This is a genomic window from Halobacterium jilantaiense (assembly GCF_900110535.1).
Classification (GTDB): domain Archaea; phylum Halobacteriota; class Halobacteria; order Halobacteriales; family Halobacteriaceae; genus Halobacterium; species Halobacterium jilantaiense.
The window spans coordinates 1265434-1705918 of record NZ_FOJA01000001.1 but is presented as its reverse complement, the minus strand read 5'-3'; the positions used below and the strand labels follow the sequence as shown (position 1 = coordinate 1705918).

458 protein-coding genes, 14 tRNA genes, 3 rRNA genes, 1 other RNA gene and 2 pseudogenes (1 of these 478 cut by a window edge) are annotated in these 440485 nt (G+C 68.4%); 233 read left to right on the top strand and 245 right to left on the bottom strand.

The window, feature by feature from the left end; genetic code table 11:
- Positions 1 to 215 precede the first annotated feature (215 nt).
- Positions 216 to 854, bottom strand: coding sequence for a phosphoserine phosphatase SerB (serB, locus tag BMW35_RS08800; protein ID WP_089668976.1), 639 nt, complete (start codon positions 852 to 854; stop codon positions 216 to 218).
- Positions 855 to 902: 48 nt separating this feature from the next.
- On the bottom strand, positions 903 to 1787 hold the full coding sequence (locus BMW35_RS08795; protein ID WP_245708157.1) for an alpha/beta fold hydrolase: 885 nt from the start codon (positions 1785 to 1787) through the stop codon (positions 903 to 905).
- Positions 1788 to 1871: 84 nt separating this feature from the next.
- Here BMW35_RS08795 and BMW35_RS08790 point away from each other — a divergent pair, with 84 nt between their 5' ends.
- The 3 genes from BMW35_RS08790 to BMW35_RS08780 all read left to right on the top strand — a co-directional run bounded on the left by BMW35_RS08790 (position 1872) and on the right by BMW35_RS08780 (position 4713).
- Entirely contained in the window at positions 1872 to 2510 is a 639-nt protein-coding gene (locus BMW35_RS08790) for a helix-turn-helix domain-containing protein (protein ID WP_089668974.1), read from the top strand.
- A 136-nt stretch (positions 2511 to 2646) separates the two neighbouring features.
- Positions 2647 to 4230 carry a phosphoglycerate dehydrogenase gene (serA, locus tag BMW35_RS08785; RefSeq protein WP_089668973.1) on the top strand — a complete coding sequence of 528 codons (1584 nt, stop codon included), beginning with the start codon at positions 2647 to 2649 and terminating at the stop codon, positions 4228 to 4230.
- A gap of 39 nt (positions 4231 to 4269) precedes the next feature.
- Positions 4270 to 4713, top strand: a complete 444-nt coding sequence (locus BMW35_RS08780) for an acyl-CoA thioesterase (protein WP_089668972.1) — start codon at positions 4270 to 4272, stop codon at positions 4711 to 4713.
- Positions 4714 to 4747: 34 nt separating this feature from the next.
- Here the strand turns inward: BMW35_RS08780 and BMW35_RS15835 are convergent, their stop codons facing one another.
- Positions 4748 to 5314, bottom strand: a complete 567-nt coding sequence (locus BMW35_RS15835) for a hypothetical protein (RefSeq protein ID WP_218138599.1) — start codon at positions 5312 to 5314, stop codon at positions 4748 to 4750.
- A gap of 100 nt (positions 5315 to 5414) precedes the next feature.
- On the opposite strand from BMW35_RS15835, the gene BMW35_RS08770 reads away from it, so the two are divergent.
- Positions 5415 to 6608 (top strand): MFS transporter, encoded by a 1194-nt coding sequence (locus BMW35_RS08770; protein ID WP_089670389.1) that lies wholly within the window; start codon positions 5415 to 5417, stop codon positions 6606 to 6608.
- Here BMW35_RS08770 and BMW35_RS08765 read toward each other — a convergent pair.
- The 15 genes from BMW35_RS08765 to BMW35_RS08695 all read right to left on the bottom strand — a co-directional run bounded on the left by BMW35_RS08765 (position 6605) and on the right by BMW35_RS08695 (position 21886).
- Complete coding sequence (locus tag BMW35_RS08765; RefSeq protein WP_089668971.1) at positions 6605 to 8260, bottom strand: sensor histidine kinase; 1656 nt, start codon at positions 8258 to 8260, stop codon at positions 6605 to 6607. The two genes, BMW35_RS08770 and BMW35_RS08765, sit on opposite strands and share 4 nt — an antisense overlap.
- Positions 8261 to 8380: 120 nt before the next feature.
- Positions 8381 to 10177 carry a histidine kinase N-terminal 7TM domain-containing protein gene (locus tag BMW35_RS08760; protein ID WP_089668970.1) on the bottom strand — a complete coding sequence of 599 codons (1797 nt, stop codon included), beginning with the start codon at positions 10175 to 10177 and terminating at the stop codon, positions 8381 to 8383.
- Between the two features lie 101 nt (positions 10178 to 10278).
- Positions 10279 to 11532, bottom strand: a complete 1254-nt coding sequence (gene thrC, locus BMW35_RS08755) for a threonine synthase (protein WP_089668969.1) — start codon at positions 11530 to 11532, stop codon at positions 10279 to 10281.
- A 76-nt stretch (positions 11533 to 11608) separates the two neighbouring features.
- Complete coding sequence (locus tag BMW35_RS08750; protein WP_089668968.1) at positions 11609 to 11875, bottom strand: DUF7571 family protein; 267 nt, start codon at positions 11873 to 11875, stop codon at positions 11609 to 11611.
- 70 nt (positions 11876 to 11945) lie between these two features.
- On the bottom strand, positions 11946 to 12464 hold the full coding sequence (locus BMW35_RS08745) for a hypothetical protein (RefSeq protein WP_089668967.1): 519 nt from the start codon (positions 12462 to 12464) through the stop codon (positions 11946 to 11948).
- Positions 12465 to 12472: 8 nt separating this feature from the next.
- Complete coding sequence (locus BMW35_RS08740; RefSeq protein ID WP_089668966.1) at positions 12473 to 12787, bottom strand: YbjQ family protein; 315 nt, start codon at positions 12785 to 12787, stop codon at positions 12473 to 12475.
- 60 nt (positions 12788 to 12847) lie between these two features.
- Positions 12848 to 13744, bottom strand: a complete 897-nt coding sequence (argF, locus tag BMW35_RS08735) for an ornithine carbamoyltransferase (protein WP_089668965.1) — start codon at positions 13742 to 13744, stop codon at positions 12848 to 12850.
- Positions 13732 to 14757 carry a [LysW]-lysine hydrolase gene (locus tag BMW35_RS08730; protein ID WP_089668964.1) on the bottom strand — a complete coding sequence of 342 codons (1026 nt, stop codon included), beginning with the start codon at positions 14755 to 14757 and terminating at the stop codon, positions 13732 to 13734. Before BMW35_RS08730 ends, argF begins: the two co-directional genes overlap by 13 nt.
- A complete protein-coding gene (locus BMW35_RS08725; RefSeq protein ID WP_089668963.1) occupies positions 14754 to 15866 on the bottom strand; it encodes an aspartate aminotransferase family protein in 1113 nt (370 codons plus the stop codon). Before BMW35_RS08725 ends, BMW35_RS08730 begins: the two co-directional genes overlap by 4 nt.
- Positions 15863 to 16684, bottom strand: coding sequence for an acetylglutamate/acetylaminoadipate kinase (locus tag BMW35_RS08720; protein ID WP_089670388.1), 822 nt, complete (start codon positions 16682 to 16684; stop codon positions 15863 to 15865). Before BMW35_RS08720 ends, BMW35_RS08725 begins: the two co-directional genes overlap by 4 nt.
- Before the next feature lie 127 nt (positions 16685 to 16811).
- Positions 16812 to 17885: an N-acetyl-gamma-glutamyl-phosphate reductase gene (argC, locus tag BMW35_RS08715; RefSeq protein ID WP_089668962.1), complete on the bottom strand. Its 1074-nt coding sequence runs from the start codon at positions 17883 to 17885 to the stop codon at positions 16812 to 16814.
- On the bottom strand, positions 17885 to 18760 hold the full coding sequence (gene lysX, locus BMW35_RS08710; protein ID WP_089668961.1) for a lysine biosynthesis protein LysX: 876 nt from the start codon (positions 18758 to 18760) through the stop codon (positions 17885 to 17887). Before lysX ends, argC begins: the two co-directional genes overlap by 1 nt.
- A gap of 1 nt (position 18761) precedes the next feature.
- Complete coding sequence (lysW, locus tag BMW35_RS08705; protein ID WP_089668960.1) at positions 18762 to 18926, bottom strand: lysine biosynthesis protein LysW; 165 nt, start codon at positions 18924 to 18926, stop codon at positions 18762 to 18764.
- A gap of 222 nt (positions 18927 to 19148) precedes the next feature.
- Positions 19149 to 20639 carry an argininosuccinate lyase gene (gene argH, locus BMW35_RS08700; RefSeq protein ID WP_089668959.1) on the bottom strand — a complete coding sequence of 497 codons (1491 nt, stop codon included), beginning with the start codon at positions 20637 to 20639 and terminating at the stop codon, positions 19149 to 19151.
- The gene (locus tag BMW35_RS08695) at positions 20636 to 21886 is read right to left on the bottom strand and encodes an argininosuccinate synthase (RefSeq protein WP_089668958.1); all 1251 of its coding nucleotides are present in this window, start codon (positions 21884 to 21886) and stop codon (positions 20636 to 20638) included. The genes argH and BMW35_RS08695 overlap by 4 nt, the downstream gene beginning before the upstream one ends.
- A gap of 305 nt (positions 21887 to 22191) precedes the next feature.
- On the opposite strand from BMW35_RS08695, the gene BMW35_RS08690 reads away from it, so the two are divergent.
- Together BMW35_RS08690 and BMW35_RS08685 are read left to right on the top strand one after the other, a co-directional pair.
- Positions 22192 to 22386 carry a DUF7554 family protein gene (locus BMW35_RS08690; protein WP_089668957.1) on the top strand — a complete coding sequence of 65 codons (195 nt, stop codon included), beginning with the start codon at positions 22192 to 22194 and terminating at the stop codon, positions 22384 to 22386.
- Between the two features lie 38 nt (positions 22387 to 22424).
- Entirely contained in the window at positions 22425 to 22952 is a 528-nt protein-coding gene (locus BMW35_RS08685) for a 2'-5' RNA ligase family protein (protein ID WP_089668956.1), read from the top strand.
- A 396-nt stretch (positions 22953 to 23348) separates the two neighbouring features.
- Here the strand turns inward: BMW35_RS08685 and BMW35_RS08680 are convergent, their stop codons facing one another.
- A complete protein-coding gene (locus tag BMW35_RS08680) occupies positions 23349 to 25562 on the bottom strand; it encodes an ATP-dependent DNA helicase (RefSeq protein WP_089670387.1) in 2214 nt (737 codons plus the stop codon).
- Between the two features lie 126 nt (positions 25563 to 25688).
- Here BMW35_RS08680 and BMW35_RS15605 point away from each other — a divergent pair, with 126 nt between their 5' ends.
- Positions 25689 to 25844 carry a hypothetical protein gene (locus BMW35_RS15605; protein WP_177170739.1) on the top strand — a complete coding sequence of 52 codons (156 nt, stop codon included), beginning with the start codon at positions 25689 to 25691 and terminating at the stop codon, positions 25842 to 25844.
- A gap of 39 nt (positions 25845 to 25883) precedes the next feature.
- Here BMW35_RS15605 and dpsA read toward each other — a convergent pair whose 3' ends face one another.
- Together dpsA and BMW35_RS08670 are read right to left on the bottom strand one after the other, a co-directional pair.
- Entirely contained in the window at positions 25884 to 26435 is a 552-nt protein-coding gene (dpsA, locus tag BMW35_RS08675) for a DNA starvation/stationary phase protection protein DpsA (protein ID WP_089668955.1), read from the bottom strand.
- Positions 26436 to 26539: 104 nt separating this feature from the next.
- The gene (locus BMW35_RS08670) at positions 26540 to 27487 is read right to left on the bottom strand and encodes a cation diffusion facilitator family transporter (protein ID WP_089668954.1); all 948 of its coding nucleotides are present in this window, start codon (positions 27485 to 27487) and stop codon (positions 26540 to 26542) included.
- Positions 27488 to 27598: 111 nt separating this feature from the next.
- Between BMW35_RS08670 and BMW35_RS08665 the strand changes: the two genes are divergently transcribed.
- Positions 27599 to 28111 (top strand): metallophosphoesterase, encoded by a 513-nt coding sequence (locus BMW35_RS08665; protein WP_089670386.1) that lies wholly within the window; start codon positions 27599 to 27601, stop codon positions 28109 to 28111.
- Positions 28112 to 28194: 83 nt separating this feature from the next.
- On the opposite strand, the gene BMW35_RS08660 is transcribed toward BMW35_RS08665, so the two are convergent.
- Positions 28195 to 28842 carry an ArsR/SmtB family transcription factor gene (locus BMW35_RS08660; protein WP_089668953.1) on the bottom strand — a complete coding sequence of 216 codons (648 nt, stop codon included), beginning with the start codon at positions 28840 to 28842 and terminating at the stop codon, positions 28195 to 28197.
- A 106-nt stretch (positions 28843 to 28948) separates the two neighbouring features.
- On the opposite strand from BMW35_RS08660, the gene BMW35_RS15985 reads away from it, so the two are divergent.
- On the top strand, positions 28949 to 29080 hold the full coding sequence (locus BMW35_RS15985; RefSeq protein WP_281242477.1) for a DUF7859 family protein: 132 nt from the start codon (positions 28949 to 28951) through the stop codon (positions 29078 to 29080).
- Here BMW35_RS15985 and BMW35_RS08655 read toward each other — a convergent pair.
- Entirely contained in the window at positions 29077 to 30093 is a 1017-nt protein-coding gene (locus BMW35_RS08655; RefSeq protein WP_089668952.1) for a threonine aldolase family protein, read from the bottom strand. The genes BMW35_RS15985 and BMW35_RS08655 overlap by 4 nt on opposite strands.
- Before the next feature lie 101 nt (positions 30094 to 30194).
- Between BMW35_RS08655 and BMW35_RS08650 the strand changes: the two genes are divergently transcribed.
- Positions 30195 to 31304 (top strand): aminopeptidase, encoded by a 1110-nt coding sequence (locus tag BMW35_RS08650; RefSeq protein WP_089668951.1) that lies wholly within the window; start codon positions 30195 to 30197, stop codon positions 31302 to 31304.
- 205 nt (positions 31305 to 31509) lie between these two features.
- On the opposite strand, the gene BMW35_RS08645 is transcribed toward BMW35_RS08650, so the two are convergent.
- Positions 31510 to 32613: a GNAT family N-acetyltransferase gene (locus tag BMW35_RS08645; protein ID WP_089668950.1), complete on the bottom strand. Its 1104-nt coding sequence runs from the start codon at positions 32611 to 32613 to the stop codon at positions 31510 to 31512.
- Positions 32614 to 32818: 205 nt separating this feature from the next.
- On the opposite strand from BMW35_RS08645, the gene BMW35_RS15600 reads away from it, so the two are divergent.
- Positions 32819 to 32968, top strand: coding sequence for a hypothetical protein (locus BMW35_RS15600; RefSeq protein ID WP_177170738.1), 150 nt, complete (start codon positions 32819 to 32821; stop codon positions 32966 to 32968).
- Positions 32969 to 33153: 185 nt separating this feature from the next.
- Here BMW35_RS15600 and BMW35_RS08640 read toward each other — a convergent pair.
- A tRNA-Arg gene (locus tag BMW35_RS08640) sits at positions 33154 to 33228 on the bottom strand.
- A gap of 86 nt (positions 33229 to 33314) precedes the next feature.
- Here BMW35_RS08640 and BMW35_RS08635 point away from each other — a divergent pair.
- Positions 33315 to 33905: an AAA family ATPase gene (locus BMW35_RS08635; RefSeq protein WP_089668949.1), complete on the top strand. Its 591-nt coding sequence runs from the start codon at positions 33315 to 33317 to the stop codon at positions 33903 to 33905.
- A complete protein-coding gene (locus BMW35_RS08630) occupies positions 33898 to 34314 on the top strand; it encodes an RNA-binding domain-containing protein (protein WP_089668948.1) in 417 nt (138 codons plus the stop codon). The genes BMW35_RS08635 and BMW35_RS08630 overlap by 8 nt, the downstream gene beginning before the upstream one ends.
- Here the strand turns inward: BMW35_RS08630 and BMW35_RS08625 are convergent.
- From BMW35_RS08625 to BMW35_RS08605, 5 genes are all read right to left on the bottom strand, one after another.
- Positions 34311 to 35264: a hypothetical protein gene (locus BMW35_RS08625; protein WP_089670385.1), complete on the bottom strand. Its 954-nt coding sequence runs from the start codon at positions 35262 to 35264 to the stop codon at positions 34311 to 34313. The genes BMW35_RS08630 and BMW35_RS08625 overlap by 4 nt on opposite strands.
- 80 nt (positions 35265 to 35344) lie before the next feature.
- Complete coding sequence (locus BMW35_RS08620; protein ID WP_089668947.1) at positions 35345 to 35902, bottom strand: magnesium transporter; 558 nt, start codon at positions 35900 to 35902, stop codon at positions 35345 to 35347.
- Complete coding sequence (locus tag BMW35_RS08615) at positions 35903 to 36475, bottom strand: magnesium transporter (protein WP_089668946.1); 573 nt, start codon at positions 36473 to 36475, stop codon at positions 35903 to 35905. It abuts the gene before it with no gap.
- Positions 36476 to 36522: 47 nt separating this feature from the next.
- Positions 36523 to 37407, bottom strand: coding sequence for a hypothetical protein (locus BMW35_RS08610; protein WP_089668945.1), 885 nt, complete (start codon positions 37405 to 37407; stop codon positions 36523 to 36525).
- Positions 37408 to 37446: 39 nt separating this feature from the next.
- Entirely contained in the window at positions 37447 to 38832 is a 1386-nt protein-coding gene (locus BMW35_RS08605; protein WP_089668944.1) for a signal recognition particle protein Srp54, read from the bottom strand.
- Between the two features lie 147 nt (positions 38833 to 38979).
- Here BMW35_RS08605 and BMW35_RS08600 point away from each other — a divergent pair, with 147 nt between their 5' ends.
- Entirely contained in the window at positions 38980 to 39411 is a 432-nt protein-coding gene (locus BMW35_RS08600) for a JAB/MPN domain protein-containing protein (protein ID WP_089668943.1), read from the top strand.
- Positions 39412 to 39487: 76 nt separating this feature from the next.
- Here the strand turns inward: BMW35_RS08600 and ftsY are convergent, their stop codons facing one another.
- From ftsY to thpR, 6 genes are all read right to left on the bottom strand, one after another.
- Positions 39488 to 40633 carry a signal recognition particle-docking protein FtsY gene (gene ftsY / locus BMW35_RS08595; RefSeq protein WP_089668942.1) on the bottom strand — a complete coding sequence of 382 codons (1146 nt, stop codon included), beginning with the start codon at positions 40631 to 40633 and terminating at the stop codon, positions 39488 to 39490.
- A 6-nt stretch (positions 40634 to 40639) separates the two neighbouring features.
- Positions 40640 to 41107: a prefoldin subunit alpha gene (gene pfdA / locus BMW35_RS08590; RefSeq protein ID WP_089668941.1), complete on the bottom strand. Its 468-nt coding sequence runs from the start codon at positions 41105 to 41107 to the stop codon at positions 40640 to 40642.
- 238 nt (positions 41108 to 41345) lie between these two features.
- Positions 41346 to 42008, bottom strand: coding sequence for a translation initiation factor IF-6 (locus BMW35_RS08585; protein WP_089668940.1), 663 nt, complete (start codon positions 42006 to 42008; stop codon positions 41346 to 41348).
- A gap of 3 nt (positions 42009 to 42011) precedes the next feature.
- Positions 42012 to 42290: a 50S ribosomal protein L31e gene (locus BMW35_RS08580; protein WP_089668939.1), complete on the bottom strand. Its 279-nt coding sequence runs from the start codon at positions 42288 to 42290 to the stop codon at positions 42012 to 42014.
- Entirely contained in the window at positions 42290 to 42442 is a 153-nt protein-coding gene (locus BMW35_RS08575; protein WP_089668938.1) for a 50S ribosomal protein L39e, read from the bottom strand. Before BMW35_RS08575 ends, BMW35_RS08580 begins: the two co-directional genes overlap by 1 nt.
- A 72-nt stretch (positions 42443 to 42514) precedes the next feature.
- Positions 42515 to 43069, bottom strand: coding sequence for an RNA 2',3'-cyclic phosphodiesterase (thpR, locus tag BMW35_RS08570; RefSeq protein ID WP_089668937.1), 555 nt, complete (start codon positions 43067 to 43069; stop codon positions 42515 to 42517).
- A 54-nt stretch (positions 43070 to 43123) separates the two neighbouring features.
- Here thpR and BMW35_RS08565 point away from each other — a divergent pair, with 54 nt between their 5' ends.
- The 6 genes from BMW35_RS08565 (at position 43124) to BMW35_RS08540 (ending at position 46772) form a co-directional block, all read left to right on the top strand.
- Positions 43124 to 43918, top strand: coding sequence for a tetratricopeptide repeat protein (locus tag BMW35_RS08565; RefSeq protein ID WP_089668936.1), 795 nt, complete (start codon positions 43124 to 43126; stop codon positions 43916 to 43918).
- Entirely contained in the window at positions 43918 to 44208 is a 291-nt protein-coding gene (locus BMW35_RS08560) for a DUF424 domain-containing protein (RefSeq protein WP_089668935.1), read from the top strand. Before BMW35_RS08565 ends, BMW35_RS08560 begins: the two co-directional genes overlap by 1 nt.
- A gap of 6 nt (positions 44209 to 44214) precedes the next feature.
- Complete coding sequence (locus BMW35_RS08555; protein ID WP_089668934.1) at positions 44215 to 44493, top strand: hypothetical protein; 279 nt, start codon at positions 44215 to 44217, stop codon at positions 44491 to 44493.
- A 100-nt stretch (positions 44494 to 44593) separates the two neighbouring features.
- Positions 44594 to 45841 carry an aminotransferase class V-fold PLP-dependent enzyme gene (locus tag BMW35_RS08550; RefSeq protein ID WP_089668933.1) on the top strand — a complete coding sequence of 416 codons (1248 nt, stop codon included), beginning with the start codon at positions 44594 to 44596 and terminating at the stop codon, positions 45839 to 45841.
- A 53-nt stretch (positions 45842 to 45894) separates the two neighbouring features.
- A complete protein-coding gene (locus BMW35_RS08545) occupies positions 45895 to 46320 on the top strand; it encodes an iron-sulfur cluster assembly scaffold protein (protein WP_089668932.1) in 426 nt (141 codons plus the stop codon).
- A 164-nt stretch (positions 46321 to 46484) separates the two neighbouring features.
- Complete coding sequence (locus BMW35_RS08540) at positions 46485 to 46772, top strand: hypothetical protein (protein ID WP_089668931.1); 288 nt, start codon at positions 46485 to 46487, stop codon at positions 46770 to 46772.
- Positions 46773 to 46983: 211 nt separating this feature from the next.
- On the opposite strand, the gene radA is transcribed toward BMW35_RS08540, so the two are convergent.
- Complete coding sequence (gene radA / locus BMW35_RS08535) at positions 46984 to 48015, bottom strand: DNA repair and recombination protein RadA (RefSeq protein WP_089668930.1); 1032 nt, start codon at positions 48013 to 48015, stop codon at positions 46984 to 46986.
- 197 nt (positions 48016 to 48212) lie between these two features.
- Between radA and BMW35_RS08530 the strand changes: the two genes are divergently transcribed.
- Positions 48213 to 49310, top strand: a complete 1098-nt coding sequence (locus BMW35_RS08530) for a 60S ribosomal export protein NMD3 (protein ID WP_089668929.1) — start codon at positions 48213 to 48215, stop codon at positions 49308 to 49310.
- The gene (locus tag BMW35_RS08525; protein ID WP_089668928.1) at positions 49303 to 50328 is read left to right on the top strand and encodes a class I SAM-dependent methyltransferase; all 1026 of its coding nucleotides are present in this window, start codon (positions 49303 to 49305) and stop codon (positions 50326 to 50328) included. Before BMW35_RS08530 ends, BMW35_RS08525 begins: the two co-directional genes overlap by 8 nt.
- Here the strand turns inward: BMW35_RS08525 and BMW35_RS08520 are convergent.
- The 3 genes from BMW35_RS08520 to BMW35_RS08510 all read right to left on the bottom strand — a co-directional run bounded on the left by BMW35_RS08520 (position 50325) and on the right by BMW35_RS08510 (position 52811).
- Positions 50325 to 50576: a hypothetical protein gene (locus tag BMW35_RS08520; RefSeq protein ID WP_089668927.1), complete on the bottom strand. Its 252-nt coding sequence runs from the start codon at positions 50574 to 50576 to the stop codon at positions 50325 to 50327. The genes BMW35_RS08525 and BMW35_RS08520 overlap by 4 nt on opposite strands.
- Positions 50577 to 50731: 155 nt before the next feature.
- Complete coding sequence (locus BMW35_RS08515) at positions 50732 to 52579, bottom strand: helicase C-terminal domain-containing protein (protein WP_089668926.1); 1848 nt, start codon at positions 52577 to 52579, stop codon at positions 50732 to 50734.
- Between the two features lie 31 nt (positions 52580 to 52610).
- Positions 52611 to 52811 carry a DUF7561 family protein gene (locus tag BMW35_RS08510; protein WP_089668925.1) on the bottom strand — a complete coding sequence of 67 codons (201 nt, stop codon included), beginning with the start codon at positions 52809 to 52811 and terminating at the stop codon, positions 52611 to 52613.
- A gap of 58 nt (positions 52812 to 52869) precedes the next feature.
- Between BMW35_RS08510 and BMW35_RS08505 the strand changes: the two genes are divergently transcribed.
- A complete protein-coding gene (locus BMW35_RS08505) occupies positions 52870 to 53733 on the top strand; it encodes a YkgJ family cysteine cluster protein (RefSeq protein ID WP_089668924.1) in 864 nt (287 codons plus the stop codon).
- A gap of 35 nt (positions 53734 to 53768) precedes the next feature.
- Here the strand turns inward: BMW35_RS08505 and BMW35_RS08500 are convergent, their stop codons facing one another.
- The 6 genes from BMW35_RS08500 to BMW35_RS08475 form a co-directional block, all read right to left on the bottom strand.
- On the bottom strand, positions 53769 to 54761 hold the full coding sequence (locus BMW35_RS08500) for a phosphate signaling complex PhoU family protein (protein WP_089668923.1): 993 nt from the start codon (positions 54759 to 54761) through the stop codon (positions 53769 to 53771).
- Complete coding sequence (gene phoU, locus BMW35_RS08495) at positions 54761 to 55438, bottom strand: phosphate signaling complex protein PhoU (protein WP_089668922.1); 678 nt, start codon at positions 55436 to 55438, stop codon at positions 54761 to 54763. Before phoU ends, BMW35_RS08500 begins: the two co-directional genes overlap by 1 nt.
- Positions 55439 to 55442: 4 nt before the next feature.
- On the bottom strand, positions 55443 to 56348 hold the full coding sequence (gene pstB, locus BMW35_RS08490) for a phosphate ABC transporter ATP-binding protein PstB (RefSeq protein ID WP_089668921.1): 906 nt from the start codon (positions 56346 to 56348) through the stop codon (positions 55443 to 55445).
- Complete coding sequence (gene pstA, locus BMW35_RS08485; protein ID WP_089668920.1) at positions 56341 to 57984, bottom strand: phosphate ABC transporter permease PstA; 1644 nt, start codon at positions 57982 to 57984, stop codon at positions 56341 to 56343. The genes pstB and pstA overlap by 8 nt, the downstream gene beginning before the upstream one ends.
- Positions 57981 to 59051: a phosphate ABC transporter permease subunit PstC gene (pstC, locus tag BMW35_RS08480; RefSeq protein ID WP_089668919.1), complete on the bottom strand. Its 1071-nt coding sequence runs from the start codon at positions 59049 to 59051 to the stop codon at positions 57981 to 57983. Before pstC ends, pstA begins: the two co-directional genes overlap by 4 nt.
- A gap of 84 nt (positions 59052 to 59135) precedes the next feature.
- A complete protein-coding gene (locus BMW35_RS08475; protein ID WP_089668918.1) occupies positions 59136 to 60287 on the bottom strand; it encodes a PstS family phosphate ABC transporter substrate-binding protein in 1152 nt (383 codons plus the stop codon).
- 175 nt (positions 60288 to 60462) lie between these two features.
- Between BMW35_RS08475 and BMW35_RS08470 the strand changes: the two genes are divergently transcribed.
- Together BMW35_RS08470 and BMW35_RS08465 are read left to right on the top strand one after the other, a co-directional pair.
- Positions 60463 to 61365, top strand: coding sequence for an NAD(P)H-binding protein (locus tag BMW35_RS08470; protein ID WP_089668917.1), 903 nt, complete (start codon positions 60463 to 60465; stop codon positions 61363 to 61365).
- Positions 61358 to 62101, top strand: coding sequence for a DUF7530 family protein (locus tag BMW35_RS08465; RefSeq protein ID WP_089668916.1), 744 nt, complete (start codon positions 61358 to 61360; stop codon positions 62099 to 62101). The genes BMW35_RS08470 and BMW35_RS08465 overlap by 8 nt, the downstream gene beginning before the upstream one ends.
- On the opposite strand, the gene BMW35_RS15595 is transcribed toward BMW35_RS08465, so the two are convergent.
- The gene (locus BMW35_RS15595) at positions 62098 to 62265 is read right to left on the bottom strand and encodes a DUF5786 family protein (RefSeq protein WP_245708192.1); all 168 of its coding nucleotides are present in this window, start codon (positions 62263 to 62265) and stop codon (positions 62098 to 62100) included. The two genes, BMW35_RS08465 and BMW35_RS15595, sit on opposite strands and share 4 nt — an antisense overlap.
- Before the next feature lie 79 nt (positions 62266 to 62344).
- Positions 62345 to 62626: a DUF5789 family protein gene (locus BMW35_RS08460; protein WP_245708156.1), complete on the bottom strand. Its 282-nt coding sequence runs from the start codon at positions 62624 to 62626 to the stop codon at positions 62345 to 62347.
- 130 nt (positions 62627 to 62756) lie between these two features.
- On the opposite strand from BMW35_RS08460, the gene BMW35_RS08455 reads away from it, so the two are divergent.
- Both BMW35_RS08455 and BMW35_RS15590 read left to right on the top strand, forming a co-directional pair.
- Entirely contained in the window at positions 62757 to 63560 is an 804-nt protein-coding gene (locus BMW35_RS08455; protein WP_089668915.1) for a PHP domain-containing protein, read from the top strand.
- A 76-nt stretch (positions 63561 to 63636) separates the two neighbouring features.
- Entirely contained in the window at positions 63637 to 63798 is a 162-nt protein-coding gene (locus tag BMW35_RS15590) for a DUF6757 family protein (protein ID WP_177170805.1), read from the top strand.
- Between the two features lie 95 nt (positions 63799 to 63893).
- On the opposite strand, the gene BMW35_RS08450 is transcribed toward BMW35_RS15590, so the two are convergent.
- Positions 63894 to 64214, bottom strand: coding sequence for a 4Fe-4S dicluster domain-containing protein (locus BMW35_RS08450; protein ID WP_089668914.1), 321 nt, complete (start codon positions 64212 to 64214; stop codon positions 63894 to 63896).
- A 486-nt stretch (positions 64215 to 64700) separates the two neighbouring features.
- Here BMW35_RS08450 and BMW35_RS08445 point away from each other — a divergent pair, with 486 nt between their 5' ends.
- Positions 64701 to 65174 (top strand): cupin domain-containing protein, encoded by a 474-nt coding sequence (locus BMW35_RS08445; protein ID WP_089668913.1) that lies wholly within the window; start codon positions 64701 to 64703, stop codon positions 65172 to 65174.
- Between the two features lie 2 nt (positions 65175 to 65176).
- Positions 65177 to 65551 (top strand): DCC1-like thiol-disulfide oxidoreductase family protein, encoded by a 375-nt coding sequence (locus BMW35_RS08440; protein WP_089668912.1) that lies wholly within the window; start codon positions 65177 to 65179, stop codon positions 65549 to 65551.
- Positions 65552 to 65609: 58 nt separating this feature from the next.
- Here the strand turns inward: BMW35_RS08440 and BMW35_RS08435 are convergent, their stop codons facing one another.
- From BMW35_RS08435 to BMW35_RS08415, 5 genes are all read right to left on the bottom strand, one after another.
- Complete coding sequence (locus tag BMW35_RS08435) at positions 65610 to 66476, bottom strand: hypothetical protein (RefSeq protein WP_089668911.1); 867 nt, start codon at positions 66474 to 66476, stop codon at positions 65610 to 65612.
- Positions 66477 to 66550: 74 nt separating this feature from the next.
- Positions 66551 to 67408: a DUF7979 domain-containing protein gene (locus tag BMW35_RS08430; RefSeq protein ID WP_089668910.1), complete on the bottom strand. Its 858-nt coding sequence runs from the start codon at positions 67406 to 67408 to the stop codon at positions 66551 to 66553.
- Positions 67409 to 67467: 59 nt separating this feature from the next.
- Positions 67468 to 68631, bottom strand: coding sequence for an acyl-CoA dehydrogenase family protein (locus BMW35_RS08425; protein ID WP_089668909.1), 1164 nt, complete (start codon positions 68629 to 68631; stop codon positions 67468 to 67470).
- Positions 68632 to 68699: 68 nt separating this feature from the next.
- Positions 68700 to 69392: a type 1 glutamine amidotransferase gene (locus tag BMW35_RS08420; RefSeq protein ID WP_089668908.1), complete on the bottom strand. Its 693-nt coding sequence runs from the start codon at positions 69390 to 69392 to the stop codon at positions 68700 to 68702.
- Between the two features lie 47 nt (positions 69393 to 69439).
- Entirely contained in the window at positions 69440 to 69724 is a 285-nt protein-coding gene (locus tag BMW35_RS08415; RefSeq protein WP_177170804.1) for a DdfA family disk-determining factor, read from the bottom strand.
- Positions 69725 to 70011: 287 nt separating this feature from the next.
- Between BMW35_RS08415 and BMW35_RS08410 the strand changes: the two genes are divergently transcribed.
- The 3 genes from BMW35_RS08410 to pheT all read left to right on the top strand — a co-directional run bounded on the left by BMW35_RS08410 (position 70012) and on the right by pheT (position 74659).
- Positions 70012 to 71193, top strand: a complete 1182-nt coding sequence (locus BMW35_RS08410) for an HD domain-containing protein (RefSeq protein ID WP_089668907.1) — start codon at positions 70012 to 70014, stop codon at positions 71191 to 71193.
- A gap of 233 nt (positions 71194 to 71426) precedes the next feature.
- Positions 71427 to 72935, top strand: coding sequence for a phenylalanine--tRNA ligase subunit alpha (gene pheS, locus BMW35_RS08405; protein WP_089668906.1), 1509 nt, complete (start codon positions 71427 to 71429; stop codon positions 72933 to 72935).
- The gene (pheT, locus tag BMW35_RS08400; RefSeq protein ID WP_089668905.1) at positions 72935 to 74659 is read left to right on the top strand and encodes a phenylalanine--tRNA ligase subunit beta; all 1725 of its coding nucleotides are present in this window, start codon (positions 72935 to 72937) and stop codon (positions 74657 to 74659) included. Before pheS ends, pheT begins: the two co-directional genes overlap by 1 nt.
- 71 nt (positions 74660 to 74730) lie before the next feature.
- Here the strand turns inward: pheT and BMW35_RS08395 are convergent, their stop codons facing one another.
- Together BMW35_RS08395 and BMW35_RS08390 are read right to left on the bottom strand one after the other, a co-directional pair.
- A complete protein-coding gene (locus BMW35_RS08395) occupies positions 74731 to 75780 on the bottom strand; it encodes a quinone-dependent dihydroorotate dehydrogenase (protein ID WP_089668904.1) in 1050 nt (349 codons plus the stop codon).
- Positions 75781 to 75978, bottom strand: a complete 198-nt coding sequence (locus BMW35_RS08390; RefSeq protein WP_089668903.1) for a hypothetical protein — start codon at positions 75976 to 75978, stop codon at positions 75781 to 75783.
- 214 nt (positions 75979 to 76192) lie between these two features.
- Here BMW35_RS08390 and BMW35_RS08385 point away from each other — a divergent pair, with 214 nt between their 5' ends.
- The 9 genes from BMW35_RS08385 (at position 76193) to BMW35_RS08345 (ending at position 84905) form a co-directional block, all read left to right on the top strand.
- Positions 76193 to 76504 (top strand): non-histone chromosomal MC1 family protein, encoded by a 312-nt coding sequence (locus tag BMW35_RS08385; protein ID WP_089668902.1) that lies wholly within the window; start codon positions 76193 to 76195, stop codon positions 76502 to 76504.
- A gap of 981 nt (positions 76505 to 77485) precedes the next feature.
- A 16S ribosomal RNA gene (locus BMW35_RS08380) occupies positions 77486 to 78958 on the top strand.
- Positions 78959 to 79063: 105 nt separating this feature from the next.
- A tRNA-Ala gene (locus BMW35_RS08375) sits at positions 79064 to 79135 on the top strand.
- 370 nt (positions 79136 to 79505) lie between these two features.
- Positions 79506 to 82421 (top strand): 23S ribosomal RNA (locus BMW35_RS08370).
- A 126-nt stretch (positions 82422 to 82547) separates the two neighbouring features.
- Positions 82548 to 82669, top strand: a 5S ribosomal RNA gene (gene rrf / locus BMW35_RS08365).
- Together the 16S, 23S and 5S rRNA genes with 2 tRNA genes alongside form the textbook arrangement of a ribosomal RNA operon.
- 123 nt (positions 82670 to 82792) lie before the next feature.
- Positions 82793 to 82868, top strand: a tRNA-Cys gene (locus BMW35_RS08360).
- A gap of 99 nt (positions 82869 to 82967) precedes the next feature.
- A complete protein-coding gene (locus BMW35_RS08355; protein ID WP_089668901.1) occupies positions 82968 to 83774 on the top strand; it encodes a lamin tail domain-containing protein in 807 nt (268 codons plus the stop codon).
- A gap of 87 nt (positions 83775 to 83861) precedes the next feature.
- On the top strand, positions 83862 to 84659 hold the full coding sequence (locus BMW35_RS08350; RefSeq protein WP_089668900.1) for a hypothetical protein: 798 nt from the start codon (positions 83862 to 83864) through the stop codon (positions 84657 to 84659).
- A 48-nt stretch (positions 84660 to 84707) separates the two neighbouring features.
- Complete coding sequence (locus tag BMW35_RS08345) at positions 84708 to 84905, top strand: DUF8123 family protein (protein WP_089668899.1); 198 nt, start codon at positions 84708 to 84710, stop codon at positions 84903 to 84905.
- 284 nt (positions 84906 to 85189) lie between these two features.
- On the opposite strand, the gene BMW35_RS08340 is transcribed toward BMW35_RS08345, so the two are convergent.
- Positions 85190 to 85263, bottom strand: a tRNA-Lys gene (locus BMW35_RS08340).
- Positions 85264 to 85355: 92 nt separating this feature from the next.
- Between BMW35_RS08340 and BMW35_RS08335 the strand changes: the two genes are divergently transcribed.
- Positions 85356 to 86594: a M20 family metallopeptidase gene (locus BMW35_RS08335; protein WP_177170803.1), complete on the top strand. Its 1239-nt coding sequence runs from the start codon at positions 85356 to 85358 to the stop codon at positions 86592 to 86594.
- On the opposite strand, the gene BMW35_RS08330 is transcribed toward BMW35_RS08335, so the two are convergent.
- Together BMW35_RS08330 and BMW35_RS15980 are read right to left on the bottom strand one after the other, a co-directional pair.
- Positions 86582 to 87232: a DUF7119 family protein gene (locus BMW35_RS08330; RefSeq protein ID WP_089668897.1), complete on the bottom strand. Its 651-nt coding sequence runs from the start codon at positions 87230 to 87232 to the stop codon at positions 86582 to 86584. The two genes, BMW35_RS08335 and BMW35_RS08330, sit on opposite strands and share 13 nt — an antisense overlap.
- 32 nt (positions 87233 to 87264) lie before the next feature.
- Complete coding sequence (locus BMW35_RS15980; protein ID WP_281242476.1) at positions 87265 to 87399, bottom strand: hypothetical protein; 135 nt, start codon at positions 87397 to 87399, stop codon at positions 87265 to 87267.
- 243 nt (positions 87400 to 87642) lie between these two features.
- On the opposite strand from BMW35_RS15980, the gene BMW35_RS08325 reads away from it, so the two are divergent.
- Genes BMW35_RS08325 through BMW35_RS08315 form a run of 3 tightly spaced genes read left to right on the top strand, consistent with a single transcriptional unit; the run spans position 87643 to position 90092 of the window.
- The gene (locus BMW35_RS08325; RefSeq protein WP_089668896.1) at positions 87643 to 87972 is read left to right on the top strand and encodes a DUF8134 family protein; all 330 of its coding nucleotides are present in this window, start codon (positions 87643 to 87645) and stop codon (positions 87970 to 87972) included.
- 43 nt (positions 87973 to 88015) lie between these two features.
- Positions 88016 to 89824 carry a nitrite/sulfite reductase gene (locus tag BMW35_RS08320; protein WP_089668895.1) on the top strand — a complete coding sequence of 603 codons (1809 nt, stop codon included), beginning with the start codon at positions 88016 to 88018 and terminating at the stop codon, positions 89822 to 89824.
- A 1-nt stretch (position 89825) separates the two neighbouring features.
- Positions 89826 to 90092, top strand: coding sequence for a DUF6360 family protein (locus BMW35_RS08315; protein ID WP_089668894.1), 267 nt, complete (start codon positions 89826 to 89828; stop codon positions 90090 to 90092).
- An 11-nt stretch (positions 90093 to 90103) separates the two neighbouring features.
- Here the strand turns inward: BMW35_RS08315 and BMW35_RS08310 are convergent, their stop codons facing one another.
- A complete protein-coding gene (locus BMW35_RS08310) occupies positions 90104 to 90517 on the bottom strand; it encodes a hypothetical protein (RefSeq protein ID WP_089668893.1) in 414 nt (137 codons plus the stop codon).
- Positions 90518 to 90620: 103 nt separating this feature from the next.
- Here BMW35_RS08310 and BMW35_RS08305 point away from each other — a divergent pair, with 103 nt between their 5' ends.
- On the top strand, positions 90621 to 91799 hold the full coding sequence (locus BMW35_RS08305; RefSeq protein WP_089668892.1) for a hypothetical protein: 1179 nt from the start codon (positions 90621 to 90623) through the stop codon (positions 91797 to 91799).
- A 28-nt stretch (positions 91800 to 91827) separates the two neighbouring features.
- Here BMW35_RS08305 and BMW35_RS08300 read toward each other — a convergent pair whose 3' ends face one another.
- The 3 genes from BMW35_RS08300 to BMW35_RS08290 all read right to left on the bottom strand — a co-directional run bounded on the left by BMW35_RS08300 (position 91828) and on the right by BMW35_RS08290 (position 93823).
- Entirely contained in the window at positions 91828 to 92118 is a 291-nt protein-coding gene (locus BMW35_RS08300) for a hypothetical protein (protein WP_089668891.1), read from the bottom strand.
- Positions 92119 to 92203: 85 nt separating this feature from the next.
- Positions 92204 to 93436, bottom strand: coding sequence for an MBL fold metallo-hydrolase (locus BMW35_RS08295; protein WP_089668890.1), 1233 nt, complete (start codon positions 93434 to 93436; stop codon positions 92204 to 92206).
- 111 nt (positions 93437 to 93547) lie between these two features.
- Complete coding sequence (locus tag BMW35_RS08290; protein ID WP_089670382.1) at positions 93548 to 93823, bottom strand: WNWW family protein; 276 nt, start codon at positions 93821 to 93823, stop codon at positions 93548 to 93550.
- Positions 93824 to 93903: 80 nt separating this feature from the next.
- Here BMW35_RS08290 and BMW35_RS08285 point away from each other — a divergent pair, with 80 nt between their 5' ends.
- The 4 genes from BMW35_RS08285 (at position 93904) to BMW35_RS08270 (ending at position 97747) form a co-directional block, all read left to right on the top strand.
- Entirely contained in the window at positions 93904 to 95373 is a 1470-nt protein-coding gene (locus BMW35_RS08285; RefSeq protein WP_089668889.1) for an aldehyde dehydrogenase family protein, read from the top strand.
- 567 nt (positions 95374 to 95940) lie between these two features.
- The gene (locus tag BMW35_RS08280; RefSeq protein WP_089668888.1) at positions 95941 to 96345 is read left to right on the top strand and encodes a 30S ribosomal protein S6e; all 405 of its coding nucleotides are present in this window, start codon (positions 95941 to 95943) and stop codon (positions 96343 to 96345) included.
- A gap of 37 nt (positions 96346 to 96382) precedes the next feature.
- Positions 96383 to 96826, top strand: a complete 444-nt coding sequence (locus BMW35_RS08275; protein WP_089668887.1) for a DUF5807 family protein — start codon at positions 96383 to 96385, stop codon at positions 96824 to 96826.
- Positions 96827 to 96835: 9 nt separating this feature from the next.
- On the top strand, positions 96836 to 97747 hold the full coding sequence (locus BMW35_RS08270; protein WP_089668886.1) for a carbohydrate kinase family protein: 912 nt from the start codon (positions 96836 to 96838) through the stop codon (positions 97745 to 97747).
- Here BMW35_RS08270 and BMW35_RS08265 read toward each other — a convergent pair.
- The 3 genes from BMW35_RS08265 to BMW35_RS08255 form a co-directional block, all read right to left on the bottom strand.
- Entirely contained in the window at positions 97744 to 98541 is a 798-nt protein-coding gene (locus tag BMW35_RS08265; RefSeq protein WP_089668885.1) for a BtpA family protein, read from the bottom strand. The two genes, BMW35_RS08270 and BMW35_RS08265, sit on opposite strands and share 4 nt — an antisense overlap.
- Positions 98542 to 98581: 40 nt before the next feature.
- On the bottom strand, positions 98582 to 99661 hold the full coding sequence (locus BMW35_RS08260) for a DHH family phosphoesterase (protein ID WP_089668884.1): 1080 nt from the start codon (positions 99659 to 99661) through the stop codon (positions 98582 to 98584).
- 83 nt (positions 99662 to 99744) lie between these two features.
- Positions 99745 to 100176: a universal stress protein gene (locus BMW35_RS08255; RefSeq protein WP_089668883.1), complete on the bottom strand. Its 432-nt coding sequence runs from the start codon at positions 100174 to 100176 to the stop codon at positions 99745 to 99747.
- Positions 100177 to 100251: 75 nt separating this feature from the next.
- Here BMW35_RS08255 and BMW35_RS08250 point away from each other — a divergent pair, with 75 nt between their 5' ends.
- Positions 100252 to 100695: a universal stress protein gene (locus tag BMW35_RS08250; RefSeq protein ID WP_089668882.1), complete on the top strand. Its 444-nt coding sequence runs from the start codon at positions 100252 to 100254 to the stop codon at positions 100693 to 100695.
- Here BMW35_RS08250 and BMW35_RS08245 read toward each other — a convergent pair.
- From BMW35_RS08245 to BMW35_RS08235, 3 genes are read right to left on the bottom strand one after another with little or no spacing between them, the layout of a single operon-like run.
- A complete protein-coding gene (locus BMW35_RS08245; protein WP_089668881.1) occupies positions 100684 to 100968 on the bottom strand; it encodes a hypothetical protein in 285 nt (94 codons plus the stop codon). The two genes, BMW35_RS08250 and BMW35_RS08245, sit on opposite strands and share 12 nt — an antisense overlap.
- A gap of 40 nt (positions 100969 to 101008) precedes the next feature.
- On the bottom strand, positions 101009 to 101554 hold the full coding sequence (locus BMW35_RS08240) for a GNAT family N-acetyltransferase (RefSeq protein ID WP_089668880.1): 546 nt from the start codon (positions 101552 to 101554) through the stop codon (positions 101009 to 101011).
- Complete coding sequence (locus BMW35_RS08235; RefSeq protein ID WP_089668879.1) at positions 101544 to 101924, bottom strand: universal stress protein; 381 nt, start codon at positions 101922 to 101924, stop codon at positions 101544 to 101546. The genes BMW35_RS08240 and BMW35_RS08235 overlap by 11 nt, the downstream gene beginning before the upstream one ends.
- A gap of 191 nt (positions 101925 to 102115) precedes the next feature.
- Between BMW35_RS08235 and BMW35_RS08230 the strand changes: the two genes are divergently transcribed.
- Entirely contained in the window at positions 102116 to 102745 is a 630-nt protein-coding gene (locus tag BMW35_RS08230; protein ID WP_089668878.1) for a DUF5806 family protein, read from the top strand.
- Here BMW35_RS08230 and BMW35_RS08225 read toward each other — a convergent pair.
- Positions 102742 to 103275 (bottom strand): DUF7529 family protein, encoded by a 534-nt coding sequence (locus BMW35_RS08225; protein WP_089668877.1) that lies wholly within the window; start codon positions 103273 to 103275, stop codon positions 102742 to 102744. The genes BMW35_RS08230 and BMW35_RS08225 overlap by 4 nt on opposite strands.
- Before the next feature lie 89 nt (positions 103276 to 103364).
- Here BMW35_RS08225 and BMW35_RS08220 point away from each other — a divergent pair, with 89 nt between their 5' ends.
- The 5 genes from BMW35_RS08220 to BMW35_RS08200 all read left to right on the top strand — a co-directional run bounded on the left by BMW35_RS08220 (position 103365) and on the right by BMW35_RS08200 (position 110624).
- A complete protein-coding gene (locus BMW35_RS08220; protein WP_089668876.1) occupies positions 103365 to 106223 on the top strand; it encodes a dipeptide ABC transporter ATP-binding protein in 2859 nt (952 codons plus the stop codon).
- 123 nt (positions 106224 to 106346) lie between these two features.
- Entirely contained in the window at positions 106347 to 108104 is a 1758-nt protein-coding gene (locus BMW35_RS08215) for an ABC transporter substrate-binding protein (protein WP_089668875.1), read from the top strand.
- A 63-nt stretch (positions 108105 to 108167) separates the two neighbouring features.
- Entirely contained in the window at positions 108168 to 109325 is a 1158-nt protein-coding gene (locus BMW35_RS08210) for an ABC transporter permease (RefSeq protein ID WP_089668874.1), read from the top strand.
- Complete coding sequence (locus BMW35_RS08205) at positions 109322 to 110263, top strand: ABC transporter permease (protein WP_089668873.1); 942 nt, start codon at positions 109322 to 109324, stop codon at positions 110261 to 110263. Before BMW35_RS08210 ends, BMW35_RS08205 begins: the two co-directional genes overlap by 4 nt.
- A gap of 1 nt (position 110264) precedes the next feature.
- Positions 110265 to 110624, top strand: a complete 360-nt coding sequence (locus tag BMW35_RS08200; RefSeq protein ID WP_089668872.1) for a DUF7268 family protein — start codon at positions 110265 to 110267, stop codon at positions 110622 to 110624.
- 3 nt (positions 110625 to 110627) lie between these two features.
- On the opposite strand, the gene BMW35_RS08195 is transcribed toward BMW35_RS08200, so the two are convergent.
- Both BMW35_RS08195 and BMW35_RS08190 read right to left on the bottom strand, forming a co-directional pair.
- The gene (locus tag BMW35_RS08195; protein WP_089668871.1) at positions 110628 to 111890 is read right to left on the bottom strand and encodes a dihydroorotase; all 1263 of its coding nucleotides are present in this window, start codon (positions 111888 to 111890) and stop codon (positions 110628 to 110630) included.
- 257 nt (positions 111891 to 112147) lie between these two features.
- On the bottom strand, positions 112148 to 112894 hold the full coding sequence (locus BMW35_RS08190) for a lipoyl protein ligase domain-containing protein (protein WP_245708155.1): 747 nt from the start codon (positions 112892 to 112894) through the stop codon (positions 112148 to 112150).
- 51 nt (positions 112895 to 112945) lie between these two features.
- Between BMW35_RS08190 and BMW35_RS08185 the strand changes: the two genes are divergently transcribed.
- On the top strand, positions 112946 to 113800 hold the full coding sequence (locus BMW35_RS08185) for a DUF8155 domain-containing protein (protein WP_089668870.1): 855 nt from the start codon (positions 112946 to 112948) through the stop codon (positions 113798 to 113800).
- 47 nt (positions 113801 to 113847) lie between these two features.
- Entirely contained in the window at positions 113848 to 114285 is a 438-nt protein-coding gene (locus BMW35_RS08180) for a phosphate-starvation-inducible PsiE family protein (protein ID WP_089668869.1), read from the top strand.
- Positions 114286 to 114291: 6 nt separating this feature from the next.
- Here BMW35_RS08180 and BMW35_RS08175 read toward each other — a convergent pair whose 3' ends face one another.
- Positions 114292 to 114864 carry a cysteine hydrolase family protein gene (locus tag BMW35_RS08175; protein WP_089668868.1) on the bottom strand — a complete coding sequence of 191 codons (573 nt, stop codon included), beginning with the start codon at positions 114862 to 114864 and terminating at the stop codon, positions 114292 to 114294.
- A 125-nt stretch (positions 114865 to 114989) separates the two neighbouring features.
- Here BMW35_RS08175 and BMW35_RS08170 point away from each other — a divergent pair, with 125 nt between their 5' ends.
- From BMW35_RS08170 to BMW35_RS08160, 3 genes are all read left to right on the top strand, one after another.
- A complete protein-coding gene (locus BMW35_RS08170; protein ID WP_089668867.1) occupies positions 114990 to 116492 on the top strand; it encodes an Hvo_1808 family surface protein in 1503 nt (500 codons plus the stop codon).
- A 52-nt stretch (positions 116493 to 116544) separates the two neighbouring features.
- Positions 116545 to 117972, top strand: a complete 1428-nt coding sequence (locus BMW35_RS08165; RefSeq protein ID WP_089668866.1) for an Hvo_1808 family surface protein — start codon at positions 116545 to 116547, stop codon at positions 117970 to 117972.
- A gap of 84 nt (positions 117973 to 118056) precedes the next feature.
- On the top strand, positions 118057 to 119202 hold the full coding sequence (locus BMW35_RS08160; protein WP_089670380.1) for a nicotinate phosphoribosyltransferase: 1146 nt from the start codon (positions 118057 to 118059) through the stop codon (positions 119200 to 119202).
- Between the two features lie 30 nt (positions 119203 to 119232).
- On the opposite strand, the gene BMW35_RS08155 is transcribed toward BMW35_RS08160, so the two are convergent.
- Positions 119233 to 119865 carry a TIGR00296 family protein gene (locus tag BMW35_RS08155; RefSeq protein ID WP_089668865.1) on the bottom strand — a complete coding sequence of 211 codons (633 nt, stop codon included), beginning with the start codon at positions 119863 to 119865 and terminating at the stop codon, positions 119233 to 119235.
- A 262-nt stretch (positions 119866 to 120127) separates the two neighbouring features.
- On the opposite strand from BMW35_RS08155, the gene rnpB reads away from it, so the two are divergent.
- Positions 120128 to 120517, top strand: an RNA gene (rnpB, locus tag BMW35_RS08150) — RNase P RNA component.
- Positions 120518 to 120650: 133 nt separating this feature from the next.
- Here rnpB and BMW35_RS08145 read toward each other — a convergent pair.
- The 3 genes from BMW35_RS08145 to BMW35_RS08135 form a co-directional block, all read right to left on the bottom strand.
- The gene (locus BMW35_RS08145; protein WP_089668864.1) at positions 120651 to 121754 is read right to left on the bottom strand and encodes an aminopeptidase; all 1104 of its coding nucleotides are present in this window, start codon (positions 121752 to 121754) and stop codon (positions 120651 to 120653) included.
- A 56-nt stretch (positions 121755 to 121810) separates the two neighbouring features.
- On the bottom strand, positions 121811 to 122110 hold the full coding sequence (locus BMW35_RS08140; RefSeq protein ID WP_089668863.1) for a hypothetical protein: 300 nt from the start codon (positions 122108 to 122110) through the stop codon (positions 121811 to 121813).
- 62 nt (positions 122111 to 122172) lie between these two features.
- Positions 122173 to 124818 carry a valine--tRNA ligase gene (locus tag BMW35_RS08135; protein WP_089668862.1) on the bottom strand — a complete coding sequence of 882 codons (2646 nt, stop codon included), beginning with the start codon at positions 124816 to 124818 and terminating at the stop codon, positions 122173 to 122175.
- 250 nt (positions 124819 to 125068) lie between these two features.
- Between BMW35_RS08135 and BMW35_RS08130 the strand changes: the two genes are divergently transcribed.
- From BMW35_RS08130 to BMW35_RS08120, 3 genes are all read left to right on the top strand, one after another.
- A complete protein-coding gene (locus BMW35_RS08130; RefSeq protein ID WP_089668861.1) occupies positions 125069 to 126229 on the top strand; it encodes an ABC transporter substrate-binding protein in 1161 nt (386 codons plus the stop codon).
- Positions 126230 to 126358: 129 nt separating this feature from the next.
- Positions 126359 to 127480, top strand: a complete 1122-nt coding sequence (locus BMW35_RS08125; RefSeq protein ID WP_089668860.1) for a FecCD family ABC transporter permease — start codon at positions 126359 to 126361, stop codon at positions 127478 to 127480.
- A gap of 2 nt (positions 127481 to 127482) precedes the next feature.
- On the top strand, positions 127483 to 128358 hold the full coding sequence (locus tag BMW35_RS08120; protein ID WP_089668859.1) for an ABC transporter ATP-binding protein: 876 nt from the start codon (positions 127483 to 127485) through the stop codon (positions 128356 to 128358).
- Here the strand turns inward: BMW35_RS08120 and BMW35_RS08115 are convergent.
- Positions 128355 to 128693 carry a hypothetical protein gene (locus BMW35_RS08115; RefSeq protein WP_143052176.1) on the bottom strand — a complete coding sequence of 113 codons (339 nt, stop codon included), beginning with the start codon at positions 128691 to 128693 and terminating at the stop codon, positions 128355 to 128357. The genes BMW35_RS08120 and BMW35_RS08115 overlap by 4 nt on opposite strands.
- Between BMW35_RS08115 and BMW35_RS08110 the strand changes: the two genes are divergently transcribed.
- Positions 128693 to 130543 (top strand): ABC transporter ATP-binding protein, encoded by a 1851-nt coding sequence (locus BMW35_RS08110; RefSeq protein ID WP_089668857.1) that lies wholly within the window; start codon positions 128693 to 128695, stop codon positions 130541 to 130543. The two genes, BMW35_RS08115 and BMW35_RS08110, sit on opposite strands and share 1 nt — an antisense overlap.
- Before the next feature lie 45 nt (positions 130544 to 130588).
- A complete protein-coding gene (locus BMW35_RS08105) occupies positions 130589 to 131497 on the top strand; it encodes an NADP-dependent phosphogluconate dehydrogenase (protein WP_089668856.1) in 909 nt (302 codons plus the stop codon).
- 69 nt (positions 131498 to 131566) lie between these two features.
- On the opposite strand, the gene BMW35_RS08100 is transcribed toward BMW35_RS08105, so the two are convergent.
- Complete coding sequence (locus BMW35_RS08100) at positions 131567 to 132160, bottom strand: DJ-1/PfpI family protein (protein ID WP_394327257.1); 594 nt, start codon at positions 132158 to 132160, stop codon at positions 131567 to 131569.
- Between the two features lie 168 nt (positions 132161 to 132328).
- Here BMW35_RS08100 and BMW35_RS15340 point away from each other — a divergent pair, with 168 nt between their 5' ends.
- From BMW35_RS15340 to BMW35_RS08080, 4 genes are all read left to right on the top strand, one after another.
- Positions 132329 to 133168 (top strand): hypothetical protein, encoded by an 840-nt coding sequence (locus tag BMW35_RS15340; RefSeq protein ID WP_143052175.1) that lies wholly within the window; start codon positions 132329 to 132331, stop codon positions 133166 to 133168.
- 182 nt (positions 133169 to 133350) lie between these two features.
- On the top strand, positions 133351 to 133929 hold the full coding sequence (locus BMW35_RS08090) for a 2Fe-2S iron-sulfur cluster-binding protein (RefSeq protein ID WP_089668854.1): 579 nt from the start codon (positions 133351 to 133353) through the stop codon (positions 133927 to 133929).
- A 174-nt stretch (positions 133930 to 134103) separates the two neighbouring features.
- Entirely contained in the window at positions 134104 to 135504 is a 1401-nt protein-coding gene (locus BMW35_RS08085; RefSeq protein ID WP_089668853.1) for an MATE family efflux transporter, read from the top strand.
- A gap of 46 nt (positions 135505 to 135550) precedes the next feature.
- Positions 135551 to 135623 (top strand) — tRNA-Arg (locus BMW35_RS08080).
- 288 nt (positions 135624 to 135911) lie between these two features.
- Here BMW35_RS08080 and heR read toward each other — a convergent pair.
- The gene (heR, locus tag BMW35_RS08075; protein WP_177170802.1) at positions 135912 to 136685 is read right to left on the bottom strand and encodes a heliorhodopsin HeR; all 774 of its coding nucleotides are present in this window, start codon (positions 136683 to 136685) and stop codon (positions 135912 to 135914) included.
- Between the two features lie 213 nt (positions 136686 to 136898).
- On the opposite strand from heR, the gene BMW35_RS08070 reads away from it, so the two are divergent.
- The 3 genes from BMW35_RS08070 to BMW35_RS08060 all read left to right on the top strand — a co-directional run bounded on the left by BMW35_RS08070 (position 136899) and on the right by BMW35_RS08060 (position 139682).
- Positions 136899 to 137282 (top strand): SHOCT domain-containing protein, encoded by a 384-nt coding sequence (locus BMW35_RS08070; RefSeq protein ID WP_089668851.1) that lies wholly within the window; start codon positions 136899 to 136901, stop codon positions 137280 to 137282.
- 9 nt (positions 137283 to 137291) lie between these two features.
- Positions 137292 to 138680 (top strand): permease, encoded by a 1389-nt coding sequence (locus tag BMW35_RS08065; RefSeq protein ID WP_089668850.1) that lies wholly within the window; start codon positions 137292 to 137294, stop codon positions 138678 to 138680.
- 279 nt (positions 138681 to 138959) lie between these two features.
- On the top strand, positions 138960 to 139682 hold the full coding sequence (locus BMW35_RS08060) for a universal stress protein (RefSeq protein WP_089668849.1): 723 nt from the start codon (positions 138960 to 138962) through the stop codon (positions 139680 to 139682).
- A gap of 46 nt (positions 139683 to 139728) precedes the next feature.
- Here the strand turns inward: BMW35_RS08060 and BMW35_RS08055 are convergent, their stop codons facing one another.
- Positions 139729 to 140472 (bottom strand): Lrp/AsnC family transcriptional regulator, encoded by a 744-nt coding sequence (locus BMW35_RS08055; protein WP_089668848.1) that lies wholly within the window; start codon positions 140470 to 140472, stop codon positions 139729 to 139731.
- A 278-nt stretch (positions 140473 to 140750) separates the two neighbouring features.
- Here BMW35_RS08055 and BMW35_RS08050 point away from each other — a divergent pair, with 278 nt between their 5' ends.
- The 7 genes from BMW35_RS08050 to BMW35_RS08025 all read left to right on the top strand — a co-directional run bounded on the left by BMW35_RS08050 (position 140751) and on the right by BMW35_RS08025 (position 149049).
- Positions 140751 to 141098, top strand: coding sequence for a hypothetical protein (locus BMW35_RS08050; protein ID WP_089668847.1), 348 nt, complete (start codon positions 140751 to 140753; stop codon positions 141096 to 141098).
- A 117-nt stretch (positions 141099 to 141215) separates the two neighbouring features.
- Positions 141216 to 141905 (top strand): potassium channel family protein, encoded by a 690-nt coding sequence (locus tag BMW35_RS08045; RefSeq protein WP_089668846.1) that lies wholly within the window; start codon positions 141216 to 141218, stop codon positions 141903 to 141905.
- Between the two features lie 118 nt (positions 141906 to 142023).
- Positions 142024 to 143577 (top strand): TrkH family potassium uptake protein, encoded by a 1554-nt coding sequence (locus BMW35_RS08040; RefSeq protein ID WP_089668845.1) that lies wholly within the window; start codon positions 142024 to 142026, stop codon positions 143575 to 143577.
- A 161-nt stretch (positions 143578 to 143738) separates the two neighbouring features.
- Positions 143739 to 146612 carry a bacterio-opsin activator domain-containing protein gene (locus tag BMW35_RS08035; protein WP_089668844.1) on the top strand — a complete coding sequence of 958 codons (2874 nt, stop codon included), beginning with the start codon at positions 143739 to 143741 and terminating at the stop codon, positions 146610 to 146612.
- 131 nt (positions 146613 to 146743) lie between these two features.
- Positions 146744 to 146887, top strand: a complete 144-nt coding sequence (locus tag BMW35_RS15335; protein ID WP_143052174.1) for a rubrerythrin-like domain-containing protein — start codon at positions 146744 to 146746, stop codon at positions 146885 to 146887.
- Position 146888: 1 nt separating this feature from the next.
- Positions 146889 to 148190 carry a glutamate dehydrogenase GdhB gene (gdhB, locus tag BMW35_RS08030; RefSeq protein WP_089668843.1) on the top strand — a complete coding sequence of 434 codons (1302 nt, stop codon included), beginning with the start codon at positions 146889 to 146891 and terminating at the stop codon, positions 148188 to 148190.
- A gap of 244 nt (positions 148191 to 148434) precedes the next feature.
- The gene (locus BMW35_RS08025; protein WP_089668842.1) at positions 148435 to 149049 is read left to right on the top strand and encodes a TetR/AcrR family transcriptional regulator; all 615 of its coding nucleotides are present in this window, start codon (positions 148435 to 148437) and stop codon (positions 149047 to 149049) included.
- Positions 149050 to 149392: 343 nt separating this feature from the next.
- On the opposite strand, the gene BMW35_RS08020 is transcribed toward BMW35_RS08025, so the two are convergent.
- Positions 149393 to 149698: a DUF7344 domain-containing protein gene (locus BMW35_RS08020; RefSeq protein WP_089668841.1), complete on the bottom strand. Its 306-nt coding sequence runs from the start codon at positions 149696 to 149698 to the stop codon at positions 149393 to 149395.
- 235 nt (positions 149699 to 149933) lie between these two features.
- Between BMW35_RS08020 and BMW35_RS08015 the strand changes: the two genes are divergently transcribed.
- Positions 149934 to 153389 carry a PAS domain S-box protein gene (locus BMW35_RS08015; RefSeq protein ID WP_089668840.1) on the top strand — a complete coding sequence of 1152 codons (3456 nt, stop codon included), beginning with the start codon at positions 149934 to 149936 and terminating at the stop codon, positions 153387 to 153389.
- A 16-nt stretch (positions 153390 to 153405) separates the two neighbouring features.
- Here the strand turns inward: BMW35_RS08015 and BMW35_RS15585 are convergent, their stop codons facing one another.
- The 3 genes from BMW35_RS15585 to BMW35_RS08005 form a co-directional block, all read right to left on the bottom strand.
- Positions 153406 to 153582, bottom strand: coding sequence for a hypothetical protein (locus tag BMW35_RS15585; RefSeq protein ID WP_177170801.1), 177 nt, complete (start codon positions 153580 to 153582; stop codon positions 153406 to 153408).
- Positions 153579 to 153920, bottom strand: coding sequence for a HalOD1 output domain-containing protein (locus tag BMW35_RS08010; RefSeq protein ID WP_089668839.1), 342 nt, complete (start codon positions 153918 to 153920; stop codon positions 153579 to 153581). The genes BMW35_RS15585 and BMW35_RS08010 overlap by 4 nt, the downstream gene beginning before the upstream one ends.
- A gap of 81 nt (positions 153921 to 154001) precedes the next feature.
- On the bottom strand, positions 154002 to 154646 hold the full coding sequence (locus BMW35_RS08005; RefSeq protein WP_089668838.1) for a helix-turn-helix domain-containing protein: 645 nt from the start codon (positions 154644 to 154646) through the stop codon (positions 154002 to 154004).
- Positions 154647 to 154803: 157 nt separating this feature from the next.
- Here BMW35_RS08005 and BMW35_RS08000 point away from each other — a divergent pair.
- Positions 154804 to 154875: transfer RNA gene (locus BMW35_RS08000), tRNA-Ala, on the top strand.
- A gap of 267 nt (positions 154876 to 155142) precedes the next feature.
- Positions 155143 to 155679: a hypothetical protein gene (locus BMW35_RS15330; RefSeq protein WP_143052173.1), complete on the top strand. Its 537-nt coding sequence runs from the start codon at positions 155143 to 155145 to the stop codon at positions 155677 to 155679.
- A 502-nt stretch (positions 155680 to 156181) separates the two neighbouring features.
- Here the strand turns inward: BMW35_RS15330 and BMW35_RS07995 are convergent.
- Positions 156182 to 156397 (bottom strand): hypothetical protein, encoded by a 216-nt coding sequence (locus BMW35_RS07995; protein WP_089668837.1) that lies wholly within the window; start codon positions 156395 to 156397, stop codon positions 156182 to 156184.
- 158 nt (positions 156398 to 156555) lie between these two features.
- On the opposite strand from BMW35_RS07995, the gene BMW35_RS07990 reads away from it, so the two are divergent.
- A complete protein-coding gene (locus tag BMW35_RS07990; protein ID WP_089668836.1) occupies positions 156556 to 158436 on the top strand; it encodes a Rieske 2Fe-2S domain-containing protein in 1881 nt (626 codons plus the stop codon).
- 276 nt (positions 158437 to 158712) lie between these two features.
- On the opposite strand, the gene BMW35_RS07985 is transcribed toward BMW35_RS07990, so the two are convergent.
- Positions 158713 to 159228: an archaellum stator protein ArlG gene (locus BMW35_RS07985; protein ID WP_245708154.1), complete on the bottom strand. Its 516-nt coding sequence runs from the start codon at positions 159226 to 159228 to the stop codon at positions 158713 to 158715.
- 96 nt (positions 159229 to 159324) lie between these two features.
- On the opposite strand from BMW35_RS07985, the gene BMW35_RS07980 reads away from it, so the two are divergent.
- Positions 159325 to 159888, top strand: a complete 564-nt coding sequence (locus BMW35_RS07980) for a DUF7504 family protein (RefSeq protein WP_089668834.1) — start codon at positions 159325 to 159327, stop codon at positions 159886 to 159888.
- Here the strand turns inward: BMW35_RS07980 and corA are convergent.
- The 3 genes from corA to BMW35_RS07970 are packed head-to-tail and all read right to left on the bottom strand — an operon-like array spanning position 159885 to position 161546.
- The gene (gene corA, locus BMW35_RS07975) at positions 159885 to 160865 is read right to left on the bottom strand and encodes a magnesium/cobalt transporter CorA (RefSeq protein WP_089668833.1); all 981 of its coding nucleotides are present in this window, start codon (positions 160863 to 160865) and stop codon (positions 159885 to 159887) included. The genes BMW35_RS07980 and corA overlap by 4 nt on opposite strands.
- Entirely contained in the window at positions 160862 to 161032 is a 171-nt protein-coding gene (locus BMW35_RS15580; protein WP_177170800.1) for a hypothetical protein, read from the bottom strand. The genes corA and BMW35_RS15580 overlap by 4 nt, the downstream gene beginning before the upstream one ends.
- Before the next feature lie 37 nt (positions 161033 to 161069).
- A complete protein-coding gene (locus tag BMW35_RS07970) occupies positions 161070 to 161546 on the bottom strand; it encodes a deoxyuridine 5'-triphosphate nucleotidohydrolase (protein WP_089668832.1) in 477 nt (158 codons plus the stop codon).
- 135 nt (positions 161547 to 161681) lie between these two features.
- Here BMW35_RS07970 and BMW35_RS07965 point away from each other — a divergent pair, with 135 nt between their 5' ends.
- From BMW35_RS07965 to BMW35_RS07945, 5 genes are all read left to right on the top strand, one after another.
- A complete protein-coding gene (locus BMW35_RS07965; protein WP_089668831.1) occupies positions 161682 to 163274 on the top strand; it encodes a S8 family serine peptidase in 1593 nt (530 codons plus the stop codon).
- Between the two features lie 184 nt (positions 163275 to 163458).
- Positions 163459 to 165447: an aconitate hydratase gene (locus BMW35_RS07960; protein WP_089668830.1), complete on the top strand. Its 1989-nt coding sequence runs from the start codon at positions 163459 to 163461 to the stop codon at positions 165445 to 165447.
- A 97-nt stretch (positions 165448 to 165544) separates the two neighbouring features.
- Positions 165545 to 166039 carry a ribosomal protein S18-alanine N-acetyltransferase gene (gene rimI / locus BMW35_RS07955; protein ID WP_089668829.1) on the top strand — a complete coding sequence of 165 codons (495 nt, stop codon included), beginning with the start codon at positions 165545 to 165547 and terminating at the stop codon, positions 166037 to 166039.
- Between the two features lie 22 nt (positions 166040 to 166061).
- Positions 166062 to 166472: a DUF5810 domain-containing protein gene (locus tag BMW35_RS07950; protein ID WP_089668828.1), complete on the top strand. Its 411-nt coding sequence runs from the start codon at positions 166062 to 166064 to the stop codon at positions 166470 to 166472.
- A 24-nt stretch (positions 166473 to 166496) separates the two neighbouring features.
- Positions 166497 to 166919: a DUF5809 family protein gene (locus BMW35_RS07945; protein ID WP_089670378.1), complete on the top strand. Its 423-nt coding sequence runs from the start codon at positions 166497 to 166499 to the stop codon at positions 166917 to 166919.
- Here BMW35_RS07945 and BMW35_RS07940 read toward each other — a convergent pair.
- The gene (locus BMW35_RS07940) at positions 166898 to 167332 is read right to left on the bottom strand and encodes a metal-dependent transcriptional regulator (RefSeq protein ID WP_089668827.1); all 435 of its coding nucleotides are present in this window, start codon (positions 167330 to 167332) and stop codon (positions 166898 to 166900) included. The genes BMW35_RS07945 and BMW35_RS07940 overlap by 22 nt on opposite strands.
- A gap of 85 nt (positions 167333 to 167417) precedes the next feature.
- Between BMW35_RS07940 and BMW35_RS07935 the strand changes: the two genes are divergently transcribed.
- From BMW35_RS07935 to BMW35_RS07925, 3 genes are all read left to right on the top strand, one after another.
- Entirely contained in the window at positions 167418 to 168068 is a 651-nt protein-coding gene (locus BMW35_RS07935) for an NUDIX hydrolase (protein WP_089668826.1), read from the top strand.
- 107 nt (positions 168069 to 168175) lie between these two features.
- Positions 168176 to 168370 (top strand): heavy-metal-associated domain-containing protein, encoded by a 195-nt coding sequence (locus BMW35_RS07930; protein WP_089668825.1) that lies wholly within the window; start codon positions 168176 to 168178, stop codon positions 168368 to 168370.
- Between the two features lie 79 nt (positions 168371 to 168449).
- On the top strand, positions 168450 to 168803 hold the full coding sequence (locus BMW35_RS07925) for a rhodanese-like domain-containing protein (RefSeq protein ID WP_089668824.1): 354 nt from the start codon (positions 168450 to 168452) through the stop codon (positions 168801 to 168803).
- Positions 168804 to 168831: 28 nt separating this feature from the next.
- Here the strand turns inward: BMW35_RS07925 and BMW35_RS07920 are convergent, their stop codons facing one another.
- From BMW35_RS07920 to BMW35_RS07895, 6 genes are all read right to left on the bottom strand, one after another.
- On the bottom strand, positions 168832 to 169686 hold the full coding sequence (locus BMW35_RS07920; RefSeq protein ID WP_089668823.1) for a hypothetical protein: 855 nt from the start codon (positions 169684 to 169686) through the stop codon (positions 168832 to 168834).
- Between the two features lie 134 nt (positions 169687 to 169820).
- Positions 169821 to 170114 carry a stress response translation initiation inhibitor YciH gene (gene yciH, locus BMW35_RS07915; RefSeq protein ID WP_089668822.1) on the bottom strand — a complete coding sequence of 98 codons (294 nt, stop codon included), beginning with the start codon at positions 170112 to 170114 and terminating at the stop codon, positions 169821 to 169823.
- A 34-nt stretch (positions 170115 to 170148) separates the two neighbouring features.
- Positions 170149 to 172353 (bottom strand): transglutaminaseTgpA domain-containing protein, encoded by a 2205-nt coding sequence (locus tag BMW35_RS07910; RefSeq protein ID WP_089668821.1) that lies wholly within the window; start codon positions 172351 to 172353, stop codon positions 170149 to 170151.
- Entirely contained in the window at positions 172350 to 173357 is a 1008-nt protein-coding gene (locus BMW35_RS07905) for a DUF58 domain-containing protein (protein ID WP_089668820.1), read from the bottom strand. Before BMW35_RS07905 ends, BMW35_RS07910 begins: the two co-directional genes overlap by 4 nt.
- 1 nt (position 173358) lies before the next feature.
- Entirely contained in the window at positions 173359 to 174357 is a 999-nt protein-coding gene (locus BMW35_RS07900; RefSeq protein WP_089668819.1) for an AAA family ATPase, read from the bottom strand.
- Positions 174358 to 174415: 58 nt separating this feature from the next.
- Positions 174416 to 174640, bottom strand: a complete 225-nt coding sequence (locus BMW35_RS07895; RefSeq protein WP_089668818.1) for a DUF7573 domain-containing protein — start codon at positions 174638 to 174640, stop codon at positions 174416 to 174418.
- Positions 174641 to 174688: 48 nt separating this feature from the next.
- On the opposite strand from BMW35_RS07895, the gene BMW35_RS07890 reads away from it, so the two are divergent.
- On the top strand, positions 174689 to 174922 hold the full coding sequence (locus tag BMW35_RS07890) for a DUF8024 family protein (RefSeq protein ID WP_245708153.1): 234 nt from the start codon (positions 174689 to 174691) through the stop codon (positions 174920 to 174922).
- On the opposite strand, the gene BMW35_RS07885 is transcribed toward BMW35_RS07890, so the two are convergent.
- Positions 174919 to 175956, bottom strand: a complete 1038-nt coding sequence (locus tag BMW35_RS07885) for a 5,10-methylenetetrahydromethanopterin reductase (RefSeq protein WP_089668816.1) — start codon at positions 175954 to 175956, stop codon at positions 174919 to 174921. The two genes, BMW35_RS07890 and BMW35_RS07885, sit on opposite strands and share 4 nt — an antisense overlap.
- Positions 175943 to 176707 (bottom strand): coenzyme F420-0:L-glutamate ligase, encoded by a 765-nt coding sequence (locus BMW35_RS07880; protein ID WP_089668815.1) that lies wholly within the window; start codon positions 176705 to 176707, stop codon positions 175943 to 175945. The genes BMW35_RS07885 and BMW35_RS07880 overlap by 14 nt, the downstream gene beginning before the upstream one ends.
- A 108-nt stretch (positions 176708 to 176815) precedes the next feature.
- Here BMW35_RS07880 and BMW35_RS07875 point away from each other — a divergent pair, with 108 nt between their 5' ends.
- A complete protein-coding gene (locus tag BMW35_RS07875) occupies positions 176816 to 178036 on the top strand; it encodes an eIF2B alpha/beta/delta subunit family protein (protein WP_089668814.1) in 1221 nt (406 codons plus the stop codon).
- 287 nt (positions 178037 to 178323) lie between these two features.
- Here BMW35_RS07875 and engB read toward each other — a convergent pair whose 3' ends face one another.
- Positions 178324 to 178944 (bottom strand): GTP-binding protein EngB, encoded by a 621-nt coding sequence (gene engB / locus BMW35_RS07870; protein WP_089668813.1) that lies wholly within the window; start codon positions 178942 to 178944, stop codon positions 178324 to 178326.
- Positions 178945 to 179052: 108 nt separating this feature from the next.
- Here engB and BMW35_RS07865 point away from each other — a divergent pair, with 108 nt between their 5' ends.
- From BMW35_RS07865 to BMW35_RS07855, 3 genes are all read left to right on the top strand, one after another.
- Positions 179053 to 179802, top strand: a complete 750-nt coding sequence (locus tag BMW35_RS07865) for an SIMPL domain-containing protein (RefSeq protein WP_089668812.1) — start codon at positions 179053 to 179055, stop codon at positions 179800 to 179802.
- 79 nt (positions 179803 to 179881) lie between these two features.
- On the top strand, positions 179882 to 181180 hold the full coding sequence (locus BMW35_RS07860) for a TIGR00341 family protein (RefSeq protein ID WP_089668811.1): 1299 nt from the start codon (positions 179882 to 179884) through the stop codon (positions 181178 to 181180).
- A gap of 73 nt (positions 181181 to 181253) precedes the next feature.
- Positions 181254 to 181574 carry a hypothetical protein gene (locus tag BMW35_RS07855; protein WP_089668810.1) on the top strand — a complete coding sequence of 107 codons (321 nt, stop codon included), beginning with the start codon at positions 181254 to 181256 and terminating at the stop codon, positions 181572 to 181574.
- A gap of 104 nt (positions 181575 to 181678) precedes the next feature.
- Here BMW35_RS07855 and BMW35_RS07850 read toward each other — a convergent pair whose 3' ends face one another.
- On the bottom strand, positions 181679 to 182662 hold the full coding sequence (locus BMW35_RS07850) for an NOG1 family protein (RefSeq protein WP_089668809.1): 984 nt from the start codon (positions 182660 to 182662) through the stop codon (positions 181679 to 181681).
- An 81-nt stretch (positions 182663 to 182743) separates the two neighbouring features.
- Here BMW35_RS07850 and BMW35_RS07845 point away from each other — a divergent pair, with 81 nt between their 5' ends.
- Positions 182744 to 183100 (top strand): DUF5518 domain-containing protein, encoded by a 357-nt coding sequence (locus BMW35_RS07845; RefSeq protein ID WP_089668808.1) that lies wholly within the window; start codon positions 182744 to 182746, stop codon positions 183098 to 183100.
- Here BMW35_RS07845 and BMW35_RS07840 read toward each other — a convergent pair.
- The 5 genes from BMW35_RS07840 to BMW35_RS07820 are packed head-to-tail and all read right to left on the bottom strand — an operon-like array spanning position 183097 to position 185469.
- A complete protein-coding gene (locus tag BMW35_RS07840; protein WP_089668807.1) occupies positions 183097 to 183849 on the bottom strand; it encodes an alpha/beta fold hydrolase in 753 nt (250 codons plus the stop codon). The genes BMW35_RS07845 and BMW35_RS07840 overlap by 4 nt on opposite strands.
- Positions 183850 to 183899: 50 nt before the next feature.
- Complete coding sequence (hisE, locus tag BMW35_RS07835; protein ID WP_089668806.1) at positions 183900 to 184187, bottom strand: phosphoribosyl-ATP diphosphatase; 288 nt, start codon at positions 184185 to 184187, stop codon at positions 183900 to 183902.
- Positions 184184 to 184630, bottom strand: a complete 447-nt coding sequence (locus tag BMW35_RS07830; protein WP_089668805.1) for a bifunctional nuclease family protein — start codon at positions 184628 to 184630, stop codon at positions 184184 to 184186. Before BMW35_RS07830 ends, hisE begins: the two co-directional genes overlap by 4 nt.
- A 40-nt stretch (positions 184631 to 184670) precedes the next feature.
- Complete coding sequence (gene pdxT, locus BMW35_RS07825; protein WP_089668804.1) at positions 184671 to 185270, bottom strand: pyridoxal 5'-phosphate synthase glutaminase subunit PdxT; 600 nt, start codon at positions 185268 to 185270, stop codon at positions 184671 to 184673.
- Positions 185271 to 185307: 37 nt separating this feature from the next.
- Complete coding sequence (locus BMW35_RS07820) at positions 185308 to 185469, bottom strand: preprotein translocase subunit Sec61beta (protein ID WP_089668803.1); 162 nt, start codon at positions 185467 to 185469, stop codon at positions 185308 to 185310.
- Positions 185470 to 185582: 113 nt separating this feature from the next.
- On the opposite strand from BMW35_RS07820, the gene trxA reads away from it, so the two are divergent.
- Positions 185583 to 185852, top strand: a complete 270-nt coding sequence (gene trxA / locus BMW35_RS07815; protein WP_089668802.1) for a thioredoxin — start codon at positions 185583 to 185585, stop codon at positions 185850 to 185852.
- A 103-nt stretch (positions 185853 to 185955) separates the two neighbouring features.
- A complete protein-coding gene (locus BMW35_RS07810; RefSeq protein ID WP_089668801.1) occupies positions 185956 to 187815 on the top strand; it encodes an SLC13 family permease in 1860 nt (619 codons plus the stop codon).
- Here BMW35_RS07810 and BMW35_RS07805 read toward each other — a convergent pair.
- Positions 187812 to 188156 carry a hypothetical protein gene (locus tag BMW35_RS07805; RefSeq protein ID WP_089668800.1) on the bottom strand — a complete coding sequence of 115 codons (345 nt, stop codon included), beginning with the start codon at positions 188154 to 188156 and terminating at the stop codon, positions 187812 to 187814. The genes BMW35_RS07810 and BMW35_RS07805 overlap by 4 nt on opposite strands.
- An 88-nt stretch (positions 188157 to 188244) precedes the next feature.
- Between BMW35_RS07805 and BMW35_RS07800 the strand changes: the two genes are divergently transcribed.
- Positions 188245 to 189177, top strand: coding sequence for a sulfide-dependent adenosine diphosphate thiazole synthase (locus BMW35_RS07800; RefSeq protein WP_089668799.1), 933 nt, complete (start codon positions 188245 to 188247; stop codon positions 189175 to 189177).
- On the top strand, positions 189177 to 190532 hold the full coding sequence (gene thiD / locus BMW35_RS07795; protein ID WP_089668798.1) for a bifunctional hydroxymethylpyrimidine kinase/phosphomethylpyrimidine kinase: 1356 nt from the start codon (positions 189177 to 189179) through the stop codon (positions 190530 to 190532). Before BMW35_RS07800 ends, thiD begins: the two co-directional genes overlap by 1 nt.
- On the opposite strand, the gene npdG is transcribed toward thiD, so the two are convergent.
- From npdG to BMW35_RS07780, 3 genes are all read right to left on the bottom strand, one after another.
- The gene (npdG, locus tag BMW35_RS07790) at positions 190503 to 191171 is read right to left on the bottom strand and encodes an NADPH-dependent F420 reductase (protein WP_089668797.1); all 669 of its coding nucleotides are present in this window, start codon (positions 191169 to 191171) and stop codon (positions 190503 to 190505) included. The genes thiD and npdG overlap by 30 nt on opposite strands.
- A 67-nt stretch (positions 191172 to 191238) precedes the next feature.
- The gene (locus BMW35_RS07785) at positions 191239 to 192138 is read right to left on the bottom strand and encodes a TIGR01548 family HAD-type hydrolase (RefSeq protein WP_089668796.1); all 900 of its coding nucleotides are present in this window, start codon (positions 192136 to 192138) and stop codon (positions 191239 to 191241) included.
- A 28-nt stretch (positions 192139 to 192166) separates the two neighbouring features.
- Positions 192167 to 192556 (bottom strand): UPF0146 family protein, encoded by a 390-nt coding sequence (locus tag BMW35_RS07780; protein ID WP_089668795.1) that lies wholly within the window; start codon positions 192554 to 192556, stop codon positions 192167 to 192169.
- Positions 192557 to 192595: 39 nt separating this feature from the next.
- Between BMW35_RS07780 and BMW35_RS07775 the strand changes: the two genes are divergently transcribed.
- Positions 192596 to 193117, top strand: coding sequence for an archaemetzincin family Zn-dependent metalloprotease (locus BMW35_RS07775; protein WP_089668794.1), 522 nt, complete (start codon positions 192596 to 192598; stop codon positions 193115 to 193117).
- Positions 193118 to 193648: 531 nt separating this feature from the next.
- Here BMW35_RS07775 and BMW35_RS07765 read toward each other — a convergent pair.
- From BMW35_RS07765 to BMW35_RS07745, 5 genes are all read right to left on the bottom strand, one after another.
- Complete coding sequence (locus BMW35_RS07765) at positions 193649 to 194797, bottom strand: MFS transporter (RefSeq protein ID WP_089670377.1); 1149 nt, start codon at positions 194795 to 194797, stop codon at positions 193649 to 193651.
- Positions 194798 to 195048: 251 nt separating this feature from the next.
- Positions 195049 to 196335, bottom strand: coding sequence for a GTPase HflX (hflX, locus tag BMW35_RS07760; RefSeq protein WP_089668792.1), 1287 nt, complete (start codon positions 196333 to 196335; stop codon positions 195049 to 195051).
- A gap of 167 nt (positions 196336 to 196502) precedes the next feature.
- A complete protein-coding gene (locus BMW35_RS07755) occupies positions 196503 to 197447 on the bottom strand; it encodes a hypothetical protein (protein WP_089668791.1) in 945 nt (314 codons plus the stop codon).
- Between the two features lie 199 nt (positions 197448 to 197646).
- Positions 197647 to 199479 carry a ribosome biogenesis/translation initiation ATPase RLI gene (locus tag BMW35_RS07750; RefSeq protein ID WP_089668790.1) on the bottom strand — a complete coding sequence of 611 codons (1833 nt, stop codon included), beginning with the start codon at positions 199477 to 199479 and terminating at the stop codon, positions 197647 to 197649.
- A gap of 2 nt (positions 199480 to 199481) precedes the next feature.
- Positions 199482 to 199781, bottom strand: a complete 300-nt coding sequence (locus BMW35_RS07745; protein WP_089668789.1) for an EMC6-like membrane protein — start codon at positions 199779 to 199781, stop codon at positions 199482 to 199484.
- Between the two features lie 190 nt (positions 199782 to 199971).
- Between BMW35_RS07745 and BMW35_RS07740 the strand changes: the two genes are divergently transcribed.
- Positions 199972 to 200361 (top strand): hypothetical protein, encoded by a 390-nt coding sequence (locus BMW35_RS07740; RefSeq protein WP_089668788.1) that lies wholly within the window; start codon positions 199972 to 199974, stop codon positions 200359 to 200361.
- Positions 200362 to 200526: 165 nt separating this feature from the next.
- The gene (locus BMW35_RS07735; protein WP_089668787.1) at positions 200527 to 200805 is read left to right on the top strand and encodes a helix-turn-helix transcriptional regulator; all 279 of its coding nucleotides are present in this window, start codon (positions 200527 to 200529) and stop codon (positions 200803 to 200805) included.
- 188 nt (positions 200806 to 200993) lie between these two features.
- Here the strand turns inward: BMW35_RS07735 and BMW35_RS07730 are convergent, their stop codons facing one another.
- The gene (locus BMW35_RS07730; protein WP_089668786.1) at positions 200994 to 202868 is read right to left on the bottom strand and encodes a PINc/VapC family ATPase; all 1875 of its coding nucleotides are present in this window, start codon (positions 202866 to 202868) and stop codon (positions 200994 to 200996) included.
- A gap of 108 nt (positions 202869 to 202976) precedes the next feature.
- Between BMW35_RS07730 and BMW35_RS07725 the strand changes: the two genes are divergently transcribed.
- Complete coding sequence (locus BMW35_RS07725; RefSeq protein WP_089668785.1) at positions 202977 to 203384, top strand: DUF7347 domain-containing protein; 408 nt, start codon at positions 202977 to 202979, stop codon at positions 203382 to 203384.
- A gap of 210 nt (positions 203385 to 203594) precedes the next feature.
- Here the strand turns inward: BMW35_RS07725 and BMW35_RS07720 are convergent, their stop codons facing one another.
- Positions 203595 to 204302 carry an archaeal proteasome endopeptidase complex subunit alpha gene (locus BMW35_RS07720; protein ID WP_089668784.1) on the bottom strand — a complete coding sequence of 236 codons (708 nt, stop codon included), beginning with the start codon at positions 204300 to 204302 and terminating at the stop codon, positions 203595 to 203597.
- A complete protein-coding gene (locus BMW35_RS07715) occupies positions 204303 to 205022 on the bottom strand; it encodes an Ntn hydrolase family protein (protein WP_245708151.1) in 720 nt (239 codons plus the stop codon).
- Between the two features lie 107 nt (positions 205023 to 205129).
- Between BMW35_RS07715 and BMW35_RS07710 the strand changes: the two genes are divergently transcribed.
- From BMW35_RS07710 to BMW35_RS07695, 4 genes are all read left to right on the top strand, one after another.
- Entirely contained in the window at positions 205130 to 206203 is a 1074-nt protein-coding gene (locus BMW35_RS07710; RefSeq protein WP_089668782.1) for a M20 family metallopeptidase, read from the top strand.
- Between the two features lie 50 nt (positions 206204 to 206253).
- Positions 206254 to 207759 (top strand): carboxypeptidase M32, encoded by a 1506-nt coding sequence (locus tag BMW35_RS07705; RefSeq protein WP_089668781.1) that lies wholly within the window; start codon positions 206254 to 206256, stop codon positions 207757 to 207759.
- Between the two features lie 62 nt (positions 207760 to 207821).
- Positions 207822 to 208019, top strand: a complete 198-nt coding sequence (locus BMW35_RS07700; RefSeq protein ID WP_089668780.1) for a DUF8144 family membrane protein — start codon at positions 207822 to 207824, stop codon at positions 208017 to 208019.
- Positions 208020 to 208093: 74 nt separating this feature from the next.
- Entirely contained in the window at positions 208094 to 208645 is a 552-nt protein-coding gene (locus BMW35_RS07695) for a GNAT family N-acetyltransferase (RefSeq protein WP_089668779.1), read from the top strand.
- Here the strand turns inward: BMW35_RS07695 and BMW35_RS07690 are convergent, their stop codons facing one another.
- Positions 208646 to 209107 carry a hypothetical protein gene (locus BMW35_RS07690; protein WP_089668778.1) on the bottom strand — a complete coding sequence of 154 codons (462 nt, stop codon included), beginning with the start codon at positions 209105 to 209107 and terminating at the stop codon, positions 208646 to 208648.
- A gap of 101 nt (positions 209108 to 209208) precedes the next feature.
- On the opposite strand from BMW35_RS07690, the gene BMW35_RS07685 reads away from it, so the two are divergent.
- Positions 209209 to 210252: a zinc-dependent alcohol dehydrogenase family protein gene (locus BMW35_RS07685; RefSeq protein WP_089668777.1), complete on the top strand. Its 1044-nt coding sequence runs from the start codon at positions 209209 to 209211 to the stop codon at positions 210250 to 210252.
- On the opposite strand, the gene BMW35_RS07680 is transcribed toward BMW35_RS07685, so the two are convergent.
- Positions 210253 to 210792 (bottom strand): ComEA family DNA-binding protein, encoded by a 540-nt coding sequence (locus BMW35_RS07680; RefSeq protein WP_089668776.1) that lies wholly within the window; start codon positions 210790 to 210792, stop codon positions 210253 to 210255. It abuts the gene before it with no gap.
- A gap of 118 nt (positions 210793 to 210910) precedes the next feature.
- Here BMW35_RS07680 and BMW35_RS07675 point away from each other — a divergent pair, with 118 nt between their 5' ends.
- The 5 genes from BMW35_RS07675 (at position 210911) to BMW35_RS07665 (ending at position 215949) form a co-directional block, all read left to right on the top strand.
- Positions 210911 to 212404 carry a carboxypeptidase M32 gene (locus BMW35_RS07675; RefSeq protein ID WP_089668775.1) on the top strand — a complete coding sequence of 498 codons (1494 nt, stop codon included), beginning with the start codon at positions 210911 to 210913 and terminating at the stop codon, positions 212402 to 212404.
- A 99-nt stretch (positions 212405 to 212503) separates the two neighbouring features.
- On the top strand, positions 212504 to 212677 hold the full coding sequence (locus BMW35_RS15575; protein ID WP_177170799.1) for an HVO_0416 family zinc finger protein: 174 nt from the start codon (positions 212504 to 212506) through the stop codon (positions 212675 to 212677).
- A gap of 137 nt (positions 212678 to 212814) precedes the next feature.
- A complete protein-coding gene (locus BMW35_RS15570) occupies positions 212815 to 212973 on the top strand; it encodes a DUF7563 family protein (protein ID WP_177170798.1) in 159 nt (52 codons plus the stop codon).
- 75 nt (positions 212974 to 213048) lie between these two features.
- The gene (locus BMW35_RS07670) at positions 213049 to 214878 is read left to right on the top strand and encodes a UvrD-helicase domain-containing protein (RefSeq protein ID WP_089668774.1); all 1830 of its coding nucleotides are present in this window, start codon (positions 213049 to 213051) and stop codon (positions 214876 to 214878) included.
- Positions 214879 to 215949 (top strand): M24 family metallopeptidase, encoded by a 1071-nt coding sequence (locus BMW35_RS07665; protein WP_089668773.1) that lies wholly within the window; start codon positions 214879 to 214881, stop codon positions 215947 to 215949.
- On the opposite strand, the gene BMW35_RS07660 is transcribed toward BMW35_RS07665, so the two are convergent.
- Positions 215943 to 216203, bottom strand: coding sequence for a DUF7533 family protein (locus BMW35_RS07660; RefSeq protein WP_089668772.1), 261 nt, complete (start codon positions 216201 to 216203; stop codon positions 215943 to 215945). The two genes, BMW35_RS07665 and BMW35_RS07660, sit on opposite strands and share 7 nt — an antisense overlap.
- An 85-nt stretch (positions 216204 to 216288) precedes the next feature.
- Here BMW35_RS07660 and BMW35_RS07655 point away from each other — a divergent pair, with 85 nt between their 5' ends.
- Positions 216289 to 216984: a riboflavin synthase gene (locus BMW35_RS07655; protein WP_089668771.1), complete on the top strand. Its 696-nt coding sequence runs from the start codon at positions 216289 to 216291 to the stop codon at positions 216982 to 216984.
- On the opposite strand, the gene BMW35_RS07650 is transcribed toward BMW35_RS07655, so the two are convergent.
- On the bottom strand, positions 216933 to 218060 hold the full coding sequence (locus tag BMW35_RS07650) for a PrsW family intramembrane metalloprotease (protein ID WP_089668770.1): 1128 nt from the start codon (positions 218058 to 218060) through the stop codon (positions 216933 to 216935). The genes BMW35_RS07655 and BMW35_RS07650 overlap by 52 nt on opposite strands.
- Positions 218061 to 218292: 232 nt before the next feature.
- Between BMW35_RS07650 and BMW35_RS07645 the strand changes: the two genes are divergently transcribed.
- Complete coding sequence (locus tag BMW35_RS07645; protein WP_089668769.1) at positions 218293 to 218685, top strand: DUF7532 family protein; 393 nt, start codon at positions 218293 to 218295, stop codon at positions 218683 to 218685.
- Positions 218682 to 220091: a ribonuclease FAU-1 family protein gene (locus tag BMW35_RS07640; protein WP_089668768.1), complete on the top strand. Its 1410-nt coding sequence runs from the start codon at positions 218682 to 218684 to the stop codon at positions 220089 to 220091. The genes BMW35_RS07645 and BMW35_RS07640 overlap by 4 nt, the downstream gene beginning before the upstream one ends.
- Positions 220092 to 220120: 29 nt before the next feature.
- On the opposite strand, the gene BMW35_RS07635 is transcribed toward BMW35_RS07640, so the two are convergent.
- From BMW35_RS07635 to BMW35_RS07615, 5 genes are all read right to left on the bottom strand, one after another.
- The gene (locus BMW35_RS07635; RefSeq protein ID WP_089668767.1) at positions 220121 to 220492 is read right to left on the bottom strand and encodes a NifU family protein; all 372 of its coding nucleotides are present in this window, start codon (positions 220490 to 220492) and stop codon (positions 220121 to 220123) included.
- 39 nt (positions 220493 to 220531) lie between these two features.
- Positions 220532 to 222016, bottom strand: a complete 1485-nt coding sequence (locus tag BMW35_RS07630; RefSeq protein WP_089668766.1) for an LVIVD repeat-containing protein — start codon at positions 222014 to 222016, stop codon at positions 220532 to 220534.
- Positions 222017 to 222058: 42 nt separating this feature from the next.
- Entirely contained in the window at positions 222059 to 223030 is a 972-nt protein-coding gene (locus tag BMW35_RS07625; RefSeq protein ID WP_089668765.1) for an ROK family protein, read from the bottom strand.
- A gap of 91 nt (positions 223031 to 223121) precedes the next feature.
- On the bottom strand, positions 223122 to 223724 hold the full coding sequence (locus tag BMW35_RS07620) for an AIM24 family protein (protein ID WP_245708150.1): 603 nt from the start codon (positions 223722 to 223724) through the stop codon (positions 223122 to 223124).
- Complete coding sequence (locus BMW35_RS07615; RefSeq protein WP_089670376.1) at positions 223724 to 224176, bottom strand: universal stress protein; 453 nt, start codon at positions 224174 to 224176, stop codon at positions 223724 to 223726. The genes BMW35_RS07620 and BMW35_RS07615 overlap by 1 nt, the downstream gene beginning before the upstream one ends.
- A gap of 60 nt (positions 224177 to 224236) precedes the next feature.
- On the opposite strand from BMW35_RS07615, the gene BMW35_RS07610 reads away from it, so the two are divergent.
- Positions 224237 to 224977: an SDR family NAD(P)-dependent oxidoreductase gene (locus tag BMW35_RS07610; RefSeq protein ID WP_089670375.1), complete on the top strand. Its 741-nt coding sequence runs from the start codon at positions 224237 to 224239 to the stop codon at positions 224975 to 224977.
- Positions 224978 to 225146: 169 nt separating this feature from the next.
- Here BMW35_RS07610 and BMW35_RS07605 read toward each other — a convergent pair whose 3' ends face one another.
- Entirely contained in the window at positions 225147 to 225341 is a 195-nt protein-coding gene (locus BMW35_RS07605) for a hypothetical protein (RefSeq protein WP_089668763.1), read from the bottom strand.
- Between the two features lie 91 nt (positions 225342 to 225432).
- Here BMW35_RS07605 and BMW35_RS07600 point away from each other — a divergent pair, with 91 nt between their 5' ends.
- From BMW35_RS07600 to BMW35_RS07570, 7 genes are all read left to right on the top strand, one after another.
- The gene (locus BMW35_RS07600; RefSeq protein WP_089668762.1) at positions 225433 to 225903 is read left to right on the top strand and encodes a YbaK/EbsC family protein; all 471 of its coding nucleotides are present in this window, start codon (positions 225433 to 225435) and stop codon (positions 225901 to 225903) included.
- A 42-nt stretch (positions 225904 to 225945) separates the two neighbouring features.
- Positions 225946 to 226902: an alpha/beta hydrolase gene (locus tag BMW35_RS07595; protein WP_089668761.1), complete on the top strand. Its 957-nt coding sequence runs from the start codon at positions 225946 to 225948 to the stop codon at positions 226900 to 226902.
- Positions 226903 to 226982: 80 nt separating this feature from the next.
- Positions 226983 to 229952 carry an excinuclease ABC subunit UvrA gene (gene uvrA / locus BMW35_RS07590; RefSeq protein WP_089668760.1) on the top strand — a complete coding sequence of 990 codons (2970 nt, stop codon included), beginning with the start codon at positions 226983 to 226985 and terminating at the stop codon, positions 229950 to 229952.
- An 80-nt stretch (positions 229953 to 230032) separates the two neighbouring features.
- Positions 230033 to 230728 (top strand): HNH endonuclease, encoded by a 696-nt coding sequence (locus BMW35_RS07585; protein ID WP_089668759.1) that lies wholly within the window; start codon positions 230033 to 230035, stop codon positions 230726 to 230728.
- A 117-nt stretch (positions 230729 to 230845) separates the two neighbouring features.
- The gene (locus tag BMW35_RS07580; protein WP_089668758.1) at positions 230846 to 231508 is read left to right on the top strand and encodes a lactate utilization protein; all 663 of its coding nucleotides are present in this window, start codon (positions 230846 to 230848) and stop codon (positions 231506 to 231508) included.
- A 38-nt stretch (positions 231509 to 231546) separates the two neighbouring features.
- Positions 231547 to 232626, top strand: coding sequence for a geranylgeranyl reductase family protein (locus BMW35_RS07575; protein ID WP_089668757.1), 1080 nt, complete (start codon positions 231547 to 231549; stop codon positions 232624 to 232626).
- Positions 232627 to 232707: 81 nt separating this feature from the next.
- Positions 232708 to 233319, top strand: a complete 612-nt coding sequence (locus BMW35_RS07570; RefSeq protein WP_089668756.1) for a hypothetical protein — start codon at positions 232708 to 232710, stop codon at positions 233317 to 233319.
- Positions 233320 to 233337: 18 nt separating this feature from the next.
- Here the strand turns inward: BMW35_RS07570 and BMW35_RS07565 are convergent, their stop codons facing one another.
- Complete coding sequence (locus BMW35_RS07565) at positions 233338 to 234366, bottom strand: glycine cleavage T C-terminal barrel domain-containing protein (protein WP_089668755.1); 1029 nt, start codon at positions 234364 to 234366, stop codon at positions 233338 to 233340.
- Between the two features lie 69 nt (positions 234367 to 234435).
- Complete coding sequence (locus BMW35_RS07560) at positions 234436 to 234732, bottom strand: DUF6432 family protein (RefSeq protein WP_089668754.1); 297 nt, start codon at positions 234730 to 234732, stop codon at positions 234436 to 234438.
- Positions 234733 to 234813: 81 nt separating this feature from the next.
- Here BMW35_RS07560 and BMW35_RS07555 point away from each other — a divergent pair, with 81 nt between their 5' ends.
- The gene (locus BMW35_RS07555) at positions 234814 to 235821 is read left to right on the top strand and encodes a DUF7093 family protein (protein WP_089668753.1); all 1008 of its coding nucleotides are present in this window, start codon (positions 234814 to 234816) and stop codon (positions 235819 to 235821) included.
- Positions 235822 to 235865: 44 nt separating this feature from the next.
- The gene (locus BMW35_RS07550; protein ID WP_089668752.1) at positions 235866 to 236261 is read left to right on the top strand and encodes a DUF5611 family protein; all 396 of its coding nucleotides are present in this window, start codon (positions 235866 to 235868) and stop codon (positions 236259 to 236261) included.
- Positions 236262 to 236351: 90 nt separating this feature from the next.
- On the opposite strand, the gene BMW35_RS07545 is transcribed toward BMW35_RS07550, so the two are convergent.
- From BMW35_RS07545 to BMW35_RS07535, 3 genes are all read right to left on the bottom strand, one after another.
- Entirely contained in the window at positions 236352 to 236708 is a 357-nt protein-coding gene (locus BMW35_RS07545; RefSeq protein ID WP_089668751.1) for a cell division protein SepF, read from the bottom strand.
- Positions 236709 to 236773: 65 nt separating this feature from the next.
- The gene (locus tag BMW35_RS07540; RefSeq protein ID WP_089668750.1) at positions 236774 to 237634 is read right to left on the bottom strand and encodes a hypothetical protein; all 861 of its coding nucleotides are present in this window, start codon (positions 237632 to 237634) and stop codon (positions 236774 to 236776) included.
- Between the two features lie 93 nt (positions 237635 to 237727).
- Complete coding sequence (locus BMW35_RS07535) at positions 237728 to 238585, bottom strand: hypothetical protein (protein ID WP_089668749.1); 858 nt, start codon at positions 238583 to 238585, stop codon at positions 237728 to 237730.
- Between the two features lie 99 nt (positions 238586 to 238684).
- Here BMW35_RS07535 and BMW35_RS07530 point away from each other — a divergent pair, with 99 nt between their 5' ends.
- Entirely contained in the window at positions 238685 to 239437 is a 753-nt protein-coding gene (locus BMW35_RS07530) for a DUF1028 domain-containing protein (RefSeq protein ID WP_089670374.1), read from the top strand.
- A 1-nt stretch (position 239438) separates the two neighbouring features.
- Here the strand turns inward: BMW35_RS07530 and BMW35_RS07525 are convergent, their stop codons facing one another.
- Positions 239439 to 239918: an RNA-binding protein gene (locus BMW35_RS07525; RefSeq protein WP_089668748.1), complete on the bottom strand. Its 480-nt coding sequence runs from the start codon at positions 239916 to 239918 to the stop codon at positions 239439 to 239441.
- Between the two features lie 97 nt (positions 239919 to 240015).
- Here BMW35_RS07525 and BMW35_RS07520 point away from each other — a divergent pair, with 97 nt between their 5' ends.
- Together BMW35_RS07520 and BMW35_RS07515 are read left to right on the top strand one after the other, a co-directional pair.
- A complete protein-coding gene (locus tag BMW35_RS07520; protein WP_089668747.1) occupies positions 240016 to 240291 on the top strand; it encodes a DUF7562 family protein in 276 nt (91 codons plus the stop codon).
- A 42-nt stretch (positions 240292 to 240333) separates the two neighbouring features.
- Entirely contained in the window at positions 240334 to 241626 is a 1293-nt protein-coding gene (locus BMW35_RS07515) for an RNB domain-containing ribonuclease (protein ID WP_089668746.1), read from the top strand.
- Between the two features lie 37 nt (positions 241627 to 241663).
- Here BMW35_RS07515 and BMW35_RS07510 read toward each other — a convergent pair whose 3' ends face one another.
- The 9 genes from BMW35_RS07510 to BMW35_RS07470 form a co-directional block, all read right to left on the bottom strand.
- The gene (locus tag BMW35_RS07510) at positions 241664 to 242713 is read right to left on the bottom strand and encodes a hypothetical protein (protein WP_089668745.1); all 1050 of its coding nucleotides are present in this window, start codon (positions 242711 to 242713) and stop codon (positions 241664 to 241666) included.
- A 399-nt stretch (positions 242714 to 243112) separates the two neighbouring features.
- Positions 243113 to 243184 (bottom strand) — tRNA-Ala (locus BMW35_RS07505).
- An 86-nt stretch (positions 243185 to 243270) separates the two neighbouring features.
- The gene (gene rpsJ, locus BMW35_RS07500; protein WP_089668744.1) at positions 243271 to 243579 is read right to left on the bottom strand and encodes a 30S ribosomal protein S10; all 309 of its coding nucleotides are present in this window, start codon (positions 243577 to 243579) and stop codon (positions 243271 to 243273) included.
- Between the two features lie 3 nt (positions 243580 to 243582).
- Positions 243583 to 244848 (bottom strand): translation elongation factor EF-1 subunit alpha, encoded by a 1266-nt coding sequence (gene tuf / locus BMW35_RS07495; protein WP_089668743.1) that lies wholly within the window; start codon positions 244846 to 244848, stop codon positions 243583 to 243585.
- Positions 244849 to 245019: 171 nt separating this feature from the next.
- A complete protein-coding gene (locus tag BMW35_RS07490; protein ID WP_089668742.1) occupies positions 245020 to 245961 on the bottom strand; it encodes a homoserine dehydrogenase in 942 nt (313 codons plus the stop codon).
- Entirely contained in the window at positions 245958 to 246479 is a 522-nt protein-coding gene (locus BMW35_RS07485) for an amino acid-binding protein (RefSeq protein WP_089668741.1), read from the bottom strand. Before BMW35_RS07485 ends, BMW35_RS07490 begins: the two co-directional genes overlap by 4 nt.
- Positions 246480 to 246730: 251 nt before the next feature.
- Positions 246731 to 248917 (bottom strand): elongation factor EF-2, encoded by a 2187-nt coding sequence (locus tag BMW35_RS07480; protein ID WP_089668740.1) that lies wholly within the window; start codon positions 248915 to 248917, stop codon positions 246731 to 246733.
- 142 nt (positions 248918 to 249059) lie between these two features.
- Complete coding sequence (locus BMW35_RS07475) at positions 249060 to 249758, bottom strand: G protein-coupled receptor family protein (RefSeq protein ID WP_089668739.1); 699 nt, start codon at positions 249756 to 249758, stop codon at positions 249060 to 249062.
- A complete protein-coding gene (locus BMW35_RS07470) occupies positions 249751 to 251379 on the bottom strand; it encodes a methyl-accepting chemotaxis protein (RefSeq protein WP_089668738.1) in 1629 nt (542 codons plus the stop codon). Before BMW35_RS07470 ends, BMW35_RS07475 begins: the two co-directional genes overlap by 8 nt.
- A 149-nt stretch (positions 251380 to 251528) precedes the next feature.
- Between BMW35_RS07470 and BMW35_RS07465 the strand changes: the two genes are divergently transcribed.
- The gene (locus BMW35_RS07465; protein ID WP_089668737.1) at positions 251529 to 252293 is read left to right on the top strand and encodes a DUF5781 family protein; all 765 of its coding nucleotides are present in this window, start codon (positions 251529 to 251531) and stop codon (positions 252291 to 252293) included.
- A 12-nt stretch (positions 252294 to 252305) separates the two neighbouring features.
- On the opposite strand, the gene BMW35_RS07460 is transcribed toward BMW35_RS07465, so the two are convergent.
- From BMW35_RS07460 to BMW35_RS07420, 9 genes are all read right to left on the bottom strand, one after another.
- Positions 252306 to 253724, bottom strand: coding sequence for a PQQ-dependent sugar dehydrogenase (locus BMW35_RS07460; RefSeq protein WP_089668736.1), 1419 nt, complete (start codon positions 253722 to 253724; stop codon positions 252306 to 252308).
- A gap of 145 nt (positions 253725 to 253869) precedes the next feature.
- Positions 253870 to 254484, bottom strand: coding sequence for a 30S ribosomal protein S7 (locus tag BMW35_RS07455; protein WP_089668735.1), 615 nt, complete (start codon positions 254482 to 254484; stop codon positions 253870 to 253872).
- Between the two features lie 3 nt (positions 254485 to 254487).
- Positions 254488 to 254916, bottom strand: a complete 429-nt coding sequence (locus BMW35_RS07450) for a 30S ribosomal protein S12 (protein WP_089668734.1) — start codon at positions 254914 to 254916, stop codon at positions 254488 to 254490.
- A gap of 311 nt (positions 254917 to 255227) precedes the next feature.
- Positions 255228 to 255653, bottom strand: coding sequence for a NusA-like transcription termination signal-binding factor (locus BMW35_RS07445; protein WP_089668733.1), 426 nt, complete (start codon positions 255651 to 255653; stop codon positions 255228 to 255230).
- On the bottom strand, positions 255653 to 256843 hold the full coding sequence (rpoA2, locus tag BMW35_RS07440; RefSeq protein ID WP_089668732.1) for a DNA-directed RNA polymerase subunit A'': 1191 nt from the start codon (positions 256841 to 256843) through the stop codon (positions 255653 to 255655). Before rpoA2 ends, BMW35_RS07445 begins: the two co-directional genes overlap by 1 nt.
- Positions 256836 to 259754, bottom strand: a complete 2919-nt coding sequence (locus BMW35_RS07435) for a DNA-directed RNA polymerase subunit A' (protein ID WP_089668731.1) — start codon at positions 259752 to 259754, stop codon at positions 256836 to 256838. The genes rpoA2 and BMW35_RS07435 overlap by 8 nt, the downstream gene beginning before the upstream one ends.
- On the bottom strand, positions 259754 to 261580 hold the full coding sequence (gene rpoB / locus BMW35_RS07430) for a DNA-directed RNA polymerase subunit B (RefSeq protein ID WP_089668730.1): 1827 nt from the start codon (positions 261578 to 261580) through the stop codon (positions 259754 to 259756). The genes BMW35_RS07435 and rpoB overlap by 1 nt, the downstream gene beginning before the upstream one ends.
- A 1-nt stretch (position 261581) precedes the next feature.
- Positions 261582 to 263153 carry a DNA-directed RNA polymerase subunit B'' gene (locus BMW35_RS07425; protein ID WP_089668729.1) on the bottom strand — a complete coding sequence of 524 codons (1572 nt, stop codon included), beginning with the start codon at positions 263151 to 263153 and terminating at the stop codon, positions 261582 to 261584.
- Positions 263154 to 263381: a DNA-directed RNA polymerase subunit H gene (locus BMW35_RS07420; protein WP_089668728.1), complete on the bottom strand. Its 228-nt coding sequence runs from the start codon at positions 263379 to 263381 to the stop codon at positions 263154 to 263156.
- A gap of 179 nt (positions 263382 to 263560) precedes the next feature.
- Here BMW35_RS07420 and BMW35_RS07415 point away from each other — a divergent pair.
- A tRNA-Asp gene (locus tag BMW35_RS07415) sits at positions 263561 to 263633 on the top strand.
- Positions 263634 to 263728: 95 nt separating this feature from the next.
- Positions 263729 to 264151, top strand: coding sequence for a group I intron-associated PD-(D/E)XK endonuclease (locus BMW35_RS07410; protein WP_089668727.1), 423 nt, complete (start codon positions 263729 to 263731; stop codon positions 264149 to 264151).
- Positions 264152 to 264182: 31 nt separating this feature from the next.
- Here BMW35_RS07410 and artA read toward each other — a convergent pair whose 3' ends face one another.
- Complete coding sequence (gene artA / locus BMW35_RS07405) at positions 264183 to 265100, bottom strand: archaeosortase A (RefSeq protein ID WP_089668726.1); 918 nt, start codon at positions 265098 to 265100, stop codon at positions 264183 to 264185.
- Between the two features lie 203 nt (positions 265101 to 265303).
- Here artA and BMW35_RS07400 point away from each other — a divergent pair, with 203 nt between their 5' ends.
- Complete coding sequence (locus tag BMW35_RS07400) at positions 265304 to 266119, top strand: molybdopterin synthase (RefSeq protein ID WP_089668725.1); 816 nt, start codon at positions 265304 to 265306, stop codon at positions 266117 to 266119.
- 44 nt (positions 266120 to 266163) lie between these two features.
- Here the strand turns inward: BMW35_RS07400 and ubaA are convergent, their stop codons facing one another.
- On the bottom strand, positions 266164 to 267012 hold the full coding sequence (ubaA, locus tag BMW35_RS07395) for an SAMP-activating enzyme E1 (RefSeq protein WP_089668724.1): 849 nt from the start codon (positions 267010 to 267012) through the stop codon (positions 266164 to 266166).
- A 110-nt stretch (positions 267013 to 267122) separates the two neighbouring features.
- Between ubaA and moaA the strand changes: the two genes are divergently transcribed.
- Entirely contained in the window at positions 267123 to 268223 is a 1101-nt protein-coding gene (gene moaA / locus BMW35_RS07390; protein ID WP_089668723.1) for a GTP 3',8-cyclase MoaA, read from the top strand.
- Positions 268224 to 268264: 41 nt separating this feature from the next.
- Here the strand turns inward: moaA and BMW35_RS07385 are convergent, their stop codons facing one another.
- Complete coding sequence (locus BMW35_RS07385) at positions 268265 to 269284, bottom strand: ATP-binding protein (RefSeq protein ID WP_089668722.1); 1020 nt, start codon at positions 269282 to 269284, stop codon at positions 268265 to 268267.
- A gap of 76 nt (positions 269285 to 269360) precedes the next feature.
- Here BMW35_RS07385 and BMW35_RS07380 point away from each other — a divergent pair, with 76 nt between their 5' ends.
- Positions 269361 to 269843 (top strand): carboxypeptidase-like regulatory domain-containing protein, encoded by a 483-nt coding sequence (locus tag BMW35_RS07380; protein WP_089668721.1) that lies wholly within the window; start codon positions 269361 to 269363, stop codon positions 269841 to 269843.
- 20 nt (positions 269844 to 269863) lie between these two features.
- Here BMW35_RS07380 and BMW35_RS07375 read toward each other — a convergent pair whose 3' ends face one another.
- The 5 genes from BMW35_RS07375 to BMW35_RS07355 form a co-directional block, all read right to left on the bottom strand.
- On the bottom strand, positions 269864 to 270601 hold the full coding sequence (locus tag BMW35_RS07375; RefSeq protein WP_089668720.1) for a protein-L-isoaspartate O-methyltransferase family protein: 738 nt from the start codon (positions 270599 to 270601) through the stop codon (positions 269864 to 269866).
- Positions 270602 to 270623: 22 nt separating this feature from the next.
- Entirely contained in the window at positions 270624 to 271535 is a 912-nt protein-coding gene (locus BMW35_RS07370; protein ID WP_089668719.1) for a hypothetical protein, read from the bottom strand.
- 57 nt (positions 271536 to 271592) lie between these two features.
- Positions 271593 to 272225, bottom strand: a complete 633-nt coding sequence (locus tag BMW35_RS07365; protein ID WP_089668718.1) for a protein-L-isoaspartate(D-aspartate) O-methyltransferase — start codon at positions 272223 to 272225, stop codon at positions 271593 to 271595.
- Position 272226: 1 nt separating this feature from the next.
- Positions 272227 to 272886: an HVO_0476 family zinc finger protein gene (locus BMW35_RS07360; protein WP_089668717.1), complete on the bottom strand. Its 660-nt coding sequence runs from the start codon at positions 272884 to 272886 to the stop codon at positions 272227 to 272229.
- Between the two features lie 307 nt (positions 272887 to 273193).
- Positions 273194 to 274138: an aminopeptidase gene (locus BMW35_RS07355; protein WP_089668716.1), complete on the bottom strand. Its 945-nt coding sequence runs from the start codon at positions 274136 to 274138 to the stop codon at positions 273194 to 273196.
- A gap of 298 nt (positions 274139 to 274436) precedes the next feature.
- Between BMW35_RS07355 and BMW35_RS07350 the strand changes: the two genes are divergently transcribed.
- Together BMW35_RS07350 and BMW35_RS07345 are read left to right on the top strand one after the other, a co-directional pair.
- On the top strand, positions 274437 to 275444 hold the full coding sequence (locus BMW35_RS07350) for a type II glyceraldehyde-3-phosphate dehydrogenase (RefSeq protein WP_089668715.1): 1008 nt from the start codon (positions 274437 to 274439) through the stop codon (positions 275442 to 275444).
- Positions 275445 to 275521: 77 nt separating this feature from the next.
- Complete coding sequence (locus BMW35_RS07345; protein ID WP_089668714.1) at positions 275522 to 275908, top strand: Hsp20/alpha crystallin family protein; 387 nt, start codon at positions 275522 to 275524, stop codon at positions 275906 to 275908.
- A gap of 7 nt (positions 275909 to 275915) precedes the next feature.
- On the opposite strand, the gene BMW35_RS07340 is transcribed toward BMW35_RS07345, so the two are convergent.
- Positions 275916 to 276800, bottom strand: coding sequence for an ATP-grasp domain-containing protein (locus BMW35_RS07340; RefSeq protein ID WP_089668713.1), 885 nt, complete (start codon positions 276798 to 276800; stop codon positions 275916 to 275918).
- Between the two features lie 88 nt (positions 276801 to 276888).
- Complete coding sequence (locus tag BMW35_RS07335; RefSeq protein ID WP_089668712.1) at positions 276889 to 277419, bottom strand: 50S ribosomal protein L16; 531 nt, start codon at positions 277417 to 277419, stop codon at positions 276889 to 276891.
- A 157-nt stretch (positions 277420 to 277576) separates the two neighbouring features.
- On the opposite strand from BMW35_RS07335, the gene BMW35_RS07330 reads away from it, so the two are divergent.
- The 4 genes from BMW35_RS07330 (at position 277577) to BMW35_RS07315 (ending at position 283133) form a co-directional block, all read left to right on the top strand.
- A complete protein-coding gene (locus tag BMW35_RS07330) occupies positions 277577 to 278815 on the top strand; it encodes a carboxylate--amine ligase (RefSeq protein ID WP_089668711.1) in 1239 nt (412 codons plus the stop codon).
- Between the two features lie 219 nt (positions 278816 to 279034).
- Positions 279035 to 280405, top strand: a complete 1371-nt coding sequence (locus tag BMW35_RS07325; protein WP_089668710.1) for an LLM class flavin-dependent oxidoreductase — start codon at positions 279035 to 279037, stop codon at positions 280403 to 280405.
- A 72-nt stretch (positions 280406 to 280477) separates the two neighbouring features.
- Positions 280478 to 282244 carry an ATP-binding protein gene (locus BMW35_RS07320; protein ID WP_089668709.1) on the top strand — a complete coding sequence of 589 codons (1767 nt, stop codon included), beginning with the start codon at positions 280478 to 280480 and terminating at the stop codon, positions 282242 to 282244.
- Positions 282245 to 282290: 46 nt separating this feature from the next.
- Positions 282291 to 283133, top strand: coding sequence for an aldo/keto reductase (locus BMW35_RS07315; protein ID WP_089668708.1), 843 nt, complete (start codon positions 282291 to 282293; stop codon positions 283131 to 283133).
- Positions 283134 to 283250: 117 nt separating this feature from the next.
- On the opposite strand, the gene BMW35_RS07310 is transcribed toward BMW35_RS07315, so the two are convergent.
- Complete coding sequence (locus BMW35_RS07310; RefSeq protein WP_049981782.1) at positions 283251 to 283445, bottom strand: cold-shock protein; 195 nt, start codon at positions 283443 to 283445, stop codon at positions 283251 to 283253.
- A 113-nt stretch (positions 283446 to 283558) separates the two neighbouring features.
- Positions 283559 to 284215, bottom strand: coding sequence for an HAD family hydrolase (locus BMW35_RS07305; protein ID WP_089668707.1), 657 nt, complete (start codon positions 284213 to 284215; stop codon positions 283559 to 283561).
- Between the two features lie 294 nt (positions 284216 to 284509).
- Here BMW35_RS07305 and BMW35_RS07300 point away from each other — a divergent pair, with 294 nt between their 5' ends.
- Both BMW35_RS07300 and BMW35_RS15560 read left to right on the top strand, forming a co-directional pair.
- On the top strand, positions 284510 to 290776 hold the full coding sequence (locus tag BMW35_RS07300; protein WP_143052172.1) for a PGF-pre-PGF domain-containing protein: 6267 nt from the start codon (positions 284510 to 284512) through the stop codon (positions 290774 to 290776).
- A gap of 270 nt (positions 290777 to 291046) precedes the next feature.
- The gene (locus tag BMW35_RS15560; RefSeq protein WP_177170797.1) at positions 291047 to 291421 is read left to right on the top strand and encodes a hypothetical protein; all 375 of its coding nucleotides are present in this window, start codon (positions 291047 to 291049) and stop codon (positions 291419 to 291421) included.
- 89 nt (positions 291422 to 291510) lie between these two features.
- Here the strand turns inward: BMW35_RS15560 and BMW35_RS07290 are convergent, their stop codons facing one another.
- Positions 291511 to 292968, bottom strand: coding sequence for a sulfatase family protein (locus BMW35_RS07290; RefSeq protein ID WP_089668705.1), 1458 nt, complete (start codon positions 292966 to 292968; stop codon positions 291511 to 291513).
- Between the two features lie 151 nt (positions 292969 to 293119).
- A complete protein-coding gene (locus BMW35_RS07285) occupies positions 293120 to 293398 on the bottom strand; it encodes a hypothetical protein (protein WP_394327256.1) in 279 nt (92 codons plus the stop codon).
- A 154-nt stretch (positions 293399 to 293552) separates the two neighbouring features.
- On the opposite strand from BMW35_RS07285, the gene BMW35_RS07280 reads away from it, so the two are divergent.
- The 3 genes from BMW35_RS07280 to BMW35_RS07270 all read left to right on the top strand — a co-directional run bounded on the left by BMW35_RS07280 (position 293553) and on the right by BMW35_RS07270 (position 298063).
- The gene (locus BMW35_RS07280; RefSeq protein ID WP_089668704.1) at positions 293553 to 294032 is read left to right on the top strand and encodes an Lrp/AsnC family transcriptional regulator; all 480 of its coding nucleotides are present in this window, start codon (positions 293553 to 293555) and stop codon (positions 294030 to 294032) included.
- A 160-nt stretch (positions 294033 to 294192) separates the two neighbouring features.
- The gene (locus BMW35_RS07275; protein WP_089668703.1) at positions 294193 to 295680 is read left to right on the top strand and encodes a proton-conducting transporter transmembrane domain-containing protein; all 1488 of its coding nucleotides are present in this window, start codon (positions 294193 to 294195) and stop codon (positions 295678 to 295680) included.
- Positions 295670 to 298063 carry a DUF2309 domain-containing protein gene (locus tag BMW35_RS07270; RefSeq protein ID WP_089668702.1) on the top strand — a complete coding sequence of 798 codons (2394 nt, stop codon included), beginning with the start codon at positions 295670 to 295672 and terminating at the stop codon, positions 298061 to 298063. The genes BMW35_RS07275 and BMW35_RS07270 overlap by 11 nt, the downstream gene beginning before the upstream one ends.
- 216 nt (positions 298064 to 298279) lie before the next feature.
- Here BMW35_RS07270 and BMW35_RS07265 read toward each other — a convergent pair whose 3' ends face one another.
- Entirely contained in the window at positions 298280 to 299245 is a 966-nt protein-coding gene (locus tag BMW35_RS07265) for a hypothetical protein (protein ID WP_089668701.1), read from the bottom strand.
- 468 nt (positions 299246 to 299713) lie between these two features.
- Positions 299714 to 299787, bottom strand: a tRNA-Phe gene (locus BMW35_RS07260).
- Between the two features lie 422 nt (positions 299788 to 300209).
- On the opposite strand from BMW35_RS07260, the gene BMW35_RS16015 reads away from it, so the two are divergent.
- From BMW35_RS16015 to BMW35_RS16040, 3 genes and pseudogenes are all read left to right on the top strand, one after another.
- On the top strand, positions 300210 to 300587 hold the full coding sequence (locus BMW35_RS16015) for a type IV pilin domain-containing protein (RefSeq protein ID WP_089668700.1): 378 nt from the start codon (positions 300210 to 300212) through the stop codon (positions 300585 to 300587).
- A gap of 198 nt (positions 300588 to 300785) precedes the next feature.
- Positions 300786 to 301863, top strand: a pseudogene (locus BMW35_RS16010) (NAD(P)/FAD-dependent oxidoreductase); the annotation flags it as partial.
- A 21-nt stretch (positions 301864 to 301884) separates the two neighbouring features.
- Positions 301885 to 302379: a Rieske 2Fe-2S domain-containing protein gene (locus tag BMW35_RS16040; protein ID WP_394327262.1), complete on the top strand. Its 495-nt coding sequence runs from the start codon at positions 301885 to 301887 to the stop codon at positions 302377 to 302379.
- Between the two features lie 117 nt (positions 302380 to 302496).
- Here the strand turns inward: BMW35_RS16040 and BMW35_RS07245 are convergent, their stop codons facing one another.
- The 9 genes from BMW35_RS07245 to BMW35_RS07215 all read right to left on the bottom strand — a co-directional run bounded on the left by BMW35_RS07245 (position 302497) and on the right by BMW35_RS07215 (position 310463).
- The gene (locus tag BMW35_RS07245) at positions 302497 to 302970 is read right to left on the bottom strand and encodes a YtxH domain-containing protein (protein ID WP_089668699.1); all 474 of its coding nucleotides are present in this window, start codon (positions 302968 to 302970) and stop codon (positions 302497 to 302499) included.
- Between the two features lie 66 nt (positions 302971 to 303036).
- A complete protein-coding gene (locus BMW35_RS07240) occupies positions 303037 to 304377 on the bottom strand; it encodes a glycosyltransferase family 2 protein (protein WP_089668698.1) in 1341 nt (446 codons plus the stop codon).
- A 115-nt stretch (positions 304378 to 304492) separates the two neighbouring features.
- Positions 304493 to 304645, bottom strand: coding sequence for a zinc-ribbon domain-containing protein (locus BMW35_RS15555; RefSeq protein ID WP_177170796.1), 153 nt, complete (start codon positions 304643 to 304645; stop codon positions 304493 to 304495).
- Positions 304642 to 304842, bottom strand: a complete 201-nt coding sequence (locus BMW35_RS16070) for a DUF7837 family putative zinc-binding protein (protein WP_089668697.1) — start codon at positions 304840 to 304842, stop codon at positions 304642 to 304644. The genes BMW35_RS15555 and BMW35_RS16070 overlap by 4 nt, the downstream gene beginning before the upstream one ends.
- Before the next feature lie 451 nt (positions 304843 to 305293).
- A complete protein-coding gene (locus tag BMW35_RS07230; RefSeq protein ID WP_089668696.1) occupies positions 305294 to 307819 on the bottom strand; it encodes a DUF7827 domain-containing protein in 2526 nt (841 codons plus the stop codon).
- Positions 307820 to 308505: 686 nt separating this feature from the next.
- Complete coding sequence (locus BMW35_RS07225) at positions 308506 to 309453, bottom strand: tyrosine-type recombinase/integrase (RefSeq protein ID WP_089668695.1); 948 nt, start codon at positions 309451 to 309453, stop codon at positions 308506 to 308508.
- A 77-nt stretch (positions 309454 to 309530) separates the two neighbouring features.
- The gene (locus BMW35_RS15550; RefSeq protein ID WP_177170795.1) at positions 309531 to 309671 is read right to left on the bottom strand and encodes a hypothetical protein; all 141 of its coding nucleotides are present in this window, start codon (positions 309669 to 309671) and stop codon (positions 309531 to 309533) included.
- Entirely contained in the window at positions 309668 to 309961 is a 294-nt protein-coding gene (locus BMW35_RS07220; protein WP_089668694.1) for a PadR family transcriptional regulator, read from the bottom strand. Before BMW35_RS07220 ends, BMW35_RS15550 begins: the two co-directional genes overlap by 4 nt.
- The gene (locus tag BMW35_RS07215; RefSeq protein ID WP_089668693.1) at positions 309954 to 310463 is read right to left on the bottom strand and encodes a hypothetical protein; all 510 of its coding nucleotides are present in this window, start codon (positions 310461 to 310463) and stop codon (positions 309954 to 309956) included. The genes BMW35_RS07220 and BMW35_RS07215 overlap by 8 nt, the downstream gene beginning before the upstream one ends.
- Positions 310464 to 310673: 210 nt before the next feature.
- Between BMW35_RS07215 and BMW35_RS07210 the strand changes: the two genes are divergently transcribed.
- The 8 genes from BMW35_RS07210 to BMW35_RS07185 all read left to right on the top strand — a co-directional run bounded on the left by BMW35_RS07210 (position 310674) and on the right by BMW35_RS07185 (position 316438).
- Positions 310674 to 310997, top strand: coding sequence for a helix-turn-helix domain-containing protein (locus BMW35_RS07210; protein ID WP_089668692.1), 324 nt, complete (start codon positions 310674 to 310676; stop codon positions 310995 to 310997).
- A gap of 38 nt (positions 310998 to 311035) precedes the next feature.
- Positions 311036 to 311326: a hypothetical protein gene (locus BMW35_RS07205; RefSeq protein ID WP_089668691.1), complete on the top strand. Its 291-nt coding sequence runs from the start codon at positions 311036 to 311038 to the stop codon at positions 311324 to 311326.
- 2 nt (positions 311327 to 311328) lie between these two features.
- Entirely contained in the window at positions 311329 to 312333 is a 1005-nt protein-coding gene (locus tag BMW35_RS07200; protein WP_089668690.1) for a hypothetical protein, read from the top strand.
- 107 nt (positions 312334 to 312440) lie between these two features.
- A complete protein-coding gene (locus BMW35_RS07195; protein ID WP_089668689.1) occupies positions 312441 to 312728 on the top strand; it encodes a hypothetical protein in 288 nt (95 codons plus the stop codon).
- A gap of 219 nt (positions 312729 to 312947) precedes the next feature.
- Positions 312948 to 313634 (top strand): hypothetical protein, encoded by a 687-nt coding sequence (locus tag BMW35_RS15325; protein WP_143052171.1) that lies wholly within the window; start codon positions 312948 to 312950, stop codon positions 313632 to 313634.
- Positions 313635 to 313661: 27 nt separating this feature from the next.
- A complete protein-coding gene (locus BMW35_RS07190; RefSeq protein ID WP_089668688.1) occupies positions 313662 to 314513 on the top strand; it encodes a serine/threonine-protein kinase in 852 nt (283 codons plus the stop codon).
- The gene (locus BMW35_RS15320) at positions 314514 to 315755 is read left to right on the top strand and encodes a hypothetical protein (protein WP_143052170.1); all 1242 of its coding nucleotides are present in this window, start codon (positions 314514 to 314516) and stop codon (positions 315753 to 315755) included.
- Positions 315752 to 316438 carry a metallophosphoesterase family protein gene (locus tag BMW35_RS07185; protein ID WP_089668687.1) on the top strand — a complete coding sequence of 229 codons (687 nt, stop codon included), beginning with the start codon at positions 315752 to 315754 and terminating at the stop codon, positions 316436 to 316438. Before BMW35_RS15320 ends, BMW35_RS07185 begins: the two co-directional genes overlap by 4 nt.
- 446 nt (positions 316439 to 316884) lie before the next feature.
- On the opposite strand, the gene BMW35_RS07175 is transcribed toward BMW35_RS07185, so the two are convergent.
- Positions 316885 to 317673, bottom strand: a complete 789-nt coding sequence (locus BMW35_RS07175; RefSeq protein ID WP_143052169.1) for a CAP domain-containing protein — start codon at positions 317671 to 317673, stop codon at positions 316885 to 316887.
- 242 nt (positions 317674 to 317915) lie between these two features.
- Complete coding sequence (locus tag BMW35_RS15315) at positions 317916 to 318488, bottom strand: hypothetical protein (protein WP_143052168.1); 573 nt, start codon at positions 318486 to 318488, stop codon at positions 317916 to 317918.
- Between the two features lie 153 nt (positions 318489 to 318641).
- On the opposite strand from BMW35_RS15315, the gene BMW35_RS07170 reads away from it, so the two are divergent.
- Positions 318642 to 319952 (top strand): hypothetical protein, encoded by a 1311-nt coding sequence (locus BMW35_RS07170; protein ID WP_089668685.1) that lies wholly within the window; start codon positions 318642 to 318644, stop codon positions 319950 to 319952.
- A 27-nt stretch (positions 319953 to 319979) separates the two neighbouring features.
- On the opposite strand, the gene BMW35_RS07165 is transcribed toward BMW35_RS07170, so the two are convergent.
- On the bottom strand, positions 319980 to 320228 hold the full coding sequence (locus BMW35_RS07165) for a DUF8053 family protein (protein ID WP_143052167.1): 249 nt from the start codon (positions 320226 to 320228) through the stop codon (positions 319980 to 319982).
- 84 nt (positions 320229 to 320312) lie between these two features.
- On the opposite strand from BMW35_RS07165, the gene BMW35_RS07160 reads away from it, so the two are divergent.
- The 21 genes from BMW35_RS07160 (at position 320313) to BMW35_RS07065 (ending at position 330093) form a co-directional block, all read left to right on the top strand.
- Positions 320313 to 321044 carry an ICP22 family protein gene (locus BMW35_RS07160; protein ID WP_177170794.1) on the top strand — a complete coding sequence of 244 codons (732 nt, stop codon included), beginning with the start codon at positions 320313 to 320315 and terminating at the stop codon, positions 321042 to 321044.
- Positions 321041 to 321571, top strand: coding sequence for a hypothetical protein (locus tag BMW35_RS07155; protein ID WP_089668682.1), 531 nt, complete (start codon positions 321041 to 321043; stop codon positions 321569 to 321571). The genes BMW35_RS07160 and BMW35_RS07155 overlap by 4 nt, the downstream gene beginning before the upstream one ends.
- A 25-nt stretch (positions 321572 to 321596) precedes the next feature.
- Positions 321597 to 322151, top strand: a complete 555-nt coding sequence (locus tag BMW35_RS07150; protein WP_089668681.1) for a hypothetical protein — start codon at positions 321597 to 321599, stop codon at positions 322149 to 322151.
- Positions 322148 to 322432, top strand: a complete 285-nt coding sequence (locus BMW35_RS07145) for a hypothetical protein (protein ID WP_089668680.1) — start codon at positions 322148 to 322150, stop codon at positions 322430 to 322432. The genes BMW35_RS07150 and BMW35_RS07145 overlap by 4 nt, the downstream gene beginning before the upstream one ends.
- Positions 322433 to 322435: 3 nt before the next feature.
- A complete protein-coding gene (locus BMW35_RS07140) occupies positions 322436 to 323230 on the top strand; it encodes an ATP-binding protein (protein ID WP_245708147.1) in 795 nt (264 codons plus the stop codon).
- Between the two features lie 2 nt (positions 323231 to 323232).
- Entirely contained in the window at positions 323233 to 323388 is a 156-nt protein-coding gene (locus tag BMW35_RS15545; protein ID WP_177170793.1) for a hypothetical protein, read from the top strand.
- A gap of 89 nt (positions 323389 to 323477) precedes the next feature.
- Entirely contained in the window at positions 323478 to 323774 is a 297-nt protein-coding gene (locus BMW35_RS07135) for a hypothetical protein (RefSeq protein ID WP_143052166.1), read from the top strand.
- The gene (locus BMW35_RS07130) at positions 323774 to 324304 is read left to right on the top strand and encodes a hypothetical protein (protein ID WP_089668678.1); all 531 of its coding nucleotides are present in this window, start codon (positions 323774 to 323776) and stop codon (positions 324302 to 324304) included. Before BMW35_RS07135 ends, BMW35_RS07130 begins: the two co-directional genes overlap by 1 nt.
- 2 nt (positions 324305 to 324306) lie before the next feature.
- Complete coding sequence (locus BMW35_RS07125) at positions 324307 to 325050, top strand: hypothetical protein (RefSeq protein WP_089668677.1); 744 nt, start codon at positions 324307 to 324309, stop codon at positions 325048 to 325050.
- 16 nt (positions 325051 to 325066) lie between these two features.
- Complete coding sequence (locus BMW35_RS07120) at positions 325067 to 325285, top strand: hypothetical protein (RefSeq protein ID WP_089668676.1); 219 nt, start codon at positions 325067 to 325069, stop codon at positions 325283 to 325285.
- The gene (locus BMW35_RS07115; RefSeq protein WP_089668675.1) at positions 325278 to 325490 is read left to right on the top strand and encodes a hypothetical protein; all 213 of its coding nucleotides are present in this window, start codon (positions 325278 to 325280) and stop codon (positions 325488 to 325490) included. Before BMW35_RS07120 ends, BMW35_RS07115 begins: the two co-directional genes overlap by 8 nt.
- Positions 325490 to 325855, top strand: a complete 366-nt coding sequence (locus BMW35_RS07110; RefSeq protein WP_089668674.1) for a hypothetical protein — start codon at positions 325490 to 325492, stop codon at positions 325853 to 325855. The genes BMW35_RS07115 and BMW35_RS07110 overlap by 1 nt, the downstream gene beginning before the upstream one ends.
- The gene (locus BMW35_RS07105) at positions 325855 to 326193 is read left to right on the top strand and encodes a hypothetical protein (protein ID WP_089668673.1); all 339 of its coding nucleotides are present in this window, start codon (positions 325855 to 325857) and stop codon (positions 326191 to 326193) included. Before BMW35_RS07110 ends, BMW35_RS07105 begins: the two co-directional genes overlap by 1 nt.
- Position 326194: 1 nt before the next feature.
- Positions 326195 to 326887 (top strand): hypothetical protein, encoded by a 693-nt coding sequence (locus BMW35_RS07100; RefSeq protein ID WP_089668672.1) that lies wholly within the window; start codon positions 326195 to 326197, stop codon positions 326885 to 326887.
- Between the two features lie 60 nt (positions 326888 to 326947).
- Entirely contained in the window at positions 326948 to 328216 is a 1269-nt protein-coding gene (locus BMW35_RS15540; protein ID WP_177170792.1) for an ICP22 family protein, read from the top strand.
- Complete coding sequence (locus BMW35_RS07090) at positions 328217 to 328396, top strand: hypothetical protein (RefSeq protein WP_089668671.1); 180 nt, start codon at positions 328217 to 328219, stop codon at positions 328394 to 328396.
- Complete coding sequence (locus BMW35_RS07085; RefSeq protein ID WP_089668670.1) at positions 328396 to 328641, top strand: hypothetical protein; 246 nt, start codon at positions 328396 to 328398, stop codon at positions 328639 to 328641. Before BMW35_RS07090 ends, BMW35_RS07085 begins: the two co-directional genes overlap by 1 nt.
- Positions 328634 to 328885 (top strand): hypothetical protein, encoded by a 252-nt coding sequence (locus tag BMW35_RS07080; RefSeq protein ID WP_089668669.1) that lies wholly within the window; start codon positions 328634 to 328636, stop codon positions 328883 to 328885. Before BMW35_RS07085 ends, BMW35_RS07080 begins: the two co-directional genes overlap by 8 nt.
- Positions 328882 to 329289 (top strand): hypothetical protein, encoded by a 408-nt coding sequence (locus BMW35_RS07075; RefSeq protein WP_089668668.1) that lies wholly within the window; start codon positions 328882 to 328884, stop codon positions 329287 to 329289. The genes BMW35_RS07080 and BMW35_RS07075 overlap by 4 nt, the downstream gene beginning before the upstream one ends.
- Positions 329290 to 329431: 142 nt before the next feature.
- Positions 329432 to 329665 carry an AbrB/MazE/SpoVT family DNA-binding domain-containing protein gene (locus BMW35_RS07070; RefSeq protein WP_089668667.1) on the top strand — a complete coding sequence of 78 codons (234 nt, stop codon included), beginning with the start codon at positions 329432 to 329434 and terminating at the stop codon, positions 329663 to 329665.
- A complete protein-coding gene (locus tag BMW35_RS07065) occupies positions 329665 to 330093 on the top strand; it encodes a type II toxin-antitoxin system VapC family toxin (protein WP_089668666.1) in 429 nt (142 codons plus the stop codon). Before BMW35_RS07070 ends, BMW35_RS07065 begins: the two co-directional genes overlap by 1 nt.
- A 73-nt stretch (positions 330094 to 330166) precedes the next feature.
- Here BMW35_RS07065 and BMW35_RS07060 read toward each other — a convergent pair whose 3' ends face one another.
- From BMW35_RS07060 to BMW35_RS07040, 6 genes are all read right to left on the bottom strand, one after another.
- The gene (locus tag BMW35_RS07060; RefSeq protein ID WP_089668665.1) at positions 330167 to 330751 is read right to left on the bottom strand and encodes a tyrosine-type recombinase/integrase; all 585 of its coding nucleotides are present in this window, start codon (positions 330749 to 330751) and stop codon (positions 330167 to 330169) included.
- A gap of 415 nt (positions 330752 to 331166) precedes the next feature.
- The gene (locus tag BMW35_RS15310) at positions 331167 to 331406 is read right to left on the bottom strand and encodes a hypothetical protein (RefSeq protein ID WP_143052165.1); all 240 of its coding nucleotides are present in this window, start codon (positions 331404 to 331406) and stop codon (positions 331167 to 331169) included.
- Positions 331396 to 331863, bottom strand: coding sequence for a hypothetical protein (locus BMW35_RS07055; protein WP_089668664.1), 468 nt, complete (start codon positions 331861 to 331863; stop codon positions 331396 to 331398). The genes BMW35_RS15310 and BMW35_RS07055 overlap by 11 nt, the downstream gene beginning before the upstream one ends.
- The gene (locus tag BMW35_RS07050) at positions 331860 to 332054 is read right to left on the bottom strand and encodes a hypothetical protein (RefSeq protein ID WP_143052164.1); all 195 of its coding nucleotides are present in this window, start codon (positions 332052 to 332054) and stop codon (positions 331860 to 331862) included. Before BMW35_RS07050 ends, BMW35_RS07055 begins: the two co-directional genes overlap by 4 nt.
- Before the next feature lie 211 nt (positions 332055 to 332265).
- Entirely contained in the window at positions 332266 to 332862 is a 597-nt protein-coding gene (locus BMW35_RS15830) for a helix-turn-helix domain-containing protein (protein ID WP_089668662.1), read from the bottom strand.
- A 249-nt stretch (positions 332863 to 333111) separates the two neighbouring features.
- Positions 333112 to 333185: transfer RNA gene (locus BMW35_RS07040), tRNA-Val, on the bottom strand.
- A gap of 300 nt (positions 333186 to 333485) precedes the next feature.
- Between BMW35_RS07040 and BMW35_RS15880 the strand changes: the two genes are divergently transcribed.
- The 3 genes from BMW35_RS15880 to BMW35_RS07025 all read left to right on the top strand — a co-directional run bounded on the left by BMW35_RS15880 (position 333486) and on the right by BMW35_RS07025 (position 336654).
- Positions 333486 to 333818: a DUF192 domain-containing protein gene (locus tag BMW35_RS15880; protein ID WP_245708146.1), complete on the top strand. Its 333-nt coding sequence runs from the start codon at positions 333486 to 333488 to the stop codon at positions 333816 to 333818.
- 82 nt (positions 333819 to 333900) lie between these two features.
- The gene (locus BMW35_RS07030) at positions 333901 to 335823 is read left to right on the top strand and encodes an ABC transporter ATP-binding protein (protein WP_089668660.1); all 1923 of its coding nucleotides are present in this window, start codon (positions 333901 to 333903) and stop codon (positions 335821 to 335823) included.
- Between the two features lie 72 nt (positions 335824 to 335895).
- Complete coding sequence (locus BMW35_RS07025) at positions 335896 to 336654, top strand: creatininase family protein (RefSeq protein ID WP_089668659.1); 759 nt, start codon at positions 335896 to 335898, stop codon at positions 336652 to 336654.
- 90 nt (positions 336655 to 336744) lie between these two features.
- Here BMW35_RS07025 and otsB read toward each other — a convergent pair whose 3' ends face one another.
- The 3 genes from otsB to BMW35_RS07010 all read right to left on the bottom strand — a co-directional run bounded on the left by otsB (position 336745) and on the right by BMW35_RS07010 (position 340205).
- A complete protein-coding gene (otsB, locus tag BMW35_RS15535; RefSeq protein ID WP_177170791.1) occupies positions 336745 to 339102 on the bottom strand; it encodes a trehalose-phosphatase in 2358 nt (785 codons plus the stop codon).
- A gap of 317 nt (positions 339103 to 339419) precedes the next feature.
- Positions 339420 to 339818: a DUF5790 family protein gene (locus BMW35_RS07015; RefSeq protein ID WP_089668658.1), complete on the bottom strand. Its 399-nt coding sequence runs from the start codon at positions 339816 to 339818 to the stop codon at positions 339420 to 339422.
- A 60-nt stretch (positions 339819 to 339878) separates the two neighbouring features.
- Positions 339879 to 340205, bottom strand: a complete 327-nt coding sequence (locus tag BMW35_RS07010; protein ID WP_089668657.1) for a dihydroneopterin aldolase family protein — start codon at positions 340203 to 340205, stop codon at positions 339879 to 339881.
- Between the two features lie 182 nt (positions 340206 to 340387).
- Here BMW35_RS07010 and azf point away from each other — a divergent pair, with 182 nt between their 5' ends.
- The 4 genes from azf (at position 340388) to BMW35_RS06990 (ending at position 343167) form a co-directional block, all read left to right on the top strand.
- Positions 340388 to 341146: an NAD-dependent glucose-6-phosphate dehydrogenase Azf gene (gene azf / locus BMW35_RS07005; RefSeq protein WP_089668656.1), complete on the top strand. Its 759-nt coding sequence runs from the start codon at positions 340388 to 340390 to the stop codon at positions 341144 to 341146.
- Positions 341147 to 341287: 141 nt separating this feature from the next.
- Complete coding sequence (locus BMW35_RS16035) at positions 341288 to 341899, top strand: AN1-type zinc finger protein (RefSeq protein WP_089668655.1); 612 nt, start codon at positions 341288 to 341290, stop codon at positions 341897 to 341899.
- A 212-nt stretch (positions 341900 to 342111) separates the two neighbouring features.
- Entirely contained in the window at positions 342112 to 342921 is an 810-nt protein-coding gene (locus BMW35_RS06995; RefSeq protein WP_089668654.1) for a M48 family metallopeptidase, read from the top strand.
- A complete protein-coding gene (locus BMW35_RS06990) occupies positions 342922 to 343167 on the top strand; it encodes a hypothetical protein (RefSeq protein WP_089668653.1) in 246 nt (81 codons plus the stop codon). It abuts the gene before it with no gap.
- Here the strand turns inward: BMW35_RS06990 and BMW35_RS06985 are convergent.
- Positions 343164 to 343781, bottom strand: coding sequence for a DUF309 domain-containing protein (locus BMW35_RS06985; RefSeq protein ID WP_089668652.1), 618 nt, complete (start codon positions 343779 to 343781; stop codon positions 343164 to 343166). The genes BMW35_RS06990 and BMW35_RS06985 overlap by 4 nt on opposite strands.
- A gap of 366 nt (positions 343782 to 344147) precedes the next feature.
- Positions 344148 to 344220 (bottom strand) — tRNA-Arg (locus BMW35_RS06980).
- 91 nt (positions 344221 to 344311) lie between these two features.
- On the opposite strand from BMW35_RS06980, the gene BMW35_RS06975 reads away from it, so the two are divergent.
- The 4 genes from BMW35_RS06975 (at position 344312) to BMW35_RS06960 (ending at position 347945) form a co-directional block, all read left to right on the top strand.
- Positions 344312 to 344761, top strand: coding sequence for an immunoglobulin domain-containing protein (locus BMW35_RS06975; RefSeq protein ID WP_143052163.1), 450 nt, complete (start codon positions 344312 to 344314; stop codon positions 344759 to 344761).
- A gap of 163 nt (positions 344762 to 344924) precedes the next feature.
- Positions 344925 to 346346 carry a single-stranded DNA binding protein gene (locus BMW35_RS06970; protein WP_089668650.1) on the top strand — a complete coding sequence of 474 codons (1422 nt, stop codon included), beginning with the start codon at positions 344925 to 344927 and terminating at the stop codon, positions 346344 to 346346.
- 154 nt (positions 346347 to 346500) lie between these two features.
- Positions 346501 to 346932 carry a histone family protein gene (locus BMW35_RS06965; protein ID WP_089668649.1) on the top strand — a complete coding sequence of 144 codons (432 nt, stop codon included), beginning with the start codon at positions 346501 to 346503 and terminating at the stop codon, positions 346930 to 346932.
- A complete protein-coding gene (locus BMW35_RS06960) occupies positions 346929 to 347945 on the top strand; it encodes a histone deacetylase family protein (protein WP_089668648.1) in 1017 nt (338 codons plus the stop codon). Before BMW35_RS06965 ends, BMW35_RS06960 begins: the two co-directional genes overlap by 4 nt.
- Here BMW35_RS06960 and cca read toward each other — a convergent pair.
- Positions 347924 to 349276, bottom strand: coding sequence for a CCA tRNA nucleotidyltransferase (gene cca / locus BMW35_RS06955; RefSeq protein ID WP_089668647.1), 1353 nt, complete (start codon positions 349274 to 349276; stop codon positions 347924 to 347926). The genes BMW35_RS06960 and cca overlap by 22 nt on opposite strands.
- A 100-nt stretch (positions 349277 to 349376) precedes the next feature.
- Between cca and BMW35_RS06950 the strand changes: the two genes are divergently transcribed.
- The 4 genes from BMW35_RS06950 to BMW35_RS06935 all read left to right on the top strand — a co-directional run bounded on the left by BMW35_RS06950 (position 349377) and on the right by BMW35_RS06935 (position 352084).
- A tRNA-Asn gene (locus BMW35_RS06950) sits at positions 349377 to 349449 on the top strand.
- A 342-nt stretch (positions 349450 to 349791) separates the two neighbouring features.
- Positions 349792 to 351153 carry a hemolysin family protein gene (locus BMW35_RS06945; protein ID WP_089668646.1) on the top strand — a complete coding sequence of 454 codons (1362 nt, stop codon included), beginning with the start codon at positions 349792 to 349794 and terminating at the stop codon, positions 351151 to 351153.
- 70 nt (positions 351154 to 351223) lie between these two features.
- Positions 351224 to 351334: transfer RNA gene (locus BMW35_RS06940), tRNA-Ile, on the top strand.
- Between the two features lie 513 nt (positions 351335 to 351847).
- Positions 351848 to 352084: a hypothetical protein gene (locus BMW35_RS06935; protein ID WP_089668645.1), complete on the top strand. Its 237-nt coding sequence runs from the start codon at positions 351848 to 351850 to the stop codon at positions 352082 to 352084.
- A gap of 26 nt (positions 352085 to 352110) precedes the next feature.
- On the opposite strand, the gene nikR is transcribed toward BMW35_RS06935, so the two are convergent.
- Positions 352111 to 352539 carry a nickel-responsive transcriptional regulator NikR gene (nikR, locus tag BMW35_RS06930; RefSeq protein ID WP_089668644.1) on the bottom strand — a complete coding sequence of 143 codons (429 nt, stop codon included), beginning with the start codon at positions 352537 to 352539 and terminating at the stop codon, positions 352111 to 352113.
- A gap of 265 nt (positions 352540 to 352804) precedes the next feature.
- Here nikR and BMW35_RS06925 point away from each other — a divergent pair, with 265 nt between their 5' ends.
- Positions 352805 to 355093, top strand: coding sequence for a heavy metal translocating P-type ATPase (locus tag BMW35_RS06925; RefSeq protein ID WP_089668643.1), 2289 nt, complete (start codon positions 352805 to 352807; stop codon positions 355091 to 355093).
- Positions 355094 to 355102: 9 nt separating this feature from the next.
- Here the strand turns inward: BMW35_RS06925 and BMW35_RS06920 are convergent, their stop codons facing one another.
- The 5 genes from BMW35_RS06920 to BMW35_RS06900 all read right to left on the bottom strand — a co-directional run bounded on the left by BMW35_RS06920 (position 355103) and on the right by BMW35_RS06900 (position 359290).
- Positions 355103 to 355774 carry a cytochrome c biogenesis protein CcdA gene (locus BMW35_RS06920; RefSeq protein WP_089668642.1) on the bottom strand — a complete coding sequence of 224 codons (672 nt, stop codon included), beginning with the start codon at positions 355772 to 355774 and terminating at the stop codon, positions 355103 to 355105.
- Complete coding sequence (locus tag BMW35_RS06915) at positions 355771 to 356307, bottom strand: TlpA family protein disulfide reductase (protein ID WP_089668641.1); 537 nt, start codon at positions 356305 to 356307, stop codon at positions 355771 to 355773. The genes BMW35_RS06920 and BMW35_RS06915 overlap by 4 nt, the downstream gene beginning before the upstream one ends.
- Positions 356304 to 357011, bottom strand: a complete 708-nt coding sequence (locus tag BMW35_RS06910) for an SCO family protein (RefSeq protein WP_089668640.1) — start codon at positions 357009 to 357011, stop codon at positions 356304 to 356306. Before BMW35_RS06910 ends, BMW35_RS06915 begins: the two co-directional genes overlap by 4 nt.
- A 225-nt stretch (positions 357012 to 357236) precedes the next feature.
- A complete protein-coding gene (locus tag BMW35_RS06905) occupies positions 357237 to 358154 on the bottom strand; it encodes an alpha/beta fold hydrolase (RefSeq protein WP_089668639.1) in 918 nt (305 codons plus the stop codon).
- A 32-nt stretch (positions 358155 to 358186) separates the two neighbouring features.
- Positions 358187 to 359290: an actin-like salactin gene (locus BMW35_RS06900; RefSeq protein ID WP_089668638.1), complete on the bottom strand. Its 1104-nt coding sequence runs from the start codon at positions 359288 to 359290 to the stop codon at positions 358187 to 358189.
- 102 nt (positions 359291 to 359392) lie between these two features.
- On the opposite strand from BMW35_RS06900, the gene BMW35_RS06895 reads away from it, so the two are divergent.
- Positions 359393 to 359785: a DUF7522 family protein gene (locus BMW35_RS06895; protein WP_089668637.1), complete on the top strand. Its 393-nt coding sequence runs from the start codon at positions 359393 to 359395 to the stop codon at positions 359783 to 359785.
- Here BMW35_RS06895 and BMW35_RS06890 read toward each other — a convergent pair.
- The 6 genes from BMW35_RS06890 to BMW35_RS06865 all read right to left on the bottom strand — a co-directional run bounded on the left by BMW35_RS06890 (position 359782) and on the right by BMW35_RS06865 (position 367315).
- The gene (locus BMW35_RS06890) at positions 359782 to 361167 is read right to left on the bottom strand and encodes a dihydrolipoyl dehydrogenase family protein (protein WP_089668636.1); all 1386 of its coding nucleotides are present in this window, start codon (positions 361165 to 361167) and stop codon (positions 359782 to 359784) included. The two genes, BMW35_RS06895 and BMW35_RS06890, sit on opposite strands and share 4 nt — an antisense overlap.
- A 111-nt stretch (positions 361168 to 361278) precedes the next feature.
- Positions 361279 to 362643 (bottom strand): ABC transporter ATP-binding protein, encoded by a 1365-nt coding sequence (locus tag BMW35_RS06885; protein ID WP_089668635.1) that lies wholly within the window; start codon positions 362641 to 362643, stop codon positions 361279 to 361281.
- The gene (locus BMW35_RS06880) at positions 362640 to 363689 is read right to left on the bottom strand and encodes an ABC transporter ATP-binding protein (RefSeq protein ID WP_089668634.1); all 1050 of its coding nucleotides are present in this window, start codon (positions 363687 to 363689) and stop codon (positions 362640 to 362642) included. The genes BMW35_RS06885 and BMW35_RS06880 overlap by 4 nt, the downstream gene beginning before the upstream one ends.
- 1 nt (position 363690) lies before the next feature.
- Positions 363691 to 364677, bottom strand: a complete 987-nt coding sequence (locus BMW35_RS06875; RefSeq protein WP_089668633.1) for an ABC transporter permease — start codon at positions 364675 to 364677, stop codon at positions 363691 to 363693.
- Positions 364674 to 365630 carry an ABC transporter permease gene (locus tag BMW35_RS06870; RefSeq protein ID WP_089668632.1) on the bottom strand — a complete coding sequence of 319 codons (957 nt, stop codon included), beginning with the start codon at positions 365628 to 365630 and terminating at the stop codon, positions 364674 to 364676. Before BMW35_RS06870 ends, BMW35_RS06875 begins: the two co-directional genes overlap by 4 nt.
- Complete coding sequence (locus tag BMW35_RS06865) at positions 365630 to 367315, bottom strand: ABC transporter substrate-binding protein (RefSeq protein ID WP_089668631.1); 1686 nt, start codon at positions 367313 to 367315, stop codon at positions 365630 to 365632. Before BMW35_RS06865 ends, BMW35_RS06870 begins: the two co-directional genes overlap by 1 nt.
- 121 nt (positions 367316 to 367436) lie before the next feature.
- On the opposite strand from BMW35_RS06865, the gene BMW35_RS06860 reads away from it, so the two are divergent.
- Together BMW35_RS06860 and BMW35_RS06855 are read left to right on the top strand one after the other, a co-directional pair.
- Positions 367437 to 368132: a helix-turn-helix domain-containing protein gene (locus tag BMW35_RS06860; RefSeq protein WP_089668630.1), complete on the top strand. Its 696-nt coding sequence runs from the start codon at positions 367437 to 367439 to the stop codon at positions 368130 to 368132.
- Positions 368133 to 368303: 171 nt separating this feature from the next.
- On the top strand, positions 368304 to 369602 hold the full coding sequence (locus BMW35_RS06855) for an MFS transporter (protein ID WP_089668629.1): 1299 nt from the start codon (positions 368304 to 368306) through the stop codon (positions 369600 to 369602).
- Positions 369603 to 369643: 41 nt separating this feature from the next.
- On the opposite strand, the gene BMW35_RS06850 is transcribed toward BMW35_RS06855, so the two are convergent.
- Positions 369644 to 370324 (bottom strand): DUF1028 domain-containing protein, encoded by a 681-nt coding sequence (locus tag BMW35_RS06850; protein WP_089668628.1) that lies wholly within the window; start codon positions 370322 to 370324, stop codon positions 369644 to 369646.
- 87 nt (positions 370325 to 370411) lie between these two features.
- Between BMW35_RS06850 and ggt the strand changes: the two genes are divergently transcribed.
- A complete protein-coding gene (gene ggt / locus BMW35_RS06845; protein WP_089668627.1) occupies positions 370412 to 372037 on the top strand; it encodes a gamma-glutamyltransferase in 1626 nt (541 codons plus the stop codon).
- 16 nt (positions 372038 to 372053) lie between these two features.
- Here the strand turns inward: ggt and kdgK1 are convergent, their stop codons facing one another.
- Together kdgK1 and mutL are read right to left on the bottom strand one after the other, a co-directional pair.
- The gene (gene kdgK1 / locus BMW35_RS06840; protein ID WP_089668626.1) at positions 372054 to 373010 is read right to left on the bottom strand and encodes a bifunctional 2-dehydro-3-deoxygluconokinase/2-dehydro-3-deoxygalactonokinase; all 957 of its coding nucleotides are present in this window, start codon (positions 373008 to 373010) and stop codon (positions 372054 to 372056) included.
- 24 nt (positions 373011 to 373034) lie between these two features.
- Positions 373035 to 375023 carry a DNA mismatch repair endonuclease MutL gene (gene mutL, locus BMW35_RS06835; RefSeq protein WP_089668625.1) on the bottom strand — a complete coding sequence of 663 codons (1989 nt, stop codon included), beginning with the start codon at positions 375021 to 375023 and terminating at the stop codon, positions 373035 to 373037.
- Between the two features lie 121 nt (positions 375024 to 375144).
- Between mutL and BMW35_RS06830 the strand changes: the two genes are divergently transcribed.
- Positions 375145 to 376755, top strand: coding sequence for a long-chain-fatty-acid--CoA ligase (locus BMW35_RS06830; RefSeq protein WP_089668624.1), 1611 nt, complete (start codon positions 375145 to 375147; stop codon positions 376753 to 376755).
- Positions 376756 to 376758: 3 nt separating this feature from the next.
- Here BMW35_RS06830 and BMW35_RS06825 read toward each other — a convergent pair whose 3' ends face one another.
- From BMW35_RS06825 to mutS (BMW35_RS06810), 4 genes and pseudogenes are all read right to left on the bottom strand, one after another.
- Positions 376759 to 377058: a DUF8036 family membrane protein gene (locus tag BMW35_RS06825; RefSeq protein WP_218138596.1), complete on the bottom strand. Its 300-nt coding sequence runs from the start codon at positions 377056 to 377058 to the stop codon at positions 376759 to 376761.
- Positions 377059 to 377131: 73 nt separating this feature from the next.
- Positions 377132 to 377404 (bottom strand): annotated as a pseudogene (locus BMW35_RS06820) (ArsR/SmtB family transcription factor); the annotation flags it as partial.
- 58 nt (positions 377405 to 377462) lie between these two features.
- Positions 377463 to 378932 (bottom strand): molybdopterin-dependent oxidoreductase, encoded by a 1470-nt coding sequence (locus BMW35_RS06815; protein ID WP_089668622.1) that lies wholly within the window; start codon positions 378930 to 378932, stop codon positions 377463 to 377465.
- Positions 378933 to 379126: 194 nt separating this feature from the next.
- A complete protein-coding gene (gene mutS / locus BMW35_RS06810; protein ID WP_089668621.1) occupies positions 379127 to 381802 on the bottom strand; it encodes a DNA mismatch repair protein MutS in 2676 nt (891 codons plus the stop codon).
- A 146-nt stretch (positions 381803 to 381948) separates the two neighbouring features.
- On the opposite strand from mutS (BMW35_RS06810), the gene BMW35_RS06805 reads away from it, so the two are divergent.
- Positions 381949 to 383151, top strand: a complete 1203-nt coding sequence (locus tag BMW35_RS06805) for a hypothetical protein (RefSeq protein ID WP_089668620.1) — start codon at positions 381949 to 381951, stop codon at positions 383149 to 383151.
- Positions 383152 to 383155: 4 nt separating this feature from the next.
- On the opposite strand, the gene BMW35_RS06800 is transcribed toward BMW35_RS06805, so the two are convergent.
- The 6 genes from BMW35_RS06800 to BMW35_RS06775 all read right to left on the bottom strand — a co-directional run bounded on the left by BMW35_RS06800 (position 383156) and on the right by BMW35_RS06775 (position 389153).
- A complete protein-coding gene (locus BMW35_RS06800) occupies positions 383156 to 384169 on the bottom strand; it encodes an AIR synthase family protein (protein ID WP_089668619.1) in 1014 nt (337 codons plus the stop codon).
- Positions 384170 to 384231: 62 nt separating this feature from the next.
- Complete coding sequence (locus BMW35_RS06795) at positions 384232 to 384942, bottom strand: ABC transporter ATP-binding protein (protein ID WP_089668618.1); 711 nt, start codon at positions 384940 to 384942, stop codon at positions 384232 to 384234.
- Positions 384935 to 385762: an ABC transporter ATP-binding protein gene (locus BMW35_RS06790; protein ID WP_089668617.1), complete on the bottom strand. Its 828-nt coding sequence runs from the start codon at positions 385760 to 385762 to the stop codon at positions 384935 to 384937. Before BMW35_RS06790 ends, BMW35_RS06795 begins: the two co-directional genes overlap by 8 nt.
- Positions 385755 to 386900: a branched-chain amino acid ABC transporter permease gene (locus BMW35_RS06785; RefSeq protein ID WP_218138595.1), complete on the bottom strand. Its 1146-nt coding sequence runs from the start codon at positions 386898 to 386900 to the stop codon at positions 385755 to 385757. Before BMW35_RS06785 ends, BMW35_RS06790 begins: the two co-directional genes overlap by 8 nt.
- A complete protein-coding gene (locus tag BMW35_RS06780) occupies positions 386901 to 387821 on the bottom strand; it encodes a branched-chain amino acid ABC transporter permease (RefSeq protein ID WP_218138622.1) in 921 nt (306 codons plus the stop codon).
- Positions 387822 to 387917: 96 nt separating this feature from the next.
- On the bottom strand, positions 387918 to 389153 hold the full coding sequence (locus BMW35_RS06775) for an ABC transporter substrate-binding protein (protein ID WP_089668615.1): 1236 nt from the start codon (positions 389151 to 389153) through the stop codon (positions 387918 to 387920).
- A 169-nt stretch (positions 389154 to 389322) separates the two neighbouring features.
- Between BMW35_RS06775 and psmA the strand changes: the two genes are divergently transcribed.
- Both psmA and BMW35_RS06765 read left to right on the top strand, forming a co-directional pair.
- The gene (gene psmA, locus BMW35_RS06770) at positions 389323 to 390078 is read left to right on the top strand and encodes an archaeal proteasome endopeptidase complex subunit alpha (RefSeq protein ID WP_089668614.1); all 756 of its coding nucleotides are present in this window, start codon (positions 389323 to 389325) and stop codon (positions 390076 to 390078) included.
- Between the two features lie 99 nt (positions 390079 to 390177).
- Positions 390178 to 390510 (top strand): thioredoxin family protein, encoded by a 333-nt coding sequence (locus tag BMW35_RS06765; RefSeq protein WP_089668613.1) that lies wholly within the window; start codon positions 390178 to 390180, stop codon positions 390508 to 390510.
- A 36-nt stretch (positions 390511 to 390546) separates the two neighbouring features.
- Here the strand turns inward: BMW35_RS06765 and BMW35_RS06760 are convergent, their stop codons facing one another.
- Both BMW35_RS06760 and BMW35_RS06755 read right to left on the bottom strand, forming a co-directional pair.
- Positions 390547 to 391236, bottom strand: a complete 690-nt coding sequence (locus BMW35_RS06760) for a DNA-directed RNA polymerase subunit epsilon (protein WP_089668612.1) — start codon at positions 391234 to 391236, stop codon at positions 390547 to 390549.
- Positions 391237 to 391614: 378 nt separating this feature from the next.
- Positions 391615 to 392235, bottom strand: a complete 621-nt coding sequence (locus tag BMW35_RS06755) for a DsbA family oxidoreductase (RefSeq protein ID WP_089668611.1) — start codon at positions 392233 to 392235, stop codon at positions 391615 to 391617.
- A gap of 541 nt (positions 392236 to 392776) precedes the next feature.
- Between BMW35_RS06755 and nucS the strand changes: the two genes are divergently transcribed.
- Positions 392777 to 393496 carry an endonuclease NucS gene (nucS, locus tag BMW35_RS06750; protein ID WP_089668610.1) on the top strand — a complete coding sequence of 240 codons (720 nt, stop codon included), beginning with the start codon at positions 392777 to 392779 and terminating at the stop codon, positions 393494 to 393496.
- 28 nt (positions 393497 to 393524) lie between these two features.
- On the opposite strand, the gene BMW35_RS06745 is transcribed toward nucS, so the two are convergent.
- The 3 genes from BMW35_RS06745 to BMW35_RS06735 form a co-directional block, all read right to left on the bottom strand.
- On the bottom strand, positions 393525 to 393971 hold the full coding sequence (locus BMW35_RS06745; protein WP_089668609.1) for an FxLYD domain-containing protein: 447 nt from the start codon (positions 393969 to 393971) through the stop codon (positions 393525 to 393527).
- A gap of 277 nt (positions 393972 to 394248) precedes the next feature.
- Positions 394249 to 396882 carry a DNA mismatch repair protein MutS gene (mutS, locus tag BMW35_RS06740; protein WP_089668608.1) on the bottom strand — a complete coding sequence of 878 codons (2634 nt, stop codon included), beginning with the start codon at positions 396880 to 396882 and terminating at the stop codon, positions 394249 to 394251.
- Between the two features lie 58 nt (positions 396883 to 396940).
- Positions 396941 to 397375 carry a hypothetical protein gene (locus tag BMW35_RS06735; RefSeq protein WP_089668607.1) on the bottom strand — a complete coding sequence of 145 codons (435 nt, stop codon included), beginning with the start codon at positions 397373 to 397375 and terminating at the stop codon, positions 396941 to 396943.
- Positions 397376 to 397473: 98 nt separating this feature from the next.
- Between BMW35_RS06735 and BMW35_RS06730 the strand changes: the two genes are divergently transcribed.
- The gene (locus BMW35_RS06730) at positions 397474 to 398454 is read left to right on the top strand and encodes a carbohydrate kinase family protein (protein ID WP_089668606.1); all 981 of its coding nucleotides are present in this window, start codon (positions 397474 to 397476) and stop codon (positions 398452 to 398454) included.
- 24 nt (positions 398455 to 398478) lie between these two features.
- The gene (locus BMW35_RS06725) at positions 398479 to 400212 is read left to right on the top strand and encodes a DNA mismatch repair protein (protein WP_089668605.1); all 1734 of its coding nucleotides are present in this window, start codon (positions 398479 to 398481) and stop codon (positions 400210 to 400212) included.
- A gap of 36 nt (positions 400213 to 400248) precedes the next feature.
- Here BMW35_RS06725 and BMW35_RS06720 read toward each other — a convergent pair whose 3' ends face one another.
- Positions 400249 to 400908 (bottom strand): DUF2306 domain-containing protein, encoded by a 660-nt coding sequence (locus BMW35_RS06720; RefSeq protein ID WP_089668604.1) that lies wholly within the window; start codon positions 400906 to 400908, stop codon positions 400249 to 400251.
- Positions 400909 to 401013: 105 nt separating this feature from the next.
- On the opposite strand from BMW35_RS06720, the gene BMW35_RS06715 reads away from it, so the two are divergent.
- The gene (locus BMW35_RS06715) at positions 401014 to 401529 is read left to right on the top strand and encodes a CNNM domain-containing protein (protein ID WP_089668603.1); all 516 of its coding nucleotides are present in this window, start codon (positions 401014 to 401016) and stop codon (positions 401527 to 401529) included.
- Here BMW35_RS06715 and BMW35_RS15530 read toward each other — a convergent pair whose 3' ends face one another.
- From BMW35_RS15530 to BMW35_RS06665, 11 genes are all read right to left on the bottom strand, one after another.
- Entirely contained in the window at positions 401530 to 401691 is a 162-nt protein-coding gene (locus BMW35_RS15530; protein WP_177170790.1) for a DUF8014 family protein, read from the bottom strand.
- Complete coding sequence (locus tag BMW35_RS06710) at positions 401691 to 402422, bottom strand: bifunctional helix-turn-helix transcriptional regulator/GNAT family N-acetyltransferase (protein WP_177170863.1); 732 nt, start codon at positions 402420 to 402422, stop codon at positions 401691 to 401693. The genes BMW35_RS15530 and BMW35_RS06710 overlap by 1 nt, the downstream gene beginning before the upstream one ends.
- A gap of 46 nt (positions 402423 to 402468) precedes the next feature.
- Entirely contained in the window at positions 402469 to 402876 is a 408-nt protein-coding gene (locus BMW35_RS06705) for a DUF8055 family protein (RefSeq protein ID WP_089668601.1), read from the bottom strand.
- Entirely contained in the window at positions 402873 to 404534 is a 1662-nt protein-coding gene (locus BMW35_RS06700; RefSeq protein ID WP_089668600.1) for an FAD-dependent monooxygenase, read from the bottom strand. The genes BMW35_RS06705 and BMW35_RS06700 overlap by 4 nt, the downstream gene beginning before the upstream one ends.
- Positions 404527 to 406182 carry an electron transfer flavoprotein subunit alpha/FixB family protein gene (locus tag BMW35_RS06695; RefSeq protein WP_089668599.1) on the bottom strand — a complete coding sequence of 552 codons (1656 nt, stop codon included), beginning with the start codon at positions 406180 to 406182 and terminating at the stop codon, positions 404527 to 404529. The genes BMW35_RS06700 and BMW35_RS06695 overlap by 8 nt, the downstream gene beginning before the upstream one ends.
- 2 nt (positions 406183 to 406184) lie before the next feature.
- Positions 406185 to 407039 carry an electron transfer flavoprotein subunit beta/FixA family protein gene (locus BMW35_RS06690; RefSeq protein ID WP_089668598.1) on the bottom strand — a complete coding sequence of 285 codons (855 nt, stop codon included), beginning with the start codon at positions 407037 to 407039 and terminating at the stop codon, positions 406185 to 406187.
- 2 nt (positions 407040 to 407041) lie between these two features.
- The gene (locus BMW35_RS06685) at positions 407042 to 407371 is read right to left on the bottom strand and encodes a 4Fe-4S dicluster domain-containing protein (protein WP_089668597.1); all 330 of its coding nucleotides are present in this window, start codon (positions 407369 to 407371) and stop codon (positions 407042 to 407044) included.
- Positions 407372 to 407560: 189 nt separating this feature from the next.
- Positions 407561 to 408151, bottom strand: a complete 591-nt coding sequence (locus BMW35_RS06680; RefSeq protein ID WP_089668596.1) for a 50S ribosomal protein L15e — start codon at positions 408149 to 408151, stop codon at positions 407561 to 407563.
- A gap of 141 nt (positions 408152 to 408292) precedes the next feature.
- A complete protein-coding gene (locus BMW35_RS06675) occupies positions 408293 to 409261 on the bottom strand; it encodes a restriction endonuclease (RefSeq protein WP_089668595.1) in 969 nt (322 codons plus the stop codon).
- 88 nt (positions 409262 to 409349) lie between these two features.
- Entirely contained in the window at positions 409350 to 411035 is a 1686-nt protein-coding gene (locus BMW35_RS06670) for a DUF7282 domain-containing protein (protein WP_089668594.1), read from the bottom strand.
- Positions 411036 to 411108: 73 nt separating this feature from the next.
- A complete protein-coding gene (locus tag BMW35_RS06665; protein WP_089668593.1) occupies positions 411109 to 411462 on the bottom strand; it encodes a 2Fe-2S iron-sulfur cluster-binding protein in 354 nt (117 codons plus the stop codon).
- A 122-nt stretch (positions 411463 to 411584) separates the two neighbouring features.
- Between BMW35_RS06665 and BMW35_RS06660 the strand changes: the two genes are divergently transcribed.
- From BMW35_RS06660 to BMW35_RS06650, 3 genes are read left to right on the top strand one after another with little or no spacing between them, the layout of a single operon-like run.
- The gene (locus BMW35_RS06660; protein ID WP_218138594.1) at positions 411585 to 412598 is read left to right on the top strand and encodes an extracellular solute-binding protein; all 1014 of its coding nucleotides are present in this window, start codon (positions 411585 to 411587) and stop codon (positions 412596 to 412598) included.
- Positions 412599 to 413414, top strand: a complete 816-nt coding sequence (locus BMW35_RS06655) for a molybdate ABC transporter permease subunit (RefSeq protein WP_089668591.1) — start codon at positions 412599 to 412601, stop codon at positions 413412 to 413414.
- A complete protein-coding gene (locus BMW35_RS06650) occupies positions 413411 to 414466 on the top strand; it encodes an ABC transporter ATP-binding protein (RefSeq protein ID WP_089668590.1) in 1056 nt (351 codons plus the stop codon). Before BMW35_RS06655 ends, BMW35_RS06650 begins: the two co-directional genes overlap by 4 nt.
- Positions 414467 to 414626: 160 nt before the next feature.
- Here BMW35_RS06650 and BMW35_RS06645 read toward each other — a convergent pair whose 3' ends face one another.
- The gene (locus tag BMW35_RS06645) at positions 414627 to 415529 is read right to left on the bottom strand and encodes a serine/threonine-protein kinase RIO2 (protein WP_089668589.1); all 903 of its coding nucleotides are present in this window, start codon (positions 415527 to 415529) and stop codon (positions 414627 to 414629) included.
- A gap of 220 nt (positions 415530 to 415749) precedes the next feature.
- Here BMW35_RS06645 and BMW35_RS06640 point away from each other — a divergent pair, with 220 nt between their 5' ends.
- Positions 415750 to 416727, top strand: coding sequence for a PAS domain-containing sensor histidine kinase (locus BMW35_RS06640; protein ID WP_245708145.1), 978 nt, complete (start codon positions 415750 to 415752; stop codon positions 416725 to 416727).
- Positions 416728 to 416797: 70 nt separating this feature from the next.
- Here the strand turns inward: BMW35_RS06640 and BMW35_RS06635 are convergent, their stop codons facing one another.
- Entirely contained in the window at positions 416798 to 417628 is an 831-nt protein-coding gene (locus BMW35_RS06635) for a bacteriorhodopsin (RefSeq protein ID WP_089668587.1), read from the bottom strand.
- A 142-nt stretch (positions 417629 to 417770) separates the two neighbouring features.
- On the opposite strand from BMW35_RS06635, the gene BMW35_RS06630 reads away from it, so the two are divergent.
- Positions 417771 to 418583, top strand: a complete 813-nt coding sequence (locus BMW35_RS06630) for a lipoate--protein ligase family protein (RefSeq protein ID WP_089668586.1) — start codon at positions 417771 to 417773, stop codon at positions 418581 to 418583.
- Here the strand turns inward: BMW35_RS06630 and BMW35_RS06625 are convergent.
- Positions 418580 to 419113: a redoxin domain-containing protein gene (locus BMW35_RS06625; protein ID WP_089668585.1), complete on the bottom strand. Its 534-nt coding sequence runs from the start codon at positions 419111 to 419113 to the stop codon at positions 418580 to 418582. The genes BMW35_RS06630 and BMW35_RS06625 overlap by 4 nt on opposite strands.
- Positions 419114 to 419193: 80 nt before the next feature.
- Here BMW35_RS06625 and BMW35_RS06620 point away from each other — a divergent pair, with 80 nt between their 5' ends.
- The 4 genes from BMW35_RS06620 (at position 419194) to BMW35_RS06605 (ending at position 423367) form a co-directional block, all read left to right on the top strand.
- The gene (locus BMW35_RS06620) at positions 419194 to 420027 is read left to right on the top strand and encodes a deoxyribonuclease IV (RefSeq protein ID WP_089668584.1); all 834 of its coding nucleotides are present in this window, start codon (positions 419194 to 419196) and stop codon (positions 420025 to 420027) included.
- Positions 420028 to 420232: 205 nt separating this feature from the next.
- Positions 420233 to 421036 carry a class I SAM-dependent methyltransferase gene (locus BMW35_RS06615; protein ID WP_089668583.1) on the top strand — a complete coding sequence of 268 codons (804 nt, stop codon included), beginning with the start codon at positions 420233 to 420235 and terminating at the stop codon, positions 421034 to 421036.
- A gap of 54 nt (positions 421037 to 421090) precedes the next feature.
- Positions 421091 to 422188, top strand: coding sequence for an aminopeptidase (locus BMW35_RS06610; RefSeq protein ID WP_089668582.1), 1098 nt, complete (start codon positions 421091 to 421093; stop codon positions 422186 to 422188).
- 81 nt (positions 422189 to 422269) lie between these two features.
- Positions 422270 to 423367, top strand: coding sequence for an aminopeptidase (locus BMW35_RS06605; RefSeq protein WP_089668581.1), 1098 nt, complete (start codon positions 422270 to 422272; stop codon positions 423365 to 423367).
- A 110-nt stretch (positions 423368 to 423477) separates the two neighbouring features.
- Here BMW35_RS06605 and BMW35_RS06600 read toward each other — a convergent pair whose 3' ends face one another.
- Positions 423478 to 424125, bottom strand: a complete 648-nt coding sequence (locus tag BMW35_RS06600) for a DUF7095 family protein (RefSeq protein WP_089668580.1) — start codon at positions 424123 to 424125, stop codon at positions 423478 to 423480.
- A 141-nt stretch (positions 424126 to 424266) separates the two neighbouring features.
- On the opposite strand from BMW35_RS06600, the gene BMW35_RS06595 reads away from it, so the two are divergent.
- Entirely contained in the window at positions 424267 to 425652 is a 1386-nt protein-coding gene (locus BMW35_RS06595; protein WP_089668579.1) for an MFS transporter, read from the top strand.
- 42 nt (positions 425653 to 425694) lie between these two features.
- Here the strand turns inward: BMW35_RS06595 and BMW35_RS06590 are convergent, their stop codons facing one another.
- The 3 genes from BMW35_RS06590 to BMW35_RS06580 are packed head-to-tail and all read right to left on the bottom strand — an operon-like array spanning position 425695 to position 428755.
- Entirely contained in the window at positions 425695 to 426774 is a 1080-nt protein-coding gene (locus BMW35_RS06590) for a metal ABC transporter permease (RefSeq protein ID WP_089668578.1), read from the bottom strand.
- Positions 426771 to 427685, bottom strand: a complete 915-nt coding sequence (locus BMW35_RS06585; RefSeq protein WP_089668577.1) for a metal ABC transporter ATP-binding protein — start codon at positions 427683 to 427685, stop codon at positions 426771 to 426773. The genes BMW35_RS06590 and BMW35_RS06585 overlap by 4 nt, the downstream gene beginning before the upstream one ends.
- Positions 427682 to 428755: a metal ABC transporter substrate-binding protein gene (locus tag BMW35_RS06580; protein WP_089668576.1), complete on the bottom strand. Its 1074-nt coding sequence runs from the start codon at positions 428753 to 428755 to the stop codon at positions 427682 to 427684. Before BMW35_RS06580 ends, BMW35_RS06585 begins: the two co-directional genes overlap by 4 nt.
- A gap of 217 nt (positions 428756 to 428972) precedes the next feature.
- Here BMW35_RS06580 and BMW35_RS06575 point away from each other — a divergent pair, with 217 nt between their 5' ends.
- From BMW35_RS06575 to ncsA, 6 genes are all read left to right on the top strand, one after another.
- Positions 428973 to 430349, top strand: coding sequence for an HD domain-containing protein (locus BMW35_RS06575; RefSeq protein WP_089668575.1), 1377 nt, complete (start codon positions 428973 to 428975; stop codon positions 430347 to 430349).
- 179 nt (positions 430350 to 430528) lie between these two features.
- Positions 430529 to 431680, top strand: a complete 1152-nt coding sequence (phnD, locus tag BMW35_RS06570) for a phosphate/phosphite/phosphonate ABC transporter substrate-binding protein (RefSeq protein ID WP_143052162.1) — start codon at positions 430529 to 430531, stop codon at positions 431678 to 431680.
- Positions 431677 to 432516 (top strand): phosphonate ABC transporter ATP-binding protein, encoded by an 840-nt coding sequence (gene phnC, locus BMW35_RS06565; protein WP_089668574.1) that lies wholly within the window; start codon positions 431677 to 431679, stop codon positions 432514 to 432516. The genes phnD and phnC overlap by 4 nt, the downstream gene beginning before the upstream one ends.
- Before the next feature lies 1 nt (position 432517).
- Positions 432518 to 433318 (top strand): phosphonate ABC transporter, permease protein PhnE, encoded by an 801-nt coding sequence (gene phnE, locus BMW35_RS06560; RefSeq protein ID WP_089668573.1) that lies wholly within the window; start codon positions 432518 to 432520, stop codon positions 433316 to 433318.
- Entirely contained in the window at positions 433318 to 434118 is an 801-nt protein-coding gene (gene phnE / locus BMW35_RS06555; protein WP_089668572.1) for a phosphonate ABC transporter, permease protein PhnE, read from the top strand. The genes phnE (BMW35_RS06560) and phnE (BMW35_RS06555) overlap by 1 nt, the downstream gene beginning before the upstream one ends.
- A gap of 125 nt (positions 434119 to 434243) precedes the next feature.
- Complete coding sequence (ncsA, locus tag BMW35_RS06550) at positions 434244 to 435212, top strand: tRNA 2-thiolation protein NcsA (protein ID WP_089668571.1); 969 nt, start codon at positions 434244 to 434246, stop codon at positions 435210 to 435212.
- Positions 435213 to 435290: 78 nt separating this feature from the next.
- Here the strand turns inward: ncsA and ftsZ are convergent, their stop codons facing one another.
- The 3 genes from ftsZ to BMW35_RS06535 all read right to left on the bottom strand — a co-directional run bounded on the left by ftsZ (position 435291) and on the right by BMW35_RS06535 (position 437353).
- Positions 435291 to 436481 (bottom strand): cell division protein FtsZ, encoded by a 1191-nt coding sequence (gene ftsZ, locus BMW35_RS06545; RefSeq protein WP_089668570.1) that lies wholly within the window; start codon positions 436479 to 436481, stop codon positions 435291 to 435293.
- A gap of 3 nt (positions 436482 to 436484) precedes the next feature.
- Entirely contained in the window at positions 436485 to 436652 is a 168-nt protein-coding gene (locus BMW35_RS06540; RefSeq protein ID WP_089668569.1) for a ribbon-helix-helix domain-containing protein, read from the bottom strand.
- Positions 436653 to 436828: 176 nt separating this feature from the next.
- Positions 436829 to 437353, bottom strand: coding sequence for a double zinc ribbon domain-containing protein (locus tag BMW35_RS06535; protein ID WP_089668568.1), 525 nt, complete (start codon positions 437351 to 437353; stop codon positions 436829 to 436831).
- A gap of 119 nt (positions 437354 to 437472) precedes the next feature.
- On the opposite strand from BMW35_RS06535, the gene BMW35_RS06530 reads away from it, so the two are divergent.
- Positions 437473 to 437546, top strand: a tRNA-Tyr gene (locus BMW35_RS06530).
- A 171-nt stretch (positions 437547 to 437717) separates the two neighbouring features.
- Here the strand turns inward: BMW35_RS06530 and BMW35_RS06525 are convergent.
- Positions 437718 to 438587: a UbiA family prenyltransferase gene (locus BMW35_RS06525; protein WP_177170789.1), complete on the bottom strand. Its 870-nt coding sequence runs from the start codon at positions 438585 to 438587 to the stop codon at positions 437718 to 437720.
- Between the two features lie 149 nt (positions 438588 to 438736).
- Here BMW35_RS06525 and BMW35_RS06520 point away from each other — a divergent pair, with 149 nt between their 5' ends.
- The 3 genes in view from BMW35_RS06520 to BMW35_RS06510 are tightly spaced (each overlapping or abutting the next) and all read left to right on the top strand, a layout consistent with a single transcriptional unit that may run on beyond the window.
- Complete coding sequence (locus BMW35_RS06520; protein WP_089668567.1) at positions 438737 to 439237, top strand: hypothetical protein; 501 nt, start codon at positions 438737 to 438739, stop codon at positions 439235 to 439237.
- Positions 439230 to 440003: a nucleotide-binding protein gene (locus BMW35_RS06515; protein ID WP_089668566.1), complete on the top strand. Its 774-nt coding sequence runs from the start codon at positions 439230 to 439232 to the stop codon at positions 440001 to 440003. The genes BMW35_RS06520 and BMW35_RS06515 overlap by 8 nt, the downstream gene beginning before the upstream one ends.
- Positions 440000 to 440485: the 5' portion of a DUF8054 family protein gene (locus tag BMW35_RS06510; protein WP_089668565.1), read on the top strand. Its footprint extends 36 nt past the window's final position; only the first 486 of its 522 coding nucleotides appear in the window; the start codon lies at positions 440000 to 440002; the stop codon falls past the right edge of the window. The genes BMW35_RS06515 and BMW35_RS06510 overlap by 4 nt, the downstream gene beginning before the upstream one ends.

Here is a 440485-nt window from a genome sequence, read left to right as displayed (position 1 = left end):
GGCGAATCGTCGTCAGAAACGTATCCTGAACACGGGGTAACGACCGATTAAAAAAGAGGGGGCTCGGCCTACGTAGGAACGCCCGGGTGGCGACCCCAGTCGCGTGCCCTATGCCGACCCGGGTGTGCCCGCAGTCCCCTTCCCCCGGGGGGACTGTCCTGTGCTCGACCGACTCGTGCCCCGGCCGGCGGCCCCCCGCCGCCGGCCACTCGTTCTCACGCCAGCAGCCCGCGCTCCGCGAACAGCTCCGCGAGCGCCGGCATCGACGCCACCGACACGTCGCAGTGGTCGCCGACGCCGGGCTTCGGGTCGAACCCGACCGCGTAGCCGGCGGCGTCCAGCATCGGCACGTCGTTCGCGCCGTCACCGACGGCTATCGCGTCGTTCACGTCCACCCTGAACGACTCGCAGGCCGCCGCGAGCGCGTCGTCTTTCGTCCCCTCCACGAGCGGCCCGCCGACTGCGCCCGAGAGTTCGCCGTCCGCGACGACGAGGTGGTTCGCGACCACGTCGTCGACGTCGACGCCGGCCGCGCCAAGCGCCGCCTCGACGCCCGGCCCGAACCCGCCCGTGAGCACGACGACGGTGACGCCGGCGTCCCGAAGTAACTCGATAACGTCTCCGGCCCCGTCCCGCAGCCGCACGCCGCCGTACACCTCGACGGCGTCCGCCTCGGGGAGGCCCGCGACGAGGCTCGCGCGCTCGCGGAGGCTCTCGGCGTACGAGAGTTCTCCGCGCATCGCGCGCTCCGTGATTTCGGCCACCTCGTCGCCGACGCCGGCGCGAGCCGCGATGCGGTCCAGCATCTCAGAGTCTGCCAGCGTCCCGTCGAAGTCGAACGCTACGAGCGCCATACCCGACGTTGACGGCCGGCGGACAAAAGGCTCGCCGACGCGGCAGCACTACGCGTGCCGGGCCAGCACCCGCGACCGCGTGGCGGCGACGGCACCGAGGTGGTCGGTGTCGACGAGGTCGAGGGTCGCGTGGGGGAGGGCGTCGGTGACCGACCGGGCCGCGTCCACGGGGACGTTGGCGTCCTCGCGGCCGTGAAACCAGTACACGTCGCCGGTCGCGTCGCCGAGCGCGACCGGCCACTCGCGGACCGCCTGGGCGGACTCGCGCACGAGGCCGCCGGCACCACCGGAGAGGGCTTCCAGGAAGTCGCGTCGCGTTCCGTCGAGCACGTCAGCGGGGAGGTGGTCGGTGCCGTCGGTCGTGTACTGCGCGGCGACGAAGTCGGGGTCGGCGCGACCGGCGGCCCACGCCTGCGCCCGCAGCAGGCCGCCGAGCAGCCGGGGGGTGTGGGCGGCGAGCGCGCCGAGCACGCGCTGTGGCGTCGGCTGGTCGCTCACGTGCGCCGGCGGTGCAGCGCCCGAGACGACGGTCACGTCATCGAACCGCTCGGGGTCGCTGCCCGCCGCTGCGAGCGCGTGAGCGGTCCCGCCGGAGAACGCCAGCAGGCCCGCGGCGTCGACACCGGAGTCGGCCAGCACGGCGTCGACCACGCGCGGCGCGTCGGCGGCGGCGTAGTCCGGCCACCGCGCGGACGCGCCGTACCCCGGCCGGTCGAACGCCAGGAGGCGGACGCCGCGTTCGCGCGCCGGGGCGTCGTAGAGCCGGCCGAACAGCCGCGACCCGGGGGTGCCGTGGAACGCCACCACCGGCTCGCCGTCGTGGTCGCCGAACGCCGCGTACGCGACCCGGTGTCCATCGACCCGGACGGTCCGATGGTCGTCGCTGTCGGGCTGTTCGGCCGTCGCGCGCCGCTGCTGTCCCGGTGCGCTCACACTGTCTGCTCGACGCCGCGCGCGAGAGAGCATTACGCCGGACTCATCCGGCGTTTTAAGTAGTGCTCGGCCGGAGATTCGTGCGTGCGCCGCGTCTCGCTTCGCACCGACTACCCGCCCGCCCGCCGCCACGCGCTCCACCAGGAGGTCGTCGAGCGCTCCGGCGTCGGGCGCGTCGACCTGCTCGTCTGGGGACCGGCCGGCAGCGCCACGCAGTTCCAGTGGTTCGACGCCGACGCCGACACGACGGCCGCCCTCCTCGACGCCGTCTCGGCGGTCGAGCAGCGACGCCTCGTCGCCGGCGACGGCGGCACCTACGCGTTCACCCGACAGTCCGAGTTCGCGTTCGACCCGGACCTCCTGGCCGTCGTCGCGAGTGCCGACGTGGCGTTCTTCCCGCCCGTCTCGTTCCACGGCGACGGCACCGCGACCGTCGACGCGGTCGGCGAGGACGACCGACTCGCGGCCCTCGTCGACGCGCTCGCCGCTCACGCCGACGTCACCGTCGAGTCGGTGCGGGACTTCCACCGCGGGGGCGCGCCGGCGGCGCTCACCGACCGCCAGCGCGCCGCTCTCGACGCCGCCGTCGCCGCTGGCTACTACGAGGTTCCGCGCGAGGGCTCGGTGGCGGACGTGGCGGACGCGCTCGACTGCTCGACGAGCACGGCCGGCGAACTCCTCCGGAAGGCCGAAGCCCGCGTCGTCACCGCGCTCGTCGACTGACCGTCCACGTTCGCGACGACTCACCCCGACCAAGTCAGCAGAATACTCACGAACGCGGATACTATCGCGGTCTCCGGACCGTGTCAATACGTGCATCTGCGGAAACGCTTATCGGCGAGCGCACTGACGCGTAGACATGCGAGTTCTCGTCACGGACCCCATCGCGGACGCCGGCCTCGCCCGACTCAGGGACGCCGGCCACGAGGTAACTACCGCCTACGACGTCGAGGGCGACGCGCTGCTCGACGCGGTCTCGGACGCGCACGCGCTCGTCGTGCGCTCTGGCACCGAAGTCACCGAGGCCGTCTTCGAGGCCGCCCCCGACCTCGTCATCGTCGGGCGCGCCGGCATCGGCGTCGACAACATCGACATCGACGCCGCCACCGACCACGGCGTCGTCGTCGCGAACGCCCCCGAGGGCAACGTCCGCGCGGCCGCCGAGCACACGGTCGCGCTCGCGTTCGCCACCGCGCGCTCGGTCCCGCAGGCCCACGCCCGTCTCACGGACGGCGAGTGGGCGAAAGGCGACTACCTCGGCACGGAACTCAACGGCAAGACCCTCGGCGTCGTCGGCCTCGGCCGGGTCGGTCAGGAGGTCGCGAAGCGCCTCGACGGCCTCGGCATGGACCTCGTGGCCTACGACCCCTACATCGGCGAGGAGCGCGCCGCCCAGCTCGGTGCCGAGCTCGTCGAGTTCGAGGAGTGCGTCGCGCGCGCCGACTTCCTCACCGTCCACGTCCCGCTCACGGACGAGACCGAGGGCCTCGTCGGCGAAGCAGAACTCGCCGAGATGGAGGACGGCTACGTCGTCAACGTCGCCCGGGGCGGTGTCGTCGACGAGGCCGCGCTCGCCGAAGCGGCCGACGACGGCGTCATCGCGGGGGCCGCCCTCGACGTGTTCGCCGAGGAGCCCCTGTCGGCCGACTCGCCGCTGCTTTCCGCCGACAACGTCGTCACCACGCCGCACCTCGGCGCGTCCACGCAGGCCGCCCAGCAGAACGTCGCGACCGACACAGCCGACCAGGTCGTCGCCGCGCTCGCCGGCGACCCGGTCGTGAACGCGCTGAACGCGCCCAGCGTCGAGCAGTCCGCGTTCGACCGCATCCGCCCGTACGTCGACCTCGCGGAGACCGCGGGCACCGTCGCCGCCGGCCTCTTCGACGGTCGCGTCGAGCGCGTCGGCGTCAGCTACCACGGCGACGTGGCGGGGGAGAACGTCGAACTCGTCACCGCGGCCGCCCAGCAGGGCGCGTTCGCCGGGCTGGAGTGGCAGGTTAACGCCGTCAACGCCCCGCGGGTCGCCGAGGACCGCGGCATCGAGGTGACGGAGACGAAGAACCGCCAGAGCGAGGACTTCCAGAGCCTCGTCTCCGTGACAGTCGGCAACGACGAGAACGACCTCACGGTCTCCGGCACCCTGTTCGCCGGCGAGGACCCGCGGCTCGTGGAAATCGACGGTTTCCGCGTCGAAGCCGTCCCGCACGGCCACATGCTCGTCGCCCGGAACCGCGACGAACCCGGCGTCATCGGCTTCATCGGCACCGTCCTCGGCGACGCCGGCGTCAACATCGCGGGGATGTTCAACGCCCGCGAGACCCGGGGCGGCGAGGCGGTCACCGTCTACAACCTCGACTCGGACGTGCCCGAGGACGCGAGAGAGCGCCTCGTGAGCGACGACCGCATCGTCGACGTCACCAGCATCGAACTGAACGGCGAGTAGGGCCCGGGTCGTTTTCCCGCCGGCCGCCGTGTGGCCGGCATGGCCTCCGTCAGCGACACGTTCATCGAGAACCGCGAGCGCGTCCAGCCCGACGACACGAACAACTACGCCTCCGCGCACGGGGGCAACGTCGTGAAGTGGATGGACGAGGTGGGCGCGATGGCGGCGATGCGGCACGCCGGCGCGACCTGCGTCACCGCCCGCATCAACAGCCTCGACTTCGAGCGCCCCGTCCCGCAGGGCGACATCTGCGTCATCCGGGCGTACGTCTACGAGACCGGCCGCACCAGCATCAAGGTCCGGCTGCGGGCGTTCCGCGAGGACCCGCGGACGGGTGAGACCGAGCAGACGACGGACTCGTACTTCGTGTTCGTCGCCGTGGACGACGACATGCACCCGACGCCGGTGCCGGACATCGCGGTCGAGACCGACCGCGACCGCGAACTCCAGTCGGAGGCGCTCGCCGGCGAGGACCAGCACTGACCGGCCGTCGGCGCTCCCCCCACGGGCCGCGCGCTCACTCGACGATTTCGAACGGCGCGGCGAGCGCGACCCCGCCGTCCCCGTCGTCGCTGCTGTTCGCTCCGGAGCCGAACCCCCAGTAGACGAACCGGTACGTGCCGGGCGTGTGTCCCAGGCAGCGCTCGAAGGGGCCGGGGAACTCGCCGCGCCTGAGCGTCACCTCCCACTGCAGGCGCTCTCCGGGAGCCAGCACGCGCTCCGTGCGCGGCCACTCGTAGTCCTCGGCGACGCCGATGGTGGTGTGCCACGCGCCGTCGTCGCCGAGCCGCTGTATCGCGTACCGCGGTTCGCCCAGCGTCGCGAGCGGCTCCGACGACTCGTTCGTCAATTCAGCTTCGAACGTCCCACCGACGGGCACGGTCGCCGGCAGCGACAGCGACGCGTACCGCAGCGCGTCCGCCACGGCGTACCCGTCGAGTCGCTGGTCGAACTCCACGAACCCCGGCGCACAGTAGTTGTCGTCGCCGCCGCCAGTCAGCGAGTCGACGCAACCAGCGAGTCCGGTCGCCGCGGCCGTGCCGCCGAGTGCGAGCAGTCGTCGTCGCGAGAGTGGAGGGCGCACACCGGCAGTGGACGCAGACGGCGGATAATTTTTGTGTCCGCGGCGGGCCGGCGTGCCGGTTTCCGCGCGCTCAAATGCCGCAGTGCCCTCCACCGAGACAGTGACACCAGCGACGGCGCAGTCCGGAACAGACGACGAAGAGCACCTCGTCCGCGGCTACGCCGGCCGCCTGCTGGTCGCGGTGTCGGTCGGCTGGCTCGCAATCCAGTCCGGTCGGCTCGTGCTGTCGCCGATGCTGCCGGCCATCAGCGCCGACCTCGGCATCAGCGACGCGCAGGCCGGGTTCGCGTTCACGACGCTGTGGGGGCTGTACGCCGTCCTCCAGTTCCCGAGCGGCCGGCTGTCGGACGCGCTCTCCCGGAAGACACTGCTCGTGGCGGGCCTCGGGCTGAGCGCCGTCGGCTTCACCGCCGTCGCCGCCGCGCCCTCCTACGCCTTCCTGCTCGCGGGTGCCGCTGTCCTCGGGACGGGCGCGGGCCTCTACCCGACCGTCGCCCGCGCGCTCGTCTCGGACCTCTACACCGCCAAGCAGGGGCGCGCGTTCGGCCTCCACACCGCCTCCGGCGACCTCGGCGGCGTCGCCTCGGCGGGGCTCGCGGCCGCCGTGCTCGCGTACGCCACCTGGCGCGCGGCGTTCGTCCCCGTCGTCGTCGTCGTAGTCGCCGTCCTCGTCGCGCTCCACGTCTGGAGCCGCGAGGACTACGTCGTCGAAGCCCGGTCGCTGGCCGTCCGGGACACGGTCGGCCGCCTCCTCGTCGGCTCGCGGTTCCGGTGGCTGCTGGTCGCGTACACGCTGTACGCGTTCACGTGGCAGGCCACCGCCGCGTTCCTCCCGACGTTCCTGGAGACCGGCAAGCAGTTCGCGCCGTTCGTCGGCCAGGTCGCGTTCGGCGTACTGTTCGGCGTCGGCGCTGTCGTCAAGCCGACGGCGGGCTGGCTCTCGGACAGCGTCTCCCGGCGCGCGCTCACCGTCGGCGCGCTGGTCCTCGGCGCGACCGCGCTCGTCGGCGTCGTTCTCGCGGACTCGCCCGCCGTCGCGGTCGCTGCGGTTGCGGTGTTCGCGGTCGGGCTGCTCGCGTTCCCGCCCGTGATGCAGTCGTACCTGATGGACGCGTTCCCGGACGGGTCGGCGGGCGGCGACCTCGGCGCGATGCGCACCGTCTACATCGGCGTCGGCGCGCTCGGCCCGACGTACGTCGGCACGACCGCGACGCTCGCGAACTACGACTTGGCGTTCTGGGGGCTCGTCGTCGCGCTGCTCGCGGCCGCCGGCATCGTCGCCCGTGTGACCTAGTCCGTCCCGCGGGCGGTTTCTGACTCGCCGCCCTCTCCGTGGGCGGTCCGTACGCCCGTCACTGACACCTGGAGGCCGCCGTCGGGGCTCTCCGAGAGTGACACCTGCCAGCCGTGCGCGTCGGCGATGTCCCGGATGATAGCCAGTCCGAACCCGGTACCGTCGTCGTTCGTCGTGTACCCTCGGTCAAAGACGGTTTCGCGCTCCGCCTCGGGGATGCCGGGACCGTCGTCGGCGACGATGAACCCGTCGTCGAGCGAATCGACAGTAACCGATGCGGTGCCGTCGCTGTGCTCGATGGCGTTCCGGAACAGGTTCTCCAGCAGGCTCTCTAGCTGTCGGGGGTCAGCGACCACAGGGGCCGCCGTGGTACAGTCGAGGCTCGCGTCCGTCGACTCGACGTTGCCCCACGCTCGCTCTGCGACCGACCGAACTGAAACGGTCTCCGTCTCGGGGGCCTCGGTGCCCGCACGCGCGAGCCGAAGGGTCCCGTCGATAATGTCGTCCATCCGGTCGTGTGCCGATTCGATTCGGTCGAAGTGAGCCTGCTCGCCGGTTTCCGCCGCGAGGTCGAGGTACCCGTCAGCCACGGACAGTGGATTCCGGAGGTCGTGGCTGATGGTGTCTGCGACCCGTTCGAGGCGCGCGTTCTCCTTGTCCAGCTCGGCGCGCTGTCGCTCTAACTCCGTGACGTCGTTGAGCAGAACGACGGTCCTTGCCGACTCGTCGCGTTCGCCGGTCGTCTCGACGGTGACCCACCGGCTAACACTGTCCTGTTCGACCAGCACTGGTTCGGTAGTCTCGGTTTCGACGCTATCCGCGACGGCTGCTGGTGCGACGCGCTCGAACGCCTCACCGACTGCGAGCGTCGTTCCGAGCAGTTCCTCCCCAGCGGGGTTGTAGTCGACGACTTGTCCGTCCGAACCGAGGACGACGACGCCGTCGTTGAGTTCCGAGAACACGCGGTCACGGTCGACTGGTTTGGTCTCCAGCAGGCCGTACCGGGCGACGCCGTACCCGAACGCGAGCGATGGAACGCCGAACAGCGCTTCGGGCTCGAACCGAGCGCCACCGAGGAACACGACCATCGCCACCCACGGGACGACGGCTCCGGTGAGCAGGACGACTGCCTGCCGGCGGTAGCGGTGGCCGACGCGCAGCGCCGACTCCACGAGAAACACGGTTCCGGCCCCGCTCACGGCGACTGCGTACGCAATCAGAATCCAGAAGCCGACGCCGAACTCGTGGTCGAGGACGACGAGACCGTTTGCCGTGTCGAGCCCCGCTGCCACGACGAAGTCGACCACACCGGTCGCGAGCGCGCCAAGCGTGAGCACCGGAACGACAGCCAGCGCGGCGACAGTCCGCGGAGTGACCCAGTTCTCACGGCCACTGTACGCCGCAGTGAACGTGAACCACGCACCGGGGAAGACAGCGATACCGACGTACTGCGCGCGGTCAGCGAGCAGCTTCGCGTCCAGTGTCGTCGCCAGAATCTGTGCGGCGTTCGTCGCCGCCCACAGGCCCGCGACAGTGCTGAAGACGATGACGCTTCTGGACCCGGGTGCGTCCCGGCGATGGGCGAACCACGCTACTGCCAGTGACGCGACCGCCGAGAGCCCGGAGAGAGCCACCTCGGCAGTCAATTGCATACGAACCCCAATTTCAATTTCCGACAATAAGGGCGTCGATGACGCACAACCCAGCGTCGCTTCGTCGCCTCACTCCCCGTTCGATATCCCACTCGTAGCGGTAGCGCCGTCGTGTGTCATTTAGTCCGTCCCGCGGGCGGTCTCCGACCCGGCGTGTCCGGCGGCTGTCGCGTGGTCGTCGCGCTCGTCGTCGGCGGCTGTCACGCCCGCCACGTCGACGCGGACACCGCCGCTGTCGCTCTCCCCCAGCGTCACCTGCCAGCCGTGCGTGTCGGCGATGTCCTCGACGATGGCGAGCCCGAGGCCGGTGCCGTCGTCGCTCGTGGTGACGCCCCGCTGGAACACAGCGCCGCGCTCGGACTCGGGGAGGCCGACGCCGTCGTCAGCGACGAAGAAGCCGTGGCTCGTCCGGTCGACCGTCACCGTCACTGCGCTGTCCTCGGCTCCGTGCTCCACGGCGTCATCGGACTGTTGCGCAGTCCGATTGCCTGTCGAACCGTGTTCGACAGCGTCCTGCCGAGCCTGCGAGTCAGGACTCGTAGAGCCGTGCTCGACGGCGTTCCGGAAGAGGTTCTCGAGGAGGCTCTCGAGCTGGTCGGGGTCGGCTCGCACTCGCGCGTCCTCGCAGATGTCGACGGACGCGTCGCCGGTGGGGACGTTCTGCCAGGCGCGCTCCGCGACGGCCGACAGCGATACCGCCGTCTCGTCGGGGTCTTCGCGGCCGCTGCGGGCCACGCGGAGCGTGCTCTCGATGATGTCGTCCATGCGGTCGAGGGCGTCGCGCACGCGGTCGAAGTCCTCCTCGCTCCCGGTCTCGGCGGCGAGTTCGATTGAGCCGCTGGCGACGTTCAGGGGGTTGCGGAGGTCGTGACTGATGGTGTCGGAGACGCGCTCCAGCCGCGCGTTCTCGCGGCGGAGGTCCGTCCGCCGGCGCTCCAGTTCGGTGACGTCCCGAACCACAACGACGTCCCCGGCGCGGTTCTCGGAGACGGGCGTCGCCTGCACAGTCAGCCAGCGCGTGCCGTCAGCGCCGTCGACGGCCGCCGGCTCGGCGGCGTCCGCGTCGAGGGCTTCTGCGACGGCGTCCGGGACGGCCGTCCGGAGGTCGTCGCCCGCAGAGAGGGACGCGCCGAGCAGGCGTTCGGCCGCGGGGTTGTGGTCGACGATGCGGCCGGCGTCGTCGGCGACGAGGACGCCGTCGTCGAGTTCGTCGAACAGCCGGTCGCGGGCGACCGGTTCGAGTTCCACGAGTCCGTACCGGGAGATGGCGTACGCGAACGCCAGCGACGCCACCCCGAACGACGCCTCGGGCTCGATGGGTGCGACGCCGGCCAGCGCCGTGACCGTGAACAGCCAGGGGACGGTCGCGCCCGCGAGCACGACGAACGCCTGCCTGCGGTAGCGCCGCCCGACGCGGACCGCGGCCTCGATGAGCAACACGGTGCCGACGGAGTTGACGGCGTTCGTGTACGCGGTGAGTATCCAGAACGCCGCGCCGTACTCGCGGTCGAGGACGACCCGGCCGCCGACCGTCTCCAGGCCGGCGTCGGCGAGGACGAGGCCGTGGTGGTCGTTGGTGGCGACGAGAACGAGGACGGCGACGGGGACGACCGAGAGCGCTGCAATCGTGCGTTTCGTGACCCAGTGTTCGCGTCCGGAGTAGGCGGCCGCGAACGAGACCCAGGCTACGGGGATGACGGCGATGCCGACGTACTTGAGCTGGTCGGCGAGCAGCTTCCCGTCGAGCGTCGTGGCGAAGCTCTGGAGGACGCTCGCGCCGGTCCAGACGCCGATTGCGGCGCTGAACGCGGCGACGGCTCGCGCGCCGGGCGCGGGGCGGCGGACCGCGTACCCCGCGACGCCGAGCGAGACGGCTGCCGAGATGGCGGTGAGCACGACGCCCGGCGTCACCTGCATGTTACTGATGTCTTACAGTAATCAGACAAAAGACTATCGGCCGTATCCGGGCCAGAGTACGCGGAAAATACCGGTTCTGGTCTGTGTGATTTGTTCGTTGACTACTCGGCGAGCGCGTCGAGGACCCCGTCGGCGTCCGCCGGCACGGGCGTGGTGTCGCCGCCTGCCTCGGCCGCCGCGTCCGGGTCTTTGAGGAGGTGGCCGGTCGTCAGGCAGACGACCCGTTCGCCGCTGTCGATTTCCCCGCGCTCGCGGAGTTCGAGCAGCCCCGCGACCGACGCGGCGGACGCCGGTTCGACGCCGACGCCGTCGCCCGCGAGCATGCGCTGGGCGTCGGTAATCTGGTCGTCGGAGACGGCGACGGCGGTGCCGCCGGTCCCGTAGATGCCGGGCAGCGCCTTCGGCGCGTTCACGGGGTTCCCGATGCGGATGGCGGTCGCCCGCGTCTCCACGTCGTCCCAGCGTTCGACGTGGTCGCGGTCCGCCTCGACGGCCTCGACCATCGGGGCCGCGCCCTCGGCCTGCACGCCGGTGAGCGTCGGCATCTCGGACTCGGCCATCGCGCCGGCGGCGACGAGTTCGCGGAACGCCTTGTAGAGGGCGGCCGTGTTCCCGGCGTTCCCGACCGGGAGCACGATGCGGTCGGGCCACTCGCCGGTGGCCGCACGCGACTGTTCGAGTATCTCGAACGCGATGGTCTTCTGGCCCTCCAGCCGGAACGGATTGAGGCTGTTCAGGAGGTAGGCTTCGCCGCGGTCGGCGAGTTCGGCGACCACGTCGAGGCAGGCGTCGAAGTTCCCGTCGACCTCGCAGATGCGCGCACCGTGTAGCGCGGCCTGCGCGACCTTCCCGGCCGCCACCTTCCCCGCCGGCAGCAGGACGAGCACCGGGGTGTCGGCCCGCGCGCCGTACGCCGCCAGCGCGGCGGACGTGTTCCCGGTGGACGCGCACGCCAGCCGCCCGACGCCGAGTTCGTCGGCGACACGGACGCCGACGGTCATCCCGCGGTCCTTGAAACTCCCCGTCGGATTCATGCCCTCGTGTTTCACGCGGACGTCGGCCACGTCCGCCGCCGCCGCGACGTCCGGCACCTCGTACAGCGGCGTGTCGCCCTCCTGAATCGTGACGCCCTCGTCGAACGGCAGCGCGTCGGCGTACCGCCAGACGCCGCTGCCGGAGAAGTCCTCGAACGTCGGGTACTCGGCGTAGCGCGCTTCGAGCAGGCCGTCGCAGCCCGGACACCGGTACACCACGTCGTCGAACGGCGCGATTGCCGCGCCGCACGCGACACACGCCAGCCACACGCCGTCGTCGGCGCACGCCGGCGCGTCGCCCCCGAGCGAGAGGTCGGTCATGGCCGGCACTCGGGCGCGGACACACAAATAGCGGGCGGGTGGCGAGACTCTTGCCACCTCGGCCGGGTCTCCGCCGTCAGTTCGACACCGGGCTGCGACACCAGCCGGGGTCGCGGCCGTCGGCCAGCAGTTCGGCCCGACACGCCGGACAGAAGTCGGGCGTCTCCGAGGCGCTTCGGGGAACGTACACCGCGCCGCCACACTCCACGCACGAGTCGTCGACGACCGTCGCACAGTCCGCACAGACGTTGAAATCGTCCACCGTCAGGTCGCGCAGTCCGTCGAGTTGTTTGTCGAGGAGGTACTCGTCGATGACCGACTGACAGTTGTGGCACGGTTGCATGGCGATGCTTCTTGTGGAATGTTCTCATGGTACAAGTACCTGTCCCCCGTGACAACTCGCTGTCTGTTGCTCACGACTCGCCGTCGGTGCCCAGTCGACGCGCGCGTCCCGGTCCCCTGTCACCGTCACGACGCCCGCTCTCGCCGTCGGAGAGCCACGCGAACACCGGCACGTAACAGAGCCACGCGCCGACGTAGCCGGCACCGACCGCGACACTCCGGGTGTCGAAGACGGCGAGCGCGCCGTCCGCGAGCGCGACCGGCACGACGAGGCCGGCGAGCACCCACACCGACCGGCGGTCGAACCAGTCGTAGACGACGCCGACCAGCGACCCGGCGACGTAACAGACCGCGTACCGCGCCGCCGCCGCCAGCGCGACGTTCCCCCAGAAGTACACGGAGAGCGCCGTGCCCGCGCCGACACCACCGACTCCGGCGGCCTCCAGCAGCGCCGCTGCGACCGGCGCGAGCGCGTCGTAGTAGGTCTCCCGACTGCCGGCCAGCGACGCGGCCGCGACCACCGCGGTCAGCGCGCCGACCACGCGGCCCGCTCGCACGCCCGTTCGCGCCGGGTCGGCGCGCTCGACCATCCCGCCGGTCAGTCCAGCCGGACGGCGGTCCCGTACGCGATGACCTCGGAGCCGCCGTTCGCGATGGACGAACTCTCCATGCGGACGTTCACGACGGCGTCCGCGCCCATCGCCTCGGCGTCCTCGGCCATCCGGTCGAGGGCCTCGTCGCGGGCGTCGGTCAGCAGCTCCGAGTACGCCTTCAGCTCGCCGCCCGTGATGTTGCGGATGCTCTGCGTGATGTCGCGGCCGACGTTCCGCGCCTTCACCGTGTTGCCGCGCGCGATGCCGAGGGCCTCCTGCGTCTCGCGACCGGGGACGGTCTCCGTGGTGACGAACTCCATACCGGAGTGCCCGCGGCCGACCGGCAAAAATCCTGTTCGCGGTTGCAGTCAGCGAGACCGTCAGGCCACGAGGTCCACGAGCAGCGCCTTCTGTGCGTGCAGGCGGTTCTCGGCCTGCCGCCACACGACTGAGTTCGGGCCGTCGACGACCCCCGCAGTCGCCTCCTCGCCGCGGTGGGCGGGCAGGCAGTGCATGAACGCCGCGTCGCCGAGCAGGTCGGCGTCGACCTGGAACCCCTCGAAGGCGGCGAGCCGCGCCTCGCGCTCGGCCTCGTCGCCCATGCTCACCCAGACGTCCGTGTAGACGGCGTCGGCTCCGGCGACGGCCGCCTCCGGGTCGTGGCCCACGCTGACCTCGCTGCCCGTCGCGTCGGCGGACGCCTCGGCGCGCGCGACGACCGACTCCTCGAAGCCGAACTCGGGAGGCGTCGCGGCGCGCACGTCGTAGCCGGCCATCGCCGCGCCGACGAGGAACGACGCCGCGACGTTGTTCGCGTCCCCGACCCACGCGACGGTGCCGGTGTCGCCCACCACCTCGCGGAGCGTGAGGAGATCGGCGAGCGTCTGTGCGGGGTGGGCGCGGTCCGAGAGCCCGTTCACGACCGGGACGCCGGCGTTCGCGGCGAGCGTCTCCAGGTCGTCGTGGCTGTCCACGCGCGCCATCACCGCGTCGGCGTACAGGCCGAGCGCGCACGCCGTGTCCGCCACGGGCTCGCCGCGGCCGAGCTGAATGTCGTCCTCGCCGAGGAAGACCGCGTGCCCGCCGAGCTGGGTCATTCCGACCTCGAAGCTCAGGCGGGTGCGCGTCGAGGGCTTCTCGAACAGCATCGCGAGCGTTCGACCGGCGAGCAGGCGGTGGGGGGTGCCGTCGGCCTGCGCGCGCTTCAGCGCGGCCGCGTCGTCGAGGACGGTCGCGAGCTCGTCGGTCGTCAGGTCGTCGATAGTCAGGAAGTGCATAACTGGCGTGCCGCAGTCGTCAGTACGTCGACGCCGCGGTCGAAGGCGTCGAGGTCGATGCGTTCGTCCGGCGCGTGGTCGAGCGCCGAGTCGCCGGGACCGTACACCGCCACGGGGCAGTCCCACGCGGCGGCGTAGCAGTTCGCGTCACACGTCCCGGTCTTCCGGAGGTGGGTCGGGTCGCCGCCCGCGCCGCGAATCCCCGCCCGGAGTGCGCCCGCGACGCGGCTCCGGGCGTCCGCAGCGAACGGCGGCATCGCCTCGGTCCAGGTCACCGTCCCCGAGTCAGTACAGTCGGCGACGACGGCCTGCACGTCGCTGGCGGTCGTCCCGGGCGGGAGACGGAACTCCACGTCGACGGTCGCCGCCACGCCGCGGCCGTCGGCTGTCGGCCCGCCGTCGAACGAGACGGGCTTCACCGTCACCGAGTCGAAGACCGCGCTGGCGTCCGCCTCCCCACCCTCATCGAACGCGCGCTGGACGCGTTCCGTCCACGCGACGGCGTGCTGGACGGCGTTCGGCTCCGGCCGAGAGCTGTGGACGCGCTCGGTCTCCACCTCGTAGGTCGCGCGCACCAGCCCGCGGTAGCCGACAGCGAGGGCGTCCCAGCCGGTCGGCTCGCCGTTCACGACGGCGTCGGGCGCGTCCCGCGTGTCGACGAGGTGGCGGGCTCCCGCCGACGTGGTCTCCTCCTCGACGACGCCCGCGAACGACGCGCCGGTCTCGACGGCCGCCGCCGCCATCGCCGCGAGCGGCCCGGTGGCGTCGACGCTCCCGCGACCCCACAGCTCGCCGTCCGACTCCCGGACCGCTATTTCGCCTGGAACGGTGTCCAGGTGGCTCGTGAGCAGCACCGCGTCGTCGCCCGGCGCACGGACGTTCCCGGCGGCGTCGATGGACGCCTCGCGGCCTGCGTCGGCGAAGTACTCGACGAGCACGTCGGCCGCGTCGCCCTCTCCACCCGAAACAGAGGGGGTGGAGACGAGGTCGCGGAGGAGGTCGCGGGGCGTCACAGCACCGCCTCCAGCGCCCCGACGACCTCGTCGGCGTGCGATTCGTCGACGGTCAGCGGCGGGAGCAGGCGGACGACCGTCCGGCCGGCGGGCAGCGCGAGAACCCCGTGGTCCATCGCGAGGTCGCGGAGCGCGCGGTTCGCCCCCCGCTTCACCTCGACGCCGAGCATGAGGCCCGCGCCGCGCACGTCGCGGACGGGTAGGGCCGCGAGTTCGTCCCGAAGGTAGCCGCCCACGTCGGCGGCGTTCGCCGCGAGGTCCTCGTCCTCGATGACGTCGAGGGTCGCGAGTGCCGCCGCGCACGGGACCGGGCCACCGGAGAACGTCGAGCCGTGGTTCCCGGCGTCCTCGGCCAGCCAGTCCGCGACGAGCGTGGCCGCGATGGGGAGGCCGCTCCCGAGGCCCTTCGCGACGGTGAGCGCGTCCGGTTCGACGCCCGCGCGCTCGCAGGCCCACAGCGAGCCCGTGCGCCCGAGGCCGGTCTGAATCTCGTCGAGCACGAGCGCCGCGCCCGTCTCGTCGCAGACCTCGCGGGCCGTTTGGAGGTACCCCTCGGGGGCGGGGTGGACGCCGCCTTCGCCCTGGATCGGTTCGAGGAGGACGGCCGCCGTCTCGTCGTCGACGGCCGCGCGGAGCGCCTCCGGGTCGCCGTAGTCCACGAACTCGACGTGCTCGGGCACCGCGAACCCCTCCCGGTACTCGGATTTCCACGTCGCCGCGAGCGCGCCGAGCGTGCGGCCGTGGAACGCGCGCTTGGCCGCCACGACTTTCTCGCAGCCGGTAGCGTGCCGGGCGAACTTCAGCGCCGCCTCGTTCGCCTCGGTCCCGGAGTTACAGAGCCAGACGTTCGAACAGTCGCCCGGGCCGAGCGCGGCGAGGCGGTCGTACAGCGCGGTGCGGGTCGCCGTCGGGTACGACCCCTGCACGTACAGCAGGTCGGCGGCCTGTGACTGGACGGCGTCGACCACGTCCGGGTGGCAGTGGCCGGCCGGCGCGCAGGCGTAGGAGGCACCGAAATCGAGGAACTCGGCACCCGATTCGCTGTGGAGGTGGACGCCGTCGCCGCCGGCAATCTGGATTGGTTTCTCGCCGAAGACGAACCCGCTCATGCGACCGCCTCCGGGTCGAAGCGAGTGCCCGTCTGCCCGCCGAGCGCGCGCACCACGGGGTCGCGCTGGTTCGCGTCCGTCACGACGACCTCCGCGGCACCGCCCTCCAGCGCCTCCGTCGCGGCCAGCACCTTCTTGCGCATGAACCCCTCTGCGGCGTCCTCGGCGGCCGCCAACGCGTCCGGGGAGGCCACCGACTCGATGACGCTGGCCTCGTCGTCGGGGTCCTCGTAGACGCCCGCCACGTCGGTCAGGACGACCAGCGAGGCGTCGAGCGCACCGGCGACTGCGGCCGCGGCGCGGTCCGCGTCCGCGTTCACCGGTGTGCCTTCGTCTGCGAGCATCGGCACCGAGACGACGGGCACGTAGCCGGCGTCGAACTGCGCGGCGAGCAGGTCGGTGTTCACGGCCTCGATGCGGCCGGAGTGGTCGCCGCGGCGAATCTTCGTCTTCTCGCCCTCCACGACCTTCACGGCGGACTTCCGGGGACCGGTCAGCAGGCCGCCGTCGACGCCGTTCAGCCCGACCGCGGGGACGCCCGCGTTCTGGAACGTCGCGACGAGGTCGGTGTTCACTTTCCCCATCGCCATCGCCAACACGTCCATCGCCTCGCTGTCGGTGAACCGGCCGGTCATCCCGGACGGCGACTCGACGTACTCCGGCTCCAGCCCGAAGTCCGACAGCGCGTCGTCGACGGCTGTCGAGCCGCCGTGGACGACCACGACGTCCTCGCCGTTCGCCATCAGGTGTGCTACGTCGGTCACCGCCGGCCCCGGGTCGACGGCGCGCGCACCGCCGATTTTGACTACTGTCGTCACGCGAACCACACTCCGTGGTGAGCGTGACGCCGGGAGTCGCAGCGCGCTACGCGCGACCGTCTCCCGGAAGTCGAACCGTCGTGAGGGAGTGTCGCGACCGAGCGACGTTCGAGTTCGCGGAGCGAACTCATGGGCTCCCCACCGGGTGCAGCCCGAACTGGTCGAGGCCCGCGGTCTCCTCGTAGCCGAGCGCGAGATTCGCGGCGTGAACGGCCTGCCCGGCCGACCCCTTCACGACGTTGTCGATGGCCGCGAACGTCACCACGCGGCCGTTCTCGGGGTCGACTTCGAAGCCGATCTCGGCGTCGTTCGTCCCCGCGACCACCTTCGGCTCGGGGTAGCGGTACGTCCCGCTGCCGCCGGCGACCGTCTCCACGAACGGCTCGTCGCCGTACGTCTCCCGGAACGCCGCCCAGAGGTCTCCCTTCGAGGGCGTCTCTGCTGGGAAAATGTGGCAGGTCGCGCTCGCGCCGCGCACCATGTCGACGGCGTGTGCCGTGAACGACACCGAGAGGCCGAGCGCCTGCTCGATTTCGGCCTCGTGGCGGTGGCCGGTCGGCGCGTACGGCCGCACGACGCCGGAGCGCTCGGGGTGCGAGGACGCCGGGCCGCCGCCCGCGCCGCCCTCCGAGGAGCCGACTTTGACGTCCACGACGACCTGCGCACCCTCCAGCAGCCCCGCTTCGTGCAGCGGGAGCAGGCCGAGAATCGTCGCGGTGGCGTTGCAGCCGCCGCTCGCTATCAGGTCCGCGCCCGCGAGGTCTCCGCGGGAGAGTTCGGGGAGCGCGTAGACGGCGTCGTCGAGGTGGTCGGGCGCGCTGTGGCCGTCGTACCACTCGTCGTACTGGCTCTCGGAATCGAGGCGGAAGTCCGCGCTCAGGTCGACGACGGTGTCCGTGAGGTCGCGCCACTCCTCAATGTACTCCATCGCGACGCCGTGGGGTGCCGCCGCGAACAGCACGTCCACCGCATCGAGGTCGCCGGGGTCGGCGAACCGCAGGTCCAGCGAGCGCAGATTCGGGTGGACGCTCCCGACTGTCCGGTTCGCGTGCTCGCGGCTCGTCGCCTGCGCCACCTCGAAGCCCGGGTGGCCAGCGAGCAGCCGCAGCAGTTCCCCGCCCGCGAATCCGCTCGCGCCGACGACCGACGCCGTCGCGGTCTCGCCGCCACTCGCACTCGCGTCCCGTTCGGTGGCCGCCATCAGGCGGTCACCTCCGGCGTCGTCTCGGCCGCCTGCTGCTCCAGCCAGTCCACGACGGCCGCCGGCACGTCGACGTCGACGGCCTCGTTCAGCGCCTTGAACTCGACCGTGTGGTTGACCTCGTGGACGGTGTAGCCGCCACCGCCGCCGCGCTCCATCAGGTCCACGCCCAGCAGCCCGCCGCCGACCGCGTCGCTCGCGTCGGCGACGATTTCGGCGAGGTCGCCGTCCACGTCGAGCGCGTTCACTTCACTGCCCTTCGCGGCGTTCGTGAGCCAGTGGTCGCCCGAGCGGGTCATCGCCGCGATGGGCTCGCCGTCGGCGGCGAGCACGCGCACGTCCCGGCCCGGCTTCTCGACGTACTCCTGGACGTAGAAGACGCTGTGCTCGTAGTGGCCGAGCGTGTCCTTGTGTTCGAGGATGGCCTCGGCGGCGCTCTCGGACTCCACCTTCGCCATGAGGCGGCCCCAGGAGCCCACGACGGGCTTCAGCACGCAGGGGTAGCCGAAGTCCTCGATGGCGTCGAGCGCGCTCTCGGGCGTGAACGCGACGGTCGTCTCCGGCGTGGGGACGCCCGAATCGGCGAGCGCGAGGCTCGTCTTGGCCTTGTTCGCGCAGACGGCGGCGGTGTCGGTGCTGTTCACGACCGGCACGCCGTACGTCTCACACACCTCGGTGAGGTGGACGGAGCGACTGGTCGCGAGACAGCGGTCGACGACCAACTCGCAGTCCGCGAGGGGTGCGTCGGTGCCGTCGAGACCGAAGCCGTGCTCGCGCACGTCTATCTTCTCGACGTCGTGGCCGCGCTCCCGGAGTTCGCCCAGCAGCAGCTTCTCGTCCTGGCGAATCCGGGAGTAGAGGATGCCGACGCGCAACTCACTCCCCCCAGTCCTCGGCGAGCTCCGGCGCTCGGTCAAGGCTCGGGGGAGCGGTCTCGATGACTTCCAGCTCGGTTCCACAGGTGTCGCAGTCGACGATTTCGCCGACTTCCAGGTCGTCGGGCAGGACCACGTCGGCCCCGCACTCGGTGCAGGCTGTCATACGACCACGGCTACCCCGCCGACCCACTTAAACTAATCGAACTTATTTAGTTGTTGACATTAACTAAACGGCACGCTACCGGCGTGAGAGCGCCGAAAAGAGCGAACGAACGCGACCGAAATTCGAGTACGTGATGTGTCTAGTTGCCCCGAGAGGGGCGGTCGTCGCGGTCGCACGGCTGCGGGAGCCACGGGTGTCGCTGGCCGGTGCGAGCAGCCGGTCTCAGACATAGGACGCCACCTCCGCGGCGAGGTCGCGCTGCGCATCCGCGAGCGCCGCGCGCTCGGACCCCACCGCCGCCCCGTCGGCGTCGATGCCCGCGAGCACGTCGCCGAGCGCCTCCCGAACCGCGGCCGGCGCGGGCCCGCCGGTCGAATCGCGCTCCGCCACGCTCGCCGCGGGGTCGAGGGCGGCCGCGACGAGTTCGGGGTCGACGAGGTCGGACAGCGACTCGCCCGTGACCTCCTGGGCCGCATCGTCGACCGCGCCTAGGTCGGCTCCCGCTTCTGCAGCCAGAGCCACTATCTCGTGCGCGGTGCGGAACGGCAGCCCCGCCGCGGCGAGCGCGTCCGCGACGCCCGTCGCAGTCGAGAACCCTTCGCCGGCTGCGGCTTCGAGGTCCTCGGCGGGCCAGTCGGCCGTCGCGACCGCTCCGGTCGCCACTTCGACCGCGCCCGTCACGCTGTCGGCGGCCGTCCAGGCGTGGCCGGTCGCGCGCTGCAGGTCGCGGTTGTAGGCCCGAGGCAGCCCCTTCAGGGTCGTCGCGAGCCCCTGGTACGCGCCGAGCGCGTCGCCCGCGGTCGCGCGCACCAGTTCCAGCGTGTCCGGGTTCTTCTTCTGGGGCATGATGGAGGAGGTTGACGCGTAGTCGTCGCTCACGTCGACGAACCCGCGGTTCGCGAAGAACACGACGTCCTCGGCCAGTCCGGAGCACGTCACGGCGACCGACGACAGCGCGGCGACGGCTTCCAGCAGGAAGTCGCGGCTCGCAGCCGCGTCCGTCGCGTTCGTCACGACACCGTCGAATCCGAGGAGGTCAGCGGTCCGTTCGCGGTCCACGTCGAAGGTGGTGCCGGCGAACGCCGCCGCGCCGAGGGGTGACTCGTTGACGCGGCCGTAGGCGTCCAGCAGGCGGCCGGTGTCGCGGGCGAGCGTCCCCTCGTAGGAGAGCGCCCAGTGCGCGACCGTCGTCGGCTGCGCGGGCTGAAGGTGCGTGAACCCGGGCATCACGGTCTCCGACTCGGCCGCGGCCACGTCGGCGAGCGCGCCGCGCAGCGCGAGCACGGCCTCGATTGCGTCCAGCAGGTCCTCGCGCAGCCGGTACCGGATGCAGGCCGCGACCTCGTCGTTGCGAGAGCGCGCCGTGTGCATCTTCCCGCCCGCCTCGCCGACCCGCTCCACGACGGCCGTCTCGATGGCCTCGTGGACGTCCTCGCCGTCGGGGAGTGCGTCGAAGCCCGCCGACTCCACGTCGGCGAGCGCGCCCAGAATGTCCTCGGCGTCGTCGTCCGAGACGACGCCCTGCTCGGCGAGCATCACGACGTGCGCGCGGTCCACGTCGAGGTCGGCGGCGAAGATGCGGTCGTCCGCGTCCATCGAGGAGAGGAACGAGCGCGCGGGACCGCGGCTGAAGCGGTCGCGGCGCACGACCGTGTCGCTGCCGTCCGAAGCGCCGCCAGCGCCGCCCGCGGTCTCGTCCTCTCCGTCGCTCATTCGTCGCTCGCCCCCTCCTCGGTCGCTCCCGCCCCCTCCTCGCCCGGGCCGCCGTCGGTCTTCAGTTCGGGCTTGCTGGCGTTCGCGAGGCGGGACTGGAAGCCGTGGTACTTCGCGACGCCCGTCGCGTCTGCCTGCTCGATGCCGTTCACGGTCTCCGTGTCGAAGGAGGCGGCGTCGGCCGAGTAGACGGCGTGCTCGCTCTCGCGGGCGACCGGACGGGCCTGCCCGCCCTCGAATTTGACGGTGACCGTGCCGGTGACCTTCGACTGCGTCTCGGCGAAGTAGCCGTTCAGCGCGTCCATCAGCGGGTGGTCGACGAGCCCCTCGTAGGCCTTCTGTGCCCACTGCTGGCTCACGTCCTCGGTGAAGTCGCGCTCGTCTTTCGTCAGGACCAGGCCCTCCAGGGCGTCGTGGGCCGCGAGGAGCGTCGTCGCTGCGGGGTGCTCGTAGTTCTCGCGGACCTTCAGCCCGAGCATACGGTCCTCCATCATGTCCGTGCGGCCGACCCCGTAGCTCCCGGCGAGGTCGTTCAGGTACTCGATGAGGGGGACGGGCTCCATCGCCTTCCCGTCGACGGCGACCGGTTCGCCGGCCTCGAACGTGATGTCGACGGTCTCGGTGTCACCGGTCGGCTCGTCCGTCCAGTCGTAGATGTCCTCGGGGGGCTGGTAGCCCGGGTCTTCGAGGTGGCCGCCCTCGACCGAGCGGCTCCAGAGGTTCGTGTCGATGCTCCACTCGCCCTCGTTGCCGGCCTCCACGGGCAGGCCCTTCTCGTCGGCGTAGTCGATCTCCCACTCGCGCGTGAGTCCGAGTTCGCGGACGGGCGCGAGCACGTCGAGGTCGCTGGCGCGCCAGACGGCCTCGAAGCGCAACTGGTCGTTGCCCTTCCCCGTGCAGCCGTGGGCGAGCGCCGTGCAGCCCTCGTCTTCGGCGACGTCGAGGATTGCTTCGGCGATGACCGGGCGGGCGAGTGCGGTCCCGAGCGGGTAGCCCTGGTAGGTCGCGCCGGCCTGCACGGCGTCGAAGCAGAGGTCGGCGAACTCGGCCTTCGCGTCGACGACGTGGTGTTCGACGCCGAGCGCGTCGGCGGTCTCGTGGGCCTCGGCGAACTCGGCGTCTGGCTGGCCGACGTCGACGGTGACGCCGATCACGTCGTCGTAGCCGTACTCCTCTTTCAGCAGCGGTACGCAGACTGTCGTGTCGAGCCCGCCCGAGAAGGCGAGCGCGACGGTTCCGGATGGCATGTGGGTGTAGTGTAGCGTGTCGTGTCGGTCGAAGGCGATGCGACGACGGGGGGTCGGGGGGAGTAACTAGTGTGGGGTCAGGGAGACCCCGGTCGTCGTCGCGACACGCTGGTGCCCGCCGCGGGGCGGACTGCGTCTGCGACCGCCGGCCGGGCGGTCGCGCGGCTCCCGGACAGCGAACGCGTGGTGGGAGCCGGCGGCGTCATCGTACCTGCGAGAAACCGGCCCACCGGCTTAAACGTTGCCTGGCAGAAAGTCGCACACCGGCCCGAAGGCACTTCCCCGCGGTGTCGAAAGGAGCGGGCATGTCACAGGCACGCGGCGAACTCGACGCCGACACGCTGCTGCGAGTCGTCCTCGTACTGGTCGTCGTCTGGCTCGCACTCGAAGTTCTGGAGGCGTTCGTCGGCGCACTCGCCGCCGTTCTCGGGCTCGCGCGACCGTTCATCGGGCTGCTCGTCGTCGCGCTCGTCGTGCTCTGGCTGCTCGACGAAATCTAAACGCCAGGGCTTTCCCGTTCGCCCCCCGACAGACGGGCGTGTACAGCGTGAACGCGCCGGTCCCGGCGGCCGTCAACGAGCTCGCGGCGGAGCTCCGGCCCGCGCTCACCGAGTTCGACCGCGTCCGCGAACGTCACGAGCAGACGTTGCTCGTCAAGCGCGTCCCCGCCGGCGACCGGAAGCAACTCCGGACGGCGTGGCAGACCGCACAGGACGCCCTCGCCGGCGCGCCCGCCGTCGAAGCCCGCGTCTCGGAGGTCGACACCTTCGAGAACCCGCCGAACGGCTCCAGTCCCGTCGTCTACCTCGCCGTCGAGAGCCCCGGTATCCACGGCCTCCACGAGCGTCTCTGCTCGGTGTTCGACCCCGTCCCCGTCATGGAAGGCGGCGACGACTACGACCCACACGTCACGCTCGCGCGAGACGCCAGCGGCTTCCAAGGCCAGCGCGCCGTCGACGCCATCGACGGCCGGCAGGTCGGCCCCGTCACGTGGACCATCGACGAACTCTACCTCTACGACGCCGAGTACGGCGAGCGCGTCGATACGTTGTCGTTGCCTGCGTGACTGGGACTTCGATGTACTGTTCGCGGTCTCGGTCGACGAGGCCTCGAAAGCCCCGACGCGGTCGGGCCTGTGACTCGCTGCGCTCCTCGGCCTCCGGCCTGCGGTGCTTGCGTCGTGGTTCAAGAGACGCCGTGGCGTCTCTTGTCATCACGAAAGACGGCGCAGCCGTCTTTCGAACGATCTCGGCTTACGACCGTGTCGCCCCTTTCAGTTCACCCGTCACCGGCTGACCAGCGGGCCTGGTGGGACTGAACGGGGCGGATGGCTACGGGAAGCCCGGCGACGGAAGCACGCGAGCGGAGCGAGCGCGCGCAGCGAGCCGCGCGACCGTAGCCATCCGGGGCTTTCGAGAATACGTCTACGACAGAGCCCGTCGCACAAGCTCAGTCGAACTAGTCAGGGACTAGGCGGGTCGCCGTCGTAGGCCTCCAGGTCGCCGTAGAAGTTCAGCAGGGAGAACCGGAGTTTCTCGGGGTCGACGTCCACCATCTCGGCGCGCTCCTCTGGCGGGAACGTCGAGTTGACGGAGTACTTCCGCATCCCGGTGCGGCTGGCGGCCGTGTACCGCCGGTCGACGAGCATGCGGACGCCGAAGTCCTCTGGGGAGCGAATGACGCGCCCCATCGCCTGCCGGGTCTTGCGCACGGTCGGAATCTCGACAGCGTACCGCCAGCCGGCGTCCTCGCTGCCGCGGCGTCGCCGGCCGCCGCCGTCGCCGTGCTTCGCGTCGCGGTCGGCGAACGCCGTCGCGTAGGCGTCCTGCACGGCCTCGGCGCGGGCGTCGAGGTGGGGGTAGGGGACGCCGACGACCGCGACGGTGCGGGCGTCGTCGCCGTCGAAGCTCACGCCCTCGGCGAGCGTGCCCCACAGCGACGTGAACAGCGCGCCGTTCCCGTCGGCGACGAACTCCTGGCGGAGGTCCTCGGCCGCCACACCCGGTTCGTCGAGGTAGCGAGTCCCGTCGACATCCCGCAGCATGTCGTGGTAGCGTTCCGCTTCGGCGTAGCTCGGGAAGAAGAACAGGCAGTTCCCGGGCGTGAACCGCATCGCGTCCCGGAGCGCGCCCGCGACTTCCTGCTGGGTCGCGGGGTCCTCGCGGTTCGAGGAGAACAGCGGCTCCGTGTCGACGGCGAACGTCCGCCGGCGGTCCTCGGGGAACTGGAGGCCGAACGCCAGTTCGACGGGGTCCTCCAGCCCCAGCACGTCGCCGACCACGTCGAACGGCCGGAGCGTCGCGCTCATCAGGACGCTGGCGTGGACGGCGTCGAAGAGGTCCGTGGTCACCTCCCGGGGGATGCAGGTGTACAGTTCCGCGCGGCCGTACACGTCGCCCGTTCGGTCGTCGCGCCGGACCGCCGCGGTCGGGTACTGGCCGAACTCGCCGCCGCGCTCGACGTACGCCTCTACGAACTCGGCGGCGGCGAGCACGTGGCAGTCCCGGCGCGTCGTCGCGTCGCCGTTCCGGTAGGCGTCCTCGTACTCCTCGTCGAGGTACTCGCCGAGGCCGAGCGCGTCGTCGACGTCCTCGCTGATGCCGGGGCCGGTGTAGGCCTGCAGGAACGAGAGCGTGAGGTCGTCGCGACGGTCGTCGTTCGCGACGGGGACGTCCGCCCAGTTCGACTCGACCGCGGACTTCGCGCGCGCCGGGCCTTTCCCGCCGGGGCCGAACGAGGCCTCGTAGGTCTCGACGAGCGCGTCCCGGAACGCCCCGAGCACGCGCTCGGCGGCCTCAGCGCGCGGGTCGCCCGTCTCGCCGAGTTTGTCGAGTGCGCCGTCCAGCGTGTGCTCGGTGAGCGTCTCGGCGGCGTGGTCGCGGGCGGCGTCCTCGACGTTGTGCGCCTCGTCGAAGACCACCACCACGTCCTCGGGGTCCCGACCCAGCCAGCGGAAGAACTGCGCGCGAATCCCGGGGTCCAGCAGGTGGTGGTAGTTGCAGACGGCGAGGTCGACGCCCTCGATGCCGTCCTTGAGGAGCTCGTAGCCGCAGAGCCCCGCCTCCTCGGCGTAGTCGTAGATGTCCTCGGGCGTCCGAACGCCGTCGTACAGCCACTGGTAGAAGTCGTCGTTGTCGCCCACGAGGTTCTCGTAGTAGCGCTCGCAGACGTTGCCGTCTTCGAGGTCGTCGAGCTCTTCCTCGACCGCTTCGAGTTCGTCCATCACCGCCTGCCGGGCGTCGGCGGCCTCGTCGTCGCCGGCCTGCGCCTCGTCGAGCAGCGCGGACTGCCGTTCCTCCAGTTGGCGCTTGTCGCGCTCGGCGTCCACGAGTTCGTGGGTGTTGTCCCGGAGCACCTGACACTCCTCGTAGTCGACGTCGATGTGGCACATCGACCCCTTGCCCTTGAACACGACCGCCCGGATGGGCTCGGCGTCGTGAATCTCGCGGGCCTCGCGGACGAACTGCCGCATCTGCTGGTGGACGTTCGTCGTGATGACGACCGTCTTGTCCTCGGCCTGGGCGTGGGCGAGGGCGGGCGCGAGCGCGGCGAGGGTCTTGCCGGTCCCGCAGGCACCCTCGAAGAGCACGTCCCGGCCGCCGTCGAGTGCGTCCCGAATCTCGTCCATCGCCGCCCGCTGGTTGTCGTACGGCGAGGGCTTCGGGAAGAACTCCATGTAGTCGGCGTCGCTGGCGGCCACAGTTGGCTGGATTTATGACCGGCACGCCGTATAAACCTCCGGCTCGGCCCGGAACACCCCCGGCTCCCGAGAGTTTAGGCCGACCAAAACACATATGCCGGCGTGACCACCTACGACTCGGTGATGGCACTCGCGCAGGACGACGACGAGACCGGCCTCACCGCGCTGCGGTCGTCCCCCGACCGAACCGTGTTCACCGAGGACGACAACCCGGACGGCTGGCTCTCCACGGACTACACCGTCGACGTCAAACGATAGCTCGCAAAAAACTGGGTTCTCTGTCGCTGTCCCGTCTCCCTACTGCTCCATCGCGCCCTGGAAGACGAGCGTGTCCGCCTCCAGGTAGTGCTCGACGTGGTGGGCGTCGTCTTCGAGGTCCACGAGGCCCTCGCGGAGCAGTTCGGCCGTGGCGTAGTCGCCGAGGTTCTCCGCGAGTTCGATGTGTTCGCGGGTCGTCTCGATGATGTCGCCGTACATCTCTTCGTCGTTGGCCAGGGAGCTGCGGATGTCGTAGACGTCCTCGTCCTCGGGCTCGACGGACGCCTCGGACTGGAGCGTCGCGGGGCTGGCGTGCGGGACGCCGCCGAGCGCCTGCACGCGCTCCGCGAGGGTGTCAGCGATCTCCTCGGCGGTCTCGGCGGCGTCACCGAGGAACAGGTGGAGGTCGCGGAACTCCGCGCCCTCGACGTTCCAGTGGTGCTTGCGGAGCTGGTGGTAGAGGACGTAGACGTCCGCGAGGTCCGCGTTCAGCGCGTCGACGACCTGTTCGGCTCGCTCGGCGTCGATGCGCAGCGACTCGGAGCCTTCGACGTCGCCCGCGCTCTTGAGTACGTGCTTCTGGGTGCTCATAGCGATTACACGTTGGGCCGCCCGACACTTAAAACTTACCGCACTAGCGAAATTCAGTTTCCATTTCGAAAAACAAAGTTAGCATAAGCGTGCTCGGTGGCGGCCTAGGCGGCTGCCTGCGGCTCCACGTACACCTTCGTCACCGCCTCGTTCGTCGCCTTCATCTCCGCCACGATGGCCGCGATGGCGTCCTCCACGTCGTCGGTGTCCATGTCGTCGCGGAACGTCACGTCAGCCGTCACCAGCAGCTCGTTCGGCCCGAAGTACACCGTCCGGAGCTCCACGAGCTCGGTGACGGCCGGCGACTCCTCGGCCACCGCCCGCAGCGCCTGCTCCTCGTCCGGTGCCACGCTCTCGCCCAGCAGCAGGCGCTTGTTCTCCCAGGCCAGCGCCACCGCGAACACCATCAGCAGGACACCGATGAGCAGCGCGGACGCCGCGTCGTAGACGGGGTTCCCCGTGGCCTGCGTGAGCACGATGCCACCCAGCGCGAACAGCAGCCCCAGCAGCGCGACAGTGTCCTCGGTGAGCGCCGTCAGCGTCGTCGTGTCGCTGGTCTTCTGGAACATCTCACGCAGCGACCCCCAGTCGTGGCGCGCCATCTGGCTCTTCGTCTCCCCCCACGCCTTGGTGAACGCGTACCCCTCGAATCCGACCGCGCCGACGAGCACGACGTAGTTCACCCAGACGCCGGGGAACTCGTACCCCAGCAACGACGCCTGGCTCGCGATGGCGGCCTCGCCGTGCTGAAGCGCGTGGTAGCCGTGGTTCGCGGACTCCCAGCCAGCGATGCCGAACAGCATCACGCTCACCAGGAACGAGTAGAAGAACTGCGCCTTCCCGTAGCCGAACGGGTGGTCACGGGTCGCCGCCCGCTCACCGTACCGCAGCCCGATCAGCAGGAACACCTGATTACCGGTGTCCGAGACGGAGTGGTAGGTCTCCGAGAGCATCGCGGGACTCCCCGTGATGAGGAACCCGAGGAACTTCAACACCGCAATCGCGCCGTTCGCCACCAGCGCGGCCAGCACGACTGTCTTACTGCCTGCCATTTCCTCGGAATTCACGGGGCTGTCGTAAAGAAGCCCCGACGAGCCCGCCCTGTGCCCGTCCCGCCGCCGTCCGGCGCAACCCTCACGAGCCTCCACCGAGAACTCCGCGCTATGATTGCCGTGCTCTCGGACACCCACAGCGAGAACGGACACGCGCTCGCCGGCCGCGCCGCGGACGCCGTCGCCGACGCCGACGAAGTGCTGCACGCCGGCGACTTCACGACCGAGACCGCCCTCGACGCGTTCCACGACGCGGCCGACCGCCTCCACGCGGTCCACGGGAACGCAGACAGCCCCGCCGTCCGCGACCGCCTGCCCGCCGCCCGCACCGTCGAGGTCGCCGGGGTCCGGGTCGCGCTCACGCACCGCCGAGACGGCGGCGAACTCGGGCTCTCGATGTTCGGACGGGAGCGCGGCGCGGACCTCGTGGTGTCGGGACACACGCACGCGCCGACGACGAAAGAGACGGAGGACGTCGTTCTACTGAATCCCGGCAGCCACGCGGACCCGCGCGGAAACCCGGAGGCGCACGCCGAACTCTACCCCAGCGACCGCGGCGTGCGCGGGGAACTCCGGGCCCGCGACGGGCGCGTCCTCAGTGAGTTCCGTGTGGAGGGCCGGTAGCGTCAGGAGGCAGGCCGCAGCGGCCTGTACCCATCGCTACGACAGACGGTACCAATAAGCCGACGTACACTCAAAATCGCGTTTTAGCTACCCGAGAACCACGCGACGGCGAGCACTGTCACCACGAGCAGCCCACCGAGGAAGAACAGCAGCCCGACTGGCAGCCCGCCAGCCCCCTGGCTCGCGGCCTGCGCCGCGACACCGGCCGTCTCGCCGCCCTCGGCGACCAGCGCCGACGTGTGGCCCGGCTGCCCCACGGTGCCGCCGCCGGAAGCCGCGCCGGGCACAGACAGCCCGTCGCCGAACACGCGCTGGACGACGAGGCTCGCGACGCCGAGCACGCCGATGCCGCCGAGCAGACTCGACAGCGCCGTCTGGACGCTCTCACCGTCCTCCTCGCTGCCCGCGAACAGCACCACCGGCGCGTCGCAGGGCGCGTACACGCTCATCTCGCGGCCCTTCGCGGAGTACCTCGTGTCGCACTCCTCGATGAGGTCGGCGTCCTCCAGATTCGAGAGGTGGTACTGGGCGTTCTGGAGGGAGGTGTCGACGCCGTCTGCGAGCTCGGACGGGGTCGCGGGCTCGTCGTGGAGGGCGGCGTAGAGGCTCCGGGCCGTCCCCGAGGACAGCGCGGACAGCAACTGGTCCGCGTCGTCGGAGTCGACGCCGACGACGCGGGGGTCGCCGTCGGGGGTTGCAGTCTCCGAGGTGGAGGGCAGGAGACCGGACATGACACACCGTTATCGCCAAACTACAATGAATTTTGTCGTTAAAATCACTGGCTGACACGGACGTCCTCCCGAAACCCCTATTGTGGCTCCCGTGGTCCACTCCCGCATGGTCGACATCGGGCCGGCGTTCTACGTCCTCGCAATCGCCTTCCTGCTGTTCGTGTTCTTCGTGTTCCTGTTCCTCCGTCGCACCCTCACCGGGTTCAAGGAGGGCGTCGAGAGCGGGAAACGCGACTAGAGCACGCGCTCGACGGCCGCCACGGCGTCGGCGACGTCGCCGCCGTCCACGTCGAGGTGCGTGCAGAACCGGACGGTGTAGTCCCCGAACTCCGAACCGAGGACGCCCTCGTCCTCACAGGCCGCGAGGAACGACTCGGCGGTCATCCCGGCGTCGCTCGTGTCCACGAGCACGATGTTCGAGTCCGGCTCTGCCGCGGCCAGGTCCGGGAGCGCGTTCAGGTCGGCGGCGAGCCGGCGGGCGTTCTCGTGGTCCTCGTCGAGCCGGTGGCGGTTCTCCAGCGCCAGTAGCCCGGGCGCTGCAATCATGCCGGCCTGCCGCATCCCGCCGCCGAACAGCTTCCGGACGCGGCGGGCGTCCTCGACGAACGCCTCGCTGCCGGCGAGTATCGAACCGACGGGTGCCCCGAGTCCCTTCGAGAGACAGAACATCACGGAGTCGACGGGAGCCAGCAGGTCGCTGGCATCCACGCCGAGACTCGTCGCGGCGTTGAACACGCGAGCGCCGTCGACGTGGACCGGGAGGCCGAGGTCGTGGGCGGCCTCCGCGGCGGCCGCGAACTCGTCGGCCGGCACCGCGACGCCGCCCTTCGAGTTGTGGGTGTTCTCCAGACACAGCAGGCCGGTCCCCGGTCGGTGGAGGTCCTCCTCGACGTACCCGTCGCGTACCTGCTCGGGGGTCGGGCAGCCGTTCGCGCCGCCGTCGAACGTGCGGACCTGGAGTTCCGCGTGCTGCGCGAACCCGCCGAGTTCCCACTTGTAGACGTGGCTCTCGCGCTCCACGAGCGCTTCCTGGCCGCGCTCGGTGTGGACGCGCGCCGCAATCTGGTTGCCCATCGTCCCGGAGGGCACGTACAGCGCGGCCTCCATCCCGACGGCGTCCGCCGCTGCTCGCTCCAGTTCGTTCACGCTCGGGTCCTCGCCGTAGACGTCGTCGCCGACGTCCGCGTCGGCGGCCGCCGCCCGCATCGCGTCGCTCGGCGTCGTCACCGTGTCACTGCGAAGGTCTATCACGGGCGAACGTCCACACTCCAGGCCCAAAAGTGCGACCGGACCGCCGGCAGACTGGTGGGCGTTCCGAAAGAGCCAACCGTCCGTTTCCACCACGCAACGCTATGGATCCCCGGATTCAGACGCACGCGGAAATCGTCGTCGACCAGTGCATCGACCTCCAGCCCGACGAGAACGTCGTGGTGAGCATGCCGCCGGTCGCCGAGGATCTGCGCGTCGCTCTCTACGAGGAGATCGGCAAGGTCGGGGCCAATCCCGTGATGCTCGCGCGCGGCGACCGCGGCATCGGCACCGACCGCGCGGCCCGCGCGTACCTCCGCGAGGTCGACGCGGACGACATCTCGGAGCCCGAACACCTCCTGCAGCTGTTCGAGCACGCCGACGCCGCCATCGTCGGCCGCCCCCACGAGAACGTCAGCGAGCAGAGCGACGTCTCCACGGAAATCGGCTCGGCGTACGCCGAGGCGTACCGGAACGTCCTCGACTCGCGGCTCTCCACGAAGTGGTGTCTCACGCACTACCCGTCGCCCGCCGACGCGCAGCTCGCCGGCATGTCCACGGACGCCTACGAGGAGTTCGTCTACGACGCCGTGAACAAGGACTGGGACGCCGTCGAGGAACACCAGGAGCAGATGGTCGAGATTCTCGACCCCGCCGAAGAGGTACGCATCGTCTCCGGCGACACCACCGACGTGACGATGAGCGTCGCGAACATGACGACGCTGAACGACGCCGGGTCGAACAACCTCCCCGCGGGCGAGGTGTTCACCGCGCCCGTCCCCGACAGCGTCGAGGGCGAGGTCACGTTCGACAAGCCGGTCTACCACCAGGCCCGCGAGATTCAGGGCGCGTCCCTCGAATTCGAGGACGGCGAGGTCGTCGACTTCTCCGCGACCCAGAACGAGGACGTCCTCGAAGGCATCCTGAACACCGACGAGGGCGCGCGCCGCCTCGGCGAACTCGGCATCGGGATGAACCGAGACATCGACCAGTTCACGTACAACATGCTGTTCGACGAGAAGATGGGCGACACCGTCCACATGGCCCTCGGCCGCGCGTACCCGGCGACGGTCGGCGAGGACGTCGAGCAGAACCAGTCCGCGAAGCACGTCGACATGATCGTCGACATGAGCGAGGACTCGTACATCGAGGTCGACGGCGAGATCGTCCAGCGGAACGGGACGTTCGTCTTCGAGGACGGCTTCGAGGAATAGCGAGAGTCGGAACGAGCGTAGCGAGTGAGACTCTCGGAGATGCGAGCGGGGAGCAACGCGACCCGCGAGCAGTAGCGCGGTTCGGAGCGACCGTCAGGGAGCGAGAACCGCGGACCGGAACGGCGACCGAAGGGAGCCGTGGAACAGTAGCGCGGTTCGGAGCGACCGACTCTTCTACGCCTCTCTGGTCGTTTTCCCCGTCTCTCTAGCTCGTGTCGTGTTCGGAGAAGGTGAGCCGCCAGCTGTCCTCGTCGGTGAGGTCGACGCCCTCGGGCGTCCAGTCGCCGGTGAGCGACCGGACGACGTGCGTGGTCTGGTTCGCCTGGAGAGACAGCGGCGGGCGGTCGTCGCGGAGGAAGCCGGCCGCGCGCATCGTCGACTCGGGGAGGATTGCGGGGGCGGCGAGGACGTCGGAGTCGGCGTAGTCGGCGACGACGCGGCCGAGCAGGGTTTCGAGGACGCGGTCGTCGAGCGCCGGCGGGAGCGGCGCGACGTCCGTCACCTTCGTGGTCGTGTCGCCGGGACCGACCGAGGTCCCGACGACGAGTCCCGCGACCGGGTCGCCGCGGACTTCGGCGACGTAGGCGGCGTACTCCCACTCGGGGTTGTCGAAGCGCCACGCGTAGAACTGCTCGTCGCGGGCGACGTGGATGCCGCCCGGGGCGGGCTCGCCCCCAATCTCCGCCATGAGCGACGGCGGAACGCCCCTGTGGCGCGTGACGGCCACGCTGCTGTCGCCGCGGAGGCGCGCGTTCGAGAAGCGGTTGTAGCCGTCGAGCAGCGGTCCCGCGACGCTGCTCGCGAGCGACGCGAGCGCGCTCCCGGAGCCGTCGAGTCCGACCGCGCTCGGGTGCTGGATGCGGTAGTAGGTCGCCGCCTCGGCGACCGTCCGCCAGCCGAGCTTGAGGTACCCGGGGCCGGACTGGCCGTTCGGGAAGTTGAAGAAGAAACTCGGCTCGCCGTCGGTGTAGCGCTCGATGGCGGCCTCCGTCATGCGCGTGAACAGCCCCTTGCGTCGGTGGTCCGGGTGGACCATCGTGTCCCCGGGCTGGAGCGCGAGGTGGCGTTTGCCGTCGACGACCACGTCCAGCGCGAAGAACGGCCGGGCACCGACGAGGTCGCCGTCCCGCTTCGCAACGAGGATGGGACGGTGGTCGACGTAGGGGTTGTCCGCGTACTTCCACGCGAACCACTCGCGGTCGTGGTCGGGGTCGAAGATGCGGCCGTGCAGGTCGAGGAACGCCTCGACGTCGGTGGCTTCGAACGGCTCGACGGTGTACTCGGATTTCTGGGTCGCCTCGCTGCTCATGTCTCCCGTCAGGGCCGGCGTCGAATTTGTTAGCGCGCCGGTAACAGCCGGTAGCGGGCTGACTGCCACAAAGTGTATCCCACAGACCTGCTCCCCGATCTTCCACGAACGGGGCAATACTCGACGGTAGCGGGGCTGAAACGTCGTGGCTTGTTAACGCATACCGTACCGGATTTTAAGTCGGCGGCGTGAGTAACGATGTCACGTGCCTAAGCTCGATTGTCCGGACTGTGGCCGCGGTATCGCGATGCACGAACTCGAGACCCGGACGGTCGCACAGACCACCGGCTTCGAGACGAGCTACTGCTGTCCCTTCTGCCGCTCGGACTTCGAAGAAGTACAGCAGCTGATGTAGTGCGACTCCGGCCCGAGCCGGGTCGATGGCTCGCTCCCAGAGGTGTTCCTGAGGTCGCTGCTGGAGCATACGCGCGGCGAAGCCGCCCGTTTCACTGCGCGAGCGAAGCGAGCGCAGGACGCTTTTAGCGTAGCTTTTTGCAAGTGGGAGTCGCCGCAGGCGACCCCCCGCAGTAAAACGGTACACGGGCACGAGGGGATTCGAACCCCCGACATTTCGGTTAGAAGCCGAACGCTCTGTCCGAACTGAGCTACGTGCCCGCAGACTGGGGTAGCGCGGGCGGGACCAAAAACCGCGGGGTATCGAACCGACACACACTCGTAGTCGCCGGCCGACGAATCCGGTAATGAGAGTCATCGGGACCGTGGGGATGCCGGGCTCCGGGAAGAGCGAGGCCGCGACGGTGGCCGAGGAGGCCGGTGTGCCCGTCCTCATCATGGGCGACGTGATTCGCCAGGAGTGCCGGGACCGGGGGCTGGACCCGGCCCAGCACCACGGCCGCATCGCGCAGGCGCTCCGGGAGGAGAACGGTCCGGGTGCCATCGCACAGCGGTCGCTGCCCATCATCGAGGACCACCTCGCGGACAGCGACACAGTGCTGGTGGACGGCATCCGGTCGGACGTCGAAGTGGAGACGTTCCGCGAGGCGTTCGGCGAGGACTTCACGCTCGTCCACGTGTTCGCGCCCCGGGAACTGCGGCGGGAGCGCATCGAGAGCCGGGACCGGCCGGGCGACACCGACGGGGAGTCCCTCGAAGCGCGCGAGGAGCGCGAGCGCGGCTTCGGGATGGACGACGCCATCGACCTGGCGGACGTCCGAATCGAGAACACGGGCACGCTCGCCGAGTTCCACGAGTCGTTCCGGGAGCTGCTGACGGGCGACGACTCCGAAGGCGAGGAGGAAGAGGCGGCGACGGGGGTGAACGGCGGTGACTGACGCGTACAGCGTGGACGTGCGGGTGACGGCACCCGTCAACCCGACCGAACTCGAGGACCGGGTGGCGGACGCCATCCAGACGCTGTTCCCGGGTGCCGAGGTCGAGACCCAGGGCAGCCGTGTCGTCGCGGAGACGCACACGGTCGAGGACTTCCGCGAGCGGCTCTTCGAGCAGCGCATCCTCGACACGGCCCGCAAGCAGTTCGCGGCGAACCAGACCGAGGACGGCTTCAGCTTCGACCTGAAGAAGCAGGCGGCGTTCAACGGCACCGTGAACTTCGCCGTCGGGAACCCCGACGAACTCGGCGACCTCCACGTCGAGGTGACGGTCCGGGAGCCCGCGGTCGACCAGTTCGTGGACTACCTCGCGCCGAAGACCGAGGACGGCGAGCCACTCGAAGAGCCCTAGACGAGCAGCACGGCGATTGCGGCCCCGATGAAGACGATTTTCGTGGCGACGTTGACGGCGATGACCTTCGAGCCGAAGCGCGCGCCCCAGATGCCGTACTGGAAGGGAATCGAGCGTTTGAACGTGGAGACGGCGAACGAGACGATGCCACCGACGAGCATCGTGGCGACGGCCTCCTCGGCGGTGAACGCGCCGGGGACCTGCGGCGCGATGAAGATGGCTCCGGTGGTCGTGTCGACGGCGAACGTGGCGATGGCGGGCACGGCCGCCCCGGGGAGCCCGAGCAGCGACGTGAGTGGTTCGGCCGCGGCCGTGAGCGCGGTCACGTCGTAGGTCTCCGTGAGGTAGACGACGAGCGCGTAGACGACCGCGAGCCGGGGGACGAGGGTCTTCAGCTTCCCGCCGGTCTTCGAGACCGCGCCTCGAATCGCCTCCCGGCGGGTCTCGTCGTCGTCGCCGGGGAGGTCGACGTCCGCGTCCCCGCTCGGGTTCACGTTCGCCTCGGTGAGCAACAGCGCGCCGGCGAGGATGCCGGCGAGCGTGATGGCGAGGCTCACCGCTGCCCGTGCGCCGACGTACATGAGCCCGACCCTGAGGCCGAGAATGGGAATCAGCACTGGCGCGTAGAACGTGAAGATGTGCTGCACGAACCCGAAGAAGGTGTTGACGGTCACCGCGACGAGCGTGGCGCGGTCGTCGAGCACGCCGGCGTCCCGGTACTCCTTGAGCATGCCGTAGCCCGCAGTCGGCGAGGCAGTCGTCGCGAGGATGGCGGTGCCGACGGCGTCCGGGAGGTTCGCGGGGCCCGTGAGCGGGCGGGCGAACCGGGCGACGTACCGCACCGCGCCGAACGCGACGGCGAGGTTTGCGAGCGTCAGGCCGACCGCGATGGCGACCGAGACGGCGGCCACGCGGGGCGCGACCTCGGCCAGCAGCGCCGGGAGTTGCACGCCGCCGGCTTGGCACCCGGCCGAGTTACTGGTGTCGGTTCCGGGCGCGCTCGCGTCGGTGTTGCCGCCGCCGACTGCGGTCACACGAGCAGTTCGACGGCACCGAACAGCACGAGCACCCCGAGCACGTCGCAGGCGTTCGTGACGACGGGGATGACGATGTCGTCGGGGTCGAGTTCGAATCGGTAGGCGGCGTAGGTGGCAGTGAGCGTGATTACGACGGCCAGCACGGCTAAGCACGCCCCCGAGAGCGCGGCGACCGCGACGACCGTCCCGGGTGCGAGCGCTGCGCCGCCCGTGACGACCGCGAGCAGCCACGCGCCCGCGCCGACGACGGGGAACAGCGTCACGGCGAGCGTGACCGTCGCGACGACGTTCCCGGAGAGTTCGTCGTCGCTGGGGTCGAACGAGAGCGTGCCGAGGTGGAACGCCGTCGACAGCCGCGAGGCGAGGATGCTGCCGAGGTTCCCGGCGGTCCCGATGGTCACCGGCACGAGCACCAGCAGCGAGGGGTACTGGAGCAGCGTCGCCTCGAAGCTCCCGAGGACGAGGCCGCTGCCGACCTCCACGACGGTGAGCGCGAGCAGGACGGGGAGCGTGGCCCGCGTGATGGCGGCGACGGTCCACTCGCGCCGCACTCAGACTCCCCCCACGACGACGCGCACCGCGAGCACGAGGAACGCCAGCCCGAACACGTCGCCCGTCGTCGTCACGAGCGGGCCGACGAGCGTGTCCGGGTTGTGGCCGCGCCGGTAGCCCGCGAACACCACGGCGACCACCGCGCCGGTCAGCGCGACGCCAGACAGCAGCCCCGCGACGAGCGCGATGGCGACCAGCGTCCCGAGGCCCGCGACCGGACGGGCGAGCACGGCGAGGACGACGTACGCGACGACGGCGGCGAACCCGCTCGCGAGCAGGCCGTTGCTCATCGCGGCCGCCACCGCCGCCCGCAGCCGCCGGTCGCCGGTGTCCACGCGGGGCTCGACGACCCCCTGGTGGAGGCCGGTGGCGAGCCGCGCGCCGAACGCGCCGTAGACGTTCCCGCGGGTCGCCAGCAGCGCCGGTACCAGCACGAGCAAGCCCTCGACGGCTCGGAGCTGGGCGCGCATCCCGCCGAGCACGGCCCCGGCGAACAGGCCGCCGACGACGCTCGCCGCCAGCGCCGGAGCCGCCTCCCGGTAGGCGTCGACGGCGACGGAGCGAACGCTCATGCTCGTCGGAACGCAGCCCCCGTGGAAAAAACCTCGCGCGGCCGGCGTCACGCGGTCTTGAGGAGGTAGACGAGCGCGCCCGCGCCGCCGACGCAGGCCGCGCCGGCGACCCAGGGTGCCCGGTTCGGGCGGCGGTCGCCGTGCCGGACGCTCCCGCCGTCGAGGTAGACGGCCAGCGGCGCGAGCGCCCACGCGTGGACCGTGACGGCGGCGGCGACAGGAGACGTGAGCTCGACGGCAGCGAGCGCGAGGCCGACAGCGAACGCCGCGACGACGCCGTAGAGCACGTCCCGCCAGACCGTCCGTTCCCCCTCACCGGCGATGGCGACGGTCTTCCGCGCGAGGTACGCGACGGCGACGGCGACGTTCAGAACCGGCACGAGGCCGCCGAGCGCCCACGGCGCGGGCCGCGGCGACCACCCCCCGATGTCGGTCCGGCGCGCGTCCGCGAACAGCGACACCGGAAGCAGGGCCGCCGCGGCGACGGCGAGCACCGCGCCGAGCGGCCACGACCCGGCGGCGACGGCGAGCGCGGCGAGGAAGCCGGCGAGCGCGCCCGCGACCACGGCGACTTCGGTCAGCGAGTGCGCGCGGCGATACCCCTCCGGCTCTGTCCGGTGATGGGTTTCCGTCGCCGCGACGGCCAGCCGGTGGACGCCGTCGCGTTCCTGCACGACGACGGTCTCCCCGGTGAGGGACCGCGGTCGGTCTACACCCCCACCGACGGCCTCGATAACGCGGGCGAGTCGGCTCGACGCGCGGCCGCTGTTCGGCCACGCCTCCAGTGCGCGCACCCGCTGCTCGCCCGTGTCGACCGTGAGCACGACCGCGTGGGTCGCGTCGAAGCGCACGTCGTCGGCCACCTCGCCGGCCGGCACGCGCTCCACGCCGCGGACCACGCCGGTCACCCGACCACCGGCCTTGTCACGCATTCACGCAATCTTGCCGGAGCGCGGTGGTAAGCGCTTCGCCTAGAACATGCCGCCGAACCCGCCGCCACCGCCACCGCCGCCGCCCTGCATCTGCTGCATCATGCGCTGCATGTCGCCGTCGCCCATCCCCTGGAACTGCTTCATCGTCTGCGCCATCATCTTGTGCTGGTCGAGCAGTTCGCGGACGGTCTCCTCGGGCTGCCCCGACCCTTTGGCGATTCGCTTGACCTGGGACGCGCCGATAGACCGGGGGTTCGCCATCTCCGCCTCGGTCATCGAGTCCATGACGACCTCGAAGTTCCGCATGCGCTCCTGGGTGACGTCCATCGCGTCGTCCGGGAGTTCGTCCATCAGGCCGCCGCCGCCCATCCCCGGAATCATGTCCATCACCTGGTCGAGGGGACCCATGTTGTCCATCGCCTGCATCTGCTTTTTCATGTCGTGGAGCGTGAACTCCCCCTTCATCAGGTCCTCGGGGTCCCAGTCCTCCTCGTCGTCGCCCGTCTCCTCCATCGCGCGCTCGACGCGCTCGGTGAGCTGCTTGAGGTCGCCCATTCCGAGCAGCCGGGAGATGAACGAATCGGGCTCGAAGCGCTCGATGTCCTGGACCGTCTCGCCGGTCCCGAGGAACGCGATGGTCGAGCCGGTCTCGTCCACGGCCGTCAGCGCCCCACCACCCTTCGCCGTCCCGTCGAGTTTCGTGATGGCGACGCCGTCGATGCCGACGGACTCGTCGAACTGCTGGGCCTGGTCTTTCGCGCCCTGCCCGATTGCGGCGTCCAGCACCAGCAGGCTCCGGTCGGGGTCGACCGTCGCCTCGATCTCCTCGATTTCGGCGATGAGGTCGTCCTCCAGCGCGTGCCGACCGGCAGTGTCCACGATGTGGACGTCCGCGTCAGCCGTGGCTTCGAGGCCCTCGCGGGCGATCTGGACCGGGTCGTCGCTGTCCGGGTCGCCGTAGAACTCCACCTCGGCGCGCTCGGCCATCTGCTCGGCCTGGTCGTACGCGCCCGGGCGGAAGGTGTCCGTCTGGATGACGGCGGGCCGCAGCCCCTTCTTCGAGAACCACCACGCCATCTTCGCCGCGGTCGTCGTCTTCCCGGACCCCTGGAGGCCCGCGAGCATGATTGTCTGCTCCTCGAGGGGGATGGTCGTCGAGTCGCCGACGAGTCCCACCAGCTCCTCGTAGACGATGCGGAGCACGTGGTCGCGGGCGCTCGTTCCACCCGGCGGCTCCTCCTCGAGTGCGCGCTCCTTGATGGAGTCCGAGAGGTCCATCACGAGGCTCACGTCGACGTCGGCCTGCAGCAAGGAGCGCTGAATCTCCTTGACGACCTCGTCGACGTCCTCCTCGGAGATGCGGGACTTCCCGCGGAGCGTGTCCAGTGTCCCCCGCAGGGAACTCCCGAGGTCGTCGAGTACCATTGTTGCCAGCAGCTACGCGACCGCCCCCTAAGAGCCTTGTTCCACGCGACGCGGCCGTGACTGCCCGACGCCACCGACGTGACGGCCGACTGGGCCGGACTCGCCGCCGGGGGAACCCTCAACCCGGACGGGTCCGTACGTGGATGCGTGGCACCCGTCTACGCGACGCGCGCGCTCGTCGACGTCCTCTGTGAACTCGCGGCCGACGCCGACCCCGGGTCGGTGTCAATCCGCCTCGCAGCGACGCCAGCAGGCGACCTCCGGCCGACCGACGGCGACGCCGTCGATCTCGACTCCGACGCGCGCGTGCTCTCGGACTTCTACTTCCCGGACGCCGGCGACGCCCTCACGCGCGTGTTCGGCGTCGACCTCGCCGCGCCCGCCGGCCAGACCGCCGGCCGGTTCGTCTCCCACCCCCGCGGCAACCCGGATGTGACAATCACCGACGACCTGCACGCGCTCGTGCTCGTCGCCGTGCCGCCCTGGGACGTGGACAGTGTACGCGCTCACGACCGCGGCGGCACCCGCCAGAACCTCGTGCTCGTCGACGCGGAACCGCCGGACGCCGACGCGCCGTAACGCCGACGACCACTGCCAGCGCGAACGAGCCTGTGGCCGGGACTGTCGAGGCGAGAACAGAGAGCGCGGAGCGGTGCTACTCGTCGTCGCCGACGAGGTCGTCGACCAGCTCCTCGGGGTCGAACGGCTGGAGGTCGTCGTACCCCTGGCCGGTCCCCAGGAAGAGAATGGGTTTCCCGGTGACGTGCGAGACCGAGATGGCAGCGCCGCCCTGACTGTCGGCGTCCGCCATCGTCAGGATAGCACCGTCGATTTCGGCCGCACCGTCGAACTCGCGGGCGCGGTTCACGGCGTCCTGACCCGCGACCGCCTCGTCCACGAAGATGGTGAGATCGGGCTCCACGACCCGGTTCAGCTTCGCCAGCTGGCTCATCAGGTCGTCGCTGGTGTGCAGCCGGCCCGCCGTGTCGCCGAGCACGACATCGACGTCGTTCGCCTCGGCGTACTCCACGGCGTCGTAGACGACCGCCGTCGGGTCGCCGCCCTGCTCGTGGCTGATGCACTTCAGCCCGAGGTTGTCGGCGTGCTCCTGAATCTGCTGGTTCGCGCCGGCGCGGTACGTGTCGCCGTTCGCCAGCACGGTCGAGAACCCGCGGTCCTCGAGGAACTTCGCGACCTTCGCGATCGACGTCGTCTTCCCGACGCCGTTGACGCCCGTGAACACGACAGTGACCGGCTTCTCGCTGGCCGCGACCGTCTCCAGGAAGTCGAACTGTCCGACGTCGATGACCGACAGGAGGGCGTCCCGGAGCGCGTCCTCGACGAGCGCACCCGTCGACTCCGTGAACTTCCGCTCCTCGCCGACCAGTTCGTCGCGAATCTGGTCGAGAATCTCCTCGGCGACGCTCATCTCCACGTCGCTCTCCAGGAGCGCGAACTCCAGTTCTCGCAGCGGCTCTTCGAGGTCCTCCTCGTCGATGACGACACGGCCGCGTGCCATCGACGCCGCGCGACTCACGAAGCCCGCCGAGGAGCTGTCGTCCTCGTCGGCTTCGTCCTCGGGTTCAGTCTCCGAGGCGTCGGCTTCGGCTGCCGGCGAGTCGGCGTCCTCGGAATCGCCTCCCTCGGGCGAATCATCGGACGGACCCTCGGCTGTCGAATCGTCGTCGACCGCATCGTCCTCGACTGCCTCGGGGTCGTCGAGCTCCTCGGCGTTCTCCTCGGCGACCTCCTCGGCGTCCTCCCGAAAACTCGAGAGTTTGTCCTTCAGCCCATCGAACATGGGACCTTACTCGTCGTCCTGCGGCGGCTGCCCCTGCTGGGCCTGCATCTGCTGTTGCATCATCTGCTGCTGTGCCTGCTGTGCCTGCTGCTCGAGCTGGTCGGCCTCCTCGCCGAGCTCCGAGATTTCGCCCTGCACGTCCTCGATGCGCTCGTCGATGGTCGCCTTCTTCTCGTCGAGCACGTCGACGGCGTCCTCGGCGTCCTGCTCTGCGGCGTAGCCGCCACCGAGGCTCACGACGACCTCGTCGATGTCCTCGACCTCGGCCCGAACGTACGCGTCGCCGCCCAGCGGGACCTGCACCGTCGAACCGGTCTCGAGCACGTCGAGGGCCTCCTTGGCCTCCTCGATTTCGGTCTGCTCCTCGCGGAGCTCCTCGACGTCCGCTTCGAGCTCCTCGATCTCCTCCTCGATTGCCTGAATTTCCTGGGACAACTGCTGCAGCTGCTGTTGACCGCCGCCTCCGAGACTCATGTCACTGAATCCGGCTGCGAGCGGGAAGTATCTTCCCTTCCAAGCCACCGAGAGACGCAGCGCGTCTCTCGAGGTCTCGGAAATCTCCGATTTCCGGCGACCCTCCTCCTTCGCTACGCTCAGTCGTCGCCCTTGGAGATTCCACCAGGACAGCGACCGGCCCCTTCACGGACTGACACGGTTGGGTAGCCGGTGTCGCCACTCGGGGTGCTTCAAGAGTGAGAGAGATAGAGAGTGCTTACTCGATGTAGCCGAGCGCGTCCTCGATGCGGCCGAGTTCGGGGCCGGTGGTGTCGTCGCCGACCACGTAGCCGGCGTCGTTGGCGACCAGCCCGGAGCCGACCAGGGGCGCGCCGTAGTTCACCGTGCCGACGTCGGCGTACGCGTCGAGCGCGTCCTCGATGCGGTCGAGCTCCTTGTCGGTCGCCTTCGGGTGGCAGAGCACGCCGTCGTTCGTCGCGACGGCCGCGGTGCCGACCGTGTTCACGCCCGCGAGCGTCCCGCGGGTCGCCGGGACGCCGAGGGCGTCCTCGACGGCGTCGACGGCGTCGTCCGAGAGCTCGCTGTGGACGTACGCGCCGTTGTCGTTCGCGACGACGACGTTCCCCGCGGCGTTCACGCGGCCGGGGAGCTCGCCGACGGAGACGCCGACATCCTCGATGCGGTCGCGCTCCCGGTCCCGGATGCGGCTGCTGACGAGCAGGCCGTTGCCGTTGCCGGCGGCCAGCGAACCCACCGTGGCCGACCCGCCGACGGTCGTCGGGACGGCCGGGACGCCGAGCTCGTCGGCGACCGACTCGGTGTGGTCGTCTTCGAGGTCGGGCCGCACGAGCAGGCAGTCGTCGGTGGCGCGGGCGAACACGCCGACGTACGAGGAACCGTGGAACGCAGCGCGGAGCAAGCTTTAGCCTTCGTACTCGGCTTCCACGACCGTCTCGCCGTCCTCGGCGAAGCGGGCGGCGTGGACGCGGACCTTCCGCGGCGAGCTGTTGTTGCCCTCGCTCCAGACGGCGTCGTTGATGGACGGGTCGATGCGGACCTCGTCCTCGTCGACGGCGAACTGCTTGGCGAGATGCTGGCGGACGATCTTCATCGCCTCGCCGGCTCGCTCGTGGCTCGGGACCTTCGTCACGTCGCGGAGCGGCACCGTCACGATGCGCTCCTCGAAGTCGCTGGCGCTCATTATTCGTCGGTGTCGTTACGCCGCCAGTTGCGGCGCTTCGGGTTGCGCTGGACGTCTCGGTTCGTCTTCATCATGACCCACGCGGGGACGCGGCTGTTCTGGCGCTCCAGCTTGGCCAGCCGCTTCTTCTGAGACTTCGACTTCTTACCCATAGTGGACGCGAGTACCAGCGCCGTCGTTAAAACGTTGTTCTTCTGTCGACGCTGTCGACCTGCGTCGCGCGCTCACAGCCGGACTGTCCGCACCGTCTCGTACTCGGGGCCGTCGTCAGTGCGCGTGCTCTCCGTGAGTCGGACCGAGTCGACGCGGGCGGTGCCGACTTCGGGATGCGAGTCGGAGACGACGTTCTGGACCAGCTGTTTGCCGCCGGCGTGCTCCATCCGAGCGAGCGTGACGTGCGGCGTGAAATCGTGGTCCTCCGGCTCGAACCCCTGGCTCACGAACTCGGCTTCGACGGCCTCGTGGAGCGCGGTTAGCCTCTCGCTCCCGTCGCCGACGCCGAGCCACACGACCGAGATGTAGTCGAGGCTCGGGAAGACGCCCAGCCCCTCGAAGCTCGCGTCGAAGGGCGCGACGCCGGCGTCCGCGACCGCGGTTTCGAGGGCGTCGCCGAGGTCGCCGGCACGGGATTCGGGGACGTCACCGAGGAATTTCAGCGTGACGTGGGCCTGCCCGGGGTCGGTGTACCGGAGCCCGTCGGCGTCTGCGAACCGGTCCTGGACGGCGGCGATGCCGTCGGCGAGGTCGTCGGGGAGGTCGACGCTGACGAACAGGCGCATACCGGTCGTTCCGACTGCGGAGGCCTTAACCCCGCGGCTCGCCAACCCTGGCGTATGACTGAGGACACCGAGGACGCCGACAGCGAGGCCCCCGCGGAGGACGGCCTCGACGAGGACCTCGACGTCACGGACCCCGACCACGAGTTCTCGTCGGGGCAGGGCTTCGACGACCCCTACGAGGGGTTCGACCTCGACCCGCCCGAACTCGACGTCGACCCCGACCAGGTCGACCCCGTCGACAGCCGCGTGGTCGCGGACACGCTCGACGAGCGTTCCGTGGACAACGAGGAGGTCGACGCCGACGAACTCGTCGACGTCGGCCTGAGCTACATGGGCATCAACCGCAACGAGCAGGCCGCCGACACCTTCGAGCGCGCCGCCCGGTACGCCGACGACGAGAACCTCGAACAGGAGGCGTGGGTGAACAAGGGCATCGCGCACGGCGAGATGGAGGAGTGGGACGCCGCCGTCGGCGCGCACCGCGAGGCGCTGTTCGTCGCCGAGGACGGCGACCACGAGGCCGCCGCGCACACGAATCTGGCGTACGCGCTCTGGGAGCTCGGCGAGGACGAGCAGGCCTACGAGCACGCCGAGGAGGCCGTCCGCGTGGATAAACGGCTCCCGCAGGCGTGGTACAACCTCGGCTTCATCGAGAACGAGCGCGAGCGCCCCGAGCAGGCCCTCGACGCCCTCGACAACGCCATCCGCCTGGGCTTCCAGCAGGCCGACGTCTACGAGGAGAAGACTCGCGCGCTCGAAGCCCTCGGCCGCGACGAGGAGGCCGCGGAGGTCGCCGAGCAGGCCGACGAACTGCGGACCGAGCAGGAGCGCGAACTCGTCGACGAGTGATGATACTCAGCGAGCGCGAGACCGAACGCGGGCTCCTCGTGGCCGTCTGTGACCCCGACGTGCTCGGGGAGACCTACGACAACGGCGACGTGGAGTTCACCGTCAACGAGGAGTTCTACGGCGGCGAGGAGGCGTCCCCGGAGGCGGTCCGGGAGTCGCTGGCGTCGGCGAAAGTCGCGAACCTCGTCGGCGAGGAGGTCGTCGACCTCGCCGTGGAAGCGGGGTTCGTCGACGAGGGGAACGTCCTCGACCTCGGCGAGACACTGCACGCGCAGTTCATGCGGCTGTAACACGCCATGAGTCCCACTGTCCACGAACTCCGGAACGCGATTCGAGCGGCGACTGGTCGCTTCGAGCGCGAGGTCGAAGCGTCGTTCACGAAAGAAGAGCTGCAGGCGGTCTGTGTGGCACTCGGGGTCGACGAGGCGGGGGGAGCGTCGACGTCGCGGATGCGCCGACTCGCCCGGGTCGAAGCCGGCATCGAGGAGTCGCTGGAGTCGGCAGACGGCTCCACCTTCCGGAAGGCCGACCTCCAGGCGGTCGCGGACGCGGTCGGTGCCGCCTCGGAGCCGTAGTCGACCGCCGGCCTGGGCAACTTCACCGACGCCGCCACTGCTCCCGGCAGTTCTGACCGCACCGAAGGACAATAGTGGCCACGCTCCCTAACTCGGGCCAATGGAAGCAAGCGAGCAGGCGTCACTCGATGTCGACGCGATTCGGGCGGACTTCCCGATTCTGGAGCGGGAGGTCGCGGACGGCCGGGACCTCGTCTACCTCGACAACGCCGCGACGTCGCAGACCCCCGATCAGGTCGTCGACGCCATCGCGGACTACTACCGGCGGTACAACTCGAACGTCCACCGCGGCCTCCACGAACTCAGCCAGGAGGCCTCTGTCGCGTACGAGAACGCCCACGACAAGCTCGCCGAGTTCGTCGGCGGCGAGGACCGCGAGGAGATGGTGTTCACGAAGAACACCACCGAAGCCGAGAACCTCGTGGCGTTCGCGTGGGGGCTGAACGAACTCGGTCCGGGCGACGAAGTGGTGCTCACGCAGATGGAGCACCACGCCAGCCTCGTCACGTGGCAGCAGGTCGCCGAGAAGACCGGTGCCGAAGTGAAGTACATCCCCATCACGGACGACGGCTACCTCGACATGGACGCCGCCGAGGAGATGATTACGGACGACACCGAGATGGTGAACGTCGTCCACGTCTCGAACACGCTGGGCACTGTCAACCCCGTCGGCGACCTCGCGGACATCGCTCACGACCACGACGCCTACATTTTCGTGGACGGCGCGCAGGCGGCACCGACCCGACCGGTCGACGTGCAGGACATCGACGCGGACTTCTACGCGTTCTCCGGCCACAAGATGCTCGGGCCGACCGGCATCGGCTGCCTCTACGGCAAACGCCACCTCCTGGCGGACTTGGAGCCGTTCCTCTACGGCGGCGAGATGATCGAGCGCGTCTCCTACGAGGACGCCACGTGGAACGACCCGCCGTGGAAGTTCGAGGCCGGGACGCCGGTCATCGCGCAGGGCATTGCGCTCGCCGAAGCCGTCGACTACCTTGAAGACGTCGGCATGGAGAACATTCAGGCCCACGAGGAGGCGCTCACGGAGTACGCCTACGACGAACTCACCGCCCACGACGACGTCGATGTCTACGGGCCGCCGGGCGACGACCGCGGCGCGGCCGTCTCGTTCAACGTCGACGGCGTCCACGCCCACGACCTCTCCTCCATCCTGAACGACTACGGCGTCGCCATCCGCGCCGGCGACCACTGCACGCAGCCGCTCCACGACACCCTCGGCGTGCCCGCCTCCGCCCGCGCCTCGTTCTACCTCTACAACACCCGCGAGGAGGTCGACGCGCTCGTCGACGCCGTCGACGAGGCCCGCCAGCTGTTCTCGACGTAGCTACTGACATTCGCGGAACGCTTTTACGACGTTCTGCCCTACGAACGGGCAACATGAGCATGGGCTCGGACATGTACCGGCAGCAGATTCTCGACCACTACCGGAACCCCCGGAACAGCGGCGAACTGCCGGAGCCGACGTTCAGCCACGAGGGCTATAACCCCTCGTGTGGCGACGAACTGGAGTTCGACGTCGAACTCCGGGACGACGAGGAGACCATCGAGCGCGTGGCGTTCCGCGGCGAGGGCTGCGCCATCAGCCAGGCGTCGGCGAGCATGCTCTCTCAGGAACTCCCCGGGATGACGCTCGACGAGGTCGAGGACCTCGACCGCGACGACGTCCTCGACATGCTCGGCGTCGAGGTGACGCCGATGCGCATCAAGTGCGCAGTCCTCGCCGAGAAGGTCGTCCAGGACGGCGCGGAAATCTACGAGGGCGAGAAGGACGTCGACCAGACGACGACCGAGGACGACGACTGACGCTCGCGGCCACTCCGTTTCGTCTGTAGCCGACAGACACTCTCTTCATCGAAGTGCCGCGATGAACCACCCGTTCAGTACAGATGCGAGTCCGGGGATGGAGATTCGCGAAGCGACGAGAGACCGCCACAACGAATTTGTCAACCGCGCGTCCACAGAGTACCATGGCAGTTGCACCCGTCGCACGGTACACGGGAAGCGCGCTCAATCTGGTCCTCGCCGCTGGCCTGCTCGGTATCGCCGCCTTGCACGCCACCGCGGGCGTTCCCACCGCGATCCTCCCCGCGGTTGGCGGTCTCGGACTGCTCGCGGCAGCAGTCGCACTCGCACCGGTCGGTCGGCGGCGGCTCGGCCGACGCGCGACTGCCCGTGACGACGCCCTGCTCTTCGTCGGGGTACTCGTCGTTGCGGCCGCCTCGCTCGCCGGGTTCTTCGCACTCGGAGTCGCCTAACTCGCGCTCCGTGGCGTGTTGGCCCGGTCTTCTGTGCGTCCCGCGACTGTTCCAGTCACAGACTCGTCTGCACACAGAACCGCGCTAGCACCTACATTTTCCCGGCCCGCTGCCGAGCCGAGCAGGGTCGACAGGCCCGCTAACTACACGAACGGCGCTGGCGGGCCGTGTGTGCAGAGCGCGGTGACGCCGCGTCGCAGAGCAGACGGTACTATTCGGGACGGAGGCCGCCGTCCTGAACGCGCATCACGGCTTCGCCGTCGGCGAGGTTCGGGGCGTCCACGAGCTTGACGATGCGCTTGTCGTTCTTGGACTTCCGGAGGTACATCCGGAACGTGGACTTGTGCCCGAGGATGTTGCCGCCGATGGGCTTCGTCGGGTCCCCGAAGAAGGAGTCGGGGTTGGACTGCACCTGGTTCGTGACGAGGACGGCGGCGTTGTAGAGGTTCCCGACCTTCTCGAGGTCGTGGAGGTGCTTGTTGAGCTTCTGCTGGCGGTCGGCGAGCTCGCCTCGGCCGACGTACTCGGCGCGGAAGTGCGCGGTCAGCGAGTCGACGGCGAGCAGTCGGACCGGCCAGTCGTCGTCCTCGTGTTCGCCGGCGATCTCCTTGGCCTTCTCGGCGAGCAGCATCTGGTGGTTGGAGTTGAACCCCTTCGCGACGTGAATCTTGTCGAGGAACGACTGCACCAGTTCGGTGAGCGCCTCCTCGTCGTCGATGGAGCCCTCGACGCCGTGGGCTTCCATCGAGGCTTCGAGCTTCTCCTCGGGGAGCCCGCGGACCATGTCGTCGATCCGCTCGGGGCGGAAGGTGTCCTCGGAGTCGATGAAGACGGCGCGGCCGTGGAGGCCGCCGTGCTCGCTGGGGAGCTGGACGTTCACCGCGAGCTGGTGCGTGACCTGGGACTTCCCGGCACCGAACTCGCCGTACACCTCGGTGATGGACTGGGTCTCGACGCCGCCGCCGAGCAGGTCGTCGATTTCCGGGATGTTCCACGTGAGCTTCCCGATCTTCTCGCGGCGTTCGAGGACGGTTGCGCCCGTCTCGAAGCCGCCGACGTCGGCGGCGTCCCGGGCGGCCTGAATGACGTCGACGGCCGTGCTCTCGCCGACGTCGGCGGTGTTCGACAGCTCCGCGCTGTTGGCGACGGCGAGACTCTGGAAGGAGTCGAAGCCGTTCTCGCGGAGTTTCTCTGCGGTCGCGGGACCCACACCGGGGAGTTCCTCGAGGTCTGCTTCGGGCATGTACCCACTGCTTGTGCCCGCCCACGCATAAAGCCTCGTATACACCAGACTGAAAGTGAAACTGGCGGGTCGCGTCGGGGGTGACGACCGGGTGGTCGTGGCGGCGACGACCGGGTGGTCGTGGCGGCGACGACCGGCCGGGGCCGGCCCCGGTGCGTGACGGGGTACTTAACAGCCTCCGCGCGCTATCCGGGAGCATGACCGACGCAGGCATCTTCTGCCCCCGGTGTGGCGACCCGGTGGAGTCCCCGGGTGACGGCGCGACGCGCCGCGAGCAGTCGCTCTGTGACGCCTGCTACTTCGAGGACTTCGACCTCGTGGACGCCCCCGACACCATCGAGGTGATGGTGTGCGCTCGCTGCGGGGCCGTCCACCGCGGGAACCGCTGGGTGGACATCGGCGCAGACGACTACGTCGACGTCGCCGTCGCGGAGACCACCGAGGCGCTCGGCGTCCACCTCGAAGCGGAGGACGTCGACTGGGAGGTCCGCCCGGAGAAACTGGACGACAACACCGTCCGGATGCACGCGACGTTCACGGGCGTCGTCCGGGACACCCACCAGACCGAGCAGGTCACCGTCACGGTGAAGGTGAGCCGGCAGACCTGCCAGCGCTGTGGCCGCATCGCCGGCGAGTCCTACGCCTCCACCGTCCAGGTGCGGGCCGTGGGCAGAGACCCGTCCAGCGAAGAGACCGAGCGCGCGACCGAACTCGCCCACCGCATCGTCGCCGACCTCGAAGACACCGGCGACCGCGAGGCGTTCGTCACCGAGGTCTCGCCGGCCGAGTCCGGTATCGACATCAAGCTCTCCACGACGAAAATCGGGCTCAAGCTCGCCCGCAAACTCGTCGAGGAGTTCGGGGGCGGCTTCGAGGACCACGAGACGCTCATCACGGAGGACGACGACGGCAACGAGGTCTACCGGGTGACGTACGCCGTTCGCCTCCCCGAGTTCCGGCCCGGAGACGTGGTGGACCTCGCGGACGACGACGATGGACCCGTCCTCGTGCGCTCGAACCACGGCAACCTCAAGGGCGTCCGCGTGACCACGGGCGAGTCCTACGAGGCGAGCTTCGAGGACGGCGACAGCCCGGACGCCCGGAAACTCGGCTCGGTCGACGACGCCGTCGAGTCGACCGTCGTGACCGTCGAGGACGACGCCTCCATCCAGATTCTCGACCCGGAGACCTACGAGGCCGAGACCGTGCCGCGTCCGGACTACGTCGACCCCGAGGCGTCGACGGTGCCGGCGCTGAAGTCCCGCGCGGGCCTCCACGTTCTCCCCGATGCGTAGGCTCGCCGTCGTCGTCCCGAAGCCCGACAGCCAGACGGCCATCGACGGCCTCGAAGCCGAGGGCGTCTACGACGACCGCCGGAAGGTCTGCGAACACGACGCGGACCACGTCGAACTCCCCGTGACCGAGGAGCCGGCCAGCGTCCCGTTCGAGCGCGCAATCGCCCAGGACGACCCCGACCCCAGAGCCCCGGACCTCGACGACCTGCTCCGCGAGCGCGGCTGGACGGACGCCGAGCGCGACCGCGCCCCCTCGTCGTGGGCGGTCCTCGGCTCCGTGATTCTCGCGGACTTCGGTGACTGCCCGCGGCCCGGCGAGGCCGGGGACGCCCTCCTGTCGCTCCACCGGGAGGCCGACACCGTGCTGGACCGCGGCGGCGTCGACGGCGAGCACCGCGAGCCCGTCGTCTCGGTCGTCGCGGGCGTTGGCGACACCGAGACGGTCCACGTCGAGCACGGCACCCGGTACGCGATGGACCTCGCCGAAGTCATGTTCTCGCCCGGGAACAAGGCCGAGCGCGCCCGGATGGGCGACGAAGTCACCCGAGGCGAGCGCGTGCTGGACATGTTCGCCGGCATCGGCTACTTCGCGCTCCCGATGGCGCGCGCCGGGGCCCAGGTCACGGCCGTCGAGAAGAACCCCACGGCGTTCCGCTTCCTCGCCGAGAACGCCCAGCTCAACGACGTGGCGGAGACCCTCGACACCATCCTCGGCGACTGCCGCGAGGTCGAGGCGTCGGCCGACCGCGTCGTCATGGGCTACTACGACGCGCTCGGCGGCCCGGTCGCGGGCGACGACCCCGGCTACCTCGCCGCCGCCCTCGACGCGCTCGATGCTGGCGGGATGCTGCACGTCCACGCCGCCGTCCCTGAGCCCGAACTCTGGGACCGGCCGCTCGGTCGATTACGAGCGGGCTGTGAGCGCGCCGACCGCGCCGTCGAGATTCTGGACCGCCGCCGCGTGAAGTCCCACAGCGAGGGCGTCTTCCACGTCGTCCTCGACGCCCGCGTGGACTAACCGTCTTCCCGTCGTCCGGCTTCGTCCCGGGGAACCACCCGGCCGTGGTAGGCGAGGTGCGCGCCCGCGGCGACGAACAGCAGGCCGACTCCCCGCACGCGCCACGCCGCCGTCCGCCCGGGGTCGAAGTCCACGTCGAGCACGACGCCGTACATCGTCTCGCCGAGGTCCAGCAGCCGGTCCGCGCCGAGGAGGTGGAGCAGTCCCGCCGCCACCAGTCCGACGCCGAGTAGTCGCGTTCGGAGCATACCCGACCTTCGGGCGCTCGGGCCGAAAGCCCACCGGTACGCCTAACCCGCGGTAGCCACACCTGAACGGCATGGAACGCAAGCAGGTCCTCGCCATCGTCCTCACTGTGCTGATGCTCGGGTCGTCGGTGGCGTACGCCGTCTCGTTCTTCTAGCTACTCGGTGTCCCAGACGTCCGCGACCGGCGACCCCTGACTGTCGCGCCGGTCGTCGCCGCTGCTGTAGTCCGTCGTCCTGCCGACTGGTGCGCCACCCGAGGAGTCACTGCTCGTCGAACTGCCGCCACTGGCCGACCCGCTGCGACTGCCGCTCCCGCTGCTGCCGTCCGATTTCCCGGCTGTTTCGACCTGCTGGACGCTCGTGGTCGTCTCGCCGAGCGCGGCCTGCGCGCTGGCGGGCGGGAGGTCGGGCGTGCTCATGCGGTCGACCTGTTCGGCGAACCACGGCGGCATGTCGGTGCGGGCGCGCTCGAAGAGGTCGAGGATGCTGGAGTCAGCTACGTACGTCGCGCCGTAGTCGTCCGGGGCGCGCACGACCCGGCCGCAGGCCTGGATGACAGTGCGGAGCGCGGTCCGGTAGTACCACGCCCACTGGCCGTCCGAGAGCCGGGCGGCGACACGGGAGTCGTTCGTGTTGAGGAACGGGGCCTTGCACAGCACCTGCCAGCGACCGAGGTCGTGGGCCAGATCGAGGGCTTCCTCCATCTTCACCGAGACGAACACCTCTGGGGCGTCGCTGGCCTTCCAGCGGTCGAGTTCGGCGTCCCGGCTGTCCGAGTCGTGGGTGCGCACGCGGTCGCCGACCCCGAAGTCGTCGAGGCGGCTCGCGAGCTTCTCCGCGATGTCGTAGCTGTGGGCGTGGATAATCCCCTTCTCGTCGGGGTGGTGGGCCATCACGCGCACGACGGTCTCGGCCATCTTCGGCAGCGTCTGCTCGCGGTGCTCGTAGGTCATCTTCCCCTGTGTCACGTCGTACAGCGGCCGGTTCTCGACCGGGAAGGTGTGTTCGACGTCGACGAGCGCGACGTTCGACGGGTCGAGGCCGACACTCCGGCAGAACGCCGCCTTGTTCAGAATCGTGGCCGAGAGCAGCGCGTGCTTGTTCGCGCGGTCCCAGACCGTGTGCGCGAGGTAGCGCTCCGGGTCCATCGGCTTGATAGTGACTGCCGATTCGTCCGCGTCGACCACCCACGTCGTCGCGGACTCGGGGTCCCGGTAGTCCTCCACGAACCAGTTCAACTCGGAGATGAGTTCCTGGAGGCGGTCGCGTCGGGCGACCTCCTCGGCGGTGAGTTCGTCCTGTCCGAGCAGGTCGTCTTTCGCGCCCTCGCAGACCCGCACGAGGTGCTCCGCGAAGTCCACCGCCTTGTCCGGGTCGCCGTCCACGTCCGGCACGCGCACGTCCTCCCAGACCGGGACCGTCCGCGTGTTCAGGTCGATGGTCGCGTACATCTCCGCCCACTCCGCGAGCCCGTGGGCCTCGTCGACGACGCAGACGTCGCGCTTCCGGAACACCTCCGAGCCGGCGGTCCGCATGAAGTACGCGAGCGTCATCGCCGCGTAGTCCCGGGAGGACGCGATGGCGCGGTCCGAGAAGTACGGGCAGCGGTGTTTGACCGCGCAGTCGTAGCCGCGCTCGCGAGCGCAAGGAGCGCGGTCCACGGGCGTCGTCTCCTCGCCGGGGAGGATGCAGGTGTAGTTGGACTTCCCCCGGATGAGCTTGAAGTCCTCCAGCAGGTCGTCCTCGGCCACGTCGTCGAGCTGGCTCACCTGCGGCGTCGTGTAGTACGCGCCGACGGCGTCACTCGGGTCGGCGTTGGCGGCCCGCCGGGCGCACCCCATGATGGAGCGCGCGAGCAGGCTCTTCCCGCTGCCCGTCGGTGCCCGCACCAGCACCACGTCGTTCCCCGCGGCGAACGCGTCCCGGATGTCCGCCAGCGCCTGCTGTTGGGTGCCCCGGAACTCGGGGGCGGGGAACTCCCCGACGATGCGCTCGGGATTCACTGTCGGAGGCAGGGAGGCCGTCCGGATAACGTCATCCCTTCAGCGCGTCCACGTCGCTCTCTTCGGGGTCGTCCGGCAGGTCCTCGATGCAGTCGAAACAGAGGAAGTGCTCGGTGTTGTCCTCGAACTCCAGAGTCATTCCGCCGGTGTGGATGGGCTCGCTCGACCAGATGTTCGCGATGCCGCCCGCGAGCCGGACCTCGTCCCTACAGGCGTCACAGCGTTCGCTCATACCCGGGCTTGGGGCGGGCCGGGCAAACGCTTTCGCCCGGGGCCGCGTAGCGCCGCGCATGGAGGTCGATTGCGAGAACTGCGCCGGCTGTTGCGTCGACTGGCGTGCGCTCGCCGACGTCCCCGACCACGAGCGCCGGGGGCCACAGGACCCCATCGACGACACGTACAACCTCGTGCCGCTGACGCGGGACGACGTGCGGGCCGTCCTCGACGCCGGGCTCGGCGATGCGCTGACGCCCCGGCTCTGGGAAGCTACGGAAGACAGCCCGAGCGTCGCGGTGAACGGCCGCGAGGTCGCCGCAATCCGCGGGCAGCCGGCGTTCTTCGTGGGCATCCGGAAGCCGCCGAAGCCCGTCGCGCCGTTCGACACCGAGGGCGCGTGGCTGCCGACGTGTGCGTTCCTCGACCCCGAGACGCTGCAGTGTCGCATCCACGACAGCCCCGTCTATCCCGAGGAGTGCGCCGAGTACCCCGGGCACAACCTCGAACTCGGCGTCGAGACCGAGTGCGAGCGCGTCGAGGCCCACGTGGGCGGCGAGCGGCTGCTCGACGACACGCCGCCCGAGGAGCAGTCCAGTCTGCTGTTCGGCCCGCAGGCTGTCGGCCAGAAGGTGTTCGCGTACCCCGACCCCGGCGATCTCCCATCCGGGGTCGTGGACCGACTGGCGGCCGGCGAACTCACGGACGCGGACCGCGCGCGGTTCGTCGCCGTCGCCGCCGCCAGCGCGCCCGGCACGACCGCCGTCGAACCGACGAAGCGCGAGCAGGCCTACGAGACGGTCCTCGACGCCGACTCCTGGGTCGGCCGGGCAATCGACGAGTGGACGGAGCGCGCCGACAGGAACGAAACGCCGGCCCCCGGACTCGGCGCGGCCGTCGAGGAGGCACGGGGCGCGCCGGAGACGCCCGGCTGGGACTGACGAAGAGGGCTCGACGTGGTCGCGGCGGCGTCACCCTACGACTGGAGCGAGACCCTGAGCGCCGCGGCCGCGACGCGCTCGCCGCAGGCGGCCGTCCGCAGCAGGTGGTCGAGCACCCGGACCAGGTGCGTGCTCGCGGCCGCCTCGCGTTCGACGAGCGCCTGCTCGACGCGCTCGCCCTCGGCGGCGACTGCTCCCGCCCGGTCGTGGACGGTCTGGGCGGCCTCGCGGTCGCCGCCGTCGACCAGCGCGTCGGTGGCGTCGTCGACGACATCGCGGGCGACCTCGCCGAGGTCGCTGAGTTCGGCCGCCACGTCCTCGGTGAGCCCGTCGCAGTCCCGGACGCGCCGCGAGACGCCGGCCGCGTGGCCCGCGACGCGGTCGAGCTGCCGGGCGGCGACGGCGTACTCGGCGAGCCGCCGGCGGGACAGTCCGAGCGCGTCCAGCACGCTCCGGTCGACGAGCGCGCGGTTCGCCTGGCGGGCCACCAGCCGCGCGAGCCGGTCGCTCTCCCGGGTGCGGTCGAGCACGCGGTCGACGTCCGGGACGGCCGCAGCCAGCGCGGCGGTCGCCTGCTCGTGTACCGACAGCGCGCTGAACCGGAGTTGGAGGACCGACTGGCGAATCGAGACGTCGCCGGCGTCCAGGAGGCCCTGAACGACCACGGCGCTGTCGTCCTCCTCGGTGACGCCGACGCCGCTCAGGGTGCGGGCGCGGTCGACGATGGCCCGCCGCTGCTCGTCGTCGAGCCCGCCGGCCGCGCGGAGTTCGATGCGCTTGAAGCCGGCGGTGTACGCGGCGTCGAGGGCGCGCTCGGCGGCCGCGGGCGTCCCGCCGTCGAGGTCGACGGTCGTCGCCGCGAGCGCGCTGTGGTCGCGTTCGGCCCACCGGACGACGAGCGAGCCGTCGCTGTGCGGGTAGAGGTAGGCGGTGTCGCCCGCGCCGACGCCGTGTTCGTTCGCCCAGTGGACGGGAATCGAGACGGTGTACGTGCCGCCGCCGACCTGCTGGACCTTCCGCGTCTCCATCAGTACACCAGCTCCGGGTCGCTCTCGATGTCGTACAGCGTGCGCGCGGCGACGTTCACGCCGTGGTCGGCAATCCGTTCGAGGTCCCGCACCGACAGCAGCAGCCGGGAGACGTCGTCCAAGACGGCTTCGACTGCCCACGGGCCGTCGTCGCCGCCTCCCCGCTCGACGAGGTCGCGGACGATTCGCTCGCCCGCCTGCTGGCAGAGCGCGTCCACCTCGTCGTCACGGGCAGCGAGTTCCCGGCAGGCGTCGGGGTCGCCGTCGGCGTACGCCTCGACGGCGTCCGCGAACAGGTCGCGGACGGCGACGCCGATGCCGCCGAGGTCGACGTCCGAGACGTGGTCGTCGCGGGTGTCCAGCGCGTACGTGGCGAGGTTCACGGCGAGGTCGCCGACGCGTTCGAGGTCGGTCAACACCTTGAACGACGACGCGACGAACCGGAGGTCGCCCGCGACCGGCTGCTGGAGCGCGAACAGGTCCACGCAGTCGGCTTCCAGCGCGAGGTAGCGGTCGTTCACCTCGTCGTCGCCGTCGACGACGGCTCGCGCCGCCGCCTCGTCGCCGTCGGTGAGCGCCGCGAGCGCGTCGTCGAGGCGGCTCAAGACGAGTTCGCCCATCGCGACGACGTCGGCGCGCAGGTCGTCGAGTGCCGCCTGGTACGTGTCTCGTGGCACGGAATCACCCGAACTTGCCGGTGATGTAGTCCTCGACGCGCTGGCTCTCCGGGCTCTCGAACACCCGGTCGGTGTCACCGTACTCGACGAGCCGACCGCCCGTGAGGAACACCGCTGTCTGGTCGCTGATTCGGGCGGCCTGCTGCATGTTGTGCGTGACGACGACGACCGTGTAGTCCTCGGCGAGGTCCTCGATGAGGTCCTCGATTTTCGCGGTCGCGATGGGGTCGAGGGCCGACGCCGGCTCGTCCATCAGGAGGACGTCTGGGTCGACGGCGAGCGCGCGAGCGATGCAGAGCCGCTGTTGCTGGCCGCCCGAGAGCCCGAGGGCGTTGTCGTCGAGGCGGTCCGAGACCTCGTCGTAGAGCGCCGCGTCGCGGAGACACCGCTCCACGAGCGCTGCCTCGGCGTCGGCGTCGTCGCGGCCGAACAGCCGACTGAGCAGGCCCCTGTCGATGTCGCCGTGCTTGCGCGGCCCGTAGGAGACGTTCTCCCGGATGGACTTCGGGAACGGGTTCGGTGCCTGGAACACCATCCCGACGCGCTTCCGTAGCTCCACGAGGTCGACGCCGTCCTGATAGATCTCCTCGCCGCCGACCTCGACGGAGCCGTCGATGCGCGCGGACTTGATGCGGTCGTTCATCCGGTTCAGACACCGGAGGAAGGTAGACTTCCCGCAGCCCGACGGCCCGATGAGCGCCGTCACGGACTCGTCGGGAATGTCCATCGAGACGTCTTTCAGCGCGTGGTCGTCGCCGTAGTGGACGTTCACGTCCTCGACGGACACCATCGTCTCCCCGTCGAAGTCGTAGTCGCCCCACTCCTCGCGGACCTCCTCGACGGTCTCGCCGGTGGTCGTCTCGGTCGCCTGTGCGCCCTGTCGCTGCGGTGTGGTGTCGGCGTTACTCATTGTACAGCTTCCTCCGGAAGTAGATTCGACCGGCGATACCGAACGCGTACAGCCCCAGCACGACGACCAGCAGGACGAGGGCGGTCCCCCACCCGAAGTCCTGCACGGAAAACGGCGCGCCCTGCCCGGGGAGCCGTCCGTTCGTAATCGACGTGTAGAGCTGGTAGGGGAGCGCGCTGCCGCGCTCCATCAGCGCCGAGTTGGAGACGAACGGCGGCGAACTCGTGAACTCGAACGACGACAGCACGCTCGGGTTCTTGTCGGAGAACGGTTGTCCGCCGTACACGAGCAGGAGCGGCGCGGTCTCGCCGGCGATGCGGCCGACGCCGAGGATGACACCGGTGATGACACCCGGCATCGCCGCCGGCAGCACGGCGCTCTTGATCGTCTGCCACTGGGTCACGCCGAGCGCTGCGCTCGCGTCCCGGTACTCGTCCGGGACGGCGACGATGGACTCGTAGCTCGTGATGACGACCAGCGGCAGGAGCATGAAGCCGAGGACGAGCTGGCCCGACAGCAGCGACTTCCCGCCGCTGAACCGGGGAACGAGGAACGCCAGACCGAACAGCCCGAACACGATGCTCGGTGTGCTCCAGAGGCCGTTGGTCGCGACCTCCACGACCTGCCGGAACCGCCGGCTCTCGGTGTACTCGGCGAGGTAGATGGCCGCCGCGAGTCCGAGCGGGATGGCGAACAGCATCGCGCCGGCGACCAGCCAGAGCGTCCCGAGAATGGCGGGCGCGAGCCCCGGGACCTCGATGTAGAGGTTCTGGGTGACGTTTGTCACGAACGGCAGTTTGAGGTCGACGAACGGCACCGTCCAGTCCGGCAACTGCACGCCGAACAGCGCCCCGGGCAGGTCGAGGTGGCCGCCGAGCCCGACCCGCGCCCGCGTCAGCGCCGTCTCCAGCCCGTTCTTCACGATGAAGCCGACGAGCAACGCGAGGACACCGAGCATCCCGAAGACGCTCAGCCGAATCAGGTAGAACGCGCCGCCCTCGCGGCCCTGCGTTCCGAAGCCGGCGCGCGCCTTCGCGGCGCTCCAGGAGCCGATCAGCGACCCCGTGATGGTCAGCACGGGCACCATCACGGGCCCGGAGAACGTCGCGGAGATGGTGTCCGGCGACCACGACCATCCGACATCGAGGACGCCCGTGACGAGCAGCGCGCCGACGAACGCGAGGTACAGCGCCGGCGGGAACGTCGACCCGATGTCCTCGCGCGGGACGACGGCGAGCGCGGCGACGGCGACGCCGGCGGCGAGCGCGGTCGCCAGCCAGCCGACGGCCCCCATCCCGAGCGTCTGGGACGCCACTAGTCCGCCGGTCGCGAACCCAGCGCCGCCGAACAGCCCGCCGACGACGAGGCCGGCGGACGACGACGGCGACGCGGACACGTAGCCGAGCCGGGCGGCGACACCGACCCCGGCGATACCGGCGGCCATCGCGAGCAGCAGCACGCCGAACAGCGTGAACACGTCCACGCCGAGGACGGGCGTGCTGTCGCCGACCCACTGGAACAGGACGGCCCAACTGGCGAGGAACAGCACCACGCCGACCGCCATCACGCCCGTCGACACGTATTCGCGGAGCGTCGTCTCAGTGGCGACGAGTTCGCTCCGGGCAACCGTGCTCATCGGTCACCACCGTACTTGTTCCGCATGCGGGCCTGAATCACCTGCGCGCTGACGCTCAGAACGAGCACCATCACGAACAGGACGACGCCGGCCGCGAACAGCCCCTCGATGTGGCGGCCCCCGGCGTTCCCGCCCTCGAAGGCGATGACGGTCGTTAGCGTCTCCCCGACGCCGCCGAACACGTCGTAGACGGGGTCCGCGAACCCCTTCGTGTGCGGAATCATCACCGTCGCCGCCATCGTCTCCCCCATCGCGCGCCCGACACCGAGTAGGACCGCGGCGGAGACGCCGGAGAACGCCGACGGCAGGGTGACGCTCTTCATCGTCTGCCAGTTCGTCGTCCCGACGGCCAGCGCCCCGCTCTTCATCGCCTCGGGCACCGTCGAAATGGCGTCCTCGGCGACCGACACGATGGTCGGCAGCGCCATGATGCCCACCATCGTCCCGACGGTGAAGTAGTTCCCAATCGTCGACGTCTGGAACTCCTCGTAGAAGAATTGGTTCACGACGACGAACCCGATGAAGCCGTACGTGATGGAGGGGATTCCCGCCATCAGCTCGATGCCGGGTTTCACGACCTCGCGAGTGGTGTCGGACGCGATTTCGCTGATGTAGAGTGCGCCAGCGACGCCGAGGGGTGCGGCGACCACCGTCGCGATTACCGTCGTCATCAGCGTGCCGACAATCATCGGCGCGAGCGACCACGACGAGTCCGGTCGGGGCGGCCAGAGCGGCTCCTCGACCCGGTACAGCGCCGCCAGTCCCATCTGGTCGAACGCCGGCCACGCGCGAACGACGAGGAACACGACGATGAGTCCGAGGACGCCGACCGTCGCGACGGTCATGACGAACGTCAGGCCGCGGGCGATTGTCGCCTGATACTTCACCCAGCCGACCACGGTCAACAGGAGAAACGACGCCACCGGGACGACGGTCCACCGGGACTGCAGGTAGAACAGGACGAACGCCGCCACCAGCGACAGCGCGGTCACCGCCAGCAAGACCAGCGCGGCGTCCTCGTTCCGGGACCGGACGTGTTCGAAGCGCTCGACGATTCTGGATGCCATGTGTGCGATAACTGTGTGGGTGTTCGGTGTACTCGAAAGCGGACGGCAGGGGGATGACAGGCTGACAGTCCGCGGGACTGTCCGTTACTCGTAGTTGCTCGCCGCGACCATCTCGCGCTGGGTTTCGAGCCGCTCGTCGGGCAGCGCGAAGTAGTCCTTCGACTCGACGAAGTGCTTCTGACCGAAGTCGGACAGCAGGAAGTTGATGAAGGCGGCCTCCTGACGACTCGTGTCCTCCCACGTGTAGCAGTGGAGGTCGCGCGCCAGCGGGTACTCCTTCGAGCCGAGGTTCTCCCCGTACTCGTAGAGTGTGCCGTCGATTTCGAGGCCGATGGGCGGCACCTGGCCGTCCGGCTCGACGAACGCCAGCGCGATGTACGCGATGGCGTTGTCGGCCTGCGAGACGGCCTGCTTGAGCTGCTGGTTCTTCGCGTAACGCTGGTCCGGCGAGATGCTCGCCTCCGCGTCGCCCATGACGTTCACGAGGAACGCCGTGTTCGTCCCGGAGCCGCGAGCGCGACCGAGCGCGAGAATCTCCTTGTCCGGGCCGCCGAGCTCGCTCCAGTTCGTGATTTCCTGCCGGTAGATCTTTCGCAGCTCCTCGATGGTGATCTGGTCGACGCCCGCGTCCTTGATCTCCTTCGAGACGACGATGGGCTGCCCGTCGACGCCGACCACGTGGTCGACGAACTTGTCCATCTCCTCGTCGGTGACGTCACTGCCTGCGAGCTCCGCCTCCGCCGTGGAGCTCGCGTCACCGATGTCGATGCGCTCCTCCATGACGCCCTCGATGCCGGTGCCGGAGTGCGAGAGCGCGATGCTGACGCGGAACGGCGGCACCGAACGCTCGCCGCTCTCCGCCCAGCCGTACTGGGTGGCGAAGTAGTCGGCGAGCCGCATGTCGGTGCCGAGTTCGTCGGCCCACTCCTGGGGGAAGTAGTCCCCGTCGCCGGGCTCCGGGTTGGAGTTCCAGTAGGAGGCACCCGTGTTCGCGATGGGGAACACGGTCGAGGAGCCGTCGCCGGTCAGGGTGTCGGTCGCGAGCTGCTGGGACTGGCTGTCGCCAGCGGTGCTCTCCTGGGCAGTGTTCTCCGTCTGGGCCGCGTCACCGCTGCTGTCACCGTCGCCCGAGTTACTGGAGCAGCCGGCGACTGCTGCAATGCCGGCGGCGCTGGTCGCCGCGACGAACTTCCGCCGTGATACCGCGTCGGACAGCCGGTCTGGGTCGGGTGCCATCACCTGAATGCCGGCGGTGCGGTACTAAACCCGTTTATAATAGGGGTACAGGGGGGTCTGAGGCGTGTGTACGGGAATGTGTGCTACATAGCTCTCGGGATGTCTCACGATAGTTACACGCGGGCGGGTGCCAGCGTGGCCGACACTTAACCCCTCGCCGTGCGTTGGCGTGGTCGTGCGCGTACTCGTCACTGGCGCGACCGGCTTCGTCGGCGGCCGGCTCGCTCCCGAACTCGTCGCTGCCGGCCACGACGTCAGAGCGCTCGTCCGCGACGCCTCCGGCTACGACCCGCCCGAAGGCGTCGAGGTCGCGGAGGGCGACCTGCTCGACGCCGAGTCGCTGACCGGCGTCTTCGACGGCGTCGACGCCGCCTACTACCTCGTCCACTCGATGCGGGCCGGCGAGGGGTTTGCCGAGCGCGACCGCCGGGCCGCCCGGAACTTCGCCGCGGCCGCGGACGCCGCGGGCGTCGACCGCGTGGTCTATCTCGGCGGGCTCGGCGAGGAGGGCAGCGACCTCTCCGAACACCTCGAATCCCGGCGGGAGGTCGAGGCCGTGCTCGCGAACGCCGCGTTCGACCTGACGACGCTGCGGGCCGCGGTCGTCGTCGGGGCCGGGAGCGCGAGCTTCGAGCTAGTCTTCCAGCTGGTCGACCGGCTGCCGCTGATGGTGACGCCGCAGTGGGTGCGGACGCCCTGCCAGCCGATCGCCGTCGCGGACGTCGTCGCGTACCTCGTCGGCGTCCTCGACGCCCCGGAGACCGCCGGCGACACGTACGAGGTCGGCGGGCCGGACGTGCTCTCCTATCAGGCGATGCTCGAACGCACCGCCCGGCTGGCGGGCCGCCGGCTGTACATTCTCCCGATTCCGGTGCTGTCCCCGTCGCTGTCGACGTACTGGGTGGACCTCGTGACCGACGTGCCGCGGAGCGTCGCCCACCCCCTCATCCACGGGCTGAAGAACCCCGTCGTCGTCACCGACGACCGCATCCGGGACCTCGTCGACGTGGACCTGACGCCGTTCGACGTGGCCGCCGAGCGCGCGCTCCGCGAGCGCGGGGTGGCCGTCGATGACTGACGGGCGCGGCGACGACACACCGGCGTCCGCGCCCCCCGAGCCGGCGACCGCTGGCGGCGTCTACGGCGAGACGTGGGTGTACGAGAGCATCGTCGGCGCGATTCCCGGTATCGACATCTCCGACCGGTTGGCGGTGGTCGTGCAGTTCCTGCTGTTCGAGGCGGGCGTGCTCGTGCTGGCCGCCGTCTACGACCTCCCCGGCGCGATACTGCCCGGGACGCTGGCGGTGCTGGTGGCGGCCGCCGGCAGCGCGTTCATGCTCGACATCGGGAAGCGAGCGCGCGGCCCGGGCGTCCCGCCGACGTACCGCCGGCTCCTGTTCGCGTCCAGCATCGAGGTGGTGCTGGGCGTGCTCTCGTTCGTCCTCCTGATGACGTACCTGTTCGTCTGGGACCCGCGGGACGGCGCGACCCTGTTCGCGAGCCTGCTCGGGGAGCAGCCGCCCGTGGTGCCGTCGGCGCTCGCGCTGCTCGTGCTCTGGGACGTCTGCTACCGCATCGGCACGGGCTGGTGGGCGGCGGTCGTGGGGCTGTGGCGGTCGCTCACCCGAGACCTCTCGCCGGAGGCGGCCGACCGGCTGGCGGGCGTCGACGTCCGAACGCTCGGGTTCGGGGTCCTCCAGGCCGTGTTACTGCCGTTCCTCTGGGGGCATCCCGTGCTGGTGGCGGCGGTGGCGGGCCACGTGGTCGCCGTGGTCGTCGTGACGACCGTGTCGCTGTACGTCCTCAGGAACTAGCTCTTCATCTGCTCGAACTGGTCGAGCAACTCCTCGGTGGAGTCGCCGGAGTCGAACTCGACGGAGCCCTCGTACGTGGACCGCGTGTCGTCGTCCGAGACTTCGACGCTGTGCTTTGCCTCACGGCGTTCATGTTCGTCTTCGTCGTAGGCACCCATAGACATGGTAACTACACACATACACTGTAGTCAACTATCCAATATCAAACTGTCGGAGGTGCCAACGAGTCACACGCCCGTGCGGTCAGAACGAGACAGGCTCCGCGCCGCCCGTGCCCATCGGGTCTGGGTCGCGGTCGCTGTACCCGACGCGACCGACCGCGTCGGCGGGCAGCGCGCCGTACACCGCGAACGTCGCCTCGGTCGCGGACGAGAACTGGTCGTCGCCGGTGCGGGCGATGACCGTCCGCAGGTCCTCGCCGCCGGCCTCCTCGAGTTCCACGTCTCCGCAGGCAGCGGCGAGCGCGGACGCGCTGGTCGGGTACTCCTGATCGCGCAGCAGGTCGGCGGTCTCTTTGAGCGTCATCGATTCGGGAGTCGTCGCCGCCACACAAGAGCATTCCCCATCAACAATTATGATGGTTAAAGGCACCTTAGTCACGTCTATACGCGAGCCCGACCGCGGCGCTTAGGTGGCGGCGCGACCCCGTCCCCGTATGGCCTACGCGGACCTCCACGTCCACACCACCAACTCAGACGGCACTCTCGAACTCGACGAGGTGCCCGCCGCGGCCCGAGACGCCGGCGTCTCCGCGGTCGCCGTCACCGACCACGACCGCCTCCACCCGGGGCTCGACCGGCCGGTCAGCGAACGCGACGGCGTCACCGTCGTCCACGGTATCGAACTCCGCGTCGACGCCGGCGACCAGCGCGTCGACTTACTGGGCTACGGCGTCCGCCGCACCGACGCGCTCGTCGCCGAGTGCGAACGCATCCAGCGCGACCGCGTGGAGCGCGGCCGCCGCATCATCGAGCACGTCGAAGCCGAACTCGGCGTCGACCTCGACCTCGAACCCCGGGAAGGGCTCGGACGGCCGCACATCGCACGCGCGACCGTCGACCACCCCGACACCGACTACGACGAGCTGAACGCCGTCTTCGCCGACCTCATCGGCAACGACGGCCCGTGTTTCGTCGCCCGCGACGTCCCCGACATCGAGGCCGGCATCGACCTGCTCACCGAGGCCTGCGGGCTCGTCGGCCTCGCCCACCCGCTGCGCTACGACGACCCCGAAGCGGCGCTCGCGCTCTGTGCCGACCTCGACGCAGTCGAAGTCTCCTACCCCTACGACCGACCCGTCGGTCAGACCCCGGGCGACGGCGGTCACGCGCTTGTCGCCGACGCCGTCGAGACTCACGACCTCCTCCCGACCGGCGGCACCGACGCCCACGAGCGCACGCTCGGGAGGGCCGGCCTCGACCGCGACGCCTACGACGCCGTCCGCCAGCGCCTCGACTGACGCTAGCATACCTCTTCCGTCCCCCAGTCGTGCCCCTGCCGTGAGGTTCACGAGGCTCCGGCCCCAATCATCGCGTATGCAGTGTCACTACTGCGACCGGGACGCCGACCTCACCGTCGAGAAAGACGGCCTGAAGGTCGCCGTCTGCGAGGAGCACTTCCAGGAGCGGCTCGACGACATCTCCGACAGCGAGACCCTCCAGCAGCTCCGAGACCAGCTCGAAATCGACCGGTCGTAACCCCCTCCGCCCGCTCATCCGACGCCGATTCGTCACGAACGCGCGACGCACAGCCCGAGACCACTTTCTTCGGCGAACAACCGCGACAGCGACGGCTACGCCCGGCCGGCGTCGACGTCGATGGCGTCGACGGGGCAGACGTCGACACAGAGCATGCAGTCGATGCACTGACTCTCGTTGGCGGGGTCGGCCTTGAGTTCGCTCTCGGGATGGTCGGGGGTGTCGACCCACTCGAAGACGTCGACGGGACAGTCCTCGACGCACGCGCCGTCCGCGATGCAGATGTCGAAGTCGACGGCGACGTGGGTGCCGTGAATCCCGAGTTTCTCCGGCTCCTCGACCGGTCCCCACACGTCGTGGCCCTTGTGTGTGTCCGCCTGCTCGCGGTTCTCTGTGAACTGCGGGTCGATTGCCATACCCGGACTCCGCGCGCTGGCAGTATGAAACCCTCGGGGAACGACTTCGGCCAGGCTTCGCCTGGACTTCGGTTGCTCGTGGGGCTGTTGTCCGGTTGCTCGTGGACTTCGACACTCCGAAAGCCCCGGCTGGCTGAATCGGGGGTACCGGAAGACTCGCTACGCTCGTCTTCCCAAGTCACGTTCGCGGCGCTCACGTGACCCTCTCTGCGCGCCTCGCTCCCGCTGGTCGCTTCGGTCCTTGCGTCGGCCGCCTTCGCTCAGCCAGCCGCCCCTCTCGATTTCCCACCCCGCTACCGGCTGCGGAAGCAGCGTCGTTTCTGCCGGCTGGCCAGCCGGTGACGGGCGGACTGAACGGGGCGAGCCTCCCGAGTCCACAGGCTCGGGGCTTTCCGAGCCTCGAAGTGACTGGCTCCATCCCCGGCGGCGACCTCCCAGCCAATGACTCCCGAGGGCTTATGCGCGCGCCGACCGGAATCCGGACGTATGCGGAAAGTGCGCCTGGACGACCTCGACTCCCGGATGGGGCCGGCGGCCCGCAGCCTCCCGCTGACCGACGCGCTCGGGCTGGCCGACGCCGCGATGAACTTCTACGAACTCGAACCCGGGGACAGCTTCGCGTACGGGTTCCACGCCCACGCCGAACAGGAGGAGGTGTTCTACGTCCTCGACGGCGCGGTGACGTTCCGGACCCTCGAAGACCAGGACGACGTCACCGTCGAGGCGGGAGAGCTCGTGCGGTTCGGTCCCGGGGAGTTCCAGCAGGGCGTCAACGAGGGCGACGAGCCCGTGCGCGCGCTCGCCGTCGGCGCGCCACAGGACCCCGGCGACACCGAGGTACTCCGGGCGTGCCCGGACTGCGGCGACGAGACCACGCAGGACCTCGAACTGGCCGACGACCGCTCGGAGATTCGGACCGTCTGCGAGGCCTGCGGGACCGTCACGGGGCACTTCGACTGACCATGTCCGAGGCGTACCCACCGCGGCTGGTGTTCGACGACGACTGCGGCTTCTGCACGTGGTGTGCGAACTTCGCCGCGCGCCACGGCGACGTGGACCTCGTCGGATTCACGGAGCTGTCCCCCGACCAGCTCGCGCGGCTGCCCGACGACTACGAGGACTGCGCGCACCTCCTCACCGACGACGCCGTCTACTCGTGTGGCGAGGCCATCGAGCGCACGCTCGAACGGGACTTCCCGGAACTCCGGCCGGTGTTCGCCGCGCTCCGGACGGTCCCCGGCTACGGCACGCTCCGCGAGCGCCTCTACCGGGCGGGCGCGGACCGCCGGGCGATGCTCGGCAACGTCGTGCGCGACGACCCGCCGGCTCGCGAGTAGTCGGCAACCGTCAGGTGCCGGGCGTCCAAGCCGGTGCCGCGGCGGTCACACACGTCTTCTAGTCACCGGCTCCCGCCACTTCGACGGAGAGCACGTCTGCAGCCGTCGCGACGTACCCGACGCCGTCGAGGTAGTCGACGAGGCCCTCGGCGTCGGCAACGCCCTCGATGCTCACTGTGCCGGCACCGAGGACTGCGGCGAACACGCCCGCCCACTCGGGGTCGGGGGCGCGGTCGGCGACCGTCACGACCCGTGCGTCCGACCCGGGGTCGGCCGGGTCCAGCGCGAGCATGTGGTGGGCGGGCACGTCGCCGACCGACACCCGAACCCGGTACGCGGCGTCCCCGGTCCGGAGGTACCGTCCGGGCCGGAACGGCTCCGCGCCCGGCGGCCGCTGCTCGTGGCGGCCGACCGTGTGCGTCCCGTCGTCCAGCAGCCGGTCGGCGAACGCCCGCTCGCCGTCGGCGAGGTCGCCGTACCGCAGCACGTCGTTTCCCCGCTCGGGCGCGTCAGCGTCGTCGACGGCCGCGAGTTCGTACTGGTAGACCGTCTCCGTGCCGGCCGGCGCGAACGACGCCGTCGGCTCGTAGGTGTCACCGGCGAACTCGACGTACGGGAACGCGCCGAGCGTCAGCGTCGCGTCCTGCCCCGGGCCGCTCCCGCCGCGGTCGAGGTCCACGCGGCCGTCGGCGGTCGCCGCGTCAGCGACGAGCCCGTGGAGGTCGCGCTCCGACACCGCCACCGTCGCGCCGTCCGGCACGTCCGCCGGCGCGACCGCTTCTCCGGTGAGCCGAAGCCCGTCGCCGCTGCTAGCGTTGTCGGTCGCATCGCGCTCGCCGTCGCCGCCGTTGCCGCCCGCGCAGCCGGCGAGTGCGGCGAGCGCGGCGGCCCCGCCCGCTCGGAGACACCTCCTGCGAGAGACCATGCCGGGGCGTTCCAGTCGCCGCTGTAAGTGTCTTCGCTGCGGTCCCAGATTCTCGTAACGGCCGCCGTCGCGCGCTACTGGACGGTCTCGGTGACCGAGACGTCGAGGACGCGCGTCGCGGTGGCGACGTAGTCGACGCGGCCGAGGTACTCGCCGAACGCCTCGTCGTTGGAGCTTTTCTCGACGCCGCCACCCCCGGTATCGAGGCCCGCCACGAGTACGTCGGTCCAGTCGGCCTCCGGCGGGTCGCCGGGCACCGTCACGACCTGGTCGCCCTCGCTGGGGTCGGCTGGGTCCAGCGTGAGCATGTAGTGCGGGCCGTGGTCGCCGATGGCAGCCTGAACGCGGTACGTCTCGCCGTCGGCTCGCAGGAACGCCGTGCGGTCGAACACTCTGACCGCCTCCGGCTTCTCTTCGTGGTGTCCAACGGTGTACGATCCGGTGCCGAGCAGCTCGTCCGCGACCCTTTGCTGCGCAGCAGTCAGGTCGCCGTACGCTGCCACGTCGCCGCCGTCGTCGACCTCGCTGTCGTTGACGGCGACAGCCTCGTACCGGTAACTCGCTTCCTCGGCGAACCCCGCGAACGACGCCGTCGGTTCGTACGTACTGCCGTCGAACCGCAGGTACTCGAACGCTCCGAGCGCGAGCGTCTCGTCCCGGTCGGCGCTCCCGTCGCTCCGCAGGTCGACGCGGCCGTCCCGTTCGGCGGCGTCCGCGACGAGTTCGTGGAGGTCGGGGCTGGCGACACCGACAGTCGCGCTGTCGGCGACCCTGGCGGGCGCAATCGCGTCGGCGTCCAGCCGATACTCGCCCGCACCCGACGACTCGGGCTGTGTAGCGTCGCGGCGCGGCGCGGACACCGACTGGCAGCCGGCAAGCGCAGCGAGCGCGGCGGCACCGCCGGTCCGGAGGAGGGCTCTGCGAGAGGGCATATCCGGGAGTTCCGGCGGCCCCGATAAGTGTCTTGTCGGGACGGAAGCGAAGATTCGGCCTACTGGTAGGCCTGCATGCCGGTGAGGTCCTCGCCGAGAATCAGCGTGTGGATGTCGTGGGTGCCCTCGTACGTGTAGACCGTCTCCATGTTCGTCATGTGGCGCATCGGCGAGTAGTCCGCGGTGATGCCGTTCCCGCCGAGCATCTCGCGGGCGATGCGGGACTGGTCGCGGGCCATTCGGACGTTGTTGCGCTTGGCCATCGAGACGTGCTGCGGCCGGAGGTCGCCGCGCTCCTTGAGCTCGGCGAGCCGGTGGGCGAGCAGCTGGCTCGTCGTAATCTGGGTCGCCATCTCGGCGAGTTTCTCCTGTTGCATCTGGAAGCCGCCGATGGGCTTCCCGAACTGCTCGCGGTCCGTCGCGTACGCGCGAGCCGTCTCGAAGCAGTCGCGGGCCGCGCCGACCGCGCCCCACGCGATACCGTAGCGGGCCTGCGTGAGACAGGACAGCGGCCCCTTCATGCCCTCGACGCCCGGGAGGCGGTTCTCCTTCGGGACGCGGACGTTCTGGAGGCTGATTTCGCCCGTAATCGAGGCGCGCAGCGAGAGCTTCTCGTGAATCTCGTTCGTGGTGACGCCGTCACGGTCGGTCTCCACGAGGAAGCCCCGGACGGGGTCGCCGTCCTCGCTCTTGTCTCTCGCCCAGACCACCGCGACGTCCGCGATGGGCGAGTTCGTGATCCACGTCTTCGAGCCGTTCAGGACGTACTCGTCGCCGTCCGGCTCGGCTGTCGTCTCCATCGCGGAGGGGTTCGAGCCGTGCTCCGGCTCGGTCAGTCCGAAGCAGCCGACGGCCTCGCCGCGGCCGAGGGCGGGCAGCCACTCCTCTTTCTGCTCCTCGCTGCCGTACGCGTGGATTGGGTACATGACGAGCGCGCCCTGCACGCTCGCCATCGAGCGCAGCCCCGAGTCGCAGGCCTCCAGTTCCTGCATCAGGAGCCCGTAGGCCGTCTCCGAGACGTTCGGCAGCCCGTACCCTTCGAGGTTCGGCGCGTAGAATCCGAGTTCGCCCATCTCGGGGATGAGTTCCGTCGGGAACGTCCCCTCGAGGTAGTGGTCGCCGATGTCGTCGCGGACGTGTTCGTCGACGAACTCCCGAGCGGTGTCCCGGATGAGTCGCTCCTCGCTGTCGAGGTCGGCCTCCAGGCCCACGTAATCGAGCATACTGGTACTCGGGCGCAAACAGTGAAAAAGCCTACTGGTCCACTAGCAGTTCTCGGCCCGGAACGCGGTCAGTCGCCGGCTGCCGGCGACGCGAGGCGGCTCGTGAAGTTCTCGAAGAGCCGTTTGGCCTCGCAGGCGGCGTCGTAGGCCTCGGGCGTGATGCCGGCCAGCACTGCCTCGCGGCGGTCCTCGTCGACGTCCTTCTCGCGGGCGATGCGCTCGGCGGTCTCGTTGTCGTACTCGGGGTGGAACTGGACGCCGACGCTGTCTCCCGCCCGGAACGCGTGGACGCCGTAGTCGTTCTCGGCGAGCAGCGTCGCCCCCGGCGGCAGGTCGGTGACGGTGTCGCCGTGGGTCGTGAACGTCGTGAACGTCTCCGGAACGCCCTCGAAGACGGGGTCGTCGGTGGTGCGGTCGACCTCGCGGTAGCCGAGCTCGAACGCGCCCATGTCCTCGACAGTGCCGCCGAGGGCCTCCGCGAGCACCTGATGGCCGAAACAGACGCCGAGAATCGGGACGTCCGCCTCGTGAGCTGCTGCGACGTAGTCGACGAGGGCGGGAATCCAGTCGTCGTCCCAGTACACCGACGACTTCGACCCGGTGACGACCACCCCGTCGAACGCGTCGGGGTGCCGGTTCGGGAGCTCCCCCGCTTTCGCGTGGAACTCGGCGAGGTCAGCGTCGAGTTCGCGGCGGAAGTTCCGCGTGGTCTCCTCGGGCTCGTGTGCGGCGGTAAGCAGCGCGATACGCGGGCGACTCATCGGTAGGCCGTAGTTACTGGACAGTCAAGCGGGTTTCGGCCGCCCGCTCAATCGCCGGTGACGAAGACGGTGCCGTCGCCCTGGACAGTCACCTCGGCGTCGGCGTACTCGAAGGTGATTTCGACGTCTCCGCCGCGGCCCAGGAGGTCGTCGAGCGCGTCCGGGTCGATGACTCGGCCGAGCGGGGGGAGCGAACCGGCGTCCCGGTCCGTGGCAGTCGCCACCGCCTCGACGACGCCGATGCTCGCGCGGTCGTACTCCGAGATTGTGAACCGGCAGCGAGTTCCATCTCGGCCACTGCAACTGTGGCTACGGTGGTTGTCGTCGGTCATGGTGGGTCAGTGACTAGGTCGTCGCAGGCCGTCTCGTCGTCGTGCGTACGTCTTGCGCACACCCCACGAAGAAAGTTTCGTGACGCCGACAGGCTCCGAGTTAGCGTGGGAGTTCGCTACACGGTTCGGCGACGAGTCCAGTGCGCAGCGTAGATCGGTTCAACGGGTCGAAGAACGTCAGAGATGGTGATTCTCTATCGCTCGAACTTCACGGTAAGACGGGCCTACCGAGGCTCGCGCGGTGGTGTCGAACCACCTTTGTCTGCGCCCGCCCAGAGGTCGGACGAATGCGCGCAATCAAGGACAGCGTCCACGACTACATCGAGGTCGACGGCGTCGCGGAGGCGCTGCTCGACACCCGTCCCGTCCAGCGGCTCCGCCACATCAAGCAGCTCTCCACCGTCCGGCTCGTCTACCCGTCGGCGAACCACACGCGATTCGAGCATTCGCTAGGCGTCTACCACCTCGCCGACCGCGCGCTCGACCACCTCGACGTCACCGGTGCGCGCGCCGACACCGTCCGCGCCGCGGCGCTCCTCCACGACATCGGCCACGGCCCATACGGCCACCAGACCGAGGGCATCATCCAGCGCCGCCTCGGCCGCCACCACGACGACGTCGACCGCCTCCTCTCGAACGGCGTGGTCGGCGACGTCCTCAGCGACCACGGCCTCGACCCCGAACGGGTCGCCGACCTGGTCGCCGGCGAGGGCAGACTCGGCCAGCTCGTCGCAGGAGAACTGGACGTCGACCGGATGGACTACCTCGTGCGGGACGCCCACCACACCGGCGTCCCCTACGGCACCATCGACCACGGCCGCCTGCTGCGCGCGCTCACCTTCCGGGACGACGACCTCGTGCTCGCCGAAGGCAACGTCGCAACCGCCGAGAGCGTGCTCGTCGGCCGGGCGCTCATGAACTCGGCCGTCTACCGCCACCACGTCTCCCGCATCGCGGGCGCGATGCTCGACCGTGCGGGCGCTCGCCTGCTCGACGCCACCGACCTCGACATCGAGACGTTCGCCCGCATGACCGACGCCGAACTGCTCGCTGCGCTCCGGGACTGCGAGGCGACCCGGGACGCCGCCCGGCGCGTCCGCGACCGTGACCTCTACAAGCGCGCCGTCTGGACCGAACGCGACGCCGTCCCAGACGACGTCGCGACCGCGGACTACGAGGCAGCCCGCGACTTCGAGGCCGACATCGCCGACACCGCCGGCGTCCCCGAGCACGCCGTCGTCGTCGACACGCCCGGCGAACCCTCGATGCCCGAGTCCTCGGTGCGCGTCGCGGTCAACGGCGACACCCGGCGGCTGGACGAACAGAGCCCGCTCGTCGAGGGCATGCTCGCCTCCCAGCGCGTTCAGTGGCGCTTCGGCGTCTACGCCCCCGAGGAACACGTCCCGGAGGTCGCGGCCGCGGCCGAACGCGAACTCGGCCTCGCTGACGTCGGCGACCCCGCGGAGTAACCCCGGCACCGACGGAACGTTTTTGCCGGGACGCGTCCACGCTTCGCACATGGCGTCCGAACCCAGTGCCGGACGTACGAGGCGCGAGCCAGCCGCGCGTCTCGGGTTCGGATTCTTCTTCGCCTGACGCGTGGCGGACGCCGCCCTGGCGCTGGCGCGCCGGGGCGGCCGAAACCACGCGGTCGGGCTGCGGTTCGGAACCGATAACTGACTGCCACACGCGCCTACGCACAATGAAACTGCCAGCACAGCAGGTCGCGGTGCTCGAAGCGGCGAGCGCCGACGACCCACGACGAATCGAGGCCCTCGCGGCGGAGACCGACTACCCGCCGGAGACGGTCGCCGGAGCCGCGTTCGAACTCGAGGACGCCGGCCTGGTCGCCGTCAGCGAGGCCAGCACCACAGACGTATCGCTCACCGACGAAGGCCGCGAGTACGCCGACGCCGCCCTCCCCGAGGTCCGGCTCTACCGGGCCGCTCTGGAGGCGGGTGCCGACGAGTCCCCGGTCCAGATGGGGCGAGCCATCGGTGCCTCCGGTCTGGAGGGGCCGCAGGTGGACATCGCGCTGTCGAACTACGCCCGGAAGGGCTACGGCAGCATCGACTCGGGCGAACTCTCCGCCGACCCCGACGCCGACCCCGACACCGACCCCGAGGCCGACGCGCTCGCAACGCTCGCCGACGGCGGCAGCGTCGACGACGCCGCCGTCGTCGACCAGCTTGCGAGCCGCGACCTCGTGGATGTTCGCGAGCGGACAGTCCGGTCGGTGACGCTCACCGAAGCCGGCGTCACGGAGCTCATGGCCGGCGTCGAGGCCGCCGAGGAGGTCGGCGAACTCACGCCCGAGCTGCTCGCCTCCGGCGAGTGGGAAGACGTCGAGTTCGCGGACTACAACGTCGAAGCCGACGCCGCCGACTACACGCCCGGGAAGACCCACGTCCTCCGACAGGCGGCCGAACGCGTGAAAGACGTCCTCGTCGGGATGGGCTTCCAGGAGATGGACGGCCCCCACGTCGACGCCGACTTCTACATCAACGACTGCCTGTTCATGCCACAGGACCACCCGGCCCGGAACCACTGGGACCGGTTCGCGCTCTCCAACCCCGAGCGAATCGACTCGCTGCCCGCCGACCTCGTGGAGCGCGTCGAGCGCGCGCACCGCGAGGGTGTCGGTGACGACGGCGACGGCTACCACTCGCCGTGGGACGAGGACTTCGCGCGGGCGCTCGCGCTCCGCGGGCACACGACGAGCCTCAGCGCCCGCTACCTCGCCGGCGTCGCCGACGAAGACGTGGAGCCGCCCGCCCGGTACTTCAGCGTCGAGAAGGCTTACCGGAACGACACCCTCGACTCTACCCACCTTCTGGAGTTCTTCCAGATCGAGGGTCTGGTGGTGGCCGACGACCTCTCGGTCCGGGACCTCATGGGGACCTTCCGGGAGTTCTACAGCCAGTTCGGCATCCACGACCTCCAGTTCAAGCCCACGTACAACCCCTACACGGAGCCGAGCTTCGAGCTGTTCGGCCGCCACCCCGAGACGGACGAACTCATCGAAATCGGTAACTCCGGCATCTTCCGACCCGAGATGCTCGAACCCCTCGACGTCGACGCCGACGTGATGGCGTGGGGGCTCGCCCTCGAACGACTGTTGATGCTGATGACCGGCTTCGAGGACATCCGGGACGTCCACGGGACGCTGTGTGACGTGGCGTTCCTGCGGGACGCGGAGGTGGTGTACTGATGCCCGTCGTCGACGTCGACCCCGACGAACTCCGCCGGCTCACCGGCCACCGGAACAAGGACGACGACGAACTCCGCCAGGACCTCTTCGGCCTCGGCATCGAGTACGAGGGCGAGACCGAGGACGGCGACTTCAAACTCGAGTTCGAGGCCGACCGCCTCGACCGCCTCTCCGTCGAGGGCATCGCGCGCAGCCTGCGCTACCACTACGGCGACGACCGCGGCGTCCACGTCCCCGACACGAACCGCCCCGAGTGGACCATCACCGTCGAAGACGTGCCCGAGGACCGCCCCTACGTCACCGGTGCCGTGATTCGGGGCGTCGACCTCGACGAGGACGCGCTGGACTCGCTCATCCAGCTCCAGGAGAAACTCCACGCCACGATGGGGCGCAAGCGAGCGAAAGGCGCTATCGGCATCCACGACCTCGCGATGCTCAAAGGCGAAGCCGTCGACCCCGACAGCGACGGCACCACCGCCCGCGCCATCACGTACACGGGCATCGAACCCGACGGCGACACGTTCGTCCCACTGGACGACGACGCCGAACGCACGCCCGCCGACGTGCTCACTGAACACCCGACCGGGGAGACGTACGCCGACCTGCTCGACGACTACGAGACCTACCCCGCTATCTACGACGACATCGGGCTGTTCAGCTTCCCGCCGGTCATCAACGGCCGCCGCACCGAGGTCACGACCGACTCGCGGGAGCTGTTCGTCGAACTCACGGGCACCGACCAGTGGACCCTCGACCGCATGTGCGCCATCATCTGCTACGCGCTGGACGCCCGCGGTGCCACCATCGAGGACGTCACCGTCGAGTACGCCGACGAGGGCCGTGAACTCCACCGTCCCGACTTCGCGGTCCGCACCAAGCACGTCACCCACGACCGCATCGAGACGCTGCTCGGCGTCGACTTCACCACCGACGACGTCGTCGACCTCGCCGAACGCTCGGGCCTCGACGCCACGCCGGTCGACGACGGCTACGACGTCGAGATTCCCCCGTACCGCGTCGACGTGCTACACCCCGTAGACATCGTCGACGACCTCGGGCGCGCGTACGGCTTCAACGACCTCGAACCGCGCTACCCCGAGGTCAACACCATCGGCGGCCGCACCGAATCCTCGCGGCTCGAACGCGCTGCCCGCCAGACGCTCGTCGGCCTCGGCTTCGAGGACCTCTTGAACTTCAACATGACCAGCGAGGCGGAGAACTTCGACCGCATGCGGCTCTCGCCCGAGTCGTCCGGCGACACCGCTGTCGGAGCCGCGGAGCCAGCGACCATCTCCGAACCCTACAGCGAGGACTTCACCATCCTCCGCACGTGGGCGCTGCCCTCGCTCGTGACGGTCTTGGAGAACAACACCCACCACAGCTACCCGCAGGACCTCGCCGAAGTCGGGTTCGCGGCCCACGCCGACGGGGACACCGACACCGGCGTCGCCGAACGCCGCACCGTCGCCGCGGTACTCGCGCGCCACGACGCTTCCTACGAGGACGCCAAAGCGCGCCTGCAGGCGCTCTGCGACGAGTTCCACGTCGACCTCTCGACCCCGCCGACGGACCACCCGTCGTTCATCGACGGCCGCGCAGCCACCGTCGAAATCGACGGCGAGCCAGTGGGCGTCGTCGGCGAACTCCACCCCGCGGTCATCGTCGACCACGACGTCGAAGTGCCGGTCGCCGGCTTCGAGTTCGAACTCGACGCGCTCCGGTAACACAGCCCCCCTCTCGTTTTCGCCTCCCGCTTCACGCCCGCTCCGGTCTGCTGCCGCGTAGCCCCGGAGCGCTACAGGTCTGCGCCGACCGCGTCCTCGACGCTGTCGAAGCCGTCGCGCTCCAGCAAGTCCAGCAGCCCTTCGTTGATGCGCTTCGCGATCGACGGCCCCCGGTAGACGAGTGCGGTGTACAGCTGAACCACGCTCGCGCCCGCGCGAATCTTCTCGTAGGCGTCCTCGGCCGTCGCGACGCCCCCCACGCCGACCACGGGGAGGTCGGTTCGCTCGGCGACGAACCGCACCTGCTCGGTCGCGCGGTCCCTGATCGGCGCTCCGGAGAGCCCACCGGTCTCGGCGGCGTTCGGGTGCTGGAGGCTGTCGGGCCGGTCGGTCGTCGTGTTCGTCGCCACGATGCCGTCCAGCCCCAGATCGGTCGCCAGCTCGACGGCGTCGGTGACTGCTTCCCGGTGGAGGTCCGGGGAGAGCTTCACGAGCAGCCGGTCCGCGCCCGCGTCCTGGAGCATCCCCAGGATTGCCGCCAGCGACTCGCGGCCCTGGAGCTCCCGGAGCCCGGGCGTGTTCGGGCTGGAGACGTTCACGACGACGTAGTCGGCGGCTGCACCGACGCGCTCGAACGTGTACCGGTAGTCGTCGGGCGCTTCTTCGAGGGGCGTGACCTTCGACTTCCCGATGTTCACGCCCACGGGCACGTCCGGCAGCGGCTCCTCGTCCAGACGCTCCCCCACGGCGTCGGCACCCTCGTTGTTGAAGCCCATCCGATTCACGAGCGCCTCGTCGTCCGGAAGCCGAAACAGCCGCGGGCGGTCGTTGCCCGGCTGGCGCTCCGCGGTCACTGCACCGAGTTCCACGTGCCCGAACCCGAGGCCAGCGAGCGCGCGCGGCACCTCGGCGTTCTTGTCGAAGCCTGCCGCCACACCCACCGGGTTCGGGAACGACTGACCGAACGACTCGACGGCCAGCCGGTCGTCGCGGACGGTGAAGTGGTCCGCGTACGCGCGGTGCGCGCCAGCGCGCTGGGCTACCCGGAGCGCTCCGGTTGTCAACTCGTGGGCCGTCTCCGGCGGCAGCCGGAACAGCGCGGGTTTCAGGAGTTCGTACATCTAGAAGTCGTGCTCCACGTTCTCCGTGTCGGCCCGTTGGATGATTATCTTGTCCTCCCGTACGCGCACGAACACGTCGTCGCCGATCTCTAGGCCGGCGACGGACAGCTCGTCCTCGTGGAGATTCACGTGGGCGTTGTGGTACTCGCCGTCCTCCCCCTTCGCGCCGCTCGGACTCAGTTTCTTCTTGCGAACCATCGCGGATGTCTAGGTGACGTTCGCCACAGCCGCTACTTAAGCGCTTCCGACGTGACACTGGACACACTGCCCTCCCGCGAGTACTGTTGCCGTCCTCACTCGACGCAATCCGGGCGCTCTCGGCCAAATCGGTCGCGCTCTTTATAAACAAACGAGCTAATTCGCCGATATATTTATCACAGGGCCTTGTGTTGGCCTGACATGGAGGAAAACCATGGTACGTGAGGACGGTAAGCGGAACTTCGCACTCCGCACTGACGACGGCGACGAGTCTAGTGTCTTCAGCGGTAACACCCCCCGACAGGCAGCACTCAAGGCAGCCCGCCGGCTGGACGAAGTCGGGAACTCCGAGGACGATGCCGATCGCCACGACATCGAACTCCGGGAGAAAGGGACCGACAAAGTACACATCTACGAAGCCTGGGCCTGGGAGGAAGACGCCCCCAGCGACAAGCCCGACTGGATGCCCGGAGACATCACGAAGGCCAACGTCTCCAAGCAGGGCATCGACCACCTGGAAGACTGACCACCCTCGCTTTCTTCGCGCCCGCAACTGCTTAGGCCGTCGCCCGGCTACTGCCGCTCGCGTGGGTACCACTCGGCCCGACCGGACGCACACGCGCGGGACGACCGGCCGACCTCCGCCCACGCGACACTACCACGGTAGCGCCGGCTGCGGATTTCTGGTATGCGGTCGCGTGTCGAAGCGCCTCTGGTTCGACGGGGTTTTACGTAACCCGGCACTCGGATGAGATGCGAACGACGTGAGGTGGCTCGGTGTACCCGACGCCACTGATTGACGCTCCCCTCGTCCCGTTCGACCCGGGCCTTCACGGGCTCGGTTCGATGCCCTTAAGTAATAACGGGGCGTTCGATGAGATGCGAACGACAATGAGGCTGCCTGGGTTCTCCAGGTGGCTAATGCATGTCCTCGACGCCTTCGTTGGTGTCTGCCTCGCTCGCTTCGAGCGCGGTTCGATGCCCTTAAGTGTAACAGGGCACTTCGGTGGGATGCGAACGACAATGGGGTTGTCCGGTTTCGGGCAGCCGACGCATGCCTCCGACGGCCGGTCCAGATTCGCTCTGGGCTCGGTTCGATGCCCTTAAGTAATAACGGGGCGTTCGATGATACGCGAACGACAATGAGGCTGCCTGGGTTCTCCAGGTGGCTAACGCGTGTCCTCGACGCCTTCGTTGGTGTCTGCCTCGCTCGCTTCGAGCGCGGTTCGATGCCCTTAAGTAATAACGGGGCGTCCGGGGAAATGCGAACGTCGTCTCGGGCCGGACTGGTTCCGATGGGTTTATAGCCCACCGGGAGCTACGTTCAGGTCCGAAGGAATGAGGATTCCACCCCTGCGGTCCGCCGTACAGATGGAATCTGATGTTAGCCTTGATGGTTTGGTGACATCCAACTGGCCGCGACGACCGTCGTGTGCCAAGGGACACATTACGTGTCCCCGCCAAACCAAGACTTGATAGTCTTGGTCGCTGGGTACCATCCCAGCAAATTCCGGTTGATCCTGCCGGAGGCCATTGCTATCGGAGTCCGATTTAGCCATGCTAGTTGTGCGGGTTTAGACCCGCAGCGGAAAGCTCAGTAACACGTGGCCAAGCTACCCTGTGGACGGGAATAATCTCGGGAAACTGAGGCTAATTCCCAATAACGCTTCACCCCTGGAATGGGTGAAGCCGGAAACGTTCCGACGCCACAGGATGCGGCTGCGGTCGATTAGGTAGACGGTGGGGTAACGGCCCACCGTGCCTATAATCGGTACGGGTTGTGAGAGCAAGAGCCCGGAGACGGAATCTGAGACAAGATTCCGGGCCCTACGGGGCGCAGCAGGCGCGAAACCTTTACACTGTACGCAAGTGCGATAAGGGGACTCCGAGTGTGAAGGCATAGAGCCTTCACTTTTGTACACCGTAAGGTGGTGTACGAATAAGGACTGGGCAAGACCGGTGCCAGCCGCCGCGGTAATACCGGCAGTCCGAGTGATGGCCGATATTATTGGGCCTAAAGCGTCCGTAGCTGGCTAGACAAGTCCGTTGGGAAATCTGCCCGCTTAACGGGCAGGCGTCCAGCGGAAACTGTCTAGCTTGGGACCGGAAGACCTGAGGGGTACGTCTGGGGTAGGAGTGAAATCCTGTAATCCTGGACGGACCGCCGGTGGCGAAAGCGCCTCAGGAGAACGGATCCGACAGTGAGGGACGAAAGCTAGGGTCTCGAACCGGATTAGATACCCGGGTAGTCCTAGCTGTAAACGATGTCCGCTAGGTGTGGCGCAGGCTACGAGCCTGCGCTGTGCCGTAGGGAAGCCGAGAAGCGGACCGCCTGGGAAGTACGTCTGCAAGGATGAAACTTAAAGGAATTGGCGGGGGAGCACTACAACCGGAGGAGCCTGCGGTTTAATTGGACTCAACGCCGGACATCTCACCAGCCCCGACAGTAGTAATGACGGTCAGGTTGATGACCTTACCCGATGCTACTGAGAGGAGGTGCATGGCCGCCGTCAGCTCGTACCGTGAGGCGTCCTGTTAAGTCAGGCAACGAGCGAGACCCGCACTCCTAATTGCCAGCAGTACCCTTTGGGTAGCTGGGTACATTAGGGGGACTGCCGCTGCTAAAGCGGAGGAAGGAACGGGCAACGGTAGGTCAGTATGCCCCGAATGGGCTGGGCAACACGCGGGCTACAATGGTCGAGACAATGGGAAGCCACTCCGAGAGGAGGCGCTAATCTCCTAAACTCGATCGTAGTTCGGATTGAGGGCTGAAACTCGCCCTCATGAAGCTGGATTCGGTAGTAATCGCGTGTCAGCAGCGCGCGGTGAATACGTCCCTGCTCCTTGCACACACCGCCCGTCAAATCACCCGAGTGGGGTTCGGATGAGGCCGGCATACGCCGGTCAAATCTGGGCTCCGCAAGGGGGATTAAGTCGTAACAAGGTAGCCGTAGGGGAATCTGCGGCTGGATCACCTCCTAACGTCCGAGACTGAGGCGACGCCTCAGCTCACCGAACGACGCCGTCGTGCCCAGTTGGGCACCTACAAACCATCAAGGCTAACACTTCCTCCCAATCGGGAGGTGGGCCCATAGCTCAGCGGTAGAGTGCCTCCTTTGCAAGGAGGATGCCCTGGGTTCGAATCCCAGTGGGTCCATCCCGTTCGGGAGTCACCGCAAACCGTGTCCCTTAAGTGGGAGACGAAGTTACGGTGATTCCCGAACACGACTGATGCACCGCCCTGCGAGAGCACGGGTGGGAAGGGTCGATGTACGCTCCCTGTCACCAAGGGACGTGCGATGACAACCGTGTGTAAGTGCAATCCAGGCGCTCACTGGACTCGACCACCGTGGTCGAGTACCGACTGTTGGTCACATCCGTGACTCAACAGCGCTCACCCATTGCGTGGTGAGCATCGTCGACTGTTCTACAGTCGACATTCATCGTCGTTGGCTGCATCGCAGCCAACATCTCGACCACTTCGTGTGGTTGAGTACCATATTCGCCGACTGCTTTGCAGTCGGCAACCAACGTGGCTACTGTGCCACCTGGTGGATAGCTCGGCTCGGATGCCGACGAAGGACGTGCCAAGCTGCGATAAGCCTGAGGGAGCCGCACGGAGGCGAAGAACTCAGGATCTCCTAATGGGAATCCCCACAGCAATTGCCTCGCGCAATGGGGAACGGCCGGAATTGAAACATCTTAGTACGGCCAGGAAGAGAAATCGAATGAGACGCCGTTAGTAATGGCGAATGAACGCGGCACAGTCCAAACCGAAGCCCTCACAGGCAATGTGGTGTTCGGACTGACTTTCAGCGCCCGACCGTTCGTGTGAAGTCTCCTGAAATGGAGTGCGACACAGGGTGACAGCCCCGTAATACGAACCAGTACGGCGTGCGTCAGCTCCAGAGTAGCGGGGGTTGGAAATCCCTCGTGAATGTGGCAGGCATCGACTGCCAAGACTAAGTACTCTCCGAGACCGATAGTGAACAAGTAGTGTGAACGAACGCTGAAAAGCACCCCACAAAGGGGGGTGAAATAGGGCTTGAAATCAGGTGGCGATGGAGCGACGGGGCATAAAAGGCCTCACTGGGAACGACTCGAGTGCAAACTCGTGGTAGGACCTGTGAGGAGCCGATGTTCCGTCGTACGTTTTGAAAAACGAGCCAGGGAGTGTGCCTGTTTGGCGAGTCTAACCGGAGTATCCGGGAAGGCGTAGGGAAACCGATACGGCCGCAGCATTGCGAGGGCCACCGTGTTCAAGCGCGGGGAGTCAAACGGGCACGACCCGAAACCCGGTGATCTACGCGTGGGCAAGGTGAAGCATGGCGAAAGCCATGTGGAGGCCTGTTAGGGTTGGTGTCTTTCAACACCCTCCCGTGACCTACGTGTAGGGGTGAAAGGCCCATCGAACCGGGCAACAGCTGGTTCCAACCGAAACATGTCGAAGCATGACCTCTGCTGAGGTAGTTCGTGGGGTAGAGCGACCGATTGGGGAGTTCAACTCCGAGAGGAGTTGTCTCCCCTGTCAAACTCCGAACCTACGAACGCCGTCGACGCAGGGAATCCGGTGCGCGGGGTAAGCCTGTGTACCGTGAGGGAGACAACCCAGAGTTAGGTTAAGGTCCCAAAGTGCGAGCTAAGTGCGATTGAAGGTGGTCCCGAGCCCTAGACAGCCGGGAGGTGAGCTTAGAAGCAGCTACCCTCTAAGAAAAGCGTAACAGCTTACCGGCCGAGGTTCGGGGCGCCCAAAATGATCGGGGCTCAAGTTCGCCACCGAGACCTGACGGCGCGGGTGACACCGCGATCCAGTAGGTTGGCATTCTGTTCGGGCGGAAGCTCGGGTGAGAACTCGAGTGGACCGAATGGGAAAGAAAATCCTGGCCATAGTAGCAGCGTTAGTCGGGTAAGAATCCCGATGGCCGAAAGAGCAAGGGTTCCTCGGCAATGCTTATCAGCCGAGGGTTAGCCGATCCTAAGGTCCGTCGTAATTCGAGCGGATCAAAAGGGAAACTGGTTAATATTCCAGTGCCACCGTACATTGAAAGCAGACGCCTCGGAGCAGCTCAAGCCGGGCATTCGCCCGGTCGAATCGTCGAAGCTCGTGGAAGCCGTAATGGCAGGAAGCGTGCGAATGTCGAGATAGGGAAACTTGAGTCAATCTGGGGCCCGTGAAAATGCGAGTACGGTGATCGTACCGAGATCCGACACAGGTGCTCTGGCAGAGGAAGCCAAGGCCTGTCGGGAATAACCGACGTTAGGGAATTCGGCAAGTTAGTCCCGTAAGTTCGCGATAAGGGATGCCTGCCTCGCAATGAGGCAGGTCGCAGTGACTCGGAGGCTCCGACTGTCTAATAACAACATAGGTGACCGCAAATCCGCAAGGACGCGTACGGTCACTGAATCCTGCCCAGTGCGGGTATCTGAACACCCAGTACAATGGGGCGAAGGACCCGTTAACGGCGGGGGTAACTATGACCCTCTTAAGGTAGCGTAGTACCTTGCCGCTTCAGTAGCGGCTTGCATGAATGGATCAACGAGAGCCTCACTGTCCCAACGTTGGGCCCGGTGAACTGTACGTTCCAGTGCGGAGTCTGGAGACCCCCAAGGGGAAGCGAAGACCCTATAGAGCTTTACTGCAGGCTGTCGCTGGGACACGGTCGCTGATGTGCAGAGTAGGTAGGAGACGTTACACAGGTACGTGCGCTAGCACGCCACCGAGTCACACATGAAACACTACCCGTCAGTGACTGTGACCCTCACTCCGGGAGGAGGACACCGGTAGCCGGGCAGTTTGACTGGGGCGGTACGCGCTTGAAAAGATATCGAGCGCGCCCTAAGCTTATCTCAGCCGAGTCGGAGACTCGGCGAAGAGTGCAAGAGCATAAGATAAGCTGACAGTGTCCTACACAACGAGGGACGCTGACGCGAAAGCGTGGTCTAGCGAACCAATTAGGCTGCTTGATGCGGCCAATTGCTGACAGAAAAGCTACCTTAGGGATAACAGAGTCGTCACTCGCAAGAGCACATATCGACCGAGTGGCTTGCTACCTCGATGTCGGTTCCCTCCATCCTGCCCGTGCAGAAGCGGGCAAGGGTGAGGTTGTTCGCCTATTAAAGGAGGTCGTGAGCTGGGTTTAGACCGTCGTGAGACAGGTCGGCTGCTATCTATTGGGGGTGTTTTGGTGTTTGACAGGAACGTCCGTATAGTACGAGAGGAACTACGGACGGGTGCCACTGGTGTATCGGTTGTCCGAGAGGGCAAGTGCCGAGCAGCTACGCACCACGGGGTAAGAGCTGAATGCATCTAAGCTCGAAACCCACCTGGAAAAGAGACACCACTGAGACCACTCGTAGAAGACGAGTTCGATAGACTCGGGGTGTACGCGTCGAGGCAACGAGACGTTCAGCCCGCGAGCACTAATTGGTCAATGCCACACACTCATGCACTCACCACATACGTGGTCGAGTCCAGGCGTTAACTGGATTGCACTTACATACGGATGTCGTCCGCCGATACTGGTGTCCCGGTTCCCCGGGAGCAACGGTTCGATTCCGTTGGTCGGTATTAAGGCGGCCATAGCGGCGGGGCAACTCCCGTACCCATCCCGAACACGGAAGATAAGCCCGCCTGCGTTCCGGTCAGTACTGGAGTGCGCGAGCCTCTGGGAAATTCGGTTCGCCGCCTGCCATTCATAATCTCGAAGCCTCGAACAGCGCCAGCGCTGTTCGGGGCTTTTTGTATTTGTTTCGCGGAGTGACAACGCCGGAGACCGCTGGGTTTATGCGCGAGAGCGAAGTACGACGGAGTAGCGCCAAGGTGGCAGAGTCCGGCCTAACGCGGCGGCCTGCAGAGCCGCTCATCGCCGGTTCAAATCCGGCCCTTGGCTTTTTGCGAGCGGTCGTAGATGTCGAGCGGTGTCACTACGTGGAATGTAGTTGGGTGACCATAGGCTAAGTCGGTGTTCGTCGTACTAGGCTGTGGGCCGATGACAGACGAACCGAACCTCGAAGCAGTGCGCGTGGTATCGTCCGCTGAGCAGTTGCGGCCGTTGGTCGATCGTCACGATGTCAGTCCGGTTGTCGACCGTGTCGACGATAGCGAGGTCGTCCGCGTGGAGTCAGAGGTTCGTGGTGATAGCGTAGTTTCCTGGGATCGGTTCTTCGAGCGACTCGACGAGGCCGGCCAGGTGGTCGTGTATCGGCCGCCTCTGCCGGAGTCGGGTGATCGACCTGTTTTCGACGTGGTTAGCCGGGATGCGGTGGGCGCTAGTGATGGCACTCGGGAGGCACCCAACAGTGATGCCGAAGTACTGGCGACGAGTGATACCGGTGATGCAGAACCGGTGGCGTCCGATGGAGAGACCGGTGCGGATTCCGACGGGGAGGCGGACAGCCGTGATTCGGGCGCGGCAGCTGTCGCGCCGGCACGCGACGACGAGCACGCGCCGACGGCGGCTGCGGAGGGGCTGGTGCTCGACGAACTCCACGGGGCGCAGACGGGGACTGGCCGCAGTTTGGACGACGAGTACTTGCTGTTCGAGAACGACGGTGAGCAGCGAGTCGATCTCGGGGGGTGGGTTGTGTACAACGAGGCGGGTCAGTCCTACACGTTCCCGGAGGGGACGACACTCGCGCCCGGTGGGCAGGTGACGCTGCACAGCGATTCCGGCAGCGACGAGGAGGGTCATCGGTACTGGGGCGCTGAGACACCGGTGTGGAGCGACCGGAGAGATACAGTCACTGTTGAGACGGCCGCTGGGGAGGCCGTCTTGGAGGTCTCTTACGAGGTTTGAGGTCGTCGGGCGCAGTGACTCAGCTGTTGTCGGCTGGTTCGGACGCGGAAAGTAACGATTATACGCCGTCCACTACACGCATCTGGTATGCAACGACGTGCTGCGGCGGTATCCGTCGCGCTCTTCCTCCTGCTCGCGGCGGGCTCGTACACGTTGATCGGAGCGGCACAGCAGCCGGCCGTGTCGCTCGAGGACCCGGATTACGTCGTCTCTGAGAACGAGGAGCGGACGATTGCCGGGACGTCGTACACCTTCTCGTCGGTCTCCGACGGGTCGGCGACGGCGACGTGGTTGAACGAGTCCGCGCGGTACACCGGGACGTGGGCAGTGAACGACACTGTGACAGTGGACGGACAGAACTTCACCGTGGCGGGCTTGAACGAGTCCCAGGGTGTCTTCGAGCTCCGCGAAGTTCAGGAGGTCGACCGGCCGACCGTCGAGCAGAACGGGACGACGTACGTCGTGATCGAGGATGGTGAGAACCGGACCCTGGTGCCTCGGGAGAGCTATCTCCCCGAGCAGACGGTCTACGAGTACCAGGTCGGTGACACCGTCGTCTACGACGGCAACGAGAACGAGACGGCAGTGGCGTCCGTCTCCGAGGAGGAGGTGACTGTGGAGTGGTTCGCGCCCGACACCATCGAAGTCGAGTTCGCCGAGGGTGAGAACACGAGTATCGCCGATACGCCGTACCTCGCGCACTTCGATACGGCCGATGGCCAGACCGCCCTCCAGCTGACCACGGATTACGAGGATTACCACAGTGACGTGGACGCCCAGGAGCACTTCCACGAGCGCACGAACGGGCTCTGGGGCGTCGTCATCATGGCGTTGCTGGCCGCGTCGCTCGTCGTGATGCTGGCGTTCCTGCCGTCCCGGTACTGACCCGGGGTTTCCGTCAGGCTTACCGTGGTCGGCGGTGACCAGTTTGGTATGAACGTCTTCGAGGACGACCTAGACGCGTTCGGGGTGCTCGTCGGCGCGTTCGTCGCGCTGGTGGGAGTCGGAACGCTCGTTGGGATGCCCTGGCAGTACAGCGGCGGGATGCTCCTGACTGTCTTCCAGATTCTCGGTGCGGTGTCGGCCGTCGCACTCGGCGTCGGTCTGGCGTGGCTCGTCCACTCGCAGTAGCTGTCGTGCTGCTCCTCGATTCAGCCGCGAGGGACGACGAACTGATTCGAACGACAGCGCCCGCTGCGTTCGCTTCGCGGAGCATACAACCGCACTCGTTTCGTCGCTCACTTCGTTCACGCTGCGTCCGTATGGCTTGAACCTACACTTCGCTCCTCACGTCTGCTCGTCGCAGAAGCGGGCCGAGGGGAATTTGAACCCTTCTGAGACTCGCTGCGCTCGTCTCACAGGGTGTCAAATCTCTCCGGCCGGTTCACTCGTCACTACGTGGCTCGTCGCAGAAGCGGGCCGAGAGGGATTTGAACCCTCGACCGTCTGGTTAAAAGCCAGACGCTCTGCCGGACTGAGCTATCGGCCCTCAGGTGAGACTGGGGGCGTCCCGCGGTTAAACGTTTACCATCCGCGGAGCCGCCCGGAACGCTTACCCTGATGTCGTCGCTGGACTCCGGCATGGACGACGTCCGGGAGTTCGCCGCGGCGCTGGTAGAGTTCGAGTCGACCAATGGGGAGGAGGCGGCGGTGTCGGCGTGGCTGTCCGATCGCCTCGACGAGTTCGGGTTCGAGGTCTACGAGTGGACGGTGGACGCCGACCGGCTCGCTGACCAGCCGTCGTTCCCGGACGACCCGGCAGACATCCGGGTGGCCGACCGGCCGAGCGTCGGCGGTGTCCTGGAGTTCGGCGACCCGGAGGCCGGGACGAATATCGTCCTCAACGGTCACTTGGACGTGGTGCCGGCGGACGAGGGCCAGTGGTCGTCCCCGCCGTTCGCGGCTCGGTGGGACGGCGACGAACTGACAGGGCGGGGCGCTGCCGACATGAAGTCCGGGCTGGCTGGCTGCGTGTTCGCGGCGCGCCGGCTGGCCGACTCGGACTTCGACCTCGATGGGCGTGTGGTGGTCGAGGGCGTCGTCGGCGAGGAGGCCGGTGGGGTGGGTGCGGCGGCGGCCGCACTTGACAATCCGTATCCGTTCGACCGGGACGCGGCCATCGTCGCCGAGCCGACTGAACTCGCACCGGTGGTCGCCTGTGAGGGGAGCCTGATGAAGCGGCTGGAACTCACTGGTCGGGGCGCGCACGCGGCGACGCCGTGGCGAGGAGAGAACGTCCTCGACCAGTTCGACGAGGTCCGGTCGGCGTTCGAGGACCTCGCTGCCGAGCGCGAGTCGCGCGTGACGCATCCACTGTACGAGGAGTTCCCGACCAAGTGGCCCGTGGTCTGTGGCACGGTCGAGGCCGGCGAGTGGGCGTCGACGGTGCCGGCGTCGCTGACGGCGGAGTGGCGCATCGGTGTCGCGCCCGGAGAGACCGTCGCCGAGGTCGAGCGGGCGTTCGACGCCGCGCTCGCGGACGTAGTCGCCGACAGCGAGTGGCTCCGCGAGCACGCGCCGACGTTCGAGCGGTTCTCCGTGCAGTTCGAGCCCTCCGAGGTCGACCCCGACGAGCCCGTCGTCAGGTCGGTCGTCGACGCGCTCCGCGAGCACGGCGTCGGCGACCCGGAGCCCCGTGGCGTGACGTACGGCACGGACGCGCGCCACTACGTCGACGCGGGGATTCCCACCGTGCTGTTCGGTCCGGGGAGCATCGAGCAGGCGCACTTCCCGGACGAGACCATCGACGCCACCGAGGTGGAGACGTTCGTGGACGTGGCTGCCGACGCCGTCGCGTCGTTCCTGCGTCAGTCGAGGTAGTTCTGGAGCGCGTTCTCGACGACGTCACTCGGGTCGCTGTCGGTCGCGGTGGCGTGCGCGCGCAGCCGGCGGTAGACGTCGAGGGGCAGCGAGACGGCGAGTCGGCCGGGGTCGGCACCCTGGTTGCGGAGCGCGTCGGCGGGGCTGGTGCCGTCGGCGACCGCGCTGGCGGCCGCGCGGATTTCGCGGACGGTGAGGTCGTCGTCGACGACTGCCCACGCGAGCAGGTAGCGGGCGTCGCCCTGAACGCGCGCCACGTGTTTCGCCGCCGATGGCGGGATGTCGCCGTGTGCGACGCGTTCGCGGATGGGCCGGGGGAGGTCGTGGACGCGCGCCCACTTCCGGACGAGTGCGACCGAGCAGTCGGCGCGGTCGGCGGCCGCGGTGTAGCCGTCTTCTGCGCGCACGAGCGCCGCGCAGGCCGCGGCCGCCCGCAGGACGTACCGGGGGGTGTCGGGGAGGTCGCCGGCTGCGAACGCGGCCACCGTCTCGACTGCGGTCGCGACGCTCTCGGGGTCGTCGGGGTCGAACGCGACCGCCGGCTGGTCGTCGTCGGCGACGGCGTCGTCGCCGCGGACGACCGGCTCGCCGACCGGTGATTCGCGGTCGGTCGGCACCCGGTCGGCGTCGTCAGTCATGGTCCAGAGTAACGTTGTGCAGTGTAAAACACCTACTCCTCGTCCGTTTCGGTCCGGTACTCGGAGAGGTGTTCCCAGATTTCCGTGCAGCCGGCCCCGGGGTCGACGGTCGCGAGGTGGTCGTCGTCCCGGTTCGGTTCGTCTTCGTCGTCTGGTTCGTCGGTCACTCGTCGCCCTCCGTCTCGTCGGTGTCGAACAGCTCTGGGGCGGCGTCCGCGGACGCGTGCTGGCGGCGGCCGTCCTGTGCCTCGGGCATGTTCGTCGGTAGCGGTGCGACCGCCATAACTCTCTGTTCGCGCGCAACGTCCGCCAGCGCTGCCGGGTAGGGGCGAGGTTTGACGCGGTCGCGGTGTGGTGTCGGGCGTTGCCAGCGTCGACGGGCGGACGTGACCGTGGTGCCGAGCGGGTGTATGGTGACGCGACTGCGACTGCTCGACGACGCGGCGTGGGTGAGCGTCGACGACACCCGCGAGGTCGGGACGGGGTCGGTGTGGCCGGTCGCGGAGCCGTTCTGTTCGTGCGACCTGGCGTGGCTCGTAGTGGAGGCGTACGTCGAGGTCGGCGTCGACGGGCGGCGCGTGGAGGCGCGAGCCCACGGTCACTGCGTGACCTGCGGGGAGTCCGGGACGACGGACTGGCTGGCCGTGGGTCGCGTGACCGATGCGGGGTTCGAGCCCGTGGGCGGGACTCGTGGGTCGCGGCGAGGTTCGCCGGCGTCGGGCTGCCGAGGGGAGTGTTGACGCCAAGCGCGGCTTGGTAAGGCAGACGGTCGAGGTGGTGTGTATGCCGACGGACGTCGAGCGCTGGAAGGACGAAGTCTACGGCGAGGAGATACGCGAGCACCTCTTCGAGTTCGCGGCGGCGGGCTGGGACGCCATCCCCGACGAGGAGCGAGACGCCTGGTTCGAGCGCTTCAAGTGGTGGGGATTGTACCACCAGCGGAAGGGCCAGGAGAGCTACTTCATGCTGCGCATCGGGACGCCGAACGGCGTCCTGGAGCCCGGCCAGTTGGAGACGGTCGCCGAGGTCGCCGACGAGTACGCCCGCGGCCCCGTCGACAACCCGGAGTTCGGCGCGGCGTACTGCGACTGGACGACCCGGCAGTCCATCCAGTTGCACTGGATCAAACTCGAGGACGTGCCGGACATCTTCGAGACGCTGGAGGCGAACGGCCTCTCCACCAAGCAGGCCTGCGGGGACTCGTGGCGGAACGTCGTGGGGTGTCCGGTCGCGGGGAAGGACACCCACGAGCACGTGGACGCGTGGCCGGTCGCCGAGGACCTCCACGAGACGTTCAAGGGCGACGACGAGTACGCGAACCTCCCGCGGAAGTGGAAGGTCTCCGTGACGGGCTGCGACCAGGGCTGCGGGCAGGGCGACATCAACGACCTCGCGTTCGAGCCCGCGGAGAAGAACGGCGAACTCGGGTTCAACGTCCGTCTCGGGGGCGGGCTCGCGCGCAAGGAGCCGCGGTTCGCCCGCGACGTGGACGTCTGGGTGCCCGAGGAGAAGGTCACGGACGTCGCCGCCGCCGCGACCGAACTGTTCGACGACCACGGCGACCGCGAGAACCGCTACAACGCTCGCATGAAGTTCCTCGTCGACGAGTGGGGCGCGGAGAAGGTCCGGTCGGTCCTCCAGAAAGAGTACGTCGACTGGGACCTCGAATCCGCGGGCGACGACCTGCGCGAGCAGTACACGTACAACGCGGGCGGCAACGAACACGGCGACCACGTCGGCGTCCACGAGCAGCCCGACGGCAACTACTACGTGGGTCTGAACGTCCTCGTGGGACGGATGGGGGTCGACGACGTGGCCGAACTCGCCGCGCTCGCAGACGAGTACGGTAGCGGCGAGGTGCGACTCACCCAGCGACAGAACGTCGTCGTGACCGACGTTCCCGAGGCGACGCTGGACGACTTCCTCGCCGAGGACCTCTTGGAAAACTACTCACCGGACCCCCACCCGTTCATGCGGGGTTCGATTGCGTGCACGGGGACCGAGTACTGCTCGCTGTCCATCGTGGAGACGAAGAACCGTCAGGTGCGGTACGCGCGCTGGCTGAAGGACAACGTCGACGTTCCCGAGGGCGTGACTGACTTCCACGTCCACCTCTCGGGCTGCACGGCGTCCTGCGCGCAACCCCAGATCGCGGACGTCAGCCTGCGCGGCATGAAGACTCGGAAGGACGGCGAGCCCGTGGAAGCGCTCGACGTCGGCCTCGGTGGCGGGCTCGGCGAACACCCCCGGTTCGCGGACTGGGTGGAGATGCGCGTCCCGGCCGACGAGGTGCCGGGCTACATCCGGAACCTCCTCGACGCGTACGTGGCCGAACGCGAGGAACGCGCCGCTCCGGAGGGCCGACAGAAACGAGACGGCGACGCCGTCGAGTACGAGACGTTCCGGGAGTTCGTCGCGCGCCACGACGAGGACGCCCTCCAGGGCCTCGCCGACCCCGAGGAGACCAGCTACGAGGACCCGTACATGCACAACACGAAGACGACGTGGTACCCGTACGCCGACGAGGACGACCTGGACGCGAGCCCAGCGCCGACCGACGGCAGCGGCGAACCGCTGTCGGTGGACGACTGAGATGGTCGACCGCGTCCTCGGCGTGAACGCGTACACGACGTTCACGCTCCTCGACGGTGAACTGGAGGGGCACGGCTGGCGGACGGACGCGCCGGCGGTGCTGAACGTGGCGACGGGCGGGGACGACGAGGTCGTTCTCGAACTCGAACTGGACAACACGGCGACCGACGACGTGTCACCGCACGCCGACCGCCTCGCGCTCTCGCCGGGCGAGGCCCGCGAACTCGCCGCGGAACTGGAGTCGTACGCCGGTCGCGTCGAGGACTGAGGCCGGCAGCGCTACTGTTCGAGGTCGTCGCCGCGTCCGTCGGCCTCGGTCGTGTTCGCGCGGTTCCGCCACTCGCGTTGCTGGCGTCGTTCGGTGACGTGTTCGGTGCCGCCGGCGAGGTCCGTCCGGACGCGGTCCTCGAAGCCGGTGATGTCGTCCAGCAGGCCGTGCCGGACGTCTTCGACGAGCTCGTAGCTCCACCGGTCGCCGACCGCGCCGGCCGGCAGGTGCGTGTCGCGGAGCGCGTCGGCGTGCTGGTCGTGGCCGCACGCCCGCAGCAGTCGCTCGGCCTCGTCGAGGTGGTCCATGCCGCGACCGAGACTGTGGTGGAAGCCGAGCAGTTGGCCGTACGCCCGGTAGACCTGCTCGACGCCGAGCTGGAGTTCGTGGAGCGCGTCTCGTTCGCGGGAAGTCAGTTCGTCCATGTTCTGACGTACGCTGTCCACGCGGTTATCCGTGCGGGATGGTACCACGCAACCGAACGCGTCCGGGGCGGCTTTTTTCGCGCTCTCGGCACTCCGAGCGACCATGTCGGCGTCCCGTGGCTCCCGGTGGTTCGTCTCCGTCGGCGTCGCGTACCTGGTCGCGTTCCAGGTCGCCACTGCCGCCGGTGCCGGCCGGACCACGCTCGCGGTACTGGGCGTCCACGGCTTCGTCGTCCACGTGCTCCTCGGGAAGGCGCAGGCGCTCGTCCCGACGTACTTCGACCGCAACCTCGCCGCGCCCTGGATTGCACGCGCTGCGCTCCCGCTCACGGCGGTCGGCGGCGCGGTCACTGCCGGGTGGCTCGCGACCGGCTCGTCCGTCCTCGCCCACGGTGCGTCCGTCTGGGCGCTCGGCGTCGCCGTCGTCGTCGGCCTCCTCTTGGCCTCGCTCCGGGGGAATCTCACCGGCCGGGAGACGGGGACGGGTGACCACAACGCCCACCGGCGTCGAGTCGACCGCGCGGCGAACGCCGCCGTCCCGGTCGCGCTCGCCTACCTCGCTGCGGGTGCGTACCAGACCGCCGCCGCGGCCGGCACCCTCGTCCCGCTGCCCGCGCTCGCCGGCGGGCTCCCGGTCGGTGTCCACCTCGTCGCCGCGGGCGGCGCGCTCCTCGCGCTGTTCGCCGTGGGGTTCAGGCTCTTCCCGCGGTTCCTCGTCGCCACGCCGCCGCGGCCGCTCGTAGCGGTCGTGCTGCTGGCGGGCGCGCTCGCTCCCGCACTGCTCGCCGCGGACTTCTACGGCGGCGCGCTCTTCCGCGCCGGCGCGGCGCTCGAAGCCGTCGCGGTCGTCGGGTTCGCGGTCGCGTACGCCGTCCTCCACGCGCGCAGCGACCGCTCCCGGGTCGGCTTGCGGGCCGTGCTCGCGGCCGTCGCGAGCGGTGTCGTCGGTGTCGGCCTCGGCGTCGCGTTCGCGACCGGGGCGCTCGCACCGACGGCCGGCCGCGTCCTCGCGCACCTCCGGCTGAACGTGCTGGGGCTGCTCGGGCTCGCCGTCGTCGGCGCGCTCTACCAGTTCTATCCGCCCTCTGTCGGCCGGCTCCCGGGCTGTGACGACCGGCTCGCGCTCGCGTCCGTCACCGCACTCGCGGTCGGCGTCTGGGTCGAGGCCGCCGGCCGGCTCGCGGGCAGCGCGCTCGTCGCGACCGGTGGCGCTGCTCTCGGTGTCGCCGGCGCGCTCGCTGTCGCGTACCTCGTCGGTGCAGCCTTCCTCTCGCGGACGTGACCCAGCGGCGACGGCGTCACTCCTCCCGTTACGGGGACGCGCCGCCAGCGTCGCCCTCCTCGCCGAGCGCGCTCATTCTGCGACGAACGAACAGGTACGCGCCGCCGAGGACGGCGACGACGAACAGGGTGCCGACCGCCGGGTACAGCGGGCTCGGGCCGTGTACCGCGACCATCGGGCCGTCCATCATCGAGCCACCCATCGTCGGGTCGGCGACGACCCGGCGCTGCTGGTAGGCCCGCCAGGTCAGCACGGCCCCGGCGAGCACCACGGTTTCGACGAGCACCGCGACGGCGGCGTCGGCTCGGCGTCGGTGCATCAGGGGTGAGCGTACGCTTCCCTGACTGTTCAGCGTGCCCATTGGCCTGGTCCTGTGGTCCGCTCGGGGCTGTGGGTGTCGGCGGTCAGACGGTGACCGTCTCCCCGAGGTCGGGTGCCCGCGCGTCGTAGCCGTCGGCGCGGAGTTCGGCCGCGAACGCCGGACACCGGTCGCCGTGGTTCACGAGCACTCGGCGCTCCCGGTAGTCGTCGAGGAAGTCGAGGATGCCGTCCCGGTCGGCGTGCGCGGAGAAGTCGTACTGCTCGACCTGCGCGGCGACCGGCAGCATCCGGCCGTCGATTTCGGCGCTCCCGGTCTCCAGGAGGTCTCTCCCCGGCGTGCCTTCGACCTGATAGCCCGTCATCGCGACCTTGTTCGTGGGGTTCGAGCGGACTTCGGGAACGTAGGTCATCGCGGGGCCGCCCGAGAGCATCCCGCTGGTAGTGACGACTGCGGCCTGCTGGTCGGCGATGCGCTTCCGCTGGCCGTCGCGGCCGGTGACGAATCTCGCGTGGGACTTCGCTCGCCGGAGCGCGTCGGCGTCCCGCACGAACGCGGGGTACCGCTGCAGCATCTCGGTGACTCGCTTGCCCATCCCGTCGACGTAACAGGGGATGTCGTACGCCTCGCAAATCCGCAGCAGTTCCTGCGTGCGGCCGATGGCGAACGCCGGGACGACGACGGTACCACCCTCCCAGAGCGTCGTCCGGACGCTCTCGACGAACCGCTGTTCGACCGTCCGTCGGTCCTCGTGGTCCACGTCGCTGTACGTGCTCTCGCAGACGACCACGTCGGCGTCCGGACGGGCAGTCGTTCCGGCGACCAGTCGCTGGTCGTCGGTGTGGAAGTCCCCCGTGTAGAGCAGTCGAGTGTCGCCATCCTCAACGAGGACGTGTGCGCTCCCGGGAATGTGGCCGGCGTCGAAGAACGTGACCTCGTAGCCGGCGGCCTCGAAGGACTCCCGGTAGCCGTGTGTCTCCGAGACCTCGGTGACGCGTTTCACGTCGGTCTCCGTGAACGGACACTGGAGTGTGCCGCCCCGGAGTTTCAGTGTGTCCCGGGCGAGCGTAAGCGCGAGCTCGCGCGTCGGTGGCGTCCAGTGAATCGGCGGGCGGTCGCGCCCCGACAGCAGCGCCGGGAGCGTGCCGACGTGGTCGAGGTGGCCGTGGCTCGCGACGACGGCGTCCGGGTCGACGTCCCCGAGGGGAAACTGGGGCAGCCGGTCGGCCTTCGTGCCGTAGTCCAGCAGCAGCGAGTCGTCGACCAGCACGGCGCTCCGGCCGACTTCTCGCGCGCCGCCGAGGAACCGCAGGTCCATCGACTCGGGGTAGCGCCGGTGGCTGTTTGGGTCCGTCGGTGCCAGCCCGGCCGCCGTCCGGGTCGTTCTCCCGGCCGCGGGGCCCGTCCTCGCGGTCCGGAGGCTGGCCGTCTAGTCCCGCGTCCACGCCGTCACGCGGAACTCGTAGTAGCCACCGTACGCCGCCTCCAGCGCGCCCATCCACCAGTTCCAGCGCTCCGCCGGCGTCCCATCCGGCGCGTCCCCGAGATTCTCCACGAGGACGGTCGGCGTCACGTCGACGCCCAGGTCCTCGGACAGCCGGCCGTCGTCGACGAGGTCGCCGGCTGACCGGGCGACAGCGCGCCGCTCCGCGACGGTACCGCCGAACGCCTGCCGGAGCGACAGCATCAGGAGCTCTCGGTCCACACTGACAGCGCGTATGCCGCCCGCCGGCTTCAACACTCGGGTGGATAACGTTACCACGGTGGACGCTCAACTACGACGTGATGTCAGACCTCGACCTCACAGACGCCGACTGGAACGTCGACTACGTGAACGGCGAGTACCGCTCGCCGGGCGACCGAGACACCATCGACGTCGAAGACCCGTCCACGCGGGACCACTTCATCAGCGTCCCCGCCGGCACCGAACGCGATGTCGAAGACGCCTACGAGGCGGCGGCCGACGCACAGGCCGACTGGGCGGCGACTAGCCCCCAGCAGCGAGCCAGCGTCGTCCGCTCGGTACGAGACCTCCTCAAGGAACACCGCGACGACATCCTCGAGTTGCTCGCGACGGAGTCCGGCAGCACGCAGACCAAGGGGTTCGCCGAGTTCCACACGTCCGTCGGTATCACTGGGGAGGCGGCGTCGTTCCCCACGCGGACGAGCGGTGATCACCGCCAGTCGACCGTCGAGGGCAAGGAGAACCTCGTCGTCCGCGAGCCGCAGGGCGTCGTCGGTGTCATCTCGCCGTGGAACTTCCCGCTGAACCTCTCCATCCGGGCGGTCGCGCCCGCCATTGCGCTCGGGAACAGCGTCGTCCTCAAGCCCGCGTCCTCGACCCCGGTGACGGGCGGCCTCCTGCTCGCGAAACTGTTCGAGGCCGCCGGCCTCCCGGACGGTGTCCTGAACGTCGTCACCGGCCACGGGTCGGACATCGGCGACGCGGTCGCCGGCAACCCCCACGCGGACGTCGTCTCCTTCACCGGGTCGACGCCCGTCGGCCGTCAGGTCGCCGCCACCGCCGGCCAGAACCTCGCGCTCCCGGCGATGGAGCTCGGTGGGAACAACGTCCACGTCGTCACCGACGACGCCGACATCGACCAGGCCGTCGACTCGGGCGTCTTCGGTTCGTTCCTCCACTCCGGGCAGGTCTGCATCTCCATCAACCGACACCTCGTCCACGAGGACGTCTACGACGAGTACGTCCGGAAGCTCACCGAGCGCGCCGAAGCCCTCCCCGCGGGCAGCGCCCACGAAGGCGACACCGTCGTCGGCCCCATCATCGACGAGTCCCAGCGCGACACGATACTCGACTACGTCGAAGAGACCGTCGACGCCGGTGCGACCCTCGAAACCGGCGGCGGCCACGACGGCCTCGTCGTCGAACCCACCGTCCTCTCGGACGCCACCAACGACATGGCCGCAGCCTGCAACGAACACTTCGGCCCGGTCGCGCCCGTCATCCCGTTCTCGGACGACGACGAAGCGGTCGCACTCGCGAACGACACCGAGTACGGGCTCTCCGGCAGCGTCCACGCCAGCGACCTCGGCCGCGCCCGCGACATCGCCGACCGCATCGACACCGGCATGATTCACATCAACGACCAGCCAATCAACGACGAACCCCACCTCCCCTTCGGCGGCTACAAGGACTCCGGCATCGGCCGCTACAACGGCGAAGCCATCATGGACGAACTCACGCAGGAGAAGTGGATTAGCATCCAGCGCGAGGCGCGAGACTACCCGTTCTAAGCGACCTTTTGCACTGTCGCCGAAAGAGCGCGAAGCGCTCTTTCGAGATGACGAGAGACGCCTCTGGCGTCTCTCGGACCACGGGCCGGCGAAGCCGGCCCTCGGCAAAAGCTCGGCCAAAAGCACTCCTCGTCGTTCGAAAGACGGCGGAGCCGTCTTTCGTGATGACAAAAGGCGCGAAGCGCCTTTCGAACCACTCCCGTCGCGCCCTTCGGGCGCGGTGGTCGCTCGTCGGCCGCTGCTCGCGGCTCCGCCGCTCGCAGCGTGAACCGCTCACTTCGGCCTCTATCGAGGCGCTCGGCTCGCGGACGCTAGCGGCTACCGGCTGTTTCACCGGCCCTCGAACTCGGTGGGTGCGTAGCTTCAAATGTGATAGCGGGACCAGCCCCGGCTGTGACCTGAGTTCAGCCGCGGGGTCGCCTCGACGGTTGTGCGGCGACCACCCTGCCGGCGCAGTCCGCGACCGCCGCCTGCTCGCCACACCCCCGCGCCCGGCCGGTAGCCTACTCAGCGTCGCTTCTGCGTGGCTTCGACGGGTTTTTGAATCACGCCGGACTCGTTGCAGGCATGGCTACGTTTCAGGTCGCCGTCGCCGACCCCGAGTCGGGACGCACCTACCAGTTCGAGGTCGACGGACAGGACGCGAACCGATTCATCGGCCGCGAAATCGGCGACGAGGTCGACGCGGACGCCGTCGGTCTCGACGGCTACACCGTCGAAATCACGGGCGGCAGCGACGACGCCGGCCGACCGATGCGCGGCGACGTGAACGGGAGCGACCTCAAGGAACTCCTCCTCGAGGGCGGCGCTGGCTTCAACCCCGAGCGCGACGGCGAGCGCAAGCGCGTCACCGTCCGCGGCAAGGAAGTCTCGGAGGCCACCGCACAGCTCAACGTCTCCGTCGCCGAGCGCGGCGACGAGTCCGTCGAGACCCTCCTCGGCGAAGGCGACGAAGACGGCGACGACGAGTAACGCCACGCTTTTTCGCGGTCACTGCCTATCTCGGTTCGTGAGCGACTACGACGCCTACCTCGCGGGCGACCGCACCGACCACGTCGCACTCTACCTCTCCGACTCGTTCGTCTCCGACGTCGACCAGCTCGCGGACCGCGCGGACGCCGAACAGACGAGCGACGGCGTCGTGCTCGTCGTGGACGGCGACGCCGGCCGCAGCGTCTTCCAGAAACTGACGGGCATGGAGGCGATGGAGTTCGGCTCCACCGCGATGCAGACGCCCGGGCACGTCGACGGCGACCTCGTCACTGGAGAGTGCCCGAACGCCGCCGACGGCCCCGGCGAGGACCACGACGTCGAGTTCGTGTTCTCGTTCGCCGAGGAGCAGAACGAGGAGGTCGGCGGGCTCTACGAGGAGGGTGACGTCGTCCACGCCTACGCCTACTGTTCGTGTGGCACCGCGTACTCGGACAAGTGGCTCGCCGGGGAGCGCGAGTAGGCGGAACTGATGGGCGATATTGTTGCCGTCGGGAGTGCGGTCCTCGACCGCGTGTACGCGCTATCGAACCTCCCGGAGCCCGACGGCGGCGCGTTCGCCCGCGAGTCGACCGAGCGCGCCGGCGGCGTCGCGGCGAACGTCGCGTGCGCGCTGGCCGCGCTCGACCACGACGCGAGCGTCGTCTCCCGAATCGGGGACGACGACGCCGGCGACACCGTTCTCGACTCGCTGGCTGACTGGGGCGTCGACGCCTCGGGCGTCCGGCGCGGCGAGGACGCCACGTCCTACACGCTCGTGCTCCGAGGACCGGACGGCGACCGCATGATTGTCGCCGGCGGCGACAGCGTCCCCGGCCTCGAACTGACCGACGCCGACCGCGACGCGCTCCGTGACGCCGACTGCGTGTTCACGAGCGCCTACGCGCCCGACGGCGTCGTTCGGGAACTCGTCGACATGCGCGAGGACGGCGACATCGCCGCACTGGCGTTCGACCTCGCGGGCCCGCTTCCGGAACTCGAGGGGCGCGGCGCGACCCGGGCGACCATCGACGCGGCCGCCGCGAATGCGGACCTCTTCGTCGCCAACGAGGTCGCGGCACGCTCCTACCTCGACACCGACCCCGAGACAGCGGTCCGCGAACTCGCCACCCGTGGCGCTGACCGGGTCGCCGTCACCGTCGGCGCAGACGGCGCGTACCTCGTGACCGACGCGGAGACGGTCCACGTCCCCGCGCGCGATGTCGAGACGGTCGACGCGACAGGCGCTGGCGACGCGTTCACCGCCGCACTCATCCACGCCTGGGTCGTCGGGGACGAGACCCCGGAGGCGGCCGGCCGAACCGCGACGGCCGCCGCTGCTCGAAACTGCACCGCAGGCGGGGCTCGCGGCGCGCTCCCCACCCGAGCGGACCTTCAGGACTAGCGCGCCGCGTCGACCAGTTCCCGGACGCGAGCTTCGTCGACGGGTGCCGTCGTCTCTCCGCCCTCCTTCAGTGCGGTGCCGACGATGGCACCGTCCGCGAGGTCGAGCGTCTCCTCGACTGTTTCCCGAGTCACGCCGCTTCCGACGAACACCGGCGCGTCGACGCCGAGGCTGTCGCGGGCGTCGACGACAGCCCGGAGGTGGTCGCGGTCGGTCTCGTGACCGGTGCCGGCCCCGCTCGCCACCACGCCGTCGGCGTGCCCGCGCTCAAGTAGCTCCGCGACCTCCTCGGTCAGCGGTCGCTCGGCGAGCGCGGCGGAGTGTTTCACGTCGACGTCCGCGAGCATCGAGACGTCGGCGTCGAGGCGGTCCCGAAGCCGAACGGTTTCGGCTGCCTGCCCCTCGACGACGCCCTGATCGGTGAGGCGAGCGCCAGCGTGGACGTTCACCCGCACGAAGTCGGCGTCAGCAGCGGCCGCGACGGAGACGGCGGCCTCGGCGTCGTTCCGGAGGACGTTCACGCCCAGCGGCAGGTCAGTTTCCCGGCGGAGGTCACGGACGAGCGCCGTCATCGACGCGACGACATGTTTCGGAACGTCGTCCGCGTAGAACGGGGCGTCGCCGAAATTCTCCACTATCAGCGCGTCCGCGCCGCCGGCTTCGAGGCGGCGGGCGTCCCGGAGCGCCGCGTCCCGGATGGCGGCCCGGTCGCCGTCGAAGCTCGGCGCACCCGGGAGCGCGGCGAGGTGGACCATCCCCACGACCGCGCGGTCGGCGTCGAAGTCGAGACTCATACCGGGGGGAGGTCGGCGGCCGTGAAAAGCGACGCGACCGCTACTCGTCGGCCGGTTCCTCGGGGAGGTTCCGGAACGCGTCGAGGATGACCTGCTTCGCGGTGGTGCCCTGGGACGTCCAGTGGTTCGCGTAGTCCAGCATGTCCTCGTAGATGTCGGGCTTGCAGCCCGCGGCCTTCGGGTGGCCGCCGCCGTTCACCTGGCGGGCGACCTCGTGGGCGCGGTCGAAGGACTCGGTTCCCCGGATGCTCGCGCTCCCCGAGGGCTTCACGACGACGGCGGCGTCCGCGCCCTGTTCGCGGAGCGCTTCGGCGACCTCGTTCTGCGAGCAGCGGCCGTACGTGACGCCGACCGTCCACTCGCCGACCTCCTTCAGCGCGGCGCGGTCGACCGCGCGGTCGATGAGGTCGTGTTTCTCGACGCGGCGCTCCTCGACGTACGCCATGACGTCCTCCGGGAGGTCTGCACCGTGCTCCTGGACGACGTCCATGTACTCCTCGGCGTCCGACCAGTACGAGTAGTCCGCGAGGTCGTCGCTGCGGTCGTCCTCTTTCAGCCAGAGGTCGTGGTCCCGCGTGACTTCGGCGAGCTCGCGGAACCGCTCGGGGACGGCTTCGTCGAGACTCCGGACGGTCACGTCCGCGGTGCATTCCTCCTCGGAGTCGCCGACGACGAGGTCGACGCCGGCGTCCCGGACGGCCGCCGCGGTCTCCTCGGTCCACTGGTGGTGGTCGAACCACCGGACTTCGCTGGCGTACTCGACGGCGGCCGCGAGTTCGTCCTCGACGTACGAGAACTGGTCGGGGCAGACGTCGCAGACGAACAGCCGGCAGTCCTCCTCGCCGAACTCGACGGCCCGCCGCAGGCCGTCCTCTATCTCGTGCGGGCCGGCGGGAATCAGCGCCGCCTCGCCGTACACCTCCCGGATGATGGCCGCACACGCGAGGCCGTCCGCGTCGGGGTCCGCGACCACGATGACGTCCGCGCCCTCCACGCGCTCGCGGACCTCCTGGTCTTTCTTCGCTTCGTGAACGTCGTCGGGGACGAAGAAGCCCGTCCCGGGGAGCAGGCTCTTCCGCTCCAGCGGGAGGTCCTCGTCGTCGATGACCCAGTCTTCCATACCCGTCGTCCGGGCGGCCGGGGGAAGAACCCCGCGGTTAGCCGGCGCTCACCGCCGCCACCCGGCAGCCGTCCCGCAGCCGCCTACTGTTCCTCCTGAAGCTGGCGGATGGTCAAGACGGGCACCGGGCACGTCCGGACGACGCGCTCCGCGACGCTCCCGATGAGGAACCGATTCTCGCCGTGGCGGCCCCGAGTCCCCGTCGCCACCGCGTCAGCGTCCACGTCGCGGGCGTACTGACTGATTTCGGCGGGCGGTCGCCCCTCGCGGACGGCCGTCGTCACGTCCACGTCGGCTCTGTCCGCCACCGCGCTCACTGCGGTTCGGCCGCGGTCCTCAAGCGCGTCGCGCATCTCGTCGCGGACCGCCTCCGGCGCGGACTCTACCTCGCTCTCCTCGAGGACGTAGAGGGCGTGGACGTCGGCCTCGAAGCGCCTCGCCACGTCGAGGGCCACGTCGACGGCCCGCCCGACGCTCTCGGAGCCGTCGGTCGCGATGACCACCGTGTCTATCATGTGCTGGCCTTCCCGGTCGGGAACCTTAAACCCACACGCGGAGCGTTTTAGTAGCCCGACGCTGCATCCCCACGTATGACGCTCACCGTCGACACCGTGCTCGTCCCGGTGGACGGCACGGACGCCTCGGCCACAGCCGCCGAGTACGCCGTCACGGTCGCCGACCGCTACGACGCGAACGCCCACGCGCTGTACGTGCTCGGCGAGACGGTGACTCGCGCCATCGAGACCGGCGACGTCGCCGAGGACGACGTCGTCGAGGAGACCAACACCTTCCTCGGCGAGGTCGAGGACCTCGCGCCCGAGGGCGTCACCGTCGACTCCTCGATCGCCTACGGGTTCTCCACGTCCCGCAAGCTCCAGCACCCCGGCAGCGTCATCCTCGACGCCGCCGAGGACGTCGACGCCGACTTCCTCGTCGTTCCTCGTGAGGGAATGCGCGGTGACGCCGGCGACGTACTGGAGAAAGCCGCCGAGTACGTCCTGCTGTACGCCAGCCAGCCCGTGCTATCCGTCTGACCCGTCGCGCGCTCCGCCGTCTTCTGGACGCGCATCGAGGCTGTCGGCCGCTTCGAGTCGCGTCCGAACGAGCCCGTCGACCTGCGAGAACAGCGAGTGGACCAGCAACCACACCGCGGCCAGCGACAGCACGCCGACGACCAGCGGCCCGAAGCCACCGGTGCCGGCCAGCGCCGCGCTCACGACGACGAGGACGACCCACGCGACGACGACGTGGAGGGCCAATCGGTTCGCGCGCGAGATGTGTTCGTTGGACCAATCGGAGTCGGCCATCGGTGGCGGGTCGCCCGCCGCGGGCTTGAATGCTGCCCACTCAGTTCAGCCGAATCGCCATCTCCATCTCGAAGCTCTCCGCGGACGCGGTCTCGAACCCCACCTTCTCGTAGAGCGCGACCGCCGGGCGATTCCAGCGCTCGACGCTCAACCACACCAGCTCCGCGCCGTTCGCCTGCGCGTGGCCCAGCAGCGCCTCGATGAGGCGCGTGCCGATGCCCGCTCCCTGGTAGGTCTGGTGGACGAAGATGGCGAGTTCGTACGTCTCGCCGTCGTCGGGCACGAGTGTCGCGTGGCCCGCCACCTCGTCGCCGTGCCACGCAACCACGTCGAAGCCGTCCTGCTCCAGCAGCGTGTCCAGCCAGTCCCGCACGCGGTCCTCGCCGACCGGCGGCACGCCCTGCGCGCGGTCCGACGGGTCGAAGTCGTCGTACATCGCCACTAGCGCGTCGACGGCCGCCGTCTCTTCGTCCACTGTCTCGAACCCTCGCACTTCGAGGTCCCGCCCCTCTCCGTCGGTGAACGACACCGGCGGCTCGGGGAACGCTCCAGCGACCTCGTCGGGGTAGACGCGCTCACCCGCCATCGTCACGCACCAGCTTCACCGACGTCCGCGCGTTCAACAGCACGAACTCCGCGATGTGTCCGAGCTTGATTTTCCCCATCGGGCTGCGGTGGCCGCCGCCGAGCACGATCTGGTCGAAGTCCCCGGCTTCCGCCAGCTCCACGAGCGAACTCCCCGCGTCGCCCGAGAGCTGTCGGACGTTCTCCGGCAGGCCCGCGTCCGCGAGCGCCGACCGCGCCGCCTCGACGAGCTCCTCCGTCTCGCGGTCGCTCTCCGGATTCTCCACCACCGCTACGGTCAACTCGTCGCCCGTGTCGCCGGCCCGCTGCACGCTCTCCTCGAGCGCGTCCAGCGAGTCGTCCGCTCCGCCGATACCCACCAGCACTTTCATGGACGGACTGTCGCCGCCGCCCGGCAAAAGCGTTCGGCTGCCCGATGCCAGTCGCAGCGCGTTCTCACTCTGTTCGAGCCCCGGCTCACGGCTCCTTCTGGTCGCCGTTCGCTTAATCGGAGACTCCTCTCGCTGGTCGGAGTCTCCCGCCCGACACCCTTTTGCGCCGACCCCAGCAAACGACGAGCAACATGCCAGACCAGCGGTCGTCCCCCGACGACTGGGACGCCGAACCCGCCGTCGAACCGGTCGCCGAACGCGACGACACCAGCGCCGAAACGGGGGCCGACGACGTGCCCGCGGACGTCCGGCAGTACGCGCGCTTCTCGAAGATGAACGGCGCGCAGTACGAGCGCGTCAACGAGTTCCTCCGCGAGCGCACGTACATCACGGCCCGAGAGTGGGCCATCGCCCGGCTCTGCGCGGACTTCCGCACGGAGACCGGCGTGGAGATGACGAAAATCGGGGAGAACCTCCCCGAACTCGTGCCGTTCATGACGGACACGTACAGCCCGCAGGCGGTCAATCAGGCGCGGGCGTCCTTCGAGCAGAAGGTGCGGACGGCGGGCGCGACGTTCCTCTACGGCGCGATGTGCGACTTCTTCACGGCCGACGAGCTCGACGACCTCATGTACGAGGTGACGGAGGTCGCGAAGTTCCTGCTGGAAGTGGAGGGCGTCGACCTCGCCGTCGAGGACGAACTCGAAGCCGAGGAACGCATCTCGTCGGTGATGCGCGACGTGCGGGCGGCCAGCGACGAACTCCGACACGACGGCACGGAGTGCCCGAACTGCGGGCACACCATCGAGGGCGACGACTAGGCGGTCGAGCCGTCGCCGTCTCGCTCGCCGTGGTCGGGCAGGAACAGCGACGGGTCCTCGTGGACGAACGTGAGGACGCGGCGCTCGTTCAGCGGACGGACGTGGATGCGGACCTCGCCGGCCTCGTATATCTCGTCCATGAACCCCTCGTGTTCGGGCGGACTGTAGTACGCGGGCAGCAGGACGGCGGTCTCCGTCTCCGGGGACTCCAGCGCGACGACGAAGAAGATGGTACTCCCGGTGTCAGCGCGGAACACTTCCGCGTTCTCGAAGCCGCCCGCGGCGTCGAACGCCTCGGCGACCGGGTCGAACTCGTTGTCGGGCGCGAGCAGGTCGATGCCGGTCCGTCCCGCGGTCTCCTCGTCGGCGAACAGCCCGATGTCGCCGGGGTGGACCTCGTGGGCGTCCCAGCCGCGCTCGCGGTACTCCTCAGCGGTCGCGGCCATGTCCTCCATCACTCGCTCCCAGTGGGAGAGACGGTCACCGGAGAGCGTATCGGGGTCACCGACAGTGTCGGGGTCGTTGGGCATGGGTGTGTGGGGATTACCCGCACGCAAAAGCGTTCCCTCTCGCGGACTGGCGGAAGGTATTTGTGGTCGCTTCTCACAGTTGTCGGCCAATGACCGATCTCCTCTCCGTCTCGAACCTTCGCACCCAATTCGACACCGGCCGGGGGGCCGTGAAGGCCGTCGACGGTGTCGACCTCGAAATCGAGGAGGGCGAGACCGTCGGACTGGTCGGGGAGTCCGGCTCCGGGAAGTCCGTGACGGCGCTGTCCGCGATGCAACTCGTCGACGACCCGGGCGACGTGGTCGGCGGCAGCGTCACCATCCAGGAGCCCACGCTGGCGGCCAAACTGGTCGCGAACCACGACGGCGCGGTCGCGTCCTACCCGTTCGACGCCATCGCGGCCTGTCGTGAGGTCGCGGGCGACCTCCGGGGGGACGCCGCCGTCGGGTCGACGCCGGCCGAACTCCGCGGCATCGCCGACGACCTCGACGGCACGGCGGACCCCGGCGACCTCGCGGGCGACCTCCGCGGGTTCGCGGACCGCCTCGACGCCACCACGGACGACGAAGCGAGCGACGACGGGGACGCCGACGACCCGGAGACCGTCGGCGCTGACCTCGACGACGCGGTCCTCGACGCGCTCGACGGCTTCGTCTTCTTCTCCGAGGCCACCCTCCAGCCCGCGGCCGGAGCGGACGTCGACCCGTCCGCAGACCCCATTTCGGTGCTGCGGAGCCGCGGGGACGGCCACGAACACGTCCATCTCGCGGACGCGCACGTCGACCTCACCGCCGCCCCGGAGAACGCGATGCGGGACGTTCGCGGCGGCGAGATGAGCATGATCTTCCAGGACCCGATGACGTCGCTGAACCCCGCGCTCACGGTCGGGGAGCAGGTCGCGGAGAGCCTGCGGCTCCACCGCTACGGGAAGAAGCGCTCGGACTCCTGGCTGAACGGCATCCGGGAGGCGCTCTCCAGGGGCGACACCGACGAGCGCGTCGTCGCGGACACCGTCGAGATTCTGGACGCCGTCGGCATCCCGGAGCCGGAGACGCGCCTCGACGAGTACCCCCACGAGTTCTCCGGCGGGATGCGACAGCGCGTGCTCATCGCCATCGCGCTCGCGTGCCGGCCCCAGCTGCTCGTCGCCGACGAGCCAACGACGGCGCTGGACGTCACCATCCAGGCCCAGATTCTCGACCTCGTCAACGACCTCCAGGACGAGTTCGGGATGTCCGTGCTGTTCATCACGCACGACCTCGGCGTCGTCGCCGAGACCTGCGACCGCGTGGCCGTGATGTACGCGGGCGAAATCGTCGAGGAGGGACCGGTCGACGAGATCTTCCACAATCCGAGCCACCCCTACACGTACGCGCTCCTGGAGTCCATCCCCAGCGAAGACACCGACCGCCTCCAGCCCATCGAGGGCAACGTCCCGGACCTCATCGACCTCCCGGACGGCTGCCACTTCGCCGACCGCTGTCCGTGGGCACACGACGAGTGTGTCGAGGGCGAGATTCCCTCGCTCCAGCACGGCCCCGAGGACGTGGACCACCGCTCGAAGTGCGTGATGGAGGACTTCGACACCTCGGAGTACGCCGCCGGCGCGACGGGCGTGGCCGCCGAGTCGGAGACGTTCACCGGCGACCCAATCGTGGAGGTCGACGGCCTCCAGAAGTACTTCTCGCGGGCCGACGGCTGGCTGGACAAGTGGCTCGCCAGCGAGCCCCAGACGGTGAAGGCCGTCGACGGCGTCGACCTCGAAATCTACGAGGGCGAGACCCTCGGGCTGGTCGGGGAGTCCGGCTGCGGGAAGTCCACGACGGGACGGTCCATCCTCAGGCTGCTGGAGCCGACCGACGGCAGAGTCGTGTTCGCCGGCGACGACATCTCGGCGCTCGACGACGACGCGCTGCGCTCGAAGCGCACGGACATGCAGATGATTTTCCAGGACCCGCTGTCGTCGCTCGACCCCCGTCAGAGCGTCGGGAAGACGATTCTGGAGCCACTCCAGATTCACGGCCTCCCCGAGGACACCGGCGAGAAGTCCACGCGGCAGGCGCGCCGCGACCGCGTCGTCGAACTGATGGAGGCCGTCGGCCTCGAACCCGGCCAGTACGACCGCTATCCCCACGAGCTCTCGGGCGGGCAGCGTCAGCGCGTCGGCATCGCCCGCGCGCTCGCCGTCGACCCCGACTTCATCGTCGCGGACGAGCCGGTGAGCGCGCTGGACGTCTCCGTGCAGGCCCAGATTCTGAACCTCATGGAGGACCTCCAGGACGAGTTCGACCTCACCTACCTCTTCATCGCGCACGACCTCTCCGTCGTCCGGCACATCTGTGACCGCGTCGCCGTGATGTACCTCGGGAAAGTCGTGGAGACAGCGCCCACCCAGCTGCTGTTCGACTCGCCGAAACACCCCTACACGGAGGCGTTGCTCTCCTCCATCCCCGAGCCCGACCCGCGGGCCGACACCTCCGACCGCATCATCCTCGAGGGCGACGTTCCGAGCCCCATCGACCCGCCGTCCGGCTGCCGGTTCCGCACCCGGTGTCCGAAAGTCATCCCGCCGGCCGACCTGGACGTCGAGCAGGACGTGTTCCGCGAGGTGATGGACCTCCGTGAGACAGTGGAGAACCGCGAGATTCCTCTGGACACCGTCTGGGAGGACGCCGCGGACGACACCGCCGCGGGCGGGTCGCCGACGGACGTGCCCGCGGACGGCGGCCGCGACGCCAGCCGCGAGGCGTTCGTCGATGCGCTCTGGGCCCGCGAGTTCGACACCGAGCCGACCGGCGAGGTGCGGTCGGTCGTCGAGCGCGCGTTCGACGCCCTCGCGACCGAGAACTGGGCCGACGCCGAGGAGACGCTGCGCGAGGCCTTCGAGAGCCCCTGTGAGACGACCGAACCGCTGCTGGGCGGGGGCGAGCAGCCGGCGGCCTGCCACCTCTACGACGACGCCGCTTGAGGCCGGGTACTACGCAAATACGGGTTTGTAGCGGGAGGCGGGAACTCGGTGCGACTACCCCGTCGTATGTGGAATGCTCACGGCCACCGGTATTTTTAACACGAGGACCAATTATTACCGGGTATGCCACGTGATACGGTAGACCGGCGCACATTCCTGAAGTCGGCCGGCGCTGCGACAGTCGTCGCAACGTCACTCGCCGGCTGTTCCAGCGGCGACGGTGACAGCGGTGAGGACACCACCGAAGCCAGCGAGAACACCGGCGACGGGACTGAAACCGACGAGACGACCGAACAGGACGACGGCGGGAGCGACCTCAGCGGGACGCTCGTGTACTCCCGCGGGGACCACCCGACGAACTACGACCCCCAGCAGACCACCAGCGGCGAAGTCGCGAAGGTCACCAACCAGGTCTTCGACACGCTCATCGACTTCGTTCCCGGCAGCGGCGGGCAGCTCACCGACGGGCTCGCCAACGAGTGGAACCTCGAGGAGACCACGGCGACGGTGACGCTCAAGGAAGGCATCACCTTCCACAACGGCGAAGAGGTCACCGGGGAGGACGTCCGCGCGACCGTCCGGCGGTTCATCGACGAGGACTACGAGTACTTCCTCGGCACCGACAACCGCTCGGGGTACTCCTCGGTGACGTTCGGGGACTGGGTCGAATCCATCGAGGTTCCCTCGGAGTACGAGGTCCAGTTCAACCTCAGCCAGCGGTACGCGCCGTTCGTCCGGAACCTCGCGATGTTCGCCGCCGCCATCATGTCGAAGACACAGATCGAGGGTGTCGGCGCGACGCCCGAGGATCAGGCTTCACTCGGTACCGACCCCAAGGGCACGGGCCCGTTCATGTTCGAGGAGCTCGACAACTCCAACCAGCGCATCCTCCTGTCCGGCTACCAGGACTTCTGGGGTGAGGGCCCGAACGTCGCGCAGGTCATCTTCAAGACCATCGGGTCGAACCAGACCCGTGCGCAGGACCTCATCAACGGCGACACGCACATCACGGACAACCTCGACGCGCAGTCCATCCAGCAGGTCGACGGCTCGGGCTCCGCGTCCGTCGTCCAGAAGAACGGCATCAACGTCGGCTACATGGCGTTCAACCACGCCCGGAAGGAGGCGTTCCGCGACCCCCGTGTGAAGCGCGCCATCACGCTCGCGGTCAACCGGTCGGCCATCGTCGACGACATCTATCAGGGCTTCGCCACGGAAGCCGACCAGCCGCTCCCGCCGGACGTCCTCGGGCACAACGACGACCTCGAACCGTACCCCCACGACCCCGAGGAGGCGCAGTCCCTGCTCGAGGAGGCGGGTGCGACCGACCTCAGCTTCGAGCTGGCGACGTTCTCGAACCCCCGGGGGTACAACCCGAGCCCGCTCCAGACGGCGAACCAAATCAAGTCCGACCTGCAAGAGATCGGCGTCTCGGTCGAGATCAACCAGTTCTCGACGTTCAGTTCCTACATCGAGTACACGTACGGCGGCCGCCACGACGCCTGCCTGCTCGGCTGGTACACCGACAACGCCGACCCGGACAACTTCCTCTACGTGCTGCTGCACCCCGGCGTGGACGCCTCGGAGCTGTCCGCCGACCAGCAGCACATCCCGTGGGATGACAAGGCGAACGCGTCGAACGTCGCCGCGTGGGTGAACAAGGACTACGTCGAACTCGTCGACGAGGGCCAGACCACGTACGACGAGGGGTCGCGCCGCGACCTCTACCTCGAAGCGTCCCAGATTGCCCACGACGACGCGCCGTGGATGTTCATCGACTACGCGGAGCTCATCCGCGGCGTCCACCAGTCGGTCAACGCCGACAGCTACACGGTGAGTTCGGTCGGTGGGCCGTACCTCGAACTCGTCGAGATGAACTGACAGCGCGACTGAGAAAACTACAAACCCCCGGGCTGTACAGGTCCGGGCAGACGCTCTACATTCATGGCTTCCAAGCGGTTCATTCTGAAACGGCTGTTGTTGCTCGTGCCGGTCCTGTTCGGAGTGGCGACGTTCGTGTTCGTCATCCTCCATCTGGCGTCGGGTGACCCGGCACGGGTCATCCTCGGGCAGCGCGCCCCCCAGTCGCAGGTCGTCCAGCTCCGGCAGGAACTCGGCTTGAACGACCCGGTGTACGTCCAGTACGGTCGGTTCCTCGTCGACGCCGTGCAGTTCGACTTCGGCCAGTCCTACCAGATTGCGCAGGGCGACAGCGTCCGCAGCGTGCTGGCCGACAAGATTCCGGTCACGCTCGAACTGGCGCTGTACGGCCAGGTCATCGGCATCCTCCTCGGCATCCCGCTGGGCGTCATCTCGGCGGTGAAACAGGACACGCTCACCGACCACGTCGGACGAATCGGTGCGCTCTCCGGTATCTCCATCCCCATCTACTGGTCGGGCCCGATGCTCATTCTCCTGTTCTCGACGACGCTCTCCATCTTCCCGGCGTCCGGCCGCATCGGGTCGACCATCTTCCTCGACAACAGTTGGCTCCCGTTCACGTTCCTGCCAGCCGACATGTCAATCCCCGCTCCCTGGTTCGCGGTGTACGACGTTGGATTGGCGGGCGTCAGCCTCCCCGTCCCGTTCTTCGATATCGTCACGGTCACAAGCGGGACGACGTGGCCGCTCACGAACATGGTCACCATCGACACCCTGCTACTCGGCCAGTTCGACGCCTGGGTGTCGGCGGTCATGCACCTGTTCCTGCCCGCGGTGACCATCGGCGTCTACTCGATGGCGCTCATCTCCCGGATGATGCGGTCGTCGATGCTCGAAGTCGTGCGCCAGGACTACATGCGGACGGCGCGCGCGAAGGGCCAGGGCTCGAAAATCACCGTCATGAAACACGGCTTCCGGAACGCCCTCATCCCCGTCGTCACGGTCATCGGTATCCAGTTCGGCGGCCTGCTCGGCGGTGCCGTCCTCACCGAGACGGTCTTCGGCATCGGCGGCATCGGGACGATGCTGGTCTCCGCCATCAACGCCAACGACTACCCGCTCGTCCAGGGCACCGTGCTGACGTTCGCCCTGCTGTTCACGCTCGTGAACCTCGTCGTCGACATCACGTACAGCTACCTCGACCCACGCATCCAACAATGAGTACGGACACCGCAACCGACGCGAACAGCCTGGACGACCGCACGGCCCTCGACCGGCTGCGGTCCTCGCAGTTCCTCTCGGACCTGCTGTCGAACCGCCTCGCGGTCATCGGGCTAACGATCATCGTCGGGATGATACTCGTCGCCGTCTACGCCCGGGTCGCGTACGACCTCAACGCGCTGACCCAGTCGCAGCTCGGCACCGTCCCCGACCGGCTGCGGCCGGGCTGGACGGGCGCTGGTCCCGTCGACCAGCACATCTTCGGCACGGACGCCTCGGGCCGCGACATCTACAAGCGCACGCTGTACGGTGCCTGGATCGCGATGAAGTACGGCACGGTGACGGTCGCGGCGTCGACGCTCATCGGTGTCGCGCTCGGCATCATCGCGGCGTACTACAGCGACCTGACCGACAACGTCATCATGCGCACGATGGACGTGCTGCTGTCGTTCCCGTCGCTGCTGCTGGCGCTCGCGCTCGTCGCCATCTTCGGCTCCGGCCTCTGGAAGGTCGTCATCGCGCTGACGCTCGTGTACACGCCGCGGTTCGCCCGCGTCGTCAGGGGAGCCGCGCTGAAAGTGCTGGAAGACGAGTACATCGAGGCCACGGAGGCGCTCGGCGCGAACGACCTCCGGGTGCTCGCGAAACACGTCTTCCCGAACACCCTCGCGCCCGTCACCGTCCAGTCCACGCTGAACTACGGGCTCGCCATCATCGACTTCGCGGCGCTGTCTTTCCTCGGGTTCGGCGCGGGTCCGGGGATGCCGTCGTGGGGGCTGATGCTCGACAACGGCGTCTCGAACGGCCTGCTCACCGGGAAGTGGTGGATGTCCGTCTTCCCGGGGCTGTTCCTCGCCATCCTCGTCCTCGGGTTCAACCTCCTCGGGGACGGCATGCGGGACGCCCTCGACCCGCGGATGCGGGAGACGGTCGACTGAGATGTCTCAGGCAGGCGTCGAGGTTGCGGGCCGCGACTGGGGGCTGTTCGCGCGCGCCGCCGGCTACGGCGCTGCGGCGGCGTTCGCCCTGTTCTACGTCCTCCACCTCGGCGTCGGCACCAGTCCGCGGCAGGCCAGCGAGGTGGCGTTCCCGCTGGCCGCGCTCCCGTTCGCCGTCGGGCTCGTCGGCTGGTCGGGCGTGCTGATGTCCGGGGACGCTATCGAGGGGTTCTCGACGGAACTCGGCGTCTCGGAGGGCTGGACCGCCGAGAGCGGCCGACAGGCGATGGCGCTCCTGATCGCGTTCGGCCTCGGCGGGATGGTCGGTGCCGCCGTCGCCGGCGCGCCGTACGGCGTCTAACGCTTACTGGCGGACGTTCTCGCCGTCGAACGCCGCGAACTCGTCGCCGTCCCAGACGACGGTCCCGCGCACCATCGTCCACTCGGGGAACACCCCCTGTTTCCCCTCGAACGGCGTCCACTCGACGTTCGAGTGCAGGTCGTCGCCCCGAATCTCACGCGCGTTCTCCGGGTCGACGAGCACGAGGTCGGCGTCCCGGCCCGCCTCGACGCGGCCCTTCCGGGGCAGGCCGAAGATGTCGGCCGGATTCGCTGCCGTCACGTCACGCACGCGCTCGTAGCTGAGGTCGCCCTCGCGCGCCGCGTCGAGCAGCAGCGGGAGCGCCGTCTCGACGCCCGGCACGCCCGAGGGCGCGTCCCAGATGCTCGCGTCTTTCTCGTCGCCGGTGTGGGGCGCGTGGTCAGTCGCTATCACGTCGACGCGGCCGTCGGCGAGCCGCTCGAACAGCGCCTCGCGGCGCGCCTCGCTGCGCAGCGGGGGGTTCATCCGGCCGAACGTCCCGAGGTCGTCGAGGTCCTCGCGCGAGAGGAAGAGGTGGTGGGGCGTCACCTCGCAGGTGGCGTCGCCCGCCCGCGCCGCGTCCACGCCCTCCGGCGTCGACGTGTGTGCGATGTGGACCGTGGCCCCGGCCTCGCTGCCCACGTCGACCGCGCGCTCGACGGCGGCCGCCTCGGCGTCGGCCGCCCGGTACGCGCTCCACGCATCCGCGTCGTCGCGGGACTTCGCGTCCTCCGAGAACAGGTCGGCGTCCTCCGCGTGGACGGTGACGACGACGCCCGCGTCCGCGGCCCGCCGGCACGCCGCTCGGAACAGGTCGGCGTCGATGCCCATGTCTCCGGTGGAGTCCGCGAGGAACACCTCACCGAGCGCGAACAGCGGTCGCTCGAACAGCGAGTCGGGGTCCCAGTCGGCGGTCACCCCGCCGCTGACGCCCCAGTCTACGAGGCTCCCCGCAGCGAACTCGGCCTTCTCGTCGAAGGCTTCGCCAGTCACCGTCGGCGGGTCCGTGTTCGGCTGGTCGACCACGGTCGTCACGCCACCCGCAGCGGCGCTCCGGGAGCCACTCGCCCACGTCTCTTTGTGCCCGAACCCGGGCTGCCGGAAGTGGACGTGCGCGTCTATCATCCCCGGCAACAGCAGCCTCTCGTCCGCCTCGACGAACGCCTCCCCGTCGAGGTCTTCGCCCACTGCGTCGATTCGCTCCCCGTCGAGTCGGACGTCGCGGACTCGCCCGTCGGCGAGCATCGCCTCCCGGATGACTCTCATACCTCGTCGCTCGCTGCGTACCCGCGTAAGTGCTGTGGACCGGACTGCAGGCGTTCGGTGTATTCGCCGCGGCCTCGCAGCAGCCTCCTCTCGAAAGCCCTCGGCGTTCTCGGCTCCCGCGACTCGCTGCGCTCCTCGGCGTCCGGCCTGCGGTGCTTGCTTCGTCGGGGTTCCCCGAGAACGCCTCGCCCTTTCAGTCCACCAGGGACCGGCTGGCTCATCGGCCGGTGCTAGGTGGAATCTTCCTCTTGCAGCAATCAGTCCTCCAGGATGTCCGCGGCTGCCACGAACTCCGTCTCCGCGTCCCCCACGAGCGCGTCCTCCAGTTCGTCGCGCACGCGGTCCGGGTCGCCGCCGGCAGCCGCCACGCTCCCCACCGAGTCCGGGTCGAAGGCCACGCCGAGCGCGGGGTAGACGTCCGCGAGTACGCCGGCAATCGCGTCCCGGTCGTCCACGACGAGCACGCCTGAGGTGAGCGCCGCGCCCTTCGTGACGCGCTGGGCGACGCCCGCGAGCTTCCCGCAGTCCGCCCGCACTGAGTGGTCGCCGGGACAGAACGAGTCCGGCGGCTCGCCGCCGCGAGCGTCGTCGACGCCGACGACCTGGAGCGCGTCGACCACGTCGGCGACCATCGCGTCGTAGCGCTCGCTCAGCCCCGTCCGGATGTCCGCGGTCGGCGTGACGCGCGCGAACGCCAGCGTCGAATCAGTGTACGCCACCGCGCGGCCGCCGACGCGGCGCTCGACGGTCGGGAAGCCGTGGTCGCTCGCGGCCGCGACTGCCGCCTCGTAGCCGTCCTCGTTGGCGTCACGGCGGCCGAACGCGACGACGCGACCCGGCGACCACACGTGGACCGCCGGCTCGCCGCGCTCCCGGACCCAGTCCAGCACGTCGCTAGTGACTGCGTGGTCGGCGTCCCGGTTCGCGGGTGTCCCGCTCACTCGCTCCGAGGACTCGCTCCGCTCAGCCCCGCGGTCGTCGGCTCGGCCGCGAACGACTCGCATACTTGCGCTTGGAACCGAACCGAGTAATTCCTCCCGGTTCGAAACACGGACATGGTCACGCTCGACGGCGACGTCGTCGCCCGGTACCCGCGGGTGTCCCGGTACAACTCCCCGTACCCCGCCCACGACGCCGGCTGCGCGGTCGACCTCTACTCCGACGACGGGTGGAACGCGGACGGCCACGCCACCGCCGCGCCGAGCCCCGTCGCCGGCGAGGTCGTCGAGACCCGAACCGTCAGCTGCCCGGACCGCCCGTACGCTGCCGACCACGACCACCTGATTGTCCTCGACACCGGCGACGCCCTCGCCCGCGTCCTCCACGTCGACCCCGGTGTCGAGGCGGGAGAGAGGGTCACAGTCGGCGACTCGCTCGGCGAGATGGTCCGGTCCGGCTTCTTCGCGCCGTGGGTCGACAACCACCTCCACCTCGGCTTCCGCGAGCACGGCCAGAACGCCGTGCGTGCGTCGGGGTCGCTCCCGCTCGACCTCGACGTGGCCGTCGAGCCCGCGACATGGGACGGCCGAGCGACCGTCGTCGAGACCGGGGAGACGTGGCTCCGACTCGACGAACCCACCCACCCCGCGCCCGGCGACGCGTACGCTGCGCTCGCGAGCGACGACGGGGCCGTCCTCGACGGCGGCCTCCCGCACTACGAGACCGGGTACGCGAGCGGGCGTGGCGAGACCGTCTCGCTGTTCGGAACGGTCGCGGGGGACCGCAGCGGCGACCGCACCGTCACCTGGCGGGACGTGACGGTGACCGTCGACGGCGCGCCGGCGAAGGGTCTGTCACTGTGGCTCGGGCGAGACGCCCTCGGGTGCAAGGTCGTCGCTCCCGGCCACGACGTCACCACGGGCGACGAGGTCACCGTCGACATCCGGAGCGCCGACCGTTCTGCCGACTGAGTGTCGGACGCCCCCACTTTCTCGGGCCTGGAGTCCGCTACGCCTGTATGGACGCCGCCGACCACGTCGAAATCACGGAACGGCTCATCGGTGCCGTCGAAATCGTCGCCGCGTACGTGCTCGTGTTCCTGTTCGCCGTCGGCGTCTTCGACCTCGGGCTCACCATCGGCGACCTCATTCTCTCCGGCGCTATCACCGACACGGCCGAGGTCGTGGGGCTCGTCGACACCGTCCTGTTGCTGTTCATCGTCGTCGAAATCTACCGCACGGTCGTCGCCTACACCCGCGAGGAGAGTGTGCTCCGCATCGTCATCGTCACGGCGGTCATCGCCGTCGCCCGCCGCATCATCGTCTACAAGCCCACGGACTACGCCTCCCCGGACGCGACGCTGTTCACGGCCGTCGGGCTCGCGGTTCTGATTGCTGCCCTCGTCGGGTCGCTGCACGTGCTACGGTCGGCCGAGGACGACGGCTACCTGTTCTGACTGCGGTCACGCGAACATCACGCCCGCTCGGTCGACGACCTCCCCGAACAGCCAGTCGGCGTGGTCGACGGTGTACGCCTTGTGCTCTTCCTCGATGTATCCGAGCGCGTCCTCGACGAGCACAGGCCGGTAGTCGCGGAGCCCGGCCGAGCCGGCGGTGTGGAGTACGCAGACGTTCGCGAGCGTGCCACAGACTAGGAGGTCGTCGACGCCGTGGCTGTCGAGGAACCCTTCGAGGTCTGTCTGGTAGAACGCGTCGTAGGTGTGTTTCTCGACGACGTGGTCCTCGTCGCGGACGTCGAGGTCGCCGTGCAGTTCGGCGTCCCACGAGCCCTCGACGACGTGCTCGCCCCAGCGCTCGAACTCGTCGTAGTAGTGGTTGTCGTCGAACTGCTCGGGCGGGTGGACGTCCCGCGTGTAGACGACGCTCGCGCCCGCGTCCCGGGCTCGCGAGACCAGGCTCGTAACGGGGCCGAGCGCGTCCTCGCTGGCCGGTGCGTAGAGGCTGCCGTCGGGGTGGCAGAAGCCGTTCTGCACGTCCACGACGACGACGGCAGTGCTGGCTGGGTCGAACTCCATGCGCGAGCGTTCGCGCCCCGGAACAAAAACGATTGGTCGGGTGCCGGTGGGCGACGCCGGCTAGCGGTTGCACCGGCTGCGAGGGTGCGCAGGACTTTATGAACTGGCGCACTCAGTGTGTGCCGATGGCACGGCGACTGCTCGCTGTCGCAGTGGTGTGTCTCGTGGTGTTGGCCGGCTGCCAGGGTGGCATGACCGGCGACACCGGGACCGAGACCGCGACGACGGCGCCGACGAACACGACGACCCCTGCCGAATCGACGGATAGCTTCGACTACGCCGACCCCGCCGAGGACCGCCTCGGCTGGGAGGGCGGCTACTGGTACAACGAGTCAATCGACGTCGACCGCTCCGACGGCCTGAACGACACCGAACTCGCAGCGGTCGTGAACCGTTCGATGGCGCGCGTCGAACGCGTTCGCAGCCTCGAATTCGAGGAGTCGGTGCCCGTCGAGGTCATCTCCCGGGAGGAGTTCTCGAACGAGACTGCGGATTCGTACGCGAACATCTCACGGAACGGTAGCCTCCACCAGAACGTGAAGTGGGAGGCGGCGTTCATGCTCTCGGAGAACGAGAGCGCCACCGACCGACTGCAGTCGAACCGCGCCGCGTCCGTCGGCGGCTACTACTCGCCGAGCGAGGACCGAATCGTCATCGTCTCCGAGAACACGGAATCCCCGAAGATGGACGAAGTCACGCTCTCCCAGGAGCTGTTCCACGGGCTTCAACAACACCAGTTCAACATCTCGGAGATGAACCAGTCGACGCAGGAGCTCCACAACGCCCGCGACGGCATCATCGAGGGTGACGGAAACTACGTCGACCACCTCTACGAGCAGCGCTGCAACACTGACTGGGACTGTCTGATGCCCCGGGAACAGGGTGGCGGTGAGAGCGGCACTGACCTCCACATCGGTCTCTACGCGGTCCAGTTCCAGCCGTACAGTGACGGTCCGCCGTTCGTCCAGCAGCTCCGCGAGGAGGGCGGGTGGGACGCCGTGAACGCGGCCTACGACGACCCGCCGGCGAGCACCGAGCAGACCATCCACCCGGAGAAGTACGGCGAGGACGAGCCGACCGACGTGACGGTCCGGGACACCTCGACCGACGAGTGGTCGGTGCCCGAGATGGGCAACGGCAGCATCGACTACGCGTCCTTCGGCGAGGCCGGGATGTACACGATGCTGTGGTACCCGAGCTACGCCGAGACGCAGCGGACTAGCACGCCCACGAGCGTGATCGTCCCCGTCAACCACCTGCTGGCACCCGCACAGAATCAGGAGAGCCTCGACCTCTACAACTACAGCTACCGCTACACTGAGGGCTGGGACGGCGACAAGCTCGTCCCCTACGCCACGGACACGTCCGGCGAGGACAACCAGACCGCGTACGTCTGGAAGTCCGTCTGGGACTCGCCCGACGAAGCCGCGGAGTTCGCGGAAGGCTACCGCAAGCTCCTTGAACACCACGACGCCGAGCGCGTCGACTCCCAGACCGACCGCTACCAGATTCCCGAGGGCGCGAACGGGTTCGCGGACGCGTTCCGCGTCACCGTGGACGGCGACCGCGTCACCATCGTGAACGCGCCGACCGTCGACGCCCTCGACGACGTCCACGACGCGAACTGACGCGGCCCGCCGCCTGAGCAAACCCTTTCCTCGCCGCCGCCGTACCCGACGTATGCGCGCGCTCACGCTCGTCGCCGTCGCTGCGCTCGTCGTCCTCGCGGGCTGCTCTGCGCTGCCCGCTACCGACAGCCGGCCGACGCCCGGCGAGCCCGCCACCGCCCCCGCCGACTTCGTTGACCCCGACGGCGACGTGCTCGGCTGGGAGGGCGGCTACTGGTACAACGAGGGCCTGCCCGTCACCGACGACGACGGCCTGAACGAGACCGAACGCCGGATGGTCGTGAACCGTTCGATGGCGCGCGTCGAGCGCCTGCGCGGCATCGAGTTCGAGACGCCGGTCGACGTCGACGTCGTCTCCCGGGACGCGTACCGCGAGGAGTACGCGGGGAACGGCAACGCGAGCGACGCGCTGCGGACGTTCGACGACGCGAAGTTCGAGGCGCTGTTCCTCGTCGGCGAGGACCGCGGCGCTATCGACGTCCAGCGGTCGAACCGCGGGTCGAACGTGCTCGGGTTCTACTCGCCGAGCGAGGACCGCATCGTCGTCGTCTCCCCGACGGAGACGCCACAGGTCCGGGAGACCACGCTCGGTCACGAGCTCGTCCACGCGCTCCAGTTCCGGCAGCTCGGCGCTGGCTACGACTCGCCGACTCGCGACCGCGCGAACGCGAACAGCGGGCTCGTCGAGGGCGACGCGCGGTTCGTCGACCACCAGTACGGCGACCGCTGCGGCGCGGACTGGGACTGCGCGACCGCCGGCGGCGGTGGTGGCGGTGGCGACCTCCACCTCGGCGTCTACCTGCTCACGTACTTCCCGTACAGCGACGGCCCCGGGTTCGTGGAGGCGGTCTACGAGGACGGTGGCTGGGCGGCCGTCGGCGAACTCTACGGCGACCCGCCGGCGTCCAGCGAGCAGGTCGCTCAGCCCGAGAAGTACGGGGAAGACCAGCCGGCCGACCCGACGCTCCGTGACCGGTCGGCGAACGAGTGGAGCCGCGTCAGCGTCGACGGCCGCGCGCCGTACGCGGAGGTCGGCGTCGGCGGCCTCACGGCGATGCTCGCCTACCCCGCCTACGACGACAGCCGGCGGGGGGCCGTCCTCTCCCCCCAGACGTTCCTGAACTACCGGGACGGCGCGGTGGACTCCCGGGACCCCTTCGACTACACGACCACGCCAGTCGAGGGCTGGGACGGCGAACGGATGTGGGTGTACGAGCACGAGGACGGCGACCTCGGGTACACGTGGCGTATCGCCTGGGACTCGCCCCGGGACGCCACCGAGTTCGCCGACAGCTACCGCGACCTGCTCCGGTACTGGGGCGGCGAGCGCGTCGACGGCGAACCCGGCGTCTGGCGCATCCCCGAGGGCGAGAGCCCGTTCGCGGACGCGTTCCGGCTCACCGTGGACGGCGACCGCGCCACCATCGTGAACGCGCCGGAGACGGACGAACTGGACGCCGTCCACGAGCCGCGGAACTGACCCGCCGTCTGCGGCCGGGAGCCGAGGGTTTTTCGCCGGGGCGGGAGTAGCCGGAGGCATGCAGGATTCGTGGAGGGCCGCGGCGTGACCTTCGACATCGTGGACGCCGACGCCATCGAGAGCGGGCGCGCGACCGACGCCTACTTCGAGCGCACCGAGGCCGCCCTCGACCACGCCGGCCGGAACCCCGACGTGGTCGCGGAGGTCACCGCCGACCAGTTCCCCACCGGCGCGTTCGAGGTGCTCGCCGGCGTGAAAGACGCCGCCCACCTCCTCGACGGGCTGCCGGTCGATGTCGACGCGCTCCCCGAGGGCACGCTGTTCGACGGCGGGCCCGTGATGCGCATCGAGGGGACGTATCGCCAGTTCGCGCGCTACGAGACCTCGCTGCTGGGCTTCCTCTCGCACGCCTCTGGGGTCGCGACGGCAGCCCTCGAAACCCGGACGGCCGCCCCCGACGCCCGCGTGTTGAGCTTCGGCGCGCGCCACGTCCACCCCGCCATCGCAGCGATGGTCGAGCGCTCGGCGCTCGTCGGCGGCCTCGACGGCTTCTCGCATGTCGCCGCCGGGGACGTCCTCGGCCGGGAGGCCAGCGGCACGATGCCGCACGCGCTCGTCATCTGCTTCGGGCGCGGCGACCAGGAGTCCGCGTGGCGGGCCTTCCACGAGAGCGTCGACGAGGACGTCCCCCGCGTTCCCATCTGTGATACGTACAGCGACGAGAAAGACGAGGTGCTGCGGGCGGTCGCCGAACTCGGTGACGACCTCGACGGCGTCCGCCTCGACACCACGTCCTCGCGGCGCGGCGACTTCCGGCACATCGTCCGCGAGGTGCAGTGGGAGCTCGCCGCCCGCGGCCACGGCGACGTCGACGTCTTCGTCTCCGGCGGTCTCGGCCCGAGCGACCTCCGCGAGCTGCGGGACGTCGCGGATGGCTTCGGCGTCGGCGGCCACGTCTCGAACGCCGACCCCATCGACTTCGCGCTCGACATCGTCGAAGTCGACGGCGAACCCGCGGCCAAACGCGGGAAGCTCTCCGGAAAGAAAGACGTCTACCGGACGCGGGACGGCGGCCACCACGTCGGCCTCGCCGCGCGGCCCGGCCCCACGGGGTCGTCGTCGCTGCTGCAGCCGCTCCTCCGGGACGGCGACATCGTGCGCGGGTTCGACGTCGAGGACGCCGCCGCGAGGGCGCGCGACGACGCCGACGCTGTCTCGTTCAGGGCGTAATCGGTCTCGCGCAGAATCAGGTCTCGGTTCTCAGGACGTGAGTTCCTCGACGGGGTCGTCTTCGTCGCCCGTCTCCCGGAACACCTGCCCCTCGAACAGGGTCACCATCACGTCGTCGTCCTCCCAGGCCCCGTCCGGCAGCCCCGCTTTCCGGCAGGTCCGGTCGAGGTACTCGAAGACGCTCCAATCGTTCTCCACGGGGAGTGTCGGGTACATCCAGCCGTGCTGGCCGTCGCCGTCGATGGCGACGCCGTGCGTGCCGAGTTCGATGTCCTCGACGGGGTCGTCGGTGAGCACGAGGTTCGACACCGTGCAGACCGACACCTGAATGTTCTCCAGTTCGGCGGGCTCGACCTCCGAGCCACACGACGCCTCGGAGGCGGCCTCGATGGCGGCCTCGACGATGGCGTGCCCGAGCTGTCGGTTCCCGTTGCCGAGCTCTCGGACCGACTCATGGGCACCCGCACACCCACGCAGGCGACCGCGACCTCGTGTGGACTCCAGACGCACGAACGCACTGGTTCGGTTGTAGAACGCGTCCCGCATGCTCCCCGGCTGCTCCCGCTGGCCGTTCTGGACGAACGCCTCGACCGATTCGCGAGCGAGTTCCACGGTTCGAGCGCCGTCCTCGAAGGAAAGGTCTACTGACTGGCCCTGGCCCATACAGAACCTATTACGCCGGGGACAGACTTCAAGCCTTCCCTTGGTGACGAGAATCGTGAAGGATTATTATCGGCCGAGCCTGACACCCGAATCCGGAGACAGCGAAGGGTAATTTCGGTAACTGTTCGATTCGACGACTGTCCCGACTTCGTTTCGCACTCTAAAAAGTCGGAATATGTCGCGGTCCGTCGCACCGGTCTTCGACACGCGGCGAACACCGGGAACCGAACTCCTTAACGACGCACCCGGCGTAGAGAGAGTGGGCAGAGGGAGCCCGGCTCCCGTGCCGCGAGGCATGAGGAAAGTCCCCCCACCCGTTCGGGCACGCGGCCGGACGCAAGTCCGGGGCGGGAGACCGCCGGCACTGGAACAGAGACGACACGTCCCTCCGACACCGATGAGGCGTGCGACCCGACCCGGAAGGGGAGGAAGCTAACCCGCCGAGGGAAGCGCGGCTCTGCCGCGTTGAGGCGAACGGCGTCAGCCGTGAGCCAGTGTGGGATTCCCACCAGAGCGGAGGGGAGCGATGGAACGGCCAACCCCCGCCGGTGCAAGTCCGTGCGTGCGAGGTAGCCCGAACCACCCGAGAGGGGCCGCGCGGACGCTCAGCCGAATGCCGGGCCGAACAGAAGGGGGCTTACTCCCCTCAGCTCGTACCTTTTACAGTGGCAAGCCGGTGGCTCGCCACTGTAAAAGGTACGCTAAAAACCGCGACGGCGACCGGCCGCGTACGCTCGCGTTACTGCGTACAGGCTGGCTCTCCGCTGTGGTCCGGTAAGCCTGTCTTACTCGCTGAATCCGTCTTCCCACCGGAAGGTGCCGTTGCGCTGGACGACCTCGCCGTCGACTTCCATGAACGAGTCCTCGCTCATGTCCGTAATCATGTCGACGTGGACGGCGGAGTCGTTGGCTTCGTCCTCGCTGCCCTCGGGGAAGTTCGACCCGTAGGCGCGGCCGAGCGCGAGGTGGACGGTGTCGCCCATCTTCTCGTCGAAGAGGATGGAGTCCGTGAACTGGTCGATGCCGCGGTTCATGCCGATGCCGAGTTCGCCGAGGCGGCGCGCGCCCGCGTCGGTCTCCAGAATCTCGCCGACGACGGACTCGTTCTGGGCGGCCGAGTAGTCGACGACCTCGCCGTCCTCGAAAGTGAGGTGGACGTCCTGCACGCGCTCGCCGCGGAGCGTCATCGGCACGTCGAACAGCACCTCGCCCTCGGTGGCCTCTGGCGCGGTGAACACCTCGCCGGAGGGGAGGTTGTGGGAGTCGTAGGCGACGGAGGCTGCGGAGTTCACGGCCGTCCGCCCCTCGATGCTCATCGTGAGGTCGGTGTCCTCCTTCACGAGTCGGACTTCGCTGCCGTCGTCGAGGACGTCTTTCATGTTCGCCATCTGGTCGGCGAGCGTCTCCCAGTCGCGGAGGACGGCGTCGTACGCGAAGTCCCGGTACTCCTCGAAGGACATGTTCGCCTGCTGGGCGAGCGACCGCGTCGGGTGGACCGTGCTCACCCAGTCGATGTCCATGCGGGCCTCCCGGAGCTGCTCCCGGGACTTGCCGTACGCCTCGCGGACGTCGGCGGGGACGTCCGACCCCTCGCTGGTGTTGCGTCCGCCGCCGACAGAGAGGTAGACGTCCGCGTTCTCCACGAGCGCGAGTTCGTGCGCGGGGGCCTCGTCGAAGTCCCCGTCGTGGGCGAGCTTGTAGGCGCGACTGACTTCGTCCGACGAGTACGTCGTGACGAGGTTCGCGCCGCGCTCGCCGACCTTCTCGGCGACGGCGACCGCGAGCTCGTGGGCGTCCGGGCCGACGCTCAACACGACGTCGTCGCCGTCCTCGATTCGCGCGCTCCAGTCGACCAGTACCTCGGCGTGTTCCTCGACGCGGGCGTCCATACCTGAAGTCCGGCGGCCACGAGAAAAAGCGGTCGGGTTCCGGGCGACGGCGGGGGCTACCCGGGCGGCGTGCCGGCCTCCGAGTCCCCGGCAGCGACGTACGCCCGGTAGAACGCCCAGATGCCGACCGCAAGCGGGACGATCGACGCGAGCACGACGACGTCACCGACGGCACCAGCGAGCCAGACTTCGGCGGCCTGCTGGAGCAGTATCGAGAACCCGGTCCCGACGCCGCTGACGTTCTTCAGGAACTTCGCCCGCGACCGGCCGCCGCGTCGGTAGTCCCAGTACATGTACGCGGACAAGAACGGGTAGGCGGCGACGCCGGCGGTGACGAGCCAGCCAAAGACGTCCATATCCGTGGCGTCGCCGCGAGCGAGGAAAAAATCCGCGTCGCGGTCTCAGCCCGTGCAGCGCGTCACTCGTAGACGAGGACGGTACCGAACGACGCTTCGATGACGTTCACTTCCTCGCCGGAGGACGCCCGGTACTCCTCGGTGACCTCCAGCCAGTCGGCGTCCAGGTCGAAGGACTGGCCGTCGGCCTCGACGGTGACGGTGTCCCCGGAGTGCATCTGAGCCTGGATTGCCGCCGGGTCTGTTTCCGCGATGGCCTGCATCACGGTGCCGGCGTCGCTGCGGAACTCCGGCCCGATCTCGGAGTCGTCGCCGTCGACCTCGACCGGAACGAGTTCGACGTCCGGCCGGCCGTCCACCAGCTTGATGGGTGCGTTGACGGTCTCGCTGAGGTCGTAGGTGTCTAAGTGGGCGTTCCCGTCCTCGTCGACGTCGAAGTAGAGTTCGACGCGGTCGAGGTCAGCGTTCAGCGGCATCCCCTGGTCGGACTTCCACGCGCGGATGTCGCTGGCGACCTCGGCGATGCGCTGGCCGGCGAGTTCGGCGTCCTCGTCGCGGAGGTCGACGCTCGGCCACTCGGCGGTGTGGACGCTGCCCTCGGTGCCGGGGAGGTTCCGCCAGATCTCCTCCGTGGCGTGCGGGCTGAACGGCGCGAGCATCCGAGCGACCGCGGTGACGGCCGTGTAGAGGGTGTGTTCGGCGGCGTCGCGCTCACCGGGCCGGCCGTTGTACAGCCGCCCCTTCACGAGTTCGACGTAGTCGTCGGCGAGGTCCTCCCACGCGAACTCCCGGAGTTCGCGGAGCGCGCGGTCGAAGCGGTACTCCTCCATGGCCTCGTCGACCTCCTCGGTGACGCGGGAGAGTTCGGAGAGCAGCCAGCGGTCGGCGTCCCGGTAGGCGGGGTCCTGGATGTCCGGGGTGTCCTCGTCGAAATGTCCGGAGGAGAACTTCGCGATGTTCCAGAGCTTCGTGAGGAACCGCGACGCGGACTTGACCTCCTTCCACTGGAACTGAACGTCGCTGCCGGGGCGGCCGCCGAGCGCGAGCGCCTGCCGGACGGCGTCGGCGGAGTACTCCTCGATGGCCTCGTCCGGCTGGACGACGTTCCCGCGGCTCTTGGACATCTTGTTGCCGTCCGGGCCGAACACCATGCCGTTGACGAGCACGTCGTCCCACGGCTTCTCGTCGGTGAGCGCGCCCGTCCGCAGCAGCGTGTAGAACGCCCACGTGCGGATGATGTCGTGGCCCTGCGGCCGGAGGTCGACCGGCTCGAACTCGTCGAGGTCGATGTCGGCCGGCCACCCGGAGAGGTGCAGGGGCGTGATGGAGGAGTCCATCCAGGTGTCCATCACGTCGGTCTCGCCCGTCCAGTCCTCGGCACCGCACTCGGGGCAGGCACCGACGGCGGGGTCGTCTTCGGTCGGGTCCACCGGGGCTTCCTCGCGGCCGGCGATGTGCCAGTACCCGCAGTCGTTGCACTCCCACGCCGGGATGGGGGTGGCGAAGACGCGCTGCCGGGAGACGACCCAGTCCCAGTCCATGCCCTCCGTCCAGTCGACGAGACGGTCGTGCATGTGGTCCGGAATCCAGTCGACCTCCTCGCCCTTCTCCAGGATGAGGTCCTGGTCGACCTCGACGAACCACTGCTCCTTGGAGAGAATCTCGATGGGCGTGTCGCAGCGCCAGCAGGCACCGACGCTCTGCTCCGTGGGCTCGGAGTCGTTCAGGTAGCCCTCGTCGTCGAGGGCGTCCGCGATTTCGCCCTTGGCTTCGTCGATGGTGAGACCGGCGAACTCGCCGGCCTGCTCGCCGAGGCGGCCGTCCTCGGTGAAGACGGCGCGGAGGTCGAGGTCGTACTCGGCCCACCAGTCGACGTCCTGCTTGTCGCCGAACGTACAGATCATGACCGCGCCGGAGCCGAAGTCGGCGTCGACCTCGTCGTCGGCCAGCAGTTCGACCTCCTGCCCGAACAGCGGCACCTCGAAGGTGTCGCCGATGCGGTCCTCGTAGCGCTCGTCGTCGGGGCTGACGGCCATCCCGACGCAGGCCGACAGCAGTTCGGGCCGCGTGGTCGCGATTTCGATGTCGTCGTTGCCGACGCCGTCGAACGTGACGTAGTACAGCGTGCCCTCGCGGTCGATGTTCTCGACCTCGGCGTCGGCGATGGCGGTCTCGCAGCGCGGACACCAGTTCACCGGGTGTTCGTCGCGGTAGACCATGTCCTCGTCGGCCATCGCGGAAAAGGACTCCTGGGTCTTCCCCCAGTACTCGGGGTCCATGGTGCGGTACTCGGCGTCCCAGTCCTGCGAGAAGCCGAGTTCCTGCATCGTCGCCTTCATCTCGTCGATGCGGTCGTCCGTCCAGTCGATGCACATCTGGCGGAACTCGTCGCTGGAGACGTCCGTGCGGTGGATGTCGTTGACTTCTTCGACTTTGACCTCGGTCGGGAGCCCGTGGCAGTCCCAACCCTGCGGGAAGAGGACGGCGTCGCCCTTGAGGCGTCGGTAGCGCGCGACGAAGTCGATGTACGACCAGCCGAGCGCGTGGCCGAGGTGGAGGTTCCCGGAGGGGTACGGCGGCGGCGTGTCGACGACGTACTGGGTGTCGGAGTCGCTGGGGTCGAAGCTGTAGACGTCGCTGGCCTGCCACTCGTCCTGCCACTTGGGTTCGATGCTGTCGGGGTCGTAGCTGTCCGGAAGCTCTGTCATGGGTGTCTGAGTCGTCGGTCCCGCGGTTGGCCGGTCGGGTCGCGGTGCTCGGCCGGAGAAATGGATTTACACACGTACTACGGCGGAGCCGACGCGCATACGTCTGCAGTGCGGTGGCGCGGTGATAAAGCTTCCCGTCCAACGCGGCGCTGGCGGGCGCTGGGACGGTGTCACGCGGTCGCCCCGTCCTCGATTTAGGTAGGCCGAAAAATCGACGGTCTTATTTGCTTTAGGCCGGCCAAAAACGGGTATGCACCGACGAGACTTCGTCCGAGCGGGCGGCGCTATGACCCTCGCAGGGCTGTTCGCAGGCTGTACGAGCCCCAGCGAGGGCGGTAGCGAGACGACCGACGAACCGACCGACACCGAGAACACGGCGACCAGCGCGGAGGCGAGCGAGGAGACCACCACCGAGGCCAGCGACTCGTACTCGGTGTCGATGACGCCCGTCGGCGAGGTCGAGTTCGACCGCGTCCCCGAGTCTATCTCCGTCTACGAGCCCGGCTACGCCGACATGCTCGTCGCGCTCGGGCACGGCGACGCCGTCGCGTCGGTCGGAAAGAAGGGCCGGTTCCACACGGGCCACTACGATGAACTCGACGGCGTCGGCGTCGACGACTCCGGCATCGTCGACCTCGTGAACGCCGGCGTCTCTCAGGAGACGCTGCTCGACCTCGACCCCGACCTCTACCTGATGGACCCGAACTGGCTCACCAACGTCTTCGAGTTGAACGGCGAGGACGTCTCCTTCCTCGAGGAGCGCGCCGCGCCGTTCCTCGGGAACACCATCTTCCGGCGGACGGACGGCTGGCACGACTACGACTACTACACGCTGTACGGTGCTTTCGAGAAGGTCGCCGAGGTCGTCCAGGAGACCGAGCGCTTCGAGGCCCTGCGGTCGTTCCACGACGACTACGTCGACCGCATCGCCGCGGATGCCCCCGACGAGGGGCCGCGGGCCGCGCTCGTCTGGGGCGGCAAGGCCGAGCCCACGTCGTTCTCCCCGTACCACCTCGGCGGCGAGGGCGCGAACAAGAAGGCCTTCCGCGACCTGAACGTCCGGGACGCCATCGCGAATTCGGACGTGGAAGCGCTCTCCCAGAGCCAGCGCTCCGAAATCGACTACGAGACGCTGCTCGACCTCGACCCCGAGGTGCTGTTCGTGCGCGGCCACGAGGACAAGACTCCCGAGGCGTTCCGGGACACCGTCGTCTCCTTCATGCAGAACCACGACACGGCCAGCCGCATCACGGCGGTCGAGAACGGCGACGTCTACCGGGGCGGCCCCATCTACCTCGGGCCGCTCGGCCACCTGTTCCTCACCGAACGGTTCGCGACCCGGCTCTACCCCGACCGGTTCTCCGGCGAGCTGTTCGACCGGGACGAACTCGCTGGCATCGTCACGTCGTAGACGGAACGCTTTTGAACTATTAGGCCGGCCTAAAGAACGAGAGAAGCGGCCGGCCTCTCACGGGCCGACCGACATGAGCACGCCCGCCCGCCCACCGGGCGCGCTCCGACACACCGGGCACCACCACCGATGTCACGACAGTTCCGCGTTCGAGACGTCCTGCTCCCGAACCTCGACGACGCGCTCGTCCTCACGATGGTCGCGAGCACCGTCGCCGTCGTCCTCGGCGCGCTCGTCCAGATCCGCTACGGGGCCTACCCGATGCCCTTCGAGACCGTCTGGCGGGCGATGTTCGACCGCGCGGTCTGGACGAATCCCCGGGTTCTCGCCACCATCCTGCTCGGTGACGGCCTCGCCCACACGCTCGGCGTCTACAGCGACCTCTCCGTGCTCAGCGACGCCACGGCGGTCGTCTGGACGCTCCGGATGCCCCGGGTCGCAGTCGCCGTGTTCGTCGGCATGAACCTCGCCGTCGCGGGCGCTATCTTCCAGGCCATCACCCGGAACGAGCTCGCCAGCCCCTACATCCTCGGCGTGTCGTCGGGTGCCGGTTTCGCCGTCGTCGTCACCATCGTGCTCTCTCTGGGCACCTACTTCCTGCCGCTGGCCGCCGCCGTCGGCGGCACCGGCGCGTTCCTGCTCGTGTACGCCGTCGCGTGGCGCGGCGGCACCACGCCGGTCCGACTCGTCCTCGGCGGCGTCGTCGTCGGCACCATCTTCAACAGCCTCCAGACCGGCGTCTTCTACTTCATCGACTCCAACGGCGCGATGCGCACCGCCGTCTCCTGGCTCGCCGGGTCGCTGACCGGTGTCGGCTGGATGGACGTCCGCCTCGTCGTCCTCCCGACGCTGCTCGTCGTCCCCGCGGCCCTGGTCGCCGCCCGCCAACTCGACGTCCTCCTGCTCGGCGAGCGCCGCGCCCGCTCGCTCGGGATGCGCGTCGAGACGATGCGCTTCGGGCTCTCCGCGCTCGCCATCCTCGCCACCGCCGCGGCCGTCTCCGTCGCCGGGCTCGTCGGCTTCGTCGGGCTCGTCGTCCCCCACGCCGTCCGCACCGCGGTCGGCAGCGACTACCGGAAACTCCTCACGGGCTGTCTGTTTGCCGGCCCCGCCCTCGTGGTCGTCGCGGACGTCGTCGCGCGCCTCGGGCTCGGCGGCATCCAGGTCCCGGTCGGCGTCGTCACCGGGCTGGTCGGCGGGCCGTACTTCCTGCTGTTGCTGCGCCGCACCGAATCCTTCAACGAGTTCTGAGCATGCCACCGACACCACACACCGACACCGACGAACCGAACCGCGCCGCGGACGCGACCGACGCAGCCGCCGACCCCGTCACTGACGAGGACCCCGTCGACTCCGCCGCGCTGCTCGGCTCGGGACTCCGGCTCGGCTACGGCGAGGGCGTCGTCGTCGACTGCGAGGACATCGTCGTCCCCGAGGGCGAGGTGACGGCGCTCGTCGGCCCGAACGGCTCCGGGAAGTCAACGCTGCTCAAGGGGTTCTCCGCGGAACTCGACCCGATGGACGGCACCGTGTTGCTGGACGGCGAGGACGTCCAGACACGCGAGCCGAAACAGCTCGCCCGCGAACTCGGGCTGCTCGCTCAGGAGAACGACGCCCCCGGCGGCCTCACCGTCGGCGACCTCGTCTCGCACGGCCGCTACCCCCACCGCGGCTTCCTCGACCCCCTCAGCAGCGACGACGAGGCGCACGTCGACCGCGCCATCGACCTCGCGGGCGTCGACCACCTCCGAGACACCCCCGTCTCGGAGCTCTCCGGCGGCCAGAAGCAACTGGCGTTCGTCGCGATGGCGCTCGCTCAGGACACCGACGTGCTCCTGCTCGACGAGCCGACGACGTACCTCGACTTGCACCACCAGCTCCGAGTGATGGAGGTCGTCCGCACGCTCAACGAGGACCGCGACGTCACGGTCTGCGTGGTCCTCCACGACCTCCAGCAGGCGGCCCGGTTCGCGGACTACCTCGTCGCGCTCGACGACGGCGAGGTCTACGACTGGGGACCGCCCGAAGACGTGGTCACCGAAACCCTGCTCGCGGACGTCTTCGAGGTCGACGCCGCGGTCACGTACGACGGGGAACCCCGAATCGTCCCGCGGCGGCCGCTCGACTAGCCGTCGTCGCGCTCGTCTTCGAGACGGGCGACTCGCTGCCGGAGGTCGTCGACCTCCCGACCGAGGGCTGTCCGGGACGGTGCGTCCTCGCCGGCCACCGCGCTCGCGACGAGCACGACGGGGAGGACGAGGAGGAACGTCGCGCCGAGCAACAGCAACGACTCGGCGGTGCTGGCGTCCAGCAGCCACAGCAACAACAGGTCGTTCGCAGCGAGGAGGGCGACGAGTACGGGAACCGTCACGCGCATACCGGCGGTATCGAGCAGCCGGTACGCCAGCCTTTCGGTCGCCGCTTCCGTAATCCACTTCGGCCCACCGAGTGTTTCGATTCGCAATGCCCGAGCCCGAGGACAGCGTCTTCGACCGGTACCGCGACCGGGTCGACCGCCCCATCCGCCGGCTGTTCCGCGTGTACGGCGTCCCCGAGTGGCCGTACTTCGCGGCCGGCATGGTGGCGAACGTGGTCGCCCGGGTCGCCAGCCTGCTGCCGCCGGTCGTCCTGGGGGCCGCCATCGACAGCGTGTTCACGGGGGACGCACCCTACGACCTCCCGCTGCTGCCTGCGTCGCTGTTCCCGAACGCCCAGGCCGCGCAGTTCGAACTCTCCGCGGCGCTCATCGCCGGGTCGTTCGTCGTCACCGCCGTCTTCACGTACCTCTACGGGGTCGCCGCAAACCTCTTCGCGCACCGCGTGATGCACGACGTGCGCACGGACTCGTTCGCGAAGATGCAGGCTCTGGACATGTCCTTCTTCGACGACAAGCAGACCGGTGAGGTCATGAGCGTGCTGAACAACGACGCCTCGAACCTGGAGGTGTTCCTCGACGACGCGCTCCAGAACTCCGCCCGCCTCGTCGTGATGGTCGCCGGCATCACCGTCGTGCTCGTCTCCGAGAACTGGCAGCTCGCGGTCGTCACGCTCTCCGCGATTCCGCTGATGTTCGTGCTCACCCGGTGGTTCATGGTGCGAGCCGCCCCCCGCTACGAGCGCCAGCGCGCCGCCGTCGGCAACCTCAACACGCGCCTGGAGAACAGCCTCGCGGGCGTCGAACTCGTGAAGTCCAACGCCGCCGAGGACCACGAGACGGGCCGCGTCACCGACGCCTCCTACCGGTTCTTCCAGGACACGATGGACGTGCTCCGCCTGAGCTACGTCTACCGGCCGGGGATGGAACTGCTCGCCGGGCTCTCGTTCGCCGTGACGTTCGCCGTCGGCGGCTACTGGCTGCTGTACGGGCCGCCGCTGTTCCTCACCGGGTCGCTGTCGCCGGGCGCGTTCGTGACGTTCATCTTCCTCACGCAGCGCTTCGTCACCCCGCTCGCGGAGGTGTCGAACATCGTCGACCAGTACGAGAACGCGAAGGCCTCGTCCGCCCGCGTGTTCGGGCTGATGGACATCCCCGCCGAGGTCGCGGACGCCGACGACGCCACCGAACTCACGGGCGTCGAGGGCCGGGTCGAGTACGACGACGTGACGTTCGGGTACGACGACGAGGACACCGTTCTCGACGGCGTCTCCTTCGACGCCGACCCCGGCGACACCGTCGCGCTCGTCGGCCCCACGGGGGCGGGGAAGTCCACGCTCTGCAAACTCCTGCTCCGGCTCTACGACGTCGACGACGGTGCCGTGCGCGTCGACGGTCACGACGTCCGGTCGGTCACGCTGGACAGCCTCCGCGAGCACGTCGGCTACGTCAGTCAGGACACCTACCTCTTCGACGGCACCATCGCCGAGAACGTCGCGTACGGCGAGTTCGACGCCGACCGCGAGGCAATCGTCGCGGCTGCGACAGCCGCCGACGCCCACGAGTTCATCCGGGACCTCCCGGACGGCTACGACACGGAGGTCGGGGAGCGCGGCGTGAAGCTCTCGGGCGGCCAGCGCCAGCGCGTCGCCATCGCGCGCGCCATCCTCGCCGACCCCGAAATCATGGTCTTCGACGAGGCCACCAGCGACGTGGACACGGAGACCGAGCGCCGCATCCAGGCGAGCCTCGACGACCTCGCCGCCGACCGCACCGCGGTCGTCATCGCCCACCGCCTCTCGACAGTCCGGGACGCCGACCAGATTCTCGTCGTCGAGGACGGTGACGTCACGGAGCGCGGCACCCACGACGACCTGCTGGCGCGCGAGGGGCGGTACGCCGACCTCTGGCACGTCCAGACCACGACCCTCGACGGGTAGCGCCCGCATCGCAATTACTACCTTCCGTCGCGGGGAGGCTTCGGTATGGAACTCGGAGTTGTCGGCCTCGGCCGCATGGGGCGCATCGTCGTCGACCGGTGTCTCGACGCCGGCCACGACGTCGTGGCGTTCGACATCGACGCGGACGCCCGCGCGGACGCGGCGGACGCCGGCGCGACCGCGGTCGACTCGCTCCCCGACCTCGCCGCCGAACTCGGCGACGACCCCCGCGTCTGGCTGATGGTGCCGGCGGGCGACCCGGTCGACGCCGCGCTCGACGAACTCGTCCCAGAACTCGGTGACGATGCAATCGTCGTCGACGGCGGAAACAGCCACTTCGAGGACTCGACGCGGCGCGCCGACGAGTACGACGTGGCCTACCTGGACTGCGGTACCTCCGGCGGCCCCGCGGGGGCAGAACACGGCTTCTCGCTGATGGTCGGCGGCCCGGAGTGGGCGTACGAGGAACTGATCCCCGTCTTCGACGCCGTCGCGACCGGTCCCGCGGGCCACGACCGCATGGGGCCGGCGGGCTCCGGACACTACGTGAAGATGGTCCACAACGGCGTCGAGTACGCGCTCATGCAGACCTACGGCGAGGGCTTCGAACTGCTCCACGAGGGCCGCTACGACCTCGACCTGGAGGCCGTCGCGCGCACCTGGAACAACGGCGCGGTCATCCGGTCGTGGCTGCTCGAACTCTGCGAGGAGGCGTTCCGCGAGGAGGGCAGCGACCTCGGCGACGTCGCCGACCACGTGGCCGGCGGCTCCACGGGCACGTGGACCGTTCAGGAGTCCCTCGAACAGGAGGTCCCGCTGCCGCTCATCTACCAGGCGCTCTCCGAGCGCTTCGGCTCGCGGGCGAGCGGTGACGGCGAGGGCCGGTTCTCGCGGCGGCTGGCGAACCGGCTGCGGTACGGATTCGGCAGACACGACGTGGCGCGAAAAGAGTAGCGCGGCTCGGAGCGAGCGAAGGGAGCACTGCGGTGTTCGAGGGGCCGCGAGGCGACTCGGGAGCCGCGGTCAGTACCCGGAGTCGTACTCGATTTCGTCGGCGACCTGCTCGGCGATGCCCGGCGAGCACTCGCGCTCGACGACGTGGAGCGCGAGGTCGATGCCGGCGGTGACGCCGCCCGCGGTGAGAATCGTGCCGTCGTCGACGAAGCGGTCGTCGCGGACGTCCACGTCGGGGTAGTCCTCGCGCAGGTCGTCTTTCGCGGACTCGTGGGTGGTCGCGGGCCGGCCGTCGAGCAGACCGGCGTCTGCGAGCAGCATCGCGCCCGTGCAGACCGAAGCGATGGTCGCGCCGCCCTCGTGGAGCGTGTCGAGGCGCTCGGGGAGCGTGCCGTTCTCGACCTCCGACCAGACACCCCGGGATTCGCGGTCGTTCCACCCGCCACCGGGGACGACGACGAGGTCGGGCGTGCCGAGCAGCACGTCGTCCGGCTCGACGGTCAGGCCGTGGCGTGCGGTCACACCCTCGTCCGGCACGAGCGTGCGCATCGACACGTCCAGGTCGGCACCCATCTCGGCGGCCGTCTGGAACACCTCGTAGGGCGCGACTGCGTCGAGCTCGTCGAACCCCTCAAAGACGATGGTTGCAATCTTGATGGTCATGTACGTCAGCTGCGGCACGGAGAAAAAAGCCTTCTGCTTAGGCCAACGACTAGAGTTCGCTTATTGTAATTATTTATAAATAAAATTTAATTGCTTAACGAAAAAATTAGATTCCGCTGACTAAATACAGCAAAAAACGTTTTGTATCTCCGTCTGAAACGGGGAAATATGTCGGAAAACCCCGGCAGTTCTGGTGTGAGCCGGCGTAGTGTCCTCAGATCACTCGCATTCGCCGGAGGTGCCTGTTCCCTTCCGGTGTTTGCGTCTTCAAATGCCCAGGCCGTTAACGCGGATAGAATCCCTGTCTATAGAACAACTCAATTGGAAAACAACTGGGATCCGGAGAACAACGACCTAGTCGATCGTCTGGAAAACAGGGATAAAATTGAACCGAACTATCTGACGACCGTTATTGCCGAGGGGGTCAAGCAAATCTGGGCGGACGAGATCGAAGATGGCAACGAATACAGCCGCGAGATTCAGGGCGCGCCTCTGTCTCAACCAATCCGAGAGAGTGCGACGAATAGTACTGGTCTGCAAGAGCGAGCGATGGACATCGACTCGCACATGAAAGAGGACTCGGACTGGGTCAAATACGATGGGCGGGATGCGTTCCTGATTCTGGACTATAATGACAGGAACGATATGGTACGCGGCGATGGCAGTGCAGTTTGGGGAACTGCGGGAGGCTCCAGTGGGAAGGTAGCAATAGTTGACATGGCGTTCTTCGAGGATGCGCCCAAAGCGTACGACACAGGCGGTTTCTACGAAGAGACATTCGCCGTCGGGTCAGCATTCCGGGCCTTGGCAACACTCCACAACGCCACCTATCATGATGCAACTACGAGGGAGAATGGCGGGACGCATAAATACTCGCTGCTGGCCCGGAATTCCTACGAGTGGTATGCTGACTGTGGTGCTGTTTCCGATAGCGCTGACAAACAAGCAGAATTTGTTTCGGACTGTACCCGGAGTGATATTCGGACATATATAGACAACAACCTGTAGATCGGCGGAGCTAGCTCCACCGAGTTGAGCGGTTTCACAGTTTCTAGGTGGCTACCTAACTCAGCTCTCTATCAGTAGAGGAATCAATAATCCGTTCTGAGCGATCTCAACGGCCAAAACCGAGGAAGCCGCGCCGTCGCGCAATCACAATACTGTTAAACTGCGCTTCCGTACCGCCGCGCATGGTGAACACACTGGGCCTCGCGATCGGCCTGGGGGCGGCGCTCACGTTCGTCGTCCTCCACTTCGCGAAGGGGGCGTCGAATCCCGCCCCGGAGGACATCGCTGCCGACGTCCTCGAGCAGCGAGCCGCCACGGTGCCCGAGACTGACTTCCCGGAGCCGTACAACCGCTCCATCGGCGGCGGCGGTGGCGCTGGCGCTGTCGCGGGCGGCGCGGAGGGCGAACTCGAGGACTCCGAGGAGGAAGACGAGGGCTTCGACCCCGACGACATCGCGGACGACGAGGTCGAGTACTACGAGATCGAGTTCGTCAACGAGGGCGAGACCATCGAGGTCGCGAACAACGAGACGCTGCTGGACGCCGGCGAGGACGAGGGCTGGGACCTCCCGTACGCCTGCCGCCAGGGCCAGTGCGTGTCCTGTGGGGGCCGCGTCGCCAGCGGCGAGGACGCCAGCGAGTACATCCGTCACTCGAACAACGAGTCGCTGGGCGACTCGGAGATCGAGGAGGGCTACATGCTGACGTGTACGGCCCACCCGACGGCGGAGTTCTCCCTGGAGACGAACGAGACACCCTGACAGCGAGCCCGCCGCCGTCCGCTCTCGGGCAGCTATTCTTCCGGTAAGGCGCTCGGATTGCCGGTTCTGTGCGTTCCGGAGTTTTGAACTACCCTCGACTCCTGGCACTGCGTAGTGAGCGAGTCCTCTACTTCTGCGTCGTCGTCCATCACCGAGGGGGACCTCCTCGGGCCGATGGTCGAGTTGGCGTGGCCGATTGTCGTCATCCAGTTGCTGCAGGTCGCGTACAACCTCGCCGACACCTTCTGGCTCGGCCAGTTCTCCGGGAACGCGGTGGCCGCCATCTCGCTGGCGTTCCCGCTCGTGTTCTTCCTCATCTCCGTCGGTGGCGGCTTCACGACCGCGGGCTCCATCCTCGTCGCGCAGTTCACTGGTGCCGACAGCGAAGGCTCTGCGGGGAAGGTCGCCGCTCAGACGCTTGGCTTCGTGGTCAGTCTCTCAGCTGTCCTCGGCGTCGTCGGGCACTTCGTCACCGGAGACATGCTCGCGCTCCTGCCAGCCGACCCCGAGACCGCAGCACTCGTCGTGCCGAAGGCCGCCGAGTACATGGAGGTCTTCTTCCTCGGGATGCCCGCGCTGTTCGGGTTCTTCGTGTTCTCCTCGCTGATGCGGGGGTACGGCAACACCCGGACGCCGATGATCGTGATGTTCGTCAGCGTCGCTATCAACGTCATCCTCGACCCGTTCCTCATCTTCGGCTACGGGCCGTTCCCCGAGATGGGTATCGCAGGTGCCGCCGTCGCGACCATCTTCGCGCGCGCCGTCGCCGCCGTTATCGGCGTCTACGTCCTCTTCTACACGAACGCCGGCCCCGAAATCGAACTCTCGCAGTTCTACCCCGACTTCTCGATGATCTCCCGCATCGTCCGCGTCGGCACGCCGAGCGCCGCCGAGCAGTCCACCACCGCGCTCGCGATGATCACGCTCACCGCGATGGTCGCGAGCTTCCCGCCGGCCGTCGTTGGTGCGTTCGGCCTCGGCAACCGCCTCATCTCGCTGGTGTTCCTACCAGCGATGGGGCTCGGCCGCGCGACGAACACGATGGTCGGCCAGAACCTCGGTGCCAAGAACACCGAACGCGCCGAGCGCGCCGTCTGGCTCGCCGCGAAGTTCGCCGCCGCCGTCCTCTTCGGCGTCGCCATCGTCGCCGCCGTCTTCCCCGAACCGATCGTCTCGGTGTTCCTCGCGCCCGGCAGCGAGAACGCCGCCGAAATTATCGACTACGGCACGACGTACCTCCGCATCCGCTCGGTGGAGTTCGTCTTCGTCGGGATTCTCCAAGTGATGCTCGGCGCGTTCCGCGGTGCCGGCAACACCAAGACCTCGATGGTCATCTCCATGATTGCGCTCTGGCTCGGCCGCGTCCCCACCGTCTACGTCTTCGCGTTCGTCCTCGGCTGGGGCGCGACCGGCATCTGGGTCGGCATGGCGCTCGGGAACATCGTCGGCGCTATCGCCGCCGCGCTCTGGTTCACGCGGGGCACCTGGAAGAACACAATCGTCGACGCCGACGACGACGAGAGCGACGGCGACAGCGACACGCCCCCCGAGGACGACCAGCCCGACCCCGCCTGACGCGACTCACAACCGTTATACCCGAGACCCCACTACTGGACACCGAGGGCGCGTAGCTCAGCGGACAGAGCACTTGGTTCCGGACCAAGATGTCAGGGGTTCAAATCCCTTCGCGCCCGTGTTCTGTCGCGACGCCAACGCGGAGCGACGAAAACCGGGATGGATTCCCGCCGGACCAGACGAGCGCAGCGAGTCTCGGATCGGTTCAAACGCCTTCGCGTCAGTGGCCGATTATTCTAACCGAAACCAGCAGATGGCAGCGGGACGGGAGGGAACTGAACGCAGTGTGCGTCGGTTCGTTCGAGAGCCACGTGTGCGATTGTGCTCGCTGTGAGTCCGGTGACGCCCAGTAGAGATCGGCGTCTGTCAGCGACCGCTCTCGCCGCTATCGGCTCGCGTCGCGGACGCTACACTGGTGAGTTCAGCGCGCCGAAGTAGACCTGCCAGGCCAGCAGCGACTTCGCCACGAGGCTCAACACGATGTACGCGCGCTCACCGTACAGGTAGTCCTGCCACTTCCAGACCTCGAGGTACTGCAACAGCATGTTAATCGCGAAGAGATTGAACAGGACGAACAGCGAGACGTAGATGATAATCACGAAGTCCGGTGGGCTGCCGCCGGCGTCGAACGTGCCGATGATGGAGACGGCGATGACGAGCCACGGGACGACACCGGCGACCGAACCGACGACGAACGAACTCCAGTCCGTATCCGTAGTCAGCCGATTGTGGCGCTCCATGACCAGTCCGCAGAGATTCATCACCGCGACGAGACCGAACAGGGCGATTAGCGTGCCCAGGTCCCAGACGCCCGCGAGCATGGCAATCAGGACAACCATTATCGAGGCGCTGACTGCGTACTCGTACCACCGGTACGGGTTCGTACCCTGCTTGAGATAGGAGACGTAGCGGTCGTAGAGAACCGTTGCAATCAGCGCGTGAGCGATTGCAGAGATGAACAGGAATGCGACCGCCAGATAGGCCAACTCGATTGTCCCGATCGACTCCATGACGGGTTCGAGTTGCTGGCTCTCCGTGTTGAAGTCGAGACGCGTCGCGGTGACCGTCCACCGCCGCGAGGAACTCAGGGAGAGCATCACCGCCCCTTGGAGGAAGTGTAGAACTCCCATGGCTGCGTTGAATCGCCGGAGATTCCAGTCGCTTGGTGTGGTCTGTCCCATGGGACGTTCTTCACAACCAGATGATATTATCTTTCGGTCGCACCAGTCGGTTTCTACTCACCTGCTCAGAGAGCCAGTATCTGGGTTTTTGGCCTTGGATTCCAAAACTCACGCACTCGTTATCCTTCATACCGTAAGAACAACTGCATTAAACGATGTGCCCGTCAGTTTAGATAGGGACCGCGTCTCGACGTGATTCGAGGCCCTGCTACCATGACCACTAACACCAACCGACAGCTCGTCTGGGTCGTGCTCGCAATTGCCGTCGCCCTCATCGTCGTCCCCGCGTTCGTCATGGGGTTCGGGGTGATGGGTGGCGGGCCGATGATGGGCGGCGGACCGATGATGGGCGGATCGTGGGGCGACCACATGTGGGGAAGTGGCGAGGCACCCGGATGGATGCTGGTCGTCGGCGCGGGGATGCAACTGCTCTTCCTCGCCGTCCTCGCCGGGGCCGTCTACCTCGGCTACCGGGCGGTGACCACGCAGGATGACTCGACCGACCCGGCACTCGAAGCACTTCGGACTGCCTACGCCCGCGGCGACCTGAGTGACGAGGAGTACGAACGACGCCGAGCACGCCTCGAAAACGAGTGACACCCCGGTATGCTGGCGACACTGGGCACGACAGTAGTCGAGGCGCTCCGAATCGGTGTCGGCTTCCTCTGGACCGCGGCGTGGGCGATCATCATGGGGCTGGTGATAACCAGTCTCGTCCAGGTCTACGTCTCGAAAGAGCGGATGGCGGCCGTGCTGGGTGAGGGCGACGTCACGGGTGTCACCAAGGCAACGCTGTTCGGTGCGGCCAGCAGTGGCTGTAGCTTCGGGGCCGTCGCCATCGGGAAGGGGCTGTTCAAGAAGGGGGCGCACGTCGTGAACTTCCTCGCGTTCATGTTCGCGTCGACGAACCTCATCGTCGAGCTCGGGCTGATGATTCTGCTCCTGCTCGGCTGGGAGTTCCTCGTGGCCGAGTTACTCGGCGGCCTGCTTCTCATCGCGGTGATGGCGGTCATCGTCCACCTGACGCTCCCGGAGAATCTATTCGACGAGGTCCGCGCCGAACTGAATCAGCGCGACCGCGACCACGGTGTTTCGGCGGACCCGACGTGCGGGATGGACGGCAAAGAGGAGTACTCACTCGTCACAGACGGCGGCGAAACCCTGCAGTTCTGCTCGGCGGGGTGCATGGAGACCTACCAGCAGGAGGTGGCAAGCAGCGGCGGCTGGCGGGACGAACTGCTATCGTGGGGCGGCTGGTACAGGGTCGCCAACCAGTACCGCAAGGAGTGGTCGATGCTCTACGAGGACGTGATTGCGGGGTTCCTGATTGCGGGGTTCGTCATCGTGTTCGTGCCCCAGTGGGTCTGGAACACGCTCTTCTTGCAGGGCGACGGCTTGCTGGTCAGCGCCGAGAACGCGGTCATGGGCGTTGCCATCGCCGTCGTCAGCTTCGTCGGCAGCATGGGGAACGTCCCGTTCGCCGTCGCGCTCTGGGGCGGCGGTGTCAGCTTCGCGGGCGTCATCGCGTTCGTCTACGCCGACCTCATCACGGTCCCCGTGCTCAACTTCTACCGGAAGTACTACGGCTGGACGGTGATGGCCTACATCTTCGGCGTGTTCTTCGTGACGATGGCGTTCACGGGCTTCCTCATGGAGCAACTGTTCGACGTGCTGGGAATCGTCCCCGATCTCGCCGCCGGCGTGACTGCGAGTGAGCAGACGTACTTCGAACTGAACTACACGTTCTACCTCAACGTGATCGCGTTCGCGGTCTCCGGGTTCCTCTTCTACGTGTACCGGCGCGGGCTGGGAGCGCCCGGACAGTACCGGGACCCAGTCTGCGGGATGCGGACCGACGACGACGGAGCGAGCGCCACGTACGACGGCGAGACCTACTACTTCTGCTCGAAGGCGTGCGAGCGAGCGTTCGAAGACACACCCGGGGAGTTCGCCACAGCCGACCCGGTCATCTCGGACGGGCACGACCACCACTGACAGAACTATCACGGGGACTCTCTGGCTGAGTGGCAGCCGAGCTCCGCTTGTCCTGCTCTCGGAACGCTCGGTATCCGGAGTTCGTCACGAGGTGCGACGGTCCGCTTCGTCAGTGTGGCACCGTCAGTCCGAACACGCTGGAGTGCTCGTCTCGCGGGGATAGCGCCCGCGGCTCACGCTGCGACGCACGGGGACGGTGTGCGGCCACCGTCGGCTGCGGCTCCCCTGCTGCCTCCGATAGGGCTTTCTGGCCGGTCGACCCACTCGGAGGCGTTGGCGATGTCCAGAACAACGCTGCTCGTCCCCGTGGTGTTCCCGGAGCCGGACGTCTACCCGCTGGACGACGAGAACATCGTCGGCTTGAGCGGGTTCGACGTCGTGCTGTTCGGGTACTGGGAGGTCCCGGAGGAGGCCGACCGGGAGGCGGTGCGCGCGAGCCGGGAACCGGACGCGCAGTCGGTCCTCTACGAGTTGGCTGCCGCGTTCAGCCGTGGCGGCGCGTCCACGTCGGTGCAGTTGTTCTTCGGAGAGTCGGGGGCGACGGAGGCGAAACTCCAGGACCGCATCGCGGACGAGTCCGACGTGGACGCGGTGTTGATGGGGGGCAACATCACGAAGTGGGCGAACGTCCTGGTGCCGCTCCGGGACGACCGCCGCCGGGCGGACCTCCTGACATTTCTCGGCGGCCTGAATCGACACTCGATGTTCACGCTGGAGCTGTACCACGTCGCGCCCGACCGGGCTGCGGCCGACGCGGGCGAGGCGATGCTCGAGAGCGTCCGTGCGGACCTCGTCGAGGCCGGATTCGCGGAGGACGTCGTCGACGTGACCGTCGACATCGGCGATAACCCGAGTGTGGCGGTCGCGAAGCGCGCGCGGCGACACAACCTCGTGGTGATGGGAGAGACGGGCGAGAGTCCCTCTGAGTCGGCGTTTCTGGGCGGTGTCTACCGGCGGCTCGCCGACCGGGTCGACGTTCCGGTGGTCGTCCTGCGGGACTGAGCGCGGAGTCCGACCGCCGAGTCAGTCGGCTCGTCGCCGGTGGTCATCACTGCGTGCCGAACACTTCGAGGGCGTCTCGCTCCAGCGTGGACTTCGAGAACAGCGAGACGACGTCGCCGGTCCGGATGACGGTCTCGCCTTTCGGCGTGAGGACGCCGCCGTCGCGCTCGATGCCGACGACCAGCATCTCGTCGGCGAGCAGTCCGTCTTCGACCGCCTGCTCGATGGTCAGCCCGGCGACGTCGGCACCCTCGGAGACGGTGAACTCGACGACTTCGGCACCGCCCGCGAGGCTCATGAAGTCGGTCAGCGACGGGCCGACGGGGACGTCGTCGGGGCCGAAGGGGTTGTACGGCTGGTGGTACTCGTTCTCCACGACGCTCTCGTCCTCGATCTCCAGCCCGGCGTCGGAGAGCTCACCGGCGATGCGGCTGATGTCGTCGGTGTTCGACCCGACAGCCGTCACGGCGAGGTTGGTCTTGCCCGTCATCAGTTCGCGGACGGAGACGACGCCGGAGACGTCGAGGGCGGCCTGCGCGAGCCGGTCCCGTTCGGGAATCGGGGCCGTGCAACTGAACTGGTACGTGACGTGCCCCTCGATGGCTTTGTAGTTGACGTCGGCGAGGTACCCCCGGAGGATGCCCGCGGCTTCGAGCTGGTGGATGCGGTTCCGGATGGTCGCCGGCGTCACGTCCATCTCTTCGGCGACGTCTGCGGCGGTCGTGTTCCGGGCGTCCCGCGACAGGTGGTAGAGGACGCGCTTGTCGATTTCGTCGACCCGGTGGTCCATACCGGACGTACGATTAGCGCGCATATTTACTCCCCGATGGGCGCGACTGGCGTCGGTCGGTCAGGTCCGTCGTCAGACAGCTCGCCACACTCGACAGCTATTTCGCACCGAAAAAATACGTGCTGTTCTGTTTCGCCTCCGAAATCTGGATACCAATCTTTATTTTGCAGCGATAATCTAGCGGTGTCGTAGCCAGACGCCGGGCCCACGAGTCCGGTAGTCACCGCCCGGTCGCTACGGCCGGCGGCCGGCGCAGACGGCACTGCGACCCACGAACCATGACAGGACCCGACACAGACACGGCCGGCGACGTCCCCGAACAGGTCCGGACTGTCCTCGACGACTGCAGCGACCGGGAGCTCCGCGCGGTCGTCGAGTACGCCCAGCGACGCCTCGGAGCGAAGCCGTCTCTGACGGACGCAATCAAGGCGCGCGAGGGCGAGGAACTCGTCCGCACCGAGGACCACGACGGTTACACGATTGTCGTCGTCGAGCGGCCGGCCGAGACGGGTGCCGACAGCGGGCCGTTCGCGTACCGGGTGCAGTACGAGCCGGACGTGGACGGCGCGTCGGCCGGCAAGTACCGGTGGCACTACCTCGGAGCCGTCCGCGGTGACGGTGACTGACGTGCAGCCGTCGTCGCGCCGCCGACGGGTCGCCCGTTCGGCGACAGCACCCGACACAGCGAACCCACATCACGACTGAACGGTCCGGCAGACACCCTCTCTACAGCCACACTACTCATGTACATCATCGTTGTCGGCGCAGGCGACATCGGAACGCCGCTGATAGACATCGCGACCAGGTCCGGAAACGAGGTCGTGGTCGTCGAGCGGGACGCACAGAAGGCCGACGAGATCGCCAGCGCCCACGACTGTCTCGTGCTGAACGACGACGCGACGGTCAAGGAAACGCTGGCGGACGCCGGGGCGGACCGGGCGGACGCCATTATCTCGACGACCGACCAGGACGCGACGAACGTGATGGTCTGCCTGCTCGCCGAGGAGTTCGATATCCCGGCGATCACGTCGGTCGTCCACGACCCCGAACACATGAACCTCTTCCGCCAGATCGGCGTGAACACCATCGAGAACCCACAGCAGCTCATCGCGGGTCACCTCTACCGGGCGGTCTCCCGTCCGGCCATCGTCGACTACATGCGCATCGGCGAGGAGGCCGAGGTGTTCGAAATCACGGTCACGGCGGACGCGCCCATCGCCGGGAAGACGCTCACGGAAGCCGGCGACGCCGACATCCTCTCGGACGATGTCCTCATCGTAGCCATCGACCGGGACGGGGACGGGAACGGCCCGCTGACGCCGCGCGGCGACACGCGAATCGAGGCCGGCGACCTCCTGACCGTCTACTCGGCCACCGGAGCCGACCCCGAACTCACCGACGTCTTCGGCCACGACGAGGACCACTCCGCGTAACCGACTGCTCGACACTCTCACTACCAATGTACAACGCACTCTACGGTCGCCGCCGAACACTCGCCGGCCGCTCGAACACCGGGGGCGAGCGCGCGCTGCCGTCGACCGACGACACATGATGCGAGTCGACACGCGGACCGTCGGCCGCGACGTCGGCCGCATCGTGCAGGCCGTCTCACTGATGATGGTCGCCTCCGTCGTCGTCGCAGCCGCGAACGCCGAGTTCTACGCCATTCCGGCGTTCCTCGGGTCGGCGGTCGTGGCGGCGGGCGTCGGCACCGCGCTGGCGCGCCGCTACCGGGACGCCGACCCGCCGGCGAAGCGGGACGCGATGGTGACGGCGGCGACCGCGTGGATGCTGGTCGGCGTCCTCGGCGGACTGCCGTTCCTCTTCGTCGCGTGGACGATTCAGGTCGACCCGTTCCCGGTGTGGGCGAACACGCCGCCGATGGACGCGACGACGGCCATCTTCCGCCACCCCCTCGACGCCGTCTTCGAGAGCATGAGCGGGTTCACCGGAACCGGGCTGACGATGGCCGCCGTCGAGGAGAAACTGCCGCGGTCGCTGCACTGGTGGCGGTCGCTCATCGAGTGGGTGGGCGGCGTCGGCGTCATCGTCCTGACGGTCGCGATTCTCCGTCGGGGCGGCGGGAGCAGCGGGTCGTACACGCTCTACGAGAGCGAAGCGCGCTCGGAGAAGATTCACCCGAGCATCGTGACGACCGTCCGAGAAATCTGGAAGATATTCGTCGGGCTCACGCTCGGCTCCATCCTGCTCTACCTCCTGGTCGGGATGCCGCTGTGGGACGCCATCAACCACGCGATGACGGGCATCGCGACCGGCGGCTTCTCGGTCCACGCGGACTCCATCGGGCACTACGGCAGCCCGCTCATCGAGTACGCGACCGTCCCCATCATGGTCGCGGGCAGCATCGCGTTCCCCATCCACTACCTGCTGTTCAAGGGCGAACTGCGGAACTTCTACACCGACCTCCAGACCCGGTGGGTGTTCCTCTGGTTCGGTGCCGGGTCGCTCGCCCTCACGGGCATCCTGTACGCGAACGGCCAGTACGCCACGTTCGAGGAGACGTTCCGGGTGAGCCTCTTCCAGTTCGTCTCCGCGACCTCGAACACCGGCTTCGGGAGCGCGACCGTCGGCGGCGGCACCGAGCAGGTCTGGAGCGCCGGTGCCACCCTACTGACGTGCCTGGGGATGCTCACCGGGGGCGCTGCGGGTTCGACGACTAGCGGCCTCAAACTGATTCGCGTCGCGACGCTCGTCCGCGGGACGGTCTGGCAGATTCGGGAGGTCTTCCGACCGGATTCGGCCATCCGGTACATGAAACTCGGCGAGCGGAAACTCAGCGAGAAACAGGCCGAGAGCGAGTACACGGAGGCGACCGTCGTGTTCGTGCTCTGGGTCGCGTTCCTCGCAATCGGCGTCGCCGTTCTACTGCGCGTGCTCTCGCCCGGCCATCCGCTGGAGTACGTCATTTTCGACGTGATGAGCGCGCAGAGCAACGTCGGACTGGACTCCGGCATCACCGGGCCGACGATGCCCGGTACCGCGAAGGCGATGCTGATACTCAACATGTGGGTGGGTCGCCTCGAAATCATCCCGATTGCGGTGCTGCTCGGCGCGGTCTTCCAGCGCCTCGACCTCTACCGCTGACTCGGGCGCACTCGCCTCACCGAACCGGGTTGATATCGAAACAGCACCGACGAAGCGGGGTTTAACTGTAAACCCGGGGGGTTTTGCGCGTCCGGCGGGTACGGTCGCGCAGTACCGTTCGACGCCGTCCGCCGTTTTCCCCGGACACGTCACGCTCCCCCATGATTCCTGACTCGAACACCGTTCTCGACGACGCCGTGGTCGTCACCGTCGGCGACACGCCCTGGATAACTGCCTACGCGGACTCGCTCCGGGACCGGACCGACGCGACCGTCCACAGCTACGAGCGCGCGGCGGCCGCCCGCGACGCCATCCAACAGACGAGCCCGGACTGCCTCGTCCTCGAACACGTACTCCCCGAGACCACGGGCGTCGCCGTCGCTGAACGCCTCCGCGACGCGACCACGTCCCTGCCGGTCCTCCTCGGGACGGCTGACGGGAGCGAGCGAATCGCCAGCGACGCCATCGCCGCCGGCGTCACGGACTACCTCGCGGTCGACGGCGCGCTGGACGACACGGTCGAGGACGCCCGCCGGCGGACCGAGCGCGCACTCCGGGACGCCCAGCGAGCGACGACGCAACGCGAGCGCGCCCGGCAGTTCGACGCCACCTTCCACGACACCCGGACCGCGACCTGGGTGCTCGACCCCGACGGCACGCTCTCCCGGGTCAATCAGGCCGCCCGAGACATGGTCGACGCGAGCGCCGACGCCGTCGTCGGCGACCCGTTCTGGACGCTACCGTGGTGGCCGGACGACGAGCGGGCGGCGGCCGACGTCCGCCGGCTCGTCGAGACGGCGGCCGACGGCGAGTTCGGGCACGCCGTCGCCACGCGGTCGGGCGTCGCCGGCGAGCGCGTCCTCGAACTCTCCGTCCAGCCGGTGACCGACGAGCGCGGCGACCTCGTCTCCATCGTCGTCGACGGCGTCGACAGCACCGACCGCGTCGACCTCGAACGGGAACTCCGCCAGTCCGAGGAGCTCCACCGCGTCACGCTCAAGAACATGACCGACACCGTCCTGATGACCGACGAGGACGGCGAGTACACGTACGTCTGCCCGAACGTCCACTTCGTGTTCGGCTACACCGCCGACGAGATTCGCGAGCGGGGGACCATCGAGGACCTGCTCGGCGAGGACCTCTTCGACCGCGAGGAACTCGCCGAGGACGGCGTCCTGAAGAACATCGAGACCACGGCGACGGACAGGGCGGGCCGCGAACACACGCTGCTGGTGAACGTCCGAGAGGTCTCCATTCAGGGCGGCACGCTGCTGTACAGCTGCCGAGACATCACGAAACGCAAGCAGCGCGAGCAGGCCCTCGCCACGCTCCAGGAGACCGCCCGCGACTTCCTGTACGCCGAGACGCATCAGGAGATCGCCCAGCACGTCGTCGAGGACACGCCGGACGTCCTCGGCCTCGACGCCAGTGCCGTCTATCGGTTCGACGCCGACGAGAACCACCTCGACCCGGCCGCGCACTCGCAGGGGATGCGGGACGCCCACGGGCCGCTGCCCGCCGTCCACGCGGACGGCCGCGACCTCACGAGCCACAGCTTCGTGGCGGACGACACCCGATTCTTCGCCGACGTCCACGACGCCGACCGGCTCGCGAACCCCGCCACCGACCTCCGGAGTGTGGCGTACATCCCGCTGGGCAACCACGGCGTGTTCGTCGCCGGTACCACCGAGGTCGGTGCGTTCGACGACGTCACGCGAGAACTCGCGGACCTCCTCGCGGCGACCGCGGAGGCGGCCCTCGACCGCGTCACCCGCGAGTCCCAGCTCCGCGAGCAGGACCGCGAACTGCAGCGCCGGAACGACCAGCTCACGACGCTCGACCGGACGAACGAGACCATCCGGGAGATCGACCAGGCGCTCGTCCGGTCCGAGACCCGCGAGGAGATCGACCACACCGTCTGCGAGCGCCTCACGGCCGACGGCCGCTTCGAGTTCGCCTGGCTCGGCACCGTCGACGACGCGACGGGGACAGTCGAGGCGCGGGCCTCGGCGGGCGACGGCCGCGGGTACGTCGACAGCCGGTCGTTCCCCGTGGCCGCCGAGGGCGTGGAGCCGGCCGGCCGGACGGCGGCGACCGGCGAGGCGACGCTGGTGTCGAACGTCGCCGCCGACCTCCGGGCGGCCGCGTGGCGGACGGACGCCATCTCGCGGGACTTCCTCTCCGTGTTGAGCGTGCCGCTGGTGTACAACGACCTCTCGTACGGCGTGTTGACGGTGTACGCGGACACCCCGGACGCCTTCGACGACCCGGTCCGGACCGTGCTCGCGGAGCTCGGCGAGACCATCGCGGCCGCCATCAGCGCCAGCGAACGCAAGCGCGCGCTCCTCACGACGTCGACGACGCGCGTCGAGTACGCCGTCAGCGACCCGTCGTTCGTGCTCACGCGGCTGGCCGGGGCCGCCGACTGCACGGTGACCTACGAGGGCGGCGTCCAGCAGACCGACGGCGGCAACTACGTGTTCGTCACCGTCGAGGACGCGGCCCTAGACGCGGCCGCGACGGCCGCCGCCGACCTCGCAGTCGTCGAGGCCGTCCAGCCTATCCGGGGCGGCGACACCGGTGGCGTGCTCCGTCTCCGGCTCGCCGAGCCGTTCCTCGCGACGGAACTGGCCGACCACGGTGCCGTGCTCCAGCGGACGACGTCGACGGCGGGCGAGACGACACTCGTGGTCGACGTGTCGGGGAGCGTGGACGCGAGAGGCGTCACGCAGTTCGTCGCGGAGCGCTTCGGCGACGTCGACCTCGCGTCGAAGCAGACGCGCGAGCAGGCGTCCGAACACGGCTTCTACGCGTCGGTCCTCGAACGGCTGACCGACCGCCAGCTCGAAGTTCTGGAGACGGCGTACTACAGCGGCTTCTTCGAGTCGCCGCGGCAGGCGACCGGGGAGACCGTCGCGGACTCCCTGGGCATCTCGCCGCAGGCGTTCTACCAGCACGTCAGGACGGTCCAGCGCAAGCTGTTCGCGGCGCTCGTCGACGACCACACGCCGGTCACCGTCCAGCACGCCGACTGACCCGGAGGGCCGGCGTTGAATAGTCAACGCCGCCGCTCGCTCGGGGGTTCGGTGTTCAACTCCCGAATACTCCCCTGTCTCGTCACTACGGCGGGGTAGAGTGCCGAACCGTCCCGGTGCTCTCGACACCAATGAGAGACGTAGACCAACGCCCAGACGGGGACTCTCCCTACGAGTGCTTCCAGTGTGGCAACGTCGTCGTCGACGAGTCGAACCCCGGCAACTGCCCCGACTGCGGGGCCGCGATGCGGAACCGACGAACACCCCTCGAGTAACATGGCTTCGACACCTGAATCCACGGGCGACGCCGACGAGTCGACGAACACCAGCGAGGAGCCCGAGTCGGCTCTGGAGACGGCGCGCCGACAGCTCCAGCACGCCGCCGCCGAACTCGACATCGACCCGAACATCGTCGAGCGGCTGAAACACCCGAAGAAGGTCCACGAGGTCACCGTGCCCATCGAGCGGGAGAACGGCGACGTCGAGGTCTACACCGGGTACCGCGCCCAGCACGACAGCGTCCGCGGGCCGTTCAAGGGGGGGCTCCGGTACCACCCCGACGTGGACCGCGAGGAGTGTGTCGGTCTCGGGATGTGGATGACCTGGAAGTGCGCCGTCATGGACATCCCGTTCGGCGGCGCGAAAGGCGGCATCGCCGTCAACCCCAAGGATCTGACCGAGGCCGAGACCGAGCAGCTGACCCGCCGGTTCACGGACGAGATTCGGTCGGCAATCGGGCCGACGACGGACATCCCCGCGCCGGACATGGGGACCGACCCGCAGACGATGGCGTGGCTGATGGACGCCTACTCGATGCAAGAGGGCGAGACGATTCCGGGGGTCGTCACCGGGAAGCCGCCGATCGTCGGCGGGAGCGAGGGGCGGGACAGCGCGCCCGGCCGGAGCGTCGCCATCGTCGCCCGTGAGGCCATCGACTACTACGACATGGACCTCTCGGAGACGTCAATCGCCGTCCAGGGGTTCGGGAGCGTCGGGTCGAACGCCGCGACACTACTCGACGACTGGGGGGCGAACGTCGTCGCGGTGAGCGACGTCAACGGCGGCATCTACGACCCGGACGGGCTGGACACGGGAGCGATTCCGGCCCACGACGAGGAGCCGGAAGCGGTGCTGACCCACGAGGCTCCGGAGACCGTGACGAACGACGAACTGCTGGAACTCGACGTGGACGTGGTGATTCCGGCCGCCATCGGGAACGTGCTGACGGCGGACAACGCCGACGACGTCGCCGCCGACCTCGTCATCGAGGGCGCGAACGGGCCGACGACGAGCGCCGCCAGCGCCATCTTCGCCGAGCGCGGGATTCCCGTGATTCCGGACATCCTCGCGAACGCCGGGGGCGTGACAGTGAGCTACTTCGAGTGGCTCCAGGACATCAACCGCCGGGCGTGGTCCCTGGAGCGAGTCAACGACGAACTGGAGACGGAGATGCTGGACGCGTGGGGGGAGGTCCGCGGGGAGTTCGAGGCGCGCGACGTGACGTGGCGGGACGCCGCGTACATCGTCGCGCTGTCCCGAATCGCGGACGCCCACGACGCCCGCGGCCTGTGGCCGTAGCCCGGCGGAGGCCGCACCCGACACCGCAGTCCGGTGGACGCGTCAGACCCGCGTCGGCGGTGCCACGAGCCCGGCGTGCTGGCATCACGCGCTCGTACTCTCGGCTCTCGAATGGCCGGCTCGTGACGAAACGGTTGTTCCGGCGCGGGTCCGCGTACTCCAGCGGGCTGCCCGTTCTCTGTCGTGTGACTCGATTCGCTCGGGGAGAAACGGATATGTGTCCACCGCTCTTCGACTACCTTACATGAGTGAATCGGAGGGGGCGGCCGAGTCCAGGGACACCCGCGAGGTCATCATGGAGGCGACCTTCCGGGCGCTGAGCGAGCACGGCTACAAGGACCTCCGCGTCCGCGACATCGGCGAGGAGATGGAGCTCTCCCGCCAGCTCATCCACTACCACTTCGACGGCAAGTACGACCTCCTTTCCTCGTTTCTCGCGTACGTCATCGACCAGTACGAGGGCAGCGTCGAGGTCGACGCGGACACCGACCCCCGGACCGAACTCGACGCCCGCATCGACCAGTGTCTGTTCGGCCCCGGCTTCGAGGAGTTCTCCCACTGGGACCGGATGAAGGTCTACCACGAGCTGTACGCCCACGCGCAGAACGACGAGGAACACCGCCAGCTGTTCGACGAGCACTACGACCGGCTCCGGGGCAGCATCGTCGCCGTCATCGAGGAGGGCATCGAGGCCGGCGTCTTCCGCGACGTGGACGCGGAGCTGATGGGGCAACTCATCACCGACGTCATCCACGCGGGCCGCGAGCGCCGCATCTCTCTCGGCCACGAGGACGCGCCCGAGGAGGCCCGCGACGCCATCGACGAGTTCGTCCTCGACTCCCTCGTTCCGGCGGAGTGACGCCGCTGCGGTCGTAGCGCGGCCCTATCGCTGCCGGTCGCTGCTACTCAGTCTCGACTCGCGTGTGGTCGCATCGCGCCGACGGAGCGCGGGCGCGGCGCGCGGGAGAATACCTGAGACTCTGGATGCCGGCCGCGCCGCCGCCCCGCTTCCGGACATCGCCGCGATGCCGTCACGTCCTCGGGCCCCCGCCTCCTTATCTTTACCGAACGGTAAACAGCGGGCTCGGGCGTCGGCTGGGCGAGCGCGTGTCGCAAAAGCGGGGAGTCCGCACGCCGCCGCCGCCAGACCGTGACCGACGCGACCCGCTGCCGCAGCCGGGGGCAGTCGCCGCCCGAGCGCGCTACTGGACGATGTGATGCGTCTCGGGCCGGTAGCTGAGGACGCCCAGCTCGTCCATCTTCGGCAGGTGCGTGTGGTGCAGCGAGACCTCGACGCGCTCGACGGCGTCGCTGTCGGCGTCGTAGCCGCCTTCGCGGGCGTCGATTTCTGTGGCGACCTCCGAGAGGGTCACTGTCGACGGCCGCTCGGCGAAGACGTCCAGCACCAGGCGGCGTCGGTCGTCGCGCAGCAGGGTGTGGCGCTCGGTCTCGGTCAGGTCGGCGATTCTCGGCAGGTCGTCGGTGAACTCGGTGAGTGTCTGGGACATTGTGGTTGTTCCCACGCGAGGCGGGCTGCTACCTGTGTAGACGACTCACGTGGCCCTAAAGCCGTCCTATAATTGATTAGGGTCGGGCTGGGGTCGCGAGTGGATAGTCCGGTGTGCCAACCGGAAGATTCCACACACGTTAGTTTCGGGGTTGTTGCACGCTGCTGATGCGGTACTCTCGGTGACGCAGTTCCATCGACGGAACTCTCTTTGTCGCGGGTCGCGGACCGTGCGTATGGGGCAGTCGCTATCAGCTGGCCTGCGGGAGACGCTGTCCGTCTTCGAGGTGGCGGGCGAACCGCGGACGACGCCGGAGGTCGCAGACGCCCTCGACCTCGGGCGACGAACCGCCTACGCCCGCCTCGAACGCCTCGTCGAAGCGGACGCGCTCGCGACGAAGAAAGTCGGAGCCAGCGCACGCGTCTGGTGGCGGCCGGCCGCCGACGGCACCGACGACGCACTCACGACCCAGTGGGAACACCAGTTCCGGTCGCTCGTGGAGGCGACCGACGAGTACGCCATCTTCCTGCTGGACGCCGACGGCCACGTTCAGACGTGGAATCCGGGGGCCGAACGCATCAAGGGCTACGACGCCGCGGACATCCTCGGCGAACACTTCTCGGCGTTCTACACCGAGTCCGACCGGGCTGACGACGTTCCCGCGCGGAACCTCCGGGCGGCCGCCGAACTCGGCTCCGTTCAGGACGAGGGCTGGCGGCTGCGGGCCGACGGCTCCCGGTTCTGGGCGAACGTCACCATCACGGCCATCCGGGAGGACGACGACCTCGCCGGGTTCGCGAAAGTCACCCGGGACATGACCGAGCACCGTCTCACGGAACGCCGCCTCCGCGAGGAGAAGTCCTTCGTCGAGAGCCTCCTGGACACCCAGCAGGACCTCTTCTACGCGTTCGACGACGACCTCGAACCGCTCCGGTGGAGCGACGACTTCGAGGCGATCACCGGCTACGACCCTGCCGAAATCGAGTCGATGACGCCGCGGGACTTCGTCGCCGACGACGCGGCGGCGGCAGTCGAGAACGCCATCGACCGCATCTTCGCGGGCGAGCGCGTTAGCTTCGAAGCGCCGCTGGAGACCGCGGACGGCGAACAGATTCCCTACGAGTTCACCGGCGGCCCCATCACGGACGACGTGGGCGAGGTCGTGGGGTTCACCGGTGCCGGCCGGGATGTCAGCGAGCGGAAGGTCCGCGAGCGCCGCCTGGAGCAACAACACGACGAACTGCAGGCCGAACTGGCGGACATCTTCACGCAGATCGGGGAGGCGTTCTTCGCGCTCGACGACGACGCCCGCATCACGTACGTCAACCACCGCGCCGCGGACCTCGTCGGCCTCTCCCCGGGCGAACTCCTGGGTGCCCGCACCTGGGACGTCCTCCCGGAGACTGCAGACGGACGGGTTCGGGACCGCATCGAGTCGGCGCTGGCGGACGGGTCACCCGCCGAGTTCGAGTTCCACTCGGAGCTACTGGACCGCTGGCTCGAAGTCCGGGCGTACCCCGCCGAGGAGGGGCTGTCCGTCTACGTCAGGGACGTCAGCGAGCGCACCGAGCGCGAGCGCGAACTCGAACTCTACGAGGCGGTCATCGACACCGTCGAAGACGGCATCTACGTCCTCGACGAGGAGTTCTGCTTCGTCGAAGTGAACGACGCCTTCGTCTCGATGACCGGCTACGACCGCGAGGCGCTCCTCGGTTCGCACACCGCCCTCGTCGTCGGCGAGGAAGTCGCGGCGGAGGCCACGGAACTGCGGGGCGACATCGCCGACAGCGACGGCGGCAGCGCCACCATGGAGACCGACGTCCGGCGCGCCGACGGGAGCCGCGTCCGCGTCGAGAGCCGGTTCACGACCATCCCGGGCGAAGACACGCGCCACGTCGGCGTCGCCCGCGACGTCAGCGAGCGCGTGGAACGCGAGCAGGAACTCCGACGCCGCGTCAGCCAGCAGCAGGTGGTCGCGGACCTCGGCCAGCGCGCCCTCCAGAACAGCGACCTGGACGCCCTGCTCGCGGAAGCCGCCGAGGTGGTCGCGGACACGCTCGACACCGACTACTGCAAGGTGCTGGACCTCGACGCCGACGAACTGCTGCTCCGGCAGGGCGTCGGGTGGGACCGCGGCATCGTCGGCGAGGCGAGCGTGTCCGCCGTCGAGAACGCCTCGCAGGCGGCAGTCACGCTGGACAGCGAGGAGCCGGTCATCGTCGAGCACCTCGCCGGCGACGCCCGCATCGACGGTCCCGAACTGCTCACGAGCCACGACGTCGAGAGCGGCATCAGCACCATCGTCGGCCCGGTCGACGACCCCTGGGGCATCCTCGGTGCCCACGACACCGACCGCCGGGAGTTCTCCGAACACGACGCCACGTTCGTGCAGTCGGTCGCGAACGTGCTGGCGGCCGCCATCGAACGCCACGGCTACGAGAACGAACTCGTCTACCAGCGCGAACAGCTCGGTGCCCTGAACAGCCTCAACGAGGTCGTCCGCGACATCTCCAGTGCGGTCATCGAGCAGTCCACGCGCGCGGAAATCGAGGCCACCGTCTGCGAGCGCCTCGCGGGGACCGGCTCCTACGCGTTCGCGTGGACGGGCGAGGTCGACCCGGCGACACAGCGCGTCGAACCGCGAGCGCAGGCCGGCGTCGAGGGCTACCTCGACGACATCACCCTCTCGGTGGACCCCGACGACGAACTCAGCGAGGGCGCGACCGGCCGCGCGCTCCGCACGGGCGAGATACAGGTCACCAACGACATCGCCGCCGACGACCGCTACGAGCCGTGGCGGGAGAGCGTCGAGGCGTACGGCTTCCGGTCGTCAGCGGCGGTGCCCATCACCCACGAGGGCACCACGTACGGCGTGCTGAACGTCTACACGGAGCGCCCGTCTGCATTCGAGGGGCAGGAACACGCAGTCATCGCTCAGCTCGGCGAGGTCGTCGGCCACGCCATCGCCGCCACCGAACGCAAGCGCGCGCTGATGAGCGACGAACTCGTCGAACTGGAGTTCCAGGTCGAGGGGTTCTTCGAGGCGCTCGACGTCGGCGTCGGGGCGACCGACCCCATCACTATCGACCACGCCGTGCCCGTGGGTGACGGCGAGTTCCTCGTCTACGGCTCCGCCGCCCCAGTGGCCATGGACGCCGTCCGCACGATGGCGGAGTCGATGCCGCACTGGCGCGGCCTCACCGTGCGCGGCGACGACGACGCCCCCTCCTTCGAGGTCCGGGTGAGCGACCCGCCGGTCCTCTCGACGGTGGCGTCACTCGGCGGCTACGTCGACGGCGCGGTTATCGAGGGCGGCGACCTCCGGATCACCGTCCACCTCGCGCCCACCGTCGACGCCCGAACGGTCATCGACAGCGTGACCGAAACTTACCCGAACGCCGAGATGCTGCGCCGCCGCCAGATCACTCGCGTCCACGAGAGCCCGCAGCCGCTGCCCGGCCAGCTTCTCGACGAACTCACCGACCGCCAGCGAGCGGCCGTGGAGGCGGCCTACCACGCCGGCTTCTTCGAGTGGCCGCGTGACGCCTCCGGCGAGGAAGTCGCCGCGTCACTCGACGTCTCGCCGCCGACCTTCCACCAGCACCTCCGCAAGGCCGAGCGGAAGCTCTTCGAGTCGCTGCTCGCCGCGCCCGTCGGCGACCCCGACGCCACGGCAGGAGGCACACGGTAGTCGCCGGAGGCCGCCGTCAGTCGTCGTCCGTTCGGAGCTCGGTGACGACGACGTCCCAGGCGACCGAGCCGCCGTCGTCGCACTCCCAGCCGCCGCGGACGTCGACGCCGCTGTCACTGGCTCGTCGGAGCACGGCCGTCAGCTCCGCTCGCAGTTCGGCCGCCGTCGCAGGTCCACCGTCGTCGCCGGTCATTCGTCGGCCGGCGACTCGGACGGACCGCTGTCGGCCGGCGACACCGTGACCGTTCCCGCGCTGGAAACCGACACCGCGAACCCGGACTGCCGCCACGACACCTCGATAGCGCCGTCCGCGGGGTCGAACCGACCGACGAGCGCGTTCAGCGCGTCGGCGTCGGCGGTCTCCGCAATCGGCGGCAGCGCCGTCGGCTCGACGTCCGCCACCGCCGAGAGCGCCGACACCACCGCCATGCACGGCGGGGTGTCGGCCGGGTCGTACTCGAAGCGATGCGTCGCTGGCTGTCTGGGGTCGGTCTCCGAGCCGATCTCGAACCCGGCTCTCGTAGGGGCCATCACCCGAAACTATCCACCCGATTCGGTTGAACCACGCTACTGACTATACAGGAGATACAATACGGGGGTGATACCGGTGGGCTAGTCGCCGTCGACCAGCGTCGCCCCGACGAGCCGGCGCTGGCCGCGGCGCAGGCGCGACGACAGCGACTGCTGGCTGATGCCGAGTTCGGCCGCGATGTCCGCCGAGGACGCCCGCCGCGGCGAGTCGAAGTAGCCGCGCTCGTAGGCTAACACCAGCGCCTCACGCTGCGTGTCGGTGAGTTCGTAGCCCTCGCCCCGGACCGCCAGCAGCGCGTGGACGCCGGTAATCTCGATGGGGATGTCGTTGTCCTGGCAGTACGCTCGGAAGGCGCTGACGTCCGCCCGCGTCTCGCCGCGCACCTCGAACGCCCAGCCGCTCGCCGTCCCGGTCGCGGCGAGCACGGAGAGGTTCGTCTCGGCGAGCGCGCTCAGGACGCCGACGTACTCGCGCGCCCAGGCGGCCCGCAGCAGGAACTCGCCGTCGACGCTGTCGACCAGCACGACGCTGTTCACGCCGGAGTGAGACTCGAATGCCGCCTCGATGTCGTCGGCGTCCGCGCCCCGAACCCAGAAGTACGGAACGACGAACGACTCTTGTGGGACGAGTCGCTCCAGTTCGACCGTCGCTCCCGGGAGGTTCTCGAAGACAGTTCCCAGCGGGAACGCGTCCGCCGGACTCCGGAATTCGACGACCGTCGCCATGTGTGTCACTTCGCCGGGCACGCCGATAACCACGGGGGTTGGTGGGCCAGCGTCCGCTCGCTCGCCACCGGCCCGTCAGCCACCGACCGGGAATCCGTCGCCGTCTGACCGCCCGAAACAGAAGCCTGAAGTACAGCCATCGACTGATTCCGGGTGCGGGCTCGTAGATCAGGGGTAGATCGCTTCCTTCGCAAGGAAGAGGCCCTGGGTTCAAATCCCAGCGAGTCCACTACGAACCCTCCTTCACCGTAATGACCTGACAGCGTAGCGTTTCGCTGTCGACTTCTTATGCTGGCTATCGCCATTTCGAGACGGTTAGCAGCAAGGTCCGACGTTACGATTTCAATATGCATCGTCGTTTGGCTCCGGCCCCTGGCGTTTCTCCATAGTGACCTCCACCGGGCACGATGTTGAGTGTTCTGTCACCGGCCACAGGAACGAAAACAAAATGCCACATCTACGATACTTTTATTGGGTTTGTTTTATCGGGAAAAGTATGGGTAAGCCGGCTTGGATTAACCACGCGAGCGGCCCTGTCTCCAGAAAGCACTACAACGAACAGGCTATCGACCGCGGATACGGGATGCTTCATTGGGACAATATCTCGTCACTCAACCCCGACAAATACAACCAGAAGCGTACCAAGGCCCAACGAGAAATTAGAAAACTAAGCGAGATAGTCGAAAATGGCCAGACAGCAGTTACCTTCTACAACCCACTCAGTCGAATTACAACCCGTAAGGCAGAGAGTGTCTGCATCATTCCAGCGACCGCTTCGGCGCTACAAGAACCTATAAAGGTAGAACCGTACGGGTCAGTCGACCTCGACCCAGATGAGTACAAGTGGATATTCAAAGGCGTCAAATTCGATGAAGAGACAACTGTCGAGGTCTCCCAACTGATGTACCGCCTCTGCTCGACACAGACCTTCACCCGCCACATTGGTCGGCTTGTGACTGGAACCAGATTGACGAAGAGATTGTCGAGGCTGCGTATCGAGGTGAACCCATCCCATACGTTGCTTCCAGTTTGACGCCCACTCAGGTCGAGGTCTGTGCAGAGTACCTCCGGTTAATGTTCCCGTCGTTCCGCCGGACTTCGACTCTCGGGGGCGAACAGAAGGACGTAGACGTTATTGGTCACGTTGGCCCCAACCACGGTCCAGCACTTATTGCCGAAATGACTGGAGGTAGTACTTCCAACGCAGAAGACCGGGTTGAGAGGCTGAATAAGTACTGTGACCGTGCTGACCATCTGTACCTGTTTGCGCCTAACGACAGCCGCCCCGATTCAGTGCCTGAAACTATTGACTTCGTCTCTCTCGAAGACGTGTTCGACCATCTCGACGGGAACCAGAGAACGGAATCGATGTTGAGTGAGATGCTGATGCATTCTGCAGACTGAGCAGAGCAGTAACCATTCTCTCCAGCAGGAGCCAGCAGGCTCTGCCGTTTGAGGTAGCGATGCAGTAGTGTGTATCGTAGAAGTAAAGAAACCGCCTCTGTCCGTATTGCGCCGAAAAACGGTTGTCAGGTCTACTCGAAACTAAGCGGGAGCCCGAAAACACCTAACTCACGCTTGATGACGAAGAGAAGACCCGCAGTGATGAACACGGGGACGATGATAGAAACGGCCTGTTCTGGTTTCCCAGCGAGGGAGAGCATAATCCTAACAGTGAGGGCACCGATAAGGATAATCTGGACTGCAAGGAGTTTTCCTCGGGACGCAGCCTCAACCAGTGCCTTCAGCATAGAGTAACTGTGGCTACCGAGTTATTTCATTATGAGGGTGAGGTAGCATAGCGACCTCTCGAGCAGGAACCGCCAGGCTCTCCGGTTTGAGAGGGTATCAGGTATTTTCGCAGACCTGATAACAAAGGTATTATAGTTATCTCCTTCTGCCATTCTCTATGGGCATCCGAATCGGAGATGAAAATCTACTTGAAGAACTTCCACGCAGGGTTTACCTTGACGAGAAACCATTTATCCTAAGCCAAACGCCCGACGGCACACCAGTCGTTTTTGAAGCGATCTGTCCTCACCAAGGTGGCACCGTTGATGTGAAATCTGAATCGTGTCTGCGCTGTCCAGACCATGGCTGGGAATTCGACTCAGAATCAGGCGAATCAACGACGGTTCCAGGCGAATCCCTCGAACAGTATCCAGTAACGACCGACGCAGGGACGCTCTACGCTGATATCCCCCATATCGACCCAACAACCGAGTTTACGGTGGACGACCACGAGGGAGCAGCGCCCACCGTTTCACTGCTCTCCCACGCGACGCTACGAATCGACTATGATGGGTTTACACTCCTTACTGACCCTTGGCTGGATGGCCCCGCATTCCTCGGTGGGTGGGCCCAATACCCACAACCAACCTGTGATATAGACGAGGTCGCCGCCGAAACGGACGCAATCTGGATTACGCACGAGCATTCTGACCATCTAAACAAGCGAACCCTCTCTCACTTTCCAGACAACACACCGATATATGTCCCCGAACTCAACTACCGTCGGCTTTCGTCGAGATTACGTGAACTCGGGTTTGAGAATACATACAGCCTACCAACTGGGGAGGCGTACCCACTCGCAGAGGGGATTGAAGCAGCCTGTTTTGAATCCCAATCAACGTGGAATGACAGCATCCTCGCGGTGAACTGTGGAGGCTTCCGTATTCTCAATTTCAACGACGCTGGTTTAAACTGGGACGTAAAAGACGCAATTCCATCCGTCGACCTCGTGGCAACCTCCTTCGCATTCGGTGCCTCCGGATACCCACTTACGTGGAACCATCTCTCAGGTGAGGAGAAATACGAGATAATGGATGACCGGAATGCGGGCGCACTCAAGCATTGCCAGCAGGTAGTCGAGATGTACGACCCTGAGTATCTGCTCCCCTTCGCCAAATTCTTCGGGTTGCTGCAACCCGAGTTCGATGAGTATCGCTCGATGATTAGGCAAAATGAACCAAGCGACGTTGTGGAACATCTCTCGGATTCCCCTGTCGAGGTCCTGGACTTACTGCCCGGCGAGTCATGGGACGGAAACTCCGGTATGCCGTCTCGCCGAAATGACCATGACAAACTCTATGACGACGACGTCAAGGAAGCTAAAATCCAGTCCCTGTATAAGTCACACACGCCTATTGTTGACGAGGAATTCGACCTTTCGCACGAGGAACTTTCAACGTACTTTGAGGCTCTTGGTGGTTCCTCGTTAGCGACTGAGGTTGGTAACCACGCTCTCTCACTCACTCTTCGCGCAGACGAAAGAGACCTGCACTCTCTTATCCGATTCCAAAACGGTAGTATCACGTACACTCCAATGGAGGAGCCGAGCGGATTCGCGTCAGCCGACGCGGACACTCATGTAAGAATGGCGGTTGACGGCGAACTCGTACAGCATGTCATCCGAAACGATCTCTCGTGGGATGAAATCCATATTGGGTACTGGGCAGACTTTGAACGCCAGCCCGACGAATACAACCTCTCGTTTTGGCGTCTCCTCCATGCACCATGGGAAGCCCGAGACGATACAATGAACCTCGCTGCAGGCTATGATATTGAAACCGACCTTTCAGGTTTCGCGATGGCTGACCTCCTCGAACAGCACTCCGTAGAAGACTTGCTCTCCGAGTACGGGCTTCACTGTGCAGGATGCCCAGCAAGTCTTGGTGAAGATATTGTTGAGGCAGCCCGTATCCATGGCTTGAATCGCCAACAAGCTGAATCACTCGTGGAGAGTGTCGAGAAGGTAGTTCAGAATGAGGAATCCGCTCAGATGTCCTAATTTAACCAAGAGATACCCAAAAGTCGTGTCCTATCGGGTTCCTCCATCAACGTCTTTCGCGTAATGTATCCCCTGTACTGATATCCGTTATTTCCGACACGCCATCTTATTCCCGCCCCCATAGGCCCTCTAGGGGGGTTCCCTATGAACGACTCACTTCGTTCGTCTCGCTCCCTCGCAGGCTTCCCGTTCGCTCCGCTCACGGGAATCCCAGCGAGTCCACTACTGCACTCGAACCACCGAGCGATGCACGTGTCGCTCGGCTGCCGTTGCGTGTCACGGCGTCGTGAAGACGAAGCGGTCGCGGTGGCCGCCGGCGTCGACGACGACTCGGGTCTTCGCGTTCGAGCCGAGGGAGACGTTGGCGCGGACGCGCAGCACGTCGCTGGGCCGCCAGGTGTCGGCGTCGAGGACGGTTGTCTGGGTGTCGGCCTGATAGGCACCGTTCACGAGTACGGTGACGTCGCCGGGGTCATCTGGGAGGGTCCGTGCGCCGGTGTTCTTGACGAGCAGCGTCAGCGTCTCGTTGCCGGCGTCGTAGACGGCGGTGGGCGTCTGGTCGTCGCTGACGATTCGGAATTCGGCGTTCGCGTGGTCGGCGTCGGCGTCGGCGGCACCGTCGATGCTGTCGGCGAGGCTGGTCGCGCCCTCGGTGAGCGTGCCGGCGAGGGCGGCGGAGAACAGCACGGCGGCGATGAACAGCACGAGGTGGGCTGAGGAGACCGACGCCATCAGCGCCCCCCGGTGGCCGCGGCTCGTGCCATCGTCGGATGTCTGCGGGGCGAGCGGCATGAATCTTCGTCCCGCTCGCGGGGGCGGAGCGCGACCACCGGTAGTATTTGGGAAAGTTTATTTAGGATGATTAATAATTCCGAGACAGAGAGTCACATGGATGGGGGAGGGAGCAGCGAGGGGGCCGACGCCGTACTCGTGACGGCGCGCGGGACCGCCGCAGCCGACGGCGACCCAGCCGACCGGGACTCGGCGGCGGTCATCGTCGTGACATACTGTTTCGACGCCGAGAGCTGGCTGGACCGCTGGGGGACCAGCCAGGAGCGAGCAGTCGCCGTGAGCGCGGGTGAGCGCTCCCGGAGCGCGGCAGCGGTCGCGCGCAGCGACTCCGGCACTCGCTCCCCCGACGGCCCGGGCGGCGACCCGGTGCAGGTCGAGGCCGGCGTCGTCGAGACCGTGCCGTCGAAGAGCGACGTGGGTGCGGTCGGTGCCGCCGTCCACGAGTACCTCGACGAGTGGGACGACTGCGAGCTGACCGTCTACGTGGACAGTCTGGGAGCCATCGTGGATGCGACGGACTCGGAAGTGACGTTCCGCCTCGTCCACGCGCTCGTCGCCCGCGCCCAGGACGCGGACGCTCGCGTCGTGGCCGCAGTCGGGGAGGGGATACCGCCGCACGTCGAGGCGACGTTCGCACCGCTGTTCGACCGAGTCGTCTAGAGCCAGTTCTCGCGGCGGAAGTACGCGACGAGGATACCTGCGGTCAACGCCATCCCGACCATCACCGCGGGGTACCCGTACGTCCACTCCAGTTCGGGCATGCTGAGCGGGCTGCCGGAGAAGTTCATGCCGTAGACGCCCACGACGAACGTCAGCGGGAGGATGATGGTGGCGACGACGGTGAGCGTCTTCATCACGTCGTTCGTGGACATGGACAGCGCGTTCAGGTAGATGTCGCGGGCACCGCTGGTGAGGTCGCGGTAGGTCTCCGTGAGGTCGACGAGCTGGACGAGATGGTCGTAGACGTCCCGGTAGTACTTCTCGGTCGACGGCCGTATCTGGGCGGGGTCGCCGCGAGCGAGTACGCCGACGGCGTCCCGGGTCGGCCAGAGCAGCCGTCGGACGGACAGGAGGTCGCGGCGGAGGTCGTTGATGCGTTCGAGGAGGTCCTCGCCGGCGGCCTCCGTGACCTCGTTCTCGACGGCTTCGATGTCGTCTTCGATGTCGTCGAGGATGCCGTAGTAGTCGTCGACGATGCGGTCGATGCCGCGGTAGGCGGTGAAGTCCGGGCCGTTCGTGAGCAGCCGGGGGTCCTCGCGGCCGACGCGCTCCCAGACGGCGTCGAGGGCGGCGGCGCGCTCGGGTTCGACAGTGAGCAGCCAGTCGTCACCGACGAAGAAGCCGACGGGGAGCGCGCGGAGTTCGTCCGCGAACGAGACGTCCCCGTGCCGCAGGGACGCGGCCTTCAGCAGTGCGAACGTGTGGTCGTCGAACTCCTCGACTTTCGGGCGGACGTCACCGAGGATGTCTTCGACTTCGAGCGCGTGGAGGCCGTAGCCGGCGGCGAGGTCGTCGAGGACGCCGTCCGCGGGGTCGACGACTCGGACCCAGGTCGTGCCGGGGTCGTCGCGGGCGTCGACGGGGTCGGCGCGTTCGTCGTGGCCGTCGGCGTCGAAGACGACGGTGTCGACGGTCACGTCGCCACCTCCCCGCCGCCGTCGGTGCCGATGGCGGCGAGGGTGACGCCGACCATGACGGCGGTGACGGAGAACGCCCGCCCCGGGTAGGGAGTGGCGAGCCCCGCGAGGTAGCCGGCGACGCCGCCGATGGTGAGGACGACGCCGGCTGCTCGAATCCGGTTCATGGTTGCGGCTCGCTCCCGACCGGCAAAAATCCCGGTCCTACTCGGTGCGTTCGCCCTGATAGCTGCCGTCGTAGGCACCGTCGTGGTCGGCGTCGGCGAGCACGAGCTGGGCGACCCGCGCGCCGCGCTCCAGTTCGATCTCGTGGTGGACTTCCAGCAGGCCTTCGCCTTTCCCGGTGTAGCCGGCGTCCCAGACGGCCGAGTTCAGCATACAGGAGTTCCGCATGAGCGACGACCGCGGGTAGAGGAAGCCGACGTGGGCTTCGGGGATGGAGATGGTCTCGGCGTACTGGAGAATGTAGCCGCCGGGCTGGAGCACGAAGGTGTCGCGGCCCTCCTCGCGCTGCGTCTCGACCCGGTTTCGGCCGCCGATGTCCTTGCCGTCGGCGGTGATGCGGCCGGGTTCGACCTGTTCAAGAACGGCTTCGACGGTGAGGTCGACGCCGTTAGGCTGCACTTGGTCGGTCGACACGGACTCGACGTGGTCGGCGACGAACGCGCCGCTCTCGTACATGCCCCGGGATTCGGCGGTCGCAGGGAAGCGCTTTCGGTTCACAACGGCACGCTAGTTTATTACAGTTCTCAGCAAACTAATTTACGATAACCCTAGAAAAGTAATAAGGTTCCGTGTTGATTCCTACCGTGTGGGATGGCAGATGACAACACACTCACGAGGCGGAGTTTCCTGACAGCCACCGGCGCGGCCGCCGGTTCGGTCGCGTTCGTCGGTGCCGGTGCCGCGACGCCCGGCAAGGGACGCGGCAACGGACGCGGCAAGGGGACCGAACGGCGCGAGTACATCGTCGGCGTGTCGGCGAGCGAAGACGACCCGAGAGGGTACGTTCGGAAGCACCTCTCGGGCAAGGAGGAGCCCATCAGCACGAACGAGCGGCTCGGCACTACGGTCGTCGGACTCCCGGAGAACGCGGCCGAGCAGGCCCACCAGAACTTCCTCGGCCGACTGGAGGCCGCGGACGGTGTGAAGTACGTCGAGCAGAACGTCGACCTGCAGGCGCAGGTCGCGCCAAACGACCCCCGATACCGAGACCAGTACGCCGACCAGCAGGTCAACGCGCCGGAAGCCTGGGACGCGACGTTCGGTGACTCCGGTGTCACGGTCGCCGTGGTCGACCAGGGCGTCAAGTACGACCACCCGGACCTCGACGGCAACATGGACGGCTCTGTGTCGAACTCGGGGTACGACTTCGTCGACGACGACGACGACCCGTATCCGGACGCGCTCAGCGACGAGTACCACGGAACGCACGTCGGCGGCATCGCGGCCGCCGAGGTCGACAACGGCGAGGGCGTCACCGGCATCGGGAACTCCAGCCTGCTCTCCGGACGCGCGCTCTCCGAGCAGGGTTCGGGCTCGACGGCGGACATCGCGGACGCCGTGACGTGGGCGGCCGACCAGGGTGCCGACGTCATCAACCTCTCGCTGGGCGGCGGCGGCTACACTGACACGATGAAGAACGCCGTCTCGTACGCGACGAACAACGGCGCGCTCGTCGTCGCCGCCGCGGGCAACGACGGCCAGGGCTCGGTCTCGTACCCGGCGGCGTACAGCGAGTGTCTCGCCGTGAGCGCGCTCGACCCGGACGAGACGCTGGCGTCGTACTCGAACTACGGCGGTAACATCGAACTCGCCGCGCCCGGGACGAACGTGCTCTCGACGTGGACGGACGACGCCTACGACTCCATCTCGGGGACGTCGATGGCGACCCCGGTGGTCGCGGGCGTCGCGGGTCTCGCGCTCGCGCAGTGGGACCTCACGAACGCGGAACTCCGGAACCACCTGAAGAACACGGCGGTGAACGTCGGCCTCTCCAGCGACAAGCAGGGGTCCGGTCGCGTCGACGCCGGTAACGCCATCACCACCGAACCCGGCTCCGGCGGTGGCGGTGGTGGTGGTGGCGGCGGCTCCACGTCGACGACGATTTCCGGGTCGCTGTCCAGCTACGCCGACAGCGACTGCTCGACGTACACCTTCGAGTACGACAGTCCGAGCCAGATTGTCATCGAGCTGAGCGGGCCCTCGGACGCCGACTTCGACCTGTACGCGAACACGGGCGTCGGCGCGTGCCCGACAACGGACGACTACGACTACCGGTCGTACACCACGAACTCCCAGGAGACCATCACCATCGACAGCCCGGACACGTCGACGGACCTCTACGCGCTCGTCGACTCCTACTCGGGGAGCGGCGACTTCACGGTGACGTTCACCGAGTACCAGTAGCGCGTTCGCCGCCTGCGGAGCGACGACCCCTCGTTGCGAGCTGGGGTGACACCCGGCCACCGACTGCTACTTCTTGCGGTTCGTCCACACGCGTCAAATAAGGAAATACGGGCTGTATTAGGTGTCGCAGGGGGTCCTGAAACACGCGGGATTTATAATTGTAGAAGCTCCATCTCCGCACGCTATGGGACAGACGATTACGGAAAAAATTCTCGATGACCACCTCGTCGAGGGCGACCTGACGCCCGGCGAGGAAATCGGCATCGAGATCGACCAGACGCTCTCCCAGGACACCACTGGGACGATGGTCTGGCTGCAGTTCGAGGCGCTCGAGATGGACGAAGTCCAGACCGAGCTCGCCGCGCAGTACTGCGACCACCAGACTTATCAGTTCGACTTCAAGAACACCGACGACCACCGCTTCCTGCGGTCGGCCGCCGGCACCTACGGCGCGTACTTCTCCCGACCGGGCAACGGCATCTGCCACAACGTCCACAAGGAGAACTTCGCCGCGCCCGGCAAGACCCTCCTCGGGTCCGACAGCCACACACCCACCCCCGGCGGTCTCGGCCAGCTCGCAATCGGCGCGGGCGGCATCGACATCGCCGTCGCGATGGGCGGTGGCGCGTACCACGTCGAGATGCCCGAGGTCGTCAACGTCCGACTCGAGGGCGAGCTCCCCGAGTGGGCCACCGCGAAGGACGTCATCCTCGAGCTCCTCCGTCGCCTCTCCGTGAAGGGCGGCGTCGGCAAGGTGCTGGAGTACACGGGCCCCGGCGTGGAGTCGCTCTCCGTGCCCGAGCGGACCACCATCACGAACATGGGCACCGAGCTCGGCGCGACGTCTTCTATCTTCCCGACCGACGAGCGCACGAAGGACTGGATGGCGAAGTTCGACCGCGAGGACGAGTTCGTCGACATCAGTCCCGACGAGGACGCCGAGTACGCCGACGAGATCGTCGTCGACCTCTCGGACCTCGAGCCGCTCATCGCCGAGCCGTCGATGCCGGACAACGTCGTCCCGGTCAGCGAGGTCGCGGGCCAGGACGTCGAGCAGGTCATCGTCGGTTCCTGTACGAACGGTGCCTACGAGGACATCCTCCCGGCCGCGAAGATGCTGGAGGGCCGCGAGGTCGCCAAGCACACCGAGATGATCGTCGCGCCCGGCTCCAAGCAGGCCTCCGAGATGCTCGCCCGCGAGGGCTGGACGGCCGAGATGATGGCCGCCGGCGTCAACTTCAGTGAGGCGACGTGTGGTGCCTGTATCGGCATCGGCCACGTGCCCGCCTCCGACTCGGTGAGCCTCCGGACGTTCAACCGCAACTTCGAGGGCCGCTCCGGCATCGAGGACGACTCCGTGTTCCTCTGCTCGCCGGAGGTCGCGGCCGCCGCCGCGCTCAAGGGCGAAATCGTCGACCCGCGAGACCTCGCCGACGAGCTCGGCGACCTCGAGGCCCCCGGCTTCGAGATGGGCACGTCGTACTCCGGCGGCTACGGGGAGGGCGACGCCGACATCATCACGCCCGAGGAGTCCATCGACGACGACCTCATCAAGGGTCCGAACATCTCCAGCGTGCCCGTCAAGGACCCGCTGGACGCCGACGTGGGCGGTGAGACCCTGCTGAAGATGCAGGACAACATCACCACCGACCACATCATCCCGGCGACCTCGGACATCCTGAAGTTCCGCTCGAACATCGAGCGGCTCTCCGAGTTCACGCTCTCGCGCATCGACGACACGTTCGCCGAGCGCGCGAAGGCCGCCGACAGCGGCGCGCTGGTCGCTGGCGAGAACTACGGTCAGGGGTCGTCCCGCGAGCACGCGGCGATGTGCCCGATGTTCCTCGGCGTGGAGGTCGTTCTCGCGCAGAGCTTCGCCCGCATCCACAAGGCGAACCTCTTCAACTTCGGCATCCTGCCGCTGAACATCGACGAGGACACGTACGCCCGCATCGAGCAGGGCGACGACGTGGAGGTCGTCGACGACGTCGCCGAGGCCGTCGCGTCCGGCCAGGAGGAGTTCACGGTCCGCGTGAACGACGACTGGGAGGCGACCGCGACCCTCGACGCGTCCGAGCGCGAGCGCCGCACGCTCGCCGCCGGTGGCAAGCTCTCGCTGACGAAGCAGAAGCACGGCGAGGGCGACTCCGGGGCCGCGCCCGCGGACGACTAACGACACTCCGTTCTTTCTTTCGCAGCCCGGCCAGCGGCAGCGCCGCCGAACCGCGACGGCCGTAGGCCATAAATCGCCGTCCGCCCAACAGTGCGGTGTGACTGTCGCTCAGCCGCCGGGTGTCGACGCGACCGTTCGGCAGGCGACGCGCGCCGACCTCCTGTCCGTGTTCCGCATCGAGGAGGCCGTCTTCCAGCAGCCGTGGCCGTACTCGGCGTTCGAGCGCCAGCTCGGGACGCCGGGGTTCCTCGTCGCGGAAGCGGGTGACCCGGGAGCCGCCGTCGCCGGCTACGTCGTCGCCGACGAGGTGCCGGGGCACGGCCGGCCGCTCGGCCACGTGAAGAACCTCGCCGTTCGGCCGGAGTACCGCGGCCGGGGGCTCGGGAAGGCGTTGCTGTCCCGGGGAATGGCGGCGCTGGCGAGTCAGGGCGCGCGCAGCGTGAAACTCGAAGTGCGGGAGGGCAACGAGGCGGCGCGCGGGCTCTACGAGGACTTCGGCTTCGAGTACTTGCGGACGCTCCCCCAGTACTACGCGGACGGCGAGGACGCCTACGTGCTGGTGGCGAGCCTCGAGGACCGTGACGGGTTTTAGCGGGTAGGCCCACGGTCGAACTATGGGCTACGAGTGTCCGGTGTGTGGCGTCGAAGAAGCCGACGACGAGCACCTCGCGAACCACGTGGCGTTCACGGCGCTGGTCCGGGGCGGCGACCACGAAGCGTGGCTCGACGACCACGTCCCGGACTGGGAAGAACGCGACCCCGACACGCTCGCCCCCGAAGTCGTCCCGCACGCCACCGAGACCGAGTCGGAGCCGACGACGGAACCGCACGGCCACGCCCACGACCACGACGTGCCGTCGGTCGAGCGCACCGGTCAGGCCGACCTCTCCGGGGCGGCCGACGACGTGCTGGAGGAGGCCCGAGAGCTGACCGAAGCGATGTACGAGAACCGGCAGGTGGGCGACAGCGGCGACACCGACGACGCGGAGTCGGCCGGCGGCCGCGGAGACTCCGAAAACGAGTAGGTGGTGGCCGCCGGGGTCGGTGACATGAGCGAGACGCGTGGCGTGTTCGCGCCCGAGACGACCGCAGAGGCCCGCGAGTACTTCGAGAACGTGGGTCCGGCGGCCCAGACCGTCACGAAGGAGTTGGCTCGCGAGATGGCGTTCTCGAAGGAGGAGTACGACGAGCGCGTCACCAGCGACGTGGTGGAGACGGCCCGCGACGCGCTGTTCGCGTCGCTTCTCGAAGTCGAGGTCGGCGACTACACGGAGTTCGCGGCCGCCCGCACGGACCACCCGGACGCCGAAGTCGTCCAGCACGGCAGCCAGGACGTCGACAACGCCGTCTGGCACTACGTGCCGTTCGCGGACGCGCTGGTCGCGGCGACGTTCCAGAGCGAACCGGACGCGGCCGTCGGGACGCTGCGCCGCATCGCGTTCGGCGAGTACTACCGGGACGCCATCGAGTAGACCGTACACTCCGGGAAGCGGTCGTCTGGTGCCCCGCACTCCTCGGAGCACGGGTGGTCGACCCGGTCGCCGAGCGCGGCGGCGGCGTCCTCTGAGAGCGCGCGCCCGATGCCGTCGACGTCCGCGTCGGTCAGGTCGAGTTCGCCGTCGAGGAAGTTCTCCGCGAGGCAGCGCCGCCACGCGAGTTCGCGCGCGACCTGTTCGCCGGTCTCTGTGAGTTCTGCGCCGTGATAGCGTTCGTAGTCGACGAGGTCGCGGGAGGCGAGGTCGCGCAGGCGCTCGGTGACGGTGCCGGGACTGACGTCGAGTGCGGCGGCGAGGTCGCCGGTCTCCGCGGGCCGGTCGCGGACGGTGCCGACCGCGAACACGGCCGCGAGGTACCGGCCGTCGGCCGCCGAGACCTCGGGTTCCATGTGTGACAGTCCACCGGCCGACGGCAAAAACCTAGTCCCGTTCCGCTTCGGGTGGTGCTTAGTGCGTGGCGTCGAACGTCCGGGTATGAGCCACGACTGGCCGGTCGTCGAGTCCCGAACCGAGTACGAGACGGGCTGGTACGACGGCGGCTACGACCGCGTCGAGCAGCCCGACGGCAGCGAGAAGAACTACTACTGGGCGGCGCTGCCGCCGGCCGTGGTCGTCGTCGCGGTCGACGACGGCGACGTGGTGTTCGTCGACCAGTACCGGCCGACGATTCGCGAGCAGTGCATGGAACTGGTGGCGGGTATCGTGGAGGAGCGACCCGTCGACGAGCGCGAGGACGACCAGCGGGAGTCCTCGGAACGAGCGAGCGGTGGAACCGCGAGCCGTGAGGACGGCGATACCGAGGACGACGACGCGATTCGACCGCACCCGACGCGGGAGTCGTACGCCGCGGCGGGCCGCCGAGAACTCCGCGAGGAGACGGGCTTCGAGGCGGGCGAGATGCACTTCCTCGAGGAGTTCTGGACGGCGACCGGCGTCCTCCGACACAAGCGCGGCATCGTGTTCGCCGAGGACCTCACGCCGACCGAGCGGGACCTCGACGACAACGAGTTCCTGACCGTCGAGCGCGTCCCCGTCGAGGAGGCGCTGGACGTGGCCCGAGCGCCACCGGCTAACGACGCGACCATCGAGGGGTTGTTGCTCGCCGAGGCCGACGGGCACCTCTGAACGCAATTTCGCGCCCCGATTCTGGCTTGGATTCCGAACGTATCTGGACGCGAGACGACGGAGTCTGAACGACAACTGCGAAAAAGCCAGCCCCCGTAGAGTAGCGTATGCCACAGATTGGTGTCGAAGGCATGTCCTGCGGACACTGCGAACAGACGGTCGAAGACGCGCTCGCTGACGTCGAGGGCGTCACCGACGCGACCGCCGACAACGAGACTGGTGAAGTGCACTACGAGGGCGACGCGGACGCCACTGAGGTCGCGGCGGCCGTCGAGGACGCCGGCTACGAGCCGGTAATCTGACGCACCGGGCGGCGCGTGGGAGGGACACGGACTGCGGTAATCGGAAGCCATACGCCCGCTCGGTCCCCACGTCCGCGACATGGACGGCGAGCTCTCGGCGGACGAACTCGAAGCGATTCTCGGCGACGACGGCCTCCGAATCGTCGACATCCGGAACCCATCAGCGTTCGACCGCGGCCACATCCCGGACAGCGAGAACATCCCGTTCAACGAACTCCCGCAGGAGGTCGAGCAGTTGGCGGGAGCCGACCGCGTCGTCACGGTCTGCCCGCACGGGCAGGCCAGCCAGCAGGCCGCTCGCCTCGTCGCGTCCTACGAGGGTATCGGCGACGACGCTCGGGTCGACAGCCTCCAGTGCGGCATCGAGGGGTGGCCCGGAGACCTCGAACGGTCGACCGACGACGAGGGCCCCGAGACGGACGCGCCGTTCTGACCGAACAGCTCTGTTTCTCTGGTCGCTGTTACCACTGAGCGTAGGTGACGTACTCGCTGTCTTCGTACTCCACGAGCCACGTCCCGTAGACGTCCGCGATGTCGATGGCGTCGTGGTCGCGGAGGCGGTCGACGACCGACTGGAACGCGTCGGTGTCCTCGAAGTGGGTGCCGTCGATGGCGTTCTCGACGACCTCTCGCTCGGACTCCGAGAGCCCCGACAGCGTGAACAGGTACCGGTCTCGAATCTGGGCGGCGAACGTCTCGATGTCCGGTGCGACCTCCGTTACCTCGTACCGGAACTCGATCTCAGTCTCGACTTCGGACTCGACGCGTATCCGGTACGGGTCGCCGTCGCGAACGACGATGTCGTACTGCTGGTCCGGGACGAACACCGAGCCGTCGCCACCTCTGTCGGCGGTCCCGTACCCGACGCTCATGTCGACGCCGTCCTGTTCGCGGTGGTCGGCGACGAGCGCCGGTTCGAGGCGCGCACGGTCCGTTTCGGGCAGTTCACTGTACTCGATTTCGCCGAGGTCGGGCGTCGTGTCGTCCGGATTGAAGTCTATGAGGACCTCGTAGACAGTCACGTCGCTGTCACCGAGCCTCGTGGTCGACACCTCGTAGATCGCGTCCTCGAAGCGCACGGTCTCTCCCTCGTCGAACAGCTTACTGCGGCCGCTGTCCGTCGCCGAGCCGTTCTCCAGCGCGTCGGCCACGACCGCGTACTCCGACGACCCGGTGTCGACGAGTCTGGAGGCCTTGTCGGCCACGCGCTCGTCCGTCGCCTCGTTCATGTCGAGGACGACGTCCGGGTGAGCGCAGCCGGCGAGGACGACTGGGAGGAGGGCTGCTCCGCCTGCGAGGAACTGGCGGCGTCGCATACACGGGTAGACGCCCAGACTGGCTGAAAGCTTTCTGGTCAGTTGCACCGCCGCAGAATCCGCGGCGAGAGACAGCTACGTCCCGGTCGCTGTGGCGTCGGCGAACGGGGGGAGAAGCGAGCGTCGACGTGGGGTCAGGCGACGTTGAAGCCCTTGTCGCGGAGGAAGTCCTCCACGCGGCCCGAGTGGTTGCCCTGGAGTTCGATTTCGCCGTCCTCGACGGTGCCTCCGCAGGCGAACTTGGACTTCAAGTCCGAGGAGAGGCTGTCGAGGTCGACGTCCTTCGGGTCGAATCCTTCGATGACGGTAACTTCCTTCCCGTAGCGGCGCTCGTCGATGCGGATTTCGATTTGCTGGGACTCTTTGGCGACGTCCTCGCAGACGCAGAGTTCCTCGGGCAACCCGCACGTCGAGCAGACTTCCGACATTACACGCGTGGGTACGAAATCCGCGTATTAAACACTATCGCCGAAGCGACGGCAGGCGGCTGTATTCGCCGGCTAGCGACCGAGCGAGCCGTTTGGCTTCGGCGGCGTCCTCGTCGGAGGCGGAGCCGGCGTACCTGGCGCGCTCCCGGAGGACTGCGGCCCGCTCGGCGGCGTCCCCGGGAGCCACGTCGGCGACGTACTCGCGGACGGTCTCGCCGCTGCGGCGCTCGCGGTAGCGCTGCCCGAGGACGTACTCCACGCGCTCGAAGGCCGCTTCGACCTCCGCCGCGGGGTCGCCGTCGGGCAGCCAGCGCAGCCAGAGCGCGCGGTACGCGCGGTCCGTGATGCCCGTGTAGCGCAGCGCCGCGGCCGCGCCGACGACCAGCACGCCCCAGACGGCGAGGGTCGTCAGCGGCGGGAGGTCCGGAGTGCTCCCGTCGCCGCCCGCGTCGCCGCCCGCACCGTCGCCGAGGTTCGCCGGAACCGTGGCGTTCTCCGGTGACTCGACGCCCTGCGAGGTGCCGAAGTAGGACTCGCGGTCGCGGGGAGCCGTCTGGTTGTTCCCATCCTCGGTGTCGGCGCTGTCGGTCGACGTCTGGGGCGTGGTGGTCTGCGGGGGCGTCCACGTGCCGTTCTCGCTGCCGGCCGCGTCCACGCCCGAGACGCCCTCGCTGCGGGCCTGCTCGACGCGGCTCTCCTCGGCGCTCGTGCGCTCGCTGGCCGGCGTCGGGTCGAACGTCACCCAGCCGCGGTCGGGGACGTACACCTCGACCCAGGCGTGGGAGTCGACGCCGCGGACGACGTACTCGTCCTCGCTGACGCGCTGGCCTTCGGTGAACCCGACGACGAACCGGGCGGGCACGTCCTGCGAGCGCAGCATGACGGTCATCGCCGACGCGTAGTACGTGCAGTAGCCGACCTCGCCGCGCAGCACGAACTCGTTGACGAGGTCGCCCTGCGTGTTCGGCGCGTCCAGCGAGTACTCCTTGTTCGCCTCCAGCCACGCCTCGATGGCTTCGGCCTGCCGGTACGGCGTCTCTGCGTCCGCCGTGATGCGGTCGGCGAGGTCGACGACGTCGCCGCTCGTGCTCTCGGGCACCTGGAGGTATCTGTCGCGAATCGTCTCGGGAACGACGCCGGTCTCGCGAGCGAGTACGTCCGTGTCGTCGGGCGGCGCGCGGCTCACGACCTCGTAGCTGTCCCCGGGGTACAGCGTCGAGGTGCCCTGGAGCAGGCCCCCCTCGGTGAGCTCCGCGTCGAGGCCTCGAATGGTCTGCGGGACGGCGGCGGCCGGCGCGATGTCGAGCCGGCGCTCGACGGTGATGCGCTGCGTGATGCGGTCACCGGTCGGCGGCGGCGTGCCGCGCTCGGTGCCGACGTCGGCGGTCTGCGTCCAGCCGTTGCCCGTGAACCGGTCGTACACCGCGCCCCGGTAGTACGTTGGCTGGTCGGACTCGGCGACGAAGTGGACCTGCGGGTCCAGCCGCAGCTCTCCGCCGACGCCGACGTAGCTGTCTGCGTTCACGAGGCTGCCGGCGGTCGTCGTCGCCTCGGCGGGGACGAGCGGCGACCGGCCGCCCGGCACCGCCGTCACCGTCGCAGACGCCACGACCATCACAGCGAGCACGGCCGCGACGACCTGCACCTGGCGGGTGCTGGCGTCGTGGAGGGCGAGCGTCTCGAACGCCACCGCGCCCGCGGCGGCGAGCACGCCGACGAGCGTCACCGTCGTGGACGCGTCGCCGGTGAGGACGAAGAACCCGAGGGCCGCAGCGGCGAGTCCGGCCGCCCGCGCGTACTCCCGGCGGGCAGTGAAGTACGCTGCGAGGAACGTCGGCGCGGGCGCGACCGCTACCGCCCACGTGCCCGCTGCCGGCATCCGGAGCACCGAGTAGCCGGTGAGCAGCGCGACCGTGTCTTTCAGGACGCGTCCCGGTGAGAGCGCGGCGTAGTACGCCCGCGGCACCGACAGCAGGTACGCCGCCAGCCCCGCGACCAGCAGCGCGACCGCCAGCGCGAACGCGTACTTCCCGGGGAGCGCGCGCAGCACGCCCGCCAGCGCCAGCGCACCGGCGACCACGGCGACCAGTGTCGTCGACGTCCCGACGACGGCGGTCACGTCGTACAGCACGGAGAGGTAGGTCGCGACGACGACTGCGACGCAGGCGACCGCGGCGGTGTCCTGCGGGGAGTCCGTCAGCGCCCGCGGCAGCCGGCGGCCGACGCGCGCGGTGCTCACGCCGCCACCTCCGTCCCGCCGGCTCCCGCTCGACTCCCGACGAACTCCGCGTACCGGTGGTCCTCGCCGTCGACGGTCACGGAGACGTGCTCGCCGCTCTCCGGCGCGTGGACGAAGATGTCGGCCTCGTCGCGGTAGCGCCGCCGGAGGTGGCCCTGTTCGAACGCCGCGAGCACGCCGAGGATGCGGCGGCGGTGCGGGTCGCCGTGGGCAGGGTCGAGGCGACCGCTCGGCGTCGCGATACCGACGGCGATGCCCGCGTCCAGCAGGTGCGTCGCGACACTCGCAGCGGCTTCTGCGACCGAGTCGGCCCGCGGACCCCGCGCCTCGGCGGCGATGGTGACGCGGTCAGACGCGCCCTCGCCGACGAACTCCGTGACGGTGAGGTCGCCGGTCGGGCGCTTCGCGGACGCCTTCCAGTTCACGTCCCGCAGCGGGTCGCCGCGCTCGTACTCGCGGACGCCAGCGAACTGCTCGCGTTCGTCCGTGATGCCGACGTAGCCGGTGAGCAGCGCGGCGGTGTCGTCGAGACTGTGGACCCGCGGGAACACCCGCACCGAGTTCGGGTCCGCGACGAGAAACGACACCGCCCACAGCCCGAACGGGTCGGTCGCTCTGGCGCGACACGGCCCGACGGCGTGGACGCCCCGGTGGACCAACTCGATGTCGTAGGCCACCGTGCGGCCGTCGGCCTCGACGCTGTGGACGGTGTCGCCGCGCAGCCCGTCGGCCAACTGCTCCCGCAGCGTCACCGGGTACGACCGCTCGGCGTCGACCACCAGTTCGACGGTGCGGCGCTCGCCCTGGTGGCCTTCGCGGGGCGCGATGCGTTCGACGTCGGGCTCCGGGACGTAGGCCACGTAGACGCGGGCCGCCACCAGCAACACGGCCGCCGGCACCACGACGGCGTTCAGGCTGCGGCCGCCGAAGCCGTACCCGAGTACGAGCGCGAGCACCGCCACCGCGGCCACCGCCCGCCCGCGGCGAGTGAGTCTGGCCGCCATCTCACTCCGGGTTGACGGTGTCGAGGGCGCGCTGCACGAGCGTGCGCGCGGCCTCCCCGCCGAGTGTCCCCCCTGCCTCTGGCCGGACGCGGTGTGCAAGCACGGCCGGAGCCTCCGTCTGCACGTCGTCCGGGACGACGTAGTCTCGACCGTCCAACACCGCCCGGCCCTGCGCGGCCTGCAGGAGCGAGATGGAGCCGCGGGGACTGACACCGAGCGCGGCGTGGTCGCGGGTGTACCGCGCCAGCTCCGTGACGTACGCTTTCACGGGGCGCGCGACCTCTACGGCCGCCGTCGCGGAGCGCGCCCGCCGCAGGTCTTCGACGGTCGCGACCGACGAGATGTCGTCGATTGGGTGGCCGCCCACCACCCGGTCGAGCACGTCGACCTCGCGCTCGCGGTCCGGATACCCGAGCCGGAGCTTCTTCATGAAGCGGTCGAGCTCCGCCACCGGGAGCTCGTAGGTGCGGTCGCGCTCCACGGAGTTCTGAGTCGCGATGACGAGGAAGGGGTCCGGCAGCGCGCGCGTATCGCCGTCCGCCGTCACCTGCTCTTCCTCCATCGCCTCCAGGAGCGCGGACTGCGTCTTCGGCGGCGCGCGATTGATCTCGTCCGCGAGCAGAACGTTCGCGAACACGGGCCCGTGCTGGAACTCGAACTCGCGGGCCTTCTCGTTGAAGACGTTCACGCCCGTCACGTCCGTCGGCAGCAGGTCGGGCGTGAACTGGACGCGCCGGAAGTCGCCGTCGAACGACCGCGCCACGGAGCGCGCGAGCATCGTCTTCCCCACGCCGGGAACGTCCTCCAAGAGCACGTGGCCGCCGCCCAGTACGGCCGTGAGCACGTGTTCGATGGTCTCGCGCTTGTCGACGATGACCGTCTCGATGTTGTCAGCGACCTCGGCCGCCAGTTCGCTGGCCTCTGTTATCGGCATCGGTGCCGGTGCGTCTGCGTGCGTTCGCGGGTCCGCCACGGCATGGGTATCGGGTGCGTCTGTCATGGGTAATGATAACGGGGCGGTCAGATGGAGTGTTCTACGGCCCGAGGTGCTTGTATGTCTACTGGTCGCTCTGACTGCCGCCGGTTTCCGTCCACCGCGCACACGACACGCAGACGCTGCTGTCGCCGTCCCGCCACAGTCGGACCGTCGACTCGCCGCAGGACGCACACGTCGCGTCCGGCGTCCACGAACTCGTCACGGTGAGCGGGCTGGCTGAACGGGGCGCTGACTCGTCGCCGTCCTCGGGGTCGGCGAACGAGTCGAGCGTGGCGTCGCCTGACACACCTCCACGTTGGGGAGCCCCCGGGATAACGCTCCCGGAGGACTGAAGATGCCGGCACCCGGACTCTCCGGCATGGTCTGGGTCATCGACAACATCGCCTCGATGGTCGAACACTTCACGACGGCCGCAACCACCGACCCGATTTCGGCGCTCGGCGTGCTCTTCGGCGCGCTGTTCGTCGGCGCGGCGTCGGCCGCGTTCGGCGGCCTCGCACTCGGCGGCCTCCTCAAGCCGCTGCTCCCCGACGGTGCCGTCACCCGGCAGCGCCGCCAGCGACCCTAGACGCCGGCGTCGTCGAACGCCCCGGCGAGCAGGTCGACTGCTGCTTCCTGGTCGGGTCCGAGTGGCGACCCCGCCACCACGCTGTCGACGTGCTCGCCGACGGCCGATAGCTGCTCGGCGACCTGCGCTTTCGTTCCCGCGATGCAGAACGCCTCCAGCATCGGCTCCGTCACCAGCCCGAACGCCTCCTCGAACTCGCCGGCCTCGATGGCGTCTCCGATGTCGCTTGCGACCGCCTCGTCGAGTCCGTGACGCTCCAGCACCGGGGGTGCTGCGCCCGCCGCGATGAACGCCACGGGGGGTCGAGCAGCCGCCAGCGCCGCGTCCTCGTCCTCGGCGACTGACACCGACGCGTACGCGCCGACGTCCACGTCACCGTCCACGACGTGACTCGCGGTTTCACCGCTCGCGCCTTCCGGGGTCTCCCGCTGGTCGACCTCGCGGTCCTCTGCCCCCTCGGCGATTCGGTCGGCCGACCACGAGAGGTCCCGGGGGTGGCTCGCGTTCACCAGCACGCCGTCTGCGTGCTTGCCCGCCATCCGCAGCATGTGCGGGCCCTGCGCGCCGACGTACACCGGAATCTCCGCGCCCGACGGCGGCTCGTAGTTCAGGCCGGCGTCCCGGGCCGCGAACGTCCCGTCGTGGTCGACACGCTCGCCCGCCCAGAGGTCCTGTGCGACCTTGAACGCCTCCAGCACGCGCCGGAGCGGCCGGTCGCGGTCGACACCGAGGTTCGTCAGCGTCGACGCGTCTCCCGCGCCGACACCGAACACCGCGCGCCCGCCGCTGAGTTCGTCCAGCGTCGCGGTCTGGGACGCCAGCTTCACCGGGTGCTGATCGTAGGGGTTCGCCACTCCCGGCCCGAGCAGCAGTTCGTCGGTCGCCGCCGCCACCCGGCCGAGCGCCAGGAAGGGGTCGCGGTTGTTGTAGTGACACGACGAGAACACCGCGTCGAACCCCGCGGCCTCCGCGCGCTCGGCGAGGTCGGCGACCTCGCCGACCGGAATCTCGGGGGTGAGCTCAATGCCCCGCATCGAACTCCCACCCCCGGAGCGCCTGCCGCACGAAGTCTCCCGAGACCTCCCGGAAGAGGTTCTCGCTGCCGGCGTGGTCGCCGAACTCGAAGTCCCGGACGACCACGACCGGAGTCCCGCCGTCGCCCTCCCCGGAGACGAGGTTCGCCGCCGCCGCGAGTTCGTCCACGACGGCCTCGACGGTCACTTCGAGTTCGTGGCCGTCGCGGTCCGTCTCACCCCGCCAGTCCCGGGACGCCGGTAGCCCCGCCCAGCCCAGCGCCACGCCGCGCTGACCGTGCCGGAACGGCCGCCCCGACGTGTCTGTCACCACGACGCCGACGTCGGCGTCGAGGCCCGCCCGGATGCGCTCCGCGCTCTCGCTCGGCCGCTCCGGCAACAGCAGGAGGTCGTCACCGCCGGTGTTCGACCGGTCGATGCCGGCGTTCACGCCGACGTGCCCGCAGGTCGCCTCGGTCAGCAGGAACGGAGCCTCCATCACGACCTCCGTCGACTCCTCCAGGACTGCCTGTGCGAACCGCGGGTCCTTCTCCTCGCCCGTAACGTCCGCCAGATGTCCTGCAATCTCTCTCGCGCGAGGCCCTGCCGGGAAGTCGTCGAGGGCAGCCGTCCGCCCTTCGGCCTTCGAGACGACGGTGCTCGCCACGCAGACGATGTCGCCGTCGGTGAGGTCCGCGCGCTCCGAGACCAGGGCTGCGAGGTCGTCACCGGCGTCGACCTCCGGCAGCCCCGAGACCGCGAACGTGTGCATACACCGGACTCAGCGCCGCTCGACAAAAGCACCGGCGATACCGGAGACTGCTCGACCTGCGAGGTCGCGGGGGAACCGTTGAAGCGTCCGCGCGCCGACCCTCCGGGTATGACGACTGACGTCGTGACCGTGTTCCTCCGGCACGGCCCGGCCGTCCTCCTCCTGGAGCGCAGCAGCGAGGTCGGCTCCTACGCCGGCCAGTGGGGTGCCGTCGCCGGGCACGCCGAGGGCGACCCGGACGAGGCGGCCCGCCGCGAACTCCGAGAGGAAGCGGGCGTCACGGACGCGACTATCGTTCGGCGTGGCGACCCCTTCGAGGTCCACGACCCCGACCACGGGACGTGGCGCGTCCACCCGTTTCTCGTCGACGCCGAGTCGCGGTCGGCCGCGACGAACTGGGAGACCGCCAGCCACGAGTGGGTGCCGCCGACCGAGATACGCCGCCGCGACACCGTTCCCGACCTCTGGCGGTCCTACGACGCGGTGCGGCCGACCGTCGAAACCGTCGCCGGCGACGACGAACACGGCTCCGCGTACGTCTCACTGCGTGCGCTCGACGTACTCCGCGACGAGGCGGCTCTCGCTGACGACTACGGCGACGCCGCGGCAGTCGCCCGCGACCTCCGCGACGCGAGGCAGGGGATGGCGGTCGTCCGGAATCGCGTGAACCGGGCGATGCACGAGGCCGACCGGACGCCCGCGAGCGTCGAAGCCAGTGCGCTCGCGGTCGCTCGCGAGGCAGTCGACGCCGACGACCGAGCGGCCGCGCGGGCGGCCGCCGAACTGGACGACGCCTCGGCGGTGTTCACGCTCTCCCGGTCGGGAACCGTTCTCGCGGCGCTGCGCGCTGCCGGCCCCGACCGCGTGGTCGTCGCCGAGTCGCGGCCCGGCGGCGAAGGGGTCCCAGTCGCGGAGACTCTGGCCGACGAGGCCGTCGACGTGACGCTCACCAGCGACGCGAACGTCCCGGCCGCCGTCGCAGACTGCGACGCCGTTCTCGCGGGCTCGGACGCCGTCTTCCCGGACGGCACCGTCGTCAACAAGGTCGGGACGCGGGCGGCGGCGCTGGCCGCGCGGGACGCCGGCGTCCCGGTCCTCGTCGCGTGCGCGGCGGACAAAATCGCGACCGAGCAGTTGCCTGCCGACGAAATGGACGACGACCCGCCGACGCTCTACGACGGCGACGCCGACCTGACGGTCGCGAAACCGGTGTTCGAGGCGGTTCCGGGGCGACTTGTCGACGCCGTCGTCACCGAGGACGGCCGGCTGGACGGCGACGCCGCCGCGGCCGCCGTCCGGGAGCGCCGCGGCTGGGCGGACTGGGAGTGAAAAGGTCTTGTCCGGGGCTGCCGAACGGGGCGTTGGGCGACGGTGACGAGGAGTTACCCCCTCCGAGCCCCTTGTGACGAGGCCTTTCTCCCGAGTCGCCCGCTCTCGTGACTCGCGAGCGACGGCTGTGTCGAGGAGGAAACACCGACAGGCGTAGCGAACAGGCGGCGGACTGCGTACTCGCGGGGTGGACGCCGCGCTCCCGTCCAGACACCCCGCGGCCGGATTCAGGGCACGCCCGGGGCTGGTCGCGTTCTCGCACTTGAACCTCCGGGCTGACGGGGAGGTCAGCTGAAGAACTGCTTGAGCTCGTCGCGCTTCGCGGCCTCGAAGTGGTTGTTCGCCGCGTCCTCCAGGGCCGTTATTTTCCCCTTCTTCGCGGTGATGGGCGCGATGACGTCCTGCCACTGCTTCCACGGCGGGTAGAGTCCGAGCCGCTCGCCGATGTCGTCGAGGCGCTCGTCGCGGTCGTCGACCTTGTCCATCTTGTTGACGGCGACCACTGGCTGGATGCCCAACTCTTCGAGCAGGTAGTAGAGTTCGACGACGTGGGGAATCTCGTCCTCTCCGCTGTGCCGGTCGATGATGTCGACAGCGGCCTTTCCGTCGAGCACGAGGACGCCGAGCATGATGTTGTCCGCGTACTCCTCGATGTACCGGACGACCTCCGTCTTGATGGCTTCCTCGTGGCCGTCCTCGACGCCCTGCATGTAGCCGAAGCCGGGCAGGTCGGTGAACATGAAATCCTCGCTCGCCCAGTCGAAGTGGTTCGGCTGGCGCGTGACCCCCGGCTTCTGGCCGGTCGGGACCTTGTGCCCCGTGAGCTCGCGCATCAATGTGGACTTCCCGACGTTCGACCGGCCGACGAGCACCACCTCGTCGCTCCGGTCGGGTCGACTCTCGAACATGGGCGTCGTAGCCCGCGAGCGCGGTTAAGTCGTGCGTCCCGCGACAGTCAAAGCGACGTTTGACTCCGAGTGAGCTTCAAGCCCCGGCGGAGCGTAGCTGTAACTGCAATGAACTCCAGAACTGCCCTGAGCGCGGTCCTCGTTGCGGGGCTGCTCGTCGCGGCCGGTGTCGCCGGCGCGACAGTCCTCGGCACCGGACCCGCGTCCGCCAGCCAGCCCACCGACTCGAAGTCGATTACCGTCTCGGCGTCCGGCGACGTCGAAGCCACCCCCGACCAGGCAGTCGTCAGCGTCGCCGTCACCGCGACCGGCAACGACTCCACCGCCGTCCGTGAAGACCTCGCGTCGAACGTCGCGTCCGTCCGCGACGCGCTCACCGAGTACGGCATCCCCAGCGACGACATCCGCACCGCGCACTTCGACATCCGACAGGAGCGCGAACGCACCCCGGAGGGGATGGAGCGTGGTGACTACCGCGGCGTCCACGCCCTCGAAATCACCACCGACGACACCGAGGCCGCCGGCGAGATAATCGACCTCGCGGTCGACAACGGTGCCGACACCATCAACGGCGTCTCCTTCACGCTCTCCGACGAGAAGCGCGAGGACCTCCACAACGAGGCCCTGGAGGCCGCGATGGCGAACGCAGACACGCGCGCCGACACGCTCGCGTCCGCCAGCGACCTCACCGTGACCGAGGTCCACTCCATCCACTCCGCGGACACTTCCCACCGCCCGTACCGCATGGAGACGGCCTACGTCGCGGCTGACAGCGCCACCGCCGGTGGCACGTCCGTCGAGGCGGGTCCCGTCACGGTCACTGCCGACGTGCGCGTCACTTACAACGCCACCGCGTAACGCCCCACGACTACCGGGCATCCGGTGCCCGAACCGCCCTCCCTGAACGCTTTTCTTCGCGCCCCTGTAAGCGGGGGTCGTGCGACTCGTTCAGGTGACCGTCCCCGCCGGCAAGCGGGACGCGGTTCTCGCCCAACTCGACGACGAAGGCGTCGACTACGTCGTGACAGACGAGACGGGCAGCCGCGAATACACGGCCGTCGTCCACTTCCCGCTGCCGACCGAGGCCGTCGAGGACGTCCTCGATTCGCTGCAGTCTGTCGGGCTCTCCGAGGACGCGTACACGGTCGTCCTGAGCGCCGAAACGGTCGTCTCGCGGCGCTTCGAGCAGTTGAAAGACCGCTACGAGAACGACGACGAGTCCGGGAGCGACCGAATCGCCCGGGAGGAACTCGTCGCTCGCGCCGAAGACCTCGCGCCCGCCCGCGTGACCTACGGCGTTCTCACCATCGTCAGCACCGTCATCGCGACCGCCGGCCTCCTCCTGGACTCGCCGGCGACCGTCGTCGGGTCGATGGTCATCGCGCCACTGCTCGGCCCCGCGATGTCTGCGAGCGTCGGCACCGTCGTCGACGACGACGACCTCTTCGCTCGCGGCGTCCGCCTCCAGGTGGTGGGCGTCCTGCTGTCCATCGCGGGGGCTGCGGTGTTCGCGTTCCTCGTGAAGTCGACGCACGTCGTCCCGCCTGGCCTCGACGTGCTCTCGCTCGCGGAAGTCCGCGAGCGCCTCCGGCCGGACTTCCTCTCGCTGGTCGTCGCGCTCGGCGCTGGCGTCGCGGGCGTCACGAGCCTCATGACCGGCGTCTCCTCGGCGCTCGTCGGCGTCGCCATCGCCGTGGCGCTCATCCCGCCGGCCGCCGCCGTCGGCATCGGTATCGCGTGGGGCATCCCGACGCTCGCGGTCGGGTCCGCCATCCTCGTCGGCGTGAACGTTCTGTCCATCAACCTCGCCGCCCTGCTCGTCCTCTGGTACTCCGGCTACCGCCCGGACAAGTTCTTTCAGGTCGGGGAGGCCCGGGCCGCGCTCGTCAAGCGCGCCGCCACGCTCGCCGTCGCCATCGCCGTGCTGTCGGCGTTCCTCGGCGGCGTCACGTTCGCGTCCTTCGAGGCGGCCGAAACCGAACAGGCCGTCGACCGCGCCATCGCGGACGTCACTGCTCAGGCCGAGTACGACCGCATCTCTCGCCTCGACGTCCAGTTCCGGTACGAACGCGGCCTCGTCTCCCGTCAGCCGCAGTCCGTCGTCGTCACGCTCGGCGTCCCCCCGGACGCCTCCTACCCGGACCTCCCGGAGCAACTCGCCACGCGAATCGAAGTCCGCACCGGCCACGACCTCGCCGTCGAAGTCAGGTACGTGCAGGTCGAACGCGCCGGCTGACGCGGACGCACCGGCACGACGGAGACAGGGCTCTCCCCCAACGAGTAAGTGCCGGCAACGAGTACCATACTCCATGAGCACAGACGCCACCGAATCCCGAGACGTGACTGCCGCGACGCTCCGGAGCCGGGTCGCGGCCACACTCGACAGCGAGTTCCCCGACCTCCGCGGCGGCAAACGAGTCGTGCAGCGAGTGGACGCGGACACCGGTGTCGTCACGCTGTCGTTCAGTTGCGGCTGCTCGGACGGCGTCTCGGCGGACACCGAGCGCGCAATCGAGAACACGCTCGTCACTGAACTCGACCCCGTCACCGGCATCACGACCGAGTCTGGCTGTGGCTGCGGGTCCGCGGGCCGCAGCACGGATGACACCGGTCCCAAGGCACCGTTCTAACACCTCACCGGTCGCAATATCCGGGATTCTCACTCCCTAGCGGCCGCTCCGACGCTCGCTACTGCTCGCGTTTTCCGAGGGTCCTCGCGCTGCTCGGACGCTCGCTATTCCTCGAACGGCAGCTCGGGCTCGTGGCCGGCGGCCTCGACGGCGGCGTTCAGCGTCTCCTCGATGCCCTCGTCGTTCTCGACGCTCATGTAGCAGTCCGCCTCGACCTCTTCCGAGAGGTCGGTCTTGCTGCAGACCGTGACCAGCGGCGTGTCTCCGAAGCGGTCGGCGACCTCGGCGCGGAGTGCGCGCTGGTCGCCGAGGGGGTAGCCGCAGGTGCCACTCGGGTCCAGGAAGAACAGGATGACGTCGCCGACGTGCGTGAGCGCCGACACCGCCTGGTCCTCGATCTCGTTGCGCTCGTCTGCGGGCCGGTCGAGCAGCCCCGGGGTGTCGACGAGCTGCCAGGTGACGCGTTCGTGCTGGAAGTGCCCGATGTCGACGGACTTCGTCGTGAACGGGTACTCCGCGGTCTCGATGTTCGCGTTCGTCACGGCGTTCACGAACGACGACTTCCCGACGTTCGGGTAGCCCGCGACGACCACCGTGGGGACGTCCGGCCGGATGTCCGGAATCGTCTTCAGGGCGTCACGGGCCGCGCCGACGGCCGCGAGGTCGTCCTCGACCTGATTCATCACCGACCCCATGCGCGCGAACCCCTGCTTGCGGAGTTTGCGCGCTTTCTCGGCGTCGTTCGGGAGCCGCCCGATGTACTCGCGGCCGAGGTCGTGGGTCTTCGAGGACGCCCACGACAGCTCCGAGAGGTGCTGGCGGAGTTCGTCGACGCCGTCCTCGCTCGCGAACTCCTCGCGGAGGATGGCGTCCGCCAGCTCGCCGTAGAACGGGTCCACGTGGTCGAAGTCCGGCCACTCCGTCACGACGTTGTGGAGGTTGTCGCCGAGGATGTTCGACGCCGTCTGCAGCATCGACTGCTGTGCTTCCACGCCCTGTTTCGCGCGCCCGGCCCGGGCCGCCCGCGAGAACGCCTTGTCGAGGAGTTCCTCCGACGTGGGCGTCGTCGGCAGGCTCTCGAAAATCATAGCACAGGATTGGGTGCCGACACGTAAAAGGCCACGTATCCGCACGCGGGGCTTTTAGCCCGCCACGTCGTTGTCCGCGGTATGGTCAACTGGCGCGCGGTGCTCGTCGGGTTCGGCGTGGAACTGGTCCTGGGGCTGTTCGCGTTCGCGCTCCCCGGCATCGGCCACGCGGCGGCGGGGCTGGTCGGCGGCTTCGTCGCCGGCTGGATGGCGGCCGGCAGCGTCTGGAACGGCGCGCTCCACGGCCTGCTCGCCGGCGCACTGGGTGGTGTCGTCGTCGTGTCGCTGCTCGTGCTGGCGAGCGTCGTCGTGGGGCTCGCGTTCGCGCCGGCGGGCGCGCTCGGGCTCGGCGTCGCGGCGCTCTCGCTGGTCGTGTTCTTCGCGCTCGCCGTCGACAGCGCCGTCGCGGGCGCAATCGGCGGCCTGCTCGCCGACTAATCGAGGAAGGACCGGACCGCGTCCTCTAGCTGTGCCGGTGCGGTCTCCAGCCCGTGGTGGCCCGTCTCCGCGAGCGTGACCACGTCGGCACCGAGCCGGTCGGCGACGGCGTCGACGGCGCGGTTGACGTGGTCGTCGCTCGCTTCGCCGACGACCAGCCGCGCCGGTGCATCCACGTCGGCGTCGAACTCATCGACTCCGTACTCGACCACCACGTCGTGTTCGCGCACGACGGTTTCGGCGATGCCCGCAATCGCGGCAATCGGCATCTCGTCGACCAGCTCCTGACCGCCGAAACCGCGGAAGAACAGCTCCACGGCCTGTTCGCGGTCGCCGGCAGCGAGCAGGTCCCGCATCCGGGCCGCGCGCTGTACGCCACCCGGATGCTCACCCACGACGACAGCCGGCTCGTACAGCAGGAGAGAGTCGATGTCGGCGTCTGCCGCGGCTTCGAGTGCCACCAGCCCGCCGAAAGAGTGTCCGAACAGGACGGGGTCGTCGCCGACGGCGTCCAGCACCGCCTGCACGTCTTCGACCTCCCGCTGGAGCGCGTACCTATCGCCGTCGCCGCTGTCGCCCCGGCCGCGTCGGTCCATAGCCACTGCCCGGAAGTCGTCGGCGAGCCGCTCCGGAATCGTTCGCCAGCTCTCTTTGCTGCCCGCTATGCCGTGTACGAGCACAATCGGTCTGCCGTTGCCTCGCGACTCGTAGGCTATCTCGGTACCGTCGGCGGAGACCACCGTCTGCATCGGTGCGGTGGTCGCGTCCCCGGGAGAAAAAAGACCGGCTCGCCGTCGGGTCAGCGCCGCGCTTCGAGTTCGTCCAGCAGGTCCTCGACGTCCATGTCGTGCTGGGCGAGCACGACCAGCATGTGGTAGACGATGTCGGCGCCCTCGTGGGCGAGTTCGTCGGTGTCGCCGTCCTTCGCGGCGAGCAGGAACTCCGTCGCCTCCTCGCCGAGCTTCTCTAGGGCGGCGTTCTCGCCCTTCTCGTCGTGGTCGAGCAGACTCGCCGTGTAGGAGTCCTCCGGCATCCGTTCCTTGCGGTCCTCGATGACGTCGAACAGCTCGCGGAGCGCGTCGCTCATACCGACATCACCTCGCGCACGTCCCTGAGTTCGTCGAACTCGTCGGGCGACCGCGCGCCGTCCTCGAAGACGGTCTCGTCCACCTCGATGGGCGCGTTCGTGCGCGCCGCGAGTGCCAGCGAGTCGCTCGGCCGGGCGTCCACGACCGCGCTCCCGCGGGGCGTCGCCACGTGGAGGTCCGCGATGTACGTCCCGTCATCGACGTCGGAGACGACCACGCGGTCGACGCGCCCGCCGAGTTCCTCCATCACGTCGAGCGTGAGGTCGTGGGTGAGCGGTCGGCCGATGTCGCGGGCGTCCATCCCGCGAGCGATGCTCGCTGCCTCCTCGAACCCGACGAAGATGGGGAGGACGTCCTCACGGTCGTCCGCGCCGAGGACGACCACCGAGACCGGGCCGTCGGGAGTCTCCGCGACGCGCACGGCGTCGATGTGAGCGTTCACGCGTCCCCCTCCACCGCTGCGGCCGGTGTGCCGGTCGGGGTCACTGGCCCGCCTCCGGTGTCTCGAAGAACGCCAGGTCGTGGATGCGGAAGTCCTCGGTCAACTCGGGGTGGAACGAGGTCCCGACCACGGGGCCGTCACGGACAGCCACCGGTCGGCCGTCCCAGGACGCGAGCACGTCGACGTCGTCGCCCACCTCGTCGATGACGGGCGCGCGGATGAACACCGCCGGGAACGGCTCCTCGAAGCCCGTGACGTCCAGGGGCGCTTCGAAGGAGTCGACCTGCCGGCCGAACGCGTTCCGGTCGACGGTCACGTCGAGGAGGTCGAGGGTGTCCACGCGGTCGTCGTTGGCGTCCGTCGAGGACACGATGAGGCCTGCGCAGGTCGCCAGCAGCGGCTTCCCGTCGGCGACGTGTGCGCGAATCTCGTCGTCGATACCCTCGCGGGCCAGCAGCCGCGAGATGGCCGTCGACTCCCCGCCCGGCAGCAGGAGGACGTCGCAGTCCGGGACGACGCCGGACGTCCGGATTTCGCGGACGTCGGCGGACTCGCCGTGGGCGTCGGCCGCCCGACGGACGGCGTCGGCGTGCTCGGAGGCGTCGCCCTGCACGGCGACGACGCCGGCTGTCACTGTCATACCACTCGGTAGGCGACTGCCGGGAAAAAGCCTCTCGCTACGCGAAGAACTGCAGCAACAGGACGGCGATACCGAAGAACGCGCCGATGGCGACGACTGACCGCGGGTCGATCTGGAGCGCGTTGGAGTCCTCCGAGTCGAAGTACCGGACGAGGCCCGCACTGGACATCAGGCCGCCGGAGTTCTGGCCACTGCTCATACACGACTTCTCGCCGTGCGGCCGCCTAAACCTTTCGTGTTGCCGTAACTCGCGGCAATCGCCGTGCCGTGAGAAACCCTTAACCAGTGCGGTCGTCAACCCGCAATATACGGATGACTGTCACGCTCAAAGACTTCTACGCCGACTGGTGTGGCCCGTGCAAGACCCAGGACCCGATTCTGGAGGACCTCGAAGAGGACTACGGCGAGAACGTCACGTTCGAGAAAATCGACGTCGACGAGGCCGAGGACGTCGCCAACGAATACCAGGTGCGTTCGATTCCGACCATCGTCGTCGAGAACGACGAGGGCGTCGTCGAGCGGTTCGTCGGCGTCACGCAGCGCGAGCAGCTCGAGGACGCCCTCGAGTCCGCGGGCGCGTAACGACCCACTTTCCTCCGCCGTCGCGACTCCGGTAGCGGCCGCGCCGGCCCGCGGTTCGTAGCCTTCCGGCAGGCTTTCGTGGCCCCCGGCTCTGCGTGCAGTCATGTCAGTGGCGACGCCGGCCACGGTGTCCGCGCTCGGGGGCGTCTCTGTCGACGTCCTCGTGGTGTTCGCGGTCGTGCTCGGTGCGCTCGTGTTGTTCGTGACGGAGTGGCTGCCCATCGACGTCACCGCCATCCTCATCATGGTGGTGCTGGTGGTGCTGGGGGACTGGACGCAGGTGTCCACCACGGAGAGCCTCTCGGGGTTCTCGAACAAGGCGACAATCGCGGTGCTCGCGATGCTCATCCTGTCGACCGGCGTCAGCCGGAGCGGGCTCGTCCAGATTGTCGGCCGGAAGCTGTCGGCGTTCGCGGGGGACAGCCGGCGTCGCCAGCTCGCAGCGACCATCGGCGCGGGAGGCCCGGTCTCGGGGTTCATCAACAACACGCCCGTGGTCGCCATCCTCGTCCCCGTCATCTCGGACCTCGCACACAAGGGGAAGACCAGTCCGTCGAAGCTGTTGATGCCGCTGTCGTTCGCGTCGATGCTCGGCGGCATGCTGACGCTCATCGGAACGTCGACGAACCTCCTGGCGAGCGAGACGGCCGCGCGGCTCGGCGCTGAGCAGGGCGTCGAGGGGCTACACGCGTTCTCGATGTTCGAGTTCACGCACCTCGGCGTCGTCGTCCTCGCCGTCGGGTCGCTGTACCTGTTCGTCGTCGCGCCCCGCCTGCTCCCCGACCGGGTGCCCGCCGAGGAGGACTACCTCGCGGAGTACGAGATGGGCGACTACCTCTCCGAGGTCGTGGTCGGCGAACACTCGCCCATCGTCGGGAAGACCGTCCGGGAGGCCATCGACTTCGACCGCTTCGACGCCGACGTGCTCGGGCTGGTGCGGGACGGCGAGCGCTTCATCGAACCCCTCGGCCAGAAGGTCGTCCGGGCCGGCGACACCCTCACCATCCGGACCGACCGGAACACACTCGGGGACATCGCGACCGTCGACGACCTCGCGCTGTCCGGGACGCCCGAGGAGGAGGCGGAACTCGAACCGACCACGCAGGACGAGCAGGCGCTCGTGGAGGTCGTCATCCCGTCGGGGTCGTCGCTCGCCGGGGAGACGCTGGCGTCCGCGACGTTCCGGCAGCGCTACGACGCGAACGTGCTGGCGTTCCGGTCGCGGGGGGAGACGGTCCACGAGCGCATGGACCACCGGCAGCTCCGGGTCGGGGACACGCTGCTCGTGCAGGCTCCCCGGGAGGGCATCGACCGGCTGTCCGCGAACCAGGACTTCATCGTCGCCCACGAGCCCGAGGAGCCCGACTACCGCACGGAGAAGATTCCGTACGCCGTCGCCATCGTGCTCGGCGTGGTGCTCGCGGCGACGGTGACGCCGTTCCACATCGTGACCACCGCGCTCGCCGGCGTCGTGGCGATGGTGGGGACCGGCGTCCTCCACCCCTCGGAGGTGTACGAGTCCGTCGACTGGGACGTCATCTTCCTGCTGGCGGGCGTCATCCCGCTGGGAATCGCGCTCGAACAGACGGGTGCCGCGGAACTCCTGGGCGGACTGGTCGCGTCGACAGCGACCGTCCTCCCGGCAATCGGCGTGCTGTGGGTGTTCTACGTCTTCACGGGCGTCATCACGAGTGTCATCTCGAACAACGCCAGCGTCGTGTTGATGATTCCCGTCGCCGTGGAGGCGGCCGTAGAAGTGGGCTCGAACCCGTTCGCGTTCGTGCTCGCGGTGACGTTCGCGGCGTCGACGGCGTTCATGACGCCGGTCGGCTACCAGACGAACCTCTTCGTGTACGGACCGGGCGGCTACACGTTCGGGGACTTCTTCCGCGTCGGGCTGCCGCTGCAGCTGCTGCTCTCGGTCGTGACGGTCGCGGGCATCGCCGTCTTCTGGGGCGTCTAGATCGGGTGTTTCTCGACGCGCCACTCGCCGTCGCCGCCGTCGAAGCTGAACGTCCGCGAGCCCTTGTCTGACTGCACGATGAGCTGGTCGTCCGCGACTTCGAACCGCGTCAGCATCTTCAGTTCGAGTTCCTCGCGGACTGTCTCGAAGCGTAGCATGTGGCGGCCGTTAGCCGCGTAGACGCCGACGCCGGTCATCATCTGTTCGTCGGTCGCGGGGAACTCGGCGCGGACGCGGTCCGCGTCGTTCTCGACGACCTCCCCACCCACTCGGTCCACCCAGGTCTCGAACGCGTCCGCGAACGCCGCCGAGACGCCGTCGTCGTCCCACACCGGTTGCATGCTCGCAGTGCCGGCCTGCCCCTGCTTAGCGTTTTGGGCTCCAGTCCGAGACCAAACGCTTAATTAGCCAGTTGTAACACCTAGTGGTATGTCGTTCGACTCGTTCGCCGACGCAAGTGAAGCCCAGGTAACGCGCGCAATCACCCGCCAGTGGACCGACGAGTTCCTCGACGACACCGAGACCGAGGTCATCATCGTCGGTGGCGGTCCCTCCGGCCTGATGGCCGCCAAGGAACTCGCGGACCGCGACGTGGACGTCACCATCATCGAGAAGAACAACTACCTCGGCGGCGGCTTCTGGCTCGGCGGCTTCCTCATGAACAAGCTCACCGTCCGGTCGCCCGCTGACGACGTCCTCGACGACCTCGGCGTCCCCTACGAGTACGACGAGGAGAACGACGGTCTCGCCGTCGCCGACGCCCCGCACGCCTGCTCGTCGATGATTGCGGCCGCCTGCGACGCCGGTGCCCGCATCCAGAACATGACCGAGTTCACCGACATCGTCGTGCGCGACGACCACGAGGTCGCCGGCGCAGTCGTCAACTGGACGCCGGTCCACTCGCTGCCCCGCGAACTCACCTGCGTCGACCCCATCGCCATCGAGGCCGACGTGGTCGTCGACGCCACCGGCCACGAGGCCGTCGTCGTCTCGAAGCTCCACGAACGCGGCGTTCTGGAGGCCGACGGCATCGAACACGTCGAAGAGCACGCCACCGGCATGGACCAGACCGCCGACGGCGAGTACGGCGCGCCCGGCCACGACTCCCCCGGCCACGACTCCATGTGGGTCGCCGACAGCGAGGACAAGGTCGTCGAACAGACCGGCAAAGTCCACGACGGCCTCGTGACCGCCGGCCTCTCGACGGCGACCGTCCACGGCCTCACCCGCATGGGGCCGACGTTCGGTGCGATGCTGCTCTCCGGGAAGGTCGCAGCCAACGCCGTCATGGACGAACTCGGCGTCGACGAGCCGCGCGTCGACCTCCCGAGTCGAGCCGCGCCCGCCGCCGACGACGACTGATGCGACCCGTCGCGCTCACGGTCGCGGGCTCGGACAGCGGCGGCGGCGCTGGCGTGCAGGCCGACCTCAAGACGTTCGAGGCCTGTGGCGCGTTCGGCACGTCGGCGGTCACCGCCGTCACCGCCCAGAACACGCGGGGCGTCACCGCCAGCGACGTCCTCGACCCGCAGACGGTGCGCGCGCAGGTCGGTGCGGTCACCGACGACTTCGACGTCGCGGCGGCCAAGACGGGGATGCTCGGCGACGCCGCTGTCGTCGAGACAGTCGCGGACGCGCTCGGCGACGCCGCGTTCCCGGTGGTTGTCGACCCCGTGGTGGTCGCCGAGTCCGGCGACCGCCTGCTCACCGAGGACGGCCTCGACGCCGTCCGCAACGACCTCCTCCCCGAAGCCACGCTCGCGACGCCGAACGTCCCCGAGGCCGAACTGCTCGCCGGCGTCGACGTCGAGACCGAAGGCGACCTCCGCGCCGCCGCCGAGGCCGTCCGCGACCTCGGCCCCGACGCCGTGCTCCTCACGGGCGGCCACCTCGACGGCGACCCCGTGGACGTGTTCGTCGGCGAGACCACGGGCGCGTTCACTCGCGAACGCGTCGACACGGCCGACACCCACGGCTCCGGCTGCACGCTCTCCGCGGCAATCGCCGCCCGGCTCGCGCACGGCGACGACCGCCACGCGGCCGTCGAGCGCGGCGTCGACGCGGTCGCCGCCGCCATCGAGTCGGACCTCTCGCTCGGCGCTGGCGCTGGCCCCGTCGACCACCGCCGGGTCGCCGACGCCGTCCACGAGGCCGACGCCACCTACCCCGGAACGGCCGACGCCGTCGCCGCCGTCCGGAGCGTCGTCACCACCCTCGAAACCGAGTGGCCGCCCGCGCTCGTCCCTGAGGTCGGTACGAACGTCGCCGTCGCCCCCGCTGACGCGACCGAGCCCGCAGACGTCGTCGCCGTCGACGGCCGCCTCCACGCCACGACCCGGGGCGTGCGCGCCGCCGGCGGAGCCGAGCCCGGTGCCTCCAGCCACGTCGCCCGGTTCCTGCTCGGCGTCCGCGCCGACGACCCCGAGATTTCGGCGGCGGCGAACGTCCGCTGGACCGAAGCCCGCGCGAACGCGCTCGCCGACCGCTGGGACACCGAGACCGTCGACCGCACGAACGAGCCCGCCAGTGCCGACGGCACGATGGACTGGACCGCAGCCCGGGCGATGGCCGGCCGCGACACCGCGCCGGACGCCGTCCTCGACCCCGGCGCTGTCGGGAAGGAAGCGATGGTGCGCGTACTCGCCGCCGACGCGGACGCGCTCGCGGAGAAACTCAGCGCGGTGGCGTCACTCGAACGTGACGCCGACGTCGTGTAGACCGTCGTTGTACCGCGCGAGGTTGATGAGCAGCGGCGTCAGCGACTCCACCTCGGCCGCGTTCGCGGCCGGACCCGCGTCCAGCGCGCGCAGCCCGTCGATGTCTTCTGCGAGGTCTGCCGCGAGATTCCGGGCGTCCGCGTCGTCGCCGACGACGAGCGTGTCCAAGTCGAGGTCCACGTCGAGGTTCGCGAGCCGGTCGGCCGCGAGGTTGTGGAACGCTCCGACGACTCGCGCGTGGTCGGGCGCTGCGTCCGCGACGAGTTCGGTGACGCTGCCCGCCGACGGCGGATTGTAGTGCATGCCGTCTTCGTCGCTCCCGATACCCACCGCGGGCGAGACGACGAGCGCGTCCTCGTCGAGTTTGTCCGCGACGTCCGCGACGACGTCGGCGACGTGGTACGGCGGCACCGCCAGCACCACGACGTCCGCGCGGTCGGCCGCCATCTCGTTGGCGAACCCCGTAATCTTGCGGTCGACGCCGCGGCTGTCCAGTTCGGTCTCGTACTCCTCGGCTTTCGCCCGCGCCTTCTCGGGGTCCCTGGAGCCGACCACGAGCTCGTGGTCGGTGTCGTACGCCCACCGCAGCGCCAGCCCCGCGCCGATGTCACCGGTCCCGCCGAGTAACGCGATTCGCATACGCCGACCGACGGCCGGCTCCCGAATAAGAATTGCGTGGCCGCCAGCACTCGCCGGCGTCGGGCAGTCAGTCGACCAGCAGGTCGGGCAGGTCGTTCACGGAGTCGAGGACGTGGTCGGCACCCGCGTCCTCGTACTTCTGTCTCCCTTCTTCGCCGGTCAGCCCGCCGGTCAGCACGCCGACGGCGTGGTACTCGCGGCTCGGGTCGGCCGCTCGGGCGTTCAGCGCCGTCTCGACGTCGTCGAGCGTGTCCCCGACGAACACCACCGAGTCGGCACCCGTGCGCTCCGCGAGCGCAATCAGCGCCCGGGGGCTCGGCTTCCCCTCCTCCCAGTCGTCCATCGTGAACCGGCGTTCGTCGGGCACGTCCAGACCGACGCGGTCGAGCGCGATGTCCGCCTCCCCGCTCGGCCGCCCGGTTAGCACGCAGACCGGCCAGTGTTCGGTGAGCGCCTCGATTGTCTCGGGCGAGACCAGCCGGTCCTCGTCGTGGATGTAGCCCTCGACGCCGAGCTCCGCCTCGCCGCCCTCCAGGTCCTCGTAGTAGTCGCTCCCGAGGTACAGCTGCTGGAAGACGTCCCGCAGCCGCTCGGGCTGCCAGTCGTCGCGCACCTGCCGGACAACGTCGGCGTCCAGCGTCGCGTCGACGACCTCCTCGGCACCGTCGAGGCCGCCGCCGTGGTCGGCGATTCGGTCAGTGTACGTCGCGACGCTCCCGAGGGCGCTGTCCGCCTCGCTCGCCCCGTCTCCTCCCTGCGCCTGCCGGGCGAGCACCCAGAGTGCGGCCGCGTCAGTCAGTGTCCAGTCGTTGTTGAAGCCGCCGGCGTCCTTGAACTGCTGGACGTCGGCCTTCTCGATGGTGTCGCCGTACACGTGCTCGACGGCGTCCACGATGGCCCGCCGGTAGGAGTCGGCCACGTCCACGAGCACCCCGTCGACGTCCAGCACGACCGCGTCCACGTCCATACTACGACAGTCGGCCGCCCGGGAGAAGTCAGTTACGCGTCCTCGCCGCGAACAGCGTCCCCGACGCCACCGTCTCCGGGTCGGCGGGCACCACCACCGGGTCGCCGCCCAGCGTCGTGAACAGGCAGTCCGCGCCCGCTCGCTCCGTGACCGACACGAGCGCGCGCTGGAGTTCCGGTGGACACCGCAGCGCGTACACCGCGTCCGCGTCCTCGTACACCGCGGGGTTGGGGTCAGTCACGTCGTCGACGACGAACCGGACGCCATCGGGGACGTCTCGCTCCACGACGTCGGTCGCCGTGACCGCTCGCCCCCGGTCGGCGAGCGCCGCCGCCACCGCCGTCCGGCGACCCACGCCGACCTCCACGAGAACCTCGTAGTCCGCCAATACCTCCGCGACAGCGGGCGGATTCGTCACGGCGGGATGTTTATGCCGTCCCACGTTTAACGATACCTCATGCGGGTAGATATCGTCCCCGTCGGTGACGTGCCCGCGCACGTCAAACGCGAGGCTTCCTCCAGTCTCCGCTCCGTCTACGACTGCGAGGTGGTCGTCGCCGACGCACAGGCGGTGCCGACGGAGGCGTACGACGACGCCCGGAGCCAGTACCGCGCCGCCGAGTTCATCGACGCCGCCACGCGGGCCACCAGCGGCGACAAGACCATCGCCATCACGCCCCACGACCTCTTCTACCGCCGCCGCAACTACGTCTTCGGCCTCGCCTACCTCGACGGCCGCGGCTGCGTCGTCTCCACGTACCGGCTCCAGACGTCCAGCGACGGCGGCTTCTCCGACCGGCCCGCCAGCGAGGTGTTCGACGACCGCGTCCGCAAGGAGGTCGTCCACGAACTCGGCCACACGCTCGGCCTCGAACACTGCGACAACAACCGCTGTGCGATGAACTTCTCGCCCACCGTCCGAGAGGTCGACCGGAAAGAAGAGCACCTCTGCGGGAGCTGCCAGCGGACCGTCTTCTGAACGCACCTTCCGCTGCGCTCCTTCGAGTCCTTCGCGCTCTCAGTCGTCTGCTCACGGCGCGCCTTTCGAATCACGCCGTCCGCTCGGTAAGCGGGACCGTCGCTCCCGCTCGGCTGGCAAACGCTACGCTGACAGCTGTCGTGAATCCGAGTTCGTGATTCGCTGGTGGCGGTGGAACGCCCGTTCACTACAGATGCGGACTTCCCCATACGTGATTCACTGTCTCGCAAACTCGCCCCGTTGCTGAAGGACGGCGACGCCGATCAGCGCCAGTGCGAGTCCACCAATTGTCCCGGCGATATCAGCGAGCCCGGGGAGACTCGTCCACGCGTACGACTCCCCGAGGAGCGCGCTGACAGACGAACCTGCTGTTAGCGTCCCGAGAACCAACAACGGGAGCCCGATCGCGCGAGGATTCTCCATACGAGGCGGTTCTCACCAGCAACGGAAATTGGCACCGATATGACGTACCTCTCGTACGCACCGTTTCGGCCGATTCAGGCTCAGAGGCTCGCCCGGACTCTCTCGCGACTACCCCTCGACGGCGTCCGAGTGCTGCTGCGCCCGCTCGACCGGCGTCTCCCAGAGCCGGATGGCCAGCGAGCTCGCGACGAGAACCACGCCGGCCACCGCGAGCGCGAACAGCGGCGAGACGGCGTCGGAGACCACGCCGCTGCCGAGCTGGAACGGCACGACCGCGAGGCCGCTGACCATCGCCATCGCGGACAGCACCGTCGCCCGCCCCACCGTCTCGGTGCGGTCGTTGACGTACTGGCTGGCGAACGACCGCGTCACGTCCGAGAGCCCGCGAACCAGCAGGAACGTCGGCAGCGCCAGCACCGGAACGAAGTACATCCCGACCAGCGCCCCGCCGACCACGAACGGGAGCCACAGGAACCACGCCCGGAGGCCGACGCGCTCCCGAATCGCGCCCGTGTAGTAGCTCAGCCCCGCGCCGAAGAGGCTGTACGCCGCGTAGAACCACCCGAGCAGCGACCTGACCTGCGTCTCGGAGACGCCGTAGTCGAGGACGACGCTCTCGAAGACGGGCTGGAGGAACACGAACACGAGGTACGTCACCGCCGCGTAGACGACGTAGTAGTACAGCACGAACGACCGGATGTTCCGCTGTGCGAGCGTCTGCCGGACGATGGCGGCCGTCCGGGAGAAACTCAGGTCTGCAGTGTCGGCCTGCTCGTAGGTGTCCGGCTCGTCGATGGTCAGGAGGACGACCACGCCGAGTGCCGTGACCGCGGCGGCGACGAACCAGGGGTACGTCAGGTCGATGCTCCCGAGGTAGCCGCCGACGACCGCCGCGCCCGCGCCGACGGCCAGCGACACGGACTCGCCCCGACCCCGGACGTGCGCGAACTCGTCCTCGGAGAGGTCGTCGGTGAGCGTGTCGTACAGCCACGCGTCCTCGCTCCCCGACCGGAAGTTGTAGCCGGTCGACCAGCAGGCGTACAGCACCGCGAGTGCGAGAAACGAGTTGGACAGCCCGATGCCGAGCAGCGTGACCGAGATGAGTGCGGTGCCGACGAGGAGGCTGTTGCGCCGGCCGACCCGGTCGCCGACGTAGCCGGTCGGAATCTCGCCGACCAACGTCGTCACGTTGTATATCGCCTCGAGGACGGCGATCTGCGTGAAGTCGAGGCCCTGCGCCAGGAAGAAGAGGTACATTATCGGGCGGTAGAACTCGACCGCTTCGGTGGTCTTGTAGAGGTAGTACTTCAGCACGCTCGCCGGCGGCAGAGTCGAGCGCGAGCCCCAGCCCAGAGCAGACACACTGGACGGATAGAGACCCCCCTGCGATGATTGTTTTGTTCTGACGTGCTGGGCGTTCGTACGACCGCCACGGGCGCGGACAGCACCCCGATTCGGCGTCCGCCACGCGTCGTTCCGAGACCGTGCTCGTCGAGGTGCCGGCGGGCTCAGTCGGTCACCGTCTCGGCGCGCCCTTCGGCTTTCGCGGCGACCTCTGGCCGCGCCTCGAAGTCGAACTCGATGCGGTCGCCGTACTCGGGGTCGTGGACCGTGCCGTGGTCGTGACACCACGACAGGAAGCCGTTGCCGTCGTCGGTGTTCGGGACGGAGAGCGAGACGCGCTCGCGGTCCGGCAGCGCCCCAGTGAGCCGGTCCCGGAGCGCGTCCAGCCCCTCGTCCTCGGTCGCGCTCGTGACGACCGGTGCGGCGTCGGTGCGGTCGGCGACCAGTCGTCGTTTCCCGTTGAGGTCGTCCGCTTCGTCCCGTTTGTTCAGCACGGGGACGAGCGCTCCGTCGGCGTCTGCCAGCTCATCGAGGCTCGTCTCCACCTTCGCCCGAATCTCCTCGCGGTCGTCGGTCGCGTCGACGACGAGGAGGACGGCGTCGGCCTCCCGGGCGGCCGCGAGCGTCGTCCGGAACGAGGAGACCAGCCAGCCCGGCAGGTCGTCCACGAACCCCACCGTGTCGGTGAGGAGGACGCGGCGGTCGCCGACGGTCGCCCGGCGCGTCGTCGTGTTCAGGGTCTCGAACAGCCGGTCGCGGGACGCGGCCGTGTCGGTGCGGTCGGCGTGGCCGTCGTTCTCGTCGACGGAGAGGTCGTCCGCGAGCCGCCTGAGGAGGGTGGACTTCCCGGCGTTCGTGTAGCCGGCGAGCGCCACGAGGTCGAATCCCGACTCGCGGCGCGCCGCCCTGACGCTGTCGTCGGCGTCGTCCAGCCGGTCGAGTTCCTCCCGGAGGTCCTTGATGCGCTGCCGGTAGTCCGCCCGCAACTGGGCTGCCGGGCGCTCGCCGCCGCTCTGGAACCCCCGACGGCCCTGGGTCTCGCCGCGCTCGACGCGAGCCTGCGCTCGCGGGAGTTCGTACCGGAGTTCGGCGAGCCGGACTTCCAGCCGGGCGCGCTTGGTCTCCGCGCGCTCCCCGAAGATGTCCAGCACGAGACGCGCGCGGTCGACCACCTCCGCGCCGACCGCCGCTTCGAGGTTGTACGCCCGCCCGGGGTCGAGGTGGTCGTCGACGACCACGAGGTCGGCGTCACGGCGCTCGACCAGGTCTGCGATGTCGGCGACAGCGCCGTCGCCGAAGTCGTACGTCGGGTCCCGTGGGCGCGCCTGCGTGCGCTCCGCGACGACCTCGACGCCCGCGGCCTCGCAGAGCGCGCGGATCTCGTCGGTCTCGATGGGTGTGTCTGTTCGTCGTTTCGCGACGACTGCTGTCGAATTCCGTCTGTCTGTCATGTGCGCGTGGGTGTCTCGCTGGGTCAGAAACCGGTGCCCGTCGTGACGCCCGCACGCGGCAGCCGCCGGCCGCTGGCGGCGAGCCGGGTCGGACGCCCGGCTACGAGTCGAGGACAGTCATCGACTACGAACGGGACGGCCACGGTCAAAACAGTACCGGGGGTGTGTCACAGGCTCTCGGGCACGGACGCGGCGACGAGCCACACGGCTGTCCGGTCCAGGCTCGGGAGAACGTCGGTCGCGACCGGTCCGTTCCCGGGCGGCCCGTTCGTGCTGTTTTCGGGCGGGCCGCCGGTATCGTCACCCGGTGGCCCCTGCGTGTCGTTGCCGGGCGATCCCCGCGTGTCGTTGCCGGGCGGACCCTGGGTGCGGTCGCTGGGGGGGCCCTCAGTACCGTTTCCCGGTGGCCCCCGGGTCGAGTTTCCCGGCGGTCCCTCCGTCTCGTTTCCGGGTGGCCCGGCCGTCACGTCACTGGGCGGCCCCTGGGTCCTGTTCCCGGGCGGGCCGACCGACCGGTTCACCGGCGGGCCGCCCACGTCGCGGGCAATCGCCGCGATTTCGGGGCCGGAGAGGTTCCCCGCCGCCGCTCGCAGTCGGTCGAGGTCGGCAGAGTCGACGCCCGCGTCGGCGAGCGCCCTCGGCGACAGCGTCCGCGCCTCGCTCGCCGTCCGGTTCAGCAGCCGGTTCGCGGTCGATAGCTCCGCAGCCACCCGCGCCATCTCGGCCCGGTACCGGCCCTGCGAGATGGTGCCGTTGTCGCGGGCGTTCCGTAGCGCCTGCTTGCGGTCTCGGAGTTCGGCGACGCGCTCGGAGAGGTCGCCGGTCTGGTCCGCCAGCACCGACGCCTTCGAGGCGTTGGACTTCGCGGCGGCGAGCTGGCGGCCGAATGACCGCTCGGCGACTTCGCCCTCCACTTCAGCGCCCTGCACGTTCACGACGCCGGCGAGCCGAGCACCGGGGGCCGTCTCGTTCGCGGTCTCGTTGCCGTCGGCCTCCTGGACCGCCGACGTGCCGCCCGCGTCGGCCGGTGCCGCGGCCGGTGACGCGACGACCGCCGGTGCGGCGAGGCCGACGACCACGAGGGCAGCGACCGCCAGTACCGTGTGTCTCATGCTGGCCGGCTCTACCACCTCGCGTCACTTAAACGGGCGCGACCGTGCGCGCCGATTCGACCGAATTAACGCCGATTAACTGGGAGAGACGCCGCTTCCGTCCGGGCAACCCCGGACCAGTCAGTTCGCGTCGTAGTACTCGCCGTCGCGCTTCTGCTGCTCGCGCAAAACCCTGCACGAAAAAACCGCGACCGGCGCGTCAGTTCGTGTAGTAGTACTCGCCGTCGCGCTTCTGCTGTTTGTCCAGCTGGCTGCCCGGCTTGTTGATGCGCGGGCGGCCGAGGCGCTCGTCGCGCCGGAACGTTACGTCGAGGTTCGCGAGGAACTCGTTCATGCCGCCGCGCATCGACTGCGGTGTCGACGCGTGGCCGTGGTCGGCGGGCTCGCCGTCGAACACCATCAGGCGGTCGCTCACGAGGTCGATCATGTAGATGTCGTGGTCGATGACCATCACGGTGCTCTCGTTGTTCTCGGCGTACCGCCGGATGGCGCGCGTGGCGAGCACGCGCTGCTCGACGTCGAGGTGCGCGCTCGGCTCGTCGAGCAGGTAGAGGTCGGCGTCCTTCGAGAGGGTCGCGGCGATGGCGACGCGCTGGCGCTCCCCGCCGGAGAGGTCCGGGAGGTTCTGCTCCATGATGCGGTCGAGCTGGAGCGGGTCGCCGATCTCGGTCTGCCAGTAGCTGGTGCCGACGTCGTTCGTGATGGAGGAGAGGAACGCGTCGACGCGCATGTGCTGGTCGGCCTCCACGTACTGCGGTTTGTACGCGATGTCGAGGCCGACATCGAGGTCGGCTCCGGTCTCGCCGTCGACGCTGGTCGCTTCCAGGCCGCCCGCGAGCAGCTGGGCGAACGTCGACTTCCCGATGCCGTTCGGCCCGACGACGCCCAGCACCTCGTTGCGGTTGATTTCCCCGCCGTCGACGGACAGCGTGAACTCGCCGTCGCCGTAGGACTTCGTCATGTCGGGGTAGGAGACGAGCGTGTCCTCGCGGCTAGTGGACCGGGGCGCGTGCTCCTCGAACTGGATGGCTTCCGGCCGCACGCGCATGTTCTCGTTCTCGAGGTAGCCGCGGAGGTACTCGTTGATGCCGTTGCGCACGCTCTTCGGCGGCGTCACGACGCCGTAGACGGACGGTTCACCGTAGGCGACGTGGATGGAGTCCGCGAGCATATCGAGGACCGCGAGGTCGTGCTCGACGACGAGGACGGCCTTGTCCTCCTCCTCGGCGAGTTCGCGGACGATGCGCGCCGCGGTGACGCGCTGGCCGATGTCGAGGTACGGCGTCAGCTCGTCCACGAAGTAGAAGTCGGCGTCGCGCGCGAGCGTCGCGGCGAGCGCGACCCGCTGGAGCTCCCCGCCGGACAGCGAGTCGATGTCCTGGTCCATCACCGGCCGAATCGAGAGCCGGTCGACGAGGTCGTCGAGGACGCCGCGCTCGTCGGTCGCTTCGAGGAGCTCGCGGGTCTTTCCGTCGAACTGCGCGGGAATCTCGTCGACGTACTGCGGCTTCTTCGCCACGTCGACGTCGCCGTCGCGGACCGCAGCGAGGTAGTCCTGGAGCTCGGTGCCGCGGTACTCGTCGACGACCTCGTCCCAGTCCGGGGGCGACTCGTGGCGGCCGAGGTTCGGCGTCACCTCGCCCGCGAGGAGGTCGACGGCCGTCGACTTCCCGATGCCGTTCGGCCCGAGGAGCCCGGTGACTTTCCCGGATTCGGGCACCGGGAGCCCGTACAGCGCGAACGAGTTGTCGCCGTAGCGGTGGGTGGGCTCGTCGTCGAGCTCCTGCGGGAGGTTGATGATTTCGATGGCGTCGAACGGACACTTCTCGACGCAGATACCACAGGTCTCACCGAGACAGATCTCCTCGCTGATGCGGACCTGGTCTGGGTCACCGTCTTCTGCGTCGTCGCCCCGGAGCGTGATGCACTCCTTGCCGGTGCGGTTCGGCGGGCAGTAGTTCGAGCACTCGTAGTTGCACCGGTCGGGCTGACATCTGTCGAGGTCGACGACGGCGATGCTGTCCTCGGCCATCGTTACAGGCTGACGCCAGCGGTGAGGAGTACGCCCCAGGTGACGAACCAGAGGGCGAACGTCATGAACGCGACGTAGAAGTGGTCTTTCGCGCCGAAGTCCCCGACGTCGACGCCGAGCAGCCGCATGAGCCCGAGTTCGACCGCGACGAGGCCGAACATCACGAGCAGGCCCGTGCGGCTCGCGGGGTCGGAGACGGTCATCTCCGAGACGAACGCCGCCGCCACCCCGCCGAGCGTGGCGATAGTCGTGACCTTCAGGCTCCGTCGGTGGGAGGCCGTCGGGTCCAGATTCTCTGCCATGCGGGATTGTCCGGCGGCCGCGCTCAAAAGACGTTCGCTTGGTGGACGACAGCTCTCTCCCACTCGCGAACGGGAGCGCTCACAGGCCGGGCTTACGCCGCGAACACGGTCGGCTTACGGTCAGCGGGGGTCAGCTTACGGCCTCGTACGGGCCGTATAGCAAACTGCGCGTTCCACTTCGAACGGTCCCATGGGCACGCAACCCATCGATAGACGGCGCTTCGTACAGCTCACCGGCGTCGCACTCGCGACAGCGCTCGCTGGCTGTGGCGACTCCGGCGACGACGGTGAGAACGGTGACGAGAACGTCGACGGCGACGGGGTCGGTGGCGGCGGCGGTGCGGGCGACAACACGACAGCCGGCGGCGGCGGGGACAACATGACGACGGACGACGGGATGACCACGACGGAAGATGCGATGACTACGACGGAGGACACGATGACGACCACAGCGGAGAGCACGACGACGGAGAGCAACACGACGATGGAGGGGAACATGACGACGGAGGGCACCATGACCACAGCGGAGAACAATACGACGATGGAGGGGAACACGACGACCACCGAAGACGGGGGCTGACGACGGCTTCGCACGCGGTCGCAGCCCACGCGGACGGCCGAACCCGGTACACTGGTTCGGTCGAACGGCTGCGAGCCGCCCACTCCATCGTGTCGGGCACGAGTGCCCGCACCGTGAGAGAGACCCCCGCACTTTTAAGCTCGTGGAGTGTTTCGATTCGTAACGATGGCTGTAGACGACAGTGTGCTGGAGGACCTCCCGCCGAGCGCCAAGCTCGTCTTCAAGGTACTCGAGTACGACGGCCCACTCACGCAGAAACGAATCGTCGAGGAGACCATGCTGTCCGCTCGAACCGTCCGCTACGCGCTCGAACGCCTCGAAGACCGCGGCGTGGTCGACGAGGACATCTACTTCGCCGACGCCAGACAGAGCCTCTACAAGCTCACGTCCGAGCCCGAGGACGGCACCGCCGACGCTGACGCCGACGCCGAAGCCGCCGACTGACCAGCCGCACCTCGCTTGGCCGCGCTCGCTGCGCTCGCAGCCGCCCGAACTCCGCTCGGAGCGCCGCTGCCCCGCCGGCCGGCTTGTCTCTGACCGCCGTCACGCGGGCCACAGCCGCACCGCTCGCCCTTTTAGACGCCTGTACGCATAGCTTGGCTGTCGACGTGTCGACGGCGAGAACGGAGCGGCTACTCGTTCGGGACGACCGTCACCATGCGCTCGGCGTCGATGGCGCGCTCCAGTTCCTCCGCGATGGCCGACCCGCGGGAGACCTTGATGTCGCCGCCGCGGCCGACCGTCGCCGTGAACAGGTACTCGCCGTCGGCCTGCACCTCGACGGTCTCCCCCGACCGGCCGTCGTCCAGCGGGAGGATGATGTGCCGGCTCGTGATTTCGGGCGTCACGATTTCGCCGGCCGGGTCCGCGCTCGCGCCGCCGCTGCCGCCCGAATCGCCGCTGCTGCCGCCAGCGACCTGACTCGGGCGTTCGTCGAGCGTGCGCACGTCGATGTCGATGCCGAGGCGGTTCTCGATGTCCGCGATGCGGCCGCCGCCCTTCCCGATGACGTGGCTGATGTCGTTGTCGCTGACGTAGACGATGGCGTCGTTCGGCCCGCGGATGTCAACCTCCACGCGGTCCCGGGTCGCGGCCTGAATCTCCCGTTCGACCTCCTGTTTCGCGAGCTTGTCGACGCCCGACTCGCTGGAGCCCTCGTCGCCGTCCAGCGGCACCGTGACGACCTGGCGGTTGAACGTGTAAATCTCGTAGGCGGGGACCTCGGTCTCGAAGTCCCGGACCTGGATGACGGGCCGCGCGAGGTCCTCCTCCATCAGGCCCTCGGGGACCTTCACCTCGGTCGTCACGTCGTAGACCGTCTCCGCGTCGCCCTCCTCGATGTAGACGACGGTGTCGACAATCTGGGGAATCATGCCGAGTTCGACGCGGCCGACGAGTCGCTGGAGCGCGTCGATGGGCCGGGTGGCGTGGACGACGCCGACCATGCCGACGCCCGCCAGCCGCATGTCCGCGAACACCTCGAAGTCGTCGGTCTTCCGGACCTCGTCGTAGATGGTGTAGTCCGGCCGCACCATCAGCAGCGAGTCGGCGGTCTTCGCCATGTCGCCGCCGAGCTCGGTGTACTGCGTGACCTCGTCGCCGACCTGGAGGTCCCGGGGTTTCTCCATCGTCTTCACGACGTTGCCGGCGTCCGAGAGGAACTCGGCGACGGCCTGCGCGAACGTCGACTTCCCGGCACCCGGCGCGCCGGCGATGAGCACGCCGCGGTCGCGCTCCAGCAGGCGGTCCCGGAGGTCGTCGGCCTGCTCGTAGTCGTCCATCGTCGTCTTCACGATGGGGCGCACGGCGGTAATCTCGATGCGCTCGCTGAACGGCGGCTCCGAGACGGCGATGCGCATGTCCCGCACCTGCGAGATGGTCATCCCGTCTTCGGAGAGCTCCACGAACGCGTCGTCCGCGCGCTTCGCCGTCGAGACGATTTCCGTGGCGTACTCCCGGATGGTCTCCTCGTCGAGTTCCTCGTCGCCGATAGGCTGGTACTCGATTTCGCCGACGTCGCCGCGCTTCGCCATCGGCACCATCCCCGCCTTCAGGTGGAGGCTCATCGTGTCCTCGGTGAGGTACTCCTCGATTTCGAGTTCGCCGAGGTCCGGCTCCAGCGGTTCGAGGAACTCCACGTCGATGCCCTTCCCCTCGGCCACTTCGGCCTGCACGATGTCGCTGGTGACGAACGTCGCGTCGTACTCCGCCGCCACGTCGCGGATGATGGCGTCGATAGCGCCCGCCGACGCGCGCTTGATGTCGTCTTCGCTTGCACGCTCGCCGACGTATTCGACCGTAATCGTCCCCTCGTCGGCGAGTTCGACGAGCCGCTGGAGCTCTTCGAGCGCGTCCCAGCCGGTCTGCCGGCCGCCGTTGGCCTGTGCCTCTACTTCGCCGACGACCGCCTCGGGCACGTAGACTGTCGCGCCCTCGTAGGTGCCGTCTTCGACGCGCTCGGAGACCCGGCCGTCGACGACGACGCTCGTGTCCGGAACGACGTTCATGTTAGAAGGAAGTAGGCTCCGCCGGGTTGATAAGGGGTGTGACCGCCGTCACGTGACTGCTTGCCGTGACCCGGCCCCTTATCCGCCCGACAGCCCAGACTACTCGCCATGACGGAATCGAGGGACCCGGGCGTCGGGCGCGACGGCGCGCTCGACGCCACGCCGACCCCAGCGGTCGACGCACAGGGCTGGCTCGGTGACGCTCGGCCGGCCGACGAGCCGGCGGGCGCGCTCGCGGCCAGCGAGGACGCGTTCCAGGCGCTCGCGAGCGACGTCCGGCTGGCGGTGCTCGTCCACCTGCTGCGGACGGACCACGCCCCGACGTTCTCGGCGCTCCAGTCGGCCGCCGGCAGCGACAGCTCCGCGGGGTTCGCGTACCACCTCCGGCAGCTCGACGGCCGGTTCGTCCGGAAGGTCGGCGAGGGCTACGAACTCACGGCGGCCGGCCGACGCGCCGCCGAGGCCGTGGTCGCGGGGACGTTCACGGGCGACGACGAGAGCCGGCAGGCGAGCTGACAGAGCCGGTGCTGCGCGCCGGGCGTGTCGCAGACGGAAAGAATTGTGTCCCAGACGGCTTCCGTCTCGCGTCCACGTACGCGACTCCCAGTGGGTCCACGGGGTGAGGGGTGTCTGGAAGCCAGTGCCACGTAACCCCCGCTCCCGGAAACAGTCTCGCCACGTGACGGCATGGCACTCAAGTGGGGGGCGGTGGGAGCGCCGGCGACGCTAGCTCGCGCTGCCGTGCGCGGACCGAAGCCGGTCCTCGCCGACGCGCTCGGTCCCCTCGTCAGTCACGAGCGTCGCGTCGACGTCGGCCACGTTCAGGTCCTCGACCGCCGCGTCGAGCCCGTCGAGCGCGAGCGCGATAGCGTCACGGTCGCCGAGCGCCGGCCCGTACCCGTCTTCGAAAGTCTCGATGGCGTCGCCGGCACCGCTGCCGACCGCGTCCGCGCGCCACGACCGGGTCGCGCCCGACGGGTCGATTTCGACGAGCGCCGGGTCGCCGTCGTGGCCCGCGACGAGCAGGGCGGTGCCGTACGGCCGCGCGCCCCCGGTTTGCGTGTACTCCTGGAGGTGGTCGGCGACGGCAGTCCCGAGTTCGGCGACGGGGACGCGCTCGCCGTACCGCACCCGTTCCTGCTGGGCGCGGCGGCGCGCGAGGTCGACGAGCTGTCGGGTGTCGGCGGCGTGGCCCGCCCCCGCTACTGCGACGTGGTCGTCGACGCTGGAGACTTTCTCGGTATCACCGTCTGCGGACAGCGGCGAGCGGTCGGGCGCGTGGGCTGCCAGCACGACGCTGTCCGCGCCGCGCACGCCGACGACCGGCGCGCCCTGCCCGACGGCCTCGCGGGCGTACTCCACCTGGTAGAGCCGGCCGTCCGGCGAGAAGATGGTCGTCCCGCGGTCGTAGGCCTGCTGGTCGGTGCCCTGCATCTACGCCACCTCCGACGCGGCGTCGTAGTCGTCGGTCTCGACGCCGTCGCGGGTGACGGTGGCGACGGTGAGGCCGTTCCCGCTGGCGGTGTCGCGCTCGCTCGCGCTCTCGACGGCGCGGGCGGCGACCCGCCGCGCCTCGCTCGGGGACAGGTCGGGCTCGTAGTCCTGTTCGAGGACGCCGTAGGCCAACTGCATGCCGCTGCCGCCCGCGGCGTAGTCGTCGGTCAGCACGCCGCCGCCGCCGTCGAGCGTGAACACGGCCGGGCCGCGCTCGTCGTCCACACCGCCCAGAAGGGGCGAGACGGCGAGCGGCGACGACCGCAGCACGCCGCCAGCGAGCGTCGACAGGGCAGTGAGGCTCGGCGGGTCACCCCGCCTATCGGCGTACAGCCGACTCTCCGAGCGCAGCACGCGCACGAACTGCTGGAGGTGGCCGACGGTCCCCGAGAGCGCGGCGGCCGCCGTCGGGTGCACCTGCTCGACTTTCCGGGTGTTCTTGTTCGCGACGAGGCGGCCGCCGCCGACGCTCGCGCGCTGGTCTGCGGCGAGCACCGCAGTGTCCCCGGTGGTGACGCCGACGACGGTGGTCCCGGTCTCTGCGGCGTCCGTGCCGGACCCCGAATCGTCGACGAGTCCGGGGTCGCGCTCGTGGAGCGGCCGGCGACTGCCTCGCGGTTGTTCTGTTGTCCGGTCTTCGGTGTGGTGGGCGGGATTCACGACTGGAGCGAGGGCCCACGGACGGAAAAGCATAATCTAAATTATATTTTAGTCGGCGGGCGGACACGCGGCCAACGGCTAAGGACTGTCGTCCCGACACCTCGCCTGTGTCCGAACTCCGTGCCCTCACCGAGCGCCTCGTCTCGATTCCCAGCCACGACGACGAGACGGCCGCCGGCGACGCAATCGAAGACTGGCTCCGCGAGCACACGGACGCCGATGTCCACCGGGACGAAGCTGGCAACGTCCGAGCGTGGCGTGCTTCCGAGAACTCGGGCGAGTCGCTGGCGTTCGTCGGCCACCACGACGTGGTGCCGCCGGACGACTCGCAGGTCACCGAGAACGGCGCGTTCGTCGTCGCGGAGCGCGACGACCGACTCTACGGCCGCGGCACGGCCGACATGAACGGCGCTGTCGCGGCGATGCTGCTGGCGTTCCGGGACGCCGACCCCGAACGACCACTCGGCTTCGCGTCGTTCGTCGGCGAGGAGACCGGCGGCGCGGGTGCCAGACACGCCCGCTCTGACGGCTTCGACCCCGACTGGGCGGTCGTCGGCGAGGGGTCGACGGGCTACTCCGCGGACGGTGTCCTTGACGTCGCTGTCGCGCACAAGGGCCGGCGCGCGAGCACGCTCACCGCCGCCGGTGCGAGCGCGCACGCCAGCGAACCCGAGGCCGGCGAGAACGCCGTCTACCGCGCCGCGGACGCCGTCGACGCCGTCCGAGACCTCGACGCACCGACGGCCGATGTCCTCGGCGAGTCCGTCTCCGGGAGCGTCGCCGTCACCGAAATCGCGGGCGGGACGGCCTGGAACGTGATTCCCGACGAGTGTACGATTACGGTCGACGAGCGCACCGTCCCCGGCGAGCGCGCCGCCCTCGACCGAGTCGAAGACCTTCCGGGGATGTCGTGGACGGTCGACCAGGACCTCCCGCCGATGGCGTGCAGCAGCGACCGGCTCGCCGACCGCGCGCTGTCGGCGGTCCGCGAGGCTCAGGACGGCGACGGCGAGCACGTCGTGAAACCCCACGCCACGGACGCCGGGTGGCTGGCCGACGCCGGTGTCGCCTGCGTCGTCTGCGGGCCCGCCGAACCCGGCGAAGCCCACACGGAGACCGAGAGCGTCTCGCTGTCGGTGCTGCGGCGGTGCCGCGACGCCTACGAGCGGCTGGCCGCGTGACTCGCGTCGAGACAACAACTCTCATGGGGCCGCGGCGTCGACTCCTGCCCATGGCAGAGGCCAAACAGGCCCCCGACGCGTATGATGCTCTCCTCGACCACTACGAGACCGTCTCCGGACTCGGGGACGCCGCAGGCGTCCTCAGCTGGGACCAGGAAGTGATGATGCCCGAGGGCGGCAACCCCGCCCGGTCGAAGCAGAAGTCTGCGGTGTCGACCGTCCGCCACGACCTCCTCACGGACGAGCAGGTCGCGGACTGGCTGGACGAACTCGACGACGCCGACCTCACGGACGAGCAGGAGTCGGTCGTCCGCGAGATTCGCCGCGCCCACGAGCGCGCCGCTCGCGTGCCGAGCGACCTCGTCGCCGAAATCTCGGAGAAGACCTCCGAGGCCCACCCGAAGTGGAAGGAGGCCCGGGAGGAGGACGACTTCTCCATCTTCGCACCGGTACTCGAAGACCTCATCGAACTCAAGAAGGAGTACGCCGAACACATCGACCCCGACGCCGACGCCTACGAGGTCCTGTTCGCGGACTACGAGCCGTACCTCGACCTCGACACCGCGGAGCGCGTGCTCGAACGCCTCCGCGACGAACTCGTCCCCCTCATCGAGGACATCCGCGACAGCGACGTGGAGCTCGCGGACCCCTTCGACGGCGAGTTCGACGTGGACACCCAGGAGGACCTCGCCCGCGACGTGCTCGACACCCTCGGCTACGACTGGGAGCACGGCCGCGTCGACACCGCCCCGCATCCGTTCTCCTCGGGCACCCAGTTCGACGCCCGCGTCACCACCCGGTTCGACCCCGAGAAGCCCGTGGACGCGTTCATGTCCACCATCCACGAGTTCGGGCACGCCCGCTACACCCTCGGTCTGCCGCGCGAGCAGTACGGCAACCCCCTCGGCGAGTCGCGTGACCTGACCGTCCACGAGTCCCAGAGCCGGCTCTGGGAGAACCACGTCGGCCGCTCCCGGGCGTTCTGGGAGACGTTCCTGCCCGAGGTCAAGGAGCGCTTCCCGCAGGTCGAGGACGCCACCCCGGAGGAGGCCTTCGAGGCCGCCAACGAGATCTTCGAGGACAACCTCATCCGGGTCGAGGCGGACGAACTCACCTACCACATGCACATCGTGGTGCGGTTCGAAATCGAGCGCGAACTCATCGAGGGCGACCTCGACGTCGAGGACGTGCCCGAGGCCTGGAACGACAAGTACGAGGAGTACCTCGGCATCCGCCCCGAGAACGACGCCGAGGGCTGCCTGCAGGACATCCACTGGAGCCACGGCTCGTTCGGCTACTTCCCGACGTACTCGCTGGGCAGCGTGCTCGCCGCCCAGATTCACGCCGCGCTCGAAGACGATGTCGGCCCCGTCGACGAACGAGTCCGCGAGGGCGACTTCGACGTCGTCGGCGACTGGCTCGAATCCAACGTCCACCAGCACGGTGCCCGCTACACGACGCCCGAACTGGTGCGTGAAGCGACCGGCGAGGACTTCACCGCCGACTACTTCCTCGACTACGTCCACGAGAAGTACGGCGAGCTGTACGACCTCTGACGCCGCCTCGGGCAGCGCGAACCGCCGGCAGTTATTTTGCCGTTCCGAGACGAGACTGACGTATGACAGAACGGACTGCGGTCGACCTCGTCGAGGAGTGGCAGACGGGCGCGTTCCTGTTGCTGGCGTCGGCGCTCGCCGGCTTCGTCGCCGCGAGCGCGGTGGGTCGCGGAGTCGCCAGCAGCCTCGGCCTCCCCACGTTCGCCGGCGGCGCAGTGCTGACCTTCCTCGTGCTCTCCTACCTCTTCTACGGCCGATAGGCCACGCCGTCAGCCGGCTCATTCGACCGCCCGGCCACCGAAAGCTTATGCTCGACTCGCCGGGTGCCTCCCGCATGCCCGGTCCGGTCTTCCTCTCCGGCGACCGCATCACTCTTCGACCGACAGAGCGCGAGGACCTCGACGCCATCCGCGAGTGGGTGAACGACCCCGCAGTGTGGCGTCCGGCGATGGACGCGAAGCCGATGAACGGCGACCTCGCCGAGGAGTTCTTCGAGTCGGTGCTCACCACGGAGGACGACGTGCACACGACAGTCTGCGTGGCCGACGAGCCGGTCGGCCACGCCACCCTCACGACCAGCGAGTACGGGCCGACCGCCACCGAGCGCGCCCGCAGCGTCGAACTCGCGTACTACCTCGACCCCGACCACCACGGCCAGGGCTACGGGAGCGAGGCCGCCGCACTGCTCGTGCAGTACGCCTTCGAGGACTGGAACATGCGCCGGGTGTTCGCTCGCGCCGGGGGGTTCAACGACGCCGCGATGGGGCTGCTCGAATCGCTGAGCTTCCAGCGGGAGGGCGCCCGGCGCGACGCCGCCTACTACCGCGGCGACTACTACGACATGGTCACCTACGGCCTGCTCCGCGAGGAGTGGGCGGAGCGGTAGTCAGCAGTCGACGGTCGTCGTTCTCGTCTCGTCGCCGTTCGGGTCGGCCGGTTCGACTGTCCGAACGCGGTCGGGGAGTCGCGTTTCGAGCGAGAACGTCGCCTCGTAGCCGGGGAATCGGGCGACGTCCGAGCACGAGCGGTCCGGGTGCCAAGCTGCCACGACGAGTGTCAGCAGGCCGTCGTCGAGGGTGACGCGGTCCGCGTAGAGCGACGAACAGCCGTTCCCGCTCGGTGCGACGCCGACCACGCGGACGCGTCCGGCGTTGGGGTCGCAGGTGACCTGTGGCGGCTGGTTACGTCCCACGTCCGCGTCCTCGACCGGCGCACTGAACGACCAGTCAGCGACGCCGTCGGGCGCCTCCGGTGGCGAGGGCGGTAACTCCGACCCACTGGTGTTGCAGCCGGCGAGCGCGCCCGCGCCGAGGAGGGCTGTGGTGGTGATGAACCGGCGGCGGTCCATGCCCGGCAGTCGTGTCGGCGAAATTATAGCTCTTCTGGCAGTCCCGGCGACCCGGTGGGGGTGTCCGGTCGTTTTTCCCGCTGCCCGCCGAGGGACGGAGTATGCGCGCAGCCGTCTACGAGGGACCCGGCGAGATAGCCGTCGAGGACGTACCGAAGCCCGAAATCGAGTCGCCCGAGGACGCCGTGATTCGCGTCACGCACACGGCGGTCTGTGGCTCCGACCTCTGGTTCTACCGCGGCGACAGCGACCGCGAAGAGGGGTCGCGGGTCGGCCACGAGCCGATGGGTATCGTCGAGGAGGTCGGCGACGACGTGACCTCCGTGGAGCCCGGCGACCGCGTCATCGCGCCGTTCGCCATCTCCTGCGGGGAGTGCGAGTTCTGCCGGAAGGGCCTCTACACCTCCTGTGTCGAGGACGAGTCGTGGGGCAGCGAGGCGAACGGCGGCGGGCAGGGCGAGTACGTCAAGTGCCCGTTCGCGGACGGCACGCTCGTCCGGGTCCCCGACCGCTACGCCGACGACGAGGACGTGCTCGAATCGCTCCTCCCGCTGACCGACGTAATGGGGACGGGCCACCACGCCGCCGTCAGCGCGGGCGTCGGCGAGGGCGATACGGCAGTCGTTATCGGCGACGGCGCGGTCGGGCTGTGCGGCGTGCTCGCCGCTCAGCGCCTCGGCGCGGAGCGCATTATCGCGATGGGCCACCACGAGGACCGCCTCGAACTCGCCGAGGAGTTCGGCGCGACGGAGACCATCTCGGCCCGCGGCGAGGAGGCCATCGAGCGCGCGAAAGAGCTCACGCACGGCGGCGCGAACCACGTCATGGAGTGTGTCGGCGCGGCGTCCGCGATGGACTCCGCCATCGCCATCGCGCGGCCGGGCGGCACCGTCGGCTACGTCGGCGTGCCGTACGGCGTCGACGAGGAGGGCCTGGACGTGTTCACGATGTTCTCCGACAACATCACCGTCCGGGGCGGGGTCGCGCCAGTCCGGCAGTACGCCGAGGAGCTGATGGACGACGTGCTGCAGGGCACGCTGGACCCGTCGCCCATCTTCACGAAGACCGTCGACCTGGAGGGCGTCCCTGAGGGGTACGCGGCGATGGACGACCGCGAAGCCATCAAGGTCATGGTGAAGGTCTGACTACAGGTCGCAGTCGAAACACCAGAACGCGTCGCTGAGGGCGTCGAATCGGTCGTCGTCGACGCCCGGCACCGCCCGGAGTTCCTCGATGTCGCAGTACGGCCGGTTGCGCTTGATGGCGTCGAACAGTTCCTCGTCGCAGCCGGGCAGCGCCGTAACGCGGCCCGGCGGCACGAGGTTGATTTCGGTGACGAATTCTTGGTAGCCCGGGTCGTCGTCGCCCCAGGCCGCCCGGTCCGCTTCGAGTGCGCGCTCGTGGGCGGCCTCGACGCCGAGCCCGTCGGCCCGCGCCTCGATTTCGGCGAGTTCGTGGTGGAGGACGTACTTCTCGTACGGTTCGAGGAACTCCGTCACCCAGACCTCGCCGAGCGGGATGCCGAGGTCGTCGGCTGCCGGCGGTGCGATGCGGTCGCCGTTGTACTCGACGTTGTAGCAGGCGTTGTACTTCGCCATCACGTCGTGGGACTTGTAGACGACGCGCCAGCCCCGGGCTTCCATCTCGGTGCGCGGGTCGGGTTGGGCTGCGTCGGCGTCGGACATACGGGCTGCTGCGTGCGGACCCTGTGAGAACCTTCTGGTAGTCTGGTAGGCAGTGGCGCGGCCGGGTGGGTTGCCGCCGGACGTGGCTTTAACTCACTGCGACGTGACACGTTTCGGCATGGCAACCGAGCCCCCCGAGACGGACGCCGCGGACGCACTCGCTGACCGAGCCGAACAGCTCGCGTACCTCTCCGACGCGAGCGGCGCGCTGGCGTGGGACCAGCGCGTGATGATGCCGGAGGGCGGCGCGCCCGCCCGCGGCAAGCAGCTGTCGGCGCTCTCGACGGTCACCCACGACCTGCTCACGGACGACGAGGTCGGCGCGTGGCTGGACGCGCTCGCGGACCGCGACCTCGACGACGACCAGCAGGTGCTGTCCCGGGAGCTCGGCCGGCAGTACGAGCGCGCCGACCGCGTGCCCAGCGACCTCGTCGGGGAGCTCACGGAGACCCAGAGCGACGCCCAGCAGGTCTGGGAGCAGGCGAAGGCCGACAGCGACTTCGACTCGTTCGCGCCCGTGCTCGACGACCTGCGGGACCTCCATCTGGAGCGCGCGAGCCACATCGACGACAGCGCCGACCCCTACGAGGTGCTGTTCGAGGACGGCGAGCCCTACCTCCCGCTCGAACGAGTGGAGGAAATCTTCGACACGCTGCGCGAGCACCTGATCCCGCTCATCGAGGAACTGAAGGCCAGCGACACCGAGTTCACGTCGCCGTATTCGGGTGAGTACGACGACGACACGCAGATGGCGCTCTGCCGGGAGATCGTCGACCACCTCGATTACGACTGGGACCGCGGCCGCCTCGACACCGCTCCGCACCCGTTCATGGTGGGGCCGCAGTTCGACGCCCGCATCACGACCCGGTTCGCGGCCGACGACCCGCTCGGCGCGGTGATGTCGACCGTCCACGAGTTCGGGCACGCGTCCTACCAGCACGGGCTCCCCGACGACCAGTACGGCCACCCGCTCGGGCAGTCCCGGTCGTCGGGCGTCCACGAGTCCCAGAGCCGGTTCTGGGAGAACCACGTCGGCCGCACGGAGGCGTTCTGGGAGTACGCCACCCCCATCGTGAACGAGCACCTCGACGGGGACGCCGACCCCCGGGAGGTGTACGAGGCGGTCAACCGCATCTACCCGGAGAACAAGATTCGCGTGGAGGCCGACGAACTCACCTACCACATGCACATCATCCTCCGGTCGGACGTCGAGCGGGAGTTCGTCGCCGGTGACATCGGCGTCGAGGAGATTCCCGGGCGCTGGAACGACCTGATGGACGAGTACCTCGGCGTCCGGCCGGAGAATGACGCCGAGGGCTGCCTGCAGGACATCCACTGGACGGGCGGCTTCGCGTCGTTCCAGAACTACACGGTGGGCAGCGTGCTCGCCGCGCAACTGGACGCGACGATGCGCGACGATTTGGATGTCGACGGGCTCGTGCGCGAGGGCGAGTTCGGCCCCATCCGGGAGTGGCTCACCGAGCACGTCCACAGCCACGGGCAGCGGTACACGACCGACGAGCTAATCGAGGAGGCGACCGGCGAGCCACTGACCGCGGACTACTTCGTCGAGTACGCCGAGGAGAAGTTCGGCGAACTGTACGGCGTGTAGGCGGCGTCTCGCCGGCGTTCGTCCCGCCCACCCGGATTGCATGACAATCTTTGACAACCCCGGTAGTTTGAAGTAGTGGTGTGGTATACCATAGCGTGTATGTCGAGCGCACAGACTCCGGACGACTCCCTGCTGGACGAGTTCCTCGAAGACCGCGGCCACGACACCGAAACGTGGGAGGAGAGCTACAACAAGAAGCAGTGTCCGGAGTGCGGTGGGCTCCACGAAGTGGACGCCCGAACGTGTGAGGTCTGCGGCTGGGGGCCGAACTGACAGCGGCCACCAACTCGCCCCGACCATCGAGTTGCTTCTGCCCGTGTCCGTGACTCGCCGAACAGCCGCCGCCCGAGTACCGGTCACGTGTGTGTGCGGCCAGCACGCCTAAGACGTATCAGGAGAACACTACGACGATGCCGGAGTGCCAGAACTGCGGGTCGTTCGTGACGGAGGACTACGTCCGCGTGTTCACGCCGAACGAGCACAGCGCCCCCCGCGTCTGCCCGAACTGCGAGGACAAGATTCGGGACGGCGCGGACGTCCGTGAGGCCCGGTCGACGCGACAGAACTGACCGCCGGTTCGCGGGCTGAGACCGAGTGGCAGAATTTCAAGCGGTTTATACACTATCGGCCCCTCTAGTTCTCCAATGACGGACTCGGAGCCGGAAGTTACGCGGCTGTTCGGTGGTCCGGGGAGCGGGAAGACGACCGCGCTCCTCGACCACGTCGAGGAAATTCTGGAGGAGGACGACGTCTCGGTTCGTGACATCCTCGTCGTGTCGTACACACGCGCAGCGGCCGCGGAGGTTCGGGAACGGCTCGCCGAGCGGCTCGACATGAATCCCCGGTCGCTGCGGGGGAACGTCGCGACGATGCACGCGAAAGCCTACGAACTCCTCGGGCTCTCCCGCGGAGACGTCGTGGGCGAGGACGACAAGGAGGACTTCGCGGAAGAGTACGGCATCCCCTTCGAGGACGAGTACGCCTCCGGCTCCCGCCGGACGGCGCGCTCGACCACCCTCGGCAACAAGGTCATCGCGACCAGCCAGTGGCTCCAGCGAACGCGACGCGACGTCTCGGACTGGTACGACGTGCCGTTCCGCTGGAACGACGAAGAGGTACGCCTCCCGCCGGAAATCGACGACAACGCGCAGGTCGGGAACAAGTACACGCCGACGTGGCCCTCGACAGACGAGCGCTACGACATCCCGGAAGCCATCCGGGCGTGGCGCACGTACAAGGGCGAGAACGACCTCGTCGGCTTCGCGGACATGCTCGAACGCGTCAAGCAGCGCTCGCTGCTGCCGAACGTCGACTACCTCGTCATCGACGAGTTCCAGGACATCACGAGCCTGCAGTACGACGTCTACGAGGAGTGGCGGCCGCACATGGAGCGCGTGCTCATCGCGGGCGACGACGACCAGGTCGTCTACGCCTGGCAGGGTGCCGACCCCGAACTCCTCCTGAACACGCACGTCACCGACGACGTCGTGCTGCCGAACTCCTACCGGCTGCCGAGCCAGGTGCTGCAGGTCGTCCAGCAGGAGATCAGCCACATCGACACCCGGCAGGAGAAAGACCTCAAACCCCGCAAGGAGGGCGGGAGCGTGGAGGCCATCGACAGCCCGTCGATGCTGGACCTCGTGCGGAACGTCCGCCGCACCATCCAGAACACCGAGGACGACACGGTGATGATTCTGTTCCGGGCGCGCTACCAGCTGTTCGACTTCGTCGACGAGTTCATCGGCGAGGGCATCCCGTTCCGCGCGCTCACCGACCAGCGGATGTGGACCGACCGGCTCCAGCAGTACATCAACGCCGTCGAGGCGCTGGAGACCGACGACGACGTGAACGGGCTGGAGGCCCGCCGGCTGATGGACATGCTCCAGGACTCGGCGTTCGGCACCCGCGAGCGCAACGACCTCCGGGAGGCAATCGACGAGGCGCAGGGCGAGGACACCGACCTCACCGAACTGACGTTCGCTGCGGACTTCATCCGCGACTACGTGCCGTTCGTGCCCGGGCCGTCGGCGGCCGCGGACATGCTCCGGAAGGTCACGCGCTACCAGCGCCGCAGCATCGACGCGTACTTCCAGGGCGACTACCGCGGCACGAACCCGGAGCGCGTGCGCGTCGGCACCATCCACTCCGCGAAGGGCCGCGAGGCCGACCACGTCTTCCTCGCGACCGACCTCACCGAGAAGGTCGTCGAGCAGATGGCGGCGACCGCCGACCCCGAGGACGTGCCCGACGACATCGAGTTCACGAGCAACACGAGCCCCGTCCCGATTCTGACGGACAACGAGCGCCGCGTGTTCTACGTCGGGATGAGCCGGGCCCGCGAGCGCCTGGTGCTCCTCCAGAACCTCGTCGGTGGTGCGCCGACGCTGCCCATCGACGTGTTGCTGTACGGGGAGCAGACGGGCCAGACTCTGGAGGACGCGCTGGAGGCCGACACCCCGATTCAACTCCCGTGAATGCGGTCGGCCGCCTTCGATAGCGCGCTCGCCGACGCGAGCGCCGACGCGTTCGTCCACGCCGGACCGCCCGGCGACCCCGTGGTCTCCTACCTCGCGGGCGCACAGCTACCGTGCCGGGCGGCCGTCGTCTACGGCGGCCGGGTCGCCGTCGTCCCGGGTCGCCCGCTCCCCGAACACGTCACCGTCCGGGAGGACGTGTCCGTGCTCGACCCGGTTGCGACGCCGGCCGAGCGACTCCCCGGCCTCGTCGCGGACGCCGTGCTGGCACCGAGAACCATCCCCCACGACGCCGCACTCTACCTGGAGGGCGAGGGCGTCGAAGTGTCGTCGACGGCGGCCCACGAGCGAGCGCGCCGCCGGAAGACGGCCTCCGAGACCGAGGCGCTGCGGGACGCGGTCGACGCCGCCGAGGCCGGCCTCGAGGCTGCCGCCGGCGTGCTCGCCGGGGCCGATGTGTCGGGCGGGGAACTCACCGAAGTCGACGAGACAGTGACCGCCGAGCGCGTGCGACGGGCGGCGGACGCGGGGGTCGCACTCGACGGCGCGGCGGCCGAGACAACGGTGCAGCCGGCCGGGCCGGTCGAGGCGGGCGCGCCCCTGCACGTCACCGTGGCGGCGTCCGTCGACGGCTACCGCGCCCCGGTCTTCCGGACGTTCGTCCCGGACAGCGACGGCGGCTGGGACCGCCGCGCCACCCTCGGCTGCGAGTACGGCGTCGAGGCGGCCCTCGAAATCGTCGAGCCCGGCGAGACGTCCGCGAAGCGCGCCGGCAGCGAGGCGACTGCCGAGCTCGCGTCCCTCGGCTTCCCGCCGGAGACCACCCAGGTGGATGTCCACGGCGTCGGCCTCGAACGGCGCGAAGCGCCGACCGGCGGCGACGCGCTCTCCGCGGGTGCGGTCGTCTCCGTGTCTGCGGTGGCCGAACCTGACGACGCCAACGGCGGCGGCGAGGAGGCGGCGGCCGACCTCGGGCCGGTCGGCGTCTCGGACGTGGCGGTCGTCGGCGAGGACGGTGCCGAGCGCGTCGGCTCTTTCCCGCGGTCGGTCGTGCCGAAACTCGACTACTGAGTGCCGGACTCGCCGTCGTCTCGCGGTTCGTCGTCCGGGTCTTCGACCACCGCGCTGGCTGTCTTCTGTGCGAACATCGCGGGGATGTCGTCGGGCGTGACGACGTATCGTTCGAAGCCGAGGATGCCGGCGGCGAACGCGAGGAAGACCCAGCCGGTAGGGTCGCCGCCGAGCAGCGTCTCGACGCCGAGCAGCGCGGCCGGTGCCGCGAACGCCACTGCCACGGCGAGGCTGACCGCGTCGAGGAGTTTCACGCTCGGGGTTCGGTGTGCGGGACGGATAAGCCTCACCACGCCCGCGAACCGGTACGTTTTCGTGACGCGTCCCGAATCTGGAAGTGTGTTCACCGGCATCATCGAGGCGACGGGCACCGTCGAGGCCGTCGCCGACGACGAGGGCGGCCGACGCCTCCGCATCGCAGTCGAAGACGGCGACTTCGGGGCGTTCAGCCACGGCGAGAGCATCAGCGTCGGCGGCGTCTGTCTCACCGTCGAGGACTGGGACGACGCGGGCGGCGAGTGGTTCTCCGTGTTCACGGCCGCGGAGACCCTGGAGAAGACGACGCTGAGCGCGGTCTCGGAGGGAGACCTCGTGAACCTCGAACGCGCGCTCCCGGCCGATGGCCGTCTCGACGGCCACGTCGTGCAGGGCCACGTCGACACCACCACCGAGGTCGTGGCCGTCGAGCAGGTCGGCGAGGACTGGACGTTCACGTTCGCGCTCCCCGACGGCCACGAGCAGTACGTCGCGCCGAAGGGCTCGATTGCGCTCGACGGTATCAGCCTCACTGTCGCCGACGTGGACGACGCTCCGGACGAGCAGTCCGGAGGCAGTCAGACCTCGTCTGACCAGCGGGCCGGCACCTTCTCTGTCGCCGTGATTCCGACGACGTACGACCTCACGTCGCTGTCGGAGCGCCAGCCCGGCGACAGCGTGAACGTCGAGGTCGACGTGCTCGCGAAGTACGTCGAACGGATGGCCGCCTACGACTCCGACTCCTCGCCGGACTCGGTCGCACCCGACTCCTCGCGATAGTCGGCGGACTCGCCGGCCGAGTCGGCCGCTTCGCGCTCGCGGTCGGGGCCCTCGGCGGTCGCCGCGGACTCTTGCTCGGCGGCCTGCGCGCCGGAGTCGACGTACGCCAGCCGGTACGCGCTCAGCTTCCGGTAGAGGACGTAGAAGAAGAGGCCGTCGTAGACCACGACGAACGCGAGGAACGCGACGCCCTGCCCGAGCCCGACGAACTCCGCGACGGCACCGAGGTTCGTCACCGCGGTGTTGTACGTCGCGTGGATGAGGGCGGCGACCACCAGCCCCTTCACGACGATGGGGCCGGCGTCGTCGGGGTTGAACTTCGCGAGCCCGAGGTAGTAGCCCGCGAACGCCGAGTAGATGACGTGCCCCGGCCCCGCGAACGTCCGGACTGCGGCCACCTGGAACGCGACCTCGGTCGCCTGCTGGCCGCCGGCGGTCTGCGTGACCGCCACCACCTCCCGCAGGACGTAGATGGCGTTCTCGATGGTGGCGAACCCGAGGCCCGCCATCGCGCCGTAGACGGCACCGTCGACGACGGCGTCGAAGCGGTCGTCGCGGAAGGCGTACAGCCGGATGGCGAGCCACTTCACCGTCTCCTCGACGGGACCGACGACGACGAAGTAGAACAGCGCCGGGGCGACGACCGCGACCCAGCCCGGGCTGGCTTCCGCGACGCCGAAGAACAGGCCGGAGAACGCGGAGTTCAGGACGGCGGCGAACCCCGCGAACAGGAAACCGAGCGCGAACGTCACGACGAGCAGTTCGAGGGGCTCCCGGCGGGTCGCGTCGGACCGCCAGATGTAGCCGGCGACGGCGAGCGCCGGGGCGACCGACAGCAGGACGTAGACGCCGATGACGGGGCGGTCGACGAGGAGGAGACCGGTCGCGGCGGCGAACTGGGCGACGACGATGAGCGCCGCGAGCGCCACGACGAGAGCCTTCGCGCCGGTCCCGAGTGCGCCGTACAGCCACGCCGACGCGCGGTCGAGGCCGGTGCGTGGCTCCCAGGTGGCGATGTCGTAGAGGTCGGCGTCCTCGCCGGCGGCGCGCTGCACGGGGTCCTGTTCGCTGGGCATGGTCCGCTGGTTCAGCCTGCTCCCTCTTCGTACTCGTGGAGCGCATGTTAATATGTAATAAAGGCCCTAAAGGGTGCGACTTATCACTGTCCGCCGGGGACCCCGTGGTATGCCATACAGTGCCAGCCGCGGACTGCTGTACAGTTCCCTGAACGGGGAGCGCGACCGACGAGAGACCGACGCGCCGACAGACGACTGAAACGCTGATACGCCCCCGGTGCGAAGCGCGGGTATGCGATTCGACCAGCGCGCCCGGCGGGCGCTCCGGGACGCCGGCGTCTCCACGGACGCCATCCAGCGCGCCGAACAGGACCTGGCGGACGCCGCCAGCGAGACGGCAGCCGAGGTCGAGGCCTTCTTCGCCGACGTCGAGACCGTCTACTCGGACATGGACCAGACCCACTCCAGCGCCGAGTACCCCGAACACGACCTCGACTACGTCGACCTCTTCACGCACAGCGACGACGTCCGGGGGTTCCTCCGGTTCGACTCCTGGGGCGTCTACGTCGCTGACGCCCGCGTGCTCTCCGCGGACGGCGACGACACCGAGGTCGTCGAGTTGACCCTGGGGCCGACCGTGAACGACCGCGTTCGGTTCGCCCGAGAGCGGGCGCACCTCGAATGACGAGCGTCCGCGTCCGCGGCATCTACGCCACGGCGCTCACGCGAGCGTTCCGGGAGGCCGGATTCGATGTCGTCGCCGCCTCGCCGCCTATCCGGGAGCGGTTCGACGCTGCTTTCGACGCCGCCGAACCCGACGCCGACGTCTGGATGACCGACGACCGGCAGGGCGTCGGCGTCGCCGGCCCCGACGACCACGTCGACGAACTCCGGGGCGTGCTCGCCGACCTCGGCCGGGACGCCTTCGTCTGGACCGACCCGGTCCCGCGGGGCGCGGTCTTCGACGGAGTCGTGGACCGGACTGTGGGGGGCGGCGCGATTCTGGACCTCGGCGACGACCGGGAGGCCTACCTCCCGTTCGGCAACACAGACGAGCACGTCGACGACGGCGACCGCCTCCGAGTCGGCATCCGGGAGCCGGCCGCGCCCTGGAGCGACGACCGCGCGGTCGCAGCCGCGGACGTGTCCGTCTCCGGTGCACTCGCCAGCCTCGACCGCGGCGTCGACGCGCTCGTCTCGGGTGCCGCCGCCGACCGCGAGCAGCTCGCGCGCACCGCCGAACTCCTCGACCCGGACGTCCCCGAGAACTGGGGCGTCTACTGGAACTACGACGCGACGGACGCCGACATGGACGCGCTCGGGGACACCCTCGACGCGCTCGCCGACCGCGCGCAGGCCGTCGAGGACGCGCTCGCGGACGCAGACGACGACAGCGAGCCCGGACTCGTCGCCGCCCCGGAGTCGACGCTGTGGGCGTGGTTCGGCCGCGAGAGCCGCAGTGCGCTCGACGACCAGCGTCGGGCAGTCACCGACACGATGCCCGGCCACCACCGCGTGAAAGCCGGCAGCGAGGCCGCCAGCGGGGCCGTCGACTTCGCCGAGTCGCTGGGCGTCGACCTCGACGACCTGCCCTTCGGGGTCGTCACCGACCAGTTCGGCCCCACCGAGGGCGACTCGGTCGCGCTCCACCACGGGAAGCCCGACGGCTCCATGTTCTCGCTCGGCCGCGGCGAGGTCACCGACCGCGACGTGGAGACGGGCCGCGTCACCGTCGAACGCCAGATGTCCGGCGGCGGCACCTACGACGCGCTCGGCGTCGACCGCGAGGCCGGCGACACCGCCACCACCCGGTTCACCGAGGGGAACTGGTGGTACCCCACCGTCTACCGCGGCGAGGACGGCGAGCGCAAGGGCACCTACCTGAACGTCTGCACGCCCGTCGAGGTGTTCCCGGACACCGTCCGCTACGTCGACCTCCACGTCGACGTCGTCAAGCACGCCGACGGCACGGTCGAGGTCGTCGACGAGGCCGAACTACAGGACTGCGTGGACGACGGCCTCGTCTCCGACGCGCTCGCGGAGCAGGCGCTGTCGGTCGCTCGTCGCGTGAAATCCGCCGTCGAGAACTGACTACTGGGTGCCGGCGGTCCGGCGCGCCGTCAGAAGTGGTTGTCCGAGTTCGGGCTGCCCTCGCCGCGGCCGCCGCGGCCGCCCTCGTTGCGGTCGACGCCCATGAAGCTCTCCGCCTGGTCGCCGCCCCAGCCGCCGCCGTCGCCGTCCGTGAACCGCACGACCACGTCGTCGACCTCGTCGAACTCGGCCGCGAGGTCCATCTTGATTCGCTGGGCGGTCCGCGGGCTGATGCCGCAGCCCGAACACGCGCCGCCGAGTTCCACGACGACCTCGCCGTCGTCAGGGTCGGCCTTCCGGACGGCGCTGGTGCCGCCGTGGCTCCTGATGATGGGCATCTGGGCGACGAGCCACGTCTCGACGCGCTCGTGGAGGTCCCCCGCACCCGCGGTCTCGCTCATACCTGCGGGCTACGCACCCGAGCAGTGGTATACCTTCGGTTAGTCGAGCCGACGCCACGCCGCCAGCGCGGCGGCCGACGCGCCCGACACCGCGGCGAACACGCCGAACCCGGTGGCGCTCCCGCCGGACTCACCGTCGCTCCCGCCGTCGCCGCTCTGGGAGTCCGTCGTCGTGGCCGCGCTGGTGGTGGTCGCCGCGGTCGTCTCCTCGGCGGCGGTGGTGGTCGCCTGCTCCGTCGTGGTGAGACTCGGCGCGTCGGCTTGCTCGCCGGCACGGTCCGGGAACGTGAACAGGCCCGGTCCGTACTCCTCGCCGCCCCGCATGCTGGACGCGACGAAGGCCTCGCCGTCGCCCATGGACTTCGCGGTCCAGAACATCGCCTCCTCGGGCTGCCGCCACCACGCCAGCTGCTCTGGGTTCGCGGGGTCGGAGACGTCGTGGACTTTCACGCCGCCGCGGTACCACGACGTGTATAGCCGGTCGCCGTCGAAGTCGAAGTTGTGGCTCGTCGTCCAGACGCCCCCGCGAGTCGGGTCCGGGGTCGGCGGCCCCTCGATGACCGCGAGCTTCTCGGGGCTCTGCGGGTCCGAGATGTCCCAGAGGTCGATGCCGCCCGGTGCCCCCATCTCCTCGGTCTCCGGGATGTCCCAGGACTCGGCACCGGACGCCAGCAGCGTCGCGTCGTCGTTGACGGCGACGTAGTGGGAGTTCCCCGGCTTCTCGGTCCCCTCGTTTATCTGCTCGTTCGGCGACAGCGCCCGGAGGTCTTCGAGCGAGTAGTCGCCGAAGTGGTTGATGTGCTCGGGGTTCGCGGGGTCGCTGACGTCGACCAGCCAGGTGCCGGCGTCCCAGTGTGCGATGTACAGCACGTCGTCCTGCACGTAGACGTCGTGGTTCGACCGCGGGTAGTAGGCCACGTCTAGCCAGCCTTCGTCGTGGTCGGCGAGCGACCACCGGCCGACCTCCTCGAGTTCGTCTCCGGTGACGTCGACCAGAACGACGGGGTTCGTGGCCGGGGTCTCCCGGTCGTAGACCTGCTCCGGGTGGAGCGCCGTGAGGTACGCGATGCCGTCGTGGAGGTACGCGTTGTGGATTGCGTACGCCGTCTCGTGGAACCCCGTGCGCTCGGGAGCCGCCGGGTCGCTCACGTCGTAGACGGCCATCCCGCGCAGACGGTCTTTCCGGCTGGGGTTCGCGGGCCCGACCACGGCGAGGGTGTCACCCTCGACTTTCACGTCGTAGATGCCGGTCATCGGACCGGTCTCGCGGTCGGCCAGCAGCGAGGACGCGCTGAACAGCGTCTCCGGACTCTCGGGGTCGGAGACGTCGACGGTGGCGAACCCCTCGGTGGTGGCGACGTAGGCGGTGTCGCCGCTGTCGCCGACGACGACCTCTTTCGCTCCGGGGAGGTCGACGGTGCCCAGTGGGGCGTAGGCGTCTTGATTCGTCGCGGCAGTGATTCGACTCGCGAACGGGAGGGCTGCTGCGCCGGCCGCGCCACGCAGCACGTCACGTCGTCGCATGCCCCGTACTGTGGGGCCGTCGCGCAAAAGTCCTGCGTCCAGCTACGGCCCGCGAGAACGGTCGCCGGTCCCTCCCGTGAGCGCCGACGCGATTGCGCCCTTCAACACGACGTCGTCGCCCAGCGTCGTCAGCCGCACCTGTGGGACGTTGTTGAACACGTCCGCATCTAGGTGTTCGCGGATGGGGTCGAGCACCTGCTCTGGATTGTTCAGCGCGACCGCGCCGCCGACGTAGACGACCAGCGGCGCGTACGCCTGCACGAGGTTCGTCATGCCGACGGCGTTCCAGAACCCGACCTGATCGACGACGTAGTCCGCGAAGTCGTCGTCGCCCGCCGCGTCGAAGACGTCCTTCGCGGAGAACTCGGGGTCGTCGAGCGGGAGGCCAGTCTCGACGCCGCCGTCCTCGTCGGCGAGCATGCGCGCGTACTCGGGGATGTTGTTCCCCGAGCAGTACGCCTCCCAGTGACCGTCCCGGCCGCAGCCACACGTCCGGCGGCCCTGCGGGTCGACGACCATGTGGCCGAGTTCGCCGGCGTTGCCGTCCCAGCCCTCCAGCACCTCGCCGTCGACGGCGACGCCCGCGCCGATGCCCGAGGAGATGGTGACGTACGCCATGTCGTCGGGGGTGCTGTCGGCGTGGAAGCGCTCGCCGATGACGCCCGCGACCGTGTCGTTGTGGAGGTAGACTGACTCGGAGTTCAGGAGGTTCGAGACGGGCCCGACGAGCGGGATGGTGTCGACGGGGTCCGGGAAGTTCGCGGGGCCCTCGACGGTGCCCTCCGCGAGGTCCAGCGGGCCGATGCTGGCGATGCCGGCCGCCCGCACGTCGGTCGGGTCGACGCCCGCGTCCGCGCAGGCCGCTCGGAGCGTGTCGAGGACGGCCTCCGCCACGTCGATGCCGGTCGGCCCCCGGGGCGTCCCCCGGCGGTCGCTCCCGACGATGTCGCCGTCCTCGCCGGCGACTGCCGCGCGCACGTTCGTCGCGCCGAGGTCGACGCCCGCGTAGTGCATTCACCCGTAGGGGGTGCCCGCGACCACTTAACTACACAGTTTTCACTCGCTGCCGTGTTAGTTCCGCGCCCGAAGTTCGCCCCTCGCGGAGCTACTCGCGGCGGCGGGTCGCCAGCCAGACGGCCCCCGGGCCGTGGAACCGGCCGACCGACGCCGCGTCCTCCATCGCGGACACGCGCTCGACGGTGACGCCCAGGCGGTCCTCGAACGCCACCAGGTTCGCCGCCGCCACCACGTGCGTCTCGCCCGCGTCGAGGTCGAGTCGCTCCACTCGGCCGCGGCCCGCGACGTAGGCGTGGCCGTCGCCCGAGACTTCGGTCAGGAACAACCCCATGCCTCGGGTCGGGGCGTTCCCGATGCTGCCCGCGCCGACGCGGACGTTCGTCGGTGCTGCGAGGAACGAGTCCCGGGCGACCGACAGTGTGCCATCGCCGAGCGGGCAGGCCACCACCTCGCCGTGGTGGCGGGGCGCGAACCGGGCCGTCGTCTCGGCGGTGGCGGTCACGCGCACCGGCGTCACCTCGCGCTGTCGTGCGGCGTTCGCGACCGAGCGCAGCGCGCCCTCCCGGGCGCGCTCGACCCTGACGCTGCCCGTGTGGTCGACGAGCGACCCGGAAGCGGCCAGCACCGTCTCGCCGGCGTTCAGGTCGACGACGAGCGCGCCCGCGAGGCCGTCCTCGGCGGTCGCGTCCATCAGTGGTCGCTCCGCACGAACGTCACCGGGCAGGGTGCCGACAGCAGGACGGTCTGGGCCGTACTGCCGAAGACCGCTTTCCCCGTCGGCGAGCGCTGCCGGCCGCCGACCACGGCGAGGTCGGCGGCCACGTCGTCCGCGAGCGAGACGACGGCCTGCCCGTGGTCGCCGACGCGCCCCGCGACGTCGTAGTCGACGCCCGCGTCGTCGAACGCGTCCCCGAGTTCCCGGATGGTGGCGTGCCGGCGCGCGACCGCGTCCGGCGTCACTTCGTCGCCCGGTTCGCCGCCGAGGCGCTCTCTCGCGTCCTCGTACTCCGCGTCGGTGAACACGTGCGCGAGCGTCACTGACGCCCCGGCGGGGCCGGCGATGTCCGTGGTCGTCGCGGCGAGCGGGCCGACCCTGTCGTCGTCACTGGGCCCGACGGCGACCAGCAGCCGGTCGAGTGTCATGGTCCGGGCGTGGCCCGCGAACGGCATAAGCATATGGCCGGTCCGGCCCAACCGACGCACGTGCATCAGCCCGACCTCTCCGGCCGCACCGCGCTCGTCACGGGCAGCGCGCGCGGCCTCGGCAGCGGCCTCGCGCTCTCGCTGGCGGACTGCGGTGCCAGCGTCGCAATCCACTACAACACCAGCGGCGACGCCGCCGAATCGGTGGCCGCGGACGCCCGCGACCTCGGCGCGCCCGCGGCGACGACCGTGCAGGGCGACGTCACCGACCCCGAGGGCGTCGACGGTATCTTCGACGCCGTCGAGGCCGACCTCGGGACGGTGGACGTGCTCGTGAACAACGTCGGGAGCTTCGCGCCCGAGCACTGGGCGGACATCAGCTTCGAGGACTGGAACCGCGTGCTGGACACGAACCTCACCGCGACCTACCTCACGTCGAAGCGCGCCCTCGACGGGATGCGCGACCAGTCGTGGGGCCGCATCGTCAACGTCGGCTACGCATCGGCGGAGAAAGGCCTCGTGAGCGCGAAGAACTTCCCGTACTTCGCCGCCAAGCAGGGCGTCCTGATGTTCACGCGCATGCTCGCCGCCGACACCAGCGAGGACGGCATCACGGTCAACGCCGTGTCGCCGTACGTCATCGAGAACTCCGACGAGTTCCCCGACGACGCCCCGCGCGGCCGCTGGGCGACGTTCGACGACCTCGCGGGCGTCGTCCGGTTCTTCTGCGACGACGACTCGGAGTACATCTCCGGGCAGAACGTGGAAGTCGACGGCGGGTGGCTGCCCGAGGACGTGTAGAATCCGCGAGCGCAGCGAGCGGTTCACTGCCGGAACGGGGCGGAGCCCCGCGGAGGCAGGAGTTTTTAGCGTAGCTTTTTGCGAGGCGTGGTGTGCGAGCGCAGCGAGCACACCCGCCGAAGTAAAAAGGTACGTGGACGGCGGGTGGCTGCCGGAGAGTGCGTAGGAGTTAGTTGCCGTCGCTCCACGGGCCGACGCCGGCGAACCGGCCGAGCGTCCAGCCGACGGCGAACGGCGCGAGGACGACCAGACAGCCGAGACCCACCCAGCGCGCGGGCGGCGGCTGCGTCGCGAGGAACACGAGGTAGGCGACGCCGACGACGGGCAGCGACCGGGCGAGCAGCGACCGGGACTCCTGGGGCACACCGGTGCTTGCGCGTACTCGGTGAAGAACCCAGTCACTCCGGTTGCGGCGAGCGACACGCCTAACTCCCCCGGCCCTGTCACCAACTCGCATGCACGAGCGAGCGGCGGAGTTCGCCGAGCGGGCCAGCGAGGAGTACGGCGTCGACGTGGACGTCCACGAGTTCGACGAGGGCACGAAGACCGCCGCCGACGCGGCCGACGCGGTGGGCTGTGACGTCGCTCAAATCGCCTCCAGCATCGTCGTCGTCGCGGACGGCGACCCGGTCGTGGTCGTGACCAGCGGCGCGAATCGCGTCGACCTGGACACGGTCGCGGTGTACCGGGACGCCAGCGACGCCCGGATGGCCGAGGCCGACGAGGTGAAAGAGGCGACCGGGTGGAGCATCGGCGGCGTCCCGCCGTTCTGCCACGCGACGGACGTGCCCGTGCTGCTGGACGAGACGCTTCTGGACCACGACGAGGTGTGGGCTGCGGCCGGCACGCCGACGGCAGTCTGGCCGGTCGACCCCGAGCGCCTGCGCGAGCTCGCGGGCGCGGAGCCCGCGGCCGTCGCGGAGTGAGGCGTCGGACGGCTTTTTGTCCGCGGCGGCCCACGAGCCGGTATGGACGGCGACAGCGACCTGGACGGGATGCACCCCGAGGCGCGGGAGGCGCTCCAGCGGCGGGAGCGTTTCATGCCGGACTCGATGCGGGACGCCGGCGCGCGACGGATTCGCTTGCTGGAGAGCGTGGCGAGCCGGTGGCAGAACTGGAATCCGCCCGCGGTCGGCGGCGTGACCGACGGCACGATTCCCGGGCCGGACGGCCGGATTCCCGTCCGCGCGTACCGGCCGGACACCGAGGGACCGTACCCGACAGTCGTCTTCTACCACGGCGGCGGCTTCGTCATCGGGAGTCTGGACAGTCACGACCTGCTCTGCCGGCACCTCGCGCGAGAGAGCGGCTGCGTCGTGCTGAGCGTCGACTACCGGCTGGCACCCGAACACCCGTTCCCGGCGGCCGTCGAGGACGCCTACGCCGCCCTGGAGTGGGCGGCCGACAACACGGCGACGCTCCGGGGCACCGGCGACCTCGCCGTCGTCGGGGACTCCGCGGGCGGCGCGCTGGCCGCCATCGTGGCGCTGATTGCCGCCGAGACCGACGGCCCCGAACTCGACTACCAGTACCTGCTGTACCCCGGTGTCGGTTTGGAGGAAGACCAGGACTCCGTCCGCGAGCACGCCGGCATCGTGCTCTCCGAGGACGACCTCCAGTGGTTCCGGGAGTGCTACTACGACAGCCCGGTCGACGAGCGCAACCCCTACGCGGACCCCGCGAAGGCCGGCGACCGCTCCGGCGTAGCGCCGGCGACGGTGCTGACGGCCGGCTTCGACCCGCTGCGGGACGGCGGCCGCCTGTACGCCGACCAGCTCGAAGCGGACGGCGTTCCGACGCGGTACGTCGAGTACGAGGACGTGATGCACGGCTTCGCGACGATGCTCGGGACGCCCGAACTCGAACGCGCCCACGACGCCGTCGCGGACGTCGCAGCCGACCTCCGAGAGGCGCTCGCGCACTGACTGCGACCGTCGCCGACAGGCCCTGCTGGGGCGTGCCGGGACCGATAAACCTTCACTGACCCGGCCCCTGTACTCGTGCAATGAGTGAGGAGTACATCGAGGTCACGGGGGCCGAGGAGCACAACCTCAAAGACCTCGACGTCACGCTGCCCCGGGAGTCGCTGAACGTCGTCACGGGGCTGTCCGGGTCCGGGAAGTCGAGCCTGGCGTTCGAGACCATCTACGCCGAGGGCCAGCGGCGCTACATCGAGAGCCTCTCCGCCTACGCGCGGAACTTCCTCGGACAGATGGACAAACCGCAGGTCGAGTCCGTCGAGGGCCTGAGCCCCGCAATCTCCATCGACCAGAAGAACGCCGCGAACAACCCCCGGTCGACGGTCGGGACCGTCACGGAACTCCACGACTACCTGCGGCTGCTGTACGCCCGCGTCGGCACGCCGCACTGCCCCGAGTGCGGCCGGGAGGTCGGCGAGCAGTCCGCCCAGCAGATGGTGCGGCGCATCCTCGAACTCCCCGAGGGGACGAAGGCGAAAATCGCCGCGCCGGTCGTCCGCGACCAGAAGGGCGCGTTCGAGGACCGCTTCGAGGACCTCGTCTCCGAGGGGTACTCGCGGGTGGAGGTCGACGGCGAGGCCTACGACCTCGCGTACGACGACCCGGACCTCGACGAGAACTACGACCACACCGTCGACGTGGTGGTCGACCGCGTCACCGTCAGCGACGACGCCCGCTCCCGCATCACGGACAGCGTGGAGACCGCGCTGGAGGAGGCCGGCGGCGTGCTGAAGGTCATCGTCCCCGAACCCGGCGAGGACGTGGCACTCGGCGGCGCGACGGCGCGCTCGACCGGCGACCTCGCCGAGGAGGGCAGCGACGACCGCCTCGTCGTGGAGTTCAGCGAGGACCTCGCGTGCACGCACTGCGGCATCGACATCAGCGAAATCGAGACCCGGTCGTTCTCCTTCAACAGCCCGCACGGCGCGTGTCCCGAGTGTGAGGGCATCGGGAACACGAAGGAGGTCAGCGAAGACCTCGTCGTCGTCGACGAGAGCAAGCCCATCAAGGACGTCTTCGAGGCCTGGAGCTACAACCGGTCGTACTACCGCACGCGACTGGACGCCGTCGCCGCGCACTTCGATGTGAGCGTGACCACGCCGTTCGAGGACTTAGACGAGGACACCCAGCAGGCGTTCCTCTACGGCACCAGCGACGAAGTCGTCTTCGAGCGCTCCACGAAGAACGGCACCCGGCGGAAGGAGAAGCGCTTCGAGGGCGTCATCCCGAATCTGGAGCGACGCTACGTGGAGACGGATTCGGAGTCCACCCGGGACCACATCGAGAAGTACATGTCCGTGACGACGTGCCCGGCCTGCGACGGCACGCGTCTGAAACCCTCCTCGCGGGCCGTCCTCGTCGACGACACGCCCATCACCGAAGTCAACCAGATGAGCATCGGTGACGCCCTCGACCACTTCGAGGGGATGGAAGCGGGGATGGACGAGCGCGACACCAAAATCGCCGAGGAGATTCTCAAGGAGATTCGTGCCCGCCTCGGCTTCATGACCGAGGTCGGCCTGGAGTACCTCACACTGAACCGGGAGGCGTCGACGCTCTCCGGCGGCGAGAGCCAGCGTATCCGGCTCGCCACCCAGATCGGCTCCGGGCTCGTCGGCGTGCTGTACGTCCTCGACGAGCCGAGCATCGGGCTCCACCAGCGCGACAACGACCGCCTCCTGAACACCCTCGAAGAGCTGCGGGACCTCGGGAACACGCTCGTGGTCGTCGAACACGACGAGGAGACGATGCGGCGGGCCGACAACGTCGTCGACATGGGGCCGGGGCCGGGCCGCCACGGCGGCGAGGTCGTCGCCAACGGCAGCGTCGAGGACCTGATGGAGACCGAGCGCTCCGTCACGGGCGACTACCTCGCCGGCCGCAAGCAGATTCCCGTCCCCGACGAGCGACGGGACTACGAGGACGCGCTCACGGTCGAGGGCGCGCGCCAGCATAACCTCCGCGACCTCGACGTCGACCTCCCAATTGGCGCGTTCACGGCCATCACCGGCGTGTCGGGCTCCGGGAAGTCGACGCTGATGCACGACATCCTCTACAAGGGTCTCGCCCGCGAGATGAACGACAACACGAGCGTCGACCCCGGCGAGCACGACGCCATCGAGGGCATCGAACACGTCGAGACCGTGCGGCTCATCGACCAGAGCCCCATCGGCCGCACGCCGCGCTCCAATCCGGCGACGTACACGGGCATCTTCGACTACATCCGCGAGAAGTTCGCGGAGACCAAACTCGCCAAGCAGCGCGGCTACGAGAAGGGGCGGTTCTCGTTCAACGTCAAGGGCGGCCGCTGTGAGGCCTGCGGTGGGCAGGGCACCCAGAAGATCGAGATGAACTTCCTCTCGGACGTCCACGTGCCCTGCGAGGAGTGCGGCGGCGACCGCTACAACGACGAGACCCTCGACGTGACGTTCAAGGGCAAGACCATCGCGGACGTCCTCCAGATGAGCGTCGAGGAGGCCTACGACTTCTTCGAGGCGGACTCGCGGCTCGGCCGCCGCCTCCAGTTGCTGAAGGACGTCGGCCTCGACTACATGCGCCTCGGCCAGCCGTCGACCACCCTCAGCGGCGGCGAGGCCCAGCGCGTCAAACTCGCCGAGGAACTCGGGAAGAAGGACTCCGGCGACACGCTCTACCTGCTCGACGAGCCGACGACCGGCCTCCACAGCGCCGACGAGCGAAAGCTCATCGAGGTGCTCCAGCGGCTCACCGACCGCGGCAACACCGTCGTCGTCATCGAGCACGAACTCGACCTCGTGAAGAACGCCGACCACGTCGTCGACCTCGGCCCGGAGGGCGGCGAGGCCGGCGGCGACGTTGTCGCCACCGGTACACCCGAAGAAGTCGCTCGAAACGACGACAGCCACACCGGCCGCTACCTCCGGGACAAACTCCCGGCGGTCGACCTCGAAGGACCCCGGAGCGACCGCGAGAAGCCCGCGAAAGAACAGGCAGCGCCGACGGCGGACGACGACTGACGCGTCGCGTCTCCGGCCTCGCCGACCCTTCTCGTCTGGCGCTCCGAAGGCTTTAGATCGGGCGATTCGAAGCGGGCGTCATGTCTCGATGGCGGCGCGTCGTCCGACGGGAGCTCGCCCGGTACCGCGACGACACCGGGTGGCGGGTCGTCGAGCTACAGGAGCTCTACGGCCAGCTCGGGCCGGTACTTCAGGCGGAGTTCCCCGACAACAACAACCCCGAGGCGAAGCTCCGACAGATTCTCCAGCAGCTCGCCGAGCGCGGGGAAGTCGAGTTCGTGGACGGCGACGGCACCTACCGCATCGGTGACCTCGCCGAGACGGCGGGCAAGTCTGTGAGTGACGCCGCCGACCCGGGCGAGGGCTGGACGTACGAGGCTCGCGAATACGAGACGACCGTCGGCGCGCGCTCCCTCCCGGCGGCGTTCCGGGAGGCGGTCCTCTCGCGGTACGACACGCGGTGTCCCGTCTCCGGCGTCGACCACCCACGACTGCTCGACGTCGCCCACGTGCTGTCGTGGAGCGGCCACGAGTCGCTGCGCACCGACCCGACCAACGTCGTCGCGCTCGACAAGACCCACCACGCCGCCTTCGATGCGGGGCTGTACACGCTCGACGCCGACCTTCGGCTGCGCGTCTCGCCGGACTTCGAGACGGACAGCGATGTCCTCCAGCGGACGCTCCTCGACCGGGACGGCGACCGCGTCGACATCGACGCGGACCTGCTCGACCCGACCTACCTCGAACGCCGCAACCGGGCCCTCGACTGGTGGTGACGGCGACGCCGAAACCGCCGGTGAAGCCGCACTAACCCGGTGACACGGGGGTTACTCGTTCGGGCGCGTCTCGCCGGTGGGCGCACGTTCTTTCCCGGGCGGCGACTGTACGAGTGTATGAGCCAGCAGACGAAGGCTGACTACGTGGACGACGTGGACGTGGACGACGACTGGGACGAGCACCCGAGCGAGGCGGAACTCGAAGCGACTGTCGAGAACCTCGAAGCCAGCGGGTTCGACGTCGAAGTCGTCGCGGACGCCGAGGCCGCTCTGGAGTACGTCACCGACGCGATTCCGGCCGGCGCGTCCGTGATGAACGGCCACTCAACGACCCTCGAAGAGATCGGGTTCGACGACTATCTGGGCGAGGGCGACCACAACTGGGAGAACCTCGCCGCCGACATCTGGAGCATCGACGACGACGCCGAGCGTGACGCCGCCCGGCGGGCGTCCCAGACGGCGGACTACTTCCTCGGCAGCGTCAACGGCATCGCTCGCGAGGAGGGGACGCTGGTCGCCGCGGACCTCTCCGGGAGCCGCGTCGGCGCGTACCCCTTCGCGGCCCAGAATCTCCTGCTGGTCGCGGGCGTGAACAAAGTCGTCGAGGACGTCGAGGCAGCCCGCGAGCGCCTCCACGAGTACGCGTGGGCGTTCGAGAACGAGCGCGCACAGGAGGCATACGGCGTCGAGAGCGCGGCGGCGAAGGAACTCATCTACCGCCAGGAGGGCACCGAGGGCCGCACGACTATCGTGCTCGTCGAGGAGACGTTCGGCTACTAGGCGAAGGCTCTTTCTTCCGCGCGTCGTAGGAAGCGGCGATGTACGACTTCGCGGTCGTCGGCGTGGGACCGGCCGGCGCGCGGTTCGCGCGGCGGGCGGCCGAGCGCGGCTACGACGTGGTCGCCTTCGAGTCGGGGGAACTCGGGAAGCCGCTGGCGTGTTCGGGGCACGTCAGCCTTGACGTCTGGGAGTTCGTCCCTGACGAGTACCACGACGACCTCTTCCAGAACGAGATTCGGGGCGCGCGCTTCCACCTCGGCGGCGCGGATTCGCCTTCTCACCCCTTCTACAAGCAGGACGCCATCTCGAACGCCATCGACCGCGTGCAACTGGACAAGGTGCTCGCCGACGCCGCCCGCGACGCCGGTGCGGACGTCCGCGAGCAGCACACGGTCACGGGCGTCACTGAACACCGGGATAGCGTGGACCTCACCGTCCGGGGACCAGAGGAGACCTTCGACGTGTCCGCGAAGATGGTCGCCGGCAGCGACGGCCCCCAGTCCCGCGTCCGGGAGGCGCTCGGGCTGCCGGAACCGGACGAGTTCCTGCACGGCGCGCTCGCGTTCGACCCCGAGCCAGACCACGAGGACTTCGTGGACGTCCACCTCACCGTCCCCGAGTTCTTCGCGTGGCGCATCCCCAGAGGCGAGGGCGGCGTCGAGTACGGCCTCGCGGCAGCGCCCGGCGAGGACGTGCCCGGACGCTTCGACGACCTCGTGGCCGACTACGGCGTCGACGTCGAACACCGCTGCTCCGGCGTTATCCCCATCGGCCCGCCGGACACGGTCACGAGCCGCCGGGGATTCCTGCTCGGCGACGCGGCCGGTCAGACGAAGCCGTTCACCGGCGGCGGCATCCGGTACGGGATGGCGGCCGCCGACGCCGCCGCTCGGGAACTCGACCCCGACCGGCCGGGCACGCTCGCCGGCTACGAGCGCGCGTGGCGCGAGGAACTCGGCCGCGACATCACACTCGGCCACCTCGTCCGCAGCGGGTACTCGATGCCGGAGCCGATACAGCGAGCCGGGATGAAGCTGTTCTCGGGGGAAATCGCGGTCCACATGGACCAGCCGACGAGCCTGTTCTCGCTCGACCAGCTGCGGGCGATGCTGAAGTAACGCGGACGGTGACCGCTGCACCGTCCGACCGCAGAGATGTCCACAAAAAGACATTTGTTGCTGGCGCTTTCAGGCTGCGTCGTGTCCCCAACGCCCTCCCGCCGCCGCTTCCTCGCGCTCTGTGCGGCCGGTAGTTCGGTCGCACTGGCTGGCTGTCAGTCGGAAACACCGTCGACCGAGACCACCCGAAAACCGCCCGAGAAGACCGACGACCCGCCGACCGGCCTGGTCTGGCAGAAAGAAGTTGCCGTCGAACTCTCCCGCGCGGACCCACCGACCAGAACGGACCTGCTCCGGCTGAAGTACGACGACCGGGAGCCGGGAGCCGGGACTGTCTCCGGCTCGTTCGACCCCGCGTACCTCGACGGCGCCGTCAATGGCGCGTCCGTCACCGTCTCCGAGTCTCACCACGACACACTGACGACCGAGTTCGGAGACGTTACGTACATGATTTACATGGGGCCGGTGAACGACGCTGGCGACCACCTCCACGTGCCGTCTCGCCGGGCCGAATTCAACGACATCCCGCTCGCCGGCACCGCCGCCGTCGAAACGTTCCGGGTACGTGAATCCGAGGATGACCGGGGAGAGGAGTACGCTCGACCGATAGCGACGTCCGGGCCGAGCGAGCCGCCGGCCGACGTCGACGTCCGCCAGTTCGACCTCGGGGCGCGCTTCGACGCCGACTACTGACCCGGCGGAGCGACGCCGCTAGAACTCGGGGATTCGCCGCGAGCGCTGCCCAGTCTCGACGAACGGCAGGTCGACGACCGACGCGGCCACGTCGCCGCCGACCGCAACCTCGTCACCCACTTCGACGCCCGACGCGGCGGCGAACGCCAGCGGTGCGTCGACCGTCGGACAGTCGGCAGCGCGCGTTATCTCGCCGATAGTCTCGCCGTCGACCGAGACGGCGGCACCCGGTTCGGGAAGTGACTCGGGTTCGAGGCCGACCAGTCGCTCGCCGTCTTCCAGCGCGCCGGTCTCGCCGACGAGCCGCGAGAGGCCGAGTGCGGCGGGCGTCCGGCCGCGGAGTTCGGTCTCGAACAGCGGCGTGCCGGCCTCCAGTGTGAGCGTCGCCCAGGTCTCGTGACCGAAGGGGACGGCGTTCAGGCCGCGCACGAGCAGCGTCTGGAACACCTCGTCGGCGTCCGCGGCGGCGCAGACGACGAAGTACCCCTCGTCGCCGGCCACGTCGTCGTCGCGGACGACGGTGACGCCGCCCTCCATCTCGCCGCGCACGAACCGCAGGCGCTCCTCGGGCGGGCTGGCGTGGTGGAGGACGCTCGCCACCTTCTCCGTCGCGTTCGGTCCGTGAACGCCGAACGTTCCGAAGTCGTCGGTCGCCAGCGAGACCCCAGCGTCGCGGCCGCCAGCTTGCTCTCGGACCGCCGCGGCCACCCGCTCGCCGTCGCCGGCCGGCAGGAAGAGGAGCAGTCTGTCACCGGTCGCGAACACGTAGCAGTCGGCGGCCACGGTGCCTGAGTCGTCCAGCAGGACGACGTAGCTCGCCTCGCCGTCGGTGGCCGGCACCGAGCCCGCGACCGCGTCGTCGACGATGGCGTGGCGGTCCGCCCCCGCCGCGACGACCACGTCGAAGGCGTGCTCGGTGACGCCGACGCCGTTGCGCACCGCGCGGTGCGTGCGCTCCGGGCGGCCGTACTCCGCGGGGAACGACCGCCCCGCCACCTCGCGGAACGTCGCGCCGTGAGCCTCGTGGGCTTCCCTAACGACAGTCATGTCCGACTCTCGCCGCCCGCGCGGCGTAAACCCACCGCATCCCGGCGTCCGCGCCGGTTCGCAGCGCGGTCAGAGCCCGATGCGGCGCTTGATGGCGTCGAAGATGGAGTCCTCGTGGCTCTCGTCCTCGGGGCTGGGGACGACGCGGTCGTCGACGGTGAACTTCGTCCGGCCGTCTGACTCCTCGGCGTGGACGAGCCCGTCGCTAGTCAGCGACCCGAGGGCGTCCTCGATACCGTCGATGTCGGCGTCGACGCTCGCGCGCAACTCGAAGACGGTCATGCCGCCGTTCGCGCGCTCGACGAGCGCGTCGAGCACCGCGACCTCCGTTCCGGGCCGGTCGCGATACTCGCGCTTCGCAGGCATACCTGAACGGACGTACGCCGGCGTCTTAGCCGTGTCCCTGAACGGTAGTCTTTTGCCGTTGGGCCGGATACGACCCTGCCAATGGGTATCAGGTGTTCCCTGCTCGGGCACGACTACGGCGAGTCGTTCGTCGAGCGGGACCGCGAGGAACGCGGGAACGAGGTGGTCGTGACCGAGCGCGAGCTGCGGGAGTGTAACCGGTGTGGTGCCGAACACGTCACCAGTGAGAACACCGAAGTCCGTCCGGTCCAGCCCGAACCGGAGTCGACGACCGACGCCGACGCCAGCACCGACACGGCCTCGCCGACGGACACCGTCGACGCGGGAGCGCAACCGACGGACGACGACCCCGACACCGGTGACGCCGGCGGCGCGTTCACGTCCGCGACCGAAGTCATCGAACAGGCCGAAGCCGGAATGTCGGGCGGCGCGGAGGCGTCCGGCGCGGGCGTCGACGACACCACGGACCCGGCCGCCGACCCGGACGCGGACGACGCGGTCATCCTCGACGACGACCCGGACGACACGGGCCCGGGCAGCGACCAGTGGGACGAACCCGCCGACCCCGAGGTCGACCCGGACGACCCCGGAACGCCGACGCCGGACCCCGAGGACGAGGACGTGGAGTTCGTCGGGTCCAGCGGCCCCGACGAACCGGTGGACCCCGACCCCAGCGAGCCAGCGGACAGCGACACGAGCACGGGCGTCGACGCGGCCAGTGCGACCGCAGGCACCGCGACGGAGCCCGGCGACGACCTAGAGCGCGACCGCGGCGAGTGGCCGGAACCGGAGGGCGAAGACCAAGGCTTCGACGCGACGCCGGGCGACGACCCGGCCGGTGAAGCCGGCGCAGCCACCGCGGACGCCGAGACGGGGACCTTCGAGTTCGGCGAGGAGCCCGAACCCGACCCCGCCGCGGAGACCGGCTTCACGAGCGCCGGGCCGGTCGACCAGGCCGGGACCGACGACCTCGACTTCACGCTGTTCTGTCCCGAGTGCGGCTTCGAGCGGTACGCCGCCGGGTCGAGTCTGCGCGCCGGCGACATCTGTCCGGAGTGCAAGCGCGGCTACCTCGGCGAGGACCGCTGACGCCACACGAAGGGACTAAAACCCTCGCTGCCGTTCTCGCGCTCATGAAGGAGTACAAGATGCGGAGAGGGGAGTACCTCGAGGAACGAGTGCCCGAGATGGCCGACACCGTCGAGGAGTACTTCGGCGAGATTACGGGCACCGAGGAGTTCAAAGGCAGCGACCTCTTCGTCGTCGAGGACCCCAAGAACCCCGTCTTCGACCGCGTCGTCGCGGGGACGGTCTCGTACTCCGGGAAGAAGGACAAGCTCGGCGTGGAGTTCGAGGAGCGGCCCGCCGAGGACGTCATCGCAGAGGGCAACGCCGACGCGGCCGCCGACGCCGTCGACGCGAAAAACGACTTCCTGCTGGAGGCGACCGGCCGGGACGCGAAGTCCCGCCGCGATTCAATGAAGCGCGCCGTCGAGGACGACGCCGACAAGCCCGACAACGTCTCGTAACGCGCACTCGCGCCGCTTCTCCGGTCGTGTCAGTCGAAAACAGAGCGCGTATCGGTAGCCTGCTAGACGTACGTACTCGGGGACGACCGCTCAGGGACGGTTGAGCTTCGACCGGCTGATCGCGATGCCGTTCGGCGTGACGATGAGCTGGTCGTCGCCCTTCTGGACGATGTCGCCGCCGACCTCCGTGGCGACCTGCCGGAGTTCGTCGATGACGTGTTCGACCATGCTGTCCTCGGTGCGGAGTCGCGTGATGTCCGCGACGACGAGATCACCGTCGTAGACCGCGTCCTTGATCGCGATGACGTCCTCTTGGCCGTCGATCTCCGCGATGTGGACGGAGACGTTCGCCTCCCCGCCGTCCGTGTCGAAGTCCTCGACGTCCAGTTCCACGTAGTCCTCGGTGGTACTCCCGCTCCCACCGAGAATCTTGTCCATGAAGCCCATACCGAACACACCGGCCCGCCGCGTGCATAGTTCTTGCGTCAGACGCGGCGAACCGGCCGCCTGCACTACGCGTCGGACTTGTTCAGGTCAGTCTCGTTCAGCGCGGTCTCGTACCAGTCGGGCTGCTCGACGGGGTCGGTGACATCCGTGTCGAAGGACACGGAGCGCGCCACTGTCGCGTTCCCGCGCTCGTAAACCATCTCGATGGAGCGGACCTGCCCGTCGGCGGCGACAGTCACCGTGAACTCGGCGTTCGTCGTCTCCTCGCGGCCGAGTGGAAGTCGGTCCGCGCCCCCCGACAGCCTGACTGCGCTCTCGTCGTCTTCGGGCACCTCGACGGCGTCGGCGCGGCTTGCGAGCGTGTAGACGAGGTCGCGCCCGTACTGCCCGCGGTAGCTCCGCTCGAACACCTGGGCGGGCGGCACCACGACAGTCTCGTCCTCTGCCCGGAAGGTGTACGCGCCGTACTCGACGGTCGACTCGTTCTCGGTCCGCCAGAGCATGCGTTCACTGTCGGCGTACGTCTCGAACGCCTCGGCTCCGAACATCGGCCCGACCTGCATCCCGTCACTGGAAACGTTGTACTGCCAGTGGGATTCGTTCGTCATGGCGAGTGACGCGTTCCGGAACGCGGTGCCTGACGCGGTCGTCCGACGGACCCGGTCGTAAGTGACGAGCGACTGGTTTCTGACGGTGGCGAGGTGGGCGTCCGCCAGCACCCGCGCATCCTCGACGCCGTCGGCCGTGACGCCGGGCGCGAGCTGTTCGGCGGACTCGGTCGTCGCTGTCGCGGTCGTCGCTTCGGTCGTCTCGGCCGTCGTTTGGGTGGGGGCGGTCGTCGTCGCGTCGTCTTGACCGGTGATACCGGCACAGCCGGCGGTCGCGACGAGGAGGACACAGGCCAGGGCGGCGAACCGACGTGTCATGAATGCGGTTACTTCTCCAGAACTCAAAAGTAACGTGGGTGTCGCCTGCCACACCAGCCGTCTGGGCAGGTCGAACGGTCCTGTTCCGCTACTCTACGCGGTCGTCTCGTTCAGGTCAGTCTCGTTCAGCGCGGTCTCGTACCACTCGGGCTGCTCGACGGGGTCGGTGACGTCGGTGTCGAAGGACAGCGAGCGCTCGACGGTCGCGTTCTCGGACGGATAGGACAGCTCGATGGACTGCACGAGGCCGTCCGCCGAGACGGTCGCGGTGAACTCGACGTCGCCACTCCGAGTGAATCGCGTCGACAGTTCGCTGGTGCTGCCGGACAACTCGACTGCTCCGTCGCCGCCATCCAGCGCCTCGACGCTGTCGGCGTTCGCGGCGAGCGTGTAGACGTGGCTGCGCTCGTACAGCGACTGGTAGGTATCCTGTTCGAATGTCTGGTTTGGCGGGACGGGCTGGTCGTCGCCGTCGATGGTGATCGACATGACGCCGTACGACGTGTTCCCGGCGGTGTCGTTTTCGAGCTGCCAGAGGACCCGACTGCCGTCGGCGTACGTGTCGTAGGTTCCGTTCGTGACGCCGAGGGCAACGCCGACGCCCTCGCCGGTCGTCGTCAGCCGCCACAGCGACTCGTTCTCGACGGCGAACGTCTGGTTCCGGGCGGCTATCACTGACTCGTTCGTCCGAGTGGCGTTCGAGTGCTTCACGAAGCCGCCGTCTCTGAGGGCGCTCTGGTGGGCGTCGGCGAGCGCTCGGGCGTCTTCGACGCCGTCGGTGGTCACGCCGGGCGCGAGCTGTTCGACTGACTCGGTCGTCGCTGTCGCGGTCGTCTCGGCCGTCGTTTGGGTGGGGGCGGTCGTCGTCGCGTCGTCTTGTGCAGTGATACCGGCACAGCCGGCGGTCGCGACGAGGAGGACACAGGCCAGGGCGGTGAGCCGACGTGTCATAGGTTCCACTATTCTGCCAGTCCACAAAAGTTCCGGGGTGTGTCTTCACGGGCTGCCGGTTCGGCCACCACTATGCCGCTCCGGTCGCAGTGTTCTGGCGTGACCTTCAGTATCTGCGTCCGCGAGTCCTACGAGGACGAGGACGGCGACGAGCAGTACCGCTTCGGCGTAGCCGTGACGACCCGGCTGCCGGGCGTCGGCGTGCCCTGCCCGCACGTCAACGAACACGGCGCGGTCGCCACGCAGAGTCTGACGAACCCCCGACTCGGGTCGAAGGGGGTCGAGTACCTCGCCGACGGACTCGGTGTCGAGGACGCCCTCCAGTCGCTTCTCAACGCGGACGAGGGCAGCGAGGACCGCCAGCTCCACGGCGTCGGCCGCGACGGAACGTTCGCGTTCTCCGGCGACGGCTGCAACGGCTGGTACGGCGAACGCGAGGGCCAGAACTACACCGTCGCCGGCAACCTCCTGACCGGCGAAGCCGTCGTCGAGCGCACCGCGGAGAAGTACGAAGACCTGCGCGCCGTCGGCGAGGCCGACCCGGACGAGCCGTTGGCGAAGCGACTGGTCGACGCGCTCGGTGCCGGGCAGGCCGCAGGCGGCGACAAGCGCGAGGAGCTCACCGTCCAGAGCGCGGCCGTGAAGGTCGCGGACACGGGCGAGGACGACGCCCCGTACTGGAACGACCTGCGGGTCGACGCCAGCGAGGACCCGGTCGTCGACCTCCGCGAGACCTACCGGCTGGCGAAGGACGGCTACGAGGACGCCCTCGAACTGTACGGCGACCCGGACGACGAGGACAGTGCGGGCGAGGACGAGAGCGAGGCAGCCGACGGAACCGACGACGCCTGACTCAGACGGAGAACTCGAACAGCTCGTCGCCGACGTGGTGCAGGGACTCCACGACCTTCCCGGAGTCGCCGGCCATCTCGTCGCCGTCGGTGAGCGCGCGGCCGACCGCGAGCGTCTTCCCGTGTGCTTCCTCCTGGACGACGACGAGGTCGCCCTCCGAGATGCCGCCGGACGCCTCGGTGATTCCGGGCCGCATCACGTCCGCGCCGTCGCTCACGAACGAGACCGCGCCCGCGTCCACCGTGACGACGCCCGTCGACGGGTCAGTGCGGTTCGCGCCCGCGACGGTCACGAACGGCTCGCCGCCCGGGTACCACACCAGCGGGTCGCCGTCGACGAGCACGACCTCGAAGTCTTCGTCCGCGAACTCCACGAGTTCGAAGGAGTCGGCGTCCAACTCGACGCCCAGCCCCTCTCGGAGGGCGTCGGCGATGGCGTCGATTTCGTCGCTGCGAAGGTGGTGCCGCGAGGAGACTTCCATACGTGTCCACGGGGCGGCTCGGGGCTTAAAACGCCCGTTCCACTCGGGTGTCGTGCCGGCCCAATCGCTAAGTACCGGCGTGCCGAACGCGTAGACGATGTGGGGCGAGACTGAGACCGTCTCCTGTATCGCCTGCGGGGACGACGTGGCCCGTCAGGACGCCCGCGAGTACGACAAGCACGGCGACCGCTGGGACCGCGACGGCAAGGACTTCGAGTACCTCTGCAAGCCGTGTTTCCGCTCGCTGTCCAAGCACGCCCGCGACGGCCTCGAAGCCGCCCTCGAGGACGCGGGCGCGGGCGAGGTCGACGACGAGGAGTTCCTCTCCCGGTTTCTCACCGACACCCGCGGCGAACCCGCCGGCCGCGAGTAGCGCGGCGACACCACTAACTACGGGTGCCGGCTACTGTGGAGCATGACCGACGACGACGCCGCCGAGCCGGCCCAGGGTTCCATCGAGGACCAGGGCCCCGTCGAGATTTCGCCGGAGCTCGCCCGCCAGCTCGAGAACAAACGCGACGACCTCTTCGAGAAGTTCGAGCTCCACGACGAGTTCCCGCCGGAGGTAGTCGAAGAAGCAGAGGCGCGCACCGAGGGCGTCCAAGACGAAATCGCCGACGAGGTCGAAGACCGCGCGGACATGCGGCCGCTCCCGACGTGGACCGTCGACCCCGTCGACGCGCAGGACTTCGACGACGCCATCTCCGTGCTGGAGCGCGACGACGAGTACGTCCTCTGGGTCCACATCGCGGACGTCACTCACTACGTCCACCCGGACTCCGCGATGTGGGACGAGGCCATCCAGCGCGCGAACACCGTCTACCTCCCCGGGTACACGATGCACATGCTGCCGCCCGTGCTCGCAGAGACGGTGTGTTCGCTCGTGCCCGGCGAGGACCGGCTCGCCCACACTGTCGAGATGCACCTCGACAAGGACGACCTCTCCTACCAGAACATCGAGATATACAAGTCCGTCATTCACAGCGACGAACGCCTCACGTACAAGGAAGCCGAGGAGCGGCTCGACGACGAGGACGCGTCCCTCCACGACGAGCTCTCCATGGTCTTCGAGCTCGCCGACCAGATGCACGAACAGCGCAAGGAAGAGGGCAGCCTCGTCTTGAATCCGCGGCGGGATCGCGCCCACACCATCATCGAAGAGTCGATGCTGAAAGCGAACAAGGCCGTCACGCACGAGCTCATGTGGTCCCGCGGCGTCGAAGCGGTCTACCGCGTCCACCCGCAGCCGTCGCCCGACGAGTGGGACGACGCGCTCCGCGAGATTCAGGAACTCGACGGCGTCTCCATCCCCGGTGACTCCTGGGACGACCCGCGGAAGGCAGTCAACGCTACTCTCGAACAGGCTCCGGAGCGACAGCTCGGGAAGATTCAGTGGGCGGTGATGAAGGTGATGCCGCGCGCAAAGTACATGAACGACCCCTTCGGCGGCCACCACGCGCTCAACTTCGAGATCTACGGCCACTTCACGAGCCCCATCCGCCGCATGAGCGACCTCGTGAACCACTGGATCGTCTACCAGAACGACGTCCCCGAGAACCTCGTCGAACTCTGCGACCGCGCCAGCGACAAACAGAAGGCCGGCGAGACCGCCGAACGCGAGTACCGGAACTTCCTCGAAGAGGTCGGCCTCGACCCCGACGCCGTCAACAACCGCGGCGTCGAAGTGGTCGAGGACGTCGAAGCCTAACCCGCTCGCTAGACGCCCGACGCCGCTCCGGCTCTCCTCACCACGTCGTCGCAGCGGGGCGGTCCCAGCCGTAGAACGGTGCCGGGACGCGGTCCGTCCACAGCGTGTCGCCGAGCCAGTAGCCGACGTGCCAGCCCGGCTTCTCGTGGCCGGTCTGACCGACGACCACGCGAGCGTCCGTGTAGTACTCCGGCGTCCCGTCGTCGTCCACGTCCGGTCCCGCCCAGTCCACGCAGGACGTCGCCGGCACACCTCCGTCGCCGCTGCAGGTCGCGTTCTCCTCGAAGTCCACCACGACGTCCGCGTCGGTTGCACTGTCTGTCACCGCGACCGACGGCGGGTCGGAGAGCGCGCCGTCGGCCCCGCCCGAGATGAACCGGGCCGCGGCCTCCAGGCGCTCCCGCTGCGCGTCGCGCAGCGAGTCGTCCTCGGCGACCGCAACCGACAGCGTCTCCGACGCCCACGGATACGTCCGGTTCGACGCGTCCACCACGTCGGCGGGCATCTGCGCCGAGAGGTTCTTCGTCATCACCGTACCGTCACTGTCGACGGGCGCGTCACCGTGCTCGTAGCCGAGCGTGTGCCCGAACTCGTGTTTCAGGATGGTTTCCGTCGTGTTCGGCGAGTGGCCGGCCCGCACCTGCACGGTCACCGGCTTCGCCATCCGTGAGTCCTCGTCGAGGACTCGCGTACACCCCAGTGCAACCTCGTCTCCGTGAGCGCCACAGCCCTCGACGGTCCGCACCACTGCCACCCGAACGTTGGGCTCGGCGTACTCGCTCAGCACCCGGTAATCGGGTTCGTAGGCGGCGTTCTCGCCGGCCGTGTCCTCCCAGTACTGGACCGTCCGCATCACGTCCGGGACGACGTTCCGTTCGCCCGCACGGTGGTCGACGGTCACGACAACCTCGTCGGTCCGCCAGGGATTGTCGTACGCCGACGACTGCGGTTCGGACACTGTTCGGTCGTCGTACGGCAGGTCAACACCCGGGTTCGACACGGGCTCCGGCGCGGCCGGCGGCCCCGTCAGACAGCCCGCTGTCAGCACCGCGACGAGCACCGCGACGACCGCCACCGCGCGCGCCATCGTGTAACAAATACAGACTGTCCCGTATCAACGTATCGGCTACCGACGACCTTCGCGGCCCGAGACATCGGTTGGAAGAGCTATGCGGCTCGCTGCGGCTGAGCACAACCGTTGACTTCGCAGGAGCCGACGCGACGACGAGCGAGCAACACGACGGTCGCTCGGTGGTTCGAGTGCAGTAGTGGACTCGCTGGGATTCCCGTGAGCGGAGCGAACGGGAAGCCTGCGAGGGAGTGAGACGAACGAAGTGAGTCGAGTGGACTCGCTGGGATTTGAACCCATTCCGAGACTCGCTGCGCTCGTCTCGCAGGGCGTCAAATCCCGACGCGTCGCGCCCTACTCGGTGACGACGAGCGAGCGACACGTGCGTCGCTCGCTGCGTCGGTTTTCGGAGAAATATGGACTCGCTGGGATTTGAACCCAGGGCCTCTTCCTTGCGAAGGAAGCGATCTACCCCTGATCTACGAGCCCGAGCGGGGAGAGCGTGTGGAACAGCGGGGTCGATGTCGAAGACAGCGACGGGCGCGAGCGATACCGCAGCCCGGCCGTCGACCGGCTCAGTCCTCGAGGACGATCTCGATGTTGACGTCGTTCGGGACCTGAATCCGCATCAGCTGGCGGAGCGCGCGCTCGTCCGCGTCGATGTCGATGAGACGCTTGTGGACGCGCATCTCCCAGTGCTCCCAGGTGGCGGTCCCCTCACCGTCTGGGGACTTCCGGGACGGCACTTCGAGCGTCTTCGTCGGGAGCGGAACCGGACCGGACACGGCGACGCCGGTCTTGTCCGCGATTTCCTCCACTTCACCGCAGATGTTGTCGAGGTCGTCGGGATCGACGCCGGCGAGACGAACGCGTGCCTGCTGCATGGATCAGGCTTCGTCGACGCTCAGGACCTTCCCGGCCGCGATGGTCTGACCCATGTCGCGCACGGCGAAGGAGCCGAGCTCCGGAATCTCGGAGGACGGCTCGATGCTGAGCGGCTTCTGCGGGCGCACGGTGACGACCGCAGCGTCGCCGGACTGGATGAAGTCCGGGTTCTCTTCCTGGGTCTCGCCGGAGGACGGGTCCATCTTCTTGTCGATGGACTCGATCGTACACGCGACCTGCGCGGTGTGCGCGTGGAAGACCGGCGTGTACCCCGCCGTGATGACGGACGGGTGCTGCATGACGACGACCTGCGCCTGGAACGTCTCGGCGACCGACGGCGGGTCGTCGGCCGGACCACAGACGTCGCCACGACGGATGTCGTCCTTGCCGATGCCGCGGACGTTGAACCCGACGTTGTCACCGGGCTCGGCCTTGTCGACCTCCTCGTGGTGCATCTCGATGGTCTTGACCTCGCCACCGACGTCAGACGGCTGGAAGCTGACGTTGTCGCCCATGTTCATGATACCGGTCTCGATACGTCCGACGGGGACGGTACCGATGCCGGAGATGGTGTAGACGTCCTGGATCGGGAGGCGCAGCGGCGCGTCCGTCGGCGGCTGCGGCTCCGGCAGGTCGTTGAGGGCCTCGAGCAGGGTCGGGCCGTCGTACCAGGGAGTGTTGTCGGAGTGCTCGGAGACGTTGTCGCCCTCGAACGCGGAGGTCGCGATGAACTTCGCGTCGTCCGGGTTGAAGCCGACCTGACCGAACAGGTCTTTGACGCCGGAGACGACCTCGTTGTACTTGGACTCGTCGTAGTCGACGACGTCCATCTTGTTGACAGCGACGATGAGTTCGTCGATGCCGAGCGTCCGCGAGAGGAAGACGTGCTCTCGGGTCTGGGGCGCGACACCGTCGTCAGCAGCGACGACGAGGACGGCGTTGTCCGCCTGGGACGCACCCGTAATCATGTTCTTCACGAAGTCGCGGTGACCAGGACAGTCGACGATAGTGAACTCGTACTCGTCGGTGCTGAACTCCTGGTGGGCGATGTCGATGGTGACACCGCGCTCGCGCTCCTCGGCGAGGTTGTCCATGACGTAGGCGAACTCGAAGCCGCCCTTGCCCTTCTCCTCGGCCTCTTCCTTGTGCTGTTCGATGACGTGCTCGGGTACGCTCCCCGTCTCGTAGAGGAGTCGCCCGACCATCGTGCTCTTGCCGTGGTCGACGTGGCCGATGACGGCCAGGTTCTGGTGGCGTTGGTCGCTCATTGTCTAATTTCGCGCTTAAGACGCGCTCTGTGGAGTCTATTCGTCAGTTCGCATTAAAACCATTTCGGTACGTGCTCAGGAGCACCTCGCCGCTGTCTAGTGGTTTGTGGGAACGGGTACCACGAATCTACCCCGAACCGCCCGCCGAGTTAGCAGCCGACTAGCTCCGAGTTAGTCCAGTCGGTTGACGTCCGCGAGCACGGCCGACGCGGTCGCGGCACCACCTGCTCCCTGACCGGAGAGATTCAGGCGGCCCGCGTGCTCGGTCTCCAGTTGGACGATGTTCGTCGTGCCCGTCACTGCGAGCGTCCCGTGCTCCGGGACGAGCCGGGGACCGACCCGCACGTCGTCCCCGGTCACTTCTCCGACGAGTCGCACTGTCTGGCCCTCCTCCGCGGCGAGGTCGAGTGCCGACGGTGGAATCGCGGTGATGCCCTCCACGTCGACGTCCGCGAGACTGTAGCCACCGCCGTGGATGACGTTCGCGAGGATGGCACACTTCAACGCGGCGTCGGTGCCGTCCACGTCGAACGTCGGGTCCGCCTCCGCGACTCCGAGGTCCTGGGCCTCCGCGAGGACGTGCTCGTAGTCGAGGCCCTCCGCGGCCATCCGCGAGAGCACGAAGTTCGCCGTCCCATTCAGCACGCCGCGGGCGGCAGTCACGCGACTGGGGCCGACGCCCTCGATGGTCGCCAGCGCGGGAATCGCCCCACCGACGGTCGCCTCGAACCGCAGGCTGCCCGCGCTCTCGTCCGCGAGCGCGCGCACGGCGTCGTAGCGCTCGGCGACCGGCCCTTTGTTCGCGAGGACGACGTGGCGGTCGGTCTCCAGCGCCCCGCGGACGTGCCCGAAACCCGGTTCGGCGTCCCCGAGCGTCGTCGGCGTCGCCTCCACGAGCACGTCGTAGTCGGTCGACAGCGCGTGCGACGGGTCGCCGTCGCCGACAACGTCGTCCTCGCGCTTCCGCGCCAGCACGGCCTCGGCGTCCACGCCGTCGGCGTCGACGACCGCACTCCCCGAGTCCGCGACTGCCGTGACGGTGTGGCCGTACTCGCTCGCGAGGTCGACGACTGCGCGCCCGACCGAACCAGCGCCCAGCACTGCGAGTCTCATGCGTCCCCCACGAGCGGCTCGACCACGTGTAGGTCCTTCTCGGCAGCCACGCTCTGAACTGTCGCCAGCGCGTCGCCAGCGCCGCCGGACTCGACCGCAAGCCGGAGGCGAGCGCTGGCCTCGTCGTCCACGCCGGGCTCGTCGGTCAGCGTGAAGTCGACGACCGACGCCGCCCCGCACTCCTCGATGGACGCCAGCACGCCGGAGAGGTCCGACGCGACGAGGTCGCCGACCAGCAACACCGTCACCGCTTCCCCGTAGTGCTCGGCGTCCGCCGCGATGACGGTGACGCCGGCGTCCCGGAGTGCCGCCACCACGTCCTCGAAGCACTGCGGGGGACACTCCAAATCCACTTCGACGGGGATGCGGCCGCGCGGGGTCAGCGACCCGCGCTCGTGGAATATCGACAGCAAGTTTCCGCCGTTGTCGGCGATGGGGGACAGCGCACGCAACAGCTCTCCGGGTTCGTCGGCGAGTTCCAGCCGGAGCGTGTGCGTGCGGTTCGCGGGGTCGCTCACAGAGCCACCCCCGCGGCGGGCGCGCGAACAATTGTTGTCGGCGGCGAGCGGGACCGCGGTCGCTCCGTGCCGACTCGACTCGTGGCGCGCCTGCCTGCGAGCATACCGTCCCTCCGTCGGCCGCGCGCTATAAGCCTTCGGCCGGGTCAACTCCTGCCGGCGTCCGGCCGCCCGGCCGCGCCGCTGGCCAACAGTACTCTGCTCTAGCGAACGGAGAGAATCGTAGAGAAAGAACCGCGAGAACGGACCGTCTAGAAGTGGTCGATGCTCTCGGGCAGCTCCGTCTTCATACCCTTCCGCTCGCGAATCTCCGTGATGATGTCGCGCTGGAGGTTGTCGGACATGACGCGGAACCCGGCGTTCTCCGTGTTCCAGGACGCGCGGCCCTCGGTGGCCGAGCGGATGTCACTGGAGAAGCCGATCATCTCGTCGACGGGCGCGATGCCCTCGACGACCATGAGGTCGCCCTCCTGGTACATGTCGTCGACGCGGCCGCGGCGGCCCTGAATCTCGCCGGACGCAGCGCCCATGTGCTCGGACGGAACGTCGATTCGGACGTCCTGAATCGGCTCAAGCAGGCGGATTTCGGCGTCGATGAGCGCGCGGTGGACGGCGTCGCGGACCGCCGGGATGACCTGGGCCGGACCGCGGTGGATGGCGTCCTCGTGGAGCCGCGCGTCGTGCAGGCGGATGAGCGCGCCCTCGACGGGCTCGGCGGCCAGCGGGCCGTCCTCGAGCGAGTCGGTGAGGCCATCGACGACCAGCTCCATCGTCTCGTTCAGGTGCTGGATACCCTTCGTGTCGTCGATGAAGATGTTGCGGCCGATGATGTTCTCGACGTCCTGGGAGGTTTCCTTGTCCATGCCGGCCTCCTGCAGGACCTCGCGGCGCTCCTGCTCGGGCATGTCCATGGATACCTCACCGAGGCGGAGCTGCTCGAGCACCTCGTCGCCGAGCTGCTCGATGGTGATGTAGAACTTGTTGTGGCGGTTCGGGGAGACGCCCTCGACCTCCTGGGAGTCGCTGGTCGGCGTCTCTCGGTAGACGACGATCGGCTCACCAGTCGAGACCGGAATGCCCTGGTTGCGCTCGATGCGCTGGGTCTGGACTTCCAGGTGGAGTTCGCCCTGCCCGGAGATGAGGTGCTCGCCGGTGTCCTCGTTGATCTCGATGGTAATCGTGGGGTCCTCCTTGGAGACCTGTCGCAGGGTCTCGATTAGCTTCGGGAGGTCGTCCATGTTCTTCGCCTCGATGGACTTCGTGATGACCGGCTCCGAGATGTGGTCGATGGACTCGAACGGCGTCATCTCCGCGCTGGAGACGGTCGAACCCGCGATGGCGTCCTTGAGGCCGGTGACGGCCGCGATGTTCCCCGCGGGAACGCGGTCGACTTCCTCGCGCTCGCCACCCATGTAGATACCGACGCTCTGCACGCGGTTCTTGCCGGCCGTGCCGGAGACGTACAGCTCTTGGCCCTTCTCGAGGGTACCGGAGAACACGCGGCCCGCAGCGATCTCGCCGGCGTGCGGGTCGACACCGATGTCGGTGACCATCAGGACGACTTCGCCGTCCTCGTCGACGAGGCGCATCGACTCCGCGATGTCGGAGTCGGCGTCACCACGCCAGACGGTGGGGATACGACGCGGCTGCGCGTCGACGGGGTTCGGGAAGTGCTCGGCGACCATGTCGAGCACGACGTCCGCCAGCGGCGTCTTCTCGTGGAGCTCCTGGCGCTTGTCCGAGCGCTCGAGGTCGATGATGTCGCCGAAGTCCATGCCGGTGCGCTGCATCGACGGCATCGAGACGCCCCACTTGTAGAGCGCGGACCCGAACGCGACGGTGCCGTCCTCGACGGAGACCGTCCAGTCCTCGATGTCGTCTTTCTCCTCGGTCATCCCACGGATGAGCTCGTTGACGTCACCGATGACGGAGAGCAGGCGCTCCTGCATCTCCTCGGGACCCTCCTGGAGCTCCGAGATGAGGCGGTCGACCTTGTTGATGAACAGCGTCGGCTTGACGCCCTCGCGGAGCGCCTGCCGGACGACCGTCTCCGTCTGAGGCATCGCGCCCTCGACGGCGTCCACGACGACGAGCGCGCCGTCGACGGCGCGCATCGCGCGGGTCACGTCACCGCCGAAGTCGACGTGGCCCGGCGTGTCGATGAGGTTGATGAGGTGGTCAGTGCCCTCGTACTCGTGGGTCATGGAGACGTTCGCGGCGTCGATGGTGATGCCGCGTTCCTGCTCGTCTTCCTCGGTGTCCATCGCCAGCTGCTCGCCGGCGGTGTCCTCGGAAATCATCCCCGCGCCAGCGAGGAGGTTGTCCGTGAGAGTGGTCTTCCCGTGGTCGACGTGCGCGGCGATGGCGATGTTCCGGATCTGCTCCGGGTTGTCCATCAGCCGTTCGCACTGTTCGACAATCTTCTTTCGTCGGCCCATTGGGAATTCATACTGCCAGCGGGTTCAAAAGGATAGTGCTTTGCCGGTACCACGGCAGGGCGAGTCACGCGCCCTCACTCCGGAACTCGTCGGGTTCGGTGCGTCGGTTGGTTGCCTCTGGTCGGGGTGTGTCTGAGTCCGGTCAGTCGCCGGCCGCAGTCACGTCTCGGCCCGCAGTGGTGGCGTCGCCGAGCGCGCCCACGTTCGCGAACAGGAACCCGGCGAACCCGACGCGAATCAGCACCGAGACGTACTGGTTCAGGACGAGCATCCCGAACGCACTGAACGCCCCTGCCACGGAGAGGAACGAGAACACGATGAACATCCCGATGAGGAACAGCAGGAGGTTCCGTGCTTTCCAGTGGAGCAGCCGTCGTTCCTCGGGAACACTGCTGCTGGCGTCCCAGATTCGGCCGAGGAACAGGACCGCGAGCAACAGGTGGCTCCCGACGACGACGACGAGACTCCCGATCGCCACGACCCCACCGTAGATCGGTGACAGCCAGAACGCCACCACTTGCACGAACGGAGCCAGAGCGGCGGCCGCGATCAGTCGGTCGTCCACGTCGGCCAGCATCGCAGTGATCACCCACAGCACCGGGTACGCGACGAGGTTGTTGACTACCGACGGGAGCGCGACCTCGTAGCCGTTGATGGTGAGTGACCCGACACCGAACACCAGCGAGACACTGGTGACGGCACCGACGGCGATTGTCAGTGTCGAGAGCCGGAGGTACTGCTGGCGTGTCTCGTCTACTCGCTGGAGCGCCCAGAGGCAGCCGACGGTCGCGACGGTGTACACCACCGCCACCACGGCGTGGACGACGCTCTCGCTAATCATCGTCACCCACCGTGTCGGCGGCTACCCCGCCCGACTCGTCCAGTTCGGCGGTCTCCGTGTCGGCTACGTCCCGGGTCTCGAACGCCTCCAGGGCCGCCTGCAGTTCGGCCGTGCGTTCGACGAGCCCGTCCGCTCGCTCGCGAACATCGCCCATCGTCTCGGCCGTGTCGTCGGCTGTCGCTGCGAGTCGGTTGGCGCGCTCTGCAATCTCCACGGCACGCTCGCTGACGTCAGAGACAGACGCCGCGACCTCCTCGGTGGCTGCCGCGCCGTCGTCGGTCGCGTCGGCGATGTCGTCCATCGCGGTGTCGACCTCGTTGACGGCGTCCGTGAGGTCCTGGATGGTGTCGCCGGTCTCGTTCACGGTCGACACGCTCGTGTAGATCTTCTCGCTGCCGGCCTCCATCGTCTCCGTCACCTCGTCGACGTCGCTGCGGGCGTCGGCGACAGTGACAGAAATCTCGTCGATAGCGTCCTGTGTCTCCGCCGCGAGCGCCCGCACTTCGTCGGCGACGACGGCGAAGCCGTCGCCGTCTTGGTCTGCACGCGCGGCTTCGATGTTCGCGTTCAACGCGAGCATGTTCGTCTGCTCCGCGATGTCGTCGATGATGTCCGTCGTCCCCGCGACCTCGTCCATCCGCTCGTCGAGGGTGCCGACGAGCACGGCGAGCTCCCCGATCACGTCCTCGATTTCCTCGATGGCGTCGACGGCTTCCCCCGCACGCTCGGAGCCGGCGTCACCGACTGTCGACGCCTCGCTGGCGCGTTCCGCGACTTCGTCGGTCGTCGCTGCCACCTCCTCGATGGTCGCCGCGAGGCTGTCGGCCTCCGACACCACCTGGTCGAGCTGTTCTGCCTGGGACTCGATGTCCCCGGCGAGTTCGCGGATGTCGGTGGCGAGCGAGGCGTGCTGTCGTTCGACGTCGGCGGCGTCCGTCGCGACGGCGTCACTCGCCGACTCGACGGCGGCCGCGAACTCCAGCACTTCTTCGAGCGTGCCCGACAGCCCGACAGCCATCTCCTCGTAGGCTGCGGCGATGCGTGCGATGGCGTCGACGTCGCGCTCGCCGTCCAGTCTGTGCGTGAAGTCGCCGTCCGCCGCCGCCGTCATCGCCGCGCCGATCTCGTCGGCGCTCTCCAGCAACGACTCGTTTCGGCGTTCGGCGTCGGCTCGCGCGTCCTCTGCGTCCTCGCGGGCTTCCTCGGCTTGCTTCTGGGCGCGTTCTGCTTCCTCCTGTGACTGCTCGGCGTCCGCGAACGCTTCGCGTAGCGACACCCGCATCGCGTCGAAGCCGTCCGCCAGCCGCCCGAACTCGTCGTTCCGGTCGACCGCGGGACTGGCCTCGAAGTCCCCGGACTCGATTGCGTCCGCCGCATCGGTCAGCCGCCGCAGTTCGACGCTGGCGTTCCCCGCGAGCACGATGCTCAACACGCCGAGGTGGAGCGTAAGCACGAACGTGGTTGCCGACAGTGCCGTCAGCCCGGTCCCGCTCCCCCACGCGGCGCTCGCGCCGAACACGCCGGCGAACGCCAGTGTTCCCGCGAGCGTCACTGCCAGTGCTGCTCCGATGCGTCGGCTGTACTTTCGGCCGACCCATGCCCCGACTGCGTACCTGACCATCGCACACCGCTTACTCGTTGCCTCGGATATATGTTGGCAGTCGATTATCAACTCTGGAGTCGCCAGCCGTCGTCTCGCGCCGGAACGACCCAGCCGGGGCTGCTGGGGTCGTAAGAGTCTTTGCCGCCACTCCCCTGTCAAATAGTATCATGGAGTTGCGCGTGACCGGTGCCGGCCCGGCTGCCCCGTTTCTGGGCGCCCGCGACGTCTTCGAGACCAGCCACGACCTCGACCACCCCGTCGAGGTCCGTGTCCGCGAGAACCCGGACGAACGCACGTGGGCCGGTCACCACGACGACCACCACGTCCTCAACATCTCTCGGCAGGCCGCCACGTCCGCGATGGCGCGCGAGCTCGCGCTCCACGAGTTCGCGCACATGCACCACCACGAGCGCGACCACCCGAGTCACACCTTCTCGATGGACGAAGTGCTGTTCCTCGCACTCACCGGCCGTGAGGTCGAACGCCGCGTCCTCACGCACTGCTACCAGATCGCGAACCACGTCAAGGACATCTACGCCGACGACATCACGCTCTCCGTCGGCCCGACGGACAAACTCCGGTCGTTCCTCGAATCTGAGCTTGCAGCCGCCGTCGCGGACCAGCCGGTCGGCCGCCAGCAGGCCGGCCAGCGACTCACGGCCGGTGCTGACCCGTCGATGACCGCGGTCAACGCCGCGTTCGCCATCGCACTGCTCGAACGCCACGACGCCCTCCCGGCAGACCACCGGCTGTACGACCTCGCGCACGCCGCCGGCCAGGACGCCCCGGGCGTCGACGTCGAGGCGTTCCGTCGGCGGTTCGTCGAACTGGGCAGCGACCCCGACGAGAGCGAGTGCCGGCGCGGCCTCGTCGACGTCATCCGCGAGTACGTCGACACCCACGACACCACTACGGGCCCCGCCGCCGACTGATGGCCGACGCAGCTACGCCGGCGTGATGCGCACCAGCCGGTCGTCGGCCTCCCGCGGGAACTGGTCGCCCTTCGCGCGGCCGTCCCGGTTCGACGTCACCGCGTACAGCGCGCCGTCCGGTCCCTGTTCGATGTGCCGAATGCGGCCGAGTTCGTCCGCCAGCGTCGTGTGGTGGACTGCGCTGTAGTCGGCGTTCATCCAGTCGGCGTCGAAGCGCTGACCACCGTTGCCGGCCGACGCCGGTTCGCCGTCGGTCGGGTAGACGGTCACAATGTTGATGCGCTGGGAGCTCAGGCCGCCGACGAGCAGCCGGTTCTGCCAGGACGGAACCGCGTCCCCAGTGTAGAACACCGCGCCCGGCGGTGCCCACGTCTTCTCCGTGTTCACGACCGGGCGCGCGTAGTCACTGCCACGGTACGTCTCGGCCCTGCGTGCACGCTCGCCTTTCGGACCCCACCCGTAGTTCTCCCCGGCTTCCAGTACGTTCACTTCGTCGTGGGCCGACGGCCCGTGTTCCGTCTCCACGGGCGTCGTGTCCGGCATGAACGTGATGCCCTGCGGGTTCCGGTGGCCGTAGGTGTACACTCGCGGGTCGCCACCGACGGCGGGGTTGTCCGCGGGCGCGGTCCCGTCCGGCTTGAGTCGGAGCACTTTCCCCGCGAGCGACGACGTGTCCTGCGGCAGCGGCTTGTCGGTCCCGAGGTCGGGATTGACCGACGCGGCGTCACCCGTCGTCACCCACAGGTAGTTCTCCGGACCGAACGCGAGCCGTGCGCCGTTGTGGATAATCTCGTTGCCCGGGATACCGTCGATGACGACCGTCTCCGTCTCCCCGGGGTCGTCCGCGGAGACGTCGAAGTACGAGAGCCGATTGACGAAGTCGTCGCCACCGGACACCGCAGGTTCGTCTTTCCGGGTGTAGATGGCGTACACGAGCGGCACGTCCGGGTAGTTCGGGTGGACTGCCAGCCCCATCAGTCCGCCCTCGCTGCCGGCCTCCCACCAGCCGCCCTCCTCGCCGGGCGCAATCGAGTCGGCGTGGTCGATCACGTCGGGAGTCGCGACCGTCTCCATGTCGTCGGCGCTGTACCGCGATATCCGGCCGACGCGCTCGGTGATGAAGAGGTCGCCGTTCGGCGCGAATGCGAGGTCCCAGGGAATCTTCAGGCCCTCGATGACGGTCTCCGTCGTCACGTCTAGCTCCGGTGGGTCTACGGGATGTTTCCACTCGGGGTCGTACTCCGTCCAGTTCTCGGCGTCGTGTGTGACGGCGAGGTCGTACTGGTCGTCGTCGACCGGGTCCACTGACGTCTGCGGCGTCGTTTCGGAGGGCGTCGCCTCGTCGGAATCCCCGAAGGACGTACAGCCGGCGACACTCGTCAGGCCGGCCAGCCCCAGGGAAGCGAGGAACGTACGGCGGTTACTGCGCATACACCCCCCAATACGTCAGGCCTCCGTTAACTGTTTTCAGGTATGTGTCTGCACCGTCGCGCGGACGCATCGCTGTTCAGTCGAGAGCGCGCCAAGCGGAATCGCGCGAGAGCGGACTCGGCTCGGCGAGAAACGAGACGGCGTGTTAGCGTGCCGCGGCGGCGACGCGTTCCTTCTCTTCTTTCTGACCGATGGCGTACGTCTGGACGTTGTAGTCGGCCGCGCCGACGAGCTGGTTCGCCAGCGCCTCGGCGGCGTCCGTCGGCGTCTTGAACGACGACGAGTGCGCGCCGTCGGCGAGGAACTTCAGGGCCTGGTCGACGCGGCGCTGCGGAGCCGTGTCGACGGCCTGCGGGACCGAGATGCCACCGTACTTCAGGCGCACGGTCTCCTCTCGGGGGGCCGCGTTCTCCACCGCGCTCACGAGCACCTGAATCGGGTTCTCGTCGGTGCGCTCGTGGACGATGTCGAAGGCGTCGCGAACAATCTGCAGGGCCTGCTGCTTCTTCCCCGCGTTCGCGCCCGTCTTCATCAGACGGTTCGCGAGCCGCTCGACGATGGAGAGCTCGCTCTTCTTGAACTGCTTCTGCGCGTGGCGGCCCATCGTGTGCGCGACAGGCGTTACAGCGAGGTAGCGTCGCGTGCTCGGGTCCTCGTACTGAATGCCGGTGGTCTCCCACTTGCCGAACAGCAGCGCGTTCACTTCCTCGTCGTCGGTCCCGGCCGGGGCGTCCGGCTCGGGGGCTTCGTCCTCACTCATGTGTTATCGCACCGGCTTCTCCGCGTTCCCGCGAACCAGTTCGATGAGGCTCACGCCGTTGACCTTCTCGACCTTGTAGTTCACACCGGAGAGGTCGCCCATCGCACGACCCTTCGCCCCACCGATACCGGCGATGGTGACTTCGTCGTGCTCGTCGATGAACGAGATTGCGCCGTCACCGGGACAGAACGCAGTGACCTGCTTCCCGTTCTTGATGAGCTGCACCCGAACGCACTTCCGAATCGCGGAGTTCGGCTGCTTGGCTTCGATGCCGACCTTCTCTAGTACGATGCCACGCCCCTGCGGGGCTCCCTCGAGGGGGTCGGACTTCTTACCGAGCCCCCGCTCTCGCCGCGCGTACTCCGAATCGGACCACCGGCGCTTCTGGCGGTCCTTCTTGAGTTTGCGAGCGGCGTACTTGCCGTTCGTCATACAGCCGAATATCCCACGGAGGCACTTAAGCCCGACCTTTTCCGCTGCGCGAGCGGCTGACACCAGTCGTCTGTTCACGGGCTGCTTTGCCGCCCGTTCGCACGGCCAGCGAGACCGCTGGTCTCGCTCGACCCGGCAAAACCTCGGCCAAAGTCACCGTCGAACCCCCAGTCGGGGGTTCTCGGCCCCCGCGCTCCCTGCGTTCGCGGAGCGAACCGACGACTGAACGGAGCGAAGCGAAGTGACGGAGGAGTGCTTTTGATGTCGGTTTTGCCGAGGGCGCGCGGAGCGCGCCCGCAGCGCAAAAGCGCCTACGTGAGCTGGATGTCGTCGATGCCGTAGTGGCGTTCGGCCAGCTCCTTGGCGGTCTGGATGTTCCTGCCGTTCGAGCCGATGGCGACGCCCTTGTCGTCGTGGGCGACCTCGGCGTAGGCGACCGTGGTGTCGTTCTCGCTGATAGTGACGTTGTAGACCGCCGCGGGGGAGAGCGCGTTCGCGACGAACCCCTCCGGGGTCGGTGCGTCCTCGACGAGGACGACGGTACGGCCGAGTTTGTCCTGGAGCTCTTCGACGCGGCTGCCGCCCTCGCCGATAGCCGACCCCATCTCGCCCGCGGCGACGACGTAGACGACGCGGTCGTGGTCGTCGTCGACGACGCAGTCGACGGCGGTCGCGTCGGTCTCGTCCTCGAAGGCGGCGATGAGGCGGCGGGCTTCGTCGGAGAGCCGGACTGTCATCAGTCGGATTCGGTGATGCCCATTCGGAGGTCGACGTCGCCGGTGCCGAGCCGCACGGGCTTCCCGACGATGACGTTCTCGATGACGCCGTCGAGGTCGTCGCTCTCGCCGTAGATCGCAGCGTCGAGCAGGTGGTTGACGGTGACCTCGAAGGCGGCGCGCGCGAGCACGGAGTCCTTGTTGCCGGAGATGCCGTGCCGGCCGATGGACTGGATGGTGCCGTCGTTGGTCATGATGTCCGCGACCAGCATCAGGTGGCGGATGTTCACGTCGCCGAGCCCCTGTTCTTCGAGGGTGTTCATCGTCTCGTTGATGATGGCTTCCCGCGCGGCCTCGATGCCGAGGGTCTTGTGGACCTCGTGGATGTTGTTGCACGACGTCCGGGTGGCGTCGACGCCCTCGATCTTGAGGGCTTTCTTGAACGCGGAGCCCTCGGTGTAGAGGACGAACTCCTCGCTGTCGCCGATCTCTTCGCGACGAATGACGACGCGGCTCACGTCCTCGATGCCCTTGAAGACGATTTCGCGGAGCTGCTCGACGAGCTGCAGGAGCTCGCGGTAGGACGGCTCGCTCGGGCCGAACTCGAGGACGGTGCCGTCCTGCGTGACCGTCACGCCGAGGCTGCCCTCGATGGTCTCGGCGACCTCGCCCGCGATTTCGGTGGTGGAGTCGACGCGCGGCCAGCGTTCCTGGAGCGTGTCCTCGTTGAGGTCGATGCGGACGACCATGTCCGCGACGTTCGTGGAGATGTCACCGAGCGCGAGGATGCGCGTCGCCTCGATCTCCCAGACGACCTCGTGGGCGCGCTCGCGTTTCTCGGCGTACTCGTCCTCGAGGTACACCTCCATGACAGGCGTGTCCGGGGTCTTCCGGGCGTCCACGAGCTCGATGAGTCGCGGCAGCCCCTGCGTGACGTCCATCTCCGCGACGCCCGCGTAGTGGAACGTGTTCATCGTCATCTGCGTCCCCGGCTCCCCGATGGACTGGGCGCTGACGGTGCCGACCGGGTCGAGGGGGTCGACGCGCGTGTCGATGTACTGCGCCTCGACGGCGGTCGCAATCTCTCGGGCTTGCCCTTTCGTGACGTCTCGCTCCTCGGCGGTGGCGAGCACGCGGTCTTTCAGGCGTCGCGGGAGTTCGGTGTCCTCGATGACCTCGTGGACGCCGTCGGTGACGTCGAATTCAGTCATCCGACTCCACCTCCCAGGACGCGCCGTGCTCGGAGAGGTTCGTCGGCGGCTCCTGCACGTCGAGGAACTCGGACTTCTCGGTGTCGCTGTCGAACTCGGAGTTCAGGATGCGGTCGGCGACGTGCTCGACGTCGATGTCGACGTCCTCGTCGGAGGACACCTGCACGGGACTGGTGCCGTCCTCGCCGAACTCGAACTGGACGATGGTGTCGCTGGTGTCCCGGACGGTGCCGTCGTACTGGGTCTCCAGCTCGGACAGCGCGTTGATGAGCCGGCGCTGCAGGTAGCCGGACTTCGACGTCCGGACTGCGGTGTCGACCAGGCCCTCGCGGCCACCCATCGCGTGGAAGAAGAACTCCTTCGGGGTCAGACCGCTCGTGTAGGAGTTCTCCACGAAGCCGTGGGCTTCACTGGAGAGGTCGTTCGGCTCGAAGTGCGAGAGGGTGCGGTCCTCGTACCCGCGGTTGATGCGCTCGCCACGGACTGCCTGCTGCCCGACGCAGCCGGCCATCTGGGTGAGGTTCAGCATCGACCCACGCGCGCCGGAGTTCGCCATGACGACCGCGGGGTTGTCCTCGTCGAAGTTCTCTTCGGCGACGTCACCCGCGGAGTCGCGGGCCTTCCCGAGGGTCTGCATGATCTTCATCTCCAGCGTCTCGTCGACGGTGCGGCCCGGCAGGCTCTCGAGGTCCCCGTTCTCGTAGGTCTCGATGAGCTCCTGGACGCGGTCGTAGGCGGACTCGATGGCTTCGTCGATGCGTTCGCGGGCCTCCGTCGACACCGTCTCGTCGTCGATGCCGATGGAGAACCCGAAGTGCATGATCGAGCGCATCGCGAGCGCCGCGACCTCGTTGATGAAGATGCGCGAACGCGTGTTCCCGTGGACCTTCGTGATGGTGTCGACGATCTCGCCGCCGAAGCCGCCGACCTCGTCCTCGGCGATGGTGCCCTCGACGAGCTGGCCGTCCTCGATGACGACCGGCTCGCCCGTGGTTCCCGTGAACTCGAGGTTGAGGTCGTCGGGCAGCAGCTCGCTGAAGAGCTGACGGCCCTCCCAGTACGGCTCGCCGGTCTCCTCGTCGGTGCCGGCCGGCTCCGGCAGCTCGTCGATGCGGGTCTGCCGGAGCAGGTCGGAGGCCTGCGTCTCGTTGAACGTCGGGTTGGTGTTCGTCAGCAGGTACGTCCCGCTGATGTGGTCCTGAATGGCACCGATGATGTTCCCGCCGAACCGCGGCGAGAGAATCTGCTCCTGAACGCGCATCAGGACGCGGGCTTCCGCGCGCGCCTCCTCGTTCTGGAGGGCGTGCATGTTCATCTCGTCGCCGTCGAAGTCGGCGTTGTACGGCGGACAGACGACAGTATTCAGGCGGAACGTCTTGTACGGCATCACCACGACCTCGTGGGCCATGATGGACATCCGGTGCAGCGATGGCTGCCGGTTGAAGATGATGATGTCGCCGTCGATGAGGTGGCGCTGGACCTCCCAGCCGGGCTCGACGCGCTCGGCGAGCTCCTCACACACCTTCTCCGTGACGCGCACGCGGCGGCCGTCGGGTCGCGTGACGTAGTTCGCGCCCGGGTGGCCCTCGGGGCCGTTCCGGACGTAGCGTCGCGCCCGCTCGAGGTTGCCCTCGTTGACGACCATCGTCTGGGTCATCTCGGTCGCGACGCGGTCGGGGACCCCGACCTCGTTCAGCGACAGCGTGGGGTCCGGGCTGATGACGGTCCGCGCGGAGAAGTTCACGCGCTTCCCGGACAGCGACCCGCGGAAGCGGCCCTCCTTGCCCTTGAGGCGCTGGGAGAGCGTCTTCAGGGGGCGGCCCGAACGGTGGCGGGCCGGCGGCGTCCCCGAGATCTCGTTGTCCATGAACGTCGTGACGTGGTACTGCAGCAGCTCCCAGAGGTCCTCGATGATGAGCTGTGGCGCACCCGCCTCGCGGTTCTCCATGAACCGCTGGTTGATGCGGATGATGTCCACGAGCTTGTGCGTGAGGTCGTCCTCGCTGCGCTGGCCGTTGTCCAGCGTAATCGAGGGCCGCGCCGTCACCGGCGGGACCGGGAGGACGGTCAGAATCATCCACTCGGGGCGGCTGCGTTCGGCGTCCACGCCGAGCGCGCCAAGGTCCTCGCCGGGGATGTCCTCGAACCAGTCCCGGATGTCCGACGGCATGAGCTTGTTCATGTCCTCGGTCGTGAGGTCCGCGCCGATGGCCGCCTCGATGGCCTCGCGGTCCTCGCGCCGCGGCCGGAACTCGCCGGAGAGAATCTCGTTGATGCGGCTGATGTCGATGTCCGTCTCCTCGGAGAGCTCTTGGGGGCTGATGCCCGCGTCGTCCTCGTCCTCGTCGGGCTGCATCGACGCCGCGATGCGCTCGCTGTAGTCGGAGGCCAGCACCTGCTGGACCTCGTAGTACGTGGTCGGCTTCTCGTGCTTGATGTCGTACTGGACTTCCCCGCAGTGCGGGCAGTGGTCCTTCTTCCGGGCCTCGCGGATGGCCGCCGTCATCACGTCGGAGACGTCCTGCCGGAGGCTCCGCGTGCGGTCGAGGTCCTCTCGGTACTCGTCTTTCTCCTCCTCGGTGAGCAGGAGGTTCGCGCACTCGCGACACGTCCCGCGCAGGAGGCGACGGATGAGCTTCGAGAACCCGACGTGGATGACTGGCGCAGCCAGCTCGATGTGGCCGAAGTGGCCGTTGCAGCTCCCCGAGCGCTGCCCGCAGGTCTTGCACTCCAGGCCGGGGTCGATGACGCCCAGCCGCGGGTCCATCAGGCCCATGTCGATGGGGAAGCCGTCGTCGTCGTACGTGTCCGCCGTGATGACCTTCGTGGCGGACATGTCTCGGTACTCCTCGGGGTCCATCAGCCCGAAGCTGATTTCGCCGATCTCCTTGGGGGCTTGGCCTGCACTCATTATACTGCGTCCTCCAGTTCGAGGCGCGGCGCGATGCCGAGCGCCTTCATCTCGTCGAGCAGGAGCTTGAACGCGTAGCTCATCTCGATGCTGTGCACGTCGGTCTCTTCTTCGCAGTTCGGACAGTACACGCGGCGCTGCTCGTAGTTCTCCACGGCCGTCATCCCGCAGTTCCCACAGACGTGGACCTCCTCGCGGTCCGAGGAGTCCAGCAGCCGCTCCTTGAGCACCATCGCGGCACCGTGCCCGATGACGGTGTCACGCTCCATCTCACCGACGCGGAGGCCACCCTCGCGGGCGCGGCCCTCGGTCGGCTGTCGCGTGAGCACCTGCACGGGGCCCTTGGAGCGAGCGTGAATCTTGTTCGACACCATGTGGTAGAGCTTGTGGTAGAAGATGGTGCCGACGAAGATCTCGGCCTCGATCTTCTCGCCGGAGACGCCGGAGTACAGCACCTCCTTGCCGGAGGATTTGAACCCGCGGTCTTCGAGCGTGCCGCGGATCTCGTCTTCGTCCTCGCCGGTGAACGGCGTGCCGTCGACGGAGCGCCCGTCGAGGCTGCCGGCCTTCCCGCCGAGCATCTCCAGCACGTGGCCGACCGTCATCCGGGACGGCAGCGCGTGCGGGTTCAGGACCAGGTCGGGCACCACGCCCTCCTGCGTGAACGGCATGTCCTCGTGGGGCGCGAGGTGGCCGACGACGCCCTTCTGGCCGTGGCGGCTCGCGAACTTGTCTCCGAGCTCCGGGATGCGCTCGTCGCGCACGCTGACCTTGGCGAGCTTCGAACCGTCCTCGCCCTCCATCAGCGTGACCGTGTCCACGACGCCGTCCTCGCCGGACCGCATCGTGACCGAGGTCTCGCGGCGCTTCTGCGGGCTGAGCCCGCCCATGTCCTCGGGTTCTTCGAGGAACCGCGGCGGACTCGTCTTCCCGAGCAGCACCGAGGAGTCGTCGACTTTCGTCTCGGGGTTGACGAGGCCGTCGTCGTCGAGGTGCGTGTACGCGTCCTCGCCGCGCGCGCCCCGCACGTCGTCGCCCGGAATCTCGAAGCGGTCCTCCTGACCGCCCGGGTAGCGGCGCTCCTCGCCCTCGTACGTGCGGAAGAAGTGCGAGCGGGAGAGCGCGCGCTCGACGGACCCCTTGTTCATGACGAGGGCGTCCTCGATGTTGAAGCCCTCGTAGGACATCACGGCGACGACGAAGTTCTGGCCCGCCGGCCGGTCGTCGTAGCCGATCTGCTTCGTCGTCTGGGTGTTCACCATCGCCTTCTGCGGGTAGTGCAGGAGGTGCTGGCGGGTGTCCGGCCGGATGCGGTAGTTCGCCGCCGGCAGACCCAGACTCTGTTTCATCATCCCCGCCCCCATCGTAATGCGGGGGCTCGCGTTGTGCTCGGGGTACGGAATCATCCCGGCACCGATGCCGAAGATGAGCTGCGGGTCGATTTCGAGGTGCGTGTGGTTGTCGGTGAGCTCCTCCTCGTCGACGCCCACGAGGATGTCTTCTTCCTCCTCGGCGTCGATGAACTCGACTTTCCCCTCGCGCACGAGGTCCTCGAACTCGATGTCGCCGCTCTCCAGCGCCTCGACTTCCTGCTGGGTGACGACGGGCTCGCCGTCCTCCACGACGAGCAGCGGGCGGCGGGCTCGGCCCGCGTCCGCGTTCACGATGACCTCGCCCGTTCGGTCTTTCACGGAGACGTTCACCATCTCGGAGACCTCCCCGCGGCGTCGCGCCTCCCGGATCTGTTCGGCGAGCTGTTCCGGGTTCTCGTGAGTCCCCACGAGGCTCCCGTTGACGTAGACTTTGGCTTCTCGTTCCGTGCTCATGTTAGTCGTCCGCGGGCGTGTTCGCTGTCGCGTCCGTGCTGATGCCCGGGATGCCCTCGACGCCCATCGAGGACAGCTCCCGCTTCAGTTCCCGCTCGTCGTCGACGTTCTGGGAGAGCTCCATCGCCTGCGCGAAGTTCTTCACCAGACCACAGTTCGGGCCCTCCGGCGTCTCGGAGGGACAGATGCGACCCCACTGGGTCGCGTGCAGGTCCCGCGCCTCGAAGTGCGGCTGGCTGCGGGACAGCGGACTCCGCAGGCGGCGCAGGTGACTGAGCACGCCCATGAAGTCGGTGCGGTCGACGAGCTGGCTCACCCCGGACCGGCCACCCACCCAGTTGCCGGTCGCGATCGGGTGTTCGAGCCGCTCGGTCAGCACGTCGGAGCGAACCACCGTGTTCACGGTGAGTTCGCGGTTCCGCATGTTCGCGCGTTCGAGCTGGTACTTCACGTCGCGCGCCAGCTTGTTCAGCGCCGTCCGGAACAGGTCCTTCATCAGGTCGCCGGAGACCTTCAGGCGCTTGTTCGCGTAGTGGTCTTTGTCGTCGGCCTCGCGGCGGTCGAGCGCGAGCTCGAAGCACGCTTCGGCCATCCGGCAGAGGTAGTACGCCTTGTTGATGCGGGTCTCCTCCTCCTCGACGCCGTCCTCGTGGAGGTGCGGCAGGAGGTAGCGGTCGATGACGTAGTTCGCTCGCTTCAGCTGGTAGTTCTTCCCCTGGCCGGAGGCGACGCGCTGCCCGAGGTCCTCGATGGCCTCCTCCTGGGTCTGGACGTCGGCCTCCTCCAGATTCTCCAGCATGAACTTCACGATTTCCGGGTCTTCGCTGACCCGGTGGACGATCTCCTCGTCGGATTCGAGGCCGAGCGCCCGCACGAGCGTGACGAAGCTGATCGAACCTGAGACCGAGGGGAACGACACTTCGAGCAGGCCTTCGCGGTTGCGTTCGACGAGCACCAGCGCGCGGTAGCCGCGGCGCTGACTGAACGTCTTCGCGACCTGAATCTCGTCGCCGTACTTCGAGTCGTACTCGGCGAGAATCTTGTTCGGCGCGAGGTCCTCGCTGGTCATCAGCACGCGCTCGCTGCCGTTGATGATGAAGTACCCACCCGGGTCGGCGGGGTCTTCGCCGATCTCGACGAGCTCGTCGTCGCTGAAGCCCGCGATGTTACACTTGTCGGAGCCCACCATGATGGGCATCCGGCCGACCTTCGTCTCGGTCGTGTCGAGGACGCGTTCCTCTTCTTCCTCGCCGCCCCGAACGATGCTCATCTCCATGAACACGGGCGCGGAGTACGTGATGTTCCGCAGACGCGCTTCCTGGGGGTACAGCAGCTCCTCGCTGCCGTCGGCCTCCCGGACGCGCGGCGTGACGGTGCGGACGTCGCCGAGTTCGACCCACACCGGTTCCTCTTCTTCCTTGTCGCCGATGTCCGTCTCGATCTTCTCCTTCTCGGTGACGACGTCCTGCATGCCGCGCTCGAGGAAGGAGTTGTACGAGCGGAAGTGGTGTTCGGCGAGGCGTTCCTTCGAGAAGTACGATTCGGACAGTTCGCGTTTGTCTTCCTGTTGCATCTATTCGATCACCAGTCGGTACACGATGGCTTCGTCTGTGGTTCGCGAGTCCCGGACGATTTTGACGACGTCGCCGACCGCCGCGTCGTCGGGTAGCGCCGGGTCCTTGCGCTTGATCTTCGGGAGTTCCGTGCGGTCGATCTCGTAATCTTCGAGCACCTCTTCGAGGTCGTCCTCGTCGAGAACCGTGTGCTCGGGCACGAGTTCGTGTTGGCTTACGTCTACCATGGGTGCATCTGGATGGGGGGAGAACTGACTCTCACGAGATACTACAGTGGGATTGCCGCCCGCAGCATTTAACTCTTGCCAACTTCAATGTGCCCGGACCACCCACGACACCACGGACCACACGACCCGCCGATTGGAAAGCCTTAAGAATACAACCCGGCTACGAATGAGTGCAGCCAGCCCGGATGGTGTAGTGGCCCATCATACAACCCTGTCACGGTTGTGACGCGGGTTCAAATCCCGCTCCGGGCGCTTTCTCCTTCGACGCCAACTTCGAAGCAACAGTCGTCAGCTTCCTATGGGTCCAATGCAATCCTCTTCAGTAGCGTAGGAGGTACTACACACCTTTGCCACGAGAGAACTCGAAACAGACGGGCGACGAGACCGAGGCTAGGATCCTCACAGAGCTCGTCGCATCTGGATACAGCGTATCAGTCCCCTTCGGAGACAACGACAAATACGATCTCATCGTTGACGATGGCGGGACTCTCCATCGAGTGCAATGCAAGACCGCCTGGGAGAACAAAAACGACACTATCCGATTCAACACTCACTCACAGACCACCAGAGAGGGAAGCTACCACGAACAGACGTACGAGGAAGCGGTTGACGCATTTGTCGTCCGGTACCCAAAGACGGACACTCTCTACTGGATAGATATCGACGACGCGACCGAGCAGAAGATGGAACTCCGCTTCTCGGCAGAGATTGACCACCCCTCTATTAACTGGGCTGTGGACTACGAATTTGGCGGCGATATTCCACGATAGCGACGAGCGGTATCGTCGTATCCTTGCCGCCTCAGTTCCGCTGTGCGAACCGTCCGGTGATGTCGTACTCGTTGCCGGTGGCGATGTACGCCACGTCCTCGATGATGCCACCGAGTTCCGGGACGATACGCAGCAACACGAGTGTCAACACCACGAGCACGACGACGGAGGCAGATTGCGCGAGCACGCGGTCGGCGAACAGGTACGACGCCATGTTCGGGTCGTCGCTCGGGAACAGCAGGAACACGGCATCTCGGACGAACTGGCCCTGGAACCACTGTTCGCCGTGCGCGACTGCGATGAACGACACGCGAACGAGGTTCATCGCGTAGATGAGCGGCGCTGCCAGCCCGACCGCCTGCAGCCGGCGTTTCAGTGGTGCGTCGACAGCGAGCGCCAGTCCCGCGACGATGCTGATGCTCCCGATACCCGTACACGCCAGCACGACGGTCGTCGGGAACCCCCAGGACTCGCCCGTGACCACGTGCTCGCCTCTGAACACGAACTGGGACTGGTAGCCGTGGTACTCCGGCGCGATCTGAATCGCCGGGTGGTAGCCGAACTGGCCCATCAGCCACGCCGCGTGGTCGGTCGTCGTCAGAATCGCCCACTTCTGGAGGGGTTGAATCGTCTGGAACGGGATGTAGATTAGCCCCATGATGGCGATCGAGCGCGTCAGGGTCTCCAGGTCTTTCCGCCCGGTCCCGACGAGGTACGCCGTGTAGAGACACGCCGGCACTGCCACTGCGGCGAGCACACCCTCGATGAGTGACTGCTGGGCGAACAGGAAGTGCTCCACGAGCAGCCCCCAGAACAGCGCGAACACCGCCCACGCCGAGACGGCCGCGTACCGCTGTAGTCGGTCGCGACCCCCGCGCGCCTCGACCAGGGCGCTCGTGGCGAACGCCGCGATCACGACCCACGCGAGCGCGTCAGTCAGCGCTGTCATTCGTGGCCGAAGCCAGGCGCGTGTCGAGTATAGGCGTGTTGGTGTGCCGCCGCCGAATCACGTACGGTATCGGTGCTGTCGCCGCCGAGCTATCACCGCTGTCGTCGGTATTCCCACAGGTGCGGCCGTGACTCGCCCGCAGCGCCAGCACCACTGGCCTCTGTCGGGCGAACCTTATCACGCCCGCGAGCCAACGGACGCCCATGAGAGCACTCGCGGTCGTCGGCCCGGACGACGCCGACCGCACAGCGGCCGTGGCCGACGTGGTCGACGCGCTCGAAGACCGTGGACGAGTTGCGACAGTACACCACCGAGACGGGGAACCCGACGACGCGCCCGCGTCCAGAGATGCCACGGCCGCCCCGCGGTCCGTCACGCTCGCTGCCGATGGCGTGTGGACGGCCAGCGGAGAGGGCCGCACGCTCGACGACGTTCTCGACGACCTCGCGCCCGAGTTCGACTACGTCGTCGTCCAGGGGTTCGAGAACACCGACCTACCGACGGTCGCACTCGGGAGCCACGACGCCGACGACCCCGCCGTGACCGCCGCGGACGCCGACGCGCTCGCCACCGACGCTGTCCTGGCGGCCGTCGCGGACGCCCCGGAGCGAGAAACCCTGAACTCGCTGGTCGCGGACGTCGAGGCCCACGCCGACAGCGAGTACGCCGGTGCCGTCGCTACCTTCACCGGGCGCGTGCGCGAGCGAGACAACCCAGAGGATGTACCGACGGAACACCTGGAGTTCGAGCGCTACGACACCGTCGCCGAGCAGCGCATGGCGACTATCCGCGAGGAGCTCTGCGCCCGCGACGGCGTCTACGATGTCCGCATGCACCACCGCACGGGCGTCGTTCCAGCGGGCGAGGACGTCGTCTTCGTGGTCGTGCTCGCGGGCCACCGCGACGAGGCCTTCGAGACTGTCTCGGACGGCATCGACCGTCTCAAAGACGAGGTGCCACTGTTCAAGAAGGAGGTCACCGTCGACGAGGCATTCTGGCGTCACGAGCGGCCCCAGTAACCTCGCTTCTCCTCGGAACCGGCCGCCTGCTCGACCGACGCCAGTCAGTTCTGCGAGGCTGCGGCTCCGTTCGCGTCGCCGATGGCACAGGAGTCGACGTACTCGACATCGTGTACAGAGTCGATTTCGGGGTCGTCGCCGCAGACCGGGCAGTCCGGGCGTTTCGACACCGCGAAGCTGTCGAACTCCATGTTCGACGCGTCGTAGAACAGCATCCGGCCGTCGAGCAGGTCGCCCTCGCCGAGCACCCACTTCACGGCCTCCGTCGCCTGGATGGATCCGACCGTCCCCGGGAGCACGCCGAGCACGCCGGCCGTCGAGCAGTCCGGCACGGTTCCCTCCGGTGGGGCTTCCGGGAACAGGCAGCGGTAGCACGGCGAGTCGTCGCCGCCTGCGAACGTCGTGACTTGTCCCTCGAAGCGGAAGATGGCACCGTGGGAGAACGGCACGCCCGCGAGCGTACACGCGTCGTTCACGAGGTATCTGGTCTGGAAGTTGTCCGTGCCGTCCACGACGAAGTCGTAGCCCGAAATCAGGTCCTCGACGTTCTCCGCGGTCACGCGCAGGTCGTGGGGCTGGACGTCCACGTCCGGGTTCCTGCTCTCGACGAATTCGGCCGCGCTCTGGACCTTCTTCCGGCCGATGTCGTCGACGCCGTGGATGGTCTGGCGCTGGAGGTTCGAGCGCTCCACGCTGTCGTCGTCGGCGACACCGAGCGTGCCGACACCCGCGGCGGCCAGGTACTGGAGGATGGGCGAGCCGAGGCCGCCCGCGCCCAGCACGAGCACGTCGGCGTCGAGAAGGGCCGCCTGCCCCTCGGGGCCGACGTCGTCCATGATGATGTGCCGGGAGTACCGGTCGAGTTGTGTGGAGTCGAGGTCCAGCCGGCTCATGGGCCCGCGTTGGCGTGAGCGGGGCAAAAGGCCACCGGGCACCCGGCGCGGAATTGCCGCAGTGTGGGGAGACTGTTTAACTGCGTCGAGTGCGACGTGGTACCAAGGCAATGCTACAGGACGACTTCGGACGGGACGTGTCCGGCGTCCGCGTCTCCCTCACAGACCGCTGTAACTTCGACTGCGTCTACTGCCACAACGAGGGCCTCGGAGACACCCGCGGTCCGATGGACCCCCGCGAGGACGAGCTCTCTACGGATCAGGTCGTCGCGTTCCTCGAAGTCGCCCACGAGTTCGGCGTCGACGCCGTGAAGTTCACCGGCGGGGAACCGATGCTCCGCCAGGACCTCGAAGAGATTGTCGCGCGCACCCCCGACGGCATGGAAGTCTCGATGACCACCAACGGCACCTTTCTCCCCGGTCGCGCCGAGGCCCTCGTGGACGCTGGCCTCGAGCGCGTGAACGTCTCTCAGGACGCCATGGACAAGGATGCGTTCGCCGAACTGACCCAGAGCGGGGCCTACGAGAAAGTCTTGGAGGGCGTGCAGGCCGCACTCGACGCCGGACTCGCGCCCGTCAAACTGAACATGGTCGTCTTCGAGCCGACCGCCGGCTACGTCCCGGAGATGGTCGACCACGTCGCCGAGCGCGACGGCCTCCAGCTCCAGCTCATCGAGTACATGCCCGAACTGGCGGGCCGCCCGGAGTGGGCCATCGACATCGACCGCGTCCACGACTGGCTGGAGGACCGTGCCGACCACGTCGAGACCCGCGAGATGCACGACCGCCGCCGCTACTGGGTGTCCAGCAGCGAGGACGACACCGACCTCGAACCCGAGGCGGCTGCCGCCGAGGGTGCCGCTGCCGCCGCCGACGGCGGTGCGAGCGTCGCGGCCGACGCGGACGCCGAGATGGCCGGCCGGGGGATGGTCGAAATCGTCGACCCCGTGGAGAATCCCCAGTTCTGCGCGAACTGCCACCGCGTTCGGCTCACCCACGACGGCTACCTCAAGGGCTGCCTGAACCGCAACGACGACCTCCGGTCTGTCGGGGAGACGAAGGCGTCGATGCGCGCGGCGTTTCGAGAAACGGTCGACAACAGGGTGCCGTACTACGGCGAGTACATGGTGCAGACCGAGGACGGCGGGTGGGAGGTCAACGACGAGTACCTCGACGTGGAGGGCGACCGCGACCCCTACGAGTACGAGTAGGACCACTCCGACCAGTAACACCTCGAACGGCCCCGTCTCACTCACCCGCTCGACGAGGCCGCGCTCGTCGCCGTGCTGCTGTCGCCACCGTGCTCCGTCTCGCGCTCCCGCACACGCACCGTACACACTGATTCCGTGGCGTCGTCGACGACGAGCGCGTCCCCCGTCCCGCGGGGAATTCTGTCGGCCAGTGACCCGGCGAGGTAGGTCGGCTGCACCGACGCGAGCGCCGAAACGTCGCGCTCGCTCGTCAGCCGGTGAGCGACCACGAGGTCTGACTGCGAGACGGCGGTCTCCGGGAGCGCGCTCGGCCGCTGGGTCGCCAGCACGACGCTCGCACCCGGCGCTCTCCCCCGGGTGTACAGCGTATCGACGGCGTCTCGCGCGGCCCCGGTCGCGCACGCGTGCGCCTCGTCTACGAGCAGCCACGGTAGCTGCGTCGCTCGGTCGCTCACCGCCACCTCGTACAACCCCGACGCGACCGCCGCCACCACCGCCTGGAGCGCGCGCCCCCGGTAGCCGGTCGCGTCCAGCACCGCTCCGCCGTCGAGCAGCGCTCTGGCGCTCGGCGCGTCCGGCCGGAAGCAGCCCCAGGACGCAGCGAGCGCGAGGTGGTTGCCGGCTCCCCGTCTGGCCGCTGGAGCGGCCTCGCAGTCCGCGACCCACGACCGCATGCCGTCGAGCGTCGATTCGGCGGCGGCCGCCCGCCAGACGAGCGTGCCCGCCGGACTGGCCGGGTCGAGGTCCAGCAGCACACACCACGCTCGGGGGTCGAGGGCGCTCGCTCGGACCCGCGGAACGACCACGTCTAGTCCGGCCGCACGCAGCCCCGTGAACGCCCCCATCGGGTCGACCACGACGGGCGCGACGCCGGGTGCGCCGGCCAGCCCCTCCGCGAGCACGCCGAGTGTGTGGGACTTACCGCTGCCGCGCTTGCCCACGACCACGCCCGCGTGGGGGCGGTCGAAGTCAAGCGCCACCCGAGCCCCCGTGCTGCCGTCCCGAGCCAGGTAGCGGCCGAGCCGTCCACACACCGCGCCGTCGCCGCCGAGCACGTCCATGGACCCGAGTGGTCCCGGCACCACACAAGAACTTTCGCGCGAGACTTCAAGAGGGAGGCCGGGACCAACCCCGGTCGTGCTCGACTCGCTCCCTGCCGGCCTCCGGAATCGGCTCGCGCTCGGTCAGTTCGCAGACGACGACCGCGGCATCGAGGGGCTGCCCGTCCGGCTCGTCGTCGCGTTCGTCGTCGGCGTCGCCGCCCTCAGCGTGATGCTCAGCATGGTCAACGGCGTGAACACGCTCGCCGTCAGCGAACTCGACGCGAAGCCGAGCCCCGACGTCGTCGAACCAGGCGAGCAGACCGTCGAGGTCACCGCCGTCGACGCCGACGGCGACCCGGTCTCGGGCGCGACGGTCGTCGTGAAGAGCGGGACCGCCGACCTCGACGGCGTCGCCACCGCCACCACGGGCGACAACGGCACCGTCACGCTCGACCTCGACCCCGAACTCGGCCCGAACCAGGACGAGGGCACGCTCGCAATCTCGCTGAAGCCGCCGGCTGGCGACCAGTACGTCGACCGGCGCGAGAACACGAGACTACTGGTGGTCCGCCAGTAGCGGGTCCGAACCCAACGCTGTCAGTAGTCGTCCCAGTCGATCCAGTCGCGCTCCCAGCCCGCCCGCGACTCGGCGGCCTCCGCGGCGCGCTCGCGGTCCTCCCGGACAGTCCGGTTCCGTTCGACCGCGCTCGCCTGCTCGCCGTCGACGAGCAGCGGCGCGAAGGCGACCGGGCCGTAGACGCCAGTGACCTCGCCGTCCTCGATGGCGACGAGGCGCTGGTCGTTGGTTCCCTCCGGGAACACGAGTCGTCCGCCGTCGGCGAGCTGGTCGAGCAGCGCGGGCGGCGCGTCGACCGCCGCGGCCTCCACGAGAATCCGGTCGTAAGGCGCGTACTCAGGGAGGCCGTCGGCCCCGTCCCGGCAGTCCACGAGCACGTCGCCGTACCCCGCGTCCGCGAGATTCCCGCGGGCGTCGTAGACGAGTTGGCGGTCGATGTCGATGGCGTGGACGTGCTCGGGGCCGACGACCTCCGCCAGCACCGCGACCGTGTAGCCGACGCCTGCACCCACCACGAGCACGTCGTCGTCCTCGGCTGGCGCGAGCGCGCCGACCAGACGGGCGACCGTCGACGGTGCCAGAACACGTGTCCCCTCGTGTTCGAAGGTCTGGTCCGTGTAGGCGCGGTGTTCGGCGTCCACGAACTCGTGGCGGGGGACCGCCCGCATCGCTCTGTCGGCCGGCCGCGCGTCCGGCAGCGCCGCCCCGTCGTGGAGGAGGCTGTCGACCATCTCGTCCCGCAGCGCCGCGAACTCCATGCGTCTCGGTCCGCCCCGAAGCCTATTGAACTGCGCGCCTGCGGCCAGCCACGACGCCGTACCGCGTCCCGGGCACGTTCGTAGTCGCGGCGTCGGCGAGTCCGGCTTCGACGAACCACTCGATGACCGTGGATTGCTCTCGGACGGCACCCGCCTCGGTCGTCGCCAGTAGCTCCGCGGTCAACGCCGGGTCGCTCCCGAATCTGTCGACGGTGACGACGACGCCGTCCTCGGCGGCCGACTCGCAGGCAGCCGCGAGCAGGTCGCGGGCGTCCGCCTCGCTCCGCGTGCAGAGCGCGTGCGGGAGGAGGACGAGGTCGGCGTCCGCGTCGACCGGGTCCGTCACGTTCCCCGGCACCAGTTCGACTGGTTCGGGCGCGAGCAGCGGTCGGAGCGAGTCCACGACGGCCGCCTCGTGGCGGAACGCGACGTCGAAGCCCCGCTGGGCGAACTCGACGGCGTGCTGGCCGGCGTCGTCACCGACGACGAGCACCGACTCTGCGTCCGGGTGTTCGCGGACTGCCGCCGTCACCGCCGCTCGGACTTCGGCGTCGGGCCTCGCCGCGGCCGCGCCCAGGCGGTTCCGGAGCCGGGTCTCCTCGTCGACGCCGAACTCCGGAACCTTCCCGGAGCGCATCGCAGCTGGAAGGTCGACGAGCGCGTCCACCACGTCGAGCTTCCGGGGCAGCGAGCCGACCGAGCGCACGTCGGTTTTCGTGATGAAGCCGAGCAGTCTGTTGGTCGGTTCGACGCCGCCACCGACCCACTGCAGGAACCCGAGGTCGACGAGCGCGCCGACGGTCGCCTCGGCCGCGCGCTCGCTCACGCCGGCCTGTTCGGCGACCTCCGCCGGGGTGCCGGCTGTGGAGACGAGCGCGTCCAGCACGCCGGTCTGGCGGGCCGCCCGCAACAGGAGTAGCTCGCGGTAGTCCATACCGGAGGCAGGGCGGCTGCGGTGATAAAGTCAAGCGCCTCGGTGGGCGACGGTCGCTTACTCGCCGCCCTGCATCTCCACGAACCGCACCGCGCCCTCGTCCCGCGTGTCCAGCCCGCCGTCGTCGCGCTTCTCGGCGACGACGAGGCGCTGGCTGCCAGCGCCGATGGGTGCCACCAGCCGGCCGCCAGTCCGTACCTGCTCCACGACGGCGTCCGGGAACTCCGGTGCCGCGCACGTCAGGTAGGCGGCGTCGTAGGGCGCGTGCTCCGGCCAGCCGTCGTGGCCGTCGCCCGTCCGGACGGAGATGTCGCCGTAGCCCGTGCGTTCCAGCGTCTCGCTCGCCCGGTCAGCGAGCGCTCCGACGTACTCCACCGAAAAGACGTTCTGTGCGCCGACCAGTTCGGCCGTGACTGCGGCGTGGTAGCCACAGCCGGTTCCGATTTCGAGCACGCGGTCGCCCGACTGGAGGTCGAGTTCGGTCGCGACGACGGCGACCATGTGCGGCGCGCTGATGGTCGCGCCTTCGCCGATGGGGAGCGGGCGGTCGCTGTACGCCGCCGACCGCCTGTCCTCCGGGACGAACTCGTGTCGCGGCACCGTCCGGATGGCGTCCGCCACACGGTCGCTGACGTTCGGGCGCGTCGCAAGCCCGTCGGCCAACTGGTGTCGTTCGTCCTCCCTGGTCATCCTACCACGCGGACCAGGCCGCGCTCGACTCGTCCGCGCCGTACACGCGTTTCACGTCCTTCGCGAACACCACGTCGCCGTCCTGCCCGAGCTTCGGGAACTTGTAGTCGCCCTCGGCGGACTCCCGCACGTGGACGCCCTGCACCTCGAACTCCTCGTCGCCGAACTCCACGCTCTCGCCGACCACGAACTCGAAGTCGCCGGGCACGTGGACTTCGAGGCTGCGGCTGCCCTCGTCGCTGTCCTCGCGCGGGTGGACGGTCACGTCCACGGAGACGTTGTCCACCGCGCGCGTCCACACGGTCTCGATGTCCTCGACGGCCGCCCGGCTCGTCCGGTCCTCGGGCCCGACCTCGATGCTCGTCACGCGAACCTGCGCGATGGTTTCCTCGGTCTCGACGATGAACTCGTCGCCCTCGTACACCGTCTCCTCCGGGCCGAACTCGGAACGACCAGTGAACGACTCGCCGTCCTGCGAGACCACCACGTCGACCGCTTCGGTGTCCTCGCTCTCCAGGCTCTCCTTGTGGACGTGCCCGCACTCCCCGCACTCCACCGTTACGTGCCCGCCGCCCGTCGTCAGGACCTCGTGGACCGTCTCCAGGTCCGGGGAACAGGACGGACACGACAGCCCGACCTGCTCGCCAGCGTCTACGTTCATACACTGAGTTTGACCGCCCGGACGTAAAAACGCGCGGAGTCTAGCAGGCGAATCGTTCTAATCCGGATTTCGGCCGCTTCTCCGGACGATTTCGCGTAGAAAGCCCCGGCGGGTCGTCGGGCGCTCTGCGCCCGACTGCTCGGGAGACCGAAGGTCTTCCGGCGCTCGCCGCCTGCGACTCGCTGTCGCCGAAAGAGCGCTGTGCGCTCTTTCGAACGATCTCGGCTGGCGAGCCCGCCGCCCCTTTCAATCCCACCGCTACCGGCTGGTCGGTCGTCGACGCGACTTTCGGCCGTCCAGTCGGCCGTTACGGGCTCGGCAACTCAACTTCTTCGCCGTCCGCGTAGACGGTCGGCTCCCGGATGATGCCGTCGAGGTGGAGCGGGGCGTCGGTGTCGCCGCCGATGCCGGCGTCGTCGCCGATTGCGATGTGGACGGTGCCGGCGGCCTTCTCGTCGAGCAGCACGCTGCCGACGAGGTCGGTGACGGCGACGTTCGTCCCGATGCCGAGTTCCGCGAGGTTGTAGGCGTCCTCGCCGACCTGCTCGCTGGCGGCCTCGACCTGCTCGCGAATCTGGTCGTCGGAGATGTCGGTGACGAAGCCGTCCTCGACCTCGAAGCGCAGCTCCTGACCGTCGCCGAGTTTGCCGTGGGGCATCATCGTGCCGTCGACGACGTACGTGCCGTTGGCGTCCACTGGGGAGACGAACACTTCGCCCGCGGGAAGGTTCGAGAAGTCGCCGTCGTCGTGGACGATGCCGGTGTCGTCGCGCCAGTCGCGGTCGCCCGCGTCGAACGTGATGTCGGTGCCGGCGGGCGTCGTCACGCGGACCTCGTCGGCGGCCGCGACCTGCGCGAGCACGTCCTCGCAGTGCTCGGCGATGGTCTCGTAGTCGGCGTCCAGTCCGGTCGTGAACACTTCCTCGGTGATGCCGGGGAGGGTGGCACCGCGAGCGCCGACGTCGTTGGCTGCGCCGCGAGCGCGCGTGTGGCTCAGGCTCTTCGTCGTCGGTGCGAGGAACACGTCGGCGTCCTTCATCGCGGCCGCTACCGGTGCGGGCGGCTCCGCGCCGTGCTGGTCGCCCGGCGGGTACTGGAGGATGGTCGTCGAATCGCTGACCTCGCTGGCGACCTCGTAGAGCGCCTCCCCGATGTCTCGGCGCTCGTCGTCGGTCACGACGACGCAGTCCTCGTCGGCGTCCAGTCCCAGGCACTGTTCGACCGCCGTCTTCGCCGCGTCGCGCAAGCTCATGTCCGGACCTGCGTCCGCTCACCGGATAGCGTTTTCGAGAAAAACGGGTAGGTGGGCGTCACACGTCCGACGGCTCCTCGACGTCCTCGAAGTAGTCCAACTGCGTCTCGGCGTTCTCCGGGAGCTGCCAGTCCTCGCGCTCGTGGGTGCGCTCGGACATACTGCGTCTCGTTCTACGCACGCGCTCCACGAAAGTGCTTCGCTACCACACCACACAGTGGATTTACTCGAAACCCGGTAAATCCGCGCGGAGCCGCCTCGAAACGGTTATCCGGTAGTCCGTGGACCACTCGTGTGTATGCTCCGCGTCGGCATCAACGGCTACGGAACCATCGGGAAGCGCGTCGCGGACGCCGTCGACGCCCAGCCCGACATGGAGGTGGCGGGCGTGGCGAAGACCCGCCCGAACTTCGAAGCGAAACAGGCCCGTGAACGCGGCTTCGACCTCTACGCCGCAATCGAGGACCGCGCCGACCAGTTCGGCGAGGCGGGCGTCGAGACCGCCGGCCTCGTCGACGACCTCGTCGCCGAGAGCGATGTCGTCGTCGACGCCACGCCGTCCGGCATCGGCGCGCAGAACCGCGCGCTCTACGAGGAACACGACACCCCCGCCATCTACCAGGGCGGCGAGGACGCCGACGTCGCCGACGTCTCGTTCAACGCCCGCTCGAACTACGCTGAGGCCGAGGGTGCCGACCACGTCCGCGTCGTCTCCTGCAACACGACGGGGCTCTCCCGGCTGCTCGCGCCCCTCCAGGAGGAGTACGGCGTCGAGAAGGTCCGAACCACGCTCGTCCGGCGCGGCGGCGACCCCGGACAGACGGGACGGGGCCCCATCAACGACATCCTCCCCGACCCCATCTCGATTCCGAGCCACCACGGCCCCGACGTGAACACAATCTTCCCCGACCTCGACATCGACACGCTCGGGCTGAAGGTGCCGGCGACGCTGATGCACATGCACAGCGTGAACGTCACCCTCGAAAGCGAACCGGACGCCGACGAGGTTCGGGATGTCCTCGCGGGACAGTCCCGCATCATGGTCCTCGACAAGGACCTCGGCATCAAGGGCACAGGCCCCCTCAAGGAGTACGCCAAGGACATGGGCCGGCCGCGGGGCGACCTCTGGGAGAACTGCCTCTGGGGCGAGTCCGTCACCACGGTAGGCCGTGATTTCTACTGCTTCCAGGCCATCCACCAGGAGTCCGACGTCGTCCCCGAGAACGTCGACGCCGTCCGGGCGATTACGGGCGAGATGGACGCCGAGGAGTCGGTCGCAACCACGAACGACGCGCTCGGGCTCTGAAACGGCCGCTAGCGCTTCGTGTGGCCGAGACTAACACAGACCGAACTCTTTTCCACAGGCCACACCTACGCCGGCCCATGAGACGCGACGACCGGGACGACCCCTTCGACGACATCTTCCGCGAGATCGAGCGCATGATGGAGGACATGATGGGGGCCGGCCAGGGCCTCGATCGCGGCGACCAGTCCGGGTTCGCCTCCAGCACTCACGTGGACGTCCACGAGACCGACGACGAAGTCCGAGTCATCGCCGACCTGCCGGGCGTCGAGAAAGACGACATCTCGATTCAGTGCGACGGCGACTCCGTCACTGTCAGCGCGCACTCGGGCACCCGCGAGTACGACGAACGCATCGACCTCCCGGGCCGCGTCGACGCCCGGTCCGGCGACGCCACCTACAACAACGGCGTCCTCGAAGTCGCGTTCGACCGCACCGACACCTCGACGAACATCGACGTCCAGTAAGCCCGCCCTACTCGCTGTTCTCTCCCCGCTCCCCAGCGTCTTCGACTGACCCGGCAGCCCGCCGAATCAGCGCCGCCAGCCTGTCGTAGAACCCGTCCTCGTACTTCGCCTCGTCGTCGATGGTGGGTCGCGCGTTCGTCTCGGAGACCACTGCGCGCTCCTCCGTCGCGAGGATGTCCACGCCCAGGAAGTCGACATCGAGCGCCGCCGCTGCGTCGACGGCGAGCGCCCGCAGTCGTTCGGGGAGGTCGACGCCGGTCGCGGTCGCGCCGCCGTGGACGTTGTGCTTCCAGCCCGGTGACTCCCGGCGCACTGCGCCGACGACCTCGCCGTCCAGCACCATCACGCGGTAGTCGACGGCGTCCGCCAGGTACTCCTGAATCAGGTAGGATTTGTCGCCGGTCGCGCGGTAGTCGTGGACCAACTCCAGATAATCCGTGACGCCGTCCAGCGAGTCCGGGTCGTGGACCTTCGTCACGCCGACGCCCCGGGTCGTCGAGTTCGGCTTCACGACCACCGGCGGCTTGAGCGCGGTGAGTACGTCCCGTACCTCGCTCGCATCGGCGGGATTCGAGACGTAGGCGGTCTCCGGAACGGGGACATCGGCCGCCGCAAGGGTCGCCAGCGCGCCCGCCTTGTTCCGTGACCGAAGCACCGCCGCCCGGTCGTTCACCCACGGCACGTCGAGGAACGCGTCTACGACACCTCCCTCCATCAGGCGACTCGGGAACACGAACCCGGCGTCGAACCGCGACGCGTCGAACGGCGGGTCGCCCAGATGCGTCACCGTCTCCTGCACGGTCACGTGCTCGGCGCGGATTCCGCGGTCGGCCAGCGGTCCCGTCATCCGCTCGAAGGTCTCCGCGTCGTTCGCGACCGCCAGCCCCAGCATACCATCCAGTCGGGACTCCGTGACGAAAAAGCCGCCGCTACGAGAGACGACGAATCCGGCGAGAACCGAGGAACCGGTATCTCGGTCGTTACCGGACGAGAAGTTCGTTACCGCGCTCGACGTTGATCTTGCACGGCGGCGTGATCTTGTTGTAGGCGCGACGGAACGCCTCCTTCACTTCTTCCGCTTGGTCCACGTCGCAGTACGCCGTGAACAGCTGCTCGCCCGGGTAGATACGGGCGGCGGTGCCGACCGGGACGCCGAACGCCTGACGCATCCCGTCGGAGACACGGTCCGCACCCGCGCCGGTCGCCTGCTTGTTCTCCCGGATGATCTGGTGGGGGAACTTGCGGAGTCGCATCTTGTAGTTGCCCTCACCGAGTTCCTTGATGAGGTGGCGGTTCGCCGACAGCCGTGCAGCCTCCAGCGAGCCGTGGCGGAGCTGGCACTGCTCCTCGGGCGCGAGGCTGATCTGGACGGGGTAGTCGTCGGCATCGGCCTGCAGGTCGCCCATCTGGTGCTGGGCGATCTTCGAGCCGGGAATCCCGGTGACGTAGTCCCGTCGCGTGTAGGACGGCTTGTCGATTTTCCGGTACATGGACGCCGGATTGTCGGACATGGTTACTACCCGTGGCTCAGGGTCAGCGCGCGAATAAAGGCTTCGAACCGTCGCCGAGAATCCGGCGCGCTGGCCGCGTTCCGCGAGCCTGTCCCGACTACCGGCGACCACTCGGGGTACCGGGTCGCTTTAGCCCGCCCGTCGGGAACACGCCGCCATGACCTTTCAGGAGTTCGACGCGCTCCGCGAGTCGCTCTCGGCAGCCGACTTCGACCGGCCGCCCGCGTTCGTCGCGAACGCCCACGTCACCGGCCTCTCCGTGGCGCGCGCGCTCGACGACTACGGGGTCCCCGTCGTCGCGCTCGACCGCTCGGGTGACGGCGCAGCACCCCCCTCTGACGCCGCCGACTACGCCGGACGCGTCACGTACCCGCTCGACGACCAGGCGGGCTTCCGCGAGGACGTCGAAGCCCTCGCGGCGGAACTCGATCACGAGCCCGTAGCGTTCGGCTGCATGGACGAGTGGGCGCTCGCGTTCGCCGAAACCGAGCCCGAGGGCGTCCGACTGCCGTTCGCGGACAGCGAGACGCTTGACGCCGTCCTCGACAAGACAAGCCTCTACGACCGCTGCGAGGAACTGGGCGTCCCCTACCCGGAGACCCACCACCTCTCCAGGACCGACCCCGAGGAGGCCGCCGACGAACTCGGCTTCCCGCTCGTACTCAAGCCCGCCCGCAAGCGCGAATTCGAGGAGGCCGTCGGCACGAACGTCGTCGAGGTCGCGGACCGCGAGGAGTACCACGATGTCGTCGAGATGGCCGAGGAGACCGGTATCGAGGTCATGGCCCAAGAGAAGGTCCCGGTCGCGCGGGGCGAGGACCAGTCGCTGGCCTCCTACGTCCCCGAGTCCGGCGACCCACTCGCGGTCGTCGGGAACGCTCGTGTCCGCGCGCCGCTCGGCTACGGCACGTCCTGCGTCGTCGAGACTGTCGAGAACCCCGACCTCCGCGAGCGCGCGCTCTCGGTCGTCGAGGATGCGGGCTACCACGGCATCAGCGAGGCGGAGTTCGTCTACGACCGCGACCGCGGCGAGTACGTCCTCCTCGATGTCAACACCCGCCCGTGGAAGTGGATCAGCATGCCCGTCCGGGCGGGCGCGAACCTCCCGATGGCCGCCTACAGCGACGCGACCGCCGGCGTGGACGCCGCACCGGGCTACGAGTCGGACGGTGTCCGAGACGCGCGCTGGGTCTCCCTCGAAGACTACCTCCCGCTGGTCGCCGGCGGCGAGACAGGCGACGTGCTCGCCAGCGAGGACTGGCAGGCGCTCGTCTCCGGTGCCTTCGAGGAGTCCGGCGACCTCACCACCGCCGTCTACCGGCCGAGCGACCCAGCACCGATCGCCCACCGTCTGGACGTCGAGTTCGCCGACCGCGACTACTACTGCTCCTGCTGAGATTCAAGTGCGAGGGCGGGACCACCCCGGTGCGTGACCTGACCGTCGCCCGGTGTGCGCGGACGCGGAACGGTGGCACCGCGCACCGGTGCAGCCCCGCCACCTGCACGCCCTTTTCCCGGCAGCCGTAACCCCAGCGGTTCTTGCCGAGGTCTGTGACAACGCCACGCAGTCGCCGGTGTCGACCCGGGTAAACACCGTCGCCGCGAACGCCGTGCCATGACCGACGACGCCGAGGACGGTGCTGCCAGCGACCGGTTGCGCCTCAACCTCTTCACGATGAACGCCGTGGAGCACGTGTCCGTCGGCTCCTGGCGGCTCCCCGGCGACCAGAGCCACCGGTACAGCGACCGGGAGTACTGGACTGATGTCGCGCGCACGGCCGAGCGCGGCGGCTTCGACGCCGTCTTCTTCGCGGATGTCCGCGGCATCTACGACGTCTTCGGCGGCGACCGGGAGACGGCAATCGAGAAAGCCGTCCAGACGCCGTCGAACGACCCGGCGTACCTGATTCCCGCGATGGCCGAGGTGACCGACGACATCGGGTTCGCGGTGACGAAGTCCACGTCCTACAACCATCCCTACCAGCTCGCCCGCGAGTTCTCCACGCTCGACCACCTCACGGACGGCCGCGTCGCCTTCAACGTCGTCACCTCCTACCTCGAATCCGCGGCCGCGAACCTCGGCTACGACGACCGCCTCGACCACGACGAGCGCTACGACCGCGCCGACGAGTTCATGGACGTGCTGTACGCCCTCTGGGAGGACTCCTGGGAGGACGATGCCGTCGTCCGGGACGAGGACGCGGCGACGTTCAGCGACCCCGAGAAGGTCCACGGCATCGACCACGAGGGCGAGCACTTCGACGTGCCGGGTCCCCACAGCGCCGAGCCGTCGCCACAGCGCACGCCCGTCCTCTATCAGGCGGGCTCGTCGGACCGCGGCCGCGAGTTCGCCGCCGAACACGCCGAAGCCGTCTTCGTCAGCCAGCCCTCGGACGACGCCGTCGTCGACTACATGGCGGACCTCCGGGAGCGTGCCGCAGCCCACGGCCGCGACCCCGACGACCTCGCGTTCTTCCCCGGCATCGTCCCCATCGTCGGCGAGACGGAGGCAATCGCGGAGGCGAAACACGACGCGTACCGGGACGCCATCGACACCGAAGGGGTGCTCGCGCTCATGTCCGGGTTCGTGGATATGGACCTCTCTGAACTCGACCCCGACCAGGAACTCGAACACATCGAGACGGAGGCCATCCAGGGCGTCGTGAACGCGTTCACGTCGAACGACGACCGCGACTGGACGGTCCGCGAGGTCGCCGAGTTCGCCGGCCTCGGGACGACTTCCCCTGTCGTTGTCGGGACGCCCGAGCAGGTCGCGGACGTCTTCGAGCACTGGTTCCACGACGTCGGCGTCGACGGTTTCAACGTCAAGGAGGTCGCGCGCCCCGACAGCGTCCGGGACTTCGTCGACCTCGTCGTGCCGGAGCTCCGCGAGCGCGGCCTGCTCGCTGACCCCGAGGGCGAGACACTGCGCGAGTCGACGTTCGGCCGGCGTGGCCTCCCCGACGACCACCCGGGTAGCCGGTAAGCCTGCTCGGGACGCGTTCCGGCCGCGCCGGTGGGGCAACCGTTTTCCCACCGGCTCGCGTGGCTCCGCTCGATGACCGAAGCCGCGGACGCCGACGAGCAGCGGATTCGCGTCGGGGAGCTCGCGGACGGCAGCCCGCTGGAGTTCCCCATCGTGGAGGTGCTGACGGGCCGCGCGTTCGTCACCGGGAAGTCCGGCTCGGGGAAGTCCAACACGACGAGCGTCGTCGTCGAGGAGCTGCTGGAGGCCGGCTACCCCGTCCTCATCGTCGACACGGACGGCGAGTACTACGGCCTGAAAGAGGAGTACGAACTCCTGCACGCGGGCGCGGACGAGGAGTGTGACATCCAGGTCGGGACCGAGCACGCCGAGAAGCTCGCGCACCTCGCGCTGGAGGAGAACGTCCCCATCATCCTCGACGTCTCGGGCTACCTGGACGGCGACGAGGCCGACGAACTGCTGCGGGAGACGGTCCGCCAGATTTTCGCGAAGGAGAAGAAGCTGAAGAAGCCGTTCCTGCTGGTGGTCGAGGAGTGCCACGAGTACATCCCGGAGGGCGGCGGGATGGACGAGACCGGCAACCTCCTCATCAAGGTCGGGAAGCGCGGCCGCAAACACGGGCTGGGCATTGTCGGCATCAGCCAGCGGCCGGCGGACGTGAAGAAGGACTTCATCACGCAGGCGAACTGGCTGGTCTGGCACCGGCTCACGTGGGACAACGACACGAACGTGGTGAGCCGCATCGTCGGCAGCGAGTACGCCGACGAGGTCGTGGACCTGAACGACGGGGAGGCGTTCGTGCAGATGGACTGGAGCGACGAGAACGTCGAGCGCGTGCAGTTCAAGCGCAAGCGGACGTTCGACGCCGGCGCGACCCCGGGTCTCGACGACTTCGAGCGCCCGGACCTGAAGTCCGTTTCCGGCTCGCTGATGGAGGATCTGGACGACATCACGAGCCGCAAGGAGCAGGAGCAGGACCGAATCGCGGAGCTGGAGTCGAAGGTGGAGAACCGCGAGGAGCGAATCGCGGAACTGGAGTCCGAACTGGAGACCGCACGCGACGTCTCCGCTGCGGCGCGGAAGATGGCGAACGCGCTCGCGCACGGTGACGGCGTCCAGCCGGACTCCTATCAGGCGACGCTGCAGACGAAAAACGAGCAGATCGAACGTCTGGAGGCTCGAATCGACGAGCTGGAGGACCGCGTCACGGGCTCGGCAGACGACAGCGAACCGGACGGCGACGACCGCGAGGCGTCGGACGACGCCGAGCCCACCGCCGACGCGGACGCTGGGGGCGCGGACGCGGAGCCGCCGGTTACTGGGGACGCTGAGCCACCAACCGCCGCCGAGGCGTCCGCGTTCTCGTTCGGCGACGACGAACACGAGAGCCGCGACGCGCTCGTGGACGCCGTTCAGGATCGGTTGCGGCGGCGGGGCGAGCGCCTTCAAGTGGAGGACGGCGACGGCGGTGACGGGTCGGTCGGGGACGCGGACAGCGACGCGCCGGAGCCGGAGACGGTCGTCGACCTCCTGCAGGCACCGCCGGTGGTGACGCGCGTGAACGCGGCGCGCCGGGAGTCGAACTGTAACGACGAGGCGGCGTGGTCGGTCGTCACCGAACTCGCGACCACGCCGGGTGCGACCGCCCACGATCTCGCCGAGGCGACGGGGGCCGACATCGAGGGAGTCCACACGCTGCTGTCCGAACTGAAGGGCCGCGACCTCGTCCTGCGACAGGACCGCGAGTACGCGTTCCACGTCCGCCAGCTCCGGGCGCTCGTCGCCGAGGACGACCCGTCGAAACCCCGGACCGAGCTCCGGGACCAGTGGCAGCCGTAGGTTCCGCCACCCCCACGCCTATTCTGCCGGCTGTCGTGTACCCGGTATGGCACCAGCCAACGACAGCGACACGTTCGACATCGGCGGCGACGCGACCGTCCACCGGATGGGGTACGGCGCGATGCGCATCACCGGTCCGGACATCGTCGGCGCGCCCGACGACGAGGACGCCGCGCGGGACGTGGTCCGGCGCGCGGTCGAACTGGGCGTGGACTTCGTGGACACCGCTGACTCGTACGGGCCGGGAGCCAGCGAGCGCCTCCTCCGCGAAGCACTCGGTGAGAACGACGACGTGTTCGTCGCGACGAAGGCCGGCCTGCTGCGGACGCGCGACGGCGACTGGCTGCCCCACGGTGAGCCCGACTTCCTCGAGAATCAGGCGCTGTGCTCGCTCGACCGCCTCGGCGTCGACTCCATCGACCTGCTGCAACTGCACTCCCCGGACCCGGACACGCCGTTCGAGGACTCCGTCCACCGGCTCGCGGAACTGAAAGACGCCGGCCTCGTCGACCACGTCGGCCTCAGCAACGTCTCCGTCGACCAACTGGAGAGCGCCCGTGACATCGTCGACGTGGCGACCGTTCAGAACGAGTACAACGTCGCGAACCGCGACCACGAGGACGTACTCTCGGCCTGCGAGGACTACGAGATCGGCTTCATCCCGTACTTCCCAATCGGCGGTGGCGACCTCGGCGAGCAGCGCGAGCCCCTGGAGGCGGTCGCCGACGACCACGACGCGACCGTCCGTCAGGTCGCGCTCGCGTGGCTGCTCGACCACTCGCCGGTGACACTCCCCATCCCGGGAACGTCCAGTATCGACCACCTCGAATCGAACGTCGCCGCCACCCAGCTGTCGCTGACTGACGACAACCGCGACCGCCTCGCGTAGCTCTCGCTACCGGGGTGGCGTCGATAGAATTCGTCGAGTGAGCCTCTCGGCCTCACCCGCGTACACTCCACGCTGGAGTGTTCCTGTCTGGAAACGATTCGTCCGAACGGTTACCGATTACAGACGGGTGAGGTTCGTCGCGCGCGGGCCTTTGTCGGCCTGCTCGATGTCGAACTCGACCTCCTGTCCCTCCTCCAGGTCCGGGCCGCCGACGTCCTCCATGTGGAAGAAAACGTCTTCGTCCGCGTCCTCAGTCTCGATGAAACCGTAGCCGCCAGTGTCGTTGAAGAAGTCAACGGTGCCTGTCGCCATTGCAACCGTACAGAGAGGCTTGTCACTCATAATCCTTGTGGGCGCAGGGCGACCGGCTGAGGCAGCCCGAGAGACCCCATCGGGGCCGGAGGGCCGTTAGACTCCTCGCTCGATTACTCGCAGATATCGTGCAGGTCGCTGAGGCAGTCGATGTCCCAGGTCGGCCAGACGTTCAGTTCCCAGCTCTCGCGGTGGGGTCGCCGGATGAACGCCGAGTCGATGCCGGCGTTCTCGGCGGCGCGGATGTCGCTCTCGTTGTCGCCGACGAACAGCGCGGTGTCGGCGTCGAGGTCCGCGAGCGCGCGGTCGATGTAGTGGGAGTTCGGCTTCCGTCGCTCGAGGCTCTGAATCGTCGGCTCGCGGCCGTACGCGGTGCCGAAGAGGTCTCGGACGCCGAAGTGGTCGAGGACGAAGTCCACGGTGGCCTGCTGGTTCGAGGACACGATGCCCATGTTCACGTCGAGGGTCTCCAGCGTGTCGAGGTCGTCGTAGAGGGTCTTGCGACCCTCCCGGACTTCGTCTCGCTGGGCTTCCGTGAGCGCCTTGTCGCGCTCCGGCCAGAAGTCCTTCGGGGAGATGCCGTACCGGCTGCAGACGTCTCCCACGGTCTTGGGGGTCGCACCGATGGTCATCGCCTCGACGTCTTCTGGGTCGGGGTCTTCTACGTCGAACCGGTTGAACGTCTCCTCGGTGGCCCGCTCCAGTACGTCGTACCGGGTGCGGCCAACGAGGACCCCGTCGTTGTCGAACACGACGGTGTCGTAGGTCATAGCCGTGATAGAGCGCGCGCACTGATAAGCGTTTCATCGAATTGCCAGTGCTGCCGCCTCGCTGTCCTCCGCCCGACGTGTCGCCGGTAACACGGGATTTCGCTGGCGTTACCAGCGCTGGAAATTGGACCCGAACGCATTAGTGACGGCTTGTGGTACGGCTGACGAACCAGCTTCGCCTGCCGGATTCGGGGGGTAGGCGGGACAATACTCATGACAGGGAACTCTCGGGGGGGAACGCGGGCTGTACTGTTCGGTGTCGTGGTTTCACTGGCACTCCTCAGCACTGGTGGTGTGGGACTTGGGCACGGGCAGGTCGAATACTTCGACGTCACAACGGGGTCGACAATTGCTGGCGGTGACCCCTTCGAGTACTACGTGAATTCCCCGAACGCGTCCTACATCGTTATCGACGAGAACGGGAACGGAGCGTTCGACAGCGGGGAACCGTACATCACGGAAACCGGAACCGGCGGAACGAGTGGGTCGTTCCCCGGAAGCAAAACGGACGGCTTGCTGGAGCAACCGGACAACTCGTACGACGTTTACGCACTCGACAAGGGGAAGGTGGGGGACATCTCGTCGGTGTCGTCGCTTAGCGGTGGCGGCAACGACGAGGTGTTTATCGACGGGAGCGCGCCGTACGTCTCCGACGTCTCCGTCACCAACCCCTCCGGGCAGGACGTGGGCGTCTCGGTCACTACGAACGAACAGCTGAACGGGACGACCGTCGACCTCTCGGGGCCGGAGTCGGCGACGGTCGACCTGAGTGACTTCGCCGAGGCGAACAACAGCGGCACGTACACCTACACGTACACGTACGTGGGGGGCAGCGACGGCGACTACACCGCCGAGGTGACGAGCGCGACCGACAGCGTCGGGAACGACGCCGCGAACAACCAGTCCAGTGGGCTCACGGACTCGGTGTCCGTCGACACGACGCCACCGGGTATTACTGGCGTCGAGGCGGAGGTCGGGAACGACACGGTGCTGGTGTCGTTCAACGAGAGCGTGGAGGCGACAGACGGGACCGGGCTCACCGCCGCGAACTTCACGTACGGCGACGCGGCCAGTGGGGGTGCGTCAGCGGTGTCGTCGGTGAGCCACACCGCCGACTCGGCCACGGCGACGCTGACGCTGGATGCCGACGTGACGCGGACTGACCTCGGGAACGACACGGTGGCGGCCGGCCTGGACGAGGTCTCGGACGGTGCCGGGAACACCGCGCCGACCGACAGCGTGCCGCTGGCCGACACCGAGCCACCGAGCGCGCCGACCGGCGCGACGGCGGGCGTCATCAACGCGACCACCGACGGGAACTACAACCTCACCGTCGACCTGCCCGACGACCACGAGGCGGGGACGCTCACGGTCGCGCTGTCGAACGGTGCGACGGTGACCGACAGCCAGTACGTCCCCAGCGAGGACGACGGCGACAGCAATCCCGACCAGGTGGCGTTCACTGGGCTGGACGTCTCGTCGCTCGACGACGGCACCGTGACCGTGGACGCGACCCTCGAAGACGACGGCGGGAACGCGGCGACGGGCACGGGGCTCGCGTCTCCGGCGAAAGACGCCGACCGGCCGGGCGTCGCGAGTGCGACCATCACGAACGCGACCATCGGGACCGAGGACGCCGGCGTCGAGCAGACGGTCACCGTCGACTTCGACGAGGACGTGCAGACGACCGCGCCGAACGTGACCGTCGTCGGGCTGAACCGGACGTACGACGTGTCGAGCGGGAGCTTCACCGACGCCACGACGTGGACGGGAACGGTCACTATTCGGGACGACAACGAGGCCGCGACCGCGACTATCCGGGTGGAGAACGCGACGGATACGGCGGGGAACGTCCAGACACCGAACCCGGACGAGTCGAACAGCTTCGACGTGGACACGCGCGGCCCGGTCGCGCCGACGGACGTGTTCGCGGGGAACGTCACCGCGAGCAACGCCACGAGCTACGAGGCCACCGTCGACCTCGTTTCGGGCTCGCAGGCCGACACGGTCGAAGTCCGGGTCTCGGACGGGACCAGCAGCGTCCGCCAGACCGCGTCGACCGGCGGTAGCGACCGCGTCACGGTCACCGGCATCGACGTGTCGTCGTTGAACGAGAGTCAGCTGACCGTGTCCGCGCAGGCTCTGGACGGCGGTTTCGCGAACGCCGAGGGGTTCGTCGAGCCGGTGGACGTGACGAAGGACACGGTGTTGCCGTCGGTCTCGTCGGTGACCGTCGGCGACGGCACCATCGACGACGCGGACGCCGGCACGAGTCAGTCCGTGACCGTGGAATTCGACGAGCCGGTCGACCAGGGAGCCGAGCCGACGGTCACGCTGACCGGGCTCGCGCAGGGCGACACGTCGGTCTCCGGGAGCTTCGTCGGGCCGCAGACGTGGTCGGGCAGCGTGACAGTCGACGACAACGACGAGGAGGCCGACGCGACCGTCGCGGTGTCGGGAGCCGCCGACCTCGTCGGGAACACGCAGGACCCCGACCCGGACACGTCGGGGTCGGTCACGGTCGACACCTCGACGCCAGCCGTTTCGAACCTCGCTGCGACCCACACCGGCGGCGGTACCGTCGAGGTGTCCTTCGAGGTGAACCAGACGTTGACGACGGCGTCAGCCACGCTGGAGACGCCGACGGGGACGGCGACGCTCACGCCGACGACGGCCGACGCGAGCGCGCCGTACGTCTACACCGCGACGTACACCGGCGACGACGGTGACTACACCGCGACACTCGACGTCGCCGAAGACGACGCCGGGAACGACGGGGGTGACGGTCAGACCGCCAACGTGACCGTGGACACGACCGCGCCGACGTTCGGGCCGGGTGCGCCCACTGGCCCCGAGGCGTCCAGCCAGCCCGAGCTCACTCTCGACGTGTCGGACGCGACCCGTGACGTGAACGCGTCCAGCATCGAGGTGACAGTCGAGGACGCCGGCGGCGTCGTGCTCGACGCTGCGACGACGGACGCCACGGGCATCTCCTACAGCGGCACGACGCTGACGGTGAACACGAGCGACGCCGGCGTGCCGCTGGCCGACGGGTCGGTGGACGTGACCGTCTCGGCGGCCGACACCGTCGACAACCGGAACCAGACGTCGTTCTCGTTCACCGTCGACACGACGGCACCGACGTTCACGAACCTCGCGCCCGAGGGAACCACGGTGACTGACGACCAGCGGACCGTGTCCGTCGACGTGACGGACGCGACTGTCGGGGTCGACAGTTCGTCGCTGATAGTGTCGGTATCGAACAGCACCGAGACCGTTCTCTCGAACGCGCGAACGACCACCGACGGCGTCGCTTTCGACGGCACGACACTCACCATCGACCCGGCCGGGGACAGCGTCCCGGCGCTCCCGAACGGCTCTGTGGACGTGGCCGTCTCTGCGACCGACAGCGTGGGGAACAGCGACAGCACGACGGTCTCGTTCACTGTCGACACCCCGCCAGCGATTTCGGGGTTCTCGGCGGTCGACACCGCCGGAGACCGGAACGCGACGGTTTCGTTCGACTCCAGCGACGACCTGACGGCCGTCGACGTGGCGGTCTCGGGCGCGGAGTCGGCGTCGCTGTCGCTCGCGGACTTCTCGAAGACGGCGACCGCGGGCGGCTTCGAATACGCCGCGACCTACGAGGGGAGCACGGACGGCACCTACGACTTCACGCTCCAGACGGCGAGCGACGGCGTGACCGACGCGGCCAGCGAGCAGACCGCGTCGGCACTCGTCGACGAGGCCGCGCCCGACGTGACGGTGACGACACCGAACGGCGGCGAGCTGTACGCTGGCGACGACACTGTTACTATCGAGTGGACTGCCACGGACAACGTCACGGTCACCGACGACGTCCAAATCGAGTACTCTGCCGACGGTGGGAGTACGTGGACGCCGATTGCGAGCGGGCTGGCGAACGACGGTAGCTACGACTGGACGGCACCCACCGACGACACGACGGCCGCGCTCGTGCGCGTGACCGCCAGCGACAGCAGTTCGAACGAGGGGGTCGACGCGAGCGACGCCGCCTTCGAGGTCGACTCGACGGCTCCCGCCGTGCAGTCGTTCGCCGTCTCGAACCCGGACGGACAGGCCGTCACCGTCACCGTCGAGACGGACGAGCCCCTCGACGCGGCGTCGGTCGCCGTCTCCGGCGCGACGACCCGGACGCTCACGCGGTCGGCGTTCACCGAGACCGGGTCGGGGCCGTACACCTACGAGGCGACGTTCGACGACGGCACCAACGGCACCTACGACGCGACCCTCGACACCGCTGCGGACGCCGCGGGGAACGACGGCGCTGGTGCCGAGAGCGACAGCGTCGAGGTGGACACGGTGACGCCGACCATCTCGAACGTGTCGGTGACGAACCCGAGCGCGCAGACGGTGAACGTGAGCTTCGACGCGAGCGAGCGTCTCGCGTCGACGGCGGTCGAGCTGGAGACGCCGACGGGAACGACGACGCTCTCCTCTCTCACCGAGACGGGGTCGGGGCCGTACACCTACTACGCGACCTACGACGAGAACGCCGACGGCTGGTACGACGCCACGCTGACTGTGGCCGACGACGGCCTCGGGAACGACGGCGCGACCGGGCAGACCGACAGCGCCGAAGTCGACACGACGCCGCCCACCGTCTCGAACTACTCGGTGACGAATCCGGACGGCCAGCAGGTCCGCGTCGAGTTCGACGCCGACGAACCGATCGACGAGGTCGCCGTCGACTTCACTGGGCCGGAGACGGCGAGCGTCAGCACCGACAATCCGACGACGACGACCGACGGCTCGTACGTCGTGACGTACGCCGCGAACGCCGACGGCCAGTACTCGGCGACACTGGCGAGCGCGCTCGACGCCGACGGGAACGACGGCGGTGGCGCGTCGGGAACGGTCGAAGTGGCGACTGCTGCGCCCATCATCTCCGGGTTCAGCGCGACGAACCCGGAGGCACAGAACGTCACGGTGTCGTTCGGTAGCGACGAACCGCTCGACGCCATCTCGGTCGACATCTCGGGAGCCGAAACGGCGACGCTCACGGAGTCGAACTTCACGCAGTCCGGGGAGACGTACACGGCGACCTACGTCGGGTCGTCGAACGGCACGTACACCGCGGTCCTCCAGACCGCGAAGAACGGCACCGACGACGGTGCGAGCGGCGAGACGAACAGCGTCACCGTCGGCACCACTGACGACTCGCCGACGGCTTCGTTCGTCTCCGGGTTCTCGGCGACGAGCGGTGACGGGCAGTCCGTGCGAGTCTCCTTCGACAGTTCGGTGACGCTGACGGACATCGGCGTCGCGGTCACCGGTGCGGACACGGCGACGCTGACGACGAACGACTTCACGGAGTCCAACGGTACCTACACGGCGACGGTCGCGGTCGACGCGGACGGCGAGTACACCGCCACGCTGTTCGCCGCGACCGACGGCAGCGGCACCGACGGTGCCGACGGGCAGTCGGCGACCGCGACCGTCGACACCACGCAGTCCGAGTCGGGCGACGGCGGCGCGGGCAGTGGTGGCGGCGCGACGCGCTCGTCGAGTTCCGTGTCGGCCCCGGTCCCAGACGGTCCGTCGGTGTCCGTCACGACGACCGGCACCGTGTCGGCCGCTGCCGCCGTCGAGAACGCGGACGCGGGCAGCGAACTCTCGGTCCCGTTCGGGAACGCCACGCGTGGGCCGGTGAGCGTCGCGTCGCTGGCCGTGACCACGAGCACGTCCATGGACTACTCGCTGTCGGTGGCGTCGTCGGCGGACCCGGCACCGGGCGCGCCGTCGTTCGACGGTCGGGCCGTCGGGCACGTCGAGGTGACACACTCGTTCGACGACGCCGACGTGTCTGGCGCGACGATGACGGTCGCGGTGTCGGCCGACCGGTTCGCGGACACCGGAGTCGACCCCGAGTCGGCGGCGGTCTACCGGTACCACGACGGCGACTGGGCGCGCCTCGCCACCACCGTCGTCGAGCGCACGGCCGACAGTGTCGTCCTCGAAGCGGACACGCCCGGGTTCTCCTCGTTCGCCGTCGGCGTGCGTGACGCCGATGCGGTGCGGGTGTCGGGCGCGAGCGTCACCGCGTCGACAGCCACGGTCGGCGACGCCGTTCCGGTGTCCGTGACCGTCGACAGCAATGTCGACTGGCAGACGGACGTGACGGTGGCAGTGACCGCCAACGGGTCGACGGCGACGACGCGGCGCGTCACTGTTCCCCCGCGTGCGTCGGTGACGGTCGCGGTCGACGTGGCCTTCGACACGCCCGGAGACTACCGGCTGTCCGTCGGTGACACGTCGGCCGGCACGCTCGCCGTGCGCGCGCCCAGCGAGGACGCTCCGAGTCGACAGACGACCACCGACCGCTCGCCGACGAGCACCGACGGCCCGGCGTCCACGCGGGACGCGTCGACCACTGCTACCACCACGACCTCGTCCACTGCGACGCCGACAGCGACCTCCGACGCTGGCGAGTCCTCGGGTGGCTCCGCGCCCGGGCCGGGACCGGCCGGCGCACTACTCGCCGTGCTCGTCGCGGCACTCGCCGCACTGCGCGCGGCGTGAGTGTCTACTCGCTTCGGTACTGCTGGCTTACCGACGCTTTCGAGTAATGGTACCGAAGCACGTGCAACTACTGTGACCGGATTGGGTCTGTACGCTCGCCGAACCAAAATCGCAGTTCGTCCGAGAGACGCGATAACCCGTTCTCCCTCTAAACTGGCAGTAGGGGGTCTGTACCGCCAGTAACCAATCTATACTTAGGGTTGCAGGCTGTGCCTACTGTATGGAGTACCACCCCCAACTGACTACGGCTGAGTTCACGAGTGAGTGCCGATGATGTGGCAGGACATCGTCTTCCTCGTCGGCAGCATGACCTCCGTAATCTTCCTCTACCCGACGCTCCGGGACGCCGCCGCCCGCGTTCCGCGCGCCACGAGCATCCCCTCGATGCTCATCGGCGGCGTCTACTCGATGACGTTCTTCACGCTCGGCATGGAGTTCTCCGCGCTCGGGTCGTTCTCCGCCTGCACGATGTGGTCGCTCATCGCCGTCTTCCGCGCCCCCGACGACACCTCGCTGTTCGACAACACGCCGCTCCCACCGGCCGCCGAGTGGCGCGCGCTCCTCGCCGAACGCTTCCGCGGCGACGACGCGAACCCGGCTCACGTCGCCGAAGAGGACTTCGACGCCGTCTCGAACTCCGACTGATTCTCCGCGCCGACCGGTCGCGCTCCGACGAGTCGCCGCGTGCCGCGTTCTGACGACCGGTAAGCCGGGGCTACGGCACTTCTCGCGGCCTACTGGAGGTACCCGAGCTGTTCCAGCCGGTCCTTGCGGTCCCCGGAGATGGTCACCGGCCCGTCGGCGTCCGCGTGCTCGAAGGACGCCAGCCAGTCGTCGAGGGTCGCCGTCAGGTCGTCGACGACCGCCGGCCGGTCGACAGCCACGTCCGTCGTCTCACCCGGGTCGGCGTCCAGGTCGTAGAGCGCTCGCGAGCCGTCTGACCCCCAGACGAGTTTGTGGGCGTCCGTCCGGACCGCGCGCAGCGACCGGTCGTGGACGCGGAGGTCGTCAGGCACACGCCCGAGATTGCGTTCGAGCGCGGCCATCGACGGCTGCGGCTCGGCGTACTCGCTCACCACGAACTCCCTCGGTTCGGTGTCCGCGTCCGGGTGGACGGAGACGCCTTGGAACGACTCGCGGGCCGCGGGCGCGTCGATGCCGGCCGCGTCGAGCAGCGTCGGCGCGAGGTCGACGAGGCTCACGAGCTCCGTCAGGTCGCCGCCGCCCTCGAAACTGCCGCCGGAGAACACGAGCGGGACGTGGACCAGCGAGTCGTAGAGGCAGTACTGGTGGTCCATCAGCCCGTGGTCGCCGATGTTCTCCCCGTGGTCGGCCGTCACCACGAACACCGTGTTCGCCAGCTCGCCGGCCGCCCGCAGTGCCTCCCTGAGCGCCGCGAGCTGTTCGTCGACGTACGCGATTTCGGCCCGGTAGAGCCCGCGCAGCATCGCCAGGTCCGACTCCGAGAGCGAGACGCCGCCGGCCAGGTACGCCCAGGGTTCCTGGGGCACGTCCATCGCCGCCTCGTAGGACGCCGTCGGCGGCAGGAACTCCTCGGCGAGCCGGCGCGGCGGCCGGTACTCCAGGTGCGGTTCGAGGTAGTTCGCGAACAGGAAGAAGGGGTCGTCGCCGTCCCGGCCGGCGAGCAAGTCCTCGACGAACGACGTGGCGCGCGCCGCGCCGTCGTCCGACCGCCCGCGCACGAGCAGCCGGTAGAGGACGTTCGCCGCGTTCGCCACGGGGTTGCCGTCGAAGAGCCGCCGGCCGACAGCCCGGAGCCGGCGCTCTTCGGTCTCGTCGACGAGTTCGCTGAGCGCGTTCTCCGACTGGACGGCCTGCCAGGTCTGCTCGAACTCGCCGAACCCCTGGCCGAAGCCCGATTCGACGCTCAGCCACGTGTTGCTCGACACGCAGACGGTGTCGTAGCCGGCGGCCCGGAAACACTCCGGGAGCACCGGGAGGTCGCCGTCGAGGCGTTCGTGGCCCGCGTGCGCGCCGTGCCGGGACGTGTGCGTGCCAGTGAGCATCGACGCGTGCGAGGGGAGCGTCCAGGGTGCCGCGGAGAACGCTCGCGTCGCCCGCGTCCCCGAGTCGGCGAGGTCCGCGAGTGTCGGGGCGACCGCTGCGTCGTAGGCGTCGTCGACCCGGGTCGTGTCGGCGACCACGACGACGACGTTCGGCTGTGAAGCCATCGTTCCCCTCCGTTGCACGGCGATACCGATAGTAAGTCGTCGCTTGTCGGTTCCGGGCCGCAGCCTACTCGGCGGCGAGAAGCAATGGTCGGAACTGGACTGGCGCGTCGCCACGCACCGCTCCGGCGCGCGGCGCTAGCCGCGTCCCAGTCTACTGTTCGACGACCCGCTGCACGCGACTGACGAGGCTGCTCGAACTGCGTTCCATCATCTCGTGCATCCGCGCCTGCCGGAAGTAGCTCCCAAACGCCAGCAGCGTCGGAGCCCAGAGCCCGACGAGGATTCCCCGCTCGCGGTCCTTCTTTCCGAAGAAGTAGTACCACGACAGCGGGATGGACGCCAGCGCGGCGACGACGAATGGGTCTCGTCCGGTTCGTTCGGCGGCATCTTTCGACCGCTCTGCTTGCATCTGTTGGGCCATGCGTCTCACTGTTACCGCCCGCCCCTGATTGTTAATCGGGCCGGTGTCTGCAGAAACCTCACCGAACTCTGCGTAAGGCGACCGTTCGAGCCGGCTCGTCGCCGATTCAGCGGTCGGCCGCGGGTCCTGCAAACGTAAGTACCGGCCGCTCGAACGCCGACGCATGGACGACGGAACGCTCGACGACGTCGACCGCGCCATCCTGTACGCCCTCCAGGCCGACGCGCGTAACGCGTCGTCGGCCGACATCGCCGACCGGGCCGGCATCTCGGACAGCGCCGTCCGGAAGCGAATTCAACGCCTGGAGTCGGACGGCGTCGTGAAGGGGTACAGCGCCGACGTGGACTACGACGAGTCGGGGTATCCGCTCCGGATGCTGTTGTTCTGTACGGCGTCGATCCCCGAACGCGGGGACCTGATCGAGGACATCCTCGACATCGACGGCGTGGTGTCGGTCCAAGAGCTGGTGACCGGCGAGCAGAACCTCCTCGTGACCGCCGTGGGGCGGTCCGACGACGACATCACGCCGGTCGCGCAGGCGCTCCTCGACATGGGATTGACCGTCGCCGACGAGGTGCTCGTGCGCAGCCACGAGACGACGCCGTTCGGGCGCTTCGACACGAACGGCGCGAACGAAGAGTAAGCGCGGCTCAAAGAACAATACGGTCCTTATTCGCACAAGCACGAACGAAGTGGTAGCTTCAGACAGCTTTAACAACCACTACGTTCGAATAGCTGGTAGTGGCCGGCGGCGAGTGCACGCGCCGTTCTCGCCTCGCTCCGCCGCCGACCGACCGCAAACGATGACAGGAGACGACTCGACGACGACTGTCGGACCGCTCGACGCACCACCGCGCGACCCGGCCCGCCTCCCGCTCGCGGTGACGCGGCTCGTCTGGCTGCTCTGGCTCGGCAGCCTCGTCGCGCTCGCCGCGTTCGTCCGGGACGGAGCCGTGACCGCCGGCCCGTTCGCCGTGGACGGCCTGACGGTCGTGCTCTGGGTGGCCGTCACGTTCTTCAGCGGCATCGTGCACAGCTACGCCCGCCGGTACCTCGCCGGTGACCGCGCCCTCGGACGCTTCTTCGGGCTGACGCTCGCGTTCACACTCGCCGTGCTCGTCCTCGTCGCGGCCGACGCACTGCTGCTGTTCGTCGCGGCGTGGCTCGCGATGGGGCTGTCGATGGCGGCCCTCATCGGCCACGGGGGTGCCGACTGGCCCCAGGCTGCGGCCGCCGGCCGCCTCGCCCGCCGGTACTTCCTCGCCAGCACCGCGCTCGTCGCCGTGGCCGCCGCTGTGCTCGCGTGGCAGACCGGTGCGACGACGGTCTCCGGCGCGACCGCGGCCGCCGATACGCTCCCCGACCCTGTCCTCCTGACGGCCGCCGGGGCGCTCCTGCTCGCGGCGATGGTGCAGTCCGCGCTGGTGCCCTTCCAGACGTGGCTGCTGTCCTCGATGACGGCCCCCACCCCAGCGTCCGCGCTGATGCACGCCGGCTTCGTGAACGCCGGCGGCGTGCTCCTCGTCCGGTTCGCGCCGGTCGTCACCGCGGACGCAAGTGTCCTGCTCGTGGTCGCTGCGGTCGGTGCCGTCAGCGCCCTCACCGGGAAGCTCCTGAAGTCCGTGCAGGTCGACGCCAAGACCAGGCTCGGCTGCTCGACGGTCGGCCAGATGGGGTTCATGCTCCTGCAGGTCGGCCTCGGATTCTTCGCCGCCGCCGTCGCCCACCTCGTGCTCCACGGCTGCTACAAGGCCTACCTGTTCCTCTCAGTCGGCGAGGAGGTCGAACACACCGCCCCCGCCGACACCGCGCACGAGACCACTGGCACCGGGCCGGTCCGCGCCGCCGCCACGGTGGTCACCGGCCTCGTCGGTGGTGCCGTCTTCGCCGGTATCACCGGGAAGGGCCTCCACGTGGACGCCGGCCTCCTGCTCGCCGGCCTCGTCGTGCTGACGACGATGCACGCCACCCGCGCGGCGCTCCGCAGCACCAGCGTCCCCGCGACCTACCGGTACGCGGCCGCCCCGCTCGTCTTCCTGCCGAGCGTCGCGGTGTACGCCCTCACCTACACCGCCGTCGAGGGGTTGCTCGCCGGCAGCCCGGTCGCCGTCGCACCGGCCGACCTGACTGTCGTCCACGCCCTCATCGCGACCGCCTTCCTCGCGACGTACGTCGCCATCGAGACCGGCGCGTACCGCGTCAGCGACCGGCTCTACGTGCGCCTCGTCAACGCCACGCAGCCACCGACCCACACCCTGCTGTCTCCCACGGAGGACCACAATGAGCACTGAAATCGACGTCCAAGACGCCGTCAGGGCCGCCGCCGCCGATGTCGGCCGCGCGTGGCCGCTGCACTCGTTCGTGACTGCCAACCCGCTCGCCGGGTTCGAGGACCGGCCGTTCCACGAAGCCGTCCGGGAGGGCGAACGCCGCTTCGGGGCCGACGGCTACCCGGCCGCCGCTGTCCTCCGGCGCGCGTGGCGCGACGGCCGCATCGACTCGGACTGTCTCGCGAGGGAACTCGAGGACGCCGGCTACGACCGCGACCCGGAGGCGCTCCTCGACGAACTCGAAGCCACCGACCGCGACGCGGACGCCTCCCGGACGTCGGCAGCCGACGCCCGCGTCGACCGGGCGTTCGCGAAGTGGCTCGCCGCCTTCCTGGACGAAGGGAAGGCCCACTGGCCGATGCCGAACCGCGAGCGCGGCTTCTACGAGGCGGTTCGGGCCGTCGCCCGCCACGACAGCCAGATTCCCGACGCCGACCGGCTCGCGGCGCTCCCCGACGACCCCGTCGACGCCATCCGGAGCCTGCTCGCGGACCACCACGAGGACCGGTGGCCCGACGCCTTCCGCCACCACCTCGCTGCGCTCCCCGGATGGGCCGCGCTCGTCAACAACCGCGTCCGCGACGGCAGCGACTGGCAGGCCGAACACCCAATCTCGCTCACCGGGTACGTCGCCGTGCGCCTCGCGCTCGCGGACTGCTTCGACGCCCCGCTCGTCCCCGACGGCGACGGCGATGGCTGCGAGGCGTCCGACGACCGGCCGCTCGCGGACGCCTGGCTGCGGGCGTGGGAGGCGACCTACCGCGGGGACCTCGTCGACGCGGTCGCCGACGCCAGCGCCGACCGGGACCCGGACGCCGGCGACCGACCGGCGGCCCAGTTCGTGTTCTGCATCGACACGCGGTCGGAAGTGATTCGGCGGCACGTCGAGGCCGCCGGCGACTACGAGACTCACGGGTACGCCGGCTTCTTCGGCGTCCCGATGCGCTACCAGGGCTACGGTGAGACCACGACCGTCGACGCGTGCCCGCCCATCGTCGACGCCGCCCACTACGTCGCCGACGACCCGGCCGACGACCACGCCACCACCCGGGAGACGCACGACCGCTGGACCGGCGTCCTCGACACGGGCCGGGACATGATCGACGCGCTGAAGACGAACGCCGCGACCGCGTTCAGTTTCGTGGAGAGCACCGGGGCCGCCTACGGTGCCGCGCTCGCCGCGCGCACGCTCGGTCCGGGTTCTGTCCACGGGTTCCTCGACGCCGCCGACGACCGCGTCCCCGACACCCACGAGTTCTGTGACCCCGCGCTCGACGCCGCCGACGGTGGCGACGGCGACCTGCCCGCCGGACTCACCCTCGAGGAGAAAGTCGAGTACGCCGCGACGGCCGCCGACCTGCTCGGCTGGGAGACGTTCGCCCGCGTCGTTGCCTTCGTCGGGCACGCCAGCGAGACCGCGAACAACCCCTTCGACGCCGCCCTGGACTGCGGTGCGTGCGCCGGCAACCCCGGCGGCCCCAGTGCGCGCGTGCTCGCCGCCATCTGCAACGAGGACGCGGTCCGGGAGCGCCTCCGCGACCGCGGCATCGACATCCCCGCCGACACGGTCTTCGTCGCCGGCGAACACAACACCACGACCGACGAGGTCGACCTCTACGACCGCCACGTCCCGGAGACTCACGCCGAAGACCTCGCTGCGGTCCGCGAGGACCTCGCCGCCGCTCGCGAGTCCGCGGCCGCCGAACGCGCCGGCAGCGACGACCCGGTCGAGACGGTCGACCGGCGCGCGGGCGACTGGGCCGAAACCCGGCCCGAGTGGGGGCTCGCCGGGAACGCCGGCTTCGTCGTGGGGCCCCGCGACCTCACCGCCGACCTCGACCTCGACGGTCGCGCGTTCCTCCACTCCTACGACTGGCGGACGGACCCGGACGGCGACGCGCTCGCCGCCATCTTCTCCGGACCGCTGGTCGTCGGGCAGTGGATCAACAGCCAGTACTACTTCGCGACCGTGGACCCAGACGTCTACGGGAGCGGGTCGAAGGTCACCCAGAACCCGGTCGGGAACGTCGGCGTCTACCAGGGGAACGGCGGCGACGCCGAGACCGGCCTCCCGCTCCAGTCGGTCCGCCGGGACGACGACACGCCCTACCACCAGCCGATTCGACTCGAGGCAGTCGTACACGCACCGGTCGACCGCGTGACCGACACCCTCGCGGACGTGGACGCGGTGCGGACGCTCCTCGACAACGACTGGCTCTCGCTGACGGTCGTCGACCCCACCCGGGACCACACCGCGTTCCACTACAGCGGCGACCTCGAGTGGCGGCCCGCCGTGCAGTCCAGCGACGAGCCGCCGGTGGCGCAGCGCGCCACCGACGACTGACTGGTCGTTCGCGCCGCCGACGCTCCACCCGAAATCCGCCACTCCGAGTCACGCCGCCCTCGATTTGCATGTCGCGAGACGTGCTCGCTTCGCCGCGCTATGAGTCCCAGTCTCACGGCGTCTCGGTGTCGATTGCTGGCTGACCACGAACGGTTGCGTCGTCGGAACGGAAGCCCGAGCGGTCAGGTCAGCGCTCGCAGCTCGCATTGGCGGCCGTTACCCGGACATCCCGAACCGGTCACCCACCCGAGTGACGAGTCGGTCGGTGCCTGCCAGCGCCAGACACGAGATAAAGGCGGTCGTGCCGAGTTTCCCGCCTGCACCGGCGAACGCTGGAGCGACGAGGATGAAGACGAGGCCACACAGCCCCCCAGCGACTCCGACCCGGGCCTCGCTCCCCAGTCGCTCGCGCGTCGACATTCCGACGAAGGATGCACAGAACGCGACAGTCGCCAGCAGCCCACCGACGTCCGGTGCGACGACCGGCAACGTGAACCCCGCCACGAGGCCGACCAGCGCCGACCCGACAACTGCGCCGAGTCCGCAGCGAACGCTCAAAGCGGCGGTAGTCACGGCAGCGACGGCGGCTACCGGCACCGTGATCGCGGCGGAGCCCCACTGCACTCCGGCTGTACTAGCGTAATCGATACCCAACAGCAGCCCGGTCGTGCTGCATCCAAACAGCGCAAGCGTACCGAGCTTACCGCCGAATCCGACGAACGACTCTCTCGCGGCGACGAACGCTGCTCCGGAAACGAGGCCTGCCGCGAACACGAGGCCGACAGAGGGGAACACCGTCGGCGACGCCATGCCGACGAACGACCCACAGTACGCGGCGGTATCGACGTCGGGAGTGCCGACGCCAGCAGCAACGCCGACGAGCGCCGACGCGAGGACGGGTCCGAAGCTCGCGTGAACGCTCAGGACGTACGTGAGGCCGGCCGCGCCTACGACCGCGAAGGCGTCGGCAGCGTCACTCGGCTCGAGGGGTGTGGCGGCGAGGCTATCGAACGTGGCCCGGCGCTCGACGGCTGCAGTTACAGCCCCAGCAACCACCAGACTCCCAGTGAACCCCACGCGGGCGAACGAGACGTCTGTCGGTTCGACGAGTACGCCCCCAAGCAGCCCTGTCGCTGTGGCGAGCAACAGGACGTACCCGACGGCTCGAATCACCCGCTGCACGCCCTCTCCTCGATGAATGACTCGTGAAAACGTTGCGACTCGCGACCGCGCCGAGTAACACACCGCGACGAGCGAAGGAGAGAGCAGTTCCGGCGGGCACGACCGAGGGGAGCCCCGGAATGGTTCCCCACGCTTTCGCGAGGAGTGGTTCCGCGGTTAGCGAAGCCAACGAGGACACCTGACAGGTGACCCGTTCGAGATTGCCGCCGCTTCGATTTGAGCGTTGGACGATGGTCAGTCACTACGTTCGCGCTGCGTCGTCCGAGCCCCCGCTGGCTTCGCTCGCGGGGACGGAGGACAGCTCGATCCTCAGCTGGTACTCGTCGTGTCGGTGTGCGGAAGCAAGAATGCCGCCTCCCCGATTTGAACACCGTGCGACGCGCTCGCTGCGCTGCGCGCGACTCACGAGCTCAAATCGTGTCGGCATCGTTTCTGCGACTCCTCGCTATCGCTCGGAGTCGTAGAATATGCCGCCTCCCCGATTTGAACGGGGGACAGCTCGATCTTCAGTCGAGTGCTCTCCCAGTCTGAGCTAAGGCGGCTCGCACTCGGAGTGACGGCGGTTGCAGAAAAAAGGGTTTCGAATCGGGACAGGTCTCGCCATCAGATTCAGCGCCGCGTCGGTCGACCAATACGCCCGGGTCGACAGGCCGGCGGCCGTCGGTACATCCGTCTTCTCGCCGTGCCTGAAGGAAGTGCCACACCGGGCGATGGTGTGGGGCGCGTACCGACTCAGCGATAGCTGAACGCACTGATACGTATTCTGGCTGGTGCCTGTGAGGGGGAAAATCTACCGTATCTGGGCGTTTCAGGCCAGTCCTGTGTCGTGTTAAGCTAGCGCTAAGCCGGGGGAGGGCTTAAGTATGCTCGGCTTATACTCCGCTTCAGCCACGAACGTGGACCGGCGCGGAAGGGCGAACCCGGGTAGGGTTGCTGTACGGTCGGCGTGGCTGGACAAACACAAATGACGAAAATCAGCCTCTTCGACGACATGGGCATGGACATGGACGACCGCGGGGTGTCGCCGGTAATCGGCGTCATCCTGATGGTCGCAATCACAGTTATCCTCGCCGCGGTCATCGCCAGCTTCGTGCTCGGCTTCGGGGACAGCGTAAATCAGAACGCGCAGGCCGGCGTTACGGTCGAGAACAACGGCTCCAGTTCGTACGACGTGACACTGACGTCGCTCGGTCAGAACACTGAAGGTATTTATTGTACCGGTCAGTGGACCAATGTCACGACAATCGGCCAGTCTGCTGATAGCTGTGCCGGAGGAGAGAGTGTAGTTGCCTACACAGAGGGCAACAACTCACAGACTGTCGTCCGGACGCTCGACGAGTAACGCTTTCTCGCTTTCGGGTCGCCCGCTCGGGCGACGCATTTTCTCTCGCTCCTACCTGCCGGTCCGCGTTTTCGCGGTCCCGGGCCGCAGTGGAAGCTGTCGCCTAGCGACAACCAACCGTGGGCAACCTCGGAACTACGTTTACCGACAGCACGCCCGATTGACTCGACTAGCTGGGCGTAGCCCCGGCGACTGACCATGAACTCCGAGGACTCCGACGCGGCCGTCGCGGGCGAGCACAGGTCCATCTGGCTGGAGACGACGCCGGGAACTGACTACGAGGCCCTGGACGGCGGACTGGGCGTCGACACCGTCGTGGTGGGTGGTGGCATCGCCGGTATCACGACGGCGTCGAAGCTCACCGAGGCCGGCCAGACGGTCGCCGTCGTCGAGCGCGACCGCATTCTGAACGGCGTGACCGGGCACACGACGGCGAAGCTCACGTCCCAGCACGGCCTCGTCTACGACTACCTCCGCGAGCAGTTCGGCGACGAGCGCGCCAGACAGTACGCGCACGCCAACCAGTCCGCCATCGAGGCGGTCCAGGCGATGGTAGAAGACCACGGCACCGACTGCGACTTCGAGCGCGTGCCGGCCTACACGTACGTCGAGACCGCGGACCGCAGGCAGGACGTCCGCGACGAGGTGTCGTCGGCCCGGCGGCTCGGGCTACCGGCGTCCTACACCGAGTCGACCCCGTTGCCGTACGACGTCGCTGCGGCGGTGCGGTTCGACGACCAGGCGCAGTTCCACCCGCGGAAGTATCTCCTCGAACTCACGCGGGCGCTCACCGAGGACGGGGGGGTACGTCTTCGAGGAGACGCGGGCGTTCGACGTCGGGCGCGGCGAGCGCTGCCGCGTGGAGACCGACCGCGGAGAACTCGCGGCGGACGACGTCGTGGTGGCGACGAACTTCCCGTTCTACGACCGGGGGCTGTACTTCGCGCGTCTGGAGCCGAAGCGCTCGTACGTGCTCGCTGTCCGCCTCGCGGGCGACGTTCCGGAGGGGATGTACTACCGGTCGACGGACCCGCACTTCTCCGTGCGGCCCCATCCGGCGGGCGACGAGTCGCTCGTGCTGGTCGGTGGTCAGAACCACAAGACCGGCCACGAGGGCGACGGCCGCGGCCGCTACCGGGCGGTCGAGCGGGAGGCCCGCAGGCGGTTCGACGTCGAGTCGGTCGAGTACCGGTGGTCGACCCAGGACTACACGTCCGTCGACCGGGTGCCGTTCGTCGGCCGGCTCGCGCCCCAGACCGACCACGTCTACGTCGCGACGGGGTTCGGCGGCTGGGGGATGACGAACGGCACGGCCGCGGGGCTGCTCCTCGCGGACTCGGTTCTCGGCCGGGAGTCCGCGTGGGCGGACGTCTACGAGCCGACCCGGCTGAACGCGCGCGCCTCGGCACCGGAGGTCCTGAAGCACAACACGGCGGCGATGCGGCAGTTCTTCGGGGACCGCCTCGCCACCTCGACTATCACCACGCGGGTCGACCTAGAGCGCGGTGACGCGAGCGTCGTCGACTCTGACGAGGGGCCGGTCGGCATCTACCGCGACGACGGCGGCGACCTCCACACGGTCTCGGCGGTCTGTCCCCACATGGGGTGTCGCGTCGAGTGGAACGACGGCGAGGACTCCTGGGACTGCCCGTGTCACGGCTCCCGGTTCGACCACGACGGGCGCGTCCTCCACACGCCCGCTGTCGACGACCTGGAGACGTACAGCGAGTCCGACCTCCCCGCCATCGGCGTCGCCGTCACTCGCGAGCAGCTACCCGGGAACGACGACTGACGGGGCGAGAAAACGAGACTCGGCGGCTCGGTTCGCCGGTCAGTTCGCGGACGCCGACTCGGTCACGCGGTCGTCGTCGACGCCGTCGACCGACACGGACGCAGCGTCCGGAGCGCGCTACTGCCTGCCGGCCGCGCTGCTGCTCTCCTCGCCGGACTCCGCGGCGTCATCCATCTCGCTGGCCACTGTCTCCCCGCCTTCCTCGACGCGCTGGGCGGCCTGCTCGCTCACTTCGTCGGCGCGCTCGGCGACCGTCTCACCGCCTTCCTCGACGCGGTCGGCGGCCGCTTCGCTCACCTCGTCGGTTCGCTCGGCGGCCTCCTTGGCCGTCTCACGGACGTGCTCGGAGACGCCGCCCCCGTCGCCAGACTGCGACGAGCGCCGCCACAGCAGGACGGCCGCGACGCCGAGTGCGCCCGCGACGAACAGCAGCGGGAGACTGCTGCGTCCCGACCCGCCTCGACTGGACGACCCGTGTTCGACGCCCTCGTCGTGGGCTTCCTCGACGGCCTCCGTCACGATTCGCCGGAGTTCCGGCTCCAGCGACGAGTCCGTGCTCTTCGCCCTCGTACCGGTCGTCTTGCTAGCCATGTGCGTCCGAACGTTCACCGGGCAACTGCAAAACCGTACTTTCCAGTTCACCGCAGACTGCCGGTGTCAGTCGTCGCTCGACGCCGTGCTCGTGACGTACACCGACTCCCGGTCCAGCACGAACTCCGCGACGAAGGCAGTGACGACCGCCAGCGCCTGCAGCCCGACGTACGGCCACAGCAAGAGCACCGCCGCGGACTCCACGGGGTCGTGTCGCCGGCCGTCCCGCGCGTCGAGCGCGAACAGGAGCGACGCCGCTAGCACCGGGGCGACCGCCACCCACGCCCACAGCCACGCTGCCGGTCCGTCGACGGGGAAGTGGCCGGGCGCAACCGCCAGCGCGACCGCCGCGAGCGGCGCTGCGAGCGCGACGAGGGGGAGCGCGACCACGGCTGCCATCGTCGCCGCGAAGTCGGCGCGAGCGGGCAGCGGCGGCGGCCCCGACGCCAGCGACCGGTCGATGTGCCGGCGCGCGACCTGCATCCCGCCGCGCGCCCACCGCCGCCGCTGGCTCCACCACGCCGCCAGCCCCGTGGGGTTCGTCTCCCGAGTCACGACACCGGGGTCGACTCGAATCTCGCCGCCGGCCCGCCGGATGCGGTACGCCATGTCCACGTCCTCGATGAGCAGCGACTCGTCGAAGCCTCCGAGGTCTTCGAGGGCCGCCGTCCGGAACAGCGCCTGCCCGCCCGTGAACAGCGCGAAGCCACCGACGAGGTCGCGGACGTAGAACTCCGTGCGCTCGACGAGGCCGCGCTCGACGGTCGCACAGAGCGCCAGCACCGACTCCCGGGGGTTCGTTCCGAAGCACCGCCCCTTCACGCACCAGACGTCGTCGTCCCGGACCCACCGAACCGCACGCCGGAGCGCACCGGGCTCGGGGCGCTGGTCGGCGTCCAGCACGAACACGAGGTCGCCGGTCGCGTGGTCCAGCGCGTGATTCGTCGCCGCGGCCTTCCCGCCCGGCGGGCCCGGACGCTCGGCGGCGGCCACGCGGCGGTGGTCGGCCGCGAGCCGCCGGGCGACGCTCCCGGTCCCGTCCGTCGACGCCGCCTCGTAGCCGACGACCACTTCCAGGGCGTCCGCGGGGTAGTCGAGTGCGAGACACGCCTCGACGGTCGCCCCGAGCACGCCGCCCTCGTTGTACGCCGTGACCACCACGCTCACGCTTGGCAGGTCGTCATCGGGACGCGGCCTCGGCGGCTCCCGGCGGGCGAACGCCAGCAGCGCGGACGCGAGAGCCCGAGTCGACAGCGCGACGCCGAACGCGAGGACGACTGTCGCACCCGCCCTCGCGTACGCCGGCAGGACGACCCCCGGCGCGACGACGCCGGTCGAGAGGAGCACGGCGGCCGCCGCGCTCCGCGCGCCCCAGACCCCCGACGCGTCCGGTGTCTCCACCTCCATCGAGTCCGAACACTGGCGGCCGGCAGAAAGTTACAGAGTCGCTTCCGGTTCCGTCGCTACGCACATGACTGTTCATCGCTGGTCAGGCGTCGTCCGCGCCTCGGCTCTGGCGCAATCAGAGTTCGTACCGCGCTATCTCGCTCGAGCCACACTCCTGGCAGGACTCGGCGTCAGCCTGCAGTGGCGTGCCGCAGTGCCGGCACTCCACGACGGTCGTGGTCTCCGACTGCACCGAGAACGCTCGTTTCAGGCGAGCCAACGCATTCATACCGGAGACACGACCTCGCTGCACGCGGGACACTCGGCGAACGCCTCGCGCTGCCCGTCGACGTCGTACTCGATGAGGACGTCCGAAGCTCTGAGTGCTGCGCGACACTCCGGACAGGTGCCCGGAGGCGAGTCGTCCGACGACCCGGTAGCGGGGCGTTCAGCGGCAGGCGGAGTACTCGGCGGACTTGTGCCCATTACCAGTTACGAGTCCCCCGCCCCACAAATAGCCACCCCAACCGGAGTGAAAGTGAAGCTGGTCGGAGTGACGCTGCTCCACGGTCCTGCTGGCGCGTCGGTTCGTCCGCATCACTCGTACGTCAGTTCGGCGGTGCGCGTGTGTGCTATCTGGGGGGTGAGGACACTCCCGTCACAACGCTGGTATCGCTGGTGTGGTTGCTCGTCGCGCTCACCAGCGTCTGCTAGCCCAGCGGTATGTGGGTCGCCTATCCGGCTCGGTGACGACTCGCTGCAGCGGACCGCGCCATCGATAGCATCTCCGATGTGTGGACGCTACCAGACGCGAGCTTCGAGCAGGACGGCACCCAACTACTCGGCGGTTCGACGCACACAATCGCCGCGAGCGCCGTCGCTGTCGAGCGTGGCGCGCGAAAGAAAATCGAGGTTAGTCGGAGTTACTCAGCGTGCGTTACTCGCGCAGAGCGAGCAGCGCAGCGCCGAGGATGGCGACCAGCGCGATGCCAGTCGTGAAGCCGGGGATGTCACCGCCGGAGGAGTCGGTGTCCTCGGTGGTGTCAGTGGCTTCCATGGTCGTCGACTCGGCCGTGGTCGTGTCGGTCGGTTCGGCCGTGGTCGTGTCGGTCGGTTCGTCCGTGGTCGTGTCAGTCGGCTCGTCCGTGGTCGAGTCAGTCGGCTGGGTAGGTGCTTCCTCGACAATCGTACCCGACGCATCGTCGGCTGTGTCCGCGTCCGGATCCTCGAGTACAACCTCGAACTCGTCGCCAACGGAAGCGTCGCTGAGGTCGATTTCAGCGGAAAGCTCGCCGTCCGCGTCGACGGTGGCCGGGTTCGTCGGCTCGATGAAGCCGTCGCCCTCGGTGTTGGTCGACTCGACGAGGATGTTGTAGTCAGTGCCCTCAGCGGCGTTCGAGTAGCCGGTGATGGTCTGGTTCTCGGCGTTCGTCAGGTTGTAGGTGTCCTGATTGAGGCCGTGGTCGATCTCTTCTGCCGAGAATTCAGCGGACTGCGAGACGTTCTCGTCGACGAGGTCCGAACTCTCGGTCAGGGTAACGGTCGTGTTGAACACGTCGTTACCGAAGTCAATCGGATTGTCGGTGACCTTGTCACCGTTACGGGTGACGTTGAGGTTGTCCGTGCTGACGGCGATGTACAGCGTGTTGTTCTCGGCGTCAGACACGGTCTCGTAGGTGGTTCCGCTACTGTAGTTGATCTCCTTCTGGTTGCGGTTGAGCTGCGTACTGTCGTCGGTCTGGACCGTACTCAGGTCAAGGTCGCCGTTGGAGATCACAGCGCCCAGGTCGGAGTCGGCATCCGCGAGAATGCCGAAGATACCCTGAGCCTGGATTTCGTGAACGATGTAGTCACCCTTGACAATCGAGGAGTCCTGAGTGGCCGCGTCCAGAACGTCCTCGGTCTTGTCGATAGCGCCGGGTGCCGTCCAGATGTTCTGACCGCTGATGCCGGTGTTGTCCGTGATGGACAGGCGGCTCTTGTCGTCTGCGGTGTTGTTCGCGTCCGGACCGGACCGAACGGTCGTGCGGTAGTTCCCGTTGTCGAGCGGGGATTCAATGTTCTGGCCGTTTGCGAGCTCGACGTCCTCAATGGAGTCGTCGTCGTTGACGACGCTGAACGCGGGCTCAAGGTCCGCGTTGCTGTTGATGGACTTACCCGCCATCTTGTACGTGTTAGCGTCGAAGGCGACGTAGCCGTCACCATTGCCGTCCTGAACGGTCACGTTCGCCTGGTAGCCCTGACTCGGGGTACCGATGGTGAGCGTAGCCGTCTTCGTACCGGTCAGCGAGACGTTGAACGTGGAGACGTCGCCGCGTGCGACAGACTCGACGTCAATGAACTCGGTGTTGGCCTCGGCGGCCTCGGTGACGTTGAGGGTCTCGGTGTCGGAAGCCGTGGTGTCGCTGACTTCGAAGCTGAATTCGTACTCGCCGGCGTCGATGGTGCTGAAGTTCGCGCCAGCGGTCACGTCACCGCCAGACGGCAGCTTAAGAGCGATACCGTCGTCCTCGTCGTCGTCGTCGTCGTTGACGTCAATGTCACTGGCGATGAAGTCACTGTTATCCTCGCTGAGGTCGTCGAAGATTTCCTCGAGCTCGCTGTCGTCGAGGTTCTCCGACGTGATGGTGACGTTGTACCGGACGTTCTGACGGTTCGTGGACTCGAAGGTGACATCGATGTCAGTGTCGTCGTTGGCGGTTTCGTCACCGTCGAAGGCCACGTCAAAGTTCTGCTCTCGAATCGTGAAGTTGATGTCCGCGTTGCTCGGGTTCTGGCCGTTGTTACTGATGAAGTACGTTGTGCCAGTGTCGAGGCCCGAGGTGGTCGCGTTGACCCAGCCCGAGTCCTCGTTCAGCTCACGGACCGGCGCACCGGTGCTGGAGTCCGTCCGCTCGTAGAGCGTGTATCCGTTCTGCGAGCCGAAGTCACCGTCAGCGGCTTCAGCGTCGTAGGAGGCCGTCTGACCCTGGAAGACAATACCACCGTCGTTGAACGAGGTATCGTCGCTAGGGGACTGAATATCGAACGTGTTGTCAGTGTTCGACCACGAAGTGAGGTCGTCGCCGTCAGTCGGCTCACTGGCTGCAGGCTCGCTGGTAGGCGAAGTTGTGTTGTTAGCAACCGCGTAGACGTTGTACGTGCCAGCATCGAGGCTCGAAACGTCCACACCCGAGAAGGTCGTGGAAGTTCCGTCCGCGGAATCACTACTGGCGTACAGGTCCGTACCTGAATCGTACGACGTGTCGGCACTAATCACATACGCGACAGAGTCGTTGCCTGCCCCGTAGTTGACTGTTACATCTGTGGTGGTATCTCCTGCCTCCCGATCGACGGTAGTGGCGGAGACACCGGTCGCATCCGCAGCGGCTCCACCTGTGAACGCGACGCCGGCAGCGAAGACGCTACCGATCATCAGCGCCGTCAGGAAGACCGCGCGGAGTTTGTCTGTATTGCTTGTCATTGTTGTGTTGTGGTCTGCGTTTCGGCACCTGCGTCGTTCTCGCCCACGGAGGGCGGTACTAGAGTTGGCACCATGGGTAGGGGTGTTCGACACAACACCCGTGACTGGTAAATGCTTTGTGTTAAATTCGGGACGAACCCGACCGAAATTGTGTTGGTGGTTGTCACGGGTAGCGGGCGGCTCGGGCGCTCACGCCCGGGTTCGTAACTTCGCGGCTATGGGTGTATTTAGCACGCTTCCTTCCTCGATTACACACTTAAACTCCGCGTGAGTCGTGGCCGCCGAATCGCGTTTGCAGGTGGCATCTCGACGCCTCACCACTGCCGGCCTATTCTGACGCGGACGACCGACCGGCTTCCCCCAACTACTCGTCTGTGTATGCTCCGAGCGCGCGCACCCACACAACGCGTGCGATGGCGAGCGGGCACGCAATCGGCTCCCTGCATACGCGACACTCGTCGAGGAGCGCCGCGAGACGTTCACGGGTCCGGGCGGCTCCCTACCGATGGAAGACTCCCTTTGTTCGTCTTTCAGGGTCCGAATCCGCTCTCACCGCACGAGCTGATCGACGCGAGAGGTCCAACGGTTTCTCGCGGTCGTGTAAGATAGTGGGTTCGGGCGGGCTAGGACCACTGCGGTTTTCGCCCTCTTCACACGGTTCAGCAGCGCGTTCTGGGTGCGGTGATTCAGTCATCTTCCTCGAAGGTGAGTCGGTTGTTGAACGACCGACGGCGTTCTTCCATCTCCTCGCGCTCTGCGGCCTTGTCGTAGTGGTCTCGAAGCACCTCGGGGCTGGCGTTCACGCGCTCCGAGACCACCGCGGGCGGCAGCCCGCAGTTGAGCTGCCACGTGATCGAGCCGGTGCGGATGCGGTGCGGGCTCCGAGAGGACGGACACTTGCTCGCTTTGTTCGGGTTCGTCCAGTCGCAGGCCCGCGGGTCCTTCCCGTGCGGGCAGTCGCCGTACGTGCAGGGCAGCGTCATCTCGTAGCAGACGCGCCGCGTGGTGTTCGTCGAGAGGCGTCCCTGCCGGCTCGTGACGAGCGGCTCGCGGCCGTACTCGTCGCGCTTGTCCCAGCGGTTCGGATTCCGCAGGTACGCCTGAACGGCCTCGGTGACGGTGTCGGAGAGCGAGACGAGGCGCTCGCCGCGGGCCTTGTTCTTCAGCGTCGTTCCGGTATCCGGCCGGTGGACGAACGCGATGTACTGGTCGTCGGCGTCGAAGTCGCGGCGGTCGAGGCCACGAATCGCGCCCATCCGCGCGCCGGTGTGCCAGAACAGTTCGAGCAGGACGTGGCGGCGCGTGCCGTGCTGGTGCTCGCGGTAGTAGTCCAGCAGCCGGTGGGCCTCGTCGGCGGCCAGCTTCTCGTCGCTGGACTCCTCCTCGCGCGTCGTCGCCGGCGGGTCGATCTTGTCGCTGGTGCCCTCGTCGACGGCCTCGATGCGCTCCAGGTACTCCACGAAGTTCAGGAGCGTCTGCATCTCGCCGCGGAGCGTCACCGGCGAGAGGTCGTGGCCGCGGCGGTAGGTCTCGTAGCGTTCGAAGTCCCAGCCGCCCAGCTCGGAGACCGCGTCGATGCCCTCGGCCTCGCACCACTCGACGAAGAGCTTCAGCCGATAGTGGAACGTCTTCATCGACTCCTCCGTCGTTTCGGGTCGACGGCGGTCGAGATACCGCTGCCACGCTTGCCGCGGCGAGAGGTTCTCGGGCCTCACTCGTAGCTCACCCCCTCGGCCGCCGCGTGGTTGACTCGACGCCGAGCGACTGCGAGCGCGGTCGTGGCGGTGGACAGCACGCCCTCGTCGGCGAGTTCGGCTGCGCGCCACTCGTCGCGAGCGTTCGCGCGGTTCATGGCTGCACCTCCTCGGTGTCCTGCCAGCCGAGGCGGTCGGCGAGCGCGGCGCGGCCGGCGTCGGTGAGCTGGTACTCGTTGGTGCGGCGGTCGCGCTGGCTCTTGGCGACGAGACCGTGGTCGACGAGCGAGTCGAGGTTCGGGTACAGCCGGCCGTGATTGACGTTCTCGGCGTAGTAGGATTCGAGGGAGTCCTTGACGGCCAGCCCCTTGCTCGCGCCGTCCTTCGCGAGCGTCCACAGCACGTCGCGCTGGAACGCCGAGAGGTCCGCGAGGGAGGCCTCAGTCATCTTCCTCACCTCGCTGTGCCGCACGAACGGCGGCGAGGGCGTCGGTCATCGCGAGAGTGCGGCCGGTCTGGAAGTCCGCGGCTCGTTTCTCGTCGAGCGCGGCGAATTCCTTCTCTGCGAGTTTCGCCTGGTCGCGACGGCGCTCGAACTGCGCGGCGAGGTCTTCGAGAACGTCGCCTTTCGTCTTGTGGCCTGCATCAGCGCTCGCGAGGATGTCCAGCACACGGCCGGTTACCCGGTCGCTGAGAGCTGGCTCGTCACGGATTCGAGCGCGTGCTTCCGTGATGGCGTCACAGAACTCGCTCTCGACTCCACCGCCGTCTGCGACGAGCGTCTGCTCTCGGCGCGCACACGGCCGGCAGAGCGAGCGCCCGGCGGGATTCATGCCCTCGGCGTCCCGGACACCACAGTCGTCGCAGGGCGTGTTCTCGCTGGATTCTTGGGGGAGCGACGCGTCTCTGGTCGTGCGGGCCTTCTGGCCCGCGTAGGGTTTCGCGGTCATAGCTGCTACGGCGAAACCGCTCCTCGGGACGTGCTGGGACACGTCCCGTTCTCTCCTACCGACAACAGTCGTCTACGACCAGCCAGCGGTCTCGCATCTACCCCCAACGAAGCATCTATGCATAAATCCATCGGCTAGTACTGAAGTAGAGATATAGTGATATTAGAATTATTGCGGGTGATTAGGTTCTGCCATGGAAATATTCAACTGATGAGACGAAGCGGTAGTTGGCAGTCTGCACCAGATGACCGAATTCTGGAAATCGCAGCAGAAGACGAGGACGGTATCGTGAAAGTCGGGAACCTTGCGAAGCACGACTACGTCCATGTCGGCCAATCTCAGGTCTCTCGTCGATGCTCTAAACTAGCGGACCATGAGCTTCTCCGGAACGTCGGCGACGGCGTCTACATCATCACTGACGAGGGCCGCGCCTACCTCGAGGGTGAGTACGACGCGAGCTCCGGGCAGTTCGTCCGCGATGCGGGCGAGGACTCTTCCGACGAGCAGGCAGAGCGCAGTACGAACGGCGCGTAGCACCGGACGCGAGAAAAGTCGCCAACAGTCGTCTAACGATGGTCAGGAAGCAAGCCGCGTGGATGCGAGCGCTGGACGAACGGATACTCGAACACCTGCACGAAGCCGGCGAATCGAACCCGGTGCTGATGGAGGACAACCCCCAGTTCGATGAGATGGGGGTTTCACGCGGACAGATTCGCGAGCGGTGTATCCAACTCGCCGATGCCGGCCTGATTGCGACGACCGGGAAGAACTGGTTCGATGTGACGACGTGGGGCCAGCAGTACCTCGACGGGGAAATCGACGCGCGGCATCAGCCGCGGCCACGGCCGGGTCGAGTGTTGTAGTCGTGGCGCTGGAAATCAGCGAAGTCGAGCACTCGCTGGAGTACTCCAGCATTCTCGTCGGGTCGAGTTACGCGGCAGTGTCCGACGCCGTGTTCTGGATGGTCCGGGACAGCGACGTCGAGTTCTGGAAGACCCCAGAGGGCCACGCCGAGGAGTTCGAGCAGTGGACCCACATCGGCTTAGAGTGTCTCCTGAACCTCTACGAGCGGCTGCTCTTGGAGGAATCCGGAGAAATCAACTTCTCGACCGGCCGCGCCGAGGTCGAAATCGAGGACGGCGACGTTCGGCTGAGTGGAAATCCAGCGATGGTCGGAACTATCGGCGAATTCAAGCAGGTAGTTCGCACACTACTCCGAGACATCATCCTGCGGATCGATGCTGACGGTGGCTCCAGCAGGGAGGCGTGTGAATCTGCAAACCGGCTCTACGAGGACTCGCCACTCGACGCAGTGGACCTCCGGGCTGAACTACTGGCCACGTACGGGGGTGAATACCGTCTGTCGGGACCGGCTTTCATCGAGAACATCACGGATGACTACTATACTGTAACCAGGTCGCTAGCCATCCGAGACCTCGATATCTGGGTCAAGTATCCAGACTCGGTCGACCCCGAGGACTACGCGATGGGGCGGCATGAACTGCGCCTCATGACTCAGCTACCAGCGGCCGACGAACCGGAATTTGTTGCAATCTGCCTCCGGGACCTGTTCACCCTCTACAGCCGTTTAGTTGCTGAAGAGCCCGGTGACTGCTTGGGGCATTTGAGGTATATCAAGTTCGACGGCGACCGCGCCCGCATGATAGACACGAGACAGCTTGTCGAGATAGCTTCAGAGATCGCCGGCACAATCGACGAGTTCAAAGAGACATTCCGACCACTGCTCGTCGAGGGTCTTCAGGTCCTGGAACAGGAAGGAATCGATAGTGAAGCCGTCTGTGAGGAGCTTCGGTCCGACTGTGAAGACTCGCCGTTCGATCCAGTCGAATTTCGTGAGAGAGTATTATGACGACATGGACAGCAGTAACTCCGACGGCGACCTCGACGCCGACGACATCGACGACCCGAACGGCAACGGCGAGAAAGCGCAGTCGTAGTCGCCCCTCCCCTCCAACGATGAGAAAGACGGCCACCTGGATGCGGCAGCTGGACGAACGGTTGCTGGAACACCTCGGCGAGCAGGACTGGTCGACGCCGCGGATGCTCTCGCAGCACCCGAGATTCGAAGAGATGCAGGTGTCTCGCGGGAGGCTTCGAGAGCGCCTGCAGATGCTCGCGGATGCCGGGCTGGTGTGGCGGCAGCACGAGGACGTCTACGAGATTACGACGTGGGGACAGCAGTACCTCAGTGGAGAGTTGGACGCCGAGAATCAGCCGCGACCGCGGCCGGAGCGAGTTCTCTGAGGTATCTATGGCGGGACAACTGGGCGAATCAATAGTCCTCCCCGATTGAACAAATAGCAAGAAGTCGCCGCAGTATTGCGATTCTGTCGGTCACTTTCACCTCGGTTACAAGCCTAATCGCCTGAATCCACAGGGTTCATCTAGCGCCAGATATAATATCTGGTATGTCGAACGCCTCCACTATAACCTTGAGATTCAATTGGAAAAGAGGTGGAAACAATGGGGTTTGAGAGTGAAGCGAAACTTCGAGAGACGGCTCAACCAATTCTTAAAGAAGAATTTGGGACAGATAACACCGAAATTGTCCCAGAATTCTCATACAGTGCTGGCAGGACGGACCTGGTTCTGACATCGGTCTCCGATAAGTATCTACGCCGCCGAACTGAGGAATTAGGTATTGATATTCCAATCACCGACAAGAACCATCTCAAGACATTTCTCCAGTTGCATAACCGTGGAGAAATTACGAAGGATTATTTCTACGAGCTAGGCGCCGCAGATCGTCGTTCAAAACGGAAGTCGCTTAACTGGCTAATTGGCCGGAACTTCGTTGTGGAGACTGGGGACGGGAAAGTCAAGACCACACCTTATCTTCGGCAGCATATCACGCAGACGTTTGCAGTTGAATTGAAACTCTCAAAATGGCGGAAAGCTCTCAAACAGGCTGTTGGCGGAAAATCATTCGCTGAGTTCCGATACGTGCTTCTAGATGCCGATCATATTGGTCCTGCTCTGAACAACCGCGAAATGTTCGAAGACCGTAATGTGGGCCTCTTATCGGTTGATAAGCAAGGGAATTACGTTGAACACGTTTCTGCTACGAGAGTCGATCCTTTCTCTCCTCTCAATACTTGGATGTTAAACGAGACCACGTTGCTTGAAAGTGAAAATCACCTAGAAGCTTAAGGGGGAAGCTAACTTTGGTCCGTTTATATGTCCATCCAGCGGATTTCTCTGGACCTCGTCCAAGAGGAGTTTCCAGATCATAACCTTACTGACCACCTCGATAGTGGTGGGCAAAAAGACGTTTTCGTAGGAGAGTGGCGAGGTGAAGAGATAGTTCTCAAAACTGTGATAGTGGATAGCTATGAAGCCTCGAGGCGGGCAAAGCGAGAAGTCGAGGCTATGGAAAAAATCAACTCAAATACTCTTGTCGACCTAAAGCAATCATTCCCTGCTACGATTAACGACCACGAACTTCTGGTGATGGTAGAGGAATTTGTATCTGGACAAACCCTTCGCGAGCACCTGAATAACAACGGCCCGAGCGTCAACTTAGGATTCGACGTTGCAGAGACGCTGCTAACCGTTCTGCAGGAGTTCAATGAGAAATCGATGGTACACCGTGATATCAAGCCAGAAAATATCATGATCACTCCTGATGGGGAGACTAAACTCTTGGACGTCGGGATCGTACGCATGTTGAATGAAGAAGGATTAACACCAACAGCTCGGTCATCTGCCCCAGGAACAACGAAATACTCTGCTCCTGAACAGCTGAATAACGACAAGGAGAAACAAGATACGAGAACGGATATATTCTCTACGGGCATCGTGATGGCCGAATGTATGACTGGAAACCACCCGTTCAATGCTGTTGACCTCCCTGTTCAAGAGGCAATACACACTGGCGAATGGTTAGAACTCGAGGGTGAACTGGATATGCCTATTTCAGAACACCTAGGTTACTTCTTAGACTTCATGCTCTCTCCAAATATGAATGAGCGGTTTAACAACCCTGAGCAGGCTCTAAAACAACTAACTGAAATTCGGGACCGGATTTAGATGTTCGACAAACCTTCCTACCTGATTCAGTTCGGGTACAATGGGCAGACAATCGTTGATAGGGCTCTGACAAACGACCACATGGATGGGGTCATTCTAAGCCCGACCGATTACCCCATGGGGAAAAATAAAACATTGGCACAGAAAGTCAATAATCAGGGGAAGACGGTACTTTTTGACCCTCAATATTATATCCCTCGGACAGAGCGCGACGCAGCACAGAGCTATCCATACTTTGAGTCAAAAGGAGGGAACGAATTTGAAACGGTAGTGGTTCAGCGAGAAGGTCAGCGTGAGGAGCTTTGCCGCGAAATTCTGTCTGTACAAGATAAAATGGGCGTTGATGCATATATTTCTCCGGCGCGGCATGTTGACGCCTTAGTCGATAGGAAAATCAACGAATGGAAGGACCTCACAGAGTCATTTATTGAAATCGCTCGTGAAGACGGTCAAGATATCCCGATTTTTGCAGCTCTACCTGTTGAAGGTGATGTAATCTCTCACCCAGACGAGCGAAATGAATTCTTGGATTATGTCACAAGTATTGACCCGGATGGATTCTACGTTTCTGTCCAGTATGAAATGGGTCAGAGATACCCCCTCACGGGCGCTCAAGATGTTCATGCCTATGTTGACCTGATGAAATCCCTAAAAATGAATCAGTTTGAGGTTATAGCAGGACACAGCCACCAGATTGCCCATCTCCTATTTGCTGCAGGGGTTGATGCATTCGCATCCGGTCACTACAAGAATACAAAGGCGTTTGACGTGGGTCGATGGGAGCCTGATGATGAAGGGTTTGGGCGAACAGTGATCTACTACTATTCAGATGAAATTTTGAATGATATCCGGGTTGAGCAAGGTCTACAGAACCTAGATGCATCTGGGTTCGATATCTCTCGACTCCGGACGAAGTCTCCCTATGACGGTGATCTATTCGCTGCTACAACGCCGGAGAGCTCTGAGTGGAAACTTAGTGAGGAATCTTGGGATCATTATATCTCTGCCTGCTTCCAGATCTCCCGGAAGTACCGAAATAAGGACTTACAGGAGAGAATTGACTTTGCAAAGAATCATCTCGAACAAGCGGCTAATTTGCACGAAGACATGCTAAACTACGTCAATGAGGACGAGCTAGATTCCGTTGACGCGGATGTCTTCGACCAGTGGCCTTCGGTATTGGAATCAATCGAGGCTGATCTTGAGAACCCTCTGAAGAGGAAAATGCTCGAAATGGGATGAAAATCGGCGTAATATCTGATATCCATTCGAATTCGATAGCTCTTGAGCAGGTACTGGAAGCTCTCTCCGATCGTGGTGTTGACGAAATCTTGTGCGCTGGGGATCTTGTCGGGTATGGCAGTCAACCCAATCGAGTGATGAGATTACTGAAAATTGCAGATGTTGAATCTGTAATGGGTAACCATGATGAGGGAGTTGTGAACGGAACGCCGCCAGAATTCAATGTACAGGCTAAGCGTGCCTTGGATTGGAACCGGCGAAATATCGATAGTGATTATGTAGAGTTGCTAGATCAACTTCCTCTTCAAATCCGGAAAACGATAGACGGGTCTGAAATCTTTGTTGTACATGGTTCACCCCGAAACCCACTCTCCGAATACATTTATGAATCAGATCTGGACCGAGGGTTCCTAGAATTTAGCTTTAAATCACCTCCTGAAATTTTGGTATTGGGGCAGACCCACACACCATTCATTAAGAAAATTGGGGACACTCTGGTGATAAATCCAGGAAGCGTAGGACAACCCCGTGATGGTGACCCTCGTGCCTCCTGCGCCATTCTTGATTTAGCTGAAATGGAGGCCGAAATACTCCGAGTAGATTACGACCAAGAGGCTATGGCTGAGGATATTCTTGAAGTACTGCCGAAACCTCTTGCAGAGCGTATCCTCTACGGTGAATAAGTGAGGAGACTTGCTTCACTTTGATTCATAGCCAAGTTACTTTCTCTCGCCGCTGCTGCGCTTTCACCGAGTATTGCCCGAGGTAGTGCTCACGGAACGTATCCCAGTCTTCCCAGCCGCCGTACTCCATCACGAGCCCGGACTCAACTTCGCGCTCACAGAGCAGCGTACCCCACAGCCGACGGGAATCGTGCGGACTCAGGTACGTCCAACCGTCGTGCTGCTCGCCCGTGTGGTCGAAGCGCCCGACCCGCAGCGCCCCCTACTCTCCAGAGACCTCCATGTCGTGCTCCTCGATGAAGTGGTCGACCACCGCCGGTAGCCGCTGTTGATTCGACGCGGCAGACAGCGCGGCACCGCAGACGACGCATTCCATGTCCCCGGCTCAAACTTCTCTGGAAATTAGACCTTCGAGTCCGCGCCATACGCGACTCGTTGCCGGGATACTAATCGACGACGACGAGTAGGAAGATGTCGCCGTCCTCGCCGACGTGTACATCGAGGCCGATCTCGGAGAACTCCGTGCTCAGCAGCGGATCCCGGAATCGGGCTTCGCTCATCCAGCTATCCACAGTCCGCCTGGCGAGTTCGCTGGCGGAGTCGAAGCCATCGATCGACCGCGACGAGGTCTCTGTCTCCCAGTGGTTCGAGACGGCGTGATACTCGGAGACGTTGAATTTGCCGTCTACCTCCTCCGAGGTTACAGCCCTGACGTTGCTGCCGCCCTGCTTGACGTACATCTTGTTGTAGTACTCGGCGAAGGCGTCGACGTTCTCTGCTGACGAGAGCGTGAATAGACCCTGACTCTCCCGCTCGTCGTTGACGAGCCCACGCATCTCCGTCTCGACGGTCTCGAAGCGGATGCCGCTGGCCTCGTCAGCCTTGCCCGGAGCTTCCATTGTCGGGTAGTCGTCGCTGGTGAGGTAGACGTAGCCACCAGCACCGAGTACGCCGACGATGCCCAGCCCGTAGAGCACCTTCCGCCGCGAGTGCTGCGACGGTGACGGAATCCCGTCGTCGCCATCGTCACCGCTCTCGTCGATGCTGTCCGGGTTCACCTTCCGGAACCCCATCGCACCACACTCGTTGCACGGCGGGCTCTCATCCCGGTGAATTGCGCCACACTCGGCGCACGCTTTGACCTCTTCTGCGGGCTGGAAGCTCATCGTCCCGCAGTTCTCGCAGGGTGGCCCGTCGTGGTGGTACCGCCCGCACTCAGTGCAGCGACCAGCCATTTGACAACGCACACTCAGGTCAAAAAGAAAAACTCTACGCCTCGACCGTCGGCTGTGCTTGCTGGCAAAACGCCGGCCGTTACATGTACGCGGGGAAGTCGTGTTCGTCCGTCCGAACGACTTGCCACGCACCGCGGTCGAAGCGCTCGACACGCAGTGCCGTTCCTACGCTCCGGAGACGTCCATGTTGTGCCCCTTGACAAAGAGGCCCCCCATCGCAATTAGTGGCTAAAATAAGCAGTTCACGAATGTGACTCGATGTTGTGGTTATCTTTCCAGTTATCAATCGGTGGCCTGATTCTACTGCGTATTTCCTCCATTACTTCCTTGTATTCTGAATTAAACTCGTGCGGGTCAAAATCGGGTGTGTTTGTTGGGTTAGATGTGTTTTGAGATACAGATTGGTGCATCCACTTGTTACAATTACTAACACTATTGGCGAACTCGTTTATAGATTCAGTAAATTCATCGTCCCCCTCAAATGCCAGGTAGCGCCCACGTGTCTTGAAGAAATCCTCTATAACCGGCACAAGCTCCTGCTCAAGGAGCTGTTCCTGATACTCCGCCGGGGCGTCGTTAACAGCAGGGTACAGTCTATCAACTGTAAGTTTAGCCATATTTGTGGCCTCTGCCAGTTCAGTTAATGCTTTGATCTCTTCCTCCGCGTAGATTTGACCAAACTGACGCTGGTCAATAGATGACTGTCTGTTATTGGTTACTCTACTGTTCCAAAACGCGGAAATAGATGGTCGTAGTACCGCTCCAACCAATCCACCTCCGACAGCAACAAGCGCCGTAGTAAGCTCAGAAGCCATTAAATCAGTATACGAGGTTTTCATTTAACAAGTTTTTGAATTTCTGTAAAAATAGCCACATCTGTGTCTCATAAAATCACTAGTCATACCGCTGTTGTATCACTCGTTCCAGTAATCCCGAAAGTTAATCGGAGAATACTGTCATGTCTGCGTATGAAGAAGATTCAGCGGCGGCAGATGCTACTTGCTTCTGCCGGAATACTGGCCGGCACAGCAGGCTGCGCTTCGGACGACAGCAACAGCGACGACAGCATCAAGGACTCCGACGGCGACGGCGTCATCGACAGTGAGGACTACGCACCCCGTGACCCAGACGTACAGTCCCGTGAGGACCTCGATTCGACCCCGACCGCTACGGCGGAGCCCACGGAAACGACGACACGGCCGACCACCACAGCCCCGACGACTACAACGACGACCGAGGAGCCTCCGAGCCAGTCCAGTAGCGAGATGCTGAATGCGACTGTCCCGTCAGCCCGCACCGGCGTGACCCATTACAACGGCCGCGAGCTCGTCGTGAAGGTCCGGGACTACCCGGAAATCGAGCAGGACCCTGCTCGCCTCGCCGTGATAACTTCTGGATTCCCCGACGGTGAGACCTACGCATCCGGTCGGAGCGAGACATTTACACCGCCCTCCAATGGCGACGACCCTCGCGAGATCACGGTTTCTGTCGAGGGTGATCTTCCCGAAGACGAACGAATCTTCCACTCGATTGTTGCCATCCCCGACAAGGAGATTTCAGAGGTCTCGGCAGAGGAGGTCACAAGGCTCGGCGAATCGGCCGCATTCAAACTCAACGGCACTTCGATTGAGCGCGACGAGCCAGATTATCTGCCAGACGAGGACGAGACGGATTCCTTCTCTCGTGTCGAGCACGAAGGCTCGTTCAACCTCGACTATTCGGGGAGTACCAACGGGAGAGAGTGGTCGGCTGGAATCTACTTCTACAAGTCCGCCTACGCGACTATGCGTTCGGAGCCCCGCGGCCGTGACTACGACGAGTACGTCGCCGTCGCAAACAGCAACGGGAACGCAGAGGCACTTGCTGGCATCCTCGACTCGACAGCCGAGGACAACGGCTTCGAGAGCAAGCGGGAAAAGGTCGAGTTCGTGATTGACTTCGTCCAGAGCCTCCCGTACGTAACCGACGACGTGAGTCGGGGATACGACGAGTATCCGAAGTTCCCGACCGAGACGTTGGTCGACTCAGACGGGGACTGCGAAGACACTGCAATCCTCCTCGCAAGCATCCTACAGGCCGATCCGTTCAACTACGACATGATCCTCATCGGGCCCCCGGAACACATGGCTGCGGGAATCTACAGCGAGGAGATCAACGGGAATTACTACGAACTCGACGGCCGCGACTACTACTACATCGAAACGACCGGCACGGGCTGGGGTATCGGAGACATCCCGGAAACCTACGACGGAGAGCGCGCGACTCTCTATCAGGTGTAGAACCTGCGCGAAATCTCCAAAACGGCCCTACGCCTCGACGGTCGGCTGTGCCTGCTGGCAGAACGCGGGCCGCTCCATGTACGCGGGGAACTCGTGTTCGTCCGTCCGGACGACCTGCCACGCGCCGCGGTCGAAGCGCTCGACGCGCAGGAGCGTCTCCTCGATCTCCAGGGGCTCGCCACCAGTGCCACCAGAGACCAGCTGTTCGTCGCGAAGCTCTGCCATCGGCAGCGTCACACCCACCGACGTTCCGCCGATGGACACCAACTGATTCATCGCCATAACTACACTCAGACCCACGGACGACAGCCCCCTAAACGTTGCCGAGACTATAGTGCGAACACAGTAATCCGGCCGTCTTTGCGCTTCTCTGTCCTCTATTCCTCGCGTATCGACGATGCAACTCAACACCACAGCGGAGGCCGTCTGACCGTGCCCGATCCACACTGGTGCCCGGTCGAGGACTGCGGGTTCGGCGTCGACGAGCGTCGGTCGCTCGGTTCGGTGCGCTCGCACATCAACGCCGAGACCAGCGAGGGCCACGACTGGAACGCCCTCAAGCCGGAGGTCCACGACCAAGAGGGGGAAAGCGCGGAAGAGCAGGGCGAAGCAGCCGAAACCTCGCCTTCAGTGGGGGGCGAATCGCCCCCTGAAGGCGCTGCTACTGACGGCCCCGAGAGCGACGAGGGAGAATCGGGCGGAGAGCAGACTGAAGGCGGCGAATCCTCGCCTTCAGAGGCGACCGAGAACGGCTCTGAGATGGCTACGCCAGACGAGTACGAGCAACAGCACCAGCAAGAGGCGACCGAGAGCAGCGACGACGGGGGCAGCGAAGGCGAGTCGTCGGGCGATTCGCCTCCCCACGACGAGCAATCGGGTACAGCCGACGAAAGCGGGGGCATTCCCGCTCCGAGCACCCGCACTCTCCTGCTGCTCGTCGGCGTCGTCGCGGTTGCCGCGGTCGTCTACCACGTCGCGCTGAAAGACGGCGACTCCGCCGCAACTGCGGACGTCGAGGCCGCCACGGCCAGCGACGACGAGGACAGCGACGACGGCCAGACCACGGCAGACCCGGAGGAGCTCTGGGAATGAGCGAGCAAGAGCCAGAGGCAGAAGGCGAGGAAGAGCAGCCCGAAGCAAGCGAAACCAGCGAGAACGAGGACAGCGAGGAGCAGCCCGACATCGAGCCCGACGAGCGGGCCGACATGGGCGAGCTGGCGGACCTCGCCGACCAGGTTGAGGCGGAGGCCGGTGCCGACGTCGACGACGAGGAGACCGAGGACGACACCGAATCGAGTGACGAGGACGCGCCAGCCGCACCTGCCGAGACGGGGACGACGGACTGGGGCGACCTCTACGTCGGTACTGTCACCACAGGCCTGAACGCCGTCATCGACGAGTATGGCGACGAGGACGCCGACCACATCGACGAGTCCCTCGCCCGCGACCTCCACCTCGACGAGTACGTCAACGACTGGATGGCCCAGCAGGGGAAGGCCGAGATGGACCCCGCCCAGGGGATGCTCATCGCGACCGCCGCCCTCTGTGCCACCGTTCTCGTCAGTCGCACCGACCTCCCGAACAAGGCCGTCTCGAAGCTTCAGCAGGACAATGCGTAACCCACTCAGCGCAGCGAAAGAGCAGATGACCGAAGCCACCGGCGCACAGATGTTCGACCAGTTCCGCCCCCAGATGCAGGCGCTCTCGCAGGTCGTCGCGGAACGCGAGCGCGCCCAGCTCCAGCTCGCCCAGCGGCTCGCGGAGGCCAGCGATGCGGACATCTCGGTCGACGAACTCCCAGACGCCGAGGAGCGGGCCGCCCAGCTCGAAACGATGGCGGAGCGAGCGAGTCAGGCCGACCTCGTCGGCTGGTACTTCGGGGAGTTCGTTCCAGACCACCTCGACAACCCCGACCGAGCGCAGGCCTACGCGGACCTGAACGACGACGAGTGGCAGGCACAGAAGCAGTCGTGGGCCGAGAACTACCGCAGCACCTCCCCGGAGGCCGAGGCGTACAGCGACGACGAACTGGCCGCGCTCCACGTCGAGAACACCTTCGGCGTCCCCCTCGACGAGTTCGAGGCGAACGTCGTCGACTTCCGGCCCGGAGAGGCGATTCAGGACGTCCTCACCACGAACCTGCGCACTGTCGAGGCCGTGATGACCGCCGTCGCCGAGGACATGGAGGGGTCGGCGTGACCTACACAGAGGGCTTCGACTCCGACGGTCTCGCGGACGAACTCGCGTTCGCGTTCGCCGTGTTCCTCGCCCTGATGTCGGTCTTCGAGGCCATCAAGTCCCTCACTGGCGGCGACGAGCCGGCTCGGGAGCCGACCGAGCAGTCGCTCACTCTCAACGAGGACGCCCTCCGGCGGCTGGAGGACGGCGAGACAGTCGTCGTGCCGCGGTGGCACGGTCGCGACCTCGAGATCGCCGGCACGCAGGTGATCGACGTCGAGCCCGTCGAGGACGAGGACTGAACCGTGAACGGGCTGCTCGCGGCGAAGTCCGGCTGGGGGAAGTCGTGGTACACGCAGGCCTGGACGGAGGCGAACGCCGAGGAGTACGACCGGCTGGCCGTTCTCGACTTCAAAGACGAGTACCGCGGGCTCGTCAAGGCGGGGCTGGCGAAGCACTTCATCGTCGGCCCGCGAGAGGCCGAGGCGTTCGGCGTCGACGAGTGGGCGCAGTTCCTGGAGGCGAATCCGCGCGTCGTGCTCTGTCGGCACAATCTCGACGAGGAGACGTGGCGCGAGGAGGTCGCGGACCCCGTCGCGAAAGCGAACCGCCGACTCGCCGGGTCGTCGCTGACGGTCATCGACGAGTCGCACTTCGTCGCCCCACAACGTGGCAGCGTCCCCGACGGCGTGAAGGGGCTGGCAACGACCGGCCGCGGCGAAGACGCCAGCAGCCTCTGGGTCACGCAACGGCTGACCGAGATGGACGAAACCGTGCTGGCCCAGATGATGTTTACCATCCTCGGCGGATTCACGTCCTCGGGCGACCTCTCGAAGGTTCGCAGCATCATCGAGTACACCGCCGACGTCCACAACCCAACGCTTGACGCCGTCGGCACGCTCCCCGACGCGCTGCTCGTCGACGGCGACGCGCTGCCGCTCCGGAAGTTCACCGACGACACCGGCGACACCGTGGGTAGCGAGTGGGTGTTCGCCGACGAGAGCGGCCACGTCGAGCGCAAGGACACCAGAAACGTGGCGATGCAGAGCACGCACTACGGCGCGCAGGGCCAGCACCTCACCGACCCGGAGGCGACCTGACGATGGCGAAACCGAGCGAGAGCACTACGCTCTACGGCGACAAGGCGGAGCTGTTCCGGGAGATCAAGGACGAGATGAGCGACCGGAAGGGCTTCGAGCCCGGTAACGCGGAAGCGGTCGCCGAACTCATGGCGTTCTGGCACCAGAACCACCGCTGACACCCAGCGGGACCCGACGCCTCTGCGCGCTTTCTCGCGCTATCTAAGCCGGATTCGTACAAACGGGCCGGGGTTCGGGTAGGACTGCAATGGCAGCTACCAGTGACGCGATGGACGCCCTCGACGAACTCGCCGACCCCGAGTTCTGGATGCAGGCCGGCGCGGTCTTTACCGGCTTCATGGGGCCGACTGTCGCGAAGAACCTCATCGAACCGAACACCAGCTACGACATCCCCGACGAAGCCTACGGCGCGCTCGTCGTCGCCGGTGCGCAGTACTCGCCGGCCTACAAGCGCGAACTGATGCTCGGCGGCGGCCTCTACACCGTCGACCAGCTCGCCGTCCGCTACAACCTCAAGCAGCACATCCAGGAGGCCGGTAACTGATGGCTGGCTCCGCGAACATCTTCCTCGATCAGGGCGCGACCGGCAACAACGTCGAGGCGCAGGACGGCGTCCCCGGACACGAGACTGCCGTCCTCACCTTCAGCCCCGACCGCGGTACCGTCGTCCGGCTGCTGAACGCGGTCGCTGCCGGCTCCAGTTCGGGCCTGCCGCTGTACCTGAAGCCGCGAGACAGCAACGGCGACCCGCTGCCCATCGGCACCACGACCGTCTACCTCGCCGTCAAGCGCGCGGGCCAGCGGTCCTTCCACCGTATCAGCGAGGAGATCACGAACATCGGCCACTACGTCCGGAACGACGTCACCACCCAGCAGGACGCCGACAACATCGACCAGAGCAAGGTCGAACTCGAGTACCCCGAGGCCTCCGACAAGGGCGGAACGCCGTCGAGCGTGACGATTCGCCACATCGACGAGTTCGCCATCATGGTTGAGTCGACGGCCGCCTGGAGCGCCGCCGACTCGGTCGCACAGCTCGACACGGACGCCATCGAAGGCCCCTTCTCCAACTGACCATGGCGGGAATCCCGGCCAACATCAAGAAGAAACTCAAGCAGACGGGGCGAGACCGCCGGAACCTCTCCCCGCAGGCCTTCGACTGGCGAGCCAACTCGATGGGCAGCCGCAGCCGCATCGCCCGCCTCCGTGCCGACGTCGCCTACAAGCTCCTCGGCAAGCAGTCCGACCGCCCGCTGGAACTGGCGCTGCCCGCCTACGAGAGTCTCGGCCCGACCGACGGCAGCGCCGGTGACACCGAGACGTTCACCGTCTCCCACGGCATCCTCGACTGCCCGAACACGCAGGATGTCGTCGTCTGGCTCGACGGCGACTACTACGGTGCCCCCGACTCCGTCGACCGCTCGAGCGGCGACATCCAGGTGACGGACTCGGGCACCGGCTCGACGATCCACGTCTTCTACATCCCGAACAAGGCGGGCACCCTCGAGGTCGAGAAGGCCGCCGAGGGGTCGACGTCGACGTCGAAGAATCTCAAGACGGTCTCGGTGAAGAACATCCACCGGAAGAACCTCAGCGAGCAGCCCGAGTACTTCGAGTTCCGCGACGGCTCGGACCCGCTGGAGCCGTTCGTCGCCGCCGACATGACTCTCGACGTCTACGTGGACGTGCCCTACGTCACGCGTTTCGAGGACCCCGACGGCGACGGCGCGGTCGCAACGAACGCCCTGCTGAACTTCACCGCGATGCAGGGTCGCGACGTCGTGCCCGGCCTGAAGGCCGAGGTCACGGCGTCGATGTAGCGTCGGAGGCCAACAGATGACCACCAATCTTTGGGACACTACCGAGACCGAGAGCAGCAGCACCGACGCGACCGCCACGACGACCGCGGCACCGTCGCCCACCGCGGGCGAGCAGTCGCCGCTCGACGCCGCTATCGAGGCGTCGTCGTGGAGCCGAGCGGACATCGAGCTCGCGCTTCAGGTCGTGCAGGTCGCGCTGCTCGCGATCTGGGTCTACCACACCTACCATGAGTGACACCACCAGCACCGACGACGAACCGACGACGTGGGCGGAATCGCGCGAACAGGCCGACATCCACGGAAAGAAGCGCCCGCTTGCACCTCAAGAACGGCGGCAGGCCGAACGCCGACACGGCCCGCAGTTCGGCCGCAACGGTGACGAGGAGGCCGACAGTGACGACCTTGCCAGCGTCGACACCAAGCACGGGGGTGATCTCTGATGCCGGACCTGATTCCGGCACCGTCGCCCGACGACCGGCCGTTCGCTGAAACCGCGAGCGTCGACCTCGCGAGCGGCGAGGAGATCACGCTCACGTACGAGCCCGTGAGCAACGACGCCATGTTCCGCGTCGGAACGGTCGCCATCTCGAAGCGCGCCGACACCGAGTACGTCCTGCGGATGGACGACGAAGTGGTGTTCGGCCCAGCGCCCGTGCCGCCGACGGACGTCGACGACCTTCAGGTGACGTTCACTCCGGCACTCGGGTTCAGCCACTCAATGGAGGTCGTCGTGCGGAATCTCTCGGCGACGACCGGTGACCGCGAGTACGCAATCCAGCCGGTCGGCTACGAGGTGATGCGCTGATGCCCGTCGGAGTCTCCGGCGACATCGAGGAGTTGCAGGGTCGCGCGACGCTCCAGCGCGGTCTGACAGACGGTGCTGAGGACATCAGCACCGGCACCGCCAGCATGCTCGGCGATACCTCCTCGTGGACGCTGTACCTCGGGACCGAGGGCGCGGTCAACGTCGAGGTGTCGCTGTCACCGGACGGCGGCGCGACGTGGTACGTCGCCCCCGAGAGCCCCGTGCAGTTCGATGCGGCTGGCGCGGACATCATCGCGATGGGCTACGACGCCAGCGCGGTTCGCCTCGAGGCCAGCGACGAGACGGCTGTCGAGGCACAGGTCTACGAGGTGGTCTGAGATGGCGACGTGGCCTGCAGACTCCATCTCCTCCGGCTTCGTCTACGTCGCCGATGCCGCACCCGAGAACCCCAGTGAGGGTGAAACGTGGTACGATCTCGGCACCAACGAGGCAAAGGTCTACGACGGTGTGGAATGGCACTTGCTTACTGTCACCGACCACAGTGAGGTCGGCGGCGTCTCGGCGGGCCAGCACCGGAGCGACGCGAACGTTCGGGCGACCGTCGACGGTCAGGTGGACGCCGAGACGGTCGATGGTCGGCACGCGAGCGACCTCGGGATGTCTGTCACCGAGCAGTCTGGCTCAGATAGCGCGATCACTTCTGGCACCGAGAACTTCAGCAGGACGCTGTTCACGACCGGCGACGTGATGATGCCGTTCTATATTCGGGGGACGGTGAGCGTCGAGACATCGACTAGTAGCACATCCCCGTCGGCCGATACGAGAGTCAGAGTTTACGCAGTCTACGAGGACGGCACCGAAGACAACATCTGGGGGACTGGGGTGACCGGCGACAGTAGTGGAGACGGGACGCAGGACTTCAGCGTCCATCATCAGTCTGCCGAATGGGGGCTTGCTGCGAAGCCCCTCTCACACCTCCGCGCAGACGCAGTTTACGATTCGGAGAACCCGAACGGAGCCTCGATTTCCTCCAGCCACAGCGTCCAGATAACAGTTGGAACACTCGGATAACACAATGCAGAATCATACGAGTACGGCCCCCAGCCGGCCGCACGACGGAGGGACCGACTGATGGACAACACGAAGCGAGCGCAGGCGGCGTGGGCGGTGCTGCTGGCGCTGCTCGGCCTGCTGGCGTTCGGTAGCGGCCTGCTGCCGTCGTCACCGGCCTCCCCGAGTCCGTCTCCCAGCGGCCCGGGAACCGGGTCTGGCACCGGCAGCGGCTCGGGGGTCGGAGCTGGCTCCAGCAGCGGCTCCGGCTCGGGGAGCGGGTCTGGCTCTGGAACTGGTTCGGAGTCTGGGTCCGGGAGTGGTTCCGGCTCCAGCTCTGGCTCCGGTGACGGCTGGACGCTCCCTGACGATAACGACGAGGTCGACCCGGGGACAGACTCGCCGACGGACCCGACGCCGGAGGACCGGCCGGGCGAGGAGACTGGCCCGGGTCTCGTCGAGGACGAGCAGGACCGGTTCCCCAGCGACGACGAGGAGAACGCCGAACACAACGAGGAGTTCTTCGAGGGCACCGAGGACTTCGAGGACGCGACGACCTACGGCGACAGCGACGAGCCGGTCCCGGAGTTCGATTCTATCGAAGACGTCCAGGAGTACGCCGCGCGGTCGAGTGCGCCACAGAGTGGGGCGGTCGACGCTGGCGCTGCGAATCAGCCGATTCACGAGAGCGGCACCGGCCTCTTCGAGTACGCTCGCGAGAACCCGACGAACGCCGCTGTCATCGTCGGGGGTGGCGCTGCGCTGGCGGCCTCGGGGACGGGGCTGGTGCTCAGTGCGGCCGGCTACACGACCGCTGTCTCGACAGCGCAGGCCGCCAGCCTCGCAGCCGTCGGCGTGCCCGCCTCGACCTACGAGAACGCCGACGCGGAGCTCCGCGAGCTGGTCGACGGCGAAGAAGACAACTCCGGGAGTAGCAGCGACGAAGACGAAGGTAGCGACGACGGCCCCAGTAGTGACCCGTGGGAGGACTCTGGCGGCGAGCAGGCACCAGAGCAGGATGACGACTGGCAGCCCGAGGACGGCGGGCACTCTCCCGGACCCAGTATCGATCCCGGGGGCGGCAGCGACAGCGGGAGCAGCAGCGACCCCTGGGACGACTCGGGCGGCGAGCAGGCCCCGGAGCAGGGCGACGACTGGCAGCCCGAGGACGGCGGTCACTCGCCCGGTCCGGGGATCGACCCGGACGACGGCAGCAGCGACGATGGAGGCAGTCGCAACGACGACAGCGGCGACGATGCCGAGGAGTCTGACCTGCCGTTCACGCCGGAGCCGGACCCCAGCGACGGCTGGATGCCCGGGAGTGGCGGCCACACGACGGGGGTGATGTAGATGGGTGACGGACCCGTCTCTGCCGTCGAGTCGGTAGCGTTCCTCGTCGTGATGCTGGGTATCGTCTACATCGTCGTCGAGGCGCTGGAGGCCGCGCCAATCGGCTTCCAGACGCAGGCCGACGACTACATCGAGGACGCAGCCGGCGGCGTCGACGACGTCTGGTCGGAGGTGGCCTGATGACCTGGACGCAGGTCGTCATGGCGATCTCCGCGGTCATCACCGCGCTGTCGGCGCTCGGCGCACTCTCCTACACTCGACAGGCCGCCCGGGATGCCCGCTGGAGTCGTCGTGCTCTCGAGGGCGAACAGCACAGCGACGGGCTAATCGAGTGCGTCGAGGAGAACGAGCAGCGGTCGCGAGCGAACGAGCGGGCGCTGCGGCGGGTGGACCTGCGGACAGACGGAGGCCACTGCGATGACTGACACCGAGACCACCGACGACGTGGACGTGCGGCATCGACTGACCAACGACGGACTGGCTTACGTGCTCGTACTCGCGAACGTGGGGTTGCTCGCGGTCGCGCTCGCGACCCGGGTCGAGGTACCGGTGTTGCTCTGGCGGGTGTTCGCGCTGTCGGTCGCGCTCGCGGCGACGTGGGCATTCGGAAAGGGCGCGCTGAAAGCCATCCTCGGGGCCGTCCAGAACGACGGTGGTGGTGGGTCGTGACCTTTCCGGCTGAGTCCGTACCGGACGGGGTCATCGGTGCGCCACACCACCTGTACGTCGGCGTGCTGGTGCTCGCAGTTGCCATCCTCGTGGTGGCTGACGACTACGCCCAGCGCGAGCCACTGCTGGCGCTCACGGGCACGCTGACGGCGCTGTTCGCGTTCGCGACCGTCTGGCCGTACTACCACACTACCGGCGCGCTGCTGACGCTGGCGGGCCTGGTCGTTGCACTCCTCGGTGTCCTGTGGCCCGGCGGCATGTGGAGTGGCTACCCACTCGTGTGGCGGTTCGTCGCGTTCGTCGGCGTGGTCGTCGGCCTTGACGACGCCGCAAGTCATGCCTTCGGTGTCTGGACACCGCTGGATACAGTCTGGAAAGTAGGCATCTACCCAGTGCTCCCCTGAGTCACACCGAGCGTCCGAGGGCTCTCGGTGGGCTGTATCGGGACGCTATTTTCGTCTTGCCGTCAGAGGCTTCGAACAGTGGGCGGTGTTCGAACCCACATGTGGCGCAACATGTATTGGCTGTTGACTCCAATACCCGTCTATGGCGGCCGAAGAGACGAAAGTCAGCGACCGTGGAATGGTGACGATTCCCGCCGAACTTCGGCGTCAGCTTGATATCGAGCCGGGAGACAAGCTCCGCTGGACACTGAACGACGAGGACAACCTCTCGGTAGAAATCGTCCACCAGCAGGAGGGCGTCTTCGATGACTTCGAACCCGTCGACGCTGGTGAGACGAACGCCGTCGAGGCCGAAGACGAGTTCGGGGGCGAGTGATGCCGGCCACGCTCCTGGACACGAACGTTCTGTTCGCAAGCGCCAGCGCTCGGGACGAGTACCACGAACAGAGCCGGGAGATAGTCAGAGAGATCGACCACGGCGCGCTGCCGACGGCCGTCGTGACGAACTACGTCGCTGCAGAGACACTGAATCTTGTCGGCGAGAGACTCAGCCCCCGTGCTGCCAGCGGAATACTCGACCGTCTGGTTGAGGGCGCACACTTCGAGGTGAAACACACACCGAAGACGGACTTCAACGCCGCCCAGGCAATCTTTCGGCGCTACGACGAGCTTTCGTTCGTCGACGCGACCATCGCTGCGTACATGGACCGTAAAGACATCGACTACCTCTACTCGTTCGACGACGATTTCGACGTTCTCGATGGCGTCACCCGACTCGACACTGCCGAGAATCCGTACCGGTAGCGTAGCTCTTGGTTTCCTCTTCGCTCGGTGATACACGGTCGTCACACTTGGCCGAAGAATTCGATAGCGGGCCTTACAGCCAGTCGACTTTCTGGCGTTCGCGTTTCTGTGCTTCCGGGCTGAAGCGGCCCTGGTAGTGTTCGAGGAAGGTTTCGAGGTCGTTCCAGCCGCCCCAGTCGCAGGCCATCAGCGGGTCGACGTCGTCGTTGCGGAGGTTTGTCGCCCACGTCCGCCGGAGGTCGTGGAAGCTCAGGTGCCGCCACGCCTCGTCGCCGTCCGCGGCCAGCTCCCCAGCAGCGCGCTTGATCCAGCGGCGGAGAGTGCGCGTCTGGTTCGTCGCGACGAGCGGCGTGCTGTCGTCCTCGTCGCGGACGTCAGCGACGGTGGAGATCGTGGTCCGCAGGTCGCGGGGCATCGGTGTCTCGCGGAACTGGTCGCCTTTTCCGTGGTAGACGCGCAGCATCGTGCCGGCGTCGGTGTCGACGACGTGTTCGGGCGCGACATCGAGGACCTCGTGGCTGCGGAGTCCGCAGCGCGCGCCCAGAGCGAGTGCGATGCGGTGTTCGGTGTTCTTCGCGGCGTCGAGTAGTGCGTCCACCTCGCTGGCGGAGAGCCACACCTTCATGCCGTCCTTGTTGTCGTGTTCGCGGAGATTCATCGTGTCCGTGTTGCCTGCAAGCCGGTCAGTTTCGCAGCAATTCGAGGCGTTTTGATGGTCGCGACGGCCGGGAATCAGCCGAATCTCGTCCGACTCTCCCCCAATTCCCGGACGCCACCGAAGTGCGAGAACTGCTCGCGTTGCGTCCAAGAGCGAACTCGCGCTCCGCCAGCGCCGTAGGCCCAGACAGTTGCGCCGAGTAGATGCTCGCGAGCGATTGCGCGACGATCTCGGCTGCCGAGGTCTTCACGCGTCATCGGAACTGCTCCATTCCATCGCAGTGACTTGTTCAGCCCACACACCGTGGGACGGGTTTGCCTCTGCGTGTTGTGCAGCGATTCCAACCGCGTTCCCGGCCTCCCCGCCGAATTCGCAGTCGTCACATCCGTAGACCCCCTTGATGACGCCGCTACTGTCAGGCTTCATCTGCTAACACCTCCTGAGCGACGAGTTGTGCGTCCTCGGTAGGCCGGTCGGTTTCATAGACTGCGCTGACGGCGTGCCTGTCACGTTCCGCTTCGACAGCATCCATCGCTTGCTCCCAGTCGTCCGCGAGGACGTAGGTCGTCGCAGATGCCCAGTCGTTCGCCCTGCCAGCGTCAGAGTGAACCCGGTAGGTTGCACGGCCGACTTCCGATCTGTCATCAGTCGGCACCTTCGGCCACCCCCTCACCGGCCGCTTCGAGGGCGTCCAACGTCTCACCTGCGCCATCTGGGTCGTCTGGGTCGGGCGTCGTCGGCTTCTTCCCGTCGACGACGTCCGGCGGCCGGACCTCGACGATGACGTGGTGCATCCGCGGTGTCACGTCGAGGTAGCCCAGTCGGTCCAGCGGCTTCAACACGAGCTCCTTCACGATCTCCTTGCCCAGCGAGAGCTTTTGGGACAGCACCGTCTGGACCACCTCGTACTGCATCGTCTCCTCGACGCCGACGTATTCGCGGAGCCACGCGTAGGCCGCCCGCTGCTTGTCGGTGAGCCGGGCGTCGTCGACAGCGCCGTTCTTCAGCCGGTACAGCCGCACGGCCTCTCGCACCAGCTCACTCTTGTTCTCCGCGTCGTCCAGATACTCGTCGAGGTCCTCCTCGTCGACGCGGACAGTGTGCCGACTCACGCCGAACCACCCCCGACGAACGGCGTCATCTCACACAGTGACGCTCCTGCTGCGATGCCGATAATGTAGTAGACCGTCACACCACTGGCGAACATCCCTACCGCGGTTTGGCCCGGATAGACGTACCCCGTCAGAGCGCAGGTAACGAACATGGTGACCACGATCGAGTCAGTCGAGAGGTCCTCACTCATGCCGACCACCCCGCGGCGACTCGCGTGCGAGCGTCCGCGCGCTGCCCCCCTTCGGGGGGCACAATATCGCGAGTGCTTGGACGGGCGGGCACGCGATAACTACTATTCACACCGACGGGGAGGGGTGGTATGACACGAGCGACATCCGCTCGCAGCGCACTCAGCGCGGCCGACGTGCTGGATTCAGCGTGTCTGACAGCGCGAGCGGCTGTCATAGCTGACCCTCCGGGCGGCCGAACTCGCGGCCATCCGCGCCAGCCGCCGGCTTGACGAACTCCCCGCCGTCGGTCACGGGCTCGCGGGTCGCGCTGGCCTCCGTGACCTGGAGGCGTTCACCTTCGGCGGTCTCGACGTGAGCGAACGCGCCCTGACGGAGCGTACAGAGGTGCGCGCACGGTGACGCTGGGTCGTCGCGGTACTCCCAGCCGTTGCAGTCACACCATCCCTGATAGCTGCCCTGACGCCGTAGCAGCGCCGTGACGTGGGGGCTGCCGTCGGGAAGCTGGAGCAGCCACGCGTGGCTGTTGAGCTGTCGAATCTCGGTTGCCGGAGCCAGCGGGGCGGCGCGCTCCCAGCTCGTCGAGCGGGCGTCGCGCTCCTCGAGGAAGTCCACGGGTTCGGCGACGGCCGCGAAGGCGTCGGCTGCCGCCGCGAGCTTGTCCTCGGCACGCCTGAGGTGGTTCCCGACTGTCCCCTCTGAGCGCTCGGTCTCGCGAGCGAACATCCGAACCGGCATCTCGCCCGGAGCGCGGCACGCACTCCACGCCTCGTACTGAGCCGGTGAGAGAACGTCCTCGACCACCGTCATGGGCCCGCGTTCACCCCCACTGGGCCACAGTCGCAGTCCGGACAGACACGGCGAGGGAGTCCACCCGGCGACGTCGATGGGCGCAGCCTCGCGCCGCAGTCGGGGCAAAACCGCCTCATGGACGGCACTCACCCTGTTCGAGCGCGGGGCAGCGGTCGCCGGCCGGTTCACCGCAGAAGCGACAGATCTCTCTCGCGGACTGAGAGACAACGAAAGCGGCAGAAACGGCCGCTTTGCCTTTATTTCCTATGGGTTCGGGCGGATTTGAACCACCGACCTCGGCCTTGTAAAGGCCGCGTCATGACCAACTAGACCACGAACCCACGTACTCGAAACGAGCCGTCGGGCGGCAAAAACCGTTTCCCTTCGCCGGAACGGCCAAACCCCGGGCTACCCTACACCGCGGCATGGACTGGCGTACGCTGGGAGTGGTCGCGCTGCTCGTGGTCGCTGGCTGTGCGGGGTCCCCGCTCAGTGCGTCAGAACCCGGGACGGATGGTGATGCGACGGCCGCGACGACTGCGACGGCGTGTTCACCGACGGCGCAGTCGACAGCGACCGCAGAGCGCCCCCGCGTAACCGTCTGCGACCGTGAGCGAAACGACCGTCTCGGAGCTGTCACTGTGGAAATCGCCGACACGCCGGACGAGCAGTACACGGGCTTGAGCGAGCACGAGTCCCTCGGTGCGGACGAGGGGATGCTGTTCGTCTACCCGGACGAGGGCCGGCACACGTACGTGATGCGCTCGATGGACTTCCCTATCGACATCGTGTACGTGGACGCCGACGGCCGCATCACCGAAATCCACCACGCGCCCACCGAGGACGACAACGAGGACCTGACGCCGTACCCGGGTCGCGGGAAGTGGGTGCTCGAGGTGCCGTACAACTGGACGGTCGAGCGCGGCGTCGAGGAGGGCGACAGGGTCGTCGTCGCGGGCACCGAGGGTAGCTGACGGCCGGCTGCTGCCCGCGTCCGCGGGAGTGTTTCGATTCGTAGGAAACGTTTTTTGCAGATGACTACTTCTGGTCAGGGACATGAGTACAGCAACGGACGACGACGACCCCTTCGAGGAGCAACGGGAAGAGGTCGACAACGCGATGGTCCAGTTGTTCAGTGAGTACGGCCGGGACCACAGATTCGAGGCCGTCGTAGCGGTCATCGCCAGTGTGTTCGCGCGCGTGCTCGACCTCGCGCCGCCCGTCCTCCTGGGGCTCGCCATCGACTCTGTCATTCAGGACAACAAGGCGTTCCTGCCGTGGCTCCCCGATTCGGTGGTACCACCGAAAGACCCGGGAAAAATTCTCTTCATGGGCGGTCTCATCGCGGGGTCGTTCCTCCTCGGCGCGGCGTTCCACTGGATCCGCAACTGGGGGTTCAACTCCTTCAGCCAGCACATCCAGCACGAGGTCCGCACCGACACGTACGACAAGATGCAGCGCCTGAACATGGACTTCTTCGCCACCAAACAGACCGGCGAGATGATGTCCATCCTCAGCAACGACGTGAACCGGCTGGAGCGGTTCCTGAACGACGGCCTGAACTCGGCGTTCCGGCTGTCGGTGATGGTGGTCGCCATCGGCGTCTACCTCTTCTTCGTGAACTGGCAGCTCGCCATCCTCACGATGCTGCCGGTGCCCATCATCGCCCTGTTCACGTACCGGTTCGTGAAGGCAATCCAGCCGAAGTACGCCGACGTCCGGTCGTCGGTCGGCCACCTGAACTCCCGGCTGGAGAACAACCTCGGCGGCATCCAGGTCATCAAGACCTCGAACACCGAGAGCTACGAGTCCGAGCGCGTCGACGACGTCTCCCAGGGCTACTTCGACGCGAACTGGGGCGCTATCACCATCCGCATCAAGTTCTTCCCGGCGCTGCGCATCATCTCCGGCGTCGGCTTCGTGCTGACGTTCGTCTTCGGCGGGATCTGGGTCGCGGAGGGCGCGCCGGCGTTCTTCACGGGCACCCTCGACGCCGGCGAGTTCGTGACGTTCATCCTGCTGAGCCAGCAGTTCATCTGGCCGATGGCGCAGTTCGGGCAGATCATCAACATGTACCAGCGGGCGCGGGCGTCCAGCGAACGCATCTTCGGGCTGATGAACGAACCGGCGCGCATCGAGGAGAACCCCGACGCCGCGGAACTCGACGTGGACGAGGGCGAGGTCGTCTACGACGACGTGACGTTCGGGTACGGCGACGACGAGACCATCGTCGAGGACATCGACTTCACGGTCGACGGCGGCGACACGCTCGCGCTCGTCGGCCCCACGGGAGCCGGGAAGTCCACGGTGCTCAAGCTCCTGCTCCGGATGTACGACGTCGACGAGGGCGAAGTCCGAGTCGACGGGCAGGACATCTCTGACGTGACGCTGCCGAGCCTGCGGCGGCACATCGGCTACGTCAGCCAGGACACCTTCCTGTTCTACGGCACCGTCGAGGAGAACATCACGTACGGCACCTTCGACGCCGACCGCGAGGACGTGGTCGATGCCGCGAAGGCCGCGGAAGCCCACGAGTTCATCCAGAACCTCCCGGACGGCTACGACACGGAGGTCGGGGAGCGCGGCGTCAAGCTCTCGGGCGGCCAGCGCCAGCGCATCGACATCGCGCGGGCCATCCTCAAGGACCCCGAGATTCTCGTGCTGGACGAGGCCACGAGCGACGTGGACACGGAGACGGAGATGCTCATCCAGCGCAGCCTCGACCGCCTCACCGAGGACCGCACGACGTTCTCCATCGCGCACCGGCTCTCGACAATCAAGGACGCCGACCAGATTGTCGTCCTCGAAGACGGCGAAATCGTCGAGCGCGGCACCCACGACGATCTCATCGGCGAGCAGGGCCTGTACGCGAACCTCTGGGGCGTGCAGGCCGGCGAAATCGACGAACTGCCCGACGAGTTCGTCGAGCGCGCCGCGAAGCGGCAGGCGGCCGTCGACGCCGACGGCGAGGACGACTAACCCCGCCTCTGCGGTTCCGTATCGCGCTGCCGGATGACAGCCTACAAGCCACCGGCTCGCGTGGCTCCGGGTATGCGGCTCGCTGACGCGACGTGGACGGACGCCGACGCCGCCGACACGGACCTCGCGGTGCTTCCGGTCGGCAGCACGGAACAGCACGGGCCACACGCCCCGCTCGGAACCGACCACTTCACGGCGCAGGCCGTCGCCGAGGCGGGGGCCGAGGCCTACGAGACCGACGCCGACACGGCGACCGACGACGTCGTCGTCGCACCGCCTGTCACCGTCGGCGTCTCCGAGGAGCACCGCCAGTTCACGGGGACGCTGTGGGTGTCCCCGGACACCTTCCGGTCGACCGTCCGCGACGTCGTCGGCAGTCTCGCGAGCCACGGCTGGGACCGCGTCGTCGTCGTGAACGGCCACGGCGGGAACGTCGCCGCGCTCGGCGAGGTGTGTGCGACCATCGCACGACACGACGACGCCTACGCCGTCCCGTTCACGTGGTTCGACGCGGTCGGCGACCACAGCGCCGACATGGGCCATGCCGGCCCGCTGGAGACCGCGTTCCTCCGGCACACCGACCCGGACCTCGTCCGGGAGGACCGCGTCGAAGACGCCGCTGCGGGCGCGAGCGACGGCTGGGGCGACTGGACGTCGCACGCGAATCTCGCGGTCGACGTCGTGGAGTTCAGTGAGAACGGTGTCGTCGGCGACCCGCGCGACGGCGACGCGGAGCGCGGCGAGGCACTCCTCGACCTCGCCGCGGACTCGCTGGTCGCGCTGCTGGACGCCGTCGAGACGCGCGACACGAGCCTGCCACCCCACGAGTAGACGGGAGCGCCGGGTGGCAGTGACCGCCGGGTGGCAGTGACCGGCTGCTGGCAGCGGGCGGCCGGTCGGAGCGGCCGCTGACCGTCTCTGTCAGTTCAGTTCGACGACGGTGTCCTCGCAGCGGGGCGCTTCCAGATTCGTGAGCCCCTCGCCGGCGAGCCAGCCGAGCAGGTCGGTGACCTCTCTCGGGTCGCTGACGACGCAGGGTGCCGCGGTGGCGTCCGTGTCCGACCCGACGGCCACCGCCACGCCGTCCCCGTCGAGCGCCTCGAACGCGGCCTCGTCGGTGGTGTCGTCGCCGACGTAGACGGTCAGCCACGACTCGTCGTCTGGCGTGTACTGCTCCCGCAGCAGGTCGACACAGGCCCCCTTCCCCCAGTCGACGTCCGGCCGGAGCTCCACGATCTGCTTGCCCGCCGTCAGCCGGAGCGCGCGCTCGGGGTCGTGGTCGGTGACGATGGACTCCACGACGGCCCGTGCGCGGTCGCCGTCCACGTCCGCCTGCCGGTAGTGGACCGTCGCGGTGACGCCCTTGTCCTCGACGACGACGTCGTCGTGCGCGAACGCCTGCTCGACGGCCTCGCAGACCTCGGGCAGACACTGCCGGGCCCCGCGGGCACCCGAGTGAACGGACACCTCGTCGCCGTCGTCCAGTTCGAGGCCGTGGTTGCCGGCGTAGTACGCACCGTCGACACCGGCGCGCTCCCGGACGTCCTCGACGGCGCGGCCGCTCACGACCGCGACCTTCCCTCGCGGGTGGGCGGTGACGCCTTCGAGGGCTTCCCGGGCGCGCTCCCGCATCGCGGCGTCCTCCGGGTCGTCGACGATGTCCGCGACCGTGCCGTCGAAGTCCGTCATCACGAACAGGCCGTCGGCGGCCTGCAATCGCTCGCGGAGCCACTGCTTGCGGCCCCAGACGGAGACCGGCGTGGACTGCCAGCGCGGCGCTTTCCCGTCACCGTCCTCGCTGCTCCGGTCGTCTCTGACGCCCTCGAACTGCCGGTCGATCCAGGCGTCCGTGTCCTCGCCGTGGACCTGCCGCCGGAGCGCCCGCATCCGGCGGCGGCGCGTGCGCTCGGGCATCGACAGCGCCGCCTCGATGGCCGTCGCGAACGCCGCCGTGTCGTTCGGGTTCACGACCAGCGCCTCCTCGCCGAGCGACTCCACGGCCCCCGCGAACTCCGAGAGCACGAGGACGCCGTCGTCGCCCAGCTGGGCGGCGACGTACTCCTTCGCGACGAGGTTCATGCCGTCCCGGAGCGGGCTGACGAGCGCCACGTCCGCGTGCCGGTAGAGCGCCGCCAGCTCCTCGCGGGCGTAGTAGCTGGCGTCGTACACGACGGGCGTCCAGTCGTCGGTGCCGAACCGGTCGTTGATCTCCTCGACGCGCCGCTCCACGTCCGCCTGGAGTTCACGGTACTCGTCGATGCGCGAGCGGGACTCGCTGCCCTTCTGGACGTACGTCAGCGTCCCCCGGCGCTCGGGGCTGTGCGCCCAGAGGTACTCCAGAGCGTCCAGACGCTGGAGGATGCCTTTCGTGTAGTCGAGGCGGTCGACGCCGACCGCGACCTGGTCGCCGAGGTCGGTGCGCTCGCCGAACGACGCCCAGAACGACTCCGCCGCCTCGGTCGCTGCGAGGCCGGCGTGAGCGTCCGCGTCGATGCCCAGCGGCTGGCTCTGCACGCGCGTCGTGTGCCCGCCGTACGCCACTTCGCCGGCGTCCCTGTCGACGCGCACGTCGTCGAACGCCGCTTCGACGCACTCGAAGAACGACTGGCAGTACGTCTCGTCGTGGAACCCCAGGACGTCGTTCGCGAGCAGTCCCGTGAGTAGCTCGCGGTGCTGGGGGCACGACCGGAACGTCCCCCAGGACGGCCACGGCACGTGCCAGAACTGCGTCAGGAACGCGTCCGGTAGCTCCTCGCGGACGTGCCGCGGCGCGTGCGCCAGATGGTAATCCTGGAACCAGACCACGGGGTCGTCGGTCTCGGCGGAGTCGACGAGCGCGTCGGCGAACGTCTCGTTGACCTCGGTGTAGAAGTCCCAGAACTCGTCGTCGAAGGTCGCTCGCGTCGGCATGCCGTGGCACAGCGGCCACAGCACCTGGTTGCTGAAGCCGTAGTAGTACCCCGAGAGCTGGCGGTCGGTGAGGTGGAGCCGCCGCACCGTGTACGCGGGGTCGTCGGGCGGCACTCCGACGCGCCCCTCGTCGTCTGCGACGTCGAAGTCGGCGTCCCCGCTGCCCCACGCTACCCACGTCCCCGAGAGCACCTGCATAATCGGGTCGAGCGCGGCGGTGAGACCGCCGGCGGGCCGGGAAACGGTCACGTCTCCGTCGTCGTCGTAGCTGTGCGTGTACGGTTCGCGGTTCGACGCGACGAGCAGTTCGCGGCCGTCGAGCGCCTCCGGGACTCGTATTCCGTCGCTCTCGTCGTCGTGTTCGTTCACGGGCCTACGACCCCGTTCGGGGCCGGCTCCGGTGCGGTGCGTCCGTCTGCAGTCTGTTCCGTCCCCAGATGACCGCTCACCCGTCTGTTGGCTGCCATGGGCGTGTGGCACAGGTCACGACGGTGAGCCGGATAAGCTGGCAGGACAGTTTCGCCGAATTCAGTGCCCTAGGGCGTCGATATCGCCGTTTAACAGCAGAATAGTAGCGGACGGGAGCGGCCGCGCCGGGAGCTGTTGCGGCCCGAAAACCGCGGTAGCCTGTGCGTACTGCGCGGCTGGCCGCGCCGAGCAATCGGGGCGAGCGGCGCTGGCCGGGCTTACTCGCCGTCGTGGGCGTCGTCGAGCGCCGAGCGAAGCTCCGGCACCGTCGACGCCAGTTCGCCGACCTGCTCGCGCGCCGTCTCCAGGTCCGCGAGCACGTCCTCGACGGCCGCCAGGTCCGCTTCGAGGTCGTCCGCGTCCTCGAAGGCGTCGGCGCGCTCACCCATCACGAAGGCCTTCTTCGCGTCACGGACGTGGGCTTCGACGTCGTCGATGTCGAGCGCCGACCGGAGCGCGTTCAGCACGCCGAGCGTGTTGTCGGCGTCCACGTCCCAGATGGCGTCGGACTCGGGGAGTTCCGCGCGAGCGGCGTCGAGGTGTTCCTCGACGTCGGCGCGCATCTCCTCGGCCGCCTCGCCGAACAGTTCGTCGTCGTCCATGGATGACTGACTCATGTCACCCGATTCGACCGGGACTGGTTTAAAAGCACGCCCCGAGGCGGACGTGAACACGCCTCACTCGACGCTCGCGAGCTCCATCAGCGGGTAGCCGTCCTGCATCGCCATCTCCGCGACCACCTCGGTGCCCTCGTAGTCGATGCGCATCTCGACCTCCATGTACTCGCCCGTCAGCTCCGTGTAGCCGTGCTCGACGTCCAGCCGGTCGGTGAGGATGTCGACGGCCACCCCTTCGCAGAACGGCTGGTTCTCGATGGACTCCTCGATGGCCGTCTCCAGACTCGGCGCGCTCGCCGGGCTCACGGGCGTCCCCGCGAACTGGTGGTAGAGCGCCCCGAACTTGATGCCCGCCTCGAAACACGCCTGCTGGGCGTCACTCGCCATACGTCGGCTGGGGCCGGCCCGGACTAAGCACTGTCGCCGTCCCACGGCCGACGACCACAGACGGCCGCCGCCGGCGAGACGACCGCTCCGTCACTCGTCGCGTCCACCCCCGTTGGCTGGCTCGCTGACTACACGCGACGAACCGCACCATTGATAGCCCAGTCGGGCGGAGACCCAATCGAATGGACGACCCGGTCCTCCTCACGGGCGCTTCCGGACGCGTCGGTCAGGCCATCCTCGGCGGCATCGGTGAGGACTACGACTGGCGGCTCCTCGACCGCGAGCCCCCGACGGGCGAGTCCGACCACGAGTTCGTCGTCGCGGACGTCACCGACGAGGACGCCATCCGGGCGGCCGTGGACGGCTGCGGCGCGGTGATTCACCTCGCCGGCGACCCCCGGCCGGAAGCGCCCTGGGACAGCGTCCTCCGGAACAACATCGACGGCACGCAGACGATTCTCGACGCCGCCGTCGACGCGGGCGTCGACCGGTTCGTGTTCGCGTCCTCGAACCACGCCGTCGGCCACTACGAGACCGAGCGCAAACCCGACCTCTACCGCAGCGACGACGACTTCCAATTGGACGGCACGGAACTCCCGCGCCCCGGCAACCTCTACGGCGTCTCGAAGGCCGCCGGCGAGACCCTCGGCCGGTACTACCACGACGAACACGACCTCTCCTTCGCCGCCGTCCGCATCGGCAATCTCACCGAGGGTCACCCACCCATCGACTACGAGCGCGGGCAGGCGATGTGGCTGTCCTACCGGGACTGCGCGCACCTCTTCGACCGCTGTCTCTCTGCGGACTACGGCTACGAAATCGTCTACGGTATCTCTGACAACGACCGCAAGTACTACAGTCTGGAGCGCGCGAAAGAAGCGCTCGGCTACGACCCCGCGGACAACTCCGCGGAGTGGGACGGCGACGAGCAGGTCGAATAACTGGAAGACGATTCCTCTCTCGGTAGCAGTTTACTGCCCGAAGCGTTCCTTCTGGAAGCCCACCTTGGCTCTCTGAAGCTGAGAGACCTCAAATCATCGTATACGTAGGAATTATTACAACAGCGCGTCACCGAAGTCCTGATGGGGGACTGCGAACTCTGCGCAGGCGACGACAAAATCTCCTACACCTGCAACGAGTGTGGTGGAACGTTCTGTTCCAATCACAGACTACCCGAGGACCACCGTTGTGAGGCGCTGCTTTCGAAGAACGGTGAGGGCTGGTTCAAGGAGGACCTCTCTGTCCGGAAGAATCGCCGCCAGACGCAGATTCAGCGTAATTCTCCCACGAGTGAGTCGGACAAAGGGGCTCCGTCCAGGAAGAATGGAGCCACAACTGGACCGGGAATGACCTGCTCCGAGTGCGACCGGGCGGCCCGGGCGAACTGTGGTGAATGCGGCGACCCCTACTGTGAGGAGCACCGAGAGTCAGCCGCACACGACTGCACCCCAGTAAGCCACGGGAAGCAGGCTTCAGTTACTGATGAGGGGCGCGAGGAGCAAGACGCTCCAGCTGTCGACCTCCCAGATTGCGTCAAGTGCGGAAGAGACGCACGGTTCGAGTGTGATGGGTGTGGCCAGGATTTCTGCCTCCGCCACCGACGCCAATTGAACCACGAGTGCCCACCGACCCAGAATCCCTCCGGAGAGTCTGGCATCCTTCGGCGTGTGAAGAACGCCCTATTTGGCGACTAACTACGCATTTTTCACTCGCCGCTAGCGGTTACGGCTCCGTCGACACCCCCGCGGAGTGGAACGATGGCGACCACGTCGCCTGAACTCGCCCACGAGGCCGCCGACACGTGTCCCGTCGTGGCCGTGCGAATTCCTGGCAGCATCGCGAGTGGATTTATAAGTGACGACGCGTAAGTACCGGCTACATGAGACACACCGGACTCAAGCTACGGATGGCGCTCGTCGGTGCCATCCTCTTCGCGTTCTACTCGGTAGCGGTGGCTGCCGCGTGGTTCTTCTTCGGGCAGAGCCAGACGATTCTCGGCATCGCCATCGTCGGCAGCATCCTGCTGGTCGGCGTCCAGTACAAGGTCGGGAAGTGGGCCGCGCTCCGGAGCGTCGGCGCTCAGGACATGGACCCGCAGCAGTACTCCCGCATCCACCAGCGCGTCGAAGCGCTCTCCCGCGACATGGGCATCGAGAAGCCCACGCTCAAGGTCGCTCGGATGGGCGTCCCGAACGCCTTCGCCGTCGGCCGGAAAGGAAACGGGACCGTCGTCGTCTCCGAGGAACTCATCCAGATTCTGGACAACCAGGAACTCGACGGCGTGCTCGCCCACGAACTCGCGCATATCGCCAACCGCGACGTGGTGACGATGGTCATCGGACAGGGCATCGCGTCCGTCGTCGGCATCGTCGCCCAGTACATCGTGATGTTCACGGGCGACAACGACCTCGCAGACCTCTTCCTCGGTATCGTGGTCGGCAACCTCGTGCAGTTCTTCGTGATGCTGTTCGTGCTCGCCATCAGCCGCTACCGCGAGTACGTCGCGGACTCGGACGCCCGGGAAGCCATCGGCACCGGCGAACCGCTCGCCCGCGCCCTGGAGAAGATTTCTCAGGGCCACCAGCGCGGCCAGGAGTCCCGCGTCGACGAGAACGTCTCCGCGCTCTGCATCTTCGGCGAGAGCACGAGCCTCCTGACGAAGCTCGTCTCCACGCACCCGCCGATGGAGAAGCGCATCCAGCGCCTGCGCTCGTAGATGGCTGGCGTCCGCGAACTCCTCGCGGTCGGTCTCGGCGTCCTGCTGGGCGTCGCCCTGCTCGCGAAACCCCGGTCGATGCTGCTGTTGTCGGTGTTCGTCGGCCCCACTCAGCGCCGGCGGCGCAGCGGCGAGTACGGCAGTGATGGCGACCCGTTCGGCGCGTGGGCGGCGTGGTTCGTGCGCGCCCTCGGCCTCGCGTGCCTGCTCGTCGCGGCCTACATCGCGTACGCCGAACTCCTCTAGCTCTCGTCGAACAGGCCCGCCACGTCGTCCTCGCGGCGCTGGCGGCGCTGGACGTGCTGGCCGAGCCGCGTCGCGACGAGCGCGCGCTGGGCGTCGCCCGCCGCGAAGTCACAGAGCAGCGCCGCGAACTCGTTGTACTCGCCGTCGGCCAGCCCGTCCCGGGCGTACTCGGCGGCAGCCTCGAACGCCGCGTCGTCGTAGCCGTGGTGGGCCGCGAGCACCACCGCCGCCTCGACCGCGGCGGGGGCGTCGAGGTCCGCCAGCGCCAGTTCGTCGCCGTCCAGCGTGAGCGCCAGCACCGGCTCCCGTTCGACGCGCTCGGGGTCGTCGCCGAGGCGTCCGAGGTACCCCCGAACCGCCCCGACGTTCACGCCGCGGTAGTCCGCCGGGAGGTCAGCGAGGTACTCGCGCGCGCTCTCACAGAGCCCGACCGCGCCCGTCCAGTTCCGGTTCCGTGCGTGGTGGACCGCCGCCGTGAACTGGACGAGGCCGTGGAGCAGTCGCTCGTCCGAGCCGTCGTCGAGCGCCAGCCACTCGTCCTCCCAGGCGTCGTGGGCGGCGTGGTGGTGGCCGGCGTTGTGAATCGCGATTCCCGCGCGCAGCGCCGCATCCATGAGTGCGCTTGCGGCGGCGCGCGCAAAAGCCCCTCGTCCACCGAAGTCGAGAGCCGACACTCGGCGCTGCGGCTCTCCTGCTCGAATCACCTGACGGAATCACTCCCTGCACGACGCGAGCGACACGGCGGTCGCTCGCGGTCGTGGCAGCGGGATAAGTAACGCCCGGACGGCGTCCGTGCGAGCGAAGCGAGCACGGGCTCGGCCGGTCGTGACGAACGCAGTGAGGAAACGCCCGGACGGCGATTTGAACGGTAGCGAGACTCACTGGCGTTCGTCTCGCTCGCTCAACTCGCCTCGACGTTGACACAGCGATACACTAAGAGCGACACGGGCGTCGCTCTCGGGCGTAGTTCGCAGAGGAAACGTCCGGACGGCGATTTGAACGCCGGTCCCTGGCTCCGCAAGCCAAGAGGATAGTCCACTACCCTATCCGGACTCACTCTCCAGTATCCCCGGATTACGTAAAGCGGTTACGATTGGCGGGTCCGGTGCCAAGCTCTTTCACGGTTCGCGTCGAAGTGGTTGGTATGCGTCGACGCACCATGCTCGCGGCCGTGGCGTCCGGGGCGGTGACGGCGACAGCCGGGTGTGCTCGCCTGCCCGCGTGGAGTGACGACGGGACGGCCGATGGTGCCGGCGTCTCGGAGTCGTCGTTCACAGTCGGGGACGCGAACTGCGGGGAGGGCAGCGACTCGGCGACCGTGCGTACCGAAGACGCGGCGGTCGCGGTTCGGGGGACGGTGACCGTCGCGAGCGGGTGTCAGACTGTCGAACTCGACGACGCCACCGTCGACGACGGCGAACTCCGGGTGGTGGTCGCGAGCGTCGAGCGCGAGGGCGTCGAACAGTGCGTGCAGTGTCTCACCGACGTGTCGTACAGCGCCTCCGTGACCCCGGTCGGCGGACTGCCCGAGCGCGTCGTCGTCGTCCACGAGGCCCGGGGCGAGCGGAACGAAGTCGCGTCCGTCGACCTCTGACCGGAACGACGCGGTCTCGACACCGGCTCGGAGCCACTGGTCGGCCGAACGTTCAAACGGGGGCGGGAGCCACACTCGACGTGAGCAAACCGGGCGACGCGAGCGGGGGCGTACCGACACCGAAAACGCTTATGTCGGCGGTCACCTTGGCCTGACTACGATTATGGGGGCTATCGAGGACATCTACGAGGACCTCGACACCGACGACGTCTCCCTCGAAGAGTTCCGGGAGGCCGTCGAGTCGAAGGTCGAACAGATGGGCGGGCTGGCCGACGAGGAGACGGCAGCCATGCTCATCGCCCACGAGGTCGACGACGGCGAGGTCAACGGCATCGCCGACATCGAGCCCGAGATGGACGAGGTGAAGTTCATCGCGAAGGTGACGAGCGTCGGCGACGTGCGGACGTTCGAGCGCGACGACGACGAGCAGCCGGAGGGTCGCGTGGTGAACGTCGAGGTCGCCGACGAGACGGGCAGCGTCCGCGTCTCGCTGTGGGACGAGCAGGCGGAGGCGGCCAGCGACGAACTGGAGGTCGGTCAGGTGCTACGCGTCAAGGGCCGGCCCAAAGACGGCTACAACGGCGTGGAGGTGAGCGTCGACCAGCTGGAGGTCGACGACGACGAGGAGGTCGACGTCCAGGTGCAGGACGAGTACGCGGTCGCGGACCTCTCGCTGGGCATCTCGGACGTGAACCTCGTCGGCGAGGTGCTGTCGACGGAGGCCGTTCGCACGTTCGACCGGGACGACGGCAGCGAGGGAAAGGTCTCGAATCTGGTCCTCGGGGACGAGACGGGCCGCGTCCGCGTGACGCTCTGGGACGAGCAGGCCGAGACCGCCCTCGACCTCGACCCGGGCGAGGTCGTGGAGGTCGTGGACGGCTACGTCCGCGAGCGCGACGGCAGCCTCGAACTCCACGTCGGCGACCGGGGCGCGGTCGACCCCGTCGACGCGGACGTGGCCTTCGAGCCCGACAGCACGCCCATCGAGGACCTCGAACTCGACGACGTGGCGGACATCGCGGGCGTCGTGCGTTCCGCCGACCCCAAGCGCACGTTCGACCGGGACGACGGCAGTGAGGGCCAGGTGCGGAACGTGCGCGTGCAGGACGACACCGGTGACATCCGGGTGGCGATGTGGGGCGACAAGGCCGACCTCGACATCGGACCCGGCGACGAGGTGGCGTTCGTCGACGTGGAGATTCAGGACGGCTGGCAGGACGACATCGAGGCGTCGGCCGGCTGGCAGGCGTCGGTCATCCAGCTCGCCGAGGGCGCGACCGACCAGTCTGGCGGCGACGACGCCAGTCAGGGCCTCGGCGCGTTCGCGGGCGACGACGACAGCGACGACGCGGAGGACGCGCGCTCCGCCGACGACGGCGCGGCGAAGACCAACGGTCAGCGCCCCGGCGACGCGGAGGACGTCGAGTTCACGGGCGTCGTCGTACAGGCCCAGGACCCCGTGATTCTGGACGACGGCGAAGAGACGATGAGCGTCGACACGGACGCCGACGTGACGCTCGGGCAGGAAGTGACGGTGCGCGGGTCGCTGCAGGACGGCCGCCTGCAGGCCGACGAACTGCGGTAGTCGCGGGCCACCCCTGATTCTCGCATTGTCCCCTCCGGACGCCCCGAATTCCAGTAGCGGCGACCGTCTCTGGGTGGGCCGCCGCGCAGCGCGTAGTGGCCAGTTGGCTGGAGTAACGGAAACAGTTAAGCGTGCGAGCGCCACGCATTGACGCATGAGCGTCGAACTCCCGTTCGCGCCGGTGGACGCCATCATCCGGCGGCACGCGGGTGACCTGCGGGTGAGCGCTGACGCGGCCGAGGAACTGGCGCGCCGCATCCAGCGCCACGGGGCCGCCCTGGCCGTGGACGCGGCGGCCATCGCGGACGCCGACGGGCGGAAGACACTGATGGCCGAGGACTTCGGCGTGACGTCCGTGCCGGACGGCGGGGACCTCGACCTGCCGGTCGCGCCCGTCGACCGAATCGCGCGCCTGGACGTCGACGACCGCTTCCGGGTGTCGAAAGACGCCCGCGTCGCGCTCGCGGACATCCTCGAGGACTACGCCTCCGAGGCTTCCGAGGGGGCCGCGCTGCTCGCGGAGCACGCCGACCGTCGCACCGTTCAGGCCGAGGACGTCAGCACGTACTTCGAGCTCGTGGGATGAGATTCGGATTCAGCGAGACGTGTCTCGACCACGACCCGGGGCCGCGCCACCCGGAGAGCCCGGACCGCCTGCGCGCCATCAAACGCGGGCTCCAGAAGCGCCACGGCGTCACCTACGAGGGAGCCGCGCCCGCCGACGCCGCCGACGTGGCTGCCGTCCACGAGGACGGCTACGTCGAGGAGGTCCGGCAGTTCTGCGAGCGCGGCGGTGGGAACTGGGACCCTGACACCGTCGCGACGGAGGCGACGTGGTCGGCCGCGCTGGCGAGCGCGGGGCTCGCGATGGACGCGGTTCGCGCCGCGATGAACGGCGCGAGCGGTCGCGACACGCCGTTCTCGCTGGGCCGGCCGCCCGGCCACCACGCCGTCGAGGACGACGCGATGGGGTTCTGTTTCGTGAACAACGCGGCCGTCGCCGCCCAGTACGCGCTCGACGAGCACGACCTCGACCGGGTCGCCATCTTCGACTGGGACGTCCACCACGGCAACGGCATCCAGGACATCTTCTACGACCGCGGCGACGTCTTCTACGCGTCAATCCACGAGGACGGCCTCTACCCGGGTACGGGCGCTATCGACGAGACGGGCGAGGGCGACGGCGAGGGCGCGACGCTGAATCTCCCGTTCCCGGCGGGTGCGGGCGACGCCGACTACGCGGCCGCCGTCGACGACCTGATTGCGCCGGCCGTCGCGGAGTTCGACCCCGACATCTTCCTCGTGAGCGCGGGCTTCGACGCGCACCGCCACGACCCGATTTCGCGGCTCCACCTCTCCACGGAGGGCTACGGGCTGCTCGCCGACCGCGTCCGCGGAGTGGCCGACGCCGTCGGCGCGCCGCTGGCGTTCATCCTCGAAGGTGGGTACAGCCTCGACGCGCTCTCGGACGGCGTCGGCATGGTCCACGAGACGTTCGACGGGCGCACGCCCGCGGAGCCGGACGACGGCGTCGACGCGGCCGTTCAGGACGTCTTCGAGGACGCCCGGGCCGCCAGTCAGGCGCTCGGGTCGAAGTAAGCGGCCAGTTCGGTTCCGAACGCTCCTGCGAGCCCTGTGACGCTCTCGCCGACCAGCACGTCGTAGTCACCGGCGTCGACGAGCGACGCGACGTGCGCGCCGAGCGCGACCTCGTGGAGGTGTTCGTCGGCGAACTCGCGGGCGGTCCTGATGTCGCGCTCGCGCTCCACGACGTACCGGCCGTCGTCGACGAAGGGGCCGTAGACGTCCTCGTCGTCGGCGTACTTCTCGTAGAAGCCCCGGGCGTGGTCCGCGACGTGGACCGGCGGGCCCTCGTGGCGCTCGACGGCGGGGAGTTCGGCGACCGAGAGTTCCGCGAACAGGACGGCGCGGTCGTCGGCCCAGGTCGCCGTTCGGACCACCTCGAAACCGTACTCGCGGAGCCCCCTGGCGAGGCCGTCCCGGGACCGGTAGAGCTGCGGGTAGAGCTGGTCGTCGACGAGGTCCGGCGCGTCGAAGACGACCGCCAGCGGCGTCGTCCCCCGGCGGTCGAGGTGGGACTGGACGTCGTCCTCGTCGAGCGGCTCCGGGTCGTCCGGCTCGAAGGCGTCCTCGCTGGGGTTGTCGAGGAACTCGCGGGCGTGGTGCTGGAGCACGGCGATGTTCGTCTCGGAGACGACGGCTGCGACGTTCCGCTCCGGGTCCGTCGGGTCCACGACCACCAGTGGGTCGTCGAAGTCCGCCGCCTGGTGGTCCTCGGGGTCGAGAACGACCGTCGGGTGCCAGTCTCGCGCCGCCTCTAGTGTCGCCCGGAAGCCGCCGTACTCGACGACGAGTAGCTCCGCGAGGTAGCCCGAGAACCCCTGCGTGCGGAGGTCGCTGCCGTAGACGCCGATGCCCTTGAGGAACTGCTTGAACAGCCGCACGTCCCCGGCGAGGTCGTCGTCCAGCCGACCGAGGAGGTAGTCGTTGTGGAACGGCGTCCGGTCGACTGCCGACTGGATGTCGGTGGCCGCGTCCAGCCGGTAGCACGGCACCAGGTCCACGTCGTAGCCCTCGAACTCGCCTTTCACGTAGGGGTGTTCGGCGTACTCCTCGTGGCCGTCGGGCAGCACCGCCGCTCCGACGGTCAGCCCGTGGGCTTCGAGGTCCTCTCGTGGGAGGTCTGCCGGAAACCGGACGAACAGGTCGATGTCGCGGTCGCCCGCCACCCACGTCCCCCGGGCGGTACTCCCGACCTGGAGGACGTCCGCTTCGACGGGCAGGTCGGCGATGGCCGCCCGCGCGCGGTCGGCCAGCCGGCCGGCGGTCGCGGCGAGCGCCCGCCGCTCCTCGGGCGTCGGGTCCACGCGCTCCCGGACGCCCGCGACGACCGCCTCGAAGTCGCTCATGCCCCCTCGTTTTCGGGTGCGGACCTAAGCCGTGTCGATGCCCGGGCCTGCTTGCGAAACGAAAGCCATTTCAAAACGCCGCGGCTACGCTGGATTGCAAGCCGCCATAGCTCAGTTGGTAGAGCACGTGGTTGTTACCCACGTTGTCCCAGGTTCGAGCCCTGGTGGCGGCGCTTCTCAGACACTCACTCGCAGAGCGTCGGCTCTGCGATGAGTCCAGTTGTAGCGCCGGAAGGGCTCGAGCCCGGAAGCCGCAGCCCGCGCAGCGGAGCGAGCAGGACCGTCTTCCGACGTTCGAGCCCTGGTGGCGGCGTCAGAATACTTCTGACGGCCCGGGGGGCGTAGCCCTCCGACGGCGTGAATTTCTCCGAAATTCACGGCCCGTGAGACGCAGTCTCACGACGGCGCTTCTCTGATAGCTACTCGCGCAGCGATGGCTCCCCTCACCGTGGCCCGTTCTCCGTCTGCCGTTCGCCGACCACCTCCTACAAGACAGTGACTGCCCAAGCACCCGTATGGTCGAACTGCTCGACGTCGGTGGCGTGCTGCTCGCGCTGTTTCTGGTGGTGATGAATGGCGTGTTCGTCGCCGCCGAGTTCGCGTTCGTGAAGGTACGGCCGACGCAGGTGAACGCGCTCGTCGAGCGCGGGAAACCCGGCGCAAAGGCCGTCCAGGACGCCGTCGAGAACCTCGACAGCTACCTCGCGGTGAGCCAGCTCGGTATCACGCTGTCCTCGCTCGGCCTCGGGTGGGTGGGCGAGCCCGCGGTCGCCGCGCTCATCGACCCCGTGCTCGGCCAGGTGCTGCCCGCGACGCTCGTCCACCTCGTCGCGTTCGCCGTCGGGTTCGGCACTATCACGTTCCTCCACGTCGTCTTCGGGGAGCTCGCACCGAAGACGTTCGCCATCCAGGAGGCCGTGAAGGTCGCGCTCGTCGTCGCGCCCCTGATGAAGGTCTTCTACTTCGTGTTCCGGCCCGGTCTCGTCGTGTTCAACGGCACTGCGAACTACTTCACGCGCCTCGCAGGCGTCTCCCCCGCCTCAGAGAGCGAGGAGACCCACACCGAGGAGGAGATTCGGATGATTCTCACGCGCTCGGAGGAGACCGGCGAAATCGACCTCGACGAAGTCGAGATGATCGAGAGCGTCTTCGAGCTCGGGGACACGATTGCCCGCGAAATCATGGTGCCGCGACCGGACGTCGCCACTGTCCCCGCGTCCATGGGGCTGCCGGAACTCCGCGGCATCGTCGCCGGCGGCGCGTACACGCGCTACCTCGTCCTTGACGACGACGGCGAGCAGCCGGTCGGCTTCGTCCACGCCAAGGACGTCCTGCACGCCACCGAGACGGAGCCCGACCGCGGCGAGGCAGTGACTGCTCGCGACCTCGCACGCGAGGCGCTGGCCGTCCCCGAGACCCGTCGCGTCGACTCCATCCTCGCTGACTTCCAGGCCCAGGAGGGCAGTCAACTCGCCGTCGTCATCGACGAGTGGGGCGTCTTCGAGGGCGTGCTCACCATCGAGGACGTCCTCGAGGAGATTGTCGGCGACATCCAAGACGAGTTCGACACCGACGGCCAGCAGCCGTCTATCGACGCCCGCGAGGACGGCACGTACCTCGTTGACGGCGGCGTTCCCGTTCAGGCCGTCAACGACCGCCTCGACACCGACTTCGAGAGCGACGACGTCGAGACCATCGGCGGCTTCGTCTTCAGCCGGCTCGGCCGCGTCCCCGAAGTCGGCGACGAACTCGAACACGACGGCGTTCTGCTGCGCGTCGACGCCGTCACCGACGCCCGCATCGACCGGCTCGTCGTCCAGCCACCCGAACCAACTGCGACCGACGGCGACGCCAGCGACGACGAGTCCGACGCCTGACTCCGCTCACCGTGCCGGCGCTGCCGTGTCCCGATACGCTAAAGGCCGTCCCACGGGATACCCACGTACAGGGCCCTTAGCTTAGTCTGGTTCAAAGCCCCCGGCTCATACCAGCGCCGTCGACCCGACGGCGGCACTGTGGGACACCGGGTGAGCGGTGGTTCAAATCCGCCAGGGCCCATCCACTCTCTCTGCGGTTCTCGGCTCGCGTCGGCTTGCCACACACCTGAAACTGCACGGTGAGAGAACACGACACGCGATTTATGTGAACGCCGCGGGTCCGGGGTCAGTGTGAGACATCGAACGTGCGTGATCTGTGCTTCCTGGGTGGTGTTCTTCGCGACGTTCGCGCTCACACGCGCCTTGCCTGTCACGACCTCGGGCGTCCTGCCGCTGGTGGTGGCGCTAGTCGCGACCGTGGCTGCGGTTCCGGTTCTGCACATTCAGTTCGGTGTTCGCGGACTCGCCGAGTGAGACGCGCCGGTCGCTGACTGGGAGTGGATATCCGGCGACATCGACGAGGCGCGTGCAGCGTGGGTCCGGTATCTGGTGGCGCACCCGCTGGCAGCCGCCGAGGACATCAGCACGCGCGTCGACGACTGACCGTGAGTTAGCGAGGGGCTACGGACTGCCACTGGGTTTCGACAATCGTAGTCAACGAGTTTTTATTATCGTCGAAATTCTGGGGTGGGGTATGAGCGCCAGTCAGCTGGAGCAGACCGCCGGTGTGCTGTCGGCAGTCCGCGACATCGAGTCCGACCGCCGCAAACTCGTCTACCTCTACCTCGCCGTGCAGGGCGGCGCGACGCTCGACGAACTCAAAGCAGACCTCGAACTGCCGTTCCTCACGCTGTTGCGCGTGCTGCCCGACCTCCGGGACGACGGTCTGGTCGCCAACGAGGGCAGCCACTGGGTCGCCTGCGACGCCTGAAGCGGAGAAATTCTGGTCTCTCGCCGCTAGTCCATGTCGGCCAGCGGGCCGAAGTCGTCGACGGGCAGCACCGAGTAGTCGATGGTGAGCGTGTCCTGGGTGGCGCGAATCTTCCCGACGAACGTCGAGATGTCCTCCAGACCGCCCTCCAGAACGAACAGCTCCATGCAGTGGTGGCCGCCGACGTGGCTGTGGAAGTTCGACGCGACGAGGTCCTCGTGTTCGTGGCGGAGGTGCATCATCTTCTCCTCGACGGTCGTCGTCTCGTAGTCGAAGACCACCGTGACGACGCCCATCAGTTCGCGCCCCTCCAGTTTCTTGTCCTCGAACTCGCCGAGCAGATTCCGGCTGGCTTCCCGGACGACCTCGCTGCGGCCGGTGTAGCCGTGGTCTTCGGAGAACTCGTCGATGCGTTCGAGCAGTTCCTCTGGCATAGAGACGCTGACGACGCTCATGTAACAACACGGGCGCTACGAGTTGTTAAACTATCCTATCGATTTCGGCTGTGAGCGTCCCAAGTTGCTAGTGCAGGATTCTCGGCGACGAACGCCTCCATGTCCGGGGTTGTCGCGGGTTGGGAGCAAGGCCTCCGTCAGTGGCTCGCGGACTCACCGGACGCCCGAGTTAACAACTCAATCCGAATTCGTTGTTAATCATATTCAATAGAACCCGGGTTCATAGCAGTAGTCTTCATAAGACCGCGTCCGCTATCTCCAGATAATGACTACTATCGAGGAGCCGACCGGGTCGCGCGCAGCCGACAGCGCGGTAAAACTCCGGCTGGACGTCCCCGAGATGGACTGTTCGTCCTGCGCGGGGAAAGTCGAGGACGCGCTGGACGGCGCCGCGGGCGTCACCGGCCACGACGAGCAGCCGACCACTGGGTCCGTGGTCGTCACCTACGACGAATCAGCGACCAGCGAGGCGGCCGTCGTCGCCGCCGTCGAGGCGTCCGGCTACGAGGTCACGGGCACTGGCCGCGACCGCGACACCGACCGCGCCGACGTCTGGACGAGTCCCCGGGCGCTGCAGACGTGGGCCGGCGGCGTGTTCGTCGCCGTCGGGCTGCTGTTCGAGTTCGTGCTCGGAGACGCGAACGTCCTGCTGGCGACGCTCGGCGGCAGCGAACTCCACGCCGCCGACGCGCTGTTCCTCGTGGCTGTCGCCGTCGGCGGCCGCGAGATTCTCCGCGAGGGCGTTCGGTCGGCGCGCGCGCTCCGCATGGACATCGACTTCCTGATGTCGGTCGCCATCCTCGGCGCGCTCACCGCCAGTCTCGCCTTCGGCGAGTCGCTGTACTTCGAGGCCGCGACCCTCGCTGTCCTGTTCAGCGTCGCGGAACTCTTAGAGGCGTACTCGATGGACCGCGCCCGCCAGTCGCTGCGCGAGCTGATGGAGCTCTCGCCCGACGAGGCGACGGTGCGGCGCGACGGCGAGGAGGTCACGGTCCCCGTCGACGACGTCGACGTGGGCGAGGTCGTGGTCGTCCGGCCCGGCGAGAAGGTGCCGACCGACGGTGTCGTCGTCGACGGCGAGAGCGCCATCGACCAGTCTCCCGTTACTGGTGAGTCAGTCCCGGTGGAGAAGACCGACGGCGACGAGGTGTACGCCGGCACCGTCAACGAGACCGGCTACCTCGAAGTCCGGGTCACGTCCGCGGCGGGCGACGACACGCTCTCCCGCATCGTCGAACTCGTCGAGGACGCGCAGTCGAACCAGACCGACCGCGAGCAGTTCGTCGAACGCTTCGCCTCCAAGTACACGCCGGCGGTCGTCGCGTTCGCGATTTTCACCACGCTCGGGACGCCGTTCGTCTTCGGCGTCACCTGGCCGACCGCCGTCGTCTACGGGCTGACGCTGCTCGTGCTGGCGTGCCCGTGTGCGTTCGTCATCTCCACGCCCGTCTCTGTCGTCTCCGGCATCACGAGCGCCGCCCGCCACGGCGTGCTCGTGAAGGGCGGCGACCACCTCGAAGCGATGAGCGAGGTCGACGCCGTCGCCGTCGACAAGACCGGCACGCTCACCACCGGCGACCTCGCCGTCACCGATGTCGTCGCCCTGAACGGCAACAGCGAGGCCGACGTGCTGGCGTGCGCTCGGGGTCTGGAGTCCCGCAGCGAACACCCCATCGCGGACGCCATCGTGGAGCGCGCCGAGGAGAGCGGCGTCGACGCGCCCGCGGTCGAGGACTTCGAGAGCGTCACCGGGAAGGGCGTGCGCGCCACGCTCGACGGCGACCGCCACGTCGCCGGGAAGCCCGGCTTCTTCGCGGACCTCGGCTTCGACCTCTCGCACGTCCACGCCACCACCGACGGCGGCGTCGTCACGCAGGCCGCCCGCGAGCGCTGCGAGCGCAGCGACTGTCTCGACCTCCTCGACGAGACGGTCCCGGACCTGCAGGCAGAGGGGAAGACGGTCGTGCTCGTCGGTACGGAGGAGGAACTGGAGGGGCTCGTCGCGGTCGCGGACACCGTCCGTCCGGGCGCGAAGGAGGCGCTCGCCCGGCTCCGGGCGCTCGGCGTCGAACGCACCGTGATGCTCACCGGCGACAACGAGCGCACCGCGCGCGCCGTCGGCGACGAGGTCGGCGTCGACGAGGTCCGGGCGGAACTCCTCCCCGACGAGAAGGTGGCCGCCGTCGACGAACTCGTCGCCGAGTACGGCGACGTGGCGATGGTCGGCGACGGCATCAACGACGCGCCCGCGCTCGCCACCGCCACCGTCGGCATCGCGATGGGGGCGGCCGGCACCGACACCGCACTGGAGACCGCGGACATCGCACTGATGGGCGACGACATCGCGAAACTCCCGTACCTCTACGAACTCGCGGGCGACGCCAACGCCGTCATCCGGCAGAACGTCTGGGCGAGCCTCGGCGTGAAGGCCGCGCTCGCGCTCGCGGTGCCGTTCGGCGTCGTCCCCATCTGGCTCGCTGTCCTCGCGGGCGACGCCGGCATGACCGTCGGCGTCACCGGGAACGCCATGCGGCTCTCCCGGGTCGAACCCTGACCGACGCGCTCACGCGACGCCGAGGACGTTCAGTTCGACGACAGAGAGGTAGAGCTGGCCGAGGCCGGCCAGCACCATCACAGCGCCGGCCGCCCGCTGGACGCTGCCGGCGTGCGCGCCGAGGTCTCGCCACGCCTCGACGCCCGCGCCCGCCAGCAGCGTGACGCCGACGAGCGGGGCTGCGACGCCGCCGGCGTAGGCACCGAGCACTACGGTAGCGCCGGCCGCCGGGAGCGCGAGCGCCTGCGCGACGACGCCGACGAACAGCGGGACGACACAGCCGGCGGCTGCGACGGCGTACACTGCACCGAACGCGCCGAACCCGAGTACGGACGACGGCCGTTCGGGCAGCGCCACGTGGAGCTGTGGGCCGCGACCGGCGACCACGAGCGCGCCGAACCCGACCAGTCCCACTCCGATGACTGGTTCGAGCACCGGGAGCGCGGCTCTGGCGGGCTGGCCGACAGCCAGCACCAGCCCCGCGACGGCCGCAATCGCGGTGACAGCGCCGACTGCGGCGGCGGCCGCGGCCGCCAGCACGGCGGTGTCGCTGTCGCTCTCGGCGACGTAGTAGCCGACGTAGCCGGGCAGCAGCGGGAACGCACACGGCGCGAAGAACGTCGCGACGCCCGTACCCGCAGCGAACGCAGTGGCACCCGCGACCGACGCGCTGGCGGTCATGCGTCGAGGGTGTCGAGGTCGTCCCGGAGGGCATTCGCCGCGGCGACCCCGCTGTACTCGGCGACGATGCGGCCGTCGGCGTCGGCGACGGCGACGTACGGCAGCGCGCTCGCGCCGAACGCCGCCAGCAGTCCGCTGCCGGGGTCGATGCCGACGGGCCACGCGCCGCCGTTGTCGGCCCACCAGTCCGCGATGTCCGTCCGGGTGAGTGTGTCGCCGACGCGCTCGTTCGTCACCGAGACGAACGCCACCTCGGGGTAGTCGCTGTGGACCGCCCGGAGTTCGGCGAGCTGTTCGTCGCAGGGCGCACACCACGTCGCGAACAGGTCGACGACGGTCGGCGTCCCGGGCCGCGGGACGGTCGCGGTGCCCGCGGTCGACCCGGGCGCGTCGAGGGTCTCGACTTCCCGGGGCAGCCCGGCCGGGTCGTTGTCGCTCCCACCGGGACGCGGGACGCCGTTCCGGGCGACCCAGAGGCTGCCGCCGGTCAGGCCAGCGCCCGCCAGCGCTCCGAGGACCTGCCGCCGTTTCACGCGTCTCTCACCGCCGCGAGGTCGTCGAGTATCTGGTCCTCGTTCGGCGCTTTCGACCGGTAGGCGCGTTCCACGTAGCCGTCGCCGTTCACGAGGAACGTCAGTGCCGAGTGCGTGAACATGTACGCGTCCATGTCGTCGGGGTGCGTGCGCTGGAACGTCACGCCGAACGCGTCCGAGACGACGGCGTCGGCGCGCTCGGGTCCGTCCGGCCGGAGGAACGTCCAGCTGTCGGCGTCGGCGTCGACGTTCATCTCGCCGGCGTACTCGCCGAGCCGGTCGGCCGTGTCCCGCTCCGGGTCGAACGTCACCGGGAACAGCGACACCTCGTCGGCGTACCCCTCGTTGGCGGCGTGGGTCTGGACGTTCCGCATCGTCGAAATCAGGACCGGACAGACCGTGTTGCAGTGGCTGTAGAAGAACGTGTACAGCGCCGGCTCCGCCACGTCACGCGTGGCGACCTCGCCGCCCGACAGCGGTGCCGGCACAGTCACGTCGGGGACGCGCTCGCCCCACGCCGGGTACGGGAGGTCGCCGCTGTCGAACTGTCTGTCCGGTTCGCTCAACACCGTCGGCGAGTCGTCGCCGAGGACGCCGAGGCAGCCGGCGACCGAGCCGGCGGCTGCCACGCCGACCGTCGACCGGAGGACGGCTCGCCGGCTCCCCGTCGGAGTTCCGCTGTGTCGGTCGCGACCGTCGTCCATGCGGGCCGATTCCCGTCCCCCGGGCTTACGTTCTGGCGCGTTTCTCACACGATAGGAATCTGCGGCCCGAACCCCGAGAGTCTGACAAGACATTTACCGGCCCGGTTCACAAGGACAGCCGCCGGGTAGGGGTACCCGAGTTCTTTCCGGGGGGTCGGCAGACAGCGGCAGCGCTCGACGCCCCGGCTGCCCCGCCCCGTCCTTCTCGCCGCCCCGACAGCGTCCTCACTCGCCGGCCGCCCACGTCACGGCGTCGCCGGCGTACTCGGTCAGCACGAGGTAGTGGCCGGCGTGGTCGTAGGTGTCGAACTCCGCGCTGGGAACCCCGTCGGCGACGTACTCGGCGGCAGAGACGGGGACTGTCTCGTCGAGGGCACCGTGGACCACGCGCGTCGGCACGGCGACGTCGCCGAGGTCGAACCCCCAGTCGCGGCCGAGTGCCGCGAGCTCGGCCGCCACCGGCCTCGGCCCCTGTCGGACGGCTTCCCGGGCGTCCGCCAGCAGCATCCGCCCGGACTCTCCGAGCCGCGGGTCCGCCAGGTCGCCGTCCTGGGGGTCGCCGACCACGTCGGTGAACCGCGTCGCGGTCTCGATGCGCCGGCAGCACAGCCACGCGAGCGGCCGCACGAAGTGGACGGAGTGCCGGCCCAGTCGCGTCGCCGCGCGCACGAAGCCGTCGAGGTCGTCCGCGAGCGCGGGCGGCGGGGAGCCGGACGCGACCACGCAGCGCGTCACGCGTTCCGGCGTGCGAGCGGCGCAGGCGAGCGCACGCGGGCCGCCCGCGGAGAACCCGAGGACGCCGTACTCGTCGACGCCGAGGCGGTCGGCGAGGGTCGCGACGTCGTCGGCCCACGCGCCGAGCGGCCGGACGCCCGCCGCGCCCGACTGCCCGACGCCGGGCCGGTCGGGCGCGAGCACGCGGACGCCGTGTTCGCGGGCCGCCTCGCGGAGCAGACTCCCCTGAATGCGGGAGCCGGGGAAGCCGTGACAGAAGACGAGCGGCGTGCCGTCGGGGTCGCCGTACTCGGCGTAGGCGAGCGCCCGCTCGTCACCGCTGTCGGTCGCCGCGACGGCGTCGGTGCGGTCGCGCTCGCTCGCGGACAGCGAGACGGTGGCGGCGGCCCGCGTGGAGTGGGCTGCCATCGGTCGCTGGTCTCCGCGACGACTGATAAATGCTAGTACTCACCGAGGTCGACGAGGCGCTCCGCGATGCGGTGTGCGCCCCGCGCGGCCGCGGTTTCCGGGTGGTCGGCGGTCGTCGCCTCGACCTCGCGGCCGACTTCCTCGGTCAGTCGCCGCTCGAACTCGCCGACGATGCCCGGGATGCAGGCCATCCCGCCGGTCAACACCACGGGGTTGTCCAGCGCCTGCTGGTAGACCTTCATGTAGTCGTTGGCGAAGTCCGGCATGAAGATGTTCGCGACCTCGTTGACCGCGTCGTCGACGAACTCGTCGACGGCGTCCATCACGGCGTCCTCGATGGTGAACTCGTAGGTGCCGCCGCCGGGCTGCTGGATGATGTCGCTGAACGGCTCGTAGTCGTCGAAGTCGGCGTGGGTCTCCTTGTACTCGCGGGCGGTCTGGACGTCGATGTTCACGCGGCCCTGCGTCTCCTCCTCGACGTAGTTGGCGATGCGGCGGTCGACCTCGCTGCCGGTGACGGCTCCGGTCGAGAATGGCGCGAGCTGTTCGCCGCGGCGGTACGCGCACGCTTCGAGGTTCGTCGACCCCATGTTGACAGCGACGAACGTGTCCTCGATGGCGTCGAGGCCGTCGCCGAGCGCGGGCACCGCGCCACAGAGGCTCTCGGGGTAGGACGCCACGCGGCGCTCGCCGACGGGCCCCTCCTCGATGATTTCGGAGAGCCGCTGCAGGCCGGCGTCGTTGTCGATGGTCGGGATGGCGTAGACCACCACCGAGTCAGCGCCGAGGCCGTTGGCGGCCGCGAACTCCTCGAAGAACCGTTTGGCGAGCCCGGTCGTCTCCTCGTCCTCGGGCAGTCCGGACCGCAGCATGAACCGGACGCGGTCGGGGTACTCGGTCGCGGCTTCCTCGCCGTAGATGACGTGCTCTTCGCCCGTGAGCGCGTCGTCGTACGTCGCCAGACACGTCAGCGTCTGGGTGACCTCGGGGTTGTCTGCGTCGCCCGCAGCGACCACTGTCCGCGTGCTTCCGACTTTCACGCCGAGCGGGGACGGCTGGTCCCCGAACTCCATCTCGCCGGCGCTGTCGTCGTCTGTGTGCTCTTCGTCGCTGGCTGCCTCGTCTCCGTCGGACATGTGCGCTCGTTGATGCGCGGACGCCAAATGTCTTCTTGCCGTACGCCCGATTCGTGATAATTACCCACACGCTTCTTGTGTGTCGCCGCCGAACCCGACCCCATGAGCAGCGACCCGAGCTACGCGCCGGCGACGCTCGCGGACGAACTGGTCAGCGCCTGCCGAACGTCCGTCGGCGACCAGCTGCGTAGCGTCGCGTACTTCGACGACAGCGGCGAGGAACAGATCTACCTCCGCGGCGACCTCGAACCGGACGCCGACATCGTCGGGTTCGCCGACCAGGAGCGTCAGGGCTTCCGCTCGCAGACGGTCTACGGCGAGTCCGAACTCGGCGAGTACCAGTACACGATGCGGGCGTTCGACCGCGGCTACCTCACCCGGGTCATCGAGGACGGCCACGGCGCGTTCGTCACCACCGACGAACTCCCCATCGACCACTTCGACGAACTCGCGTCGGCAGCCCGCAGCGTCCTCGCCGCCCACGCAGACGACTAGAGCTGGGCGGCGGTGTCGCGGAACAGGCCGTCGAGGACCTCGGGCGTCGTCGGGTGGTACGCCCGGTCCGGAATCTCTCGGACGTCCATCCCAGCCGCCAGAATCACCTGCATCGTCTTCGCCATCGCGTCGGCGTGGTAGTGAATGCCGTGGTAACCGAGGACGGTGCCGTCGTCGGCATCCACGACCAGCCGCGCGGTGCCGCGGGCCACGTCTTTCGTCTTGAACACGCCGTCGCTGGAGGCATCCCGCTGGGCCGTCACGACCTCGTGGCCCTGCTCGCGGGCCTCCGTCTCCGTCAGCCCGAGCGACGCGAACGGGAAGACGCCGAGCCCCGAGAACATCACCTCGTGAGTCATCGGTTCGTAGGTCTCCAGAGCGTCGCCGCGCTCCGCCGCGAGGATGTTCCGGCCGGCGGCGTACCCCTCCTCCTTGGCGTTGTGCAGCAGCATGTTGTCGCCGGTCGCGTCACCGACCACGAACACGCGGTCGTCGTCGACCGTCTGCATCGTGTTCTGCACCCAGTCGCGCCGCGGGTCCAGCCCCGTCGCCTCGATGCCGTCGGGGAACGACGGCGTCCGGCCCGTGAACAGGAACAGCTGGTCGCCCTCGACGCTCGACCCGTCGGTGAGGTGGAGACGGACGCCGCCGTCCTCGGTCGCCTCGACCTCCTCCTCGTACACCTCGGTGCGGATGTCGACGCCGAACTCCTCGCGGTACTGGTCGAGAATCTCCTCGCCGAACGCGGGGTGTTTGTCGTCGAGCGGCCGGTCGTCGTGCTCGATGACGGTGAGGTCCATGTCCGCGGCCTCCGAGAGGTACGGGACGAGTTCGACGCCGACGTACCCGAACCCCATCACGACGCCCGAGTCCGGGAACTCGGTGGCGTCGAGGACGTCCCGGCTGCCCATCCAGTCGACGGCTTCGAGTCCGGGCAGCGTCGGGACGTTCAGGTCCGAGCCCGTCCCCAGCACCACGTAGTCGGCTTCGATGGTCTCCCCGGCGACCTCGATGGTGTGGTCGTCGACGAACTTCGCCGTGTCGTGGTGGAAGGTGACGTTGTCGCGCTCGGCCATCTCGTGGACGGCCGCCCGCCGGTGCTCCGCGAACCCGAGCACGTGGTCGTCTTTCGTCTCCACGACGGATTCGAGGTCGACCTCGGGGACGCCGTCGAGCCGGTGGTCGTGGCGCGCCTGGTACTTGTGCGCGCCCGCCGACAGCACTTCCTTCGACGGCATGCAACCCCGGAGAATACAGAGCCCGCCCCCGGGCTCGCCGTCGTCGATGAGCGTCAGTTCCACGTCCTCGTCGACGAGTTCCTCGGCGGCCGCCACGCCCGCGCTCCCGTACGCGCCGACGACGGCGACGTGTGGTCGAGTCATACCCCTACCTCGGCCACCTGGAGTGAAATGGTTTCGCCACCGCGCGGCGCTCGCCGGCTCCCGGCGTCGCGGCCGCCCAGCGACCGCGAGAACGGGAGACCGCGGGCCGCCTCAGTCGTCGACTTCGAGGGGCGCGTCGTACGACGGGTCGACGCGGTGGCAGGCCGCCTGCCGGCCGTCGCCGACGTCGACGGGCTCGGGGTGGTCGCCCGCGCACGGCGACGGGCACGCCTCCTGCAGCAGCGCGGCCGCCTCGTCGTCCCGGCCGTCGACGACGAGCCGCGCGGCCTCCCGGATGCGCTCCGCGGTGTCCGCCGGCAGGTCCGTCAGGTCGCCGGGCAGCGTCGTGTCCACGATGCGCGCCGCCACGTCGTCGTCGCTCACACTCCCGCCGTCGCCCTCGAGGCGGTCGCGGACGACCTCGACTTCGAGGCTGCCGTTCTCGACGCGGTTCCGGAACGTGAACGCCCTCCGGAACGCCGCCTGGTCGCCGTCCCAGCCTTCGCCGGGAATCACCGCCGGACACCGCGTGTGGAAGTGACAGCCCGACGGCGGGTCGATTGGCGACGGCACCGACCCCCGCAACACCACGCGGTCGGTGCGCGCCGACGGGTCGATGCGCGGCACCGCCGACAGCAGCGACTTCGTGTAGGGATGTTTCGGGTCCTCGAACAGTTCGTCCGTCGGTGCCGTCTCCACGACTTCCCCGAGGTACATCACGGCCACCCGGTCGGAGACCTGCCGCACGACCGAGAGGTCGTGGGCGATGAACACCAGCGACAGCCCGAGTTCGTCCTGGAGGTCCCCCATGAGGTTCAGAATCTGGGCCTGCACGGAGACGTCCAGCGCGCTCACCGGCTCGTCCGCGACGATGACGTCGGGCTCCACGGCGAGCGCGCGGGCGATGCCGACGCGCTGCTGCTGGCCGCCGGAGAACTGTCCCGGGTACCGGTCGATGTGGGACTGTTTGAGGCCGACGCGCTCCAGCAGCGACTCGGCGCGCCTCAGCCGGTCCTCGTCGGAGTCGCCGATGCCGTGGACCTCCATCGGCGCGGTCACGATGTCCCCGACGGTCTGCCGGGGGTTCAGCGACGCCAGCGGGTCCTGGAACACCATCTGGAGTTCCTTCCGGTACGGCCGCATCTCCGTCCCGCTCAGGCCGGATATCTCGTCGCCGCGGAACCGCACCGTCCCCGCGGTCGCCTCGTGGAGGTTCAGCAGCGTCTGACCGAGCGTCGACTTCCCGCAGCCGGACTCCCCGACCACGGCGAGCGTCTCGCCCGCCCGCACCTGCAGGTCGACGCCGTCGACCGCCTTCACGGAGCCGCCGCCGCCCAGCAGCTTGTCGAGGAAGCCGTCGCTCTGGTCGAAGTGCTTCTTCACGCCCTCGGCTTCGAGGACGACCTCGCCGGCCGCCGCGTCCTCGCCGGGCGCGGCGCTCTCCGCGCCCGTCGCCGTGGTCTGTTCGGAGCTCATAGCTGGTCCTCCTCCGGCCCGCGGCGGAGACAGGCGGCCTCGTGGTCGCCGTCCCCGACCGGCCGGAAGTCCGGGTGTACTTCGAAGCACTCGCGTTCCGCCTCCGGACACCGCGGCGCGAAGTGACACGCGTACGGGATGTCGATGAGGTCCGGGACGTTCCCCTCGATGGGTTCGAGGCTCGCGTCCGGATTGTCGAGCTGCGGCGTGCTCGCGATGAGCCCCTGCGTGTAGGGGTGCTCGGGGTTCGCGAACAGCTCCTCGGTCTCTGCGCGCTCGACAATCTCGCCCGCGTACATCACGTTCACGCGGTCGCAGGTCTCCGCGACCACTGCGAGGTCGTGCGTGATGAGCAGGATGGCGGTGTCGAACTCGTCTTTCAGGTCCTCCAGCTCTTCGAGAATCTGGGCCTGAATGGTGACGTCGAGCGCGGTCGTCGGCTCGTCGGCCACCACGAGGTCGGGCTCGCAGGCCAGCGCCATCGCGATCATCGCGCGCTGGCGCATCCCGCCGGAGAACTGGTGGGGGTAGTCGGCCGCCCGCGCCTCCGGCTCCGGAATCTCGACGGTCTCTAGCATCTCGATGGCGCGCCGCCACGCCTCGCCGTTCTTCGCCGCGCCGACGATCTTCCGCTTCATCTCCGCGGACAGCGACACCGACTCGCCGGTGTCCTGGTGGAGCCGGACCGTCTCCGCAATCTGCTCGCCGACGGTGAGCGTCGGGTTCAGGCTGTTCATCGGGTCCTGGAACACCATCGACACGCGGCCGCCGCGAATCGACTGGCGTTCGCGCTCGCTCATCGCGAGCAGCGACTCGCCGCCGAACCGGATGTCGCCGCCGGCAATCTCGCCGGGCTCCTCGACGATGCCGAGCACGCTCTCCGCGAGCACGCTCTTCCCGGAGCCGGACTCGCCGACGAGCCCGACGATTTCGCCGGACTCGATGGAGAGGTCGACGCCGTCGACCGCTCGCACGACGCCGCGGTCGGTCGGGAACTGCGTGTGGAGGTCCTCGACCTCGAGGACCGGTGGCTGGTTCGCTGCCATCTCAGTTCACCTCCCCCTCGGAGAGGTCGAAGGCGTCCCTGAGGCCGTCCCCGAGTGTGTTGAACGCCAGGACGACCGCCATGATGGCGAACCCCGGCATCACCGAAATCCACCACGCCTGCGAGATGAACCCGCGGCCGCTCGAAATGAGCAGCCCCCAGGTCGGCGTCGTCGGTTTCACGCCGAGCCCGAGGAAGGACAGCGACGCCTCCCCGAGGATGGCAAAGGGCACCATCAGCGTCGCCTGCACGATGAGCGGCGACACGGCGTTCGGCAGCATCTCCTTGAACATGATGCGGCCGTCGCCCATGCCGACGGCTCGCGCCGCCGTGATGTACTCCTCTTCGCGTATCGAGAGGACTTCACCGCGGATGATGCGCGCGAAGTCGTCGACGAACGCGATGCCGATGGCGACCACGACGTTCATCCAGCCGAGGCCGCCCATCACCGCAATCACCCCGACGCCGAGGATGATGGTGGGGAACGCCCAGATGAAGTCGACGCCGCGCATCACGAGGGTGTCGATCCAGCCGCCGTAGAACCCGGCGAGAACGCCGAGCGTCGTCCCGACGGTGAACGCGAACGCCACGGTGGCGAACGCCACCAGCAGCGATATCTGGGAGCCGTAGACGATGCGCGTGAGGACGTCGTACCCGAAGTCGTCGGTGCCGAGGTAGTGCGTGACCGTCTCCATCTCGCCGTCGCCGTCGAAGTCCCCGGTGGACTGGCTCATCGGCTCCTGCATGAAGCCGAACTGCTCCTCGGGGCCGTGGGGCGCGACGTACGGCGCGAACACCGCGGTGAGCACGAACGCCACGACGATGATTGCGCCAGCGAGCGCGAGCTTGTCCCGTTTCAGCACGCCGGCGACGCGCTCGGCGGTGCTCTTGTACTCCTCGACGGACTCCTCGGTCTCGTACTCGGGGGGCACCTCTCCGGAGCCGAACTCGCCCTCGTTGCGGGCGAAGTCGGGAGCGTCGCCGCTCACGACTGTTCACCTCCGTACCGGATGCGCGGGTCGATGGCGGTGTAGGCGATGTCGACGAGTAGGTTCATGAAGACGAAGATGCCGGCGACCAGCAGAATCGTCATCTGGGTCACCGGGTAGTTGCGTTCCAGGATCGAGTTCACGAGCAGCCGTCCGAGGCCCTGGATGCCGAAGACGATCTCCACGGTGACGCTGCCGCCCAGCACCAGCGCCAGCTGAATGCCGGCGATGGTGACGACGGGAATCATCGCGTTCTGGAGGGCGTGCTTGTACAGCTGGACGCGGCTGCTGATGCCTTTCGCGACCGCCGTGCGCATGTACTGCTCGTCGAGAATCTCGATGAGCGAGGACCGCATCATGCGCGTGACGCCGGCCGCGTACGGCAGCCCGACGGCGATGCCGGGCAACACGATGCTCTCCAGCCACGGCACGACGCCCTCCGAGAGCGGCGTGTACCCCACGACGGGGAACCAGCCGAGCTGGACGCCGAACACGATGGCGAGCAGGATGCCGATGAAGAACGCCGGCATCGAGATGCCGACGAACGCGCCGACCGTGGTGGCGTAGTCGGCGGGCTCGTTGCGGCGGGTCGCGCCGATGATGCCGGCCGGGATGGCGACGGCCAGCCCGAGCACGACGCCGAACGCGGCGATGGAGACGGTCTTCGGCGCGGCGCTCCCGATGAGCGCGCCGACCGTCTCACTGGACGTGATCGACCGGCCGAAGTCGCCGGAGAGCATCCCGCCGAGCCAGTCGACGTACTGGACGTGCAGCGGCTGGTCCAGCCCGAGGTCGGCGCGCAGGCTCGCGACGGCCTCCGGCGTGGCCTCCTGCCCGAGCATCGCGCGGACGGGGCCGCCCGGGACCGACCGCAGACCGACGAACACCGTGGTGGCCACCATCCACATCACGAAGATGGCGTGGCCGGTGCGTTTCGCGATGTACCTCCACATTACTCGTCGAGGTACACCTGGTGGAAGTTCCGCAGACCAGAGAGGTGTTTGAAGCCGCCGACCTCCTGGCGGACGCCGGCGATGTCGTCCTGATGGACGAGGTACGCGTGCGGGGCGTCTGCGATGAGCGTGTCTTCGAGTTCGTGGAGGAGGTCGCGGCGCGCGTCGCGGTCGGTCTCCGCGCGCTGCTCGGCCAGCAGGTCGTGGGCCTCCTGGCTCTGGTAGTTCACCCAGTTCCAGACGCCGCCCTCGTCGGGCAGCCGGTAGAAGTTCCAGAGCGACTGCTCGGGGTCGGGGTCGATGACGCTGCCCGAGATGGTGACGTCGTAGTCGCCTTCCTCGTAGCGCGTCCAGTACGTCGAGGACGTGACCTGTTCGACGTCCACGTCGAGGCCGCGCTCGTTGAGCTGCTGGCGCATCGCCTTCGCCTGCCGGAGCGAGCTCTCGGCGGTCAGGATGGAGAAGCTCGCGTCGGCAGCGCCGGCGTCCTCCAGCATGGACATCCCCTCTTCGAGGGCGAAGTCCTGGTCGCTCGGTTTGTCGTCGCGCCACACCCAGCCGGTCCCCTTGTTGATGGGGCCGGTGTCGGGGAGCGCGTTCCCGAAGTACGCGGTCTCGACGAAGCGCTCGTTGTCGATGATTTTCGCCATGCCGCGGCGGACCTGCCGGGAGCCGAACGGCTCGCGGTCCTGGTTCATCGCGAGGCCGTACCAGTTGATGCCGGGCGCGCGGTCCGCGTTCGCGGCGCTGTCGCTCTCCAGCTGGGAGAGGTTCTGCAGCGGCACCATGTTCGCGAAGTGGATGTCGCCGCTGCGCAGCGCGTTCACGATGGACGACGGCTCCGGAATCGGCTGGACGTCGATGCCGTCGAGGTACGGGAGGCTGTTGCCGTCCTCGTCGGTCTCGAAGTAGTCGTCGTAGGCGTCCAGCGTGACGCTGGAGCCGACGTCGTGGCCGGTGACCTCGAAGGGGCCGGTCCCGACCGGCGTGACGCTGTACTCGTCGGAGCCCATCTCCTCGATGGCCTCCTTGCTGACGATGGTGGCCGCGCGGCCCGGGCCGCGGGTCAGGTAGACCAGCGAGGTGACGTTCGCTTCCTCCCAGCGGAGCGTGACTTCGTAGTCGCCGACGACTTCGACGCCGCCCTCTTCGATCGGCTGGAGCGAGGACAGCTTCGAGGCCGCGGGTGCCTCCTCGGAGATGGTGCGGTTGATGGTGTACTTGACGTCCTCCGCGGTGAACTCGACGCCGTTGTGGAACGTGACGTCGTCCCGGAGCTGGAAGGTGAACGTCTTGCCGCCGTCGGTGACCTCCCAGTCCTCGGCGAGGTCGCCGACGATTTCGAGGTCGGGGCCGAGCTTCGTCAGCCCGCTGAAGACGTTGCCGGCCAGCTGGAAGAACTGGCCGACGCTGATGAACGCCGGGTCGAGTTCGTCGATGCTGCCGGTGAACCAGCCGGCCTTGAGGCGGCCGCCCATGCTGGGGGCACCTTCGTCGGCCGTGGTGGTGTCGCCGCCGTCGTCGCTGCCGGCGGTGGTTTCGTCGCTGTCGCCGTCGCCGCCACCGCCCCCGGTGCAGCCCGCGATGGCACCGAGACCGGCCGCGCCGAGCAGCGACATCGTGGTGCGGCGGTCCACGACGGGACCACTCAGCTGTTCGTCGGTTGGTTTGTCAGTGTCTGCCATGAGCCGGCTACACATTGCTCTAGACCCCACTGGGTTTACGTTGACACCGAGTATATCCGGGGGTTCGACAGACTCTCCCCGGACACCAACTGTAAGACCGTGGCCTCCGTACTATCGGGCGATGCGGGAAGTAACGCTGCGGGTGCGCCACCACGGCGAGCCCGAGAGCGACGTGAGCGCGGACCACCCCGACCTCACCCTCCGGTCCGTCTCGTCGCTGTCGGGCAGCGCCGCGGAACGAAAGCGCATCGTGGAGGCTCGCGGCCCGGCCGACGAGATTCGCGCGTTTCTGGAGGAGTTCGCCGCCGCGTCCTCCGTGAAGTCCGCAGAGCCGCTGTCGCCGCTGGACAACGACCGCGTGTTCGTCGCCGTCACCTACGACTCGTACCAGTGGGACTCCATCGCCCAGCGGCTCGCCGACCACGGCGTCCACTACCGGGTGGGGACCACCATCCGCGCGGGCTGGGAGCACTGGACGCTGTACCTCGAAGAGGACGACGACCTGAGCGCGGTCGTCGACTCCCTGGAGGCCGCCGGCAACGACACCGAACTCATGCGGGACGTCGCGCTCGACGAGGTCGACGGCGAAGAACACCTCGCGCTCTCCCGGATACTGGAGGACCTGACCGACCGACAGCGGGAGGTGCTGGCGATGGCGACGGGGATGGGGTACTACGACGAGGGGTCGGACGTCCGGGTCGAGGACATCGCCGACGAGATCGGGCTCGCCGGCACGACGACCTGGGAGCACCTCTCGCGCGCCGAGGAGAAGGTGATGGCCGAGGTCGGCGAGTACCTCGCCGCCCGCGGTCACTGAGTGGATGACAACCTCTCCGCCTGCCGCGTTTGTTTGGTACTCTCTCACACTTCCTTAGTGCGACGCCAAATATAATCGGGTGCCCGCTATTGCGGGTGGCGCGACGCCAGATACAGTATGAGCGACACGCAACGTCGGAGTGATACTGATGCACGGAGACGGTGAGCGCCGATGAGCGAGGAGGACGTCGACCACGCGGCGCGCGCACGAGACCACCTCGGCTTCTCGCGGTGGTGGCTGGTGCTGGCGGCGGCCGGCATGATGGCCGTCGTCGGCCCCTACCAGTACGTCTGGAGCAGCCTCCGCGGCCCCGTCGCGCGCCAACTCGGCATCGAGGCCGCCGCGCTCTCGACGGTGTTCACGCTGTTCGTCATCGTGCAGGCGGGCAGCCAGTTCCCCGTCGGCTGGTGGCGCGACCGCCACGGCCCCCGCGGGCTGGCCGTCCTCGCGGCGTTCCTCGCCGGCGGCGGCTACGTTGGCCTCTCCGTCGCCCAGACGGTCTGGCAGATATACCTCGCGTACTCGCTGGGCGCGCTCGGCGTCGGCATCGTCTACACCGTCGCCGTCAACACCGCGCTCAAGTGGTTCCCGGACCGCCGCGGGCTCACCTCCGGCGTCGGCACGATGGCGTTCGCCGGCGGTAGCGCCGCGCTCGTCCCGTACGTCCGCGCGAACACCGGGCCGGACCTCCCCGCAGAGGCGTACGTCGACGTCCTCCAGAACGTCGGTGTACTCATCTTCGCCGTCGTTCTCGTCGGCGCGCTCGTCCTCCGTGACCCGCCCGCGGGCTGGCGCTCGGACGGCGACAGCGCGGACTACGTCGGCCCCCAGTTCACGTGGCGGGAGATGCTCCGCACCTGGCAGTTCTGGCTCATGTACGTCATGTTCGTCGCCGTCTCCGGGGCCGGCCTGATGCTCACGGAGAAAATCGTCTCCTACGCCGACCAGCTCGGGCTCGCCGGCCTCATCGCCACCGCCGCCGCCACCCTGCTGCCGCTGGCGGGCGGGGTCGGCCGACTCGTCCTCGGCGGCGTCAGCGACCGCGTCTCCCGCACGAACGCGATGGCGGCCGCGTTCACGATTCTCGGCCTCGGACTGTTCGCGGTGGTCTACTTCGGCATCAACGGCATGGGCGCGGCGTTCGTCGCAGCGGTCGCCGTCGCGACGTTCTTCTGGAGCCCCCAGTACACGCTGTTCCCGAGCGTCGTCGGCGACTACTACGGCGAAGAGCACTCCAGCGCGAACTACGCGCTGCTGTACTCGGGGAAGATGTGGGGCGGCGTCTTCGGCGGCACCGTCACGGGCGCGTTCGTCGTCTCGCTGGGCTGGGACAACACCTTCCTGCTCGGCGGCGTGCTCGCCATCCTCGCCGGTGCGGCCGCCCTCCTGCTGGAGGCACCCGCGCCGCCCGACGACGACTCGGACCCGTCGGGTACGGGAGACCGCGCTCCCGCCGGCACCGACGACTGAGCGGACTCGCCCCTCGCGAGAACGACCACTGGGCCGTCGACTCAGTCGAAGATGCGGGACTTCCTGGACTCGGTGAAGGTGTCGCTGGCGGCCTCGGCGGCCTCGTACACCCGCCGCAGTTCCTCGATGGGCGTCTCGTGTTCGTCCACCCGGAGGTCGTGGTAGGCCGTCGCCTGCGGGGCCTTCACTTTCACCGCTGCCGACGTGTGGCCGCGGCCGTCGCCGCCGGCGTCCCGGCCCGCCGCGAGCGCGTCCACCAGCCGCGGCACCAGGTCGGCGTCCGGCACCGGGTCGTTGCTCGCGTCGTCGGCGGAACCGAGGAACGCTTCCACGGTGTCGTCCAGCGTCTCGCCGTTCGCGAGCATGTTCCCGGCGGCCGTCACGCCCTCGTCGTCCCGGACGACGTGACCGGTCCAGGGCTCGCAGTCCTCGCCCGTGAACGCGTACGTGTCTCCGCGCGCGTCGACGCCGTGGAGCTGTCGGAGCGACCTGTAGTCGTCCCGCGCGAGCACCCCGGAGAGCGCGTCCGAGACCGCGAGGTCGTCAAGCAGTTCGACGCCCCTGCGGCCGAGTCGCACGTTCACGAAGCTCTGCGTGCTGACCGCGCCTCGGTGGCTGACGTAGGGCGCGAGCGCGCCGACGGCCGGCGCGTCGGTCGCGACCCCGACGCCGAACGCCGGGCCGTCGGGCGTCTCCGCGCGAACGCACAGTGAGAACGTCATACTCCGAGGTGTGCCGGCCGTGTCAAAGAACCCCGCGCGGACATATCCGGTACGGTCTTTTCACGGGGCTACCCCCACTGTGGTGTCATGCAGACACCGGACCTCGACCGGTTCTCGTCCCGCCGCTCGACAGTCTACGGACAGCGCGGCGTCGTCGCCACCAGCCAGCCGCTCGCCGCACAGACCGGCGTCTCAGTTCTGGAGGACGGCGGCAACGCCTTCGACGCCGCGGTCGCGACGGCCGCCGCGCTGAACGTCGTCGAACCCACGTCGACGGGGCTGGGCGGCGACGTGTTCGCGCTCTACCGGACTGCCGACGGCGAGGTCGGCGCGATGCGGTCCTGCGGACACGCGCCCGCCGACGCCACCATCGAGACCGTCAGCGAGGCGCTCGCCGACGAGCAGGACGTCGACCCCGAGGACGCCGAGATGCCGATGACGGGCCCGCAGACCGTCACCGTCCCCGGCACCGCCCGCGGCTGGGAGGCGACCGCCGAGCGCTTCGGCGAGAAAGACCTCTCCGAACTCCTCCAGCCCGCCATCCGGTACGCCACTCAGGGCTACCCGGTCTCCGAGGGCATCGCCTCGGCGTGGGACTACGGCGAGGAGCTGTTCGAGCACGACAACGCCCGCGACGCCTACCTCTTCGACGGCGAGAGCCCGGACGTCGGCCAGACCGTCACGCTCCCGAAGCTCGGCGAGTCGCTGCGCCGCATCGCCGAGGAGGGCGCGGACGTCGTCTACGAGGGCGACATCGCTCACGCAATCGCCGACGAGGTCCAGTCCCGCGGCGGCTTCCTCACCGTCGACGACCTCGCGGACTTCGAGGTGGAGTGGCCGGACCCCGTCTCCACGACGTACAACGGCGCGGAGGTCTTCGAACTCCCGCCGAACAACCAGGGCCTCGTCGCGCTCGAAGCGCTCAACATCGCCGAGGAACTCGGTGCCGGCGACCACCCCATCGGCTCCCCCGAGCGCGTCCACTACTTCGCGGAGGCGATGAAACTCGCCTTCGAGGACGGCCACCACTACATCACCGACCCCGAGTTCGAGGACCACCCGCCGCTCGGCTCGAAGAACTGGGCAGCCAAGCGCGCCGAGCACGTCGGGGAGACGAACAACACCGAGGTCTCCTTCGGCGTCCCGAACGCGGGCGACGCCGAGGACGCCGACACCGTCCTGCTCTGTGTCGCCGACGACGAGGGCAACCTCGTCTCCTTCATCAACTCCCGGTTCGCGGGCTTCGGCTCCGGGCTGGTCGCCGGCGACACCGGCATCGCCCTGCAGAACCGCGGCGCGTCGTTCTCGCTGGACCGCGAGGACCCGAACCGCCTCGAACCGGGCAAGCGCCCGTTCCACACCCTGATTCCGGCGCTCGCGCGCTTCGACGAGGACGACTGGGCGGCGTTCGGCGTGATGGGCGGCTACATGCAGCCCCAGGGTCACACGCAGGTGATTTCGAACATCGTCGACTACGACCTCCCGCTGCAGGCCGCCCTCGACCGGCCGCGCTGGCGCTACCGGGAGGACGGCGAACTCGCCCTCGAACCGCACTTCGACTCGCACGTCGCCGCGAAACTCGTCCGCAAGGAACACGACGTCCGCACGCTCACGTCCGAGCTGTTCGGCGGCGCGCAGATTGTCCGGAACGACAACGGCACGCTCTCCGCGGCCACCGAACCGCGGAAGGACGGGAACGCGCAGGGCTTCTAGCCGCGGCGACCCACACCTACCGGTCGATGCCCGAGTCGTTCTCCGCCAGCACCGCCTCGACCTCCTCGCGCGTGACGAGCGCCACGTCCCCCGGGACGGTTCGTTTCAGCGCGGCAGTCGCAGCGCCCCACTCCAGCGCGTCCGCGACGCTCCCGCCGTCCACGCGAGCGGCGAGGTAGCCGCCGACGAACGCGTCCCCCGTCCCGATGGGGTCGTGGGTCTCCGTCTCGACGGTCGGCTGCTCGAACACGTCGTCGTTCCGCACCGCGAGCGCGCCCGCGTCGCCGCGCGTGACGACGACGGTGCCGAACGCGAACTCGTCGGTGAGCCCCCGGGCGACAGCCTCTGCGTCACCCTCGCGGTCGAGGACTTCCTTCGCGTCGCGCTCGGCGACGAACAGCACGTCCACGTCCGGGAACAGCGCCTCCAGCGTCGCCCGGGCGTCCTCGGGGTTCCAGAGCTTGCTCCGGTAGTTCACGTCGAACGTGGCGGTCGTCCCCGTCTCCTGGGCCAGTTCGAGCAGGTCCGCGGTCGTCGCTTCGAGGGTCTCGGAGAGCGCGGGCGTGATGCCCGACGTGTGGAGGTAGCCGGCGCGCTCCACGAACTCCGTCGCCAGTTCGTCGGCCGTCGCCGTCGTCACCGCGGCGTCCGCGCGGTCGTAGACGACGTTCGTCCCGCGGGGCTCGCCGCCCTGTTCGAGGAAGTAGAGGCCCTGCCGGGTCTCGCCGTCGTCGCTCCAGACGACCTCGGGGGTCGTGCCCTGCGCGCGCAGCGCCGCGGCGACTTTGCGACCGAGCGGCGACTCCGGGAGCTTCGACAGCCACGCCGTTTCCGCGCCGAGGCGGCCGGCGTTCACCGCGACGTTGCTCTCCGCGCCCGCCGCGCGCACGTCGAGTTCGCCGGCCTGCTCGATGCGCTCGTGGCCGGGCGGCGACAGCCGCAGCATCGTCTCCCCGAACGTCACTACGTCCATGCCCGCTCGTACGCCCGCCGTGGCTTAGTTCCCCGCGTCCTCGCGCCGGCGGCCCGCGTGCCCGGGGTAGTCCCGCTCGAAGCGCTCGGCGAGTTCGTCGCCGTCGACCTCGACGACCGTCGGCCGGCCGTGCGGGCACGCGTAGGGGTTCTCGCAGGCGTCGAGCTCGTCTAGCAACCCCACGATAGACCCCTCCGTCAGCGACGTGTTGCCCTTGATCGCCGGCGAACACGCCAAATCCGAGAGCAGCGCGTCCGCGGCGTCGCCCACTGGGTCGCCGCCCGCGTCCGACAGGAACGCCGCGAGCACGTCCCGCGCCAGTTCGGGGTCGAGGACGTCCGAGAGAACCGCCGGCACGGCCGTCACTTCCGCGGTCCGGCCGGACAGGTCGGTGTCGAACCCGAGTTCGCGCAGGCCGTCGAGCGCCGACTCGAAGACCGCCGCCTCGCCCGCCGTCAGTTCGAGTTCGACGGGGGCGACGAGCGCCTGCGAGGCACCGTCGAGTCGGTCCTGCAACCGCTCGTAGTGGACGCGCTCGTCGGCCGCGTGCTGGTCTATCAGGACGAGGCCGTCGTCGGCCTCGGCGACGACGTAGGTGTCGTGGAGCTGGCCCAGCACCCGCAGGTCGGGGAGGCTGTCGCGCTCGGGTGCGGGGTCGGTGTCGTCGCGCTTCTCGCCCCCTGCGTCCGCCGTCAGCCGCGCGTTCTCGGCCGGCGGGTCGAAGCTGCGGGTCTCCGACTCGGTCTCCGATTCCGAGTCTTCCCGTCGCGGCGAACCGGACCGCGTCGCGTCGGTGGCCGGGTCGCTGCTGCCGGTCGTCCCGGCGCTCTCGCTGGCTCTGAACCCGGAACTCGCGGACTCGCTGATGGCTCCAGACAGCTCCGCGGTCTGCTCGTCGCCGTCACTCACTCGCGTCGTATCGTGCTCGTCGTCGTCCGCCGTCTCCCGCTCTGGCGAAATCTCGGCGTTCTCGGGCTTCGACGCGCCGCGGGGCGCGCCCGAGCGCACGAGCCCCGAGTCCAGGAGCGCGTCCCGGACCGCGGACTCGACGGCAGATTTGACGCCGGCCTCGTCCTCGAAGCGGACTTCGAGCTTGCGCGGGTGGACGTTCGCGTCGACGCCCTCGCAGTCCACGAACAGCACCGCGAACGGGTAGCGGTCGGGGGCGAGCTGGCCGCCGTAGCCGTCGAGGACTGCCTCTCGGAGCACGGTGTCCGTGACGGCGCGCCCGTTCACGAACGTCGCGAGGTACTCGCGGGTCGAGCGCGTGACCTCGGGGTCGGAGACGTAGCCGTGGACGCGCTCGACACTCCCGGTGTTCGGTTCGGCGTCGACCTCCCGCAGGGACTGGGCGACCTCGCGGCCGTAGACGGCGAGCGCGGCGTCCCGCACGTCCCCGGTGCCCGTCGTCGCGAACACCTCGCGGCCGTCGTGGGTCAGCGAGACGGCCACGTCGGGGTTCGCGAGCGCGTACCGCGTGACCGCCCGGTTCACGTGCCCGAACTCCGTCGCGGCGCGCTTGAGGTACTTCCGGCGCGCCGGCGTCTCCCCGAACAGGTCCGCGACTTCGACGGTCGTCCCGGCGGGTCGGCCCGCGGGCGTCACGTCGCCCACGTCGCCGTGGTCGACGACGATGCGCGAGCCCGAGCCGCCGGCGTCCCGGGGCCGCGTCGTCACCGTCATCTCGGAGACGGAGCCGACCGTGTACAGCGCCTCGCCCCGGAAGCCGAGCGTCGAGACGGCGTCGAGGTCGTCGGCGTCACCGAGCTTGCTCGTCGTGTGCTGGCGGACCGCCACCTGGAGGTCGTCGGCGGTCATCCCGCGGCCGTCGTCGGCGACCACGATGCGTTCCGTGCCGCCGGACTCGACGCTCACGTCCACGCTCGATGCGCCCGCGTCGAGGCTGTTCTCCACGAGTTCCTTCACGACGCTCGCGGGCCGCTCGACGACCTCGCCCGCCGCAATCTGGGCCACAGTCGCCTCGTCCAGTTCGCGTACGTGGCCGCCGCTCATTACACTCGTCGGCAGGCGCGGCGCGCGTATCAATCCCCCGACCGCTCCGTCGTCGGCGCGCCGGGCAGTTGTTGAACCGACCCGAACGAATATCACGAACGTCGGTAAACGTTACCGCGAGATGCAGCGCCAACTCCTCGTCACGGACTTCCTCGACCGCGCTCGCAAGTACTACGGCGACGAGACGGCCGTCGTCGCGACCACCGGCGAGCGGTACACGTACAGCGACCTCGGCGACCGCGCTGACCGCTTCTCGGCGGTCCTGCAGTCGGCGGGCGTCGCACCGGGCGACCGCGTCGCCGTCCTCGACCCGAACACGCACTACCACCTCGAAGCCGCCTACGGGACGATGCAGGCCGGCGGCATCCACACGCCGCTGAACTACCGGCTGACGCCCGAGGACTTCGCGTACATCCTGAACGACGCCGGCGTCTCGGCCATCTACGCCGACTACGAGTACGCCGAGAAGGTCGAAGCCGTCCGGGACGAGGTGCCCACCGAGACGTTCGTCACGAACGACGCCGACGCCGTCGACGGCGACTGGCAGGACGTCGACGCCCTGCTGTCCGACGCCGACCCCGACAGCTACGACCGGCCCGAGATGGACGAGAGCGACGTCGTCACCATCAACTACACCTCCGGCACGACCGGCGACCCGAAGGGCGTCTGCCGCACGCACCGCAACGAGACGCTGCACGCGTTCCTCGTCTCCTACCACCAGAACGTCCGGGACACCGACACCTACCTCTGGACGCTCCCGATGTTCCACGTGAACGGCTGGGGCCACATCTACGCGGTCACGGGGGCCGGCGGCACCCACGTCTGCACGCGCGGCGTCGACGCCGAGTCAATCTTCGAGACGGTCCGCGAGGAGGACGTGTCCTACCTCTGTGCCGCGCCGACGGTGCTGAACATGCTCCAGAACTACTACGACGACCACGACGTCGCGACCACGGGCGACGCCGACGTCCGGGCGGCGACGGCGGGCAGCGCGCCGCCCGAGGCCACCATCCGCACCGTCGAAGAGGAGTTCGACTGGGACCTCGTCCACGTCTACGGTGCCACCGAGACCGGCCCACTCATCACGACCTCGGAGGCGGAGCGGCTGCTCGACGACGAGCACCGCTACTCGCTGAAGAAACGGCAGGGCGTCGGCTTCCTCGGCACCGAGGTCCGGGTCGTCGACGAGGACGGCGAGGACGTGCCGTGGGACGACGAGACCATCGGCGAAATCGTCGTCTCGGGCAACCAGGTGATGAAGGAGTACTGGAACAAGCCCGACGCCACCGAGGAGGCGTTCACCGAACGCGCGGAGGGCTACTACCACATGGGCGACTTCGCCGTCGTCGACGAACACGGCTTCGTCTCGATTCAGGACCGCAAGAAGGACATCATCATCTCCGGCGGCGAGAACATCTCCTCCATCGAACTGGAGGACGCGCTGTTCGAACACGACGCCGTCGGCGAGGTCGCGGTCGTCCCGTCGCCGCACGAGGACTGGGGTGAGACGCCGAAGGCCTTCGTCGTCCCCGACTCCGGCGACCCCGAGAACCCCGGTGTGACGAAGACCGACCTCGTCGACTTCACGCGAGAGCACCTCGCGTCCTACAAGGCCGTCCGCCGCGTCGAGTTCGTCTCGGACCTCCCGACGACGGCCACCGGGAAAGTCCAGAAGTACGAACTCCGCGAACAGGAGTTCGAGGACGAGGACTCGATGGTCGGACAGGGGTAGGCGTCACCGCATCGAGACGACGGTCAGGAACAGCACCGCGACGAACTGCAGCCCGCGCATCGCGAGCACCGCGAGCTGGGCCGTCGCCGAGTCCGCGTACAGCATCCCCATGCTGAAGAAGAACGCCAGCGCCACCAGATTCTCCACGGCGAGTACGACGGCGAATCCGAGCAGCCCGAGCGTCAGCGGCGTGCCGAACTGCCGGTAGTTCCGCACCCACACTCGCCCCAGCAGCACCAGCAGCAGGATGTTCAGTCCGGAGAGGACGGTCGCGACAGTCAGATACGTGGTCATGCTCGCCATGTCAGTTCGGTGTCTCCGTGTCGCAGTCTGTCGTGTCGTCGCGGTCGGTCGCGTCGCCGCTGCCGGTGTCGAGGTCGGCCTGGTCCGTGATGCGCTCGAACGCCTCGCGGTTGTGCTCGAAGCGGTCCGTGAGGAAGTACAGCTCCCCGTAGTCCTCCCCGCCGGCCTCGACGACGCCGTGGTCGCTCAGCATGTCGAGGTGGTGGCGGACGGTGTTGTAGTAGACGTCGAGGCTGTCGGCGAGCTGGTTCGCGTTCCGCGGGCGCTCGTCGAGCAGACGGATGATGCGGGCGCGGTTCGCGCCGCCCCGCGTCCCCGCCAGCAGGTACCAGAGTGCTTTCTCCATCCCGGCGTGGTTCGTCGTTCTGCGAGCCGCTGTAAAGAGATACTGGTGGGTACCCGGGTCATGGCTCGATGCGTTTGGACACCCAGCCCGTCGCCCCGCTCGGGAACGAGTCGGCCCGCTCCTCGGGCTGCAACTGGCCCTCGCCGTCGGTCGCGCGGACGACGACCTCGTGGGTGCCGTCCGGCTCGTAGACGTGGTGCCACTGCCGCCAGACGTCCTCGCCGGGCAGCGGCTCCGAGAGTTCGGCGTCGGTCCACGTGCGCCCGCCGTCGGTCGACACCTCGACGCGCTCGATGCCTCGCGTCCCGGCGTACGCGTGGCCGGCGACCTCGATGCGGCCGTCGGCCAGCCTGGTGTCGTCCCACAGCTTCGCGACCGTGTTCACGGGGCCGGTGCCGTGCCAGCCGCGCTCCTCCCAGTAGCCGTCCGCCTCCTCGTCCAGCAACTCGATCTCGGAGAGCCACTTCACGTTCGTCTCGCCCCAGTGACCGGGCACGAGCACGCGAACGGGGTGGCCGTGGGACTTCGGCAGCGGCCGGCCGTTCATTCCCCACGCGAGGAACGCGTCCTCCAGCGCGTCGACGGGGAACTGCACGAAGTAGTCGTCGTGCGCCCGCAGCATCGCACACCCGCAGTCGCCGCCGGGGTCGACTTCTTCGAGCAGCGGCTTCAGCGGCGTCCCGGTCCAGACCGCGGTGTCGAGTTTGCGGCCGTTGAGCCCTTCGCCGACACAGCGCAGCGTGACGAAGCGGTGTTCGGTCGGCCGTTCCCGCACGTCCGCGAAGTCGAACTGCTGCGGGGACTCGACCTCGCCCGTGACCGTCAGCGTCCAGTCGTCGTCCGGCACCGTGGGGTCGAACTCCGCGATGTCGACGTTGTAGAACTCGCCGATGGGGCTGACGAGCCCGGGCACGTCGTCGGCCGCCAGGTCGAGTTCTCGGTCCGCCGCCGCCTCCAGTCGCTCCTGCACCGCTTCCGAACGCTCGCCGGTGGCGGCCGGCACCGCGTCGTCGCCGACGCCAACACTCTGGTACCACCCGACGGCGCTCGCGACGGACGCGAACCCGAGCGCGCCGACCGTAGACCGGACGACTCGCCGCCGCGTCACGTCCAACTCGCGGCGGGCGGCCGGCCCGGCCTCGACGGCGGTCACCACCGCGACCGGAGCGCCCGCCGCCAGCGCCAGCCCCGGCGCGTCGGTGATGGTGGCCGCGACCGCCCACGAGAGGACGCCGGCGAGCCCCGCGCCCGCCAGCCGCCAGCCGCTGCGCGCCGCGACGGCACGTCCGACGACCGCGGTCGCCCCGAACAGGCCGGCCACGATGCCGACTGCGAGCGCGACGTGGAGCACGTGGGCGGACTCGCCGACGTTCGTGATCATCCACGCGACGAGCGCGCCCGGGGTCGCCCGGACGACCAGCGCGTCTACCGGCGCGGCGACGAACTGGCGGGTGTACCCCGCGGCGGCGAACGACCCCGCGACGCCGCTCACGCCCGCCAGCGCGGCCACCCGCAGCCGGCTACCCATCGTCGTCCCGTCTATCGTCGGTGGTTGGCTCGACGTCCCCTCGGCTGTCCGTGTCTGACATACACCTACGGTGGTGCCGGACCACGTAGTGGATTTTTCAAGGTCTGTGCAAACTCCGCTCGGCTCTGACCGAACTCCGTCCCACGTCCGTTGTAACTCTGCCCGACGGTCGGGCGTCCCACGGGCGGCGCGAGCTACGAGTCGTCGTCCAGTCGCTGCTGCCAGTCCCGGACCCGCGAGAGCAGTTCGACCGGCGGCGTCTCCGTCACGTCCACGTTCCGGAGGGCGTCAAGCACGGCCTCGGAATCGGCGTCGAGGCTGTCCGACGCACTGTCGCCCGCGTCATCGTCCCTCCCAGCACCGTCATCGCCCGCCACGAACTCGCCGCTCCCGACGTCGAAGACGGCCTGCACCGACTCGCCCGCCGAGCCCTTCGCCTCGACGGCCTGCTCGTCGCGCAGCCGGTCGAGCACGTCCCGCGAGCGCTCCACGACAGGGTCCGGGACGCCCGCGAGGTCGGCGACGTGGACGCCGTACGACCGGTCGGTCGCGCCGTCCCGCACCGTCCGTAGGAACGTCACCTCGCCGTCCCGCTCCTCGGCTGCCACGTGGACGTTCGCCACGTCCGCGAGGTGGTCGGCGAGCGACGTGAGTTCGTGGTAGTGCGTGGCGAACAGGCTCTTCGCGCGGACCTCGTTGTGGAGGTACTCGGTCGCCGCCCACGCGATGCTGATGCCGTCGTAGGTCGCGGTGCCGCGGCCGACCTCGTCCAGAATCACGAGCGAGTCCCCGGTGGCGGCGTGGAGGATGCGGGACAGCTCCTGCATCTCCACCATGAACGTCGACCGGCCGCCCGCGAGCTCGTCGAGCGCGCCGACCCGGGTGTAGATGCCGTCCACGAGCCCGATTCTGGCGGACTCCGCCGGGACGAAGCTCCCGACCTGCGCGAGCAGGACGATCAACGCGACCTGCCGCATGTACGTCGACTTCCCGCTCATGTTCGGCCCGGTGACCACCTGGAAGCGCCGGCCCTCGCCGAACCGGGCGTCGTTCGGGACGAACTCGGTGGTCTGCTCGACGACCGGGTGGCGGCCAGCTTCCACGACGAGGGCGTCGCCGTCAACGAGGTCCGGCCGCACCCAGCGGTTCGCGGCGGCGTGCTCTGCGAAGCTCGCCAGCGCGTCGAGTTCGGCGAGCGCGCGGCCGGCGTCCTGCAGGAGCGCGGCCCGCGTCCCCACCCAGTCGCGGAGGTCCCCGAACAGCTCTCGTTCGAGGTCGGCGCGCTCGGCCTCCACGCGCAGAATCTCGCGCTCCCGGGACTCCAGTTCCTCGGTGGTGTACCGCGTGGAGTTCTTCAGCTGCTTGATTTCTCGGTACTCGCCGTCCTCGACGGGGACGGCGTTGGTCTCACTGTTCCCGACCTGCACGTAGTGGCCGTCGGTCTTGTTCCGGTCGACCTGGAGGTGGGTGACGCCCAGTCGGTCCTTCTCGCGGGCGGCGAGGCCGTCCATCCACTCGCGGTGCTCGCGGTACTCGGCCAGCAGTTCGTCCAGGTCGTCGTCGTAGCCCTCCCGGAGCAGCCCGCCCTCCGAGAGCGTCTTCGGCGGGTCCTCGGCGAGCGCGCCCGCCAGCTCCTCGCGGACGCCCGCCGCCGCCTCGCGGTCGACGCGCGCCAGCACGTCCCGAGCGGGCGACTCCGCGAGAGCGGGCGTCGTCGCGAGCGCGTCCGCCACTTCGGGTAGTACGGCGAGCGTGTCCCGAATCCGCAGCAGGTCGGTGGCGTCGGCGCGCCCGCTGGCCGCCCGGCTCGCCAGCCGTTCGAGGTCGTAGGCGTCCCCGAGTGCGTCCTGGAGGGCGTCACGGGCGAGCGCGGCGTCCGCCAGCGCGCCGACCGCGGCCTGCCGGCGCTCCAGTTCCGCGCGGTCCCGCGTCGGCCGCGTGAGCCAGGCTTGCAGCAGCCGGCCGCCCGCCGCGGACGCGGTGTGGTCGACGGTCGCCAGCAGCGAGCCGTCGCTGCCGCCCGTCATCGTCTCCGTCAGTTCGAGGTTGCGCTGCGTGGTCGCGTCCAGCTCGACGTGGTCGTCCGCGCCGAACGGCTGGATGCGCGTCAGCGACGCCAGCACGCCCGCGTCCGTGTCCTCGACGTAGCCGACGGCCGCGCCCGCCGCCCGAACCGTCGGGCCGTCGGCGTCGACGCCGAGGCTCTCGATTGCGCCGTCCCCGAACTGCCCGCGGACGGCGTGCGCGGCCCGTCCCGCGTCGAACGCGCCGGCGTCGTGCAGCGTCAGCGTCGCGTCCGTGCGCTCCCGCAGCACGCCGAGGAAGTCGTCGTCACCTCTGAGGTCGGGCCCGGGCAGCACCTCGGCCGGCGCGAACCGGTAGAGCTCGGTGACGGCCCCGGCCCGGCTGTCGGCGTCCGTCACGCGGAACTGGCCGGTCGTCACGTCCACGAACGCCAGCCCCCAGTCGCCGCCCTCGTCGCTGCTGCCGCCCCGGCTGCCGTCCTCACGCACGACGGCCGCGAGGTACCTGGCGTCGCCGTCAGTCGACTCCAGGAGCGTGCCCGGCGTCACGACGCGCTCGACCTCGCGCTCGATGTCGCCGTCGTCGTCCTCGGACTGCTCGGCGACGGCCACCCGGTAGCCGCGCTCCACGAGCGCCGCGAGGTACGGCGTCAGGTCGTCGACGGGCACGCCCGCCATCGGGTACGAGGAGCCGTGACTGGCCTTCTCGGAGACCTTGAGGTCCAGCGTCTCCGCGACGGTCCGGGCGTCCTCCGCGAAGAACTCGTAGAAGTCTCCCACCTGCATCGCCAGCAGGTCGGCGTCGCTGTCCTCCTTCAGGTCGAGGAACTCCTCGACTATCCCCACCGCGCTCCCGCCTCCGTTCGCGTCACGGTGGTCCGGTCGCGGCCGCGAGCAAGAAGGCTTGCGGTGTCCCGCGCTCGCGGCCCCGCGGGCTGCGCTCGGTGTCACTCACCGCAATCTGTTAGTGGCTGCTGGCCCGACTCGGAGGCGTGACCACCGCCCGACTGGCGCTCGCGCTCTGTCTCGTTCTCGCCGTCGCCGGCTGTGTCGCGCCGGCCGCGAACGCGCCGGGAGCGTCCCCGGCCGCGGACGGCTCCGACGCCACCACCACGACCACGGCGACGACGTCCACGCCGGGGGACGCCGGTGGTGCGCCCGAGCACGTCGTCGTGACCGGCGACCTCTCCGTGGACGCCAACGTCACGTTCGACCGGGTCGCGGCGCTGCTGGACGCCGACTACGCGCCCACCAGAGTCGTCGTGCAGGACCTCTCCAGTCGCCGGGCGGGCGGCTTCTCCGCGCTCCCGTTCTTCTCGGCGTTCGGTCTGTCCGGCTCCGGGGCGTCCGGCACCGGCACCGGCGTCGCGGGGCTCACGACACTCGACGCCACGGTCTACCTGTCACCGGCCGCCGCGGACTCGGCGCGCGTCGAACAGGTGCTCGCCCACGAGTTCGTCCACGTCGCGCAGGTGCGCCAGAACATGGTGCCGTGGTTCGGAGGGCGGGCCGGCGCGGTCGACAGCCTCGACGAGCAGTTCGCGCGCCGCGCGCTGGTCGAGGGCGGCGCAGTCTACGTGACTGACGCCTACACCCGGGCCCACCAGCCGGGGCTCGGGAGCCAGACCGACCAGATGGCGGCGGCGTACGCGAACGCCTCCGCCGCCAACCGGTTCGTCTACGGCCAGTACCGCTTCGGCGCACAGTACGCGAACGCGACCCTCGACGGCCCCGCGGACCTCCCCGACCTCTACGAGGACCCGCCGGAGACCACCGAGAACGTCCTCCACCCGGGGACGCGCGACGACCCGCTCGCCCTGAACGTCACCGTCGAGGCCGAGTCCGTCGACCGCGAGCGCTCCCAGACGCGCCGCGCCGGCGAACTGCTCGCTCGCGTCGTCCTCCGGCAGACCACGACTCGCTCGACGGCCCGCGAGGCGGCCGCCGGCTGGGGGACCGACCGCGTCCTCGCGTTCGCCACGCCGAACGGGTCGTCGGTCGCGTGGGTGACTCGGTGGGACACGCCCGCGGACGCCGACGAGTTCGCCGCCGCGGCGCGCACCCTCGGCGACCGGCAGACGGACAACACGTACAGAACCGAGCGCGTGACCGAGGACACCGTCGTCGTGTTCGCGGGCAGCGAGCAGTTCGTCGCGAACGCCGAGGCCTCGGGGAACGTGACGGTCGCGGCCTGACGCGCTACTCGCCGTACTGTTCTCGCGCCCGTTGGTACGCCGGCCACAGCGGGTCCGCCGTCGGCTCCGGCAGCGGGTCGCCGTCGACGGTGACGCCCGCGCCGGCTTCGACGACCCCGACCTCGGCAGCCGGAATCGCCGCCTCGTCGAGCGCCGCGAGCACGCTGTCGACGCTGTCGGGGGCGACGGCCGCAATCACGGTGCCCTCGCTGGACGCCGTCCACGGGTCCATTCCGAAGTGCTCGCAGACGGCGTCGACGCCCGGGAGGACGGGGACGGCGTCCCGGTCGACTGCGAGGCCGACCCCGCTGGCGGCGGCGAGTTCGTGGAAGCCGTTGGCGAGGCCGCGCTCGGTCGCGTCGTGCATCGCCGTCACGTCGCCGGCCGCCGCCATCGTCAGCGCGTCCCGGACGGGGCTGGCGTCCGCGAACCGCTCGCGGGCCGCGGCGGCCTCGGTCTCCGCGAGGGGGAGGTCGTCGCCGAACAGCACGCCCAGGAAGCCGGTGGTCTCGACGGCCGGCCCCTTCGTCACGACGACGCGGTCGCCGGGCCGCGCGCCCGTCGGCACCACGAGGTCGTCGGGGTCGCCCACGGCCAGCGCAGTCGCGCCGCCGACCGTCGGGAACGCACACCCCTCGTAGGTCCCAGTGTGGCCCGTGGTGAGGCTCGCGCCGAGGTCGCGGGCCTCCCGGTCGAACACGTCCCAGATTCGGTCGAAGGTCTCCGTGCTCGTGCCCGGCGGGAGGTTCAGGTCCACGGCGAGGTGCGCGGGCGGCAGCCCGGAGAGCGCCACGTCGCTGACGCAGATGTGGAACGCGAACCACGCCGCGCGTTCCAGGCCGAGTTCCCGCAGCACGAACACGGGGTCGGTGGCGAGCGCCACCACCCGGTCGCCGACGTCGACCACACCGAAGTCCGCGCCGTACGTCGGCCCCAGGCGGACGTCCGTTCGGTCCGCACCCGTGCGGTCGGCGATGTGCTCGTCGAAGAACGCGCCGCTGGCCTTCCCGTCGTCCATACCTCGGCTTGGCGGCCCGCCCACAAGTACCCCGGCGGACCGGCCGGGCGACGCTCGCCGACTCAGCCGCCGAGGTAGAGCTGCCCGACCTCGGGGTTGTCCAGCAGCGCGTCGGCGTCGTCCTCGAAGCGCACGGTGCCCTGGTCGAGGACGTAGCCGCGGTCGGCGATGCCCAGCCCCTCCACGGCGTTCTGCTCGACCATCATGATGGCCGTGCCGAGGTCGTTGACCGTCTGGACGTTCTCGAAGACGTCCTCGACGATGTTCGGCGCGAGGCCCGCCGACGGCTCGTCGATGAGCAGGACGTCGGGCTCGGTCATCAGCGCGCGAGCGAACGCCAGCACTTGGCGCTGGCCGCCCGAGAGCGTGCGGGCTTTCGCAGAGCGCTTGTCGTCGAGGATGTCGAAGCGGTCGTACAGCCGGTCGATGGTCTCGTCGACGCCGCCCTCGCGGGAGACGCCGCCCATGCGGAGGTTCTCCTCGACGGTCATCGACCCGAAGACGTTCTCCACCTGGGGGACGTAGCCCATCCCCATCCTGACGAGGTCGGCGGGCTCGGCACCCGTGATGTCCTCGTCGCGGAACGTCACCGACCCCGTCCAGGGCGTCAACAGCCCGAAGACGGTCTTCAGCACCGTCGACTTGCCGGCACCGTTCGGGCCGATGAGACAGATGATTTCCTCGGAATCGAGGCGCATCGAGAGGTCGTCGAGCACCTGTACGTCGCCGTACCCGGAGTCGACCGAGTCGACGTCGAGGACGCGCTCAGACATCTCCACCACCCCCGAGGTACGCCTCGACGACGCGGTCGTCGCTGCGCACCGCCTCCGGGGTGCCCTCCATCAGGACGGCACCCTGATTCAGTACCACAATCGGGTCGGCGAGGTCCATGATGAAGCCCATGTCGTGCTCGATGATGAGGAACGTGATGCCGTCCTCGTTGAGTTCCCGGATGATGGCTTTCAGCTTGTTCGCGAGCGTCGGATTCACGCCCGCGACCGGCTCGTCCAGCAACAGCACGTCGGGCTCGGCGAGCATCGCGCGTGCGAGCTCCACGAGCTTGAGCTGGCCGCCGGAGATGTCGGTCGCCGGCTGGTCGGCGAGGCGCGCAATCTCGAAGCGTTCGAGGAGTTCCTCGGCGCGTTCGAGGTTCCGGCGCTCCTCGGTTTCGACCGCGCCGGGCTGCGTGAACAGCGGGACGACGGACTCCCCGAGCTGGTTCTGCGGCCCGACGAGCATCGCCTCGCGCACCGTCATCCCCTCCAGTTTGCGGGGGGTCTGGAACGTCCGCACGAGCCCGTGTTCGGTCACCTCGTGGGGCTCCATGTCCGTCGTCTCCTCGCCGTTGACGAGCACTTTGCCGCCGTCCGGCTGGTAGAACCCCGACACGAGGTTGAAGAACGTCGACTTCCCCGCGCCGTTCGGGCCGATCATGCCCGTGATGGTGCCGCGCTCGACTTCCATCGTCACGTCGTCGGTGGCGGTGAGGCCCCCGAACGTCTTCCGGAGGTCCTCGGTGCGCAACACCGCGTCCCGGCCGCTCGACTGCGCCGTGGCCGGCTCGCTCGCCGGGTCGGCGTCTGGCTCACTCATCGGCCTCACCCCCGCGGGCACCTGGCCAGATGAGTTCGTCCCGGGGCGGCAACACGCCCTGCGGCCGGAACCGTATCACGGCGATGATGAGCAGGCCGACCGCGAACAGCCGCCAGGACGCACCGATGCCCAGCGACCGCGTCCCCTCGACGATAGTGACGATGACGACGCCGCCGAGCAGCGCGCCCCGGTTGGAGCCGCTGCCCCCGAGGATGACCGCAATCCACGCGTAGAACGTGTAGATGGGGTCGAAGATGTCGGGCGTGAGGTAGTAGTTCGAGTACGCGTAGTAGACGCCGGCGAGCATCGCGACGACGCTCCCGAGGACGAACGCCTGCATCCGGAACGCGTACGTGTTCTTCCCGAGCGCCTCGGCGAGGTCCTCGTCGCTGCGGATGGTGCGCAGCACGCGCCCCCACGGCGACCGGTGCATGCGGCGCAACACGAGGAACGACCCGAGGACGAACGCACCGACGATTGCGGCGTTCAGCAGGCTGTTCCAGAACTGGAAGCCCAGCGTGTAGAAGCCGACATCGACGGTACCGATGTCGCGGGGGAGCGTCTCGAGCACGGGCACCCCGTCGAAGAACAGGGGGATGCCGCCGACGCCGCTCGTGCCGCCCGTCCAGTCCGCCTGGTTCCGGAAGACGAGTCGCACGACCTCCGCGAGGCCGAGGCTGGCGATGGCGAGGTAGTCCTCGCGCAGACTCAGCGTCGGGATGCCGATGGCGAGCGCGAGCACGACGGTCACGATGACGGCGACGAAGACGCCCGCAATCGGCGGGACCGAGTCCGTGATGGGGGACCGGGTCGCCGACAGCAACACGGGGACGTACGCGCCGATGCCGAAGAACGCGGCGACGCTGAAGTTGATGAGGCCCGCGTACCCCCACTGGACGTTCAAACCCAGCGAGAGCAGGGCGTACATGCCCGCCAGCGACACGAGGAAGACGAGGTACGCCGGCGAGATGAGGCCGACCATCGCGCCGCCGAGCAGGCCGAGCGCCGCAACCGCCAGCACGACGTTCGTGGCGGTCTCGATGCGCTCCTGACTGGTGTCCTCGCCGCCCTCGAAGGCGGAGCGAGTGCTGTCGTCGTCGGCTGGGTCGGCTCCGTTCTCGCCGTGGTCGTCGGCCATCTACGACACCCCCTCCCCGGCGATGCCGGTCGGCCGAACGAGCAGCACGAGCACCATGATGACGAACGCGATGGCGTTGGCGTACGCCGGCTCGATGGGGAGCCCGACGTCCGACAGCACCGGCGTCAGCTTGTTCACCATCCCGATGACGACGCCGCCGAGCATCGCGCCGTAGACGCTGCCGATGCCGCCGAGGATGACGGCGGCGAACACGACCAGCAGGAGATTGAACCCCATGCGGGGGCTGAGCTGGTTGTACAGCCCGAGGAACACGCCGCCAGCGCCAGCGAGCCCCGCGCCGATGACCCACATCGAGGTGATGACGCGCTCGGTGCGGATGCCCGAGACTTTCGCGAGCGCCTCGTTGTCGGCGGTCGCGCGCATCGTCCGGCCGAGCGTCGTGTACTGGAGGACGACGTGCAGCGCGGCGACGAGTACGGACGCGACGAGCACGATTGCGACCTCGTGCTCCGTGAGCGTGATGCCGGTGAGGTCCTCTATCCAGGGAATCGGCCGGAGCGTGGGCACGTCGTACACCGTGTAGCCCGTGCCGAACTGAATCTGGATGAGCGCCCGGTAGACGAACGCCACGCCGATGCTCGTGATGAGCAGGCCGATGGAGTCCGTGTCCAGCGGCTCGTAGATGAGGTAGTGGGTGGCGACGGCGACGACTGCGGCGACGGCGATGCCCGCCAGCAGCGCCGCGTAGAACCCCAGCGGGAGCGCGAACAGCGTCGGACCGGCGGTGCCGATGGCTCCGAGCGTGACGAGGCCGGCGTACGCGCCGACCGTCATCGTGTCGCCGTGCGCGAAGTTCGCGAAGTCCGCGATGGAGTACACGAGCGACAGGCCGATGCCGCCGAGCACGATGATGGCCGAGAACACGACGCCGTTCGCGAGGTAGTTCAGTAGCTGTGGCAGGTAGTCGAGTCCGCCCTGTGCGATGCCCGGTGCGAGCGCACCGGCGACGACTCCGCTCCAGGTGGCGACGAGACTGGCGAGCATGAGCGTGTGGGGCTACTCGCCCGTGACGAAGTCCGTCGACTCGTACTCGTGGTCCTGGACGGTGAGGACCTGGAGGTACGCCACCGGGTCGCCGTTCTCGTCGAAGTCGATGGGGCCGCTGACGCCCTGGTAGTCCACGTCGGTGGCGCTCCCGCCGTCCGAGAGAATCTCGCTGGCGGCCTCGAAGGAGGTCACCGTCTCGCCCTCCGGCCGCGTGACGTCCCGCACCACGTCGCCGAGCGCCGACCCCGTGAAGTCGTCGGCGGCCTGGATGGTGAGGGCGGCCGTCACCACGCAGTCGTAGGCGTACGCCGCCCACGCGGTCGGCGAGCGGTCGTACTCGCTCTCGAACTCCGAGGCGAACGACTGGTAGTTCTCCTGGTCGAGGGCGGCCGACGGCACCACGACCTTCATGCCGTCGAGGCTGCCGTCTGGCGTGTTCGCGAGGACGTCCGAGCCCTGGACGGAGTCGGCACCGTACCAGGTCGCCTGTTCGTTGACGCCGCTGCTGTACGCCTCCTGGGTCATCGTCGTGAACTCGGGCTGGTATGTGATGAACAGCCAGGAGTCCGCGTCCGTGTTCGCCATCTGGCTGACGACGTTGCTGTACGAGGACTGGCCCTGGTCGTGCGAGGAGTTGTAGACGACCTCGCCGTCGTAGGCGTCGACGAACGCGTCCTTGATGCCGGAGCCGTAGTCGTTGTTGATCCACGTGATGGCGACTGACTCGCCGCCGTCCTCGGTGATGATGTCGGCGAGCGCCGTCGACTGCGTGCGCCCGGTCGGCGACATCCGGAGGAGCCCGGGGTAGTCGGTGAGCTGCGGGCTCGTGGAGTTCTGGGAGAGCTGGACGACGTCCGTGCTCTGGACGACGCTCTGGTAGATCGCGAGGCTCACGCCCGAGCCCACTGCCCCGATGAGGAACGGAACTTCCTGCTGGTTGACGAGCTGCTGGGCTGCGCTGACGCCCGTCTGTTGCTGGCTCTGGGAGTCCTGAACACTGATGGAGAGTTCGCGGCCGCCGATGCCGACGTCGTTGACGGCCGACAGCGCGAGCTCGCGGCCGCGCTGGTTGCGCTCCCCGAACGCGGACAGCGACCCGGTCTGGGAGTCGACCATTCCGATCTGGTACGGTCCGCTGTCGCCGCTCCCCCCGAGGTCGACGCAGCCCGCCGTCGCGATGATGCCTGCCGCACCCGTGCCCTTCAGTACGTCCCGCCTGCTCAGTCCCTTGGTTCCGTTTGTCATGGTAACAATGCTACATCGGATGTACACCCATATACGGCTTGCCCCTCCCTCGGGGGGTTTCCTCGAGGACGTGTCAGACCGGTTGGGGTGGCGGCGGTCGACCGCCCGCGTCACTGCCGAATGTCAAAGCCCTTTACGTCGGGGGGTACAACAGGGCGGCAAGGAAACCATGCAGGGTCAGAACCAGCAGCAGGCCTACGACCGGGGAATCACCATCTTCTCCCCCGACGGCCGGCTCTACCAGGTGGAGTACGCCCGCGAAGCGGTCAAGCGAGGGACGGCGAGCATCGGCGTCCGCACCCCCGAGGGCGTCGTCCTCGTCGTGGACAAGCGCACCCGCTCCCCGCTTCTGGAGGGCTCCAGCGTCGAGAAGCTGCACAAGGTCGACGACCACGTCGGTGCCGCCAGCGCCGGCCACGTCGCCGACGCCCGCCAGCTCATCGACTTCGCGCGCCAGCAGTCGCAGGTCGAGCGCGTGCGCTACGACGAGCCCATCGGCGTCCGCACGCTCACGAAGGAAGTCACCGACCACATCCAGCAGTACACGCAGGTCGGCGGCGCGCGCCCGTTCGGCGTCGCGCTCCTCGTCGCGGGCGTCGAGGACGGCGAACCCCGCCTCTTCGAGACGGACCCGTCCGGCACCTCCAACGAGTGGAAGGCCGTCGCCATCGGCTCGAACCGCGGCGACATCCAGGAGTTCCTCGAGGACGAGTACGAGACCGACCTGGACGTCGACGGCGGCATCGACCTCGCGCTGCGCGCCCTGAACGAGGGCCGTGACGGCGCGCTCCAGGGCGAGGGCGTCGGCGTCGCCGTCGTGGACGCCGAGACCGGGACGTACCGCGAACTCGAAGCCGAGGAGTCCCAGTCCTACATCGACGACATCGAGGCCGTCGAGACGGACGACGAAGAGACCGAGGAGTAACGCACCCCGACGCCGGGCGTCGCGGCGGCCGGCAGCCGGGTTGCGGCGGTGTCGACCCGCGAACCAGTCCTTTTGCGTCTCCGTCGCCTACCCAGTCCCGTGAGCGAACAGCACCAGCGACCGATGCGCGTGGCGGGCGGCGAGGAACTCGACGACGTGCTCGCCGACCACGACCGCGTGCTCGTGGAGTTCTACACGAAGGGCTGCACGCTGTGTCAGTCCATCGAGCCCGTGCTCGGGAACGTCGCCAGAGAGACGGGCGTTCCCGTAGCGATGGTGAACCCCGGCGAGGACATCGACCTGGTGGACGAGTGGAACGTCCGGAGCGTCCCGACGCTCGTCCTCGTCGAAGACGGTGTGGAGGTCGCGCGGCTCGCCGACGGCTTCCAGGGTGGGCAGGCGATCGAGGACTTCATCGCCGAGCACACGTAGTCCGAGCGCGCCGGCGGCGGAGAACAGCCGCGGGTCCTACTCCTCGGAGAGCGACGGCAGGTGCGGGTCGCGGTTGGTGTTCCGGCCGTACGCCGGCAGCCTGTCGTCCAGTTGGTCGGTGAGCACGCGCCGCAGCCGGTTCAGGCTCGTCTGGTCGAGTTCGTAGCGGTCGGCGAGCCGGCGGAACGTCGGCTCGTCCGTGACGTCGTGGCGCTTGTACCGCTCGAACAGCTCCTCCATGCGGCCCTGCGTGAGTTCCGCGCCGTCGAGGTCGTCGAGCCCGAAGTACTCGCGCCGGTCGACGTCGACGACGTGCCGGACAGCGACGAGCGCGACCTTCTCGATGGCGCGCTGGCTGCCGAACGCCGTCAAATCTATCTCGTCCATCACGCCGAGCGCCACGTCTCGCTGCCACGGCGTCACGCCGATGGCGTTACACAGGGCTTGCGTGGTGCGCAGCCGGTCGAGGCGGTGGGCGCGCTCGCTGTGGCCGTCGGTGGCGTGGTGGCGTTCGTCGTGCAGCCGCCGCACGCTCTCCGAGACGTCGGCGTCCGGGGACTCCGCGCGCCCGATGACGGTGGCGCTCGGGGAGACGACGCCCCACTGGCGGACCGTCGAGTCGCGGCGGGCTTCCGCGCGGGAGAGCGACCCCGAGCCCGTGCGGGTGTCGACCTCCCGCTCGTCGCCGTCGTCCCACCGGATGGCGGAGCCGGCGTCTGCTGGCATACGCCCAGTTCCGTGCTTCCACCGAATAAACCCTCGGCCCGGCGACGCCGCTACTGGGCGTCGCTATCCGGAGAATCCTCGCTCGTGTCTACTGCTTGTCGCCAGAATCACTTAAACGGCTGCCGGCCGAGCGCGGGACACTGACACCGAAACGACCCAGACACGTGTGCAGTCACTCCGAGCCGACAGCCGTGGCTGCGAGACGAGATTACTACCAGAACACCGCACGCCACCGCTCGTATCTACTGCTTGTCGCCAGAACCACTTAAAGAACGGCGGGCCGGACCGTCCCCAGAGCCCCGCCGCGCGCTCGCCGCTGCCGGTGTCGGCTTCCTCCGAGCCGGTGCCCACGAGTTCCTCGACGAAACGTAGCCGCGTTCAGACGCCCTCGACCAGTCGTTCGAGCTGGGCCGGGGGCACGGCACCGCGGGCCCCGTGGCCGTCGTAGACGAACGTCGGCACGCCCGTGATGCCGAACTCGCGGGCGTCGGCGAACTCGTCGCGCAGGCGGTCCCGCCAGTCCTCGTCGTCGACGACCTCGCGAATCTCCTCGCCGTCGAGGCCGACATCCGCTGCGAGGTCGGCGAGCACGTCGCGGTCGCCGATGTCGCGTTCGTCCTCCCAGAGCGCCGTGAAGACGGCCTCGTCGAACGCGAGCCACTGCTCGGGGTACTCCTCGCGGACGTACAGCGACGCCACCTGCGCGAGGAAGCCGTCGACGTCACCGACGAGGTCGGTGCTCATCTCGTCGGCGTCGTACTCGTCGCGCAGCCGTTCGACGTTCTTCCGAGCTTCCTCGTAGTACTCCTCGTCCTTCCCGGAGTCGACGCTGTCGTCGAGCGTGCCGTCCGGGCGGCGCTGGCGGCTCCGCAGGTCGAAGGGCTGCCAGTCGATGTCGAGGGCCTCCTCCCGGGTCGCCTGATAGTCGTTCAGGGACTGCCGGCCGAGGTAACAGAACGGACAGACGTAGTCCGAGTAGATGGTGATGGTGTCGCTCACGCTCGCGGCTACGGTAGCCCGACAAAAGAGCGCGCCGTCTCCGGGGGTGCGTGCCGATAGCAGTCGCTTCCGGGTAGTCTTCCGCAGAACGCGGCGTCACGCCGCTCGTATCTACTGCTTGTCGCCAGAACCACTTAAACGAATGTGGGATATTAGACGTGTCTGGCAGCCGCTGGCCGACGCTACGAGGCGAGTCTTCTGCAGAACACCGCACGTCGCCGCTCGTATCTACTGCTTGTCGCCAGAGGAAGTTAAAGCACGTCGGCGAAACACGTTCGGGGGAACACCCACGGGACGGCCGTCACAACCAGCGATACGTGGCGAGTAGCCGCGCCGACGCGGGCGACTCGTGCCACCCGCCCCGCCGGCGTCCGCTCGACGGCGGCACGCCTCCGACAGCCTGGTGCCGGGGCCGCGTCTCGTCTCTCTCCCGCCGCCACCGGGCCGCTACCCGCCACGGCCGCGCTCGCGACACCCGTTCCCTCGCGGCCGCCGTGCGCACACCCGGTCGCTTTTGCGCGCCGCCACCCAACCGGCGGCCGTGACGCGCACGCTCGCCGACCCGAGCCTCGACGCCGCCGCCGACTTCGCCAGCGACGCGGCCGGCGACGGCCTCGCGGTCTCGCTGGTCGGCACCTGCGAGGCGACGTTCTCGGGGCGGGCGGAGCGCCGACTCCCCGGTGGCGTCCGCCAGCTACTCTGGAAGCCCGACGACACCCTGCTCGTCCACGGCGCGTCGGGTCGCGACCCCGACGCCTGGGCCTCCGGGGCGGCTGTCGCCGTTGCGGTCGAACGTGCCAGCGGGCACGCGAGCGACGACCACCTCGTCGTCGAAACCGACGGCGGCGCGGCGGACGCGCTCCGCGTCCAGTTCTCCGCGGTTCACGCCGCGACGGCCTTCGACCCCGCGAGTGCGGACGCCACCGTCTCGGGCACCGAATCCGACCTCAAGGAGCGCGTGCTCGCCGACCCAGACCTCGTCGAACCCGGCTTCCGGCCGCTCGCCACCGAGCGCGAGACGCCCGCGGGGCGCGTCGATGTCTACGGCCGGGACGCCGACGGGAACGTCGCCGCCGTGGAACTGAAGAACGTCCGCGCCGGCCCGTCGGCGGCCTCACAACTGGAGCGGTACGTGACGGCGCTCCGCCGGGACCTCCACGCGGACGCGACGGTGCGCGGCGTGCTGGTCGCGCCCGGGGTGACGGAGAAGACCCGACGGCTGCTCGCCGAGAGCGGCCTGACGTTCTCCGAGGTCTCGTGACGCGGGCTGGTCCCAGTAGCGGCCGCGCCTACTCGCCCCCGTCGGCGTAGTTGGCGGTCGCCGTCACTGCGTAGCGCGCGATTTCGAAGCTCGGGTCCTCCTCGAACGTCGCCGCCCACTGCCAGGTGTCGCCGGCCTCGAGTCGGCCGCGGTCCGTCTGCACGGTCGCCGAGTCGGCGATGTCGTCCTCGGCCGCGTCGTCGTCCCAGAGACTCACCTCGACGGTGGCGTCCGAGAACGCCCGGTCGCCGTCGTTCGTCGCGTCGCCCGCCACGACGACCCCCTTCTCGCCGGCGCGCTGGAACACCAGGTTCGCCAGCAGCAGGACGTCTGACTCCTGCTGGGTCACCGGCCCGACGGCGTCCGCGGCCGGCGCTGGGTTCTCGGGCGCGTTCCGGACGACAGTCGTCGAGACGTCCACGTCGCCACCGTCGCTGTCACTCGTCCCGGTGCAGCCCGCGAGTCCTGCGCTCACCGCCGCGAGACTCGTCGTCCGAAGGAACGTTCGTCGGTTCATGGTGTCTTGGTTGTGGTTGTGCGCTGGCCGCGTCCGCGGGTGTCCTGCCGCGAGTGCGGCGACACTACCCGCCGAAGTGTCGTCGCCGGCTGTCGGCCCGCCAGCGACCCGGAGTCCGGAGTAGTGGTGTCGGCGGCGAACCCGAAAAAGCCGGGCGTCGCTTTCGTCCCGTATGGCGGGTCAAATCGGTGGTAGGGACGCCATACTGGCGTCTCGTTGTCTCCTGTGCGGTCGCTCAGATATCTCGCTTCAGGTCGTTGAGGACGTTCAGCGCCTCCACTGGCGTCAACTCCGCGACGTTCACGTCGGCCAGCCGCTCGGCCAGGTCGCTCGACGCCGCTCCGTCGTCGCTGGTCGCGGCCTCGCTGCGCTCGCTCGCAGTGTCCTCTTCGGCCGCCGGCTCCGGGGCGTCGAGGAGTTCGCGGGCGCGCTCGACCACGTCGTCGGGGACGCCAGCCGTCCGAGCGACCTCCACGCCGTAGGACGCCGTCGCGGCACCCTCGCTGACCTCGTGTTCGAACGTGACGCCCTCCGGCGTCCTGGTCGCCGCGAAGTGGAGGTTCACGGCGTCCGGGAGCCGCTCGGCGTCCGCGGTGAGTTCGTGGTGGTGGGTGGCGAACAGCGTCGTCGCGCCGACCTCGTCGTGGACGTGCTCGGTGACGGCGCGCGCGATGGCGAGGCCGTCGGTCGTCGACGTCCCTCGTCCCACTTCGTCCAGCAGGACCAGCGAGTCGTCGGTGGCGGCCCGCAGAATCGACGCCAACTCGGTCATCTCCACCATGAACGTCGACCGGCCGCCCGCGATGTCGTCGCTCGCGCCGACGCGCGTGAAGATGCGGTCGACGACTCGGAGGCGGGCGTCGGCAGCCGGGACGAAGCTCCCGGCCTGCGCGAGCAGCACTATCAGGGCGACCTGCCGCATGTACGTTGACTTCCCGCTCATGTTCGGGCCCGTGACGACCGCGACGCGGCGGTCGTCGGTCAGGTCCGTGTCGTTCGGCACGAACCCGGGTTCGGTGCGCTCGACGACCGGGTGGCGGCCGCCCTCGACGTGGATGCCGTCGCCGCCCACCTCGGGCCGGGCGTAGTCGTGGGCGGCGGCGACCGTTGCGAACGACGCGAGTGCGTCCAGCGCAGCGAGTGCCCGGGCCACGTTCTGCATCCGCTCGGCCTCGGCCGCGACGCGGTCCCGGACCTCGCAGAACAGGTCGTATTCGAGGTCCTGGGCGCGCTGTTCGGCGCGCACGATTTCCTCCTCGCGCTCTTTGAGTTCGGGCGTGACGTACCGCTCGGCGTTCTTCAGGGTCTGGCGGCGCTGGTAGTCGTCGGGGACCGCGTCGGTGTTGGCCTTCGTCACCTCGATGTAGTAGCCGTGGACGGCGTTGTTCCCGACTTTCAGCGAGTCGACGCCCGTGCGCTCGCGCTCGCTGGCTTCGAGGTCGTCGACCCACGCCTTCCCCGACCGCTCGGTCTCGCGGAGGGCGTCGAGGTCGTCGTCGTAGCCGTCCCGGATGACGCCGCCCTCCGTGAGTTCCTGGGGCGGGTCCGGGACGATGGCCGAGTCCAGCAGGTCCCGAATCTCCGGGAGGTCGTCCAGTTCGGCACGCAGGTCCCGGAGCTTCTCGCAGTCGGCATTGGAGAGGAGGCCCCGCACTTCGGGCACCACGTCCAGAGTGTCTTTGAGCGAGCGCAGGTCCCGGGCGTTCGCCCGGCCCCGCGAAACCCGGGACACCAGCCGCTCGATGTCGTAGACGTTCCGCAGGTGCTCGTGGAGTTCCTCCCGCGTGAGCGGGTCGCCGACGAGTTCGCCGACGGCGTCGTGGCGCGCCTCGATGGCCTCGCGGTCGACCAGCGGCCGTCGCAGCCAGTCGGTGAGTTCGCGGCGACCGAGCGCGCACGCTGTCTCGTCCAGCACGTCCACGAGCGCCGTTCCGTTCGCGCCGTGGACGCTGCGCTGCTCGAACAGTTCGAGGCTGCGCAGCGCGACGGCGTCCAGCTGGAGGTACTCCCGCGGGTCGTAGCGCGTGACGTGATTCAGGTACTCTAGGCGCTGGTGCCCCTCTCCGCCCCGCGTGTACTCGGCGTACGACAGCAGCGCGCCGCAGGCCCGTACTTCGGCGTCGGCGGCGAGCGCGTCCACGCTCCCGAAGTAGGAGGCGACGCGCTCCCGGGCGCTGGCGTGCTCGAAGGCGCTGTCGTCGTACTCGGCGACAAACGCCTCGTCCGCGAAGCGGTCCGGCGCGACCCCCGGCCCGACGACGAGTTCGGCGGGCGCGAACCGGCCGAGTTCGTCCCGCACCCGGGTCTCGTCGTCGAGGCTCGTCGCGTAACAGTCGCCCGTCGAGACGTCCAGCAGCGCGAGTCCGAAGCCGCCGCCCGTGTACTCGCGGCTGTCGCCGCTCGTTCGTTCGGTGGCGCGTCGCTCCACCTGGTCGGAGGCCAGCGCCGCGACGAAGTTGTTGTCCGCGCCCGCGAGCAGTTCGTCCTCCGTGATGGTGCCCGGCGTGACGATGCGAGTCACCGCGCGGTCGACGACCCCCGAGACCTCGTCGGGGTCCTCGACCTGGTCGGCGACCGCCACCCGGTAGCCGGCGTCCAGCAGGTCCTCGATGTACGGCTCGGCGTTGTCGATGGGGACGCCAGCCATCGGGTAGCGCCCCGTCGAGTCCTCACGGGCGGTCAGCGTCACCTCACAGATGCGGGCGGCCGCCTCGGCGGCCTCGCAGAACAGCTCGTAGAAGTCCCCCACCTGGAAGAGGACGAGGGCGTCGTCGTAGCGCCGCGTGAGCTCGAAGTACTGGCTCATCATCGGCGTCAGGTCGCCCTCGCTGTCGGCCATCGCCTCGGGGGGGCCGAGCGCCGCGTCCATGCCCGACGGGAACGAGACGCCGGCTGTTATGCTCACCGATTCCGGGGACAGCGACCCCTCAGAGCAGGCCGGCGAGCACGAGCAGCGCGACGCTCACGACGCCGGCGGCCCCGAACCACGGGGTCGCGTCGTCGGCGGCCGCGGCCACGTCGACGCCGTCGGCGGTGAGCCGACTCGTCGCGACGTGCGCCAGCCCGGCCAGCACCAGCCACAGGCCGGTCATGCCGAGGACGAGGTGGCCCCGCGAGGACTCCGCGAGCACCTCGAACGTGTAGAGGTTCCCGGCGAGGTGGCCGCCGGACAGGAACATCACGAGGACGCTCGCGACGCTGAGTTTCGTGAAGCGGTCGGCGATCCACTCGACGGGCGCGGCGTCGAGGACGCCGCTGCGCGCGGCCGGGACGACGAACAGCGCGACGGCGAGGGTGCTCCCGGTCCACGCGGCACCGAACACCGCGTGGACGACGCGAGCGGCAGTGACATCGAGGCTCATCGGCTCAGCGTTGGCGGACCACGGGAAATAACGCGTCGGTCTCGGGCGGCCGCTCGCACCAGCGGAAGACTAAGTACCCGGATGCCGTCGGCGGAGGCGTGCGAACCGACCGAATCCTCGTCGCCGGCGAGACGCTCGTCGACCTGTTCCCGGACGGCGACGGCGACCTTGCCGACGTCGCGGGGTTCGTCCACCGGCCCGGCGGCGCGCCCGCGAACGTCGCCGCCTGCCTCGCCGCGCTCGGCGGCCCGCCGGCGTTCTGGACGCGACTCGGCAGCGACCCGTTCGGCGACTTCCTCGCCGACGCCCTCACCGACCACGGCCTCCCCGACGACCTCGTCGTCCGGGGGGACGCGCCGACCGCGCTCGCCGTCGTCTCCCCGACGCCGGACGGCGACCGGTCGTTCTCCTTCTACGAGCGCGACACCGCCACGCTCGCGTTCGACACGGGGACTGTTCCCGACAGCGCGCTCGCCGAGTTCGACTGTGTGCACGTCGGCGGCGTCGCGCTCGCAAATCCCACGGGCCGCGAGGCGACCCTCGACCTCGCTCGCCGCGCGGACGAGGCCGGCTGCGTCGTCTCCGTCGACCCGAACTACCGGCCGGCGCTCTGGCGGGACCCGGACGAGGCGACCGACGCGCTCGGGTCGCTCCTCGCCGCCGCCGACGTGGTGTGCTGTAGCGCCGCCGACCTCGCGCCGCTCGGTCTCGGGGAACTCGCGCGCCACGACCCCGGAGCCGCAGCCGCCGACCTGCTCGCCGGCAGCCCGTCGACGGTGTTCCTCACGCGCGGGTCGGCAGGCGCGACGGTCGTCTCCGACGCCACCGACAGCGGCGAGCGCGTCACGCACTCGCTGCCCGCCTTCGACGTGGACGTGACCGACACGACTGGCGCTGGCGACGCCTTCTGCGCCGGCGCGCTCTCGCGGTTCGAACCCGGACTGTCTCCCGCCGAACTGCGCGAGACGCTGGCGTTCGCGTCCGCCACCGGCGCGCTCGCGACCACCGAGACCGGCGGGCTGGGCGCGGTTCCCGACCGGACCGCGGTGCGGCGGCTCGCAGAGACCACTAACGCTTAGTCGCCGCCCCGCCGACCCCGCTGTATGCGACTCGAAGCGTACTGGGGGGTCGGCCCGAAGACGGCCGAGCGCCTGGAGACCGAGCTGGGGACCGCCGACGCCGTCGACGCCATCGAGTCCGCCGACGTCCGCGCGCTCGTCGACGCCGGCATCTCGCGGGGGCGGGCGACGCGCATTCTGCGGCGCGCGAACGGCGGCGCGGGGCTGGACGCGCTCGCGACCGACGACACCCGCGAGGTGTACAAGGACCTCGTCGAACTCGTCGCCGCCCACGCCGTCACGCGCCACGCCGGCGACCGTATCCGGGTGCTCACGCCGCTGACCGACCGCGACGAGATGACCGAGCGACTGGACCGCGTGGAGGCGGCCCGCGACACCTGGCGGGGCCTCGGAGAGGACACCAGAGCGTCCGTGCTGTCGGTGTTCGCCGAACACGACGGCGACAGCCGGCGGGCGGCCGTGCGGACGGCGCTCGCGCTGCGGGACGCCGGCGCGACCGACGGCGTCTTCGCGTCCGTCGCGGGCCTCGACCGCGAGGCGCTGGAGGCGGCCGCCGACGCGCTCCGTTTCCTCGGCGACGACGGTGTCAGGGCGGGCGCGGACGCGAAACTCGACCGACTCCGGGAGCGCGCGGAGACGCTCTCTGCGCTCGAACGCGACACCTTCGACGTGCTCGAAGCCGTGCGCTCGGAGGGCGTCGAGGGGACCGAGGAGTTCCGGACCGCGTTCGTCCAGTACGTCGCCGACGAGGCCAGCGTCGAGTCGCGCCTCGTCCGGGAGGCGATGTCTGCCGACGCCGCGGACGCCGCGGACTTCGTGAGTACGACCCTGCGGGACCTCGCCGACGACGTCCGGGAGCGCGCCGCGGACCGCGAGCGCGACGTGGCGGCCGACCTGCGGGGCGACCTCTCCGCGGCCCGCGACGAGGTCGAGGCCGCGGTCGACGCCGTCAGTGACCTGGCCTTCCACCTCTCGCTGGCGCGGTTCGCCGAGGCCCACGACCTCACGCGCCCCGAGTTCGTCGACGGGGACGCGCTCGCCGTCGAGGACGCCCGGAACGTCGCCCTCGAAGCGGACGGCGAGGACGTCCAGCCGGTGACGTACGCCGTCGGCGACCACGAACTGGCGGGCGCGCCCTCTGGCGACCGGGTGACGGTGCTGACGGGCGCGAACTCCGGCGGGAAGACGACGCTGCTGGAGACGCTCTGTCAGGTCGCTTTGCTCGCTCGGATGGGGCTCCCGGTGCCCGCCGCGCGCGCCCAGGTCGGCCGCATCGACTCGGTGGTGTTCCACCGCCGCCACGCCTCGTTCAACGCCGGCGTGCTGGAGGCCACGCTGAACTCGGTCGTCCCGCCGCTGTCGACCGGCGAGCGCACGCTGATGCTCGTCGACGAGTTCGAGGCCATCACCGAGCCCGGCAGCGCCGCCGACCTCCTCCACGGCCTCGTCACGCTCACCGTCGACGAAGACGCCCTCGGCGTGTTCGTCACGCACCTCGCCGACGACCTCGAACCGCTGCCCGACGCCGCCCGCCTCGACGGCATCTTCGCGGAGGGGCTGGACAGCGACCTCGACCTGCTCGTCGACTACCAGCCGCGCTTCGACACCGTCGGGAAGTCCACGCCGGAGTTCATCGTCTCCCGGCTGGTGGCGGACGCCGACGACCGCGCCGAGCGCGCCGGCTTCCGCACGCTCGCGGCCGCCGTCGGCGAGGAAGCCGTCCAGCGCACGCTCGCCGACGCCGAGTGGTCGGAGTAACGCGTTCCCCGTACCAGCGGTCCGGTGGCTCTCTCCTCACACGCGGCCGGCGAGCGGCCCCGCGTCCCCGTACACCGCCTGCCAGTACCAGATGAGCGGCACGCCGACGACCGTCGGCGACAGCCACGCCAGCACGTCCGGAACCGGTCCGGCGTTCACGACGGCGACGGCGGTCACGGTCGCGATGTAGCCGGCGACCATCCGCGAGAGGTGGCTGACGAGCCACGGCCCGTCGGTGTCCGCGCGGAACGCCCGCAGGTCGGCCGCGCCGACGAGCGCACCGATGGTGCCGAACACCGCCATCACGACGCCGAACGAGTCGCCGTCGGCGAGCAGGCAGACGCCCCAGACACCGAGCGCGAGACACGCCGCCAGCACCGCTCCGGAACCGGCCCAGTCGACGGCGGTCGGGCCGTCTCCGGGGCGCTTCCGGGCGAGCGCCCGATAGCCGGACAGCACGAAGTAGCCGCTGAACACCGCGACGAGCAGGAGGAACGCCCGGAACGTCGTCGGGTCGACAGCGAACAGCGGCACCACCGTCGCGACGACGACGGCCATCGAGCCGACGTAGACGCGACCGACCCGGACGTGCCGCCGTCCGCCCTTCTCGGTGGCGAGCGCCAGCCCGCCGGCAATCAGCGCGAGCACGCCGGCCGCGACGTGCGTCCAGAGCGCGGCCGTCTCGACGGCCTCCATGCCGACAGGCGGGGACGGGCAGGAGAAAAGTGTTCGTGCCGGCGCGGCCCACGCAGCACCCGCGCCGACCCACGGCTTTTCCGCCTGCCCGCCGTCGACCGCGCTATGGTCGATGCCACCGTACTATCGTCGCTCGCCGGCGTCGCCGTGCTGCTGGCGGTGTCTGCGTTCTTCTCCAGCACGGAGATTGCGCTGTTCTCGCTGTCCGACGACCGTATCGCCGAACTCGCGGGCGGCGACGTCCGGGGAGAGGACCTCGCTGACCTCCGCGCGGACCCACACAGGCTGCTGGTGACCATCCTCGTCGGGAACAACGTCGTGAACATCGCGATATCGAGCATCCTCACCGTGCTCCTGGTTGCGTACCTCCCGCCGCAGTTGGCGGTCGCCGGGACGACGCTCGCGGCGACGACGCTGGTGCTCGTCTGCGGGGAGATTCTCCCGAAGTCCTGGGGGCTCGCAAACGCCGAGTCGTGGGCGCTCCGCGTCGCGAAGCCGATGCGCTACGTCGGCCTGCTGCTGTGGCCGCTGACCGTCGTCTTCGACACCCTGACTCGCGGGCTCTCCGGCGCGACCGGCGGCAGCCCCGACATCGAGCGCGAACTGCTCGACGACGAGTAGCTACGGCCACTCCGCGTCGGCGTCCTCGATGGGCGCTGCGACGACGCCCTCGCGCTGGGCGAGGCTGCGAGCGTGCGGGAGGCAGACGTCTCTGTCGTCGCCTCGCGGGTCGTGCACCCGGACGGCCGCCGGCCGCCGGCAGCCGTCCTCCGCGCAGTCCATCAGAGCCGGCGAGCCATCATCACCTCGTCCACGTAGTCGTCGCCGAGGCGGTAGTGGTCCGCGCGCCGCGCTTCGACCTCCCAGCCGCGCGCTTCGAGGAACGCGATGGCGTCCTCGTTGGTCGACGGCGCGCTGTTGTACAGCTTCTCGTAGCCGCGGCCCTGCGCCCACTCCAGACCGCGTTCGAGGAGGTGGCTGCCGATGCCGTGGCCGCGGTACGTCTCGATGACGCCGACCGTGAGCTTCGCTGTGTGCGCGAGTTTCTCCAGTTCGGAGCCGGCGAGGTGGACCCACCCGACCACGTCCTCGCCGACGGTGGCGACGAAGAACATGCGCTCCTCGACCTCGTTGTGCCGCAGCAGCACGTCCTCGTGGTCGACGACGTCGGCGACCGACTCCGCCTCGATGTAGCTGCCGTCGTCGGCGACCTGACGAATCGCCCCCACCAGCCCGGCGAGGTCGGACTGGCGGGCGGGCCGGACGACGAACTCGACGTCGTCCGCGCGGTGTTCCTCGGCCGCCGCGTCGTCGAACGCGACGGCGACGGTGTCGTCCTCGACTGTGAGGTAGCCGTCGCGTCGCAGGATTGCGACGTGGTGTCTGATGCCTCGCGGGTCGATTCTGAGACTCGACTCGAGGTCGTCGAACGAACACTCGCCGTGGCGCTCTACGTAGTTGTACACCTGCTCGCGGTCGTCGTGGCCGAACTCCAGGCGGCGCTCGGTATCCATCATAATTGTTCATACAAAACGCGAGTACTTAGTCTTTTGTCAAATGTTAACGCGACCCGCTTTCGGGGACGCGTGTCAGCAGCGCCGCCGTGTCCGCGACGTTCCGGGTGTCGACGAGCACCTCGGCGGCCTGCCGGAGCGAAACGTCGACGTCCCGCTCGACGCCGTAGCAGCGCGCGTACAGCCCGAGCCACGTCCGGACGGCGTCCTCCAGCAGCGACACCTCCGTCTCGCTGAACGCCGCCAGGTCGCCGCCGGTGCGCCCCTCTACGTAGACGGAAACCGCGGGGCCGACGCCCGTCCGGAGGTAGCGCATCGCCTGCGACTCGTCCGGCGGGTCGGGCGGCGGCGCGAAGCCCGCCCGGTCGCGCTCCGCGCGCGCAGCCAACTCCCGCACGCGCTCCCAGTACGCGGACCGCTCGCCCGACTCGGTGCCCGCGCCGTCTGCGGTCATCCCTCCCGGAACTCCACGCCCTTCCCGCCGCGCGGGTGCTCCCAGTCGGTGTCCGCGACGACCGCACACGTCCCGCACTCCACGCAGGGCTGGGTGTCGAGGCTCACGACGCGTTCCTCGTCGCCGTTGGACTTGACGGTCTCCGAGCGATAGCAGCCGCCGCCGAAGTCCTCGGCGCTCACGGGACACGCCGTCACGGCCGCGCCGCTGGCCGCGTAGGACTCGTCGCGGACCTCGATGTGCGCGCTCCCGACGTCCGTATCGTAGGTCAGGTCGCCGATGCGGTCGGCGAGACTCGGCGGCTCCACGTCGGACTCGCCGGTGACGCGCTCGCCGAGCTCCTCCGCGAGCACGGTCGGAACCGTCACGTAGGAGGTCTTCGTGTCCGGGATTGTGCCGAGCACGAACGGGGAGTTGAACAGCCGCTCGACGGTCCCCGCCAGCGCCCGGACGCCCAGCCGGCCGAGCGGCGAGTCCACGAGCGCCTCGGTCACCTGCTCGACGGTCTCGTGCTCGGTGACGGCGCTGGACGCCCGGTAGCGCGCGGGCCGCAGGTCGTCCATCACGCCCTCCTCGCGGAGCTTCTGCTCGTAGAGTTCGCCCGCGGTCGCGTTCCCGCGCGTCCGCGAGGTGACGAACGCCTCCGCGGCGAGCCCGCCCGCGGACACGGCGTGGTTCATCCCCTTGATGATGGGGCCCTGGGCCTGCATCTGACCCGCGGCGTCCCCGACCAGCAGCAGCCGGTCCTCGTGGGGCGCGGGGTGGGCCATGTGCTTCGAGTCCGGCACGAGCTTCGCCGAGTACTCGACCTCGTCGTCGTCGCCGTCCAGCCACTGCGCGAGCAGCGGGTGCGTCAGCAGCCTGTTCAGTAGCTCGTGGGGTTCGGCGCGCTCGTCGGCCAGCGAGTCCAGGTGGAACACCGTCCCGACCGAGAGCGTGTCCTCGTTCGTGTAGAGGAAGCCCCCGCCCCGGACGCCGTCGAAGAGGTCGCCCGCGAACAGGTGCGACGCCCCCTCGTCCTCGCTCACGTCGAAGCGCTCCTCGACCGCGCCCTCGGGCAGGTCGACGACGGCCTTCACGCCCTGGAAGTAGTCGCCGGCGTCGTCCCAGTCCATCAGGCCGGCGTCCCGCGCCAGCTCGGAGTTCACGCCGTCCGCGGCAATCACGACGTCCGCCCGGATGGGGTCGAGTTCGTCGCAGGTCACGCCCACGATTTCGCCGGCTTCTCGCAGGAGCCCGTTCACCCGGACCTCGGTGAGGAGGCCGCCACCGGTCTCTCGCGTCATCTCGTGGACGCGCTCGGCGAGCCACGAGTCCATCTTCCGTCGGAGCACGGCGTCACACCACGCAGTCCCCTTCGTGTGGACGCCCTCCAGGTCGATGGTGTGGACCCGGTCGCCGGCGACGTTGTGGATGTACGACTCCGTCACCGGGCGCTCCGTGGCTTCCTCGCGGAAGTCGGGGAACAGGTCGTCCATCGTGTAGGGCGCGTCCGCCTCGGCGAACAGCAGGCCGCCGCTGACGTTCTTCGCGCCGGCGTCGACGCCGCGCTCCAGGACGAGCGTCTCCACGTCGTTGGCCGCCAGCGTCGCCGCCGCCGCCGCGCCGCCCGGTCCCGCGCCGACGACGACGGCCTCGTAGTGCTCGTGTTCAGTCATCGCCGACACCTCCGGCAGTGAGGGCGGCTTCGTCCAGCTCGCCGGACTCCAGGGCCTCGGTGAGCGCCGGCAACACCTCGAAGAGGTCGCCCCGGACGTAGTAGTCCGAGAAGTCCCGGATGTCGGCGTCCGGGTCCGTGTTCACGGCGACGATGGTGTCGGACTCGTCCATCCCGACCTTGTGCTGGACGGCACCGCTGATGCCCGCCGCGACGTACAGCTTCGGTTCGACGACCTGGCCGGTCTCGCCGATCTGGCGCTCCTCGGCGGCGTACTGCTCGACGTGGCCGTCGAAGTCGTACGAGGACGTGACGATGCCCCGCGTGATGCCGAGCGCGGCGTCCGCGAAGGCGTCCGTGAGTTCGAGGCCGAGTTCCATCCCCTCGGTGGGGTCGTCGCCGATGCCCCGGCCGAGCGCCACCACGACGTCGTGGCCGGTGAGGTCGACGCCCGAGTCGAGTTCGTCGTGTTCGGTGACCTCGACGCCGAACCACTCCTCGGGGAGGTCGAAGTCGTACTCGTAGGTCTCGCCCTCGCGGCTGGGGTCGGGCTCCGGTGCCTCGAAACTCCCCGGAATCACCGACGCCGCCTGCGGGTGGAACTCCCGCGTGGGGTTGTCCAGGCAGAGGATGGTCGAGTACTCGAATCCCGAGAAGTCCGGGCGCTTCATGTGGAGGACGGCCTCGAACTCGCGCTTGTCGCCCTCCCGTCCGGTCTTCGCCGGGTTCGAGACGACCGTGTCGTCGATGTACAGCCCCGAGCAGTCCGAGGCGAGCCCGGAGTCGAGTTCGGCCTGCACGAGCGCCGAGAGGTCCCGGCCGTTGTTCGTCGCCGGGAACAACACGTACCGGGGCTCGTCGTAGTCCCGCCACGACGAGTCCCCGGCGTCCGGTTCATCGTCTAACTCCCCGCCCGCCCGGGCCAGCCCCGAGAACAGTTCCGTGTACGGCTGGTGCCGGAACCGTCCGAGTTCGGCGTCCTCCTGATAGACCACCACGTCCGCACCGAGTGCGACCACCTCGTCAGTGAGGTCAGCGACGCCGTCGCCGAGCAGCACGCCGACGACGCGCTCGTCTCGCCCGTACTCGTCGTTGTAGCCGTCCATCAGCCGGCGCGCCTTCCCGAGCATCTCCCGGGAGACGTCCAGCAGTTCGCCGTCGGTCGTCTCGCAGTACACCCACATGTCGCGGTAGGTGCCGTCCGCCAGGTCCTCGACGTACTGCTTGTCGGCGGTCGGGTGGTCGAGGTCCGGGTGGCGCTCCTCGGGCGGGTCGCGCTCCACGACCGTCTGCTCGTCGCTGCCCTGAATCGAGTCGATGCGCTTGTCCACGAGTCGGAGGACGTTGTCGCGGTCCTCGGCGTCCTCCTCCAGTTCGCGTATCTCCTGTAGCCGCTCCACGCTGTCGACGTCCTGTAGCGCGTTCGCGATGTCGGCGGGGCTCATCTCCGACGGGTCGAAGCCGCCGTCGCCGCCGTCGCCGTCCTCGCGGAACTTCTCGATGCGGGATTCGACGAGCCGTTTCGCGCCGACCCGGTCCTCGCCCGCCTTCTCCGCCTCCAGAATCGCCTCCAGCTCGTCGACGTTCTCGACGCCCTGAATTGCGGGGCCGAGCTCCGAGATGTCGTACTCGCCGGGGTCGAGCGCCACCGCTAGTCACCCCCCGCGAACCGCGCCATCTCGTCCACGACCGCGCCCATCTCGTCGGCGTCCGCCGGGTCGACCACCGTGGCGTCCCGCTCGGCGGGTGCCTTCGGAATCGGGTCGACGCCCGAGACGATGGTCGGCGAGCCGTCCAGCCCGATGAAGTACGGGTCGAGGTTGAGGTCCGCGTGGTCCCAGACCGTCATGTGTTCCTCGTGGTCTTCCGCCCGCCCCCGCGTCTCCTCGCGGCGGTCTTTGTGCGTCAGCCGGTGTTCGGCGCGCCGATACGACGGGTCGAACTCGGGGTCGGTGACGACGAACGCGGGCAGCGGTGCCTCGACGGTCTCTATCTCGTCCACGTCGCCCGCGACGAGGCGCTTCGCCCGGAGCACCCCCTCGTCGGTGTCGACGTCGAGCGCGACGACGTGCGTGACCAGCGGCCAGCCGAGACACCACGCCGTCTGCGGGCCGGTGTGCCCGGTCTCCCCGTCGGCGGTCTTGAACCCCGCGAACGCGAGGTCGGGCCGTTCGTCCAGCCGGCGGATGCCGGTCGCGACAGTGATGGCGGTCGCCCACGTGTCGGCGGCCGCCATCTCGCGGTCCGACAGCAGGTAGAGGTCGTCGGCGTACACCGTCTCCATCGCCTCTCGGAGCACGTCACCGTAGCCCGGCGGCCCCATGCTCATCACGCTCGCCGTGCCGCCGTGCCGGACTTTCGTCTGGAGGGCCGCCCGGAGCGCGGGCTCGTCGTTCGGGTTCATCACGGTCGGTGTGTCCCCGCGTTCGAGGTGGCCGTCCTCGTCGAAGGACACCTGCCCCTCTCGGAAGTCCGGGACGCCCTTCGTGAGTGTGACTGTCCGCATCGCTACGCTCTCCCCGCCCGGCCGGCGTCGACGTCGATGGCGTCGACGGGGCAGACGTCGACACAGAGCATGCAGTCGATGCACTGGCTCTCGTTGGCGGGGTCGGCCTTGAGTTCGCTCTCGGGGTGGTCGGGCGTATCGACCCACTCGAAGACATCGACGGGACAGTCCTCGACGCACGCGCCGTCCGCGATGCAGACGTCGAAGTCCACTGCGACGTGGGTGCCGTGAATCCCGAGTTTCTCCGGCTCCTCGACTGGCCCCCACACGTCGTGGCCCATGTGCGTATCTACCTGCTGTCGGTTCTGTTCGAAGTTCGCGTCGATGGCCATGGTAGTAGTCCACACCGTCGCCGCGCGCCCACAAAACTGTGCGGGTCGTTAATGATAGATTAACGGCCGCGAGCGCCACGCTCCGCGCTCACCGCCGCACACGGCCGTGGAGGACGAACCGATGCGACCACGCCGCCGGCCCGCGGCGCTGTCGCTACGCAGTCGGAGAAAACGGAAGAGAATCGGTGGTTACGACTTGCGGCGCTTGCCCGCGTTCGAGGACGGACGCACGTGCTCCGTGCCCTTCCCGCGGTTCTGGAGGCCGCGACCGCGCTGGCCCGCGCTCGTCTTCCCGCGGAACGCGCGGTTCTTCTGGGACTCGTCGCAGATCCAGTTCAGGCTGTCGTCGTTCTGGATTGCGCCGTGCTCGGGGTCCAGCAGAATCACTTCGAACCACTTCTGCGAGCCGTCTTCCCCGACCCAGTAGGAGTTCAGGGTGCGGAGGTTCACGTACTTCCGGCTCGCGCGCTCCTCGGCGATGCGCTGGAGGTTCTTCGCGCGACCGATGCGGTTGACACCCTGCCGCTTCGTGCGGCGACCCGCCTTGAAGCGGGACTTCCGGGCGGTCCCCTTCCGGACGCTCACGCGCACGACCACGACGCCCTGCTTGGCCTTGTAGCCCAGTTCGCGGGCCTTGTCCAGCCGGGTCGGGTGGTCGACGCGCTCGATTGCGCCCTCCTTCCGCCAGTCCTGCTTGCGCTGCCACTGCAGCTCGGCGAGCTTCCCGTCGCTCGGGTCCCGCCACGCTTCCTTGATGTGAGAGTAGACGCTTCGTGCCATAGTTGTCCGCGGGCGCTTGCGTGGTTCAATTCTCGGTCACCCGAGAATCACATCCCGTCCTGAGTGTTCAGGAGCCCACTGGAGCCCGCCGCCAGCGAGTTACTCACCGCTACTTCGCCGCCGGGGTTAAGAACTTCGGAACTACGCCACGTCGAACGCGAGGTCCGCGCGCTCGAAGCGCAGCCCCGGTCCCTCGTAGGTCTCCACGAGCGTCGCGCCGTCGAACGACTCCGGTGCCACGAACACCACGACGGCGCGCGCCGACTCTCCGGACGACACCAGCGTCGGCAACTGGGCCGACCGGAACGACCGGCTCTCGTTCTCGAACGACTGCACCGACCGGAACGTGTCGTTGACCGCCAGCGCGAAGTGCTCGTCGCGCAAATCCACGTCCCCGTTCCCGGTCGACGACACGTTCAGTTGCACGACGATGAACGTCTTCCCGGACGGTGCCGAGTAGTTCCCCAGGTCCGTCTGCGTGCGAACGTCCCACGTCACGTCGGCGACCGTCTGGTTCGCGTCGGACAGCGACAGCGCCGTCACGGCCGGTCCGCTCGCACCGCCGCCGCTACCGTTCCCGATGAACGGAACCGAACCCAGCAGTGTCGGCCCGACGAACACGGCCGCCACCACCACCAGCGCCGCCACCAGAATCGGCACCACGGGGATACCGGCCGGCACGGACACCGGCAGTGACGGAATTCGGCCGAGCAGCCCACCACCGCCGCCGCCGGTCTCGAAGTCGTCGAGGAGGTGTTCGGCGTCCTCGTCCCGGACCGACGTCGCGAGTTCGTTCGGGTCCAGGAGGTGGACGTCGGCGGCGTCCGCGGCGCTCCGCGCGCCCGTCGTGAATCGACCGCGGGTCGCCATCACTCGGACGTCGACGCCCTTCCGCTCGCAGAACGCCGCGAAGTCCTCCACCTCGGAGGCGTCGACCTCCGTGTCCTCGGCCGGCCGGACTCCGATGAGGCCGCGTTTCCCGTTGTCCCTGTCGCCGGCGACGAGGTACGTCCCGTCGTCGTTCGGCGTGACGGAGGCGTCCCAGCCCTTCTCCCCCCAGAACGCCGCGAGGAACTCGGGGAACGCCGACTCGTCCATCTCCTCGAACATCACCGACCCCCCGTGTGCCGCGCCAGTCCGTTCATACAGCGCTCGTTCACCTGCAAGGAGTGCGCCCGCCCTCCATAAACTGTCGGGGTCACTCTCTCCCCGCGAGCAGTGCGCTCGCTGCCAGCGCCACCACCACCAGCACCGGCGACAGCGGCACTGTTCCGCCTGAACCGCCGCCGCTCGCCTGGTTCGGCGTCATCGGCACCGACTCCTCGGTGTCCAGCGACCGCTGCGTGGTCGCGGCTGTGGTCGTGTTGTTCGACGCACTCGTCGTCGTGGTCGTGTTGTCGACTGGTTCCGGCGACGGCCGCACGCTCGCGTTCGCCGCGACGACGGTTCCGTCGACCTCGTAGGCGACGTCGCCGTCGTCGAGGCTCGCGTTCCGGTTCGCGTCCGCGACGGCCGTCGCGGTCAGCGTCGTCTCGTTCTCCAGCGGGTCGACGAGCGGGACGCTCACGTTCCCGTGGTCGCCGGCCCCGAGGTGTCGAGACACGCCGACGGTGCTGGTGCCGTTGCCGGTGATGTTCCCCGTGATCGATACGAACCCGCCGTGGGACAGCGAGACGTTCTCGACGACCACCGACTGCTCGTCGGCCTGCTGGTCGGCGAACGACAGGGCGGCGTCAGCGCGCGTCAGCGAGACGGTCTCCTCGCTCTGGCTGCGGTGGCCGAGCACCCACAGCGGGAGCTCACCGGGCACGTTCGCGGTGCCGAACGCGAACGCGGTACTGAAGCTGCCGTCCTCGGCGACGGTGACGACGTTCCGCCAGAGCTTCTGCGGGGACTCCTCCTGGAGTGCGCGCACGTCGAGGGTCGTCGACGGAGCGAGGTTCGTCTGTCCCGTGACCTCCAGTCGCCCGTTGTCCCAGGGAGCGAGCGTGAACGACGGCGACCCCGTCAGTCCGACGCTCGGGTTCACGACGCGGACGCGCTCGCGGACGAGCGTCTCGTCTTCCTCGACGAGATTGCTCGACGCACTGAGCGTCAGCCGGAGTTCGTAGGTGTTGTTCGAGTTCCGCGTGACCGGAACGGTAGTGTCCCAGAGCACGGCGAACTCGCCGGTGTCACCCACGCGTGAGACGACGTCCACTTGACCTCGCCCGTACGTCTCGGCGACCGTGTTCGGCTCCGGGTCGAGCTCCGAAATTGTCACGTCGATATCGTCGTTCAGCCGGACGTCGACTCCCGACTCCGGCAGCGCCCACGACAGCCCGCTCTCGTTCACGACCACTGCGGCGTAGTCGCTGCGCGCTACGGTGTCCCGCTCGGTGATGGCATCAAAGGCCTCACCTACGCTCGCCTCCTCGAAGTCGAGGTCGTCGGGCGCGATCCCCATCTTGCCGGTGGTTTCGGTACGCGGCTGTACCGCTAGCGTGCCGCGAGCCAGTTCCTGGCCCTCCACGGTCACGGACAGCGTGTACTGCCCGGGTTCGAGTGCCTGGTCGATGGGTGCACTTTTCAGCTCCGCACCGTCCACGGAGAGAAAGTCAGCGGGGTTGATGCTCGTCGTGTTGTACGTGTCCAGCGTGATCGTATTGGACCCGGACCCACCGAGCGGAATCCGGACTTCGAAGCCGTCGCCCGAACCACCGATGGTGAGGTTCGCGTCTGTCGAGTGACTCACCGAAATGTCGACGCTGTCGCCGCGCGTGACCGTGACGTAGTTCTCTCCGAGCGACGCCGATTCGTCGTTCGGGTCGGTTGCGGCCACGGGCGCGACGACGCCGGCGGCGACCACGAGGAGGGCGACTACCGCCACAGCGATGCGTTCCATACGATTGGTCCCCCGAGTTACGGTCACGTTACCGGGCCACCCTATAAATGCGCGTGGGTCGTCGGTGCAGAACTCACTCGCGGCCGCCCCACACGCGCTTGTCCGGCAGTAACTCGACGACCATCCCGTCCTCGACGGGCACCTGACAGGACAGCCGCGGGTAGCCGAATCGGGCTGCCAGTCGGTCGTGCCAGTGGGCCGGTTCGCGGTCGCCGTGCAGCCGAACGCCGCAGGTGGCACACAGCCCGCGCCCGCCACAGTTCGCTCGTGCAGTCACGGCCGAGTACGGCGACAGATCGGCCGCCAGCAGGGCGTCTCTGAGTGGTCCGCCCGCTGTCGCGGTAATCTCCGTAGTGCCTTCCCCGTGCTCGACGACGACTCGCGCGCCACTCTCGTCGCCGCTGCCGCCATCGTCGGCGTTGCCCATGCGGGGACGTTGCACTCCACCGGGAAAACTCGCTCCCCGAGTGAGCGTCGACAAACGGCAGCGCCCACAAACAGATATCTTTGAGATAAGCTTTTGCACCAAACACCGCTTCGTGTGTGATAGTGACTGACCGCTCCCCGACCACCCGTCGACGCTTTCTCCGGGCGGCCGGAACCGCCGCCGTTGCTGGCACTGCGGGCTGTACCGGTTGGCGCGACAGCGATGGGAGTCAATCGACGACGATCGCGATTCTGGCCGCCGGCAGTCTCCAGAACGCGCTGGCGAACGGCCTCAGGCCCGCCGTCGACGTCCCCGTCGAAATCGAAGCGCACGGGTCCGCGACTGTCGCTCGGATGATCGACGAGGGGCAACGCGACCCCGACATCGTATCTGTCGCCGACGTGGCGCTCTTCGAAGCGCCGCTCTCTCCGTCGTGGCACTCGGTGTTCACGAGCAACGCCGTCGTCGTCGCGTACAATCCGGACACCGCCGGCGGGGAGCGTCTGGCCGAAGCCGGGTCCGAGCGCTGGTACGAACCGATGGTCGAGGGGGACGTGGCTATCGGCCGAACCGACCCCGACCAGGACCCGCTGGGGTACCGCACGCGATTCGCACTCGAACTCGCTTCGCGGTACTACGACGGCGCGCCGAACCTCGTCGACCGAATCCTCGAACGAGACCAGGTCTACCCCGAAACGTCGCTGCTCAGCCAGTTCGAGGCCGGGTCCATCGACGCCGCGTTCGCCTACCGAAACATGGCCGTCGAACGCGACTACGAGTACGTCGAGTTGCCGGACCAGGTCAATCTGAGTAATCCAGCGTACGCCGAGGACTGGTACTCGGAGGCGTCGTACACGCTGCCTAGCGGGCAGACAATTCAGGGCGGCGTCATCAGCTACGCCTCGACCATCCGGCACGTGAGCGACGCCGCCGTCTCCGTGTTCGACGTCCACACCACCGGGCAGTACCTCGAAGACCACGGCTTCCTGCTGCGCGACCAGCTTCCCGCGTACTCGGGTGCCGTCCCCCAGCGCGTCAGGGCGGCGACCAACCACTCCACAGAGCACAACTCCCGGCTCGGCGGACCCGCAGACGCGGTGTCGTCGTCGGTCTCGGACATCACGGTGCTCGTCTGAATGCCGACACGCTCACACTCGACGGAGTCGGGCACAGTCGGGTCCGGCTTCGACTGGCTCAACGTCGCGCTCGTCCTCGGTGGGCTGTTGCTGCTGTACTACGTGGTGCCGATGGTGTCCCTGTTCGTTTCAGTCCCGGCCGGGGACGTCCTCGCCCGGATGAGCAGCCCGACCGTCGTGGATTCGGCGACCACGTCGCTGCTCTCGGCGTCGATCAGCACCGTCGTCGCCGCGCTGTTCGGCTTGCCGCTCGCGTACTGGCTCGCACGCACCGACGGGTTCGTGGCGAAAGTCGTCCTCGCGTTCGTTGTCCTCCCGCTCGTCCTCCCGCCGACGGTCGGCGGCATCGTGCTACTCACCGTCTTCGGCCCCGGTTCGCCGCTCGGTGACGCTGCGATTGCCGCGGGAATCCCACTCACGCGGTCGCTCGCCGGCGTAGTTCTCGCCCAGACCTTCGTCGCGTCCCCGTTCGTGGTCGTGACGGGCAAGGCGGCCTTCGAGAGCGTCGACCAGACGCTCGAACACGCCTCCCGGTCGCTCGGAAAGAGCCGCCTGACGACCGCTCGGCGCGTGACGCTCCCGCTCGCCGGTCCGGGGATTCTCGCCGGCGTGACACTCGCGTTCGCGCGAGCGATCGGCGAGTTCGGCGCGACGATGATGCTGGCGTACTACCCCCGGACGATGCCGGTCCAGATATGGGTCGAGTTCAAGCAACTCGGCCTGGACAACGCCTATCCGGTCGCGATACTGCTGGTACTGATCGCCGCCGCGGCGCTGTTGATTCTCAACACTGTCGCCACCAACCCATGGGAATGACACTCGAACTCTCTCGGCTGCGCAAGGCCTACGGACAGTTCGACTTCGGCCCGGTGGACCTGACCGTCGACGACGAAGTGCTCGCCGTCCTGGGGCCGTCCGGCAGCGGGAAGACGACGCTGCTCTCGCTGATTGCCGGCATCACCAGCCCCGACTCGGGGTCGATTCGCCTCGACGGCCGAGACCTGGTCGGCGTCCCGCTCGAAGACCGGCGCGTGGGGATGGTCTTCCAAGAAGGCGCGCTCTTCCCACACATGACCGTCCGCGAGAACGTCGAGTACGCGGCCACCACCAGCGACCGCGTCGACGAGCTCGTGGCGCTGCTCGAACTGACCGACGTTCTCGACAGGACGCCGCCGACGCTCTCCGGCGGGGAGCGCCAGCGAGTCGCCCTCGCGCGAACGCTGGCGACCGACCCGGACGTGTTGCTCCTCGACGAACCGCTGTCGAGTCTCGACGCGCCTATCCGGAGACGCCTCCGGGACGAACTCCACAGCCTGTTCGCCTCGCTCGACATCCCGGTGCTCTACGTCACGCACGACCAGCGCACGGCGACGGCGCTCGGCGACAGAATCGCCATCGTTCGGGACGGAGCCCTCGAGCAGGTCGGGACGCCGTCGACGGTTCTCACTCGGCCGACGAGCCGCTTCGTCGCGCGCTTCACCGGCACCGAGAATCTCTTCGACGCGACAGTGACTGACCGAACGGCGGACGGAGCGACAGTCCAGTTCGGCGACGTGCAACTCCAGACGGCGACTGCAGACGTCGCTCAGTCGGCCGTGACTGTCTGTATCCACCCGTCACGGGTGGCGGTGGAGGCCCCGTACGTCGCCGACGGCGACCGAACGGCGAACGCGGTCTCGGGAACGGTCACCCGGTGGTTGAACGAGGGGAGTGAGTACCGGGTCGACATCGACGTCGACGCGGGGCCGCTCACTCTCACAGCGAACGTCCGTCCACCGACCTTCGACCGGCTGGCCCTCGAACGCGGCGCGGACGTTCAGGTACTGGTTCCGGACGCGTCGATACACCTGATTCCGGGCGGCGAGTGAGTGCGCGAGCATTCCGCCTGTCTCGGTAGCCCGGACTCACAGGACATGCATCGAGTCGCCCGGCTCTCTTCTCCGAGTCGCCTATTTGCTATCGCGACATACGATATACGGTGGCAGCACGGAGCGGTCGCTACGAACCTGCGAACGACACAGAACGGCGTCAGTAGTCGTCGACGCTGCCGAAATCGTCGGCTGCGACCGCGTCGGCGACGGCGGTCAGGTCGGCGTCCGGAACGTCACTCGGGTACTTCTGCTGGAAGTACCGAACGATGTTCTCCACGTCGCGGTCCAGTAACTCACGGGCGTTCTCGTGGTCGGTCGGGGTCGCCTGCGGCCAGTCGAACAGCACCACGCCGTCCTCGTTCACGAAGACGTTGTACTCGCTGACGTCCGCGTGGACGTACCCCTCGCGGTACGCGGCAGCCACCTCCCGCAGAACGAGGTCGAGGACGCCGCTCGCCTGCGCGGGTTCGAGTTTCGCCTTCGAGAGCTCCGTGCCGTCGATCTTCTCCATCACGATGGCGTGACGGTTCTGGTCGACGGGTCGCGGCACGTTCACCGTGGGGTACAGTGTCTCCAGGGCGTCGTACTCGCGCTCGGCGGCCTTCCGCGCGGTGTACAGCCAGGACGTGTGTTCCTTCTCGCTCGTGTAGTCCCGGCCGCGGTGGACTTCCCGGAACTGGGTGTAGCCCTCGCGGTGGAACTTCAGCGCCATCGGGCGGAACGACTGCACCTCGTAGACGTCGCTCTCCTTGCCGACGCCCAGGGGCGCGCCGAATCCTTCGACGGTGTCCCGCTCGGCGAACGCCCGGAGCGCGAGCACGTCGTAGCCCGCGAACGTGAGCTGGACGCCCTCGTACTGGATGGTCTTCCGTTCGAGGAACTCGCGGTCGAGCATCCGGTCGAGTCGGTAGTCGACTTCCTCGGTCGTGAGTCGCGAGAACTCCGGGAGCTTCTCCCGGCTCACCCACTCCGAGAACCGCATCCCGTGTTCGACGCCCGACAGCAGGTGGAAGTCCTCCTCGTCGAGGTCCGCGATCTCTTCGGCGACGTTCCGCACCATTCGACCGTCGCTACGCCGGTGCCGCCTAAAAGCCTCGCGGAGCACTCGAGCGCCGCGTCGGGCGTCGGCCAGCGGGTATTGTGGACCATCTCGGATTTTGCCCGCGAGCGGGCCAGATGAGGCGGTTCCGGGGCGGACGCGAACGAAGCTCTGAACGTAGCAGGGTCTGCCACCACCTCTGATAAACTCTATGTCGAGATATAGAACGTACTGGCTGGCGGTGACGAGCGGGACGATCACGTACGTCAGCCAGTCCGCCGAGAACGTCCTCGGCTTCGAGCCGTCCGAGTTGACCGGCGAAAACGTCGTCTCCTACATTCACCCGGACGACCAGGCGAAGATTGCCCAGGACCTCTCGGAGTACGTCGACGACTACGGCTACACCGGGACCTACCGGGTTCGGGTCCGCGACTCGAACGGCGAGTGGCGCGTGTTCGAGGCGCGAGCGGCGAACCTCCTCGACGACCCGTTCGTGGAGGGCATCGTCCTGAACTCCCGGGACGTCACCGAGAAGCAGCGCCGGAAACGGAAACTGGAGCGGCAGAACGAGCGCCTCGACCAGTTCGCGAGCATCGTCGCCCACGACCTCCGGAACCCACTGAACGTCGCGGTCGGACGACTCGACCTGCTGGCGGAGAACGTCGACGGCGACCAGGCGGACACCGTCGACACCATCCAGCGGCAGCTCGGCCGAATCGAGGACATCATCGAGGACTCGCTCGCGCTCGCGCAGTCCGGCGAAATCGTCACCGAGACCGACGAGGTCGATCTCGGGGCCGTCGCCCGGGAGGCGTGGGCGAACGTCGACACCGGCGAGGCGTCGCTCGCCGTCGGTGACGCGGTCCGGCTGTCGGGCGACCGGCATCGCCTGCTCAACATGTTCGAGAACCTCTTCCGGAACAGCGTCGAGCACAACGAGCCGACCGACCTGACTGTCCGGGTCAGCGCGTTGCCCGACGAGTTCGGCTTCTACGTCGAGGACAGCGGCACGGGAATTCCGGCGGAGGAACGCGAGAAGGCCTTCGAGCGCGGCTACACGACGAACCGGGACGGCACGGGCTTCGGGCTCGCAATCGTTCAGGACATCGTTCAGGCCCACGGCTGGGAAGTCTCGCTCTCGGATGGGGCGGACGGCGGGGCGCGGTTCGAGGTGGCGTGTGACGCGATTCCCCTCGAGCAGCAGACCGAACTCGCGTGAGTACAGGGCCGCGGCGGGGACTCGGCACACCGACGCGCGAGCGCGGGCTATCAGTGTCGCCGGGCCGCAGCTAGTCGTCGCCCGGCGCGGTGCCGAGCGTGCTCCCGGCGGCCGCCACGGTCTGCTCGTTGTCCGCCACCCACCGCAGCAGCAGGAACGCGAAGACGTACTTCGCGAAGATGTCCAGCACCGAGTACCCCCACGACGTCACGCCGACGGACTCGACGAGCGCGAGTCCCTCCACGCCGACGGCCCAGATGATGGGGTAGCCGAGCCAGAGGACGACAGTCAGCACGCGCAGCGTCTGGAATATCTCGTCGGTCCCGGCGTCGGCTGCGGCGGCCGTCCACTCCGTCAGGAGCGCGTACAGCACGACGGCGAAGAACGCACAGCTGATGGCGTAGAACGCCCACCGGAACAGGACCGAGGACGTCGTCATCGCCGCCGCCAGCCCGGTCACGCACATCCCCACGTCGGCCGCGATGACCGTGAATAGGCTCCCGCGGTCCACGTCGGCGAGCAGGCCGAGTGCGAGCAGTATCATCGGTGTCGACAGCGCCCACGTCAGGTAGCGGCCCCACTGACTGAGTACTTCTTCGCCCGCGAGCGCGTGGCCCGCCGGCATCTCGAGGAAGCCGACGGTGAGTCCCGACAGCAGGCCCAGGTAGCTCGATATCGACACCAGCGGAATCAGCAGCGTCGCTCCCCAGACGAACCGTGCGCGCGGGCTCCTGACGTTCCGTCCCATGTACACGAACAGCAGGACGGCGACGCCGGCGAGCGCGACGTTCACCCACAGCGACGAACTCAGCAGCGCGTCGTCCCGTATCGCGTCGACGGCGCTCGACTGTGCGGCCAGCAGCGATGCGTCGGTTGCGACTTCCACGCCTGACGTTGGCATGTTTTGTCAGCACGTAGCACAGGTACATATAACCCGAACCCGGTCGCGCCAGTTCCGAGGGGTGAATCGTCCGGTCCTGTCCGGCCTCGTCACGACCACAGGGTGACGAACCGCTTTTGCCACTCGCCGTGGAACGCGTGGTATGGCTCTCGCCGACCGGGAGTGGCGACTGATACCGGAACAGGCCCGCGACGGCCCGATGCAGATGGCGCTCGAAGAGGTCGCCGCGGAGACGGCGGCCGGCGGCGGCCCGCGGACCGTCCGCGTCTACCAGTGGTCGCCGTCGACGCTCTCGATGGGGTACCGGCAGGCCGCCGACTCCGTCGACTGGGCGTACGCCGACTGCGAGGGCGTCGACGTGACGCGCCGGCAGACCGGCGGCGGTGGCATCTACCACGACGAGTCCGCGGACATCTCCTACAGCGTCGTGGGGCCGGCCGACGAACTCCCCGGGGACCTGATGGAGTGCTACGACCTCCTCTGCGAGCCCATCCTCGACGCCTTCCACGAGATGGGCGTGGACGCGCAGTTCGTCGGCGAGGAGCACCCGGCGCTCCACGAACCGGCGTGTTACCTGCGCGCGCTCCACCCCGCCCACGACATGGTCGCCGGCGGGAAGAAAATCGCCGGGAACGCCCAGTACCGCACCCGCGACGCCGTCATCCAGCACGGCTCGCTGTCCTACGACCTCGCGGTCGACCACCACCTCGGCGTGTTCGCGGACCCGGGCGTCGGCGAGTCCGAGTTCCGGGAGCGCGTGACGAGCATCCGCGAGCAGGCCGACATCTCCCGCGAGGACGCCGTCGCCGCTCTCGAAGACGCGCTCCAGTCGTGGTGTGACGCGTCTGTCGGCGAGTGGACCGACGACGAGCTCGACGCCGCCCGCGAACTCGCCGACGAGAAGTACGCGACCGACGACTGGACGCGCGAGCGCACCGACCCCACCGACGCCTAGTTGAAGCCGAACGTCTGCGGTTCGTCGCCGAAGAGCTCCTCGACGGCACCCCGAATCTCGTCCAGCGGCGGCTGGTCCCGGGTCGGGTCGAGGGGGTGGTCGCCCACCCATCGGTACCGGACGACGCCGTCGCCGTCGAGGAGGAACACCGACCGCTTCGACCGCGGGAACACCTTGAACGTCCGGTAGCTGACGCCGAACGCGTCCGATATGGCGAGGTCTCGGTCCGAGTACAGCGGGAAGTCGATGTCGAGGTAGTCGATGAACTTCCGGTGGGTGGCCACCCGGGACTTGCTCGACCCGACGACGGAGACGTCACCCGACGACGTGAACCAACCGTAGTCCCGGAACGCACACCACTCGTCGACGCAGTCCGGGCTGAAGTCGTTCGTGTAGAAGACGACGAGCAGCGGCCCGTCGGCGTACAGCTCCGCCAGTGGAGTCGTCTCGACGCTGCCGTCGTGCCGCACAAGGTCCGCGGTCACGTCCGGCACGCCGTCGCCGACCGCGAGCACGTCGTCGGAGGCCATAGACGCCACAGGGCACCGGCGACGCATAGGCGTTGCGTGTGCTTCGAAGCCGCTAAGTCGAGTCGGTCGCAGGGTGACGTATGCGCGTCGGAGCACACGTCTCTATCGCCGGCGGAATCGACAACGCCGTCGGGAACGAACTGGACGTCGGCGGGAACTGCGGCCAGATATTCACCCACTCGCCGCAGGTCTGGCAGGACCCGAACGTCGGCGACGACGAGGCGGCGGCGTTCCGCGACGGGACGGCCGCAGACCTCGACGGCCCGTGGGTCATCCACTCGTCGTACCTCGTGAACCTCTGCACGCCGAAGGACGACCTCCGCGAGAAGTCCGTCGACAGCATGCAGAAGGAGGTCGACGCTGCCGACAAGCTCGACATCCCGTACGTGAACGTCCACCTGGGCGCACACACCGGTGCGGGCGTCGACCAGGGTCTGGACAACGCCGTGAGCGCGCTTGACGAACTCGACATTCCCGACGGCGTGACGGTGTTGGTGGAGAGCGACGCTGGGTCAGGCACGAAACTCGGCGGCGACTTCGAGCACCTGGCGTACGTCCTCGCGGAGTCCGAGCATGACCTCGGCGTCTGTCTGGACACCGCCCACGCGTTCGCCGCGGGCTACGACCTCTCGACGCCGGACGCCGTCGCGGACACCCTCTCCGAGTTCGACGACGTCGTCGGCTTCGAGCAGCTGGCGTGTGTCCACCTCAACGACTCGAAACACGACTGCGGCACGAACAAAGACGAGCACGCCCACATCGGCGAGGGTCTCATCGGCGAGGACGGCATGCGCGCGTTCGTCAACCACGACGGCATCGTCGACCACGACGTCCCGCTCGTGCTCGAGACGCCGAACGAGGACGGCAAGGGCTTCGCGTGGAACATCGACCGCGTCCGAACGCTCCGCGAGTAGCGCCCGGTGGACGGCCCGTCCTCGTACTCTGTCAAACGTCTGTTTCAGCCTAGGTCGGTACTAAGTCCGAGGCGCGTGACAGTTCAGGTGCGTCCGCCTGCCATCCCCCTGCTCCCGGTCGCCGCGAACGCGCCGGGCGCGCGGCGGACGTCCCCCCAACCCCGACCCGTCAGTTTTTCGCCCCTTCCCCCCTTCCGCTCCGTTCGTGCGCGAGTTCAGTGCCGACTACCTCACCGAGACGCGCCGCGGCATGTGGAGCGACCGCGACGCGCTCGCCGCTCTCGACCTCCCCGGGCGCTCTCGCATCCTCGACGTCGGCGCGGGGACGGGCGAACTGACGCGCGTGCTCGCCGAGGAGTCGCCCGCCGAGGTGGTCGCGCTGGACGCCGACCCGCGGCTGCTCGACCACGCCGACGCCGACCACCGGCTGGCCGGCGACGCCACGCGCCTGCCCGTCCGAGAGGACGCCTGCGACCTCGTCGCCTGCCAGGCGCTGCTCATCAATCTCCCCGACCCGGCTGCCGCCGTCCGGGAGTTCGCTCGCGTCTCCTCGGAACTGGTCGCCGTCGTGGAGCCCGACAACGGCGCGGTCGCGGTCGACTCGACCGTCGACGCGGAGACGAGGCTGTCGGCGCGCGCCCGCCGGTTCTACGTCGACGGCGTCGGGACGGACGTGGCGCTCGGCGCGGACGCCGCAGCGCTCCTCGAAGACGCGGGCCTCGTTGACGTCTCGACGACGCGCTACGACCACACCAGAGTCACCGAACCGCCCTACGACGACGCCGCGCTGGAGGCGGCGGCGCGGAAAGCCACCGGCGAACGGTTGGCCGACCAGCGCCCCGAACTCGCCGCCGGCGGCCTCGCCGACGACGCCTACGACGACCTGCGGGCGGCGTGGCGGGAGATGGGCCGCGAGGTCGTCACGCAGATGCAGGCCGGCGAGTACGTGCGCCGCGAGACCGTGCCGTTCTACGTGACGGTCGGCCGCGTCCCGAATGACAGGACGTAGACAGAATGGTCGTTCTGGAAACATTTTTTCTGTGGCCCTGCGACACCCCACGCGATGGACCCCCGCATCGAGTCACACGCCGAGTTGCTCGTCGACCACTGTACCGACATCGACCGAGGAGACATGGTCGGCGTGAACGCGCCCGCCGTCGCCGAACCCCTCGAAGTCGCGCTCTACGAGAAGATCGGGGAGCGCGGTGGGATACCGGTCGGCCTCAGTCTCCCCACTCGGGCCGTCCGGGCGTTCGCCGAAGCCGTCGACGCCGACGACTTCGAAACGCCGGCCCACGCGCTCGCGTTCCTCGAGGCCTGTGACGTCTTCATCGGCATCCGCGGCGGCGAGAACGTCGCCGAGATGAGCGGCATGGACCCCGAAGACATGCAGGCGTTCGCGAAAGTCAACGAACCCCTCCAGGACGCCCAGATGAACACCGAGTGGGTCGGGACGCAGTTCCCCGCGCCGGGGCGGGCGCAGAAAGCCGAGATGGGCACCGACGACTACCAGGACTTCGTCTGGAGCGCCATCGACAAAGACTGGGCAGAACAGCGCGAGTTTCAGGCGCAGATGGTCGAGCTTCTGGAAGCCGGTGACGAGGTCCGCATCGTCGCCGGCGACGAGACGGACATCAGGATGCGCACCGGCGACAACCCCGTCAAGAACGACGACGGCCGCACCAACCTCCCCGGGGGCGAGGTGTTCACCGCGCCGATTCCGGACTCCGTGGACGGGTCCGTTCGCTTCGACAAGCCGGTGCTGTCACAGGGCCGCGAAATCGAGGGCGCGTCCCTCGAATTCGAGGGCGGCGAAGTCGTCGCGCACGACGCCGACCAGCACGCCGACGTACTCGCCGCAACACTCGACACCGACGACGGGGCGCGTCGCGTCGGCGAACTCGGCATCGGGATGAACCGGGACATCGACCGGTTCACGTACAACATGCTGTTCGACGAGAAGATGGGCGACACCATCCACCTCGCACTCGGTCGGGCCTACGACGACACCGTCGCTCCGGACAACGAACAGAACCGCAGCGCAATCCACAAGGACATGATCGTCGACATGAGCGAGGACTCGTACATCGAAATCGACGGCGACGTTGTCCAGCGGAACGGCACGTTCGTCTTCGAGGACGGCTTCGACGACGAACTGTGACCTCACGGGCACGGAAATAAACCGCTGGCATCCGAGTTCCGGTTCTCCCAGTCTTATGCCGGCGGCGGAACAGGTGCGTGTATGGACGAGCGAGTGCGACAGCACGCGGAGATTCTCGTCGACCACTGCGCCGACGTGCAGCGAGGCGACATGGTCCAGATTGGAGCGAGCAAGCACGCCGAAGACCTCGTCGTCGCGCTGTACGAGGCGCTGGGCGAGCGCGGCGCGCGACCGTCGCTGTCGTGGAGCCTCCCGAAGGCGTCCCGAGCGTACGCGCAGGCGATGGACGAGGACGACTACACGACGAAAGACCACGAGCTCGCCGCGATGGAGGAGACCGACGTGGTGTTCCTCGTCGGCGGCGGCCCCAATCCCTTCGAGACGAGCGACGTGCCGCCGGAGAAGGCTCAGGCGGGCAGCCGCGCCCACCAGCCGGTCCTAGAGGAACGCCTCGGCACCCGCTGGGTCATCACCACGCACCCGACTGCGGCGGGGGCGCAGCAGGCCGAGATGGCCACGCCAGCCTACGAGGAGTTCGTCTACGACGCCGTGAACAAGGACTGGGGCGAGCAGAGCGCGTTCCAGGCCCAGATGGTCGAGCTTCTCGACCCCGCCGACGAGGTGCGTGTCGTCTCCGGCGACACCACCGACCTGACGATGCGCGTCGACGGCATGCGGGCAATCAACGACGACGGCGACCACAACATGCCCGCCGGCGAAGTGTTCACGTCGCCCGTTCCGGACTCCGTCGAGGGCGAGGTGTACTTCGACAAGCCGCTGATGCGGCAGGGCAACGAAATCGAAGGCGTCTCACTGACGTTCGAGGACGGCGAAGTCGTGGACCACGCGGCCGAGAAGAACGAGGACGTTCTGTCGAGCATCCTCGATACGGACGAGGGCGCGCGCCGCCTCGGCGAACTCGGCATCGGCATGAACCGAGCCATCGACCAGTTCACGTACAACATGCTGTTCGACGAGAAGACGGGCGACACCGTCCACCTCGCCGTCGGCGCGGCCATCGACGAGTGCGTCCCCGAGGACAGCGAGTTCAACGACTCCGCGGTCCACATGGACATGATTGTGGACATGAGCGAGGACTCGTACATCGAAATCGACGGCGACGTGGTGCAGCGAAACGGGACGTTCGTCTTCGAGGACGGCTTTCAGTCGGAAGCGTAGCTCACGGGTAGCGAACAGGCGGCGTCGCGTCCGACCGGGACTGCCGCGCTCCCGCCGCCCCCGGCCGGCGTGGCGTCAGGTCACGCCGGGACTGGTCCCGGCTCCCTCCTTCAAACTACGTCGCCGCGTACCGTCGCGCCCGTCGCGCGCTCGCGGCTGGCTTCGACGGCTTCGGCGGCCAACTCGGCTTCGTCGTCGTCGGCACCCAGCATCTCCAGGGCGTCCGGCAGCGTCGGGAAGACGAGCTCGCCGTCCCGGAGCTTCTGGAGGGCGTCCTCGCCGCGGTGCCCCTCGGCGTACAGGCAGACGCCGCGGGGGTCGAGGACGTGCTCGTAGGTCTCCGTGGCGAGCGCGCCCTCCAGACGCTGGGTGACGTTGTCCTCGAAGCCGGCGTTGCAGACTTCGAGGTGGATGGGTTCGTCGTCGTCCACGAGGTGCGCGGCGAGACAGCGCTCGGGCGCGACGTGGCCGTTCTCGTTCGCGCGCAAGTGTTCGGGGTGGTCGTCCGCCCAGGACGCCCGCACCGTCTTCCCGACGCCGGCGACGCCGTACTCGCGCTCGAACTCGTCGGCGCGGTCGGCGTCGTCGCCCCGCAACAGGACGTCCTTCGTGAGGTAGACGTCGAGGCGGTCGACGGGGTCGAGGCCCAGCGCCACGTCGCCGTACACCCAGACCTCGCGGACGGGCACCGGCATCTCCTCGTCGACGACCGTGTCGAGCAGCGCTTCGACCCGGTCGACGGCGGCGTCGCGGTCCATGCACGACGATAGCCGGCGGGAGCCGAAAACCGTTGCGCACGAGCACCACGCGCGGGGTCTGGAGACCATCCGACGACTACGTTCGCCACGGTATCCGGCGACGGCACGGGGTTTTTCGTGGTTCGGTGAGTGCCGGTACGCATGGCAGACAGCGCCGCCGAGGAGTCCGGCGAGGTGGACGCGTTCGACTCCTACCGGCAGTTCTTCGCGCTGGAACCGGACGTGCTCGTGCTGTCGGTGGCGATGCTGGTGTTTAGCCTCGCCTTCCAGATGACGACCCGCTACGTCCCCGAGTACATCTACACGCTCGGCGCTGGCGGCGCGGTCGTCGGCCTCTACGGCAGCCTCGGGAACCTCATCTCGGCGGTCTACCCGTACCCGGGCGGCGCGCTCTCCGACCGGGTCGGCTCCCGGGTCGCACTCACCGCGTTCGCCGTCATCACCACCGTCGGCTTCCTCGTGTGGGCGGCCGCGCCGACGCTCCCCGGGTTCGCCGTTCCCGAGGTCGCACTGGGGCCGCTGGACCTCGGTGGCTGGGCGGTCGGCGCGTGGGTCTGGGTGTTCGTCGGGCTCTTCCTGACGCAGGCGTGGAAGTCGTTCGGGCTCGGCGCGACGTTCGCCATCGTGAAGCAGTCGGTCGACCCGAGCCGGCTCGCGATGGGGTTCGCGAGCACGGAGATATTCCGCCGCGTCGGCTTCCTACTCGGGCCCGCCATCGCCGCCGGCGTGCTCGCAGTCTACGAGTTCGGGGTCGGCTTCCAGTACGTCCTCCTGCTCGCGGCGGGCTTCGCGGCCGTCGCCACCGTCGCCCAGCACTACCTCTACGACGCGTCCGAGGACACCATCGGAGACTCCTTCGAGGGCCTCGACACAATCAAGCGCGACCTACTCGCGATGCCCGAGACGCTGCGCCCGCTGCTCGTCGCGGACACCCTGATTCGGTTCGCGAACGGGATGGTGTACGTGTTCTTCGTGGTCGTCGTCACGCGCTACCTCGGCGTCGGCTTCACCGGCTTCGGCGTCTCGCTGTCCCCCGAGGCGTTCTTCGGCGTCCTGCTCGCGGTCGAGATGGCCGTCGCCATCCTCACCAAGGTCCCCGTCTCGAAACTCGCCGAACGCACCGGCCTGAAGCCCGTCGTCGGCCTCGGCTTCCTCGTGTACGCGACGTTCCCGGTCATGCTCATCTCCGCGCCCCCCGAGCAGTGGGTACTCGTCGCGCTGTTCGCGTACTCCGGGCTGCGGTTCGCGGGCCTCCCCGCCCACAAGGCGCTCATCGTCGGGCCCGCCGAGCAGGACGCCGGCGGCCGCGTCACTGGCACCTACTACCTCGTCCGGAACACCGTCGTCATCCCGAGCGCCGCCCTCGGCGGCCTGCTGTACGGCGGCGACTGGACCGTTCCGGTGCCCGGCCTCGACGCCACTCTGACCGCCGGCCCCGAACTCTCGTTCGCGCTGGCGACGGTCGTCGGCCTCGCCGGCGTCGCGTACTTCGCCGCGTTCGGCCGCGAATTCGACGCCTACGCCTGACAGCCGTCCAGAAACCGTCGTTCGTTCGTACTCCGGTCGCCGTCAGTCCCCGCTCGCTCCCGTTCCGATGTCAGCGTCGTCGACCTCGATGCTCCCCGTCTCGGGCGTCGCCTGACTACTGCGGGCTCGCTGGACTTTCCCGAGCGCGACCGCGCAGACGTAGATACCGACGGCGACGAGCACGATGACGCCGCCGGCGGTGACGCCCGCGTAGTACGAGACGGAGATGCCGAGCAGCACCGCGAGTTCCGCCAGCACCACCGACACGACCAGCGACTCCGAGAAGCTCCGGGACACCTGCGTCGCGCCCGCGACCGGCACCACGAGCATCGCGGCGACGAGGATGACGCCCATAATCTGCATCGCGCCGACGACCACCATCGCGGTGAGCATCACCATCACGCGGTTGTACCAGTTGACGGGGATGCCGGAGACGGCGGCGGCTGTCTCGTCGAACGTCACGTACAGGAGCTGGTTGCGCGTCAGCGTCACGGTCGCGACGATGACGCCGAACAACACCAGAAGGATGGCCGCGCTCTGCGGGGACACCGTCGAGAGGTTCCCGAACAGGAACTGGTTGACGCCGACCGCGAGCCCGCCCGCGTTGAGGCTGATGAGCGTCGTCCCGAGCGCGAACCCGGTGGAGAGGACGATGGCCATCGAGACGTCGTTGTAGGCGTCGGTGGTCTCCGAGATCAACTCGATGAACAGCGCGGCGATCATCGCGACGACCACGGCGGTGAGGTAGGGGGACACGCCGAGGTCGAGGACGGCGTTCAGGAACAGCCCGACCGCGACCCCGGCGAACCCGGTGTGGGCCAGCGCGTCGCCGATGAGCGCGAGCTGGCGGTGGACGAGGAACGTCCCGATGAGCGGTGCCATCACGCCCACGCAGAGCCCGACTAGGACGGCGCGGTGCATGAACCGGTAGCGGGGGTTCAGCATCTCCAGATCGGTCAGGTAGTACGCCCAGTCCATCAGCCAGTACCACTGGTCGAGCAGCCAGAGGAGTGCGTCGAAGACGGCTCCGCCGACCGCGCCGACGCCGCTCTGCAGCGCCACCAGCAGCGACGGGTCGACGGCGGCGAACAGCCCGGTCAGGAACCCGATGACTGCGGTCATTCGCCACCACCCGCGAGGAACCGGGCTTCGGTGCCGAACGCGCGGGCCAGCGCGTCGCTGGCGACGAACGCGTCGCTGGGGCCGTCGAAGTAGACCTCGCGGTTCAGGCAGACGACGCGCTCGGCGTGTTCGACGACGGCACCGAGGTCGTGTTCGATGAGCACCACCGTGATGCCGTCGTCGTTCAGGGCCGCGAGCAGGTCGTAGAACGCGTCGACGGACTCGGCGTCGACGCCGACCGTCGGCTCGTCCAGCACGAGCAGGTCGGCGTCGCCCGCCAGCGCCCGGGCGATGAACGCGCGCTGGCGCTGGCCGCCCGAGAGTTCGGTGATGCGGCGGTCGGCGAACGCGCTCATCCCGACCGTCGCGAGCGCGTCGTCGACGCGCGCCCAGTCCGACGCCGACAGCCGGCCGGAGACGGCGGCGGCAACGTCGCGAACGGCCGCCAGCGGTGCCTCGGTCAGTCGGTCGCGGAGGGACCAGTCGTCGCCGCGGAGGCGGTCGAATCCGACGTGCGGGAACCGCCCCATCTTCACCACCTCGCGGACGGTAATCGGCATCTCCTTGGACGCGCTGGCGTGCTGGGCGACGTACCCGATTCGGTCGCCGTCGCCGGAGCTGCCGGCGCGTTCGCCGAACAGGCTGGCCGTGCCGTCGTCGGGGGAGAGCAGCCCGAGGAGCACCTGCATGAGCGTCGACTTCCCCGAGCCGTTCGGCCCCACGACCGCCACGTACTCGCCTCGGTCGACGGTCAGAGAGACATCTTCGACGACCGGGGTCGACGTGTAGCCGAACGTCACGCCGTCGAGGCGGACGACCGGCTCGGGCGACTCCTCGCCGGCAGCGACTCCGTCTGTCTCCTGTTCGGGGTTCGAATCAGCTACCGTCGTGTCGATTTCTGGCGTGCTCATATCGACTCGAAGTTCTGCCACTCGTCTACCCAGCCCGACCGCGGCGCGGCGCTGTCGGGCGATTCGTTGCCGAGAACGACTTCGAACGTGGGCATGTTGATGTTGTACGCAATCTCCTCGTACCCCCAGTTCTCCGCGACCCACTCCTCGCGGACGCCCGCGTACGGCGTCGCGGGGAAGTACGCCTCGACGCCGGTCTCGCGCACGAGCTGCTGGGCCGGGCGCTGGGCCTCGAAGACGCCGTTGGCGATGTACTGGATGTCGTGTTCTCGGATGACGCGCGCGGCGTCACGGATGTCTGCCGGCTTGACGTCGCCGCTCGCGGCGAGGCTGGTGACCAGCGGCCGCATCTCGACGCCGTACCGCACGCCGATGTACTGGAAGGCGTTGTGGGCGGCGAGCTGGACGACCTCTCGGTCGGCGCGGTCGAAGATGTCGGCGTAGTCCGCGTCGATTCGGTCCAGCACCTCGGTCTTGTAGGCCGCCGCGTTCTCGCGGAACGCCTCTGCGTGCTCGGGGGCCACCGAGGCGAAGCCGTCGGCGATGTTGTCGACGGACTGCTTCGCTCGCTGGGGGTCCAGCCAGAAGTGCGGGTCCTTGCCGCGCTGGTCGCCGACGCCCTCTTCCTCGCTGTCGAGGCTCGCGGCGAGGTCCACCAGGTCGACGTTCTCGCGGGCGTTGATGAGCGCGGTGTCGATGCCGTCGCCGCGCAATGTCTCGATTGCGCGGTCCGCCCACGGCTGGAAGTCCTCGCCGACGTGGACGAACGCGTCGGCGTCGATGATGCGCTGCGTGATGCTGGCGTTCGGCTCCCAGCCGTGCCCGTGGAGGCCGGTCGGGACGAGATTCTCCACGGTCAGGGGGGTGCCGTCGGCGACCTGTCTGCCGAAGTCGTAGAAGCTGAAGAACGACGCCACGGCGACGGGTCCGTCCGTCTGGCCGTCGCTGGCGGCGTTCGGCGCGCTGGGGAGCGCAGTGCAGCCGGCCAGCCCCGCGAGCGCAGCCGCGCCGCCGACGCGCAGCGCCTGCCGTCTCGTCGCCGTCACTCCGTCGAGCGTGTCGCGTGTCATGGTTGGATGAACCGCGTGTTTTAGACGCGTCTAATCCCTAGTTGAGGGTAACCTATACTTGTAGTTGTTGACTGCGAAATCAGTGGTGGGGCCGAACTCGCATTGCCGTGGTCGAGCCCCGTCTCGCCCGCCCGGTGGGCCCGGGCTCCGCACTCGCTGACCGCAAGGCAGACTGTCCTCCACGCCCTGTCATCGACAATCCCGACTGCGCCCAACCATGCCAACGACACAGCTCAAAGACCCCGTCCACGGCTACGTCGAACTCGACCAGCCACTGCTCGACGGCATCGTCGACACGAAACCGTTCCAGCGCCTCCGGCACGTCCGCCAGCTCTCGGCGACGAACCTCGTCTACCCCGGCGCGAACCACACGCGCTTCGAGCACTCAATCGGCGTCTACCACCTCGCGAAGACCGTCTTCGAGAACCTCCGCGAGCAGCGGTACTTCTACCGGGACGCCACCACCGCCGAACTCGACGACATCCAGCGCACGCTGGAGTGCGCGGCACTCCTGCACGACGTCGGGCACCCGCCGTTCTCCCACCTCGGCGAGCGCTACCTCGACCGGCAGGACCTCCTCGACAGGCTCGCCGACCACGGCCTCCAGGAGACGTTCGCGGACGCCGGCGTCGGCGACGCACCCCTGCGCGAGGCCAGCCCGCACGAGCTGTTCGGCTGCCTGCTCGTCTGCCGGGAGTTCGCCGCCGCGCTCGAATCGATGGACGTCGACCCCCACGAGGTGTGCGCGCACGTCCTCGGGTACAGCCTCGCCTACGAGCGCGGCGGCCGCTGGCAGCACGGCGTCGCCGCTCAGATTCTCCACAGCCCCGTCGACGTCGACCGACTCGACTACATCACGCGGGACAACCAGATGACCGGCGCTGACGTCCTCAGCTTCGACACCGCGCGCATGGTCGCGTCCTACACCGCCCACCCCGACGAGGGGCTGGCGCTCTCGGACAAGGCCCTCTCCACCATCGGCAACTATCTCGAAGGGCGCATCGCGCTGTACATGTGGGTGACCCAGCATCACAAGTCGGTGTACGCCCACGCGCTCCTCCGGGCGCTCCTCGACGAACTCGACCGCCTGAGCGACGAGCCACCGGTGACTGTCGACGCCGTCCTCGACGGCGGCATCGACGACAACACCATCCTCGAACGGCTCCGGGTCGCCGCCCGCGACAACCCCGACTCCACGCTCGCCGCGCTCTACGACCGCTTCCGCGGCCGCGAGTTCCCCGAGACGTGCTGGAAACACCGCATCGCGTACGCCGACCGCGTCGACGCCGACATCGACGCCTTCGGGGAGTGGCTCTCCGGGAACGCCGACCGCCTCGAATCCCGGCTCGCCGACGAACTCGGCGTCCCCGTCCACGAGGTCTGGGTCGAGCAGTCCTACGTCCCCGAGTACGAGCCACAGGCCCTCGAAGACATCCCCATCGCGTACGGCGGCACCACCCGGTCGGTCGGCGACTGGGGGCTGTACGGCGACCGCGCGTTCGACTCCCCCATCCCCTTCGTCTTCGTGCCCTACGGCGTCGAGAAGCAGGCGACGCGCACGCTCACCGCGTGGTTCCACGACGAGACTGCGTGAGACACCGCCCTCCGATGGCCTGTCGTACGCGCTGCTCCGGCGGCGTCTGCTTCCCGCCCCAGTGACGACCAACACGCCGGTAGAGCTATGTAGTGGTATTGCCCGGAGCGTACCGGTTCCGTCCCGCAACGTATCAATATTATAAGCTCTCTTTGGGAGGTGCTGTTTGCACTCACCTGATGTCCGACAACGGTAGCGCCCACCGTCGTACCTTCCTGAAGACCTCCGCAGTCGCAGCCGCGGCCGGACTCGCCGGCTGTTCCGGACTCGGTAGCACCGGCGGCGACGGCGACAGCGGCAGCGACCCACTGATGACCGACGCAAGCGAGTTCGACGCAGCCGAACCCGAGTGGGAAGACCACAACTACCGCTCGAAGCCGCTCATCGACGAGGGGTTCGAGCGCGGCGGCCAGAGTGACCTCGAGAGCATGGGCGACCGCGAGGTCGACGAGGTGCCCCACGGCCAGCCGGTCCGGGAGACGCCCGACGACGAGAGCGAGTGGCTCGACCCGGACACACTCATTTTCACCGAGAGTCCGAGCGAAGACGTTCAGGGTCGCTACGAGGAGGACTTTCAGGCTGTCTTCGACCGCGTCGAAGAGGAGACGGGCAAGTCTGTCGAGTACAACAAGGTCGACAGCTACGCCGCCTCCGTCGAAGCGATGCGCTCCGAGCGCGCCCACATCGCGAACTTCTCGACCGGGACGACCTGCTTCGCGGTCAACCTCTGTGGTGCGGTCCCGTTCGCCGCCGGTATCGGTCCCGACGGCTCGTTCGGGTACCGGCTGTTCGCCACGACGCGAGCCGACGCGGGCGACGTCCAGAGCGTCGAGGACTTCGCGGACGACGACGTCAAGATTGCCCACGCGGAACCCGCCTCGAACTCCGGCCACCAGGCCCCGTCCGCGCTGTTCGACCAGTACTTCGACGTGACGGCCGGCGAGGACTACGAAATCAACTTCTCCGGCGGGCACTCCCAGACCACGCGGGGCATCGCCGCCGGTGACTACGACGCCGGCCCCATCTGCTCGACCTGCTTCAAGGACACCGTCGAAGGCGACAGCAGCCTGAGCTTCGACGACTTCAAAGTCGTCTGGGCGTCCGCGCCGTTCCCCAACGGCCCCATCGCGTACCGGTACAACCTCCACCCCGACATCCAGGAGGGCATCCGGGCCGCCTGGCTCGACTCGAACTTCGCTGACACGGCGTACGCCGAGCGGACCGGCTACAACGAGTACGTCCCCATCGAGTACCGCCGCCACTGGTACGACATCATGGTCATCCAGCGCTACAACGGCGTCGAGTACACGCAGAGCGCCCTCGGGGAATGACACTCGACGTTACCGACCTCACGAAGACGTACTCGTCGGGCGACGAAGCGCTGCGCGGCGTCAGCCTCTCGGTCGAGGGCAACGAGACGACGGCGATGATCGGTCCGAGCGGCGCGGGCAAGAGCACCTTCATCAGGTGCATCAACCGCCTCACCGAGCCGACCAGTGGCACCGTCACCCTCGACGGCACCGAGCTGACGGCGCTGGGCGACGACGCGCTCCGGGAAGCCCGCGGCGACATCGGGATGATCTTCCAGGAGTACAATCTGGTCGAGCGACTCACCGTCATGGAGAACGTCCTCACGGGCCGCCTCAGCTACGTCTCCGCGTGGCAGGCCTTCCGCCGGTCGTTCCCGCCGGAAGACATCCGGCGGGCCTACGACATCCTCGACCGCGTCGGCCTCGGCGACATGGAGGACAAGCGCGCCGACGAACTCTCCGGCGGCCAGCGCCAGCGCGTCGGCATCGCTCGCGCGCTCATCCAGCAGCCGAAGATTCTGCTCGTCGACGAACCGACGTCCAGCCTCGACCCCGAGACCTCGAACACGGTGATGCAGTTGCTGACCGAAATCGCCGCCGAGCGAGACATCCCGGTCCTCATCAACATCCACGAGGTGGACCTCGCAGTGGAGTACGCAGACCGCATCGTCGGCCTTCACGACGGCGAACTCGTCTTCGACGGCACGCCGTCCGAACTCGACGACGCCGGCTTCGACCGGGTCTACCGAGGAATCGAACGGCCCGACGCCGACACGTCGGCGTCCACGCCTGCAGACTCGGAGTCGGCGGCACCCCTCGACGCCGACCCCGGACGGTCGCTCCCGGGTGAGCCCTGAGATGGCGACCGACGAGCGAACGTGGCAGCGGCCGACGGCGTTCAGGCGACGCGAGCTGAAGTGGGTCGTCTACGCCGGCATCCTCGCGTTCTTCGTCTGGTCGGCGGCGGGCGTCGGCCTAGACCTCTCCCGTATCGTCCGCGGGTTCGGTCGCGGTGCGTCGCTGCTGGGTGACTTTCTGCCGCCCGACGCGACACCCAGACAGGCACAGCGCATCGTCGACAAGATGGCCGAGAGCGTCGCGATGGCGATGGTGTCGACGGTGACGGGCATCCTCCTCAGCGTCCCGGTCGCGTTCATGGCGGCCGAGAACCTCTCCCCGAAACCGCTGTACTACCTCAACCGCGGATTCATCGCCGTCTCACGCGCGCTCAACGCCATCATCGTCGCCATCCTCGTGGTGAAAGCCGTCGGGCTCGGCCCGTTGGCGGGCATCATCACAATCACGTTCAAGACAGTCGGCTTCTTCTCGAAGCTGCTCGCCGAAGACCTCGAAGACATCGACATGGGGAGCGTCGACGCGGTGCGCGCGGCCGGCGCGTCGTCGATTCAGACGCTCCTCTACGGCGTCGTTCCGCAGATAATCCCGCGGTTCGCCGGCCTGAGCGTCTACCGCTGGGACATCAACATCCGCACCTCGACCATCGTCGGCATCGTCGGCGCGGGCGGCATCGGGTCGGTGTTGCTCACCGCGTTCAACCGCTACAGCTACCAGTACGTCTCCGCGATTCTCGTCGCCATCGTCGCCGTCGTCCTCCTCGCGGAAGGCGTCAGCGCGGTCGTCAGACGGAGGTACCAGTGATGGCAAGCGCGAACGACAGCGAGACGTGGCAGCGGTTCGACCGCCGTCACCGACTCGGCCGACTCCTCGGGTGGCTCGGTGCGGCCGTCGTGTTCGCCGCCTCGTGGCGGTTCCTCGACATGGGCGTCACGAGACCCGAGATTATCCCGCGTGAAATCAGCGACCTGCTCACGCGGATGTACCCTCCGGACGTGGCGTACGCCGGCGACCTCGTCGGCCCGCTAATCGAGACGATTCACATCGCCGCGATGGGGACGGCCGGCGCGCTCGTCCTCGCGGTTCCGGTTGCACTCCTCGCCGCAGAGAACACGACGCCGAACGCGGCGACCTACTGGCTCGGAAAACTAATCGTCACGGTGAGCCGGTCGGTGAACACTATCGTCTGGGCGCTCGTCTTCGTCGTCGTGTTCGGGGCCGGGCCGCTCGCCGGAACCGTCGCAATCGCGTTTCGGTCGGTCGGCTTCCTCGGGAAACTGCTCGGCGAGGAAATCGAGGAGATCGACTTCGGGCAAGTGGAGGCGGTCCGTGCCTCCGGCGCGTCGTCGCTGCAAGTGCTGCTGTTCGGCATCCTCCCGCAGGTCAAGCCGGCGCTGGTCGGGCTGAGCGTCTACCGCTGGGACATCAACGTCCGAGACTCGACCATCCTCGGGTTCGTCGGCGCGGGCGGCATCGGCGTCCAGCTGTTCCGGGCGGTCAACGCGTTCGCTTGGCAGTCCGTGGCGATGATTCTCCTCGTGATTTTCGGCGTCGTCGTCGTCAGCGAGACGCTCTCGGCGTACACGCGGGGGATGGTCCGGTGACTGCCACCACTGCCGGCCCCTAATTGCTCCGCCACCCGAATTTGCTATCCCGCTATGTGATTTACGCGCCCGTTCCGGTCGGTGTCCCGAAACGGTGAAACCGCCGACCGCGCTACCTGTGCCCGATGGACTGCACGAAGTGCGACCGGGACGCGGTGATGCACGCCGCCTACTCCGGTGCCCACCTCTGCGAGCCACACTTCCTCGAGAGCGTGGAGCGCCGCGTGCGGCGGCGCGTCCGCGAGGACGACATGCTGCCCGCCGACGCCACCCCCGAAGACCCCGAGACGTGGGTCGTCGGGCTGTCCGGCGGGAAAGACAGCGTCGTCCTCACCGACATCCTCCACGACACCTTCGAGGAGGATCCCCGGGTCGAGCTGGTCGCGCTCACGATTCACGAAGGCATCGAGGGCTACCGCGACGAGAGCCTCGACGCCTGCGAGGAACTGGTCGCCGAGCGCGGCATCCGCCACGAGGTCGCGACCTACCGCGAGGAGTTCGACGTCGAGATGGACGACGTCGCCGAGGACGACCCACTGGACATGGCACCGTGTGCGTACTGCGGGGTGTTCCGCCGGGACGTGCTCGCGCGGTACGCCGACGAGTACGACGCGGACAAACTCCTCACCGGGCACAACCTCGACGACGAGGCCGAGACCGCACTGATGAACGTCTTCGAGGGGAACGTCGAACAGGTCGCGAAACACTTCGACGCCAGTCTGGGGCCGTTCGGTGAGCGCAACGAGAAAGACGGGATGATTCCGCGCGCGAAACCGCTCCGTGACGTTCCCGAAAAAGAGGTCGCGCTGTACGCCCAGCTCCGCGACCTCCCGGTCCACATGGAAGAGTGCCCGCACGCCAGCGAGGCGTTCCGCGGCGAGATTCAGGACCTCCTCCTGAAACTCGAGGAGAACCACCCCGGAACGCGGCACTCCATCATGGCCGGCTACGAGGAACTCGCGAGTCTCGCGGCCGACGAGTACGGAGACGACGAGGACGGCGAAACCGTCGGTGAGTGCGAGGAGTGTGGCGCGCCGACGACCCAGGACCGCTGCCGGAAGTGCGCGCTCGTCGACGCAGTCGAGTCAGTGTAGGCCGACTGGCAGGACCGACGGCACCGCGCAGAGTGCCGTCGCTCGGCAATCGCAAAGAGAGAGAGAGAAGACTGCCGATTACCGGATGACGTCGAGACCGTTCTCCTGCTCGACCTCGTCCTGACCGCCGTCGGAGTGCGCACCGCCGAAGCCGCCCGTCGACGCGTCGTCGGCCACGCGCTGCTTCGAGTCCGAGGACTCGACGTCTCGGAGCTCCTTCCGGGACTTGTCGGCCTGCTTCTGCGTGCTCGGGCCGAGTACCTGCGCGGACTGCACGCCCGTCATGATGGCCATGACGCGCACCTTCCCCTTGTAGTTCTCCTGGATGCGAGCGCCCCAGATGACGTTCGCGCTCGCGTCCAGACGCTCCGTGATGTTGTCGGCGATGCCCTCGGCCTCTTTCAGCGTGAGGTCCGGGCCGCCAGTGATGTGGACGAGCCCGCCGCTCGCGCCGCGATAGTCGACGTCCAGCAGCGGGTGGTTCATCGCGTCCTTGACGACCTCGTTGGTCTTGTTCTTGTCCTGGGTCTCACCGACCAACATCACCGCCACGCCGCCCTGGTTCATGATGGCGGTCATGTCGGCGTAGTCGAGGTTGATGAGGCTGGGCTGCGTAATCGTCTCACTGATGCCCTTGACCGTCTCCGCGATGATCTGGTCCATCACGGAGAACGCGTCCCCGATGGGGAGGTTGGGCACGTAGTCCAGCAGCCGGTTGTTGTCGAGAACGATGATGGAGTCGGCTTCCTCGCGGAGCTTCTCCAGGCCCTCCTCGGCCTTGACGGTGCGGGCGCGCTCGACGTTGAACGGCGTCGACACCATGCCGACGACGATTGCGCCCTGCTCTTTGGCGATCTTCGAGACGACCGGCGCTGCGCCGGTCCCCGTTCCGCCCCCCATACCGGCGGTCACGAACACGAGGTCCGCGTCGCCGAGTACCTCCTTGATCGTCCCCTGAGCCATATCGGTCGCGCGCTCGCCCATCGACGGGTCGCCGCCAGCGCCGAGCCCGTTGGTCAGGGACTTGCCGACGAGAATCTTCGTGTCGGCCTCGATCATCTTCAGGTGCTGCTTGTCGGTGTTGATGGCGACGGTGTCCGCGCCCTCGACACCGATGTTGTACAGCCGGTTGACGGTGTTGTTGCCAGCGCCGCCGCAGCCGACGATGACGATGCGGGGGTCGCCGAACTCGTCGCCGTCGGTGCTGGCGTCCATCTCGCGCTTCTCGGCTTCGGCGTTGTCGAGGGCGTCCTGAACGATGTCCTGCATCGTCTACACCTTCGCCCAGTTCTTCGGACCGGTCTGGTCCGTCTGCTCGTCGATCATCTCGCGAACGGCGGAGCGAATCGCCTCGCTCCGGTTGGGGAACTTCCCCCGTTCGACCATCTGTTCCACCTCGTCGATCTGCTGTTCCGGAATCCGGAGTGTCACACGCTCCATATTTGGTATCCCCGTGTTGGTAAGACGGACCCGGTCTCCCGCTTCCGTGTCTTACACCACCGGGTTGGCGCGAAGGGGCCGCGCCATCTGGTGATTCTGTGTAAGACGACCGTCTTACGTACGAGTACCCAGAGCAGCTTGCTACATATAACTAACGGCGAATGTAAACAGCTGTCTTACCCCTGCCGGTCGAGCGCGTCTGCGGACGCCGTCCGACGGCCGCAGTGCGGGCAGAACGCCCAGTCGGCCCGAACTTCGTCGCCGCACTCACAGAAGACGCGATGCGACGCTTTCTCCCCGCAGTTCGGGCAGTACACGTGCTCGCCGGACAGCGACGACCCGCACTGCTTGCACGACCGCTCGCCGTCCCCCCCGGGCTGCTGGCGGCCGCGGCCGGCGTCGGCCGCGCGCTGACCCGTGCCCGACGACTCCGCGTCGACGGACGCGCCGTCGTCGGTCTCCACGGTGATGTTGATGTTTACGTCACGCGCGCCTCCGGACCGGCCGGCCGGCTCGGCGGCGTCCCCGACCAGCCCGTCGACGCGATCGGCGACCATCGCGTCCAGCGACCCGCCGGCGTCCACGCGACTCTCCGTGAGGTACGTGCGAAGCGCCTCCCGCATGACCTCGCTCTTCGAGGCGTCGAGGTCCTCGACGGCAGCGACGAGGTCGTCGTCCGCGCGGAACGTGACTTTCGACATGACGGTTGTCAGGCACTACCGCTTCGCCCCTTATTAAATGTGCTGTCGCGTCTGACAATCGTCTCCCGAACTGGAATGATAACCCTTAAATTTCGACGCCGGCCTACGTTCGAGTGCATCCGCCCTTAGCTCAGACTGGTAGAGCAGTCGACTGTAGATCGACTTGTCCCCCGTTCAAATCGGGGAGGGCGGATTTTCTGCGACCCTCTGGCCTTCGCGATTCGGTACGGCAGTCCCACGCTCGTGAGACCGTCTGGCCGCGACTCGAATAAGAGACCGATACCGGCTTCCGGCGGCCGGCAGCCCCGAAGCCACGAACCGACGGCATGTAAACAGCTGTCAACGACTGTGTAGCTGCTCGAAATTACAGCATACCGGCTCCGTGAAGTACGAGGACAATCAGTGCGAGGACGACGTGTTCGCCGTCGACGACGAGGCCGTAGAAGAGCGCGCTGCGGTCGGGGGTCGCGAACGGGACGTAGGCCGCGACGTAGGCGTGGAGGACGAGTAGGACGAGGAAGCGACCAGGAAGCACCCGGGTCGCGACGAGCGCGACGACGGCGAGGGCGAGGGCCGCGTTCGCGAGTGTCGCGACCCGGCGGGCCGCGGCCGGCCCGTAGCGGACCGGAATCGTGTCGATGCCGGCGGCACGGTCACCGTGGACGTCCTTGACGTCGAAGACGACGGCGGCGACGGTGATGACCGAGCCGGTCCAGGCGGCGAGCAGCCAGACCCGTGGGTCGCCGAGTCGAGCGGCGTGTGCGCCGACGCCGAGCGGGACCGCGGCCCACGCGCCGCCGACGAGGAGGTTCTTCGCGAGGAACACGCGTTTCGCGCGCAGGCCGGAGTAGACGCCGACGGCGACGACGGGGAGCGCGAGGAACTCGACGTAGCGGACGCCGCGAGCGGCGGCGAGCGCGACGGCGGCCACGTACAGTAGCGTGCTGGCTGCGACCACCGTGCGGCCGTGGCGTCGCGCGAACGCCGCGCGTCTGGGGAGGTTCGCGGCGTCGACGTCGGCGTCGGCGACGCGGTCGGCGCTGTAGACGAACAGCGTGGCGGCGAACACGACGAACAGCGCGAGCGGGTCGACGGGGACGCGGACGAGGGCCGCGGTGGTGGCGGCGACACTGGTGGCGGCCAGCGAGACGACGAGGTTGCCGTGGACGGCGCGGCGCGCGAGCCCAGCGAGCGCGCTCCCTGAGACGCCGGCCGGGTGGTCGTCGGACCCCATCTGGCGTGTCCGTCGCTCGGCGTCGGCGACCGATAAAGCCGGTTCGCGTCCCCGGCGTCTGGGAACTGGCCGCTGACCAGACAGATCTGGTCGAATGTTTGCAGAATCTGCTCGGAAAATATTTAATCGGGTAGCGTCCATAGGCTGGTGTGACACTTCTGGTCGCGGACGCGACGCGGTCGACGCTCTCGGAGGTGCTGGACGACGCCGAGGCCGTCGCCGTCGACGACCTCGCCGCCGCGCTCTCCGCTGGCGACGACCGGGTGGTGGTCGTCGACTGCGCGGCGGCGGACGCCGATTCGGCGGCGGCGACCGTCCGCGCTCGGGCACCGGACGCTGTGGTCGTGAGCGTCGGCGGCGACGGTGGCGACGTGGTGGCGGCGACCGGAGACGAGGAGGCGGTGTCGGCAGCGGTGGCGCGGGCACAGACCGTCGCGGCGTACCGGGCGTCGGTGTCGGCGCTCTACGAGGCGTGCCGGGGGCGTGCGCTCGGTCGACCGCGCGAGGACCTCCGGGAGACGCGCGCGAACGCCGACCGGCGGCTCGCCGAGCTGCCGTCGGACCGCCAGACGGTCGCGGCGGCGCTCCGAACGCGCGACGAAGCGGCCGGAACCGACGTGAACGACCAGCGGGACGCAACCGATGGTTGAGGCGTTCGCGGTCGCGTCGGGGAAGGGCGGCACCGGGAAGACGACGAGCACGCTCGCGCTCGGTCTCGCGCTCGCCGACGACTACGACGTGACCGTCGTGGACGCCGACACGGGGATGGCGAACCTGCTGTTCCACGCTGGGCTGGCGGACGTGGACGTGACGCTGCACGACCTCCTGCTGGCGGACGCCGACGCCGCCGTCTCGGACGCGGTCTACGAGCGACACGGGATGCGCGTGGTGCCCTGCGGGACGAGCCTCTCTGATTTCCGCGCGGCCGAACCGGAGCGGCTCCGGGACGTGGTCGCCGAACTCGCCAGCGACACGGACGTTCTCCTGCTGGACTCGCCAGCGACGCTCGCCAGCCGGGACGCCGTCCTCCCCGTCGTGCTCGCGGACCGAACGGTGCTCGTGGTCGAACCGACGATTCCCGCCATCTCGGACGCCCTCAAGGTTCAGGAGTACGCGGCCTCCTACGGCACGGGCGTCGCGGGCGTGCTGTTCAATCGCGTGACCGACGGCGACGCCGTCGACCGCGTCGCGGCGAAAGCCGACCGCTACTTCGAGGGGCCGACGCTCGCAGCCGTTCCCGAGGACGACGCGGCGCGGGCGGCGCGGCGCGCGGGCGAACCGCTGCTTGCACATGCTCCGGACAGCGACGCCGCGGCAGCTTATCGGACGGCCGTCGACGCGCTCGACGTGCAGGCGAGCGACGCGGACGCGGTCGCCGACCGGTTCCGGAGCGCAGTGGTCCCCGACCAGCCATGACGACGCCCGTGTCGTTCTCCCGGGTCGTCGAGGACGCAGCAGCCGCGCTGGGGCTCGCGCTCGACCGCGAACTCACGGGGTACGCCGAGTTCACGCCCCAGGACGCGCTCCTGCTGGACGACGGCGGCGCGGGCGTGCTGGCGTTCGAGGCGGGCGTCCCGACGCACGTCAAGCACTCCGGCTCCGGGCGCGGCGGTGACGCGGCGCTCGGCGACCTCGCGGTGCCCGGGCCGCTGCGCGTGGAGTGTTACGCTGGCGGCGACCCGCCCGTCCCCGAGACCGAGCAGTTCGCCGTCGCGCCGGGAACGCCGGCCGAGCGCCTCGCTGGCGACGCCGACCTCGCCGACCGCACCCGCGCCGCGGCCCCGGCCGACGGCAGTCAGGGTGGGGAGTCGATGGACGCCGTCGAAGCGTTCCTCGAGGACGACGAGAAGATCGACGCGCTCCGGGAGCGCGCCCGCGAGGAGGCGACCGAGCGGGCC

Coding starts and splice junctions, on each gene's coding strand:
- serB (WP_089668976.1), bottom strand. CDS start 854: ATGGCGCTCGTAGCGTTCGACTTCGACGGGACGCTGGCAGACTCTGAG.
- serA (WP_089668973.1), top strand. CDS start 2,647: ATGCGAGTTCTCGTCACGGACCCCATCGCGGACGCCGGCCTCGCCCGA.
- BMW35_RS08780 (WP_089668972.1), top strand. CDS start 4,270: ATGGCCTCCGTCAGCGACACGTTCATCGAGAACCGCGAGCGCGTCCAG.
- BMW35_RS08765 (WP_089668971.1), bottom strand. CDS start 8,260: ATGCAATTGACTGCCGAGGTGGCTCTCTCCGGGCTCTCGGCGGTCGCG.
- BMW35_RS08760 (WP_089668970.1), bottom strand. CDS start 10,177: ATGCAGGTGACGCCGGGCGTCGTGCTCACCGCCATCTCGGCAGCCGTC.
- thrC (WP_089668969.1), bottom strand. CDS start 11,532: ATGACCGACCTCTCGCTCGGGGGCGACGCGCCGGCGTGCGCCGACGAC.
- BMW35_RS08750 (WP_089668968.1), bottom strand. CDS start 11,875: ATGCAACCGTGCCACAACTGTCAGTCGGTCATCGACGAGTACCTCCTC.
- BMW35_RS08745 (WP_089668967.1), bottom strand. CDS start 12,464: ATGGTCGAGCGCGCCGACCCGGCGCGAACGGGCGTGCGAGCGGGCCGC.
- BMW35_RS08740 (WP_089668966.1), bottom strand. CDS start 12,787: ATGGAGTTCGTCACCACGGAGACCGTCCCCGGTCGCGAGACGCAGGAG.
- argF (WP_089668965.1), bottom strand. CDS start 13,744: ATGCACTTCCTGACTATCGACGACCTGACGACCGACGAGCTCGCGACC.
- BMW35_RS08725 (WP_089668963.1), bottom strand. CDS start 15,866: ATGAGCGGGTTCGTCTTCGGCGAGAAACCAATCCAGATTGCCGGCGGC.
- argC (WP_089668962.1), bottom strand. CDS start 17,885: ATGGCGGCCACCGAACGGGACGCGAGTGCGAGTGGCGGCGAGACCGCG.
- lysW (WP_089668960.1), bottom strand. CDS start 18,926: ATGACAGCCTGCACCGAGTGCGGGGCCGACGTGGTCCTGCCCGACGAC.
- argH (WP_089668959.1), bottom strand. CDS start 20,639: ATGAGCGACGGAGAGGACGAGACCGCGGGCGGCGCTGGCGGCGCTTCG.
- BMW35_RS08695 (WP_089668958.1), bottom strand. CDS start 21,886: ATGCCATCCGGAACCGTCGCGCTCGCCTTCTCGGGCGGGCTCGACACG.
- BMW35_RS08690 (WP_089668957.1), top strand. CDS start 22,192: ATGTCACAGGCACGCGGCGAACTCGACGCCGACACGCTGCTGCGAGTC.
- BMW35_RS08680 (WP_089670387.1), bottom strand. CDS start 25,562: ATGGAGTTCTTCCCGAAGCCCTCGCCGTACGACAACCAGCGGGCGGCG.
- dpsA (WP_089668955.1), bottom strand. CDS start 26,435: ATGAGCACCCAGAAGCACGTACTCAAGAGCGCGGGCGACGTCGAAGGC.
- BMW35_RS08670 (WP_089668954.1), bottom strand. CDS start 27,487: ATGGCAGGCAGTAAGACAGTCGTGCTGGCCGCGCTGGTGGCGAACGGC.
- BMW35_RS08665 (WP_089670386.1), top strand. CDS start 27,599: ATGATTGCCGTGCTCTCGGACACCCACAGCGAGAACGGACACGCGCTC.
- BMW35_RS08660 (WP_089668953.1), bottom strand. CDS start 28,842: ATGTCCGGTCTCCTGCCCTCCACCTCGGAGACTGCAACCCCCGACGGC.
- BMW35_RS15985 (WP_281242477.1), top strand. CDS start 28,949: ATGGTCGACATCGGGCCGGCGTTCTACGTCCTCGCAATCGCCTTCCTG.
- BMW35_RS08650 (WP_089668951.1), top strand. CDS start 30,195: ATGGATCCCCGGATTCAGACGCACGCGGAAATCGTCGTCGACCAGTGC.
- BMW35_RS08645 (WP_089668950.1), bottom strand. CDS start 32,613: ATGAGCAGCGAGGCGACCCAGAAATCCGAGTACACCGTCGAGCCGTTC.
- BMW35_RS08635 (WP_089668949.1), top strand. CDS start 33,315: ATGAGAGTCATCGGGACCGTGGGGATGCCGGGCTCCGGGAAGAGCGAG.
- BMW35_RS08615 (WP_089668946.1), bottom strand. CDS start 36,475: ATGAGCGTTCGCTCCGTCGCCGTCGACGCCTACCGGGAGGCGGCTCCG.
- BMW35_RS08610 (WP_089668945.1), bottom strand. CDS start 37,407: ATGCGTGACAAGGCCGGTGGTCGGGTGACCGGCGTGGTCCGCGGCGTG.
- BMW35_RS08605 (WP_089668944.1), bottom strand. CDS start 38,832: ATGGTACTCGACGACCTCGGGAGTTCCCTGCGGGGGACACTGGACACG.
- ftsY (WP_089668942.1), bottom strand. CDS start 40,633: ATGTTCGATGGGCTGAAGGACAAACTCTCGAGTTTTCGGGAGGACGCC.
- pfdA (WP_089668941.1), bottom strand. CDS start 41,107: ATGAGTCTCGGAGGCGGCGGTCAACAGCAGCTGCAGCAGTTGTCCCAG.
- BMW35_RS08580 (WP_089668939.1), bottom strand. CDS start 42,290: ATGAGCGCCAGCGACTTCGAGGAGCGCATCGTGACGGTGCCGCTCCGC.
- BMW35_RS08575 (WP_089668938.1), bottom strand. CDS start 42,442: ATGGGTAAGAAGTCGAAGTCTCAGAAGAAGCGGCTGGCCAAGCTGGAG.
- thpR (WP_089668937.1), bottom strand. CDS start 43,069: ATGCGCCTGTTCGTCAGCGTCGACCTCCCCGACGACCTCGCCGACGGC.
- BMW35_RS08565 (WP_089668936.1), top strand. CDS start 43,124: ATGACTGAGGACACCGAGGACGCCGACAGCGAGGCCCCCGCGGAGGAC.
- BMW35_RS08560 (WP_089668935.1), top strand. CDS start 43,918: ATGATACTCAGCGAGCGCGAGACCGAACGCGGGCTCCTCGTGGCCGTC.
- BMW35_RS08555 (WP_089668934.1), top strand. CDS start 44,215: ATGAGTCCCACTGTCCACGAACTCCGGAACGCGATTCGAGCGGCGACT.
- BMW35_RS08550 (WP_089668933.1), top strand. CDS start 44,594: ATGGAAGCAAGCGAGCAGGCGTCACTCGATGTCGACGCGATTCGGGCG.
- BMW35_RS08545 (WP_089668932.1), top strand. CDS start 45,895: ATGAGCATGGGCTCGGACATGTACCGGCAGCAGATTCTCGACCACTAC.
- BMW35_RS08540 (WP_089668931.1), top strand. CDS start 46,485: ATGGCAGTTGCACCCGTCGCACGGTACACGGGAAGCGCGCTCAATCTG.
- radA (WP_089668930.1), bottom strand. CDS start 48,015: ATGCCCGAAGCAGACCTCGAGGAACTCCCCGGTGTGGGTCCCGCGACC.
- BMW35_RS08530 (WP_089668929.1), top strand. CDS start 48,213: ATGACCGACGCAGGCATCTTCTGCCCCCGGTGTGGCGACCCGGTGGAG.
- BMW35_RS08525 (WP_089668928.1), top strand. CDS start 49,303: ATGCGTAGGCTCGCCGTCGTCGTCCCGAAGCCCGACAGCCAGACGGCC.
- BMW35_RS08520 (WP_089668927.1), bottom strand. CDS start 50,576: ATGCTCCGAACGCGACTACTCGGCGTCGGACTGGTGGCGGCGGGACTG.
- BMW35_RS08510 (WP_089668925.1), bottom strand. CDS start 52,811: ATGAGCGAACGCTGTGACGCCTGTAGGGACGAGGTCCGGCTCGCGGGC.
- BMW35_RS08505 (WP_089668924.1), top strand. CDS start 52,870: ATGGAGGTCGATTGCGAGAACTGCGCCGGCTGTTGCGTCGACTGGCGT.
- BMW35_RS08500 (WP_089668923.1), bottom strand. CDS start 54,761: ATGGAGACGCGGAAGGTCCAGCAGGTCGGCGGCGGCACGTACACCGTC.
- pstB (WP_089668921.1), bottom strand. CDS start 56,348: ATGAGTAACGCCGACACCACACCGCAGCGACAGGGCGCACAGGCGACC.
- pstA (WP_089668920.1), bottom strand. CDS start 57,984: ATGAGCACGGTTGCCCGGAGCGAACTCGTCGCCACTGAGACGACGCTC.
- pstC (WP_089668919.1), bottom strand. CDS start 59,051: ATGGCATCCAGAATCGTCGAGCGCTTCGAACACGTCCGGTCCCGGAAC.
- BMW35_RS08475 (WP_089668918.1), bottom strand. CDS start 60,287: ATGGCACCCGACCCAGACCGGCTGTCCGACGCGGTATCACGGCGGAAG.
- BMW35_RS08465 (WP_089668916.1), top strand. CDS start 61,358: ATGACTGACGGGCGCGGCGACGACACACCGGCGTCCGCGCCCCCCGAG.
- BMW35_RS15595 (WP_245708192.1), bottom strand. CDS start 62,265: ATGTCTATGGGTGCCTACGACGAAGACGAACATGAACGCCGTGAGGCA.
- BMW35_RS08460 (WP_245708156.1), bottom strand. CDS start 62,626: ATGACGCTCAAAGAGACCGCCGACCTGCTGCGCGATCAGGAGTACCCG.
- BMW35_RS08455 (WP_089668915.1), top strand. CDS start 62,757: ATGGCCTACGCGGACCTCCACGTCCACACCACCAACTCAGACGGCACT.
- BMW35_RS15590 (WP_177170805.1), top strand. CDS start 63,637: ATGCAGTGTCACTACTGCGACCGGGACGCCGACCTCACCGTCGAGAAA.
- BMW35_RS08450 (WP_089668914.1), bottom strand. CDS start 64,214: ATGGCAATCGACCCGCAGTTCACAGAGAACCGCGAGCAGGCGGACACA.
- BMW35_RS08445 (WP_089668913.1), top strand. CDS start 64,701: ATGCGGAAAGTGCGCCTGGACGACCTCGACTCCCGGATGGGGCCGGCG.
- BMW35_RS08440 (WP_089668912.1), top strand. CDS start 65,177: ATGTCCGAGGCGTACCCACCGCGGCTGGTGTTCGACGACGACTGCGGC.
- BMW35_RS08435 (WP_089668911.1), bottom strand. CDS start 66,476: ATGGTCTCTCGCAGGAGGTGTCTCCGAGCGGGCGGGGCCGCCGCGCTC.
- BMW35_RS08430 (WP_089668910.1), bottom strand. CDS start 67,408: ATGCCCTCTCGCAGAGCCCTCCTCCGGACCGGCGGTGCCGCCGCGCTC.
- BMW35_RS08425 (WP_089668909.1), bottom strand. CDS start 68,631: ATGCTCGATTACGTGGGCCTGGAGGCCGACCTCGACAGCGAGGAGCGA.
- BMW35_RS08420 (WP_089668908.1), bottom strand. CDS start 69,392: ATGAGTCGCCCGCGTATCGCGCTGCTTACCGCCGCACACGAGCCCGAG.
- BMW35_RS08415 (WP_177170804.1), bottom strand. CDS start 69,724: ATGACCGACGACAACCACCGTAGCCACAGTTGCAGTGGCCGAGATGGA.
- BMW35_RS08410 (WP_089668907.1), top strand. CDS start 70,012: ATGCGCGCAATCAAGGACAGCGTCCACGACTACATCGAGGTCGACGGC.
- pheS (WP_089668906.1), top strand. CDS start 71,427: ATGAAACTGCCAGCACAGCAGGTCGCGGTGCTCGAAGCGGCGAGCGCC.
- pheT (WP_089668905.1), top strand. CDS start 72,935: ATGCCCGTCGTCGACGTCGACCCCGACGAACTCCGCCGGCTCACCGGC.
- BMW35_RS08395 (WP_089668904.1), bottom strand. CDS start 75,780: ATGTACGAACTCCTGAAACCCGCGCTGTTCCGGCTGCCGCCGGAGACG.
- BMW35_RS08390 (WP_089668903.1), bottom strand. CDS start 75,978: ATGGTTCGCAAGAAGAAACTGAGTCCGAGCGGCGCGAAGGGGGAGGAC.
- BMW35_RS08385 (WP_089668902.1), top strand. CDS start 76,193: ATGGTACGTGAGGACGGTAAGCGGAACTTCGCACTCCGCACTGACGAC.
- BMW35_RS08355 (WP_089668901.1), top strand. CDS start 82,968: ATGACAGACGAACCGAACCTCGAAGCAGTGCGCGTGGTATCGTCCGCT.
- BMW35_RS08350 (WP_089668900.1), top strand. CDS start 83,862: ATGCAACGACGTGCTGCGGCGGTATCCGTCGCGCTCTTCCTCCTGCTC.
- BMW35_RS08345 (WP_089668899.1), top strand. CDS start 84,708: ATGAACGTCTTCGAGGACGACCTAGACGCGTTCGGGGTGCTCGTCGGC.
- BMW35_RS08335 (WP_177170803.1), top strand. CDS start 85,356: ATGGACGACGTCCGGGAGTTCGCCGCGGCGCTGGTAGAGTTCGAGTCG.
- BMW35_RS08330 (WP_089668897.1), bottom strand. CDS start 87,232: ATGACTGACGACGCCGACCGGGTGCCGACCGACCGCGAATCACCGGTC.
- BMW35_RS08325 (WP_089668896.1), top strand. CDS start 87,643: ATGGTGACGCGACTGCGACTGCTCGACGACGCGGCGTGGGTGAGCGTC.
- BMW35_RS08320 (WP_089668895.1), top strand. CDS start 88,016: ATGCCGACGGACGTCGAGCGCTGGAAGGACGAAGTCTACGGCGAGGAG.
- BMW35_RS08315 (WP_089668894.1), top strand. CDS start 89,826: ATGGTCGACCGCGTCCTCGGCGTGAACGCGTACACGACGTTCACGCTC.
- BMW35_RS08310 (WP_089668893.1), bottom strand. CDS start 90,517: ATGGACGAACTGACTTCCCGCGAACGAGACGCGCTCCACGAACTCCAG.
- BMW35_RS08305 (WP_089668892.1), top strand. CDS start 90,621: ATGTCGGCGTCCCGTGGCTCCCGGTGGTTCGTCTCCGTCGGCGTCGCG.
- BMW35_RS08300 (WP_089668891.1), bottom strand. CDS start 92,118: ATGCACCGACGCCGAGCCGACGCCGCCGTCGCGGTGCTCGTCGAAACC.
- BMW35_RS08295 (WP_089668890.1), bottom strand. CDS start 93,436: ATGGACCTGCGGTTCCTCGGCGGCGCGCGAGAAGTCGGCCGGAGCGCC.
- BMW35_RS08285 (WP_089668889.1), top strand. CDS start 93,904: ATGTCAGACCTCGACCTCACAGACGCCGACTGGAACGTCGACTACGTG.
- BMW35_RS08280 (WP_089668888.1), top strand. CDS start 95,941: ATGGCTACGTTTCAGGTCGCCGTCGCCGACCCCGAGTCGGGACGCACC.
- BMW35_RS08270 (WP_089668886.1), top strand. CDS start 96,836: ATGGGCGATATTGTTGCCGTCGGGAGTGCGGTCCTCGACCGCGTGTAC.
- BMW35_RS08265 (WP_089668885.1), bottom strand. CDS start 98,541: ATGAGTCTCGACTTCGACGCCGACCGCGCGGTCGTGGGGATGGTCCAC.
- BMW35_RS08260 (WP_089668884.1), bottom strand. CDS start 99,661: ATGGAAGACTGGGTCATCGACGACGAGGACCTCCCGCTGGAGCGGAAG.
- BMW35_RS08255 (WP_089668883.1), bottom strand. CDS start 100,176: ATGATAGACACGGTGGTCATCGCGACCGACGGCTCCGAGAGCGTCGGG.
- BMW35_RS08250 (WP_089668882.1), top strand. CDS start 100,252: ATGACGCTCACCGTCGACACCGTGCTCGTCCCGGTGGACGGCACGGAC.
- BMW35_RS08245 (WP_089668881.1), bottom strand. CDS start 100,968: ATGGCCGACTCCGATTGGTCCAACGAACACATCTCGCGCGCGAACCGA.
- BMW35_RS08240 (WP_089668880.1), bottom strand. CDS start 101,554: ATGGCGGGTGAGCGCGTCTACCCCGACGAGGTCGCTGGAGCGTTCCCC.
- BMW35_RS08235 (WP_089668879.1), bottom strand. CDS start 101,924: ATGAAAGTGCTGGTGGGTATCGGCGGAGCGGACGACTCGCTGGACGCG.
- BMW35_RS08230 (WP_089668878.1), top strand. CDS start 102,116: ATGCCAGACCAGCGGTCGTCCCCCGACGACTGGGACGCCGAACCCGCC.
- BMW35_RS08225 (WP_089668877.1), bottom strand. CDS start 103,275: ATGCCCAACGACCCCGACACTGTCGGTGACCCCGATACGCTCTCCGGT.
- BMW35_RS08220 (WP_089668876.1), top strand. CDS start 103,365: ATGACCGATCTCCTCTCCGTCTCGAACCTTCGCACCCAATTCGACACC.
- BMW35_RS08215 (WP_089668875.1), top strand. CDS start 106,347: ATGCCACGTGATACGGTAGACCGGCGCACATTCCTGAAGTCGGCCGGC.
- BMW35_RS08210 (WP_089668874.1), top strand. CDS start 108,168: ATGGCTTCCAAGCGGTTCATTCTGAAACGGCTGTTGTTGCTCGTGCCG.
- BMW35_RS08205 (WP_089668873.1), top strand. CDS start 109,322: ATGAGTACGGACACCGCAACCGACGCGAACAGCCTGGACGACCGCACG.
- BMW35_RS08200 (WP_089668872.1), top strand. CDS start 110,265: ATGTCTCAGGCAGGCGTCGAGGTTGCGGGCCGCGACTGGGGGCTGTTC.
- BMW35_RS08195 (WP_089668871.1), bottom strand. CDS start 111,890: ATGAGAGTCATCCGGGAGGCGATGCTCGCCGACGGGCGAGTCCGCGAC.
- BMW35_RS08190 (WP_245708155.1), bottom strand. CDS start 112,894: ATGCGAGTCGTTCGCGGCCGAGCCGACGACCGCGGGGCTGAGCGGAGC.
- BMW35_RS08185 (WP_089668870.1), top strand. CDS start 112,946: ATGGTCACGCTCGACGGCGACGTCGTCGCCCGGTACCCGCGGGTGTCC.
- BMW35_RS08180 (WP_089668869.1), top strand. CDS start 113,848: ATGGACGCCGCCGACCACGTCGAAATCACGGAACGGCTCATCGGTGCC.
- BMW35_RS08175 (WP_089668868.1), bottom strand. CDS start 114,864: ATGGAGTTCGACCCAGCCAGCACTGCCGTCGTCGTCGTGGACGTGCAG.
- BMW35_RS08170 (WP_089668867.1), top strand. CDS start 114,990: ATGGCACGGCGACTGCTCGCTGTCGCAGTGGTGTGTCTCGTGGTGTTG.
- BMW35_RS08165 (WP_089668866.1), top strand. CDS start 116,545: ATGCGCGCGCTCACGCTCGTCGCCGTCGCTGCGCTCGTCGTCCTCGCG.
- BMW35_RS08155 (WP_089668865.1), bottom strand. CDS start 119,865: ATGGGCCAGGGCCAGTCAGTAGACCTTTCCTTCGAGGACGGCGCTCGA.
- BMW35_RS08145 (WP_089668864.1), bottom strand. CDS start 121,754: ATGGACGCCCGCGTCGAGGAACACGCCGAGGTACTGGTCGACTGGAGC.
- BMW35_RS08140 (WP_089668863.1), bottom strand. CDS start 122,110: ATGGACGTCTTTGGCTGGCTCGTCACCGCCGGCGTCGCCGCCTACCCG.
- BMW35_RS08135 (WP_089668862.1), bottom strand. CDS start 124,818: ATGACAGAGCTTCCGGACAGCTACGACCCCGACAGCATCGAACCCAAG.
- BMW35_RS08130 (WP_089668861.1), top strand. CDS start 125,069: ATGCACCGACGAGACTTCGTCCGAGCGGGCGGCGCTATGACCCTCGCA.
- BMW35_RS08125 (WP_089668860.1), top strand. CDS start 126,359: ATGTCACGACAGTTCCGCGTTCGAGACGTCCTGCTCCCGAACCTCGAC.
- BMW35_RS08120 (WP_089668859.1), top strand. CDS start 127,483: ATGCCACCGACACCACACACCGACACCGACGAACCGAACCGCGCCGCG.
- BMW35_RS08110 (WP_089668857.1), top strand. CDS start 128,693: ATGCCCGAGCCCGAGGACAGCGTCTTCGACCGGTACCGCGACCGGGTC.
- BMW35_RS08105 (WP_089668856.1), top strand. CDS start 130,589: ATGGAACTCGGAGTTGTCGGCCTCGGCCGCATGGGGCGCATCGTCGTC.
- BMW35_RS08100 (WP_394327257.1), bottom strand. CDS start 132,160: ATGACCATCAAGATTGCAACCATCGTCTTTGAGGGGTTCGACGAGCTC.
- BMW35_RS15340 (WP_143052175.1), top strand. CDS start 132,329: ATGTCGGAAAACCCCGGCAGTTCTGGTGTGAGCCGGCGTAGTGTCCTC.
- BMW35_RS08090 (WP_089668854.1), top strand. CDS start 133,351: ATGGTGAACACACTGGGCCTCGCGATCGGCCTGGGGGCGGCGCTCACG.
- BMW35_RS08085 (WP_089668853.1), top strand. CDS start 134,104: ATGGTCGAGTTGGCGTGGCCGATTGTCGTCATCCAGTTGCTGCAGGTC.
- heR (WP_177170802.1), bottom strand. CDS start 136,685: ATGGGACAGACCACACCAAGCGACTGGAATCTCCGGCGATTCAACGCA.
- BMW35_RS08070 (WP_089668851.1), top strand. CDS start 136,899: ATGACCACTAACACCAACCGACAGCTCGTCTGGGTCGTGCTCGCAATT.
- BMW35_RS08065 (WP_089668850.1), top strand. CDS start 137,292: ATGCTGGCGACACTGGGCACGACAGTAGTCGAGGCGCTCCGAATCGGT.
- BMW35_RS08060 (WP_089668849.1), top strand. CDS start 138,960: ATGTCCAGAACAACGCTGCTCGTCCCCGTGGTGTTCCCGGAGCCGGAC.
- BMW35_RS08055 (WP_089668848.1), bottom strand. CDS start 140,472: ATGGACCACCGGGTCGACGAAATCGACAAGCGCGTCCTCTACCACCTG.
- BMW35_RS08050 (WP_089668847.1), top strand. CDS start 140,751: ATGACAGGACCCGACACAGACACGGCCGGCGACGTCCCCGAACAGGTC.
- BMW35_RS08045 (WP_089668846.1), top strand. CDS start 141,216: ATGTACATCATCGTTGTCGGCGCAGGCGACATCGGAACGCCGCTGATA.
- BMW35_RS08040 (WP_089668845.1), top strand. CDS start 142,024: ATGCGAGTCGACACGCGGACCGTCGGCCGCGACGTCGGCCGCATCGTG.
- BMW35_RS08035 (WP_089668844.1), top strand. CDS start 143,739: ATGATTCCTGACTCGAACACCGTTCTCGACGACGCCGTGGTCGTCACC.
- BMW35_RS15335 (WP_143052174.1), top strand. CDS start 146,744: ATGAGAGACGTAGACCAACGCCCAGACGGGGACTCTCCCTACGAGTGC.
- gdhB (WP_089668843.1), top strand. CDS start 146,889: ATGGCTTCGACACCTGAATCCACGGGCGACGCCGACGAGTCGACGAAC.
- BMW35_RS08025 (WP_089668842.1), top strand. CDS start 148,435: ATGAGTGAATCGGAGGGGGCGGCCGAGTCCAGGGACACCCGCGAGGTC.
- BMW35_RS08020 (WP_089668841.1), bottom strand. CDS start 149,698: ATGTCCCAGACACTCACCGAGTTCACCGACGACCTGCCGAGAATCGCC.
- BMW35_RS08015 (WP_089668840.1), top strand. CDS start 149,934: ATGGGGCAGTCGCTATCAGCTGGCCTGCGGGAGACGCTGTCCGTCTTC.
- BMW35_RS15585 (WP_177170801.1), bottom strand. CDS start 153,582: ATGACCGGCGACGACGGTGGACCTGCGACGGCGGCCGAACTGCGAGCG.
- BMW35_RS08010 (WP_089668839.1), bottom strand. CDS start 153,920: ATGGCCCCTACGAGAGCCGGGTTCGAGATCGGCTCGGAGACCGACCCC.
- BMW35_RS08005 (WP_089668838.1), bottom strand. CDS start 154,646: ATGGCGACGGTCGTCGAATTCCGGAGTCCGGCGGACGCGTTCCCGCTG.
- BMW35_RS15330 (WP_143052173.1), top strand. CDS start 155,143: ATGGGTAAGCCGGCTTGGATTAACCACGCGAGCGGCCCTGTCTCCAGA.
- BMW35_RS07995 (WP_089668837.1), bottom strand. CDS start 156,397: ATGCTGAAGGCACTGGTTGAGGCTGCGTCCCGAGGAAAACTCCTTGCA.
- BMW35_RS07990 (WP_089668836.1), top strand. CDS start 156,556: ATGGGCATCCGAATCGGAGATGAAAATCTACTTGAAGAACTTCCACGC.
- BMW35_RS07985 (WP_245708154.1), bottom strand. CDS start 159,228: ATGCCGCTCGCCCCGCAGACATCCGACGATGGCACGAGCCGCGGCCAC.
- BMW35_RS07980 (WP_089668834.1), top strand. CDS start 159,325: ATGGATGGGGGAGGGAGCAGCGAGGGGGCCGACGCCGTACTCGTGACG.
- BMW35_RS15580 (WP_177170800.1), bottom strand. CDS start 161,032: ATGAACCGGATTCGAGCAGCCGGCGTCGTCCTCACCATCGGCGGCGTC.
- BMW35_RS07970 (WP_089668832.1), bottom strand. CDS start 161,546: ATGTACGAGAGCGGCGCGTTCGTCGCCGACCACGTCGAGTCCGTGTCG.
- BMW35_RS07965 (WP_089668831.1), top strand. CDS start 161,682: ATGGCAGATGACAACACACTCACGAGGCGGAGTTTCCTGACAGCCACC.
- BMW35_RS07960 (WP_089668830.1), top strand. CDS start 163,459: ATGGGACAGACGATTACGGAAAAAATTCTCGATGACCACCTCGTCGAG.
- BMW35_RS07950 (WP_089668828.1), top strand. CDS start 166,062: ATGGGCTACGAGTGTCCGGTGTGTGGCGTCGAAGAAGCCGACGACGAG.
- BMW35_RS07945 (WP_089670378.1), top strand. CDS start 166,497: ATGAGCGAGACGCGTGGCGTGTTCGCGCCCGAGACGACCGCAGAGGCC.
- BMW35_RS07940 (WP_089668827.1), bottom strand. CDS start 167,332: ATGGAACCCGAGGTCTCGGCGGCCGACGGCCGGTACCTCGCGGCCGTG.
- BMW35_RS07935 (WP_089668826.1), top strand. CDS start 167,418: ATGAGCCACGACTGGCCGGTCGTCGAGTCCCGAACCGAGTACGAGACG.
- BMW35_RS07930 (WP_089668825.1), top strand. CDS start 168,176: ATGCCACAGATTGGTGTCGAAGGCATGTCCTGCGGACACTGCGAACAG.
- BMW35_RS07925 (WP_089668824.1), top strand. CDS start 168,450: ATGGACGGCGAGCTCTCGGCGGACGAACTCGAAGCGATTCTCGGCGAC.
- BMW35_RS07920 (WP_089668823.1), bottom strand. CDS start 169,686: ATGCGACGCCGCCAGTTCCTCGCAGGCGGAGCAGCCCTCCTCCCAGTC.
- yciH (WP_089668822.1), bottom strand. CDS start 170,114: ATGTCGGAAGTCTGCTCGACGTGCGGGTTGCCCGAGGAACTCTGCGTC.
- BMW35_RS07905 (WP_089668820.1), bottom strand. CDS start 173,357: ATGGCGGCCAGACTCACTCGCCGCGGGCGGGCGGTGGCCGCGGTGGCG.
- BMW35_RS07900 (WP_089668819.1), bottom strand. CDS start 174,357: ATGACAGACGCACCCGATACCCATGCCGTGGCGGACCCGCGAACGCAC.
- BMW35_RS07890 (WP_245708153.1), top strand. CDS start 174,689: ATGCCGGCACCCGGACTCTCCGGCATGGTCTGGGTCATCGACAACATC.
- BMW35_RS07885 (WP_089668816.1), bottom strand. CDS start 175,956: ATGCGGGGCATTGAGCTCACCCCCGAGATTCCGGTCGGCGAGGTCGCC.
- BMW35_RS07880 (WP_089668815.1), bottom strand. CDS start 176,707: ATGCACACGTTCGCGGTCTCGGGGCTGCCGGAGGTCGACGCCGGTGAC.
- BMW35_RS07875 (WP_089668814.1), top strand. CDS start 176,816: ATGACGACTGACGTCGTGACCGTGTTCCTCCGGCACGGCCCGGCCGTC.
- engB (WP_089668813.1), bottom strand. CDS start 178,944: ATGTTCGAGAGTCGACCCGACCGGAGCGACGAGGTGGTGCTCGTCGGC.
- BMW35_RS07865 (WP_089668812.1), top strand. CDS start 179,053: ATGAACTCCAGAACTGCCCTGAGCGCGGTCCTCGTTGCGGGGCTGCTC.
- BMW35_RS07855 (WP_089668810.1), top strand. CDS start 181,254: ATGAGCACAGACGCCACCGAATCCCGAGACGTGACTGCCGCGACGCTC.
- BMW35_RS07850 (WP_089668809.1), bottom strand. CDS start 182,662: ATGATTTTCGAGAGCCTGCCGACGACGCCCACGTCGGAGGAACTCCTC.
- BMW35_RS07845 (WP_089668808.1), top strand. CDS start 182,744: ATGGTCAACTGGCGCGCGGTGCTCGTCGGGTTCGGCGTGGAACTGGTC.
- BMW35_RS07840 (WP_089668807.1), bottom strand. CDS start 183,849: ATGCAGACGGTGGTCTCCGCCGACGGTACCGAGATAGCCTACGAGTCG.
- hisE (WP_089668806.1), bottom strand. CDS start 184,187: ATGAGCGACGCGCTCCGCGAGCTGTTCGACGTCATCGAGGACCGCAAG.
- pdxT (WP_089668804.1), bottom strand. CDS start 185,270: ATGACAGTGACAGCCGGCGTCGTCGCCGTGCAGGGCGACGCCTCCGAG.
- BMW35_RS07820 (WP_089668803.1), bottom strand. CDS start 185,469: ATGAGCAGTGGCCAGAACTCCGGCGGCCTGATGTCCAGTGCGGGCCTC.
- trxA (WP_089668802.1), top strand. CDS start 185,583: ATGACTGTCACGCTCAAAGACTTCTACGCCGACTGGTGTGGCCCGTGC.
- BMW35_RS07810 (WP_089668801.1), top strand. CDS start 185,956: ATGTCAGTGGCGACGCCGGCCACGGTGTCCGCGCTCGGGGGCGTCTCT.
- BMW35_RS07805 (WP_089668800.1), bottom strand. CDS start 188,156: ATGCAACCGGTGTGGGACGACGACGGCGTCTCGGCGGCGTTCGCGGAC.
- BMW35_RS07800 (WP_089668799.1), top strand. CDS start 188,245: ATGTCGTTCGACTCGTTCGCCGACGCAAGTGAAGCCCAGGTAACGCGC.
- thiD (WP_089668798.1), top strand. CDS start 189,177: ATGCGACCCGTCGCGCTCACGGTCGCGGGCTCGGACAGCGGCGGCGGC.
- npdG (WP_089668797.1), bottom strand. CDS start 191,171: ATGCGAATCGCGTTACTCGGCGGGACCGGTGACATCGGCGCGGGGCTG.
- BMW35_RS07785 (WP_089668796.1), bottom strand. CDS start 192,138: ATGGACGTGGACGCGGTCGTGCTGGACGTCGACGGGGTGCTCGTGGAC.
- BMW35_RS07775 (WP_089668794.1), top strand. CDS start 192,596: ATGCGGGTAGATATCGTCCCCGTCGGTGACGTGCCCGCGCACGTCAAA.
- BMW35_RS07765 (WP_089670377.1), bottom strand. CDS start 194,797: ATGTACCTCTTCTTCCTGGCGCAGGGCCTCGACTTCACGCAGATCGCC.
- hflX (WP_089668792.1), bottom strand. CDS start 196,335: ATGACAGACAGACGGAATTCGACAGCAGTCGTCGCGAAACGACGAACA.
- BMW35_RS07755 (WP_089668791.1), bottom strand. CDS start 197,447: ATGAGACACACGGTACTGGCGGTCGCTGCCCTCGTGGTCGTCGGCCTC.
- BMW35_RS07750 (WP_089668790.1), bottom strand. CDS start 199,479: ATGGCCGAGGACAGCATCGCCGTCGTCGACCTCGACAGATGTCAGCCC.
- BMW35_RS07745 (WP_089668789.1), bottom strand. CDS start 199,781: ATGGCAGAGAATCTGGACCCGACGGCCTCCCACCGACGGAGCCTGAAG.
- BMW35_RS07740 (WP_089668788.1), top strand. CDS start 199,972: ATGGGCACGCAACCCATCGATAGACGGCGCTTCGTACAGCTCACCGGC.
- BMW35_RS07735 (WP_089668787.1), top strand. CDS start 200,527: ATGGCTGTAGACGACAGTGTGCTGGAGGACCTCCCGCCGAGCGCCAAG.
- BMW35_RS07730 (WP_089668786.1), bottom strand. CDS start 202,868: ATGAACGTCGTTCCGGACACGAGCGTCGTCGTCGACGGCCGGGTCTCC.
- BMW35_RS07725 (WP_089668785.1), top strand. CDS start 202,977: ATGACGGAATCGAGGGACCCGGGCGTCGGGCGCGACGGCGCGCTCGAC.
- BMW35_RS07720 (WP_089668784.1), bottom strand. CDS start 204,302: ATGCAGGGCACCGACCAGCAGGCCTACGACCGCGGGACGACCATCTTC.
- BMW35_RS07705 (WP_089668781.1), top strand. CDS start 206,254: ATGGCAGAGGCCAAACAGGCCCCCGACGCGTATGATGCTCTCCTCGAC.
- BMW35_RS07700 (WP_089668780.1), top strand. CDS start 207,822: ATGACAGAACGGACTGCGGTCGACCTCGTCGAGGAGTGGCAGACGGGC.
- BMW35_RS07695 (WP_089668779.1), top strand. CDS start 208,094: ATGCCCGGTCCGGTCTTCCTCTCCGGCGACCGCATCACTCTTCGACCG.
- BMW35_RS07690 (WP_089668778.1), bottom strand. CDS start 209,107: ATGGACCGCCGCCGGTTCATCACCACCACAGCCCTCCTCGGCGCGGGC.
- BMW35_RS07685 (WP_089668777.1), top strand. CDS start 209,209: ATGCGCGCAGCCGTCTACGAGGGACCCGGCGAGATAGCCGTCGAGGAC.
- BMW35_RS07680 (WP_089668776.1), bottom strand. CDS start 210,792: ATGTCCGACGCCGACGCAGCCCAACCCGACCCGCGCACCGAGATGGAA.
- BMW35_RS07675 (WP_089668775.1), top strand. CDS start 210,911: ATGGCAACCGAGCCCCCCGAGACGGACGCCGCGGACGCACTCGCTGAC.
- BMW35_RS15575 (WP_177170799.1), top strand. CDS start 212,504: ATGTCGAGCGCACAGACTCCGGACGACTCCCTGCTGGACGAGTTCCTC.
- BMW35_RS15570 (WP_177170798.1), top strand. CDS start 212,815: ATGCCGGAGTGCCAGAACTGCGGGTCGTTCGTGACGGAGGACTACGTC.
- BMW35_RS07670 (WP_089668774.1), top strand. CDS start 213,049: ATGACGGACTCGGAGCCGGAAGTTACGCGGCTGTTCGGTGGTCCGGGG.
- BMW35_RS07665 (WP_089668773.1), top strand. CDS start 214,879: ATGCGGTCGGCCGCCTTCGATAGCGCGCTCGCCGACGCGAGCGCCGAC.
- BMW35_RS07650 (WP_089668770.1), bottom strand. CDS start 218,060: ATGCCCAGCGAACAGGACCCCGTGCAGCGCGCCGCCGGCGAGGACGCC.
- BMW35_RS07645 (WP_089668769.1), top strand. CDS start 218,293: ATGCGATTCGACCAGCGCGCCCGGCGGGCGCTCCGGGACGCCGGCGTC.
- BMW35_RS07640 (WP_089668768.1), top strand. CDS start 218,682: ATGACGAGCGTCCGCGTCCGCGGCATCTACGCCACGGCGCTCACGCGA.
- BMW35_RS07635 (WP_089668767.1), bottom strand. CDS start 220,492: ATGAGCGAGACCGCGGGTGCGGGGGACCTCCACGAGCGCGTCGAGACG.
- BMW35_RS07630 (WP_089668766.1), bottom strand. CDS start 222,016: ATGCGACGACGTGACGTGCTGCGTGGCGCGGCCGGCGCAGCAGCCCTC.
- BMW35_RS07625 (WP_089668765.1), bottom strand. CDS start 223,030: ATGCACTACGCGGGCGTCGACCTCGGCGCGACGAACGTGCGCGCGGCA.
- BMW35_RS07620 (WP_245708150.1), bottom strand. CDS start 223,724: ATGGACGCGACCGCCGAGGACGGCCTCGCGGGCGCGCTCGTCGTCGAC.
- BMW35_RS07615 (WP_089670376.1), bottom strand. CDS start 224,176: ATGACACTCGACCGGCTGCTGGTCGCCGTCGGGCCCAGTGACGACGAC.
- BMW35_RS07600 (WP_089668762.1), top strand. CDS start 225,433: ATGCACGAGCGAGCGGCGGAGTTCGCCGAGCGGGCCAGCGAGGAGTAC.
- BMW35_RS07595 (WP_089668761.1), top strand. CDS start 225,946: ATGGACGGCGACAGCGACCTGGACGGGATGCACCCCGAGGCGCGGGAG.
- uvrA (WP_089668760.1), top strand. CDS start 226,983: ATGAGTGAGGAGTACATCGAGGTCACGGGGGCCGAGGAGCACAACCTC.
- BMW35_RS07585 (WP_089668759.1), top strand. CDS start 230,033: ATGTCTCGATGGCGGCGCGTCGTCCGACGGGAGCTCGCCCGGTACCGC.
- BMW35_RS07580 (WP_089668758.1), top strand. CDS start 230,846: ATGAGCCAGCAGACGAAGGCTGACTACGTGGACGACGTGGACGTGGAC.
- BMW35_RS07575 (WP_089668757.1), top strand. CDS start 231,547: ATGTACGACTTCGCGGTCGTCGGCGTGGGACCGGCCGGCGCGCGGTTC.
- BMW35_RS07565 (WP_089668755.1), bottom strand. CDS start 234,366: ATGACTGTCGTTAGGGAAGCCCACGAGGCTCACGGCGCGACGTTCCGC.
- BMW35_RS07560 (WP_089668754.1), bottom strand. CDS start 234,732: ATGCCTGCGAAGCGCGAGTATCGCGACCGGCCCGGAACGGAGGTCGCG.
- BMW35_RS07555 (WP_089668753.1), top strand. CDS start 234,814: ATGGGTATCAGGTGTTCCCTGCTCGGGCACGACTACGGCGAGTCGTTC.
- BMW35_RS07550 (WP_089668752.1), top strand. CDS start 235,866: ATGAAGGAGTACAAGATGCGGAGAGGGGAGTACCTCGAGGAACGAGTG.
- BMW35_RS07545 (WP_089668751.1), bottom strand. CDS start 236,708: ATGGGCTTCATGGACAAGATTCTCGGTGGGAGCGGGAGTACCACCGAG.
- BMW35_RS07540 (WP_089668750.1), bottom strand. CDS start 237,634: ATGACACGTCGGTTCGCCGCCCTGGCCTGTGTCCTCCTCGTCGCGACC.
- BMW35_RS07535 (WP_089668749.1), bottom strand. CDS start 238,585: ATGACACGTCGGCTCACCGCCCTGGCCTGTGTCCTCCTCGTCGCGACC.
- BMW35_RS07525 (WP_089668748.1), bottom strand. CDS start 239,918: ATGGAAGTCTCCTCGCGGCACCACCTTCGCAGCGACGAAATCGACGCC.
- BMW35_RS07520 (WP_089668747.1), top strand. CDS start 240,016: ATGTGGGGCGAGACTGAGACCGTCTCCTGTATCGCCTGCGGGGACGAC.
- BMW35_RS07515 (WP_089668746.1), top strand. CDS start 240,334: ATGACCGACGACGACGCCGCCGAGCCGGCCCAGGGTTCCATCGAGGAC.
- BMW35_RS07510 (WP_089668745.1), bottom strand. CDS start 242,713: ATGGCGCGCGCGGTGGCGGTCGTCGCGGTGCTCGTCGCGGTGCTGACA.
- rpsJ (WP_089668744.1), bottom strand. CDS start 243,579: ATGCAGCAGGCACGCGTTCGTCTCGCCGGCGTCGATCCCGACGACCTC.
- tuf (WP_089668743.1), bottom strand. CDS start 244,848: ATGAGCGACCAACGCCACCAGAACCTGGCCGTCATCGGCCACGTCGAC.
- BMW35_RS07490 (WP_089668742.1), bottom strand. CDS start 245,961: ATGAGACTCGCAGTGCTGGGCGCTGGTTCGGTCGGGCGCGCAGTCGTC.
- BMW35_RS07480 (WP_089668740.1), bottom strand. CDS start 248,917: ATGGGCCGACGAAAGAAGATTGTCGAACAGTGCGAACGGCTGATGGAC.
- BMW35_RS07475 (WP_089668739.1), bottom strand. CDS start 249,758: ATGATTAGCGAGAGCGTCGTCCACGCCGTGGTGGCGGTGGTGTACACC.
- BMW35_RS07470 (WP_089668738.1), bottom strand. CDS start 251,379: ATGGTCAGGTACGCAGTCGGGGCATGGGTCGGCCGAAAGTACAGCCGA.
- BMW35_RS07465 (WP_089668737.1), top strand. CDS start 251,529: ATGGAGTTGCGCGTGACCGGTGCCGGCCCGGCTGCCCCGTTTCTGGGC.
- BMW35_RS07460 (WP_089668736.1), bottom strand. CDS start 253,724: ATGCGCAGTAACCGCCGTACGTTCCTCGCTTCCCTGGGGCTGGCCGGC.
- BMW35_RS07455 (WP_089668735.1), bottom strand. CDS start 254,484: ATGAGTGAGGACGAAGCCCCCGAGCCGGACGCCCCGGCCGGGACCGAC.
- BMW35_RS07450 (WP_089668734.1), bottom strand. CDS start 254,916: ATGACGAACGGCAAGTACGCCGCTCGCAAACTCAAGAAGGACCGCCAG.
- BMW35_RS07445 (WP_089668733.1), bottom strand. CDS start 255,653: ATGACAGTCCGGCTCTCCGACGAAGCCCGCCGCCTCATCGCCGCCTTC.
- rpoA2 (WP_089668732.1), bottom strand. CDS start 256,843: ATGACTGAATTCGACGTCACCGACGGCGTCCACGAGGTCATCGAGGAC.
- BMW35_RS07435 (WP_089668731.1), bottom strand. CDS start 259,754: ATGAGTGCAGGCCAAGCCCCCAAGGAGATCGGCGAAATCAGCTTCGGG.
- rpoB (WP_089668730.1), bottom strand. CDS start 261,580: ATGAGCACGGAACGAGAAGCCAAAGTCTACGTCAACGGGAGCCTCGTG.
- BMW35_RS07425 (WP_089668729.1), bottom strand. CDS start 263,153: ATGCAACAGGAAGACAAACGCGAACTGTCCGAATCGTACTTCTCGAAG.
- BMW35_RS07420 (WP_089668728.1), bottom strand. CDS start 263,381: ATGGTAGACGTAAGCCAACACGAACTCGTGCCCGAGCACACGGTTCTC.
- artA (WP_089668726.1), bottom strand. CDS start 265,100: ATGACAGCGCTGACTGACGCGCTCGCGTGGGTCGTGATCGCGGCGTTC.
- BMW35_RS07400 (WP_089668725.1), top strand. CDS start 265,304: ATGAGAGCACTCGCGGTCGTCGGCCCGGACGACGCCGACCGCACAGCG.
- ubaA (WP_089668724.1), bottom strand. CDS start 267,012: ATGAGCCGGCTGGACCTCGACTCCACACAACTCGACCGGTACTCCCGG.
- moaA (WP_089668723.1), top strand. CDS start 267,123: ATGCTACAGGACGACTTCGGACGGGACGTGTCCGGCGTCCGCGTCTCC.
- BMW35_RS07385 (WP_089668722.1), bottom strand. CDS start 269,284: ATGGACGTGCTCGGCGGCGACGGCGCGGTGTGTGGACGGCTCGGCCGC.
- BMW35_RS07375 (WP_089668720.1), bottom strand. CDS start 270,601: ATGGAGTTCGCGGCGCTGCGGGACGAGATGGTCGACAGCCTCCTCCAC.
- BMW35_RS07370 (WP_089668719.1), bottom strand. CDS start 271,535: ATGGACTACCGCGAGCTACTCCTGTTGCGGGCGGCCCGCCAGACCGGC.
- BMW35_RS07365 (WP_089668718.1), bottom strand. CDS start 272,225: ATGACCAGGGAGGACGAACGACACCAGTTGGCCGACGGGCTTGCGACG.
- BMW35_RS07360 (WP_089668717.1), bottom strand. CDS start 272,886: ATGAACGTAGACGCTGGCGAGCAGGTCGGGCTGTCGTGTCCGTCCTGT.
- BMW35_RS07355 (WP_089668716.1), bottom strand. CDS start 274,138: ATGAGCTTGCGCGACGCGGCGAAGACGGCGGTCGAACAGTGCCTGGGA.
- BMW35_RS07350 (WP_089668715.1), top strand. CDS start 274,437: ATGCTCCGCGTCGGCATCAACGGCTACGGAACCATCGGGAAGCGCGTC.
- BMW35_RS07345 (WP_089668714.1), top strand. CDS start 275,522: ATGAGACGCGACGACCGGGACGACCCCTTCGACGACATCTTCCGCGAG.
- BMW35_RS07340 (WP_089668713.1), bottom strand. CDS start 276,800: ATGCTGGGGCTGGCGGTCGCGAACGACGCGGAGACCTTCGAGCGGATG.
- BMW35_RS07335 (WP_089668712.1), bottom strand. CDS start 277,419: ATGTCCGACAATCCGGCGTCCATGTACCGGAAAATCGACAAGCCGTCC.
- BMW35_RS07330 (WP_089668711.1), top strand. CDS start 277,577: ATGACCTTTCAGGAGTTCGACGCGCTCCGCGAGTCGCTCTCGGCAGCC.
- BMW35_RS07325 (WP_089668710.1), top strand. CDS start 279,035: ATGACCGACGACGCCGAGGACGGTGCTGCCAGCGACCGGTTGCGCCTC.
- BMW35_RS07320 (WP_089668709.1), top strand. CDS start 280,478: ATGACCGAAGCCGCGGACGCCGACGAGCAGCGGATTCGCGTCGGGGAG.
- BMW35_RS07315 (WP_089668708.1), top strand. CDS start 282,291: ATGGCACCAGCCAACGACAGCGACACGTTCGACATCGGCGGCGACGCG.
- BMW35_RS07310 (WP_049981782.1), bottom strand. CDS start 283,445: ATGGCGACAGGCACCGTTGACTTCTTCAACGACACTGGCGGCTACGGT.
- BMW35_RS07305 (WP_089668707.1), bottom strand. CDS start 284,215: ATGACCTACGACACCGTCGTGTTCGACAACGACGGGGTCCTCGTTGGC.
- BMW35_RS15560 (WP_177170797.1), top strand. CDS start 291,047: ATGATGTGGCAGGACATCGTCTTCCTCGTCGGCAGCATGACCTCCGTA.
- BMW35_RS07290 (WP_089668705.1), bottom strand. CDS start 292,968: ATGGCTTCACAGCCGAACGTCGTCGTCGTGGTCGCCGACACGACCCGG.
- BMW35_RS07280 (WP_089668704.1), top strand. CDS start 293,553: ATGGACGACGGAACGCTCGACGACGTCGACCGCGCCATCCTGTACGCC.
- BMW35_RS07275 (WP_089668703.1), top strand. CDS start 294,193: ATGACAGGAGACGACTCGACGACGACTGTCGGACCGCTCGACGCACCA.
- BMW35_RS07270 (WP_089668702.1), top strand. CDS start 295,670: ATGAGCACTGAAATCGACGTCCAAGACGCCGTCAGGGCCGCCGCCGCC.
- BMW35_RS16015 (WP_089668700.1), top strand. CDS start 300,210: ATGACGAAAATCAGCCTCTTCGACGACATGGGCATGGACATGGACGAC.
- BMW35_RS16040 (WP_394327262.1), top strand. CDS start 301,885: ATGACGAACGGCACGGCCGCGGGGCTGCTCCTCGCGGACTCGGTTCTC.
- BMW35_RS07245 (WP_089668699.1), bottom strand. CDS start 302,970: ATGGCTAGCAAGACGACCGGTACGAGGGCGAAGAGCACGGACTCGTCG.
- BMW35_RS07240 (WP_089668698.1), bottom strand. CDS start 304,377: ATGGAGGTGGAGACACCGGACGCGTCGGGGGTCTGGGGCGCGCGGAGC.
- BMW35_RS15555 (WP_177170796.1), bottom strand. CDS start 304,645: ATGAATGCGTTGGCTCGCCTGAAACGAGCGTTCTCGGTGCAGTCGGAG.
- BMW35_RS16070 (WP_089668697.1), bottom strand. CDS start 304,842: ATGGGCACAAGTCCGCCGAGTACTCCGCCTGCCGCTGAACGCCCCGCT.
- BMW35_RS07230 (WP_089668696.1), bottom strand. CDS start 307,819: ATGACAAGCAATACAGACAAACTCCGCGCGGTCTTCCTGACGGCGCTG.
- BMW35_RS07225 (WP_089668695.1), bottom strand. CDS start 309,453: ATGAAGACGTTCCACTATCGGCTGAAGCTCTTCGTCGAGTGGTGCGAG.
- BMW35_RS15550 (WP_177170795.1), bottom strand. CDS start 309,671: ATGAACCGCGCGAACGCTCGCGACGAGTGGCGCGCAGCCGAACTCGCC.
- BMW35_RS07220 (WP_089668694.1), bottom strand. CDS start 309,961: ATGACTGAGGCCTCCCTCGCGGACCTCTCGGCGTTCCAGCGCGACGTG.
- BMW35_RS07215 (WP_089668693.1), bottom strand. CDS start 310,463: ATGACCGCGAAACCCTACGCGGGCCAGAAGGCCCGCACGACCAGAGAC.
- BMW35_RS07210 (WP_089668692.1), top strand. CDS start 310,674: ATGAGACGAAGCGGTAGTTGGCAGTCTGCACCAGATGACCGAATTCTG.
- BMW35_RS07205 (WP_089668691.1), top strand. CDS start 311,036: ATGGTCAGGAAGCAAGCCGCGTGGATGCGAGCGCTGGACGAACGGATA.
- BMW35_RS07195 (WP_089668689.1), top strand. CDS start 312,441: ATGAGAAAGACGGCCACCTGGATGCGGCAGCTGGACGAACGGTTGCTG.
- BMW35_RS15325 (WP_143052171.1), top strand. CDS start 312,948: ATGGGGTTTGAGAGTGAAGCGAAACTTCGAGAGACGGCTCAACCAATT.
- BMW35_RS07190 (WP_089668688.1), top strand. CDS start 313,662: ATGTCCATCCAGCGGATTTCTCTGGACCTCGTCCAAGAGGAGTTTCCA.
- BMW35_RS15320 (WP_143052170.1), top strand. CDS start 314,514: ATGTTCGACAAACCTTCCTACCTGATTCAGTTCGGGTACAATGGGCAG.
- BMW35_RS07185 (WP_089668687.1), top strand. CDS start 315,752: ATGAAAATCGGCGTAATATCTGATATCCATTCGAATTCGATAGCTCTT.
- BMW35_RS07175 (WP_143052169.1), bottom strand. CDS start 317,673: ATGGCTGGTCGCTGCACTGAGTGCGGGCGGTACCACCACGACGGGCCA.
- BMW35_RS15315 (WP_143052168.1), bottom strand. CDS start 318,488: ATGGCTTCTGAGCTTACTACGGCGCTTGTTGCTGTCGGAGGTGGATTG.
- BMW35_RS07170 (WP_089668685.1), top strand. CDS start 318,642: ATGAAGAAGATTCAGCGGCGGCAGATGCTACTTGCTTCTGCCGGAATA.
- BMW35_RS07165 (WP_143052167.1), bottom strand. CDS start 320,228: ATGAATCAGTTGGTGTCCATCGGCGGAACGTCGGTGGGTGTGACGCTG.
- BMW35_RS07155 (WP_089668682.1), top strand. CDS start 321,041: ATGAGCGAGCAAGAGCCAGAGGCAGAAGGCGAGGAAGAGCAGCCCGAA.
- BMW35_RS07150 (WP_089668681.1), top strand. CDS start 321,597: ATGACCGAAGCCACCGGCGCACAGATGTTCGACCAGTTCCGCCCCCAG.
- BMW35_RS15545 (WP_177170793.1), top strand. CDS start 323,233: ATGGCGAAACCGAGCGAGAGCACTACGCTCTACGGCGACAAGGCGGAG.
- BMW35_RS07135 (WP_143052166.1), top strand. CDS start 323,478: ATGGCAGCTACCAGTGACGCGATGGACGCCCTCGACGAACTCGCCGAC.
- BMW35_RS07130 (WP_089668678.1), top strand. CDS start 323,774: ATGGCTGGCTCCGCGAACATCTTCCTCGATCAGGGCGCGACCGGCAAC.
- BMW35_RS07125 (WP_089668677.1), top strand. CDS start 324,307: ATGGCGGGAATCCCGGCCAACATCAAGAAGAAACTCAAGCAGACGGGG.
- BMW35_RS07120 (WP_089668676.1), top strand. CDS start 325,067: ATGACCACCAATCTTTGGGACACTACCGAGACCGAGAGCAGCAGCACC.
- BMW35_RS07115 (WP_089668675.1), top strand. CDS start 325,278: ATGAGTGACACCACCAGCACCGACGACGAACCGACGACGTGGGCGGAA.
- BMW35_RS07110 (WP_089668674.1), top strand. CDS start 325,490: ATGCCGGACCTGATTCCGGCACCGTCGCCCGACGACCGGCCGTTCGCT.
- BMW35_RS07105 (WP_089668673.1), top strand. CDS start 325,855: ATGCCCGTCGGAGTCTCCGGCGACATCGAGGAGTTGCAGGGTCGCGCG.
- BMW35_RS07100 (WP_089668672.1), top strand. CDS start 326,195: ATGGCGACGTGGCCTGCAGACTCCATCTCCTCCGGCTTCGTCTACGTC.
- BMW35_RS15540 (WP_177170792.1), top strand. CDS start 326,948: ATGGACAACACGAAGCGAGCGCAGGCGGCGTGGGCGGTGCTGCTGGCG.
- BMW35_RS07090 (WP_089668671.1), top strand. CDS start 328,217: ATGGGTGACGGACCCGTCTCTGCCGTCGAGTCGGTAGCGTTCCTCGTC.
- BMW35_RS07085 (WP_089668670.1), top strand. CDS start 328,396: ATGACCTGGACGCAGGTCGTCATGGCGATCTCCGCGGTCATCACCGCG.
- BMW35_RS07080 (WP_089668669.1), top strand. CDS start 328,634: ATGACTGACACCGAGACCACCGACGACGTGGACGTGCGGCATCGACTG.
- BMW35_RS07070 (WP_089668667.1), top strand. CDS start 329,432: ATGGCGGCCGAAGAGACGAAAGTCAGCGACCGTGGAATGGTGACGATT.
- BMW35_RS07065 (WP_089668666.1), top strand. CDS start 329,665: ATGCCGGCCACGCTCCTGGACACGAACGTTCTGTTCGCAAGCGCCAGC.
- BMW35_RS07060 (WP_089668665.1), bottom strand. CDS start 330,751: ATGAATCTCCGCGAACACGACAACAAGGACGGCATGAAGGTGTGGCTC.
- BMW35_RS07050 (WP_143052164.1), bottom strand. CDS start 332,054: ATGAGTGAGGACCTCTCGACTGACTCGATCGTGGTCACCATGTTCGTT.
- BMW35_RS15830 (WP_089668662.1), bottom strand. CDS start 332,862: ATGACGGTGGTCGAGGACGTTCTCTCACCGGCTCAGTACGAGGCGTGG.
- BMW35_RS07030 (WP_089668660.1), top strand. CDS start 333,901: ATGAGTACAGCAACGGACGACGACGACCCCTTCGAGGAGCAACGGGAA.
- BMW35_RS07025 (WP_089668659.1), top strand. CDS start 335,896: ATGCGGCTCGCTGACGCGACGTGGACGGACGCCGACGCCGCCGACACG.
- BMW35_RS07015 (WP_089668658.1), bottom strand. CDS start 339,818: ATGAGTCAGTCATCCATGGACGACGACGAACTGTTCGGCGAGGCGGCC.
- BMW35_RS07010 (WP_089668657.1), bottom strand. CDS start 340,205: ATGGCGAGTGACGCCCAGCAGGCGTGTTTCGAGGCGGGCATCAAGTTC.
- azf (WP_089668656.1), top strand. CDS start 340,388: ATGGACGACCCGGTCCTCCTCACGGGCGCTTCCGGACGCGTCGGTCAG.
- BMW35_RS16035 (WP_089668655.1), top strand. CDS start 341,288: ATGGGGGACTGCGAACTCTGCGCAGGCGACGACAAAATCTCCTACACC.
- BMW35_RS06995 (WP_089668654.1), top strand. CDS start 342,112: ATGGCGCTCGTCGGTGCCATCCTCTTCGCGTTCTACTCGGTAGCGGTG.
- BMW35_RS06990 (WP_089668653.1), top strand. CDS start 342,922: ATGGCTGGCGTCCGCGAACTCCTCGCGGTCGGTCTCGGCGTCCTGCTG.
- BMW35_RS06985 (WP_089668652.1), bottom strand. CDS start 343,781: ATGGATGCGGCGCTGCGCGCGGGAATCGCGATTCACAACGCCGGCCAC.
- BMW35_RS06975 (WP_143052163.1), top strand. CDS start 344,312: ATGCGTCGACGCACCATGCTCGCGGCCGTGGCGTCCGGGGCGGTGACG.
- BMW35_RS06970 (WP_089668650.1), top strand. CDS start 344,925: ATGGGGGCTATCGAGGACATCTACGAGGACCTCGACACCGACGACGTC.
- BMW35_RS06965 (WP_089668649.1), top strand. CDS start 346,501: ATGAGCGTCGAACTCCCGTTCGCGCCGGTGGACGCCATCATCCGGCGG.
- BMW35_RS06960 (WP_089668648.1), top strand. CDS start 346,929: ATGAGATTCGGATTCAGCGAGACGTGTCTCGACCACGACCCGGGGCCG.
- cca (WP_089668647.1), bottom strand. CDS start 349,276: ATGAGCGACTTCGAGGCGGTCGTCGCGGGCGTCCGGGAGCGCGTGGAC.
- BMW35_RS06945 (WP_089668646.1), top strand. CDS start 349,792: ATGGTCGAACTGCTCGACGTCGGTGGCGTGCTGCTCGCGCTGTTTCTG.
- BMW35_RS06935 (WP_089668645.1), top strand. CDS start 351,848: ATGAGCGCCAGTCAGCTGGAGCAGACCGCCGGTGTGCTGTCGGCAGTC.
- nikR (WP_089668644.1), bottom strand. CDS start 352,539: ATGAGCGTCGTCAGCGTCTCTATGCCAGAGGAACTGCTCGAACGCATC.
- BMW35_RS06925 (WP_089668643.1), top strand. CDS start 352,805: ATGACTACTATCGAGGAGCCGACCGGGTCGCGCGCAGCCGACAGCGCG.
- BMW35_RS06920 (WP_089668642.1), bottom strand. CDS start 355,774: ATGACCGCCAGCGCGTCGGTCGCGGGTGCCACTGCGTTCGCTGCGGGT.
- BMW35_RS06910 (WP_089668640.1), bottom strand. CDS start 357,011: ATGGACGACGGTCGCGACCGACACAGCGGAACTCCGACGGGGAGCCGG.
- BMW35_RS06905 (WP_089668639.1), bottom strand. CDS start 358,154: ATGGCAGCCCACTCCACGCGGGCCGCCGCCACCGTCTCGCTGTCCGCG.
- BMW35_RS06900 (WP_089668638.1), bottom strand. CDS start 359,290: ATGTCCGACGGAGACGAGGCAGCCAGCGACGAAGAGCACACAGACGAC.
- BMW35_RS06895 (WP_089668637.1), top strand. CDS start 359,393: ATGAGCAGCGACCCGAGCTACGCGCCGGCGACGCTCGCGGACGAACTG.
- BMW35_RS06890 (WP_089668636.1), bottom strand. CDS start 361,167: ATGACTCGACCACACGTCGCCGTCGTCGGCGCGTACGGGAGCGCGGGC.
- BMW35_RS06885 (WP_089668635.1), bottom strand. CDS start 362,643: ATGAGCTCCGAACAGACCACGGCGACGGGCGCGGAGAGCGCCGCGCCC.
- BMW35_RS06880 (WP_089668634.1), bottom strand. CDS start 363,689: ATGGCAGCGAACCAGCCACCGGTCCTCGAGGTCGAGGACCTCCACACG.
- BMW35_RS06870 (WP_089668632.1), bottom strand. CDS start 365,630: ATGTGGAGGTACATCGCGAAACGCACCGGCCACGCCATCTTCGTGATG.
- BMW35_RS06865 (WP_089668631.1), bottom strand. CDS start 367,315: ATGGCAGACACTGACAAACCAACCGACGAACAGCTGAGTGGTCCCGTC.
- BMW35_RS06860 (WP_089668630.1), top strand. CDS start 367,437: ATGCGGGAAGTAACGCTGCGGGTGCGCCACCACGGCGAGCCCGAGAGC.
- BMW35_RS06855 (WP_089668629.1), top strand. CDS start 368,304: ATGAGCGAGGAGGACGTCGACCACGCGGCGCGCGCACGAGACCACCTC.
- BMW35_RS06850 (WP_089668628.1), bottom strand. CDS start 370,324: ATGACGTTCTCACTGTGCGTTCGCGCGGAGACGCCCGACGGCCCGGCG.
- ggt (WP_089668627.1), top strand. CDS start 370,412: ATGCAGACACCGGACCTCGACCGGTTCTCGTCCCGCCGCTCGACAGTC.
- kdgK1 (WP_089668626.1), bottom strand. CDS start 373,010: ATGGACGTAGTGACGTTCGGGGAGACGATGCTGCGGCTGTCGCCGCCC.
- mutL (WP_089668625.1), bottom strand. CDS start 375,023: ATGAGCGGCGGCCACGTACGCGAACTGGACGAGGCGACTGTGGCCCAG.
- BMW35_RS06830 (WP_089668624.1), top strand. CDS start 375,145: ATGCAGCGCCAACTCCTCGTCACGGACTTCCTCGACCGCGCTCGCAAG.
- BMW35_RS06825 (WP_218138596.1), bottom strand. CDS start 377,058: ATGGCGAGCATGACCACGTATCTGACTGTCGCGACCGTCCTCTCCGGA.
- BMW35_RS06815 (WP_089668622.1), bottom strand. CDS start 378,932: ATGGGTAGCCGGCTGCGGGTGGCCGCGCTGGCGGGCGTGAGCGGCGTC.
- BMW35_RS06800 (WP_089668619.1), bottom strand. CDS start 384,169: ATGGACGACGGGAAGGCCAGCGGCGCGTTCTTCGACGAGCACATCGCC.
- BMW35_RS06795 (WP_089668618.1), bottom strand. CDS start 384,942: ATGTCTGAGCGCGTCCTCGACGTCGACTCGGTCGACTCCGGGTACGGC.
- BMW35_RS06790 (WP_089668617.1), bottom strand. CDS start 385,762: ATGAGTGAGCCAGACGCCGACCCGGCGAGCGAGCCGGCCACGGCGCAG.
- BMW35_RS06785 (WP_218138595.1), bottom strand. CDS start 386,900: ATGGCCGACGACCACGGCGAGAACGGAGCCGACCCAGCCGACGACGAC.
- BMW35_RS06775 (WP_089668615.1), bottom strand. CDS start 389,153: ATGACAAACGGAACCAAGGGACTGAGCAGGCGGGACGTACTGAAGGGC.
- psmA (WP_089668614.1), top strand. CDS start 389,323: ATGCAGGGTCAGAACCAGCAGCAGGCCTACGACCGGGGAATCACCATC.
- BMW35_RS06760 (WP_089668612.1), bottom strand. CDS start 391,236: ATGCCAGCAGACGCCGGCTCCGCCATCCGGTGGGACGACGGCGACGAG.
- mutS (WP_089668608.1), bottom strand. CDS start 396,882: ATGGACGCGGCGCTCGGCCCCCCCGAGGCGATGGCCGACAGCGAGGGC.
- BMW35_RS06735 (WP_089668607.1), bottom strand. CDS start 397,375: ATGAGCCTCGATGTCACTGCCGCTCGCGTCGTCCACGCGGTGTTCGGT.
- BMW35_RS06725 (WP_089668605.1), top strand. CDS start 398,479: ATGCGACTCGAAGCGTACTGGGGGGTCGGCCCGAAGACGGCCGAGCGC.
- BMW35_RS06720 (WP_089668604.1), bottom strand. CDS start 400,908: ATGGAGGCCGTCGAGACGGCCGCGCTCTGGACGCACGTCGCGGCCGGC.
- BMW35_RS06715 (WP_089668603.1), top strand. CDS start 401,014: ATGGTCGATGCCACCGTACTATCGTCGCTCGCCGGCGTCGCCGTGCTG.
- BMW35_RS15530 (WP_177170790.1), bottom strand. CDS start 401,691: ATGGACTGCGCGGAGGACGGCTGCCGGCGGCCGGCGGCCGTCCGGGTG.
- BMW35_RS06710 (WP_177170863.1), bottom strand. CDS start 402,422: ATGGATACCGAGCGCCGCCTGGAGTTCGGCCACGACGACCGCGAGCAG.
- BMW35_RS06705 (WP_089668601.1), bottom strand. CDS start 402,876: ATGACCGCAGACGGCGCGGGCACCGAGTCGGGCGAGCGGTCCGCGTAC.
- BMW35_RS06700 (WP_089668600.1), bottom strand. CDS start 404,534: ATGACTGAACACGAGCACTACGAGGCCGTCGTCGTCGGCGCGGGACCG.
- BMW35_RS06690 (WP_089668598.1), bottom strand. CDS start 407,039: ATGCGGACAGTCACACTCACGAAGGGCGTCCCGGACTTCCGAGAGGGG.
- BMW35_RS06685 (WP_089668597.1), bottom strand. CDS start 407,371: ATGGCCATCGACGCGAACTTCGAACAGAACCGACAGCAGGTAGATACG.
- BMW35_RS06680 (WP_089668596.1), bottom strand. CDS start 408,151: ATGGCACGAAGCGTCTACTCTCACATCAAGGAAGCGTGGCGGGACCCG.
- BMW35_RS06675 (WP_089668595.1), bottom strand. CDS start 409,261: ATGTTCGAGGAGATGGACGAGTCGGCGTTCCCCGAGTTCCTCGCGGCG.
- BMW35_RS06670 (WP_089668594.1), bottom strand. CDS start 411,035: ATGGAACGCATCGCTGTGGCGGTAGTCGCCCTCCTCGTGGTCGCCGCC.
- BMW35_RS06665 (WP_089668593.1), bottom strand. CDS start 411,462: ATGGGCAACGCCGACGATGGCGGCAGCGGCGACGAGAGTGGCGCGCGA.
- BMW35_RS06655 (WP_089668591.1), top strand. CDS start 412,599: ATGCCGACACGCTCACACTCGACGGAGTCGGGCACAGTCGGGTCCGGC.
- BMW35_RS06650 (WP_089668590.1), top strand. CDS start 413,411: ATGACACTCGAACTCTCTCGGCTGCGCAAGGCCTACGGACAGTTCGAC.
- BMW35_RS06645 (WP_089668589.1), bottom strand. CDS start 415,529: ATGGTGCGGAACGTCGCCGAAGAGATCGCGGACCTCGACGAGGAGGAC.
- BMW35_RS06635 (WP_089668587.1), bottom strand. CDS start 417,628: ATGCCAACGTCAGGCGTGGAAGTCGCAACCGACGCATCGCTGCTGGCC.
- BMW35_RS06630 (WP_089668586.1), top strand. CDS start 417,771: ATGGCTCTCGCCGACCGGGAGTGGCGACTGATACCGGAACAGGCCCGC.
- BMW35_RS06625 (WP_089668585.1), bottom strand. CDS start 419,113: ATGGCCTCCGACGACGTGCTCGCGGTCGGCGACGGCGTGCCGGACGTG.
- BMW35_RS06620 (WP_089668584.1), top strand. CDS start 419,194: ATGCGCGTCGGAGCACACGTCTCTATCGCCGGCGGAATCGACAACGCC.
- BMW35_RS06610 (WP_089668582.1), top strand. CDS start 421,091: ATGGACCCCCGCATCGAGTCACACGCCGAGTTGCTCGTCGACCACTGT.
- BMW35_RS06605 (WP_089668581.1), top strand. CDS start 422,270: ATGGACGAGCGAGTGCGACAGCACGCGGAGATTCTCGTCGACCACTGC.
- BMW35_RS06600 (WP_089668580.1), bottom strand. CDS start 424,125: ATGGACCGCGACGCCGCCGTCGACCGGGTCGAAGCGCTGCTCGACACG.
- BMW35_RS06595 (WP_089668579.1), top strand. CDS start 424,267: ATGGCAGACAGCGCCGCCGAGGAGTCCGGCGAGGTGGACGCGTTCGAC.
- BMW35_RS06590 (WP_089668578.1), bottom strand. CDS start 426,774: ATGACCGCAGTCATCGGGTTCCTGACCGGGCTGTTCGCCGCCGTCGAC.
- BMW35_RS06585 (WP_089668577.1), bottom strand. CDS start 427,685: ATGAGCACGCCAGAAATCGACACGACGGTAGCTGATTCGAACCCCGAA.
- BMW35_RS06580 (WP_089668576.1), bottom strand. CDS start 428,755: ATGACACGCGACACGCTCGACGGAGTGACGGCGACGAGACGGCAGGCG.
- BMW35_RS06575 (WP_089668575.1), top strand. CDS start 428,973: ATGCCAACGACACAGCTCAAAGACCCCGTCCACGGCTACGTCGAACTC.
- phnD (WP_143052162.1), top strand. CDS start 430,529: ATGTCCGACAACGGTAGCGCCCACCGTCGTACCTTCCTGAAGACCTCC.
- phnC (WP_089668574.1), top strand. CDS start 431,677: ATGACACTCGACGTTACCGACCTCACGAAGACGTACTCGTCGGGCGAC.
- phnE (WP_089668573.1), top strand. CDS start 432,518: ATGGCGACCGACGAGCGAACGTGGCAGCGGCCGACGGCGTTCAGGCGA.
- phnE (WP_089668572.1), top strand. CDS start 433,318: ATGGCAAGCGCGAACGACAGCGAGACGTGGCAGCGGTTCGACCGCCGT.
- ncsA (WP_089668571.1), top strand. CDS start 434,244: ATGGACTGCACGAAGTGCGACCGGGACGCGGTGATGCACGCCGCCTAC.
- ftsZ (WP_089668570.1), bottom strand. CDS start 436,481: ATGCAGGACATCGTTCAGGACGCCCTCGACAACGCCGAAGCCGAGAAG.
- BMW35_RS06540 (WP_089668569.1), bottom strand. CDS start 436,652: ATGGAGCGTGTGACACTCCGGATTCCGGAACAGCAGATCGACGAGGTG.
- BMW35_RS06535 (WP_089668568.1), bottom strand. CDS start 437,353: ATGTCGAAAGTCACGTTCCGCGCGGACGACGACCTCGTCGCTGCCGTC.
- BMW35_RS06525 (WP_177170789.1), bottom strand. CDS start 438,587: ATGGGGTCCGACGACCACCCGGCCGGCGTCTCAGGGAGCGCGCTCGCT.
- BMW35_RS06515 (WP_089668566.1), top strand. CDS start 439,230: ATGGTTGAGGCGTTCGCGGTCGCGTCGGGGAAGGGCGGCACCGGGAAG.